The following is a 461,373-nucleotide window of genomic DNA, read 5'->3' as shown; positions in this document are numbered from 1 at the left end:
TTTCGAGCGGCGGCGGGCACCGGCGATGCGCAGGCCGAAACTGATGATGATCATCCAGCTCCAGACAGAGGCCAGCAGCAGTCCGACCATAACGGCCTGCACCACGATATCCGCGTCCAGAAACAGCTCCAGCGGGTCCAGCCGGGTTGGCGCGGCAGCAACACCGGAAGCAGTGGCGGCGAGAAGATTCATCAGGGGTTTTCCTCGGTCAAAACTGTGTGGAAGGCATCGCGCCAGTGCTGGGGCTGGCGGCGCGGTCGGCCATCGGAGGCAACGAAGCCGATGCGCAGCTGCGCCGTGCACAGCGCTTCGTCGCCGCGCATGGCGCGCTGGTTCATCTTTACCGACGCTGCCTTGATATCGGTGCAGCGCGTTTCGATCACGATATCATCGTCGAGCTTCGCCGGGCGCAGATATTTGAGCGCCACATCGGCCACAGCATACGCGCCTTCACCTTGCTCGATCGCCGCCCGCTGGTCGATTTCCAGCAAACGCAGCACATCGGACCGCGCCCGTTCGAACCAGCGCAGATAATTTGCGTGATAGGTGATGCCGGACAGGTCCGTGTCCTCGTAATAGACGCGCACCGCATAAAGGTGGAGCGGACCGTCGAAGAGGCCGCCGGGGGGATGCGGTTGAATGCTCATTGTGTGACGTCACTCTTTAGCGGAGCGCGTGGCAGACAGGCAATCGAAACCGACCAAGCGACTCTCGCTTGCGACGAAACCGGTGAAGTGATGCTAACCTCAGGGGCTAACCCCGGCGCATTATCATCGGCCCCAGAGGCTGTCCGCCAAAGATATGGACATGCAGATGCGGCACTTCCTGCCCGCCATGCGCGCCGATATTGGCCATCAGGCGATATCCCGGCTCGACCAGCCCCTTGGCCCGCGCGACATGGCCCACTGCGCGAATGAAACCGCCGATCTCTTCATCGGGGGCATTGGCGCTGAAATCGTCCCAGCTGACATAGCACCCCTTGGGGATCACTAGAGTGTGTATCTCGGCCTGCGGATTGATATCCTCGAACGCTAAGGCCCATTCGTCCTCATACACCTTGGTCGAGGGGATTTCCCCGCGCAGGATTTTGGCGAAGATGTTTTCGTCATCATAAGGCTGCGTGGCGTCGATCGGCATTATGCGCTCCTTCCCGCTTTTTCCTCCAGGCCCGACAGGCCCTCGCGCCGGTCCAGCTCTGCCAGCACATCGGCAAAGGGAATATCGCAATCGGCCAGCAGGACCATCAGGTGGAAGAGAACATCGGCGCTTTCACCCACCAGTTCGGCTTTATCGCCGGACAGGCCCGCGACTACCGCTTCGACCGCTTCCTCACCAAGCTTGCGCGCCATCACCGGGCGGCCGCGTGCGGTCAGCTGCGCGACATAGCTGCTGTCAGGGTCCGCGCTGCGCCGTGCAGCGATGGTTTTTTCAAGTCGGTTGAGCGTATCCATGACGCACGGCCATGAAGGTGCAGGCCGGTTTGCGTCAAGCGGGCAGAGTTATTCTTCGCCGTCGGCTTCGCTGTCCGCGCGGCGCCTCGCAACCTGCCGGCCGATAATCAGTCCGGCCAGTCCGATGCCGAACAGCGCCAGATTCGACGGCTCCGGCACGGCGGTGCCCCCGTTTGCATATGCCGGTGCCGACCACGCGATGGCGGTCGTAAGAAGCGGTAGGGCCAGTTTCATGGCCGCAGAAAAACGCGCTTTTGCGTTAATAAGCAATCGCGGCGGAGGCGGCGTCCCGCAATGGAACCGGACACATCAATTTACATAACGGGTTTGCGCACCGGAAAACCCGCCTTGCCGAGTGCCTGATGGGCTTCGGAAATGGTATATTCGCCAAAATGGAAGATCGACGCGGCAAGGACCGCGCTGGCCCCGCCCTTCGATACGCCCTCCACCAGATGGTCGAGCGTGCCGACCCCGCCGCTGGCGATGACCGGAATATCGACCGAATCCACAATCCGCCGGGTGAGATCGAGATCGTAGCCCGCTTTGGTGCCGTCGCCATCCATCGACGTGACCAGCAATTCGCCTGCGCCAAGTTCTGCGAGGCGGCGCGCATGTTGGAGCGCATCCACACCGGTAGCCTTGCGTCCGCCATGGGTAAAGATTTCCCATTGGCCGGGAGCAGTGCGCCGCGCATCGACACTGGCGACCACGCATTGGCTGCCCATCCGCTCGGCAATGTCCGCGACCAGTTCGGGGCGCTTGACCGCTGCGCTGTTCACCGCGACCTTGTCCGCGCCCGCCAAGAGAAGCGCCCGCGCATCCTCCACGCTCGCCACCCCGCCGCCGACAGTCAGTGGCATGAAGCACACCTTCGCCGTGCGCCGGACCATGTCGAGTAGCGTCCCGCGCCCTTCATGCGTGGCCGAGATATCAAGAAAGCACAGCTCGTCAGCCCCCGCCGCATCATAGGCCTGCGCCTGCTCCACCGGGTCGCCGGCGTCCTTCAGATCGACAAAGTTCACGCCCTTCACCACGCGGCCATCGGCCACATCGAGGCAGGGAATGACGCGGATGCGGACGGTCATTGGACAGGAGCCTCAATTGTGACTGTGCACGTCCCGCCCGGGCAATCCTCGCCCAACAGGAATGTGATGAGCGTATAGGGCACAAAAACGGAAACAATAAACGCGCCCGTCATCGCGAAAGGCACGCCGTAGGGCGACCACGCAGCGGGCACGAAGCGCACCACGAGCAGCGCCAGAACCAGAAACACCACCCCGTTGATCAGCGCGATTTCCACCGTGCCGATGGTCACTCCGGCAAGAAACGTCAGGACAAAGAAGAGGAAACCCATCAGGCGCATGGCTCAGGCCCTCGCCGCCATCGCCAGTGCTGTCGCCAGATCGAGCCGTCCGTCATAGATTGCGCGGCCCGTAATCACGCCTTCGATACCGTGATGCGCCTGCAGGGTCAGCATGTGGATATCGTCCAGCCCCTTCACCCCGCCGCTGGCGATTACCGGCAGGTCGCTCTGCTGCGCGAGATCGACGGTGGCGTCGATATTGCAGCCAGTCAGCATTCCGTCGCGCCCGACATCGGTGAACAGCAGGCTGGCAACGCCCGCATCCTCGAACCTGCGGGCCATATCGCGCACGGGCACATCGGAGACTTCCGCCCAGCCCTCGGTCGCGACCATCCCGTCCCGCGCATCGACCGCAACCACGATGCCGCCCGCATATTCGCGCGCCATGTCCTTGACGAATTGCGGGTCCTTGAGCGCAGCGGTGCCGATCACTAGGCGGGACACGCCCAGATTGAACCAGCCATCCACGGCCGTCCGTTCGCGGATGCCGCCCCCCAGTTGCACATGGCCGGGAAACTGCGCGACAATCGCTTCGACCGCTTCGCGGTTGCGGCTCTCGCCCGCGAACGCGCCGTCCAGATCGACCACGTGGAGATGCTCCGCGCCCGCTTCTGCAAACAGCATGGCCTGCGCGGCGGGATCGTCGCCATAGACCGTTGCGCGGTCCATATCGCCCTCGGCCAGCCGCACGACTTCGCCGTTTTTCAAATCGATTGCGGGGAAGACGATCATGCCAAATTCCTCAAGGTCGCCACTCCAGAAAACGCGAGAGAAGGTCGAGCCCGTATTTCTGGCTCTTTTCGGGATGGAACTGCACGCCCAGCGCCGTGCCTTCCTGTATCGCGGCGACGACAGGCCCGCCATGATCCGTCACCGCGCGCACGCTATCGGGCGTCTGCGCGGATTCGAAGGCGTAAGAATGCAGGAAATACGCCTCCCCCGGCTCAATCAGCGACCCTGCGCCGACCGGCTCCACGGTGTTCCAGCCCATATGCGGCACTTTGACGTACTCCGAAGCGGTGAGAGGTTTCACGCTGCCGGACACCCATCCGAGCCCTTTGAATGTGCCGTGCTCCAACCCGTATTCGGCCATCAATTGCATGCCGACACAGATGCCGAGAAAAGGCACTGCATCGCGAAACACACGCGTATCCAGCGTTTCAGCCATCCCCTCAATTGCCGTCAGCCCATCAATGCACGCCTTGAACGAGCCGACACCGGGCAGGACTATTCTGCTCGCGGAAGCGACTACCGCAATATCCGCAGTCACCACCACATCCGCGCCCACTGCCCGCAATGCGTTCTCGACCGAATGAAGGTTGCCCGCGCCGTAATCAATCAGCGCAACTTCTTGTCCGGAGGCCATCTACGATTGCCTCCGTCCTCCGCACGCCATCCGGCGCGCGAAATCCTTGCTCATGCGATCTTCGATCGCGTCGCTGCGGGCGGGCAGTCGCCCTTGCGGCTGCTGTGCAGCCGGTCCCTTATCCTCACCCACCCAGCTGGCCCTTGGTGCTGGGTATCGCGTCACCCTTGCGCGGATCGCGCTCCACCGCCTGCCGCATGGCGCGGGCGAAGCCTTTGTAGATGCTCTCGCAGATATGGTGATTGTTCTGTCCGTAAAGCAGTTCGATATGCAGCGTCAGCCCGGCGGTCTGCGCAACCGAATGGAACCAGTGCTCGATCAGCTCGGTGTCCCATTCGCCCAGCTTTTCCTGCGTGAACCCGGCCCGCCACACCAGATAGGGCCGCCCGGAAATATCCAGCGCCACGCGCGACAGCGTCTCGTCCATCGGGGAATAAGCCGATCCGTAGCGGCCAATCCCCGCCTTGTCGCCCAGCGCCTCGACCAGCGCCTGCCCCAGCGCCAAGGCGCTGTCTTCGGTGGTATGATGCTGGTCGATATGCAGATCGCCATCGACCTTCATTGTCACATCGATCAGCGAATGGCGCGAAAACTGCTCGACCATATGGTCCAGAAAGCCGATCCCCGTGCTGACATCATAGGTGCCCGTGCCATCGAGATTGACCTCGATAGCGATTTTGGTTTCCGCAGTGTCGCGGGTGATCCGGCCTGTTCGCATAACGCAGCGCGATATAGGCGAAGCGTGGGCACTGGCAAGCATTCCTGCTTGACCCACGCGCCTGCCAGCGCCACTTGTCAGCGCGTTATGAGTGACGAGACACCCGATAGCCTGATCCCCTACGACGAGATCGTACAGGAAGCGCTGCGCGCCGTGGTCGGCCGCGTGCTGGGAGAGATCGCCAAGGGGCCGAACGAGCTGCCCGGCGATCATCACTTCTACATCACCTTCAAGACCGGCGCGGCTGGCGTGTCCATTCCGTCGCATCTGAAGGAGCGGTTCCCCGACGAGATGACCATCGTCCTGCAGAACAAGTTCTGGGATCTGGTGGTCACCGACGAAGGATTCAGCGTCGGCCTCAGCTTCAACCAGATGCCGGCCAAGCTGGATATTCCCTACGCAGCGGTCACGGCTTTCGTTGATCCGGCGGTCGATTTCGGGCTGCAGTTTCAGGCCACTGTGGCGGATATGACGCCGGAAGAGCACGACGCGCCGGAGAATGACGAAGCGGAACGCAGCGAACATCCGGCCGTTACAGACAGCGATGACGGATCGAATGTCGTCACGGTCGATTTCGGCCGCAAGAATTAGGCGCCAGCCGATTGGCGGACTGGCGCGCGCCCGTAGAAGGGCAGCATCAGGGGGCCGGTATGGTCAAACATGTGGAAGAATATGGTGCCGATGCGGTCGATGCCGCGCGCAAGAGAACGCGTGGCCGCCGCGAGCGCGTGCCCGGGCCCAGCAGCGATCCGGAAACCAATCTGATCATGGCCGATGTTGCCATGCGCGCCGGAACCACAATCCTGCGCTCTGCGGTCGAGAAGGGTTTTTTGAAGGGCCGCTACGGCTCCGAAACCGCCTCGGAAATTGTGTCGAACCGTTCGGTCAAGAAGACGCTCACCAGCTTTGCCTTGGCCAAGCTTGCCACGCGGTCTTTGCCCGGTGCCGTCCTTGTCAGTGGAGGCATGCTGGCCAAGACGCTGTTCGACAAGGGCCGGGCACGCCGCGCTCGCCTGAGGGGCGACCGGCGATTGCGTGAGCAGGCAAAAAACGACTAGCATTCGCCGATTGCGGCCCGCCCGCCCTTGATTTGCGAGAGGCGCTGGGGGCATGAGCGCCCATGACCAGTATGAACAGCGCCGATCCCTCCGCACCAGACCACCAGGATACGCTCCATCGCCGGGGCCTGATGTTCATCCTGTCCTCCCCCTCGGGCGCGGGCAAAACGACGATTGCGCGCAAATTGCTCGCCGCCGACAGCGAGATCAAACTCTCGGTCAGCGCCACCACGCGCCCTGCCCGCGAAGGCGAGGTCGAGGGCGTCCATTATCACTTCGTCGATGATGCGACGTTTGACCGGATGGTGGAGGAAGACGATTTCTACGAATGGGCGCATGTCTTCGGCCACCGCTACGGCACGCCCAAGGGCCATATCCGTAACGCGCTGAAAGACGGGCAGGATTTCCTGTTCGATATCGACTGGCAGGGCACGCAGCAGCTGTACCAGAAGGACCAGCAAGACACGGTCAGCGTGTTCATCCTGCCGCCCAGCATCGAAGCACTGCGGGAACGGCTGGAAGGCCGCGGCACCGACAGCGCCGATGTCATCGATTCCCGTATGGAAAGGGCCAAGGCAGAGATCAGCCACTGGGCCGAATATGACTACGTGGTTATCAATGACGATCTGGAGGCCTGTTTCGCCAAGGTCAGCGAAATCCTCAATGCCGAACGCATGCGCCGCACCCGCCAGACGGGCCTGATCCCGTTTGTGCGCGAACTCACGGTCTGACCCTGCCCGCCAAAACTAAAGGGCCGCCGGATCCCTCCGACGGCCCTTTCAAATATCTTTGAGCTGCCGTTAGCCCCCGCCGGGATTGGCGAAGTGGCTGGGCAAGTGCGCATTGACCACGCCGCCATCCACGGTGAGCGTTTCGCCGACCACGTAATCCCCTGCCCGGCTGCACAGATAGATCGCCGCAGCGGCCATATCTTCTGCCGTGCCGATGCGCTTGGCTGGAATGCCCGATGCCGAAGTGTCGGGCGCATCCTTTGCCGCCTTGTTCATTTCAGAGGCAAAGGCTCCCGGCGCAATCGTGCTGACCACGATGTTGTCCTGGATTAGCCGCGCGGCCATCCGGCGGGTGAGCTGGATCACGGCTGCCTTCGATGCCTGATAGGCATAGGTTTCCCACGGATTGATCCGCTGTCCATCGATCGATGACACGTGGATCACCTTTGCAGGGCGCGCTTCGCTGGCCGCTGCGGTGAGCAGGGTGTGCAGTTTCTGGGTGAGGAAGAACGGCGTTTTGACGTTCAAATCCATCGTCCGATGCCAGCCCGCTTCGCTGAACTCCAGATAGTCCTGACCCCACGCCGCACCAGCATTGTTGATCAGAATATCGAGCTTGCTTTCGCGCTTGGCCAGCTCGTCCACCAGATGCTGCATCCCGTCCATCTGCGACAGGTCGGCCGGAATACCGATCACCTTGTCGGCGCCGAATTCCTCGACCGTGGCCTCCATCTGCTCGACCTTGCGGGCCGAAATATAGACCCGGGCGCACCCTGCGGCGAGCAGGCCCTCGACGAACATTTTACCAATGCCGCGGCTGCCACCGGTGACGAGAGCGACGCGGCCCTCGAGCGAGAAAAGTGAAGTAAGGTCCATTTTTCAATCCTTCGTCATCCCCGCGAAAGCGGGGACCCAGTTTTGTCCGTGCATCCAGCCATGCTGGGTCCCCGCTTTCGCGGGGATGACGGAACTTTTGAGTGTATCGTCCTAGTACCCCGACAATTCCGCCACGCGGCTGGTGTGGTAGTAATGATCGCCGAGGAATTCCTGCAGCGCCCGGTCGCGCTTCATATACAGGCCGATATCGTATTCGTCGGTCATCCCGATGCCGCCATGCATCTGGACGCCTTCCTTGACCGACAGGCTGGCGGCCTTGCCGACCTTGGCCTTGGCGACCGAAACCATCAGCGAGGCTTTCTCCGAACCGCCATCGAGCAATTGCTGCGCCTTGATCGTCACCGCATGGGCGATCTCGACTTCCGAATAGAGGTGGCTGGCGCGGTGCTGAAGGGCCTGAAATTCGCCGATCAGCTTGCCGAACTGCTTGCGCTGTTTGAGATAATCGACCGTCATGTCGAACGCACCGGCAGCGACCCCGCAGCCCTCTGCCGCCGAGCCGACGCGGCCTGCATCCAGCATCGCATTCAGGATTTCGCGTCCGCCATCGACTTCGCCGATTACCGCATCGCCATCGAGCTCCACACCGTCGAATTTGGTGTGGGTAGCCATGGAGCTGTCCACCAGCCGCACTGAATTGTGCGACATGTTCTCCGCATCCTTGGACACCGCAAACAGCGTGATGCCGTCCGCATCATCGTCCGAACCCGAAGTCCGCGCGGCGACCACCAGCATGTCCGCGCTGGCGCCGTAGACTACGAAGTCCTTCTGCCCCGATAGCTTGAAGCCATTGCCCGATTTCTCGGCCTTGGTCGCGATCCGCTCGGGGCGGTGCTTGCCGCCTTCATCCACTGCGACAGCGAAGACATGCTCGCCCGAAATCAGGCCGGGCAGATAGCGGCCTTTCAGATCGCTGGCGCCGTGCTTCAGAGCAGTCGCCGCCAGCACGCCGCTGGTGAGGAACGGCGACGGCGTGAGATTGCGACCGATTTCGGTCAGCACGATGCCCGCCTCGACATGGCCCATGCCCAGCCCGCCATCATCCTCGTCCACCAGAATGCCGGTGAAGCCCATCTCGCCGAATTGCTTCCACAGGCCGTGGCCGAACCCGTCCTTGCAATCGCGGTCACGCCAGTGGCGCAGCTGTTTGGCAATCGCGCCTTCCTCGGCCATGAACTGGCTGGCGCTGTCGGCGAGCATCGCCTGATCGTCGTTGTGATACAGTGGCATTCGGATCTCCGTCGTCCCAGCAAAAGCTGGAATCTCGATGTTCTAGGTCGGACTTGGCGGCACGAGGTCCCAGCTTTCGCTGGGACGACGCCTTTGTTTAGCTATCGGGCAACTCAAGGATGCGCTTCGAAATGACGTTCAGCATCACTTCGCTGGTACCGCCCTCGATCGAATTTGCCTTGGTGCGCAGCCAGCCGCGCGGCTGCTTGCCGCCGCTGGTTTCTTCGCTGTCCCATTCCAGCGCGGTGCTGCCACCGGCCGACATCATCAGCTCGTGCCGCCGCTTGTTCAGCTCCGTTCCGACATATTTCATCATGTTCGGCTGCGCGGGGTGCGCCTTGCCGACCTTGATCTCGTCGAGGAATTTCTCGCCCATCGCCGCATAGGCCAGCGCATCGACATCGAACTGCGCCAGCTCGGCTCGCAATACGGGATCGAGTTCGCCGCCTTCTTTGGCCGCGCGCCGCTTCATGGCCGCGCCGATGGTGGTGGTGTTCTCGCCCCCGCCAGCACCGGAAATCATCTCGCGCTCGTGGCCCAGCAGATATTTTGCCACGTCCCAACCGCGATTAATCTCGCCGACATAGGCGGGGCAATCTTCGCCATAGGATTTGGGAACCGAGACATCGTCGAAGAACGTCTCGCAGAACGGGCTGCTGCCGCTGATCAGCTTGATCGGCTTTGTGGTCACGCCACCGGAAGTCATGTCGAACAGGGTGAAGGTGATGCCCTTGTACTTGTTCTCCTTGTCGGTCCGCACAAGGCAGAAAATCCAGTCGGCGGCGTCGGCGTAGGAGGTCCAGATCTTCTGGCCATTGATGACCCAGTGATCGCCCTTGTCTTCACCATAGGTTTGCATCGAGACGAGGTCGGACCCGCTGCCCGGCTCCGAATAGCCCTGACACCAGCGGATTTCGCCGCGCGCGATTTCATTGAGGAAGCGCTGTTTTTGTCCTTCGGTGCCGAATTGCAGCAAAGCGGGGCCGAGCATCCAGATACCGAAGCTGGAGAGCGGAGAGCGCGCGCTGATGCGGGCCATTTCCTCGCGCAGGATCTTCGCCTGCGGAGGGTTCAGTCCGGCACCGCCATATTCCTTTGGCCACGCCGGCACGGTGTAGCCCTTCTCCACGCAGGCATCGAACCATGCCTTCTGGGCGTCGTTCTTGAAAGTGGCGTTGCGGCCGCCCCAATAGATGTCATCCTCGTCGCGCACCGGCTCGCGCATTTCGGCGGGGCAATTGGCCTCCAGCCAGGCGCGGGTTTCGCTGCGGAATGCTTCCAATTCGGACATGGCCGACTCTCCTCGAATGTTCTTGTGCTTGACGCTTACGTTATGGGAGATGGTGGGTTGCAAGCAAGGACCGATTTGCCGCTTTAAGGGGCCAGCCTCACGCCCCCGCAATGCCGTAGCGTCAGCCGGTTTGCATTGACGCGAGTGGCCTTGGCCCTACCCTAGGAAGCCGTGTTTGGGAGAGCATCGATGAGCCGATTCAGCGCCAGCAGACCCACGACAGTCAGATTCTCGAAGGGCCGCGCCTAGTGGGCTTCGTCAAAGGCAAATTGCCGCTGTGGCTTAAACTGACCAATGGGTCGGGCGCGGTCGCTTTCGGGATCAAGGATCTCGGCTTCAGCTTTTTCCTGCTGCCCTATTACAATCTGGTTTTGGGGGTGGAGGCCTGGCTGGTCGGTGCGGCGCTCGCCACGGCGCTGGTCATCGACGCCTTTGTCGACCCGTTAATCGGCCATCTGACCGACCGCACCTATTCGCGCTGGGGCCGGCGGCTGCCATGGCTCTATATCGCGCCCATCCCGCTCGCCTTCATGTGGACGCTGCTGTGGTCGCCGCCCTTCACCGGTGTGCCCACGTTCTGGGAAATCGTGGCGCTGGCGGTCGGAGTGCGCCTGCTGCTCTCGGCTTGCGAAGTGCCGTCTGTCAGCCTCGTGCCCGAACTGACCGACGATTATGACGAGCGCACCACGCTGTTCCGTTTCCGCTTCCTTTCAGGGTGGCTCGGCGGAATGATGATGATGGTGCTGGCCTTCACGTTCTTCCTGCCGACACCAGAGGCGCAATTGCAGCCCGATGGCTATGCGATGTTCGGGCTGGTCGGCGCGGTCCTGATGGCCGTTTTCGTGATCGGCTCGGCAGCGGGGCAGCATGGGGTGGTGGCGCAGTTACCCGCGCACCGCCCGCCGCCCTTTTCCATCACAGGCGCGTTTCAGGAGATCTTCGATGCGTTTCGGGAGAAAGCGTTTCTGATCTTCGCCGCGGGCGGGCTGGCCGCCTATGTCGGGCAGGGAATGAATTTCTCCATCACGCTGTATGTGAACAATTACATCTGGCGCTTCGACGATCTGGCCTTCCAGCTATACCCTGCCGTGCTGGCGATTTCCGTGTTCGCCATGTTCCTGCTGGTCGGGCCGCTGCACAAGCGTTTCGGGAAGCCCCATTCCGCTGCTGGCGGCGCGGTTGTGGCGATGGTCTTCTACTTCGTGCCCTATGCCCTGTTCCTGGCGGGCTTGTGGCCGGAAACGGGGACCCGCGCTTCCACCACCGCCGTTTTTGCAACGCTGGTCCTCGCCAATACTGCCTCGATTGTGGCGATTATCTCGGCCACCTCGATGGTCGCCGAAATTGTCGAGGCGTTTGAAGAACGCACCGGCAAGCGGGCCGAAGGGACATTCTATTCCGGCAACTGGCTGGTCCAGAAATGCGCGACTGCAGGCGGTATTCTGGCGACCAGCCTGATCGTGCAATCGCTGGGGATCGAGCAAGGCACGCCGCAGGATCAGGTGGCGCAGGGCGCGGTGAACCAGCTCGCGATGATCTACATGATCGCAGGCTCCGCGCTCGCATTGGTGGCAGCGTTCTGGCTGGCCCGGTTCCCGATTACCCGCGAACAGCACGAAACCCGGATCGCGGCCAAGGAAGCGGCTGCCGGGCAGGCCGGCACGGCAGACAATCCCATCGATGCAGCCGTCAGGGCCGATCCCGACGGGCACTCGATCACCCCTTAGCAAAACAGGGCACCCCATATTAAAAGAGGGCTTGGCGCGGGCAATCCGCTCTGCCACGGTCCTCCCACAAAATTCGATTGCGAATTGAGACTAGAGAGGAATTACCCCCATGGACTTCGAGCCCACAGACCGCCAGCGCCACTGGCGTGACCGCGTAGCCGACTTCATCGAAAACCATATCCGCCCCGCCGTGCCGACCTATGCCGAGCAGGACGCGGAAGGCGACCGCTGGAAAGTGATCCCGGTGGTTCAGGAACTGAAGGAAAAGGCCAAGGCGCAGGGCATCTGGAACCTGTTCATGCCGCCGCGCAATGACGGCCATCACCATGTGGAAGAGACTTTCGAGTTCGAAGGCCCCGGCCTGACCAACCTCGAATACGCGCTGTGCGCCGAGGAAATGGGCCGCATCGGCTTTGCCTCCGAAGTGTTCAACTGCTCCGCGCCCGACACCGGCAATATGGAAGTGTTCCACCGCTACGGCACGCTTGAGCAGAAGGAACAGTGGCTGCGCCCGATCATGAATGGCGAGATCCGCTCCGCCTTCCTGATGACCGAGCCGTTCACCGCTTCCTCCGACGCGACGAATATCGAAACGCGGATCGAGCGCGATGGCGACGAATACGTCATCAATGGCCGCAAATGGTGGTCCTCGGGCCTCGGCGATCCGCGCTGCAAAGTCTCGATCGTGATGGGCAAGACAGACCCCACTGCCGGGCGTCATGCACAGCAGTCGATGATCCTGATGCCCAACGATGCGCCGGGCGTGAACATCATCCGCCATCTGCCCGTCTTTGGCTATGACGATGCGCCGCACGGCCATATGGAAGTCGAGCTGAAAGACGTGCGTGTGCCGGTCACCAACATGCTGCTGGGCGAAGGCCGCGGTTTCGAGATCGCGCAGGGCCGCCTCGGCCCTGGCCGTATCCACCACTGCATGCGCACCATTGGCGTGGCAGAGGAAGCGCTGGAGAAGATGTGCAAGCGTCTTCAGGAGCGTGAAGCCTTCGGCAAGCCGATCTACAAGCACTCGGTCTGGGAAGAGCGCGTGGCGCGTGCCCGCATCGACATCGACATGACCCGCCTTCTCTGCCTGAAAGCGGCCGACATGATGGACAAGGTCGGCAACAAGTCGGCCAAGCAGGAAATCGCCATGATCAAGGTGCAGGCGCCGAATATGGCTCTGCGGATCATCGACGATGCCATCCAGGCCCATGGCGGCGGCGGCGTGTCGAACGATTACGGCCTCGCCAGCGCTTACGCCCACCAGCGCACGCTGCGTCTGGCGGACGGTCCCGACGAAGTGCACGCCCGTTCCATCGCGCGCATGGAATTTGGCAAGCACGTGCCCAGCGAAGGCCCGACCGCCAACGCCCTTCGCGGCGGACAGGCGCGCTCGGCCAGCGCTGGCAGCGCCGGTGCGATGTCCAGCGGAGACGTGGGAGCGACGCGCTAGGCAACCTTTTCCCCCTCCTCTTCAGAGGAGGGGGTCGGGGGGTGGTGTTGCCACATCAGCGCCGTTCTGAACGCTGTTCTGAGTGGCGCACCACCCCACTGCGACTAGGCATTGCTTCGCAACGCCAAGTCTCGTTACCCCTCCTCTGAAGAGGAGGGAGACTGAGGAGAGATCGATGGCAAAAGCAGCAATTCTCGAAGAAGTCGGCGGACTGACGATCGGCGAGGTCGAAATCGCCGATCCCGGCCCGCGCGAGGTGCTGATCGACACCAAGGCTTGCGGCCTGTGTCATTCCGACCTGCACTTTATCGACGGGGCGTACCCCCACCCGCTTCCGGCCATTCCCGGCCACGAAGCGGCGGGCGTGGTCCGTGCAGTCGGCAGCGAAGTGCGCTCGGTGAAGCCGGGCGATCACGTGGTCTCCTGCCTCTCCGCCTTCTGCGGGAATTGCGAGTTTTGTGTGACCGGCAGGCTCGCCCTGTGTCTCGGCGTCAACACCCGCAGGGGCAAAGGCGATCCGATGCGGATCACGCGCAATGGGGGCGAGCCTGTGAACCAGATGCTCAACCTCTCGGCCTTCAGCGAGCAGATGCTGATCCACGAAAACGCTTGCGTTGCCATCGACAAGGACATGCCGCTCGACCGCGCCGCTGTAATCGGCTGCGCCGTGACGACCGGAGCGGGCACGATTTTCAATGCCGCCAATGTCACGCCGGGCGAAACCGTGCTGGTCGTGGGCTGCGGCGGGGTGGGCCTGGCCGCCATCAATGCCGCGAAAATTGCCGGTGCGGGGAAGGTCATTGCCGCCGATCCACTGCCCGAAAAGCGCGAGCTGGCCAAGGTTCTGGGCGCGACCCACACGGTCGACGCGATGGCCGAGGATGCGGCCAAGCAGATCATCGAACTCTCGGACGGCGGCGTGCATTACGGGATCGAAGCCGTGGGACGTCAGGCCAGTGCAGACCTCGCTGTGGCTGCGCTCCGCCGGGGCGGCACGGCGGTCATCCTCGGCATGATGCCGCTCGATTGCAAAGTCGGCCTCGGCGCGATGGATTTGCTGTCGGGCAAGAAATTGCAGGGCGCGATTATGGGCGAAACGCAGTTCCCGGTCGATCTGCCGCGCCTCGTTGATTTCTACATGCGCGGGCTACTCGATCTCGACACGATCATCGCCGAGCGGATACCGCTGGAAGACATCAATAAGGGGTTCGACAAGATGCGCGAAGGGCATAGCGCACGCAGCGTGGTGGTGTTCGACTGATGACGACAGAAGCGCCGAAAATCGACTACCAGAAGGAAATGGTCGGCACCGTCGAGGTCGAGGACCGCGACAAGCTGGACATGGATGCGCTGACCGCGTGGTTCGAAGCCAATGTGGAAGGGTATGAAGGCCCGATCAGCTACACCAAGTTCAAGGGCGGTCAGTCGAACCCGACCTACCGGCTGGATACGCCGTCGCGGTCCTATGTCCTGCGCCGCCAGCCCTTCGGCAAACTGCTCCCCAGCGCCCATGCGGTGGACCGTGAATACAAGGCGATGACGGGGCTGTATCCCACCGGCTTCCCTGTCCCGCAGACATTCGGCCTGTGTGAAGATCCGGAGGTGCTCGGCTCCAAATTCTTCGTGATGAGCATGGCCGACGGGCGCAGCTTGTGGAACGGCGCGCTGCCCGACAACACTCCCGAAGAGCGCCGCGAAATCTACAACGCCATGATCGACACCATGGCCGATCTGCATCTGCAGAAACCGGAAGAAATCGGCCTCGGCGATTTCGGCAAGAGCCAGGATTACTGCGCCCGCCAGATCAGCCGCTGGAGCAAGCAGTATAAGCTGTCCGAAACCGAAACGATTCCCGAAATGGACCGGTTGATCGAGTGGCTACCGGAAACCATCCCTCCCCAGCATGCGAGCGGCGTGGTGCATGGCGATTACCGGCTCGACAACATGATCTTCCATAAAACCGAGAACCGCGTCATCGCCGTGCTCGACTGGGAGCTGTCGACGCTGGGCGATCCGATTGCGGATTTCAGCTATCTGATGCTCAACTGGTTCAACCCTGCCGATGGCCGCGCAGGGCTGGCTGGCCTCGATATCGAAGCGCTGGGCATCCCGTCGGTCGAAGAAGCGGTTGGCCGCTATGTCGAGCGCACCGGGTACCCCGTGCCGCCGATGGAGTGGTATTTCGCCTACAATTTGTTCCGGCTCGCCGGGATCATGCAGGGCATCAAGAAGCGCGTGATCGACGGCACGGCCAGCAGCGCCCATGCGAAAAGCATGAGCGAGCGCGTCACCCCGCTGGTGCAGAATGCCTACGCCTTCGCGCTGAAAGCAGGCATGCCGGCCTGAGCGGTCAGAACTGACGGTTCCAACGTAGCACCAGCCCGGCATCCTCGGGCGCGTCGGCGTAATGGCCCGGCTGACTGCGCAGATAGAGGCTGCTGGAAAATGCGCCGCCTGCCAGCATACCCTGCCAACTCAGCTCACCCATCAATTCGCGCCCCTCTGGCGCAAGCGACAGGCGCTGCACGCCATAGATCGGGCTCTCGCTGGCATAATCGTACGCCGTGGGTAGCGTCAGATCGAGGCCCCCGCGCACCACTCTGAGCGGCTGCGCGATCCGCAGTCCCAGACTGTCACCGCGCATCAGGGCATGGCGTTTGCTCAGATCGAGCGAGAAGGCATTGGACGAAAACTGCGATCCGGCCTCCAGCATGCCGCCCGAATGGGGCCGGGTGAACCCATGGCGATAGGCTGCCCCCATGCGCCAATCCGAACCCAGATCGAAACCGAGCGCGGCATCGAGGAACAAGCTGTCCGCGCCCTGCACTCCCAGTGCCTCGTGCCAATAGCCACCCAGCACCGTGCGGTCCTCCGACAGCCAGCTGGCCCCTGCGGTCGCATCGAACGGGCCGATTTTGCCGTCCAGACCCACGCCCAGACTAGTCGCCCCGAAACGCTCATACCGCCGCGAGACGACATCTGCACCGCGCCTGCTGGCCCCCAGCACTGCATCTCCGCTCGCGCCGTTCACTGTCACGCCCAGCCCGCCGAACTCGTGCCGCATGGCGAAGGCGAACTTGCCCGCGCGGGCAAAGCCTGTGTCCCCCGCCGTATTCTGCGCAATCATAAAGGCCGGACGATCCGCCCGCCCCTGCCCCTGCAAATGGGCGACGAGACCGTTCGCATTCTCACTGAACGACAGTCCGACTTTCGTATCGGGAGCGAGTGCAAAGGACATGCGGCCCGCCAGCACCCGCGCACCCGCAGCCTGATCCTGTGACAGACGCAGGGGCTGCAATGCATCGGCCTGGCCCGCCGATCCCGGCGCGCCCACTGTAAAGGCCAGCGAGAGCCTCTCGCTACCCGCCGCAACACGCCGGCCATTGCCGCTGACGATCCCGCGCAGCACCGGGGCCGGAGCCGCTCCGCGCAGGCTGCTGCCCAGCTCCAACCCGAAGGCGCGGTCATATTTGTCCTGCACGATGGTCGACAGCGTCGTCGCCTCCAGCGCGTCGCCCATGGCCGCAGAGCCAATCGCGGCATCGTCCGACAGCTCGAAATTGCTGGTGGTACCAGCCACACGCGTGGTGCCCTGAGGGGCAAACGCCGCCGCAATATCGAGCAGCCCGCGCCCGAAGGTGCGGTCGGTTCCATTAGCCCCCGCATCGGCCGCGCTGTCGAGCAGGATCTCGACAATCTCGGCGCCGGTCAGATTGGGAAAGGCCTGCGCCAGCAAAGCCACCGCGCCTGCCACTTGCGGGGCGGCAAAGCTGGTGCCGGAAAAGACCGTAACCAGGCTGAGGCCGTCCCGGTTCGTCCGACGCAATTCGCCATCTTCGTAAATGCAGCAGACCTGCTCGCCGCGTGCGGAGAGGAACGATGCCGCCGAATCTCCAGCGGCATTGCTGAAATCGGAGAATGCCCCGCTCGCATCGACCGAGCCGACGATGATCACATTGGCCCCGCCCGCCGCCAGCAGGCCGGTGGCAAACCGGTCAGGATTGGAGGGATCAAGATTGGGATCAGTCGACCCCCCGTCATTGCCGGCCGAGACCACGATAACGATGCCCGCCGCCGCTGCCTCCGCCACCGCATCGTTCAGGCGCTGGCCGGGGAAACTGCCCCCAAGACTGAGATTGATGACCGTCGCCCCGGAATTGGTCGCACGGGTTACCGCGCGCGCCAGATCTACATCGGTAAATCGGCAACCATCCAGCGTCGCATCATTACCCGACGCGCACGACCCTTCGCGGTCTGACCGCAGAGCAAGAATATTGGCCTCGTAGGCAATGCCCACCACGCCTGTCTGGTCCAGAGCACCCGCCGCAACCAGCGCGACATGCGTGCCATGGTCACTGACTTCCTGTGCGTCACCGGTCCCTGCAATATAGGTAGAGCGCGAGTCGATCCGGCCTGCAAATTCGGGATTGTCCAGATCGATCCCGGTATCGATCACGGCGATCAGCTCCCCGTCACCCGTAGTCCCGTCCTGCCATGCCGCGATGGCATTATGCTGCTCCGGCCCGTCCGACCGGTTGACTTCGGCCGTGTCGAAAGTGGGCGGCGGAGTCGGTGTGGGTGTGGGCGCAGGCGTAGGAGATGGCGCCGGGGAAGCCGGAGGCGGTGTGGGCGTGCTGACCGGCCCGCCTCCTCCACCACCGCCGCAGGCCGCCAGTGCGCCAGCTGCGCAGCCAACCAGCAATGCGCGGGACACCATGCGCGTGCGCGGCGCCGGCTTCTCGCGCGTTGTTTCAATTTGCATGGCTGCTTCCTTGCTGATTGCCCCAATTGGGTGTGAGGCTAAACTTAGCCACATGAAGGCAGTCTTACCAACACCTCAACTGCTTGCTGTATCGCGTGGCTGTTTGTAGCAGCGATGCAAACGCGCCGCGCGCCGCAGATACAGGAACCCGCACTATGACCGACACCCTCGCCCAAACCATCGAAGCCGCATGGGACAACCGCGATGCGGTGACCCCCGAAAGCACCGACATAGCGCAGGCGGTGGAGGAAGCGATCGCCCTCATCGATTCCGGCGAGCGGCGGGTGGCCGAGCCCGATGGACAGGGCGGCTGGCAAGTCAGTCAATGGCTGAAAAAGGCCGTTCTGCTGTCCTTCCGCTTGCGCGACAATGCCGTGATCGAGGGGGCGGTTGGCGCGCCTGCCTTCGATAAAGTGCCCAGCAAGTTCGAAGGCTGGGACGATGCCCGCTTCCGTGACGCCGGTTTCCGCGTGGTGCCGGGCGCCATCGTGCGGCGGGGCAGCCATATCGGCAAGGGCGTGGTGCTGATGCCTAGCTTCACCAATATCGGGGCCTATGTCGGCGACGGCACGATGATCGACACATGGGCGAGCGTCGGCAGCTGCGCGCAAGTCGGCTCGAATTGTCACATCTCGGCAGGCGCGGGCATTGGCGGTGTGCTGGAGCCCTTGCAGGCCAATCCCACCATCATCGGCGACAATTGCTTTATCGGTGCGCGTTCGGAAATTGTCGAAGGCGTGATCGTCGGCGAAGGATCGGTGGTCGCCATGGGCGTATTCATCACCCAGTCTACCAAGATCGTGCACCGCGATACCGGCGAAGTTATTCGCGGCCACATCCCGCCCTATTCCGTCGTCGTCCCCGGCACTTTGCCAGCCAAGGATGGCGGCCCCTCACTCGCCTGCGCGATCATTGTGAAAACCGTGGACGCGCAAACCCGCGAGAAAACCGCCATCAACGATTTGCTGCGCGATTGATTTGCGGCGCTATCAGGGAACGGTTAGACCGACCGCTGGTTGGCGTTGTGATACAAAGGCACCCCGGAGGGCAAAAACATGGCAGACAATAGAGACGAGATTCACATCGAAGACGATGACGCGATGGCGGGCGTGAAAACCGGCGCGATGCGCTGGGTGCTGGGTATCAGCCTGCTGCTGGCGATCATTGCCATGTCCGCCGTGTGGATCATCCCGGCCCTGTTCCAGGGGGATGTCGAGGAAGAAGCAACGATGACCGGCTCGATCAATTCGGCTGCCGAAACCGGCGATAGCACGGACAGCATCGTGATCGAGGATGCCGATGAAATCGAAGGCGCTTCCGATGCAGGGCCAGGCCTGATCGAAAACGAAGCCGCCAGCTGAGGAATAACGCAGCCGGGAACCGGAAGCGGGGGCGAAGGATTACTCATGATATATTCTGAAAGGACATATCATGAGCAATTCCAACAGCTTCCAGACCGACCAATACGTCAAATGGGATTGGGGTAACGGCGAAGGCAAAGGCCAGATCAAAGAGCGTTTCGAACGCGAGGTGACCCGCACTTTGCAGGGAACCGAAGTCACCAAGGATGGCGACGAAGACAACCCGGCCTATCTGATCAAGCAGGAAGACGGCGACGAGGTGCTGAAGCGCGGCTCCGAGCTGTCGGCTCAGGACAGCTGAGCCATGGACGCGAAGAGCAAAGCGCAGCAGCAGGCCGCAGGTGCCGCACTGGCCGCAAAACGCGGGGAGCAGGACAAAAGCGACCTGCAGGGTGCCTCGCGGCAGATGTTCGACAGCATGAGCGAGAGCGAATTGGAGGACATGGCCTCCACCAACCGCTCCGACCTGCCCGAAACGGCGGAAGGCGCTTAACGCGGCTCCCCAGCTGGATACTCGATCGGAGGATTGCGCTGCATCGAGGCTGCGGTGGCTTCGGCTGCCCGCATGACCCGCATCATGTTGCGCATCGATAGCTTTTCCAGATCCTCCTGCGAGTATCCGCGCCGGGCCAGCTCCTCGAACAGCGCCGGGTAGGTCGACACATCTTCCAGCCCCGGCGGGGCGAAGGGAATACCGTCGTAATCGCCGCCGATGCCGATGGAATCGATCCCCGCAACCGCACGCACATGGTCAATGTGATCGGCGGTCTGCGCGATGGAGGATTGCGGCAGCGGATTGGCTGCGTCCCATTCATCCATCCGCGCCTTCACTTCGTCTGGCTGGCCCTGCCACAACGCGTCCAGCCGCGCACGCTCGCCTGCCCGATTGGCATTCCACACGCGCGCCTCCTCGCTCAGGAAGCCCGGCACGAATGTGACCATTATGATCCCGCCGTTTTCCGGCAGGCGGCGCAGCACCCCGTCCGGCACATTGCGCGCATGACCGTTGAGGGCGCGCGCCGACGAGTGACTGAAGATAACCGGCGCGGTCACCACATCCAGCGCATCATGCATGGTCTTCTCGCTCACATGGCTGAGATCGACCAGCATCCCGATACGATTCATTTCCCGCATCACGTCCTTGCCAAACTCGGTCAGGCCATTGTTCTTCGGTTCGTCAGTCGAGCTGTCGGCCCAGCTGAGCGACTTCGAATGCGTGATGGTCATGTAGCGCGCGCCCATCGCATACATCTGGCGCAGCACCGCGAGGCTGGAGCCGATGGAATGGCCGCCCTCCATTCCCATCATCGAAGCCACTTTCCCTTCGGCAAGCGCGCGCTCCACATCGTCTGCGGTGAGTGCCAGAGCGAGGTCTTCCGGATACCGCGCGATCAGACGCTTGGTGACATCGATCTGTTCGACCGTGGCCTGCACCGCTTTGGATTCCTCCAGCGAAGCGCTGACATAGACGGACCAGAATTGCGCCCCGACCTTACCGACCTGCAGGCGGATGATATCAGTGTGCATCGCGCCCCGTGTCTCGGTGCCGGTGTCCATTGTGTTCATGAAATCGAAGTCGTTGATCTGATTTCCGAACCGACCCCGCAGCTGGATCGGCACGTCATTGTGGCCATCCCACACCGGCGCTGCTTCCAGAGCAGCCTCAGCCACTTCCTCGGGCGATTGCGCCATTGCAGGAGCGGCTATCATCGCGGTGGCAAGCAGGGCCGGGATCAGGCGCATCGGATTTCCTTCGGAACGTGTTGGTCTCTCCTGCGCTGACCTAGCGCAAGGGTGGCCGAATGCAAAAGGCGAACCGATTTGGACAGAGGAACAGCGAAATGACTGTCGAAGCCCATTGGAATGGCGAAACCATAGCGCGAAGCGAGACAACCGTGATGGTGGAGGGAAACCACTATTTCCCGCCAGCCAGCGTCAATCGCGGCAATCTGGTCCACTCATCCAAAACCACCCATTGTCCGTGGAAAGGGGATGCGAGCTATTTCTCCATCAATGCTGGCGGTGAAATGAACACCGATGCGGCCTGGTGCTACACCGATCCCAAGCCCAAGGCCGAGCATATCCGGGACCATATCGCGTTCTACGGCAGTGTGGAGATCATCGAGAGCTGACCCGCCGGATTACCGCTATCGCGCGAAACCCGTCCGTGCGACAAAGCTGGCATGATCCGATCGATACTGCGCTGGGTTCTCGCATGGTTCTACGCCATTGCGGGCTATTTCCATCTGGCCAGCCCGGAGGGTTTTCTGGCGATCATGCCCGGCTGGGTGCCCGCCCCCGAAGCGGTGGTTTTCTGGACCGGAATAGCGGAAATCGCGGGGGCGATAGGGTTATTGCAACCTTGGTCACGGCCATTGCGACAGGCCGCAGGTGCCGGGCTGGCGCTGTACGCATTGTGCGTCTGGCCGGCCAATATGCATCATTTTGCGATGGATCTGGCGAGGGCCAGTTCGGGTGAGCCGGGCGGACTGGGTCTCGCCTATCACGTGCCCCGGATGATGGCGCAGCCGGTTATCATCTGGCTCGCCCTATGGGTGGGCGAGGTGACCGGATGGCCCCTCGCCCGCCACAAATAGGATGTTAGCTCAGGTGCTTGGACACCGCTGCCGTCATCTTGAACATGGAAATTTCATCCTTGCCGATCACGCCGCCCAGCTTCGCATCGGGCACAATCGTGCGCTTGTCGGTCGGCTTCTGCAGATCGTTGGCCTTGATGTAGTCCCAGACCTTCTTCGTCACCTCGGCGCGGGTCATCGGACCCTTGCCAATCACGTTTTCCAGTTCGGGCGAAACCGTCACAGGTTTCTGCAGCGCATTGTTCTTACCAGCCATTACAATTCTCCTCTTGCTGTTAGAATTCAGTCGATGTCGTCTTCGTCTTCCCAGTCGTCGGCGCCATCGCCGGCGGACCGATAGGTTGCAGTCAGCACCGCCGCAGCGGAGACCTGACCTTCAATTGCCGCAAACACATCCTTGGCAGATGCGCCCGGCATCAGTGTCAGTGGCAGCTCCAGCGCGAACAGCTGGAATACGAAATGATGCGTCCCGTCTTCTTCCGACTGGGCAGGCAGCAGCCATTCCGAATTCTGTTTTGCATTCTTGCCAACACGCGGAGGCACTTCGCCCTCAAGCAATTTGCCGCGCTGACCGGCGAGGCCCCAGACGGACCAGTGCAATGTCGGCGGGCTGACGCTGGCATCCTCCACGATCAGCACCATCTCCTGCGTGCCCGGCGGAGGGGCCGTCCATTCCATCGGCGGAGCGACGGCGTCTTCTTCGTCGGCAGTGAAGCAGGGATCCAGTTCCCCGCCCGGCGCGAAGGCCGGGCTGGTCAATGTCAGACCCCCGCGCCCGATCCGCTTCTCTTCTGTCAGGCGCGCAATGGCCAGGCCGCTATTGCGGGGGCAATCCTTGGGCAGAACAGAATCAAGCCAATCGGCCATCGTCGGAAGTCTCCAGCTATCAATTGAGGGAGGTGCTAGGCCCATTCCACCGCCGTGGCGAGGGCGCGGGAGCGGGTTTTTCCACCTTTTCCAGCATTTGACCGGATAATCGTGTCCGATCCCGTGTTTCCGGGGCCAATACGCTTCCCATTCAGAAGAGATCAATTAAGGATTGGACACAGTTTCATAAAGGCTTCCCGCGATTTGGACGGGGGAGCCAACGGGGAATCGACGAAAATGGGTATCGGCAGAAACGTGATTGCGGCGACACTTGCAGTCTCTCTCGCGGCATGTGGTGGCGGGGATTCCAGCTCGTCCAACAATTTCACCGCATCGCCAACACCCACGCCGCCCTCGACCGGCGGGACCTGTTCGCTCGCATCACGCCAGCAATGGGCGCGCGAGCAGATCGAGGAATGGTATCTGTTCCCCGACCTGCTCGACCTCAGCGTCGATCCGGCGGCCTTCACTTCGGTCAACGGCTATATCAACGCTCTGGTCGCGCCGGCCCGCGCGCAATCGCGGGACAGGTTTTTCACCTATGTGACCTCCATCGAGGAGGAAAACGCCTTCTTCGCTTCGGGCTCCACCGCAGGCTTTGGCATCCGCCTGTCCTATGACACAGCCAACAACCGCGTCTTCGTCCTCGAAGCGTTCGAGAACGCGCCTGCCTTTGCCAGCGGGTTTGATCGCGGAACCGAAATCATCGCACTGGGCGAACGGCCCGGCGCCCTTGAGGATGTCGGCACCATCATGGCTGCCGAGGGGCCGCAAGGGATCGTGGACCGGCTCGGCCCGTCCGATGCCGGTGTCACACGCTCCTTCCGCATCCGCCCGCGCGGAGGTGCCGTGACGGCAGTCACAGTTTCGAAAGCCGATTTCCCGCTCGATCCGGTGAGCGACCGGTATGGCGCGCAGGTCCTCAATGATGGGGGCAAGCTGGTTGGTTATATCAATCTGCGGACCTTCATCGATACAGCAGAAAGCGATCTGCGCACCGCCTATGATGCGTTCCGCCAGCAGGGCGTGCGCGAAGTGATTGTCGATTTCCGCTACAATGGTGGCGGCCTTGTGCGCACCGCAGAGCTGATGGGCGACCTGATGGGGGCCGGCCGTGTGGGCAGCACATTCAGCTTCACAACCTTCCGCCCGTCCAAGTCGGAAAACAATGTGACCGAGCCCTTCGAGCAAGTCTCGCAGGCAATCGCGCCGACAAAAATCGCCTTTATCGGCCGCGGCGGAACGGCATCGGCCAGCGAGCTCGTCGCCAACTCCTTCATTCCCTATCTGGGCAACAATACCGCGCTGATCGGCGAGAATACGTTCGGCAAGCCGGTTGGGCAGATCGGTCTCGACCAGCCCGAATGCGACGACCGTCTGCGCGTTGTCGCCTTCCAGTCGCAAAATGTGAACGGCGAGGGCGAATATTTTACCGGCCTCGCCAGCGTCTTCCCGCAAACGTGCGAGGCGGCGGACGATGTCAGCAACCAGCTGGGCGACCCCGCCGAGGCGTCTGTCGCCAAGGCGTTGGGCTTCCTGCGCGGCGAGACTTGTAGCGCGATTGCCGGGACCAATGGCGAGCAAGGCGTGCGCAGCGTTGGCCCGCGTCAGCAATTGCTGCAGGCCGCCGAACCGACCGTCGCGCAGCGCGAGACACCCGGGCTCTTCTAGGGAGACGCGCAATGGCAGAGCGTGAATACAACAGTTTCGCCGAATTCTGGCCGTTCTACCTGCGCGAGCATTCGCTGCCGCAGACCCGCGCGCTGCATTATGTCGGCACAACGCTGGTTATCGCGCTGGCTGCCTATGCGGTGTTTAGCGGCACATGGTGGCTGCTAGCGGCACTGCCCGTTGCGGGATATTTCTTCGCATGGGTCGCCCATTTCGGGGTCGAGAAGAACCGGCCCGCGACCTTCACCTATCCGCTGTGGAGCCTGATTTCCGATTTCCGGATGTGGGGTCTGTGGATCACCGGCGGGCTGGGGCCGCATCTCGAAGCTGCCGGGGTCCAGAACCCTGCCGCCAAGACGCGCTGAACAGATCGATCCAGCGCGGGCAAGGTCGCGCTAGGGGGTTTCAGGCCCCTCGAACGGCTGTTGATCGGTATGCGCGCAGCCATTCAGCTGCGTCTCGCCCACAATCACCGTGACCGTATAAGGATATGTACGGTCGCTCATCCCGTCGCTGCATTCGCCGGGCGTCACGGTCATGTCGAAACCTTCTTCGAACAGCGTGCCGGAGAAGGATATTCCGCCCTGCCCGACAAAGCGTTCGACTGCGATCTGCGTGCCATCGGGGTTTTCAGGGGTAGAGCAAGTAAGCTGCGTCCCCTGCACCTCACCGCCCCAGAACGGTTCGGTTCCGCCGAAGATGATCGTCTCGTCCTCGGCAATGCCGGTAAAGCCTTCGGGCGATGTGCCGGGGACATTATCGCCCGCTTCGGGACCGGCCTGACAGGCGGCCAGAGCAGCGATTGCCGCTGAAAGACAGATACCGCGCACCATTCTGTTTCCCTTCTTCTAGCCCGGCCTCGTCAGCCCGGAACCGTGTCGAACGCTGGCACGCTGTCATCCAGTGGCAGCCATGCATGCTTGCTCTTGGTGTAGAAATGCATGCCCGGCGTGAACTGGCTTTCATCGTCGAACGATCCGGCTTTCACAAAGATCATTCCGGGCGCGGCCCCGGCTTCTGTAAAGACGGGCGAGCCGCACTCGGGGCAGAACTTGCGGTGCACCACATTGCCGCTGTCGCCGCTGTCGACATAGGTTTTGGGTTCGCCTTCGATGGTGATCATATCCGGCGTCATTCCGACGATGGTAGAGAACGCGGTGCCGGCCTGCTTCTGACAGTTCTTGCAATGGCACACGGCGCTCATCTGCAGATCGCCTTTAATCGTGTATCGGATATTGCCGCACAGGCAGCCGCCGGTAATCTCGTTCATGATCATCTCCCTCGGGCCGCAGCCTAGACCGAAGATATCCTTTTAGCCAAGCGCTAGAACAATGCTCGCTGTGCCAAGGCCGACCGACAGCGGCACCCTGAGCGCCATCCACCAGTCGGGCACGACGGTCAGCCGGGCTGCCAGCCGCCGGTCCACCCACACACTGCCCAGCAGAGCCAGCCCGAGCCCGACCAGCGACGGGCCAGGCCAGTTGGCACCCACGATCCACGGCAGGAAGGTCACCAGGGCCCACAGGCTTGGGACAACCGAGGCGATCCACATCCACGGCTGCGGACGGTCGCTCGTCCCGCCATCCGCCGCCATCTGCGCAGCCAGCAAGCCCCACCACAGCCCGCCGAGAAAACTCAGGATCAAAGCCGCGTAGCCCCAGCCAATCGCCAGCGCCCAGAAGCGCAGGTCCGGCGGGCCGAACCAGACGACCAGTGCGCATGCAAATTGCGGGAGGAGACCTGAAAAACCGAGGATACGAGGGAGGACAGGAAGTTTCGTCATTGGCGCACCAACGCATTGCAGAGCTATTCGCTCCCCGCCTAATGAGGTTGCTCTAAGGAGGAAACGCTCATGGCTGACACACACCCCGCCCCCCTGACCGAATCCATCAGTGGACATTGCCTGTGCGGATCGGTGTCGATCACGCTGGAGGGTGCACGGCCCGAAGTGGATATCTGCCACTGCGCTATGTGCCGCCGGTGGGGCGGCGCGTTCTTTGGCGGGCTGAAAGGTTCGGGCTTTTCCGTTTCCGGGCAGGAGCATGTGACGAGCTATCGCTCCAGCGAGTGGGCCGAGCGCGCCTTTTGCAAACAATGCGGCAGCAATCTGTGGTATCGTTTCCTGCCGGGCGATCTGCACAGCTTTCTGGCCGGATTGTTCGATCTGCCAGCCGATGTGGATGCGAGCATGGGGATCGAGCAGCAGATCTTCATCGATGAAAAACCGTGCTGGTACGATCTCGCGCAGGACAGCCAGAAAAAGACCGGGCCCAGAAAGACCGGGGCCCAGATCATCGCCGAGGCGAAGGCTGCCGGGTTCGATATTGGCTAAAGGTTTGGCGGCGAAAGGGCTGCCGGAATCAGGTACCTAATCCAGAGCAGCTTCGCGCTGGGCGGCTTTCTCTTTCTCGACTTTGGCGCGTTCCATGGCGACGGCGCGTGCCTGATCGGCCAGTCCACGCCATGTGGCTTCGGCCCGCAGCGCCCGTTCGCGCACATTGTCCAGCACAGCGGCTTCCGCCTCGGCGGCCGCCTCGTTTGCGCGGGTCATGTAGAATTCGTAACCCTGGCTCATTCTTCCCCTCCCAAGGGATATGTTGTGTATGAAATTCCGGGTAGATTGGAGCGACCCATCCCGCCGCATAAAGGTCGGGCGCCCGATGCCATTGGCCCGGGCGCCCTTCCTGAAATATCAGTCGGCGGACGTCAGATTGACGGCGCTTTCCTTGCCATTGCGGCCGGTTTCGACTTCATAGTTCAGACGCTGCTCTTTATCGAGCGTGGTCATGCCGGCGGCCTGCACAGCGGTGATGTGCACGAAGCTGTCCGGGGAACCGTCATCGGGCTGGATGAAGCCATAGCCCTTGTCGGTGTTGAAGAATTTTACGGTGCCGGTCTTCGACATAATTGTTTCCTTTCAAGAAACGAGATTGCCGCGCGGCGATTGTGCCACGCGGTCGTCGCGTCAAATCGTCAAATGATAGGAAGTCGTCGTCCGGTTTACGCCGGGGCCAATACAGGCAAACGGCGGAGCGCAAATTTCGAAGTCCGTCGCATATTTCGACGTCAGCTGGGGTGTATATAGCGACGACGGGCCGTTTTGCCTAGCAAATGCTGTTGTCAGCCAAAAAGGCGGGCCACCCTTTCGGATGACCCGCCTTCACTATTCTGGGATCGAATGCCGATTACTCGGGCATCAGGACCGTATCGATCACGTGGATCAGGCCATTCGAGGCCGCCACATCGGTTGCGGTTACGGTTGCCGTTCCGCCGGTTGCATCGGTCAGCGTGACAGTGCCATCCGCTGCAGTTGCGGTCAGCGTGCCGCCATTGACCGTGGTGATGGTGTAGCCTTCTTCACCTGCTTCGGTGATCGCTGCGGTCAGCGTGGCCGCATCCACCGAACCTTCGACCACGTGATAGGTCAGGATCGAACCGAGCTTCTCGGTTTCATCGGTGGTCAGCGTTTCGACCGTGCCGTCGGGCAGCTTCTCAAATGCTGCATTGGCCGGTGCGAACACCGTGAACGGGCCTTCGCCCGAAAGCGTTTCACCCAGACCGGCGGCCGTGACGGCTGCTACCAGCGTGGAGAAATCTTCGTTGCCCTGCGCGACTTCGACAATCGTGCCGGCTGCTGCATCCCCATTGGCCATGGTGTCAGCGGCGGTGTCATCCATTGCGACTGCATCGGTGTCTTCGGCGGGTGCGCCGCAAGCGACCAGTGCGATGGAGGCTGCCGTGGCGAGGGCGAGATTGAGGGTCTTCATAATCGTATTCCTTGGTTGAAGGATTTTAGTCTGTTCGGGCGGCCCGAGTGGCCAGCCTGTTACAGTTACGAACGGAGCCGCCGCCTGGATGTTCCAAAAAAGGCAGGAATGTGGCCTAAAAGAGGTAGTGGCTTGTTATTCCACCGGATCGGGTTTCGGAGCGGGGCGCGATGCCTTGCCGAAATGCCGGTCAAGCAGCTTGGCAAGCTTGGTCCCCGCACTGCGAGCCGCCGCATCGACGTCGCCTGCCTTGGCCGTGACGCTGACCGGCGAACCGCCGCGCACCCGTGCTTCCAGCATGCAGACCTTGTCGTCCGCTCCGCCCTTCGCACCGTTCTCGTCGCGGACATGCACTTCCAGACGGGTCAGCCTGTCTTCAAAACGGCCAAGGCGCGTGCGCAGCTGGTTTTCGATCCGCTCGGCGACATTTTCGGTGCCCATCACACTGCTGTCGGAATTGAACTGAATTTGCATTGTTGTCTCTCCGTGATTGCATGTAATCATGTAACATTCGAGGCCGCAATTGGTGCCCGACAATCGTACCAATCTGTCATCGTATTTGCGGCGTAACCCTCTCCCTCCGGCACCGATATTGCCCTATGCCCCTTCGCATGAGCGCACCCATCACCATTCTGATCGACGCCGATGCCTGCCCGGTGAAGGAGGAAATTTACCGCGTCGCCCAGCGCTTTCAGGCCGAGGTGCGCGTGGTGAGCAATTCTCCCTTCCGCATTCCCGATCATCCGCGGATAAAGCGCATCGTGGTCGATGACAGTTTCGATGCCGCCGATGACTGGATCGCCGACAATGCCTCGCCCGCATGCATAGTCATCACGGCCGATATTCCGCTGGCCGATCGCTGCCTGAAGGCCGGCGCCACGGTGCTGCGACACGATGGCAAGCCATTCGACGCCGCGAGCATTGGCACCGCGCTGGCCACCCGCGCTATCATGGAAGATCTGCGCGCCGGGATGGACGGAGTAGGAGGCGGCCCGCCGCCCTTTTCCAAGGCCGACCGATCGAATTTCCTCCAGTCGCTCGACCGCGCAATGGTGGCCATGCAGCGCTCCCGCTGAGCAAAGCTGATCCAGTCAGGGAAGGTCGGTCGCCGCCTTTCTGTAATGCTAGCCTTACAGTCGGTATTGTATGCTGCACTTGTCATTCGGCCCGTCACGATTACACTGCCGCCGCTGGTTGCGACTCCATTTCGGCAATACCGCAGGGCGAGCCAGTGCGATGGGACGCGCCTCGGGCGCATGATGGGGAGAAGCACTGTGGCTGAAGACTGGCTTGTCGATGTACGGAAATACGATTCCGATGCGGACGAGATTGTCGTCAAGAAGATCGTCAATCATTGCGGCATCGCGCTTCGCAGCAAGGACGCCTCGCTGGTCGCTTTCTCCGACCGCGCAGAAACCGGCCGCGTCCGCGAGAGCTTCCTCAAGAAAAAGCTGGCGCTGACCGACGACGATGCCACGCTGGATGCCGCCATTGCGGGTGTCGGCGAACGGATGAAGGCCGATCGCACGAAGAACCGCGTCACCGTCTACTATTTGCTCGCCCAGCATTTCGACCTCCTCGATCTGTTCGGCGGGACAAAGCGCGGCACGGCTGCGCCTGTGGCTGCGGTTGCTGCTGCGACCACGGCAGCGCCACGCGCCGCGATGTCCACGCCCGCTGCGGCGGCCCCGGCTGAGGCCTCCGGGACTCCGGTACCACCCAAGGGCGGTTCCGGTGGCGGTGGCTCCAGTAGAGGCGGGCAGGATGACGACTTCGATCTGATCGGCTTCGGCTGTCTCGCTCTAGCCGTTATTCTCGCCGGATTCGCCTTCGCCGCTTTCGCCAGCGGCTGGCTGTTCCCGGGCGAGGAAGAGGAAACACCCATAGCAGTGCCAGCCCCGGCGACTGCCCCTGCCCCGGCCCCCACTCCTGCTCCGGTAGAGGCCGTTCCCGAAGGCTCTGGCGTCGTCTCCGCCCAGCGGGACGAGAAGCCCATGCTGACGGTGTATTTCGACACCGGCGCTGCCGAGGTCACGCCCGATTTCGCCGCCGCTTCGGCGGAAGTGATGGCCTATCTGGAAGCCAATCCGGAAGCCACGCTGGCCATATCGGGCTATAACGATCCGTCGGGCAATGCCGAACTCAACGCAGAACTGTCCAAGAACCGCGCGCAGAATGTGCAGGCGGCTCTGGTGGCAGCGGGCGTCGAGGAGGCACGCACCGAGCTGGTCAAGCCCGACGATGCGACCACCACCGACATGACCCCCGCCGAAGCGCGCCGGGTCGAGGTGACGATCGTCGAGGGCTGATCGGCACCTCCCTTGCTTGTGCGGCAGGGAGCGGTCCAAAACTCCCGCTCCCCGCCGCCAATTGCCCGCGCTGCGCCCTGCTTCAGCCGCTGGACAGGATGCGGGTGAAAGAGCTTGACCATGAAACATTCCCTCCTGCTTTACGCATTCCTCGTCGCCGCCGCGCTGGCCCTGCCCGCCTGTGTCGGCAGCCCCGGCCCGGTGGGCAATGCCGCTGTGCCCGAGCCCGCCCGCGCCGTTGCACTCACGCCGTATCTGGGCCGGTGGTACGAACAGGCGCGCTACGAAGCTCCGTTTCAGGAGGGCTGCGAGGCTGTCACCGCCGATTACTCCCTGCGCGATGATGGCAAGATACGCGTCGTCAACACCTGCCGCGAAGGCAGCGTCGATGGCAAATTGCGCCAGTCGACCGGCAAGGCGAAGATCGTCGAAGGGTCGGACGGGGCTAAGTTGAAGGTCAGCTTCTTCGGGCCTTTCTACGGCGATTACTGGGTGCTCGATCGCGGAGAGGCGGAGGCGGATGGCCTCTATCCCTGGTCCATCGTGGGCGAGCCGAGCGGGCGATATCTGTGGATCCTGACCCGTGAGGCGCAGCCCGCCCCAGCGCTGCAATCCGCACTCGAAGCCCGCGTCCGAGAACTGGGCTACGACTGGTCGCTGGTCCGGCGAACAAGGCACGAGTAAGCACACTGCCCTCCGGAACCTTGCCACCCCGCGCCGGTTCTGGCCTGCATGCAATGGACCCCGACCCGCAGCGCTGCTCTGCAGCATCTGAGCGACTTTCTCCCCGACGCAGGGCGGCGCTATGCCGATACCCGCAATCACGATAACGGGCCCGGCCGCACCAATGTCTCGCAGCTCTCCCCGTGGCTGCATGCCGGCCTGCTGTCGGAGCACGAGGTGCTCGCCGCGACGCTGGATGCCCATTCCGCCCGCAGCGCCGAGAAATTCATCAGCGAGGTTTTCTGGCGCGTCTACTTCAAGGGCTATCTCGAACAGCGGCCATCGGTCTGGAGCAGCTACACCGAAGGGCGCGATGCTGCCCTCGCCGCCATCGACAGCAACGCCGGCCTGCGCACCGCCTACGAGCAAGCGACCGAGGGGCGCACCGGCATCGTAGCGTTCGATACCTGGGCCCGCGAGCTGGTGGAGACGGGCTATCTCCACAACCATGCCCGCATGTGGTTCGCCAGCATCTGGATCTTCACTCTCAAGCTCGACTGGCATCTGGGCGCCGACTTCTTCCTCCGCCACCTGATGGACGGCGATGCAGCGTCCAACACGCTCAGCTGGCGCTGGGTCGCGGGGCTGCATACCAAGGGCAAGACCTATCTCGCCCGGCCCGGTAACATCGCGCGCTACACCGCCGATCACCCTGAAGGTCCGCTGGAGGCCGAAGGACTGGCCGACGAAGCCGAGGCGCTGACCGAGGCCCAAGAGCACGGCCGCCAGCCGCTCGATCTGCCAGACCCTGCAACGCCGCAAGCGCCCTATGCCCTCCTCTTGCATGACGAGGCGGCGAGCCATGTTCCGCTGGACCTTCCCACCCCGCCAGCCCTCGTTATCGCCGCCGCCCGCCCCGACGCCCGCAGCCCCCTGCCCTGCGGAGACCATGCCCGCCAATTCGCGCAGCAAGCCGTGGCGAACGGGGCCAGAGAGGCGGGCGAAACCTTTGGCTGTGACGTGGCCGAGTGGACCCGCGACACCCCGCTGCAATCCCTGCTGGCAGAGCGCCGCATCACCACCCTCGCCTGCCCTTACCTGCCGACGGGATGGACCCGCGACGCCCTACAAGGCGAACTCGACTCCCTGCCGGATAGCATCACACTCCTCCCCCTGCTCGGCGATCTCGACCGCGCCGCATGGCCCCACGCCAAGGCCGGATTCTTCGGCGTGAAAAAGCAGATCGCCGCAGTGATGGGCGAGGTCGGCCTGCCCGGCTGAAGGGGCACGTGCCTCCCCCACAACCCTGAATGCGGGTCACGCGGGTGACACGTGTCACCCCCGTGTCGCCCGCCATTCCGCGAATACTCCGCCGCTCCAACTCTCTGAAAATACTTACGACATCCGTAAGTGCGCATTTTGCCGGGTGACACCTGGCCAAAAAAGGCGCAAATTTTCGCCTTCCCTCTCTTACGCCTCCTAACGCCTTCCTCTCACGAAATCGGGCTCTGAGCCCCCTTCGCGATCATCGAGCGAATGGCGGATCACGAACTGGTCGACCAGCTTCTCGTCATCGCCCCGCAGGCGCTGGCCATCATCATCCTGCCATACCACCGGCCCGTGCTCGACCTGCTGGAGCATCCGCTCCCACCGGTCGGACCAGAACTCCGCCGCCGCACCATAGCGGCCCAGCCGCTGCGCCCCTTGCGCATTGCGGCGCGAAAGGAGGTAAATTGTCAGCCGCTCGTCAAACCGCCGCCGCGTGCCGACCTGCTCGCCGCCATGAAACACCGGCTCCTCCACCCCGTGCAAAGCGCGCTCCAACGCGGCCTGATGCAGCGCGTCATAGCCATGCTGGAAGGCCGCTTCCCACGCGATATCGAACGGCTCTCCTTTCAGGCGATTGCGCAGGCGATAGGCCGACTGCCGGCTCATCCCGACCGCCCGGGCGGCGGCCTTAACCTGCTGACAAGAGGCCAATTCGCGCAGAAAAGCCGCCATCTTGCGCTTGGTCCAGCGGTCTTCCGGCTCGACATGCGGGATGGTGGTGGTTTGCGGAGTGGCGTGTGGGGTGGAGTTCGGGCCGGGTGTTTCAGGTGCGTGTGTCATCCGGCAGGATAAGGCACAGATGGGGGCATGTAGGACAGCGGAATTTTTGCGGACGGGCAAGGGCAACGGGGAACTGCCCTACCGGCAAAGAGCCACAAAACTCCCTTCCCTTAACGGAGGGCCCAAATTTGATGCAAAGGGATGCGAAGTAGCCCAACTTAGATATGGAGCTAAATCTTTCTCATTCACGTTCTAGGAATACGACCTTCTACGTTATCAAAGACAAATGGGAGCGGCCAATGATGATCAATCAATCTCCAAGTCATCATCTCCAATATTTATAAAGCGAGGATATTACTCGTATTGACTCGTATCTATGATTCGACTGACGTCAAACTTTTGCTCGCGCCGCGAAAGAGCCACGCTCTTCGACAAAGTCTCGCTGGGCGCACGAAGCAGCGGATCAATTCATTAATTATGCGACAGCGGAGCCATAAGCCGCCAAGGCATATTTAGAATTTCTGCCATATCCGCTCCGAACTGGCGGAGCCTTATTCGATTGACCAAACCGAAACGTAATGCGAAATCTTTTTTGCCTTTAACGCACGGAGGGTATCTGTGAGCCGAAAAAGCCTTGCCCAACTAGATCGCGTAACATCGATGATGCGCGGTTATGAAAATGGATTCCTTCAAATTTTGGGCGATATGGCATCCCACAATGACCATAAGATCCTATATACGTTTGATTTTAGCGTACTCCATCCGTTCGTTTTTTCAACAGTACGTGAAAGCAAGAGTCATTATGATTCTGTAGGGCGAAATATATTCACATTACTTCCAATGTACCGAAATTCGATAGATTTCGTACCCACAATGTCCATTCCGAGCCTGTTGGAACTGCTTGATCAACTCGTCCATCGAGCAGATCGGTGCTTGGCAGTGTCCGAGTCTCGAAGTGAGGTAGAGAAAATTACTTCACAACTTCGCGGACATTTTCTCCGCGATGATTCTGATGGCTATCCAAAAAGCTGGGACCCAATACCAGCATTATTGAAATTAAAGATCGCACGAAACGCTGAAAATCTAACTCAATTCGTTTCAATGCTCAAGTCGGGGATTATTAGTCAATTGAATCGTCAGGTCGATATAGAAATTTTTCAATCTGATGACTTCAAAATGAAGTACGACATTGCTTTCGATAAAATGTACGGACAACGGAGTGGCAGCGATTTACGAAACTTTAACGATAAAATATTTCATTATCGTGTGGATTGCTGGAACGCTGCAAGTGCGCAAGTAAGCCATTCCAACCCAAGCTTCGAAATTGATCATGTTTGCGGCGCAAAGCCAGCGCGGGCCATTGAAAATCCTGGCACTTATCTAAGAAGTCCAATTGTGCCCGGAATTTGGCTTTATTCACTTTTGCGCACACCATCAGAGGGTTACGTAAAAGATGAGGCGACGATTTTTCTTAAAATGGGAGCAAGGGAAATAGGAGAGTGCCTAAAGAGAGTTTCGCATTACAATGAGACATCACAAATCCCTTTTACTGAACGAGAAGAAATCGACCGAATCTATAATAAATATGTCCGCCCCGTCTATGCGGATTACAGTAAGAGTACTTTATCAGAGTCACACCAAAAAATACGCTCTGTTGAGGCCACAGAAGAAGGCTCAATTACAACAATCGACGGCTTACGAGATCGCTTCAGAGCTGATGCTGAGAGCACGAGAGTCGCCGCTATCAGCCTCCTAGAAAACTCCGACTTGACTTTGGACGACGACCTGTTGGCCCCGTACACCCTTTCAGGAAATGCGAGAATCGCCGAAATTAAAAAGTCTCTCGAATTTTGATTTAGTTAGGACGTCCAACAGACCGATCGCACCATAAGCTAGCGTCAGGTCAGGAGAATCAAGGTTATACTTATACTTTTTTTTGTGCTTCTTTAGAATACTCTCATATCGAGCAAGACGATCTTTCATATCTTGAATCGTCATCGCCATTGCCTGATTCTGCTCGAAATCGACACCCTCCAGCCAAGAACGAAAGTCGAATGAAGAAACAATGAAATGAAGATTTGGCAAATTATTGCCTATCCTAAACTTATCTTTTGTCTTTTTGATATAAATTGATACGATGTATGAAGCATCAAGTTCTAGAGAAGAAACCAACTCTTTTACAAAGTTTTCTGTTAGTGCGGCCTGAAGTGCATTCGAGTTTATCGCCAACTCCCTTCTTTGAACATGAGTTGCATAAGCCAACCACAAGATAGCCAATCCGGAAAGCCCGCCGCTAAATACGTTTGACACAGCCTCTATGTTATTAATTCTCTCAGCCTCTATGAAGATTAATATAGAGAATATTAGAGCCGCTATCAGCAATATTGAAAAAATACATATTAGCAAAAATGATCTTCTCACAAAAATCCCCCTCAATTCGTATTATTCTTTCATTCTGCTTTATGTGAGATCGATATTTTTGATTGCTCCGGTGCGATCTTCACTCCTCCGGCAAATACAGCTTCTCGCCCTTCTCCTTATAGACCCGGCTCATTTCCTTCATCCCCTCCAGCGCGGCCTGGCGGCTCGCTTCGGCGGCGTCGCTGCCGGCTTGGGCGCTGGCGAGGAAGCTGTCGGCGCCCTGGTTCTGCTTGCTGGCAAAATCCCGCACTTCCTGGCTGATCTTCATGCTGCAGAATTTCGGGCCGCACATGGAGCAGAAGTGGGCGGTCTTGGCGCCTTCTGCGGGGAGGGTCTGGTCGTGGTAGTCCTCTGCCGTTTCGGGATCGAGCGACAGGTTGAACTGGTCGCGCCAGCGGAACTCGAAGCGGGCCTTTGACAGCGCGTCGTCGCGCACCTTGGCGGCCGGGTGGCCCTTCGCCAGATCGGCGGCGTGGGCGGCCAGTTTGTACGTCACCACGCCGACCTTCACATCGTCCCGGTCGGGCAGGCCGAGGTGCTCCTTCGGCGTGACGTAGCAAAGCATCGCGGTGCCGTACCAGCCGATCTGCGCCGCGCCGATGCCGCTGGTGATGTGGTCGTATCCCGGCGCGATATCGGTGACGAGGGGCCCCAATGTGTAGAACGGCGCTTCGCCGCATACCTCCAGCTGCTTGTCCATGTTCTCCTTGATCTTGTGCATGGGCACGTGGCCCGGCCCTTCGATCATCACCTGCACGTCGGATTTCCATGCGCGGTGGGTCAGCTCGCCCAGCGTGTAGAGCTCGGCAAACTGCGCCTCGTCATTGGCATCCGCGATGGAGCCGGGGCGAAGGCCGTCGCCCAGCGAGTAGGCGATGTCATACGCCTTCATTATCTCGGTGATCTCGTCGAAATGCTCGTAGAGGAAGCTTTCCTTGTGATGCGCGAGGCACCATTTCGCCATGATGGAGCCGCCCCGCGACACGATGCCGGTGACACGGTTGGCGGCCATCGGCACGTAAGGCAGGCGCACGCCGGCGTGGATCGTGAAGTAGTCGACGCCCTGCTCCGCCTGCTCGATCAGCGTGTCGCGGAAGATCTCCCAGTTGAGGTCTTCGGCGACGCCGCCGACCTTCTCCAGCGCCTGATAGATCGGCACGGTGCCGATGGGCACGGGGCTGTTGCGGATGATCCATTCGCGGGTGTCGTGAATGTTGCGACCCGTGCTGAGGTCCATCACCGTGTCCGCCCCCCAGCGGATCGACCAGACCATCTTGTCGACTTCATTGGCGACATCCGATGCCACCGCGCTGTTGCCGATATTGGCGTTGATCTTGACCAGGAAATTGCGCCCGATGGCCATCGGTTCGCTTTCCGGGTGGTTGATGTTGTTGGGGATGATCGCCCGCCCGCGCGCGATTTCTTCGCGGACGAATTCGGGCGTGATCAGTTCCGGGATAGCCGCGCCGAAATCCTGTGTGCCTTCGCGGTTGGCAGCAATGGTCTCGCGCGCCATTTCGCGGCCAAGGTTCTCGCGCTCCGCCACATATTCCATTTCCGGCGTGATGATGCCTTGGCGGGCATAGTGCATCTGGGTGACGTTCGCCCCTGCCTTGGCGCGCAAGGGGCGCTTCACCGGGTGTGGAAACGGGGGCACGCCGCCGCTGCGATCAGGACCGAGCTGGCCGTTATCCTCTGGCTTGATCTCTCGCGCGTCATATTCCTCGACATCGCCGCGCTGCATGATCCAGTCGCGCCGCAGCTGCGGGAGGCCCGCCTGAATGTCGATGGTGGCGTTGGTGTCCGTATAGGGGCCGGAGGTGTCGTAGACCCGCAGCGAGGGCTCGTCGCCCTCGAGGTCGATCTCGCGCATGGCAACCCGCACGCCGCTGCCGGTGCGCGCGCCCACATGGACCTTGCGACTGCCACGAATAGGCCCGGTGGTGACGCCGATTTCTAGCGGGGAATTAATGTCGGCCATTTGCGTTTCTCCTCATGGGCGGGAGGGGAAACGGTTCTCCGGCGAGATGGCCAGCCCGCTCCCTCCGCCGATGTTAATCGGTTCAGGTTCGACGGGTCGGAGGATGCGAGCCCTCCCTCTCAGCGCGCGCACGCTCCCCGGGGATGTGCAGAGTGATAGGGCATCATCCACGCAGCGTAAAGGCGCATGGCCCCCTCACGCAGCCTCGCTTCGTCTCAGAACCGCAAGCGACAGGGCGACCATCAGGGCAGCCAAAGTGCCCGTCGCCCCGGCAGGCATCAGCCAGCCCATCCCCGTGCCCAGCGCGCCGATATTGGCAATCGTCGCAGCCAGCCCGGCAAACATTGCCAAGCCCCCGGCTGTCCGTGCCGCTGTGCCGCCACCACGGGCCATCAGAGCCAGCCCAAACACGAGCGCGGCCAGTCCGATGAAAATCTTGGCGATGAAGTAAAAGGCGAAGGCGCCGCCGACGATGGCCCAGAACATCCAGGTGGCCTCCTCGCCCGCCAGCGCCACCGGTTTGAACAACGCCAGGCCGATACCGATCTGCACCAGATTGAACACGCCGAACAGGGCCAGCGCTCCCCAGCCGAGAGGCTGGTTACTCGAACGCAGCTGCGCCAGACCGCCGAGCGCGATAATCACAAAGGCGACCGCCTCCAGCGTCCAGACAAGGGCAACCTCGCCCCAGCGCTCGGTGAAATAGCGCGCGATATCGGCATTGGTCATGCCCACCGACGGATCGGCTGGCTGCGGCCCGCCCAGCAAGGCCATGTAGAGAATTTGCAGAATGATCGTCGCGATCAGCGCGGTTGCAACAATCGCTGGCACGCGTGCGGATTGAGTATTCATGGTCATTGGCTTCTCCCGAAAGCCAGTGACCAACCGCAAACTGACCGCATGATGCCAGCACCAATCGCCCAGCGCCCCTCCCCAGGCGACCGGTGCGCCATTCTGGCCGACGGGCGGCTTGGGCCCTCGTACGACCGGAATTGACGCAGGCCGCCGCCAAGCTGTTGCAATAGTTGTCGTGGCATGAATAGCTGATCCTACAGAACAGAGTCACAGGGGCTCTGAAATAGAAGGGCACTGAATTATGACACATTTTACTCGCTCGGCGACCGCAACACTTCTTACCACGACGGCGATGGTTCTGATGACCACTCCTGCTTGGGCGGATGCAACGGCTCCTTGCAATGTGAGCGCCGGACCAGATGGCACGGTGGGAACTGCCGATGATGGATTGGAGTGCGGGGTTAACTCTTCAGCGCAAGGTCAAGATTCTACTGCGATTGGCAATGGTGCGACCGCAGATTTTGTAAGCACGGCGATTGGAAATCAGACCCTCGCTTCATCAGAATCAGTGGCAATCGGGTTCGGAGCTGTCGCCCAAGGTGAAAATTCCGTTGCACTCGGGAATAATTCTGTTGCCGATCAGGCCAATACCATCGGTGTGGGCTCTTTTGGAAATTTGAGGCGAATAGTATGGGTCCGCGCGGGTGTTCAGGACTCAGATGCTGTGAATGTTGGGCAGCTGAACGCCGCGATTTCGGCAATCGATGGCACAGCCAACTATTTCAGGGTCGAAGGCGATGCAGGCAACGCACGGGCAAACGGAGGATTGGCAATTGCAATTGGTCCTGAAGCAGATGCACCAGGGTTCGTTTCTCTCGCTGTCGGCTTCTCCGCAGATGCTTTAGGTGATCAAACAATCGCGATTGGTCAAAACAGTGAAGCGCAGGGTAACCGTGGAATAGCGCTTGGCTTTGAAGCGAGTTCGAGCGCTACAAGCGCAACTGCAATCGGCAACGGCGCAATTGCATCCGGTGGTAGCGCAATTGCAATCGGAACCAGATCCGAAGCATCTGGAGCCGAAGGTGTAGGTATCGGGCGCTTTTCCAAGGCAACGGGCGATTTTTCTGCTGTGTTAGGCATGACGTCTCAAGCCCTTGCCGAGTATGGGCTAGCCGCAGGGGCGGGCGCAAGCGCCGAGGCAAGAAATTCGTCGGCATTGGGAGCCAACTCGTTTGTAGCGTCGACAGCGGTAGGCGCTGTTGCAATCGGGTCCGGCTCTCGAGCGACTCAGGCCGATACTGTTTCGGTAGGCAATGCCAGCCTGAAGCGCCGCATCGTCAATGTCGCGGCAGGCGTAAACGACTTCGACGCCGTCAATGTCGCCCAGCTCAACGCAGCAATTGGTGGTATATCCTCAGCCGGGTCAGACTATGTCTCCATCAATTCAACGGGCACGGCAGCCAGCGCCACCGGCAACAATGCGATTGCCATCGGTCAGCAAAGCCGCGCCCTAGGCGACGAAACCATCGCCATCGGCCTGCAATCGACGGCCAATACAGGCTCGACCGCCATCGGCACGACCGCCACTGCGACTGCGGCTTCTGCAGCATTTGGCAATGGCAGTTTCGCCACCCAATTCTCGGTTGCTGTTGGCTCCGCAAGCTCTGCCGGCGGTCCAAACAGCACGGCTATCGGAGCCAGCGCGCAGGCGACTACCAGCGCGGTTGCGGTAGGGTTCAATGCCGTGGCCAGTGAGACCAATGCCCATGCAATTGGTGTAAACACCGAAGCCAGCGGCATCGGTTCAACAGCTTTAGGCGAAAGCGCGCGTGCTGTTGCCTTTGGGACTACAGCGCTGGGCTCCGTTGCAAATGCCATTGGCGCTTCATCACTCGCGGTCGGCCAGAATGCGGACAGCATTGGCGAACGCAGCGTCGCCATCGGTCCCAACGCCGCGACCTCCAACACCAATGGCGTTGCATTGGGAAGCTATGCCAGCGTCAGCGGCGATTCCGGCATCGCTATCGGCGGCGATGTGAACGGGGACAATTCGGGTGCAAACGCCTCGCGCCCCGGCACAGTTGCGCTCGGCGGTGATGCCAATGCCAGCGGCGGCAATGCGACCGCGCTCGGCACGTCCAGTGTGGCGAGCGGCAATGTCAGTGTCGCCATCGGTCAGGATGCGCGGGCGGGCGGCAGTGCCGGCACGGCTATCGGCGCGCGTTCGCGGGCGAATGCTCTGGGCGCGACTGCAGTCGGGCAAGGCGTGACAGTCAATTTCGAACAGGCCACTGCGATCGGCAATGCTGCTGTTGTCGGCTCCGACCTCGCGACCGCCATTGGCGCGCGCTCCAGCGCAACCGGACAGAACGCCATTGCGATTGGCTCTCTCTCGCAGGCGAGCGGGAGCGGATCGCAGGCCATCGGGCGCAGCGCGGTCGCCGGGGGCACGCTGGCCTCGGCCACAGGTCAGGCTGCGCAGGCTACGGGTAATCTATCGAGCGCTTTCGGGGCCCGAACAAATGCCGGGGCCGCGCGGGCGACGGCTATCGGTATCGATACTCAGGCGACAGGTGTCAGCTCAACGGCAGTGGGCAATTCAGCGCAGGCGATCCACGACGGATCGACAGCGATTGGCAGCGGAGCACAGACTACAGCGGACAATCAGCTGGTTCTTGGCAATGGAGGCACGTCGGTGGTTGTGGCCGGGATTGACGCCAGCACCGCTGCGCAAGTCGGCCCGGTCGATGCCGTGACAATCGACGCCAACGGCACGCTGGGCCGTCAGGCGGTTGCCACGGCCAATTCGGTCCGCGCGGTGCAAACCTCCATCGACCATATCGCGGCGGTGACAGAGGCGCAGTTCGACGGCCTGTCGGGCCGGGTCGGCCTGCTCGAAGGGCGCGTGGCCGATCTCGACTTCCGCCTAACCGATCTCGACGAACGCACGCGCGGCGGCATCGCTGCCGCCATGGCCATGGGCGGACCCGCCATCGCGCCGGGCAAGGCGATCTCTCTCTCAATGTCGGTGGCAAACTATCGCGGGGAGCAGGCTCTTGCCGGCTCCCTGACAGGGCAAATCGCCGACGATGTCTACCTGTCCGCAGGCGTCAGCGGCAATACGGCGGATGGCGATATCGGCACCCGCGCGACAGTGCTGTTCGGCTTCTGACCGGATCGGTCCGGCCAGAATGGCGGGGCTGCGTTCAGGCGCGGCCCCGCCTTTGCCAGATCTCTGCGACGTCCTGAGCTGCCAGATCTTCCAGCAAGCGAAGGAAGAAACCGGGCCGCTGATAGGGAAACAGCTCCCCGGCGCCTTCGACCACCTCAAGGGTGGCCCGCGGACTTGAGGCACGGGCAGCGGCGCAATCCTCTGCATCGACATTCTCGGCTTCGGCCGGGATCACCCAGTGGAGCGGCACCTGAACCTGCGAGAGCCATGTCGTGGGGTCATTTGTGCCGACCATTAATTGTTCGCGCATGAAAGCGCTATGCCCCTGACTGGTGAGATGGCGACAGGCGATGCGAAGGAGCGGCTGAAACTCCGGGTCCATCACAATCCGTCGATCGATCTCCGCTTCGCCAAAGGAGCGATGGAGGTAAAAGTCCGGGCCCTCGCGCTGCACCAGCCGAAAACCGATGCGACACACCAGCTCGAAGACGGCCGGCGACAGGCGGGCGATGCGCGCGAAGGTGCGTTGGTTCAGGGTCAGCTTGCGCCACCGCCCCTGCGGCATATTCCACGGCAGCCCGATGCACAGGAGCGAGCGAAACAGGTCGGGCCGCCGCGCCGCTGTGCGGGTGAGGTATAGCTGGCCAGAGTAAGAAGCGAGCGCTGGTATGCCGCGCAGGCCCAGATGATCGCATAGCGCGATCACCGCATCGCAGCCATCGTCGAGCTGGTCCCTGCCATCAGGCGGATCGCTGTGCCCGTGACCCGGTGTGGACATGCAGATCAGCTTCAGACCGGTCTCTGCAATACGCTGGCGAATGTGTTCGTGCTGCACGAAATAAGGCAGCTCGCCATGCAGGAACAGGACGGGCTCGCCCTCCTCCGCCCCCGTCCAGGTATAGGCCAGCCGGCGTCCGTCGCTGCGGCGCAGGATCGTCTCGTTGCCCAGCGGGTCCGACCATCCCAGCGCCGAACGCTCCCGCAGGCTTTCCGCCCGACTGCACAAGAGGCCGAGAAGCCGCATCAATTCGGGCTGCGAGCGGGTTTCGGTCTTGGCGAAGATGCGCTTGAGCTGGGTGCGGATCGTCTCGCGCTGCGTCTGGCGTGCGCTGGCGACACGGTCGAGATCGGAATGGCGAAACACAAGCCGGCAGATATCGACCTCGGCCGCCGTCAGGCCGAACGCTTTGGCAAGGCTCTGACCGACATCCACGCTCCAATCGAGCTCGAGCGAACGGACCACAGTATAGATCCGATTGCGCGATCGGCTGTGCAGCGCAGCGACTTCGGCCAGAGACTCCCGCCCCTCCGGACCCAATATGCGGACGATGGCATAGTCGGTATTTGTGCCCCCCACCCCTGCGCGGAAAACCGCTTCGAAATCTGCGCGCGAATCCTCGCGGAGCCACGCGCGCCCTGCCATCGACCCCTGCTCCATGCCGAAAAACGCGCGCGCCGCCTGGTTGAATGTCACGACGCGGCCTTCGGGCGAAAGCACCATCGCCGGCGCTGTCGAGACACCGACTGCCTCGGCAAATTCGTCCTGCGTGCGCAATTCGAGGTGATCGTCGAGCCGCTCGGAAATACCGGTCAGCTGGGCGAACAGCGCATCATCGAGAGGGTTCGCAGAGCGCTCCTCCGCCGCTGCCAGCTTGCGATCCCAACTGGCCAGCAGACGGTCGTAACTCGTTGCCTCGTTGAGCGAACGCCATGACGCGGAGACGATCTCAAGATCAACCGCGCGGTTCTGCTCATAATCGTCCGTCACCCCGGCCCCTTTCCCCATATGGGGTATGACAGGCCGCGCCGATGCGAGCAAGTTCTCCTCCTTGCGACTCAAGGGGATAGCTATGATACCGCGTACGATTTCCGCCCGGGCCACAATGCTGGCCGGCACTGCTTCAATGTTTGCTGCAACCGTCCTTCTTCTACCCGCCGAAGCGCAGGCGGAAGACTGTCTGCTCGATCGCAACAACGATGGCACAGCGACCGCCGGAACAGACGACGATGGCGGCGCCAATTCTTCCGACGGAGACCTGCGCCTGGCCTGCGGTGTGAACGCTCAGGCGAACGACATCTTCGCCCATGCGCTGGGGGCCAACACGTCGGCCACGGGCGTTGCGTCGCTCGCGATCGGCTATGCGGCCAACACCGACGGCACGGGAGCGATAGCCATCGGATCGGACGACGGTAACGGCAGCGGCGACGGTGTCGGACCGTTCGCGCAGGGTTTCCGAGCTATTGCGCTGGGGTACGAAAACGAGGCGCTGGGACTGGATGCTATTGCCATCGGCGGCATCGCTTCGGCGAGTTCTACGGGGGCAATTGCGCTGGGGGGCGAGTCGATTGCCAACGGCATCACAGCGGTGGCCATCGGATTTTCCGCCGATGCCTTGCAGGATCAGGCAACAGCCGTTGGCGGCGGCGCGCTGGCGGGATCGAACGCAAGCGCTTTCGGCAGCGGATCCGTCGCCTCGGGCATTTCATCGAGTGCCTTTGGTCAATTGGCGCAAGCAAACGCGCAAACCTCCAGTGCTTTCGGGGCAGGCTCCCTTGCGACGGCTGAGAACGCCGTGGCCGTTGGTGCCAGCGCGAATGCAGCGGGCAGCGGGGCGGTCGTGGTCGGTGCGAATGCCAGCGCCAACACCGTCTCCGGCACCGACGGCATCGCCATCGGCAACAATGCGAACGGTGCCGGTGATGTCTCTATCGCCATCGGCCTGAATGCGGATGCGACCGGGATTGAAGCGATCGCGCTTGGCCAAGAGGCCGATGCCACAAGCACGGATTCCATCGCCATCGGTGGCGACAGCTTCGATGCTGACACATTGGGCGCCCAGGCCACCGGGCAACAGTCAGTGGCGCTCGGTGCGGATGCAACGGCGGTCAGCGCCAACACCACAGCACTGGGTTACGGAGCCAATGCAGAAGGCTCCAGTTCCGTTGCGGTCGGTTCGCTCGCCGATGCTGTTGGCGGAGGGGCGGTCGCGGTTGGTTCCGGGGCGGATGCGGCGGCGGAGAGATCCGTGGCGATCCACGGTGCGGTCGACAGCACAGCCTTGCGCGGTATCGCTATCGGCTTCTTCTCGGAGTCCAATGCGGACCGGTCGATTGCCATCGGGGTCGACGGTGGTGACGACGGATTCCTCGGCGCGATAGCGGATGGGTCATCGGCAATTGCTCTGGGCACCGACTCCCTCGCCAGCGGCGAAGCAAGCATCGCGCTGGGCCGCGGCGCAGCGTCCGGGTTTGCCGGCGGGATCGCAATTGGCGATGGGTCGGGAACCGACAATGGTCTGGCCATCGGCAAAGGGTCCAATGCAATCAGCGGCATCGCTTTGGGCAGCGCCGCTCTTTCTCAAAACCAGGGCATCGCGATCGGAGTAGATGGCAGCGACGCCGATACGCTCGGAGCGCAGGCGCTGCAGACGCGTTCTATCGCGATCGGTGCCGATGCGACTGCTGAAACCACGGATTCCATAGCGCTTGGTACAAACACCGTGGCGCAGAATGGCGGAGTAGCTATCGGCACTCTCGCCGAAGCGACAGGATCTCAGTCCATATCGGTCCGCGGCATCGCTTCGGGCGAACGCGCCATGAGCATGGGTATCGCCGCTTCTGCCACGCAGACCCAGTCGCTGGCAGTCGGGTTCCGCTCGAAGTCGAATTCCGCGCGCGCTATCGCTATCGGTGCTGATGTCGAAACCGGCGGCGAGTTCGCCGGGACCGAAGCCACCGGCGAAGACGCCATCGCCATCGGGACCGAGGCCAAGATCAACGGCACCGGTGCCATCGGGCTTGGACGCGGCGTCCAGATCCTCGGCGCGAACACGGTCGTGATCGGTGATGGCGGGATCGCTCTCACCGCGGATGCGACGGGGGTCGGTGCCGGCGTCTCGGTAACCGGGACAAGCAGCAGCGCATTCGGTTTCAACGCGGTTGCAGGCACCGGTTCGGCCACATCGGTTGGCGCAAGGGCGCAGGCCACAGGCGGCGGGTCCACTGCCATTGGCGCAGGCATTGTCGATGGCACCGGGCCGGTTGCTAGTGGCATATTTTCGGTGGCTCTGGGCGGCGGCGGCAACTCCGCGCCGGGAGCGAACGCGGCGGGAGACTTCGCCATCGCCATCGGGAACGCCAGCATAGCATCGGCGAACCGCGCCGTTGCCTTGGGTGCGGATTCCGTTGCCGACCAGGGTTTCACCGTCTCCGTCGGGCGCGCCTTCGACGATAACGGCACGCCGGGCGACACCTCCGATGACACGCCCGCCATCACCCGCCGTATCGTCAATGTCGCGAACGGGGTCGATGCCAGCGACGCGGCAACGGTCGGGCAGCTCGATGCGATTGCGGGCGACCTTGCCTATTACGAAGTGAATTCGGTTGTCGGGGTCGCAAGCGCGACGGGCATCAATTCGATTGCCATCGGCACCGCTACCGAGGCCGACGGCGAGCAGGCCATTGCCATCGGGTCGGGCGCCAAAGCCAACTTCCTCGGCTCGGTTGCCCTGGGATCGGATTCTCTCGATGGCGACCAGCTCGGCGCAAACACAACCGGGCCTCAGGCCACCGCCATCGGGGCCGATGCGACGGCTACGGTGCAGGCGACGGCGATTGGCTGGGGTGCCGTCGCAAATACAGGGAGTGCAGGGACCGCTGTCGGGCACCTTGCGCAATCCGGTGCCAACGCCCTTGCCGCAGGACGCAGCGCGAACGCAGCGGGCACGACCTCGACCGCTCTGGGCGCACGGGCGCAGGCGGCGGGTTCGAATTCCATCGCCATTGGGGGTTCAGCCAACGAAACCTTCTCCGCCAGCGCTCTCCAGCAAAACGGCATTGCCATCGGTGGAGGGAGCAACGGCATTCCCGGAGCGATTTCCGATGGTGTCGGCGCCATTGCCATCGGCAATTCGAGCCAGGCTTTGGCCGACGGTTCTGTGGCGCTGGGGGCCAACTCTGTCGCGAACGCAGCCAACACTGTTTCCATCGGGGCGAGCGGATCGGAACGCCGCCTTGTCCATCTTGCGACAGGGATCAGCGGCACGGACGCGGTTAATGTCGGCCAGCTCAACGCTGCCATTGCCGGCATTACCCCCGGCACGCCCTATGTCGCGGTCAACAGCACCGCCGCTCCGGCGATGGCGACGGCGACGGATGCCTCGGCGCTCGGCCCGCGCTCGGTCGCCAGTGGTCAGGAATCGACCGCATCGGGCTTCCGCGCCGAAGCCACCAATACCAGCGCCAGCGCCTTTGGCCGGGCCGCTGTTGCGGGCGGCGTGAACGCGACCGCTGTGGGCAGCGGTGCCCGCGCCACAGGTGGCGGGGCGAGCGCGCTTGGTCTGGCGGCGAATGCAGGTGCGAACCGGGCAACCGCCGTGGGACGGCTATCCGTGGCGAGCGCGGCCGATGCAACCGCAGTGGGGCACGCATCGTCGGCCACCGGACTGCGATCGACGGCGGTCGGCAATGGCGCGGCGGCGGGATTCACCGATTCCACCGCCATCGGATCGGGCGCAACCACGACGGCCGGCAATCAAGTCATGCTTGGCGGTGCCGGGTCCTCCGTAGTCGTCGCCGATATCGATGCGAGCACCGCGCAGCAGGTCGGCCCTGTTGACGTCGTGACCGTGGACGCCACCGGCACTTTGGGGCGGCAGGCCGTGGCGACCACTGGTCAGTTGCGCAGCGTGCAGACCTCCATCGACCATATCTCGGCGGTCACCGATGCGCAGTTCAGTGCGCTGACCAACCGGGTCGGCGGGCTGGAAGCGGGGCTGTCCAACGTCAATTTCCGGCTCGACGAGCTGGATGAAAGCACCAGCGGCGGAATTGCCGCTGCCATGGCGCTGGGCAGCGCGATGAGCGTGCCGGGCAAGTCGATCTCTGTATCGATGAACGCGGCGACCTATGGCGGCGAGCATGCCTTTGCCGGATCGCTGACCGGGCGGGTATCGGATTCGGTGCTGGTCTCGGCTGGCATCACCGGCAGCACGGGCGATGACCGGGTTGGCGGGCAAGTCGGCGTCGCTTTCGGATTCTGATCGAAAGCCGGATGTTTTGGGCGGGGCGCGGGCCGGTTTGATCCGGCCAGCGCCCCGCCCCACCCTCAGAAAGTGGAATTCCCCACCCCGCCATCGATTACGATGGACTGGCCGGTGATGTAATTGGCCATCTCGCTGCACAGGGTCGTTACCATCGCGCCGAAATCCTCCGCATTGCCAAAGCGGCCTGCGGGCAGGCGGATGGCTTTGACAAAAGCGTCGATCTCCTCGTCATAGCTGCGCCCGCTGGCCTTCGCGCGCGGGCCGAAAACATCCTCTATTCCCGGCGTCAGATGCATGCCGGGCAGCACCGAATTGATCGTGACATTGTGCTGCGCCACCTCCTTCGCAATCGCGGTGCAATAGTTTGACAGGGCAGCGCGCGGCGGGCCGGAGAGCACGCGCATGGCCGCGGGATATTTCGCCGCGCCGGTGCTGATATTGACGATCCGCCCCCAGCGCCGCGCAATCATCGGATCGATCACCGCCTTGATGTAGGCAATCGGGCTGAGCAGCGCGGTGTTCAGTGCACGCTCCATTTCCTCCTGCGGCACATCGCGGAAATCCTGTGTGAAAGGCGGCGGGGCGCAGGTCGCGACCAGAATGTCGGGATCGGGACAGGCGGCCAGAATGGTCTCGCGCCCGGCATCGCTGCTGTGATCGGCGACGACCGGGTGCACTTTTGCACCGGTGGCCTCCGCGATCTCCTTGCACGTCGCAAGCAGCCGGTCCTCCCCGCGCGCCGAGACGAACACCTCTACCCCTTCGCGAGCCAGCGCCAGCACAGCGCCCCGCCCCATGCCGGCACTGCCGCCATTGACCAGCGCCTTGCGCCCGGAAATTCGTAAATCCATGCCTGCCTCCTGTGCATTTTTGCACGCAGACTAGCTGGCCCTGCACCGCCCCGCCCCTCGCAAATAGAGGGACCGCGCCAGCCCGCTCGCGCCTAGCTCTCGACCGATAATTCCCAGAACAGCAGCGACTGGCCGTTCACCGCCAGCAGGCCGAGCACCCCGATCCATTGCCACAGGGGCTTTTTCGTAAAGCTGATCAGCAGCAGCGGAATGAAGAAGGCGGGGGTCAACAGAAGGAAATACCAAACAATTTCGCTAGCAGGCACATTATCATCCACCGCCCCCTGCGCCGCGCGGACCATGTCGCACACGAAGGCAAGGCCCAGCAACGCGCACAGAACGCGCCGTTCCTCCATGTAGAAGGTCCACAGATCGAGCCCTTCTGGCGGCACTTCATCGGGCAGCACGGAATAGGCAAACAGAGCCAGCAGGCCCGGCACCGAAAGGACGCCAAGAAGCTCCATCATGGTGATATCGGTGACGTCGAATTCCCACCACAATGAGAAAAACTCCGAGATCACGGCTATCGTTGCGAGGAGCGCCATCATCAAAGGCAAGGGATGCCACGTCACCCGTTTTCGGGCGCGGATCAGCCGGTGAAGACTGTTGATCAGGTCGGCAATCGCCACCGCCAGAACGATGATGACGAAGGAGGAGAGATAGGTGAAGAATTCCGTCTGACCCACAGCAGCCCCTCAAATTCCCGACCCTGACCACCGTCACTCGCAGACATCCCCGCCAATGCCAAGTGCCTGGCTGCGCCCGCATTGTGTGCTGCGACAGAGCAGAATGAACCTTTTCCCTTGCGCCTGCGACCATGGCGTGGAGTCATCGGACTTCTGTGGGGGCGGACAATCGGGAAAGCACACTTCCCGCCCCTTCGATCGCAACTGAAAAGGGGACATATCATGCGGAATTTCTATCTTGCGGGCGCGGCGGGAACCGCCATCGTCATGGCATTGGCATCGGCACCGGCGAGCGCTGCCGAATGCACACTGGACGCCGATACAGCAGCGGCGGACGAGACTGCGAGCCTCGATCCGCTGGCGCAGAGTGACTGCGAGGAAGAGGGCCCGGAAGATACTGGCGCGCAAACCGGCGCAAATGACGCCGCCCTGCCCTTGTCCATCGACACAATCACCGCGCCGGATCTGACCGGCCGCGAAGAACAGCCACAGGGCACCGGCGCCGCCTGTGTCGCGGGAACCGGCTCGGACTCGCTGGAATGCGGCACCGCATCGGCCACGGGCGGAGCAAATGGCGCTACCGCAATCGGCGTGAATTCCGCGGCCACGGGGCCAAGTGCAACGGCTCTGGGCAACACGGCATCGGCATTCGGTGACAATTCTACTTCCCTGGGAGCAGGATCGGTCACCCTTTCTTCCGAGGGAACCGCTGTGGGTGCTTACGCCCGGGCCACTGCTCTGGGCGGCGTAGCACTGGGTACGCGCGCTGAATCCACCGGTCTTCGAGCCATCGCCATCGGTGTGGATGCCACCGATGCAAGTGATCTGGGTGCCAATGCCACTGGCAGCGACGCGATTGCGATTGGCACGGATTCGCTGGCTTCGGGACAGGAAAGCATTGCCGTTGGCCGCGAGGCGAGCAGCACGGAAACACGCGCCATCTCACAGGGTTTCAGGGCTTCGGTCACATCCCCCGGCGCTGTGGCCATCGGCGAGGTTTCCTCGGTCGGCATCGGCGCAACCAATTCCGTCGCACTGGGGGCGGGAGCGACCGTCAGTGACAACGCCTTCAACGCCGTGGCACTCGGCTCCTCGTCTGTGGCTGGCGAGTCGGACACTATCTCCGTCGGTTCATCGGGCAGCGAGCGCCGGATCGTCAATGTCGCGACCGGCACGGCCAATACCGATGCGGTCAATGTCGCACAGCTCAATGCAGCGGTCAGCGGAGCGAGCGATCCCTATGTCGATGTGAACAGCACCGGCGGCGCGGCGAACGCTTCCAGCGATGACGCCATCGCCATCGGCGAAGAGGCAACAGCGAACAATATCGGCAGTATCGCAATTGGCGCCGATGACGGCGACGTCGACACGCTCGGAGCGCAGGCCGGAGGTTTCCGCGCCATTGCCATCGGCACCGATGCAGGCGCCGCCGGCAACAACAGCGTTGCGATCGGCCGCGGTGCCCTCACCCAGACATTCGATACCGTCGCCGTAGGCATTGCCGCTTCTGCAACGTCGGGAGGCGCGGTGGCTCTGGGCGGCAATGCGACCGCTTCGGGTGACTACGGCTCGAGCCTCGGCTTTGCCGCGTCCAACCAGGCGGTGCGCGGACTGGCGCTCGGCTCGTCCACCGTCATCAATTCGGGCGCGACCCGCTCGGCAGCCATCGGCTCGCAGGCGGTGGTGAACGCAAGTGTCACCGACGCCGTTGCGCTGGGTGCAGCCTCGGTGGCCTCGGAATCGAACACCATCTCGGTCGGTTCGTCGGGCAGCGAGCGACGAATCGTTAATGTTGCGCAGGCTACCTCGGGGACCGATGCAGTCAATCTCGACCAGCTCAACGCGGCGGTCGGAGGAGCCAGCGACCCCCTCTTTTCGGCTGAAGGTGCCGGGACTGCTAACTCGACTGGTTCGCTCTCAGTCGCAATCGGCAATGATGCCAACGCCACCCAGCTGGGTGCAATCGCCATTGGTGCGGACGATTTCGACACCAATACCGGGGGCGCACAGGCGACCGGCTCGCGCGCCATCGCCATCGGCGCTGATGCGACGGCGACCAAAGCATGGGCTGTCTCGCTAGGCGTTGGAGCAATTTCGATCGGCGAAGAAGCAATTGCCATCGGATTGTATTCGTTTGCCGAGAACTTTCAAGCGATTGCGCTTGGAGACAGGACTCAGGCCCGAGGGAATGGGGCGCTTGCGCTCGGGAGTTTTTCGGTCGTGCGCGCTAGCGCTGGTATTGGCCTCGGCATGAATACTAGCGTAGGTCCGGGGGCCTCGAGTTCGATTGCAATCGGAGTGTCTGCGCGCGTAAACTCAAATATCACCGATGCGGTTGCACTGGGTGCGTCCTCGGTCGCCTCGGAATCGAACACCGTCTCCTTCGGCAGTTCCGGCAATGAGCGGCGCCTTGTCAATGTTGCGGATGCGGTGGATACCACTGATGCGGTCAATCTCGGCCAGCTTAACGCGGCGGTTGCCGGGGCAGGCAATCCCTATCTGCTGGTCAATTCGTCCGGTGCATTGCCGACCGCATCGGGATCCAATGGCATAGCACTTGGTGAATCTGCCAATGCAGCAGGACCTAGCAGCGTCGCCATCGGACAATCCTCTACCAGTCCAGGCAGTATTTCCGTGGGGATCGGACCGCTAGCGCGCGCCTTCGGCCAAGGCGCAGTCAGCATTGGGTATTTCTCTTCAGCAGGCGGTGCAGGGGATTTCGCAACTGCCGTTGGCTTCGAGGCAGGCGCTTCGCAAGCCTACTCCACCGCCTTGGGCGCCAATGCGAGAGCCAATGGCGTGCGTTCGGTTGCGATCGGCGGAGACGGTCCGGATGGGTCAGCCATTGGAGCCTCTGCAACCGCTACCGACGCTATTGCTCTTGGAGCGGATTCATTGGCCACGGCAACCAACTCTGTCGCGATCGGGACGGAATCCGTAGCCAACATTGCGAACACCGTCTCCTTCGGCAGTGCCGGAAACGAACGCCGCCTCGTGAATGTCGCGCAGGCGACTGCCGGCACCGATGCGGTCAATCTCGATCAGCTCAATGCAGCGATTGGCGGGTTGTCGGGCGGCGGGTCGGTCTATCTGGCGGTCAACAGCGCGGCGACCGCGGCTGCGGCGGTGGGGGTTGATTCCACCTCGCTCGGCCCGGTCACCGATGCCACCGGTGACGAGTCCACAGCTGTCGGCTTCCGCGCCAGTGCGGGCGCGCTTCGCTCGTCGGCCTTTGGCCGTGCCGCCGATGCCGGGGCGGACAATGCAACCGCTGTGGGCAGCAGCGCGAATGCCAGCGGCATCGGGGCAAGCGCCTTTGGCCAATCATCGAAGGCTATCGGCAATCGCTCCACCGCCGCAGGCCGCCTGGCTAGCGCGGGAGGCGCCGATTCGACCGCTCTCGGCCACCGTACGGACGCGAGCGGCATCCGGTCGACCGCCATCGGCAACCTTGCCGTCGCCTCGCAAACCAGCACGACCGCCGTGGGGGACGGGGCCAATGCAAACTTCGCCCGCAGTCTGGCCATCGGCTTTGGCGCAGCCAGCACGGGGGCAGACAATGTCTCCATCGGCAACACCAATGCGACGTATAATCTGGCGGGCCTGGCCGCGCCTTCGACGGGCACTTTTGTGCTGACCATCGACCAGAACGGCCGACTGGCCACTGTCGACAGCGCAAGCCTCTCTGGCGTCGGTTCGCTGGATGCATCGCAGCTGGCCAGTGCACCGCTGGGTGCGGGTGCCGCGTGTGTCACCGGGGCGGGCTCGGGAACGCTGGAATGCGGTGCCGGATCCACCACTGGAACCGCGACCGACGCGACCGCCATCGGTACCAATAGCGAGGCGACTGTGATCGGTTCCATCGCGCTTGGTGCCGGTGCAAAGGCAACGGCAGGCTTTCAATCCATCGCGATAGGTGCAGGGGCAGACGCCTCCGGTTCAAGCGCAATCGTGCTCGGTCAAGGTTCGATGGCCACAGGCAGAGACGCCTTGGCGATCGGTCGCTCTACCACTGCCGCGGGCGAGGACTCGATTGCCATCGGCGAAGGGTCAGCGGCCACGGGGGCCTTTTCAACAGTGGTCGGAGACGCGTCTGGCGCCACCGCCGACGGAGCCACCGCTCTGGGGAGCCGGGTCGCAGCAACAGGCGTTCGCTCCATCGCCATTGGTGGTCTTGAACGGCTGGACACGCCGGGTCTCGGGGCAACCGCATCCGCACAGGATACGCTGGCCATCGGGGCCTATTCGCAGGCTACGCAGGCCAATGCCATGGCCATCGGGGCTGATGGTGATGGCGATATGACCGGCGCGATTGCCTCCGGAACAGCAGCGATTGCGTTTGGTTCGGATGCGGAATCCACCCAGTCCAATGCACTGGCAGTAGGTGCCAGAACCTCGGCGACCGGCGCAGATGCATCGGCCGTCGGCTTCCGCAGCGTTGCCTCAGCGGATGGTGCATCGGCCTTTGGCCGCGCTGCAACAGCGTCGGGGCTGAACTCTGCAGCTGTCGGCAATGGTGCGTCGGCATCGGGCGGCGGCGCCAGTGCGTTCGGTAACGCTGCGCGGGCCAGTGCCAACCGGTCGACCGCTGTCGGAAGGGCCGCCCGCGCCACCAACGCGGATGCAACGGCGGTGGGCCAGCAAGCCGTGGCCTCTGGCCCCCGAAGCACCGCCATCGGCAACGGCGCGACGGCGGCCTTCGCCAATTCGACTGCGATCGGCCATCAGGCGGCGACTACCCGGTCCAATCAGGTGGTCCTCGGCGGAGCCAACTCCTCCGTCGTGGTGGCGGATATCGATGCGAGCACGGCGCAGCAGGTCGGCCCGGTCGATGTCGTCACCATTGACGCCACCGGCACCTTGGGACGGCAGGCTGCGGCGAGCGTGAGCCAGCTCAACTCTGTCACCGCATCGATCGACCACATCTCCGCTGTCACCGATGCGCAGTTCAGTGCGCTAACCGGGCGCGTCGGCGGGCTGGAGGCTGGCCTTGCCAACGTCAATTTCCGGCTCGACGAGCTGGACCAGAGCACCAGCGGCGGGATCGCGGCGGCGATGGCGATGGGTCAGGGCAAGATCGTACCCGACTCCGGCATCTCGATGACGGTAGCGGCTGCAACCTATGGCGGAGAGCACGCCTTTGCCGGATCGCTGACCGGCAAGGTGGCCGAGAAGACCTACGTCTCCGCAGGCGTCAGCGGCAGCACGGGTGATGGCCGCGTGGGCGGCACGGTGTCTGCAACCTTCGGGTTCTAGGCGCTGGGCATAGAGCGTAGGGCGCGGGTGCCGGTATCTATCACCGGCACCCCGCAGCAAGGTCCACGAAATGGATTTGGCGGAGTTAGTCGGAAGTGCTTCTGACCAACTCCGCGTCCTTGCTTTCGGCTTTCACCGAGCATCCATAGGTGGAATTATTTGTGCCAGCTCTGCCGATGGGTGCATGTCTTGCAGCCGCCGCGCGAAGTTCCGGGTGCCACATAGGCGGTGCAGCTGCACCCGGACTTTGTGCAAGCGCCGCTGCCGTAGTTAATTGTCACATCGTCGTTTGGAGTATTCTCTTCGGTCATCATCGGTTCTCCCTTCCGCAGGGCGACCCGCAATACTGTGAGGCTTCTTATAAGAAACCGACCTCGTTCCAGTTTTGCAGTATGAGATTTACCAGATTCAGTTCGGAAAGCAAAGCCGCTTCGATTTGCGAACAATCTATGATTGCAACCATCTCTTGCCACTGAAATTTTTTGCAGTGGTAATCAGCTCAACGCCAAATCGTCGCAAACTGGCGAGATTGGCAAGCCCTTGGATTTGAGACAACTTTTTTGCTGCCGGTTGATTGACATGGCTGTTTAGCGAGAGCAAATCGTGCCCCAGGGGGCGGGTAAATACCGAAGAAAATCGGGTCGCATACAGGCCTGTCCCACAACATTGTCAAACGACAACCAACTGTTTGGACACAGGGGATATCTGTATGCGTACTCGTTATCTGGGCGGCGTTGCCTCCGCCGCACTCGCTCTTAGCATGGTTTCCGCACCGGCGCAGGCTAATCCGCAAGCTGCCGAGTGCACCGCCGATCAAGACGCGGTCCTCACCACTACCGCACCGGATAGCGAGCAGGACTGCGCCGAGGACGGCAGCACACTCGTTACCGATACGTTGGGCGATGTGGGCGCCACTACGCTGATTGCAGGCACTGCAGATATTACGGCAAGGCAAGAAGAATTCGCGCCGGTTGACGAGCCGCAGGGTGCGACAGCAACCTGCGAAGAAAGCACAGGCCTGGAATGCGGCACCGGGTCTTCGACCACCAATGCGACAGACACGGCCATCGGTATCAACGCCACAGCAACGGGCGGCGAGGCAACGGCTGTGGGAGAGGACGCCATCGCGTCGGGCAACCAATCCAGTGCCTTCGGAGAGGGTTCGCAGGCTACCGGCTTACGTGGCGCCGCTTTCGGTGAAGACAGCCGCGCCATCGCCACTTCGACAACGGCGCTGGGGAATCAATCGTCCGCGACTCAGAACGAATCCGTAGCGGTTGGCTATGCCTCTCTCGCCAGTGCTGACAACGCCCTCGCGGTTGGCACGCAGACTACGGCCTCCGGTGCGGGATCCGTCGCTATCGGCGGTGACGGCGGTGATGGAAATGGTTTGGGGGCTTCGGCCACTGGCGTCAACGCGCTCGCCATCGGGTCAGATTCGCAAGCAGCGGGAACCAGCGGCGTTGCGGTGGGCACAGGCAGCAGCGCCGGTTTCAATGACGGCATCGCCATCGGGCGTGCCGCCAATGCAGGCTCTACCGCAACAGTCTCCATCGGCGCGGGCAGCAGCGCCACGGCGAACCGGGCAACCGTTGTGGGCGATGCTTCCTCGGCCGGCGACACGGCCACCGTCATCGGTTCGTCGTCTTCCGCAACCGGGACCGGGGCAACGGCGGTCGGGGCCAGCACTTCGGCATTGGGCGCGTTTTCCTTTGCGGGCGGGGCTGGATCATCGGCAACCGGCGAATCAGGTGTCGCGATCGGCAGTGTAGCTCAGGCTCAGCAATCCAATTCGGTTGCGATCGGCACCATGGCCGTCGGTGGAGCCTTCGGCACGGTTGCGGTGGGTAATGTTGCCAATGCCGGGGGCAATGGAGCGGTGAGTATCGGGGGTGGCTCCTCTGCCTCTGGTTCGGCCAGCGCGGCTCTTGGCAGCAATGCCAACGCAACGGCCATTTTCGCGACCTCCATTGGCGGGGACTCGGATGCCACACAGGCCGGCGCGACCAGTGTGGGCTTCAATGCGCAGTCCACTGGCGCGACTTCGACCGCGCTTGGCTTCTTCGCGGCGGCATCGGGAGATTCTGACTTGGCTGTCGGCAACGCTGCCGTGGCCAGCGGAGGCGGCAGTGTCGCGCTGGGCCTTTCAAGCAATTCGACCTCGACCGAAACCACGGCCCTCGGCACCGAAAGCGACGCTACCGCAGCCAGCGCGTCGGCACTTGGATATCGCGCTCAGGCGACGGGTGTGCGCTCGATTGCTATCGGCGCGGAAGGCGCGGACGCCAATATCGTCGGCGCAGAAGCCAGCGGCGCCGATGCCATCGCCATCGGCACCGATGCGAGCGCGAGTGAAGCAGACGCAGTGGCACTGGGAGCAGGAGCAGCGATTGCCGCTGCGGCCACCAATTCGGTCGCTCTGGGCGCAGGATCCATCGCCGGCGACGCCAACACCGTGTCGGTCGGCGCATCGGGCAGCGAGCGCCGCATCACCAATGTTGCCACAGCTACGGCAGGCACCGATGCGGTCAACCTGACCCAGCTCAACGCCGCTGTTGCAGCTGCCGGTGACCCATACTTTGCCAGCAATTTCGGCGGAGCCGGCGCGGATGCGACGGGAGCCGATTCCATCGCCGTGGGCGAGGAAGCAGACGCCACGGGCATCGCCTCGATCGCCATCGGCGGGGACGGCGGCGATGCCGATACGGTCGGCGCCCAAGCGACCTCCGATGGCAACGTTGCGTTGGGCACAGATGCCGTTGCCAGCGGTACCTTCAGCACGGCGCTGGGCAGTGGATCGCAGGCCATCGGCAATTTCACCACCGCTTCTGGCGCTGGCGCAGTCGCATCGGCAGACAACGCACTGGCCTTTGGCGTGCTCGCCAATTCCTCCGCCATTGCGGCATCAGCGGTTGGCAACAGCGCCACCGCCGCGGGCATATCTTCGTCGGCCTTCGGCGCGGATGCCAGCGCGGGCGGCAGCGGCTCGGTCGCTTTGGGCCAGGCCTCCGGCGCAGCAGGTGCAGGTGCCATTGCCGTGGGCCAGCTATCCGATGCAACGGCTGACGGCTCTGTCTCGATTGGCGGTGACGGCGTCGATGCCGATACCGATGGAGCGCAGGCGACAGGTGTTCGCGCTGTCGCCATCGGCGCTGATGCGGCAGCGAGCGATGCTTTCGCCGTCGCTCTGGGCGTTGGCAGTTCGGCGAGCGCCAACAGCGCTGTAGCGATAGGCGGATCGAGCAGCGCCGCCGGTATTGCCGGCACTGCGGCCGGTCTGTTCAGCTCCGCTGGCGGGGCTTCCAGTTCGGCCTATGGCAACAATGCCAGCGCCGCCGGAGCCAATTCAGTGGCTGTGGGCGCGGCATCCAGCGTCGTCGCTGCCGCTTCGGACGCGGTCGCTCTGGGTTCCAACTCGGTCGCAAGCGAGAGCAACACCGTCTCTGTCGGCAGCAGCGGCAGCGAGCGGAGGATCGTCAATGTTGCCACCGCCACGGCGGGCACAGACGCGGTCAATCTGGCGCAGCTAAACTCTGCTGTTGCCGGGGCAAGCGATCCGCTGTTTGACGCAGACGGAATGGGCAGCGCGAATGCGAGCGGTAGCAACGCGATTGCCATCGGCAGCGAGTCCGATGCCACGGGCGACCGGTCCATCGCCATCGGCGGAGACGGAACGGATGCCGATGCACTGGGCGCGCAAGCGACCGTCTTCGGCGCTACGGCAATCGGGACGGATGCCCTTGCCACGGGTAGCGGCGCGACGGCTCTGGGCGAGCTGGCCGTCGCCGCAACGCAGGGTAGCTTGGCTCTTGGCCAGCGGGCTTCGGCGCAGGGCTTCAACTCTATCGCGATTGGCGCGCTGTCTTCGGCGCAGCAGAACTTCAGCGTCGCCATCGGCACCAATGCGGAAACGACACAGGCCAATGCCACGGCGCTGGGCTGGGCTGCCGGTGCCAGGGGGACCGGCGCGACGGCGCTGGGATATGCTTCGGGCGCGTCGGGCACCAATGGTGTCGCAGTCGGCTTCAATGCCGATGTCAGCTCCATCGCGCTGGGCGGTGTTGCCATCGGTGCGAACGCGCAATCAGGCAATGTCGGTTCCATCGCCATCGGCGAGAATGCTACCGCACCCAGCATCAATTCGCTGGCGCTTGGCCAGAATGCCAATGCCGGTGTGAACGAGACGATCGCGATCGGCGGCGATGGCGACGATGGCGACACTCTTGGCGCGCAGGCCACCTCGCCCGATGCCCTCGCCCTCGGCATCGATGCCGTGGCCTCCGATGATGGAGCGACGGCCCTCGGCGAAGGAGCGATGGCCACAGCCACCAACGCGGTGGCTCTGGGCAAGGGCTCGCTGGCTGACGTAGCAAGCACAGTCTCGGTCGGCGCGGTCGGCAGCGAGCGGCGGATCACCAATGTGGCCGCTGGTACGGGCGGCACCGATGCCGTGAATGTTACCCAACTCAACAGCGCCATTGCCGGAGTGACGCCGGGCTCGATCTATCTGTCGGTCAATAGCGGCGGCGCAGCGGCCTCCTCGGTCGGCCTCAACGCAACAGCGGTGGGTCCGGTGACGCAGGCCGGTGGCAGTCAGGCAACTGCGGTCGGTTTTCGCGCAGAGGCGAATGCGGATAACGCCGCAGCCTTTGGCCGTGCCGCGATTGCCTCGGGTCTCAGCTCCACTGCGGTGGGCAGCAGCGCCAATGCAGCGGGGACCGGGGCCAGCGCCTTTGGTCTGGTGGCCGATGCGAGCGGCAACCGCGCGACGGCTGTCGGGCGGCTTGCCTCGGCAGCGGGTGCGGACTCGACTGCAGTCGGCCAGAGGGCGAGCGCTGCGGGTGTGCGGGCAACCGCCATCGGCAATCTGGCAGTCGCCTCGCAGACCAGTTCCTCGGCCATTGGTGACGGAGCGCAGGCGAACTTCGCCCGCAGCCTTGCCATCGGTTTCGGCACGGTCAGCACCGGGGCGGACAATGTCAGCATCGGCAATACCAGCGCGACGTACAATCTGGCGGGACTCGCTGCACCGAGCGCAGGCACCTTCGTGCTGACCATCGACCAGAATGGACGGCTGGCAACGGTAGACAGCGCGAGCCTTTCGGGCACGGGCAATTTCTCCAGCTCGGCGCAATTCGCCAACGCTCCGCAAGGGGCGGGCGCGGCTTGCGAGCAAAGTTCGGGGCTGGAATGCGGCGGCGGTTCGACCACCGGCGACAGTCTTGCAACGGCGCTGGGGATCAACGCCGCCGCATCGGGGATCAACGGCGCAACAGCCGTCGGCCGAAATGCGCAGGCCACGGGCGATGCAGCCACTGCCCTTGGTGAGAACTCGCTTGCCGCCGGTCCGGAGAGCGTCGCAATCGGCGAAGATTCCGATGCAGCAGGGCAAGGCGCAACTGCGCTGGGTAGCGGAGCCAATGCCAATGGTGTCGGTGCTCTCGCGCTGGGTGGAGATATCCTGTCCGGTGGTAGCATCGACGCCGCCGCTGCGACGGGCTCTTACGCCATGGCCATCGGAAGCACGTCGGTTGCGTCGGGCAACGATACCCTTGCGGTCGGCAGGAACAGCCTCGCCGACGCGACCGGCGCAATCTCTATCGGTGCCAATTCTTCGGCGACCGGAAGTTTCTCGATCGCCATTGGCAGCGGCAATAGCACTCCGCCCGCCGCATCAGGCACCGGCGCAATTGCCATCGGAAACAACGCGTCCTCGACGGGAGAGCGGTCGATGGCTTTGGGTTCGTCCACGAACGCTGATGGAACCGACAGCCTGGCTTTAGGCCGGAATGCTAGCGCTACAGCAAATTTCTCGACTGCCATCGGGCTCAACGCCGGAGCACTGGGTGTCAGCAGCTTTGCAGCCGGGCAAAGTTCCCTCGTGACCGCCGACGGCGTGGAAGCCACAGCGGTCGGCTTCGGTTCCGAGGCAAGCGCGTCCGGCGCTTCGGCATTCGGTCGGACTGCAACCGCAAGCGGGACCAACGCAACAGCGCTCGGCAACGGAGCCACTGCTGCAGGCGGAGGATCGGCAGCCGTGGGCACGGGCGCCCTCGCCTCATCCAACAGGTCCACTGCCGTGGGACGCGGTTCGCGGGCGCTGAATGCCGACACAACGGCATTGGGCCATCAGGCGAACGCCTCGGCTCCGCGCTCGACTGCCATCGGCAACGGCGCGACGGCCGCCTTCACCAACTCGACAGCAATCGGCCATCAGGCGGCAACAACGCGGTCGAATCAGGTGGTTCTCGGCGGGGCCAACTCCTCTGTCGTGGTCGCCGACATTGACGCGAGCACGGCGCAGCAGGTCGGGCCGGTCGATGTGGTGACCGTGGATGCCACCGGCACGCTGGGGCGGCAGGCGGCGGCCAGCATGAGCCAGCTCAACTCTGTCTCGGCGTCAATCGACCACATTGCGGCAGTCTCCGATGCGCAGTTTAATGCGCTGACGGGCCGGGTCGGATCGCTGGAAGCGGGGATTTCGAACCTCAACTTCCGGCTCGACGATCTGGACCAGCGGATGAGCGGCGGGATCGCGGCGGCGGCGGCTCTGGGCAGCGCGATTGCGATGCCGGACAAGACCTTCACCATCGGCGGCAACATCGCGACCTATAACGGGCAGCAGGGCTATGCCGCCTCGATCACTGGCCGCCTGACCGACAACTTCGCCATTGGCGCAGGCGTTGCCGGCAACAGCGGTGACGGTGAAGTGGTCGCGCAGGCCGGGTTCGCGGTCGGGTTCTAAACTGCTAGAGATCAGAACAAGGGGCGTGGCCGAGAAATCGGCTGCGCCCCTTTTCTTACAAGGGTGCAGCTGGGACCTAACCGCCTCAATTGGTTACCAGCTTTGACAGTACGCGCATGAATGGCCAACGTCGCGCGCAACCGGAGAGAGCCGTCAAGGATTTCCCCGGGTCGCAGACGTCTCTCCCTGGGTTCGGAACCCATCGGGAGAAAAATAATTATGCGTACTCAACTGCTTATCGGTGCGGCCAGCGCAGCTGTGTCCATCGCACTCGCGTCCAGCCCGGCCTCTGGCCAAGAATCGCAAGCCGAATGCCCTGCTGCTGCCAGCGCAGAGGCAACGCTGCTGGCCCTGACGGACGAGGCTCGCGCAGTGGATTGCGCCACCAGCGCATTGGGCATCGAACAGATTTCCGCTGCCCAGCGCCCTGTATTGCTCTCGACCTATGCGGGGAGCAGTCCGACCGGCAGTATCGCGGCTCTTAAAGCGCGGCGAGAGATGACTTTGGACAATGCCCCCAGCGTCATTTTCGACGCCCCGCAAGGTGCGGGCGCAGGATGTATCAATGGTACGGGAACCAATTCTCTTGAGTGCGGCTCAGGTTCCAACACTGGCTCATTTGGCAATGCCACCGCGGTCGGGGCGCTTGCTCAGGCTTTCAATACCAACACAACCGCAGTTGGCGCGCAGGCGAACGCAGGGCAAGACGGTGCGACTGCGTTAGGGAGCAACGCGGTGGCATCCGGAGCGAATTCGACTGCTCTGGGCAGGGATTCGTTTGCCGGAGATCAAGGAGTCGCAGCGGGTTATTCCACCATCGCCGGTTTCGCATCAGTCGCGCTGGGAGGGTCGGCATGGGCTCAAGGGGACATATCAGTCGGGATAGGGTCGCTGGCATCAGCGTCAGGGATCCAATCAGTGGCCGTAGGCGGAGATAGTGTAGCTTCGGGGGTTGATGCGGCGGCATCCGGTTATGGAGCTCAGGCTAGCGGCGATCAGAGTACAGCCACCGGTGCTTTGAGCAGGGGTAGCGCAGCAGGAGCGACAGCGACCGGGCATAGTGCTGAGGCTTTGGGTGAATTCAGCACGGCCAATGGTTTCGACAGCAATGCAGCCGGAGAAAACGCAACGGCCATCGGCGGATTCGCTCAGGCTCTGGACTTACAAAGCACTGCCATTGGTCTCAGCAGCAATGCCGGCAGCACGGGTGCGACGGCTACCGGGGCGTTCGCTCAAGCCCAAGGCGTAGCAAGTACGGCCACTGGTGGTATCAGCAATGCGGCCGCAGATAGCTCAACAGCTACCGGGGCGTTTGCTGACGCTTTGGGTGCACAAAGCACGGCCACTGGTTTCGACAGCAATGCAGCTGCAGTTAGCTCAACAGCTACCGGGGCGCTTGCTGACGCTTTGGGTGCACAAAGCACGGCCACTGGTTTCGACAGCAATGCAGCTGAACAGGACTCGACGGCCACCGGGGCGCTCGCCCAAGCTCAAGGAGTGCAAAGCACGGCCACTGGCGTCGGCAGCAATGCAGCCGCGGGCGGCTCGACAGCTACCGGAGCGCTCGCCCAAGCTCTGAGCGGATCAAGCACAGCCACTGGTGTCAGCAGCAATGCCGGCAACACGGGTGCGACGGCTACTGGGGTTAACTCTGCAGCCACCGGTACTCAGAGCACTGCCACAGGTTTGAACAGCGTGGCCAGCGCCCTTGGCTCCACGTCTACCGGACGTTCTGCGCAAGCCACAGGCAATGGAAGTACGGCAACCGGTGGCTTCAGCATTGCCAGCGGGTTGAATGCGACAGCCGCCGGGAATTTTGCCCAGGCCACGGGCTTTTACGCAACTGCGACAGGTTCATTCAGCAATGCTGCCGGCAATGGCGCAATCGCTTATGGCGCGCAGGCCACCACGGTGAATGCTGCCGGCCAAACCAATGGCAACATCGCAATTGGCAGTTCCGACAATCTTGTTGCTGCAAGTGGTTCGACGGGCACGCCAACCACCGCCAATGGCGGCAACTCCATCGCATTGGGTACGGCCACTCAAGCCACCGGCGCGGGCGCGATTGCAATCGGTGGTGATGGCGCGGACACGGGCGTCGCAGGTGCCGAAGCGACGGCTGAAAATGCACTGGCCGTTGGCGTGGATACGGTCGCGGCTGGAACCAGCAGTTCTGTCTTCGGACATTTGGCCAATGTCGGTGCGGCTGGCGTAGAAGCCACAGCCGTTGGTTTCCAATCCAGCGCGACTGCTCTCAGAGCCTCCGCCTTTGGTCGTAATTCGCTGGCCACCGGAGCGAACACCACCGTCGTCGGCAGCGGCGCGCAAGCGACCGGCGGCGGGGCGTCGGCATTCGGTCTGGCCGCGCGGGCGACGGCCAATCGCGCCACAACGGTCGGCCGAGCTTCCACCGCGAGCAATGCCGATACTGTGGCTGTCGGACATGCAGCAACAGCTAGCGGCAACCGCGCAACCGCCATCGGCAATGCGGCCCTCGCCGCGCAGACCAGCACCACCGCCATCGGTGACGGAGCGCAGGCAAATTTCGCCCGCAGCCTCGCCATCGGGTTTGGCGCCGCAAGCACCGGGTCGGACAATGTCAGTATCGGCAACACCAGCGCGACCTATAATCTCGCAGGCCTCGCCGCGCCGACGGCGGGTACTTTTGTGCTGACTATTGACCAGAACGGGCGGCTGGCGACGGTGGCGAGCAGCAGCCTTTCGGGGAGTGGCGGCTTCGCAGCGTCCCCCGGCTTCATCGACTCGCCTTTCGGAGCGGGCGCAGCTTGCGAACAAAGCACAGGCCTCGAATGCGGCGCTGGCTCTTCTACCGGCGACGGCAGTGCAACCGCCATTGGCATCGGGGCCATTGCTTCGGGAGTGAACGGCGCAACGGCGGTTGGCGAAAACGCTCAGGCCACCGGCGAGGCAGCCACTGCGCTGGGTGAGAATTCCCTCGCAGCCGGTCTGGAGAGCGTGGCTATTGGCGAAGATTCCGATGCCGACGGACAGGGCGCGACAGCACTTGGCAGTGGCGCCAATGCCAATGGCAGGGGCGCGCTGGCTGTGGGCGGCGACAATTTGGTTGGAGGCGCAATTGCGGCGGCGAATGCCAATGGTATCTGGACCACCGCAATCGGCAGCTCCGCAGCAGCGACTGCCTCCCAAAGTACGGCTGTCGGAGCCTATGCAAATGCCAGCGGAGAGGACTCGCTCGCCATCGGCGGGGGTGCCAATTCTGCCAACGCCGCTGAGGCGACCGCCACCAACAGCGTCGCAATTGGCAACGCCTCGGATGCATCGGGGATCAATTCGACCGCAGTTGGCCATTCGGCCGACGCGACCCAATTGGATGCAGTTGCACTTGGCTATCTTGCGTTGGCAGATTTCGAAGGTAGCGTGGCGCTAGGGGCCGGAAGCAATGTCGGCGGAGTGAACGCGATTGCTCTCGGTCGGGAAGCCAATGCCGGGGGAAGCCAATCGATTGCCATAGGCGGGGACGGCACAGACGCAGGTTCCGGCGGCGCGCAGGCGGGAGGCCTGGAAGCCATTGCGATTGGCACAGATACCAATGCGAGCGGGGAAAATTCCACCGCACTGGGCGCCGATGCGCAGGCGACCAATACCAATGCTATTGCGGTCGGCAGGGGAGTCATCGCTTCCGGGCTGAACAGTACGAGCGTCGGGACTTTCTCCAGGGCATCAGGGGAAGCAGGGCTGGCAGTTGGCCAATCTGCCGATGCCCAGTCGGACGGGTCGATCGCGCTGGGAATAAGAGCGGTAGCCAGCAACGTCAGACCATCCTCTTTAGGCGCACGGCTCTTTACAACCGATCCATCCCTTTCTGTGGGTGCTAACAGCCGTGCGCTTGGGGCAGGCTCGATTTCCCTTGGCTCTTACGCGAATGTTTCCGGGGAGAATGACGGTTTTGCTCCGATCGCAAATGCCATCGCCATCGGCAATCGCAGTGACGCTCGCGCTGCCGGTGCGATTGCCATCGGCAGCGACGGATCGGATGGAGGCAATGACGGTGCCCAGGCCACAGGTGCCGGCTCGCTGGCCCTGGGTGCTGATACAAGTGCGAGCGGAATCGAATCCTCCGCCGTTGGTTTCGCAAGTGCTGCAAGTGCTGACGGTGCATCCGCCTTCGGGCGCGGTTCCTCTGCATCAGGTCAGAACTCTGCAGCAGTCGGTAACGGGGCCAATGCAGCGGGCGGCGGGGCCAGCGCGTTCGGCAATGCCGCACGGGCCACCGCCAACCGCTCGACCGCCGTCGGGCGCGGAGCGCGTGCGACGAATGCGGACGCCACCTCGGTCGGCGAAGGCGCGATTGCCGCCGGCATCCGCTCCACGGCAGTAGGTAACGGAGCGACGGCGGGCTTCACCGATGCAACCGCCATCGGTGCAGGCGCAACCTCCACCCGGTCCAACCAGGTCACATTGGGGGGCGCGGGTTCCTCCGTCGTGGTTGCCGACATCGACGCCAGCACCAACCAGCAGGTCGGGCCGGTCGATGTCGTCACTATCGACGCCACCGGCACATTGGGCCGTCAGGCGGCGGCGAGCATGAGCGCGCTGAATTCTGTCGCATCGTCAGTCGATCACATCGCGGCGGTCACCGATGCGCAGTTCAATGCGCTGACTGGCCGGGTGGTCGGGCTGGAGAACGGCCTTGCCGATGTCCGTTTCCAGCTGGAGGAACTGGACGAGAGCCTGACCGGCGGCATCGCGGCGGCGATGGCCATGGGCAATGCTCCGATCATTCCGGGCAAGAGCGTGTCCGTGTGGGTCAACGCGGCCACCTATGCCGGGGAACAAGGCTTTGCCGGCAGCATCAGCGGGGCCTTGTCGGAAAGCATCTACCTGTCGGCAGGCATCAGCGGCAGCACCGGCGGGGATGACTGGGGTGCCCGCGTGGGTGTCGGCTTCGGCTTCTGACGAAGAGATAGAGGACGGGGCGCGGGCGACAGGTTGCTCGCTCCCCTCCTCCTCGCCCCGTTTTTCCGAGCTCTCCCCTGCCAATCTCCGGTCCCTTAAGGAACGCGCACTAGTTTAGTATAATTGTAACAAAACCCTGAATTCACTTTGACATAGCCGCAACACGCGGCCAATCGTCGCGCCATCTGGAGAGAGCCGTTAAGGATTTCCCCGGGTCGCAGACGTCTCTCCCTGGGATCGGAACCCATCGGGAGGAAAATGAATATGCGTACTCAACTGCTTATCGGTGCGGCCAGCGCCGCGATTGCACTCGCGCTAAGCGCTCAGCCTGCTTCTGCGGCTGAAGATGCCGAATGTCTGGCGCCGGGCGACACGTCTGGCGGGGCAAGCGAATTGACGCTCGAACCTTGCGATGAAGCTTCGGCTGCAGACGAAGGACACCCAAATATTTCCGGCTCGCTCGTGAGCGCTTCAGGCACACTGACAGCGCCGGACAGTCCGGTTCAGCGCCCGGGTGACGCATTGGTGCCGGGTGACGTCTATGACGAACCTCAAGGAGCGTCTTCCGCATGTGTGGATGGCGGGGCGGGTAACAACGCCCTTGAATGCGGGGCCGGGTCCGCGACCAATTCAGAAACGGATGCCACTGCGATTGGTGCGTTATCCCAAGCCACTGCGGAATTTGCCACAGCATTAGGAAACAGTGCGGCGGCCACCGGCATAGAATCCACCGCGATCGGTCAAGGCAGCGTGGCAAGTGCGTTGGAATCAACAGCGCTTGGCAGGTCTGCTTCTGCCACTGGCATCGCGGGAACTGCCATCGGCGTCGATGCTTTCGCATCTGGATTGAACACAGCATCGCTGGGTAAGTCCGCAGGGGCGGCAGGTGATGGTGCGACAGCGATCGGAACTTTTTCTCGTGCCAACGGGCCTTCATCAATAGCGGTGGGGGCCAGCAGTCTCGCTAACAATCCAGCTGCAGTTGCGGTGGGCGCAAGCGCTAATGCCACCAATGAAGGTGCCGTAGCGCTAGGGGCAAACACCGTTGCAAGTGGTATTCTATCAGTATCTGTTGGAGATGGTGCGGATGCCACCAATAACGGTGCCGTAGCGCTAGGGGCAGACGCCGCTGCGAGTGGTGTTCTATCAGTATCCGTTGGAGCTAATGCGAATGCCTCCGGTCAAGGCGGAATTGCGGTAGGGACAAGCGCCGTTGCGAGCGCAACCCAATCATTATCTGTTGGAGATGGTGCGAATGCCAGTGCCCAAGGTACCATTGCGATCGGGAGATTGGCCGACGCGAACGGCAATTTCTCGGTATCCATCGGGCAAGCGTCTCAGGCCAACGCGGAAGCTGCAACTGCACTAGGGGTCAATTCCGTTGCGAGCGTCCGTTTGTCTACCGCCTTGGGAGTACAAGCGTCAGCACTGGCTGAAACAGCTGTTGCGGTGGGTTTCGATTCAGCCGCATCCGGCTTCGGTGCAGTCGCCGTAGGTTCAGTTGCATCTGCGACGGGTCATAGCGGAATCTCGATCGGCAGAGACGTTGTGAACAACTTCGCCAATGGCATCGCCATCGGGACTGACACGAGCCTCGGCGGGCTCGATTCCATTGCAGTAGGCCTCAACAGCAGCACCGGCGCGGATGGGGCAGCAGCCTTTGGCAGAAACGCCTCGGCATCGGCACTCAACACGGTGGCCATCGGCTCAGGAAGCACCGCCAGCGCGGCAGAAGCAATTGCAATCGGAACCTCCAGTCTGGCTAACGGGGCCGACAGCGTGGCGGCCGGGCGTGCAAGCAGAGCATCCGGTACTTCGGGCATCGCCACCGGGTTGGACAGCATCGCCGACGGGAACTTGAGCACGGCCATAGGAGCTCAGACCCGCGCCTTCGGCACTGGCGCGATTGCCTTCGGCGCGCACGCTACAACGTACAACGCCGTGGGGACGACCGATGGCAATATCGCTATCGGCAGTCAGGCTGGCGGCATCAAAACCACCGCCAATGGCGGCAACTCCATCGCATTGGGTACGGCCACTCAAGCCACCGGCGCGGGCGCGATTGCTATCGGTGGTGATGGCGCGGACACGGGCGTCGAAGGCGCCGAAGCCACGGCTGAAAACGCACTGGCCGTGGGCGTGGATACGGTGGCGGCTGGGACCAGCAGTTCTGTCTTCGGGCATTTGGCCAATGTCGGTGCGGCTGGCGTAGAAGCCACAGCCGTTGGTTTCCAATCCAGCGCGACTGCTCTCAGAGCCTCCGCCTTTGGTCGTAATTCGCTGGCCACCGGAGCGAACACCACCGCCGTCGGCAGCGGCGCGCAGGCAACCGGCGGCGGGGCCTCTGCGTTCGGTCTGGCCGCGCGGGCGACGGCCAATCGCGCCACAACGGTCGGCCGAGCTTCCACCGCCAGCAATGCCGATACTGTGGCTGTCGGACATGCAGCAACGGCTAGCGGCAACCGCGCCACCGCCATCGGCAATGCGGCCCTCGCCGCGCAGACCAGCACCACCGCCATCGGTGACGGAGCGCAGGCAAATTTCGCCCGCAGCCTCGCCATCGGGTTCGGCACGGTCAGCACCGGGGCGGACAATGTCAGTATAGGCAACAGCGCTGCGACGTATAATCTCGCAGGCCTCGCCGCGCCGACGGCGGGTACTTTTGTGCTGACTATTGACCAGAACGGGCGGCTGGCGACGGTGGCTAGTTCAAGCCTGTCTGGCAGTGGCAGCCTGGACGCTCGCCAGTTTGCAAGCGCCCCGCAAGGCGTGGGTGCTGGCTGCGTTAGCGGACCGCAGAGCACTTCGCTCGAATGTGGCGCTAATTCGACCACTGGCACAGCCAACGCCTCAACAGCAGTCGGCACCCAAAGCGAAGCCACTGCGGACCAGACGTCGGCTTTCGGCCGCTTCGCACGGGCCAATGGTGCCGAAGCAACCGCCATTGGTTACAATGCAATAGCCACGGGCGCCGGGGCAACGGTGCTGGGAGAAAGCGCGTTTGCATCGGCGATTGACGGTATTGCTGTTGGCCGGGAGAGCGACGCAACGGGCACCACCAGCATTGCGATCGGGTCCTTTTCCGCTGCGAGTGCAGAGGATGCGACCGCTATCGGCAACAATGCCGCTGCGGGTGGGACCGGCGCGATTGCCGTTGGCGATGCTGCCAATGCGGCCAATGTCGGCGCGATTGCGATCGGTGATGGAGCACAGGCGACCGGCACTTCTTCCAGCATCGCAATCGGGAGAAGCAGTACCTCCAATGCCGGCAATGCTATCGCAATGGGTGATTTGGCAACGGCGTCAGGCTCGAGCTCGATCGCGATTGGCTTTCAAGCGGGCGCGACAAGCTTCGATGCAATCGCCATCGGTGAAGGTGCGCAAGCCACAGAAGCCGGTGCAATCGCCATCGGAGACGGGGTGAGAGCGACTGGGGAAGAGACGCTCGCCATCGGTGATGGGTCGGAAGCTCTCGGCAGAAGGTCGACCGCAGTAGGCGGCGCTTCATTTGCGATTGGCATTGAAAGCACCGCCGTCGGCGACGACAGCGGTGCAATTGCCGATCAGGCATCAGCATTCGGGCACAATTCCCGCGCGCTGGGTATTGGCAGTACGGCGCTGGGCGTCGATACGGATGCCACCGGGGTTGAATCGAGCGCGGTCGGTTTCGGTTCGCAGGCCACAGCCGACGGAGCCTCTGCCTTTGGCCGGGTTGCCAATGCAAGCGGGCTGAACTCCACTGCATTGGGTAACGGTGCCAGTGCTGCGGGCGGCGGATCCGCTGCCATTGGTACCGGTGCTCTAGCTTCGGCCAACCGGTCCACGGCCATCGGACGCGGATCGCGTGCATTGAACGCCGACACCACCGCAGTCGGGCATCAGGCCAACGCCTCTGCCCCGCGCAGCACCGCCATCGGAAATGGCGCAACCGCCGCCTTCACCAATTCCACAGCAATTGGCCACCAGGCAGCGACCACTCGGTCAAACCAAGTTGTCCTGGGCGGGACCAATTCCTCGGTCGTGGTCGCCGACATCGATGCCAGCACGGCACAGCAGGTCGGGCCGGTCGATGTTGTAACCGTGGATGCCACCGGCACGCTGGGGCGGCAGGCGGTTGCCAGCATGAGTCAGCTCAATTCCGTCACCTTGGCAGTCGATCATATCTCTGCCGTGACCGATGCGCAGTTCAATGCGCTGACTGGCCGCGTCGGGGGCCTCGAAACCGATGTTGCCAACCTCAACTTCCAGCTCGGCGATCTGGATGAAAGCACGCGCGGCGGCATTGCCTCTGCTGTGGCGATGGGCGGCATGATGGTGGTGCCTGACAAGACCGTCAGTATCTCCCTCAACGCCGCCAACTACCGCGGCGAGCAAGGCTTCGCGGGAGGCATCACGGCACGCGTCGGCGACGGCGTCTACCTCTCGGGCGGCATTGGTGGATCGACGGCAAGGAAATCCACCACCACCCGCGTGGGCGTGGCCTTCGGCTTCTGACCTGAAACTGGCAGGAAGCAGGGGCATGGAGCGTGCGCGTTTCATGCCCCTGCCGTGTACGTACCCCTGCCCCCTCGCCTGTAGAGAACCCCGGCGCACGCGAAGGCCCGCACTCTTCCGCAGACAACCCTCGCTCATCGGCAGCTGATGCGACTAATCCGTTCCAATTGTCCGCTTTGACAGCGCCCTGCTTTCGGGTCACTGTCGGCGGCAACCGGGGGAAGCGTTCAAGTATAAACCCGGGTCGCAAGCGCCTCTTCCGGACGTGAATTTCACCCGGAAGGAATATCAATGCGTAATCAACTGCTTCTCGGCGCGGCCAGCGCTGCCGTCGCCATTGCCTGCAATGCCGGGCCTGCCCATGCGCAGGAGCAATGCCCCGCCCCGCAAAGTGCCGAGGCGACGATGCTGGCGCTGACTGATGAAGACCGGGCCGTCGATTGCGCAACAAAAGCACTCGGCATCGATCAAATATCGGATGCGCAGAGGCCGCTTCTGCTTTCCACCTATGGCGGCGCAGCTCCGGCCGGCGCTGTGCAGGCGATGGTCACCCGGCGGGAGGAGAGCCTGCTCGATCAGCCGATGGGCGCGATTGCGGCCTGCGAGGAATCCTTCGGTCTGGAATGCGGCTCGGGCTCTTCCACGGGTGATGCTAGCTCTACGGCTATCGGCATCAGCGCCGATGCTTCAGGTCTATCGGCCACAGCACTCGGCAACGGCGCGTCTGCCAGCGGGCGCGATTCCACAGCATTGGGCACCGGCGCAATCGCGTCTGACCAGAACGCAACCGCTGTCGGCAGCGGGGCAAGCACTGGGGCCAATCGCGATGCGACTGCCATCGGCAGAGGCGCAACGGTGACCGGCGACGGCGGTACTGCAGTCGGCGAAAGCGCAAAAGCCCTTGTGAACGGCTCTGCGCTCGGGGATGACAGTTCGGCCACGGGCGCGCGTTCGACTGCGCTTGGCGACAGCGCTCTTGCCACCAGAAGCAGTGCCATCGCTGTAGGTGCGACATCTGCCGCAACCGGCGATGCCTCGATCGCTATCGGGGGCGACCGGCTCTTGGGAGCCAGTCCAGGTGCCAGGGCACAAGCCGCGCGTTCCATTGCAATCGGTGCATCGAGCGATGCCAGCGCCGATAACGCCATCGCCATCGGGGCGGGAGCATTGTCCTCCGGCATGAATGCAACCAGCCTTGGCAGCTTTGCCGATGCGCAGGCGGTCCAGGCCGTAGCTGCGGGCAGTTTTGCCCGCGCCACAAACGCTCAGGCGACCGCTTTGGGAGCCAATGCGGAAGCGCTGGGCACCACATCCCTAGCCCTCGGAGCTACTTCAAAGGCGTCTTCTTCCGGTGCCATCGCGATTGGCGGCGATAGCGGCGATGCCGGTGCCCTCGGGGCCAATGCATTCGGGATCGATTCTGTGGCAATCGGCGCCGATGCGTACACTCAAGACGATCAGGCCACGGCCGTCGGCGGGGGTGCATCGGCGTTAAACGCGCGCGGCTCTGCCTTCGGGGCCTTGGCCGTCGCCGATGGAGAGGAAGCGACGGCCATAGGCAGCAACGCCGCCGCCGCTGCCCGCGCATCCGTGGTCGGAAGAGGAGCGACCGGCTTTGCCGATTCTGCCGTGGTGGGCGCTTTTGCCGCGGCCAATCTCGATTCTGTGGCAATCGGCGTCTCCGCCGACGCACAGGGCACAGATTCCATCGCGATCGGACAAGACAGCGGAACGGCGAGTTCGGGAACAATCGCGATTGGCGGAGACAGCTTCGACGCGGACAGTCTGGGCGCACAAGCGACCGGACTCAATGCCATCGCAGTCGGCCCCGATGCCGTCGCCTCCGGCCAGCAATCCATCGCCATGGGGCCGGGTGCTGCCGTATCGCAGACGCTGGGTATGGCCTTCGGTTTCAACTCCTCTGCGGCTGAACGGGCCAGCGCCTTCGGTCCGGTCGCCAATGCGAATGGCACCTATTCGGTCGCGCTGGGCTTCAACAGCCGAACCTTCAACAAGGGCGGTATCGCAATCGGCGACTTTGCATCAGCCGCCGGACCGGGCGCGATTGCGATTGGCGATGACGGAGCGACGGATGACGGTTTGGGCTCCCGTGCGATCGGTGAGCAGTCCATTTCAATCGGTTCGGAAAGCACGGCAGTGGGCGCAGAAGCAATCGCACTCGGGGCGGACTCCGTCGCCTCAGCAGTTCAATCTGTTGCGCTCGGCAATTCGAGTGATGCGCTTGGTACGGGCAGCGTGGCCATCGGCAATTCCGCTCAGGCAACCGGTCTAGCTTCGATTGCTCTTGGTGACGGCGTTGCAACGGCAAGCGGTCAGGCCTCTGTCGCAATCGGACGAAGCGCCCGCAGTCTTGGCCTCAACAGCCTTGCGATCGGCGTCAGCTCCAATGCCGGGGCCGAAAGCGCAAGCGCGTACGGTTTGCTGGCGTCTGCGCAGGGAGAACGCTCTACTGCTCTCGGCGCAGAATCTACGACAAGTGCTGCGGGAGAGGAAGCGACTGCCGTGGGATATCTTGCCCAGGCCAACGCGCTCAATGCCTCCGCTTTCGGACGCAATGCGCGCGCACTTGGCGCGAACGCAGCGGCTGTCGGCAGCGGAGCGCAGGCTAGCGGCGGCGGAGCCTCTGCGTTCGGGCTGGCAGCGCGCGCGACAGCGAACCGTGCAACCGTTGTGGGCCGTGCTGCCCTCGGCTCTAATGCCGATACGGTAGCGGTGGGCCATCAGGCGACCGCCAGCGGTGTGCGCTCCACCGCCATCGGCAATGCGGCCCTCGCCGCTCAAACCAGCACGACGGCCATCGGTGACGGGGCGGCAGCGAACTTTGCTCGCAGCCTCGCCATCGGGTTTGGCGCCGCTAGCACCGGGGCGGACAATGTCAGCATCGGCAACAGCGCTGCGACCTATAATCTCGCAGGACTTGCCGCGCCGACCACCGGGACCTTCGTGCTGACCATCGACCAGAATGGGCGGTTGGCAACGGTGGCCAGTTCGAGCCTGTCGGGCGTTGGCGGTGTCTCCAGCGCTTCGCAAACTGGTTTCGTCAATGCTCCGCAAGGCGCAACTGCCCCCTGTATCGGAGGTGCAAGAACCTTGGAATGCGGTGTCGATTCGGAAATCGGCACGGCCCTCGATTCAGCCGCAGTAGGCCCAAATGCCAGAGCGACAGGAACGGCCAGTGCTGCATTCGGTTATTCGGCAAATGCGTCTTCAGCGAATGCGACAGCTATCGGGGCCAATGCGCTTGCGTCCGGGGAGCAATCGATTGCTCTAGGCGGCGATGCTTTCGCTGTGAATGCTGCTCAAGCAACCGGCTTCAGCGCAATAGCGATAGGCAGTTCCGCCGATGCAACCGAGATTAGATCGCTTGCGATAGGCTCTGCGGCGGATGCCACCGCTGCCAGCGCAATATCGATCGGCCACGCAGCCCTGAGTGATTTTGAAAGCGCAATTGCCATAGGCCGATCTGCTAATGTTGGCGGAGAAAGGGCCACGGCGCTGGGCGCGTTCTCAAATGCCGACGCCTCGCAGGCAATCTCGCTTGGAAATAACTCTTTCGCAGCGGCGACCCGCGCAATAGCCATCGGCAGCTTTGCAAGGGGGCAAGGCGTCGATAGCACAGGTGTCGGATACCTCAGCGTTGCGAGCGGTGCTGGCAGCACTGCTCTCGGAGCCAACACCCAGGCCACGGGCGAGGAATCGAGTGCAGTCGGCATTGGTTCCATCGCCACATCCGAAGGTGCCTCTGCCTTTGGCCGTTCAGCCAATGCGGGCGGTGCGAACTCCACGGCACTGGGCAATGGCGCGAGCAGTGGTGGCGGCGGGGCGACGGCCATCGGTAACAGTGCCTTCGCTACGTCAAATCGGTCAACTGCTGTAGGGCGCGGATCGCGCGCCCTGAGGGCCGATGCAACCGCTGTCGGTCAGCAAGCCCGCGCAGGCGGCATTCGCTCCACTGCGGTCGGGAACGGAGCGACGGCCAACTTCACCGACGCGACAGCAATCGGTGCAGGCGCGACGAGCACTCGCTCCAATCAGGTCACTCTTGGCGGCGCGGGTTCCTCCGTCGTTGTCGCCGATATTGATGCCAGCACGGCGCAACAGGTCGGGCCGGTGGATGTGGTCACTATCGACGCCACCGGCACGTTGGGGCGGCAGGCGGTTGCGAGCATGAGCCAGCTCAACTCGGTGTCCGCTTCGGTCGATCATATCGCGGCAGTGACGGACGCGCAGTTCGATGCGCTGACGGGCCGGGTCGGCGCGCTGGAGACGGGCCTCTCGAATGTCAATTTTCGGCTCGATGAACTGTCCGACAGCACCAGCGGCGGGATCGCGGCGGCGATGGCGTTTGGCGGCACGATGATCGTACCGGACAGCAATCTCTCGGTCAGCCTCAACGCCTCTACCTATCAGGGCGAGCAGGGTTTTTCCGGAACTTTGACAGCGCGAGTCGCCGAGCGGATCTACATTTCGGGCGGACTCGCCGGATCGACGGTGCGCGATACCACTGGCGGGCGGGTCGGAGTCGCTTTCGGCTTCTGACTCAGCTGTGGCCGATCCGCTTCAAATAAAAGAAATATTCATAAGGTTTCTAACATTTTAATTGACATATGTCGGATTCTTACAACGGAAAATCTTTGACTCCCTTCTGCGGCAGGCGCAGGAAATGCCCACGCCGAGGGGAGTCGTAAGAACACAACCACGGTCGCACACGCCCCTCTCGGGGAACCATGAATCATGGCCAATCGAGAGGAATAAAACATGCGTAATCAACTGCTTATCGGTGCCGCGAGCGCCGCTATTGCACTAGCCATCAGTGCCCATCCCGCAGCCGCTGCGGATGATGCAGAGTGCCTTGCACCCGGTGCCGAATCGGGCGCGGCCGGTGATGCGGGTCTCAAACCTTGCGACGAAAATCCGGAAGCGGGCGGTGCTGTTGCCGATATCACCGGATCGATCCCATCAGGCCAGTTGGCGCTCGTAGCTCCCGATCAGGTAGCAACCCGGCGGCTGCCGGGCGGTTCTGCGGATGCAGAAGACAACGAACTGGAACGCCCCATCGATCAGCCGCAGGATGCCACCGCGCCGTGTAACACAGGCACTGGCGGTTCTTCACTCGAATGCGGCGTAAACTCTAACGCAAGTGGAAGCTTCAGTACTGCACTTGGCACCTCCACAGTCGCTTCCGCATTCGATGCCGTCGCGGTCGGCTACAGCGCAGATGCAACCGGTGATAACTCGACGGCAGTCGGTGCAACCTCGTTGGCTTCTGGCGCTGAATCCGTCGCGCTGGGCGACTCCGCGAGAGCCGATTTCGCAGACTCCGTTGCCTTGGGCCAGAGTGCCGATGTGGGCGCAGCGAGCGCAGTTGCCGTCGGTGCAGATGCCAATGCCAACGGCTTGAACTCGATTTCCATAGGTGCGCAGACCCTTGCGACGGGGACCGGTTCAGTCGCAATTGGCGGCGATTCTACGGATGCTGACGCATTGGGCGCGCAGGCTACCACCACGTCGGCCACTGCTATCGGTGCCGATGCCGTCTCCTCGAGCGCCAACACGGTCGCGCTTGGCACGCGGGCCCTCGCCAGTGGTGCTTCCTCTACTGCGGTTGGTGCTTTTAGCGATGCCAATGCGTCGAGTGCCGCCGCTTTCGGGGTAAGTGCACAGGCGACACTGGCCTCGACGACTGCGATCGGCACCTCGTCCACGGCTACCGGCGTGCAGGCGACAGCAGTGGGGCAGGCCGCGAATGCCACAGCCGACAACGCAACAGCGCTGGGCCGTGATGCAGACGCCACGGCAGCCGATGCCGTTGCCATCGGCGAAGGCTCGGATGCCTTTGGTGTCGGCGCTATCGCTCTTGGCCGCGATACCGATGCGGGCGGGCTCCGCGCTATTGCGATAGGCAGTGATGGAGCGGATGCAGATGTTCTGGGCGCGCAGGCAAGCGCCACCGGCGCTGTTGCTATCGGGGCCGACGCGGTAGCCAATGCCATTGGCAATGTTGCAGTGGGTGACGCGGCCCTTGCCGACGGCAGCGGCAGCGTTGCTTTTGGCGGCGACAGCAATGATGGCGATGCGCTAGGTGCTCAAGCGACCGGGACATTCGCCACGGCTATCGGGTCCGATGCTGTGGCCAGCGGATCGAACGGTGTTGCCGTTGGTGAAGGCACCTTCGCCTCAGGCGATCGCTCGACAGTGGTCGGGACGAGTTCTACCGCTTCAGGATCGAGTTCTTCTGCCTTCGGGGAAAGCGCGAACGCAACCGGCAACGATTCAGTCAGCGTTGGCCGGTTGTCGACTGCAACAGCTGACCGCGCTACATCGGTCGGTACCTTCGCCAACGCAACTGGAATCGATGCCACCAGTCTGGGCCAGGATGCCGATGCCACGGCTCTGCGAGCCACGGCCATTGGCAGCGAATCCGATGCCGGCGGCGAAGACAGCATCGCGATAGGCGTTCAGACCGATGCCACCGCGATAGACTCCATCGCCATTGGTGGCGACGGCGGGGACGCCGATGCTCTCGGCGCTCAGGCCAGCGCCATCCAAGCCATCGCGCTGGGCGCTGATGCGCTGGCGTCGTTCAATGGTTCGGTCGCCATCGGCGCGAGCAGCATCGCCACCACGGGTGACGCGGTTGCCGTCGGACTCTCGGCACAGGCCACAGCTGACGACACAGTAGCCATCGGGCGCAGCGCGGTTGCCTCCGCAATTGATACAACCACGGTCGGAGCGTTTGCCGATGCCACAGCCAATGAAGCGACAGCGCTGGGCCAGGGTTCCTTCGCAAGCGGCGTCCGCAGCATGGCTCTTGGCAGCTTTTCCAGCGCGTCAGGATCCGATGCGGTGGCAATCGGGCGGTCCGCCACAGGTTCGAATACCGGAGCAACCTCGGTCGGTAACTTTGCGAATGCGACTCAGGTGAATTCGACATCGTTGGGCCAGGACGCGGACGCGACCGGCACACGCGCCACTTCCCTCGGTGCCGAGTCCGACGCCAGCGGTGAAGACAGCATCGCCATCGGGGTCTTCACTGACGCTATCGGTGCGGACGCCATCGCCATTGGGGGCGATGCAGGCGATGGGGATACACTGGGGGCTCAGGCAACCGGTGACAGGGCCGTCGCTCTGGGGCCGGATGCAGTGGCCTCTGCCGAAACGGCACTGGCTCTGGGTGACGGGACAAACGCCGGTGACTTCGGCGCTATTGCAATCGGTGATGGGGCAAATGCCCCCTTGAGTTTCAGTACGGCAATTGGCGGAAACGCGCTGGCTAACGCTCAAAACAGCATTGCTATGGGTGTATCGGCCACCACGACCGGTCTTCGGGCCATCAGCCTCGGCTTTAGCGCCAATGCGGACGGGACCGATTCCATCTCCATCGGCAACAATTCCCAAGCCTCAGCCACCTCGGCAGTCGCAATCGGGGATGACTCTACAGCCGCTTCGGGAGCCAATTCTCTCGCATTGGGCACCAGCGTGCTCGCATCCGGTTCCAACGCTATCGGGATCGGGACGGATGCCAACTCGGTGGCGTTCAACTCGCTGGCGGTTGGCCGGATCGCCTCAGCTACGGCGGACAATGCTTCGGCCGTCGGTTCGCAGTCTGTCGCGGATGGTGTCAGCAGCTCGGCCTTCGGCTATCTCGCCAATGTCGGCGCAGGGGGCGAAGAAGCCACCGCGGTCGGCTTCCAGGCCGCTGCATCTGCTCTCAGAGCCTCGGCCTTCGGGCGGAACTCGTCCGCTTCGGGCGCGAACTCCACGGCAGTTGGCAGCGGGGCGCAAGCAACCGGCGGGGGCGCTTCCTCCTTCGGTCTGGCGGCCAATGCCAGCGCTAACCGCTCCACTGCAGTGGGCCGTGCTGCGGTCGCCAGCAATGCCGATACGACGTCGGTTGGTCACCAGGCGGCAGCAACCGGTAACCGCGCGACGGCTATCGGTAACGCGGCGGTTGCGGGGCAAACCAGCACCACCGCCATCGGTGACGGAGCACAGGCAAACTTCGCCCGCAGCCTCGCCATCGGCTTTGGCACGATCAGCACCGGGGCAGACAATGTCTCCATCGGTAATGCCAGCGCGACTTACAATCTGGCCGGTCTTGCCGCGCCGAGCGCAGGCACCTTCGTGCTGACAATCGACCAGAACGGGCGTCTGGCTACAGTGGCCAGCAGCAGCCTTTCCGGCACGGGCGATTTCGCATCTTCTGCCACACTGGCCGCCCCGCAACTGGCCAACGCTCCGCAAGGGGCTGGTTCCGGGTGTGTGACAGGCTCTGGTGGAACCAGCACGCTGGAATGCGGAATCAACTCGACCACCGGTTCGGCAACTCTTGCGACAGCCATCGGCACCAGTGCGGAAGCAACAGCTCTCGGCGGAACCGCCCTTGGGCGGCTGTCCGATGCTACCGCAAGCTACGCCACAGGGCTCGGCTATGCTGCCGATGCAGATGGGCTGAACTCTACCGCGGTCGGGGCCTTTGCAACCACCAATGCCGAGGCAGCAATCGGGGTTGGCTACAACGCAGATGCGACGGCTGCTGAGGCGATAGCCGTTGGCCGCAACAGCGATGCGACGGCTGTTGGCGCTATCGCCATCGGCGGGGATGCCTTCGATAATGAGGGCACGGACAATTCGTTGGGCGCTCAGGCTACCGGGGCCTACGCAATTGCCGTCGGTGTCGATTCAATTGCCGCTGGTCAGGATGCGGTTGCCATTGGCTCAAATTCTCAGGCCGATGGAGTGCGCGGGATTGCGCTGGGCGTGTTCGCCGATGCCAATTTCACCGACTCCATCGCGATTGGCGGAGGTTCCGATGCGGGCGCAATCGATGCTATCGCCTTCGGACGGCTGGCCAATGCCAGCAATATCGATACCATCGCTATCGGTAAATCGAGCGTTGCGTCGGGAGTTGGCAGTGTTGCACTGGGTGAAGGTGCGGAAGCATCCGGCCCTAGCGGTACGGTTGCAATCGGCGACAATGCCTTGGCAAACCAGGCCGACGCTATCGCCATCGGTGAGAACTCAGTTGCATCGTCCGCATCCGCGATTGCCATCGGCGATTCGGCCGATGCAACCGGCGGACAGGCAATCGCTATTGGTGACGCTGCCTTGGCGGATCAGTCTGGAGCCATCGCCTTGGGCGACGGTGCACAAGGTTCGGGCATCGAAGCGGTCGCCGTCGGGGACTTCAGCCGGGCAACCGCCGCGCAGGCCTCCGCTTACGGGCATGACTCGCTTGCCAGCGGCGTCGGCAGCACCTCGCTTGGTATGTCGACCGATGCGACCGGTGTGGAATCCTCCGCCGTCGGCTTCGGTGCACAGGCAACCGCTGACGGCGCCTCGGCCTTTGGCCGGGTTTCCTCGGCCAGCGGCAACAACGCCACGGCTCTGGGCAACGGTGCCAATGCAGGCGGCGGCGGCTCTGCCGCCATCGGTACCGGCGCGCTGGCCTCGGCCAACCGGTCCACGGCCATCGGCCGCGGATCGCGGGCCACCAATGCCGACACCACCGCTGTCGGCCACCAGGCCAATGCCGGCGGCCCGCGCAGCACGGCAATCGGTAACGGTGCCACGGCCGCGTTCACCCAGTCGACGGCCATCGGTCACAATGCCACCACCACCCGCTCCAACCAAGTGGTTCTCGGCGGAGCGAACTCCTCCGTCGTGGTGGCCGATATCGATGCCAGTACCGCCCAGCAGGTCGGTCCGGTCGATGTCGTGACCGTGGATGCCACCGGCACGCTCGGCCGTCAGGCAGCGGCCAGCATGAGCCAGCTGAACTCGGTGCAAAGCTCCCTCAACAGCATTGCCGCCGTAACCGACGCGCAGTTCAGTGCCTTGTCGGGCCGCGTTGGCGGGCTGGAAGCGGGCCTTGCCAATGTGAACTTCCGGCTGGATGAACTGACGGACGAAGCGCAGTCGGGCATTGCCGCAGCCATGGCGCAGGCCGATGCGCCGATGCCTTCGGCTCCGGGCAAGACCAGCTATGCCGGCAAGGGTGCGACGTTCCGGGGCGAATATGCCTTCAGCATCGGTCTGACGCATCGCCTGAACATCGACACGCCGTTCGCGCTGACCGCAAGCGTCAGCCATGCTGGCGACAGCAACACCGGCATCACCGTCGGTTTTGCGGGCGAGTTCTAAGCCTCGATCAACAGACAGGCTCTGGGATCGGCCGGGGGCGCACCATGCGCTTCCGGCCGATTTTCTATTGGAGCCGGGCCAGCTGTTTCACACGAATTGCAAGCGCGACAGGGCGAGAAAAACAAGCGCGCCGCCCGCCAATGCCGACAGCCCTGCCCACAGGCTGGTATGCCGCGCCATCATCTTGCGTGACAGCGCCAGAAACCGGTCCCCCGCCGCCAGAATGAACAGCCCTTCTGCCGCAGCAATCCCGCCAAGCAGCGCAATTCCCGCGGCCAGCCAGTCGCCCCGCTTGATCGCTGCATCCCAGCCGCCGACCAGGTAAAGAGTCGCACCCAGGATGACGCATACGATCCCGGTCAGAAACCGGGTGCCGGGGCTGGCCTCCAGATCCTCGACCATGGCCATCCAGCTACCCGGAACGCGCAGCTCGCCCACGGCGGCGGCCAAAGAATAGAGTCCGAGAAATAGAGCAATCCATGCGGGCAGTTCTTGTGGGGACGACATAGCTAAACTCCTCAATGGTAAGAGGCACTTGTCCAACCAATTCCTGCATATTATCGACAGAAACGGGATCGGGGCCGAGGGGGCCCTGTACACGTAAGAGGGCCTTTTTCACATGACGCCGAATTTCCGTTCGCGGAGAGCGCTTCTGCTCGCCACCACGACTGCTGCTGCCAGCGCACTGGCTTTTGCCGCCACACCTGCAAGCGCCGATGCAACCGCGCCCTGCAACGTCGATGCCGGACCGGACGGCACGATTGGCACGGCCGACGATGGCCTTGAATGCGGGGTCAACTCCGATGCCAGTGGCAATACCGCCACAGCGCTGGGCAACAATGCCAATGCCATTCAGGACCAGGCAACGGCGGTCGGCGCTTTTGCCAACGCGGATGCCGTCAATTCGATTGCCATTGGCTACAGCTCTTCGACCTTCGATGACATCGGCGGCGGGACCAATATCGGACAGATCGCCATCGGCACCTTCGCCGCAGCAAACGGCAACCGTGCGGTGGCGCTTGGTACATTCGCAAACGCAAACGAAGCCTTTGGCGTTGCGGTCGGGGGCGACGCAGCTGCGCTCGGCAACTCGACCGCGGTGGGATATGATTCTCAGGCCGGCGACCAATTTTCCAGCGGCGACTTTTTTGCGACAGCAGTCGGCGCAAGCAGCTCTGCGGGCGCAGAGGCCGTCGCGATCGGTTTCGATGCCGTGGGGATTGCAGCGAGTGTGGCCGTCGGTTCGCGCAGCGCGGCCGCCTTGCAGGGCATTGCGATTGGTGCGGACGGAGACGACATGGATGCAATCGGGGCGAGCGCAGCCACGCAGGCGATTGCCATCGGCACCGACGCAGAGGCCGGCAACACCGAATCCATCGCGATTGGCCAGGAAACCAAAGCCTTTGCCAATGACGCCCTCGCTATCGGGCCGCGCGCCTATGTGGACCAGAATGGCGCAGGCTCGGTCGCGCTCGGCTTCGGGTCGTACACCAACGAGGCGAATGTCATCTCGGTGGGCTCTTCGGGCGCCGAGCGCCGGATCACCAATGTTGCACAAGGCGTCAACGGAACGGACGCGGTCAATGTCGCGCAGCTCAACGCCGCGATTGCCGGTGTCGGAGGCGGCGGAGGCAGCGGCTCGCCCTATCTCGTGGTGAATTCCGACGGCGCCCTGCCAACCGCGTTGGGGCTGGACGCTATCGCTATCGGTGAGGCCGCATCGGCCGGGGGTGCCAGTGCCGTTGCGCAAGGTGTTGGTGCCAATGCAGCAGGCTTTGATTCCATCGCGATTGGCGAGAATGCCGCCGCGACAAGCGGCGCTGCGATTGCGATTGGTGCAGGCTCGGTCAGCAATTCCAGCTTTGCTGTAGCCATCGGCCTGAACACTACCGCCGTGAGTGCCCGCACCGTAGCCATCGGCGAAACTGCCAATGCCAGCGGCCTCGCCGCTACCGCCATCGGTAACAATTCGACTGCAGCCGGCGAAGGCGCTGTAGCAGTTGGCGAACTGGCCGATGCGGCCGCCTTCGACTCGGTTGCCATCGGTAGCGAGGCGCGGGCGGCCGGTTCGGGCGGTGTAGCTCTGGGCCGCTTCACCGACGCGGAAGAAGCGAACGGCATTGCGATCGGCCCCGAAGCGCAGGCTATAGGGCCGTCGGGCGCAATGGCCATCGGCTGGATGAGCAATGCCACAGCGAAAGGGGCCACCGCCATCGGTACGATTTCGCAAGCGACAGGCGACGACGCGCTCGCCATCGGACGCGGTGCGAATGCGAGCGCGGAAGACGCGATTGCCGTTGGCGAAGGTGCGATGGCATCGGGTGCATTTTCGGCAGCCATCGGCGATGCAGCAGTGACAAGCGGGGTCGGCGCTGTGGCCTTCGGCAACCGTGTGGAAGCCTCCGGTTTGCGCTCGATTGCTATCGGCGGTGTCGAAGGACTGGGAACACCTGGCACCGGCGCCAACGCCTCAGGCAACGATTCCTTCGCTGTCGGTGCATCTTCGACTGCGACACAGACTTTCGCCATCGCCATTGGCAACAGTGCAGCTGCAACTGGCGTCAGTGCGACAGCCCTGGGACGCGCGGCCAGCGCTGCGGGTCAAAGCAGTTTTGCTGCAGGTGACAGTGCTAATGCGATAGGTATTGAATCGGTGGCCATAGGGTCTGTCGCCGCCGCACAGAATAACTTCGCTACGGTCGTCGGCGTTGGCGCCGGAAACGCCGATTTCGGAAGGCTGTCGGGCACTCAGGCGACCGTGATCGGCAACCGAGCATCGGCAGGCGAATTCGCAACTGCGGTTGGCACGAATTCCTCTGCTGCCGGACAAAGCGCTGTCGCAGTCGGTGACTTCTCTGCGGCCGATGCCATTTTTAGCGTAGCTATGGGCGTTGCCAGCGTTGCTTCGGGGGATGTCTCCACAGCCATCGGCTCGAGCGCGGATGCCACAGGTGAGCGTGCAGTTGCCGTTGGTAACAGCGCGCAGGCTACCGGTGCCCTTTCAGCAGCCTTTGGTCGCCTCGCAGATGCTTCCGGCGATCACGCAACGGCTGCCGGTTCGTTTGCGAATGCCAGTGGGCTGGCCGCTGTCGCTATCGGTGGTGACTTCGACGATAACGGCACCGGAGCAGTCGCCACAACCAATGGCGCGGTGGCTCTGGGTGCAGACTCGGCGGCAACCAATACCGGCGCCATGGCACTGGGCCGCAGCGCACAGGCCACGGGCGTTGCGGCAACCGCCATCGGTTCAGGAAGCTCCGCCACCCAATTGGGCGCAACCGCCATCGGGAACGGCGTCGCAGCCAATTTCGAGCAGGCGACCGCCATCGGTAACTCGTCTGTTGTCGGAGCAAACCTTGCCACCGCCATCGGTGCGCGTTCGACGGCGACGGGGCTGAACTCGGTTGCCATCGGCTCGCTGTCGGTTGCATCGGGCAGCGGTTCGCAGGCGATCGGGCGCAGCGCAACTGCGACAGGCAATCTGGCTTCGGCCAGTGGCCAGCAGGCGAAAGCAAACGGCAACCTGGCCAGTGCCTACGGCGCGCGGGCCAACGCGGCGGTTGCGCGGGCGACGGCGGTCGGTTCGGACAGCGTTGCCAGCGCGGGCAGCAGCACTGCGCTGGGCAATGGCGCATCGGCAACGCATAGCGGCTCGACAGCGTTAGGCGCGGGCGCTGCGACCACGGCGGCCAACCAGCTGGTTCTGGGCGGCAGCGCCACCTCGGTGGTGGTTGCCGGCATCGACGCCAGCACGGCGGCGCAGGTCGGGCCGGTGGATGCGGTGACAGTGGACGCCAATGGCACGCTGGGCCGTCAGGCGGTGGCAACAGCCAGTGCCGTTCGCTCCGTCCAGACATCGATCGATCACATCGCTGCGGTTACCGATGCGCAATTCGATGGACTGTCGGGCCGGGTCGGGACGCTGGAAACCGGGCTTTCCAACCTTCGCTTCCAGCTGGACGAGCTGGACGAGAGCATGACCGGCGGAATTGCTGCCGCGATGGCCATGGGCGGCGCGCAAATTGTGCCGGGCAAGGCGATTTCGATGACGGTTGCAGGCTCCACCTACAAGGGTGAGCAGGCGTTTGCCGGATCGATCACCGGGCGGATTACCGACAGCGTGTATCTGTCCGCCAGCGTTGGCGGCAACACGGGTGACGACGCCGTCGGCGGCCGTGTCGCAGCAACCTTCGGGTTCTGACCGCACGCCTCTTGCCGGCAACAAAAAAGGGACGGCCTTCGCGGGCCGCCCCTTTTCTTTTGGTCGAATGATTGCGCTTAGCTTGCCGGCAGGCCCGCCGCCTGCATCTCGGCCGCCGACATGATGCCGTCGCGGTCCTGATCCAGCGCATCGAAATTGCCCTGCGTGCGGATCCGGTATTCTACCAATGTAATGGCGCCGTCACCATCACGGTCGAATTCCTGAACACTCGGCACCGGAACAGCGCCCACCGCATTAGGGTTGGAAAGAGCGGCGAATTCCTGGGGCGAGAGGGCGCCATTGCCATCGGTGTCCAGCTGCTGGAAAATCTGTTGGTTCAGTCGAAGCGCAGCGGCCTGTTGCAATTGCACCCGGCGCTGCCCGATTTCCGCGTCGGTGATAATCCCGTTCTGATCGGCATCCAGCTGGGTGAACTGGGCATCCATCTGGGCAATAAACTGCGCACGGCTTAGGCTGCCATCGCCGGTCTCCTGCGCGGATACGGCAGTGCTGGACATGGCGGTAGCGGCGAGCGTGGCTGCACTGATTGCGGCAATGCCAAGGGTGGTTTTCATCACGATTCTGGTCCCTGTAGAAATTCTGCGCAAAGCATAGACCACTCGCCTAGCACGGCCAAGCTGTCCGCAGAATGAGCGACAGTCGCGTGTCAGAACGGGCCATCCAAGGCAGCGCCACGCAAAAGGGGCGGGAAACCTCGCGGCCCCGCCCCCACTTGCTGCGTTTCGCTTCTCGCTGGTTACATCTGGCTGGCTACCCAGCGATCGATCTTGGCTTCCAGCACAGGCAGCGGCAGCGCGCCGGTGCCCAGAACCTGTGCGTGGAATTCCTTGATGTCGAAATCATCGCCCAGCGCGGTTTCCGCTTCGGCGCGCAGTTCCTGTATCTTCAGCGCACCAACTTTGTACGCAAGCGCCTGCGACGGGATCGCGATATAGCGCTCGACTTCGGCGACCACTTCAGTGCGGGTCATACCGGAATTTTCCAGCATGAAGTCGATCGCCTGCTCGCGGCTCCAGCCCTTTGAATGCAGGCCGGTATCAACCACCAGACGCATCGCGCGCAGCTGCTCGTCCTGCAGCGTGCCATACCGCGCCCACGGATCGTCAAACAGACCCATGTCGTAGCCCAGCGTTTCCGAATACAGCGCCCAACCCTCGACATAGGCGGTGTTTCCGCCAAAGCGCATGAAGGCCGGCAGCGCCTCGTTTTCCTGCGCAAGGCTGATCTGGAAGTGATGGCCCGGTGCGCCTTCATGCAGATAGAGCGTGACATTGCCCGTCGTCAGGCGGCTGGGCAGGTCATAGGCGTTGAAGTAGAACGTGCCGGGGCGCGAACCATCGGGCGCGCCGGACTGGTAGGAACCGCCCGCGCTGAATTGCTCGATGGCCGGATCATACGGCTTGATGACCAGTTCGGTCTTGGGCAGCAGGCTGAAATAGTCGCCGATCTTCTCGTCGACGATCTCGCCGATGTCATAATAGCTCTGGGTCAGAGCCTCGCGGCTTTCCGGCTTGAACTGCGGATCGGTGCGGACATAGTCGAAGAATTCCTGCGTGGTCCCTTCGAAGCCAACCTCTTCCTGGATTTCCTGGAAACCGGCCATCACCCGGGCGACTTCGGACAGGCCCAGCTCGTGCAGATAGTCGGCCGTCAGCGGCAGCGTTGTGGTGCTCTCGATGAGCTGGGCATACAGCGTATCGCCACCTTTCATCTCGCTCAGGCCGACGGTGGTGCGAGCCACGGGCAGATATTCATCGCGCAGGAAATCGCGCATCCGCGTGGTGCTGTCGTAAATCGCCTGCGTCGCGGTCTGGTACTCGGCGGTCAGGCGCGCCTTGTCTTCGTCGGAGAAGTCTTCCGGCATGTTCTTCACCGGAGCCCAATATTGCGATTCCTCCAGCGGGATCGCCAACTGGGTGTCGAGTTGCTTGATCACCCGGTCGATGGTCAGGCTGGTTTCAAGAACGCCGGACTCCATGCCGTCACGAAATTTCTCGATCGCGCGGTCGCCGATGGCGATGTAGTCTTTGTGACGCGACAGGTTGTTTTCGTAATCGGTCACTGTCTTGAACGGGGCAGCGCTCTGGCCGCTGGCGAAGGTAGGGTAAAATGTGTGGAAGCCGCTGAAATGGTTCACCGGCCGCACTTCGGTCAGCGCGCGGATTTCATCGGTACTACCTTTGAGCGACTGCTCCTGATTGTATTTGAACACGTCGTAAGCGAGCTGGTCGGTCTCGCTCAGCTTGCTGCGGTCGATCTGCGCGAGCAGCGCCATGTTCAGCTGCGTGTCGGTGCGCGCTGCAAGGAAGAAACTGTCGGTCAGGAAATCGCCCAGCCGATCCGCCCGGCGCATATCGCCTCGAAACAGTCCGCTGATCGGATTGAGAGCAAGCGAACGCTCGTCGGATTCCGCGAACAAAGCTTTCAGCTTCTGGCCCTCGGTCATAGGCGCTTCGGAATGGGCTTCGCCGCCCATGGCGTCGGCTGCGTGGTTACCGTGGCCGTCGGCCAGTGCGGGAGTGGCCGGCAGCGCCAGAGCGGCGGTCGCCAGAAGGGCAGTACGGATCAGTTTCATTGGGGTCCCCTTTGGATTACTGTATTATGCGAATAAGACACATCAACACATATTGCAATCGCTAGCGAGGGGGGCCGCAAAGGCGAGTGGCCATCTACTAAGTGCCTGCCCTGCCCGACAAAGTGCCATGCCGCGCGGGACTTATTCGGCAGAAAGGCAATGCCGGTCGCCGCGCCGGGCGATGTTGAAACCGCCTGCGAGCACGGCCTGCGATTGGGGCGATGCGGGGTCGCGGATCGGATTGGTGTGATTGTAATGGATGAAGTGAACCTTGGCGCGCTCTTCTGCGGGTAATGCGCCCAGCCGCTTCATCACGGCCTTCACGCGCGGATGCGGAATCGCGCTCATGTCACGGCCCGGCAATTCACCATCATCGAAGAAAGTGGCATCGATAAAGGCGTAATCCACGCCGCCGATCAACCCGGCGAGAGTCTGGCCCGAAGCCGCTTCCCATTCCTCCCAGCTGTCGAGATCGGGTACGAATATAGCACGCTTGTCCGGCGTCATCAGCAGGAAACCCGCGGTCTCTGAATATTCGTCGCGGTGCGGCACAAGAAATGGAAGCACGCCGAAATCATCGCTCAGCACGGCGAATGTGTCCGCCTCCATCGGCTGGAGGGCGATGTTTCCCAGCGCAATGAGCTGGCCCCAAGGACCGTTCCCGGTGAGAAATTCGGTCATGCGCGGCAACGCAAATACCGGAACCCCCTTCGCCCCCGCAGCCTCCTGCCCCAGATAGGCAAGGCCGAGATAGTGACCGATATGCGCATGGGTCAGGAATATCCCGTCGAGACCCAGACCCTTCACAGCAGGCTCGATGGCGTCCAGCATAGCCAATTGCTCGGTGATCGCAGGCGTGGCCTCGAACAGGTACCGGGTCCCATATGCGCGGTCGATGACCGCTAGCGAGGTCGGCAGCAAGCGCGGCCCTGCATCATCGGTATTGCCAATTTGCGGAGCACCGGCGTCTTGCCCTGCGCCCAGCACCACCAGTTCCCGCCGACAGACCGGCGCGGTCTCCTCCGGCGAGGCCGCAGCGGACGAAAGCGCCAGCGCTAGAGCGGCGAGCATCACTCGATCACGCGCCCGCGCACCATGGTCCAGTCGACCTCTTCCAGCACGGTGATATCGGCCAGCGGATTGCCCTTCACCGCGACGATATCCGCCGAATAGCCCGGAGCCAGACGGCCGATTTCATTCTCCAGCCCGATCACCTCGGCAGCGACGGTCGTTGCGCTGGCCAAAGCCTCGCGCGCATTCATTCCGCCGAGCATCATCTGCGTGAATTCGCCCGCATTCTCCCCATGCGGGAACACGCCTGCATCCGTACCAAAGGCCATTTTTACATTCCACTGGCGCGCGCGCTGCACGATGCTCTCGGCAACCGATACGGTCGCGCGGATTTTTTCCTCCACCACCGGCGTGTAGAACCCGGTGCCGAGGTTCTTCTTGATCCCCTGAAACGCCATCAGTGTGGGTACCAGAATGGTGCCGTTCTCGCGCATTACGCGGGCGGCCTGCTCGTCAATAAAGGTGCCGTGCTCGATCGTCTGGACCCCTGCCCGCGCCGCTGCCTCGATCCCGCGAGCCCCATGGGCATGGGCGGCGACCTTCAGCCCAAGCGTGTTCGCCGTATCGACGATGGCCTTCATCTCTTCATCGGAGAAATGCGCTTCCAGCCCGCGTCCCTGCTGGCTGAGCACACCGCCGGTGGCGGTAATCTTGATCAGGTCGGCCCCGTATTTTGACGCCGTTCGGACCATTTCCGCACATTCCACTGCGCCGGTGCAGGTGAAGTCCGTGCCGAGCGCTTCGCCGACACCGCGACGGAAACCGTTTACGTCGCCATGCCCGCCAACAATCGCGATGGTCCGCGCCGAGGTAACGACACGCGGACCCGGGACCATGCCCTCTGCTGTGGCGCGCCGCAGCATCTGGGTCACCTGATCCGTCCGCGAGCCCAGATCGCGCACCGTGGTAAAGCCTGCCAGCGCCGTGATCCGCGCATTCTTCGCCGCGACCAGCACATTCCATTCCGGCGGAGTCGTCGCCGCGCGCCAGAACTCGCCACTGGGATCGCCCGACAGATGCGTGTGCAGGTCGATCAGCCCGGGCAGCACGGTATGATCCGGCAGGTGGACCATCTCTGCGCCTTCGGGCGTGGGGGTAAAGCCATCGACAATCGAGACGATCCGCCCATCGGTGACGGTAATCGTGGCGGGACCGGTGGGCGCACTGCCGGCATCGGTCAGGACGGAGCCGACGTGAATAACCGTCGTGTCGGCCAGAGCCGGCGTTGCCGCCAGCAATCCCGCTGCGCCAACTGCGCCTACCGTGCCTTTCACGAATGCCCCAATTGCGAACTTCATCCTGCCCTCTCCCCCTGATGGAACCGAGCCGCGTTTGCGCTCGTTTTCCTGTTCGCTATAGCGCACGCCAGCAGATTACAAATCGAGAGAGGATTTCCCCTGATGCACACCGCCTTCAAGACCATGCGAACCGCCTTGCTGACCGCCAGCCTGCTGGTCCCAGCCGCCGCCCTCGCCCGCCCAATGACGGCGGAGGATGTGGCCAAGCTGGAAGCCGTTGGTGCCGTCGCCGTTTCGCCCGATGGAAGCCGCGTCGCCTACACCACGTCCAGCCTGCCCGACGTGACCGAAGGCGAAAAGGACGGCTCCTTCACGCAGGAACTGAAGATGGCCTACGGGCCGGACAACGCCTTGTCCTTCCTGCCCGATGACATCAGCCCCTCGGGCGTGACGTTTTCTCCCGATGGCCGGATGGTGAGCTTCGTTTGGGCGAAGGACGATGAAGACCGCGCGGTCTGGGGCATCCCGGTCGATGGCGGGGCGCAGCGAAAGCTCGCGGCTGTCGATGGCACCGATGTTCGCAGCTATGCGTGGTCGCCCGACAGCGGCACGATTTACATGCTGACCGGAGCGGAAGAGGACGATGTCCGCGAAGACGAGAAGGACGCAGGCTTCACCGCCATCGTTTACGAGGAAGAGTTCAAATTCAATCGTCTGTTCCGCGCAGCCGCGGGCCGCGAAGTGGACACTGACCCGGTGGAGATTACGGTCCCCGGCTATGTCAGCGCCGTGCGCATAGCGCCGGACGGCCAGACAGCCGTGATCGACAGCGCGCCGACTCCGCTGATCGACGACAGCTATACCAGTAAGCGCGCGCATATTTTCGATCTGGCCACCGGCACAGTGCGCACCACCATCGAAACGCCGGGCAAGCTGGGCGATGTCGAAATTTCGCCCGACGGCGCGCAGCTGTCGATGATTGCGGGTGTCGACATGCATGATCCGGCAGACACCACTCTGCATCTGGTCGACACATCGACCGGCCAGTATCGCGCTCTGAACGCAGGCGCAGCCGAAGCGGCGGTTGATGCGGAATGGCTGTCGGACGGACGCCTTGCCTCGATCATCCATATCGGCGCGGATGCCATGCTGCGGATCTACAATGCCGATGGCAGCGTGGCCGAAACGGTCGATCCGGGCGACCTGATCCTGACAGGCATTCAGGCGGGCGGCGACCGCGTGATGGTATGGGCCAACAGCCCTGCCCATCCGACCGAGCTGTATGAATACACAAATGGCGCCTTCACCCGCTGGACCAACCACAATACGTGGCTGTCCGAAATCGACATGGGAACGCAGCGCACGGTGACTTACACGGCCACCGACGGACAGGAAGTCGAAGGCATCCTGATCGAGCCGGTCGGCGGTGCACCGGCTGGCGGCGCCCCGACCATCATGATGGTCCATGGCGGGCCGGAAGCGCATTATTCCAATGGCTGGCTGACTGCCTATTCGATGCCCGGCCAGATGGCTGCGGGCGAAGGCTATGCCGTCTTCCACCCCAACTATCGCGGCTCGACCGGCTACGGCGTCGATTTCGCCAAGCAGCATCAGGGCCGCTATACCGACCCTGAATTCCGCGACATTGTCGATGCCAAGAAGCATCTCGTCGCCGAAGGGATCACCGATCCCGATCGCACCGGCATTACCGGCGGATCCTATGGTGGCTATGCCAGCGCATGGGGCGCGACGCATTATTCCGACGAATATGCCGCCGCCGTGATGTTCGTCGGTATTTCCAACCAGACCAGCAAGTTCGGCACGGGCGACATCCCGTTCGAAATGTACAACGTCCACAGCCGCGCCTGGCCGTGGGACGACTGGCAGAAAATGCTGGAAGTCAGCCCCATCTACTACACCGACCGGGCCAAGACCCCGCTGCTGATCATGCACGGGCTGGAGGACACGCGCGTCGATCCGGGCCAGAGTTACGAGCTCTATCGCTTCGTCAAGATCCGCAATCCCGACACGCCGCTGCGCATGGTCCTGTATCCGGGTGAAGGGCACGGCAACCGCAAGGCTGCCAGCCGCTATGATTACAACAAGCGCATGCTGCGCTGGTTCGAAACCTATCTGAAAACCGGTGACCGCGACGCGGCAATGCCGGATACGCGCCCCATCCTCGAACTCGGCGGTGACGACGAATAGGCCGCACATAGCGCTCATCATGGGGAAAGCGCCGACCATGCCGGTTCGCAATGCCAGTTAAAGGCATCCTGCTGTGCATGTTCGCGCTTTCCCTGTTGGCCAGCGCCCTGCCTGCGACCCCGTGGTCAGATGAGAATATGAGTATGGGCCTGCAAGCGGGGCTGGCGGGTGGCGGCGGGCTGCTTCTCCTGATCGGAGTGCTCGAAATTCGCAGCTGGCAACAGCGCGACAGGGCCCTGCGCCGGGACCAGTGGCTGGATGGCGAACTGGTGGTCGAAGAAGACGTCGCCGGCCGCTATCCCGCCTGCACCGCCCGGTTTGAAGCAGGCGGCCGGTGCTGGCGAATGCGCTGCTTCACCAGCAGCTTCGAAAATGGCCATCCGCTGACCGGAGACAGACACGCAGCCAGCGCATGCCTCGACGAGGATAATGAATTGGTGGTGCTCGAAGTGGGCGGGCGGGAAGTCATCCCTGCGGTGTCAGGCTGCGAGATTGAGTGGCCCGAAGCCCCCGGCGCAGATGGGCCGGGTGAGACCCGTCAGAAGGTGTAACCCAGCCCCACGCCCAGCAGGAACTGGTTCGCACTACCGCGCACGCTCGTCAGCGGCGTGTTTTTCGCATCGTTCATCAGGCGCGAGTATCCGCCAATGCCGACAATGTTCAGGCCGCCATCGGTCACATCGCCATTGAGGTCCACAGCGAGCAGCAGATTGACGCCCACGCTTTGCAAACCGCCTTCGGCCTGGAATGCGGGCAGCACACCGCCGCTGGCCACAGTATCGGCCGGGCTTACACTGAAATAGTAATCCGCAAAATCATCGTCGATGAAGGTCGCGCTGCCGCTGATCGATGCGGCGACGCCGCGGCTCAGCGGCGTAAAATAGGTCACCGACGGGCTGACCGTCATGCCCGAATGCGCGCCCGCCACATCCCACATCGCGTCGACATTCACGCTCACGCTGTCGAACGGGTTCAGTACGCCGGGGAAGCTGACACCCACCGTGGGGCCGACTTCCACTGCGCGGTCAAGCTCGCCCAGCTGTTTGACCACCTCGTCCTCGATCTGATCGACCCGGTCGCTCCGCACTCTGAATGCCACGCCCAGATCGAAAGACGGACCGGTTTCGGCATCGGGAATGAAATCCACCGCCAGCCCCGCCGGGCGCGGATTGATGTTCACGCCCTTGTAGCTCGCCTGGATGATCGGCAGCGGGAAGATAACGTAATCGTTGGAGCCGGTATAGCTTGGCCCCAGACCGGCACCCACGCCAATGCTGAGAAAATCGCCATCGAAGACGGTTTCCCCCGTCGGCGGACCGCCCCGCTGCTCGCCCGGAGGCGCTGCATCGGGGTCGGTATCGGCATCCTGCGCCGCAAGAGGAGAGGCAGCGACAAGCGCGAGCGCGCCGACCAGAAGGACGGGATGACGGGTGGACATGACAGGGGGCCTTTACGAGTGGATATAAGCCCATAACGGCCCATCACAGGCGCGGTTCCTCTCCAGTCCCCTTTGCAGTGCGGGCCACGCTGCCCCAAAGGCCGATTGCCCACAGCCAACCGCCAGCGTAGAGCGGCACCCGAAATGAAGAACAGCCGGGTCGATATCGCAATTGCAGGAGGAGGATTGGCCGGCGGGCTGATCGCGCTGGCCCTGCGCCGTGCGCGCCCGGAATTGAACGTGGTTCTGGTTGAAGCCGAGGATGTGCTGGGCGGCAATCACCGGTGGAGCTGGTTCGAGGGCGATCTGGATGCTGCCGGGACCGCGCTTCTTGCCAGCTTCCGAAAGACCGAATGGACCGGATACGATATCCGCTTCCCGGCGTATGAGCGCACGCTGGGCGCGCGGTACCTGTCGCTCGCGTCCCCCGATTTCGATGCCGCGCTGCGGCGCGAACTGGCGCAGGATTGCATCATGCCGTCCTCGCCGATTGCCAGCATGGATGCGGACGGGATCGATCTCAAGGACGGCTCGCGAATTTCGGCCCGCGCGGTGATTGATTGCCGCGGCTTCGTGCCAGACCATTCGCTGCGCGGCGGGTGGCAGGTGTTCATGGGCCGCCATCTGCGCACCGCCACACCGCACGGTGTGGAGCGGCCCGTCATCATGGATGCCAGCGTCGAGCAGCACGGCGCCTACCGCTTCGTCTATGTCCTGCCGCTGAGCGCGCACGAGCTGTTCGTAGAAGACACCTATTACGCGGACGAACCAGTGCTCGACCGGTCGGCGCTGTCACGGCGGATCGATGCGTATTGTGCGAAGCATGGCTGGGACGGCGACATTCTCGGCGGCGAAACCGGCGTTCTGCCGGTGATCACCGGGGGTAATTTCAGCGCATTTCAGGCCGCATCGCGCATTCCCGGCGTGGCGCAGGCCGGGGCGCGCAGTGCGATGGTCCACCCGCTGACCAGCTACACCCTGCCCCACGCCGTGCAGACAGCGCAGCTGGTGGCAGACAATGCCGATCTGCCCGGCGACCAGCTGGCCGCCTTGCTGGAGGCGCAGGCCCGGCGCGTCTGGAAGCAGACCGGCTTTTACCGGATGCTGGGCCAGATGCTGTTCGGCGCGGCCAAGCCCGACAAGCGCTACCGCATTTTCGAACATTTCTACCGTCTTCGCGAACCGCTGGTGGAAAGGTTTTACGCCGCACGCAGCACACGGCGCGATAAATTGCGGATACTTATCGGCCGTCCGCCCGTTCCCATCCCGCGCGCCATCCGTGCGATCTTCTCCTCCCGTGCGCCTCTGGTTGCGCCGAACCACAAGCCCGATTCAATGAAAGCTCCGAAATCATGAGTTCTCCCAGCAAGACAGCCTGCGTTATCGGCTCCGGATTTGGCGGCATGGCGCTGGCCATGCGGCTGCAAAGCGCCGGCATCCAGACCACCGTGATCGAAGGCCGCGACAAGCCCGGTGGCCGCGCTTATTACTGGGAAAAGGAAGGCTTTACCTTTGACGGTGGCCCCACCGTGGTGACCGACCCCGATTGCCTGACCCAGCTTTGGGAACTGTCGGGCCATGACATGGCGCAGGATGTGGAACTGATGCCGGTCAAGCCGTTCTACCGTCTCAACTGGCCGGACGGCACAAATTTCAATTACTCCAACGATCATGACGAGCTGTTCGCCGAGATCGAGAAGCTGCACCCTGAAGATGTCGACGGCTACAAGCGCTTCCTCGAATACAGCGCGGGCGTCTATGAGGAAGGCTATCTCAAGCTCGGCACTGTGCCCTTCCTCGATTTCAAATCCATGCTGAAGGCCGCGCCTGCCCTCGCCAAGAAGCAGGCCTATCGCAGCGTCTATTCGATGGTTTCCAGCTTCGTGAAATCGGAGAAGCTGCGCGAGGCGCTCTCGTTCCACACCCTGCTGGTCGGCGGCAATCCGATGAAGACGAGCAGCATCTATGCGCTAATCCACAAGCTGGAAATGGAAGGCGGCGTGTGGTGGACGCGGAGCGGCACCAACAAGTTGATCGCCGGGATGATCCGCCATTTCGAGCGCCTCGGCGGTAAGATGATTGTCGGCGATCCGGTAGTGCAGGTGCACGAGGAAAACAACGTCGCAAATAGCGTGGAGACCGCGAGCGGTTTCAAGGCCGATTTCGACGCGGTCGCAAGCAATGCCGATATCATGCACTCCTACCGCGACCTGCTGGGCCGCAGCCAGCGCGGGTGGAAGATGGGCAAGAAATTGGCCCGAAAGAAATTCTCGCCCGGCCTGTTCGTGGTGCATTTCGGGCTGGAAGGCACTTGGCCCGGCATCGCCCACCACATGATCCTGTTCGGCCCGCGCTACAAAGGCTTGCTGGATGATATTTATGATAACGGCGTTCTGCCGAAGGATTTCAGCATCTATCTGCATCACCCCACGGTGACAGATCCGAGCATGGCGCCTCCGGGCCAGAGCACATTCTACGCGCTGGTACCGGTGGCCCATATGGGCAAACTTAAGGTCGATTGGGACACCGTCGGCCCGCAGCTGGAAAAGGCCATTCTGGACGAGATCGGCCGCCGCCTGATCCCCGACATTCACGACCGGATCGTGACCAAGTTCAGCTACGCGCCCAAGGATTTTGCCACCGACCTCAACGCCCATCTGGGCAGCGCCTTCAGCCTGGAGCCGCTGCTGACGCAAAGCGCCTATTTCCGGGGCCACAACCGCGACGATGTGATCGAGAATTTCTACCTCGTCGGCGCGGGCACGCATCCGGGCGCAGGCATTCCCGGTGTTGTCGGCAGCGCGAAGGCGACCGCAGGCCTGATGATCGAGGATTTACAATGATGATATTGGCGCCACTGCTTTTGATGGCCGCTTCCGAGCCATTGCCGACAACCCAGACCTCGCCGCTGGCGACGCCCGATACCTCTCACGAGTGGGTCCTCCTGACCGACGATGAGGACGGTACCGGCTGGTACGACAAGACGTTCCGAGACACGACCTCGTTCGAGGGTCAGTCCTACCCTGTCGTCCTTATCCGCTTCACCTTCCGAGAAGATGGCGTGGACAATGTTGGCGATATGACCCTGGCCGTTGATTGCGATGGAAACAGGCAGGCAGTGGTGGCCGGCTGGCTCCAGGCACACGGAGAAATCATTGCGGCCAAAGATCAGCCGGAAGGCATGATTTTCGACTTTACAGAGCGGCCTTTCGATGAGGAAGATATCGCCATCTTCAGGCAGGCCTGCGGAGAAGACTGGTCCCAATGAACCACCTCGCCGTCTATTGCGGGTCCGCGACGCCGGAAGACCCGCGTTATGTGGAACTCGCCCGCGAAGTCGGCGCGACGCTCGCGCAGCGCGGGATCGGCGTCGTCTACGGCGGCGGGCGGCTCGGACTGATGGGCGCGGTGGCGTCCGGTGCGCTCGCAGCCGGTGGCGAGGTCATCGGGGTAATCCCCGAGGCCCTGGCCGGTTCCGAAGTCGCCAACCACGACTGCACCGAGCTTCACACCGTTTCCGGCATGCATGAGCGCAAGCAGAAGTTCACCGATCTGTCGGACGGTTTCGTCACCATTCCCGGCGGCGTGGGCACGATGGACGAATTGTGGGAAGCGATGAGCTGGGCGCAGCTTGGTTATCACACCAAGCCGGTCGGTCTGCTCAATGCATTCGGCTTCTATGACGATCTTATCGCCTTCAACTCCAAGATGGCGGAGGTCGGTTTCGTCCGGCCCGCGCACCAGAACATCCTCATCCATTCGGACACCATGCCGGAACTTTTGGACGCTATGACGGCTTATCAGGCACATACGCCCATTTTCCGCATGAAGGCCGAGGATCTTTGACGCAAAACCGCCCACTCGTCGCTGATGTCCGGCGCACGCTGCCAGTGCATGGCGGCGGACGCCACCGCGAGGCGCTGGTCGAAAAGGCGCGCGCAGCGATTGCCGAGGGGTCGCACAGCTTTGCTATGGCCTCTTCGCTGTTCGGTGAGGACACGCGCGAGCGCGTGTGGCTGCTCTATGCCTGGTGCCGCCGGTGCGACGATCTGGTCGACGGGCAGGATATGGGCGGGGCTCTGGGAGACCAGACGAATATCGAAGACCGTGTGCAGGCCGTCCGCGTGCTCACCCGCCGCGCGCTGGAGGGTCAGCCGACTGCCGATGCCGCCTTCGACGCCTTCGGGCTTGTGGCCTCCGAAAGCGGCCTGACCAAGGATATGGCCAACGACGTTATCGCCGGGTTCGCAATGGACGCCGCCGAGTTCCGCCCTACGGGCCGCAAGGATGTGCTGCGCTATTGCTACCACGTGGCAGGCGCGGTGGGCGTGATGATGGCCCATGTCATGAACGCGCCCGATGACAGCTTCGTTTATGACCGCGCCTGCGATCTGGGCATCGCGTTTCAGCTCAGCAACATTGCCCGCGATGTGGTGGAAGATGCCGAGGGCGGGCGGTGCTATCTGCCGATCGAATGGCTCGCCGATGCGGGTCTGACGCCGGAGGATTTCACACAAGAAGAAAACCGCTTCGCTCTCGCTGCGGTCTCGGCGCGGCTGGTCGATATGATGGAAATTTACGAGCAGGCGGCACGCTGCGGAGCGCAAAGGCTGGGCTTCCGCGACCGCTGGGCGATTTACGCTGCGACCCGCATCTATGGCGGGATCGGACGCAAGGTTCGCAATCGCGGCCAACTGGCGTGGGACAGCCGCGTTCGGATCGGCCGCTTGGCGAAGCTGGGCCATGTCGCCGCCGCATTGGGCGAGGCGATCATCAACCGCCCCGTACCGCCGCGCGACTGGCCGGAATACACCCGCACCGACCTGCAACCGATCCGGGGCTGGTGAATTGCGCGCAAGGGGACTAACCCTGCAGCCATGATTTCAAAGCTCCTGATTGCCAATCGCGGCGAGATTGCCTGTCGTATCATCCGCACCGCCCGCAGCATGGGCGTGTCCACGGTCGCGGTCTATTCGGATGCCGATGCCAAGGCGCTGCATGTCCGGCAGGCGGACGAGGCGGTGCATATCGGGCCTTCGCCCGCTGCCGAGAGCTATCTGGTGGGCGATAAGATCATCGCTGCCGCCAAGGAGACCGGCGCGGAGGCGATCCATCCGGGCTACGGCTTCCTGTCCGAGAATGCCGGTTTCGCACAAGCTGTGATTGATGCGGGGCTGATCTGGGTCGGACCTAAGCCGGACAGCATCAAGGCGATGGGCCTGAAAGACGCCGCGAAGGAGCGGATGATCGCCGCCGGAGTGCCGGTGACGCCGGGCTATCTGGGTGAAGACCAATCCGTCGAACGCTTGAAGAAAGAGGCCGACGCCATCGGCTATCCCGTGCTGATCAAGGCGGTCGCAGGCGGCGGCGGCAAGGGGATGCGGAAGGTCGATGCGGCAGCGGACTTCGAAGCCGCGCTCGAAAGCTGCCGGCGCGAGGCCAAGGCCAGCTTCTCCAATGACGAGGTGCTGCTGGAGAAATGGATCACCTCGCCCCGCCATATCGAAGTGCAGGTCTTCGGCGACAGCCACGGCAATGTCGTCCACCTGTTCGAACGCGACTGCTCGCTGCAACGCCGCCACCAGAAAGTGATCGAGGAAGCCCCTGCCCCGGGCATGGACGAGGCGACCCGCGAGGAAATCTGCGCCGCCGCCGTGCGCGCTGCGAAGGCGGTCGATTACGAAGGCGCAGGCACGATCGAGTTTATCGCCGACGCCAGCGAAGGCCTGCGCGCCGACCGCATCTTCTTCATGGAAATGAACACGCGGCTTCAGGTCGAGCATCCGGTGACCGAGGAGATTACCGGTGTTGATCTGGTGGAGTGGCAGCTGCGCGTGGCGTCAGGCGAGCCGATCCCGCTCAGGCAGGACGAGCTGAGCATCAACGGCTGGGCGATTGAAGCGCGACTTTATGCGGAGGATCCGGCGAAGGGGTTTTTGCCAAGCCCAGGGCGCATTCATGATCTCGCACTCGATCAACGCATCCGCATCGAGACAGGTGTCGAAGAAGGCGACATGGTAAGCGCATTCTACGATCCGATGATTGCCAAAATGGTCGTCCATGCGGAGGATCGAGATGATGCGATTGACGAGCTGCTCAAGGCTCTGGATGCAAGCTATGTTTCGCCGTTGAAGACCAATCAAGGATTTCTCTACGAGTGTCTCGCGCTTGAAGAGTTCCGCAACTCTGACCTCGACACCGGCTTGATCGAAAACAAGGGCGATGCCCTCATGTCAGCTCCCGAGCCAAGCCAGGCCGCGATAGACGCAGCAGCTCGCCGCTTTCGACGAGAAGATCCTACTTGGATGGGAGAACTGTGGTCACGTGACGATAAGCTCCAGACCGCCATGTTCGGCTTGAGGCTGAATGCCGCTCAAAGACGCACGATCAACCTTCATTCAAATGGCAAATCCGTTGTTGGAGACACCAACAATTACCATCGTGAATTCGGTATTTGCGCAACTATGTCACCGGACGATGAGATTTTCGTGACCGAGCGTGGCCAGACTTTTCATTTCGACATCCGCGGCCCTGACGGATCTGGCCATGCCTCCGCCGCCGATGGCGCCATCCTCGCTCCGATGCCGGGCAAGGTCATCGCGGTCGATGTGGCCGAGGGCGATGCGGTCACTGCGGGCCAGCGACTGATGGTGCTCGAGGCGATGAAGATGGAGCACGCGCTCACCGCGCCGTTCGACGGGACCGTGACCGGGCTTTCCGCCAGCGAGGGCGGGCAGGTGCAGGTCGAGGCGGTACTGTGTTTGGTGGAGCCTGTGGAATAGAGCTTCCACCTCAAACCCGTTCGTGCTGAGCCTGTCGAAGCACTGCTCTTCCTTTGAGCGCGGGTCTAGAACTGAAGAGCAGCCCTTCGACAAGCTCAGGGCGAACGGATTTCGGGGGTTTTGCCAACCACATTGGCCAACCCCAGTGGAGAGCGCATGACCTGGGCTAAAGAACTCAAAGAACTGCGCCACCGCGAAGCGCTCGCCGAGCAGATGGGCGGCGAGGAGAAGGTCGCGCGTCAGCATTCTCGCGGCAAGATGGACGCCCGCGCGCGGTTGGCGGCACTTTGCGACGAGGGCTCTTTCCGCGAAATCGGCAAAATTGCGGGCAAGGGTCACTACGACGAAAACGGCGACCTCGAAGCCGTCCTCCCCGCCCCCTTCCTGTTCGGCAGAGCCACCATCAATGGCCGCCCGGTGGTCGCAACAGCCGATGATTTCACCATTCGCGGCGGCGCGGCGGATGCCGGGATCAAGCGTAAGATGGTTCAGGCCGAGCAAATGGCCCACGAATACAAATTGCCTCTAATCCGCATGATCGATGGCACGGGCGGCGGCGGCAGCGTGAAGACGCTGGAGCAGATTGGCGCGACCTATATTCCGGCCGTTCCCGGCTGGGGCGATATCGTGAAAAACCTCGACACTGTGCCTGTCGTGGCTCTCGCGCTCGGCCCCACGGCTGGCCTTGGTGCAGCGCGCACGGTAGCCAGTCATTACTCGGTGATGGTGAAGGGCCTCAGCCAGATATTCGCCGCCGGACCCGCCGTGGTGGAGGCGATGGGCGAGGCCTATCAAAGCGCCCCGGAGGACTACGCTCAGGCCAAGGAAAATCTCGGCGGCAGCGAAATCCACACCCGCAACGGCGTGGTCGATGACGAGGTTGCGAGCGAGGCGGAAGCCTTTGCCCGTGCGCGCCATTTCCTCAGCTTCATGCCCGAACATGTCGGCCAGCACGCGCGCCGCACGTCTTGCGATGATCCCGCAGACCGGCGCGAGGAAGCGCTGCTCAGCCTCGTCCCGCGCGAGGACAAGCAGGTCTATTCCATGCGCCGCGCGCTCGACCTGATCCTCGACCGGGGCACGGTGTTCGAAATCGGCAAGCACTGGGGCCGCGCCGCCGTCACCGCGCTGGCCCGGCTGGATGGCTGGCCCGTCGCGGTGCTGGCCAGCGACCCCAGCTTTCTGGGTGGATCATGGGATGCCAAGACCAGCGAGAAGGTCGAGCGGTTCGTCAAACTCGCCGACCAATTCCGCCTGCCCATCGTCCATATGGTCGACAATCCCGGCTTCATGATCGGGCGCGAGGCGGAGATGGCGGGCACCATCCGTTACGGCGTGCAGGCGATGAACGCCGTCTACAAGGCGACCGTCCCGCTCGCCAGCATCGTGATGCGCCGCGCTTACGGTATTGCGGGCAGCGCGATGAGCAATGCGGACGCTTACCAGTACCGCTATTGCTGGCCGAGCGGCGACTGGGGGTCCTTGCCCATCGCAGGCGGGCTGGAAGTGGCTTACAAGTCAGAGATCGCCGCGGCCGATGACCCGGCGGCAGAGCTGGACGCCATCCGCACACGGCTGGGCAAAGTCACAAGCCCCTTCCGCAGCGCCGAACGCTTCAATGTCGAGGATATTATCGACCCGCGCGATACGCGGCCCTTGCTGTGCGAATTCGCGCAGCTGGCGTGGCGCAAGCTGGAAAACGAAGGTTAGCCGCCTTCGTAATTGCCGTACATTTTCTGGTACCGCTTCGCCTGTGACGGCCTGCGGAACAGCTTGCCCCGTTCGCTATACAGCACGAAGCCAAGCGCAACGACCGAGCAGATGACCATCGATTGCGCCAGCGGCAGGGCCGTGCCGTCATAGGCCTGCCCGATGGCCGCCCCCATCACCGCGCCGGTGGTCATGCGGATACTGGCCTGGATAGAGGATGCCGCACCCGCAATATGCTGGAACGGCTGCATCGCGATGGAGCTGAAATTCGCGCCGACAAAGCCGAGCATCGCCATCGACAGGCTGAGCAGCGGCACGAACTCCCACAATGTCTGCTCGCCGCTGCTGGCCGACCACAGCTGCACCAGGCTGACCAGCAGGAAACCGATCAGTGCGGCATGACCGACGCGGCGTGCGCCATAGCGCTCCACGATGCGGCTGTTGGTGAAATTCGCCAGCACCATGCCAATGATGGAGGCCCCGAAAATGAGCGCAAAGTAATCGCCCGCGCCAAAGCTTTCCGCGATCAGCTGCTGCGACGAATTGAGAAAGCCAAAGAGGCTGCCAAACACCAGCGCGCTGCCGATGACATAGCCGACGGAGATGCGCAGCGAGAGCGCCTCTTTCATATTGCGCAGGATCGTTATGGGGCGGATATCCTGCGTGTTTGCCTCTGTCAGCGTTTCGGGCAGGCGCAGCCAGACCCACACAGCGACCGCACCGCCCGCAATCGCCATTGCGCCGAAAATCGCGCGCCAGTCGGCCACCATCAGGATCAGTTGGCCGATCGCAGGCGCGATGATGGGGACAATCAGGAAGATCATCATGATCAGGCTCATCAGCCGCGCCATCCGGTCGCCGCCCACATGATCACGCACGATAGCGGCGGGAACGACGCTCAGGCCCGCACAGGCAATGCCCTGAACGAAGCGAAGGGCAATTAGCACATCGAAACGCGTCACCAGTGCGCAGGCCAGCGACAGGAGGACGTAAGACGCCAGTCCGACAAACAGCACCGGGCGGCGGCCGAACTTGTCGGCGAAGGCACCGGGAAAGAACGCGCCCAGCCCCGCACCGAGGAAATAGCTGCTGATGACATATTGCCGGTCATTGCCAGCCGCGCCCAGCTCGTCGCCCATGATGCCGAGCGCAGGCAGCATGGAATCGATGCCAAAGGCCTGCAGGCTCATCAGCAACGCCATGAGCACGACCAGTTCGCGCTCCCCCAAGGTGCGGGGCGTTACCTGTGGGGAAGGTTCGGAAGTTGCCATCGTCTGCGCGCCCTGCGCCCATCGCGGGCCGTTTTCCAGCGAAAATCCTGCCGGCTCGTCCTTTTGAGAGGCGGGCTTTTGGCGTATCCGGCGGCGGATGGACGAAGAACAGCCAGACATTTCCCATGACCCGGGGGCTGACGACGCCCCCGCCAACGCTGATGATGCGAGCGACGGCAGTGGCGGCCTGCGCAAGATCATCCATGTCGATATGGACGCCTTCTTCGCCAGCGTAGAACAGCGCGACGATCCGGCGCTGCAAGGCAAACCGGTCGCTGTCGGAGGGGCCAGCGGGCGCGGCGTGGTGGCGGCCGCCAGTTACGAGGCACGTAAGTTCGGGGTCAAAAGCGCCATGCCATCGGTCACTGCGAAACGCCTGTGTCCGGACCTGATTTTCGTCAAATCGCGCTTCGATGCCTACCGTGAGGCAAGCCAGCAGATCCGCGAGATTTTCCGCTTCTTCACCCCGCACGTCGAACCGCTCAGTCTGGACGAGGCCTATCTTGACGTGACAGAGGATTTGCAGGGCATGGGCTCGGCCACTGCCACGGCTCAGGCGATCCGGCGTCGGATACGCGAGGAAACGCGCCTGACCGCCAGCGCCGGGGTCAGCTACAACAAATTCCTCGCCAAGCTCGCCAGCGACCAGAACAAGCCCGATGGCATCTGCATCATCCGCCCCGGCGAAGGGGAAGCGTTTGTCCAGTCGCTCCCTATCCGGCGCTTCCACGGCGTTGGCCCCAAGGCGGAAGAGAAGATGAACCGGCTGGGCATCACCACCGGGGCCGATCTCGCCGACAAGGACCGGGCCTGGCTGCGGCAGAATTTCGGCAGCTTTGGCGATTACCTGTTCCGCGCCGCAAGGGGCGTAGATCTGCGCCCTGTGCGCTCCAATCGGTTGCGCAAATCGGTCGGCGGGGAACGCACTTTCAGCGAGGATATTCATGACGCCGATGCGCTGCGCGAGACGTGCGAGCGGATCATCGAGATTGTCTGGGAGCGGATCGAGCGCGCGCAAGCCAAGGGGCGCACCGTTACGCTGAAAATGAAATACAATGATTTCACCCTGCAGACCCGCGCGCAGTCAGTCGCCCAGTGGGTCGAGGACAAGGAGACCTTCGCCCAGATGGCCCGCGCGCTGCTGGAGGAGGAGCTGCCGCTGCCACGCCCGATCCGCCTTATGGGACTGACGCTGTCCAATCTGGAGCGCGACGGTGATGAGGAATCCCGCCGCAAGGAAAGCAAGACCGGCCAGCTAGCGCTTTTCTAGCAGCGCCAGTCGCGGGGCGACCAGCGGGCTCACAGGCTCGGGCAATCCGTTCAAGGGAAAGAACTGCGCCTTGGCGATTTCACGGCCATCAGCCTGCGGTGTGTCGCGCAGGGTTCCGGAAACGACATGCGCCGTATGGGGAGAACCGGAGAGGCTTTCCTCGACCTCACCCAGCAGCACCGGATCATGCAGCATCACACCCAGCTCTTCGCGTGTCTCGCGCACGGCGGTGGCAACGGGCGGTTCCCCGCGCTTCATTCCGCCGCCGGGTAAGGTCCAGAAATCCGGTCCATAGGCATGGCGCACCAGCAGGAGGTCGCCAGCCGCGTTCCGCGCGATAATCGACACGCCTTCCAGCCGGACTCTGCGCCATCTCCGCCACCGGTGCCGCACCACATGCGCAGCCCTCAGCGCCATCCGATGAAGCGGACGCGGGATCAGCGGCTGGATCAGATGAAACATGTGACCGGCTGGGTCGCCGCCCGGAGAAGGCGCGCGACGGGCAAATCGTTTTCACCCTTCGCGGCGGCTTCGAAAACGGCGCGCTTGTCCGCGCTCCCGCCCAGCGTGAACAGGATCTGCCCGCTATCGAGCAGCGCCGGAATGGTCAGCGAAATCCGGTCGAACGGAGCCTCTGGCGGCAAGGGATCGGGCGTCAGGCGCACAATCTTCTGCGGCGCGTCGACCTGCGGATCGGTATTAGGGAACAGCGAGGCGATGTGCCCGTCTGCACCCATGCCGAGCCAGCACAGGGCAAAGGGCGGCACTTTTTCCATCACGGTCAGGGTCGCGACTTCGGCCCCGGCGGGCTCGAACAAGGCACGCAGTTTGCCGGTGTTCGATGCGGCATGATCTTCGGGCACCACGCGGTCATCACCGGGCCATACGACCAGCCGCGACCAGTCGAGATCGGGGCGGACCAACTGCTCCATGATCGGAAACGGTGTCGACCCGCCGGGCACAGTGATTGTGACAGGACCGTCAGTTGACGCAAACGCCGCTGACAGATGCTCCGCCAGCCAATCGGCAGTGGCGGAAGGGGCGGCATTTTCGATCAATGTCAGATTGTCCATTCCTGCATCCTATAACAAAGGCCGCGCCCGGGCATCCCCGGACACGGCCTTTTGCATTCGTATTTGAGCGCCGGGCCTATTGCAGCGTCTGGGTAAGGAACCAGACGCGTTCCTCCGCCTGGTCGGTCCAGTCGTCGAGCAGGCCGTCGGTAGCATTGTCGCCAGCCTTCTCGGCCAGTTCCTTCATGCCTTTCAAGCGCTTCACCAGCGCAGCGTTGTCGTCGCGCAGTTCCTCGACCATCTTCTCCGCCGAAAGCAAGGTATCGTCCTGATCCTTCACTTGCGTCGCCTGCACAACCGAACCCAGCGAAGTCAGCGTATCGGCGGCGTTCTTGCGCACCCGCTCGCCAATCACGTCGATTTGGTCTCGGATTTCAATCGCATGCTCGTCGAACAGCAGGTGCAGATCGCGGAAGCGCGGCCCGGCAACGTGCCAGTGGAAGTTCTTGGTCTTGATATAGAGAGCAAAGTGATCGGCCAGCAGTCCGTTCAGCTCCTGCACCAATGCGGTTTTCGAATTATCGCCTGTCTCGGCCATAGGTTCGTCCTTTCAAATTCAATGCGTGTTTGAAGGATTAACGCCCGACCTATCGCGCGGTTTCCGGCAATCTCCATGCCTCTGTAATCGCTTCAGTCGATTAACCGATAAGTCCGCGTGCGGTTAAAGCGATGAATATGCCAGCACCGAAGGTGATGGCCGCGAGCGCGAGCCGGAACGCTCTGAGCGGCACCTCTTTTGTAAGTGTGTCCCCCATTACCCACCCCACCGTCACCGCCACGCCGCCGCCCAGAGCTCCCCCGACACCTGACAGCCCGGGCAGAGCCGTGGCCGCCGCCAGCGCGAAAATGGCGAAGCGCGAGGCATCGCCCAATTGCCGCGCAAGCAGCACCAAAAGCGCTGCGAATGTCGAATAGGTCGGCTCTGCCAGCGCCTTCTCCTTGTTCGGCCAAGCCAGCTCGACCGCCGCCGCGAGCAAGGCAAAGCCAACCAGCATATGACGCGCGGAGGTGGGGAGAATGGCTGCGATTGTCGCTCCGGCCCACGCCATGAACAGGGCGGAGGCTATCGCGGCGACCCAGCCCGCCAGCAGGATGCCGTAGCCCGTCTCGCGCGCCATGCGGGCAACCAGCAGCTGGTCCCGCGCGCCCTGCCCGATCAGCAGCGCGGCAATAAAAGCGAAGAAGAAGCTCGACATGCTAGACGTTTCTCACCGCGTCACGCCCACGGGCCGGTAATCGCGACCGTCATGGTGGGGCTGTAGATGTTGACGAAGAACCACTTCCCGTCGGGCGAGAAACACCCACCCGCCAGTTCGGTCTGCCGGTGTAGCCGCCCGAAGGCATAGGCCTGCCCCGCCGGGGTGATCCCGCGCAAATGATTGTCGACCGGATCGGTATATTGATCCTCGCACACGATCAGATCGCCAAAAGGCGAGGTCACAAGATTGTCGCCGAAATTGAACTGGTCCGGGCTCTCGCTTTCGAAGAACAGTTCGAACCGGTCGGCCGCGCCGTCATAACCCGGCATGAGGCGGAAGATCTGGCCGTACCCGGCCGCGCCGCCACTGGTCGAGCAGATATACATCTCGTCCAGCCCCATATGCAGCCCCTCCCCGCGCGCGATCAACAACGCGCCCTGCGCTGCGGCGCGGGTCCGCAGATCATCTTGGGGTGCCTCGACATCATCCAGATCGATCCAGCGCACCTGCTTGGGCGCGCGCAGCGACATCCTGCTCTGCATATCGTTGGCGGGCCAGTTGCGGCTGTCGGTTGTGCCATCGACCGCCGCCATCGCCTGCAGGCGACCGCCCTTCGCTAGATCGCCGGGCACTTCGGGCAGGAAACGGTAGAACACGCTGTCGTCGCGGTCCTCCGTCATGTAAACAATGCCGGTGCGCGGATCGACGCAGGCGGCTTCGTGATTGAAGCGGCCCATCGCCGTCAGCGGCACCGCCTCCAATTGCCGCCTAGCGCCTGCAGGCACTTCGAACACCCAGCCGTGATTCTGCTCCAGCCCCGCGCCGTAGCGCTGCCCCGGCCCAGTGGGTGCTTCCTCGCATGTCAGCCAGCTGCCCCACGGCGTGATCCCGCCCGAACAATTGCGAATGGTGCCCGCGAGGCTGCGATATTGCTGCTCCACACGGAGCGTTTCCGCATCCAGCACCAGCGTTGTGGTGCCTCCCGGGACGATGTTTCCCTGATGCTTGCCATAGCCCGCCTTCAGCGTGCCGCCGCTGCCGTCGCTCGGTATCAGCTCGTGATTGCGGACCAGTGCAATTTTGCCGCCCCCCAGATCGAGGCAGCCCATTCCGTCGGCCTTGTCAGGCACGCTTAGCCCGTCATCCATCGTGTCACCGAGCCGCGAGAGAATGCGGTACGAGAACCCTTCTGGCAGATCGAGCATACCCGCAGGATCGCTGACCAGCGGGCCGAAGCCCGTTTGCCCCCGGGCGGCCTTGGCCACCGGGGCGCTTTTCATCGACGCCATGCTGCATCCGCTCGCGCTCAGCGCTGCAAACGCGCTGCCGGTCGCGGCGAGAAAGCGGCGGCGGTTCACCTCAGTTCCAACTGTGCTGGACGTGGATTTCATGGCGTTCGTCCTCATCAATTATGCCGTTTGGCACATCGCATTGCCCATGCGATACCACCACTACAACACAATAACATTCGGTAGCACGCAACAGAAGCGGGGGAGCGATCATGCAACTGGAACAAGGAATGGCCGCAGTGGTCACAGGCGGAGCATCGGGTCTAGGCTTTGCCAGCGCAAAGGCCTTGGCAGCCGAGGGACTGAAGCCCGCCATCTTCGATATCGACACCGATAAAGGTCCAGCCTGCGCGGAAGAAGTTGGCGGCACGTTCCACCATGTCGATATAACAGACGAACAATCGGTCGAGGACGGCTTTGCCGCTGCCCGCGCCGCGCATGGGCAGGAGCGCGTGACGGTCCACTGCGCGATGACCAGCCGCCGGGGGAAGACGCTGGGCTGGGACAAAGAGAACGGGTGCTACAAGCGGCTCCCGACCGAAGATTACGCCTACGGAGCGGAGGGCATTCTGGTCTCCAGCTACCGCATCGCCAGCCACTCGGCGCTAGGCATGGCGAACAGCGAGCCATTGAACGATGACGGCGAGCGCGGGGCCATCGTGCTGACCGCCAGCGTCGCGGCGCAGGACGGCCAGATCGGGCAGGTCATCTATGGCAGCTGCAAGAGCGGGGTGAACGGCCTCGTCCTGCCGATGGCGCGGGACCTGATGGATATGGGTATCCGCGTGAACAGCGTCATGCCGGGAATTTTCGCTACACCGCTGATGCTGGGGATGAAGGACAGGAACCCGCAAATGTGGGACCAGCTCAACACCAGCGTGCCCTTCCCCAAGCGCCTCGGCGAACCGGAAGAATTCGGCAGCCTGATCGTGGAAATTGCGCGCAACACCTACATCAACGGCCATCAATTCCGCCTGGACGGAGCGATCAGAATGCCGCCGAAATGAGTTCTTCTGAACCACTCAGCTTCTTCGGGAACCCATCTTCCCCTTACACCCGCAAAATGCTCTCGCTTCTGCGCTATCGCCGCATTGCGCACTCGGTAATCTGGGGATCACCCGACGCCGCTCCAAAGCATCTGCCGAAACCCAAGGTTGGTCTCCTGCCAACGTTCTATTTCAGGATGGACGACGGCAGCTTTGAAGCGGTGGTCGATTCAACGCCGATCGCGAGGCGACTTGAAGAGGAATACAAAGGACGTAGCGCGATACCGGAAGATGCCGAGCTTGCATTCTACATGGCGCTTATCGAAGATTACGCCGATGAGTGGTTGACCAAACCAATGTTCCATTATCGCTGGCATCATGATGCTGATCGCCAGCATGCCGGACGGTTCCTGTCCTTTACCTCTGACACCTCTCAAGACAGAGAATCAGCGGAAAACAGAGCGGAGGCTTTCACCAAGCGACAGTTTGAGCGCCTCTATGTTGTAGGATCGAACGATCAAACCGCCGAAATCATCGAGACAAGTTACGAACGCTTCCTTGGCATACTCGACTCGATGCTGGAGGAACGCCCTTACCTGCTGGGGAACAGACCCAGTGTCGCCGACTTTGCAGTGTTCGGCCAGATGACCCAACTGGGATTGGTCGACCCCACGCCGCGCAGACTGATGCTCGAGAAGGCGCCTCGCTTGGAGGCCTGGCTATGGAAAACAGATGATCTGAGCGGACTTGAATTGGCCGGTTGTGACTGGAGCGAAACAGGCGGGATACGCAGGGCACTTGCTCCGCTGCTCGATGAGATCGCTCAGACCTATCAGCCCGTATTGCTCGCCAACGCCAAGGCGGTGATGAACGGTGCGACACAATTCACGGCGGACGTACACGGAAGCGAATGGACGCAGCCGACATTCCCGTATCAGGCCAAGTGTCTGGCAGAGCTTCGGGACCGCTTCGCCAGCTTGGACAAGCCAGCAAAAAAAGCATGCGCAGCCACAATGACGGCGAACAATTGCGGGGCCATGATAGAGGGACTGACATGACCACTTCCACCAACGAATATCCGACCAAGGCCTACGGCGCGGCAGACACCAGCGGCCATATCGCGCCGATGGACATCACCCGCCGGGGCCTGCGCGATGACGATGTGCTGATCGATATCAGCCATTGCGGCATCTGCCATTCGGACCTGCACACCGCCCGCAACGACTGGGGCCGCACGAGCTATCCGGTGGTGCCGGGTCATGAAATTGTCGGCACCGTCGCGGCGCTGGGTAATGGAGTAACGCGTCACAAAATCGGCGACCGCGTGGCGATCGGCTGCATGGTGGATGCTTGCATGCAATGCTCCCACTGCGAGCAAGGTCTGGAGCAATATTGCAAGCAGGGCATGGTCGGCACCTATGGCGGAACCGACCGGCACGATGGCAGCAAGACCCATGGCGGCTATTCCACCCGCATCGCGTGCCGCGACGAATTCGTCCTCAAAGTACCCGAGGCGCTTTCCAGCGAACATGCCGCGCCGCTGCTGTGTGCCGGCATCACAACCTATTCGCCCTTGCGGACATGGAAAATCGGCCCAGGCAGCAAAGTCGCGGTCGCTGGCCTAGGCGGGCTGGGTCATATGGGCGTCAAATTCGCCGTAGCGATGGGCGCCGAAGTCACCGTTCTCAGCCGCAGCGAGGACAAGCGCGCCGATGCCGAGGCGCTGGGGGCGCATGATTTCCTGCTGACCACCGACAAGCCATCCATGAAGGCCAAGTCGGGCACTTTCGACATGGTCCTCAACACCATCCCCGTCCGCCACGATGTCACGCCCTATCTCCACCTCCTGCGGATCGACGGCGTGCAAGTGCTGGTCGGGATGATCGACATGATGCCGGAAATGCACAGCGGCCTGCTGCTGGGACGCAAGGTGCTGACCGGAAGCGGGATCGGCGGCCTCGCCGAAACGCAGGAAATGCTCGATCTGTGCGCCAAGAAGAACATCGTACCGGAGATCGAGATGATCCCGATGCAGGATGTGAACACCGCCTACGAACGCATGGAAGCCAGCGACGTGAAATACCGCTTCGTTATCGATATTGGGAACAGCGACTTCTAGGCAGAGCCGCGTCGAAAGCTGCTAAGGCTCGATAAAGCTCCCGCCCCGCTTGCAATTCGTTCGAACGAACAATAAACAGTCGCCATGCGCGAACGACTCATCGAAACTGCAATCGAGAAGTTCGGCAAGCACGGTCTGGATGGCGCCAGCACGCGCGACATTGCGGCGGCATCGGGCACGGCGATGAGTTCGATTACGTACCATTTCGGCAGCAAGGAGGGCCTGTATAAGGCCGCTGCCGAGCATATTTTCAGTCATTTGCAGATAATGATGGCGGACCCGCCACTTCCGATTCCGGGCGAGAACGCATCGGATGAAGATCGGATCGAATTGATTTGCGCCATGTTGGGCCGTGCGGCGACCTTCATGCTGCATGACGGGTCAGCCGCCTTTGCCCTTTTTATCTCGCGCGAGCAGCAAGCACCGTCTCCGGCGGTGCTCGAAATCATGCGGTCTCACATGAAGAAAACCATGAGCCAGCTGGCGCGGCAGATCGGTTTGCTGCGCCCTGATCTCGACGAGACGGAAGTGCGGGCAACTGCGCTTTTCATTTTCGGGATGGCGGTCACGCTTCGTCACTCGCGAACTGCGCTCCACCTGCTGATGGAAGTCGACACCATCGACGATGCGCTGAAAGAGAGGCTGCTCGCCCGCCTCGACCGGATCGTCCGCACCGTGCTGGTGGCGGCCTGATGCGGACAATACGCGCCCTCGCCCTCGCTGGAGTGCTGCTTCCCTTGGGCGCGTGTGTGTCACTGGTGCCCGATGCCGAGACGCCTGCGGTGGTGGCCGACATGCCCACCGCCTATGATGCGGCAGAGATTGACGGCACCTACCGGCCCGCCAATTGGTGGCAAGCGTTCGGCGATCCGGTGCTGGACGGGCTGGTGAACGATGCGCTGTCGGAGAATCTCGACATTGCAGCGGCGGCGGCTCGGGTCGAGCAGGCCAGCGCGCAGGCGCGGATTGCCCGCTCCGCCTTGCTGCCGACCGTCTCTGCCAGCGCCAGCACCAGCTATTCCGACAGCCCGCTGGCGGGCAGCGCCTTTGGCGGTCTGTCTGGCGGCGGGCCCAGCCGCCTGACCAACGAAACATACTCGCTCAGTCTGGGCGCTGCCTACGAGCTCGACCTGTTCGGGCGCGTACGGGGCGATCTGGCGGCGGCTCGCAGCGACGCGGTGGCCGCCGAGTTTGACTATCGCACCGTGCAACTGGCCTCCGCCGCCGAGACGATCAGCACCTATTTCGAGATCGTCGATACGCGCCGCCAGATCGAGCTGACCGTGCGCACTGCAGAGCTGCTGGCCGACCGGGCCGAGCGCACGAATGACCGGTTCCTGCGCGGGCTTTCGGAGAGTTTCGAACTGTATCAAGTGCGCCAGGATCTGCGCAACACGCAGGCCAGCCTGCCGCAGCTCGAAGCTTCGCTCAGCGCAGCCAATGGCCGTCTGGCAACGCTGGTCGGGACCTATCCGGGCCCGATGAAGGCGCGGCTCGAAACGCAGCTGACGCCGCGTCTCGTCTTTGCCCCCGTTCCCGCCGGTCTGCCCGCTGAATTGCTGGTCCAGCGGCCCGATGTGGCCGCAGAATGGGCAAGGCTGGAATCCGCGCGCCAACGGATCGGCGCGCGCCGGGCGGAACGTTTCCCCTCGCTGCAACTGACAGGCTCGCTGGGCACGCAGGGGGACAGCCCGCTGGGTATTTTCGACATAGCCGATACGTGGCTCCTGTCGCTTGGCTCCAGCATCACTGCGCCCTTGCTGGATGGTGGCCGCATCTCGGCCAATATCCGCGCGGCCAGAGCCGCCTATGACGCGCAGGCTGCGGCCTATGCAAAAGCGGTTCTGACCGCGTACCGCGAGGTGGACGTCGCCATCGACGACTACGAGGAGCAGCGTCAGCGCTACCTGCTGATCACCGGACAACTGGCCGAGGCAAAGGCCTCGCTCGACGTGCAATCCAGCCGCTTCCAGAGCGGTGTGGGCAGCTACACCGCCTATCTCGACGCTCTGCGCGCCGTCTATCAGGTGGAATCCAGCCTCTCCGGCGCGGCGCGCGGCGTGGCGCTTTCCCGGCTCGGTATCCACCGTGCGCTGGGCGGTGATTGGGCGGCCACGGCCACACCAGACGTCAGCAACGATCCGCAAACCGGCGACAGCGAAGGAAACCTGCAATGAAACGGCAAGCTGTTTGGGCCATCGGGCTTCTGGTGGGTGCGGTCGCTGTCGCCGCACTGATGATATTCCTTCGGCCAGAGCCCGCTCAGGAAGAGCAGGTCGCGCAGGTACCGCTGGTGGAAACCATCGCACTGGAACAAGCGGCCGGGCCGATCCAGGTTCTCGGCTCCGGCACGGTCGGCTCGCGGGAAGAAGTATCGATCGGCGCGGAAGTCGGTGGGAAACTCACCTTTGTCAGCGCCAGTTTCCGCGAAGGCAGCGTGGTGGGCGGGGGATCCACTTTGTTCCGGATCGACACCACCGATTACCAGAACAATGTCCGCACCGCCCGCGCCGATGTGGCCGCGCAGAACGTCGCCGTGCTGCAGGCCCAGCAGGAAGTCAGCATCGCACAGGCCGAACTGGCGCGGTTTGCCGAGCGCCAGGATGCAGGCTCTGCACTGGCCAGCGTGATCGACGCGGATGATTACGCCTCGCGGTTCTTGCCCCCGCAGTCTGTCGCAAACGCGGCGGCCAGTAATTCGGCCCGGCGCGCGCCAACATCCGCGCCGAGCAACCTCGCCACGCGTGAGCCGCAATTGCGTTCCGCCAGAGCCGCACGCGACCGGGCCAATGCCAATCTCGCCAGCGCGCAGACCTCGCTTGCCCGTACCCGCGTGACCGCGCCGTTCACCGGCATTGTCCGCAGCGAAACGGCAGCGGTCGGCACGCTGGTGCAGCCGGGGCAGGTGCTCGGCACGATTGTCTCCACTGCGTCCTATGAAGTGCGCATTTCGCTGACCGAGGCCGAGGCGGCGCTGATCCCCGGCGTGCTGAAACCGAACAATGCCCGCATTCCGGCCCGCGTGTTCAGCGATTTCGGCGGGCTGCGTTACGGTTGGGATGCCTATGTCGACCGGGCGAACAACATCCTCGACCCGCAGACCCGCACCATCGATGTCTTCCTGAGAGTGCCCAATCCGTTGCGCGGCGGGCGACTTGTCGATGGCGAGGAACCGAGCGGCGCTGCTCCGCCACTGCTGCTGGGCAGTTTCGTCAGCGCCGAAATAACCGGGGCCAGCCTCGCTTCCTACGCCGCCATCCCGGCCGAGCATCTGCGCACCGGCAACAGGATATGGGTCGTGCGCGGCGGCAAATTGCGCATCCTGCCGGTCCGCGTCATCCAGCGCACCGATGATCTGGCTTACATCACCACGCCGACACTTGCCGAAGGCGGGCGGCTGGTCACCAGCAGCCTGCGCGCGGCGGTGGACGGTATGGATGTGCGGGTGAACCGGGTCGCCCCTGCTCCCGGCGCAGGCGCAGGCTCTGGCTCTGGCGATGAGTGAGCCGGAGGAAACCGCACTCGACCGGTTCGGCAATGCCGCCGGTGACCGGGCGCGCGAGCGGACCGGCGTCATTGCTTTCATGGCCCGCAACGGAGTCGCTGCGAACCTGCTGATGCTCGTCATGCTGGTGGCGGGGTATCTCTCCTACACCACCATCGTGCAGGAGGTGTTCCCGGAAAGCAGCCTCGATACCATCACCGTGTCGGTCGCCTATCCCGGGGCAACGCCGGAGGAAATCGAGGAATCGATTGTCCAGAAGGTCGAAGAAGCGGTCGAGGCTATCGAAGGCGTCAAGGATATCACCGCCACGGCTTCGGAAGGGTCCGGCACGGTCAATGTCGAGCTGGAACTCGGTGTCGATATCGACCGCGCGCTGGATGACGTGAAGTCCGAAGTCGACCAGATCCAGACCTTCCCGATTGAAGCCGAAGAGCCCGACATCCGCGAATTGACCACGCGCCAGATTGTCATGCGTCTCGCGCTCTACGGCCAGGTGCCTGAGGAGACGCTCAAGGAAACCGCTTACGCGCTGGAAGACAGCATCGCTGCCCTGCCCGATGTCAGCTATGTCCAGACCAGCGGCGTGCGCCAGTACCAGATCTTCGCCGATGTGCCGCAAGACCGGCTGCGCGCGCTCGGCCTGTCGCTGACCGACGTCTCGAACATTATCGCCGCCGACAGTCTGGACAGCCCTGCAGGCTCGATCGACACGAAAAACGAAGAAGTGCGCGTGCGGACGGTCGGCCAGAATTACGACCAGCAGGATTTCGAGGATATTGTGGTCCTCACCAGTCAGGATGGAAATATCCTGCGGCTGGGCGATATCGCCACCGTGCAGGACGGGTTCGAGGACGCCGACCTGATCACCAGCTTCAACGGTCAGCCGGTCGCCTTTGTGGACGTCTACCGCACCAGCGACGAGCGCGTCCTGGACGTGTCGGCGGCGGTCAGGAACCTGCTCGAAACCGAGTACCAGACGCCTGCGGGTGTCGAGTACGCCATCTGGGACGACGATTCCGAGCTGCTCGACGATCGCCTGAGCCTGCTCCTCAAAAACGCCGCCATGGGTCTGGTTCTGGTGCTGGTCGCGCTGACGCTGTTCCTCGATCTGCGGCTCGCCTTCTGGACCGCCATCGGCATCGGCGCGACATTTGTCGGCGCGATCTTCATCCTCGAATGGGCCGGGTCGAGCATCAATATGTTCTCCCTGTTCGGCTTCATTCTCGCGCTCGGACTGGTGGTCGACGATGCGGTGGTGGTCGGCGAGAATATCTATGCGGAGCGCGAACGCGGGCGCAGCGGGATCGGCGCGGCCATCGCCGGCGGGCAGCGGGTGAAGGTGCCCGTGCTTTTCGCCGTCGCCACCACGATCACCGCCTTCGCTCCGCTGTTGGCCGTGGGCGGCACCATCGGCAAGGTTCTGGCCGATATCCCGCTCGTGGTGCTCGCCGTTCTGGGCCTGTCGCTGGTGGAAGCTCTGCTGGTCCTACCCCACCATTTGAGCAATCTGCCGGTTGTCGGCACCGTCTCGAAGAACCGTGTTCTGGCAGCGGTCGAGCGGCTGCAACGCGCGGTCGACCGCCGGTTCAAGGCCTTTGTCGACGGGCCTCTGGACCGCGCGCTGCGCTTCACCGTGGCCGCACCCTATCTGATCCTGTCCGCCGGTGTTGCCCTGCTGATCGTGATTATCGCGATGATCCCCGGCGGCATCCTCAAAGTCGTCTTCTTCCCCAATATCGAAGGCAACACCGTCGCCGCTTCGCTGGAAATGCCCGCGGGCACGACCGTGGAGCGAACGGCGGCGGTCGCCCGGCGGATCGAAGCTGCGGGCGAGCGCGCTATCGAGCGCTACAGCGACGGCGAAGCCAGCGAGGCAGGCTTTGTCGAGGCGATATACACCTCCATCGGGATGACCAGCGGCGGCGGCGGTCCGGGCGGGACGGTCGATACCCTCCGGCCCAATCTCGCCAATATCCAGCTCAGCCTGGTGTCATCGGACGAGCGCAGCGTTTCCTCGGCAGAGCTGGAAGAAGCATGGCGCGAGGAGCTGGGGCCGGTCCCCGAAGCGCGCTCGCTGGCCATTTCTTCATCGCTGCTCTCCGCCGGAGACCCGGTCAGTGTGCAGCTGTCGCACCCTGACGATGAAACGCTCGACCGCGCATCCGCGCAGGTTATGGCGGCGCTGGCGAGGCTGAGCGGCGTGTTCGATATTGAAAGCAATCAGGATGAGGGGATGCAGGAAATCGAGCTGCGCCTGAAACCGTCCGCGCGCACGCTGGGCGTATCGCTCAGGGACGTCGCGGGGCAGGTGCGGGCAGCATTCTTCGGGGCAGAGGCCGTGCGCGTTCAGCGCGGGCGCGAGGATGTGCGGGTCTATGTCCGCTTGCCGGAGGAAGAACGCGATTCCATCGCCGACATCGCTCGCTATCAGGTCCGCGTGCCGGGCGGGCAGGTGCCGCTCAGCACGCTCGCCGATGTGTCCTTCTCCGAAGCGCCCTCCGTCATCCGCCGCGAAGCGGGCCGCCGGGTGGCGACCGTCACCGCCGATCTGGACGAGGATGTGGTCACCAGTCAGGAAGTGGCGCAATTGCTCGACAACGAGATCATGCCGGCCATCCGTGCGGATTACCCCGCGCTGCAATACAGCTTTGGCGGGGAACAGGAGGAGCAGGCGGAAACCTTCGGCTCGCTCGGCAGCGCGTTTCTGCTGGCACTGGTGGTGATTTACGGCCTGCTGGCGGTGCCCTTCAAATCCTATATCCAGCCGCTGATCATCATGGCCGCGATCCCGTTCGGCATCATCGGCGCATTGCTGGGGCATTTGATGCTGGGCATACCGCTGGGCGTCCTGTCGATGTTCGGCATCATTGCGCTGTCGGGGGTGATCATCAACGGGGCACTGGTGCTGATCGACTTCATGAACGAAAATCTGGAAGCCGGGATGGAGCGGGGCGAGGCGGTAATTGACGCGGCTAAGTCGCGGTTCCGGCCCATCATGCTGACAGCCATAACCACCTTCCTCGGCGTCGCACCGATTACCTTCGAAACCAGCCTGCAGGCGCAATTCCTGATCCCGATGTCCGCCAGCCTCGGCTTTGGCGTGCTGTTCGGTACGGTCCTGCTGGTGCTGCTGATCCCCGCCCTCGCCATCCTGCAGATGCGCGCGGTGGACCGGTTCAAACGGATGTTTGTGGCGGAGGAAGAAGAAGAGATCGAAGCGATCGGCGAGCCGAGAACCGCGTAATCCAAAACAAGAGCGGCCACCGGAACATAGCGCAATGCAATGAAGCGGGTGGGTTCGGAGCGAAGCGGAGTAGGCGGCGCAAGCCGCCAACGGAACCGGAACCTCGCGGAACGGAATGGAGCGGTGAAGGGAAACCAATAGGTAGAGTAAGCAACTGAACTAACGTTATTTTTCAAAGCCCGAAAAATAAAAGGCCCCCAATCTGGCCCCCACTTGCCCGTGCTTCTGTGGAAAAACGTGGGATGAAGAGGGACAATTGCGCCCGTCGCAGCGCTTCGCAATTAGCCTGCTAGCTATCGGTTGTCACCGATAAGATTGGCAACTCGTATGTGAGTGGAGCGCAGCCTTAACAGGTAACAAAAATAGAAATTCGGCGGATCGAAAACAACTCACTCTTCGACTCAATATTATCATCATAATTCATATGCTTATGAAACTATGAGTTGTCCACGGCTCAGCGCAAACCCGCTCTACTCGTAGACGGGTCGATTCCGCCCAAAACACTATTTCATATAAATATCATAGACTTATGCCCCGAATTCGCGGGGTACGGTGTGCTCGCCAGATTCCCATTTGCGCGCGGTTTACCCATCATTTGCTGAAACCTCGGTTCAGTCATGCCGGAAAACATCTGACGTCAAAGAGCCGCGCGGCGATTGAGCGCGGCTAATGCCTGTTTCGCGCCCCAAGGGCGGCGAACCAGTTGGATAGAGCCGTCGATAGCACTCGGTGCCATCCACTGCAGCCAACGACATCCACCGGACTGTTAGCCTTTAAGGTCAATTTCTTGCTGCAAATTGCGTAGTATGGTTTAGCTGCGTAACCTATGAACGAGAGCTTTCGCCCACTTGGAATTGACCTATTCGCTGGCGCTGGCGGCTTTTCCTTAGCCGCCGTGAAATCTGGCATCGAGATCAAGTTTGCAGTCGAGAACGACCAGCACTCTATAGCAACATTTGCAGACAATATCTGCAAGCTCGAAGGCGGCAAAGGCACGAAAATATATAGGCAAGACATCCTCACATGTGATGTCGAGGAACTGAAAAAAGAGCATTTCTCAGATCGCGAGTGCGACCTTTTGCTTGGAGGTCCCCCATGCCAAGGATTTTCCACGCACCGAATACGTGACGCTGGTGTGAACGATCCGCGTAATGAACTCCTAATGGCATATTTCAGTTTTGTGCGAGAGTTTATGCCGCGGGTTTTCTTGCTAGAGAATGTCCCGGGCATCCTTTGGGATCGCCACAAAGATTACCTTGATCGCTTTTATTCAGAAGGGCGGGCCGTAGGTTATCACCTGTTTGAACCTGAGATCTTAGACGCGCGGGACTATGGCATTCCGCAAAGGCGTCGTCGCGTTTTCATCCTCGGGCTAAGGCCTGACGTTGTTCGGAAGGATTTTGCTTGGCCTCCTGTCGCGACGCATGCTGATCCTCGCCTTAAAAACCCCATACGGAAGCCATGGGTGAATTGCGCTAGAGCCTTTGACAAGACTTTGGATCGCGATCTCAACGACATTCATATGCGGCACGGCGAAGCGCTGGTGGAAGCCTTCAGGAACACGCCCGCAAATGGTGGGAGCCGCAAAGATTCGGGACGGATTTTGCCATGTCATAAAGAGCATGACGGTCACAAAGATGTATATGGACGGATAGATCCAAAACAGCCCGCTCCGACAATGACAACGGCTTGCATTAATCCGTCAAAAGGGCGATTTGTCCATCCAACTGAGCATCACGGAATTACCGTTCGGCAGGCAGCACGTATCCAAACTTTCCCAGATGATTTTGTTTTTCATGGGGGGCTGACAGCAGCCGGGAGGCAGATTGGAAATGCAGTGCCGGTTGAGCTGGGCAAGGTGCTAATCAACCACCTAAAACCGCTACTGTCTGGGACCGCAGAGATTGGCAATTTGCCAAACGAAGAAGGAATGGCAGCGATGTCTAAAGAGGCGCAATTCGCATGATTGAGTCTCTCCCATTCAAGACTCAGGCGCGCACTGTTGACCACCTTGGGCGAGAGCAAATCGCAGATTGTCCCACGGCGATCTCTGAGCTTTGGAAAAACGCATATGATGCATATGCCCGATCGGTAAGCCTTCATATTTTTGATGGCGAGGAGCCTGTCGCAGCCATCTTCGATGATGGTCATGGAATGAGCTATGAGGAGTTTGTCAGCCGCTGGCTCGTTGTCGGAACGGAATCCAAGTACGATCAAAACGAGACGACTGAAGAAGATCGGAATGGCCTTCCGATTAGAACCAAGCAGGGCCAAAAGGGCATAGGCCGGCTATCGTCGGCGAACCTAGGCCCCCTCCTACTTCTGATTTCCAAACGCAGAAACTGTGACTTCGTCGCGGCGCTTCTCGATTGGCGGCAGTTCGAAAACCCTTATCTCGTGCTCTCCGATATAGAAGTTCCGGTCACAACATTTCGAGATCGCAGCGAGCTTGAAAAGCTTCTGCCGGAGCTATTTGATCGCCTAACCGATAACGTTTGGGGAAATAGCGACAGCCCTCGAAGAAGCGAGCGGCTTAAACAAGCATGGGCGACATATGACGCCTTTGTTCAAGAGCGCGACCAAACTAAGAACAAACCATCCGAGCAAATTGCTAACACAATTGTCGGCGCGACTTTTAAGCTTGAGTATCTCGACCCTTGGGACGTTTGGAGCGATGACGGATCAGCAAGCGGCACTGCCCTTCTCGTATCGGACATCCACTATGATTTGCGTGCACAGTTGCCAAGCATTCCGGCTGATGGCGGTGTGAAAGGGATCCGAAAAACATTCCATGCGACGCTTTCGGCTTTCACTGATCCATTTGTCGATCCTGTCGCAAACGAAGTGAACGCAATCGACCCTGACTTCACTTATGAGGTGAAAATCTGGGCATCGGGGGTTGGCCAATCAATCGTTGAGGAAGATCGTGGAACATTGAGTCGCCAAGTTTGTGACGAACTCGAACATGTCATAAGTGGAAATATTGACGAGAAGGGCAGATTTAGCGGGCTGATTAAGGCATTTGGAGAATGGCGTGAATTTGAGTCGGGCTATGTCGTCCCACCGCCGGCCGACTACACGCCTCCTAGTGGACCGACAACATTTGTGGGCCCTTTCAGTCTATATATCGCGACCTACGAACGCGACCGTATGAGCTCGACCCATACAGATGACGATCATGCGAAGTTCGATGCTCTAGCTGAGAGATACGGCGGATTTCTAATCTTCCGCAACGGCCTGAGAGTTTTGCCCTATGGAAGGCTGAACAGTGATTTCTTCGAAATCGAAGAAAGGCGTAGTAGGAGCGCGGGTCGCGAATTCTGGAATTCGCGAAGAATGTTTGGACGAATTGCATTGTCCCGTGAGGCGAACCCGAACCTCAGAGATAAAGCTGGCCGCGAAGGGTTCATAGACAACCGAGCCACAAAATCGCTCAAGACTATCGTCATCAACATTCTGAAAACTGCAGCGCGTGACCACTTCGGGTCGTCCTCAGAACTTCGAAAACAAGAATTGCCGGATATTCAAGAAGCGAACCGAAAAGCCAGGGCGGAAGAAGAACGGAAGGTCCTCGCTAAGCGCAACCGGCAAAAATTTCGATCGCGCCTCAAACGCAACCTTCCGCTTGTGGCAAAGATAGTCGATCGACTTGATGCGGAAAGCTCTGAGTTTTCCATAGATTGCATCTCAGATATCGCTGCAGCTCAATCAATGATTGACGATTTAGGGAATGAACTTCGAGATCTTCGTATTGTTGGCGCACCTTCAAGTCTCGGGTCCAGCGAAGATGACTTTCGTGAGTTCAGGCAACTTTACGCGAAAGCTCAAAGCATTCTTGAAGACATGGCAAACGAGCGCAAAAAGGCAATCGAGCGCCTCAACCCTCCAAAGCCGGAAGAACTTGCTGAGAAGCAAATGCAGAGCTTGGCGGGCCAGCTTCAGAGCCGAATACGCCAATGGAGCAAAGAGATTGCCAGCATTCAGGATTTTGAGGCTAAGCGCATCTCTGATTTGCTCTCTGCGCGCCATAAGGCCTTCCACCAGACTGCCCACCCCCTCATTGAACAGGTGAAGTCGGGACGCCTAGGTTTGGATGACGCTCTGGAGGAAATGGCAGCGATCCGAATGCGCCTCGAGTATGAGAATGAAGACATATTCCAGTCCTATATTAATACGCTGGAGCTCCTACGAGAGAATATCAATATTGAACTGATTGCGACTGAAGGGACCGCAGATAATATTGAGCTGCGCGACCAACTAAATCGCCTTAATCAAGTTGCGCAGCTGGGAATAACAGTCGAAATTCTTGGCCACGAATTGGCGACAAATGAACAGCTTATCCGGACCGGAATAAAGCGAATATCGAACGATGGTGAACAGCCCGGACTCGAGCAAATTCAAGCAGGATTTGAGGCACTTAGCCATCAACTTGACTTCCTGTCGCCGCTCAAGTTGTCTGGCCCGCGTACACGCCGGACTATATCGGGCAAGAACATCACGGAGTATCTTCGTGAGTTTTTCCGAACTGTGACTGAAACCAGAGACATCAAGATAGAGGCGTCCGATCAGTTCAATGCATTCGCAGTTGACGAGCAACCTTCACGATTGTTTCCCGTGTTCATCAATCTGGTCAATAACAGTGCCTATTGGTTGGTGAACTCCCATACTGTCGAGCCGAAGGTTTTGCTCGACGTCGTCGATGAGCACGTGATTGTGTCTGACAACGGTCCGGGGATTGATGCACTTGATCAGGACCAGCTCTTCAAAATGTTCTTCACACGCAAGGTAAGTGGGGGACGAGGCATCGGCCTATATCTCTGCAGAATGAACCTTTTAGCTGGCGGGCATTCGATCAGATACGCAACAGATAAGAAGTTTCGGCTTCTACCGGGAGCGAACTTCGTGATCGATTTCAAGGGGGCCAGTTTTGACTGATCACTGTGAGTTCGCGGAACTGGTGAAACAGGCCTTCATTGACCCGATTCGGTCTGTGCTGATCGTTGATGATCAGTATCCGACCTGGGAAGAAATTCTCAACGATCGGCGCCCAGAGGCTGCACAAGATGCAGAGCCGCAACCACCAAAGAAATGGCGAACTGATCCAGATTCTCCTGCATCAATTATCGCGCAATTTCGGAAACAGAAACCCGCGTTGGTCATCGATATCCATGACGCCACTGCCCCTCAGCCTGACACAGAAGAGGGGCTGGCTGGGGTGTTGGCACCGGATCACCTTCATCAGTCGGATTTGCTAATCCTGGACTATAATTTGGAGGGATCGAGCACGGGGGTTCCAGGCATTCTTGCGCGGTCTTATCTTGGGTCAATCCTTCGGAACCAGCACTTCAATCTGGTGGTGGTTCATACTGAAGAGCCGGATCTGCAAGCTGTCTTTTTCGATTGCATACTCAGTTTGCACGAAGCCTGCAGTGCTGAGTTCGATGACAAGCAGCAGGATCTCATCTCAGCGCTCGAAGAAAAGATGGATGATTGGGCTGATGAAGAAAAGTTCAATCCTAAAGATCTGGAAAGCTATTTGGACGTCGGCTCTTATCTAAAACTGCGTCATCCGCGAAACAGCCAGTCAAATACGTTTGGTCAATACATGCGGCCCAGTGGGAAGGCAGCTGGCCCTCTTTCGACGCTTGCCAAATGGGCCGATGAGCTGGATCTGAAAGGCGCTGAGCGCAAGGCGTTTGCATTATGGGCGATTAAAGAATTTGAGAAAAATAAGCGAGAATTGCTGTCGGACACACCGTTCGATGGACTCAGTTGGTCCTCTGAAGAAGGGCGGCTCTGGTTACGTACAGGGCGTGGCTTTGTAACCTTCGTAAAAAAAGAGGAGGTTGATTTACTGGCTGAGCTTCAAGAGTCACTCATTGCTTGGCAACCTACTCCATCGCGACTGTTGTCCTCAAAACTTCGCCATGAAATTACCTGTAATGGGGTCGAAGCAGAAGACCGCACGCTTTCTAAAAAGCATGTGTTCGCATATTTTTACGATCAGGTCCAAAATGCAAATTCCGAGCAAGAGCGCGCTATCCTGCAACGAGACCAGCTTCGCAGACAGGTCGAGGCTTTGGCATTCCAGATCGAGGATTCGATTGCGGATTTTGGAGAGAAAATACACAACTCTGATGAAGCCGGTGGGCGGTCGTACCATTCTCACTACGGCGTTGATTTAGAGAAAGACGGGGAAGCGAATAAGGCCCTCCACCATTTTAACAGCTATGTCTCGACACTGCCCATAAAGCCTGGGGCCGACCAACTTGATTGCGGCCATATTTTCAAAATCGACAATGATTGGTGGGTGTGTGCCACGCCCGCCTGCGACCTTCAGCCTGGGCAAAATTCCATAGCATTTGTGGGGCATAGCCAAAATTTGAGGCCGTTTACGGCACTGAAGCTACAACAAATCGCTGAGAACCATTCGCCAGACATCAACAGCGGTGAATACTGTTTCGTCGAAACCCCACTAGGAACGATTCAATGTCTTGGTTTAAGATCGCCAAATGGTGATGCCGAGGGGAATGCCGACAAAGCAACATGGCGAACCTTCATCGCGAAGGGAGGCGGGCGGTTCACGGACAGAAGGCTTGAACTGCTTGTTCCGAAGCTCACAAATGATGGCATCGAGCCGAACGAAAAGACGGCCACTGTTCTAGGCAAGCTACGATACGAATATGCGTTGAACTATGTCCAAAAGGTCGGAGCTAGCGTCACGAGGATCGGCTTGGGTTATGCAAGCTAGATTTGTGATTTGATCGAAATTAAGCCAGCAAAAACCTGTGAAATTCGGTGCGGCCCATCACTGTTCTCCTTTGTCCGGGGAATTCCAATGGCTCCCGCTAGAATGTATGCTTGGAGAACGGCAGTTGGCCGACAGCTGGACAGATACCGAGATCGATCTGATTGTCGCGGACTATTTCGCGATGTTGGTTGACGAACTAGAAGGCAATTCCTTCAATAAGGCCGAGCACAACCGCTCACTGCAGGAATTGGTGGGGCGCAGCCGAGGATCGATTGAGTTCAAGCATCAGAATATCAGCGCTGTCTTGTTAGGCCTCGGCCAGCCCTGGATCGAGGGCTACAAACCTGCTTCCAATTTCCAGAACGCGCTAGTCGATGGCGTACTTCGTTGGCTCGACGCTCGGCCTAACTGGCTCCTGCCTAAGCCACCAGCCGACAAGCCTTCGCGGCTACGGGAGATGTCACCGCTCTGGATTGGGCCGCCACCGACACAGCGGAATGAGCCATCAGCCATCGATCCTGAATTCATGGCTGCCCTTTCGCGCAAATATGATGTTGCAGAGCGCGACGCGCGCAACCGGGCCTTGGGCAAAGCTGGCGAAGAGGTTGTACTGCGGCATGAGCAGACCAATTTGCGCGAAGCAGGGCGCCAAGACTTGGCAGACAAGGTGCGCTGGACCGCTACCCAGGATGGCGACGGTTATGGTTATGACATTGCCAGCTTCGAGCGCGATGGACGCGAGAGGTTGATTGAAGTGAAGACGACCAACGGCTGGGAACGCACGCCCTTCCATATTTCGCGCAACGAACTAGCTGTGGCAGATGCGCGGCGAGATGACTGGCACCTTGTGCGGCTCTGGAACTTCGCGCGGCAGCCGAAAGCTTTCTCGATAAGACCTCCATTGGAGTCGCACATCGAGTTGACTGCGACGAGTTTTCTCGCCGGATTTCGATAAGAAGAGTTGCCGTGGGCACCAATTTGGAGGTTTGCTCAAGACCGTCGAAGCTTCAGCTTGAAAGCAATCGAACCCGGCCTGTCCGGTAAAGGAATTTGGAAAGCACACCCTACCCCGCGATTTCGGGACATAAGCTCATGTTTTTATGATGTAATATCGTTTTGGGCGGAATCAGCTCGCCTACGAGTTGAGCGGGTTTGCGCTGAACCGCAGGCAACTCACTTTGCGATAAGTAGCAGAAATTAAGAGATATTTCTCCGCGTTCTAGCGGGTCGCGGAAGAGTTGCGAATTTCAGCGCAAACCGTCAGCGTTTCGCTGCCTTGATTGGCACCACTTCGGCACCTTCGCGGAACTGGTCGAGGTAGTCACTCCACCATTTCATCATCTTCACTCGTTCTTTCCAGTGGGCACCGCGATGGTAGGCTGCACGGACTTTGTCGCCGTCTCCGTGCGCCAGCGCGCGCTCGATTGCGTCTGGGTTCCACTTGCCACTCTCGTTCAGCAGCGTAGAGGCCATCGCGCGGAATCCATGGGCGGTCATTTCGTCGGTTGTGTAACCGAGGCGGCGCAGTCCAGCGTTGATCGTGTTATCGCTCATGGGACGCCTGCGGGTTCGGACTGACGGGAACACATAGCCATCGGGCCCCGTCAATCGGTATGCCTCTTCCAAGATCGTGAGGGCTTGGCGTGAGAGAGGGACGAGGTGATCCTTGCGCATCTTCGTTTTGCTCGCCGGGATCGTCCACAAAGCGCCATCGAAGTCGATTTCGCTCCATTCGGCATGGCGGAGTTCACCGGGCCTCACGAACACATGCGGGGCCAGCTGCATTGCCAGTTTGGTGATAGGTTGGCCTTCGTAGCCATCGATTGCTCTGAGCAGCTCGCCAGCCTCCCCGGGATCCAGCACCGCTCCATAATGTGTGATGGTCGGGTTCATCAGCGCGCCTCTCAAGTCGCGCGTTGGATCGGACTTGAGGCGCGCTGTAGCGACCGCATAGCGGAACACCGAGCCTGCCAATTGCAAGGTTCGTTTGGCGCTTTCCAGTTTGCCTTTGCTCTCGATCCGGCGAACGGCTGTCAGGATGTCGGCAGGTTCAATATCAGCAATCGGGAGATTGCCGATCGAACTGTTGAGGACTGACAGGAGGTATTCGCAGCGCTTCGCCGTGGCGGGTGCCCAGGCCCTTGAACCATCGTGTCTGCGCTTCTCGCAGAACTCGGCGGCAATTGAAGCAAAGGTATTCTCAGCACCGAGCTTCCCACGCGCCTTCTCACGCTGTTTTTCGCGTGAAGGGTCCTTGCCCTGCGCCAGCTGCTCTCGCGCTGCGTCGCGCCTTCTGCGGGCTTCTGCGAGCCCGATTTCCGGGTAGCGTCCGATCGCCAACTTCTTTTCCCGGCCATCGACGCGATACTTCATCCGCCATAGTTTTCCGCCGGTTGGCTCCACCAAAAGGAAAAGCCCGGACGAGTCGCTCATTTTGTAGGCTTTGATACCAACCTTAGCCTTGCGAATTCTAACATCTGTTAGCGCCATGATTTCAAGCCTTTACCCAGAAAAGGCCCCCAGATTGGGGGCCTCTCGAATTGGTGGAAACCTATGAGGCCCCCAAAAAGGCCCCTAATTTCGGGAGACTTGACGAGACTAGCCGGGCAAATGCAGGACTAAGTAGCGTCAAAAACCCTCGAATTTCCAAGGGCTTTATAGCGTTTCCGGGATGTTTTGGGAAGGCGGCGCTGGAGCGGGTGAAGGGAATCGAACCCTCGTCGTCAGCTTGGGAAGCTGCTGCTCTACCATTGAGCTACACCCGCCTGCCTGTTGGCGCGTATCCGGCGCCGCGAGCCTTTGCCTCAGGGGCCGATGACGGTCAATCGTCTAGCGAGCGGCAATTATCACTTGTGCGGCTTGTCTGGATGCCCAGCGCAGCTAGATACGCGGCAACAGATTTCTCAGGAGAACACCCCATGCGCCAGATCGACCATTTCATTTCCGGTGGATCGCCCGCCCCGACCGGCCGGACCCACAAGATCTGGAACCCGTCCACCGGCGAAATTCAGGCCGAAGTCGCGCTGGGCAACGCCGCCACGCTGGAAGCCGCAGTGGCCAAGGCCAAGGAAGTGCAGCCCGCATGGGCCGCGACCAATCCACAAAAACGCGCCCGCGTGATGTTCGAATTCAAGGCATTGGTCGAAGCGAACAAGCAGGAGCTGGCCGAGCTCCTTTCCAGCGAGCACGGCAAGGTCGTGGAAGACGCGCATGGCGACGTTCAGCGCGGGCTGGAAGTGATCGAATTTGCTTGCGGCATTCCGCAGGCGCTGAAGGGCGAGTATTCGCAAGGCGCAGGTCCGGGCATCGACGTCTATTCCATGCGCCAGCCGCTGGGCATTGGTGCAGGCATCACCCCGTTCAACTTCCCCGCCATGATCCCGATGTGGATGTTCGGCATGGCGATTGCGGCGGGCAATGCTTTCATTCTGAAACCCAGCGAGCGCGATCCTAGCGTGCCGGTGCGACTGGCGGAACTGTTTCTGGAAGCGGGCGCGCCCGAGGGGCTGCTGCAGGTGGTGCATGGTGACAAGGAAATGGTCGACGCGATCCTCGACCATCCCGATATTCCGGCGATCAGCTTTGTCGGTTCGTCCGATATCGCGCACTATATCTACCAGCGCGGCGCGGCGAATGCGAAGCGGGTGCAGGCCTTTGGCGGCGCGAAGAACCACGGCATCGTGATGCCCGATGCCGATCTCGATCAGGTGGTGAACGATCTGGCCGGTGCAGCCTTCGGTTCCGCTGGCGAGCGCTGCATGGCGCTGCCTGTCGTGGTGCCGGTGGGCGAGGACACGGCCGACAAGCTGCGCGAGAAACTGATTCCGGCGATCAACGCGCTGCGGGTCGGTGTCTCCAACGATCCCGACGCGCATTACGGCCCCGTCGTCACACCGGAGCACAAGGCCCGCGTCGAAGGCTGGATCGACACCGCCGAGAAGGAAGGCGCCGAAGTCGTGATCGACGGGCGCGGGTTCAGCCTGCAGGGCCACGAGGACGGCTTCTTTGTTGGCCCCACCCTGCTCGACCGCGTGACCACCGACATGGAAAGCTACAAGGAAGAGATCTTCGGCCCCGTGCTGCAAATTGTCCGCGCGAAGGATTTCGAGGATGCGGTGCGCCTGCCGAGCGAGCATCAATATGGCAATGGCGTCGCCATCTTCACCCGCAACGGCCACGCGGCACGCGAATTTGCCAGCCGGGTCAATGTCGGCATGGTCGGCATCAATGTGCCGATCCCTGTACCTGTCAGTTATCACAGCTTCGGCGGATGGAAACGCTCTGGCTTTGGCGACATCGACCAATACGGCATGGAAGGCCTGAAATTCTGGACCAAGGCCAAGAAGATCACCCAGCGCTGGCCCGACGGCAATGAAGATCTGGGCAACGCCTTCATCATCCCGACGATGGGGTGATGGCAATGCGTTTTTCTCTCGTTCTTGCCGCCGCCCTCGCCCTTTCAGCCTGCGGAGAAGCCAGTTCTCCCGATACCTCGCCCGAGCCTGCCGAAACCATGATGCCGGTGGAGCCCGATGGCGGCATTGGTGACGGTGCGGAGCCTCTGCCGGATGCATCCGAGAACACGGAAGCTGCACCGAAAGACGAGCCTGAAATTACCGGGCCGGATGAAGGCCTGCTGGAAGAAGACGCCCGCAAGGATGCCGCCGCGCGCGGGATGGGAGAGAATGGCATTCCGGCGGATTATCACGGCGTCTGGGACTATGTCGAAGGCACTTGTGCGCGAGAATCGGACCTTCGTGTCGCGATCACCGGCGATACGATGACGTTCTACGAATCCATCGGCAAAGTGACCGCAGTGGTGAACCGGCCCAATGGCGACAGGATCGTCACACTCGCCATGTCTGGCGAGGGAGAAACGTGGGAGGAAACGCTGAAACTGGAAATGGACTCCACCGCCATGCGCATGGTCATCAGCGACCCAGCCGGCGCGCCGGAACCAACCGACGCGCGCAAACGCTGTGAGTGAAACGGGCGATCAAGATAACTATCGAAACGCGCCGCCAGCGCGGCTAGGGATCATGCCATGACAGGACAGTTTCAACTCACCGAAGACCAGCTTGCAATCCAGGACATGGCGCAGCGCTTCACCGCCGATAATATCACCCCCCATGCAGGCGAGTGGGACGAACAGCACCATTTCCCGCGCGATGTGATTCAATCCACCGCAGAACTGGGCTTTGGCGCGATTTATGTCTCGGAGGAATCCGGCGGCATCGGCCTTGGGCGGCTGGAGGCCGCGCTGATTATGGAGGCGATGGCCTATGGCTGCCCCACCACCAGCGCCTTCATCTCGATCCACAATATGGCTGCGTGGATGATCGACGAATTTGGCGGGCAGGAGGTGAAGTATCGCTACCTCCCCGACCTGATCTCCATGGAAAAGATCGCCAGCTATTGCCTGACCGAACCCGGCAGCGGATCGGATGCTGCGGGGCTGAAGACCAATGCCGTGCTTGATGGCGACCATTACGTGCTGAACGGCACCAAGCAGTTCATCAGCGGCGGCGGCGTGAACGATGTCTACGTCACCATGGTCCGCACCAGCGACCACAAGACAAAGGGCATCACCTGCCTCGTCATCGATAAGGACACGCCCGGCGTCAGCTTCGGCGCGCCGGAGAAGAAGCTGGGCTGGAATGCCTCCCCCACCGCGCAAGTCATCTTCGAAGATGCCCGCGTGCCGGTCGCCAACCGCGTGGGGGACGAGGGCGAAGGTTTCCGCTTTGCGATGATGGGGCTCGACGGCGGACGTTTGAATATTGGCGCATGCTCGCTGGGCGGCGCTCAGCGGTGTCTCGACGAGGCGGTTGCCTACACAAAAGACCGCAAGCAGTTCGATACGCCCATCGCCGATTTCCAGAACACCCAGTTCATGCTGGCCGACATGGCGACCGACCTCGAAAGCGCGCGCGCCCTGCTCTATCTGGCAGCCGCAAAGGTCACCGATAACGCGCCCGACAAATCGCGCTTCTCCGCCATGGCAAAGCGGCTGGCGACGGACAACGGCAGCAAGGTCGTGAACGATGCGCTGCAATTGTTCGGTGGTTACGGCTATCTCAAAGACTATCCGATCGAACGCTTCTGGCGCGATCTGCGCGTCCACTCGATCCTCGAAGGCACCAACCAGGTCATGCGCATGATCGTGGGCCGGGATTTGCTGAGACAGTGACACCCGACGCGAAACCCACCCCGTTGCAGCTAAATTCGCTTCGCTCATTAAGCTTCACCACCCCCTCCCGCATGCGGGAGGGGAGCGAGACTTGCCAGCTTGCTGGCTTAGTCGCAGTGGGGTGGGCTTCCCATATCGGAGTTTGGTCGCAATGACCCAAGACGTAAACATCCACAAACATGGCCGCGTGGGGCATATCAGCCTCAACCGGCCCAAGGCGCTGCATGCGCTGACGCTGGAGATGTGTCACGCGATGAGCGCCGCACTCACCGACTGGGCGGACGATGACGAGGTGGAAGCCATTATCCTCGACCATGCAGAGGGCCGCGGGTTTTGTGCGGGCGGCGACATTGCCTTCCTGCGCAATTCGGCGCTGAACGATGGCGGCGTGTCGGGGCGAAAATTCTTCCATGACGAATATCAGCTGAACCACCAGATGATGACCTACGCAAAGCCCATCGTGGCTTTCATGGACGGCATCACCATGGGCGGCGGCGTGGGCATTGCCTTGCCCGCCAAGTTCCGCGTCGCAACCGAAAACACGCGCTTTGCTATGCCGGAAACTGGCATCGGCCTGTTCCCCGATGTGGGCGGAGGCTGGCACCTCTCGCGCCTTGGCGGGCGGCTGGGCCAGTTTCTAGCGCTGACCGGAGCGCGGCTGGACGGGTCCGAGTGCTTGTGGGCCGGTATCGCCACGCATTACGTGCCCAGCGACCTGCTGGCCGATCTGAAAGCGCGTATAATCGAGAAGCCCGACCGGATTGGCGGCATCTTGTCCGAACCGGTGGGCACTCCGCCCAAGGCGCGGATCGAGGACAATGCCGATCTCATCCGCAAACACTTCGCGTCCGACAGCTACGAGGACATTCTCGCCAGTCTGGAAGCAGCGCATGAAGACGGCGATGTCTGGGCCACGAAGGAACGCGACACGCTGGGCACCAAGAGCCCGCAGACCTGCAAGGTGGCGCTTCGCCAGCTGAAGGAAAGCGCCGATCTGAACAGCTTTGCCGACAACATGGTGATGGAATACCGCATCGCCAGCCGAGTGCTGGTGCGCCCCGATTTCGCCGAGGGCGTGCGCGCGGTGATTACCGACAAGACCAACGATCCGAAATGGGATCCCCCCACCCCGCAGGACGTGAGCGAGGAGCTGATCGCCAGCATCTTCGCGCCATTGCCAGAGGGTGAGGAGTGGGTGCCGCTGAACACATAGCTTCGTCATCCCCGCGAAAGCGGGGACCCAGAGCAACGGAGCGCTCGACCACCCTAGGTTCCCGCGTTCGCGGGAATGACAGAGAGATTGAATTATGGCCGATTACGAAACCATCCTGACCGAAACCGACGGCGCGGTGACCATCATCACGATCAACCGGCCTAAGGCTTTGAACGCATTGTCCAGCGTAGTGCTGGCCGAACTGATCGAAGCCTTCGCCGCCTATCAGGCCGATAACAGCCAGCTCTGCGCGATCCTGACCGGCAGCGGGGACAAGGCTTTTGCCGCGGGCGCCGATATCAAGGAAATGTCCGACAAGGCGGCAGCCGATTTCTACCTCGAGGACTTCTTCGGCGACTGGACCAGCAAGATCGTCAAGACCACGCGCAAGCCGTGGATCGCGGCGGTCAACGGCTTTGCGCTGGGCGGCGGGTGCGAGCTGGCGATGATGGCCGATTTCATCATCGCCTCGGACAATGCCAAATTCGGCCAGCCCGAAATCAAGCTGGGCGTGGCCCCCGGCATGGGCGGCAGCCAGCGCCTCACCCGCGCCATCGGCAAATCGAAGTCGATGGAAATGTGCCTGACCGGCCGGATGATGGACGCCAATGAAGCCGAGCTCAGCAATCTTGTCGCCCGCGTCGTTCCCCACGCCGATCTGATGGCCGAGGCGAAGAAAACCGCCGCGACCATCGCCTCGATGCCGCCCATGGCGACCATCGCAAACAAGGAAATGGTCAATAGCGCCTTCGAAATGACGCTGGATCAGGGCCTGATCGTGGAACGCCGCATCTTCCAGATCCTCACCGCGAGCGAGGACAAACAGGAAGGCATGGCCGCGTTTATCGAGAAGCGTGAAGGGAACTGGAAGGGCCGGTGATTGTCGCTGCGGCATTACTCGCGAGCGGAAGCCTCGCAGTGGGAATGTCGTTGTTCGAAATGTGGGCGCTGTTAGCTGACAAAATTGGAGTATTTCAGCGGATACGCGATCTGATTTGGAACGAGCCAGAGGACACGAGTGACATGGCAGCAATAACCCGCTGGCTAGAGCTTGCAGCCCTACTGCCCATAGGCATAATTTTGCTTGTCATCGGTTACGCGGAATTTGGAGAACTGACATGAAAATCGCCTTTATCGGACTCGGCAATATGGGCGGCGGGATGGCCGCGAACCTTGTGAAGGCGGGGCATTCCGTGCGCGCGTTCGATCTTAGCGCGGAAGCCGCAGCCACCGCGCGCGGCAATGGCTGTGAGACTTTCGCCAGCGCCAAGGAAGCAGTCCAAGGCGTCGATGCGGTTGTCTCCATGTTGCCCAACGGGGCCATCGTGAAGGCGGTCTATACCGATGATGTGATCGGCCATGCGCCAGAAGGCGCGGTGTTCCTCGATTGCTCGACCATCGATGTCGCCACGGCGAAGGAAGTGATCGAGGCTGCGAGCGCCAAGGGATACGACATGGTCGATACGCCCGTCTCCGGCGGCATCGCAGCGGCCAATGGCGGCACGCTGACCTTCATGGTCGGCGGGACGGAAAAGGCGTTTGAGCGCGCCAAGCCAATCCTTGAGGCGATGGGCAAGGCAGTGATCCACGCGGGCGATGCAGGTGCGGGGCAGACGGCCAAGATCTGCAACAATATGCTCCTCGCCATCCACATGATCGGCACCGCCGAAGCGATGAAAATGGCCGAGAAGCTAGGCCTTGATCCGCAGAAATTCTACGAAATCAGCTCGCAGTCGAGCGGCTACAACTGGTCGCTCAATGCCTACACCCCCCTACCCGGCGTCGGCGTCGATAGCCCGGCGGACAATGAGTATCAGGGCGGGTTTGCCACTGCGCTGATGCTGAAGGATTTGCGCCTCGCGATGGAAGCAGCGGAAAATTCCGACAGCGCCGTGCCATTAGGTGCACGCGCGGCGGCGCTTTACGAAGACTTCGCTGGCGCAGGCAATGGCGGACTGGACTTCAGCGCGATCATCAAGACCTACACTTAAGTTCGTCATTGCGAGCGAAGCGCGGCAATCCAGAGCGTAACGCGCTTGGCTCTGGATCGCCGCGGGGCTGCGCCCCTCGCGATGACCATTCTATGCTTTGATCTCGGCCAGAACACCGTCCAGCCACTCACGCGGGGCGTGACGCCGCCCGATATCGGCGACGAATTCCTGACCGCGCGCCACCGAGCGCAAGCGGCCACCGCGTAGCCATCGGTCCGCGCGATCGTGGTAGCTCAGGCCGCCGCGCCTCAGCCATGAAGGACGATTCCACAGGCTCGGTGGCCCCTCGGCCACGGTGAGGCGCAAGGCATCGGAAGCCCGCGTCGCCGTGCGTCCCTCGCCGATATAAATCACATCATTTTTCGCGTGCATACCCAGCGCGTGCGGATGGCCGAGAGCAGCCAGTTCCGCCTTCCGCACGTCCTCACACGCAGTCAGATCGACGATTTCCCCGATCCGCTGATAGCCAAAGATGCGGTGGTGCGGATCGCCATCGGGCGCGCGGAACAATCCAAAGAACACGAACACATCGCCGACGCCCACACCTTGATTGGCGAGATGCGTTTGCGCAGCGCCGCATTGGCCGAACAGGCACCGGCCATCCCCGGTGAACATCGGATCATGGTGGCATGCGTCCGCCGCGCCCAGCTTGCCGCGACTGGCCGCTCGTGCGTGCTCCCCCAGCCCCAGATCGCCATAGGTCGTGCGCGAGTGCCCACCGCTTGGAATGGGCAGGCTGACCGGCACGCCGTCCACGATGGGCGACGGCCCGCCGCCCGCCGCGCTGTCGAAGCCTTTTCTGCTGAAGATAATCCTCATGCCCCCGCCTCTGCCCGCCCTCGTCCGCAGCGACAAGTTTTGCCAATCATGCGGTCACGGTCTAAAGGCCTGCCTCCCCGCTAATTTGCGCAAGACCGGCCCGCTTCCAATGCAACGCATCGTCAAGAATATGGGCTGGCTGCTCGGCGGACGCGGCATCAATGCCGTCCTCAGCCTCGTCTATCTGGCGCTGGCGACCCGCACGCTGGGGCTGGACGGGTTCGGGCATTTCGCGATTATCGTGGCGCTGGGCCAGACGGTCACCGGCATTGCCAATTTCCAGACATGGCAGTTCGTGGTGCGCTGGGGCGCTGGTGAGAAGGGCGCGCGCGATGCGACCGGCTTTGCAATTGCGCTGGACCTCCTCTCTCTGGTGACCGGGACCATTCTTGCAGGCATCCTTGTCTACACGGCGCAGCTTTGGTTGCCGCTGCCTGATGAGCTTCTGTGGATCACGTTCTTCTATTGCATCGTCTCGCTAATGGCGCTCCGATCCACGCCCACCGGCCTGCTGCGTCTGCGGTTCCAATATGGCCGCGCCACCGCCGCCGATGCGACCCAGCCAATTGTGCGCGCCATCGGGGCCGTTCTTGCGTTCTTCTTCATGCCCACAGTCACGGGGTTCATTCTGGCGTGGGCGGCATCCGAAGTGGTCGTGGCCGCAGCCTATTGGATCATCGCCGCGCGTTCGGAAAAGATCGACACGTCCGCGATTTCGCTGCGGAAAATCCCAGCAGCCCATCCCGACGCCTGGCGCTTCGTCCTCTCGACCAACTTCTCCGGCAGCCTGCTAATCGCTGGAAAACAGGTCATGATTTTGCTGGTGGGCGCCATAGGAGGAGAGGCCTTTGCCGGAGGCTTCCGCGTCGCCAGCCAACTGGGCCAAGCGCTGGTGCAACTGGCGCAGACCATCAGCAAGGCGGTCTATCCCGAACTCGTGCACGCAAAGGAAGACGCAGTGGCCATTGCGCGCCGCATCGCCAACGTCGCGCTGATTGGCGGGGTTTTGGCCGTCGGTGTAGCACTGCTGTTCGGACGCGAGGCGCTGGTTTTGATCGCAGGCGAGGAATTCCGTGTCGTCTACTGGGCGATGGTCATTCTGGCGATTGGCGGCGCGGTTGAGCTGGTCGGGGCCAGTCTGGAGAGCCTTCTGGTCAGCGCCGGACGCGCGGGCACGGCCTTCCTGTGCCGCGCAGTGCCGATGGCCATCGCGTTTGCCACGCTGGACGCTGCAATGGGCTGGCAGGGGCTGAAGGGCGCGGCGCTGTGTGTACTGGGCGCAAGCGCACTGGCAGTGGTCGGCTTCTGGATCGCGATCCTCAGCCGCCTCGACATTACCATCAAACCGCACGACGACGCCGAAGTCCCGAAGGACCCGGCCACGCACCGCCCTGCGGAATAAACGCCTAGCTCATATTCGGATCATTCCACGCCAGCACGGGTTTGCGCGCGGCCTGAGTCTCGTCCAAGCGGCGACGCGGCGCGTAATACGGGGCCTGCTTCAGGCTTTCATCGCCGGCATTGGCCCGCTCCGCCACACTGCGGAAGGACGCGATGAACTGGTCCAGCGCCGCCTTGCTTTCCGTCTCGGTCGGCTCGACCAGCATCGCACCGTGCACCACCAACGGGAAGAACACCGTCATCGGGTGATACCCCTCGTCGATCATCCCCTTGGCCAGATCCAGCGTCGAGAGATCGCCGCCGAAATCTTTATCGCCGAACAGCGCCTCGTGCATGCACGGCCCACTGTCCGCGTAGGGTGCGTGGAGCAAGTCTTCCAGACTGCGCAGGATGTAATTGGCATTTAGCACCGCGTCCTCGGCCACCTGCCGCAAGCCATCGGCCCCGTGGCTGAGCATGTAGGTCAGAGCGCGGGTGAACATGCCCATCTGGCCATGGAACGCGGTCATCCGGCCAAAGCTGTCCATCACGCCGCCGAAATGTTCCTCGGAGAAACTGTCGGCGCTTTCCTCCTCGATCAAATGCACCACCCCGTCTTTGGTCCGCGCGGTGTATGGCAGCGGGCCATAGGGGCTGAGCGCTTCCGACAACACGACCGGGCCGGACCCCGGACCACCGCCGCCATGCGGGGTGGAGAAGGTCTTGTGCAGGTTGATATGCATCGCATCGACGCCGAGGTCGCCCGGGCGCACCTTGCCGACGATGGCGTTGAAATTCGCGCCGTCGCAATAAACGAAGCCGCCCGCTGCGTGGACCGCGTCAGAGATCGCTTTCATATCGCGCTCGAACAATCCGCACGTGTTGGGATTGGTAATCATCACCGCTGCCACGTCCGGGCCGAGGCGCGCCTTCAGCGCTTCCAGATCGACGCGGCCGTCGGCACCTGCAGGAATGTCCTCCGTCTCGTATCCGGCGAAGGCTGCGGTGGCGGGGTTGGTCCCGTGCGCGCTTTCGGGGCACAGCACGACCTTGCGGGCATCGCCCCGCGCTTCAAGCGCAGCGCGGATGCACAGCATCCCGCACAGCTCGCCATGCGCGCCCGCCTTGGGGCTCATCGCGACGCCGTGCATGCCGGTCAGGTCAATCAGCCAAAAGGCCAGTTCGTTGATAACCTCCAGCGCGCCGCGCACGGTATCGACCGGCTGCAGCGGGTGGACATCGGCAAAGCCGGGCATCCGCGCGACCTTCTCGTTCAGGCGCGGATTGTGCTTCATGGTGCAGCTGCCGAGCGGGAACAGGCCCAGATCGATGGCATAGTTCTGACGGCTGAGGCGGGTGTAATGTCGCACCGTCTCCGGCTCCGAGAGGCCGACCAGTCCGATCGGATCGCTGCGCTCCAGCCCGCCCAAGCGATTGGCCGCAGCAGGATCGATTTCCGGCAAATCGACGCCGGTTATTTCTGCATGCCCGATTTCAAAAGAAAGCGGCTCTTCCAGCATCAACGCACGGTTGCCGCTGACAGTGGCGGGGCCATTGTGCATGCCGTCTTGATCGGCGGCGTTCATCGCAGGCTTCCAGCCGGATTTGTTGGGCGCGTTCATTGTGTCTCTCCGCTCGTGCTGAGCTTGTCGAAGTACGATTGGCTTGGTCTCTCGCCCTTCGACAAGCTCAGGACGAACGGGGTGCGCAGCGCGTTCATGCCAATTCCTCCTTAAGCGCGGAGCAGAGGGTCTCGATGTCCTCCTCGCTGGTGGTTTCGGTCACCGCGACCAGCAGGCCCTGCGACAGGGCATCCACATCAGGGAACAGACGGCCCAGCGAAACCCCGGCCAGCACATTCTTTGCCGCCAGTTTGCGCACCAGCGCGCGCGCATCGGTTTCCAGAACGATGGTGAATTCGTTGAAAAACGCGCTGTTCAGCACTGTCACGCCCGGCACCTGCGCCAACTTGTCGGCAGCCAGACAGGCGAGCCGGTGGTTCTCCGCCGCCAATTGACGCAGACCCTTTTCGCCCAGCAGCGTCATGTGCACATTGAAAGCCAGCGCGCACAAGCCGCTATTGGTGCAGATATTGCTGGTCGCCTTCTCGCGCCGGATATGCTGCTCGCGGGTGGAGAGCGTCAGCACAAAACCGCGCTTGCCTTCCGCATCGGTGGTCTCGCCGCACAGGCGCCCCGGCATCTGGCGGACATGTTTGGGATTGCGCACGGCGAACAGACCCAGATACGGCCCGCCAAAATTGAGGCCGACACCAATCGACTGGCCCTCGCCCACCACGATATCCGCGCCCATTTCGCCCGGCGATTTAATCGCGCCCAGCGCCACCGGCTCTGTATTGACGACCACGAGCAAAGCGCCCTTGGCATGCGCGGCCTCGGCAATTTCTGTCAGGTCGTTCACCCTGCCCAGGATGTCGGGATATTGCACCACGACGCAGGATGTCTCTTCGTCGATCCGGTCGCGAAGGCCGGTCGTGTCCGGCTCCGGCTGGATAGAGGGCTTGGCATCGGCGATAGTGTCGCCGGTGAACTTCGCCATGGTCTTCACGACCTCGGCGTAATGCGGGTGGAGTGCGCCGGACAGAACCGCGCGTTTGCGCTTCGTAACCCGGCCCGCCATCGCCACCGCTTCCCAGCAGGCGGTGGAGCCATCATACATCGAGGCATTGGCCACCGCGCAGCCATAGAGGCGCGCAACCTGCGTCTGGAACTCGAACAGCATCTGCAGCGTGCCCTGCGCGATTTCCGGCTGATAGGGCGTGTAAGCGGTTAGGAATTCGCCGCGCTGGATGATGTGATCGACCGACGCTGGCACGTGATGCTTGTAGGCCCCTGCCCCCAAAAAAAACGCTGCATCGGCTGCTGCAAGGTTCTTCTTGCTCAGCCTGCGCATGTGCTTCTCGACCGCCATCTCGCTGGCATGCATCGGCAGGCCATGGATCGGGCCATCCAGCCGCGCTTCTTCGGGCACATCGGTAAACAGATCATCGATGCTGTCCGCGCCAATGGTGGCCAGCATGTCACTGCGATCAGTGTCGGTCAGGGGTAGGTAGCGCATTTTCTATCCTCAAATCCCCTCCTCTTCAGAGGAGGGGCAGTGAGACTTGGCGTTGCGAAGCAATGCCTAGTCGCAGCGGGGTGGTGCTGGATTGCAGAACGGCGCTGCCGCGCCGGAACCACCCCCGGCCCCTCCTTTAAAAAGGAGGGGAGCTCGGCATCTTAAAGCTCGTCGACGAAGGCCTTGTAGGCCTTCAAATCCATCAGACCTTCCAGCTCTTCCTTGTCGCCGATGGTCAGTTTGAAGAACCAGCCTTCCTCTTCGGGCGAAGTGTTCACCAGTGCCGGATCGTCTTCCAGCGCATCGTTGGCTTCGGTCACTTCACCGCTGATCGGGGCATAGACGTCACTCGCCGCCTTCACACTCTCGACCACGGCGGCGTCTTTGCCCTTCTCCACCATCGCACCAACTTCGGGCAGCTCGACAAAGACGATGTCGCCCAATTGCTCCTGTGCGTAATCGGTAATGCCGACGGTGGCGGTGTCGCCTTCCACATCGATCCATTCATGTTCGTCGGTGAAGTAACGGGCCATTGGTTCAGCTCCCTCTGAAATAACGATGCGGTACAAAAGGCATGGGTGCGACGCGCGCGGGCAGGCGTTTGTTCCTGACCTGCAGTTCCAGTTCGGTGCCCGGCGCAGCGTGCGCGGCATCGACATAGGCCATGGCAATCGGATGACCGAGCGTGGGCGAGAAACCGCCGCTGGTCACCGTGCCCACTTGCGTCTCGCCGGCAAAAACGGGGGCGCCTTCGCGGGCAGGCAACCGGCCTTCCAGTGTCAGGCCCACCCGCTGTGTGGCAGGGCCATCGGCCAGCGTGGCGGCAATTGTTGCATGGCCCAGATAGCCGCCCGTCTCGCGCCGCTTCTTGCTTAACGCGAAAGTCAGATCGGCGCTGACCGGATCGATTTCGGGCGTCAGGTCATGACCATAGAGCGGTAGGCCCGCCTCCAGACGGAGAGAATCCCGTGCGCCAAGGCCCGCCGGGCGCACCTCGATTTCCGCCATCAGCCGGTCGGCCAGGCTTTCGGCGAATTCCGCCGGAACGGAAATCTCGAAACCGTCCTCGCCGGTATAGCCCGCGCGGGTGATCCGCAGCGGCCATTCGCCGAACTGGTAAAGCGTGGACTGCATGAAGGTCAGGCTTTCAGGCACACCGCGCATCACCCGGCCCAGCGCCGTCGCTGCATTCGGGCCTTGCAGCGCGACCAGCGCATGCTCGTCCATATGGTTGAGCTCGACTTCGTCGGGCAGATGCTCGCGCAAATGGGCGATATCGTCCCACTTCATCGCGCCATTGACGACCAGATAATAGGCTGGATCGCCCCAGTGCCCCTCGGTCCCGGCTTCCTCGTCGGCCTCTATCCACGGCGTGGCATTGGTGACCATCAGGTCGTCCAGCACGCCGCCATTGTCGTCCAACAGCAGGGTGTAGCGCACCCGGCCCGGCTTCAGACTGGTGATCGCGCCGGGCACCAGTGCCTCCAGCGCCTCCGCCGGATTTTCCCCGGTCAGCATCAGCTGGCCCATATGCGACACATCAAACAGGCCAGCCTGCGTGCGGGTCCATTCATGCTCGGCCACGATGCCGCCGCCATGTTCGGCGGAATACTGGATTGGCAGGTAGTAGCCTGCAAACTCCACCATTTTACCGCCGCGCGCGCGGTGCCATGCATCCAGCGGCAGGGCCTGCGTTTCAGGCTCGCCAACGTCGTCTTCGGGAATTTCGTTTTCGAATTCGCTCATAACAATCAAGCAGTCCCCAACAGGGCCACGCTCCGCCATCCGGCGCGTCGGCCTACCGCCCCCTCTGTCGGGAAACCTGAGAGCTTGCTCCCCCGCGCAGATCAGCGGGGGGCTTTCTCCTTCGGTGGCGAAGCGTTGCCGCCTCGCGCTTTCCAGAGTGTCGATGGCCCGCGCGGTCCGGTGGCCTGAGAGTTTCCGGGGCGGTTGCTCCTTCGGCGTCGGCAGGGCGGGCCCTGCCAATCTCTCCCGCGCGCGCCTGCTACAGAATCGCTCCCGCAGCCGACTATGCTGCGATGCGGCATAGCGGCGGAGCGGTCAATGCGTTTGAAAGGCCGTGCGCGGCGTTATTCCCCGCCTTGAGCCTTGGAAGCCGCCATGGCCCGGCGAACCAGCGCGATTTCCTCTGGCGCGAAGCCGCCTTCGTCGGGCGCGGAGCGGTCGGGCACGGCGCTAGTGAAATAGGCTATGCCTTTCTCACCATCACCGTTCCACCACAGTCCAGACCGAAGACCATATGCCTCACCCGCATGCCCAAAATGTGTTTCGCCTCCATCAAAGAGCTGGTCATTACAGTTTGGATCAATCTGGATCATCTGCGCGTGCAATCCATAGGCGCAAAAGAATTCTTGATCACGAGAGATGCCATCAACGAGGGCTTTGGCCCATTCCCCCAGCGTCCTTGCGCCAAAAAATTCGCTTTCCGGCCCGTTCATCAGCATCTGCCCGATCTTCGCCAAATCCATCATCCCGATCCGCACACCCCCTTGAGGGGAGAAAATGCTGGCATTCGTGCCCGGCTCATACCCGTACAGTGTGCATTCCACACCCTCGGCTACCGGAAAACCGCAATTCGGCGGGCGGTCTGCAGCATCGTCGCGCGCCACTTCTCCGGTGCTGCGATAGAGCGTGACTGCGCTTTCCGCGAATTCCCGCGAGCAGCCGATCCAGTTGAAGCACGCTTCCACGCCGAGCGGCGCGAAGACCGTCCGCTCCACCAGCCGGTCAAATCGCTCGCCGCTGGCGGCCTCCAGAACCGTTGCCACAACCGGCGAGCCGAGATTGGCATATTCGAACGGCGCTTCGCCAGGCGGTGCATCCGCATACCACGCCGCCGGATCGCGCAGCTTGTCCTCAAGGTTTGCCCCAAGGGGAATAACGTAACCCGCATCGTCGCGCAGGCCCGATCTGTGCGCCATCAATTGCGCCAGCGTAATCGGCACATCGGGATAGGAAGGATGGCGCACCGGCCAGCCGAGATACTCCGACACGTCGCGGTTCAGATCGACCTTTCTTTCATCGACCAGCCGCATGGCAGCGAGCGCCATGACCAGCTTGGAAATGCTGGCGATACGGACAGGATCGTTCGCCCGGGCAGGCCTGCCGGTGGTGCGGTCGGCCAGCCCTTCGACAATGACCGGCGTGGCACTTTCGCGGTCGAAAACAACGGCGATGCTAGCAGGTGGCACGCGCGGTTCCTCAGGTTCGCTCATGCTCGCGCAGGAAGCCAGAAAGGGAGCGATGAGAAGGGCCAAGCTGCGCATGGGCCGAAGCTGCCCCGATGTCGCAACGCCGTCAATTGAGTTTGCCGTCAATCGAGATTGGGCCGCAGCCAGCGCTCTGCCGTCTCCAGATCGACCCCGCGCCTTGTCGCGTAATCCTCCAGCTGGTCACGGCCCACTCGGGCCACGCCGAAATACTGCGATTCCGGATGGCCGAAATAGAAGCCCGACACAGCCGCCGTCGGCCACATGGCGAAGCTCTCTGTCAGCGTGAGGCCGGCATTTTTCGGCGCGTCGAGCAGGTCGAATAGCATCGGCTTCAGGCTGTGGTCGGGGCATGCGGGATAGCCTGGCGCTGGCCGAATGCCGCGATACTGCTCCTTGATCAGCGCCTCGTTGGTCAGCTGCTCGCCGGGGGCATAGCCCCACAGATCGGTCCGTACGTGTTGGTGCAGACGCTCGGCGAAGGCTTCGGCGAACCGGTCGGCCAGCGATTTCAGGAGAATGTCGGAATAATCGTCCTTGTCGGCCTGGAACCGTGCGGAATGCTCGTCGATCCCATGGATGCCCACAGCAAAGCCGCCGATCCAGTCACCTGCCGGATCGATGAAATCGGCGAGACACATATTCGCCCGGTCGCGTGATTTCTTCACCTGTTGGCGCAGGAAGGGCAGGACGACATGCTCTTCGCGGTTGACGCGGTGGATCGTCACATCGTCGCCGTCGCGGGCACAGGGCCACAGCCCGGCCACCCCGCGCGCGGTCAGCCATTTGCCCTCGATGATCTGGTCCAGCATGGCATCCGCGTCGGCCTTAAGCTGGGTCGCTGTCTCGCCGACCACTTCGTCGGTCAGGATCGCCGGATAGTTGCCGTGCAATTCCCAAGCGCGGAAGAACGGTGTCCAGTCGATCACGTCGCGCAAATCGGCAAGATCCCAATCGTCGAACACGTGCAGGCCGGGCTTGTCCGGCGGGGCGGGCTTGTCGCTCAGGAAAGCGTCGTAGAAATTGGCCCGCGCTTCCTCGATGCTGAGAAGGACACTGGCCGACTTGCCCTCGCGCGCGGCGCGGACCTTTTCGTATTCGTCCGCCGTATCGCCAACAAATTCATCACGCTGCGTGTCGGAGAGCAGGCGGCTGGCCACACCCACCGCGCGGCTGGCGTCGAGCACATGGATTACCGGGCCGTCATATTTCGGATCGATGCGAAGCGCGGTATGGACCTTGCTGGTGGTCGCCCCGCCGATCAGCAGCGGGATATCCATTTCGGCATTGGCCATTTCCTCGGCCACCGTCACCATCTCGTCCAGCGAGGGGGTGATCAGACCGGACAGGCCGATAATGTCGGCTTTCTCGTCCTTGGCCGTCTGGATGATCTGCGACCACGGGACCATCACGCCCAGATCGACCACATCATAGCCATTGCACTGCAACACCACGCCGACGATGTTCTTGCCGATGTCGTGCACATCGCCCTTCACTGTCGCCATGATGATCTTGCCCTTGGCCTTGCGTTCGGCCTCGGGCAGCAGGTCCTTCTCCGCCTCGATATAGGGGATGAGATGGGCGACCGCCTTCTTCATCACGCGGGCGGATTTGACCACTTGCGGCAGGAACATCTTGCCGCTGCCGAACAGGTCGCCGACGACATTCATGCCGTCCATCAGCGGGCCTTCGATCACCTCGATGGGTCGCCCGCCCGCCTCTGCAGTGGCGGCGCGCATTTCCTCGGTATCCTCGACGACATGCGCGTCAATGCCCTTAACCAGCGCATGCTCCAGCCGCTTGGCAACCGGATAGCTGCGCCATTCGGCAGCTTTCTTTTCGTCTTCCTTCGAAACGCCCTTGTAGCTTTCCGCAAGGTCGATCAGCCGCTCCGTGGCGGACACGTCACCCCCCACGGGGCGCATCAGGATCACATCCTCGCACGCCTCTCTCAGGGTCGGGTCGATCTGATCATACACGTCGAGCTGACCGGCATTGACGATGGCCATGTCCAGCCCCGCCGGAATGGCGTGGTAGAGGAACACCGAATGCATCGCGCGGCGCACCGTTTCGTTGCCGCGAAAACTGAAGGACAGGTTCGATAGCCCGCCGCTGGTCTTGGCGTGCGGGCAAGCGGCCTTGATCTCGGTGCAGGCCTCGATGAAATCCAGCCCGTAGCGGTCGTGCTCCTCGATCCCCGTCGCCACGGCGAAGATGTTGGGATCGAAGATGATATCTTCGGGCGGAAAGCCGATGCCGGTCAGCAAATTATAGGCCCGCGTGCAAATCTCGACCTTGCGGTCCTTCGTATCGGCCTGGCCCGTCTCGTCGAAGGCCATCACGACCACCGCCGCGCCATAGGCCATGCATTTGCGCGCCTGTTCGAGGAATGGCTCTTCGCCTTCCTTCATCGAAATCGAGTTCACGATCGGCTTGCCGGACACACACTTCAGCCCGGCCTCGATCACCTCCCATTTGGAACTGTCGACCATGATCGGCACCCGCGCAATGTCGGGCTCGGCGGCGATCAGTTTGAGGAAAGTGGTCATGGCGTGGACCGCATCGAGCAGCCCCTCGTCCATGTTGACGTCGATCACCTGCGCGCCGTTTTCCACCTGACTGCGCGCAACCTCCACCGCAGCGGTGTAATCATCGCCCAAAATGAGCTTCTTGAACCGGGCCGAGCCGGTCACGTTCGTGCGCTCGCCGATATTGACGAAGCGGGCGGTGGATAGGTCGTTCATTTATGCTGCAATCGTAAAAGGTTCGAGCCCGGCGAGGCGCATTTTCGTGTCGCGCTGAGGCAATGAGCGCGGTGTCAGGCCATCGACTGCCTTGGCAATCGCGGCGATATGGTCGGGCGTCGATCCGCAGCATCCGCCCAGAATATTGACCCGGCCGTTCTCTGCCCAGCGGCGCACCAGCGATGCCGTGGTCTCCGGCTCCTCGTCATACTCGCCCAGATCGTTGGGCAGGCCGGCATTGGGATAGGCCAGCACCAGCGTATCCGCGATGTCGGACAGCAGCTGGACATGCGGGCGCAATTGCTCTGCCCCGAAGCTGCAATTGAGGCCGATGGTCACAGGGTTCGCATGACGCACCGCATACCAGAATGCCTCCACCGTATGACCCGACAGATTGCGGCCTGACAGATCGGTCAGCGTCATGGACAGCATGACCGGCACATCACGGCCCAGTTCCGCTTCCAGCTGTTTGACCGCGAAAACGCCTGCTTTGGCATTCAGCGTATCGAAGATTGTCTCGATCAGGATGAAGTCCACCCCGCCCTCCACCAGAGCGGCGGCTTGCTCGTGATAGACATCGACCAGCGTATCGAAGTCGATTTCGCGAAAACCCGGGTCTTCGACATCGGGGCTGAGCGAGAGGGTCTTGTTGGTTGGGCCAATGGCACCGGCGACAAAGCGCGGGCGGCCATCCTTGCCCTCGTATTCGTCGGCCAACTCGCGCGCCAGTCTGCCAGATGCGACATTGATATCGCGCACCTTGTCCTCGGCGGCGTAATCCGCCTGACTGATGCTGTTGGCGGAGAACGTGTTGGTGCTGACAACGTCCGATCCCGCTTCCAGATACGCACGGGTGATATCGGCAATCACATCCGGGCGGGATAGCGCCAGAATATCGTTATTGCCCTTCTGGTCGGCCTTCAGGCCCAGATCGCCGGCGTAATCTTCCTCGGTCAGCTTGCGGTTCTGGATCTGCGTGCCGAAAGCGCCATCGAACACGAGAATACGCTCGGCTGCGGCGGCTTGCAGTTTTTCGCGGGCACTCATTGGGCTTGCTCCTGAGGGCGGCGGCCCAGCATGTGGCAGATCGCATAGGCGAGATCCGCACGGTTGAGAGTGTAGAAATGAAACTGGCGCACACCGCCAGCATAAAGGCGGCGGCAAAGCTCTGCCGCCACGGTGGCCGCGACCAGTTGCCGCGCCGCCGGGCGTTCATCCAGCCCGTCGAACAAACCGTCCATCCATTCGGGGATCACGGCCCCGCATTGCCCGGCAAATTTGCGCGCCTGCGCCACATTGGTCACCGGCAGGATACCCGGCACAACCGGCGCCGCAATGCCCGCCGCTGCCGCCTTCTCGCGAAAATCGAAGAAGGTTTCGTGGCTGAAGAAAAACTGGCTGATTGCGCGGGTCGCTCCGGCATCGATCTTGCGCTTCAGATTGTCGAGGTCGGATTGCGGGCAATCGGCGTCGGGATGCGTTTCGGGATAGGCCGCGACCGAGATTTCAAAATCGGCCACTTCTTTCAGGCCCGCGACCAGCTCGGCGGCGCTGGCATAGCCTTCCGGGTGGGCCACGAACGGCGCGCCGGGTTCGCCCGCATCACCGCGCAAGGCAACAATATGGCGCACGCCCGCTTCCCAATATTGCTCGGCGATTTTCTGGGTTTCCGCCCGGCTTGCGTCCACGCAGGTGAGATGCGCGGCGGCGGGAATGTGCGCTTCGCTGATGATCCGCGCGACGGTGTTGTGGGTGCGCTCTCGGGTCGAACCGCCCGCGCCATAGGTGACCGACACGAAATCCGGCCCCAGAGGAGCAAGCTCCTGAACCGCCTCCCACAGCTTCGCCTCCATCTTCTCGCTCTTGGGCGGGAAGAATTCGAAACTGACGCCGATATCGCCCGGCAGGCCGGAGAACAGCGGCGTATCATGCGCCGTGCGCTGTTCGTGTTTCGGGTCCAGCGGCGGCGTCGCCAGAGATGCCAGCGAAGGGGCGGTCGCGGATGTCATGGAGAGGCTACCTTATCATTGGACGAGCTGTTTGAAGGATCGGCGGAAGCGCCTGCCCGCGTCGCGAGCCAGATTTTCACGACCAACGGGCCGCCCGACAGCGCCGTGGGTTCGTCCGGCTTGAAGCCTGCCAAATGCAGAGCATCGGCCAGATCGGCATCGCTGAAACCAAGCCGGGCATGGGCAAACCGTTCGCGCAATTCCTCACGGTCATGCGCGGCGAAATCGACGATGGCGATACGACCGCCAGGCCGAACCACCCGTGCCGCTTCGGCCAGCGCGCGGGCGGGATCCTGCGCGAAATGCAGCACCTGATGCAATAGCACCGTGTCGAACGCGGCACCGGCGAAGGGCAAAGCGGAGAAATCCCCCTGCACCAGTTCCACCCGGTCTGCGGGAAGGTTCTGCAACTTGGCCCGCGCGACGCGGAGCATCTCCAGGCTCTTGTCGAGCGCCACAATGTGATCGGCGCGGTCGGCAAAGAGTTCGGCCATCCGGCCCGTGCCTGTGCCGATATCCAGCAGGCGGCCCAGAGGCTGCTCGCCCAGCGCATCGGCCAGTGCCTGCTCCACCTGTCCATCGGGACTGTGCAGCCCGCGCAGCCCGTCCCACTCTTCCGCATGATCGGCGAACCAAGCTGTTGCGCCCGCTTCCCGCGATTGGCGAATGGCCGCAAGCTGCTGGCGATCGGTCTCGCATTGGACGGCGAACCCGGCATCTTCGGTCTCGGCCGTTTCCAGCATGCTGGCAGCCGCAGCAGCCAGCGGCTCGCCATCCGGCCCGCAGGTGGAGCGCAGGAACACCCAGCTCCCCTCGCGCCGACGTTCAGCAAGGCCGGATTCGGTCAGGATAGCAACATGGCGGCTGACGCGCGGCTGGCTTTGCCCCAAAACCTGCGCCAGTTCCCCTACGGCCAGCTCCATCGTCTGGAGCAGCCGCATGATCCTGAGCCGCGTGGGGTCGGCAAGCGCCCGCATGATGCCTTCAATCCGCATGGATAGGGGGATATAAAGATATTGTTATATGTGCAAGTCGCTTTCGCAGTTCGCGCAAGCAGCGGCGCGCTGTTAGAGCGCATTGCATAAGATGGGAGACGCACGGTGGACTATGTGAAATTCGGCAAATCGGGCCTCGATGTATCGCGGCTTTGCCTTGGCTGCATGAGCTTTGGCGATCCCGGTGCCGAGGGGCATGACTGGACCATGCAGGAGGACGAAGCGCGGCCATTCTTCCGGCAGGCGCTGGAAGCGGGGATCAACTTCTTCGACACGGCAAATGCCTATTCGGGCGGGACCAGCGAGATCATCACCGGCAAATTGCTGATGGAAATGGGCCACCGTGACGAGCTGGTGATCGCCACAAAGGGCTTCTTCCGCTGGAAACAGGCCCCCAATGCGGGCGGCCTGTCGGCCAAATCCCTGATGCATGCGGTGGATGACAGCCTGCGGCGTTTGGGCACCGATTACATCGACCTCTACCAGATCCACCGGCTCGACCCGCTGGTACCGATGGAAGAAATCGTCGAGGCGCTGGATGCCATCGTGCGCAGCGGCAAGGTCCGGTATCTGGGCGCATCCAGCATGTATGCGTGGCAGTTTCAGAAGCTGCTCCATCTGGCGCAGGACGCCGGGCTTCACCAGTTCATCTCGATGCAGAATTACGTGAACCTGATCTACCGCGAGGAGGAGCGCGAGATGCTGCCCCTGTGCGCGGACGCCGGAATTGCGGTGATGCCGTGGAGCCCGCTTGCGCGCGGCAGACTGGCGCGGCCTGCCGGGGATGGCGGGACCGAGCGAGCGGAGAAGGACCGTCTTCAATCGGTTCTGTACGATCGCACGGCAGAGGCCGATGCCAAGGTGATCGCCGAAGTCGAACGCATTGCAGCGACACGCGGCGTGCCGATGGCGCAGGTTGCGCTCGCCTGGGTGCTGCAAAAGCCCGAAGTCACCAGCCCGATTGTCGGTGCGACCAAAGCAAGGCATATCGATGATGCTGTCGCCGCGCTCGATCTGGAACTGACAGCAGAGGAAACAGCCGCGCTGGAGGCCCCCTATGTGCCGCACCAGGTCACCGGCATGTTCGCCATGCCCCAGCCGGAACTGAAGCTGACCGTCAAACCCTGAATTGCCGGTCTCGCTTGCAGGCCCGCGCGCCCCTCTTCCAGCTAACGTGATTGTCTGGCAATAGAACCGCCTATGGCCACAAAAAACGCGCTTGTCCCGATCCCGCAACCGCCCGGCAAACCGCTGATTGGCAACGCCATGACGGTGGATGCGGGCCGCATGATCCAGTCACTGATGGAGCTGGCCGAGGAATACGGCCCGATCTACCAGCTCGACATGATGGGCACGCCCCTGATCATGGTGTCGGGGGCCGATCTGGTGGCCGAGGTGTGCGACGAGAAGCGCTTCGACAAGACCGTACGCGGCCCGCTGAAGCGCCTGCGGCTGATTGCCGGAGACGGGCTGTTCACCGGCGATACCAGCGACCCGAATTGGTCGAAGGCGCACAATATCCTGCTGCCCTCCTTCAGTCAGAAAGCGATGGGCGCTTACCTGCCGATGATGATCGACATTGCCGACCAGCTGATGCTGAAATGGGAACGGCTGAACGGCGACGATGTGATTGACGTCCCCAAGGACATGATCCGCCTGACGCTCGACACCATCGGCGTGTGCGGCTTCGGCTACCGGTTCAACTCTTTCTACCGCGAGGATTTCCACCCCTTCATCGAGGCATTGAACCGCACACTGGGCACCACGCTGAAAATGCGCGGGTTGCCGGGCGAGAAACTGTTCAAGGGCGACCAGATCGCTCAGCTGCAGAAAGATGCGGCCTATATGAACAATCTGGTCGACGAGATCATTGCCGAGCGGCGGCATCAGGGCGGTGACGGACCGGAAGACCTGCTCGATTTCATGCTTTCCGGGCGCGATGCGGTGACGGGCGAGCGGCTGTCCGATGAAAACATCCGCTACCAGATCAACACATTCCTGATTGCCGGACACGAGACGACCTCTGGCCTGCTGTCCTTCACGATATACTATCTGCTCAAGAACCGCGATGTCCTGAAGAAGGCCTATGCCGAAGTGGACGCCGTGCTAGGCCGCAATATCGACCGCGCGCCGACGCTCTCACAGCTGGGCCGCCTGCCCTATATCCGCGCGATCCTGTCGGAATCCCTGCGGCTCTGGCCCACCGCCCCGGCGCTGGGTCTGGCCCCGTATGAGGACGAGGTGATCGGCGGCAAATACGCCATTCCCAAGGGCACCTTCACCACGGTGGTTCTGCCTGCGCTCCACCGCGACAAATCGGTGTGGGGCGATGATCCCGAAGCTTTCAACCCGGACCATTTCTCGCCCGAAGCAGAGGCCGCGCGCAATCCGGCGGGCTACAAGCCCTTCGGCAACGGCCAGCGCGCCTGCATCGGGCGGCAGTTTGCATTGCAGGAATCCATTCTGGTGCTGGGCATGATCCTGCAGCGCTTCGACCTGTTCGATCACACCGACTACCATCTCGACATCAAGGAAACGCTGTCGATCAAGCCGGACGAGTTCTTCATCCGGGCCAAGCTGCGAAAAGACGTCGAACGAGGTGGAGCGGCCCCGGCTGACATTGCCGAGGATACAGCGCCAGCCGCAGCGCCAATACCCAGCCATGGCACCCCGCTACTGGTGCTGTACGGTTCCAATCTTGGGTCGAGCGAGAGCTTCGCCCGAGAACTAGCCCAAAAGGGCGAATTCAACGGGTTCGACGTGACGATGGCCCATCTCGACTCATACGCCGGCAAGCTGCCCGGCGAAGGCGCGGTGGCCATCGCCTGCTCCTCCTATAACGGCATGCCGCCAGATAATGCCGCGCGCTTCTTCGACTGGCTGGAACAGGCCGATCCAGCATCGACGACCCTCCATGGCGTGCGCTATCTCATGCTCGGCTGCGGCAACAGCGATTGGGCCGCCACATTCCAGGCCGTGCCGCGCCGCATCGATGCCAAGCTGGCGGCGCTGGGGGCGCAGCGCCTTGTCGAGACACAGGAGCTCGACGCGCGCGGCGATGTCGATACGCAATTCCACGACTGGCTGGACGCGCTGATTCCGCAATTGGGCGATGCCTTCGATCTCGATCTCGCTCGCGATGACGGCGCGATTGCCGAGCCGCTGTATTCGGTCCAGATCACCGAAAGCGTCACGGCCAACGCAGTGGCAGAACGGGTCGGCGCGCGCGAAGTCTCCGTCATCAGCTCGCGCGAGCTGAAGGATGTTGCTCAGGATGAAGGCCGCTCCACCCGCCATATCGAAGTCGCCTTGCCCGAGGGGATGACTTATCAGCCCGGCGATCACCTGTGCGTTGTGCCGGTAAATGACGATGCGGTGGTCGACCGTCTTCTCAAGCGCTTCAAGCTGGACCGCGACACCTATGTGCGGATTGAATCCCGCAGCGATATGCGCGGCCCCTTCCCCAGCGGCAGCACATTCTCGGTCCAAAATCTGGCCCAGACAGCGGGCGAATTGCAGGCCGTCGCCACCCGCCGCGATATCGCCACCCTTGCCCGCCATTCGGAATGCCCCAATTCGCGCAGCGCGCTCGAGGCTCTGGCCAGGCCCGCCGAAGATGGCGCGGAAGATCTCTATGCGACAGAGGTTTTAGCGAAGCGGAAATCGGTGCTCGATCTGCTGGAAGAATTCGCCGCCTGCGATCTGCCGCTGGCGGTTTTTCTGGAGCTCATTCCGTTTCTCAGCCCGCGCTATTACTCGATCTCGTCCTCTCCCGAACATGCTCCGGGCCAATGCTCGATCACGGTGGGCGTGGTCAGAGGGCCGGCGCTGTCGGGCAAGGGCGAGTTCAAGGGCACATGCAGCACCTATTTGGCAGGATTGGAGGATGGAGCCCGTTTCCACGCTACCATCCGCCAGCCGACTGCCGATTTCCGCCTGCCCGAGGCCCCCAAGACCCCGATCATCATGGTTGGCCCCGGCACCGGCATCGCCCCGTTCCGGGGGTTCCTGCAGCAACGCGATCACCAGCAGCAGGGCGGTGCACAGCTGGGCGCGGCGCTGCTGTTCTTCGGCTGCCGCCACCCCGATCACGACTATCTCTACCGCGAAGAACTGGAAGATTACGACCGGCGCGGGATCGCCGCCGTCCATGCTGCTTTCTCGCGCCACGAGGGCACGCGCACCTATGTGCAGGACCTGATCGCGCGCGAGGCGGACACGGTGTGGTCGCTGATCGAAGCCGGCGCGCGCATTTATGTCTGTGGTGACGGCGCACGCATGGAACCCGATGTGCGCCGCGCGCTTATGGCGATCTATGCCGCGAAGTCAGGTGCCAATGCGACAGACGCTGCCCAATGGATCGACACGATGATCGTAGAAGAGCGCTATTTGCTGGATGTCTGGGTTGGGTGACCGTTCGCGGGCTGGCGATCAGGTCTCCTTGAAGAACTCCGACATCGCTTTTGCCGACTGTTCGGGGTGACTGTGGACCAGCGCCTGTCCGGCGGCGGGCACAATTTCGGTTGTTATGTGTTGGTGGCGCGCCGCCATGGCCTCGACAATATCGGGCGGAAACACCGGATCCTCGGCACCGGCCAGAATGTGCAGCCTGGATCCGATCCGGGGCAGAAGATCGTCGATAGGATGGCCGATCAGCTGCAAATCGCGCACGAATGTCTTGTGATCCTGCGCTGTCAGCATCAGCACCGTCGCCATCAACAGCGAGAATACACGCGGGTCCGAAATAGCCGCAAGATCGCGGGGCGAGTGCTCGTAAAGCCGCGAGAGCATGAATTCCGGCCCCTTGGCCCGCACGGCCCGCGCTCCGATCCGTGCGGCAATATCGCACAGCATCGGATTGCTGCTGGCCAGACTGAGAAGTATTCGCTGACGCGGGGGCATATGGCGGCGAAGCTCGGGTGTATGGGCCGAAACGCAGCCGCCCAGATTGAGCATGCCGCGCACCCGGCCCGGATGATCGGCAGCCGTCTGCAAGGCCGGGACAAGGCCGCTGACCAGCGAAACAACCGGCACGCTGGCCAATTGCAGATGATCGAGCAACGCGGCCACCGCAGCGGAGGCATCGCTCACCGCATCGCCTCCTGCCCTGAATGTGGTGTTGCCGAATCCGGGGCGATGGATGGCAAACAGCTGGATATTGTCGGCTTCCAGCCGGGACTGGATTTCATCGCGTAGGATGTAGCCTGTAAACGGGCCGTGGATCAGCAGAGCGGGCCTGCCCCCCTCACGCCCCATCCAGCTGAATGCAATACGCCCTTGTCCAGGCACCTCGAACTGCCTCTCTCGCCCCAGCGGGTCCTGCCATTGGCTGGGCGCGCCGCCTTCGCCGGGCTGACGAGCGCAAAGCGAGGAGATCAGCCGCACCAGCTCCACCTGTCCGCTGGTCCCCGTCTTGGCGTAGATCTCGCGCAATTGGGTGCGGACAGTGCGGATACTGGTGCCGCGCTCGCGCGATATGCGAGCGACATCGGCGGTTTCGAACAAGGCGCGGGCAATCAGCGTTTCGGCCTCGCTCAGCGCGAATTGCGATTGCAGGAGCGTGCTGACCCGCTCGTCCCAGCCGATGCCGATGGCGCGCATCACGATCAGAGTGGGGCGCCCCAATTCGGACTGCGTCAGATACCCCGCCGCCACCGCGCTGCGCCCGCCGGGCAAGGTGACGGGCAGAAGACAATGATATTCCCGTTGCCCCTCGCGGCATGCGGCCGTCAGCCGGGCGAATTCGGGGCGGGCTTCCTCGCGCAGGATATCGCGGTCGAAATGCCCGCCCACCAGCGCGCCGAAAACCGTGCTGCCCGCCGAATTGGCAGCGACGATGGCGTGGTCCTCGCTCATCACCAAGGCAGGCCCGGTCGCATGATTGATCGCAAAAAAAGCGCCCGATGCGTTTTCCGGATCGGGAGCGCCGGACACGGCAGCTCTCAGCCCTTCCGACTGCAGCGAGAACCCGCGTGCAGCCGCCTCGCGCCGACTGGGCGCAAGCGCGTGCCATCGCTCGATCAGTTCATCGAAACCGTCGCTGTCGTAAATCCCGCGATAGGCTGCCGCGACCAGTTCCAGTGTGGCGGCATCCAGCACCCCGTCCCGCTCACTTGCATCAGCCACCCGGCATCGCCCCACCTGCCATTGCCTACAATCGGCACCCTATACGCCATCTGACGTATGACAAGGTCGAACCACGAAAATACGTGGAGCAGCAACGGCTTATCGGGACGCGAGCCGAAACCAGAGAGACGTGGAAGCAAACCGGCAAAACGGTGCTGCACGTCGAAATCCGATCACAAGGGAAATCTGACCATGACCAAGATGAATTCGATCAGCCTGCTCGCGACCTGTGCGGGAGGTGTTTTGGCAATTGCCTTGCTCGCTACGCCGGAGGCGGCGAAAGCGGAAGACTGTTTGTTGGACCGCGACAATGACGGTGTTGTCGATGCGGGCACCGACAATGACGGCGGTGCCAATTCTGGGAATGACGATGACGCCCTGGCCTGCGGTGTAAGCGCTAACGCCGCAGCAGACGCGACGGCGATAGGCCATTTCGCGCAAGCCAATGGCGTAGGCTCCACCTCGATAAGCAAGGACTCGCGTGCCTTTGTCGAAAATGCCGTCGCGGTTGGATATCGATCTTATGCAAATAATGCAGCTATTGGCGGAAATCTTGGCAGCAGCGGTACGGCGTCGCCAACTGCGATTGGCTATCGGGCATTTGCCAACGGGCCTGGCGCCACAGCATTGGGTGATCAGGCCCAGGCGGGCACGCTGGACCCAGTTACTGGCGTGACCGCAATCGGCGCGTTTTCGGTCGCCAGCGGCCTGAACGCGACCGGCATCGGATATCAGGCAATAGCGAGCGGCGACGCAGCGACAGCGCTCGGCGAAAACACCCAGGCGACGGGCTTCGAAAGCACCGCCCTTGGAGAGGATTCAATAGCGAGCGCCACCGGCGCTGTCTCGGTGGGCAGCGGGGCATCCGCCACGGCCATAGCCAGTATTGCCATCGGCGGCGAGGAGGATCCTGTGAACGGTGCATCAGCGTCTGGCATCGGCGCGATCGCGCTGGGGACTGGCTCTGTTGCGAGTGATAATTTTGCCATTGCGCACGGTTATGAAGCATCAAGCAGTGGCAATTCCGCCATCGGGATCGGGTATCAGGTGGGGGCGAGCGGCAGCGCTTCAGTAGCAATCGGTGCGGCCGTGACCGAGATTGGTGGACTTGCGCAAACGGCTGCCACTGGTGATTTCGCTGTCGCTGTCGGTTCTACAGCACAGGCTTCACAGCTCTATACCCTCGCTGTTGGATATGGCGCGGATGCTATCGCATCGTCGTCAACCGCAATCGGCGCGTTCAGCCAAGCTTCCGGCAGCTTCTCGATCGCGATCGGCCGAGGGAGTGCGAGTACAGCGGCGGATTCGATTGCCGCCGGAAGAAGCGCAAGTGCCAGCGGTGAGGACGCGCTTGCAATCGGCACCATGGCCAATGCAGCGAATTTTGGCGCTGTAGCTGTGGGGCAAGAAGCGACCGCCTTGGAAAGTGCAACCGTTGCCATCGGCAGGGACACGGGCGCCGAAACCTTCGCCGCAATTGCCATCGGCAATCTGTCAAATGCGAGCCACAGTGCGCCGATCAATCTTAATAGCAGTTCGCTGTCGGATCCCTCTCCGGTCGCGATTGGCAACAGTGCAAAAGCTTTTGGTGACGGTAACGTCGCAATCGGCCACAATGCGAAGGCCCATGATCCCGATGTTTACGCTGTCGATACTCCTGATGGCCTGACGGCAATTGGTAGCTATGCCACGGCGAGCGACGACTTTGCGACAGCGCTTGGTGACCGTTCTTTATCGTCAGGCTTTGCGAGCACTGCGCTGGGCAGCTCGTCCAGAGCAACGGCCGAACGAGCAATTGCGATTGGTCCGGGAGCTAACGCATCAGAGCTCAAATCGATTGCTGTCGGGGATCTCTCTGCGGCGACCGGCGCCAATGCAGTCGCGCTCGGTGCATCCTCACAGGCAACAGCGGAAAATTCGCTTGCGCTTGGGCAGGCATCCGGAGCTCTTCAAGCCAATGCGATTGCCATTGGCAATTCTTCTCAGGCCCTTATGGCCAATTCCGTCGCTCTGGGCCAAGAAGCAACATCGGACGGCGCCGAAGCCATTTCGATTGGCAACGGCGCTTCCGCGACCGGCTATGGCGCCATCTCGATCGGCGGCTCCGATGTCGTCTTCGGCGCGCCGACGCCGACAATCGCTAACGGAACGGGAGCGACCTCGCTCGGATTCGATGCCAACGCGCAAGGATTGCAAGCGACAGCCATTGGCGCGGACGCAACCGTGCTGGCTGATCGGGGCACAGCCCTGGGTGGACTCGCCATTGCCGGCGGCCAGTTCGCCACCGCGACGGGCTATGCCGCCAGCGCGAGCGGCGCGGACGCTTCGGCTTTCGGTCGCAGCGCGAACGCCTCGGGGAGCTCGGCGACTGCGGTCGGGACGGCGTCCCAGGCCAGCGCATCAAACTCCAGCGCCTTCGGCCGCGATTCCACCGCGTCGGATTTCTTCGCTACGGCGATCGGCTTCAACGCGCTCGCCGATGCGACGGCGGCAACGGCTCTGGGACAGGGCACCGTCGCATCGGGTGTGCGCGCCACCGCACTCGGAGCTGGCGCGGATGCAACCGGGCTTGAATCGGTCGCACTGGGCAATTCCGCCTCGGCCGGCGCAGAGTCGGCGATCGCAATCGGCGACGCTGCGTCGGCTGGGTTTACCGATACCGTGGCAATCGGTCGCGGTGCCCGCAGCACCGCACTGAACGCGACCGCTGTCGGCTCCGGCGCGCAGGCTTCGGCCCAGGGCACGGTAGCGATAGGCAATGACAGCAGCGCCAGCGATTTCGGAGCGGTAGCCTTGGGCGAAGACGCCAATGCAGCCGGATCGCTCTCGGTCGCCATCGGAGACAGCGCAGCGACCACCGGACAGGGCGGCGTGGCGCTTGGTTTTCAATCAGCAAGCCTCAATTTCGGAGTCGCCATCGGCTCAAGCAGCAACGCGGCAGCCAACAATGTGGCGATTGGCCGTGCGAGCGACGCGAGCAGCACAGCCACTGTTGCCTTCGGCGACTCAAGTCAGGCATCCGCTCTTGGAGCAGTCGCTCTCGGCACCGACAGCCAAGCCAGCGGTCAGCTCTCGGCCGCCATCGGCGCTGGCTCTTTCGCCACGGAGGCTGAAACCGTATCGTTTGGGCGCGCCTTCAATGATGGCGGCACTCCGGGAGATACCAGCGACGATGTCCCCGGCCTCACCCGCCGTCTGGTCTATGTGGCGGACGGTCAGGATGCGACCGATGCGGTGAATGTCGGCCAGCTAAGCGCCGCAATTGCCGGGATCACGCCGGGCACACCCTATGTGGCTGTGAACAGCATGGCCGCCCCCGCAATGGCAACTGGCGTTGATGCCAGCGCGCTTGGTCCGCGTTCGGTTGCATCCGGCGCGGAAGCCACAGCGGCAGGTTTCAGGGCCGAGGCTACCGCAACCAGCGCCAGCGCTTTTGGCCGCGCGGCCAAGGCACTCGGTCAGAACACGACAGCGGTCGGCAGCGGCGCGAGCGCAAGCGGCGGCGGGGCGAGCGCCTTCGGTCTTGGAGCCAACGCCAGCGCCAACCGTTCCACTGCGGTCGGAAGGCTCGCAAGCGCCACCCGCGCCGATGCCACGGCGGTCGGTCACCAGGCCGCCGCCACCGGCATTGGCGGTACCGCAATCGGCAATGGCGCAGCGGCTGGATTCACCGATTCCACCGCCATCGGCGCGGGTGCCAGCACCACAGCCAATAATCAGGTGGCGCTGGGCGGCACCGGCTCCTCCGTCGTTATCGCCGATATCGATGCAAGTACTGCCGCACAGGTGGGACCGGTCGATGTTGTCACGATTGATGCGAGTGGAACGTTGGGGCGTCAGGCGGCGGCCAGCACCAGCCAGCTGCGCAGCGTCGCAAGCTCGGTCGATCACATCGCGGCTATCACCGATGCACAGTTCACCGGCCTCTCGAACAGCGTCGGCGCACTGGAAGGGCGGGTCAGCACACTGTTTGACCTGACCGACACGATCGACCGCGATGCCCAGCGCGGCATCGCATCCATCGCCGCTGCAGCCAGCCCCCACTTCCCCAGCGAGGAGGGCAAAACCAGCTATGCCAGCAATGTGGCGACCTACCGCGGCGAAGTCGGCTTCTCCGCCGGTGTGATGCACCGTCTTGGCGGGGATTTCGCCATTACCGCAGGCGTCAGCTATGCCGGCGGCAACAGCACCGCAGTGCGCGCAGGCGTCGCCGGCGAGTTCTGACCCGCGGCGAAAGGCGCGGCCGGGGCCAACCTCGCAGGCCCCGGCCCGCCTCTACAGCGACACCCTGACAAGTCGCAGCCCGTGGAAAACGACAAGCGCGACTGGTGTAAAGGAGCAGTGGTGCCGCTTGCTGGGCTCGAACCAGTGATCCCATCAATGCGAACCAACGCAAGTTATCCGAAAAGCATACATATTATCAAACATCTAGACGCATGGATCGAACGTCAGGGTCAAAAACCCATTGATCATCAAAACCCGCTAACTGTCTGGATTCAGCGTCTTCCTACTGAAATCAGTTTGGGAGGATCAGACGGCAATAACGATACCATTCCGGACCCGTTGCACGTCGCTTCGACATCCATCATCTCCTGCCGCAAACACAGAGCGGGCTCTGAGCCATCGACCTAGTCCCATTCATCACATTACATGCAGCGAGACGTCTTAGTTCTGGCCCAAAAATCGATCATGGCCAAACAGATTGGTAACTGAAAGGCGTCATTTTCTACGACGCATTAATCCAAACTTTCCCTTTCATATGGCAACCACAGGCTAATACTTGTGCCATTGCCGACTGAACTGTCGTGCTCGAGCACACCGCGCAAAGCCGCGGCGCGGGCTTGGATGTTTGCCAGGCCCTTCCCGCGCGGCACCGTGCCCGGATGCATCCCCACACCATCATCGATTACATGGGCCACAATCCCGTTGATATCGCCCCGCACCATTTCCTTGCAGCCAATGCGCAGCACCTTTGCTTTGGAATGCGCGACCGCGTTGCTGATCGCTTCCTGAAAGATTCTGAGCACGTGGAGGGCATTGGTTGCATCGAGCCATGGCAGAGTGCCGCAGACTTCGACTTCCCATTTGCATTCGATCCCGGCCGCTTTCAAATCGCCCGCCATCCGGTGCCTGAGATTGCCAATTAGAGCGACAATATCGCCCTCCACCGGCTCAAGCGAATCCACCGTCAGTTTCAGATCGTTGAGCGCGTTTGACAGGACTTTCACCGTGCTGCGGGGCATGTCCTGCTGCCGTGCGACAGCCAGTGCAGTCACCAGGTTCGAGCCGATCCCGTCATGCATCTCCTGCATCAAGCGGCCATGCTCGGTCGCGATGGCCTGCTCCACTCGCAATTGCTGGCGCGCCTCCTCGCTTTCTGCCAGTTCCGCCCTTGTCTCCGCGACCCGCGCCTCGAGCACGGAGTTGGCGTTCTCAGCGCTGGAAAACGCATCCAGAGCGCGCTTGCCGAAGGAGAGCAGAAACGCGAACGTGTACAGAAACGGCATGAACACGCTGAGGTAAATCGCGCCGCCGGACCCGCCATACTGATAAGCTGCGTAGATATCGATGACGGCAAATACCGGGGTCGCGGCCATCGCCAATCCCAATGCGCCGTATTCCAGATTGCGGTTGCGCCACAAACTGGCGAGCCCGACGATCGCCATGGCAACGCTCAGCAGAAACGACCATAAATAGAAGACCGTCCAATCCAGCCCGAATATCTTCTGGATGACGGTGATCGACAGAGCGATGAAGAAAAAGCTGGTCACGATTTTGCGAACATGGCGGGCGCGAATGAAGTAGAAATAGAACGCCAGCGTTGACCATGATCCATACAGGGAAGCATTCTCGGAAATATCGGAGAAAAGCTGTAGATCGAACGGCACGTCTTCCGCAAAGAAGTGATAATATCGTGCGAACCAAAAGAAGGTCGAAAGCGCGAGGAACAGCAGCTCAGTTTCTTGCCTGCGCCGGGTCCAGAACAGAAGCACCAGCACGCCAAGCAACAGCATCGCGTAATTGGCGATCTGCGGCGCGGTAATGCGCCAGAAATACTGCGTGTTAAAATAGGACTGAACCGCAATACTCTGCCCGATCATCACGCGCCCGACCCCCACCGACCCTTGCGAGACCGTGCGGATTTCAACCGTGTTCATCCCGTCCCGGAAGACTTCGGGGGCCAGAGCGATGAAATACGGACGGTTCCACGAAAGCTTCTTGTCGCTCACATCAGCGAAGTTGCGGTACACCTCGGCATTGTTGATCAGGACAATAAACTGGTCGCGTGTGCTGATGGTGTAGAGCGCGAGGGGGCCATCAGGCAGAGTGTCACGCTCGATCCGGAAGCGCCCGGTTACCGCGTGGAAGGCCCCAAACTCCCAGCCTTCCCAATTGATCTGGTAGATTTTCGGGCTCGCGGCCCGTTCGAAATCGCTGGTTGGCGGAATCTTGCTGCTGGCCAAGCTGTATTCACCGTGAGTGAACTCGAGGATTTTGCCGTCGCTATGATTGATGGCGGCAATAGGACTTGGCCCAGCGATGGCAGGGGTACCGATCAGCAACAAACACAGGATCAGAAACCGGATCACATGATTGCCCCTCATCCGCCTTAGCGGGACAGAAGCCCTTGCGAGGATGCTTCGAACAACGCTTCTGCCCGGCTGTTAACTTCCAGCTTGCGATAAATGTTCTTGATGTGTGTGGCGACGGTATTGCCTGAAATACTTAGCAGGTCCGCGCATTCCGCGTTGGAAAAGCCCCGGGCTATCGTGTTGAGCACCTCGTATTCGCGGGCCGATAGCTGGGGGGCGTCCTGCATATTTTCGCCTCCAACCCGGTCGGCTCGCCCGCCTTTCGCAGACACGTTGCCCGACGCAGCCGGTGCCTGCCTGATCTGCCCGAGCAATTGGCGCGCGATGATGGGGCTAATGGGAGAGCCGCCTTCGCGGATGTTGCGGATGGCTTCGATGCATTCCTCGATCCTTTCATCCTTCAGCAGATATCCGCGAGCGCCTGCCTGAATGGCGCCGAGCACTTTATTCTGGCTGGCGAACACTGTGATCACAAGTATATCGGTGTCGCGTTCGCATGCGACTTCACGGCGGATCACGTCGACGCCGCTGCCATCCGGAAGTCCCAGATCGCACAGCATCACATCATAGCCACCCGCTGCAATCAGGTCTGTTGCCTCAGCCACGTTAGCGGCCTGTGCGACAACGCGCATGTCGGGACATGCGTCGATGCTTTCTGCCAGAACCGATCGCAGCACCGGATCATCTTCAACAATCGCGACACGAATCATGGCGGCGGCCTTCCCCTCGCTCCGATTGCAAGTCGCATATTGGCGGGCGCAGAGCCATCACCTGATCTGGTGATAGTGCGGCGGCCGAAAATTGTTAGACAGGATCACGCAGTTGGGGAGTGGTTATGTCCGTAGAACAAACAAGCGCACAAACGATCTTGGGCAAGGTATCGGGTCAAAAGCCGATCAAAAGGCGCTTGATGGCAGCGGCTCTTGCCAGCGCGATGGGATTGGGTGCCGCGCCGATCATGGAGGCACCGGCCTTCGCGCAAAACGAAGTGCAGCGCATGAATCAGCTGGCGCGCCCTCATGGTGCAGCCGGCGGCACCTATGTGGTTCAGGCGGTTCCCCCGGATGCGGACATCATCGGCTTGCGAGTCTATGCCGATGAAAACTCCCAGAACAGGCGCATATTTGGCATCAAACTGCGGTATCAGAACCCCTTTGATGGCTCGTCCGCGTGGACACCCACAATGGGGTCGGCAGAAGGTAAAGCATTCGACTTTGCTCCGCGTGCCGGAGAGCGAGTGAACCGGTTAACGGTATGGACCCGTCGCAATGGCGCTCTTGCCGGCATCCATCTGGGTACCAACCTCAATGCCTACGGGGTCTTCTCCAGAACATATGACGGTAAACGCACCATCGATGTTGGCCGCGACCGCGAATTCGGCGGCCTGACGGCGCGTACGGACGGCCGGTTTGTGCTGGCTCTGGGCATGATCGCATTCGATCCGGCGGACCCTTGGGCCAACCGCGCATGGGCCAGCAGCCCTCCGTTCGAGTATCGTGGACGCGGCCCCGGCCGTGGCGGGGCTGATCCGCGTGCTCCATGGGAATCCGAACCGCGGCAGGTGGGCGGAACGGGCCCGCGCGGCGGCAGTAACGACGCGGGTGAGGGGTTCCCCCGCCAGGCGCAAAACACCCCGCCACGCAGCCCGGCGGCCAAGCCGCCGGTTAGCAAACCCGCTCCGGGCAAGCCTGTCGCTGACAGCACGCCGCCGTCCAAACCCGTCCATTCATTGGAGTATGGGCAATCGGTTGACACCAAAGAGCTGACCAGAATTTCCAATCGCTGGAAACCGGATCAGCGGGTCGATGTGGCAGTGACTGATGAGCGGAACAAAGTGATCAGCAATGCCGCGCCTGACGGATATTGGGGCGCGCAATGGGCAGTCGAGGGGGACTCGTTTGCATCCTTCCGCTTGCGGAACCGCTGGACCGGCAAATATCTGATCAACAAAGAAGGCCGGGGACCACTGGTCCTCGGCGATTCCGAACCCAGTTCAAAGCGCGATCTTTGGGCTCTGGAACAGGTCAGCGGAGACTATTTCCACATCACCAGCCTGTATAGCGGGGCGAAGCTGCATATTCAGGATGGCGCTCTGGAAGCGGGCCCCGTGCAAGACAATTGGTGGTCCGCACAGTGGCTTTTCAAAAATCTGGAAGGCGTCACCCTTCCGGGAACTCAGCTTGGGATCAAGCGGAGCGGCGCACCCGCGACTGCGCCCGCAACTCCGCCTGCCACTGCGCCCACCACTCCGGCGGATCTGAAGCTGGTCATCTCCCAACAGGGCGCATTCCTTGCGCATATGAAGGTGACCTTCAAGGAGCCCGGGAAGCTATGGGGAGTCGCGCTGAATGAGAGGAATGTGCCGATCAATCAGAAGCGCACGCTGACAATTCCCTACGCGGCGCGCGATAATATCAAGGTGCAAACGACCGCTGTCGGACTGACGCGAACCTTCGATCTGATTAACAAAACCATCACACTCGATGATGGGGCCTGTATTTTACTCACCGGTTCGATCGTTACGCGTGAGGGCAAGCAAACAAGTCTCGATCAATGTTGAACCAGACGGCTTCGCACGAGGAAACGCCTCAGTTGGCGGTGTCTATTGATCAGAATTAAGTCCGGAGTATGCGCAATGATTCTCACCAGAAATCGGATCAGAATTGGCCGAGCGCCCCGGTCGATTGCCGCCATCCTTGGTGCAATGATGGCGATGCTATTGACCGCTACGCCCGCCTATTCTCAGGATGCCGGTGATCGTCGGTTCGACGAATACACTTGGCTCACCACCCACAATTCCTACGCGAATTACGAGGATGCGCGGTGGAGCCACGTGATGCAATCGCACTCCATTGTGCGACAATTGGACAATGGTGTGCGAGGCCTCATGCTAGATGCGCACTGGTTTGCCGGCAGCGGAGATGCTCTCTGCGCAATCAGCTTGGGAACCGACTGCTATGGCCCCGGCGTCTATATGTGCCATGGTAGCTGCTCCGGTGGAGCAGGCTTCAGTTATGCCCTGCCGCGCCGAACATTGACGGAGACTCTCAACGAAATTGGGCAGTGGCTGCAGGAAAATCCCACCGAAATTGTTACCATCTTTCTCGAAGATCGAACGAGCGACGGGCAACTCATCAATCCAATCGTTATGGCCGACAAAGCGCTCCCCCTGATTTTCGATCCTGAGTCGGATGATTGGTATGTCCAAGCAAGGGGTTGGCCGCCGCTCCTATGGATGCGGCAGAACAACAAACGGTTGGTCATCTTTACCAGCGAATATCAGAACAGAAGCTTCTTGGCCCGCGCACGCAATGATTACGCCGTCGAAAACACCTTCGACCTTGGCGCGCTGGGTCAGGATATCGCCTGCGAGAGCCGCAATAACGTGCCCCTCGACAAAACCGAAGCAAACTGGAATCGATTGTTCATCATGAACCATTTTCGCCGGACACCGACCCCGGCAGGAGCAGCCATCGACAACCAGTTCGACAAATTGAATTCACGCGTGTTTGACAAGTGCCTTTCCGCCGCTGGAAAGTTGCCGAACTATGTTGCAGTGGATTATTACGAACTTGGCGATGCAAAGCTGGTCGTGGACCACATGAACCGCACACGGCAATTGCCATAGGCATTGATTGAATACCCTGTCGGCGATTTCTCTATCTGCCCCAATCGCGTGATGTCGCGAACGAGCAATTAGGCATCGACAGTTGGGAAACCGATCCAAGGCTTCGTTTAACCTCTGGGCTGAGGGTGCCTTGGAGATATTGGGGCTAGACCGAATGGCTGCAAAGTGGGTCGAGCCCTAACTTCCTACCGAAGGAACCCACACAGGACCCAACCGCGCGACCAGCCGAACGGCCTTTCCGCTTAGTCTGCTGTGTTTTCCTACCGAAAGCAGTGGTGCCGCTTACTGGACTCGAACCAGTGACCCCATCATTACGAATGATGTGCTCTACCACCTGAGCTAAAGCGGCGCTCACAGGCGGGAGTGGTGTTCCGCCCTATGTGTTTCGCCTCTCTGCTCTGGAGCAGAAGAGGCTGGAGGCCCGAGCCGGAATCGAACCGGCGTACACGGATTTGCAATCCGCTGCGTCACCACTCCGCCATCGGGCCAACCGGCTTCAGACAACGGAAAATCCGCATGTCTGTGTATCGGAAGGCGGCCCACTAGCGCGTCCCTGCGCCGAGCGCAATCCGCCTTATGCCATCACTTGTTACTGGCCACCGCCATGCTAGGGCATCGGCCATGTCGATTAAAGCATTGCTGGCCCCGATCGGGGCGGAAAAGGGGCGGATTACTCTGCCAGCGGATGAATGGCTGCAGGGTCGCACGCTGTATGGCGGAGCGAGCGCGCTGGTCGCTTATACCGCTGCGGTGCGTGCCCTGCCTGATCTTCCCCCGCTGCGCTCCGGCCAGATCGCGTTCGTGGCGCCTGTCGGGGACAAGGTGGAACCGAAGGTCGAGGTGGTCCGCCGTGGGCGGAACGTGGCGCAGGTGCGGTGCGATTTGCTGGTCGGCGGGGTCACCGCGCTAACGGCATTCTTCCTGTTCGGGACAGCCCGTGATCCCAACGCGCAGCATCCGGCAGCCGATGTCAAACCGTGGCCCGGCGCGCCCGAAGACAATGACGATGCGACGACCGAAAAGGGCCCGGCATTCATCCGCAACAATTTCGAGATCCGGCGGGCACAAAAGGTTCAGGGCAAGGGTGATCCGGTTGTCCGTCGCTGGATCCGCCTGAAGGAGCGCGATACGCTCGATCCGACTTCCACCCTCGTGCTTGTCGGCGATACGCTGCCGCCGGGCGCGATGCGCGCGATGGAGCGGCAGGGCCCGATCAGCTCGATCAACTGGAGCTTCAACATTCTCGACCCGCAGGCCACCACGCGGGACGGCTGGTGGCTGGCCGAAACCGCCAGCGATCACGCCGATTTCGGCTATTCGAGCGAACAGCTCCGATTGTGGGATGCAGAGGGCCGCCTGGTTATGGTCGGCCAGCAATGCGTGGCTCTTTTTGGTTAGACTGCGCTGACGGGCAAACCGCTAGGCCGCATCTTCGTATTGGGCCTTGCGTTTGGTCATTCCAGCCATCACCGCTTCGATCTGGTTCGGGGTGCGCATGATTGCTTCCTGCTCCACGCTTTCGCGCATCAGCATTTCTTCCCCGGTCTCGTCATGCATGGCGTTGGACAGGCGCTTGGCCGCGCGGATTGCATGGGGGTTGCGGTCGGCAATGGTGTCGGCAATTTCCATCGCCTTCGCCAGCGGATCGTCCGAGACATGCGTCGCAAGCCCAAACCCTTGGGCTTCTTCACCGGAAAACTGCCGGTTGGTGTAAACCAGCTCGCGCAAAACATCGTCGCGCACCAGGCCGCGCCACAATTGGTAGCCGCCCATATCGGGGACCAGACCCCATTTCAGTTCCATGATTGCCATGCGCGCATCGGGTGCGGCCACGCGGATATCCGCGCCGCTGGCGATTTGCATACCGCCGCCGAAGCAAACGCCGTGGATCGCGGCAATGACCGGCACCGGCAATTTCCGCCAAGCGGTCGCGACCTGCTGGAAGGTGTTCGAATCGCCATGCGTACGCTCTGTCAGTGCAGGCTTGTCGGGGTCAGGCTCTGCCCCGAAAGTGGAGGTATCGAGGCCGGCGCAAAATGATGGGCCATCGCCTGACAGCACGACGACGCGCACACCCTTGGCCGTTTCCAGAGCTTCTGCGGCCTCGATGATTGCGGTGAACATCAGCGGGTCCAGCGCATTCATCTTTTCCGGCCGGGTCAGCCGGACATGGGCCACCCCGCTATCGCTCAGCTGGATCGATACGCGCTCGCTCGTTGGGAATGTCATGCTGGTCCTCTTGTGTTTCTGCATCCGTTTCGCGCAGCAGAACATGGCTGTCCAGCCCGGATTTGGCAGTATGGACCTTCGCTTGTGTCCCGGAAACTCGCTCAGCCTGCAGCTCGGCCTCAATTGGGCCAATGCTCCGATCGGGGACATCAATGCGGTATCCCCCCTGATCATCGGTGACCACCAGACCCGCATGGCCATGGTCCCCCAGCTTGGCCCGCAAGCGATAGACATGGACTTCCAGACTGTTGGTTTCCGGCACATGTTCAAGACGCCAGACATCCCGCAGCAGAGTTTTTCTGCTCACCGTGCTTCCCCGCGCTTCGCCCAACCGCCAGAGCAGTTCAAACTCGCGGGGATGCAGGGCCAGCCACCCCGAAGGAGCGCGTGCATCACGGTGAAACAAATCGAGGACGAGCGGCCCGATCCGGAACTCACGCGGCAAGAATGCCTGCCGCTCGCTCACAGATATCCGCCGGCGCGCATGCTGAAGCCGCGCTCCGTCGTGAAAATGAAGTGGTCGACCAGTTCAATCTCGACATCGCGGAACAACGTAACCAAGCGGCGCGTGGTCTGGATATCGGCTTCGCTGGGACGGCAGATGCCTGACAGGTGGTTGTGCGCCAGAACGATGCCGTGGGCACCGCTCGCAAACGCCTCCTGCAGCAGCCACCGCGCACGCACCGTTACCTCGCCCAGTCCCCCGGTCACAACGGTGCGATCATGCAGATATCGCATATCGGCCCCGAGAAAGACGGCGTGGAGCCGTTCTTCGCTCAGCCCGGCGAATATCCCATGCAAATAGCGAACAGCACCGCCGGCTGCCGGTCTCGGATTGCCCACAAACATGCCGGTCCGGCGGAGCTGACCGTCGCCGCCATGCTCACGGTCCGATGGAAAGGCTTGCAGAGCTCTCATTGGGGAAACAGCGATGGTCCCGTTGGCGGCGGCCCACGCCATTCGCGGTAAGGCCCGATCCGGCGGTGGCGCGAATGGTGCCGCCACAATCCGCCGGCCAGCACCAGAATGGCGAAATAGAACGGCATGACGTAGAGCAGATAGTAAGACAGGCTGGTCATGGCTGGTACGGTCGCACGGACGAGGTGCGCGGTGACCGACACCAGCTGCGCGGATGCAAGAACCATCGGATAAAAGCGATTCGCCTGCAGCGCGATGGCGGTGAAGGAAATCAGCGCGGCTGTGTCGAGAAAGGCATGCCACGGGTCGACCCGGTCGAGCGGATAATAGGGGCCGAAGCCCAGATGATAGATATCATCGAGGACCATCAGCAGGAACAGCGTGGCCGCGGTCGCTTTTTCCGGCCCGGCACCGCGCCAAAATGCAAAAGCCGCGAGCGCCCAGACCGATAGCTGCAGAATGTCCTGCAAGTTCTCGATCAGGGCGCGTGTGGATTCCATGTTTGTTTCCGTCAGGCGGTCAGGCGAACCGTTTCCGGTTCGGCCGCAGGCAAGGCGGTCACCGGCGTTTCAGGCATATCGTCATCGCCCATATATTCCCGCGCAACCAGATTCAGTTCCTCGTGCAGGCGCAGCAGATTGGTCGACATGGCAAAGGCCTGCTGCTCGGCCTGATTGAGCCGCATGATGGCGCGCTGGCCGGCGGATACCCCCACGGCAGGGTTCTGGCGTGCGGTCAGCAGCGCCTGTTTCAGCTTCGCGCAGGCCAGCATCGCTTCATCTGTCACGGCTTCGGCCTCGCGGACCTGCTTGCGGATCAAAATTGCATCGGCAGAAATACGATTGGACATTGTGGCAAACCCCTGTCCAGCCGCGTGCGCTCGCCTACGGCTGTGATTGCGTGGCGGGGGCGGTAACCTCCTGCCCCCCCGAAGCAGTGGCTACGGAGAGTGCCGCCGTCACCACCAGAACAACCAACACGATAAACGCGAGAGCCAGTCCAATGATGACGGCAAGGCGATAGAGGACAGCATGATCACCATCGAGCACCCCGGGGACTACCCGGGGGCCGTGCTTCGCTTCCCATGGCGCCTCGATCGCAAGTGGCGCCACATCAGCTAACACGAACTCCCCGGGTGCGACCCGGTCTTCTTTGTGCTGCGTGGAAGACGAAGGCGGCACTACAGAATTGCTGGATGCAGGTTTTCTGTAGTCTGTATGCCCATTATTTTCAGAGGCTTGCTCACGGTAGGCCTGCACCAATTCATCCAGACCCTGCACCCCGAATGCATCTTTGAGCGCACGGATATGCTGGTTCACCCGGCTTTCCGAGATGTTCAATTCGTGCGCAATCCGTTTGATCGGCATGCGCTGATCGATCAGAACCAGCACATCGCGCTGCCGGTCCGTCAGCTTGTCCGAACCGGGGGAAGGCATATTTAGGCTCCATCTTTGACCAGTTTTAACAGTAAACGCTGCGGTGATATTTTCAAACCAACGGACAGGCGCGGTCAAAGTGCCGGAAAATCTCCCGCCGCCTAATTGACGCCTTTGGATGTTAGGTACCGTTTCACGTTGCGGGCCGCCTGCCTGAGCCTTTGTTCGTTCTCGACCATGGCAATGCGGACAAATCCTTCACCTTCTTCGCCATAGCCGACACCCGGGGCGACCGCGACGTCGGCTTCGGTCAGCAATTCCTTGGAAAATTCGAGACTGCCCATATGCGCCAACGCCGCTGGCAAGGGCGCCCATGCGAACATGGAGGCCGGGGGTGCAGGAATGCTCCACCCTGCCCTGCCGAAAGCCTCCACCATCACATCGCGGCGTTTGTGGTAAATCAGGCGGTTTTCCTCGACCACATCCTGCGGCCCGTTGAGCGCGGCGCAGGCGGCGGCCTGAATCGGCGTGAAGGCCCCGTAATCGACATAGGATTTGACCCGCGTCATCGCGCCGATCAGCGCCTTGTTGCCGACGGCAAAGCCCATCCGCCATCCGGCCATGGAATAGGTCTTGGACAAAGTGGTGAATTCCACCGCCACATCCTTGGCACCCGGCACCTGCATGATCGACGGCGTCGGGTTGCCATCAAAATACAGCTCCGAATAAGCAAGGTCGGACAATATCCATACCTCGTTCTCCTTCGCCCACGCCACAAGCCGCTCGTAAAACGCCAGATCGACGACCTCTGCGGTGGGGTTGGAGGGGTAGTTGACCACCAGCACACTGGGCCGGGGCACAGTAAAGGCCATCGCGCTTTCCAATGCGCGCCAATAGTCCTCGTCCGGCGTGGTCGGAACCGCGCGGATCGTTGCGCCCGCCAGAATAAAGCCGAACTGATGGATCGGGTAAGACGGGTTGGGGGCCAGCACCACATCGCCCGGCGCGGTGATGGCCGTGGCGAGGCTGGCGAGCCCTTCTTTCGAGCCCAGCGTCACCACCACTTCTGTTTCGGGATCGATATCGACGCCGAACCGGTTGCCGTAATAATTGGCTTGTGCCCGGCGCAGGCCTGGAATGCCGCGCGACTGGGAATAACCATGGGCCGTCGGCTTCTGGGCCACTTCGCACAACTTATCGATGACATGCTGCGGCGGCGGGCGATCAGGATTGCCCATGCCGAGATCGATAATATCGCGCCCCGCCTGACGCGCCGCATGCCGCATCGCATTGACTTCTGCGATCACATAGGGCGGCAGGCGCTTCATGCGGTAAAACTGGTCGTTCATTCTCTTTTCGCGGTCCCTTGGGCAGGTGGATAGTGCTTTATGACAGGCCCCTCCTGCCTCAACCTGCTCGCAATGCAAACAGGGCATGCGTATAGGTACGCCAAGCACAGTTTCGCCGACAGGACATTTTGCGCCATGAAGAAGACCGATGCACCCTCCCCAGCAGACATGTTCGCAAAGATTTTCGATCTTCAGCGCGAGGCGGGGCAAAAGGTCATGGCTACTCTGATGCCGGCGGGTGCCGATGGACTTGCGGGCATGCCGGGGCCGAGTGCGGCCAGCCTGTCGGAGGCGATGCCGGCGGGCGATCTGGCCGAGTGGGGCAAAAACGCCGCGCAGATGCAGAAATTGTGGGCGGAATTTGCCGCCACGCAGGCGAAGCAGGCGCTGGAGCAGCAGATGGCCAATCCGCCGGATCCGATGAAGTTTGCCGGATATTTGCAGGAATTCCAGAAGAAGATGCCGCTGGCGAGCCCGGCTGATCTGCAATCTTTCTGGCAGGATGCATCGGCCCTGTGGACCGGTGTCATCAGCCAGTTTGCAACTGCCGGCACTGCCGAGGTTGATCTTCCGCGCAAGGACCGCCGCTTCAAAGACGATTTGTGGCGTACGCAGCCGGCCTATGCGCTGATCCACCAGACTTATCTGCTGATGGCTGAGCAGATGGAAGCCATGGTCGACCGGGCGGACAGTATCGATGCGGCCAAACGCAAACAGCTGAAATTTGCCACCAGAGCGCTGATCGAAGCGCTCAGCCCGGCCAATTTCGCCGCGACCAATCCGGTCGTGCTGGAACGCGCCAAGCAGACCAAGGGCGCCAGCATGGTCAAGGGTATGCAGCATCTATTGGCCGATATGAAGCGCGGCCAGCTGACCCACACCGACCCCGATGCCTTCACTTTGGGAGAGAATATCGCGACGTCGCCGGGCAAGGTCGTGCATGAAACGCCTTTATACCAGCTGATCCAATACAGCCCCTCGACCGAGGAAGTGCTGGAGATCCCGCTGATCATCTTCCCGCCATGGATCAACCGGTTCTACATTCTGGATCTGAACGAGAAGAAGAGCTTCGTGCGCTGGGCCGTGGCCCAAGGCATCACGGTGTTCATGGTCAGCTGGAAATCCGCCGATGCCAGTATGCGCAACGTTGTGTGGGACGATTACATTGCCGCCCAGATCGATGCGATCGACACTGTGCGCGAACGGCTGAAAGTGCCGCATGTCCACACGATCGGATATTGCGTGGCCGGGACGACGCTGGCGGCAACGCTGGCCATTCTCCACCGCCGCGGGGAAGAAGACAGGGTAAAGAGCTGCACCTTCTTCACCGCCCAGGTCGATTTCGACCGCGCGGGCGAGCTGCTGCATTTTGTCGACGACGGCCAATTGGCCAATGTCGATGCAATGTCGGACAAGGGCTATCTGGACGGACGCTATATGGCGGCCACGTTCAATCTGCTGCGCAGTACCGACCTGATCTGGAACTATGTGGTCAACAATTACCTGATGGGGGAGGATTACCCGGCCTTCGATCTGCTGCACTGGAACGGAGACGTCACCAACCTGCCTGCCAAATGGCACGGCGCCTATCTCCGCGATCTCTACCGCGACAACAAGCTGGTGCAGAAAGATGCTCTGGCGGCAAGCGGAACGCCAATCGACCTCTCGCTGGTCAAAACGCCAACCTATGTGCAGGCGGGCAAGGAAGACCATATCGCCCCTGCCGAGAGCGTCTGGCGGCTGCGCGAGCATTTCAGCGGGCCGATCCGCTTTATCCTCGCAGGCTCGGGCCATATTGCCGGCGTGGTCAATCCGCCAGGCAGCGGGAAATATCAGTACTGGACCAATGACGATCCCGATGTGACCACGCTCTCCGCCTTCCGCGAGGGCGCGACCGAGCATCCCGGCAGCTGGTGGCCCGATTGGGCCCAGTGGCTGCAAAACGAGGCTCCCAAAACGGTCAAGGCGACGGGAAAACGGCAGCCGGGCAAGCTGAAAAGCGACACCGTGATCGAGGACGCACCAGGCCGTTATGTCATGAGCCGCTAGGCCCGCGACGACAAATACTCTCGTAAAATCAAAGGGGTGCGACGAGGCGTGGCTGAGCTGCGCGCGGCTTATGTTGCAGTGCACAAAAACTCCTTGCATTCGCGTTTGCAGCATGTATATTGTGCAGTGCAACAAGACGCGAAGACCGTAAGGAATTGAACTAATGGCAAACGAAGCCACCAGCAAAATCGATGCCGCCGCAGAGAAGGCTTATGCCGAAGCTGCTGCGCGCAAGGTAGACACGGCCAAGGTCGAAGCCGCCGTCGAGAAGGACACTGTTCCTGCTCCGAAGGCTGAAGTCGTCGCCAAGGCGGTCGCAGCGCCAACGCCCCCCGCCAAGAAGACGGTAGCGAAGAAGACCGCAGCGAAGAAAACTCCTGCGAAGCGCAAGCCGGCCGCGCCCAAAAAGGCCGCACCGAAGAAAGTTGCTGCGAAAAAGCCCGCAGCCAAGAAAACCGCCACCCGCAAGGTAGCCGCCAAAAAGGCCGCACCTGCCAAGGCACCCACGAAAAACGTCGCGGCCAAAGCCGCTTCCCCCATCACCAAAGCAAAGGACACCATCATGGCCACTGCCAAGAATGCAAAGAACACCGCCAAGAAGACCGATTTCGTCGAAACTGCCAAGACTGTTGCTGCCGATGCGCAGACCCGTCTGAAGGGCGTGTACGCGAAGGGCACCGACGTTGCCGGTGAAGTGGTCGACTTTCACAAGCACAACCTCGAAGCCATCGTCGAGTCGGGCAAAGTCCTGACCTCGGGTATGCAGGACATGGGCCGCGAAGCCGTCGCTGACACCAAGAAAGCTGCCGAGCAGGTTACCGAAGACGTGCGCCTGATCGCTGCCGTCAAGTCGCCGACCGAACTGTTTAAGCTGCAGGGCGACTTCACGCGCCGCAACATCGACGCCGCCATCGCTTACAGCTCCAAGAGCACCGAAGCATGGATGAAGCTGGCCAACGAAGCATTCGCTCCGATTTCCAGCCGCGCAAGCGAGGCTGCCGAGCGTTTCAAGAAAGCTGCCTAAGCCTTTCCCAGCTATCGGCGACCCCTCCCTCCCCGCCGATAGCCGGAAACAACGAGAGAGCCGGATGCGCCAGCCGCGTCCGGCTCTTTTCGTTTACCTTTTGCAGGCTATGGGCCGTGCATCCCGGCGGCATCTAATTTGCCCTGCCGACCTCCGCCCATCTTGCAACCTGCCCCGCCTTCGCCGATATTACCGCCGAGTATGAAGTTTCCGATGCCCTTCCCTCCCGCCCATAACGCCTATGCAGTCCGATCCGCCGGAGAAGACGACGCGCCCGGTGGCCCCGGAAACAATGGGGGGGAAGACACCGAAATCGGTATCGCCACGAAAACGCGCGCGAAGCCGAAAAAGCCGAGCCAGTACAAGGTTCTGCTGCTGAACGACGATTATACGCCGATGGAATTCGTGGTGATCGTTCTGAAGCGGTTCTTCCGGATGGATATCGACGAGGCCACGCAAGTGATGCTGCATGTCCACCAGAAGGGCGTCGGCGTCTGCGGCGTCTATCCCTATGAAGTGGCCGAAACGAAGGTCAATCAGGTGATGGATTTCGCCAAGCAGAACCAACACCCGCTGCAATGCACGCTGGAGAAGGCGTGAGCGGCGCATCACTCGACCGATGAGGCAGCCGCATCATCCCGAGCCCGACACCCCGAAAGAGGGGCAGGAAAGCGTGTGGGACTATCCCCGACCTGCCATCGCCGAACCCACTTCGCGCCACATCACAATCGAGCATCGCGGCACGGTGATTGCCGATACACGCAGCGCCTGGCGGACGCTGGAGACCAGCCATCCGCCGACCTACTACATCCCGCCAGCAGATGTTCTGACCGAGTATCTGCGGCCCAATCCACGCCGCTCGATGTGCGAATGGAAGGGTCAGGCACGTTATTGGGATCTGGTGATTGCGGACAAGAAGCTGGAGGCAGTCGCATGGAGCTATGCCGACCCTACCCCCGCCTTTGCCGGAATACGCGACATGTTTGCCTTCTATCCCGACCCGCTGGATTTCTGCTGGGTCGATGGGGAAGTTGTCACTCCGCAGCCCGGCCAGTTCTATGGCGGATGGATCACCTCCCGCGAAGCAGGGCCGTTCAAAGGCATTCCCGGCAGCCAGTTCTGGTAGACTGACCAGTCCACGCACAGCAGGGCATGACCGCGCGCAGATTTATCGCTAGGGGTATGGCGAGAACCATAAAGAGCCGCCCGAATTCTTGAACATTCTTCCCGCCCTTGATCGTTATATCCTCCGGCTGGTCATCGTTCCGATGGTCTCGGTCTTCGTGCTTGCTGCGTCGCTGCTGCTGCTCGACAAGATGCTGCGGCTGTTCGATTTTGTCGCGGTCGAAGGCGGCCCGATCGCCATCGTGTTTAAGATGCTGGGCGCGCTGATCCCGGAATATGCCAGTCTTGCGATACCTCTGGGGCTGATGCTGGGCATCCTCTTCGCCTTCCGCAAACTGGCGACTTCCAGCGAACTCGATATTTTGCGCGCCGTGGGCATGTCTTACCTGCGCCTGCTGCGCGTGCCCTATATGATCACCGCCGTGCTGGTCGCGGTGAACATCGCTCTGGTGTTCTACATCCAGCCCGTCAGCCGGTATTATTACGAGCAGCTGGAATACGATCTGCGCTCGGGCGCGCTGGGTGCTTCGATCAAGGTCGGTGAGTTCACCACGTTGGCCGACCGGATGGCGCTCAGGATCGAGGAAAGCGAGGATGAGGGCCGCCGGTTGAAAGGCATTTTCGCGCGCATTTCGGACGAGGACGGACAAGTGCTTTCCGTATCCGCGCGCGAAGGCACTTTCCTCGCCACCACGGACAGCCCCGAAACCATCATCCTGCAACTGACCGACGGGACTATCGTGCAGGACGAACCCGGCGCGACCCCGCGCGTCCTTAGCTTTACCCGCCATGATCTACCGATAGACTTGCCTGCCATCGAGCAATTCCGGCAGCGCGGGGAGGCGGAGCGGGAGTATATCCTCCCCGAACTCCTCCGCATCGGCTGGGACACCGGGCAGACGGAGGAAGCGCGCGACGGCAGTCAGGCGAGTTTCAATTTCCGGCTGGTCGAGGTTGTGATGATGCTGATGCTGCCCTTGCTGGCGGTGGCGCTGGCCATACCCCCGAAGCGATCGACCAGCGCGCTGGGCGTCTTCGTGTCGATCATCATGGTGGTCAGCTATCACAAGATAAACCAGTACGGGGAGGATATCGCCGCGCTTGGCCGGATTGATCCCATTATCGCCCTGTGGGGGCCGTTCGTGCTGTTCGCCGCGCTGATCTTCTGGATGTTCTATCAGGTGGCCTATGTTCCGGGCGGGCAACCGATTGGTGCGCTGGAGAATGCCGCAGCTAATCTCGGCAAGAAAATGCGCAAGCTGTTCCGGCGGCGCAAACACCGTTCCGACGCCTTCGTAACCGATGTGGCCGATCCGGCTACGGCGCCTGCGGAATAGAGCCCGGCTACGCAGATGCAGCTCGATTTCTTCCCCTCGTGGACCCTGACCACCTACCTCGCGAAGATCTTCGTGGTCCGCATCCTCGCCGTGCTGGTCATGCTGGTGCTGGTCCTGCTGATGCTGGATCTGCTGTCGAGAAGCGGCGATATTTTGGCGGTGGACGGCAATGGACAGGCAGAATTGCTGCAATATGCCGGGTACCGGATACCCCAGCTGATCCAGCGCTTCCTGCCCTATTCGGTTCTGCTGGCGACGATCATTTCGCTGATCACCCTGAACCAAAACAGCGAAGTTATCGCGATGAAGGCTGCCGGTCTTTCTGCCCATCAGGTACTCGCGCCGCTACTGCTGACGGCGCTGGTGGTGGCGGTCATCAGCTTTGCTTTCAACGAACGTGTTGTGACGAGCGCCACCGCATCGCTCAAAGCCTGGGAGGCAACCGAATACGGTGCCGTTCCACTAGAGGATGATGCGCGCAAGGGCCTCTATCTGACCGATGGCAATGACATCCTGACCGCCACCACCATGACCGGGCGGGGCGACAAGATACAATTGCAGAGTGTCACCTGGTATCGCCGCAGCGATGCGGGTCAGATCGTGCGGCAGGTGCGGGCAGACAGCGCCGAATTTGCCGGGCCGGGTTGGCGCCTGATCGGGGCCACCGCCTTCGACGTCGGAACCGCCGAAACGCGCAACGCTGCAGATGTGACCGTAGCGCCTGGTATCACGCCTTCGCAGATCGAGCTGGAAAGCGTCGATGCCGATGCGCTGGGTTTCATGGAACTGCGCGATTCCATTCAGGCCTACAAAGCCAGCGGACGCGCCACGGCCGAGCTGGAGGCGAAGTGGTGGCACAAGGTTTCGGGGCCGCTCTCCGCCTTCCTTATGCCGCTGCTGGGCGCAGTGGCTGCATTCGGGCTGGCCCGGTCCGGGCAATTGTTTGTCCGCGCAATTATCGGAATGGCGCTGGGCTTTGCCTATTTCGTGGTCGACAATGCCGCGCTCGCGATGGGCAGCTTTGGCGGGTACCCTCCGTTTTTGGCGGCATGGGCACCGTTCTTCCTCTTCCTGCTGGTCGGTGAGACAGTTCTGATCCGGACCGAAGAGTGATCGGCAAATGACCGACTGGACTATCCGCCTCGCCCAGCCCGGCGATGCGGATCATTGGCCTGCCATAGAGCGCGCAGCTGGCACTCTTTTTTCGGGCGACCCCGATCTGGCCGATCTGGACTTCGACGAAACGTGGGAGCCGGACGAGCTGCGGGCACTGATCCGTAAGGGGCATTGCCTTTCGGCGAGCCTCGGCCAGCGCCCGATTGGCTTTCTGGCCAGCCAACCGTTCAGCCGCGAACTGCATGTTTGGGAAATGTCGGTCCATCCGGACGGCCAGAGATTGGGCATCGGCTCAGCCCTGATGCGGGCCTGTCTGGTCGATGCGCATAATTCCGGCTTCAAAGCGGTCACCCTTACCACCTTCCGCGATCTGGCGTGGAATGGCCCTTTCTATGCTGCGCTGGGGTTTGAGGAAGTCACCGCGCTGGATGCTCACCCCCGGCTCAGCGCGGAACTCGCGCTGGAAGCAGACAACGGCCTGCCACCGGAGCGCCGGTGCGCGATGATCCGATTTCTCGATTGAGGAACCAACCGGCCCCTTATAACGGAGCCTAGCGTCCGCGCGCCATCGTACTGCGGGCAATCTTCCCGACCAGAAACACCATGCCGGGATGGTTCGCCTGCTTGTAGGTCGAGCCATCGCCCAGTTCCCGGTGCAAGCGCCGATGCGCTTCGGGAAGCGAATGATACGGCATGGAAGGCATCAGGTGGTGCAGCGCGTGATAGCGCAGGCCGACCGGTGCCCAGATCTCTGCCAGAACGCCCGGCGGCGGGACATTGACGCTGTCGAGGAACTGCGCCGTCACCGTCATCGGCTCGCCCTCATTCTCCCACAAATGCGCCACCAAGGTGCGCAGCTGATTGAGCGTGGCGGTGAGTGACAGGATCGCCAGTGCAATCAGCAGCGGACGCCAGCCAAGCACGAACATGCTGCCAATCAGCGTCCAGCTCCAGACAAAGCCGCCCAGCTCCTGCCAAAATATGCGGCGGCTCATCTCGCCTTCCGCAGGGCGGCGGCGAAATTCAGGGTTAATCGAAAGCGAGGAAAAGCGCTGCCAGACCACCCGCCGCACCGGCGGCAGGATCGCGCCAAGCGGGACCAGTACGGCGAAGCGGAAGATCAACGCAATCGGTGCCAGCATTGCGATCAGCACAAAGGTGGGCAGTGTCCACGGCTTCATCAGAGCCAGCGGCAGGTATTCTGGGTCCTCGATGGTGCCGTATTGCGTGCGTTTGTGATGGATCACATGCACGCCCTCATACATGAATGACGGGGTCAACAGAGGCACGCCGACCAGCGCATTCCAAGCAAAGCGGAAGCCCGGCAGAGCATCCTTGTGAATATGCGCGACCTCGTGATTGAACATCAATGCGCGGTAGAGCGCCAGAGCACCAATGAGCCCGAACACCAGCGCAAGGCCCACACTGTCGGTCAATATCGCGCCAGCAATGGAAGCGTAGCCGATGCCTGCAGAGAGCAACATATCGGGCCAGTAGAACCGCTCGCGCGCGTCATACAGATCTTTGGTCAGATCCCGCGCAGCGCGCAGCATCGCCTTGTCGTCGGCTATGGGCGCACGGGGGCCGCCAACGCCAGCATCTCTGGCGGAGACTTGTGCCACAGTGGCAGGATCAAGGCTGTGTTCTACACTCATGTACGCTTCTTGGGTTTTTGTGTGATGGGCTCTTACTGCAAAATTGCCTTGCGTCATACCGGCGAAGGGCTGCCTCCCTTGAGGCGGGCTGCTTGACAAGCGCGCCTCTGCCTAGACAGGAGCGAACGCAAGCTGAACATCACCAAAGAGCAGGCCAGCCATGCAGGGCAGTAAAATAGATATTCGCCCCCTTTCGGACAAGGGCAAGGCCGGGAAGCGCGACCGGGCGGCCTTCGTCGATCTCGGCCGGGCCTTCTCGCGACGGGTGCCCAATTCCGTGCCGCAATTGCGGTCCGAGGAACTGGAACTGGTCGATCCGGCGAAAAACCCGTTCTTCGAACATGCCACTGTGCAATTGTTCATCGCCGCGCGCGATGGCCAGCCTGTGGGGCGAATATCGGCCCATATCGATCATCTGGCTCTGGAAATATCGCCCGAGCAGGGAATGGGGCCGGGCACCGGCATGTTCGGCTATTTCGATGCCGAAGATGAAGAAGTGGCGCGCGCCCTGCTAAACACCGCAGAGGCGTGGCTGCGCCAGCAAGGGATGACCCGCGCTCTTGGCCCGATCACGATGTCGATCTGGGAAGAGCCCGGCCTGCTGGTGAAAGGGCAGGACCATCCGCCCATGGTCATGATGGGGCATCACCCGGCGCATTACCGCGAATGGATCGAGAATGCTGGCTATGTGCCGGCCAAGAAGCTGGTTACGTACGATCTCGATGTACGCGGAGGCTTCTCCCCGCTTATCCAGCGAATCGTGCGCTCTGGCAGCAAGAACGATCGGATTAGCGTGCGCCCCGTCGATCTGGCGCACTATGACGAAGAGATCGCGACGATTCTGGCGATACTCAACGATGCCTGGTCGACGAATTGGGGTTTCGTGCCCTTCACTCCTGCCGAAGTTGCGCATGCGGGCAAGAAGCTGAAGCCGATCATCAAGGCGCCGCTGAACCGGATTGCCGAGGTCGACGGCAAGCCGGTCGCTTTCATGCTGACCTTCCCAGATGTGAACGACATCATGGGCCGGATCGACGGCAAGCTGTTTCCGACCGGCTGGTTCCATCTCCTGCGCTGGCTCAGGAAGCCGATGGGCGCAGGGATGCGCGTCCCTCTGATGGGCGTTTTGCGTGAACTGCACAATTCTCGCATGGCCAGCCAGCTTGCCTTTATGATGATCGAGGATATCCGTCAGGAGGCAGTCCGGCTTTACGGCACCACGCGCGGAGAACTCGGATGGGTGCTGGACGACAATCAGGGAATGGTCGCCATCGCGGATGCTATCGATTCAAAGATCAACCGCGAATATCTGATTTTCGATAAGACGCTCTAACATATAAATTTTCTCGCAGCTGTCCGTTGGTGCAAGGGAACCTGCGGCCCCATGGTGCATTGGAATGGAATTGCAGCGGTGCATTCCTTGCCGCTGCACAGGAAACCCCGCCCGAATGGCCCGCAAGCAGCTTAAATCCCCCAGCCCCGGCCACTGTATGGTGGTGGAAGATGACAGCCTGCTGGCCGCAACGATCGAGGCTGTTCTGATAGATGCCGGGGCACTCAGCGTAAGCTTGTGCGCTTCGACAGCACAGGCGATGGCCCAGTTGCAGAAGCAATTGCCCGACGTGCTGGTCCTCGATGTCCATCTGGCCGACAGCGACGATGGCTGGGCCCTAGCGGAACTGGTCGCGACCATCGGCCCCAAGCGCCCGCGGATCATTTTCTCGACCGGCTCGCCCGACGATATCCCGCAGTCGATCAGAAAGCTCGGTACGGTTCTGGCAAAGCCCTACGCGCCCGAGGAATTGGCGGCGCTGGCAATGCCTGCACCGCAAAAGGGCTTGCTGCAAAGATTGCGCCCCTAACCGAAGCCCTTTGGCCGCGGGTCATCAAACGTACCGCACCCTAATGTCTTCTTGCCCCGAAACGTATGAGGCCTCCATTCGAGATTAGTCGAAAGGAGGCCTCGGGATCGTATCACCGCCGCTTGGACGGGAGGGGGGGTCTCGGCGGTGATGTAAGGATAATGCTCCATTTGAAATGGGGTTCCCGCCCCCATCGAAATTTCTTAAAAAAAATGTCGCGCCCGCACATCCGGAGCGTGTTCGCAATGTGTTACGCCTGTGGAACCGAGTAACGAACCGCACGTTGTGCGTTCCAACAGGGTGGACCATATCCGGCCCCCGGCCTCTGGAAGGGAAAATATGTCGCTTGGAGAAAATGTCGCTGCCAACCTGCCCTATCTGCGCCGCTATGCGCGCGCGCTGACCGGGGCTCAGTCAACCGGCGATGCGTTTGTGCGTCAGACTCTGGAGGCCGCATTGGCTGACGAAGCGCTGAAAGCAGAGTTGAGCGGGGGCCGCGTGGCCCTTTACCGGGCCTTCAACAAGGTTTGGTCCGCCACCAGCATCGATAGCAGCCAAGCCAATGCGGGCGATGATCTGGCTACCGACGCAGGCGCAGAGGGCCACGAGGCAACCGCGCGGCAACGGCTGTCGGCTATCACTCCGCTCAACCGTCAGGCCTTGTTGCTGACCACGCTGGAGGATTTCTCTATCGAAGAAGCGGCGCAGGTCATGGATCTTCCCGAAACCGAAGTGGAAACCATGGTCCAGGAAGCCGTTGCCGAGATAGATCGCGAGTCTTCCACCAATGTCCTTATCATCGAGGACGAACCGCTGATTTCGATGCAGCTGGAAGATCTTGTGCGCGGACTGGGTCACGACATTTTCGGCACCGCCGCCACGCGTACGCAGGCACAGGATTTGGTCGCTGAGAATACACCGGGACTGGTGCTCGCCGATATCCAGTTGGCCGATGGTTCCAGCGGGCTGGATGCGGTGGATGATATTCTGGCGATTGCCGAGGTGCCGGTGATCTTCATCACCGCCTATCCCGAACGCCTGTTGACCGGCGACCGTCCCGAACCGACTTATCTGGTCACCAAGCCATTTCAGGAAGCGACCGTTCGGGCTGCTATCAGCCAGGCGCTGTTCTTCAATTCAAGCCAGCCCTTGGACTGATTGTGCGGGCTTAATGCGTGCGCGGACCGGCGAGGATATTGTCGATCTGCGCCGCAGACCCCTCCGTTACCACGCCGCCTTTCTGATGCGCTCTGAGCGCAAAGGCACTGGGTTTGCGGACCGGCACGTCCATTTGACAGCGGACGCCATCCACCGCGAATTCCAGCTCCACCGGATGCTGCAATTCGTGGGCGACGATTTTCTCGATCAACTCGGTGCCAAAGCCCCGCTTGCGGGTTTGAGACACAGGTGGTCCGCCGCTTTCCACCCATTCGATCCGCGCGAGATTGTCTTCCACAAGCGACCACGTCACCGATACTTTTCCGCCGTGCTGGCTGAGCGCGCCGTATTTGGACGCATTCGTCGCCAGCTCGTGGATCGCGAGGCCAAGCGACAACGCATCGCCCGGAGCAAGCTCCACACTGGGGCCGTCCATCACCAAAGTCGTGTCGCCATTGTCTGAATAAGGCGCCATTTCCGTCCCCACCACGTCGCATATCGGTGTGGTGCCCCATTCGGATTCAGTCAGCAGATCATGCGTCGCCGAAAGCGCGCGGATACGCCCGTCCAGACCATCGGCAAAATCATCGAGATTGCTGGCCCGCCGGCGGGTAAGCGAAACAATCGAAAGGACATTGGCCAGCGTATTTTTCACCCGGTGGTTCAGCTCGCGGGTCAGCGAATTGCGAATCAGGTTCTGCTCCGTAAAATAATCGAGCGACGCCTGATCTTCGTAAGCCTGCTGGGTCAGCAAGCGTGCCACAAGCATGGACAGGCTGGCGACGGCCAAACCGAAGAGCAAGGTCATCATCGACAAGAACGACAGCGCGCTGCCCTGGGCAAATTCGACCTGAACAATCATCGGACGGCTGGCCAGGCGAAACTCGACAGTCGAATACCAGCCGGTCGCGGTGGCAGGTGGTACCGATGCGAGCAAATTGGTCGGCTGGGCTGATCCTTCGTACAATTGCACGCCGAGATCGCCGATATTCTCCGCTATGACGACGGAATCGAGGAAGTCCTGCGCCGAGAAGGGACTGTAGATGAACCCTTTCAAATCCCGCGTGCCTGTCTGGAAAACAGGCATGAAGACCAGAAAGCCATTGGCATCGCCGCTGCCCTCCTGCTTCAGAATAACCTTGCCGCTCGCGGTAGGTCGGACGGCGCGCACCGCTTCCTGCATCGCAATCCGGCGGGTGCTGTCGGACCACATATCGAAGCCGAGCGCGCGGCGGTTGCGCTGTGTATCGGGCTGGAGATAGGTGACGGGGACAATATTGTCGCGGTCGCTCGGCGGATAGGGTGTCACACTGTTTACGCCAGACTGCGCCGCCTGCACTCGCTGCTCGAAGGCAATGATCTCGCTCGCGGTCAGATGCTCCGCCCAGCCGATCCCTTCTGCTCCGCGATAATCCGCATCAAGCCGTAATTCGGTGACGAACCGGCGGAAAACCGGTGCCTCGACGCCGTCTAGCGTAGCAAACAGGGCCGCACCCGCCCGCAAATAGGAACTGGTCGTGTTGCCCCGCCGATCCAGAGCCGAGGCAATCGCCTGCGCCGTCTTGGCAAGCCGCGCCTGCTCTGCCGCTTGTTCCCCGCGCTCGATCGCCCATACGCTCAGCGCGGTAATAGCCGCGATGAAAACGAAAATCGCGACCGGTACTGCCCGGGGGTAGCTGACGAGCCAGCGCCGGGTTCTGCGCAATGTGGAGGCGTCGGACGGTCTCAAGCGGGAACCTTCAAATGGATCTATTCGTCAAGCTATGCGCGGTATGTGCGACAACGGGGGAACCATGCTGGACAACATTCGTTCCACCCACTCACGTGATTCACTCCCGCCATCGGCCAAACAAAGGCGTTGGATGGAACGGGCACCCGAGGGAAATTTTTGGTGACGAACAAGAAAGAGCCCGGCTCGACGCCGACCGGCAAGGCAGCAACCGGTAAGCGTCAGGACCCGCAATGGGCCAACGGCCTGAAGCAATTATACGATTCAGTGGTCGACGAACCGCTCCCCGACAGCTTTAAGGAACTCCTTTCTAAGCTGGACGGCAATTCCAAATGAGCGAATCGAAACGCACCGCTGCCGAGCAGGCGGACTTTAAACGCGAACTGACCGAGGTGGTGCCCCACCTGCGCGCCTTTGCACGCGGCCTGTGCGGACGCCCCGATATGGCGGACGATCTGGTACAGGAAGCAATGATGAAAGCTTGGGCCGCGCGCGAGCGTTTCGAGCCCGGCACCTCCATGCGCGCCTGGACTTTTGTCATCCTGCGCAATGCCTATCTCACGGATATGCGCCGCAACCGGTTTCGCGGTGAATATGACGAAGGCGTGGCCGAACGGATCCTGACCGCACCGGCCGGACAGGAAGAACCCGTCCATCTTTCCGACATGCACCGCGCCTTGCTGACCCTGCCCCCGGAACGGCGTGAGGCACTGCTGCTGGTCGGCGCGGGCGGATTTTCCTACGAAGAAGCGGCCAATATCTGTGGCTGTGCCGTCGGCACGATCAAGAGCCGGGTGGGCCGCGCCCGTTCGGCACTCAGCGCCATGCTGGAAGACGGAAGCATTCCCAACAGATCGACCGACGATGCCTCCGCCCACCGGGCCATTCTGGAAGAGCTGGACAGTGTTGCCGCCGGCAATGGCGTTGCCGCGCCAACGAACTGATCGAACAGACCTTCCTGTCGCTGCGACCCGCGTGATAAGGGTCGGCGCATGAGTGAGACAGATACCCCGCCCGATATTCCGCCTTCGCTGAAAGAAGCGCAGAATGCGCGCGGTCGTCTGGCCTTTGCGCAGCAGGAATTGCGGCTGATCAGCACGCTGGTGCTTCTCCTCGGCATCGGTCTGTTTCTGGCGCTGCCGTTTGTGCTGTCGATAGGCTCTGTCGTTTTCCTGCCGCTGACGACTGCTCTGATCCTGTCGATCCTGCTGGCCCCGCTGGCGGACCGGCTATCCAGTTGGGGCGTGCCCAATGTGCTGGCATCGCTCCTTTCGCTCTTGGTGTTCTTTGCCATTGTCCTGCTGGCCTTCGCCGTGATCCTGCAGCCTGCCATCGCGCTGTTCGATGATTTGCCCCGGCTCGCCGATCAGGTCGCCGATCGTTTCACCGAGCTGCGCGACCAGTTCGCATGGCTGGCCGCCGCGAACGAGCGGTTTGCCGAAGCGGTGGGCTATACCGGCGCCAACGAGGTTGTGCTGGCTGGCCCCTCGGTATTCGAGCAGGTTGCAGTCGGCGCGCCGACAGTCGTTCTGGAAGTCTTGCTGACCTTCCTGATGGCGTTCTTCATGGTCGAGGCGCGGGTCCGCCTGCGCCGCAATCTGATGTTCGGCCGCACCAGCTTCGGCACCAGCGTCAAGGCCGCTCGGGTCTTGCGCGAAGTCCAAGACAGGGTGGCGAACTACATTCTGACCGTCGCGTGGATCAATCTGGGGGTCGGCGTGGTGGTCGGGACAGGAGCCTGGCTGCTGGGAGTCGATGCACCCTTGATGTGGGGCGGGCTCGCCACCCTGCTAAACTTCATCCCCTATATCGGCCCGCTGGTGATGACCGTGGTCCTGACCCTGTTCGGTGTAGGTACCAGCGAGACTGTGCTGCTCGGCCTGATCCCAGCGGCAGCCTATCTCGCCCTGCATACAGTCGAAGCCAACGTTGTCACACCTTCCATACTGGGCGCGCGATTCACGATGAACCCCGTGATGATCCTCATCGCGTTTTCCTATTTCAGCTGGATATGGGGCGTGTTCGGGGCGTTGTTGTCGGTCCCCATCCTGCTGATGCTGACCGCCCTGTTTGACCATACCGGCAGGCCCAATCTGGTCGGATTTGTCTTCGGCGAACCGTTGTTCGGCAACCAGCTTATGGTGTTGGGAGAGGATGGAAGCGCAGAAAATTCCGTCGACCCGCCTCCGGCCAACTAGCTGGCGGGCCCTCTTTGAACCGGCGCACAAAAAAGGCCCGCCCGGCGAGAGTGCCGGGCGGACCTTCCTTTGTTGCGACCCAATCGGGTTTAGGCGGCGTAGCTCCAGGTGGTGCCGCGCGCCAAATTCTCGGAGGCGAAGCTCCAGTTGAGCTTCTCCGTCGTCACAGCCTTGAGATAGGCCGGACGGGCGTTCTGGTGATCGAGATAATAGGCATGCTCCCAAAGGTCGATGACCAGCAGCGGGTTTACTCCGTCCTGATCGGCCAGCGTGTCGCCGTCATGGGTTTCTTCAATGGTCAGCTTGCCGCCCTTTTCTGCCAGCCAGACCCAACCGCTGGCGAAGTGGCCTGCGCCGCGATCCTGCAGCTGCGTTTTCAGCTCGTCGACCGAACCGAAACTGTCGTCGATCATCGCCTTCAACTCGTCAGACGGGGCGGTTTCCTCTCCGGCCATGGAGTGCCAGTAGAAACCGTGATTCCAGCTTTGTGCGCTGTTGTTGAACAGGCCCTGGTCGGCCCCGCGCGCAGCGGCGATAATCTCTTCCAGCGCCTTGTCCGCGTGGTCTGTCCCATCGATGGCGGCGTTGGTCTTGTCGACATATGCCTTGTGGTGCTTGCCGTGGTGGAAGCTGAGCGTTTCAGCTGAAACGGCGGGCGCCAATGCGGTGTCTGCATAGGGCAGCGGGGTCACTTCAAAAGCCATGATGGGTCTCCAGTCTCGAATAGAAAGATTGATGGTTTAGCCACTCAACGCGCCAAGCGGCTGTGGGTTGCAGGCAAGGGAGATTTTATTCTGCCGCCCCTGTGTTGCTATGTGCGTCGCTTGTCTCTTCCAGCCCCCCTGCCCCGCGATCCGTCGCTGCCGTAACCGCGACGTTCATCGTGACATTGGCCAGCGTGCGCATGATATCGGGGAGCATCTCCACCGCCACCAGCAGTGCCAGCGGCTCTATCGGAACGCCCATCGCCAGTGCAATCGGGCCGATGGAAATCACGAAGCTGATCGATCCCGGCAGGCTGACCGAGCCAACGCTGATCACCAGAGCCACGGCAATGCCGGTCGCCAGGGTCAGCGGGGTCAATTCCACACCCACCAGAGTGGCGACATAGATCGCCACCGCCATGTTCATTGCGGGGCTGGTCGCGCGGAAAATCGCCACGGCCAGCGGCAGGACGAAATCGGCCGTATCCTCGCGCAATTTCAGCCGGCGCGCGCTGTCGAGCATGGCGGGCAGGCTGGCGAGCGAGCTTTGCGTGCTGACAGCCACAGCCTGTGCCGGCAATATCCCGCGCGCAAAACGCAGCGGGCCGACGCGGCCAACCACGAAAGCGAGCGCATAGGCGGTCAGCAGCACCACCGCGCCCATTGCCGAGACGGTAAGGATATAGTGGATCAGCGTGGCAAAGGCCCCGTCACCCCCCGCCCGCAGAGCAACTCCGAAGGCCAGTGCAAACACCCCGACCGGCGCGAGCCACAGCACCCAGCCGATAATGATCAGCATGGAATTGCCCAGCGCGCGGAAGAACCGGAGCAGGACCTCGCCCTGCCCCGGCGGGATGCGGGTGATGGCAACAGCAAACAAAGCGAAGAACAGGGTGAGCGGCAGCATCGCCGTTTCCGCCGCCGCCGCAAACAGATTGGGTGCGACCAGCGAAGCGACGAAATCGCCCAGCTCTGGCACAGCTTGTGGCTCCATCGCCTCTCCGCCCGCCAGCAATGCCGTCGCCGCTTGCGGGATCGGGAACGCGGCCAGCAGCAGCGGCATCAGCACTGCGCTGATCAATCCGCTGAAGATGAGTATACCGAACACCCAGCCAAGCATCCGCCGTGCCGTCGCCCCTGCGCGCGCAGCGGCGACCATCTGGGCAATGCCCATCACCAGCAGCGCGGCGACCAGCGGGATGATCGTCATCTGCAAGGCCCGCAACCACAGCGTACCGATAGGCTGGGTAATCGCCGCAGCGGACGCCTGTATGTCGCTGCCCTGCACCAGCGCGCCCAGCACCAGCCCGCCGACCAGACCACCAAATGTCCACCACACCGGCAGCGTGATCTTTACCAGCCCCGTTTCGTCTGCATTCTGATTGGCCAAAACCTGCCCGCTCCCTCTTCGCTTTAGCCCGGGACCCCGTCACTAATGCGCTATTAAGGCTGCGCGTCTATGGGGGCTATAAAGGCTGTATTCTTACAGGGGGCCTTTGCAGGGGAACGCATGACACGCAAATATTTCGGCACGGACGGTATCCGGGGGGAGACCAATTCCGGCGCAATGACCGCCGCAACAGCCATGCGCGTGGCGCAGGCAGCAGGCACCCATTTCCGCCGGGGCGATCACCGCCACCGCGTGGTGATCGGCAAGGATACACGCCTTTCGGGCTATATGATGGAAAGCGCGCTGGTCGCAGGTTTCACCAGTGTCGGCGTGGACGTGATCATGACCGGCCCTCTGCCCACTCCGGCGGTTGCCTTGCTGACGCGGGAAATGCGGGCCGATCTGGGCGTGATGATTTCTGCCAGCCACAACCCCTATCAGGACAACGGGATCAAACTGTTCGGCCCCAATGGCTTTAAGCTGGACGACGATACAGAGCGCGAAATCGAGCGCCTGATCGATGAGGATCCCCAGCTGGTCCCCGCCGCCGAAATCGGCCGTGCCCGGCGGATAGACGACGCCCGTGGACGCTACATCCACGCAATCAAGCAATCCGTGTCCGACGATATCCGGTTCGATGATCTGAAAGTGGTGGTCGATTGCGCCAACGGGGCGTCCTATCAGGTCGCGCCCTCCGCGATCTGGGAATTGGGCGCAGAGGTTATCACGCTGGGCGTCAGCCCCAATGGCACCAATATCAATGACGGAGTTGGCTCCACGTCGCTGGATGCGATCAAGGCCAAGGTGGTGGAAGAAGGCGCGGATATCGGCATCGCGCTGGATGGGGACGCGGACCGCCTGATCGTGATCGACGAGACAGGCCGCGAGGTCGATGGCGACCAGATCATGGCGCTGATCGCAGGCCGCATGGCGGAAAAGGGCGAGCTGAAAGGCGGCGGCGTTGTGGCCACCGTGATGAGCAATCTGGGGCTGGAGCGATATCTTGAGGCCAAAGGCCTGACACTGGAACGGACCGGCGTAGGCGACCGCTATGTGCTGGCCCGGATGCGCGAAGGCGGTTTCAATATCGGCGGCGAGCAGTCGGGGCATATGATCCTGCTCGACCATGCAACCACGGGCGACGGCACTGTGGCGGCACTGCGGGTGCTGGCCAGCCTTGTCCGATCCGGCAAGCGCGCGAGCGAGCTGCTCCACCAGTTCGAGCCGGTGCCGCAATTGCTTAAGAACGTGCGGTATGCAGGCGGCGCCCCGCTGGAGAATGCGGGCGTCAAAGCCGCCATCGCCGATGCCGAGGCAGAGCTGGCAGGCAAGGGCCGTCTGGTCATCCGCGCATCGGGCACCGAACCGCTAATCCGCGTGATGGCAGAAGGCGACGACGCAGCGCAGGTAGAGGCCGTGGTGGACCGGGTGTGCGACGCAGTGAAGGCCGCCGCCTGAAGAAAGCCGCCTGAGAAAAGCCCCTCGTGCCGAGCTTGTCGAAGCACCGCCTTTTCTTCTAGCCTGAGCGCAGAGTTTCAATGTAGCCCTGCGACAAGCTCAGGGCGAACGGAGTATCTATGCTGGAAATGCGCCCCGATTGCGAACGTTGCGGCACCGATCTGCCGGCCGATGCGCCCGGAGCATTTCTGTGCAGTTTCGAATGCACTTTCTGCGCGCCATGTGCCGAGGTGCTGGATGACCGGTGCCCCAATTGCGGCGGCGAACTGACCGACCGCCCGATCCGCAGCCGCGCCTTGCTGGAGAAATATCCGGCCAGCACGACACGGAAATTCAAAGGGTGAGCGACGCCGCGCGATCAGCGCCCCGCATACCCCCTCGCATTCTGGCGATTGCAGGCTCCGACAGCAGCGGCGGAGCCGGCATTCAGGCCGATATCAAAACGATCACCATGCTGGGTGGTTATGCGATGACTGCGATCACCGCGGTCACCGCACAGAACTCTGTGGGAGTGCAAGGCATCACACCGCTGGAGGGGCAGTTTGTCGCTCGGCAGATAGTGTCCTGCGCCGAAGATATCGGCGTGGATGCGATCAAGATCGGGATGCTCCAGAACATCGATATCATCGAGGCGGTGGCGGGGGCCTTGGCTGATCTGGATCCGGACATTCCTATCGTGCTCGATCCGGTTATGGTCGCCACATCGGGCGCCCGATTGCTTCAGGATGATGCGGTGGAGATCATGCAGGAACGCCTGTTCCCGCGCGCGACCCTGCTCACCCCCAACCTGCCTGAACTGGAATTGCTCGCAGGATCAGAACTGCGCGACACCCATCTGGTCCGCGACGCCGCGCTCGAAATGGCCGAACGATATGAATGCCAAGTTCTCGCCAAAGGCGGCCATACGCAAGACGAGCAAGTAATCGACCTGCTGGTCACGCCAGCGAAAGATGGTCGCGCCTCCGGTATGGCGTCCTTCACCGACGCGCGGATCGACACCCGCCACACCCACGGCACCGGCTGCACCTTGTCATCCGCCATCGCCACACTGATCGGGCACGAGCAACCGATCGAACACGCTGTGCGGCTAGGTCGCCGCTTCGTGCGCGAAGGCATCCTGAACGCCCCCGGCTTCGGCGAAGGCGGCGGCCCGCTAGGCCATCAGGCGGTGCGGCTGACCTAAGCGTAGCGGCGGCTCACTAACCGTCCAGCTCGTAAAACTCGGCGATGTGCGCCCACGCTTCTTCGGCGGTTTCCACCCAGGTGATCAGATCGAGATCCTTTTTCGAGATGGTGCCTTCTTCGGCAATCGCCTCGAAATTGACCACCCGGTTCCAGAAATCCTTGCCGAACAGCAGGATCGGCATCGCCTTCATCTTGCCTGTCTGAATCAAAGTCAGCAGCTCGAAAAATTCGTCGAACGTGCCGAAGCCGCCGGGGAACACCGCTACCGCCCGTGCGCGCAGCAGGAAGTGCATTTTCCGCAACGCGAAGTAGTGGAAGTTGAGCGAGAGGTAGGGCGTCACATAGCCATTCGGGGCCTGCTCGTGCGGCAGGACGATGTTGAGGCCGATGCTCTCTGCGCCCGCATCGGAGGCGCCCCGATTGCCCGCCTCCATGATCGACGGTCCGCCGCCCGTGCACACGACAAACTGCCGCTTGCCGTCTTCGACGATGGATTTCTCGCTGACCAGCTTGGCAAGCTTATGCGCCTCGGCGTAGTATTTTGCCTTGTCGGCCAGCCGCTGGGCGACTTTCTGCTCAAAATCGTCACCATCTTTCGCGGCGTCGATCTTGGCCTGCGCCTGCTCCGGTGAGGGTATCCGGGCGGAGCCGTACATCACCAGTGTGGAGCCCACGCCCGCTTCGTCCAGCAGCATTTCCGGCTTCAGCAATTCCAGCTGGAACCGCACCGGGCGCAGTTCCTCGCGCAGCAGGAATTCGTCATCCTGAAACGCCAACCGATAGGCCGGATGCCGGGTTTGCGGGGTATCGCTCGGGTCTTCGGAAGAGAACTTCGCTTCCTGTTCCGCAGGATAAAACCGGCGGTCTTTCAAATCTTTTTCTGTCATGGCGCGGCCATTAGGCCGCTAACCGCACGCAATCAACGCCGACAGTCGCATCCACGTCAGACGACAAACGCCAGCAGTGCAAAGACCACGGTGCCAAAGGCCAGCGAACCAACGGTCTTGCCGCGATAGGCGGGCGACAAGAAGCCGACCAGCAGACCGCCCAGAACCACGAGAAACAGCGTGATCGCGGCGATGATCTGATAGATCTTGAAGCTCTCGGGACCATGGCCCTTATGCAGTTCCATCAGGCGGTATTGCAGGTCCGGCTCGTTCAATGTCGCCGACCACACGCCGTCTTCCTCGGCAAACACGACATAATCTTCCGACGTGGGCCGCGTGGTGATGGAGCCGGGGCGGAACCGCAGATACTCGAAATCGGTCGGCAGTTCGTTCGCCGTCAGAACCGCGCGGACGTCATCTTCGATTGTCGCGGCATCAGGGTCGAGCGTAAATCCGCTGGGCACGGTGAGCGGCGTCTCGATCACCTCGCCCTTGTTGTCGATCAGGTAATTCCCGCCCGTGAAAGCGACGAGCAGGAAGAGCGGTGCCAACAGGCCCGCCGCCAGCAAGTGGCCAAGGACAAGCAGATTGCGGACTTTGGGTGAACTCATCGGGTAATCCAGTCGGTCAATGCGGGGATGGCGCATGATTATTGATAATCAGTCGCAATAGCTATTGGCGCTGCGCCATAGCGCTGTCAATCACCGATGCAGTGAAGCTGGATGCCCCGCGAGGATTCGAACCTCGATTGACGGAGTCAGAGTCCGTAGTCTTACCATTAGACGACAGGGCATTACCGGGCTTGCCAGTCGGACACAGGGTCTGGCCCGGTGCAATGGCAAGGCGCGCCATCTATGGATGGCTTGGGCTCAGGTCAAGACCTCTCGCGGCTTCTTGCTGCCCTCGCCACTTGCCGCAACGGGCCGCGCGCGCTAGCATCGGTGTCAGGTCCTCGTGGTCGGTTTGGCTACGAGAGGAAAAGAGAGATACATGCGTTATGGCGGATCGGTTTCCGCCGGACAAAGCCAAAGGGGCTGGCGCAAAGGGGAATACCACGTCCGGCAGCGTAGCCGATTTTCGCTACAAAGCTTCCCCGCCGCCCGACACTACCCCTCCGCCGCAGGAGGATACCGAGGGCGAAGCTGCGCCTCTTATGGAGGCCGCCTCTGCACCTCGTGATCACACCAATCATACGCAGCCCCCCAATGGCGCGCACCGGCCTCGCCCTGCGCGCAGGCAGGCCTATGCCGCGCTCGATCTGGGAACCAACAATTGCCGCCTGCTGATTGCGAAACCGGCCGGCGAAGATTTCACGGTTATCGATGCTTTCAGCCGGGTAGTGAAGCTGGGTGAGGGGCTCGCGAATTCAGGGCGCCTTTCCGAAAAGGCAATGGACCGCGCGCTGGGCGCACTCGCCATCTGCGCCGACAAATTGCGCCGCCGCAATGTTTTCCTCGCAAGGTCGGTCGCGACCGAGGCCTGCCGGCGGGCCAGCAATGGACAGCGCTTTATCGACCGTGTGCGCGAGGAAACGGGCATCGTGCTCGATATCATTTCCGCGCAGGAAGAGGCGCGGCTGGCGGTGCTGGGGTGTCATGTGCTGCTGGAACAGAGCCACGGCCCAGCGGTGATTTTCGACATTGGCGGCGGCTCCACCGAGCTGGTCCTGATCGAGCCGGGCGAAGAGCAGGAAAGCAATGTGCCCCGCATTCTGGACTGGCAGAGCGTGCCGTGGGGCGTTGTTTCGCTCAGCGATACTATTGCGCGCAAGGGGGACGCGCCCGAACAACGCGCCGCACGCTATGCCGAGATGCGGCAAACGGTGTCGGACAGTTTCGCGCCCTTTTCCACCCGCGTGGATTCCTGGCGTGCGAGGCCAGACCGGCGCCTGCTGGGCACCAGCGGCACGGTGACCACGCTTGCCAGCCTGCATCTGGAACTGCCACATTACGACCGGCAGGCCGTCGACGGCCTCATCGTTCCGTCCGCTTCCATGCGCGAGATCTGTACGCGGCTGGCAGAGATGACCTGGGACGAGCGATCGGCCCTGCCCTGCATCGGTCATGACCGGGCAGAGCTGGTGGTGGCGGGCTGCGCCATTCTGGAGGCGATTCTAGACCTGTGGCCGACCGAGCAGCTGGGGGTCGCCGACAGAGGCATCCGCGAAGGCATCTTGCGCAGCCTAATGGCCGCCGACCTGACACCGCACAGCAAAGCCCCGTCTGCTTCGGGCACGCCCGGCCAATCGGGCGCAGCGCTTTGAGCCGCTCGGGCCGCGATCCGGACAAGCGCGTTCGCAAATCGAAGAAGCGCTCCGAATCAAGCCGGCTTTGGTTGCAGCGCCAGCTCAACGATCCTTATGTGAAGAAAGCCAAGGCCGATGGCTATCGCAGCCGCGCGGCCTACAAACTGCTGGAGCTGGACGAGCGTTTCAGCATTCTGTCGAAAGCAAGCCGTGTCGTCGATCTGGGCATTGCCCCCGGGGGCTGGGCGCAAGTCGTGCGTCAGAAGCGGCCCAAAGCGGGGATCGTGGGGATCGACCTCCTCGAAACGGAACCCATCGACGGCGTGACCATCCTGCTGATGGATTTCATGGACGACGCCGCACCAGCCAGGCTGGAGGCCGCGCTTGACGGACCGCCGGATCTGGTCATGTCGGACATGGCGGCCAACACGGTCGGCCATAAACAAACCGACCATTTGCGGACCATGGGGCTCGTCGAAGCGGCGGCATGGTTTGCGATCGAAACGCTGGACAAGGGCGGCAGCTTTGTCGCGAAGGTTCTGGCGGGCGGCACCGACAAGGACCTTCTGACGTTACTGAAAAAGCACTTCACCACAGTGAAGCACGCCAAACCACCGGCGAGCCGCAAGGGCTCATCCGAATGGTATGTCGTCGCGCAAGGGTTCAAAGGCCGGGATTAACCGGCCTCTCGCCCACACTAGAGTTGCTTAGGTAGCAGGTGCAGCTTCCGGCACAGGCTGTTCGTCGCCCATCGCGCCAGCAGCCTCGACGGCGCTTGCTTCGGCACCTTCGACTGCGCCGGGGCCTTCGCCCGCACCGTCGACTTCTTCACCCTCGGCAGGTTCTTCTGCAGCCTCGGGGGTCGGCAGCGGCGGGCCGCCGCCATTGGCGACCATGTACAGCGTGACATTAGCACGGTCCTGAATATCACCCAGTCCGGCAAAACTCATCTTGGTACCAGCGGCGAAACCGCGCGGGCTCTTCAACCAGGCGTCCATCGCCTCATAATCCCAGACGCCGCCCTTCTCGGTCAGCGCCGAACTGTAGGCAAAGCCCGGAACGCTGCCGCCAACCGGCTTACCCATAACGCCGTAGAGATTGGGGCCGATACCGTTTGCGCCGCCCTGATTGATCGAGTGGCAGGCGGTGCATTTTGCGAAGACTTTCTCGCCCGCTTCGGCAGAGCCAGCGGCCAGTGCCTGCGCGATGGTGGGTCCTGCATCCGCTTCCCCAGTGTCTTCCGGCGCGTCGATAAAGTAGCCGGGCTTCTCCGGCGCTTCAGCGCTATCGCCGTGGAAATATTTGGAGCTCAGGCTGCTGAAACCAAGAGCGATGATCCCGGAAAAAAGGATCCAGCCAAAGGCGGTGTTTCGGTTGTCTTGCATGCTGATACGCTATCCAGAAAGTCGGGGGTCTTTGATGCGCCCAGCACTTAGTCAGCCTGCCCCCCATAAGCAAGTGCGGTCGCAAGTCGGTAACGCACAATACCGATTATGGTTGCGCGGCACGCTTGCCCGCCCATCACCGCAGCGCTAACCGCCCAGCCATCATGCGTAAATTTGCCGCCCCTGCCCGCCATCTGGTCGAAACCATGCGCAACGCTGCACAAGGCGCGCCCGGACGCACTGTTTCGTTCGGCGGGGCACCGGGCTCCAATTCGCACAAGGCGATGGGTGAATACGCGCCCGACGGGCTGCCTTTGCCCTGCTACGGATTTAACGATGCGATCGATGCGGTGAAGACCGGGAAGGCCGACCGCGCGCTGATCCCGATTGAAAACTCGCAGCATGGCCGCGTGGCCGACATTCACTTCATGCTGCCCGAAAGCGGGCTGGCGATTGTGGCCGAGCATTTTCTGCCGATCCATCATGCGCTGATGGGCATGCCGGGCGCGGATATCGGCGCGATGGAGGCGGTTTACAGCCACCCGCAGGCGCTGGGCCAGTCGCGCCATTTTCTGGGTGAGCGCGGACTGGTGCCGCTGGCCCATGCCGATACCGCCGGTGCGGCCGCCTATGTCGCCGAAATGGCCGAGGCGCGATTCGGCGCGATTGCCCCGGCGATAGCGGCAGAGCTGTACGGGCTGGAAATTCTCGCCGAGCGGGTGGAGGACGCGGCGGACAATATGACCCGCTTCGTGGCTCTCGCGCGCGAGCCGCTCGATGTGGCCGGCATGGACCCCGCCAACACCATGACCACCTTCATCTTCGAGGTGAAGAACATCCCCGCTGCGCTCTATAAAGCACTGGGCGGGTTCGCCACCAACGGGGTCAATATGACCAAGCTGGAAAGCTATCAGAAAGGCACCAGCTTTTCCGCCAGCATGTTCTATGCGGACATTCTGGGCGTACCAGGCGATCCGGCAGTCGACCGGGCGATGGAGGAACTGGCCTTCCACTGCCGCGAATTGCGCGTGCTGGGCAGCTATGCCGTGGCGCGCGAACGGGGCTAAAGTCGCACTTCGCCATTTTGCGCGCCGGTGCTAGAACGCGGAGCGGAGGGTCCGACCAAGAATGGCAAGCACTGCAACCTTGAAGCATGACGTCTCGCAAATGAGCGATACGGAAATGCGCAAGCTGGAGAACCAGATCGCGCGCAAATATGCGGGCGATGTTCCGTGGGGTGTGGTCGTTTGGGCCTTTGCCAATCTGGTCTTCTGGCTCTCGCTCTGGCCATTGGTGCTGACCGATACGATCCCGCTGTGGCTCGGCTTTATTCTCTCCAGCCTAAGCCTGATGACCGTGTATCTGCCAACCCACGAGGCGCAGCACGACATTATCGGTCGTCCGGGCACGAAGCTGCGCTGGCTCAACGAATTGCTGGGCCATGCGACCAGCTGGATGATCCTGCTACCCTTCGGCACGTTGCGCGTCACCCATCTGGACCATCACCGCCACACCAATGACGCCGAACTGGACAGCGACATTACCACGCAGGCGGAGACACCATGGAAAGCCCTGCTGGAATCGATCCGCCAACGTCAGCCCGATGCCAAGCGGGCGCAGGATTATCGCGCCAGTCTGGAGCGGGCCGGGCGCGCCGATCTGATCGGGCTGACCGCACTCTACAAACTGGCGTTCTTCATCTTCCTGTTCGCGATGGCGTGGAACGGGCTGGCGCTGGAGGCCTTCCTGCTGTGGTGGCTGCCCTACCAGATCGCGATGACCTACATCATCTTCTTCCTCAGTTGGGCGCCGCACAGCCCCGGCCTGACGACGGGACGGTATCGCAACACCAAAAGCTGGAAATCAAAGCTGGGCGATCCGCTTTCGATGTGGATGGGGTATCATGTGGTGCACCACCTGCACCCCTATATCCCGCTGCTGAAAACGAAAGATGCCTATTGGGAGATGCGCCCAATTCTTGAAAAGCGCGGGGTCAAGCTGGGGCTCTAGGCGCTATTCGGCGTCACCCGCGTGATCGCCGAAGATCGCGATTTCCCGCAGGCCCTCGCTGTCGGCGCGCCCGCGATACATGCCGGCCGTGTTGAAGCTGAACACTTCGTCGCCAGCCGGAGTAACGACAATCACACCGCCGTCACCACCCATTTCCAGCACTTCTGCCAGAACCGTGTCGGATGCGGTTTGCGGATCTTCCCCGACCAGTGCGATGCGCGAACAGATCTCGCGCGCCACGCCGACGCGGATGAAATACTCGCCATGCCCGGTCGCGCTGACGGCACAGCTGTCGTTATCGGCATAGGTTCCTGCCCCGATAATTGGTGCATCGCCAATGCGGCCCCAGCGCTTGCCCGTCATCCCGCCGGTGGAGGTGCCCGCCGCCAGATTGCCCTGCATATCGCGCGCCACCGCTCCGACAGTCCCATATTTCACATCTACATCCAGGGCGGAGAGCTTCTGCGCCTTCAGGCGGTTGAGCGATTCCAGACGCCGTTCGGTCGCAAACCAATCGGGCAGGACGGTTTCAATCGCGTGCTCCCCGGCAAATTCTTCCGCACCATCGCCGGACAGGAAGACGTGGCGACTTTCGGTGCGCACCGTGTCGGCCAGCAGGATCGGATTGCGGATCGTCCGCGTGCCCGTCACCGCCCCTGCGCTGCGGTCGGTACCGTCCATGATCGAGGCATCATGTTCGATTCTACCGTCCCACGTAAACACCGCCCCGCGCCCGGCGTTGAACAAAGGGTCGTCCTCCATGAGAACGATGGCAGCCTTGATCGCCTCCATCGCGGTGCCGCCTTCTGCCAGAATAGCGGTGCCAGCACTCAGCGCGGCGTCCAGTGCAGCGCGATAAGCGGCTTCCTGCTCGTCAGTCAGGTTCTCGCGCTCGATCACCCCCGCCCCGCCATGAATGGCGAACGACCAGCCCGGTTCATCCCCAACGGCCATATCCTGAGCGGTAGCGGGAGCGGCCAGCGCCATCACAGCACCGATCATTAGGAACCCAACACGAGGGGCAGCGAGAAGACGGGTGAGGGGTGAAAAACGTGCCATAACGACCCGCTATCATAAAAATAACGCTGCTTCAGCCACGATAAAGATTTATTAACCTAACGCGGTGTCGCGGCACGCCCACGCGTGCTAACGGGCGGATGGATTATCCATTCAAAACAAAAACTGGGGAAGCTTAATGCAAATAGGGAATTACCAATTCGATTCAGAGGTAGCGATCGCGCTGCTTGAAAAGGCGGCGATGGCCATCGGCATTCTGATCGTCACATGGATTTTGGCGAAAGCCGCAAAATGGGCGTTCGCCAAGGTGGTGGACGCAGTGCCTCTGCTGCAGCGCGGCACCGGTAGCGGACAGAGTGTCGGCATGGCACTGGGCAAAATCGTCTCGCTGCTGATCTGGCTGTTCGGCCTGCTAGCAATCCTTCAGGTGCTTGACCTGAATGCAGTGGCTGGTCCGATCAATGAACTGCTGAACAACATCATGGGCTTCATCCCGAACCTGCTGGGCGCAGGTATTCTGGGCTATGTCGGCTTCATGATCGCAGGCATCGTGCGTGACCTCGTCACCACGACGGCACAGACGCTGAATGTTGACCGCTTCGCCAATACGGCGACGTCGGGCAATGTCGAAGAAGTGACGGGCAGCACCGCAATCAGCAAGACGCTGGGAACCATCGCTTACATCTTCATCGCAATTCCGGTGGCCATCGGCGCTCTGGGCGTGCTGAACATTGCAGCGATCTCTGGTCCGGCAACGGAAATGCTCGATCTGATCCTCGCGGCCATTCCGCGGATCATCGCAGCGGCTATCCTGCTTGGTCTGGGCTACCTGATCAGCAAGTTCGTTGTGAACATCCTCACCGAACTGCTGACCGGCTTCGGCGTGGACCGTTCGCTTGCGGCAACGGGTCTGGTCGGTGAAGGCACCAGCGCATCGGGCATCATCGCCCGCGTCGTGCAGATCGGCATCATCCTGTTCTTCGCCATTGCGGCGACCCGCATGCTCGGTTTCCCCGAGCTGACGACGATCCTGAACGAAGTTCTGGAACTGGCAGGCCGTGTGGTCTTCGGGGCCGTGGTCATCGGCGCAGGCTTCCTGATCGCCAACATGCTGGCCAAGCTGATCGGCGGTACGCCGGGCACGATTGTGCGCTATGCGACCATCCTGATCTTCACCTTCATGGGCCTGAGCTACACCGGCGTCGGCGAAATCATCACCGAAACCGCGTTCAGCGCTCTGGTGATCGGTGCAGCTGTCGCAGGCGCTCTCGCGTTCGGCCTTGGTGGCCGCGAGTGGGCCGGCAAGAAGCTGGAAGAGTGGGACGCAAACTCGAAAAAGTAAGTCTCCCGCTTCACCCTTACCGGTGAACAAGATAGGGGCGCAGGGTCACATGATCCTGCGCCCCGCTTCTTTGGACGATACCAAACCTCTGGCCACGCTGGGCCGTGACAGCTTTTGCGCAGCGTTCGCGCATCTGTACTGCGAGGCGGACCTCAACGCATTCCTGACGCAAGTGTATTCGCAAGCGGCTGTCGGGCGAGAAATCGCTGACGATACTTACACCCACCGGCTTGCAGTGGATGAGGCGAGCGGACGCTTGCTCGGCTTCGTGAAGTTACGCGATCCCAGCCCCTACGCCGAACATAGCGATGCCCGCAGCCCAATCGCTTTGGGCCAGCTCTACACGCAGCCCGATGCAACGGGACGCGGGATCGGCGCAGCCCTGATGGATTGGAGCATTGCCCACGCGTGGGAACGCGGCCACGATGCCATCCAGCTATCGGTGTGGAGCGAGAATTACGGCGCGCAGCGATTCTATGCCCGCTATGGTTTCGCGAAAATCGCCGACATCACCTTTCAGGTCGGCGCGCAGACCGATCACGAATTCCTGTTCGAGCTGCGGCTCGGCCAGCCACAATAGGAGAGACCCACCATGAGCGATTTCGGATTTGAGAGCACGGCTGACGAGGTGCTGGCGGGCATGGACCTGACCGGCAAGACCGCCCTCATTACCGGCGGATATTCCGGCCTTGGCCAAGAAACCGCCCGCGCGATGGCCGCACGCGGCGCGCATGTGATTGTCGCCGGGCGCGATGAGGCAAAGGCGGACGCCGCCGTGGCCGAAATCAAGGAGGCGACGGGCAATGAACAGGTCGAGGCCTTTGTCTGCGATCTGGGCAATCAGGCGCAACTGCGCGAGGCAGGGAAGGAAGCGCGCGAGCGGTTCGACAAGATCGACCTGCTGATCAACAATGCGGGCGTCATGGCCTGCCCCTATGCGGAAACCGCCGATGGCCATGAAATGCAGTTCGGCACCAACCATCTGGGCCACTTCACCTTGACCAACGAATTGCTGCCACTCGTCGAAAAGGGCACCAATCCGCGCATCGTCAACCTGTCCAGCCGAGGGCACCATATGGGGCCGGTCGATCTGGACGATCCTAATTTCGACAACCGCGATTACGAGAAATGGGCGAGTTACGGACAGGCGAAAACCGCCAATATCCTGCACGCGGTCGGGCTGGAAAAGCGTCTGTCTGACAAGGGTATTCATGCCTATGCCGTCCATCCCGGCGGCATCCAGACCAATCTGGGGCGGCATCTGAGCGAGGAAGACGCGGCTGCGCTGATGCAGCGGGTGCAGGAAAGCGACAGCAGCTTTCAATGGAAGACCATCCCGCAAGGGGCAGCGACAACCTGCTATGCCGCCACCGCGCCGGAGCTGGAAGGCCAAGGCGGCGTCTATCTGGAAGATTGCCAAGTGGCCGAGCTGGACGATGAAAGCGCCAATGGCGGCGTGCGCAGCTATGCCGTCGATCCGGCCAAAGCAAAGCAGCTCTGGATCCTCTCAGAAAGACTTGCCGGATAAAAATCCGCCCGGTGTGTAACCTGCGCCCCTTGCCGTCCGAAACACTCCCCGACACACGAGATGGCGGGGAGCCGGTTCGATGATTGCAGACGAGACAACGCTGGCTCATCTAATGCGCAAAGCGCAGGGCGGCGACAAGCGCGCCTATGCCGTGCTGCTGGATGAATGCTCAAATTGGTTGCAGCGCTATTTCCGCAAGCGCGTGCCGCCACAGCAGTTGGACGATCTGGTTCAGGATGTGCTGATGTCGGTGCACCGCAAGCGCTCCAGCTGGGACCCGGACCGCGCCTTCATGCCGTGGCTCGCCGCGATTGCCCGGTACCGCTGGGTCGATCACCTGCGCAAAGTCTACCGCACGGCGGAAGACGAGCTGGGCGACCACGACGCGGCCGAGGAAAGCGAAGAAGAAGCGGTGATGGCGCGGATGAGCCTTGATCGTCTGTTCGTCCACCTGCCGCAAAAGCAGGCCGAAGTTATCGAGATGGTCAAAATCGAAGGGCTGAGCATCGTCGAAGCCAGCGAACGGACCGGCCAGAGCGAGAGCCTGGTGAAAGTGAATATCCATCGCGGGCTGAAGAAGCTGTCCGCTATGATCGAAAAGGCAGAATGACCATGAATACCCGCAACGCTGCGCTGATCGCAGAGCTGTCCGATGAACTGGAACCGGTCCGCCCGATGCGGGCCCGCGAAGGTTACGCCGTGCTGGCGCTGGCCGGAGCCGTCACCATCGGAGCCGTATGGATGGTCGCCGGATTATGGGACGGCGTGCTGACCGGCACGGCATCTCCTTTCTTCGTCATCATCAACGGCCTCCTGCTGCTGGTGGCGCTGGCCGCCATCGGCGCGAGCATCGCGCTTGCCAGCCCCCATGTCGGCAATCGGCAGGATGGTCCGCGCTGGGCGCTGGCGATGCTGGGTGTGATGCCCATCGCAGCGATTGCCATGATGCTTGGCCAAGGCAGCGGCGTGGCTAGCCTGATCGATCCCCACGCCTTCACCTGCTTTGCCGCGGGCAGCGCGACCAGCGCGCTGACCTTCGTGGCGCTGGCCTGGTGGCTGAAGCGCGGCGCGCCCGTTTCCACCACCCTGTCCGGCACCATCGCCGGTGTGGCGGCGGGCGCGGCGGGCAGTTTTGCCTATGGCCTGTCCTGCCCGATCGACGGGCTGGCGCATTTGGGCATTTGGCATGTCCTGCCGGTGGTGGTTTGCGGCGCGCTGGGCCGGATTGCCCTGCCCCGTATCATCCGCTGGTAAGCGTTTTCCGACAAGTATTGCGCATGCTAGCAGCAGCGCAATGGTAATGGTCGCAAATCCGCAGCAAAGGGGTTATATCCCGCAGCCACATACGGGCTGCGCAACCAGTTTCTCGCAGCTCGACTTTATTGCCCTTGGACCGTGTTCCAAGTGTTCCAAACGTGCTTCACGAGAGAGCAACCGATGAATGCCATCCGCCCCTGGCGCACCATAGAACGCCGTGAATGCCGCCAGATCATGGTCGGCAACGTGCCGGTCGGCGGCGATGCGCCGATCACCGTGCAGACGATGACCAACACGCCGACCGAGGATGTGGGCGCGACCATCGACCAGATCCGCCGGTGCGAGGATGTGGGCGCGGACATTATCCGCGTGTCCTGTCCGACCGAGGAATCGACGGAAAACTTCGACCAGATCGTCAAGGCGGCGCAGATCCCGATCGTCGCCGACATCCACTTCCATTACAAACGCGCATTGGAAGCGGCCGACAAGGGTGCGGCCTGCCTGCGGATCAATCCCGGCAATATTGGCGGGTCGGACCGCGTGGCCGAGGTCGTCCGCGCAGCGAAAGCCAATGGCTGCGCGATCCGCATCGGTGTGAATGCCGGTTCGCTGGAGCGCGATCTGCTGGAAAAATACGGCGAGCCCTGCCCCGAAGCTCTGGTTGAAAGCGCGCTCGACCATATCAAGCTGCTGCAGGACCACGACTTCCACGAATTCAAGGTCGCGGTGAAGGCAAGCGATGTGTTTCTCGCTGTCGCCGCCTATCACGCGCTGGCCGAGACGGTCGATTGCCCGCTGCATCTGGGCATCACCGAGGCAGGCGGCCTGATCGGCGGCACGGTCAAATCCTCGATCGGCATTGGCAGCCTGCTATGGGCCGGGATCGGCGACACGATCCGCGTTTCGCTGAGCGCCGAGCCGGAGCAGGAAGTCAAAGTCGGCTTCGAAATGCTCAAGGCGCTGGGCCTTCGCACGCGCGGTGTTCGCGTGGTGTCGTGCCCCAGCTGCTCTCGGCAGGGCTTCGACGTGATCCGGACGGTGGAGGCGCTGGAAAGCCGGTTGGAGCACATCAAAACTCCGATGAGCCTGTCTGTCCTCGGCTGCGTAGTCAACGGCCCCGGCGAAGCGCGCGAAACCGATATCGGCCTGACCGGCGGCGGCAATGGCAAGCACATGGTCTATCTCTCGGGGGTGAAAGACCACCATATCGAGAGCGAAGACATGCTCAGCCATATCGTGAAGCTGGTGGAGGAGAAAGCCGCAGCGATCGAAGCGGGCGAAGCAACCGCGTTCGACCCCCACGCGGCGGAAGCGGTGGAGTGATAAGAAGCGTCTCCGCCGCGCTGCTGGCGCTGAGCCTGTCCGCCTGCGCCACCACCAGCGCGATGGCGGAGAAGGCCGCCGACCATCCCGAAGCGCGTTCCTATGCTGTCAGCGCCGATGCGATGGCCGATGTCGATGCGGCGCTGGCCCGCGCAAGCACCAGCCGCAAGCCCGTGCTGCTGGTGATGGGTGCAAACTGGTGCCACGATAGCCGCGCCCTCGCCGGATGGCTGGAGCAGCCCCGCTTCGCTGCATTGGTGGCACAGCGTTACGAACTCGTCTTCGTCAATGTCGGCATGCCGCAAACGGGCGACGGGCATAACCTTGCCATTGCGCGCCGTTTCGGGCTGGAGGAGCTACCCGGAACGCCCAATGTGCTGGTGGTGCACCCGGATGGCGCCCTGCTGAACCCGGAAACCGCGACAAGCTGGCGCAACGCCGCCAGCCGCAGCGAAGACGCGATTTTCGAGGAGCTGGCATTGCTGGCTACGACCGAAATAGCACGAGACTAAGCCCTGCTCCACGTCGTCCACCACGTTGACTACATGGCCCCGCCGCCGGAGCGCGGGACGTTTAAATTTGATAAGTATCAGCTGGTGATGATGGAGCTACGCGAAAGCGGCGCAGCTATCACAGAGCATGCGCCGGAGCCGTGCCCGCTGGAGTGGTTGGAAGCGGTGCATGATCCGGCCTATGTCGAGCAAGTGCTCACCCAGACCGTGCCGCGCGAGAAAGAGCGACGGATCGGCTTCCCCGTCACACCGCATATCGCCAGCCGTGTGCGCCACACCAATGGCGGGACATGGCTGGCCGCGCGACTGGCGATGGAGCATGGCTATGCCGCCAACAGCGCAGCGGGAAGTCACCATGCGCTGTATGATACCGGCGCAGGGTATTGCGTGTTCAACGATCTGGCGGTGGCGGCCAATCGCCTGATTGCGGGCGGCGATGCACAGCGCATTCTGGTGGTCGACCTCGACGTCCATCAGGGGGACGGGACCGCCAGCCTGACGGCCGGGCGGGAGGATATCGTCACCTTCTCCATGCATGCAGAGAAGAACTTCCCTGTGCGCAAGGCGCGGTCCGATCTGGATGTCGCCCTGCCGGACGGAACTGAAGATGCCGCCTATCTGGATGCCCTGGCGGCGCATTTGCCCGGACTGCTGGAACGGGTGCAACCCGACCTCGTGCTCTATCAGGCCGGCGTCGATCCGCACCAGAATGACCGGCTTGGCCGCTTGGCCCTCAGCGACGAAGGGCTGACTGCGCGCGACCGCTATGTCGTGGCTCAGGCTCGCCAGCGCGACATCCCCGTCGCCAGCGCTTTGGGAGGAGGATATGGCGACGACCAGCGCGAGGTCGCCGGGCGCCACGCCCGCTCGATGCTCGCCATGGCAGAGGAAAACACGCGCCACCCCGCCCTTTGAGGCCTTTAGAACCGCTTAATCCAATGGCGCTAAGCTGCCCGGATGATTGGACGTTCCCTACTGCTCGTATTTGGCGTTTGCACCATGGTGCTGGCTATGGCTCCGGACCTTGGTGAAGGTACCGGTGAAGAGGCAACCGAAGGCAGCGAAGCTGTGTCGAGCCAATCGACCGGCCAAGCCAATGCCCAATGGTATCAGGGCGAGCACACCCTCGTCCGCGAGAGCGATGGCCATTTCTATGCCAATGTTGCCGTGGCTGGATCCTCCATGCGGATGATGGTCGATACCGGAGCCAGCGTGATCGCCTTGACCGCGTCCGATGCCACCGCTGCCGGTCTCAGCTGGAATGACAGCGAAATCGCGCTGATCGGGCGCGGGGCCAGCGGCGACGTGTTCGGTGTGCCCGCCATGCTGCCCGATGTGGAAGTGGGCGGGATTACGAAGCGCAATGTGCAGGCGGTCATCATCCCCGAAGGACTCGACACGTCGCTGCTGGGCCAATCCTTCCTTTCGGCTGTCGACAATGTCGAGATTGCCGACGACCGGATGATTCTGGGCGCGCAATAGCGTGACGCGCTCTTCCTAGGGTCTGCCGCCCGTGATAGGCCAGCCGCCAAATTAGGAAGGCTGCACACATGGCGACAATCGAAACGGACTATCTGGTTATCGGCGCAGGCGCGCTCGCGATGGGCTTTATCGAAAGCATCCTGAACCACAGTGACCGGCATGTGACCGTGGTGGACCGTCACGCCAAGCCCGGCGGGCACTGGAATGTCAGCTATCCCTACGTCACGCTGCACCAGCCTAGCGCAACCTACGGGCTCAATTCGATGAGCCTCGGCGATGACAGGATTGATGTTAGCGGGCCTAATGCCGGCCTATACGAATTGGCCACCGGCACTCAGGTGCGCGATTATTTTGACCGCGCGATGCGCGAGAAATTCCTCCCGACAGGGCGCATCTCCTACCACCCTATGTCCGATTATGCGGGCGGCGAAGGAGCGCAGCACCGCTTTACCTCCATGCTGGACGGGTCGGAAACCGAGGTCCATGTCCGGCGCAAGCTGGTGGACGGGCGGGACTATACGGCCAGCGTCCCTGCCACCCACAAGCGCAAGTTCGAAGTCGCCGATGATGTGCGCATCACCACGCCGGGCAAACTGCCGGAGCTGTGGGTGGGCAGGACGGAGGAAGGCTTCGACCCACCATCACACTACGTGATCATGGGCGCGGGCAAGACAGCGATGGATGTCGGCGTCTGGCTGTTGGCGATGGGCGTCGCGCCCGCCAATATCAGCTGGGTGCGTCCGCGTGAGACATGGATGATCAATCGCCTCTCCACCCAGCCGGGGGCCAAGTATCTGTCCCACACGGTGGACTGGCAATTGTCGCAGATGGAGGCTGCGAAAACCGCATCGAGCGGAGAGGACATCTTCCTCGCGCTGGAAGAACGCGGCCATATGCTGCGGTTCGACAAAGATATTCTGCCGACCAAATTCGTCTTCCCGACGATTTCGGAAGGCGAGGTCGAGAAACTACGCACCATAGATAACATCATCCGCATCGGGCGGGTATCCAAGGTCGAGCGGGGAATGCTGCACGGGGCCAAGGGCAATGCACCGGTTCCCGAAGACGCCATGTTCATCGACTGCACCGCCTCGGCAGCCACACCCAAAACGCCCCAGCCGATCTGGCAGGAAGGCCGGATTATCCCGCAATTGCTGCAAGTGCCTCTAGTGTCGCTCAGCGCAACGGTCGTCGGCTTCATCGAAGCGCATTACGAAACGGACGAGCAGAAAAACGCCGTTACCAATCCGTGCACCATCACGGCAGAGCCGAATGATTATCCGATGGCGTTGCTCGGCAATGCGATGAACCGGATGCTGTGGTCGCAGCAGGAGCCGATCTTGGAATTTCTGGGCAAGGCGCGGCTTGACCCCGGCACCCGGATCATGGCCGCCATGGGCGAGGCAGACGACGCGACCAAGGCAGCGGCCATGAAAATCCGCGACGCGACCGTGGCAGCCGTCCCCAATCTGCAGAAACTGGCGGTTGAGCAGGCCGCTCGAAGCGCCGGCTAATTGGCGGGCGCGCTTTAGAAATAGATGTCGATGTAATCGGTCAGATAATCGCACCATTCGAAGGTGCGCATCCGGTAATATTTTCGCCCCTGAGTGACTTCGAAGCGCCAGAGACGGTCCGCTTTGCATTGCCGGTCTGCATCGGGCGTGCCGGTAATCTCGATCGTTCCATCGAGTACGAAATAGCCGGGGCCGATCTCGGTAATCGCGCCGTAGACTGCCAGGCGGCCACCATCGGCTCCGCTCTGCTGGCCGGACAGGCGATAGCTGCCTTCCGGGTCCTCGAACACCAGCGCCGGGCCGCGTTCTTCCCAGCCGATCCATTGCAAGGTCATGCCGCTGTTCTGTTTGAGCCGGGTGGCATCGACGGCACTGGAAACGCGGGTAGGCGCCGGCGTTCCTGACACAGGTTCTGCCGCCGCAGGGGGATCGATTGCAGGTACTGACTCAGTTGCCGACGGTGGCGCTGCCTCGGCTATGGGCGTGCTCGACAATTCCGCCGCCTGCGTGCAGGCACTGGCTCCGGCAAGACAGAACGAGGCTAGGATAAGACGCATGGCTGGCAACTCCTGTCCGGCAGCCCGATTTCGGCTTCAAGCTGCGATTAAGCTTGGTTATGGTAGAAAACAAACATGAACAGGCGCGAAATCATCAAGGGTGGCATTGTTGCAGGGGCGCTGGGCGCTCTGCCTGCACGTGTCTTTGCCCAACCCATGGCGGGCAGCCTGCGCGACCGCGAGCTATTTGCCATTGCCAAGCGGGAACTGGACAAGGCCGGCGACGCCATCTGGAAACGCGACATTGTCGGCATCGCCGATTACGGTGTGCGCTCCAGCGAACCGCGTTTCCATTTCGTCAATCTGGGCCTCGGCAAGGTCGACAGCTATCACGTCAGCCATGGCACCGGTTCCGATCCGGAGCATGATGGCTGGCTCAACAATTATTCCAATGTCGAAGGCTCCAACGCCACCAGCAAGGGCGCCTACGTCACTTGGGAATGGTACAAGGGCCGCTATGGCACCTCGGTTCGTCTCGGCGGGCTCGACCCGACCAATGATAACGCGCTGCGCCGCTATATCGTGATGCACCGTGCGAAATATGCAGAACAATCGCATCTGGAGCGCTGGGGCCGCCTAGGCCGCTCCAACGGGTGTTTCGCGATGGGCGAAGACCAGTTTCGTATTGCTTTGCTAAACCTGTCGGGCGGTCGGCTGCTTTATGCTGACAGCCTAGGGCTGGCGGCTGATGGCAGCCGGGTCACGCCCCCTGCCCCCGAACCGAAGCCGGACCTCAAAATCCTGCAGCCAGACCCGCCGCAGGGCGAGCAAATTCTCAACCCCGGCGTGTACTAAAGCGTTTCCCCGGCCGCCAAATTGCGGCCGCGAAACTCACGCCCGCGGGTCGTCCTCGATCACGATAATCTGTTCATTGGTCACGCGGCTGCGATTCGCCACGCGCGGGGCGTCCAGCGACGCGAGCACAGGTGCATCGCGGCCGTAAATATCGGGGAAGCTCGACAGCTTGCCGTTAATGTCCTGCGCCATCGTGAAATAGGTGATGTAGGCGGGCATTGTTTTCTTGAACGGCACCCGCGTGTATTTTCCGCTGGAGAGCTTTGCTACGCCTTCTTCCGCCGTCAGACCGGCCTGCAGAATTGCCAGAGTCAGCGCCAGCTCGGACGCCCGCTCGGTGCGGATGCAGCCATGGCTCAGCGCCCGCTTGCTGCTGTTGAACAGGCCGCGGCTCGGCGTGTCGTGGAAGAAAATCGCATGCCGGTTCGGCATATCCAGCTTCATTTTGCCGAGCGAATTGGTCGGGCCGGGCTGCTGGACGACCGTCACCCAGCCATTGGCACCCTTCTTCGCGGTATAGCCCTTGCTGCGCGCCCAGCCGGGATTGTTCAGCACGCGGGCACCAAGCCCCTCGCCTTTCACAATGCTCTGCGGCACCGTCCATGTCGGGTTGAGGATTACCCCCTCGACGCTTTCCGCGAGTTGCGGCGTGGCCGTGCGGCCCGGCTTGCCGACGATAGTCCGATAGGTGCGAACAATGTTGTCGTTGACCGTCAGGCGTAGCTGATATTCCGGCACATTGGTGATGAGGTACTGGCTACCCAGATCGCGTGGGAGCCAGCGCCAGCGATCCATATTGGCGCGGATCATCTTGCCGCGCTTGGACATCGGATCGACCGTCGCGAGTTCCTCGCGCAAACGCGCATAATCGGGATGTTCCGGCGCGACCGAGGCCAGGACGCCGGCAATATCGCCATCGGCCAATGCCCGCTGCATCAGATCGCCGGTCCGGTAGCGATCCGCATCAGGGTCCATGACGAACCACTGCTTGCGGGCATCCATCGGGGTACGGCCATCGCGCATGTCTTCAACCAGCCAGGCAAAGCGCTTGCTGGCTTCGCTGTTAAGCGCATCGCTATCGCCCCCGGCCGCCATTACGCGCAGGCTAGCCGCGTCGTAATCGGCAGGGTTCAGACCTTCCTCGGCAATCCCGTCGATCAAATCCGCCAACGCCATCGCCTGATCGGCTGTCCAATTCTGCGTGTCGGGCGCGATCTGCTGAACAGTCGCCATGGTTTCGGCAGGAGCGGGCGCGGTGAGAGCGGTGCCGGTGGTCGGCGCATCATATTCGGGTTCCGCCGCCTTCTCTGTCTGGGGCTTTTCCTCCGGCAAAAGGTTCGCCGGGGCGGCCTGCGCGCTGAGCGTGGCGGGCAAGCAGAATGCTGCGCCGGTTGCCAGAATGAGTGCGGTTTTCGTCTTACGTGTCATCAATCGTCCACCTTGTTGCAGCCAATTTGCCGCGATTGCCCCGTGTCATCAAGAACCCGCGCTTAGCGCAAGCTGAATTTCGCACGACTTGTGCGTTTTCCGCATCATTTCGCGGGATTGCACGCGCCTGATGACGGAGCACCGCCGATTGGATAGAGCCAGCCCGAATGACCCGCCAACATGCTCTGATGCCGATCGCGGCCACATTCGCCGCTGTCGGGCTGCTGGCACTGATGGATGCCTTCATGAAAGGCGCGGCTTTGGCGGCGGGGGTTTACAGCGCGACCTTGCTGCGCGCGGCAATGTCTTGCGGGCTTGCGGCGCCGATCTGGCTGATTGGCGGTGGCCGCTGGCCAGCGAAGAAGGCGCTCAAGCTGCACCTGATGCGCGGTTTTGTCTCGGCCATCATGGCGCTGACATTCTTCTATGCGATCACCAAGCTGCCAATAGCAGAAGCGATTGCCATTTCATTCATTGCGCCGCTTATCGCACTGTATCTGGCAGCCATCATCCTGAAAGAGACGGTGCAACGCCGCGCAATTGTCGCCTCCCTGCTGGGGTTCGGCGGGACCATCGTGATTGTCGCCGGACGATTGGGTGAGGCCGACGGCAGCGTGGATACCATGCTGGGCCTCGCCGCAATTCTCGTTTCCGCAGTGCTCTATGCCACCAATTTCATCATCATCCGCTTGCAATCGCAGGCCGCAGGCCCGGCCGAAGTTGCCACTTTTCACGGCGGCGTTTCCGCTCTGGTCCTTGCGGTAGCAGCGCCGTGGATGCTGGAATGGCCCGCGACCGAGGCACTCGTGGAAATCGGTGCGGCGGCGGTCCTGACCGTTATGGGGGCCATGCTTCTCGCTTGGGCCTATGCCCGCGAAGAGGCACAAGCGCTGGTGCCGATGGAATATTCCGGCTTCCTGTGGGCTGTGCTCTTCGGCTGGTTGTTCTTCGCAGAGGAAGTTACGCTGACCTCGTTAGCAGGCACAGCACTGATTGTAGCGGGAAGTTTTCTGGCGAGCCGGGGCCGATCGCCCAAGGCTTAGGACTAAGCTGCGCATCCGCAAAAAGATAACGGCCGCTCCCCAACCCCTTGGAGAGCGGCCGCCGAGGCTTCCAGAACTGCGATGCGAATAAAGCAACCTGGAAGGCGACCCTCGGGCCCCCGCGCCACTAGGACGCGAAGCGATGGCTTAAGGTTGGGCTTCGCCCACCTCATGCGCTTGATCGCGTGCATCGGACGAGCGTGCATCGGCAGGATATGCCGAAAACACGATCGCGGCAGAAAAGCACGCAACGACGAAAACAACCGCAGACATAACCCCTGCTTGCAAACTGGCGAGCGAACGCTCTCCGGCTGCTGCCTGTGAAGTTTTCATTCCGCCTACCCCGTGTCCGAACGTTTCTTCGTTGACCAAGGGAATACACGGGCCCGGGCATTCGCCCTAGTAAACTCCTGTAAAATGCCCTGAGCCCTGCTTCCACGCCCCGGATACCCTTGACGAACAGGGCGCTCTGCCGCAGTTGACGCAGCAAGCGCAGCGCACGCCGATACCCCCCGGCGGCCCGCATCAAAACCATCTTCGAAAGGACGCATATGACCCAGGTCGGCAAGGACACGCTCGGCACCCGCAGCACGCTCACGGTAGAGGGCAAGGATTACGCCTATTACTCCTTTGCCAAAGCGGCCGAGACAATCGGCGATGTTTCGCGTCTGCCGTTCAGCATGAAAGTGCTGCTGGAAAACATGCTCCGCTTCGAAGATGGCGGCCACACGGTTTCTACCGACGACGTGCAGGCAATCGCCGACTGGGCGAAGAACCCGACGACCGGCAGCGAGATCCAGTACCGCCCCGCCCGCGTTCTACTGCAGGATTTCACCGGCGTGCCTTGCGTGGTCGATCTGGCTGCCATGCGCGATGCCATTGCCGATCTGGGCGGCGACACAGCCAAGATCAATCCGCAAGTTCCAGTGAACCTCGTGATCGACCACTCCGTTATGGTCGACGAATTCGGCCACCCCAAGGCCTTCGAGAAGAATGTCGAGCTGGAATATGCCCGCAATGCGGAACGCTACGACTTCCTCAAATGGGGTTCCAAGAGCTTCGAGAACTTCTCCGCCGTGCCTCCCGGAACCGGTATCTGCCATCAGGTGAATCTGGAACATATCGGCCGCACCGTCTGGTCGACCGAGGACCAGAACGGCGTTCTGACCGCTTACCCCGACACCTGCGTCGGCACCGACAGCCACACCACCATGATCAATGGTCTGGGCGTTCTCGGCTGGGGCGTCGGCGGCATCGAAGCGGAAGCTGCCATGCTTGGCCAGCCTGTTTCCATGCTGATCCCTAAGGTCGTCGGCTTCAAGCTGGAAGGCAAGATGAACGAAGGCGTGACCGCCACCGATCTGGTGCTGACCTGCGTGCAGATGCTGCGCGAAGTCGGCGTGGTCGGCAGCTTCGTCGAATTTTACGGCCCCGGCGTTTCCACGCTGAGCCTGGCCGACCGTGCAACCATTGCGAATATGGCTCCGGAATACGGCGCGACCTGCGGCTTCTTCGGCGTGGACGACAAGACTCTGGATTATTTGCGCCTGACAGGCCGCGAAGAGCATCAGATCGCGCTGGTAGAGGCCTATTGCCGCGAACAAGGCATGTGGTTCGAGCCGGAGAACGAGCCGGTATTCACCGAAACGCTCAGCCTCGACATGACCAGCGTTGTCCCCAGTCTGGCCGGACCCAAGCGTCCGCAGGATAAGGTCGCGCTGCCCGAAGTGGACGAGCTGTTCAATTCGGACCTCAAGAAACTGTACGGCAAGAGCGAACCGCACCGTGTCGATGTGGACGCGACCGATCACGATATCGGCGACGGCGATGTCGTGATTGCTGCCATCACCAGCTGCACCAACACCTCCAACCCGGATGTGCTGATCGCCGCTGGTCTGGTTGCGAAAAAAGCGCGCGAGAAGGGCCTGCTGCCAAAGCCGTGGGTAAAGACCTCACTCGCACCGGGTTCGCAGGTGGTCACCGATTACCTCGTGAAGTCCGGCCTGCAGGACGATCTCGATGCGATGGGCTTCGATCTGGTCGGTTACGGCTGCACCACCTGTATCGGCAATTCCGGCCCACTGGCCGCGCCGATCAGCAAGGCGATCAACGGCAACGATATCGTCGCCGCCTCTGTATTGTCGGGGAACCGCAATTTCGAAGGCCGCGTATCGCCCGACGTGCGCGCCAATTTCCTCGCCAGCCCGCCGCTCGTGGTCGCCTATTCAGTCCTCGGCACCGTTACGCAGGACATCACGACGACCCCGCTCGGTCAGGATCAGGACGGCAATGACGTGATGTTGGCCGACGTGTGGCCGAGCAATCAAGAAATCGCCGAGCACCGCGCCGCCAATATCGACCGTTCCATGTTCGAGAAGCGCTACGCCAACGTCTATGACGGTGACGAGCATTGGCAGGCAGTAAAGGTCACCGCATCGGACACGTATCAGTGGAACCCGGGCAGCACCTACATCGCCAGCCCGCCATATTTCGAAGGCATGGAGATGACCCCGGCCCCGATCACCGACATCACGGATGCGAAGCCGCTGGCGATCCTCGGCGATTCGACCACGACCGACCACATTTCGCCTGCTGGCGCGATCAAAGAAGAAAGCCCCGCCGGCGAATATCTGCGCGATCACCAGGTCGCGAAGGCGGACTTCAACTCCTACGGCAGCCGCCGCGGCAATCACGACGTGATGATGCGTGGCACCTTTGCCAATATCCGTATCCGCAACGAAATGGTCCCCGGCGTGGAGGGTGGATACACCACCTATAACGGCGAGCAGATGGCGATTTACGATGCCGCCATGAAGCACAAGGAAGACGGCACACCGCTGGTGGTCGTTGCGGGCAAGGAATACGGCACCGGCTCCAGCCGCGACTGGGCGGCCAAGGGCACTATCCTGCTGGGCGTGCGCGCGGTGATCGTGGAAAGCTTCGAGCGGATCCACCGTTCGAACCTGATCGGCATGGGCGTGCTGCCGCTACAGTTCAAAGACGGCGACACTCGCGAAACGCTCAGCCTGGGCGCCAACGATACCTTCTCGATCAAGGGACTGACCAGCCTCAGCCCGCGTCAGGATGTCGAAGTCGAAGTGACCCGCGAAGATGGCAGCACCTTCGCGTTCACCGCACTGTGCCGGATCGATACCGAAAACGAGTTGGATTATTACCGCAATGGCGGCATTCTCCAGTATGTGATCCGCAAGCTGGCTGCCAACTGATGCAGCGACACTTAGCCGGCTGCCTGATACCTTTCGTATTGCTGGCGGCCGGCTGCGTCAGCGCGGATGCGGGATCGACATCGACGGTCATCGGGGAACCGGTGGCCGCCAGCGTCACAACGCTCAGTGCAAGCGAGCTGGCACCGCTTGTCGAGGCCGGCTCGATTGTCCTTGTCGATGTCCGCACGGACGAGGAGGTCGCCGAAGGCATGATCCCGGGCGCGATCCACATGCCACTGGCCGATTTCGATCCGCTGGCCCTGCCCGATCCTGACGATGCAGAGATCATCCTCTATTGCAGGTCCAGCCGGCGATCGGGACAGGCCGCCCAGCAATATGTAGAGGCAACGGGCCTCTCCATACGGCATCTGGACGGCGGTATTCTCGCCTGGCAGGCCGCCGATCTTCCTGTCGAAACACCGGACTAACATCCTTGTCCAAGACAAAGAAAAGGGCGGCTCCCGTGATGGGGGCCGCCCTTTCCCGTTGGAACAAAGAGGCGAGCGTTACGCTGCCTTTTTGTCTTTTTTCACGGCCCACTTGCGGCGGCCGAGAATGGCTGCTGCGGCTGCGCCGAAGAGGATAGTCATGGGCGGTGCCGGGACCGGCGTTCCGCTGGTGCCACCCGAGGTTCCGCCGCTCGACGAAGAGCTGCTGCCCGAGGAGCTGGACGAGCCGGAGCTGCTGCCCGACGAGGAGCTGGAGCTGCTGCTCGAGCTGCTGGAGGACGAGGAGCTCGTGCTCGAGGTCAGGACACCCGACGTTCCGCCGCTGGAAGACGAGGAGCCGGAGCTGCTCGAGCTGCCCGAAGACGAACCGCTGGAGGTCGCGCCGCCCGTGGTGCCGCCCGAAGAGCTGGAGCCCGACGAACTGGAGCTGCTCGAAGAAGAGCTGCTGCTCGAGCCGCTGCTGGTTGCGCCGCCAGTGGTCGTTCCGCCGGTCGTACCGCCCGAGCTGGAGCTCGACGAGGACGAGGAGGAGCTGGAGCCGCTCGACGAGGAGCTGCTGCCACCTGGGTTCATGCCGCCGCTGGTCGTGGTGGATGGCGGGTGAGGTCCAGGACCACCGCTTGTCGTGTTGCCCGACGTACCGCCAGAGCTCGACGAGCTGGAGGAAGACGAAGAGCTGGAGCTGCTGCTGGACGAACCGCTGCTGCCGGAGCCGCCGCTACCGCCCGAGCTGGACGAAGACGAACCGGACGAACTGCTCGAGGAAGAGCTGCTACCGCTCGAACCACCCGACGTGCCGCCGCTGGTGCCACCCGACGAGCTGGAACTCGACGAAGAAGAACCGGAGCTGCTGCTCGACGAAGAACCGCCGGAGGTGTTGCCGCTCGTGCCGCCGGACGTACCGCCCGAGCTGCTCGAGGAGGAGGAACTGGACGAGCTGCTCGACGAAGAGCTGCTGCCGCTGGAGCCACCCGACGTGTTCCCGCTGGTTCCGCCCGAAGTGCCGCCCGACGAGCTGGAGCTCGACGACGAGGAGCTGCTGGACGAAGACGAGCTGGAGCTGCTCGAGCTGACATTGCCCGAAGAGCTGGAAACGTTGCCCGAGCTTGACGAGACGTTGCCCGAAGAGCTGGAGACGTTGCCGGAGCTCGAAGAGACATTGCCCGAAGAACTGGAAACGTTGCCGGAGCTGGACGAGACGTTGCCCGAAGAGCTCGACACATTGCCCGACGAGGAGACATTGCCCGAGCTGGACGAAACGTTGCCCGACGAGGACACGTTGCCCGAAGAACTCGTCACGCCGCCCGTGCTGGTCGATGTGCTGATTCCACCGGTGGAGGTGCTGACACCGCCCGTGCTGGTCGTGCTGCCACCGATATTGATATCGATGTTGATGCCGCCCGAGGTTCCGTCGCCGCCACCGCTTGTGGTCGTGGTCGTGGTGCCGCCCGAGGTGTTGCCACCGCTGGTCGTTGTGGTCGTGGTGCCGCCGGACGTGTTGCCCGATGTGCCACCCGAGGTCGAGGTCGAGCCGCCGGAGGTCGACGTCGACCCGCCCGATGTACCGCCGCCCGACGTGGTCGTGGTGGAGCTGACAACGACGCTGCCGCCGCCGCCCGAACCGCCGCCACCGAAGAAGCCGCCGAAGAAGCCTCCACCGAAGCCGCCGCCAAAGCCGCCGCTGCCGCCGATTACGGTCACACCGCCACCGCTGCCGCTGCCGCCTACGAAGGGCGGTGCGGGCGGAAGAGGAACGGGCACAGCCGTCGGGACGACTGCAACCTGCGTGCCGTAGGCGCAGCCATTGGCATCATACATAATGCGCGAACCGCCAGCGATGCCGCCTGCTCCCGCACCGTATCCATAAGCACCTTGGCCATAAGCCGGGCCGTGAGCGATCGGTGCGCCATGCTGGGCACCCGCACCACCAGGACCGTGAGCGATCGTTGCGCCGCCCATTCCGGCGCCAGCGCCGTAGGGTTCGCATTCGACAACGCGCTTAACGATCCGGCGCTTGCGCTGAACCGTCTTGGGAACGCGGCGTTCGACGACCTTGCGTTCCTTCACGTATTTGATGGGCTGTGCCTTCACCGTCTTACCGGATTTGTACACAGGGCTATCTGTGATCGGCTGTTCCGCAACGTGAACCGCGCCGCCTGCGAGCAAAGCTCCGCCCGCAGCTGTTGCGGACAATTTCGCCAGGGCCATTTTTACCGACATGGGCAAACTCTCTATTCCAACTGGGGCTTTCCCTTGGGCCGGCGGGTCCGGCTGTGGGCGTATCCCCGTGGTCCCCTTGGAACAGGTCAAACCTATAAGCGGCAATGCGGTTAACTATGAAAATGGCCTCCGGAGTCGAAATAAATGACCGGAAATCGGCGCGATTCGGCAACTTGTCCCGTTCTGGAACCGTTCAGGCAGTGAACCTTTCGCCGCTGTTAATCTTTTGTGTCGAACAAACCTGTTTGCGGCGACTCAGGCGTAGAGGCCGGGGGAGCTGCAGGCGGGGAGCGGTCCAGATGCTCCCACGCGCGGTCATTCAGGCACCGCCCGCGCGCAGTCCGGGCAACCAGACCCAGCTGGATCAAGAACGGTTCGACCACATCCTCGATCGTATCGCGCGGCTCGGCGAGGCCCGCCGCCAACGTCTCCACGCCCACCGGGCCGCCTTTATAGATGTCCGCGATCATCAGCAGGTAACGGCGGTCCATCGCGTCCAGACCCAGGCTATCGACTTCCAGCCGGGTCAGCGCCTTGTCGGCAATATCGGCAGTTACGCTGCCCGACTGCGCCACTTCGGCGAAGTCGCGCACCCGGCGCAGCAGGCGGCCCGCCACGCGCGGCGTGCCTCGCGCGCGGCGCGCAATCTCGCGCGCGCCTGCGGGCTCTATAGCCAGATCCATCAGCCCCGCACCGCGCGTCACCACCCGCTCCAGCTCTTCCTCGGTGTAGAAGGTCAGGCGGATCGGGATGCCGAAACGGTCGCGCAAGGGGGTGGTCAGCAGCCCCTGCCGCGTGGTCGCGCCGATCAGGGTGAAGGGCGGCAGATCGATCCGCACACTGCGTGCAGAAGGCCCCTCCCCGATGATCAGATCGAGCGCGCGGTCCTCCATGGCAGGGTACAGCACTTCTTCGACCACGGGGTTGAGACGATGAATCTCGTCGATGAACAGCACATCGTGCGGCTCCAGATTGGTCAGCAGCGCCGCCAAATCGCCCGCCTTGGCAATCACCGGGCCGGAAGTGGCGCGAAAGCCGACGCCGAGTTCCTTGGCGACGATCTGCGCCAGCGTGGTCTTGCCCAGCCCTGGAGGCCCGAAGAACAGCGTATGGTCCATCGCCTCGCCCCGCGATTTCGCGGCCTGAATGAACACGCGCAGGTTTTCCCGCGCGCCCTGCTGCCCGACAAACTCTTTAAGCGATTTCGGGCGCAGTGCCGCATCCGGGTCCTCCGGCTGGCGGTCTGGTGTGTGGAGGGGTTGGTCGGTCATCTAGAACGGATTCAACGTATAGCCATCGGCTTGCAGCAGCGCGTGGGCGGTCATCGCGGACAGCGCGACTTCCACGCCCGGCAGCAAGTCAGCGGTCTCGTCCACGCCCTGCGCGGCGGCGCTTTGGCCGCATAGGATGATGCGCACGCCGTGGTCTGTCAGTGCGCTGATCAGGCCAACATTCGGGTTCTCCGCGCCATCGAAGCGGGCGGCGTAGGCTTCGGCGGTCAGCAGATCGAGCGTGGCCTTGCCGTGTACCACCACGGCCACTTGCGTTGCGTCTACCGGCAGTCGAGCCTTGGCGTGCATGTTGATCAGCCGCGATGCGCTGAACAGGGTGAGGTTCACGCCCTCATCCGCCTGCTTCGCTGCGTCCATCGCCACGCGGAAGGTCGCGCCTTCGGGGATCGGCATGGTCGCCTCAACCTCAGCCGCCGGGCCATAGTCCTCGAACACCGGCCCCATGGAGAAGCGGCCCATGTCCGGCTCCTGCGCCAACGCGCCGGTTGCCGCCGTTAGGACCACGAAGCCAATCACTGCTTTCAACATCCCGCTCTCCATCATCACGCCCCGCATCATCCCGTCGCCTTCTTCAGCGCCACGCGGATCAGGTCGCCTTCGCCCGCGCCCTCGCCCAGTTCGGCCTGCGCTGCGGCCACGGCCTGCGCAGCGAGTGCCGGTTTGAAGCCGAGGTTCTCCAGCGCCGAGACCGCATCCGCACTCGCCCCGCCGGTTGGTGTCATCACCGCACCGCCGCCACCAGCGCTCACGGGCAGAGCGCCTGCCTTGTCCTTCAGCTCGTTCACGATCCGCCCTGCCAGTTTCGGCCCGACGCCCTGCGCCCGCGCCACCATGGCCGCATCGCCGCCCGCGCACGCGGCCTGAACCTCTCCGGTCGACAGCGCGCTCAGGATCGCAAGCGCGACCTTGCTGCCCACGCCCTGCACACTGGTCAGCAGGCGGAACCAGTCACGCTCGGCGGCCTCCGCAAAACCCAGCAGCCGCATATCGTTCTCGCTCACCTGCAGATCGGTATAAACGGTGCACGCCTCCCCCGTCTCGCCCAGCGCGCTGAGTGTGCGGGCCGAGCAGTGGACCAGATAGCCCACGCCCGCGACGTCGATCACCGCCCAGTCGGTGCCGGTTTCGTCGAGCAGACCCTTGAGCTTTGCAATCATGCTTTGTTCTTGGGGCACAAGACAAGATTGGTCCAGCGGGAATGGACAGGCTCCCACAATTGCGGGCATGAGGCGCGACATGAGCTGGAACACATTCGGACGCATCTTGCGCTTTACTACCTGGGGCGAGAGCCACGGCCCCGCCATTGGCGCGGTGCTGGACGGGTGCCCGCCGGGCATCGCGCTCAGCGAAGAGGATATCCAGCCGTGGATGGACAAACGCCGTCCCGGCACCAATCGCTTCACCACCCAGCGGCGCGAGCCCGATCAGGTCCGCATCCTCTCCGGCGTGTTCGAGGCTCCTGATGGAGTCCAGCGGACCACTGGAACCCCGATCAGCCTGATGGTCGAGAATGTCGATCAGCGCAGCAAAGACTATTCCGAAGTCGCCAAGGCCTATCGCCCCGGCCATGCCGATTACACCTATGATGCCAAATACGGCTTTCGCGATTATCGCGGCGGTGGCCGCTCGAGCGCGCGGGAGACCGCGATGCGGGTGGCCGTGGGCGCAGTGGCGCGTAAGATCATTCCCGATGTCACGATCACCGGCTGGACCGAGCAGATCGGTGAGAGCCCCATCCTTTACTCGCGCTTCGATGCGGACGAGATCGGCAATAACCCCTTCTTCTGTCCCGACCCCGAGGCCGCCAAAGCCTGGGAGAAGCTGATCGACGATACCCGGAAGGCTGGCTCTTCGCTGGGCGCAAATGTGGTGTGCGAGGCAACCGGCGTTCCGGCTGGCTGGGGCGCGCCTGTGTACGCCAAGCTGGACGCCGACATCGCGGCCGCCATGATGAGCATCAATGCTACCAAGGGCGTCGAGATCGGCGATGGTTTCGCCGCTGCCATGGCCAGCGGAGAGGCCAATGCCGATGCCATGCGGCCCGGTAACGGCGACACTCCGGAATTCAGGGCCAACCATGCAGGCGGCATCGCAGGAGGGATCAGCACCGGACAGCCGGTGCGCAGCCGCGTGGCCTTCAAGCCGACCAGTTCCATCCTGACCCCCGTGGAGACGATCGACCGCGACGGCAATGCCACCGAAATCCGCACCAAGGGGCGCCACGACCCCTGCGTCGGCATTCGCGGGGTGCCGGTGGTGGAGGCGATGATGGCGCTGGTGCTGGCCGATCACTTCCTGCTCGACCGCGCGCAGGTGGGCACGCGGTAGCAGGCGGCGCAGATGGTCCTTCGGCCCGGCTTGCAGCGCGGCGAGATCCGCACCATCTGCAGCTCATGAGTTCAGCCGTCACAGTCTGGTACGATGGAGCTTGCCCGCTTTGCCTGCGGGAAATCGGCGTCGTGCGCAAACTGGACCGGCGCGGGGCAATCAAGTTTGTCGATGTGTCAGCAGGCCAGCCCGAAAGCTGCCCGATCGATCAAAGCGAATTGCTGGCCCGGTTCCATGCGAGCGAGGATGGCGAAGTGCTGTCCGGGGCGGCGGCCTTTGCAGCCATGTGGCGCGCCATTCCCATGCTGCGCCCGCTGGGTCTGCTCGCCCGCAATGCAGCGGTTCTGCGGGTTTTGGAACGGATTTACACCGTGTTCCTGCGGCATCGGCCAAAGCTCCAGAAGCTCTTTCGCCGCTGACAGGCTAAGCCGATTAATATTCGGCAATTAATCGATTGGACGGATGAAACTTTTCGGCCCATCAAACGCTCATAGAGTTATACCGATTCCCTAAATCTCAGGAGAGAACACAATGGACGCGAAGACAGGTGAAATCAGCGGCGGATGCCCCTTCAATGGCGATGCGGGCATGCGCTCGCTGCTTGGTCGGCAGAACCGCGACTGGTGGCCCGACAGCCTCGATCTCGAAATTCTGACGCAGGGCGGCAAAACTGCCGATCCGATGGGCGAAGATTTCGATTACGCAGAAGCTTTCAACGCGATCGATTATGATGCGCTGAAGGCTGATCTGACCGCGCTGATGACCGACGATCAGGAGTGGTGGCCAGCCGATTACGGCCATTACGGCCCGTTCTTCATCCGCATGGCATGGCACGCCGCCGGCACCTATCGCACCGGCGATGGCCGCGGCGGTGCAGGTAGCGGCCAACAGCGTTTCGCTCCGCTCAACAGCTGGCCCGATAACGGCAACCTCGACAAGGCGCGCCGTCTGCTGTGGCCGATCAAACAGAAATACGGCAAGCACATCAGCTGGGCCGATCTGTTCATCCTGACGGGCAACGTCGCCATCGAAAGCATGGGCGGCCCGGTCTTCGGTTTCGGCGGCGGCCGTGCCGACGTGTTTGAGCCAGAAACGGTTTATTGGGGCACGGAAGAACAGTGGGTCGATACGGGCGCAGAAACCCGCATCCAGCCCGATGAAGGCATGGCGCTGGAAAACCCGCTCGCGGCGATCCAGATGGGCCTGATCTACGTCAATCCCGAAGGCCCGGGCGGCAACCCCGATCCGCTGCAATCGGCCCGCGACATGCGCACCACGTTCGACCGTATGGCGATGAATGACGAGGAAACCGTTGCTCTGACCGCTGGCGGCCACGCCTTTGGCAAGGCCCACGGCGCGGCCCCGTCCGACACGTTCGGCGGCGCTCCGGAAAGCGAAGTCCTCGCTCTGCAGGGCTTTGGCTGGCTGAATGACGAGGAAGAGATTGCCAAGGGCAACATCACAACCTCCGGCATCGAAGGCGCATGGTCGAACAACCCAACCAGCTGGAGCCACGATTATTTCCGCCTGCTGTTCAAGTATGATTACGAACTGACGGAAAGCCCCGCTGGCGCCAAGATGTGGACTCCGGTCAATCCGGAAGAAGCCGACATGGCCCCCGATGCACGTGACCCGAACAAGAAGGTCCCGACCATCATGACCACCGCCGATATGGCGCTGAAGATGGATCCGGAATATCGCAAGATTTCCGAGCGTTTCCTTGCCAACCCGGAACAGCTGGACGACGCCTTCGCCCGCGCATGGTTCAAGCTGTGCCACCGCGATATGGGCCCGAAGGTCCGCTACATGGGCCCTGAAGTGCCGGAAGAAGACCTGATCTGGATGGATCCGGTCCCCGCTGGCACAACCCCGTCAGCCGACACCGTCTCCGCCTTCAAGGCGAAGGTGCTGGATAGCGGCCTGAGCGTATCGGCCCTGGTCAAGGCGGCATGGGCTTCGGCTTCCACCTACCGCAATTCGGACCACCGCGGCGGGGCCAATGGCGCGCATATCCGGTTTGACGCGATCAAGAATTGGGCTGTCAACGACACCGAAGAGCTGGACAAGGTGCTGAGCACGCTGGACGGTATTCGCGGTGACCTGTCGATGGCGGATGCCATCGTACTAGGCGGTGCGGCAGCGATCGAGAAAGCGGCCAAGGATGGCGGCCACTCGGTCAGCGTCGATGTCACCACCGGACGCGGCGACGCGACCGAAGACCAGTTCGACGCCGAAAGCTGGGAGCCAATGGAACCCTTCGCCGATGGTTTCCGCAACTATCTGCGGACCAAGGCATCGGTGAAGACCGAAGATATGTTGGTCGACAAGGCGAACCTGCTGGGTCTGTCCATCCCCGAAATGACCGCATTGGTCGGCGGGATGCGCGCGCTTGCAGCCAACACCGGCAACACGTCGCACGGCGTTTTGACCGACCGGGCCGGCACATTGTCGAACGACTTCTTCGTCAATCTGCTGGACATGGGCACCAAATGGACCGTGGTCGACGAGAGCGGTGACGAGGAATTTGTCGGCACCGATCGCAAGTCTGGCGAAAAGAAATACACAGCCACGCGCACCGATCTGGTCTTCGGTTCCAACTCGCAATTGCGGGCTATTGCTGAAACCTATGCAGAAAATGGCGGTGAAGAGCGTTTCATCAGCGATTTCGTCGCAGCATGGACCAAGGTGATGGACGCAGACCGGTTTGACATTTCTTACGCGAAGTATCATTCCTAAGAATACAAAATCCCGAAAGGAATAATCCTTCGGGTCGCAAGGAGCCCTCGGCGGAAACGCCGGGGGCTTTTTGCTATCATCGTAAGCTTAGCCACCCTGTGAAAGAACCCGCATGAACGCCCCGACCACATCCGGCCTTTCGCCAGTCGCCCGTCTATCCGCAGGGGCGATTGCGCTCGCCGCGTTTGGCGCGCTGGGCCTGCAGATCACGATCAATTCAGGCGAAGAGCTGTCGCCGTTCGCCTCTGCCGGCTTGATGCTGCGATATTTCACCATCTGGGGCAATTTGGCCGCCGCGATCCTGATGCTGCATCTGGCGCGCGGCAAGACCGTGCGGGCGGACATCATGGCGGCGCTGTCCACCGCGCTGGCGATCATCGCGGTCGTCTATTGGGGCCTGCTATCGGGGATGCACCACCCCGCCGGGCTGGACCGCGTGACCAACCAGTTTCACCACACGATCATCCCGGTCGCGACCATTGGCTGGTGGATGGCGTTCTCTCCCAAAGTCGCCTCCATCCCGCGCGCGCTGGTGGTGATTATGGCCGGGCCGCTGGTCTACACTGCGTTTGCGCTGGTCGTGGGCGCAGTGACCGGTTTCTACGCCTATTTCTTTCTCGATCGGAGCACGCTGTCGTGGGGCGAGATTGCGCTTTACCAGACGGGCTTGGCCGCATTCTTTGCAGTGACCGGAGCAGCACTGATCGCAATCAAACGGCTGACCCGCCGATAGCGCGCTTTACAGCCAGCCTGCGTCTTTCAGCGGAGCGACGTTGGCGCGCGACACCGGAGCTTCCAGCCCGCCATCCAGCACCAGCCGGATATTGCGCCCCTCGCGCTTCACATCGCTGACCGCGCCGCGCGCGACCCACCAGCTGCGGTGGACCTGGCGGCCCTCGATCCCGTCCAGCTCCGCCACCGCATCGCGCATCCGCATCAACACCAGATCGGAACCGAGCGCAGTGTGCGCACGGACATAGTGGTCCTCCATCTCCAACGCGATCAACTGTGTGCCGAGTTCAGGAGGTAGACGATCGATGAAGGTGGCACGCGCTGTTGTGTCTTGTTCCGAAGCCTTCGGCTCGGGCTGGGGTATGGGCGCTGGTTCGGGTGCCGGGTCCCGCCGCACTATCACAAAGACCGCCGTGATGATCGCGCCGATCACCAGAACCTGCAAATAATGCTGCAGGGCGACGCTCGCCCCCGGCCACTCCACCCCGCTGGAATAGCGCGGGAGAACCCACACGATAATCGCCATCGGCACCGTCGCAATCAGGCAAGCCGCCAATTGCAAGGTCCAGACCGGCAATTGCAGAACGGGTGCCAGCCGCTGCGCCAGCGTATCGATCGGGGTGTAGAGCGCATATCCGGCATAGGCGAGGCCGAGCCACACGATCAGCCGTGTCGCCAGCGGATCCTGAAAACTACCAAACGGCCCGATCAGCGCCAGCACGATCCCGACAATCGTCATGATCGCAAAATCGATCACCAGCCGCCGGGCAAGCGGGGCCTTTGGAGGGTGGATATCGCTGGCCATCGCTCGCGAAACTAGCGCCCATTCGCGCTTCGTAAAGTGGCAAATAGCCCGAATTCAGCGCTTTTTACGAAGCATCATGCCAGCCTGCGCAGGTGATCTTGCTGGCGAACAGGCATCGTCCAGACAAAGGGGGCAATCTACAAAAAACGGAGAACCCCGATGACCACCTTGACCCAGCAACTGCCCCTGCTTTCCCGCTTCCGGCCTTCCGCAACCACCAATATCGACCCCTTCATTCGGGCAGCGACTGTCATTGTCGGCGGAGGCATGACGGCCGTATGTCTGTTCGCCATTGGCCGCGCGCTGCTCGGTTTTGCACCAGAGCTGCCGCATCTGCGCAACGTGGCGGTGACCCTGCATGTGATCACGGTGCTGCCCTGCGTGCCGCTGGGTATGTGGCTGCTGCTGAACCGCAAGGGCACGCCGATGCACAAGCAACTGGGCAAGCTCTGGGTGCTGTTGATGGCTATCACCGCCACCACCACCCTGTTCATCCGCGACGGGATGGAAATGAGCTGGATCCACATCTTCGTACCGCTGACCTATCGCGCGGTCTGGGCGCTGGTCAGTTCTGCCCGCAAAGGCGACATGCGCAAGCATAAGAACGAGATCTATGGATTGTTCTTCGGTTCGCTGATGATCCCAGGAGTGTGGGCATTCCTTGGCGATTATCGGCTGATGGGGGTCATGCTCTACGGTTGAGCCGCCCGGCCCATTTAGCCCAGCCCTATCAGCGCGCCTCGATCAACCCCGCCGCAGCACAATATACAGCGCGCCGTCGCCCCCGTGGCGGCGGTGCGCCTTGCGGATGGCGGCGATATTGTCTGCGTAATCGCTGGCCGCCAGCCAATCGAGAATCTTCGCCCGGATTGCGCCGCGACTGGTGCCCCGGTCCGCAGCATCCACAGGCCGTTCCTTCCCCGTCACCACCAGCATTACCCGCGCGCCCGAAGCGCTGGCCTGCATCATGCCGCGCATCAGGCGGGTATAGGCGGCGTCCAGTCCATGGCCGTGCAGATCGAGACTGACATCCGGCATGATCTCGCCCGATTTGAGGCGCCTATCCCAATGCCCGTCGAGGCTTCCGCGCAGGGAGCGGGCTTGCGGTTTGGCGCGAGCGGGGGGAGCACTTGGGGCGAGCGCAGGCTTTGTGGCCGCCACGGGTGCGCGCTTGGGCTGCTTGACGAATTTCGGCGGAGCGGGCTTCAAATGCTGGGCGGGCGCCACCGGTTTTGCTTTGGCAACGCGCACAGGCGTATGGGGATGCAGGGGATTGACCGTGGCCGACAGCGCTTCCCACGCCTCCGCCTCCTCCAGAGTCAAACCGCGCGGGTGTGTCATAGGGGTCGGCTCATCGCGCCAGCAGGCGGTCAACCGATCCCTTCGGCAGCAGGATCAGCGCATTGCCACCACTCGACATCTCGCCAGCAATCCGGCGCGCGCTGGGGCCGTTGCCCCAGAAGGTGTCAAACCGGTTCGCGCCTTTGATCGCGCCGCCAGTGTCCTGCGCCACCCACAGACCGTCCGCCTCGTCTTCCTCTATATCGAGGAACACCGGGGCACCGTAAGGCACAAAACGCGGATCGACGGCCACGGAATCGCGCGCCCGCACCGGCACGCCGAGTGATCCCAGCGGCCCGTCGGTGGTCAGCTCGCGGAAGAAAATCCAGCTCTGGTTTTCACGCATCACGCTGTCAGCTTCGCTAGGATTGGCCCGCAGCCAATCGACAATGCCTTGCATGGAGACGGGGTAGTTTGTGCCGTCACCGATTTCGCCGCGCTCACGCAAAGTCCGGCCAATCGCGGTATAGCCGCGCCCGTTCTGCCCGGCATAGCCGATCCGCATCAGCGAATTATCAGGCAGGCGCAGGAGGCCGGAGCCCTGTATCTGCAAGAAGAAGAATTCGATCGCGTCGGCGGCCCAGGCAATCTCCAGCCCGCGTCCCGCCAACGCGCCCAGCTCTATCGCCTCACGGTCCCAATAGGGCACATGCGCACCGGTTTCGTCATAGCGGCCAAGCGGCGGGCGGCCAGAACGCTCGCTCTCGGCCATGGTTTCGGGCCATGCGCGCACCAGATCGTCCGGCATGGAGTAGACCGGCACATCATACCCTGCGGCGCGCGTCCGGCTGCCGCGCAGTTCCGGTTCGAAATAGCCGGTGGCAAACGCCTCGCCATTGCCGATCCGCACCGGTTGGAAATGCTCGGCAAAGAATGCGCGGCCACGGTCGTAACGTGTGTTGTGGGCGGCATCGCATGCGGCTTGCCAATCGCTCGGCCGGGTCAGGCCGCTCTTGTCATCCTTGCGGCTGACCCAGTCGCAGCTTTCGACAAAGGCGGCGAGCGCGGCATTCGCGTCGCTATCCGATACGGGCAGAGCCTCGAAAGCCGGTCCGCGCTCGACGCCGACAAATGCCGCGCTTTGCACTTCGGGTACAGGAGGTGCTGTGGGAGCCGGGGCGGCAATCGGACTTGGAGGCTTAACGGGTTCGGGTGTACTGGCACATCCGGCCACACCAGCCAGCGCGGCAATTGCCATCACATTCAACGCCTGACGCATCGCCATTGCTATTCCCCCGAAAGCGCAAGTGCGGCGCAGCCGATATGCCCGCGCGGATTAAACCCGATGATCAGCCTTCGTCGGTTTCGACCAGTTGCCAATCCGGCCCGGTCGCATCGACATTGCGGGCAAAGGTCCAGATGTCGCGGCTTTCCACCGCATCATCCAGCGAACCGGCAATCAGCACGCCGTCCTTGTCGCGGGTGACAGCGGCAATGTCGGAAACAAAGCGCATGGTCACACGCGCGGTGCGGCCATCCAGTTCGGCATCGCGGATCACCGCCTCTTCAACGCGGATCAGCGTGTTGTCCATCGTCTCGCCAGCGGCGGTGCGTGCATCGATTGCGCCTGCGAAACCGGCATAGACATCATCGTCGCACAGCTCGCGCAATGTGTCCTTGTCGCCTTTCCAGAAGGCATCCAGAACCATGCCGTAGGCGCCCTTCGCGCCTTCGACGAAGCTGGTCACATCAAAGCTGCGATCGGCAGCCGCGATAGCCCGCACGCCTTCTTCGACCACCGGCAACAGATTGGCCTGCTGCTGTGTGTTGACCGCCTGAACCGGCGCGGCAGGCGGCGCTTCGCGGACAGGTTGATCGACTGCGCTGTCCCCGGAATCGAACCGGTGCGTGATCGTCTCCTCCTCATGCTCGGCGCGGTTGCCCAGCACGGAATACAGCCGCAAGCCCAAAAAGGCGGCAATCATGGCGAGGATGACGATCTCGTAAATCACTGGCGTACCTTGTCTTTCATAACCCCTTGCGAAGGGGGTTTTTCATCGCCCCGTAAAGGCCGGGCGAAGAGCCGTCCGGGCAGCTGCGCCCGATCGAAGTCTGTTACCACCCATACATAGGTCGTTATGACATTTCCACAACGTGCACCATTGGGGGTGACACCAGCAAAGCTTTCCGGCCCGCAATCTGTTCCATCGGGCGTGCAGACGGCTTGGCCGATCGCCCGGCTTCGCCATCACAACCCATGACGATTTGTTGCCGCCCGCCACACACAGTGCTAGGCGCGCGGCGCAATTTCGAAAATTCCATAATCCATTAATGAAGGCAGTATTCCATGGCCGATGAAGGCGACATCCTCACCGATCTCGATCTCGATCCAGCAGCAGGCGCGAACGGGGCGGACAACCAGCCATCGGTCGGTTTCCTGACGCAATATATCAAGGATCTCTCGGTCGAGAATCCCAACGCCCCGGCATCCTTCCAGTGGAACGAAGCGCCGCAGGTCGATCTGCAGCTGAACATCGGTGCGACCGAAGCCGGCGACGGCGTGCACGAAGTGGAAGTGCGCGTGAACGCGAGTGCCAAGGCCGATAGCGGCGTGCTGTATGCGGTCGAACTGATCTATGCGGGTCTGGTCGCGGTGCGCAATGTGCCGGAAGATCAGGCACACGCGTTTCTTTATGCAGAGGCCCCGCGCATCCTGTTCCCCTTCGCCCGCGCCATCGTGGCCGATGCAACACGCGATGCCGGTTTCCAGCCACTCCTGCTCGATCCGATCGACTTCAACGCGCTGTATATGCAGCGTCTGCAGCAAAAGGCGCAGGAAGAAGCACAGGCAGGCGGCGCGGCGGGCGATCCGGCGGGCGCGGCCTGAGTGAAAGGGCCGGATGCGGACGCCGATAGGGGCATAACCGCATGAGCCTGCTCAAAAACGTTGGGACGATTGGCGGGCTGACTGCGGTCAGCCGCGTCTTCGGCTTCGTGCGCGATATATTGATCGCGCGCGTGCTGGGCGCGACCGCCATGGGCGATGCATGGCAGCTCGCCTTCACGCTGCCCAACATCTTCCGCCGCCTGTTTGCCGAGGGGGCGTTTGCCAGCGCATTTGTCCCGCTGTTCAACCGGCGGATGAAGGAAGATGGCGACGTCAGCGAAGCGCGGATGTTTGCCGAGAACGTGCTCGCGGTCCTGCTACCGATCCTGATCGTGTTCGGCGCAGCGGCGATGATCGCCATGCCCTGGGTGGTCGGGTTCTTCGCGCCCGACGGGTTGGCGAACGATCCCGATGCGCTGGCCATTGCGGTCTTTATGGGCCGTGTGACCTTCCCCTATCTGTTGTTCATGAGCGTCGCGACGCTGATTGCGGCGGTGCTCAACTCTTTGTCGCGCTTTGCTGCGGCTGCGGCTGCACCCATCCTGCTGAATATCTGCCTGATCGCTGCGCTCGCTTACGGGCTGAGCCTTGGTGATAGCGCCGAGGCCCGCTGGACTTCGGCGCAGGCAATGGCGTGGGCGCTCTCGCTATCGGGCCTGCTGCAAGTTGTCTGGCTGGGCGCTTTCATGCGCCGCGCTGGATTCAACCTGTCACTGGTCGCACCAAAGCTGACCGGCGGGGTGAAGGAGCTGGGCGTCCTTGTGGTCCCGGCCATTTTCGGTGCCGGCGTCTACCAGATCAGCCGCTTCGTCGACCTGTTCTTCCTCTCCACGCTGGAGGTCGGCAGCTACACCTATCTAGCGATGGCCGACCGGTGGAACCAATTGCCGCTCGGCATTATCGGCATTGCGCTGGGCACGGCGATCCTGCCGGCCCTGTCGCGGCATCTTGGCCGTGAAGAGGGTGATGAAGCATCCCGCCTGCAATCCAACGCGATAGAGCTCGCCATGCTGCTGACCGTGCCATGCGCCGTGGCACTGTTCTTTACCGGCGCCGGCTTTGTCCAAGTGTTTATGGCTGGCCAGAACTTCACCAATGAAGACGCTTTAATGACCGGCCTGGTGGTTCAGGGGCTCGTGCTGGGCCTTCCCGCTTATGTGTTGGTGAAAGTGCTCACCCCCAATTTCTTCGCCCGCAAGGATACGCGAACCCCGGTGGTGACGGCAGCGATCTCGCTGATCGTCACTGTCGGGCTGAACATCGTGCTGGTGCCGCGCATCGGAGTGGTAGGGCTGGCTGTGGCGGGGGCAGCCGGGGCATGGGTCAATATTCTGCTTCTGGGCGGGATCCTCTACACGAAGAACTACTACCGCATTTCCGCCAGAACGCTGGGGCGGGTGGCCCGCATCTGCGTGGCGGCAGCGGCTATGGGCGTGGCTCTCTGGTGGTTGACCGGGCAGATCAGCCCGTGGTTCACTGGCTCCGTGCTGGATCAGGCATCGGCCATCGGTGCCATCATGGCAGTCGGCGCTGTGACCTACGCCCTTCCCGCCATCGCGCTCGGCGTGCTTGACCGCGCCACAATCACGCGGCTTATGCGCCGCCAAGGCTAATCCTCTCACCCGATTCTTCAGGACACACACCATGCGAGTCGTCTCGGGCATCCAGCCCACCGGTAATCTCCACCTCGGCAATTATCTGGGCGCGATCCGCAACTGGGTGCGCATGCAGGATGCCATGGAGGAGGGACAGGAGTGTTTCTTCTTCCTCGCCGATCTGCACGCCATCAGCCAGCCGCATGATCCGGCAGAGCTGAAGCGCGGCACGTTGGAGATGGCCGCTGCGCTGGTTGCTTGTGGCATCGATCCGACGCGCTCCACCCTGTTCAATCAGGCGCAGGTCCCCGCCCACGCAGAGCTGCAATGGCTGCTCAATGGCACGGCGCGGATGGGCTGGCTCAACCGCATGACGCAGTGGAAGGACAAGGCGGGCAAGAACCGCGAAGGCCAGTCCGTCGCCCTGTTCGGCTATCCCGTGCTGCAGGCGGCCGACGTGCTGCTGTATCAGGCGACGCACGTGCCGGTGGGCGAAGACCAGAAGCAACATCTGGAGCTGGCCCGCGACATCGCCCAGAAATTCAACAATGATTTCGCATCAGAGGACGCGCCGGTCTTTACGCTCCCCGAACCGACCGTGCCGCCGCAGGCCGCGCGGATCATGTCGCTGCGCAATGGCAGCGCGAAGATGAGCAAATCCGACCCATCAGAAATGAGCCGGATTGCGCTGGTTGATGATGCCGATGCAATCATGAAGAAGGTCAGAAAGGCCAAGACCGATCCCGAACCCCTTCCCTCAGAAGAGGCCGGGCTGGAAGATCGCCCCGAAGCGCTCAACCTCGTGACGATCTATGCCGCACTGTCCGATACCGATGCCGCATCGGTGTTGCGCGATTTTGGCGGCGAGGGATTCGGCAAATTCAAGCCCGCGCTGGGCGAGCTCATGATCGACAAACTCAGCCCGATTTCGCAGCGGCTGCGCGAATTGCTCGCTGACCCTGAAGAAATCGACGCGATTCTCGCTCGCGGTGCGGCGAAAGCGCGGGAAAGCGCCGCACCGACTCTGACGGCGGCCTATCAGGCGCTGGGCCTGCTGCGACATTGACGGCCGCCCATCGGCCCGCGTGCCTGCTATGGCCTTGATTTTTCAGCTATAGAAGGAACATATTGACGGCGTGGCGGGTTCAATTACCGTTCACAACGCGGCGTTATAGTCGCAAATACCGATGGCAGGCGCGATGCAGAACGGGTGGGCTTAGCTGCGTCATCTGCCGACACAAATTAAAGGGCCGCCGTCATGAAAACTTCAACCAGCAAACGCCTGATGCGCTTTGCCGCAGCACCATTGTTGCTTGCGGGCCTGTCAGCCTGTGCCACCGGCTTCAATGCCGATGTTTCGCGCTTCGCGACGCAATTGCCGGCACCGCAGGGGCAGACCTTCGCCGTCGTGGCGGATGATCCGGCGCTTGCGGGCGGGCTGGAGTTCTCGCAATATGCCACGCTGGTTGGTGCGGAAATGCGCGAGCTTGGCTACACTCCAGCAGCTTCGCCCGAAAACGCCACACTGCTGGTGCGTTTTGACTATGGCGTCGATCAGGGCCGCGAACGCGTGCGCAGCACGGGCTTTGGCGCCGATCCGTTCTACCGCCCGTGGATTGGCTACAGCCGCTTCCACCGCGGGTTTTACCGCGACCCATTCCTCCGCCATCGCGGTTTCTACCGGCCCCGGGGCGCGTGGGGCTACGGCTTCTATGATCCTTGGTTCGGCGGAAATGAGGTACGCAGCTATACGGTCTATACCAGCGGCATCGATATGAAGATCGATGATACCGCGACCGGACAGCGGCTGTTCGAAGGCAAGGCGCAGGCCCTGTCGACCAGCAACCGCCTGCAATATCTGGTGCCCAATCTGGTCGACGCCATGTTCACGGATTTCCCCGGGCAGTCGGGCGAAACCCTGCGCATTTCGATCAAGCCGGAACAAACGAAAGTCCGCCGGGTTAATTAACCTGATCGGCAACGAAAGAGCGCTTCGGGTCGCATCGACGCGCTTCTAAGGGCGAACTTGCAAAAGCAGGTTCGCCCTTTTCGTATTTGGCGCAGATTTAGAACGAAGGGGCTAGAGAGAGGCGGAGCCGCCGGTCGAACCGAAGCCGCCGGCGCCGCGCTCTGTATCGTCCAGAGCGTCTACTTCCTGCCACTCACCCTGCGTCACGGGCGCAACCACCAGCTGGGCCACCCGGTCTCCGCGCGCGATGGTGAAGTCCTGCGTGCCGTGATTAATCAGAATCACTTTGAGCTCGCCGCGATAATCGGAATCGATCGTGCCGGGCGTGTTGGGCACGGTGATCCCGTGTTTCAGCGCGAGTCCGGAGCGCGGGCGCACCTGAATTTCATACCCCATTGGAATGGCGACCGAGAGGCCGGTCGCCACCGCATGGCGCGCACCTGGCGCGATGACGGCGTCCTCTGCGGAGACCACGTCCATCCCCGCTGCACCTTGGGTGGCATAGGTGGGCAGGTCGAGGCCTTCCCCATGGGGCAGGCGTTTCAGCTGGATAGCGACCGTTGTCTCAGTCATCGGTATTGCCTTCTTCCAGAGCCTCGACAATCCGTTCCACCAGAAGGCGCGCGACATCGTCCTTCGCCAGTTCGGGCAAATCCTCAACCGTCTTGCCGCGCACGATGTGAACCTGATTGTGGGTGCCGCCCATCACGCTGTCGCCGACGGGGCCGGAGACGTCATTGGCGACAATCCAATCGACGCCCTTGCGCTTGCGCTTGGAAATCGCGTTCTCGATCACGTCATTGGTCTCTGCGGCAAAGCCGATCAACAAGCCCGGGCGGCGTTTGTCAGCGGCGAGATTGGCGAGAATGTCCGGGTTCTCTTCCAGCAGCAGTGCAGGCGGCGCGCTGCCGCGTTTCTTCATCTTCTGGTCGGCCACATCGCGCGTGCGCCAGTCGGAAACGGCTGCGACCATCACCGCGACATCGGCGGGCAAAGCCGCACGGACCGCCTCGTTCATCTCGCGGGCGGATTCCACATCGATCCGGTCCACGCCCGGCGGCGTTTCCAGATGCACCGGACCGGCGACCAGTGTGACCTGCGCGCCGGCAGCGGCGGCGGCGGCGGCGATGGCGAAGCCCTGCTTCCCGCTCGACCGGTTGGCGATGTAGCGCACAGGATCGATTGCCTCGCGCGTCGGCCCGGCGGTGATGAGCACATGCTTGCCATAGAGCGGGCGATGCTCCGGGTTGGCATCGAACGCAGGTTGCCCCGCCAGCGGATCGGCCTCCAGCGGTGTTTCTTCGACAAGAGGCTCCGGCTTCTGGCCGCCCGTTCCCGTGGCAACTTCGTGATTGATCGCATCGACATCGGTCGGCGGGGCGGACAGCGCCTTGCCCTTGCTGGCCAGCAGCGGTGCGGCCGGTACAGGTGCCGTTTCAGGTGCAGGAGAGGTTGGATCGGTTTCAGCCTCGTCGAGCTCTGTTTCGCCCCAGTCGGCTTCGTCCTCCGGCGGCTCCTCATCCTCTGGGATATCGCCTTCCGGTTCCTCCCACTGGGCGTCGAGCTCTTCCTGAGAACGCCGCGCCGTGGTGCGCGGGATAAGCGACGAGAGCAATCCGCCCAGTCCGCCGCCCCGCGCTGTCTCCTCAACTTCATCCGCCGCAGACGCACTGCCGCGGTTCGTCGCCAGCAGCGATTCTTCGCCCTGATCGATATCGAGTTGGCGAGCAATCTCGCGCCAGACATCCACCGGTTCGGGCAAGCGGCCGGGGCCGAATTCGCCGCATGCCATGGCGCCGGTGTCGGGCTCCATCACGGCTACGCCAGCCTCGCGCAGCCAGCCAATATTGCGCTGGGTTGCCTCGTGCTGGAACATCCGGACATTCATCGCAGGCACGGCCAGCACCGGCTTGTCCGTCGCCAAGATCAGCGTGGTCGCCAGATCGTCGGCAATTCCGGCGCTCATCTTGGCCAGCATATTGGCGGTGGCCGGGCACACGACGACCAGATCGGCCTCGCGGCTCAACTGGATATGGCCCATCTCGACTTCGTTCTTGAGATCCCAGAGCGTGGTGTGAACTTCGTTCTCGCTTAGCGCTGCCAGCGCCATCGGGGTCACGAACTGCGCGCCGCCATCGGTCAGCACGCAGGTAACGTCGCCGCCATTCCTGCGGATCAGTCGCACCAGTTCGCAAGACTTATAGGCCGCGATGCCTCCGCCAACGACCAGCAGAATGCGCGGGCCGGTATCGGTCCCAAGCGCGGTCATGGCTTCGCCGCCGCTGGCAAAATTGCAAGTTTGGCCACAACGCCATCCCCCATATGCTGTACCCGCGTCAGCCTAGCGGGGCTGCGCGTGCGGTGGAAGTCTTGGCTGGGGAATGGTTACGATTTGCCTAGCGCGCCGCCCCGACGGCCTGTAGCGTGGCGGCAAACACAATTGGGGGATCGCATGCGTTTGTTTCTTTCGGCTCTGCTGTTTGTAATGGGGCTGTTCTATCTATTCGTGGGCGCGGGCTTTATCGTGAACCCGGTAGCAGCGGGTGGTGACTTTGGCCTGATTGCAGACGGGAATTCCGGCCTGGCGACGATGCGCGCCGATATGACGGCGTTTTTCTATGTTGGTGGCGGGGCAATGATCTGGGGCGCATGGCAACGGCGCGGGGATCCCTTGCTGGTATCCGCCGCCCTATTCGGCATCGCGTTTATCGGGCGTTTTGTGAGCGTGTGGGCCGATGGCCGGTTTCAGTATTGGGCGGGCTTCATGCTGATCGAGCTGGTCACCGTGCTCGTCTGCCTGATTGGCTGGTGGGTGTTGCCCGTGCGCAAGCCGATCAGCGAAGCTATCCGCGAAGCGTAGCGCCGTCAGCCAATCCAGCCCAGCGCCAGCGCGCCCGCTCCGATTGCTGCGGAGATTATGTAGCCCGCCCAGCTTCCGCCGGCGGACTTTTCGCGTGCGCGGCGTTCCCACATCAACTCGATTTCCGGCAGCGGTGCTGCTTCGGGCGCACCACCCTTGGCCGGGAAGCGGTCCTCCACGCGTCGCACAAGATCGGGCAGGCGCAGCAGGGTGCCGAGGTTTTCCTTCACCGCATCGGCCATCGCCGCTTCCGGTCCCAACTCGTCCCGGATCCAGCTGCGCACATAAGGCGCGCTGACGTCCCACATATTGATCTGCGGGTTCAGCTGGGTCGCGATACCCTCCACCATCACCATGGTTTTTTGCAGCAACAGCAAATGCGGCTGGGTCTGCATGTCGAAATCGCGGGTGATGGCGAACAACCCGTCCAGCATCTGGCCGACCGACAACTCGCTCACCGGCTTGCCGCGCATCGGCTCACCCACAGCGCGCAGGGCGGTCGCAAACTCGCCGACATCGTGGTGGCTGGGCACATACCCTGCTTCGAAGTGAATCTCAGCCACACGGCGGTAATTGCCCGTCGTCAAGCCATAGAGGATTTCCGCCAGCCATTGCCGCGCGCGCCGGTCGATGCGGCCCATAATGCCGAAATCGATTGCCACGATGGTTCCGTCCGCCTCCACGAACAGGTTCCCCTGATGCATGTCGGCATGGAAGAACCCGCCACTGATCGCCTGCGTCAGGAACGCCAGCACCAGCCGCTCGGCCAGTTCGGCGGGATCGTGCCCGGCGGCAATCAGATCGTCGCGGCGCGATATCTTTATGCCGTCGATCCATTCGATGGTCATCACCTTGCCATTGGTGCGGTCCCAGTCAATTGTCGGCACCCGAAAGCCGTCAAAGCCGTGCATGGCCTCGGCCAGTTCGCTGGCGCTGGCGGCCTCGCGCCGCAGATCGAGTTCCGAATTGGTCCAGCGCTTGAAATTGGCAATCGTCAGAGCCGGGCGCAGGCGGGCGGCCTCCCCGCCCATCGCCTCGACATGCGCAGCAGCCCATTCATACGTGGCAATGTCGCGGGCGAATTTCTCGCGGATACCGGGGCGCAGCACCTTCAAGGCGACCTCCCGCCCGTCGCTGGTCATCGCGCGGTGAACCTGCGCGATGGAAGCCGCGCCGACCGGATCGGGATCGATGCTGGTGAAAAGCGTATCGAGCGGCTGCTCGAATGTTGCGGCGACCGCGTTTTCGATTTGCTCGAAAGCGACCGGAGGCAGATTGTCTTGCAGCGATAGCAGGTTCTGCGCCGCCTCGTCCCCCACCAGATCGGGCCGCGTGGCGAGCGACTGGCCCAGCTTGATCGCCGCAGGCCCGATGGCGCGAAACGCCTCGGCATAATCGGGCGTCTTGGGCTGCATCGTGCCCAGCCGCGCGAGACGGGTCAGCCTGCGCACCGGATCGGGCGTGTTTGGATCGCTTTCGATCCCGCGCAGCGCGCCATGCCTGGCAGCGGTCCGGCCCCATTTCAGAAGCCGCCAGATATGTGTTGCTGGTCTCGTCACCCGGCTAAATCTTCCAGCCGGAATGGATCGCCACAGCCCCACCAAGGATCGGCTCCACCTTCGTCTGGGCAAAGCCTGCATCGCGGATCATCCGCTCGAACGTTTCCATCGGGGGGAAGCGGCGGATCGATTCGGCGAGATAGCGATAGCTGTCCTCGTCATCCGCAATCAGTCCGCCGATTTTGGGCATCAGCTTGTGCGAATAGGCGTCGTAGATTTCCTTGAAGCCCGGCCACTGCGTGCTGTTAAATTCCATGCAGTAGAACCGCCCGCCATGTTTCAGCACGCGGTGCGCTTCTGCCAGCGCGCGGTCGATATGGGTCACGTTCCGGATGCCGAAAACGATGGTGTAGGCGTCAAACTGCCGGTCAATATAATCCAGCTCCTCGGCATTCTGGCGGCTCCACACCAGCCCATCGACCCCGCGCTCCATCGCGCGTTCTACGCCCACATCCAGCATTTCCTGATTGATGTCGGCCACGGTAATTTCTGCGCCGCTGGGCACCATGCGAAAGGCAATGTCACCCGTGCCGCCCGCCATGTCCAAGATCGCCTCGCCAGCCTGCGGTTTGACCCGGCGCACGAAGCGGTCCTTCCACAGCCGGTGCATCCCGCCCGACATGGCGTCGTTCATGATGTCGTATTTCTCGGCAACCTGCGAAAACAGCGCGCCGACGCGTTCGGTTTTCTCCTCCACGGCGATATCTTCATAACCGAAGGAAGCGGTGCTCTTTGCAGGTTCTGTCATAGGGTCGCGCCTTAGGAGGAATTGCGGGGATGGCATAGTGGTCTTGCGCAGGGGGTGATAGGGGAACCTGTTGCTTCTTATTTGACGCGGCAAGAGGAAGGCGGTTCCAGCCCACTCCCCCTCCCAGCCACCCGATCATGCCTTGGTAGGGTATCGGGTGGCTGGGAGGGGGAGTGGGCCGGCACCGTCATACGGCGATCAATCCCTTGCCTCCGCGCCACATCTGTAGAAGAGCCGGAAAAATATGCCCGAGCTCCCCGAAGTAGAAACTACGGTGCGCGGCCTTGCGCGGTTCCTGCAGGGGCAGCGGATTGTGCGCGTCGCGGTCAACCGGCCCGATATGCGCCGCCCCTTCCCACCCGATCTGGTGCAGGCGCTGACGGGTGCACGCATCAATTCTCTGGGGCGCCGGGCCAAATATGGTTTGCTCCATACCGACCGCGACCGGACGATGATCTTCCATCTGGGGATGAGCGGGCGCTGGCGCATCGATCCCGAAGCACCGGACAAGCACGACCATCTGGTGCTGGAGACCGCCGACCACCAGTTTGCCCTGTGCGATCCGCGCCGGTTCGGCTGGGTCGATCTGGTCGATACGCCCGCGCTCGATCAATGGCCTTCTTTCGCCGCGATGGGTCCGGAGCCGCTGGGCGACCTGCTGACCGCGCGTCATTTGCGAAGTGCTTTCAAGGATCGCAAACAATCGGTGAAGCTGATGCTGCTGGATCAGCGGATCGTTGCAGGGCTCGGCAATATCTATGTGTGCGAGGCGCTGTGGCGCGCGGGGATCAATCCGCGCAAGGCCGCCGGACGGGTATCGCTCAAGGCGCTGGAGCGGCTGGTCCCCGAAATCCGCAGCGTGCTGGAGCAGTCGATTCGTGACGGAGGTTCGTCTTTGCGCGATTACGCCCGACCCGACGGAGAGCTGGGATATTTCGCCACGCGCTTTCACGTCTATGGCCGCGAGGGCGAACCCTGCCACCGCGAAGATGGCGGCGTAATCCGGCGCTTTACGCAGGGCGGGCGCAGCACCTGGTATTGTCCGAGGTGTCAGAGGTAGGGGGGAGTTCGGAGCGACGCGCTCTGTGGCCCGCACGTTTGTTTTCTCGCCTCACGGCGAATCCGGTGCCGGCCCGTCTCCCCCTCCCAACCACCCGATCATTCTCCGATACGGTATCGGGTGGTTGGGAGGGGGAGCCGGGCTGGCACCGCAAGGTTCGGACGGAAGTCCGAACCGCACCAAACAAACATTGACGATTCGACTCATCCCACTTATGTGCCCCGCTTCACGGCGTTTCTGCGCCGCTTTTTCGTATACACGAGACAGTTTCATCGGGCCGACCAACCAGCGGCCAGACATCAAGGACGACCATGGCCAACACGCCGCAAGCCCGCAAACGTATCCGCCGCAACAATCGCCGCGCCGAAATCAACGGTGCGCGCATGAGCCGCATTCGCTCTTACCTGAAGCAGGTCGAAACCGCTCTGGAAAGTGGCGACGCGAAAGCAGCGGCAGAAGCTCTGCACACCGCCCAGCCCGAACTGGCTCGCGGTGTCGCGCGCGGCGTGATGCACAAGAACACAGCCGCTCGCAAAATGAGCCGTCTGTCAAAGCGAGTCGCAGCGCTCTAACCGCTACCGACTTTGGTCGGTAACGTAGAAATACGAAGGGCCGCCGGCTTCCGCCTGGCGGCCCTTTTTGCGTCTATGACATGCGTGTGACAGCGCGCGGCACGCGAACCCTAGGATTTCCCGCGATTCGCGGCCCCTGCAAAGGGAATGTTGTTGGTAAACAGTCTGTTAAACGCACGCCTGCGGTGTTGCGGCGTGTCAATTTCTTTATTTCATATTATTTACAGTTCTGCGCTTGCGACTCATCGCGGGACCCTCTTTAAAGGGCTCAGCGCTGGCACGGGACAGGCCGGCACTTACAAACGGAATGACGGGGGGGAACCCCGAAACGCCTGTTTCGGGTCAAGGCGAAGCTTTGCCTGTCAATAAGACGAGAACAGCCGGATCGAAGGCGATTCCGGTAACGGAGAGGGTGCGCGCATATGGCAAGTGGTAGCGGTAATGGTTCGGCACGCAGAAAAGGGGCCGAGCCGGAAGATCAGGATGCAGTGAACCTCGCCGCTGACTGGTCCGATATCAGCGCCGGCCTGCGCAAGGATCTGGGCCATCAGCTATTCAGCCAGTGGATCAAGCCGATCCAGCTGGGCGGCATCGATGCCGAAACCGGCGTGCTCGATCTCTACATGCCTACCGAATTCAGCGCGAATTGGGTGAAGGACCGCTTTGCCGACCGGCTGACGCTGGCGTGGAAGATTGCCCGCAGCGAAATCCGCAGCGTGAATATTCAGGTTCATCCGGGCCGTCGCAAACTGGCCGACCTGCCGCTGGGCGATGGTCGCCGTCCGGCTAATGACGGGATGGATATCGGCTCCATGCTGGCAGGGGCAGGTACCACGATCGGCGATGCGGGCTTTACCAGTTCGGTCGGGCTTGACCCGTCGCTGACACTGGCTGCATTCATCACTGGCGAAACCAACATTCTGGGTTTCAACGCGGCGCAGCGCATGGCCGCCACCGAAACACCGCAGTTCAGCCCGCTTTATCTGAAGGCCGCGACCGGTCAGGGCAAAACGCATTTGCTGCACGCCATCGGCCACCAATATCTGGCCACCCATCCCCGTGCGCGCATTTTCTACTGCAGCGCAGAGCGGTTCATGGTCGAATTCGTTCAGGCGCTGAAATCGAACCAGACGATTGAATTCAAGGCCCGCCTGCGCAGTTTCGATCTGCTGCTGGTGGACGATATCCAGTTCATCATCGGCAAGGCGAGCGCTCAGGAAGAGCTGCTGTACACCATCGATGCGCTGCTGGCCGAGGGCAAACGGATCGTCTTTGCCGCCGACCGTGCACCGCAGGCACTGGACGGTGTGGAGCCGCGCCTGCTCAGCCGCCTGTCGATGGGTCTGGTCGCGGACATCGCGCCAGCCGATATCGAGCTGCGCAAGAAAATCCTCGAAAGCAAGCTGACCCGGTTCGCGCCGCTGGCTGTGCCCGAAGACGTGATCGACTTCCTCGCCCGGACCATCACGCGCAATGTCCGTGAGCTGGTCGGCGGACTGAACAAGCTGATCGCCTATGCCCAGCTGACCGGCCAGGTCGTCTCGCTGCAACTGGCGGAAGAGCAGCTGACCGATATCCTGTCGGCCAATCGCCGCCGGATCACGATCGACGAAATCCAGCGCACGGTCTGCCAGTTCTACCGCATCGACCGCAGCGAAATGAGCAGCAAACGCCGCGCCCGCGCGGTGGTGCGCCCGCGGCAGGTGGCGATGTATCTTTCCAAATGCCTGACCCCGCGCAGCTACCCCGAAATCGGCCGCAAATTCGGCGGGCGCGATCACAGCACAGTCATTCACGCGGTGCGCCTGATCGAAGATCTGCGCCAGCGCGATGCCGATATGGACGGCGATGTGCGGAGCCTGCTGCGGCAGCTTGAAAGCTGAGAGGTTTTTGTTTTGCGACCCCGCATCCGCGGGTTCGTCCTCGCTAGGTGCGACCGAACGAATCCTGCAAGACTAGCGCAGGTCTCGGCGCCCTTAGGAGACGACAGCGCGCGACCGCGCGCCGGCCGGTAGGCCGGAAGCCTGAGGGAGCAAATGCGACCGCCGGCGCTTGAGGCTAAACAAACAATCGACACCATTCCCACAGGCTCTAAACAGCTTATCCATGAGCTTGTCCCCAGCCCGCACCGAGCGCTTCGCCCGCCATATTGTCCTGCCGGAAATCGGTGGAGCGGGTCAGGCGGCGCTGGCGCAGGCGCATGTGGTGCTTGCCGGACTTGGCGGGATAGGCGCGCCGGTGCTGCAATATCTGGCAGGCGCTGGTGTGGGGCAGTTTACCTTGCTCGATGATGGCGATGTCGAGGCGAGCAATCTCCAGCGCCAGACGATCTACACCGAGCGCGATATCGGCCATGGCAAAGCAGTGTCCGCACGCCGCTGGGTGGCGAATTTCGACCGCGAGCTGCAGGTGCGGATCGAGGATGCGCGGATCGGCAGCGGCAACGCCCGCGAACTGGTCGGCGGCGCGGACCTGGTGATCGACGGGACCGACAATTTCGCCACCCGTCTTGCCATATCCGATGCCTGCGTAGCGGTGGGCGTGCCGCTGCTGTCAGCCGCCGTGGGCCGCTTTCAGGGGCAGGTCGGCGCCTTTGCCGGGCACCTGCCCGATCAGCCCTGCTACCGCTGCTTCGTCGGCGATGCCTTTGACGCGGAAGACTGCGACACCTGCGCCGAGGACGGCATTCTGGGCGCAATGGTCGGCTGGACCGGCAGCTTCGCCGCGATGCAGGCGGTCCGGGTGCTGCTGGACGGCAAGGCCACATTCGGGGACCCGCAATGGGGCAAACTGCATCTTATGGATGGCCTGAAGCCGGGGATGCGGACGCTGACGATTGGGAAGGATGCGGCTTGTGGCGGGTGTGCTGGGAATGCCCGTTAGCCTCTAGCCTTGCGCAACAAGATTAGGCATCATACCCAAAGAAATGAGCTCCCTTAACAGCGATCCCCAAGGCCAGATGCACCGCAACAATAAGGAGAGCGGGGCAATCGCGTTTGGCGTAGTCGGGGGTAATGTTGCTCTTGGCTTGGTTTCGCTTGCCGTCATCCCCGTCGGGCTTTTATTCGGAACTGGCGATTACCTTGCTGCAGTATACGCGGTCGTTTTTGGGGGAACTTTTCTTTTCGCGCGACGACTTAGAAAATCCTCGAGGAAGGGAACGAAGCGTCGTTTTCTGGGCGCTTGGATTGCGTACTGTTCACTTATTCTATGTGTGATAGCGAGTTTCATGGCTGTTGTGCTTCTCTTCCAACCGGGGGGCTGGCGCTGACATCGCTTACATGAGCTTTAGCAACCTGTCCGGCGATTATGTCGTAAGAACCTCCCCCACCCACTCAGGCACCAGTTCCCCCGCCCTGCCGTGGCGCGATTCGTCGAACCAGTGGGAGCCTTCGCTGGGTTCCAGATTGAGCTCCAGCGTCTGTGCGCCGTGGCCCTTTGCCTCCTGCACAAAGCCTGCTGCCGGATAGACTGCGCCTGAGGTGCCGATGGACACGAAGAGGTCGCACGACGCCAGTGCGCGGTAAATACGGTCCATCTGGTAGGGCATCTCACCGAACCACACGACATCGGGGCGCAGCGCCTTGGCCGCGCAAGCCGGACATGGCGGCCCCTCGATCAGCGTGCCGGTCCATCGATGGCGCGCCTCGCATATTGCACACAGCGCGCTCAGCAGCTCCCCGTGCATATGCAGCGGAGAGGCGCCCGCCCGCTCGTGCAGGTCATCGACATTCTGGGTGACCAGCAACAGTTCGCCGGGAAATTCGCGCTCCAGCCGTGCCAGCGCATGGTGGGCGGGATTGGGCTCGACCTCCTGCACCGCCGCGCGGCGCATGTCGTAGAACCGCTGCACCAGCTCCGGATCGCGGGCGAAGCCTTCGGGTGTGGCGACATCCTCCACCCGGTGCTGTTCCCACAGCCCACCAGCGTCACGGAATGTGTCGATGCCGCTTTCGGCGGAGATGCCTGCGCCTGTCAGGATGACGATGTTCTCAATGCTTCGGGACAAACCCCCACCTCCGTTCGGGCTGAGCTTGTCCAACCCCTGCACTTTCTTCTAGCGCAGGGCATGGGGTAAGGGCGATCCTTCGACAAGCTCAGGATGAGCGGGAGTGAATGTGGCACGTATCGGTATCATCGGCAGCGAAGGGCGCATGGGGCAGGCGATTGCCGACGTGCTAGGGTCTTCGGAGGAACATTCCCACGCAGGCGGCGTGGATGCCCATGACCAAGGGGGCGGCGATGTCGCGGCGTTGGCGGACCGAAGCGATGCGCTGGTCGATTTCTCTGCCCCCGCCGCGCTGGAGGGCAATCTGCACGCCGCCATTGGAGCGGGCATCCCGATCCTGATCGGCACCACCGGGCTGGAGGCGGCGCATTTCACCGCGATCGACAATGCCGCCCGCGCTGTGCCGGTTTTGCAGACGGGAAACACATCACTGGGCGTCACGCTGCTGGCGCATCTGGTGCAGGAGGCCGCCGCAAGGCTTGGCCCCGATTGGGATATCGAGATTGTCGAGATGCACCACCGGATGAAAGTCGATGCGCCGAGCGGTACGGCGAAGCTGCTGGGCGAGGCGGCTGCGACGGGGCGCGGCATTGATCTGGCGGACCACACCGACAGCGGGCGCGATGGAAACACCGGCGCGCGTCCTACAGGCGCGATCGGTTTTGCCGCTCTGCGCGGCGGAACGGTGGCGGGCGACCATTCGGTCATTCTGGCCGGCGAGCAAGAGCGCATCACCCTGTCGCATCTGGCTGAAAACCGCAGCATCTTCGCCCGCGGTGCCGTTCGCGGAGCCGCATGGCTCGTCGAACGAGAACCGGGGCGCTATTCGATGAACGATGTGCTCGGTATTGGCTGAAAACGGTTCAAAGGTATAACTCCATGGCAATAACATTCGATCCCCAAGCTGCGACGCGCAGCCTTATCGACGGGCTGGGCGCGGAAGCGCTGGCCAAGTCCGAAGCGTATACGACCGGCAATCACTGGTTGCTGCTTTGGGGCATTGTGGTCTCTGCCGTGATCGCGTGGCTGGTGATCAAAAGCGGCGTGTTGGACAAAGTTTTCGCCAAATTGGAATCGCGCGCCCTCTGGCTGCGGACCTTGGCGGTGGCGGCCACCTATCTGGTGGTCAGCGCGCTCATTTCGCTGCCGTGGTCGATCTACACCGACTGGTACCGCGAAACCCAATATGATCGCACCAGCCAGCCGCTCGGCGATTACCTCGCGCAAGGTGGGATCGGCATGGTCATTTCCACCATCATCGGCGCGCTGTTCCTACTCGCGCTGTACGCGCTGATCCGCCGCACGGCGCGGTTGTGGTGGGCGTGGAGCGGCGCGCTGGTGGTCGGCTTCCTCGCCTTTGTCCTGCTGCTCTCGCCCATAGTGATCGAACCGCTGTTCAATGACTTCCAGCCGATTCCCGAAGGCGAAGTGCGCGACGCCGTGCTGGCCATGGCGGAGGAAGCGGACATTCCGGAGGACCGCATCTTCGTGTTTGACGGTTCGCGCCAGTCCAACAATTTCACCGCCAACGTCTCCGGCATTGGCGGCAGCGCGCGGATCGCCATCAGTGATGTGGCGCTGGGCGAGGCTTCGCTGGACGAGGTCAAGGCGGTGACCGGCCACGAGATCGGGCATTATGTGCTGGGCCATGTCTGGCGCTCGGTTCTGGTGCTCAGCGGCACGGCAATCCTCGTGCTTTTCCTGACAGCAAAACTCTATCCCGCCGCCGCGCGCCTTTTCGGTAGCAAAGCACCGATTGACGATATTCGCGGCCTGCCGGTGCTGGCCTTCGTTGCGGGCGCACTGGCGACGCTGGCGAGCCCGATTACCAACACGCTGACCCGTGTGGGAGAGGCGGAGGCCGATGCCTATTCGCTGGAAACCGTGGGCCTGCCCGATGCGCTGGCAGGCGCGCTGATCAAGACGGCAGAATACCGCTACCCCCGCCCCGGCGCGCTGGAGGAAATGATCTTCTACACGCACCCGTCGGTCGAGAACCGCATTCTGAGGGCGATGGAGTGGAAGGCGGCAAACCTTCAAGAGGCCGGCCCGTCCGCCCCTGCCGAATGACCCCCGAATGACCAAGGACCAGATCTTCGAGTTTTTCCGGCGGCTGGCGGAGGACAATCCCGAGCCGGAGACCGAGCTGGAATATGGCAATGCCTACCAGCTGGTCGTGGCCGTCGCTCTTTCGGCACAGGCGACCGATGTCGGGGTAAACAAGGCGACCCGTGCGCTGTTCGAGAAAGTCACGACGCCGCAGCAGATGCTCGATCTGGGCGAGGACGGACTGAAGGAGCACATCAAGACGATCGGCCTGTTCAACTCCAAGGCCAAGAACGTCATCCTGCTCAGCCAGCTGCTGGTGGACGAATATGGCGGCGAGGTTCCGGACACGCGCGATGATCTGGTGCGCCTGCCGGGCGTGGGCCGCAAGACGGCCAATGTCGTGCTCAATTGCTGGTTCAAACAGGAGACCTTCGCGGTCGACACACACATCCTGCGGGTCGGCAATCGCACCGGTCTGGCCAAGGGCAAGACGCCCGAAAGCGTCGAGGCCAAGCTGGAAAAGCGCGTGCCCGGGCCCTTCCGCCTGCACGCCCATCACTGGCTGATCCTGCACGGCCGCTATGTCTGCAAAGCCCGCACGCCGGAGTGCTGGCGCTGCGGGCTGGTGGATCTGTGCAGCTTCCGCAAGAAAGTAACGGAACCGCGCGGGGCCGCGAAGAGTTTGAAAAAGGCAGGCTGAACCGCCGCATTATGGTATGCTGCGCCCCTGCATCACAGGAGGTCGCGCACTATGTCATCCCCAATGTCGCACAAGTCCCGCTCCATTCTTCGCCCGCTCGTCCCGCTGGCCGCGCTGCCGCTGGTTGCGGCCTGTGCGGCTTATGAGGAAGATACCGATTTCGTCAGCGACGCCCCGGCAGCGCGCGTGGTGGGCGAGCCGGTCAGCTGCCTCAACCACAGCCGCATCCGCTCAACCCGCGTGCATGATGACCGGACCATCGATTTCGTGCTGACCGGCGGCGACATCTACCGCAACACGCTGCCCCGCCGCTGCCCACGACTGGGCTTCGAGGAAGCAATTTCCTACGACGTGCGCGGCGGCCAGTTGTGCAGCCCGGACATCATCTACGTGCTCGACCGCATCGGCGGCGGAGTGCAACGCGGCGCAGGCTGCGGACTGGGCGAATTCGTGCCGGTGGAACTGGTGGAGGAGGATGAGGGCTGAGCGGCGAGCGCAAGCCTACCCTGCCAAGACAAGGGCCCATCCGGCTTCGTCCGCTGGATCATGCGCCAGCAGGCATTTAGCGCTTAGCGGCACAAACATTGCGGCGTGATCCGGTGAGCTTGGGCAGGATTCCAATCAATCCAGCTGGTTGGCGATCAATCCAACGGCTTGAAATACCGCGCCACAGGCCATTGCTGGTAGCCCATGGATTCATAAGTTTTTCGAGCTGGCGCATGGCCTTCATCGCCGATCGTCTCGACCATCATCATTGACATGCCGCGCTCCTGCACGACCGCTTCCGAGTGGTCGATCAGTGCGCGTGCAACTCCTGCGCGCTGCGCACCGGGCGAAACGGCGATGATGTGGATTTCACCCATCGAATCTTCGGCGTGAATGCGAATCCCGACGAAACCGGCGACTCTGCCATGTGACGTGGCGACCCAAAACAGGTCAGCCTCCGTTTCGAGCAAAGCCGATACGTCCGATTTCTGGCGCGGCATCCACCCATTGGGAAAAAAGGCACGAAGCACAAACTGTGGAAGCTGTGTTTCGCTTTGCGCAAAGACAGGCCCCCAAGCCTCCTCGGTTATGTGTAACAGAGCGTCGCGGTGCTCCGCGCCGTAAGGGACGATCTCTAACTCCGACATACTCTAAACATCATCCGCGCTGATCATTTCCTCGCGGTCGATCTCGCCCACCATCACCGCCACCGTGGTCGCAATTGCGGCGTCTCCGCTGACATTGGTGGTGGTGCGCATCATGTCCATGATCCGGTCCACGCCTGCGACGAAGGCGATGGTTTCCAGCGGCACGCCCACCGCGCCGAACACCAGCGCCATCATGATCAGCCCTGCGCCGGGAATGCCCGCCGCGCCGATGGCCGCCAGCGTGGCGAGGATCGAGATCAGGAAGTAGTCGCCCCAGGTCAGATCGACCCCAAAAATCTGCGCGCCGAACAGCGTGGCGAGGCCCAGATACATCGCCGTGCCGTTCATGTTGATCGTCGCGCCCAGTGACACGACGAAGCTGCTGACTGACGGGCTGACCCCCAGATTGCGCTGGGTGCAGCGCAGCGTCACGGGCAACGTCGCGTTGGAACTGGCGGTGGAATAGCTCACCGCCATGGCGTCCACGATCCCGCGGAAGAAATGCCGGACCGGCAGCTTCGCGACAAATTTGATCAGCGAGGAATACATCACGAAGATGATCAGAAGGCAGCCGAGATAATTGAGGCCGACCAGCTGGGCGAGGCTGACCAGCGCATCCAGCCCCAGCGTGCCGGCCACCCATGCCATCAGCGCGAAGACGCCGAAGGGGGTGAGTTCCATCACGATCAGGGTCACCTTCTGCATGATGATCGCGCCGCTATCGAAGATCTTCTTGACCGGCTCTCCGTCCTTCTCCGCCATCAATATGCCGATCCCGATCAGCAGCGCGAAGACGATCAGCGGCAGAACCTGCGCATCGGCCATCACCTGCACCGGGCTTTCGGGGATGATCGAGAGGATCATGTCCACGGCGGTGGTTTCATTGGGCTCGGGCGTTTCGCCCTTGCTGATTGCGCTGACATCCACGCCCGCACCGGGGGCGAAGATCGTCCCCATGGTCAGGCCCATCCACACCGCAATCTGGCCGGTAATGACGAACAGCAGCATGGCACGCCCGCCGACCGCGCCCAGCTTGCGCAAATCGCCAATCGCGGCGACGCCGGCTACCAGGCTGAAGAAGATCAGCGGGACGACCAGCATCTTGATCGACTTGATGAAGAAGTCGCCGATCCACTTGATACTTTCCGCCTCCGGCCCCCAGGCCCAGCCGGTCAGGATGCCGAGGATGAGCGCGGTGACAACCCGCTGCCACAGCGGAATTTCAAACCAAGTGCGAAGCAAGTCCAATCCCCCAAACCATCGTCATTGCGAGGAGCCGCAGGCGACGCGGCAATCCAGAGCGCAGGCCCATGGATTGCCGCGCTACGCTCGCAATGACGCGTGTTCAGGTCAAGCGTTCAATACGTCCGATGCCCCCGTAATCGTCGCCTAATCTAAACCCAATCGTCACCCCGGACCTGATCCGGGGTCCCGCTTGTTTGAGGCACCGCGCCTTGCCAGAAGTTAGCTGGGCCCCGGATCAGGTCCGGGGTGACGGGTCATGTTAGTTGGAGAGCGCCGCTTCCGCGATGCGCCGGTAAATCCGCGCCAGCACGTCGAGATCGGCCACCGCGACAGCCTCGTCCGTCTTGTGCATGGTGGCGTTGACCAGCCCGAATTCGATCACCGGGCACACAGCGCGCAGGAACCGCGCATCCGATGTCCCGCCGGTGGTGGAGGCCTCGGGCGCACTACCCGTTTCCGCTTCCACCGCAGCGGCAATGATATCCGAAAACTCGCCCGGCGGGGTCAGGAACGGTTCGCCGGAGATAATCGGCTTCGCCACGCCGCCGTGTTTGCGCGCAATAGCGCCGACCTTTTCGGAGAGAGACGCGCCCGAATGCTGGTCGTTGAAGCGGATGGAAATGCGCGCCTCGGCCTTCGCGGGAATCACATTGTGGGCCATATTGCCCACTTCCAGATCGGTGATCTCCAGATTGCTCGGCTGGAACCAGTCGGTGCCCTCGTCCAGCACCAGCGCATCCAGCTCGGCCAGCATCGCCACCAGCTTGGGGATCGGATTGTCGGCCAGATGCGGATAAGCGACGTGGCCCTGGCTGCCCTCGACCTCCAGCCAGATATTGACCGAGCCGCGCCGACCGATCTTCATCATATCGCCCAGCCGGTTCACGCTGGTCGGCTCGCCGACAAGGCACAAATCGGGCTGCTCGCCCACCTCGCGCATGTAGTCGATCAGGGCGCGGGTGCCGTGCAGCGCGGGGCCTTCCTCGTCGCCTGTGATGATGAAACTGATCGTGCCAGCCTCGGCGGGGACATGAGCAACCGCATCGACCATGCAGGCGATAGAGCCCTTCATGTCCACCGCGCCCCGCCCGTAAAGCAGGTCGCCCCTCACTTCAGGCGCGAATGCTTCGCTCGCCCAGCCCGAACCGGGCGGCACCACATCCAGATGCCCGGCAAAGCTGAAATGCTTCGATCCTTGCGGCCCGCGCCGGATCGCAAACAGGTTCTCGACCGGAGCTTCCGGCGTGCCCTTCGCCCCCTGCCCACGCGTGAAGCGGTGCACCGCAAAGCCCAGCGGCTCCAGCATGGCCTGCATTTCATCGAACACGCTGCCAGTGGCCGGGGTGACACTGGGCGCGGCCATCAGGCGCTTGGCAAGGTTGAGTGCTTGGGACATATTTGCCTCGCTATCAGGAGGCTGCGATCATGCCAAAGATCGATTTGAACGAAATCGAAAAAACCAATGCGACAGGCTATCCGCCGCCGTTCGATGCGGATGTTGAGGGGCGCTGGTATCGCCGCCTAGCGCCGCCTGCGGGCCTCACCAAACTGGGCGCGAGCCATGTGACACTGGAGCCTGGTGCCTATTCCTCGCAGCGGCACTGGCACCGCGGGCAGGACGAGCTGGTGGTGATGCTCTCGGGCGAGGCCGTGCTGATCGAGGATGGCGGAGAGACACCGGTCGGCCCCGGCGATGTGCTGGCCTTCCCGGCAGGCGAAGAAAACGGCCACCGGCTGCATAACCGCTCCGGCGCGCCCTGCGTGTTTGTCGCCATCAGCGCCGGTCCGCGCGAGAGGGATTCGGGCGAGTATCCCGATATCGACATGGTGTTCGACGCGGACGGTTACGCCCGCAAGGACGGCACTCGGTATGACGCGGAGCGGATACCCTAACGGCGCTCAGGCTCCGGCAGAGGGCCCGGGGCGAACGCCTCGTCCAGCAAGCGCGCGATGCGCAGGCCCGCCTGTGTCACCCGGCGCTCGGCAATCGGGATGGATGCGGCAATATCCTCCTGCGTCAGAGCGGTTTCCTCCGGCAGATCGCCCTCACACGGGTCGCAGCCGAAGGCCCTCGGATAAATAAAGTCGCGCGCAATCTGCCAGCTTTCGCGGCCCCAGTCAGCGGGACCGCCGGTTCCCAGCTCGGCCCGTTCCGCAGCAGAATAGCGCCGCACCAGCGCAGGCCGCGCGGCGGTGATCGCGCGTTCGGCCAGCGGGCCGTCCCAGATCCAGTGCAGGTTCATGCCCGGCACGATGCCATAGGATGCCGTGCGGTCATTCCCGCCCCGGTCGCCCAGATCGCCGGAATGCAGCGGCATGTGAATATCGCCCGCGAAATGCACCATGAAGGCCAGTGCCTCCAGCCGCACATTCGCAGGCAGGCTCTCATCGGCCAGAATGCGGTGATTGCGGCTAATCTGTGCGCTGACGCATGATCCGCCGCCACAGTTCTTGCGCGCGTCATATTCTTCGGTGATCGGCTCGGTCTGATAATGCCACGCAGCGGTGTAGCCCCAGCGCCAGTAATCGCGGCGCACGCAATCCGGCCAGACGCTCGCCTCGGTGATGGTGGACAGCGCGCAGTCGGGCGTGCCCAGCAGCGCCTCTGCAGCGAACAGGCGGTTCATCGCCCGGCGGCTTTCCGGCGTAATGTTGGCCAGAGCGATTTCGCCCGTCACGCCGTGCGCGTAGAAGCCCCACGCCTGCGCGGGGGCGGCCTGCACCAGCGCCAGCAAGACCGCACAGGCGCCCGCGAAAGTTGCGGCTATTCGGCGGCGATGCTGTCGTATTGTTCCAGCACCCATTCTTCGTCCTCCGCAGCGGCGATCCATTCGGCCAGCCATTCGTGTTCCCACACCGCTTGCATATACCCCTCGGCAAAACCGGGGACCTGAAAACCGTACGTCAGGAAGCGGCTAACCACGGGCGCGTAGAAAATATCCGCCGCGCCAAAGGTGCCGAACAGGAACGGCCCGCCAGCGCCAAAGCGCGCCCGCGCCTCTGCCCACAGGCCCAGAATACGCACGACATCCTGCCGCGTCGCCTCGCTGATCTGCGCGCCCTGAAACCGCTTGCGCACATTCATCGGGCATTCGCTGCGCAAGGATCCGTAGCTGGAATGCATTTCCGCCACCATCGCCCGGGCCATGCCGCGCGCGGTGTCATCCTTGGGCCAGAACCGGTCGCGCCCGACCTTGTCGGACAGATATTCCATGATGGCGAGACTGTCCCACACCACGGTTTCCTCGTCCCACAGGATCGGCACCTTGCCGTGGCTGGGCGAGAGGCCGCTATCGTCCTGCTTGGCCTGTTCCCACTGCTCGCCGAACAACGGCACGAGGATTTCCTCGAACGACAGGCCCGACTGCTTGGCCGCCAGCCATGCGCGCAGGCTCCAGCTGGAATAGTTCTTGTTGCCGATGATGAGTTTCATGCGTCGTTCCACCTTACGCCAGTTGCGGCAGGGGCTAGCCGTTCAGCAATTTCCTGTCGAGCCTGAATGGATCAACCGTTCAGCGCATCCGCCACCACGGCGGCGCGCAGGGCGGCGATGCCCATGCCTTTTTCCGCGCTGGTGACATGCATTTCGGGATAGGCCGCCGGGTGCTTGCGTGCTTCCTCGGCCACCTTGGCGGTGACGGCATCCAGCGCGCTGGCCTTGATCTTGTCCGCCTTGGTCAGAACGATGCGGTAACCGACAGCAGCCTCGTCGAGCATCTTCATCATGTCGCGGTCGACGTCTTTTAGCCCGTGACGGCTATCAACCAGCACCAACGTCCGCGCCAGCACCGGCCGCCCGCGCAGAAAGGTGCGAACCAGCTTCTTCCACTTCTCGACCACCGCCAGCGGCGCCTTGGCAAAACCGTAGCCGGGCATATCAACCAGCCGGAATTGCAGCGGATCACCTACTTCGAAGAAATTCAATTCCTGTGTCCGGCCCGGCGTGACCGAGGCGCGGGCAATGGATTTGCGGCCCGTCAACGCGTTGAGGAGCGAGCTCTTGCCGACATTGCTGCGCCCGCAAAAGGCGATTTCGGGCACAGTCGGCTCGGGCAAGAATTTCAGCTGCGGTGCGGACAACAGGAAATCAACCCGGCCCGAAAACAGCTTGGCGGCGGCGATTTCCTCAGGCGTCTCGGGCGAGCCGATCACGCGCCCTTTTCCCCGGCGTCCGCTGCTTCCTTTGCCTTCGCCTTATCGCGTTCCTTCTCCAGCCGCTCTTTCTCTGCCGCCGCCTTTAGCTGCGGATGCTTGGAATAGAGATATTTCTGCTGCGCCAGCGTCAGGATGTTGGAGGTGTTCCAGTAGATCAGCAGACCCGCGGCGAACGGGGCCATCACGAACATCAGCACCCATGGCATGATGTTGAAGATCTGCCGCTGCACGGGATCGGTCACCGGGTTCATCTGGAATGTCAGCCACATGGTGAAGCCGAGCAGCACCGCGAGCACCCCGATGCCGAGGAAGCTGGGCGGCGTGAATGGCAGCAGGCCGAACAGATTCAAGATCATCGCCGGATCGGGTGCGCTGAGATCCTTGATCCACAGGATAAAGGGCTGGTGACGCATTTCGATCGCCAGGATCAGCACCTTGTACAGCGCGAAGAACACCGGAATCTGCAGCAGCATGGGCAGACAACCGGCCAGCGGATTGACGCCCTCGTCCTTGAACAGCTTGCTCATTTCCTGCTGCTGCTTCGGCTTGTCGTCCTTGTAGCGGTCCTGAATGACCTTCATCTTGGGCTGGATGGCCTTCATCGCGGCCATGCTGGCAAAGCCCTTTTGCGCGATGGGGAACATCAGGCCGCGCACGATCACCGTCAGCAGAATGATCGCCACGCCGAAATTGCCGACCAGTTCGAAGATGCTCCGCAGCAGCCACAGCAGCGGCTTTTCAAACCAGCGGAACCAGCCCCAGTCGATGGCGAGGCCGAATTTCTCGATGCCGGTGTCTTCGTAGGCGTCGAGCAGTTGGCTTTCCTTCGCGCCGGCAAAGAGCTGCGTCGTGCGCGTAACTTGGCGGCCTGCGCCGATGGTGGCGGGCTGGTAGATCACGTCGGCACGGAACACGCTGTCGCTCATCGCGCGGAAAGCGGATTGCGGATCGGAGCCTGCCTGCGGGACCAGCGCGCTGAGCCAGTAAATATCCGAAAAGCCGATCCAGTGCGTGCGGCCGCCTTCGGGATTGGCTACGCCTTCTTCGGCCAGATCATCGTAGTCGGGGCCGTATTCGGCGCTGTCACCAAATGCGCCCATGGGGCCGGAATGGGCGAGCCATGTGTCGAGGCTGGCCCCGGCATTGGTCCGCGTGACGGTGGCAAACGGCCGCGCCACAATCGGGCCGCTGCCGGTGTTGGCAGCCGTCTGCTCGGCGACGATCATGTAATTCTCGTCAATCGACAGCTTGATGCGGAATTGCTGCCCTTCGCCATTGTCATAGGCCAGCGTGACCGGTGTCTGGGGGGTCAGCGCCTCGCCATCGGCCTGCCACACGGTTTTGGCATCGGGCAGAGCTGCGCCTTCACCCACCCAGCCGAACTGGGCGAAATGCTGGCCCGCCGTGCCCTGCGGCGCGAACAGCTGCACCGGCCCGCTATCCTCGTCCACCGTCGCGCGGTGGTCCTTCAGCTCGATATCGTCGATTCGCGCGCCGATCAGATTGATGGAGCCTTCCACGCGCGGTGCGTCGATCCGCACACGCTGCTCGCTGGCCAGTGCCTCCGCCAGATCGACCGGGCCAGCGGGCGCTGCCGCTCCGCGATCGATGGCTTCCGCGCCGGGAGCAGTGGCTGTCGCTGCAGCCGCGTCAGGCTCGACCGCCTCTACCGGGGTTTCCGGCTGCGGATACAGATATTTGACCCCCGCATCCCACCCGATCAGCAGGACCGCGCACAGCACGACGGCGAAAAGCAAATTGCGATTGTTATCCAAGGGAAGTGTGTCCGTCTTGCGCTTGTAGGATGCGTGCCAGAATGATGTGTCGCGGGGCGTCAGGGCACAGGATCATAGCCGTGCCCACCCCACGGGTGGCAGCGCATTATACGCTTGAGCGCCATCCATCCACCCCTGAGTGCACCATGCTTCTCCAGCGCCTCTATCGCAAAGGCGCTGCAGCTGGGCTGATAGCGGCATGATGGCGGCAAAATCCGGCTGGGGCCAAGCTGCCAACCGCGCGCGATGAGGATCAGGACGCGCTTCATTTTCGAGACCTCTTGCCAGGCCGTCCGCGACCTCTGCGAGGGTCGCCCTTGCCATTACGGGCGCGCTCCAATGCTGCACTGAGCTCGCTTCGCAAGGCGGTAAATTCCCGCTCGATCCCCTGATCGCGGCCAATCAGCACATGATCGTGATCGGGCAGACCCTCGCTGGGCAAGGCATCGCGCAGCAATTCTCGAAATCGCCGCTTCATCCGGTTGCGCACCACAGCATTGCCGACCTTCTTGGTGATGGTGATCCCGAACCGCTTGCCCGCGCCCTTGTTGGGATGGGCGAGCAGAACGAAGCCGGGCCGCGCGACCCTGATACCGCGATTCGCCGCGAGAAAGTCGGCACGCTTGCGCATGGTGGAGAGGGGCTGGGTGGAAAGTGGCTGGGTGGCGGTTTCGGTCACGGTAGCTGTGTAGCGGAGTCTTTTGATTTGCGCACGCCCATCCGGGCGCGCGTCCTCGGTGCTGTTTCGACCTTTTAGGTCGAGCACCTGCGGGGCGGCCGCGTGGCCTTGCGGTCCGCTGGTCGCGGACCGTGCTCGCGCTTTATCGAGGAACTACACCCCAAAACCCGCTCATCCTGAGCCTGTCGAAGGATCGTTCTTTTTCTGGAACCACATCGCAGAAGAAAGTGCGGCCGTTGGCTAAGGCCAGCTTCGCTTCCGACAGGCTCAGGGCGAACGGGTGTGAGAGAAGGGGGCGCTTCTCGAAGATAACCCAATGGCCTGGAATGGTTCGGGACCGAATGGTCCCGCAAGGGCGACCGCCCGCCGCGCCTTATGGCGCGTTAGCCTAAGGGAGCGGATGCGACCGCCGGCGCCTGAGGCTAAGACAAATTACGCGCTGAGCTTCTTACGGCCGCGACGACGGCGTGCGCGGAGGACCTTGCGGCCACCGACGGTTGCCTTGCGCGCGAAGAAGCCGTGGCGACGGGCGCGAACGAGATTGCTGGGCTGGAATGTCCGCTTCATGGCGAAGTCCTTAGATTGAATGTCTTGCGGTGCCTGAACCGAATCAGTGCGCCAATAAAAAGGGCCGCCCTGCACAGGCGACCGCCGTATTGAACCGCGCGATTAGAAGCTGGCGCCGTCGAAGTCAAGATAAGCCAGCTTGGGCGCAGCGACCGAAACCGCGTCTTCCGCTGCCGGTGCATCCTGCCCGATCCAGCCGCGCATATCCTGCGCACTCAGCCACAGCGCGGTATCATGCGGCACGGAATTGGTCATGTCGTAAAACGCCCGCGCGTCCTCGGCGCTAAAGCCCATTTCCTGATAGAAGCCGACATATTCGCCGTGGATCGGAGCGTCGGCGGCGTAATCGTCCGCCTGCTGGCCCAGATCATCGATCCAGCTGTGCACCGCGAAGCGTGCGCCATCATCCAGCGTGCGCTCTTTGCCCGACAGGAACAGTTCCACCGCGCCGGAGCGAACAGAGCCATTGTTCGGCACATGCGTGGTCAGGCCCGCCTCGCGAATCATCCGGCCCACTTCCAGATTGGCGACATCGTCTTCCGTGCCGGGGCATTCGATCAGCTCGAGCGTTTTGAGGCCTGGGTAGTCGCGCAGCATCCGGGCGAAGTTGGCCGGGCTGGCCGCCGTGGTCGTGCCGACCAGCGCTGCCGTGCCATCGTCCAGCACTCGGAACGAACCGTAGCTGGCAACCGCCGGGCGCATGGCGGGCGCTGCGTGGAACGGGGTTGCACGGCTGGCGCCGACCTCAATCCACTCCTCGATGATCACGGTCTCGACGATGACGTATTGTTGGGCCGTTGCCGGGGCACCGAAACACGCGAAGATCGCCAGAAGAAGGGGCACAAGCCGTTGCATGCAAAACGGAATGGCGCGTCCGTCTTGCGCAATGGCGAACGATAATGGTTGCCGGGCGCGTAACCATAGTGTCCTAAGGGCGCTCGATCGCGCACCGGCGTGGCCTCTGCATTGCAGGGCCGCGCCGCCTGAAAGCATGGGGTTTGCTCGCGTGGTCGCACTTGTCAGAACGGTTGCCTATCTGGGGCTGGAGGCCCGCGAGGTGGAGGTGCAGTGCCAGGTTGCGCCCGGCCTGCCGCGCTTTTCCGTCGTCGGCCTGCCGGACAAGGCGGTGGGCGAAAGCCGCGAGCGGGTGCAGGCTGCGCTCGCCGCCATGGGCCTCGCTCTTCCACCCAAGCGGATCACGGTGAACCTCTCTCCGGCCGATCTGCCCAAGGAAGGCAGCCATTACGATCTGCCGATTGCGCTGGCACTGCTGGCAGCGATGGGCGTGACCGATGCCGAGCAATTGGGCGATTATGTCGCTGTAGGGGAGCTGGCTCTGGATGGCCGCGTGGTGCCCAGCCCCGGCGTGCTGCTCGCCGCGATCCATGCGAACGAGGCGGAGCTGGGCCTCATCTGCCCCGCCGCGCAAGGGTCCGAAGCGCGCTGGGCCAGCGACGTACCGGTGGTCGCCGCGCCCGATCTGACCGCGCTGCTCAACCATCTGAAGGGTCATGGCCAATTGCCCGCGCCGGAACAGGGCGAGGTGGAGAAACCCGAGCCCGGCCCGGACCTTAACCGGGTCAAGGGCCAGGAAACCGCCAAGCGTGCGCTCGAAATCGCGGCGGCGGGCGGGCACAATCTGTTGATGAGCGGACCACCGGGCGCTGGCAAATCGCTACTTGCGGCGTGTCTGCCGGGCATATTGCCGCCGCTCACCCCGGCAGAGGCGCTGGAGGTCAGCATGGTGCAATCAGTCGCGGGGATGCTGGAGGGCGGACGGATCAGCCGCGCCCGCCCGTTCCGTGCGCCGCACCATTCGGCCAGCATGGCCGCGCTGACCGGCGGCGGACTGAAAGTGCGCCCCGGCGAAGTCAGCCTGGCGCATCTCGGCGTGCTGTTTCTGGATGAACTGCCAGAGTTTCAGCGCCCGGTGCTCGATTCGCTGCGCCAGCCGCTGGAGACCGGAAAAGTCGATGTCGCGCGGGCCAATGCCCATGTCAGCTTCCCCGCGCGGGTCCAGCTAATTGCGGCGATGAACCCGTGCCGCTGCGGCCATCTGGGCGACGCCGCCCTCGCCTGCAGCCGCGCCCCGCGCTGCGCGGTCGACTATCAGGCCAAGATCAGCGGGCCCATGCTGGACCGGATCGACCTGCATGTCGATGTCGACCCCGTCAGCGCCGCCGACCTCGCTTTGCCCCCACCCGCCGAGGGCAGCGCGCAGGTGCTCGCCCGCGTCACCGCCGCCAGAGCCCGCCAGTCCGCCCGTTTCGACCAGTCAAAGGCGCGCACCAATGCCGAGCTGGACGGAGACGCGCTGGAAGAATTCGCCTCCCCCGACGAGGCCGGCCGCACGCTGCTGATGCAGGCTGCCGAGACGATGCGGCTGTCAGCGAGGAGCTACACACGGATGCTGAGAGTCGCGCGGACAATCGCCGATCTGGCGGGGGTGGAGGACGTTGGCCGCATCCATGTCGCCGAGGCGCTGAGTTACCGGCGGATGACGATGCGGGGGTGACAAACACGATAACCTGACTGGAGGCGTGGGAACCGGATGAAGTCCCTGCTTGTTTGGTTTTCATGAAAATACGCAGCCTTATCATCGCTCTGTCAGCCTCGGTCGCATTGACGGCGTGCGGCACTGTTCCCGCACAGACGGCACCTGCATCCGATGTGGCAAATCCAGCGGACCGCGCCGATGTGGCGAGCGACGGCGCCATGGCGCTTTTGCCGGTTTTGGATACCAATGCCGGAGCAGAGGAGAATGTCTTCTTCTCGCCCGCCTCGATCGAGCAGGCATTCGGCATTCTGACGCTTGGCAGTGCGGGCGAGACGCGGACGCAATTGCAGTCTGTCTTGCCGCCACCTGCTTCGGCGCGGGCACTCGAAAACGACAGCGACGGTGTCGAAGTGCGGCTCGCCAACGCGCTTTGGCTATCGGATCAGTGGCGCTTTCAACAGGGCTTCGTAGAGGCGGCCGCCGCACGCTATGATGCAACGGCAGAGCGGCTCGATTTCAGTCAGCAGCAGGCGGCGGCAGACCGGATCAACGCATGGGCCGATGAAGCAACCGAGGGGCTTATCCCGCAGGTGATATCCGCCGATGCAGTCGATCCCGGTGGTGCGGCCTTCATCAGCAATGCTCTGTATTTCGACGGGCTGTGGGCGAATGCTTTCGACGGTTCCGAAAATGCACCCTTCCTGTTCGGCGACGGGAAAGAGCGTGATTTCAGGCTGATGACAGACATCTTCGATCTCGCCACGGCGCGGCAGGGCGACTGGATCGCAGTGAGGCTGCCTTACCGGAATCCGCGTTATGCCATGGACGTGATCATGCCGCGCAAGCGTATTGTGATGCAGAGCGCGCCGGATATCGAAACCATCGCCACTATCGGGGAGAAGCTGGCGGAGACGGATAAGCAGGTTGTGCGAATGGCCCTTCCCCAGATGGAGATCGATTACGAAAGCGGGCTCATCGGTCCACTTCGTTCACTCGGGCTGACGCTTCCCTTCGACCCGGCCCGCGCCGATCTCTCGGCCATGGCTCAGCCGGGCCAATCCCGACTCTATGTCGACAAGGTGACGCATCTGTCGAAACTGCAGATATTTGACATCGGCACCAAAGCCGCTGCGGTCACTATTATGCGGATCATTCCGGTTTCGGCTCGGCGACTGCCGGAGGATCCTTACGAGTTCAGGGTGGACCGACCGTTCATGGTTGTGATCCGCGATCTTGAGCTCGGCGCGCCGCTGTTTGTGGGCCGGATTGCCAACCCTCAGGCGTTTCAACCCGAATTCGAAGAGGATTTCTGAGTAGCCCACCAGCTGGCATAAGGCGTGTTCTCAACCATCTTCCGGTTGTAATCGGGCGCGCCATCGTCCCACCACACCGGCCCGCGTTCGCCTAACGCGACTTTCGCCTCTTGCACTTGTGCGCGGGCGGATTTCAGTTCCGCATCGTCGCCGCTAGCCTTGGCGGCCTTCACCGCGCGGCGGGCGTCCATCAGGGCGTTCACCCAGCGCTGACGCTCTTCTTCAGGCAAATTCGGATTGGTGGCGCGCCACAGGCGGCCGCGCACGATGATGTAGCGGCCATCCGGTGTGCGCTGGACATTGCTGCCGGGCGGCTCCGCATCGTCTGCCATCTGCCGATGGTCACTCCGCCGCGACAGCTGCCTCTTCGCTGTCGTCGATCCAGCCGCGTGTGCCGGGGTCGAGTTCACCTTCCTGGCGGTCCTTCGCCTCGGGCGGAAGGCTGGCGCGGGCGACCATATTGAGGTCCTGGTGGCTGAGCACCCGGCCATCATGCGCCAGGATCGCCACGGGGCCGACGGGCATACGGTCGCGTTCGTCCACCAGCACCGGGTCGGTCGCCACGAAGCCGTCGACATATTTCTGCCCGAACTGGCGCAGCGCCAGCATGGCGGGCAGCAGGTCGAAGCCTTTCTCCGTCAGCCGGTATTCGATGCGGCGGCGATCATCGGGATCAGGCTCGCGGTCCAGAATGCCGTGATCGACCAGCCGGCCCAGCCGGTTGGACAGGATGTTGCGGGCAATGCCCAGCTCGCTCAGGAATTCCTCGAAATGGTGCAGCCCGTTGAAGCTGGCGCGCAGGATCATGAAGCTCCAGCGTTCGCCCATCACTTCCAGCGCCTCCGGCAGACCGCAGGCGTTCAGATCCTTTAGTGGTTCGCGCATTTCGCTGCCCATGGGCACTCAATCCTCTCAACTTTTCACCGGTGTAGCGGGAAACGCCGCCCGACTCCAAATGCAAACTACATTTTAGGTTGCAACTTAAAATCTAATTCATTAGGTAGTGATTCGCAACTGATCTTCACCTCCCCCCGGATCAGGGCATTGAATCAAACCTAAGGAGCAATCCGAAATGACCCTCTCTCTCCCCGCTTTCCGCAAATCCTCCGGCGTCCTGCTCGCTGTCGCTTACACCGCGCTGACCTTCGGCACGGCGATCACCCCCGTCGCGGCAGAGGCCCGCGATGGCACCACCCATTACCGCGCGGAGCTGGCCCAGCCGACGACCAAGACGCTCGAAATCATCCGCGGCACGCCGTGGCAGTGCAAGGGCACCGTATGCGTCGCGCCCAAGGCGGGCTCGCGCCCCGTGAATGTCTGCAAGGCTTTCGTGCGGGAATTCGGCGAAGTCGCGACCTTTACCGTGAAGGGTGAAGCGCTGGCCGAGGACAAGATGGCCAAGTGCCAGCCTGCCTGATCGGCGCCTGATCGATCCCGAATTGACCGGTACCCCCCACCCGTTCTCTCCGTCCGGGTGACACTCCAGGGACCTTCGGCCTTCCCCCGCCGGAGGTCCCTTTTTTGTGGTGGGCCGCCTAAAGCAGGCCGCGCTGCTGCAAATCGGCCTCCAGCGTGGCCGCATCGGTGAAGTGGTGAGCCTGCCACCCTTCATCCGCCGCGCGCTGCACATTGGCGGGGCTGTCATCGATAAACAGCATCTCGGCCGGCGCGTATCCGAACCGGCGCGCCGCATGGCGGAAGATTGCGGGATCGGGCTTCACCAACTTCTCCTGCCCGCTCACCACGATGTCACGGAACAGCTCCAGCACCGGCTCGGTCGGCGCGAACTGCTCCCAGAAATCGGCCCCGAAATTGGTGATGGCAAACAGCGGCGTGCCCTGCTCATGCAGCCGCTGGATCAGCTCGGCCGTGCCGGGCACGCGGCCCGGTATCGTTTCGATAAAGCGGTTCGCATAGGCGTCGATCACCTCGGCATATTGCGGGAAAAGCGCCTTGCGCTCGGCCACCATACCGGCAATCGGGCGGCCCGCATCATGCTGGAAATGCCAATTGAGGGTGATGACATGATCGACCACCCAATCGCACTCGGCGGGATCGGTCACGACCTTCTCGACCAGATGGCGCAGATCCCACTGCACGATCACACGTCCGACGTCGAACACGACAGCCTTGGTCTCAGAGTCGGTGTTCAACATCTTTCTCCGTGGCAATCATGGAAGCCGGGAACGGCATCGGCCCGCTCCTCCTCCCAAGCACCCGGTACCTGTAAAGGCATGATCGGGTGGTTGGGAGGGGGAGCGGGCCGGTGCCGCAAGGTCAGGACGGATGTCCTGACCGCACTACAAAAAACTAACCCTGGCGCGCTTTGAAGCGGCGGTTGGTCTTGTTGATCACGTAGGTCCGGCCACGACGGCGGATCACGCGGCAGTCGCGATGACGGTTCTTCAGCGACTTAAGGCTGTTACGGACTTTCATACATATTTCCCGAGAATAAAATCGGCACCGGAGATGGTTCTCCGATGCCTGAAATTCAAGGGGCGCGCCTAAGCGGCGAATCGCGCCCCGTCAAGACTTGTCGGGGCTGTCGGCGCTCGTCTTCTCACTCAAAATACGCTCCCACTGCAGGGCATGGCCGACGATTGTGTCGAGATCATCGTGCCGCGGCTGCCACGGCAGGGTCGCCCGGATCAGCGAGGGGTCGGACACCAGCTCACCCGGATCGCCCGCCCGTCGCGGCTGCATCTCGCGGGTTATCTGCGCATTGGTCACGCGGTCCACCGCGTCTAGCACCTCCAGCACGCTGAAGCCCCGGCCATAGCCGCAATTCATCGTCAGACTGCGCGCAGGGTCGGCCTCAAGCGCGTCCAGCGCGTGCACATGGGCGGCGGCCAGATCGCTGACATGGATGTAATCGCGCACGCCGGTTCCGTCGGGCGTGTCGTAATCCGTGCCGAACACCGCCACGCTGTCACGCTTGCCCAGCGCCGCCTCGACCGCGACCTTGATGAGATGCGTCGCGCCCTTGGTCGATTGCCCGGTGCGGCCCTGCGGATCGGCCCCGGCGACATTGAAATATCTGAGCGCGCAATAGTTCATCGGATGCGCGGCAGCTGTGTCGGCCAGCATCCGCTCGGTAAACAGCTTCGACCAGCCATAGGGGTTGATCGGCGCTTGCGGGGTGTCTTCGGTCACGCTGGACACATCGGGCACGCCGTAGGTCGCGGCGGTCGAGCTGAAGATGAAATGCGGCACACCGGCTGTCACGGCGGCGGCCAGCAGGCTGCGCGTACGGCCAGTGTTGTTGTCGTAATATTTGAGCGGGTCCTCGACCGATTCGGGCACCACGACGCTGCCTGCAAAATGCATGATCGCGCCGATATTCTGCTCGGCAACGATGCGGGCGATCAGTTCGGCGTCGGCGATGTCGCCTTCGTAAAACGGCACATCATCAGGCACGGCAAAGCGAAAGCCCGTCACAAGATTGTCGATCACCGCCACTTTGCGCCCGGCATCGCGCAGCGCCAGCACGGCGTGGCTGCCGATATAGCCCGCGCCCCCGGTGACCAGTACGGCAGAGGATTGGCTGCTTGTCATGCGGTGGTTCTTTCTCTGATTACAGGCTATTGCGGCAATTCCGGCACAGATTGCCCCGGTTAAGCATTCCCATGCCAATAGCGCCTTTCCATGAAGGAATTGCAACTATGACTTTGCCAAAAGCCACCAACATTCGCCTCCGCACTTTCGCGCTTGCCCTGTCAGCTCCTCTGGCACTCGCCGCCTGCGCCACGCCTGCGCCAGGACCGGTGCAGGTCACCCGCTTTGTAGCCGCGGATGCGATGCTGGGCGGCACGACGCTGTTTATCGAAAGCGCCCCGGGATATGAAGGCGAAGGTCTGGAACTGGCCCCGTACAAAGCAGCCATTGCCGCCGAGCTGGCGCGATTGGGCTATTCCGAGCAGAGCCGCGACGGCGCGCAGCGCGTGGCGCAGGTGCAGCTGGAGCGATTTGTGCGCGGCGAAGCTGGTCAACGCTCCCCTGTCAGCGTGGGTGTTGGCGGTAGCACGGGCAGCTATGGCTCCGGTGTCGGCGTGGGCGTCGGGATCAATCTGGGCGGCGGCGCGCGCGAGCAGGTGACAACGCGGATGGCCGTCACTCTGAGAGACGCGGCCAGCAACACCGTCTTGTGGGAAGGCCGCGCCGAGTTCGATGCGTCTGCCGGCTCCGATGCAGCAGAAACGCAAACCAACGCAGCCATCGTTGCCGACGCGCTGTTCCGCGAATTTCCCGGCGCGAACGGCGAGACAATTTTGGTGGAGGTGGACTGATGGCGGGCCCCCAAGGCAACATCGCAATCGACACCGGTTTTGACAGCGGCAATATCGAAATCCTCTCGATCGATGGCGCGAAGGCCACACTGGCCCTGCGCAAGGATCACCAGTCGGACTTTGCCCAGTGGTTCCACTTCCGCGTCACCGGTGCGGGAGACCGCGAGCTGGAGCTGAAGATCACTGGCCTAAATGCCAGCGCCTATCCGCAGGGCTGGCCGGGCTACAATGCCTGCGTCTCCGAAGACCGCGATTTCTGGGGCCGCGCCCCGTCCAGCTTCGACAAGGACGAGGACGATGGCACGCTGACCATCCGCTACGCCCCCGGCACAGATGTGACATGGTTCGCCTATTTCGCGCCCTATTCGATGGAGCGGCACCACGATCTGGTGGCCGAAAGCGCCGCATCCGAGGGCGTTCATTATCGCCGTCTCGGCGAAACGCTGGACGGACAGCCGCTCGACTGCCTCGAAATGGGCACGGGCGAGAAGCAGGTGTGGCTCTATGCCCGCCAGCATCCCGGCGAGAGTATGGCCGAATGGTGGATGGAGGGCGCATTGGAAATGCTGTGCGACCCGGCCGACACCGTGGCGCGCGCGCTGCGCCAGCATTGCCGCCTGCATATTGTGCCCAATTGCAATCCCGACGGTTCGCGCCGGGGGCATTTGCGCACCAATGCGGTGGGCACCAATCTCAACCGCGAATGGGCCGAACCGAGCGCAGAAAAATCGCCCGAAGTGCTCGCCATCCGGAACGCGATGGATGAAAGCGGCGTCCACTTCGCCATGGATGTGCATGGCGACGAAGCGATTGCCGCTGTGTTCCTTGCCGGGTTCGAGGGCATTCCGGCATGGACCGATGAACTGGGCGATGCGTTTTATCGCTATCAGAATATCCTCGAGCGCCGCACGCCCGATTTCCAGACCAGACTCGGCTATCCCAAATCCGCGCCGGGCAAGGCCAATCTGACGATCAGCACCAATCAGGTGGCCGAGCGCTACAGCGCCTGCGCCATGACGCTGGAAATGCCGTTCAAGGACAATGACGACTGGCCCGACGACGCGCAGGGTTGGAGCCCGGAACGCTGCAAAGCGCTGGCCCGCGAGTGTCTCGGCGCATTGCTGGAGTGGATCGAGGCGCAGTGACCATGCGCAAAGCGGGGCTTTTGGTCCTTGGTATTGCCACTGCCCTTCTACTGATCGCGAGCCTTGCCTCGCTCAGCGACAGCGATTTCTGGCTTATCCGGGTGGTCGATCTGGTGCGGCAACCGATCCTTTATCTGGCTGTCGTTCTTGCCCTGCTCGCGCTGGCGTTTCGTCAACGGGCGGGCTGGTGGATTGCGGGCGGTCTCGCCGTGGTCATAGCCATTCAGGTCGCACGGTTGTGGCCCTATGCCCCGATGGCGGAGGAGCAAATCGCGTTTTCGGACGATGACGCTGCCGGGTCGTGCTTCACCGCCCTCTCGCTCAACGTCAAACAGTCGAACGACCAGTATGACCGCGTGGCCGCCCTGATAGAGCGCGAGAACCCCGATCTGCTGTTTCTGATGGAGACCAATGCGGCGTGGATGGACGCACTGGAACCGCAGCTGAGTGCCTATTCCGAAACGCTCTCCATGCCGCTGGAGAACACCTACGGCATGGTCTTCGCCAGCCGATTGCAAGTGATCAAGGCGAAGATGCTGACCAATATCGCCGAGGATACGCCCACGCTTTACGCCACGCTGCGCCTGCCCAACAAATCGGCGTTCGAGTTTATCGGGCTGCATCCCCGCCCGCCTTTGCCGGGCCAGAACACGACGCAGCGCGATGCCATGATCGCGCGGGCCGGAGAGATTACGCCGGACAAGCTGGCCGACGTGATTGTGATGGGCGATTTCAACGATGTGCCATGGTCCACCACGACCACGCGTTTCCGTGAAGACGGCGACTACCGCGATCCGCGCGCCGGACGCGGCACCTACCCAACTTTCCCGGCGAAATTCGCATTTGTCGGCTGGCCGCTCGACCAGTTGCTTGTGAAGAACGAAATCCGCCTGCAATCTTTCGAAGTGCTGGAGAATGTCGGCGCAGACCATTTGCCGATGAAGGGGCGTTTCTGCCTGCGCGATGGCGAGGGCGAAATTATCGAATCGTTCGAGCCTGCATCGGACAAGGATGCCGACCCCGGTGCCGAAATCGTGAAGGCAAGCTAGGCGAGGCTGATTTAATCCAGGCTGGCCGGTCCGAAAGCATCGGGGAGCAGCGCGCTCAGCTGTACACGCCGCGTTTCCTGAGCGCCCACGCACAGGATCAGCGGATCCGTCCCGCCCAGCGCCGCCAGCTCGTTAAGCACCTGCCGGCACCGTCCGCACGGGGTGATCGGCTCTCCCCCGCCTTTGTCCGCCGGGCCGACCACGGCGACCATCTGTAGACCGCCGCGGGCGCCCTCGCCCATCGCCCTGGCCACCGCCACTGTCTCGGCGCACAAGGCGAGACCGTAGCTCGCGTTTTCGATATTGGTGCCGGTCACCACACTGCCATCAGCGAAGCCCAGCGCCGCGCCCACCGCATAGTCGGAATAGGGGCTGTAGGAATGGGCCGCAGCCGCATGTGCCGCTGCAATCAGATCGCCTTCGTCCACAACAGCCTCCGTCATGATCGCACCACCAGCCAGCGCAGCGGTTCGTCCGCTCCGTCGACCACCATGGCCTCGTTCGCGGTCCAGATCAGCCATGGACGCCCGCCATAATCGGGCAGCAGCCGCGTGCGGACCAGCCACAATTGCCGCTCGATCCGGCCGGCCAGCCCGTATTGCGCTTCGAATTCGGGGCCGATTTTCAGGATCACCGGCTTGCCCTCGTGATTCTCGATCTGGTTGGCCAGCGTCATCAGCTCGCTTTCGACCGCCGCCTCGTTGATCCGCGCCTCGCATGTCGCGGCATCCCGCGTCAGCGCGATGACGGGCGGGAGCAGGTCCGTGTCGCGCGGGACCATAGTGACGAAATTGGCCGATTGCTTGTCGGCCGGGCGGCATGGGTCGAAGCGGTGGATCGCTCCGACCTGCAGCCCCGCCTCGCGCGCGCTGCGCAGATTGGCGGTAAAGGCCGGGTCCTGCGCGCCTTCGCCGTCGCTGGCATGCAGATAGGCAAAGCCCGCGCCCAGCGCCCGAAGAGTGCGGAAATTGACCACGCCGTCGCTGGCGGAAATCTCCACGCCCTGATCGGGATAGGCGCCTTCGTCGGGCCGCCAGTGCTGGGTGTCCCACCACAGCCACGCTGCGCCGATGCCGATGACCAGCGCCAGCACAGCCAGCCCTTTGATCAGCCAGCCGCTTTTCCGCTTACCCCGTCTGCTGCTCCCCCGCGCCATATGTCAGCCCCGGATATGCAGCACGCATATCAGCGTAAACAGGCGGCGCGCGGTGGCGAAATCGGTGTGGACCTTGCCCTCCAGCCGTTCGACCAGCAGTTCGGCTGCATTGTTGTGCACGCCCCGCCGGGCCATATCGATTGTCTCGATCTCCGCCGGCGTAGCCTTGCGGATGGCCTGATAATAGCTGTCGCAAATGGCGAAATACTCGCGGATCGGGCGGCGGAACCGTGCCAGCCCAAGCAGCAGCATCTCCAGCTCTTCATCCGCTTCATTGCGGATATCCATCGCCAGACGCCCGTCCTGCACCGCCAGTTTCAACCGGTACGGCCCCTGATGCCCGGCCTCAGACGCGCGCACGGGGCGGAACAGGTTTTCATCGATCAGATCGAAAATGGCGACCCGGCGCTCCTGCTCGACATCGGCATTGCGCCACAGAATCGTCTCTTCATCCAGCTCCACATGCGAGAGTCGCCAGGTCGGCTGCGGGTCTTCCGGGGAGGATGAAACGGGATCGGACATAATTGTTAGCAGGTGCGCTTTCGCAGATTGCCGCCGCTTCCTGCAAGGGGTGTGAGAACCATCCCCACTATCCACAGGCGGGGTGTGGCTTATGCGCCCCCATAGCCCCTTGCCACCCTGCGGCGGCGCGGCCACACAGCGTGGCATGTCCGACCAAGACCTCCTGATCCGAACCGACGAGAACCCCGCAGCCACCGGCCCATCCGCAAAGGAAGGCGAATCGGGCCGCACCCTGCCAGCCAACGTAGAGGCAGAGGCGGCGTTTCTGGGCGCAGTGCTGATCGACAACCGTGTGGTGGAAGATTTGCAGACCCCGCTGGGCGCGCAGCATTTCTATGCGCCGATCCACGGCAAGATTTTCGAACGCGTGCTGGCGCTGATCGACCGCAATGCCACCGCAAGCCCGGTGACGCTGAAGCCCTATTTCGAAGGCGACGAGGGACTGTCCGAACTGGGCGGCACGACCTATCTCGCGCAGCTGACCGCCGATGGGCAGGGCCTGCTCGCCCCGCGCGATCTGGCCCAGCAGATTTACGATCTGGCATTGCTGCGCGAATTGGTCACCGTTGGCCGCGATCTGGTGGAGGGCGCGCTCGACACCAGCGAAACGGTCGAACCGATGAAGCAGATCGAGCAGGCCGAAGCGTCGCTGTTCCAGGTGGCCGAGGGCGCGGCATCGGGCAGCGAGGCGACGACCTTTGCCACGGCCACCAAGACCGCGCTGAAACTGGCCGAAGCGGCGATGAATTCGGGCGGCGGCGTTTCGGGGCGCACTTCGGGCCTCAAGAACATCGACTACAAGACGGCCGGCCTGCATGATTCCGACCTGATCATTCTGGCCGGACGTCCGGGCATGGGCAAAACCTCGCTGGCGACAAATATCGCCTTCAACTGCGCGGCAGAGCATCTCGATTTCCAGCGCGATGGCGGCGACGTCAATCAGGGGGCGCCAGTGGCGTTTTTCAGTCTGGAGATGAGCGCCGACCAGCTGGCCACCCGTATTCTGGCAGAGCAGGCCGGGATTTCCTCTTCCTCCTTGCGGTCGGGCAAGCTCAATCGCGACGAGTTTCAGAAACTGGCCAATGCCAGCCAGAGGCTGTCCGAATTGCCGCTTTTTATCGACGACACGGCAGCGCTGTCGATTTCGGGCCTGCGCAACCGCGCCCGCCGCCTCAAGCGCAAGCATGATATCGGGCTGATTGTCGTCGACTATCTGCAGCTGATGCAGGGTTCGGGCCGCAGTCAGGACAACCGCGTCAACGAGATTTCGGAAATCAGTCGTGGTCTCAAAACGCTGGCCAAGGAGCTGTCTTTGCCGGTGATCGCGCTCTCGCAGCTGAGCCGTGCGGTGGAGCAGCGCGAAGACAAGAAGCCGATGCTGTCCGACCTGCGCGAATCCGGCTCGATCGAGCAGGACGCCGATATGGTGTGGTTTATCTATCGCGGCGATTACTATCACGAGGCGATCCGCCCCGAAGTTCCCAATGAAACGAGTTCCCAGGACGTGGTGGAGAAATACCGGGCATGGGAAGAGAAGTATGACCAGCTCCGGGGCAATGCGACACTGATCGTAGCCAAACAGCGCCACGGTTCGACCGGCAATGTCGACCTGCACTTCGAAAGCGAAGTCACGAAGTTCACCGATGCAAATTTCCGTGATTATTCGGATTTGGGGTATGAGTGAGGGGGAGGGTTTTCCGGCCTGAGCGGCAGATGCGGTGCCAGCCCGCTCCCCCACCCAAACACCCGATCATGCCTCGATAAGGTATCGGGTGGTTGGGCGGGGGAGTGGGCCGGCACCGTAGGGAAGCGCGGATGCGCTTTCCGCAACCAAACAAGCAGCCCGCTCCCCCGCGCTACAATCCCAGATTGAGCCTTCTGCTCACCGTGTAATCGGCCACACCGACCAGCCACCAGCTGACCTTCCACCGCAGGCGGTTCCAGAACGTGCCACGCCGCGCATGCAGCTCCGGTGTCACTTGCACAGACGCGGCCAGTCGCCCTGCGATATATTCGCGCATTTTGGCAGCAAAGGCGGCGTCCTCCACCCGCAGGACGATCTCCAGATTGATATAGAGGCTGCGCATGTCGAAATTCGCGCTGCCGAGATAGACCACATCGTCCACCACCAGCAGCTTCGTATGCATCTTGCACGGGTCGAATTCGTAAATCTCGGTCCCGCCCCGCAGCAGCTTGCGATAAAGCGAGCGCGAGGCACCGATGGTCGCGGCATTGTCGGATTTGCCCGCCATCACCAGCCGTGCCTCCCCGCGCCCGGCAATGGCGGTGATCTTTTTCAGCAGGCGCTTGGGGGGCGAAAAATAGGCCATCATCAGGTCCAGCCGCCGCCCCTTGTCCAGATCGCGCCCGACATTGCGCGCCCAGCCTGACAATTGCCGCGTCAGCCCGCCCATCAGCCAGCGCACCGCGCCCGATCCGGCGTCCCAATCGCGCACCGCATGGCGCATATGCCGCCATTCCACCCCGTCCGCATCGGTCCATTCCAGCAGATTGTCGTACCAGTCGACCAGCGGCGACACCGCCCGGCCTTCCAGCCACACGGCCAGATCGTTCCACCCGTTCTCCTGCGGCGGGGCGAAGTAATCGTCCGAGATATTGAACCCGCCCACAATGGCTCTGGCATCGTCGGCCAGCGCGATCTTCTGGTGGTTGCGGACCAGATAGCGCAGCGATTTGCGTGAGGAGAACACGCGGAAATCGCCGCCCGCAGCCGTGAAATCACGGAAGAACCGCGCATCCGCCTCCGCCCCGAAACCATCGACAATCAGCGTTGCCTTCACGCCCCGCTGCGCCGCCCGGATCAGCGCATCGCGCACGGTGCGCCCGGCATCGTCCTTCGCGTAAATGTAGAAGCAGAGTTTGAGCGAATGCTGCGCCCCGTCGATCAGCAGCAGCAGCGCTTCCAGCCGCTCCTTCCCGCAAGGATAGACCCACAGATCGAGCCCTTCCACCGAAGCGGAAAACATCGGCGGATCGGTGTATTGCGCCGGTGGGGTGGCCGGTGTGTCGTCCGGGGTTAGGGGCTGCGCAGGATCGGGCATTGCGGGCGCTTTAGGCGGCCCCGGCTGGCGCGACAAGGAAACGCGATTTTCTTGACTCGGAGCGGCCCCGTGACTAGGCAGCGTCAACCCCGAAATTCCAATTTTGCCCGGAGTGCCCACATATGGCGCGCGTTACCGTCGAAGACTGTGTCGACAAAATTCCCAACCGTTTCGATCTCGTCCTGCTTGCTGCACAGCGCGCACGCGACATTTCCGGCGGTGCCGATCTGACGCTGGAGCGTGACCGGGACAAGAACCCCGTCGTCGCCCTGCGCGAAATTGCCGAGCAGAATGTGAAGCCGAAAGAGCTGAAGGAAGAGGTGATTACCAACCTCCAGAAAATCCTGCCGGACGATGATGACGATATCGATGAAGTCGGTTCGCTGAGCCAGTCGGCAGAGGCGCTGCGGATCACCGCATCAGCCCCGACCCGATCCACCTCGATCGGTTCCGATTACGAGGGCTAAGCGCTCGCGGCAGAAACACCGGAAAAGGCCGTCCCGCATCGGGGCGGCCTTTTTTTGTGTCTCGGAATCGGGCCTATCGCGGCTAAACCAGTCAGCGACGCAATTTCAGGATAGCATAAGGACACGCAGCAGGCAGCATGGCAGTCGTAGCAGTATACAGCGTGAAGGGCGGCGTCGGGAAAACGACAATGGCCGCCAATCTCGCCTGGTGCTCGGCAGAGATTTCCTGCCGCCGCACGCTGCTGTGGGATCTGGATGCGTCGGGCGGGGCCAGCTTCCTCCTCGGCGTGGAACCGCGCAAGAAAAAGGTGGCGACCAGTGTCTTCGCGCTGGAGCGTGACCCGGCCAAACTGATCCGCAAAACCGCGCACAAACGGCTGGATGTGCTGCCCGCCGATGAGACGATCCGCGCGCTGGAAAACCAGTTCATGGACATGGGCAAGCGCAAGCGTCTGGCCAAGATCGCCGCGCAGCTGGGCAAGGATTACGAGCGGATCATCTTCGATTGCCCTCCGGTTCTGAATGAAACCAGCGCGCAGGTGGTGCGTGCAGCGGACCTGATTATCGTGCCGTTGCCGCCCTCCCCGCTCTCGACCCGCGCCTTCGACCGGGTTGTTGAGGTTGTGAAAGCCAACACGTCGCGCCATCCGCCGATCCTGCCGGTTCTCTCCATGCTGGACCTGAGGCGCAATCTGCACCGCGCCACGCGGGAAGAGCATCCGGACTGGCCCACCGTGCCGCAGGCCAGCGCCGTGGAGCAATGCGCCGTGCGGCAGCAACCGGTCGGCGCGTTCGCCCCGCGCAGCCCGGCGGCGCGTTCCTTCCAGCACCTGTGGACCGCTATCGAGCGGAAACTGGCGAAGCGCAAATAGGCGTTTGCGTTACCGCTATTCCTCGCCCTTCGGCTGCGCAGCGAACGGCAATGTAAGGCTCCAGCCCAGCCGCCCGGGCCGGTCATCCTGAAAGCTCGCCAGCCCGATATCCATCGCCTGCTGGCCATCGCGCCCTGCCCCCACATACGTTCCCAGCAGCCGGTCCCACAGCGACAGGAAGGTGCCGTAATTGCTGTTCGTTTCGCGCGGCAGGGTGGAGTGATGGATGCGGTGCAAATCAGGCGTGATGAACACTAACCGCCAGATACGCTCCAGCGGTGCAGGCAGGCGGATATTGGCGTGAGTAAACAGGGTGAAGACGGCAAAGCCCACCTCGAACACGAACACCGCCAGCGGGCTAGCGCCCAGCGCGACGACGACGCTCATCTTGTAGGCCATCGACAGGACAATCTCGACCGGATGAAACCGCGCCGCCGTGGTCACATCGAAGCCGGGGTCGACATGGTGGACCTTGTGCAGCCGCCACAGCAGCGGGACGACATGCGTCGCGCGGTGCTGAAGATACAATGCCAGATCGAGCAGGAGGATCGCCGCCACAAAGCTCGCCCAGTCAGGCAGGCCCAGCAGGGGCAGCACACCCCACCCGCGGTCCTGCGCCCAGACCGCCGCGCCGACCATTGCCAGCGGCAGGAGCAATCGCACGGCCAGCGTATCGATCACATACAGACCGAGATTGGCCGTCCAGCGGGACTTGCGGGGCAGAGGCTGCTGGCGGAAGGGCACGGCCAATTCCGCCAGCGCGAACAATGCAAAGGCTCCGGCAATAATCGCCAGACCGACCAGCGGTGCATCGAGACCGAATATCTCCATAGCCTGCCATATCGGGACGATGGCAGGAGGACACAAGCGCGATTGCGCCCCGCCCTTCCCGCCCCCTATAGTGACGCGCGAAGGAACATCAGACGATGCCGCAGACGTTGCCTCAGCCCGGCGCAGCAGAACCAACCCTTTGCCGCAATTGCGAAACCCCGCTGCAGGGCGCCTATTGCCACGCCTGCGGCCAGCAGGACCAGCGGGGCGCAACATTGCGCGGGCAGGCGGCGCAGTGGTTTGCGTCAATCGCCACACCGGGCGGGCGGTTCTTTGAAACGCTGGTCGGCCTGCTCACCAGCCCCGGCGCGCTGACCCGCGCGATCAATGAGGGGAAGCGCCAGCGCTTCGTCTCTCCCTTCGTCACCTTGCTGTTTGCCATGCTGGTGCTCCACGGCGTCCAGTGGCTCGCCGGTGGCCCCGATCAGGCGCTGACCAGCGAAAGCACGGTGACAGCCTCGCTCGAACGGGCCGATGGCGCCTTGGAGGACTACGCTTCTGGCGAGGCGGAGGATGCACCCGGCGGGCCTGCCTTCCTGCGCGGCGAGGAACAGGCCGCCCGCTCGGCGCTGTCTGCCGAAGAACGCCGCGAGCGGGCGCTGAGTACGCAGTTCTTTACCGATCAGGCGCGCAAGGCATGGAACCCTGTCGCCGATAAGCCTGCGCCTGCGTCCTGGCGTGCCGGAGTACAGCAAGCGCTGTCGACCCTGCCCGGCCTTTTCCCGGTGCTGGGCTGGCTGCTGATCCCGCTGCTGATTCCGGCGATGGCGGGATTTTTCAAAGGGGCTTCGACCCAAGACAGCCTCGGACACGCGCGCTTCCTCGCCCATGCAACCGCGTTCACAGCGCTCGCTCTGGCCGCCGGCACAGCGCTGATTGCAGCGGGTCTGCCCTTCATGCCGATCGCGGGGATCGTGCTAGCCGGATTGATCGCCCACACCGCATTCCATCTGCGCGGCGCATACTTTCTGGAATGGGCAGGCACAGTCTGGCGCTGCGCCGCCCTGCTGATCGCAAGCGCGGTGGCAATCGCGATCCTGACAGCAGGGGTTACGCTTTTGCGTGCAGCTTTGTAGGCTGGGCCCATGAGTGGGGACAATCTGGACGCGCTGGGGCAAATTGCGGAAGGCGCTCTGCTGGGCGCGGCGGTCGAACCGGCGCATGGCGGCAAAGGCGATAATGGACCGGGTGACGGCCCGGAAGGCGGATCAGCCTGTCCCAATTGCGGTGCGGCGGTCAGCGGAATTTTCTGCAGCCATTGCGGCCAGAAGGCGCAGCTCCACCGCACCCTGTCGGCCTTCTGGCACGATCTGATCCACGGCGCGCTGCATTTCGATGGCAAGCTATGGCGCACACTGCCGCTGCTGGCGTGGAAGCCGGGCGAGCTGACCCGCCGCTATATCGAGGGCCAACGCGCGCGTTTCGTTTCGCCCATGGCGATCTTCCTGTTTTCCGTGTTCCTGATGTTCGCCGTGTTTCAGGTGGCCGGAATTTCGGCCCCGACCGACATCGGCGTGCCCGGCACGGCCGGGCAACAATTCGAAAAGATGTCCGAACAGGTTGATGCGGAGATCGCCGGGCTGGAAGAAGAGATTTCCGAACTTCCCGAAAGCGATCCCTCGCGAGACGAACTGCTTGCCGATCTTACGGAAGCGCGCGAGGCCAAGCGCGGGCTGGAACGCGGCACGGATATCCTGACAGAAGAGTCCGGATCCATGACAATGAACGTGACCGGCATCGAGTCGATCGATCAGGGCATCGTGCAAAAATGGCGCGATAATCCGGGGCTCATGCTCTACAAATTGCAGAACAATTTCTACAAATTCAGTTTCCTGCTGATCCCGCTGTCGATCCCGTCTGTCTGGCTGCTGTTTTTCTGGAAGCGCCGGTTCAAGGCGTATGACCACGCGATATTCGTGACCTACTCGCTGGCATTCATGTCGCTGCTGTTTCTGGTGCTCTCGGTGCTGGGGGTGGCTGGCGTCCCGACAGAGCCGCTTGTCCTCGCGGGGATGATTATCCCCGTGATCCACATTTATCGCCAGCTGAGAGGCGCTTACGAGCTTTCCCGTCGTTCGGCGATATGGCGGACAATCGCGCTGCTGTTCTCGATCCTGTTCGGGGTTTCGATCCCGTTCCTATGGATATTGCTCATGCTGGGAGCTTTCTGAGCCAAGGCGGTCCAGAGTCAGGGCCCTAGCAGGGATATTCCTTCTTCATCAGATCGGCGAAGGCCGTTTTCATGGTCACGCTGCCGCGCCGCGAGGCCGGATAGCTGCGCAGATGGGCGAGCATGGTGTCGGCATTGATCGAGGCCTTGCCCTTGGGCGGCGGGCAGGAATGCGGCGTGCGGCCTGCCTTGCGATCAGCGGCAATGCGCGCCCGGTAATGGTCGCCAGCGCCCTCTGCCTCCCGCTTCACGACCTTGAGGTCGGAGGAGAACATCGCCGTCAGCCCCTTGGCCTTCAGCTTCTCGGCTTTGGCCAGAAACGTCGCGACGCTCATATCGCCCGGCGCGGCGGAGGCGGGAGCACCCAGAACGAGCAGGCAGGCAAGTGGCACAATCAAACGGCGCATGCGAAAAACCCTCCGGAAATCAATCCGGAGGGCTTTGCGTGACTGTCGATGAACAGCCGATTAGCTGGTCGGAAGGGCCCTACGCCCCTTGCGGTTCCGCGCCGCCGCCTTCTCCGGCACCGCCGAAGCGCTTGCCCGCTTTGGGGATGGCGCTGCCTGCGATGGGGCGAACTTTGGCCGGGCCTCTCGGCTCGTCCGGCCGGTCCAGCTTGCCGTCTTCCAGCAGCTGGTTGATCTCGTCACCGGTCAGGGTCTCGTATTCCAGCATGGCCTGCGCCAGCAGATGCAGCTTGTCTTCCTGCTCGGTCAGGATGGTGGTGGCCCGCTTCAGCGCGCCTTCGACCAGATCCTTGATCTCGCTGTCGATCAGCTTGTTGGTTTCGGCAGAACCCATGGTCCGGGCCGACTGACCCATGCCGAGATAGCCTTCCTGCTGCTCTTCATATTGCAGCGGGCCAAGCTTGTCCGACATGCCCCATTTGGTCACCATATTGCGGGCCAGATTGGTCGCATACTGGATGTCCGAGGAAGCACCGCTGGAGACCTTGTCATGTCCGAAGATGATTTCTTCGGCCACGCGGCCACCCATCGATACGGCCAGATCGGCATGCATCTTGTCGCGGTGGTAGGAGTAATTGTCCCGCTCCGGCAGGCGCATCACCATGCCCAGCGCGCGGCCGCGCGGGATGATCGTTGCCTTGTGGATCGGGTCCGATGCCGGCTCGTTGAGGCTGACCAGCGCGTGGCCTGCCTCGTGATAGGCGGTCATCTTCTTCTCGTCGTCGGTCATGACCATGGAGCGGCGTTCGCTGCCCATCATGACCTTGTCCTTCGCGTCCTCGAATTCCTGCATCGCGACCAGACGCTTGTTACGGCGCGCGGCGAGCAATGCAGCTTCGTTGACAAGGTTCGCAAGATCGGCACCGGAGAAACCGGGCGTCCCGCGAGCAATTGTGCGGCTGTTCACATCGGGCGCCAGCGGCACCTTCTTCATATGCACGGCGAGAATCTTCTCGCGCCCGTCGATATCGGGGATCGGCACCACGACCTGACGGTCGAACCGGCCCGGACGCAGCAATGCGGGGTCGAGCACATCGGGGCGGTTGGTCGCCGCGATGATGATGATGCCTTCATTCGCCTCGAAACCATCCATCTCGACCAGCAGCTGGTTCAGCGTCTGCTCGCGCTCGTCATTGGAGTTGCCGAGGCCGCCACCGCGCGAACGCCCGACAGCGTCGATCTCGTCGATGAAGACGATGCACGGCGCGTTTTTCTTGGCTTGCTCGAACATGTCGCGCACGCGGCTAGCGCCCACGCCGACGAACATCTCGACGAAGTCCGAACCTGAAATGGTGAAAAACGGCACGCCTGCCTCGCCCGCAATGGCGCGGGCCAGCAGCGTCTTACCGGTACCCGGCGAACCGACCAGCAGCGCGCCCTTGGGGATCTGGCCGCCCAGCTTGGAGAAGCGCGAGGGGTCCTTCAGGAACTCGACGATTTCTTCCAGCTCTTCGCGCGCTTCGTCGATGCCGGCGACATCCTCGAACGTTACCTTGCCCTGCTTCTCGGTCAGCATCTTGGCCTTGGACTTGCCAAAGCCCATCGCGCCGCCTGCGCCGCCGCCTTTCTGCACCTGACGCAGCGCGAAGAAGGCAATGCCGAGGATCAGCAGGAAGGGCAGGGATTGCAGGAGGATATACAGGAGCACATTGGGCTCTTCCGCCTCGACGCCCGAATACTGCACGCCGTTTTCTTCCAACAGCGTCGTCAGCTCCGCATCATTGGCAATCGGCACGGTGGTGAAAGTCTGCTCGTTTTTCAGCGTGCCGGTGATCCGGTCGGGCGCGATCTGGACAGACTGGACCGTCCCTTCGGCCACCCGGTCACGGAAATCGGAATAGCCGATCTGCGTGCCCGCAGGCTGGCCGGCATTGCCGAACATGGAGACGACCAGCAGCAGCGCGAGGAAAATCCCGCCCCACAGCATAAGGCTTTTCATCCAAGGGTTCGGGCCGCCTTGGCCGGGCTCTTCGGGCTGATTATTGTCGTTCATCGCGGGTGCGAGTCCTTTCAGTGCTGCACGATATGTAGGCGCGCAGGGGTGAATGGCAAGTTAGCCCGAAGACCTAATTCCGCCGGGGCGTTAGCGGAAGATGCCGACCTGATTGGTCACGAAGAGCAATTGGCCCGCTTGCGACCAGACACGCGCGCGCTGATCGTAGGAGCCAAGCGCTATCGCATCGCTGTTGGTTTCGACCAGCAAAGGCATGGTCCCCAGCTTGCGTATCTCTTCCGCGGTGACGAAGCTGTGCAGGCTGTAGGAGGCCGTCGCTCCGAAGCGCGGGACCGTATCGGCGAAGAACACGCGGGGCATCATCGTGTCCGACACGGCAATCAGCCCGGCCTCATCCCAAGGGCGGCCATCGGCTTCCTCTATCCAGACAAGGCTGGCGGGTTCTTCCTGCTTCGAAAACGGCGTGCCCGATACCGGACGCTGGCGATAATGCCGCAGCCATTTCAGCCCCATCGTCATGTCCATTTCGGTGCAGTCTTCGGGCGCTTTTGCCGCTGGCGGTGGCCGGTCGAAGCCGGTTTCGTGTTCTTTTCGTTTGGACAGGACCAGCTGGCATTCGAACAACACAGCACCGGTCTGTTCGGGCCGGACGATCTGCGCCTTCCAGAACTGGGTCCGCGAGCGCATCCGGATGGGCGACACATGCAGGTCCAGAGGCTCTTCGGGCAGAGCATCGGGAAACACCGCTCCCAGTGTCAGCAGATCACCGGCGGAATCTTCGTGCCGGCTGACCCCGGCGAAAGCAGCCGCCAGTGCCCAGCCGCCAAATGCGCTGGTGAAGTTCCAATAGGCCTGCGCCGCGCCCAGCCGGTAATGGCCCGGGCCCAGCGGCTCGAGGTGCAGCGCTTCGTCCAGCGCATAGGAGTGGTCGCTCATTTGGCTGGCCTTTCATTCGCAGGTTCTTGGGGATCGTCGACCGCATAGGCGCGGCAGAACAGCTCGACCGCGCCCGCGATCCGCTCGGCATCGCGGCGCTCGTCTCTGGCCATGCCGAAGCGGCGGTCGAGATCGCCCATGCCTTTGCACAGCGACGCGAACTGTTCGGCCGCCAGCGCCGGGTCGGGCACATTCACTTCGCCTGCCTCGTGCATCGCGGCGAGCAGATCGCGGAAGGCGGCCCGCATCCGGTGCGGCCCGGCGGCAAGGAAGGTCAGGCCCACGCTGGGTTCGTGTTCGGTCTCGGCTGCGATGCGGCGTTCGAAATGGATCATCTCGTCCCGCGAGAGAAACGCGACCATGCCTTCGCCAATCGCTGTCAGCCGCGCGCGCAGGCTCGCCCCCGGCATCGATTCGATGCGGAAGTGTCCGCGCATCTTTTCGCATTCCTGCTCCACAGCGGCGGTGAACAGCGCCTTCTTGGAACCGAAGTGGTTGTAAACCGTCACCTTCGAGACACCGGCATCCTCGGCAATCGATTCAATCGCGCTGGCGGCGAAACCGTGGGCGAAGAAATGCTGCGATGCGGTCTCCAGAATGGCCTCCCGCTTGGCCTCGCTGGAGGGTCTGAGTTTTTCCATAGCGTTTTTCCGTTTGACAAACTGAACGGCTCCGTTCAATTGAACGCGACCGTTCAGTTATGGGCGGATGTTGTTACAAACGCAAGGGACTTGCCTTTCCGCCATGCTCTGGATCGCAATCAGAATGCTGACCGGCGACAAGCAGAAGTTCTACGGGCTGGTGTTCGGCATCGCCTTTTCCACCCTGCTGATCACGCAGCAGCTGACCATCTTCATCAATCTGATCGAGCGCGGGGCGAGCGCGGTCTATTCCGAGCCAACCGCTGATGTGTGGGTGATGGACCCGGTCAGCCGCACACCCGATGTCAATTTCCCCATGCCCGCTACCGCGCTCGACAAGGTGCGCGGCGTGCCCGGCGTCGAATGGGCGGTGCCGCATTTGCGCGCGGGTGCATCGGTCCGCACCTCCGATGGCGATCTGGAAGGCGTATCGATTGTCGGCGTGGATGATGCCACACTGATCGGCCTACCCAAGCGGCTGATCGAGGGCGATATCTCGGTCCTCTCGCAGCCCGACAGCGTGATCATCGACGATGTGGGCGCAGGCAAATTGTTCGAAAACGGCGCGGACCCGATCGGTGCGCGGCTGGAACTGAACGACCAGCGCGCCGTTATTCGCGGGATTGCCGATGCCATCCCGACCTTCACCAGCCAGGTCACGCTTTACACCAAATACAGCCAGGCGCTGAACTACGTGCCCGGCACGCGCAACCGCATGACCTTCGTCATTGCCAATGCCGCCGACGGAATCACCCATGAAGAGCTGGCCAGCCGCATTGAGGAGCAGACCGGCCTGCGCGCCCGCACCCGCGAGGAGTTCGCTCAGGACGGGATCGACTTCATCATCGAGAACACCGGCATTCCTTTGAATTTCGGGATCACGGTGGCCCTCGGCTTTATCGTCGGCGTGGCAATTGTCGGCCTGACTTTCAGCCTGTTTATCCGCGACAACATCAAGCAGTTCGGTGCGCTCAAAGCGATTGGCGTGACCAATGCCAAGATCCGCAAGATGGTGACGGTGCAGGCCGGGCTGGTCGGCCTGATCGGTTATGGTCTGGGCATCCTTGCCACCGTCGCTTTCATCTGGGGCTTCAGCGGCAATCCCGATTTCAAGGGCTTCTACATCCCCTGGCAGATTCCGCTGATCAGTTGTGCGGCGGTGTTCGTGATCCTCGGCCTGACCGGCTGGCTCTCGCTGCGCACCGTGCTCAAAACCGAACCGGCGGCGGTGTTCCGGTGAGCCAGCAAGTCGCCATTACCACGCGCGGCGTCACCCGCGATTTCCAGTCGGGATCGCAGACGATCACCGTGCTGCACGGCATCGACACCGAAATCCGCGCTGGCGAGCTGACCTATGTGGTGGGCGAAAGCGGCAGTGGCAAAACCACGCTGATCTCGATCATGTGCGGCATTCTCTGGCCGACCAAGGGTGAAGTGACCGTCTTCGGCACCGACATTTACGATCTCGACGATACCGCGCTGGTCGATTTCCGGCTGGCGAATATCGGCTTCATTTTCCAGCAATACAATCTCATCCCGAGCATCGATGCAGCCAGCAATGCCGCCGTTCCGCTGATCGCGCAGGGTATGGACCGGCACGAGGCGCGCGAGAAAGCGCGCGGTATGCTGGAGAAGCTCAATATCGGCGATCAGGCGGACAAGCTGCCCAATCAGCTGTCGGGCGGCCAGCAGCAGCGCGTCGCAATTGCCCGCGCGCTGGTCCACGAGCCCCGCCTCGTGGTGTGTGACGAACCGACCGCGGCGCTGGATGCAAATTCGGGCCGCCGGGTGATGGACCTGCTGCGCGAAGTGGCCGTGGCGGAGGACCGCGCCTGCATCATCGTGACCCATGACAACCGCGTATTCGACCTGGCCGACCGCATTCTGGTGCTGGAAGACGGCCTGATTACCCATGACGGCAAAGACATGCCCGATGACCATTAGAGTGGAACACTGACAATGGCCCTGCTGCCCGACAATCTCAGCTTCTCCCGCAAGGTTCTGCCGATCATCGCCATTGGCGCACTGGTTCTGGCGGTGCTCTTCATCGCCTTTGGCCTGCCGGACCGCGAGCAATCCGAACCTGCCAAGGAACCGCCCCGCGCCACCGGAGAGATGGCGAATGGCGCACGGGTGGCCGGATCGGGCATTGTGGAGCCCTCCAGTGAATTGATTGAGGTGGGCACGGCTTTGTCCGGGCTGGTGACCGATTTGCTGGTCCAGCCGGGGCAGTTCGTGGATAAAGGCCAGCCGCTGTTCACCGTGGATACCCGTGCTATCCGCGCTCGCGCTGCCGAGACGCAGGCTGCAATCACCGAGGCGCGCGCTGCGCTGGGTGAAGCCCGCGCCTCCATGAACGAAGCGCAGGCCGCGATTGCCGAAGCGCGCACGGCGGAACAGACCGCTGCGCGCCAATTGGCATTGTATCGCGGTGTCGATGATCCCGCCGCCGTCAGCCGGTCCGAAGTCATCCGCGCAGAGGGCGAGGCCGCCAGCGCCCGCGACCGTCGCCGTCTGGCCGAGACCCGCCTGCAACAGGCCCGCGCCCGCGTCGATCAGGCCAATGCCCGCATCCAGAGCGCGCAATCGCAGGCCGGGACCACCCGCACCGAGCTCAGCCGCGCCACCGTGCGCGCCCCGATTGCCGGAGAAATCCTCGCGGTGAATATCCGCCCGGGCGAATTCCTCTCCAATCAAGGCGGCGGCAATTCTGCGCCCTTTATCACCATGGGCGAGACCCGCCCGCTGCATATCCGCGTCGATATCGACGAAGAGCAGGCAGGCCGTCTCGCCATGGGCGAGCCCGCGACTGTCTCCCCGCGCGGCGCCGCCGACAATCAGGTGAAGGCCAGCTTCGTGCGCGCCGAACCGCAGGTCGTGCCCAAGCGGCAATTGACCAACACTGCATCCGAGCGGGTCGATGTACGCGTCTTGCAAATCATCTACGCCCTGCCCGCCGAGGCGCGCGATGCCTTCCGGGTAGGCCAGCAGGTCGATGCCTTTATTCCGGCCACGGATGGGGAACAGGGGAGTTCGGGCGAGTGAGAATGCGCGCTGCCTTTGCCCTGATCGCCGCATCCTCGCTGGGCGCCTGCGTTGCAGGTCCGCCTGCGGAAATCGCGACCACGCCGCCCGCCATCCCGGCCAGCTTCGCCTTTGCACCTGACGAAACGACCGATGCCCAGATCGCCTCGCTGCTGCCCAGCACCGATCCGGCGTTTGCCGCCCTGAGCAGGCTTGCGCTGGCCGATGCGCCGACTTTGGGCGAAGCCGCAGCCCGCATCGATGCTGCCCGGGCCGGGGCAGCGCGCGCCGGGGCGAACCGGTTGCCCAGCGTCAGCGCCGATGCCTCTGTCACCGGCAGCCGGATCAATCCCGCCCAGTTCGGCGGGGCCCTGCCTCCGGGCATCACCATCGATACCGAGCAGGTCACCTATGGCACCAATTTGATTGCCAGCTGGGACCCGGACATTTTCGGCCGCCTGCGCGCGCAGGAACGCGCCGCTGCCGCGCGGCTGGGCGCTGCCACCGCCGACGCGCAAGGTGTGCGGCTGGCTCTCGTCGCAGAGATTGCGGCGGCAGTGGTCGACTGGCGCGCACTCGCCGAGAGGCAAAGCGCACTGGAAAGCGATCTTGCTTCGGCTCAGCGGCTGGTTGCTTTGGCCGGCTCTCGCGAGCGGGCGGGCATTGCGCCGGGTTTCGACCGGGTCCGCGCGGAAAGCGCTGCCCAGACAAGCCAGAGCCGCATTGCCGCACTGGCCAGCGAACGCGCACGGATTGCGGGGCGGCTGGTGACGCTGACCGCCCAGCCTGCGCAGACGGTTCTCGATCTTCTGAGCCAATCGGCTGCCGAAGCAGCGCAGCCTGCCGCGCCCGCCACGCTGCCGAGCCAATTGCTTGCGAACCGGCCCGATGTGCTTGCCGCCGCTGCCCGGCTGGAGGCGAGCGATGCGGAGCTTTACGCAGCATCCGCCGCGCGTTTCCCGCAATTCACCCTGTCGGCCGCTCTGGGCCTGCTGGCCTTCGATCTGGGCGATCTGTTCAGTGAGGATTCGCTGGTCGGCACGGCCACTGGCGGATTGCTAGCCCCGCTGCTCGATTTCGGGCGGATCGAGGCGGGGATCGACGCCCCCGAGGCAGACAAGCGCCTCGCCTTCCAATCCTATCGCCGCGCTGTGTTCACCGCGCTGGGCGACGCCGAGACAGGCTACGGTCTGGTCGACGCCGCCGACCGGGAGCTGGCCGCAGCCGTGCAGGAAGCCGCCAGCGCCCAGCGTGCCGCAGCGCTTGCCGAGACGCGCTTTTCCGCAGGCTTAAGCAATTTTCTCGAAGTGCTGGAAGCCCGTCGCTCCGCCGATGCCAGCGGAGAACGGGCTGCTGCCGCCAGAGGCCGGGCGCAGCGCGCGCGCATCCTGTTGTGGCAGGCTCTTGGCGGCGATGGCTTCACGCCTGCCGGGCAAAATTCCTAACCAATCAGCCGATCCACCAGCCAATATGCGCCGGTAATCCCGATCCCGTAGCTCGCCAGTTTGAGCGCAGGGTCGAGAGACTTGGCGGACAGCCGCCGGACCGCCTCCAGCACCAGAAGCACGGCCGCCACGACCGCCAGCTGCCCCGCTTCGACCCCCAGATTGAAGCTGATCAGCGCGGCAGGCACTTCGCCTTCGGGCAAGCCGATTTCCGCCAGCGCCCCGGCAAAGCCGAAGCCATGGATCAGCCCGAAAAGAAACGCGACCAGCCACGGCCAGCGCTTTGTCCAGCTGTCGCCTTCGCGCACAAGCTCCCACGCCAGAAGGACAATCGACAGCGCGACCACCGCTTCCACCGGGCGCTGCGGCAGGCCGACCAGCCCCAGCGTCACGCCCGCCAGTGTCAGCGAATGCGCGAGGGTAAACGCCGTCACCGCCTTGGCCACCGCCCAGCCGCGCCGCACCAACAGGACCAGCGCGATGACGAACAACAGATGATCCCAGCCTTCCAGAATATGCTCCACGCCGAGCAGGAAATAGCTGCGCCAGACCTGCGCTGCGCTGGCCTGCGCCGCGATGGTCGCGGCGGGCTCTGCATCGGTCAGCCGGAATGTCTGGACCGGGCGGCCCTGGGGTATCACGCGCAGCAGCACATCGCCCCCGCCGGGGATCGCTTCGAAGCCGAGTTGGTCGCCCTCGACTGTGCCGGAGCACAAGACTTTTGCCTCGCCCACCAGCGCACCGGGTATGGCGCGGCCCACGGGCTCGGCAGCATAGGCGCATGTGTCCGGGATGATCGGTATCGCCAGCGCGTCGCGGCCTGCCGATACCAGGGGCTGTTTCCACGCGAGCGACCAATCCTGGGGCGTATCTTGCGTGAAAGCAATCGATCCGGGCCGCAGTTCATCCGCCGCCAAGGGGGCGGAGATTAGCAGAGCTACCAAACCCGCAAGCCAGCGGATCATTCGGCGATCTCGACCGTGTAGGCATCGGCGAATACTCGGTAGGCTGCTTCGCGCCGCGCCTCGCCTTCGGACAAGCGCCATTCGTCTTCCACCTGATCGCGGATTTCGGCAAAGTCCGGCGCGGCGCCAGCCTCCAGCGATGTCAGCCGCACCAGATGCCATCCCAGCCCGGAGCGAACCGGCCCCTGCCATTCCTCGCCCGGTGCCAAACGTGCCAGTGCATCGGCAAATGCTGCGCCGAACTGTGCCTCCACATCGCGCAGTGGCCGATCGGTCAAGCTTGCCGGCAGCGAAGAAGGCTCCCCGCCCGCACCGCTTTCCATCGCGGCCAAAGCAGGCGCCTGCTCGGTGAAATAACGTTGCTCGAACGAAACCTGCCCGTCCTCAGAAAACCGCGCCGCATTCGCCTCGTACCATTCGCGCAATTCCGCTCCGTCCGGCTTCGCCAGATCGGCCTGCGAGGCAGCGATAAAGTCCATTTTCTTGGCCATCCGCCGCCGCACCACCGGGTCGCGGTCATCCAGCCCCAGTCGCAGGGCCTCGCGGTAGAGAATTTCCTCGCGCACCCACCGCTCTATCAATCCATCCAGCTCGGCATCGGTGGGCGGGCGCTGCGTCATCCGCTCGAAATCGAGCGCGATCAGGGCCTGCTGCTCGCGGTCCAGAGTGATGGTCCGGTCGGCGGGATCGACCGGCTCGCCGATCCACGCGAACAGCGCGAAGATGGCCGCCCCTGCAATCAGGAAATGGACCAATGGTTCGCGCAGCAATCGGCGTGCGCGGGACGTCTCGCTCACCCCCCGGATGCTCCGCTTGCCGCCTTGGGGCCGACCCATATCGGCGAGGTGTAGGCGCGCTCCTGCACCGTTTTCACCACCTCGTCCGGCAGCGTCAGGCCAAAGCGCAAGGCATCGAACAGCACCCAGCGCGGGGTCGGGATCTCCAGCACGCGGACATAGTAGAACGCGCGCTGCCCGGCGGTGTAGTCCGGATCGGTCCACACCGTGCGCAATTGCGCCGCTCCGATATCATTGGTGTAAGTCGCCTGCGCCTCGTCCACGGTGGAACCGACAGGAGCCAGCTTGCCACCGGAAATGCTGCGCGTGTCAGGATCGCTCCATGCAACATCGAAGACGCGCTCCTGCGTCGAACCATCGGCGGCGACCCAGCCTTTCACTACCTGCACCCGGTCGAGATTGGCCCCTTCGGTATCCTTCATCGCCTCGATCATGAAGCTGGGCGCAGTCTCGCCCCCCGCCAGATCACCGCCCATCGGCACGCCGCGTGTGTACCCGGCCTCGACCCAGCCCCCTGCTGAACCATCGGCGCCGAAATCCTCGTCGGTAAAGTCGAACCCGCCAAACACTCGCACAGTCATGCGCGATCCAGTGGTCGCGTAAACCTCGCGCCGTTTGAACGCATCGAAGATTTCCGCCCGTGTGTTCCCTCTCGCCCAAGCCGCGGCGTATCCGCTGGCAAGATAATGCCAGCCGAACCGCCCGACCCGCGTGCCGAGATTTTGCCCCGCCATCGCGCGCTCTGCATCCGGTTCGTTGCCGGTATGCTTGCCGAAGAAATTGTCCTCGTCCGCCGTGGCCAGCGAGGTGTGGCTGTCGGTCGAACCGATCATGCCAAACTGGTACGGGTTCGCGCCGGTGCGCTGCTCGATAGACAGCCCGCGCTTCAGCGCCTCGCGGACATAGCTGCCGCCAAACATATCGGGCGTGGCCTTATTGGTCAGCGGCAGATTGCCCAGCTCCCAGCCCCAATCGCCATAGCCGGCAAATTCGTCATTGGGGGAAAGCGAGGAATGCGTTTCGCTGTCGCCCTTGATCTGGGTGACTTCAACCACCGGTTCCCACTGGGCTCGCTTGGCCGCGTATTCGGCGGACATAGGTGCGCCATCGGGGCCGGTTTCCTGCCACATCAGGCCGTTCGAGAGGTTACCGTTATGCGGGATCGCCAGCGCCTGACCGCCGGTCGTTTCCTCGTAAGACGCCATGTAATCCCACAGCTGGTCGGGCGTGTTGTCGAGGCCGGGGAACGGCACGACTTGCGACGTGCGGTCGCTGCCATCGCGAAACATCACCACCCGGTGTAGGTTGTTTCCATCCGGCATCAGGGTCCATTCGAACCCGCCAAACGCAGTGAATTTGCCCGGCTCGTTGAACCGGTCGACCGTCTCCAGATGGTCTTCCCAGATTTCCTTACCCACCTCCGGATCGGGATTGCGAAACGCTTCGGGCAAAGTGCCATCGGCAGCGGCGGTGATGAGCTCCGCCACGGCCAGCTGCGATTGCTCCCCGCCTTCACGCAGCATCGCCTGCCACCGGCGCATGACGGGATCGCGCACCAGCGGACGCGGTGCGTTCATCAGGCGCTTGGTCGCGCCCAGCCCGTCAGAGTGATCGGCAATGACCAGAAAATCGAGCGGACGGTCCAGCTGCGCAGGCATACCGGTGGTGGCGGTGACTTCCTCGCCCCGGGCAAAGCGCAGCGCAGCTTCCGGCCCCAGCCGCGTGCCAAAGCCGAAGGCATCGACCGAATTATCGGTGTGGAGATGCGTGTCGCCCCAATAGGGCCGGTCGGGATACTCGGCGAGCTCGATGGTGCCCTCGCCATCGCCGCGCTGTTCCTCGCTTGGCCCACCACCCAATGCATCGCACCCGGCAAGCGCCAAAGCGCCCGCCGCCACGCTGGCCAAAACCAAACCATTCTTCACACGCATACTCCCCTCCCAAGGATTACGCCGGTTTAACCCGATTTTTGTCAGCCCTGCAATTCGCTCCTGCAATCGGCCCTGCTTACATGCTGCGTCACATGCTTCTGGCGATCACCATCTTCATGACCTCGTTCGAACCGCCAAAGATGCGCGTGATGCGGCAATCGCGGTACATGCGGGCGATGGGGTAATCGTTGATGAAGCCGGCCCCGCCGTGGAATTGCAGGCATTTGTCGACCACTTCGCCCTGCAGTTCGGTGACCATCAGTTTCGCCATGCAGGCGGTCGGCACGTCGAGCTTGCCCTCCAGATGCTGGGCGATGCAGTGGTTGACGAAGACGCGGGCGGCCGTCGCGCGCGCGTTCAGCTCGGCCAGCGTGAACTGCGTGTTCTGGAAATCCCAAATCGTCTGGCCGAACGCCTTGCGATCCTTGACGAATTCCATGGTGACTTCGAGCGCTTTCTCGATGCCGGTCATCGCGCCCATGGCGATAATCAGGCGTTCCTGCGGCAGCTCGCCCATCAGCTGGTAGAAGCCCTTGCCCTCTTCACCGCCAAGAACGGCGTCGCTGGGTACAAACACATCGTCGAAGAACAGTTCGGACGTATCGGCCGCATCCAGCCCGATCTTGTCGAGCTTCTTGCCGCGCTGGAAGCCATCGGCGCCCTCTGTTTCCAGCAGCATCAGCGAGATACCCTTCGCCCGCTCCTTGGGATCGGTCTTCGCGACCACGATGATGAAGTCAGCCGTCTGACCGTTGGAGATATAGGTCTTGGCCCCGTTGATCCGGTAGCCGTTGCCGTCCTTCAGCGCGGTGGTCGTGATGCTCTGCAGGTCGGAGCCGACGCCCGGCTCGGTCATGGCGATCGCGCTGACCAGTTCGCCGGTCACGAGCTTGGGCAGGTATTTCTTCTTCTGCTCTTCGGTGCCGTGGCGCACCAGATAGGGCAGGATCACGGTGTTATGCAGGCTGGCTGCGAAGCCTTCCACGCCGTGCTTCGCCTGCTGATCGATCACCACCATGTCGTGGCGGAAATCGCCGCCATGGCCGCCATATTCCTCCGGCACGGACACGCCGAGCAGCCCGGCCTCGCCCGCTTCGTTCCAGAAACCGCGCTCCACCTGGCCCTCTTCGCGCCATTTCAGCACGCGTTTTTCAGGCGCCTTGTCCTGATAGAACTTGCCCACCGCATCGGCGAAGATCGAGATTTCCTCGTCATCCATAAATTCGGGCTGCGGCACATTGACTGTGGTCATCGGGTGTTCCTCTCGGTTTCTTATGTTGCCATCCACCGTATACAATCGGTAGCGGTTCGCAACGCGTTCCGAAGACCATATTTGACAGGACATTCCCATGGAGCTGATTGGCCCCACTTCGCAGACTTTCATCAGCCAGCGAACCCGGCTGCACTATGCCGATTGGGGCAATCCGGATGCGCCGCCGCTGATCTTGCAGCATGGCGGGCGCGATCATTGCCGCAGCTGGGACTGGGTGGCGGAGGAATTGCGCCATGACTGGCACGTAATCTGCCCCGATCTGCGCGGGCATGGCGACAGCGAATGGACCAATACCGGGGTCTATAATGTCAGCTCCTACGTTTATGATCTGGCGCAGCTGGTCCACCAGCTGGAGCTGGCCCCGGTCACCATCGTGGCCCACTCGCTAGGCGGCAATGTCTCCACAAGGTTTGCCGGGATGTATCCGGACAAGGTGCGCAAGCTGGTCGCGATCGAGGGCCTTGGCCCCAGCCCCAAGGTGCAGGCAGAGCAAGAACAAACGCCTTGGTATGAGCGCCGGATCGAATGGATCGACAAGAAGCGCGAGGCCAGCTCCCGCAGCATCCGCAAATACGACACGTTCCAAACCGCGCTGGATCGGATGCACGAGGCCAATTCCTACCTCAGCCGCGAGCAGGCCGAGCACCTGACCCTGCACGCTGTGATCCGCAACGAGGACGGCACCTATAGCTGGAAATTCGACCCCCACCTCCACGCCTGGCCGCCGGACGATCTGACGCATGCACAGGTGGAGGAACTGTGGGGCCGCCTGACCTGCCCCACCCTGCTGGTCTACGGAAACGACAGCTGGGCCAGCAATCCGCAAGAAGACGGACGAATGAAGCACTTCGGCGAGAATGTAAGCGTGAGCGCGTATGAGCGTGCGGGCCACTGGGTGCATCACGACCGGTTCGAGGATTTCGTGAGCGAGGTGAAGGGGTTTATCGGGTGAGATGAATTCTCATTTCGCACCCCTCCCAATTCGTCATTGCGAGCGAAGCGCGGCAATCCAGAGTGACTAGGCGCATACCTCCGCAAACAGATCGCGCCATTGTGGATTAGTGCTTTCGATCAGCGCTAGTTTCTTCTTCCGTGAACCAGCCTTCAGCTGTTTCTCGCGCAATATCGCGTGTTCCATGGTTGCATGCAGCTCAAACCAGACCAGCATTTTGCAACCGTGCCGCTGTGTAAAACCGTCAGCCACACCTTCGCGGTGTTGATACGCGCGCTTTGGCAAATCCGACGTTACCCCAACATAGATCGTGCCGTTGCGGGCGCTTGCCATGATATAGCAGGCGGGTTGGAAGTGGCGCGTCATCACTCTGGATTGCCGCGTCGCTTCGCTCCTCGCAATGACGAACTCTAAGCAATGCAGAGTTTCAAGCGCTCGCCTCAAACCTCGCGGCTCACCACTTCCTTCATGATCTCGCTCGTGCCGCCGTAGATGCGCTGGACGCGGGCGTCGCGCCACAGGCGCGCGATGGCGTATTCGTTCATATAGCCTGCCCCGCCATGCAGTTGCAGCGCGGTGTCGACGCAGTCCCATTGCATTTCGGTATGCCACAGCTTGGCAGCGCTCGCCTCGCCAGTGGTCAGTTCGCCGCGCAGATGGCGGGCGATGGCCCAGTCAAGATGGGCCCACCCGACCTGCAGCCGAGCTTTCAGGTCGGCCAGCGTGAAGCGGGTGTTCTGGAACTCGAACACGGTTTTGCCAAAGGCCTTGCGGTCCTTGGTGAACTTCACCGCCTCGTCGAAGGCGCGCTGGGCACCGGCCTGTGCGCTGACGGCAATGGACAGGCGCTCCTGCGGCAGCTCTTCCATCAGGTGGATGAAGCCGCGATTTTCCCCGCCAAGAATATTGGTCTTGGGCACGCGCACGTCGTTGAAGAACAGCTCGCTCGTATCCGCCGAATGCTGGCCGATCTTGTCGAGATTGCGCCCGCGCTCGAAGCCTTCGGTGCCGGCATCGACTAGCACCAGCGAGGTGCCCTTCGCGCCCGCGCTAGGATCGGTCTTGGCGACGACGATCACCACATCGGCGTTCTGGCCGTTGGTGATGTAGGTTTTCGATCCATTGATGATCAGATGATTGTCATCTTCCTTGGCAGTGGTGCGGATGCCCTGCAGGTCGGAGCCCGCGCCCGGCTCGGTCATGGCAATGGCGGAAATGACGTCGCCCGAGATCATGCCGGGGAGATACTTCTCCTTTTGCTCCGGGCTGCCGAGCCGCTCGAAGTAATTGACCGTGATGTCGTTCTGCAGCGTGAAGCCGGCGGACGAGCCCATATAGGCCAGCTCTTCGGCCACCACGCAATTGAACCCGAAATCGAGGCCGAGACCGCCATGCTCCTCGGCGACGGTGGGGCACAGCATGCCTGCCTCGCCCAGCGCCTTCCACGGCCCCCGCCCGACAATGCCCTCTTCCTCATGCTGGTCGAGGAAGGGCTCCATATGTTCGGCGAACACCTTGCGCACGGTGTCGCGGAAGGCGTGGTGATCGTCGGTATAGGCGGTGCGGGTTGCGGTATCGAGCATCGGTCAATCGTGTCCTGTTAGCCGACCGTCCCTGCTTCGCGCAGAGCGGTTCGTTGGTCTTCATCCATGCCGAGATCGGCGAGGATAGCATCGGTCTGGTCGCCCGGCATCGGCGCCGCTGTGGGCCTAGCCGTGGGCGTGCCGGAATAGCGCGGAGCCGGCGCGGGCTGGGTATCGCCGCCCACCTCGATAAAGGTCTCGCGCGCGGTGTTATGCGGGTGCTGCGCAGCCTCGCTCATGGTGAGAACGGGTGCGTAGCAGACATCGGTATGCTCCATCAGAGCATCCCATTCGTCGCGGGTTTTGGTCTTGAACAGCGCGGTGAGCTTCGCCTTCAGCGCGTCCCAGTTTGCCGGGACCATCTGCGCGTCGAAATCGCTGTCCTCTGCCAGCCCGGCAAGCCGCCGAAGCTCCGCATAAAATTGTGGCTCGATGCTGCCGATGGAGACGAATTTTCCGTCCGCCGTCTCGTACGTGTCATAGAAATGCGCGCCGGTATCGAGCAGGTTGACGCCCAGATCCTCGCGCCAGGTGCCGGTGTTTTTCATCCCGTGCATCATGCTCATCAGCACCGCTGTGCCATCGGTCATCGCGGCGTCGATCACCTGTCCGGCTCCGCCGCGCGCCACACCGAGCAGCGCACTGACCATGCCGAAGGCAAGCATCATCCCGCCACCGCCGAAATCACCGACCATGTTGATCGGCGGCGTCGGCTTCTCGCCCTTGCGCCCGAAATGCGCGAGCGCCCCGGCAAGAGCGATGTAGTTAATATCGTGCCCGGCATAGGGGCTGTACGGGCCAGTCTGACCCCAGCCCGTCATCCGGCCATAGACCAGCTTCGGATTGTCTTTCAGCAGTTCGTCCGGCCCGAGGCCGAGACGCTCCATCACACCGGGCCGGAATCCCTCGATGATGCCGTCGGCACTGGCGCACAGCTTGCGGGCCAGCGCGACGCCTTCTTCGCTCTTAAGATTCAGCGCGATGGACTTGCGCCCGCGCGCCAGGACGTCCTTGGTCGTGATCGGCTGGCTGCCGCCCCGCCCGCCGCTGGCGCGATCGACACGGATGACTTCCGCGCCGTGATCGGCCAGCATCATGCCGCAGAACGGGCCGGGACCAATCCCGGCGAATTCGATGATGCGAAGCCCCGAAAGTGGTCCCGACATGCTTACTTGCCCTGCCAGTTAGGCGCACGCTTCTCGGCGAAGGCCTTGCTGCCTTCCTGCGCGTCTGCCGACATGAAGACCTGCGGCAGCAGCTTGGCCTGATGCTCGTAGCGCTTGTCCAGCTCCCAGCCGCGCGATTCGTCCATGATCTGCTTCGACACGCGCACGGCAATCGGGCCGTTGGCGGTGATCGCCTTGGCCAGTTCCAGCGCGCCATCCAGCGCGTCGCCGTCGGTGACCCGGTTGATCATGCCGAGCTCGTAAGCGCGGGCCGCATCGATAAAGTCACCGGTCAGCGCCAGCTCCATCGCTACCTTGTGCGGAATCAGATCGGGCAGAACCATCAGGCCGCCCGCCGCAGCGGCAAGACCGCGCTTGGCTTCGGGAATACCGAATTTGGCCTTGGAATTGGCGACCACCAAATCGCAGGCGATCATCAGTTCCAGACCGCCGGCCAGCGCGTAACCCTCGACAGCAGCGATCAGCGGTTTGACCGGTTTCTTCTCGGTCAGGCCGCCAAACCCTCGCCCCTTCACGCTGGGGCTTTCGCCGCGCAGGAAGCCTTTGAGGTCCATGCCCGAACAGAAGGTGCCGCCCGCGCCGGTCAGAATGCCCACGCGCAGATCGTCTTCCGCATCCAGCCGGTCGAGCTGTGCGGCGATGGCTTCCGAGCACGCCTTGGTCATGGCGTTCTTCGCCTCGGGGCGATTGATCGTCAGGATCAGGACGCCGTCCCGCTCTTCAGCCAGCAGTTCGTCGGTTCCGGTATCGGTCATGAATGTCTCTCCGTAGCTTTTTGAAACTTTCCTTGTGGCGGTGCTGCCCAGCCTTTACGAAAACGTCAACCGACAAAAAGTGAGAGGACCGATTCCTATGAGTACGCAGCCCCATACAGCCTATATCGTAGACGCCGTCCGCACCCCGCGCGGGATCGGCAAGCAGGGCAAGGGCGCTCTGGCAGCCGAACATCCGCAGCATCTCGCCGCGACGGTCCTGAAGGCCATCGCGGAGCGCAACGGGATCGACACCAAGACGGTGGACGATGTGATCTGGTCGGTCTCCACGCAAGACGGAAAACAGGCCGGCGATATGGGCCGGATGGCTGCGCTGGATGCAGGCTACGACATCACCAGCAGCGGTATGACGCTGGACCGGTTCTGTGGCGGCGGGATCACCTCGGTCAATCTGGCCGCTGCGCAGGTCATGTCGGGCATGGCCGATTGCGTGGTCGCAGGCGGTACGGAAATGATGAGCCTGACCGCGCAAATGGCCAAGGACAAAATGGCCGCCGGCATCGCTCCGCCGATGATGGGCAGCTATAACGAGCGCCTGCAAGCCAAGCATCCGCAGAGCCATCAGGGCGTGTGCGGCGATGCGATTGCCAGCATGGAAGGCTTCACCCGCGAGGAGCTGGACGAGGTCGGCTATCGCAGCCAGCAACGCGCCGCGCAGGCCATCGAGGAAGGGCGCTTCGACAAGTCGGTGGTGCCGGTGGTCGATGACGAGGGCACCGTCATTCTTGACCGCGAGGAATTTCCCCGCCCGCAGACGACGATGGAAACTTTGGCCCAGCTGGAACCTGCCTTCCCCAAGCTGGCCGATGTGCCGCTGGACAAGGACGGCACCACCTTCCGCAAGCTGATCAACCAGAAATACCCTGATCTGGACATCCAGCACTTCCACCATGCCGGGAACAGCTCGGGCGTGGTCGATGGCGCAGCAGCGGTGCTGATTGCTTCGAAAGAATATTGCGACGAGCACGGCCTGAAGCCGCGCGCAAAGATCGTCGCGACCGCCAATATGGGCGATGACCCCACGCTGATGCTCAACGCACCGGTCCCCGCTGCCAAGCGGGTGCTGGAACGGGCCGGAATGACACTGGACGATATCGACCTGTTCGAAATCAACGAGGCATTCGCCGTGGTCGCTGCCAAATTCGTCCGCGATCTCGATCTGGATTGGGACAAGGTCAATGTGAATGGCGGCGCGATTGCACTGGGCCATCCGATCGGCGCGACCGGTTCCATGCTGATCGGCACGATGGTCGATGAGCTTGAGCGTCAGGGCAAGAAGCGCGGCCTTGTGACCATGTGCGCTGCGGGCGGCATGGCCCCGGCGATTATTGTCGAGACAGTCTAAGTCATTGGAGCGGGCTGGCTTAGCCGGCCTGCTCCCACTTCTCCATCTTGCGATAGATCGTGGACGGGCTGACGCCGAGCGTGCGGGCCGTCTGGACCACATTGCCGTCCAGTGCACCCAGCCGCGCTTCGATGGCCACCCGCTCGATCGCATCGAGGCTGACGGAGAGATCAGCACCCATTTCGCGCGCCTGGCCTGCGTCGAATGATGGGCCGGGCGAGGCCGCTGGAGCGCGTTCCTGCCCATCTGCCGAGGCACCGGGTTCTGGCGTCATGGCGAGGCTCGCAGCGCTGCTCGCTATGCGCGGCATCGGCTCGACAATCAGTTCCGGCCCGTCGCCCATAACGATGGCGCGGCGGATCGTGTTCTGCAGCTCACGGACATTGCCCGGCCAGCTATGCGCCAGCAGGCTCTCTTCGCTCTCGGGCGTAATCTGCTCGATCAACCGCCCTTCCTCGTCGGCAAAGCGCTCGGCGAATTTGCGGGCGATCACCAGGACGTCGTCGCCCCGGTCACGCAATGGGGGAAGCTCCAGCGGGATAACGTTGAGCCGGTAATACAGGTCTTCGCGGAAACGGCCTTCGGCGACTTCGACCTGCGGCTGGCGATTGGTGGCACAGACAATGCGCACATCGACCGGCTCAGCCTTGCTGTTGCCGACACGCTGGATCATACCTGTCTGGAGGAAGCGGAGCAATTTGACCTGCAGCTTCAGTTCCATCTCGCAAATTTCATCGAGGAACAGCGTCCCGCCATCCGCCGCCTTGGCAGCCCCGATTCGGTTTTCCAGTGCACCGGTAAAAGCCCCCTTTACGTGGCCGAACAGCTCGGATTCGAGCAGGTTTTCAGGGATCGCGCCGCAATTGATCGCGATGAACGGCTTCTTTGCGCGCCGTCCGGACAAATGGATCGCTTCTGCTGCCACCTCCTTGCCGCTGCCGCTTTCGCCGGTGATGAACACCGCCGCTTTTGAATCGCCGATGTTCTCGATCGCCCGGTAAATCGCCTGCATCACAGGCGATGCACCAATGAAGCCATGGAAACTGTCGCGGCGGCTGGCCGAGCGGACGGCTTTCACTTCGCGCGCCAGCTGGTGCCGCTCGGCCCCGTTCCGCACGGTGGTCAGCAAGCGTTCCGAACTGACCGGCTTTACCAGGAAATCATAGGCCCCCAGCCGCATCGCCTCGACCGCGCGGCCCAGCGAGCCATCGGCCGTTACCACGATGACGCTGGTTTCCTGTAAACGCGAGGCCTGCGCCTGAAACAGGTCCAGGCCGTTGGCGTCGGGCAGTTGCAGGTCCAGCAGGACCACATCGAATTGCGCAGCGCCCAGCTGCGCCTCGGCTTCTGCCCCTGTTTGTGCCAGCTCGACCTCATGGCCGGCATCGGTAAGCTGCGCCGCATAGCTCATCGCCAGCGAGGCACTGTCCTCCACAATCAGGATGCGGGCACCTGTCATGCGGCCAATGTCTCCGGAGCAGCAATCCGGAAACTCGCACTGGCCGGGTCATTGTCGCCGACCCACTCCACCTGACGCGTATCGCCGTAATGCACCATGCAGCCTTTCACGAGGCCGTATGCAATATGCGCCATCGGACGGTGCGAGCTGTAGTGGATGATCAGATCTTCATCATCCCGGGTGGCTGTGACCTTGGGCGGTTTGGCATCGGGATACAGAACGACGACTTCCTCATGGATGTGCGACCCCACATGCTCCAACATGACTTCGGCGGTCGGATATTGCCCCACAATCTTCGGGTACAGAATGACGAACCGCGCGAACAGCCATTCGCCATATTGCCTGCACAGCTGGTCAGCGGGAATTCCGCTCACCTCGCTGGCGACGCCCACCATTTTGAGTGCATAGGCGGCCGGATAGGTACCGATACGGGTGAACGCACCGTCGTTTGGTAACTCGGATGAAGCAAGCACCTGCTCGGCAAAATCGAGCCCGCCCACTTCCTCCATAAAGCCGATCAGCTCGGCAAAGATAATACCCTTCATGGATGTCCTTTCATCGATGACATCCCGCTTCATGCAAAAATCATGCCGCAATTTGACACGACAAATCACCCGAATTCGTCCGAAAACCATCCCATAATGCAAATTCCTTCCCAAAATGCAAAATGTTGCCGCTGCATTTTGCGAATAGCTTTTTCGCATTCTGCTAAAAGGCACGGTTTTCCGCCATTCCGGGGAATTGGCACGGGTCTTGAACAGGTGGAGGCATCCTATTCCGACCGGACCCAATGCTATGACCCGTACCCGTTCTGCCAAATCAGCCATTGCGGCTCTGCTTTCATCCAGCCTCGTGCTGGGCGCATGCAGCGCTGGACCGGCACCTGCCAACGTCTCTTCTGCCCGCTGGGCACCGGGCCAGTCGGTGCAATCGGGCGACCACCCCAAGGGCGAGTGGGTCGATCGGGCCTTGGCTCCCGCATCGCAGCAGTGCGCTCTGGATGCTGCCCCGAACCTTACCGGGTACCAGCAGGTCTCCCCTCGCGAGCTTGGCGCGGCAACCTTGCGCCTCGGCCCCGGTGACCGCCTGCTGATCGAGGTACTGGGCGATCCGGACGGTCTCAGCGGAAGCTACGTGGTCGATTCCGATGGCACGGTATCGCTGGGCACCCTCCCCGCAGTTAAAGCGCAAGGTCGCACCGCAGCCGAATTCTCCAATGAACTGCGCGCATCGCTCATCGGTGCGGGCCTGGTGCGCCCCTTGCGCAACGCCGTCCGTGTGCGGCTGGCCGAAGCAGGCGGCGTCGCGGTTACCGTGTCGGGCGCTGTCTTTCAGGCAGGATCGGTCCGCCCGGGAGAGCGCACTGCACAGACCCGCATAGGCCAGAAGGAAGGCGAGGTTTCTGGCGATGCCAATGCTGGCCGCACGCTTTCGACAGCTCTGCGCGCGGCAGGCGGAGTGCGTCCCGATGCCGACGTCACGGCCATCACGCTGGTGCGTGGCAGCCAGTTCACCGTGTTCGACATGAGCGGCATGATGGGCACCTTGCCCGCAAACGACCCCGTGCTTGCTGCCGGTGACCGGATCATCGTGCCGGAGACGTCGTGCTTCGACGAGAGCCTTGTTCGCCCCGGCCCGCTGACCCAGCCGGGCATCAAGGTCTATATGTCGAACCTCACCCGCAGCGCGAACAACAATGCCGGTGCCGCCATCGGCGCAAAGACCGGGGAACTGCCTTACGGCACACGCATGCTGCAGGCGCTGGTCGCGATGAACTGTGTCGGCGGGACCTATATGCAGTCCGACCGCCGCGCTGTTCTGATCAGCCGCAATCCGCGCAATGGCCAGTCGATCGTTATCGAACGCGACATCGAGAAGCTGGTCCGCAAGGCCGATCGCGATCTGGCCGACCCCTATCTCATGCCCGGCGATGCCCTCGCCTGCTATGACAGCAAGTGGACCAATTTCCGCGAAGCCCTGAGCCTTTTCTCCGACGTCGCGGGCGCTGCGACGCCTGCCATCGTCCTGCAACAGGCGGCGAACTGATGGACATGATGACCACTCAGCCCCGGCGTCTGGTGCGCGCGGGCCGCTGGCTGCGCGACGGCTTGCCTTCGTTCGGCCGGTATCGCCGCTACATCATGGCGATCCTTCCGCCGATGGCGGCGATCTGGGGCCTTGCACTGGCTGTGATGGCCTTCGCTCCTGATCGCTACGACAGCGAGATGACCTTGATCCTTCCCGGCAGCGGCGCAGGCGGCTCGCTCAATCTGGAGTCCATCGGGCAGGCCAGCAGCAACACGACCTCCGCATTCTCCAGCTCCACCTTGAGCCCGACGGAGAACTACAAACGCTTGCTGATGTCGGACCGGATCACGACCAATGCCGCGCGGATTCTAGGCGAGAAGCCGTCCGACTTCCCCCAGCCGACTGTGAAGCTGGTCGACCAGACAAACCTGATCTCGGTCTCCATGCCCGGCGCCACAGCTAAGCAGGCACGGGACCGCAGCGAAGCCGTGCGCACCGCGTTTCTCACCGCGCTCGACGGATTGCGCGCCGATGAAGCCGCCATGCGCGAAGAGGCTGACCAACAGCGTATTGCCGAATTGCAGGACAAGGTTGGCGAGGCGCAGCAGAAACTGCTCGCATTTCAGGGCCGCACGGGCCTCGTCTCGCTCGACCAGTTTGCCGACCGTATTTCCACTCTCGACACGCTGCGCGACCGCGAGCGTATGGCACGCGTATCGGCGCGCCAGTCCAGCGCGGCCACCGGACGCCTTGCTTCAACACTGGGTGTTTCGACCGCCACGGCCAACCGCGCCCTGCGCTTGCAATCCGATCCGGTTTTCCTGAAACTGCTCGACCGTTATGCCGAAATCACCACCGAAAAGACCGAACAGGGCGCGACCCTGGGTCCGGCCCATGGCAAAATGGAGGAACTGGGCGCAGAGAAAGGCGAATTGCTTGGCGAACTCGCCAGCCGGGGCCGCACGCTTGCCGGTCTCAACCGCGCAACCGTGATGAAATTCGCCGATCTGTCCGTATCGGGCAACCGCGCCGCGCTGTTTGAATCGCTGATGACCCGCGACAGTGACGGGGCCGGTGCGCAGGCTGCCCTGTCCGAAGTCCGCCGCCAGATCGGCGAGCAATCCGCGCGCAAGGGCAGCCTTGTCCGCCATGCCGCCGAGCTGTCCGAACTGACCCGCGAACTGCGCGTGGCCGAGGCGGTTTTCAGCTCTGCGCTGGCCCGGCTCGATACCAACAAGGCCGATCATTTCGCGTCTTATCCGCTGGTCCAGACACTCGAAGTGCCTTCGCTGCCACGCGGCAAGGCATCGCCCCAGCCCCTGCTCGTCCTTGGCGGCGCTGCCGGAGCCACCTTCCTCCTCCTTATCGGGTTCATGCTGCTATGGCTTCGTCAGCCGATCATCCGCAAAATCCTGCCGAACGGCTGATCGGCGCGGTCATACAATCCACTTGGCTGCTCTGGCTGGTCGGGGGATTGTATATCGCCGGCCCCGCCCTTGGCTGGATCCTTGCAGGCATGGCTGCCTGGGCGCTCTATTCCGCCCCCGGCAGAGCCCCCGATGCGCGCGCGGCCAGCCCCGATTGGGTCATCCACACATGGATCGCCGGCATGGCAGCCATGCTGCTGATCCTGTGGATCGGCCACACGACCAACGCGCTGGGGCTGGCCACGACGATCAAATCGACCATCGGCTGGGCCAAGGGGTGGGCGTTGATCGCTCTGTTCCCATTTGCCGGTGCGGTTCTGAATATCCGGCTGGAAGTGATTGCCCGCGCTGTGTGCAAGCTTGGCGTGCAGACGCTCTGGCTGATCCCGGTCTTCCTGCTCGCTCCGTTTGTCGGCCTGCCCGAAACGCTGTGGGTCTCTCCGCTCAGCATTATCGGCGGTTCTGGCCCGGAATATTTCGCTGTGACTCTCTACACTCTGGAGCCGGGTTCGGGCGTTCCGCGCTGGCAGTTCTTCGCCCCGTGGTCCCCCGCGGCCGGGATGATTGCTGTCATCTATGTGATCCTCGCCTTGCAGGAAAAACATCTGGGCTGGCGCACTGCTGGCATCACCGCAGCCGTGCTGATCGCGCTGCTGTCGCAATCGCGCCTTGCGCTGGTTGCGCTGGCCGTGATCCTGCCGACAATCTGGGCTCTGCGGCATGGGAGCCGTCCCGGATTGTGGCTGGCGGCGGTGCCGGTCATCCTGCTCGCGGGCATTTTCGGCGGCGCATTGATCGACTGGGCCCAGCAACTGGTCGCCGACTTCAGCAGCGCGCGGGCAGACAGCTCGCGGGTGCGGGCAACTCTGGGACGGATTGCCATCGAGCGCTGGCAGAACGAAGCGCCGTGGTTTGGCCACGGGATCGTCGAGGCCGGCCCCCATCTGGTCGAGTACATGCCCATCGGCAGCCACCACAGCTGGTATGGCCTGCTGTTTGTCAAAGGACTGACGGGAGCCCTCGCTCTGGCGGTACCGATGATCGCCACAATTGCGGTCCTGGGCAGCGCTGCCCTGTCGAGCGCAGGGGGCCGGTGCGGCTTCGCGATGATTGCCGTGATGGCGCTCTACAGCTTCGGTGAAAATCTGGAGATGCTCGCCTATCTCGTGTGGCCCGCATGGGTGGCAATAGGCACATCGCTTGCCGAAGCCCGCAAGCTGCGCGGGGCTACTGGAGCCAGCGCCTAAGACTGGTTAGGCTAGCAGTTCCGCCCATCCGCTGATCACCGTGCTGCGCATATCCAGCACATCATTCCGGCCAGCGGCGCCCATTGCGGGCAGCGGCATCGCGGCAAAGCGGTCAATCGCCTGTGCGATAGCCTTTGCGTCGCCCATGGGCACATACAACCCGGCCGAGCCAACCTGTTCGGGCAGGCCATCGACATCGGCCACCAATATGGGGCGCGCAGCAAGCCGCGCTTCCGTGGCGACGAGCCCGAAGGCCTCCCACAGCGAAGGCACGACCACTGCGTCTGCCTCTGCCAGAAAGTCCGTCACATCATCGACCCTGCCAACCAGAGCGACATTGGGATAGTGGGCGGCCCGCTCATGAAGATCCTCCTCCAGCGGGCCGCCTCCACCAATTGTGAGAGTGCATAAGTCGGGCCGCGCGCCCGCAGCTTCGATCAGCGCGGCAAAGTTCTTCACTTCGGAATAACGGCCATAGGCGGCCAGCCGGAGCGGCTGCGCTACACCCCTGTCAGCCAAGGGAGGAACCTGCAGCAGCTCGTCGCGCCCGCTCCACGGGTAGATGACCCGGCAACGGTCAGGGGCAATCGATGATGCCTCCAGCAACCACTCGCGCTGGCCCTGAGAGACGCAGACGACTGCGTCTACCAGCCGAACAAGGCCGCGCAGCAAGGCTCTGAAACGCACCTGCGATCCGACATTATGGCTTTCGAAACTGCGGGTGTAGCTGTGCTCTACATAGACAATGCGCGCCCGCCGGTTGCGGACGCGCAGACTGCCGAACCAGGCGAGCCTTCGCCATGAAACGGGAAAGTGGGTGACGATGATGTCTGCATCCAGCGCCGGCGCAATCACGTCACCCTGATCGACGGGTTCTATCTCGGAATGCGCCAGCAGACGCAGTTCCGCTTCCTCGAAAACACCCAGTGCGCGGGTGACCCCGCCCATGGCGAAATCATCGAGCAGGTGGACAACGCGTTTCATCGGCTCCGGTCTATAGCACCGGCGCGCCCGGGTCACGCACCCGCAGCCGCACCCTTGAGGACACGGCGGGAGAGCGCGGCAAAGGCAGTGCGGCCAATCACCGAACCCGCTGCAACGGCCAGAGCAGTAATCGCTGTCTTCTTCGGCTCCTTGGCGGCGATGCGCCAATCGGCTTTCAGAGCATCCACCAGCAAATCCCGTGCGAAAGCGGTTTCGCCCAGCTGGACCGCCCGCCGCGCCAGATAGCGCAGCTGGAACGCTCGTGCCCGCCCGCCATGCTTGGCCACGAAAGCGGGGGCAATATCGCCAATCTTGCGCAGCATGGTCTGCCAGCTGACATATTGCTTGACGATATTGGCCGAAAGCGCGCCGCCGATGATGCGGTAGTCTGTCAGCAGTCCCTCAATACCTTCGAACTTCATTCCGTGTTTCACGGCGCAGCGGGTCCAGAATTCGATATCTTCCGACTGGCGGAACGTCTCGTCGAACCAGCAGGTGCGGTGGGGCTCGTCCGGGTGAGGGAAGGCTGCAAGCAGCATCGCCGACATCCGCAGAACAGCCGCACTGCCATTGCCGACCGGGTTACGGCACAGCACATCGACAGCGCTTATGTCGGTCAATTGGGGCCGCATGGCGACCTTCAAGGCGCGGCCGCTTGCGTCGATCATCCGGGAGCCCGCGAAGCTGATCGCGACATCGGGATTAGCGCTCATATGAACGAAATGCAGCAGCAGCTTGTCCACATGGAAAGCGTCATCGGAATCCAGTAAAGCAACGAAGGGCGCCCGCGCCGCCGCGATGCCAGTATTGCGCGCGCCCGGCAGGCCGCGGTTTTTCTGGCTGATGATCCGGATACGCGGATCATCGAAACTGCGGCAAATTTCGAGCGAGCGGTCGGTCGCGCCATCGTCCACGATGATAAGTTCGAAATCAGGAAGCGACTGGGCCAGAACAGACTGAATGGCTTGCGAAACATAGGCTTCGACATTGTAAACCGGCATGACGACGGACATTTTCGGAGTGTTCGGAAGCTGGGTCATGATTGTATTCCTTGAATAAGTTGAGATCGATCAGGCGAAGACGCGGCGGCGCATCGCACCGGGCATGACCACGCCTGCAAATGCACACAGAAGGGTGAGACCGCCGCGCTTGCGGTCAGCCAGAAATTGCCCGGCATCCAGCCGCAGCCCGGCCATTGCAAAGCGCAGCGCCTCGGCGGCAGGACCGCCGGTGCGCAGGGCGCGGCGTGCGAGGTAACGGCAATACAGCGCTTCCGCGCCCGGCAGCTCTGCCGGAGAAACATACTCGCGGGCCAGAATGCGCCAGCCATCATACATGGCCGCCAGATCGGCAGAGAGGCCATCGGCGCTCATCCGGTAATTCACGAGATGCCGGTCGATCCCCTGGATGCGGCCTCCTTTGGCTGCAAAGCGGGCGAGGAATTCCTGATCCTCGGCGTGCTGCATACCTCGGCGAAAACCACCAGCAGCGGTGAAGGCTTCCCGGTTCACCACCAGGTTGCTGGTCGAGCAGACCGGATTCTCGCCGACGAGCTGGGCTACCGAAAGGCACCCGGAGGGCACGCTGCTATAGACGCGGGGCTTCAATTCGCTGCTGCTCGAAACAGTGCAGAACGCGATCATCGCGTAGCTTGCTGCGATCGCCGGGTCGGCCTGGTGGCACATATCGTGGATCGCCAGTTTGTCGGATTCCCAGCAATCGTCGGAATCGAGGAATGCAAGCAGCTCGCCGCGTGCCATCTCGGCACCGAGATTGCGGGCTGCGGACACTCCGGCGTTTGTCTGGGAAATAAGGCGGATCCGGCTGTCCTGACCGGCCAGCTCGCGCATGACATGCAACGACCGGTCGGTGGAGCCATCATCGACGAGGATCAGCTCCCAGTGCTGAAAGCTCTGCGCCAGAACGCTGCGGACGGTTTGGCAGATCGTGTCGGCCGCGTTGAAGACGGGGATGACGATGGAGAAGCGTGGGGCGTTGCAGGTCATGGTCAGGCAGCCTTCCGGTTGAATGTAAGGATAGGAGAGGATGGAAAGAGGATGCGCGCACCGGCGGGCAGCAGCACGATGGCAAGGCCGAGGGCATATCCCGCGCAGGCAGCAGCCAGCGAAAACTGGGAGCCAAGGGCGAGGCCGCCCAGCGCGGCGACAGTTGCGGCGCAGGAAATGGCCGCTTCCGCTCCCGGTCGACGATCGGCACGGAGACCCGCACCGACCGCCGCCGCCAGGAAAAGCGGGATCGCGGACAGGGCCAGCAGTGCCACATAGGGGGCTGCGTGAGCCCAATGCTCGCCGAAAACGAGGGGCACATAGAGGTGTGCTGCCACCGCCTGCAGCCCGGCAAACGGGATCAGGCAAGCAAGACCCGCAAGCGTAGCCTGGCGCAGGCGGGCAGAGCGCAGCTGCGCATCGGCGATGCTGGCCAGATTGGGGAACAGAACGATGCCGAACGCCGTCACCAGCGATTGCGCGATGCCCAGACCTGCTCCGAACGCGAAGTAGTAAACACCCAGCGTCTTCACACCCATCAGCGCGCCGATAATGAGCTTGTCGGCCTGACCGCGCAGAGCGATCATTGCTTCACTGCCCAGAACACCGCCGAAGAATGCGCGGAACTCCGGCATCGGAGCGCCAGCCACCGCTGCCGACTTCGCCCAAGGGCGTGCGCGGCGGGCCAGAACGGTCCAGACGGGCGCGGTCAGCAGCTTCGGCAGAATAATCGCCCAGGCCGACGGCCAGATGATGACCAATGCCATCGTCAGCACGTGATCCAGAATGGCCTGCGTCGCCGCGATGCGTGCAGTCGCGCCCAGCTTCCCTTCGCGCATGGCGAGATGGATCTGCACCAGCCCGGCAGGCATAAAAGCGTAGACTGCGGCCAGAACAGCCAGCATCGCGCCCGCTTCCGGCAAGCCGAAGCCCCAGGCGAGGATGGCCGCTACGCCCAGCTGCACCGCCGCAACAGCTGCGCACAGGGCCTGGAACAGCCGGGACGCTGTCTTGCAGATCGCTTCCAGCTCCTCGGCGGTGGCAACAATGATGCGCTGGCCGATGCCGACATTGGCGAGCACGCGGACCAGTTCAAACAGAGACAGTGCAAGCGCGGCAGTGCCGAGCATGGCCGCATCCGTATGGCGCGCAATGACGAGGATCGCTCCCAGACGCACGACCCGGTTGGCCAGTTCTGCAGATGCATATCCGGCGAAACCCCGCAGCACGGGCTGCAGGCCTTCGGGAAGCATGTTTTGTAGGCGTATTGCGAACACTGGGTGTCTCCGGGTGAAGTTGCCCCACCCTATTCAAGACGCGTGCCAGTTCTCCAGAACGGCGGTTTCCAGCCGCTTTTCTGCAGGCCCCGGGAAAATCCAGCCCTCAGATTTCGCAATTTGCGACGATGGCATGGGAAATTCGCATTTCCAGTATCGCAAATTGCGAAAGCTGCAGTTCTCGGACCCGAGCCACAGTCACATTATACGATTTATCTACGATATTTCAAATACTTATCCAAACTGGCACGACCGATGCTGAGTGACCGGCAATCTTCAACCGGAGTTTGCCATGAAACACGATCTCGCCCTTCTCGACGCATCCGTCCACTCCGACCACACGGTCCAGACGGCGCTGTCGCCCACGCACAGCTCTGAAACGACCCAGCTGTTCGATCTCGACATCGAATGCGCAAAGCGCTCGCAAATGGCCCGGCGTATCGTCGCGGCGGCAGCAGTCCAAAAGCGCCTTACAATCAGCTTCGCCAATGCCCACTGCGTCAATGTCGCCCACAAGGACAGCAGCTACCGCGATGCCCTGCGCCAGTCCGACATGATCCTGCCGGACGGCAGCGGGATGCGCATTGCTGCCAAGCTTGCGGGCCGCAGTTTCGGCGACAATCTCAACGGCACCGACCTCTTCCCGGAAATCTGCGCCCACGCCGCCGAGGCTGGCCAGTCGATCTTCCTGCTGGGCGGGCAGCCCGGCATTGCCATGCAGGCAGGCGCCACAATGGTCGCCGCAACGCCCGGCTTGCAGATTGCAGGAACGGCCGACGGCTATTTCCGACCCGCACAGGAAGACGCGTTGATCGAACGGATCAACCGGTCCGGTGCCACGATCCTGTTCGTCGGTTTCGGCGTGCCGCTGCAGGAAAAATGGATCACTCGCCTACGTGACCGGCTGGATGTCGCAGTGGTGCTCGCCGTTGGCGGCCTGTTCGATTACTATTCGGGGCGCATTGCCCGCGCGCCTGCCCCCATCCGCGCGGTTGGCTGCGAATGGGCATGGCGTCTGGCGATGGAACCGCGCCGGCTGGCCCAGCGCTATCTCATCGGCAATGCGGTGTTCCTGATGCACGCAGCGCGCCACGCTTTCGAACAGCGCGGTTTTGCCGATGCACTCTCTGCGGCCCTCAAGCGCGCAGTTGATGTAACGGTCGCGGCGGTCGCCCTTGCCATGCTCCTGCCCATTCTGGCGATGGTGGCTCTGGCGATCCGTCTGGAAGATCGCGGACCGGTGTTCTTCCGCCAGCTCCGGATCGGCGAAAACGGTCGCAGTTTCGAGATGCTCAAACTGCGCAGCATGTATGTCGATGCCGAAGCCCGCCGCGCCGCCTTGCTTGGTCAGAGCGACCGCGCCGGTATCTGTTTCAAGATTTCCGATGATCCGCGCATCACCCGCACAGGCCGGTTCATCCGCCGGTTCTCGATCGACGAGCTGCCCCAGCTGATCAACGTGCTGCGCGGCGAAATGTCCCTGGTCGGCCCGCGCCCGGCGCTCGCCTGCGAAGTGGCAGCCTATGAACCCCGCGCCTACCGCCGCCTGCGCGGCAAGCCGGGCCTGACTTGCATCTGGCAGGTGTCCGGTCGGGCCGACATCCCGTTTGCGCGCCAGCTGACCATGGATGTCGCATATCTCCAGCGCCGCGGCCTTTTGACGGATCTGGCACTGCTTGCCCGCACGGTCCCGGCGGTCTTCGGCGGACGGGGCGCCTACTGATCCGCGATCAGCACACGGTAAGCCTCATCACATCCCTGATACGTTTCTTCCAGCGCGGCCGCCAAGTCTCCGGCGGCCGCGCCCCGCCAATCGGCATCGGGCGCGCGGAATTTCTCGACGGCACCCAGCAAGCGCAGCGCCCCGACATTCCCGGCCACACCTTTGAGAGCATGGGCCTGCCTGTCGGCAGCCTCGCGGTCGCCCTGCTCCAGAGCCCCAGTGAGCGCATCGCCGTAGGAAACAAGGTCGCTTTTGACGGCGGCAAGAAACCGCTCCCCGAAATGGGTTGGCAACGCTTCGAAAGCCTGTCTGAACCGGACCAGATCGAACAAGGGCGATCCGCCCTGATCACCAGCGGCGGCACCAGCACCCGCGGCCAATGCCGTGGTGAGAGCAGCCCTGATTTCAGACTGCTTGACCGGTTTGGCAAGACAGGCCGACATGCCGGCAGCGAGCAACCGTTCGCGCTCTTCCTGCAGGCTGTGGGCAGTCACCCCAATGACCGGCGTACGCGAAGCCGGACCATCCATGGCCCGGATCGTCCTGACCGCCTGTTCGCCATCCATCACCGGCATCTGCACATCCATCAGCACAGCATCGAACCGCTCTTTGCTTACGAGCTCGACTGCCTCTGCGCCGTTCGTTGCAGTCTGGACCGTGCAGCCGATTTTTTCCAGCAGCGACGTGATGATCTGACGGTTGCTTTCGGTGTCTTCAGCGAGCAGCACCTGCGGACTATCGCCGGCCGCAGTGCGTAACGGGGCCGACATTCCGGCGCCATCATGAGCGGCAGTCTCCAGAGCGAGCACAATTGCGCATCCATCTGGATTGCGCGTAACTTCGCCGTCCATCGCTTCGACCAGATGCATCGCCCGGCGGAATTGTGGGTCTTGCAGTGCATCGCTGCCCCGCGCCAATTCGTATCCCATACGATCGCTTGTCAGCGAGATCGACAAACCGCCTTTCCATGCGACGGCAACTGAGCCGCCATAGCCCTCTTCCATCGCGAAACCGCACAGATTGTCGATCAGTTCGCGCAGCCGGACCGCATCCGCCACCACTTTGGCGGGAAGATCGTCAGCCAGCTGCCAGCTCATTTCGCCCTGCTGGTTGCTCCCGACCTCGGCCCAGAACCGTTTGCTTTGATCCAACAGACGGTGCAGCGAGAGCGGCGCGGCAAACAGGGCAATGGAATCCGACTGGCCTTCGGATTCGGCGAGCGCTTCGTCCAGCAACGCCCCGATCCGTTCGACGGAGTGCTCTGCCAGATCGAGCTTGCGCCGGTCGCCGTCGCCTTCAGCGGCCCCTTCGAGCAGGTCGATGACGCCAGACAGGGTCGCCAAAGGCGTGCGGAAATTATGCGCCATGGTGGACAGGAACCGTGTCCTCACCGCCAGCGCCATTTCCGTCTTTTCGCGTTCCGCCTCCAGCTCTCCGGTCAGCATATTTAGCTCACGCACGCGGCGTTCCGCGCGCAATTGTAGCATTTTGACGGCGCGCTCATTTGCTCGGAGTTGAGTGATGTCGCGGACAGAACCGTAGATCCCGCGCAGCCGGTTTTCATCACCGCTGGACCGGCGGATATGCCAGCGGAGCCAGCGCGTCCCCTCGTGAGGATGGATAATCCTGTGCTCGAAGGTGTGGTCCTCGTCCGCTGGCAGGTTGCTATAGAATTGCGTCGCCTCCGCCATCATCCGGTTGCGGTCCAACGGATGCAGAACGCTGATCAAATGCTCCGGGGTCAGTTTGGTATCGGCCGGAAAACCAAGAATCGCGTTGAGCTGGGGCGAGCTTTGGAACGGTTCATCCGGTGCGCCAAAAATCGTGGCAAAGCCGCCGGTGCGCTGCGCGTTGAGCAGCTGCATGTTCTGCAGATCCAACCTGCGCACGAGGTCCTCCTCCCGGACCAGCAATTCCCGGTTGGCCAGGTCGAGCTCGCGCATTCGCCCTTCCAGTGCGGTTTCCGCTTCAGCAAGGGCGGTTTCGGCCCGCGCGAGCTTTCTCTGCAGGATTTCCACCATTCGCTCCGGCGATGGCTGCTGGGTGTCCGGGGAAATCATTCAAGCCTCCAGCAGCATCAGGCGAAGGGCGTCCGGGGTCGGCATGTCGTGCATCGTGAGTGCCCTTGCCCCCGTAAGCCCGGCTGGCAATGGCTGCGCGGGGTCTAGCCGCAGAACCAGATCGTATTGCGCGTCCGGTGTCGGCACGTCTGCACAGCCAGCGCTGGAGGCGACTGTGTAGCCCAGTTCTTCGAGCGATGCCTCTCCAGCCAGCCGTGCGACCGCGCTGCCGCCAACAACCAGTGCGCTCAGGCCCGTGCCGGGCAGCGAATCGCCGATGTCGGCTGCGCGCCTGAGCGGGATTTCCAGCGTAAAAGTACTGCCTTCACCTTCGACGCTGGTGACCGACACATCGCCGCCCATAGCGCGGGCGAGATTGCGGCAGATCGACAGACCCAGACCGGTGCCGCCGAAGAGCCGCTCGGTTGACGCATCGACTTGCTCGAACGGCGTAAACAGCGCGTCCAGCCTGCTGGCCGGAATGCCGATTCCGCTGTCGCTGACCGACAGGGCCATGATGACCGCATCAGGCGTATCTGGCTTCTCGTCAGCCCGCGTTTCGCATCGCACCGCGACTTGCCCCTGCGCTGTAAACTTGATCGCATTGCTGAGGAAATTCGCGAGGATCTGCTGGATGCGCGCTTCATCGCCAATCAGCATTTCCCTCGGTCCCGGCTCCAAGATCAGCTCAACTCCCTTGCCTCTTGCGAGGGGACCGAACAGCTCCCCACCGCGCTGCACCATGTCGTGCGTATCGAAAGCGCGCTCCTCGATCTGCAAAGCCCCGCTTTCGCCGCGGGCCGTGCTCAACACATCGTCGAGCACCCGCATCAGAGCCTCTGCCGAACTCTCGATTGTCGCCAGAGCCCGGTCGCGCTGGCGAGCGGAATTGTCCTGCCGAACCTGCTCCAGCATGCCCAAGATGCCGGTCATCGGCGTACGGATTTCGTGGCTGACGGTTGCCAGCAGGTTCTTGCGAATGTCGGCCGCGCTTTGCGCTTCATCGCGGGCGGCCATCAGGGCGGCCTCGCCCTCTTTTTGGGATGTGATGTCGCGGGCAATATAGGCGAAGCCGGACAGGTTGCCGTCCTCCATCGTGATCGCCTCGATCGCTTCATAGGCCCAGAACGTCTGCCCGTGCCCGTTCACGCGTTCCACGGAGTGGGAAACCCGCCCATCTTGCGCAACCTTTGCGAGAAGGTCCCGCGCCTGTTCAAGCCTGTTTCCGTTTCCATCGGAATTTCCGATGATTTGCGCGATGCCCTCATCCTTCGCGCCATCCCATCCGAACACGTCCTTGGCCGCACTGTTGGCCCGCGTGATGCGCCCTTCTGCATCGAGCAGGAGCACCGCATATTCTTCAAGCGCATCGACCAGCAGATCGAACGACTGAGTGAGGCGAAGCCGTTCCCGCGTCACCCGGCTTTCCATGGCATCGAAGGCGCGGTCGAGGCGGGCGAGCTCATCCCCATCCGCGCCATCCACCGGCTCGCTGTTCTTCTCTGCCAGAGCAATCGCATCCGCTCTGTCTGCCAATTGTTCTAGCGGACGGGACAAGCTGTTCCGCACGAACCAGATGATGAACAGGGCAAACGCCGCCGTGGTCAGCAACCCGCCAATCAGGATCGGTAGAGCCGACTCGAACGCAGCCGCCCGCACCTGCTGACCGGGGATCGCCGACACAATGAACCAGTCGGGATTATCAAGTCTCGCGGCCGCCACATAGAGGTCGGCATCTTCCAGAAACGTCAGTGCCGTTCGCCGCTCCAGCACGGAAAGCAAACTCCAGACTGCGCCCAGCTCGGGTTCCGAAGTTGTCGCAAGATCGAGAAACGCGCCGGTCTGTTCGCTCGACTGAACGGTATAACGGGGATGGCGGATCAGTTTGCCATCACCGGTGACGACCATCCGCTCGACCCCTTGCGGGGGGAGCGCACCCTCATCGTCAAAGATCGAATCGAGCACGATGCTGGTTCCAAACGCACCGATGTGTCTGGCACCGTCCCGCACGGGCGTCATGCAACCGGTCGTCCATGTCGTGCGGGATTCGTCATAGAGGATGGGCTGCAAGCCGGTGCACCGCATAACACCGTCGGGATTGACGCCCGGTTTTACAATTTCGGAGAACTCTTCGCTCTGGAAATCGAGCGTTGCGGGGGCATCACGGCGATAGAACTGCAGATTGTCCGCTCTGCCGGGAGCGTACATCACCAAATCATTGTCGGGCGAGAAGAAGTACAGATTATCGACATTCTGCTGCGGCAGACCGTCCACCATACCTGCGAGAGTGGCGAAGGCAGAGGACACGGTAACGCGCCGTTCTGGGGACAGATCTTGCGCCGGAATAAACCCGCCGAACCCCGACACAGGCCCACGCGGTGTCATTGTTCCGGTCCACAGACTGTCTGCGCTGCGCCTTGTGCCATCCGGCCTTGCGGGGAACAGACGGTTGAATTCCGCTGCGGCCAATCCGCCTGCGTCTATTTCCGAGTTCAACCGCTTGGCCGCCGCTGCCTGAGCGCTCTCCATCTCCTCAAAGCGGACTTGCAGGCCCTGTTGAGCCAGCGACCGGTCCTCGCGCAGCAGCGACAGCGCTGCGCCGATCTCGCGATTGCGCGCTTCGCCATAGGCCAGCCAGGTCGACAACCCGAACAGGAGCAAGCCGATCGGGAGGATGGTCGCAAGCGCGCGCGTACTGAGCTGGCCAAACCGCATGGGATACTCCGTGATGGCGACCTACCACGAGCAAGCGCCAATGCTGGCACCCTAGAAGGAAATATCCACCAAATGCTGAATGGCGCGGCACCAAATTGCGGTCGACATTCCTAAGCCCAAAGGCTGCGTGTCCAGTCGACTGCGGTTTGCGAGGAAGCGAGAACTTCTTCGCCCAGCCTGCGCGACCATAGCGTTTCTGCCCCGCCCGCCAGCCGCCACCGGTGCAGCGCGCGGGTATAGAGATTAAGGTCGTGCTCTGCGCTGATACCGATTGCGCCGAAGACGGCGTGGGCGGTGTTGGCAATGCGCGGGGCGGCTTCGGCAGCGACGGACTTGGCGACAGCGGCCTGCGCCGTTTCGGGCCAGCCTTTGCTCGCAGCAAGCTCGACGGCCAGCCGCACTGCGACCACATCCTGTGCCATCACGGCGAGGTTTTGCTGGAGCGCCTGCTGCTTGCCGATGAGCTTGCCGAACTGGACCCGCTCATTGGCGTAGGCGACGGCCATATCGAGCAGCTTGCCCGCCGCGCCGGCGATCAGGGCCGCGTGGAGAAGCGCGGTGGCATTCTCTCGCCGCGCGGCTTCATTGTCGCCGGTTGCCCGCTCGATCATCGCTTCGCCAATCCCGACGGGTACTGCATGGCGGCCCAGCGCCATCCACAGCGGCGCGACATCGGCCAGAGACAGCCCTGCGCCGCCTTCGCTCTCGGCAACCAGCGCATCGAGGAAGCCCGACTGCTCGACAGTCTGCATGGCGGCAGCGCTGCCCTCGCCAGCTTCGATGGCACGGACTGCAGAAGGCGCGAAGACCTCGCCCAGCATCTGCTCGAACGGTTCGAGAAATTCACTCGTCATTACCGCGCCCTCATCTCAGGCCCAAACCGCGCGCGATAATGCCGCGCAGGATTTCCCGCGTGCCTCCGCGCAGCGAAAAGCTCGGCGCGATATGCGTCACATAGGTCAGCGCGTCCTGCAGTTCCTCGCTCACCGCCTCATCAGGGTGCGCCGCCAGATCATCCCCAATCGCCAGCGGCAAATCCTGTTCGAACGCTGTGCCGAGGTCTTTCACCACCGAGGCCTCGACCACCGGGCTTTCGCCCGCCGCCAGCTGCCCTGTGCACGCCAGCGACATGGCCCTGAGCGCCGACAGCTTCGCCATAAATCCGCCGACCAGCGCCGTGGTTGCAGGGTCATCGCGCCCAACCGAACGCAGATGCGCCAGCCACGCGTCGAACAACACAATGCTGGAATAGATGCGTTCCGGCCCGCTGCGCTCGAAGGCCAGTTCGGCCACGACCTGCTGCCAGCCGCCGCCTTCTTCGCCAATCAGCGCGTCCTCAGCCAGTTCCACATTGTCGAAAAACACTTCGGAGAAATGCGCATCGCCCGCCAGATCGGTGATCGGGCGGATATCGACACCCGGTGCTTTCAGATCGACGATGATCTGCGACAGCCCGCGGTGCCGATCGTCGGTGGTGCCCGATGTGCGGACCAGTGCGATCATGTAATCGGAATGCATCGAATTGGTGGTCCAGATCTTCTGGCCGTTGAGCAGCCAGCCCTTCTCGGTCCGCTCCGCCCGTGTCCGAACGCTCGCCAAATCCGACCCGCTGCCCGGCTCGCTCATCCCGATGCAAAACAGCAGCTCCCCCCGGCAGATGGCGGGGATGTATTTCCGGCGCTGTTCCTCGGTGCCAAAATTCAGGATCAGCGGCGCGCTTTGCCGGTCCGCGATCCAGTGCGCCGCCACCGGCGCACCGGCGGCCAGCAATTCCTCCACCACCACAAACCGCGCAAACGGCCCGCGCCCACCGCCGCCATATTCGGTCGGCAGGGTCAGGCCCAGCAGCCCGGCCTCGCCCAGCTTGCGGCTGAAATCCGCATCGAAGCCCGACCACGACCGCGACCGCTCGGCCAGCGACATATCGGCCACCGCCTCCTGCGCCAGCGCGCGCACTTTCCCGCGCAGCGCCTCGTCTCCGGGCGGAATGGCGGCAAGGGTGAGAGTATCGAACAGGGGAAAGCTCCTAAAGCGCCTTGTGCTCTCACTTTTAGGTTTGCGGGCGGGGCCCTTGCAACCTAGCACAAGAGCTATGGAACCCTTCTTGAAAATCGAGCGCGATGGCTCCGTCGTCATCGCCAGTCTCAATCGCCCCGAAACCCGCAACGCCATTTCCGAAACCGCGCATAGCGAGGAGATCGCGCAGTTCTGTGCCGACATGACCCGCGACCGCAGCGTGCGCGCCGTGGTTCTCACCGGCGAAGGCAGCGCTTTCTGCGCGGGCGGCAATGTGAAGGATATGGCGAACAAGGCAGGGATGTTCGCAGGCAGCCCCTACGAGATCCGCAATCGCTATCGCACCGGCATCCAGCTGATCCCCGCCGCGCTGTATGACCTGGAAGTGCCCGTGGTGGCCGCTGTTAATGGACCGGCGATTGGTGCGGGGCTCGACCTGGCTTGCATGGCCGACATCCGCATCGGCAGCGAGAAAGCGATCTTCGGCGAGACCTTCGTAAAGCTGGGCATCATTCCCGGCGATGGCGGCGCATGGTTGCTGCCCCGCGTGATCGGCATGGCCCGCGCCACGCAGATGACTCTGACAGGCGAGATCATCGACGCGGCCAAAGCGCTGGAATTCGGGCTTATCAGCGAGGTGACGTCGCACGATCAGTGCCTGCCGCGCGCGGTGGAAATGGCGCAGATGATCGCAGCCAATCCCGGCCACTCCACCCGTATGGCCAAACGGCTGCTGCGCGAAGGGCAGGATATGAAGCTCGCACCCTTGCTGGAACTCAGCGCGGCCTATCAGGCGCTGGCTCATCACACGGAGGATCATGCCGAGGCGGTGGACGCATTCACCGACAAAAGAGCGCCGCAATTCAAGGATTGCTAACCCGGACCCGCAACCTTGCTTCCTCCTGAAATTCGGGCATTATGGTGCCCGGGTCGCCGAAAGAAAAACCATTGGAGAGAGATTGTCCGCCTACCGGGCGGATGAGCGATTTGGGGGAGGCACCTTTTGCCGGTCATACCAGGGTGCAGGCACGATCTGTTTGTCAGCTATGCCCATGCCGATAACTTTGACTCGCTGGACGGGACGAAGGATATTACGCGGCTGTATAACAGCCTGCGCGCCGTGCTGCGCCAGCGTCTGGGCACACGCGAGGAAGAGCTGAGCGTCTTTTTCGATTCGCAAAACCGCGCGAACGATCAATTGGGCGACATGCTGGACGCAGCCAGCAATTCCGCGCTGCTGCTGATTGTCGGTTCCCCCAGCTGGGCCGGCAGCGACTTTTGCCCGCAGGAACTGGCCGCCTTTCACGGGTCGCGCGGGGATTTGCGCAATATCTTTGTGGCTGAGCATTTGCCGCTATTGCCGGGCGACACCTACCCTGCCCCGATCACCGATCATGTCCGGTTCCGGTTCCACCGCGCGGTAAGCGAGGAATCGAGCACCCGCATTCCGATGACGCCGGAGGATGACAGCCGCCTCTACCGTGACCGGATCTATTCGCTCGCCGAGCAGATTGTCGAGCGGCTGGTGCAGCTGCGCGAAACGGGCGTCGCCAAGGCGTCTGCCCCCGCTGTCGCAGCCAGCGCCAGCACGCCCTCGCGTGTCATGGTCGCCAGCGGCAATATCGATCTGCCCAAAGGCGCAAAGCGCGCGCTGATCGCCGAACCGACCGACGATCTGGAAGACGAGGTCGCGCAGGTGCGCGCGCATCTGGAGCAATATGACATCCACGTCCTGCCGGTCGCGAGCAGTTATGACGGGATGGACCAGTTCCTGAGCGAATATAATGCTGCGCTGGGTCAGGCCTCGATGATGATCCAGCTGGTCGGCCCGCATGTCGGGCGCAAACCCCCCGCCATGCCCACTGGTAAGGCGCGGCATCAGTATGACGCGGCGATCGCCGCCGGTGTGCCCGTGATGCAGTGGCGCAATCCTGAATTGCAGCTCGATCCGGTGCCCGATGATCACCGCGATTTGCTGGAGACGGAGCATGTCATCTGCTCCACTCTGTCGGAATTCAAGGCGCGGCTGGTCGATGCTCTGCAGCCCGAACCCGAGCCTGAACCCGCGCAGGTCGCGCTGGAGGCGGGCCAATTCCTGTTTGTCGATGCCGACGACCGCGACCGCGAAGCCATCGACCGGGTGCTGGACGAGCTGGAAGATACCGGCCTGCTATGCATGGGGCCGGAGCCGGAAAGCACCGATGCCAAGGCGCGGCTGGCCGATCTGGAGCAGAACTTCACAAGCTGTGATGCACTGATCCTGCTGCACGGCAATGCGCCCAGCACCTGGGTGAAGAGCCAGCTGGTGCTCTTCACCAAGCTTTCGGCCAAGCGGAACGAGAAACTGAAGCTGATGGCAATCTGCAAGGGCCCGCCGGGGCCGAAAGAGGATATCAAGTTCCGCCTCGCCAATGCGCAGGTGATTGATTGCGGCGAGAATTGGGACATGACCGATGTCCGCAAGCTGGTGTCGAGCCTGTCGGCATGAGTGAGGGGCAAAATCACATCGAGCAGGTTCCGTTCCCCGGCCTGCGGGCCTTTACCCGCGACGAAAGCTATCTGTTCTTTGGCCGCGACAGTCAGGTTACCGAGCTGATCGACAAGCTGGCGGATAGCCGGTTCCTCGCTGTTCTGGGGTCTTCGGGCAGCGGCAAATCCTCGCTCGTGCGCACCGGTCTGCTGGAATATCTGGAGCTGGGCCTGCACCCGGCCGGCTCGGACTGGATGGTGATCGATTTTCACCCCGCAGGCGATCCCATCGGGTCGCTGGCGGCGGGCCTGTTCGCCGCGCAGGGGATGGACGTAAAGGGCGAAGAATTCGACCTGATGGCCCACAGCCTGCGGCGCGGCCCGCGCGCGGTGATCGAATGGTGTCAGGCGGGGCACCTGCCCGAAGGCCGCAATCTGCTGCTGATGGCTGACCAGTTCGAGGAGCTGTTCCGTTTCTCCAGCTATGCCGAGCGCGAAGAGGCCGAAGCCTTTGCCCGCCTGCTGATCGAAAGCAGCGAGTGCCCCGATTTCCCGATCTCGGTCTGCCTGACCATGCGGACCGAATTCCTTGCCGACTGCGCGATGATCCCCGGCCTTGCCGAGCGGATCAATGACGGGCTGTATCTCACCCCGCGCATGAACCGCGATGAGTGCGAGGAAGCGATTGTCGGTCCGGCGGGTGTCTCCGGCTTTGAAGTCGAGCCGAAGCTGGCCAACCAGCTGCTGAACGACATGGCCACGCTGGCCCCGTGGGAAGACAAGGACGACGTCAGCCAGACGATGGCCAGCCGCGCGGACCAGTTGCCGCTGATGCAGCACGTGCTCAACCAGCTGTATCTGGAAACCAAGGAACGCGACGGCGACGACAATATCGTGCTGCGGCGCGATCATTACCGCGAAATCGGCGGGCTGACCGGTGCGCTGGATGTCCACGGATTGCAGGTGCTTGAGCGGCTGGGTGCCGCTCCGTCCGATCCGGACCGCGTGCCCGCGAAAGGCAAAGCGGCAAACGACACCCGCGCCCCGGGCGAGGTCGATCATACTCTGGTGGCGCAGGTCTTCCGCGCTCTGGTGGCAGGCCCGTCTCTGGCCAAGGCGGTGCGCCGTCCGTGCCGGTTCGACGAGCTGGCTCGCGCGACCGGCGACGAAGCGGCGACCCGCACCGTCGTCGATGCGTTCCGCGCCCACGGGGTCAATTTCCTGCGCCCCTATGAAGGCGAGCCGCTGGCCGACGATACCGTCATCGACATCAGCCACGAAAGCCTGATCCGCCAATGGAACCTGCTGACCGGCTGGTTCGAGGAAGAACGCGAGGCGGGCGTCGCGTGGCAGCAATTGCACAGCCAACAAGAGGCCTTTGCCGACGGGCGCAGCGATCTGCTCACCGGTCTGGCGCTCGCCAATTTGTCGGAATTCTGGGAAAGCGAACGCCCGACCGCTGCTTGGGCCGAGCGTCATGGCGGCGACTTTGCCGCCATCGAGAGCTTTTACAAGACCAGCAAGGAAACCGACGAACGCCAGCGGGCCGAGGCGGAGGCCGAGCAGCGCCGCAAAACCAACCGGCTGCGTGTCTGGCTCGCCGGTACAGCCGCGCTAGCCTTCGTCGCGCTGGGCGGGGCCTATTACGGCTTCACGCAGGCCGCAGAGGCCCGCAGTTCGGAAGCCGCTGCACTGGCAGCAACCGAGGAACAAAAGAAGGCAACCGAGGCACAGGCATTGGCGGCCGAGCGCGCCGGACTGGCCGAGAAACGCGCCGAGGACGAAGCCGCTGCAGCGCTGCTCGCCGCCAATCAGGCCGAGGCAGCCGCTCTCGCCCAGCAGGAGGCCGCACAGCGCGCTGCGCTCAGCGAACAGCAAGCGCAGTCAAATCTCGCCGAAGCCCGCGCGGCGGAAGCCGCTGCGGAGGCCGCGCGCAGGCAGGCCGAGGAGCAGGCCGATGCCAATGTCGATCTGATCCGCCGGATCGGGGAAGCCATCACGGTCGGCGGCGGCACCGAAGAAGTGACCGGCGACGAATTGCGCGACGAGGTGCGCGAACGCTTGCCCGACCAGAGCCGCGCGGCGCCGCGTGTGCAACCCGGCCAAGGAGGCGGTAGCGCCATCCCCTTGGCGCTCGCCGTCAGCCTGCCCCTTACCAGCGAAGCATCGCTTGCCGCCTCTGCATCTGCCTCCTCCGCAGCCGCGCCGGAAGCACGCAGCGCGCCGCGCGAACGGCCGTGCTTGCCCGAATGGCAATTGATCGCCGAGCTGGAACCCGACCGGCAGATGGACCGTCTGCCGGGCAGCCTGCAAACCCAGTGTCTCGCCCGTGAACTGGCGCAGTTTTTCGAAGCTCAGCTCAGCCGGAGCGGTTCCCTCGGACAGGGGAGTGGACCGGGAGGCGGATCGGCCGATCCCGCTGAAATCCTGCAGATCAACACCATGCTGGGCAAAGCGTGGTTCACCGCCCGTAACTGGAAGGAATCCATCGGCGCCTATGAGCGGGCGCATGATGCAGGACTGAGATTGCTAGAGCGGCGCGGGCGGCAATCCGTTCTGGACGATCCGAAACTGCGCAGCGCCTATTTGCAGGCGTCGTACAACTGGCTGCTCGATGCGCGCGAAGTGCGCCAGTCGGGCAAAGCGCAGCGCGGTTTTTCCGATATCGAAGCGATTGCCGCCGGTTTCGATGTGGACGCTTTGACTGGCGCTCAGGATATGGAGCTGGCCACCGATCTGGCCCGCATCGCCATCCTGCAGATGACGGTACACCGCGAGTATCAGCCCGATCCTGACAAGCAGACCGATGCCGAGCTTCGTCTGCTGGGTATTGCCAATCTGATCCTCGAATGGAGGGTCGACCTCGATTTCGACGACGAGGCGCAGATGAATTCCGCGCTGGAAGCGCTGGGTGTGATTGCTCAGGGTCTGACGGAAGTGGAAGACGATTCCTCCGCTGCGGAAAATGCCGAGCTGACCTGCGACATCAGCGAGACAATGGAACTGCTTGCGCCCGATCCGCTGGACCGCAGGGTGACGCGGGCAAAGCTCAATTGCGCAATCGGCAGTCTGGCCGCGGCGACCGAAGAGGCGGGCTCCGTCGGCGATATCGATAGTATTGCGCAAGGCGCCCGCGCCCGCGCCCGCGAATCCCTCGCCAAGGATCCGTTCGACGAGCGCACACGGCTCGCGCTGATCGATGCCAATATGGCCGGTGCCAATCGATCCCAAGCGAGCGCCAAGCGGGCAGCGGAAGCCCTGATCGGCCAGTTGAAAATCGAACGAAATGCGGCCGGGAAAGTCTACTTCGCGGCACGGCAAGACAAAATTGACGAGGAAGTCGAGCGCGAGTTTGCCAAAGTATCGGCGGAGAACCGTTCTCCCTCGCGGAAAGCCAGCATTGAACGGTCCGTCCGGTCGGAATTTCAGGACACGCCTGAACTCGCCGCGCTCAAATTGCCATTTACGGAATTGGGCGAACGCATTGGGTCACTGGAGAATCTCGAAATAGAGATTGCCAACAATTTCGGCAGTTCCGACGTCAAGATCGGCAAGTATTGCGATGCAAGTCTCGTTCAAACCATCGCCTCGCGTGAAGGTGCCACTGCGGAATCGATCGCGCGCCTGCAGCAGGCCTCGTCGGTTGCAGGCATTTGGGACGACGCAGAGGTGGAACTGACCCTTGCAGACCACGCCAGCAAGCTGAGCCTCTATTCGCAGCAATGCCTTGCGCAAATCAACGAGGCCCGCGGCGATTTTTCCTATGTTCTGTCACAGTCCGACGGAAAAGCGCTGCGCCGTTGGAGCACCGGCTTGTTCGTGGATATCGGCTGGCGCGAATGGGCCGACGCGCGCGACGAGGCCGGCGTCCAGCCGATCAACCGGCAGGACTTCATCGACACCGCCATCGATGTCAGCCTTGTCACTTTGAGCGAACTGCCCGGCAGTTTCCAGACGCTCGACACCGTGTACCAGATCGTAAAGCGCGAAGAGAATGACGACGATGACACGACGACCGGACTGGTCGACGATGCGCGCGCACTGCAGGTCACCAATGCGGCGCTGACCCGCATTCTGCAGGGCGACAGGGTGCCTACATTCTGGGATCGGCATGTCGTCAATCTGGGGTGCCGGATGCATGGTGACCGGCTGGACATGATGGGGTCCACCGATCTCTCCACGCTGGTTTCCGCTGCCCGCGAACTGCAGGATTATTGCCAGCCGGTGGCCGATGACCGCATCTGGGCGGCCTATACCCGCAACGCCCTGCAAAGCGCGTTCCACAAGCTGGCGCATGTCGAAGACGCAGATGGGACGGAATTGTTTAGCACCCGCGAGGGATTCAACGCGCTCTATCCCTATCTCGATTGGGCGTCCAAAGGCGGCAATCCGAACCCGACAGGCGATCTGGTCCGTGTGGGGGAAGACTTTCTGGGGCCGGACCAGATGGCCCGTTTTCGTGCGCGCCAGGCCCACCAAAAGCAGGTCTTCGGCTTCGGATACGAGAATGATTTTGGCCGGAAGAATACGTGGTATTTCCGCCACAGCGATGATCCGCTGTGGGGCGGCGAAGCATTTCTCGCCGCGATGGATACCTACAATCGCGGCGTCGGGCCGGAATCCGCGCGGGAGTTTCTGGCTGGCATCTCCCGCTTCGCAGCGGAACGTAGCGCGCCGATGCCGGTCCTTGCCCAATCGATCCTGAGTGAGGCGGAAGCCTATCTCCCGGATGATCCGGAGACCATCGAGAAATACGCCAAAGCCAACGAACTGCTTGCCTTTGAAAAGGCCCACCTGCCCGTCGATGCACGCGGCATCGCCTTTGCGGGCTATCTGCCGGAATCGATCCGCGCGGGCAGCCCCAAAAGACCCGAAGTGCCGATGTATGGCTGGGCCTCGGGCGGCCTCTATGCCGTCGAAGACGATACCGCCGCCGATTGGGGCGATTGGCCTTCTTTCAACGGGTTCGACCCGGTGGCTCTGGCTCGAGGAGATCTGGTTGCCGGGTCGCCCCGCATCACGGGCGAGATTGCGCCCGAGGCCAATGGAATGCTGTCGACCTATGCCTTGTTCGCCAGCGAGGCTTCCTTGCGCCGCTGGCAAGCCGACCCGGCCGGAATTGCACTGCAGGCGGCGGACCAATGGGTGCGTTTGAAACCGGAGGCGCTGCATTATCTGGCCGACCGCGAGCGGATTTGGGCCCGCGCCCGGCAAGTTTTCGGTGCGGGGCCCGATGCGATAGCCAGCGCAAATGCCGCCATGTCCGATGTGCTGGACAGGCCGGGGGCGACCAGTGTCGAGAAGATGACACTGGCGGCCAATGCCATGCTGCCTTCGCCCGGGCGTAGTCCGGTGGACGATGGCGGAATCGCCTTTGGCGGCACCACGCTGGAAAGCGTAGCACCGCGACTCTACCGACGCGGGTCCTCCGATGCGACCATCCTGTTTCGCGGCGCGCGCGTCGCGCTGGCTGACCGACGTAATGCGGAGAAAATCGCTGAGCATTGGCCGCTTCTCAACGGCTGGGACCCGGTCGAACTGGCCAAGGGCAATTTCGTCAGCGGACTGGCGGAATTGGCCAATGATCCCTCGGATACCGAAGACCCGCGCCCCTATGCCCTGTTCGCCAGCGAGGCCAATCGCGAAGCCTGGAAACGCGGCGACGGATCGCTCTATTTGGCGGCCCGCGAAAACTGGCTGGCACAGCGCCCCGATTATGCAGGCGATTTGCCCGCTGATGACAGCCAGCTCGTCGAGGCAGCGAACTTCGCTCAGGCGGTCGCTCAGGAACTTCCCGAAGGGGTGAACGCGACCATTGCCCTGGCCAAATCTGTTCAGGACAGCGCCGAATATACCGATAAGGCATCGGCAGAGGGTATCGATGCGATGGCCCTTCGCAGCACGCTGAATTTTGCGACCGGCCGGACGCCGACCGACGCGCAAGGCTTTGCTTTTGGCGGCCATTCGGTGTGGGCCATGGAAGGTGGCGAAGCCGTTCTTGGTGATCGGACACTTCCAGTCTTCTATCGCGGCGCGCTGGTCGCCACGAAAGATGACGAAGACATGTTCGAAATTCGCGGGGCGTGGCCGATATTCAATGGGTATGATCCGGTAGAGATCGCCGAGGAGAGGGCAACGCCCGGCCTTCCCGAAATTCTGGAATTGAACGAAAAATACGGGTTCGAGCGTCCGGTCCTCTTCAGCAGCGAGGAGAACCGGAACACGTGGGCGCAGAACAAGCTGGAAACCGCGATTGCCGCTGCCAACACGCTCGGCGCGTCCAACGCAGTGCCGATCCCCGACATCAAGGACGATATTTTCGACCTCTGGGAAATTGCGATATCGCAGCGTCTGGCCGGCATGATCCCCGAAGTGGACGAGAGTGACCGCGTTGAGCTGGCCTATGAAATGGTCTGGGAATTGCGGGACTCGCAAGAATTCGCGCCCATCGAAAGCGAGTTCGACGAAGGGCTGTTTTCGGGCCTCAATGCGATGATCGATCTGGGCGTCGAGCGACTGGCCATCAATGGACGTCGCACCCCCGTGAACGCCAGCCGCGTCGCTTTTGGCGGAGTGCAACTGCATTCGATTATCGACGGAGCACCTGTTGCGGGCGAAGAGGGCGATCTGGAATATTATCGCGGCGCTCTGTACGCGCGGGGACAGACATCCTCCTCCTCACGCGACGAGTATTGGCCGGGCTTTAACGGATGGGACCCGGTGGCACTTTCGCAAGGGCGCTTTGTGGCCGGGCGCGCCGAGCATGTGTTCGTCAATCCGCAGTTGTCCGGCCCACTCATGTTTGCGACAGCAGAGTCGCTGGCCGAATTCGAGGATCGGCCGGGCGATATTCTGTCAGACGCCATCGACCAGTGGAGCGCGTTGTTGCCCGAGTTCGCGGCGGATGTGGATGACTTGATCGGCGGCGACGACGATAGATGAGGCGCATGATCCTGACCTGCAAAGATGCCTCCATCTTGCCGTCTGGCTAGCAAATAGCGAATTGAATGGTCGACGCAGCGCTTCGGGGCTGACAAGCAGCCCGGGACTGCGGCCGCGCCGCAAGAATCACCAACGGGAGAGACCATGTCCTACGAAACGATCCGAACCGAGCAGGACGGCAATGTCCTCAAAATTACGCTCAATCGGCCCGAGCGGCTGAATGCCTGCCCGCCACAAATGGCCGACGAGATCTTTGCTGCGCTGCGCGATCTGGGCGATGCCCGCGCCGTGCTGATTACCGGCGAGGGCCGCGCCTTCTGCTCCGGTGCCGATCTGGCGGCCAATGCCGAGGGCGGAGCCTCCATCGAAGGGGGCGCGCGGTCCTACACCGCGCTGCAAAAGCATTATAATCCCATGATCCAGATGCTCGCCAATGTGCCGGTGCCGGTTGTCGCTGCCGTGGGCGGTCCAGCCGCCGGTGTCGGTTGTTCGATTGCGCTGGCTGCCGATTTCGTGCTGGCAGGCAAAAAGGGCTATTTCCTTCAGGCCTTCGTCAATATCGGTCTGGTTCCCGATGGCGGCTCCAGCTGGATGCTCCCGCGCCTGATCGGTCTGGCGCAGGCCACCCGTATGATGATGCTGGGCGAACGCATCCATGGCGAGGAAGCCGAACGGCTCGGTCTGATCTATAAATGTGTGGAGGACGATGCGCTGATGGCGGAGGCCGAAGCTCTGGCGCACAAGCTGGCAGACGGCCCGACCATCGCGCTTGGCCAGATGAAGCAGACGCTCCGCGCCGGGCTGGAAAGCGACTTTGCCAATACCCTGCGAGCCGAAGCCGAGGGCCAGCGCGTCGCCGGGAACAGCAAGGACGCGCGCATCGGAGCTATTGCGTTCCTGAAGAAAACCAAGGCGGAGTTCACCGGCAGCTGAGCCAGCAACAGAAAATCCAGCCCAAAGAAAAAGGCCGCCCGGACATTTCGTCCGGGCGGCCCTCTTTTATGTTGGTACAAAAGCCTAGAAGCGGAAGCTGGCTTCCACGAATACCTGACGGCCGCGGTTCTGGGTCACCACGAGATCGTCGCCCGCCGGTAGACCGAAGCCGGCCGCACCACCGGGCGACAGGAAGGGTCGACCGCCAGAAGTGTTGACATAGATTTCGTCAGTCAGGTTTACGCCGACAAGCGCCAGCCGCCAATTGCCGTCCGGATGCCCAACAGAGACCGAAGCGTCGATCGTTATGAAGCTGTCCTGCACGAAATCGTTCAGCGTATCCTCGTCAGTAAAGTAGCTATCCGAGTAGCTGACGTTCCCGTTCAGTCCGAGCTCCAGCGAATTCCCCATCGGGATAAACCAGTCTGCTGCGATGTTGCCCGCCCATTTCGGGGCGCGCGCCACATCGCGGCCATTAAGGTTGATATCATCGCCGGTGTTGAACTGGCCATCTGCACCAGGGGTGAAGAAGTCGTCCGAGAAGGTCGCGTCAAGATAGGACAGATTGCCCGAGAAGGAGAGACCGTCCAGCGGGGTGCGATAGGCCCAGGCGACGTCGATACCCTGCGTGGTGACTTCACCCGCATTCAGGGTGATGAACTGGATCGTCGTGGCGTTGAAGTTCTGCACCTGCAGATTGTCAAAGACGTAATGATAGCCCGTCACGTTGAGGGTTATATTGCGATTGTCGAACTGCGATTTCACACCGATTTCGCCGCCGATTGCCTCTTCCGACTGGAAGATCAGACCATCGGCTGTGGCCTGACGCACGGCCGGGTCCGGACTGTCGAACCCGAGCAGGGAGAACGATGGCAGCGCGCTGTTGTCGATACCGCCCGATTTGAAGCCGGTCTTGAACGATGCGAACACGTTGATATCCGGCGTCGCCTGATAGCGGATCGTCGCTTCCGGTGACCAGTTGCTGTCGCTGAAAGCAATCGGGCCGGAGAAGAAGCCGCTGTTGACGAAGGCAGGCCCGGACGAAAGGAACGTGTGCACGTAAGGGATGGAGATCGTCTGGACCTTCTCCTCATCCGTGTAGCGGACACCGCCCGAGATTTCGAGCTGCTCGGTGAGATCGAAGCTGACCGAGCCGAAAATCGATTTCGCTTCGGTATCGGTCGTGTGAATCTTGTCCCAATCGAACGTATTTCCGGTGACCGGATCCGGCGCGATCAGGGAGATATTGACGCCCTGCTGCGCGGTGTCGAACACGAAAGTCCGTGTTTCGTAATACGCGCCAACCATGAAGTCGAAGGCTCCTCCGAAATCAGAAGCCAGTCGCAGTTCCTGGCTGAACTGGTCGAGCCGGTTGATCGGATCGCTTGCTCCGGTTCCGAGTGGAACACCCGGTCCGTTTGTCGCAGCGAGTGCGGGAGCGTTTGTCGCCAGGAAGGTCGGATCCCCGATCGCGTTGCCAATCGGCGAGAAGGCTGGACCAATCCCGACATAGGAGTAGCTGTCGACATCGATCGCATCCATTTCCAGCAGGCCAGTGACGGATGTCAGGGTCAACGAATCGGTCGCGTCCCAGTCCATCCGCAGTCGGCCAAACTTGATGTCGGTTTCGCCGAACGGAACGCCGTTGAAACCGACCGACGCATCGTTGCCCGGCACCTGCGCGGCGAGCGCGGGAGCGACATCGGGCAGGAAGTAACGACCATCCTGGATGTCGCAATCATTGCCCGCTGGGATTGCCGCTACCCCGCTCAACAGGAAGACCGGGTCCGCAACGCCATTCGCTCCACAAAAGATGTCGGAGTGGCCGATGGCGCCATCGTTTTCGTGGCGGACATACTGCAATTTGAGATTGGCCGTGAACTCCGGCGCCGGATCCCATTGGATGGTGCCGCGCGCGACGATGTTTTTCTGCCCGCGGAACGGGCCATTTGCCGCTGGCGTTCCGGGCTGCAACTCCACATACTCGTCAATCTTGTTGTACTGCGCAGCTAGCCGGATGCCGAGCGTATCGGACACCGGTCCGGAGACGAACCCGCTGACCGTGTAGCCTTTTTCCTCGATTTCGTAGGAAGCCTTGCCCCCGATTTCCCAGGTCGGGGTCGGATTGGCCGATTTGATGGAGAACACGCCGGCCGAAGCGCTTTTCCCGAAGAAGAGCGATTGCGGACCTTTCAGAATATCGATCTGCTGCGTGTCGAAGAAACCCGCCTGCACCATCCGCATCGTGCTGATTTGCACGCCATCATAGTCGAAGGCGACGGCGGAATCGAAGGCTGCCGAAATATTGGAAGAGCCCACACCGCGCAGCGAGAGTTGCCCACCCGATCCGGAGCCGCCGACCTGCACATTCAGTGTGGGAACGCGGCTAACAACGTCGGCCACCTGATCGACATTGTATTTTTCAAGCGTGTCGCCACCAAGGACGGTCACCGTAACCGGCACTTCCTGAAGAGTCTCTTCCTGTTTACGTGCGGTGACGATGATGACGCCTGGCCCGGCCTCGGTCTGGTTTTCGGAACCGACATCATCCTGCGCCAATGCGACGCCCGGCACGGTAAAGAGGCCGGCAGCCGAAGCTAGCAGCAATGGCCGCATCCGGCGAAGAGTCCGGGCGTGTCCAATACTCGCGATCATATGTTTCCCTCCCAAGATGGCCGGCACCGATTGCATGCGGTTTACCGAGCCTCAAAAAATTCTCGCAGCCGTGTCCGACTGTCTCTCTTTAGTATGCGGACCTAAGGTCAGGCTCATCTAGCAAAACGGATAGGCGCGCGTTGACGCTAGGAAACCGTGGCTTTTTTGCACTGAGTGCCGCGCGCGGATTACAACGCATTCTCGCGCTCCATCTGTGCGATCCTCGGATCACTGGGCCACACCCACTCCTCGCCGATCACCGGGTCGACCCGCAATTCAGCAGGGATCCGGTTCGCGCCGATCATGCGGTCACAAGTCTGGTGGAAGCTGTAGATGCGCGCTTCCTGGTAGCTGAGCGGCACACTGCGAAAGCCATCACTTTCCATCGATTTCTGAATGGCTTCACCGAATTGTGTGTCCTCCAGAATGATAGGGCTCATATCCCTTCCATTGGGCTTGGTCTCATCCGGCACAGTCCACAGATCGGGCGTCGGCCCGTCACCCCAGTCCAGCGCCATGGTGACCAGCTCCAGACGCGTGGTGTTCAGCGATGTCGGCCAGAACAGCAGCGGGGGCACAAAGAAATTGCTGAGCGGCGAAACCCAGTTGGGAAACAGCGTGTAGCTCTGGGTGGAGGTGCGGCCCAGTTCGCCAACGCTTTCGATATCCTGCCATTCGGGCGGGCTGTCGATCGCGCGAACATGCTCGCGGTCCGTCTGGAGGGGTGCGGGCGCGAGCATACGGGCATGGCCATTGGGGTACATCGTATTGAGATTGCGCTTGGAGTCGACCAGCGGCGCGACCGTGTCCGGATGGATAAAGGGTACATGGTACACTTCCATGTTGGCCTCCATCGCGACCTTCCAGTTGCAATTGAGGTCAAAGCTGTAGCGCGCGGCCAGCCGGACCTTGTCGAAGCGGAACTCGGCCCATTCGTCGGCCAGCGGACCCAGCCAGTCGAGCAGGCTCATCGCGTCCTCGTCGAAATTGACGAAGATGCAATTGCCGAACATTTCGCAGCGCACGGGAATGAGGCCCCGGCAGCTCATGTCGAAATCGGGCGGGAAGTCCTGCCGCTCGGGCACGCCAACAAGAGTGCCGTCCGTCTTGTAGGTCCAATTATGATAGCCGCACATCAGGCGGCTGGATTTGCCCTTGTCCTGCGTTACCACCGGCGCACCGCGATGGCGGCAGGTGTTGTAAAACGCGCGCACCTGTCCATCCATGCCGTGCACGATGACGATGGGATCGCCCGCATTGTGCCAGCGCATATAGCAGCCCGGTTCCGGCACCTCGTCAATGTGGCCCGCAAACAGCCAGCTTTTGCGGAAGATATGCTCCTGCTCCAGCGCGTAATATTCGGGGCTGGTGTATCGGGCGGCGGGCATATCGGGCAGATCGGGGAAGTTTTCAGGCGGCGCGATGCGCTGCCCCTCCCACTCCATTTGCGCCTTCAACCGGTCGATCTCTGCCTGATCCATAGCCATGCCGCCAAGACTGCACCGGCATCACGCATCCGCCCACTCACCCTTTTGACAATGGGGGGCGGTGCGCAACGCGGCTACCACCGACAAAAGACTGCTATCGGGAGAGAGATGTTGAGCGGACGGGTAGAGGGCAAGGTTGCGCTGGTCACAGGCGGCGCGATGGGTCTGGGCAAAGCCGATTGCGAACGGCTGGCCGAAGAAGGCGCAACTGTCATCGTCACCGATATCGACGAGGAGAAAGGCAAGGAAGTGGCCGCTTCTGTTGGCGGAAGCTTCTACCAGCACGACGTGCGCGACGAGGCCCGCTGGGAGGAGATCATTGCCGATGTCGAGAAAGAGCACGGCCGGCTGGACATTCTGGTCAACAATGCCGGCAATGTGATTTTCGAGGATATTCTCGAATGCTCGCTGGATCATTTCCGCCTGCATCTCGCCATCCATGTGGAAGGCACGTTTCTCGGCTGCCAGAAGGCCATTCCGCTGATGGCCAAAAAAGGTGGCGGCTCGATCATCAACATGGCCTCCACCGCATCGCTGCTGGGATACGGCAACATCCCCGCCTACACGGCGGCCAAGGGCGCGATCCGCTCCATGACCAAATCCATCGCGATGTATTGTCAGGACGAGGACAACAAGATCCGCGTCAACGTGTTGATGCCCGGCGGGATCGAAACGCCAATGGTTCAGGGTGTGTCGGGGCGTGCAGGCGAGAAGCCGATGGATATTCCCGAAGGCGTTTTGCCCAAGGATTCGCTCGGCGCCCCCAAGGATGTCGCCAACATGGTGCTGTTCCTCGCCAGCGATGAATCGCGGTTCCAGACGGGCAACGAATACCCGATCGACAACGGCCTGAAAGCACGGCCCGAGAGGTGACGGAGCCAGCCGCCCCAGCCACACCGGCCACCGCTCCCGCCTCTGAAGAGGCTCCTTACTATCGCTGGTATGTGCTCGGAATGCTGACGGTGGTCAGCATGTTCAGCGTGGCCGACCGGCTGGTGTTCGGCATTCTGGTGGAGGACATCAAGGCCGAGTTTTCCCTCAGCGATTTCGAGCTCGGGCTGCTGGGCGGGCTCGCCTTTTCCATCGTCTATGTGATTGCGGGGTTCCCTGCCGCGCGGCTGGCCGATCGTTCGACGCGCAAGAATATCGTTTCAGCGGCGATTGCGTTCTGGAGCTTCATGACGGCGCTGTGCGGCCTGGCTACGGGCTTCTGGACTCTGTTCCTCGCGCGCGTCGGTGTGGGGGTCGGCGAGGGATGCTCGGGGCCAGCCTCGCAGTCATTGGTCGCGGACTATTTCCCGCGCGGGGAACTGGCGAAGGCGATGGGTTTCCTGACCATCGGGGCAGCGATGGGCACTGCGGGCGGATTGGTCGTGGGCGGTCAGCTGGCCGAGTTTTTCGGCTGGCGCTGGGCCTTTGTGCTGATGGGACTGCCCGGCGTGCTGATCGGGTTGATCCTGTATTTCACCGTGCGCGAACCCCGGCGCGGACGCTATGCGCCGGAAGGCTCGGTTCTGGAGCAGCAGCCGCTGGGCGAAACAGTTCGCGCCCTGCTGGCCAACAAGGTGTTCTTCGGCCTGTCCATCGGATGGGCGATCCAGATCCTGATTGGCTACGGCCTCGCCTTCTGGATGGCGGCGGTGATGCTGCGCAATTTCGGGATCCCGGTGGGCGATGTCGGGCTGTATCTGGGCGCTGCGTTTTTTATCGGGGGCATACCCGGCCCCATTCTGGGCGGTTATGTCGCGCAGTGGCTGACCAATCGTGACGAGCGCTGGCGGGCATGGCTTCCCGGCCTGGTCAGCCTGCTGTGCCTGATCCCGCTGGCCATCAGCCTGATGTCGAAAGACATCGTGGTGTTTCTCGGCTTCTTCGCCTTTGCTTATGCCATCTATGTCGCCAGTCAGGCCCCGATCCTGTCGGGCATTCAGGCAGCGGTCGAACCTTCGCAGCGCGGTTTTGCCGTGGCCATAGCGCTGTTCTTCAACAATCTGGTCGGGCAGGCGCTGGGGCTGGCCGTGATTGGCGCGGTGAGCGATTGGCTGACGCCGGAATATGGCAGCGTCTCGCTCAGCATTGCGGTGTTCGGGGTTTGTCTGGTGTCAGGCGTTGCGGCCATGGCTGTCTTCGCGTGGACCGCCGCGCAAATGCGCTCCAGCGGATACCTTGCCCGGATGGGTCAGGAGTAGGACGGCTGACTTAAAAGCCGGGACTAAAAACCCGGATGGATCGACAGTGCGCCGCCATCCACCAGCATCTCCGCTCCGGTCATAAACGGGCAGTCGTCGCTGGCGAGGAAGGCAATGGCCGCCGCGGTCTCCGCAGGATCGGCCAGCCGGTTCATCGGAGACGTGGCCGCCACCGCAGCCTTCAACCCGGGCGCGGCCTCCTCGGCCTTGTTGAGGATGCCTGTCTCGGTCGCGCCGGGGATCACCGTGTTGCAGCGAATGTCCAACCCCTGCTGGGCACACCATGTGGCAACCGATTTGGACAGCACGCGCACCGCCCCTTTGCTGGCGGAATAGCCGACGTCGGTGGGCAGCGGAGCCATCGCGGTGGTGGAGGCGATGTTGATGATCGAGCCGCCACCGCTTTCCTTCATTGCAGGAATTGCCGCGCGGCAACCGGTCATTGTCCCGGTCAGATTAACCGCCAGCACCCGGTCCCACACTTCGTCCTGCACATCGCCAATCGATTGCTGAGAGACCATGCCGGCATTGTTCACCAAAATGTCGAGCCGCCCGAATGCGCTCACCGCCTGCGCGATAATGTCAGGCCATAGCGCGCGGTCGGACACATCCTGCACCGCAAAGCGCGCGCCCGCTTCATCGCACAGCGCCTTGCCGCCCTCCGCATCGATATCGGTGCCCAGCACTTGCGCCCCGTCCGCCACGAGCCTGCGCACGGTTGCCGCGCCAATGCCGGAGGCGCAGCCGGTTACGATCGCGACTTTGCCGGACAGGTCGGCCATTATTCCGGCTGCTGCCAGACGCCCGCGCTTTCGCGCTTCTGATGCGTTTCCACAAAGCGGGCGAGATTGTCTGTCCCCTCGGGCAGTTTCCAGCCCACGGTGAAACCGAAATTGATGAAGCAGAACACGATCAGATCGGCGAGCGTGAAGCGCCCGCAACAGATGTGATTGCTATCGCCCAGCTGCCCATCCAGCCATTTGAACTGGTTGTCGGCCATGGCGCTCAGCTCGGCGCCGGCGCTTTCACTCACCACGGCCATGCGCGGCTCGAACATCGGACGGCCGCCGGTCGCGCGGAAGCCCATAGTCATCGGCACGACCACATCCTGATCGAACCAGCGCACCCATTTGCGCACCTCGGCGCGCTCCTCTGCGCTGGTGCCGATCAGATTGGGCGTGGCATGCTTTTCCTCGATAAACTCGCAGATCGGCCAGCTTTCGGTCAGCAGCGTGCCGTCATCCAGTTCCAGCACGGGCAATGTCTGCAATGGGTTCTTGGCGGTCAGATCATCGCTCTGCCGGTTCTCTCCAGTGATGATGTCATAGTGGACGCGCTCGAAATCGCTGCCCTCTGTCAGGCCCTTCTCGGCCAGAAACATGCGGACAAGGCGGGGATTGGGGCCAAGGCTGGAATGCAATTTCATCGGCGGGGCGCTCCTGTGAAGGCGATGCGGGAATAAACGTCAGCTTGGCCTACCAGATCGCCGAAACGCCGCCGCTCTTATTTTTGCGGATGGGCGGGGCACACCCCATCCGATAGGCCATCCCCATCATCGGAAAACGAAATTTTCATCTCAAGGAGAGCTGCAATGGATCTGGGTCTTAAAGGCAAAAAAGTGATCATGAATGGCGGCGCGCACGGCCTTGGCCTCGCCTCGCTCACGCATTTCGCTGCCGAAGGCGCGGATGTGGCTTTCTTCAGCCGCAAGGAAGACAAGATCGAAGCGGCCAAGAAGCAGATCGACGCGGCAGGCCCGGGCAAGGTGCATGGCGAAGTGTTTGATATGGCCGACGGTGCGGAAGCCTATAAGAAATGGATCGGCGATGCCGCAGACGCGCTGGGCGGCTGCGACATCTTCGTCCACATGGCGAGTTCCAGCGGCACCGGCGGCACGGGCGACTGGCAGGCCGGGCTCGACATGGATATTCTGGGCGCTGTCCACGCCATCGAAGTCCTGACCCCGCATCTGGAAGCATCTGGCACGGGCTCCATCGTGCTGATGTCCTCCACCGCTGCGCTGGAGACTTTCGTGGCACCGCAAGCCTTTAACGCATTGAAAGCCGCGCTGATCACGCACGGCTCGCAGCTCAGCCAGGCGCTCGCGCCGCAGGGCATCCGCGTGAACTGTGTCTCGCCCGGCGCGATCGAATATCCCGGCGGCAACTGGGAAATGATCAAGGACGCCGTACCCCCGCTTTACGAAGGCACGCTGGCGAAAATGCCGATGGGCCGTTTCGGCGAGCCTGAAGAAGTGGCCAAGGCAGTTGTCTTCGTCGCCAGCCCGGCATGCCCTTACATGACGGGTTCGAACATCGTCATCGACGGCGGGTTTACCCAGCGCGTCCAGTTCTAAGCAAACCTAGCTGAAAGGGCCCGCAAATGGCCGATATAGACCGCGACAAATTGCGCGACATTTACACCCGCACCATGAAGGTGAACCGCACGGACGAGAAATTCCGTGCCCTGCTGATGGAAGGCAAGGTCGCCGTGATGTATTACTGCGTGCGGGGGCAGGAACTGGTTTCTGCCGCTGCCATGGCCGCGCTTGAAGACGATGATTACGTCGTGTGCACCTATCGCGGACAGGGTGAGCAAACGGCCAAAGGCATCCCGATCAAGAAGTGGTGGGGCGAATGCCTCGGCAAGGAAACCGGCACCTGCAAAGGCAAGGGCGGTACGATGCACATCACCGATCCCGATACCGGGATCATGGTCACCACCGGCGTCGTCGGCTCGGGCCTTCCGATTGCCAATGGTCTGGCGATGGCCAGCCAGAACAATGGCGACGGGCGGGTGACGCTGGTCAGCTTCGGCGACGGGGCGGCCAATATTGGCGGCTTCCACGAGGCGATGAACATGGCCCAGCTGTACAAGCTGCCGGTCATCTTCCTGTGCCAGAACAACCGGTATGGCGAGCACACCGCCTATGCCGACCATACCGACAGCCCCGATATCTCCAGCCGCGCCGCCGGTTACGGGATGAAGGGCATCAAGGCTGACGGCAATGATGTGAACGACATTTACCCGGCTATGGTCGAGGCAGTCGAGCACGCGCGCTCCGGCAAAGGCCCCGTGCTGGTCGAGGCCATGTGCTACCGCATGATGGGCCACTTCTTCGGCGCCGATTTCAGCTACATGCCGGAAGAGCACATCGCTGAAATGAAAGCGGAAGACCCGCTGCCCAAGCTGCGCAAAGTGATGCTGGAGCACCAGTTTACCGAAGACGAGCTGGACACCATCGTCGCCGACATCGACGCGGAAATCGACGAGGCGGTGCAGCACGCGCTCGACGCGCCGCTGCCGAGCACCGATGAAATCTACAAAGACGTTCTCGAGGAGACCGCCTGATGGCCGAAATCACAATGACCCAGGCCCTCAACAAGGCCATCGACGAAGCCATGGCCGAAGATGACGGCGTTTTCTGCCTCGGCGAAGATGTTGCAGCCAAGCAGGGCGGCGGCGTGTTCAAGGTCACGTCCGGCCTGACCGAGAAATACGGCGAACACCGCATCCGCGCGACGCCCATCTCGGAAACCGCCATTGTTGGCGCGGCGGTGGGCGCAGCGCTCGCCGGGCAGCGCCCGATTTGCGAGATCATGCTGATGAATTTCGTCGGCGTATGCATGGACCAGATCGTCAACCACGCGGCGAAATTGCGCTTCATGTCGGGCGGGCAGACGCCGTGCCCGATGGTATTGCGCACCACGACCGGCGTAGGCGTCGGCTTTGGCGGACAGCACTCCGATATGCTGGAAGCGTGGTTCGCCCATGTCGCCGGCATTCATGTGGTCACCCCCAGCAACGCCGCCGATGCGCGCGGGCTGATGCGGGCGAGCATCGATGCCAACGACCCGGTGATCTTCATCGAGAACATCCTGTGCTACGGGCTCACGAGCGAAGATCCTGGTCCGGGATACCGTGTCCCGCTAGGCAAGGCGGCGGTGGCGAAAGAAGGCACCGATATCAGCCTTATCACCTATGGTCGCACTGTGCTCGATGCACTGGAAGTGGCGGGCGAGCTCGACAAGGAAGGCATCAGCGTCGAAGTCATCGATCTGCGCACGATCGCTCCGTATGACGAGGAAACTGTGCTGGCCTCGGTCAACAAGACCGGTCGCGCGCTGACCCTGCACGAGGCGGTCCGTCCGTTCGGCACCGGCGCAGAGCTGGCGGCGAACATTCAGGAAAAATGCTGGGACAAGCTGAAAGGCCCCGTCCGCCGTGTCGGCGGCACTTTTGCCGCAGTGCCCTTCGCCACCCATCTGGAACAGGCCTGGATCCCGACAAAGGAAGAGATTGTCGGTCAGATCAAGGCGAGCATGGGGAAAGCCTGATGGCATCGGAAATCCGTATCCCCAAGCTGGGGATGAGCGCCCAGACCGTTGTCCTCAACGAATGGATGTTCGGTGACGGGGAAACCGTGGCCAAGGGCGACGTCATCTACACCGTCGAAACCGACAAGACGACGGTCGATATCGAAGCGCAGGCCGGCGGGGTGATCCATCCCACCGGCGAGGAAGGTGCGACCTACAAGGTGGGCGATATCGTCGGCACAATCGAATGAGCGATGCAGGCCAATTGCAGGCCGATATCTATCGGCTGGCGGGTGAGCGCGACTGGGAGGCGGTGGAAGCGCGGCTGCACCCCGATTTCATCCTCTACGAGGGCGCGTCTCTGCCCTTTGGCGGCGAATGGAAAGGCCGCGATGCCCTGCAACGCTGCGCCGCCGCCATGTATGGCACGTGGGAAAAAGCCAATGTCGACATTCACGAGATCGTCGGCGGGAAGGATTGGGGCGTCACTATCCTGACGCTGACGATGACCTCCAAGACCACAGGCGAGACCTTCGACCAGACTGTGTGCGAGGCAGGGCGTTTCGAAGACGGCCTGATGAAGGAGCTCCGCATCCACTATTTCGACTCTGCCGAAGTCGCCGAAAAGGCCTGACCCTATGACAATCGAGAAAATCTGCGTCCTTGGCGCTCCGGCGGACCAGGGCCTGCCACTGGTGGAATCGCTCCTGAACGAGGGCTTCGCGGTGACCGCAGGCGTGCGCCGCGACAATGCGATGGAGGGAACGCCGTTCCCCGATCTGCCGACTGTGCATGCCGACATCACGGACGGGGATGCAATGGCCAGCGCCTTTGCCGGACAAGACGCCGCCGCGTTTCACCTGCCGTTCGAATTCGACCGCGCAAGAGCCGCCAGCTTCGGCGCGGCCATCGCCGAAGGGGCCAAGCGCGCAGGTCTCAAGAAGATCGTCTTCAACACCGCCTGCTTCGTTGCCAACCATGATCTGGATTTGTCGGCCCATGACGGCCGCCGCGATATCGAGGCGGCGCTGGAGGCCACCGGCATACCATGTGTGTTCATCGAACCCACCGTGTTCATGGACAACCAATACCGCATCTGGACCCGCCCGGCGATCATGCGCGACGGCGTGTTCGCCTATCCCGCAAAGCCCGATCTCGTCATAAATTGGGTGTGTCTGGAAGATGTGGCACAGGCGATGACGCGGGCCTTGCAAACCGATGCCGCCGACGGACAACACGTGCCGCTGGGCGGGCCGCAAGCGCTGACAGGCGACGAAGTTGCAGCGAACCTCGCGCAGGCGCTTGGGCGTGACGTCGCGTTCAAAAGCCTGAAGCCGGAAGAATTCGCCTCCGCCATGAGCATGCTGGTCACCGGATCGCCCGAAGTGACGCCGGGCACGCCGTATGAAGGCATGGCCAAGTTCTACGCCTGGTATAACGCCCAGCCGCAATCCCCGCTGGTGGTCGACCCGGCGCATGCGCGGGACCTGCTGGGGATGAAGCATACCAGCCATCTGGATTGGGCCAAGTCGAAGGACTGGACTGCGGGACTGCCGCCCGCAGACTAGCGCGCGCCGAGTGTTTACTTAAACGTCGGAATTATCATGCTGCGCCAGCCAAGCACGGCTGGTTCGTGCGACTTCGCGCGCCCGGTCGTTCAAATCGGGGAAGTTCTTGCGCAAGGCAGCGGAGCGCTCCTCCACCGAAACGGGCAGGTCCGCAGGCAAGGCGGAGAGCATCGCAGCGATATCCAGACCGCCCCGGCCCATCGCCATCCGCCGGTCCACAGCATCCTCGATAATGTCGTCCATATCCTCGAGATCCGGCCCGGCAGCGGGCGCATCACACAATTGCGCATAACCGACCCACTCGCCGGGCAAGTCCGCTATGGCCTGCGCCGTGCCACCGGACCGCGACCAGTGCAGCGTGTCGCAAAGAATCCCTTTTCCGGTGCCGTCCAGCCGATCCACGATGGCCCGCGCCTGTCCGATCGACTTGACCTCGGTGAACAGACCGAACTCCAGATTGATCCGCACACCGGTGCCCTTCGCCCGGTCCAGCAGACGCTGCAATTTGGCGGCCGTGGATGCATCCTCCGGATCGCTCGAAACACATAGCAGATTGGGCGACCCCAGCTCCGCCGCGATATCGACGAGCTGTTCCAGCCATGGGTCGGGATCGCCGGGCTTGATCCACGCGACCTCCACATCGAGCAGTTTCAAACCGCTATCGCTGAGCTGCTTGCGGACCGCGCGCGTTACAGCGTCGGACCAATCGTCCTGCTCTACCCACATGCCGCCCAGATCGTGCCCCGAACTTACTGCGGCCTCGATCAATTGCGCAGGCGTCGCCTCTGGCATGATGCCCGCCGCCATCGATAGCGGGCGCGTGCTCAAAGCGTCTGCCCGTCATCCAGCACGAAATCGGTCCCGGTCACAAACTCGCTGGCATCGGAGCACAGGAACAGCAACGCTGCGTCCAGCCCCTCCTGCTCCATCAGCCGTTTGCGCGGAAAGCGGTTGATGTGCCGCTTGCCCTGCTCTGTCTCGAACCAGTCGGCATTGATATCGGTGCGGATATAGCCCGGCGAGATGGTGTTGATGCAAATCCCGTTGCGCGCCCATTCGCGGGCCATGCTCTTGCCCGCCTGCACCACGCCTGCCTTGCTGGCGCTGTAGGCGACGAGACCCGGCGAGGCTTCAAACGCGGTGATGGACGCGATCATGACAATGCGCCCATTGGGCGTGCCCGCCGCAATCATCCGCTTCGCACCCTCACGCGCGGTCAGGATCGCGCCCTTCAGATTGATCGCCAGAGTGCGCTCGATCTCATCCTCGGAGATCTGCGTGGCCATCCCGCCGCCATCGACACCGGCATTGGCGACAACCGTATCGACTGAGCCCAGTGCCGCTTCCGCCGCATCATAGCCGGCAACGATCTCGTCCCCGATGGCGACATCCATGGCTATGGAACACACGCCCTCGCCTAGCTCATCCGCTAAAGCATCGAGCCGTTCCTTGCGCCGCGCGGCCAAAGCGACCTTTGCGCCGGAACCCGCCAGCAGCCGCCCGAAACGCTCCCCCAGACCGGAAGAGGCGCCCGTGACCAGCGCCGTGCGCCCCGTCAGATCAAAGGAGAAGCCGCTCAAGATTTGGCCGGCAATTCGCCGTCGATATATTTCATCAGCGTCGTCTGGAAATGCCGCACGCGGCTGTCCTGATAGGCGCCCAGTTCCATCACGCCATTGGCCGACGACTTCATGCCTTCCTGAACGAAGGGCAGGTTCGCCATGTCCTGATCGAACACATTGGCCAATTGCTCGCCCATCTTGTCGTTCGCCCAGGCAAACGGCTCATCATCGGGAATGTAGGTCCGCTCCACCGCGCGGGGGCGTTCTTCGCCTTCCTTCACCGGGAACAGCAGGCGGATTTCCATCACGCACCAGTCGGGCGTGTCTCCCGGTAGCCACCGATAGACGAGAGTCGGCAAATAGCCGATCCACGGGCTGAAATTGGGGAAGATGTTGTAAGTGAAGTTGTCGAGCAACTCTGTGTCCGACGCTTCGGAATAATCGCGCCCATATTGCTCGGTGAAGCCCTTGCGGCTTGCCTCGGCCAGAACCTTGCGCGCCAACATCGGATCATCGGGATCGAGGCTTTCGTCCATCGATCCCGCAGCAAAGCGGCGATTGGTTTCCCCGTCGCTGCCGCCGGAGAACTCGTTCATTTTGTCCAGCACATATTGCTGGTCCTTGCCCTTCAAATGAGGGCTGAGGACGCCGGAGGGGGTAATCGCGCGGTTGAAGTGATCGCCGATGTGATCATAGCGCGTGTTCGCATCGCCTAGAAACGGCAGCAGCTGGGGGTGCGTGGTGACCGAATGCCACGCTTCCATAAATGCTTCGGCCGTCGCCTTCCAGTTGGCGTCGATCCGCTTGGCCACCCACATGCCAGTGTAGCGGTTCTCGAAATCGTATTTCTCGTAATGCGATGCGGCGGGGCCAAGCCAGGTCTTGAAGTCCGGCAGATCGGCATTCTCCGTGATCATCACGAAGCCCTGCCACAGCTCCACGCGCACTTCGGGCAGGCTCATATCCTTGTCGTCCAGATGGGTGAAATCCCAGCTGCACGGAATATCTTTCAGCGAGCCGTCATTCTTCCATGCAAATCCGTGGAAGGGGCAGATCAGCTGCGTCGTATTGCCCGCTTTTGTGCGCAGTTTGCGGCCGCGGTGCAGGCAGACATTGTAGAACGCCTTTACGCTGCCATCTTTTTGGCGGACCAGCAGGAAGCTCTTCTCGTTCAAGTCATACACGACGGTATCGCCGGTTTCCGGCATTTCGTCTTCACGCGCGGCAAACAGCCACACATTGGGCCACATCTTCTCCCGCTCCAGCGCGGCAAATTCCTCGCTGATATAGGGCGCGATCGGCAGCGGATCGGTCGGCATCTCTGCGACCGTTTCTTCAAAGAGATAATCCGGCGGGGTGCGCGTGTCCGCTTCCAGCATATCGGTGTAAGTCGTGCCGGGGCAGCGATCTTCCCGGATGATCTTCGTGCTCTCATTCATGGCAGGCTATCCGTACTCACTAATTGCGCAGTGTTGTGAAGGGGAACCATGCCACAACATCCGGCTCTGTTTACCTAGCGTAACTGTGAGGGAGAAACGCATATGGCGGGTATCGACAAGACAATAGCGAGCCTTGGGCCGGTCATGCAGCTGGCTTTTGTGCCCACAGATTTCGATGCGGCGATCAAGCATTGGACGACTGTGATGGGGGTCGGGCCGTTCTTCCTGATGGAGAATATCCGGCTGGACGACATGAAATGTATGGGCGAGCCCACCGATGCCGTTTTCACGCTTGCCCTCGCCTATTGGGGCGACATGCAGATCGAGCTGATCCGGCCCGAAAACGACGCGCCCTCGCACCTGTCGGGCGAATATGGCGTGCGCGACCGGCTCCACCATACGTGCCTGCTGCTTGACGATATTCAGGATGCCTATGCCGCCTGCGAGAAACATGGCGCAAAGATTCTGGTCGAGGGCAAGGTCGGGGATGAGGGCGCAGTGATCTATGCCGATCCCGGCGGCGGCCCCGGCCATGTCGTCGAGATGCTGCAAACCCAGCCGGGCACGCACGAGCTGTTCGCAATGATCAAGCAGGCTGGCGTCGATTGGGACGGCAGCGATCCGGTGAGGAAATTGGGTTAGCTCCGCGCCCAACTTTGGGCGGGAACTTCCATCATCAACTGTTTGCGCCGAGATACCCTAGCTGGCCCGCCTTGAAGATCGCCTGTGCGCGGTTGACCGCGTTCAGCTTCTCGCCTGCGCGGTGGATGTGATAGCGGATGGTCGCATGGCTCCGCTCCAGGATCATGGAGACTTCCATATCCGTCTTGCCGACCGCAGCCCAGCGCAGACACTCGACTTCGCGCTTCGACAACACGCAATCGGTGGGGATGCGCCGCTGACGCCGCATCGCCTGAACATATCCGGCGATAAAGCGCCGCGTTGCGAGTGCGAGGATTTCACCATGCTCCTCGAACGGCTTCGACAAATCGGTCTGGTCCGGGTCGAGCGGGATGAAGCTGTTCGCGCTGATCTGGGCGAAGGGCAGATGCACCGGCACAACAATCGCCGCCTTGCAGAGTGAGTTTTTCTCGAACCCGCGCAGATCGATCTCGTCGAGATAGCTGTTGGGCCAGAGACCGTGGAAGCCCTCGGCATTGACCCAGAAAGGCTCGCTCTCATAGCGGCAGGCGCGCGGTAGCGGCGAATGCAGAGCAAGGCGGTGATCTTCCCACCACCGGCGCCCTTCCTCGACCCAGCCGAACACATCGCCATTGATGACCGTGCCCTCGGCATCGACCATCGGTTCCTTGGAAGAAATGTCGTCGCAAGTCGCGACCTGCAGCCCGCGCTCCTGAGCCAATTCGTGCAGAGCCTCGGCAGCGCCGTGAATATCCTCTGCACATCCCACCGTCACCGATTCGACGATTTCATCGACCGTGAGCGCCCTGACGACGGGCCGGAGAATCTTTGTTGCAGCTCCCATTGGCACAGGTGTGCGCCAATTCTGCCGTTACGGCAATGGGCTTTCGACAGAGTCCCGTTTTGGGCCGACCGACAGTTCGCCACGTCTGACCGAAGGTTAATGCACTATCGTTGCTATCAAAGGCCTAGAACGGTCTTCGCGATGATGTTTTTCTGCACCTCGTCCGATCCGCCAAAGATCGTCGCAGCGCGGTTGTTGAGATATTTGCCCATCGCAACCTGCGCCAATTCGCTGCCCACTGGCTCGGGTGCCTCATTGCCATAAAGCGGGCGCTCGAGCGGCAATTGCAAGGCGTCGTAGCCGAGAATTTCGAGCCGCAAAGTGTCGATGCTTTGCCCGATATTGGAGCCGAGCAGCTTGCACAAAGATGTTTGCGGGCCGGGCGAGCGCCCTTTCGCCAGCTCGGCGAGAATACGCAGCTCGGTCACTTCCAGCGCCTCTGCATCCAGACGCACGCGCGAAATCCTGTCACGCAGCCGCGCGTCATGGCCCAGCGCCCCGTTGACGCCCGATGGTTGCTGGTCGGCCAGCTTTTCCAGCTCGTCGATATTCTTCAACAGACGCGGCGCATAGCAGGAACCGCCGCGCTCGTTCTCCAGCAGATATTTGGCAATCGTCCAGCCCTGGCCCTCTTCCCCAATGCGGTTGTCGACCGAGGTCCGGGCATTGTCGAAGAACACCTGGTTGACTTCGTGGTCGCCCGACATGGACAGGATCGGAGCAACTTCCACCCCATCCTGATCCATCGGCAGCAGCAGGAAGGTGATCCCCGCCTGCTTCTTCACGTCAGGATTGGTCCGCACCAGCGCGAAAATCCAGTCCGCATGATGCGCGTGCGTGGTCCAGATTTTGGAGCCATTGACGATGTATTCATCGCCCTCCAACCGCGCCGATGTTTTGAGCGACGCCAGATCGGAACCGCTGCCCGGTTCGGAATAGCCCTGACACCAGTAATCTTCGCCGGACAGGATGCCGGGAAGGAAGCGATCCTTCTGCTCCTGAGTACCGAAGGCGCAGATCACCGGGCCGACCAACCGCAGCCCGAGGATCGAAATGCCCGGTGCGCCGGCAAGTGCGCATTCCTTTTCGAAGATGAATTTCTGCGTCGGGGTCCATCCTGTCCCGCCGTCCTCTTTCGGCCAGTGGTAAGCGACCCAGCCCTGCTCATACAGGATCCGGTGCCATTCCATCCCGATGTCCGGCTCCACAAACACGCCGGGCGTCTGCTTCGCGCCGACGCGCAAATGGTCAGGCAGCTTGGCGCTGAGAAATTCACGTACTTCCTCGCGGAAGGCCTGATCCTCGGGCGAAAATTCCATATCCATCGGCTTATTCCCTAACCCCGCGTTTCATCCCGCCCATCATCTCACCGATCCTCTCGCGCATCATCTCTCATGGCCCATTTGATGGAGCGGCGCAGCATGTCGTAGTAAACGTCGTAATTCCACGCGCACATCTCCTTGTGCGGGTAGAAATCCTGCATCCCCGGCAGGTCATAATGGCCCCGGCAATGGCCCAGCGCATTATAGACGATGCGGCCGCCGCCCATGTCGCGGGTGTACAGCACCGGCACCGTGGCATTGTCCCACTTGTCCTCGACAAAGCCGGTTGCCTCGCCATCGAATGTGGTCTGCATCAGAATGTCGATGGGCGCTGTCGTGTTCGACAGATACAGCTCGTCGGTAATTTCGAAATCATCGATGCCCTTGGTCAGCTCGTGATCTTTGTTCACCACTTCGATGGGGAACTGGCCGATGGGCGGATGCGCTTTGAACTGGGTGCCGACGATTTCCATGAAATCGGGCCGGTCATCCGGCGCATCGACAAGGCCTTCCTCGGTAAAGACCAGGATGGAGTTGGTGCCATGCAGCGCGAGCCATTTGCCGCCGCCTTCAACAAAAGCACGCAGTTGTTTCGCCTGCTCCTCGCTCGGCACCAGATCGCACGTATAGGTGATCAGGAACCGGCAATTATTCAGCCGCTCCAACCCGGAATAATCCGCCGCCACAGTGGTGCGGATATGCGGATGCTCCATCAGCAGCTTGAGGATTTCCAGCCGCGCATAATCGATGTCGTGATATTTGCCCGCTGCGACGAAATGCGCATCGATGCGGGTGGCTGGCTGGCTGCTGTGTTGTTCGCCCATCGGCTTAACTCCTGATCGATCCGCCGCCATCGACGGTAAAGTCGACACCGGTGGTGAAACTGGCATCGTCGCTGGCGAGGAACACCACGGCTTTAGCCACTTCGTCCGGCTCGCCAATACGGTTCATGGGATGGGTCGCTGCGAAATTGGTCTCGATATTCTCGGGCGTATCCATCCCGGAATATTTGTAGCGGTCATACATCGGCGTGCGGATCGCGCCGGGATGGACCATGTTGGCCCGCACCGGCACGCCGCGTTCGGCGCAGTCCAGCGCGATGGACCGGGTCAGCCCGACCAGCCCGGCTTTCGAGGCACTATAGGCCGCGACAAACGCTGCGGGACGAATAGCGATCATCGAACCAATATTGACGATGGCGCAAGGTTCGCCGGTCTTCTCCATCGCGGGCAATGCTGCGCGGCAGCCATAAAACGGGCCGACCAAATTGATGTCGATGGTCCGCTGCCAGCTATCGAGATCGACATCGACGACATTGCCGGGCTCCGAAATACCGGCGATATTGCACAGCACGGTCAGCTTGCCGAATGTCTCGACTGTGGCCTCGACTGCTGCGTGCCACTGGTCCAGCTCGCGCACATCCAGCTCGAACGCCTCAGCACTCTCGCCCAGTTCCTCGGCCAGAGCCTTCGCCTTGTCGATCTGCACGTCGCACAGCATCACGCTGCCGCCTTCGGCCACGATCATGCGGCCGACTGTGGCCCCGATTCCCTCTGCCCCGCCCGTTACCAGCGCGACCTTACCCGTCATGCGGCCCATAGTGTTTCCTATCGTTCCAATATCGCGACGGCGCTCAGGCCCGGCGCGCCGTACACATGGCTGTAGCCGACTTTCGGACCTTTCCCGTCGGGTCCGGCGACCTGCCGTTCCCCGCCGCGTCCGCGCAATTGCTCGACATTCTCGTAAACCTGCCGGAGGCCCGATGCGCCGACCGGTTCCCCGCAAGCGAGGCAGCCGCCATCCGTGTTGACCGGCAGCTTGCCGTTGCGGGCCGTCCATCCATTGGCGAGCCATTCCTCCTGCTCACCATCCTTGCAGAAGCCGTTTTCGGCCATGTGCATGATTTCCGCGCCGCTCTCGGTGTCCTGCAGCTGCGCCACATGGACGTCTTCCGGGCCTATCCCGGCCTTCTCGAATGCAGCCTGTGAAGCAAGGACAGTAGGCTTGCCGCCTTCCTCGATGCTGACCCCGGCCTGAAACACTTCGAAGCTGTTCGGCGGGCGGGTTCTTACAGAGATGTTGGCGATTTTCACCCCGTCCGCGCCCAGCTCCTTCATCTTCTTTTCCGAAGCGAGGATCAGCGCGACGCCGCCTTCAGCCGGGGCGCAGAACATATATTTGGTCAGCGGATCGTTGATCATCGGCGCATTCAGGATCGTCTCCAGATCGATCTCGCTGCGCCGCCACGCATGGGGCGTGACCGCGCCGTTCTGGAAGGCCTTCTGCGCCACCAGACCCAGCGTTTTCCGGCTGATCCCGTGCTGCTGCATGTAGCGCTGGATTTTAAGAGCGAAGAACTGCGTGGTCAGCATCATGCCCGTCTGGCCATACCATTCGGGCAGGCCGTATTCGGCAGGCTTCGCGTTGAACGCCCCGCGCGGATGCTTGTCGAAACCGACCGCGAGCGCGAGGTCATACATCCCGCTGGCAATCGCCTGCTGCGCACTGGCGAGCGCGCTTCCCCCAGTGGCGCAGCCATTGGCGACATTGGTGAAAGGCAGGCTGGTCAGGCCCAGCTCGTTGACCATGATGTCTGCACTGCCCGCCGCTGCCGAGCCGCCATAGGCCGTCTCGATATCGGGCCATTCCAGCCCGGCATCGGCCAGGGCCTGACGCACGGCATACACGCCCTGCTCGCGGCCCGAACGTTCCTCGGTCCGGCCAAACGGATGGATTCCTGCGCCGATGATATAGACATTCTCGCTCATGCGTCTGATCCTTCGGCAGTGCCTGTCGGCCGGAATGCGTAGGTGGTGTGCTGGCTGTTGAAGGGCATGATGCAGAATTCGACCGGAAGCCCGAGCGACAGATCTTCCAGCTTCGCCCCGACGATCCGGCTTTCCACGATCACTTCGCCCGGCAGCTCGACATAGCCGAGCAGAAACGGTTCGAAATCGGGCGGCCCCTCGCCCTCGCCTGTGCCCGGCCCTTCATAGGGCTCCTTGGGCAGGAACCCTTGCGTGGTCCACGACCACAATTTGCCATGGCGCGACAGCTTGTAAGGTTCGACGTCCCTGGCTGCATCGCCCATCGGCATCGGGAAGACGATCTCGCCCGAAGGCAGCTTGCCGCCCATCAGATGGGGCTGGTCATCGGTGCTCCACAAGTCGGGATCGATCGGGGTCAGTGCGCTCAATGGATGCCTCCTCAGGCCGCTTGTGCATAATCGACGAGAGCCGTGTCCGCGTCCCCGAACAGCGTGTTCAGCACCAGAACGCGCTTCATGGCGTGGCCGATGGACAATTCGTCCGTCACGCCCATCCCGCCGTGCATCTGCACTGCCTCGCGCGCGACGTGATCTGCCTGAATGCCGACATAGGCCTTCGCGCCAGCCGCAGCCTTGCACCAGGCAGCATGGTCGGCGCGGTCGCCCATAGCCGCGCGCAGCAGCATGGACCGCGCCTGCTCTATCCGGGCATAGCAATCGACCAGCCGGTGCTGCAGAGCCTGAAAACTGCCAATGGCAACGCCAAATTGCTCGCGCTCTTTGACATAGGCCACTGTGTCATCCAGCAGACGCTGGCCAAGGCCGAGCATTTCCGCAGCAGCCAGCAGGCGCGCATCATCAACAATGCGGGCAAGCGCTGCGTCATCGCAGTCCAGCCGGATGGCCGCAGCGCGGGTCAGCTTCAATTCGCAGGCCATCGATCCATCGGCAATGCGGTAGCGGCGGCGTTCGCAGCCCTCCGCGTCCGCATCGACCACAAACAGCGTCGTCGCGCCATCGAGTAGCGCTGAAACGATGAACAGATCGGCCCGCGCACCGCCAAGCACAGCGGTTTTCTCACCTGTCAGGGTGAAGTCATCACCTGTCCCGCTGGCTTTCATATGCGCGGCGGCCAAATTGAAGCGCTGGCCCCGCTCGGCCAAAGCGCAGGCGGCCAACCGCTCTCCGGAAATGACACTCTCCAGCTCCTCCTCACGCCCGGCCTCGGCCAGAATGCGCGCAGGCAATACTCCGTTTTCGAGCCAGGGATCAGGCGAATTGCCGCGCCCCAGAGCTTCCGCGATCACGACCAGATCGAGCGATGAGCCGCCCATGCCGCCCACCGCTTCAGGCGCAGCCAGGGCAATCAGGCCCAATTCTGCAAGGCCCTGCCACCGTGCGGGATCATAGCCACCGTCCAGCGCACGCAATGTGCGCCGCCACTCGGTATCGACCGGCTGGGTGAAGCGCTCAACCGCCGCCTTGTAGAGCTCCTGCTCTTCGGAAAGATCGAAATTCATGGCTCAGGCAGCGTCCGCTCGCTGAAACTTGATCGGCAATTTGGTGATGCCGCGCAGCAGGATGTTGGGGAGGACCGTAATCCCGCTCTCATCATCCACTTCGAAATGGTCCAGCCGCTCCAGCAATTCGTCGAACGCGACCAGCATTTCCTTGCGGCTCAGCATGTTACCCACACACATATGCGGACCCTTGCCAAAGGCGAGGTGCGCGCGCGCATTCTTGCGCTCGATATCGAACTTGTCGGGGTTCTCGAACTTGGCCGGATCGCGATTGGCGGCGGCATAGCGAAGCTGCAGCATGCTGCCTTGCTTCAGCTCGACGCCGCCCAGTTCGGTATCCTTCGTAACCACGCGCCACATGCCGGCGGTCGGCGTTTCGTAACGCAGTGCTTCCTCCACCAGATTGCCGATCAGCTTGGGATCGCGTCCGCCGGCAGCGGCTTTCGCTTTTTCCATCTGTTCGGGATTGCGGATCAGTTGGAGCAGTCCGCCTGCAATGGTGGACGTCGTCGTCTCGTTACCGGCGACCATGAATTGCTGCATGATCGACATGATTTCCTCGTCGGTCAGCGGAGTCTCGCCCTCGACCCGCGCCTCGACCAGATCGGTCAGCAGATCGTCCCCGCCATTGGCGCGGCGCTCGTCGATCTTGGTCTTCATGTATTTCTGGTACTGCACGAAGCTGCGCGCGCATTCGAGCTGCCGTTCACGCCCGACCATCTGGCTGAACCGGTCGACCGCAGCATCGGACCAATATTTTACCTGCTTGGGATCGTTGTCGAGACCGATCTGCTGGGCAATCATCGCCACCGGCAAGGGGATGGCAAATTCTTCGACGAACTCCGCTTTGCCCTTGTCGGCCATCTTCTCGATCAGCTCGATCGACTTGGTCCGCATGTCTTCCTCGATCGCGTTGACGCGCGGGGCGGAGAAGGCGAGATTGACGAGCTTGCGATTGCGGGTGTGGACCGGATGATCGGCGGTGAGCAGCGTCGCAGGATTGTCCCAGCCGTCCTTCAATATCTCCTGAATTTCTTCGTCTTCCGCGCCCATCATCCCGGCGAAGTCGTTGGAAAACTCTTCCGGTCGGCCGGTAGCTTCGCTGCAGAGCGCGTAATCGAACACAACATGTGTGTTCATTTCGGGGAATTGCCGCATTTTCACGCCGTCGTCGAACATTTGACGGTAATAGTCGAACGGGTCTGTCAGGACTTCGGGCGCGAAGAATGTGGCGGGGTCGACGGGCTTGTTCACGAAACGGCACTCCAGAGTTCAATTGCCGGGACTCTGCCCGCCCGTGCCGCCAAGAGCGATACGTGAAATTGTTAGGCGGCTTGCCTCAACCGTCGCCCGGAGCACCCATGCCGAATTCGCGGGCCATCTCGGCGCTGTCGAAATAGTCGCGCCATGCGGAAATCAGACCATCGCTGTCGACCTCGAACGTGCCCATCACACGGACAGCTGCCACCTTGCCACTGTTCATCATGAACCGGTCGGTCCGTTCGGTCAGAACGACACCGCCATTGGCCGCGATATGGTGGGTCTCCCAGTCGCAATGGTTCACATCGGCCATGAAGCCGTTGATGACCGCCATGATCGCGGCCTTGCCTGTGACCGGCTCCATCGGAATATTGTGGTAGACGGCATCGTCGGTAAACACCCCCTCCATCGCCGCAAAGTCGCCGTTGTTCCACATGGCGATGAAGGCTTCGACGGTCTCGGTCGGGGTCATGGTTTTTCTCCAACGAATTTAAGCGCATTGGCCAGCATCTTGCGGACATGCGGGTTGCGGTATGTGACCGGGCTATCCCCGAACTGCAGATAGACCAGCGGAGCGTTGGCAACCTGCTTGTGCCACGCGACCAGATTGCTGCCGGGCGGATGGTCCCAGCCTTCATTGGAGTACATCGTGCCCGAAATGCCCAGCGCCGCGGAATAGAAATTGTCGCGCGTAAACGCGTAGTCGGAGCGGACGAGCGGCTCGACATCGGCTTCGAAAATTTCCGCCAGATACAGCTCGTCGCACACCGGGAAGCTGTCAGGCAGGCCCTCTGTCACCGGATGCCGCGCCACGACCTGCGCGTTGTACTCCACATCATGGCGATAGCCGGAATCGAGCACTTTTTTCCCGCGTACTTCGCCGGGCGTATAGAGGAAGCGGCCGCCCAGCATCTCATGCCATTCGGGCCAGTCGGCCCAGCCGGCCAGCGCGTGGTGCATGGCCACCGCGCCGCGACCGCTCTCGAAACGCTCGACAATTGCGCGGCGGAACCCTTCGGACGGCGGACGGGACGTGACCCAATTATCGGCGAAAGTGTAGCCGCCCATATCGTAGAACAGCACAGCGTCGGCATCCCGTGCTGCCCCGCCCGCAACGGCCTCCTCCGCTTCCGGATGAAGCAGGTGTGTCACATCCCAATCGCCCAGATTGTTGATCAGCTCATCAAAGGGCTCTGCCTCGTAGGGATGCCCCCAGGACAGGACAAGAAGACTGCCGGTCACCGGGCTAAGCCAGTTTCAGGATCATCTTGCCCTGATTGGTCCCGGCAAACAGGCGCATGAAGCTGTCGTAAGTGCCCTCGATGCCTTCATCGACATGCTCTTCGATGGTCAGCTTACCGGCTGCAGCCCATTCGCCCATTGTGGCTGCGCCTTCGCCGAAACGTTCGACATAGTCAGCCACCAGCAGCCCGCGGATATGGGCGCGGTTGACGATCAGCTGCCATAGATTGCGTGCGCCAACGGGCGGCTTGTTGTACTCGCTGATCAGGCCGCACAGGCCGATCCGGGCGTAGAGATTGAGGTTCATAAGGCCTGCATCAAGAATGATGCCGCCAACGTTCTCGAAGATCACATCGACGCCGCCTGGCGCTGCTTCGGCGATGGCCTTGGTCAGCGCTTCCTCGTCCTTGCCCTTGTAATCAATCGCTGCATCGAAGCCGTATTTCTCGGTCAACTTTGCGCATTTCTCCGGCCCGCCAGCGATGCCGACAGCGCGGCATCCTTTGATCTTGGCCAATTGGCCGACCAGCGAACCCACCGCGCCCGCCGCGCCTGTCACCAGAACGGTCTCGCCTTCCTTCGGCTCGCACACTTCGAGGAAACCGAAATAGGCGGTCATCCCGACCGCGCCGAAGATCGACAGATAGTTGGTCACGCTGGGCACCAGCGAAGGGTCGATCGGCTGGGTAAAGCCGCCCACTTCGCCGACCGAATATTCCTCGATCGCGTTCAGACCCATGACCCACTGGCCCTTCTCGAACCCTTCCGCCTTGCTTTCCTCGACCACGCCGATGGTGGAGGCCCGCATGGCATCGCCAAGCGGAACGGGCGGCATGTAATTGCCCCCTGCATCCATCCAGCCGCGCATCGCCGGATCGAGTGACGCGTAGTGGTTGCGGATCAGAAACTGGCCATCCGCCAGTTCCGGATTCGGCTGGGTGACCAGCTCGAAATCTTGTTCGACAGGCTCGCCATCAGGGCGGCGCTGAAGTAGGAAACGGCGATTGTCAGGCATGGATATTTGAACTCCAAAGAGAGGCCGCTCGCCCTGAGCCTGCCGAAGGGTTGTCCTGCTTTTTTGCCCGACAGCAAAAGAAGAGAGCAATCCTTCGACAAGCTCAGGATGAGCGGGAAAAGGGGCCGGTGTGTTGTTGCGCTAAGCCGCCGCGATCCGCACCGGAATGGCGCTCTGCAACGCCTGTCCGGTGATCGGATCGTAATCGACCTCGTCACTTGTCAGCCGGTTGGTCGAGCCGCCCATTTCGCGGACATTGTGCTTGCCCGCTTCGGAATCACCGAAGGCATGCGCCATGGAAATCAGCCCACGCCGCACGCGGTCACTGGGCTTTGCCACGCCGTGGATGCTGGAATGAGCACTGCTGATCTCGACAATATCCCCCTCTGCGATCCCCTTCGCCTCCATATCCTCAGGATGGATATAGGCCGGGTTGGTGGTGACCTTCTTGCCGAGGTTCTTGAGCGGCTGGCCAATCGAGTTGAACCGCCCTTTTGAACGACGCGAGATCAGGCGGAAATCGAAACCGGCAGCGCGCGCTTCGTCGGCTCCGTATTTCTCCAGCTGCTTGGGCATATCGCCAGCATTGAGGTTGAACCGGCGCTGCTCCTCTTGCTCGTCGGCAGATTCCACGATTGGGTGCAGATCGTCATAGACCACAGCCGAACCTCCAGCAGCACGCGCATCTTCGCGCACCTTGCTGGGCGGGACCAGACAGCCAGCGGTCATCAGATCGAGGAATTCCTGCTTGCTGGGGCATTCGTCCATCGGCACCGGACCGCCGGGCAGCTTCATCTCGACGCCCAGATGCTTGCCAATGTGCCACATCATTTCGAACTCATCGATGGTGTCGCCGGGCGCGTCGGTCACCGCTTCGGTATAGCGGGCATAGGCTTTCTCGTGCCACCATTCCGACAGGTTGGTGATATCCTCACGCTCCAGACATTGCTTGGGCGCAAGGATAACATCGGCACGTTTCGCGCTGGCCGACATCCATGGATCGATCTGCACGAACAGCTCCAGATCATCGAGCGCGCGGCGCATTTTGAGCTGGTTTGGGAAGCCGACTTCGGGATTGCCGCCCACAGAGATCAGCGCGCGGATTTGCCCTTCGCCGGGAGTGAGAATCTCATCCGCCATAATGTTGCAGGGCATTTCGAACAGCAATTGGCCAAGACCGCGGAAACGCGATTTTGCCATGCCTTCTGCGCCAAACATAGGCGCGGGCGGGGCAACCTGCGCGCGCTTGGGCGACTGGGCGGTAAACACACCCGGCACGCTGCATTTCTCGCCTTCCTGCTTGAACCGCGCGCATACGGTGTTGAGGCAGGTGACCAGATATTCGGTCAGCGTGCCGTTCCCCGCCATTTCCGGACCTGTGCCGGTGACAGCGCAGCCCTTGGACCCGCCAGCAAACATCCGTGCGGCGGCGATTAGCTGGTCCTTCTCCACACCCGCACGCTCGGCCGCGACATCGGGCGGGAACGCTTCGACCGCCTTCATCAATTGCTCCATCCCGTCGATATGGGCAGCAGCGAAATTGCGATCGTACAGCTCTTCGTTGAAAATTACATTGAGCATACCGGCCAGTAGCGCAGGATCCTCGCCCGGCTTCACGGGCAGATGAATATCGGCGAGCTGGCCCACCTCCGCGAGACGCGGGTCGGCCACGATCACTTTCATGCCCTCTTTCTTCCGGTCCCTAATCCGTTTGGAAGGGCTGAACGGCGGCACGCCGCCCACAGGCGAATAATGCGAGACGATCGGGTTGTTGCCAATGAACAGCGCAACGTCGGCTTCGGAGAAATTGTTCGATCCGCCCATCCACTTGCCATAGCGTTCGGTGGTGAACACCTTCGCAGGCTGGTCCAGCGTCACAGAGGTGAAGAAGTGTTTGGTTCCGATCGCCTGCGCCAGGCTCATCGTGGCCATCATCGCAGAGCTGTTTTGATAACCGCCAGAGCCCATGAACAGCGCGATGGAATCAGGGCCGTGCTCGTCGATCAGGCGGCGTATTTCGCTGCTGACATGCGCCAGCGCCTCGGGCATCGGCGTTTCCCGGCGAACCCCGTCGTCACCGCGCACCAGACTGTGGTGCAGGCGGTCTTCGGAATTGTGGCTATCGGGCAGTTCGCGGCCCTTTTTGCAGGTGTAGCCGCCATATTCCGGATCATCCGGGTCGCCGCGAACGGAAAGAACTTTCCCGTCCTCCACATCGACCAGCATAGCGCAATTGGCATGGCAAAAACGGCAGAAAGTCTTGTGTGTCTGGATACCCATCGTCTCGGTCCTCTTTTGATTGTCGCTGAATTACCAGAGAAGCAGGGCCGCACCGACTGACACTTTTGCCCGTGGTGTGCCGGCGCGCTCCCCACGATTAGGGCAGCCACACAGATCATCCCATCTGAAGGAGACTTCCCCATGACCACGACATCGCGCCAATGGCTGCTGAACGATCACCCTCGCGGACGGGGCATCGAAGATGGCGACTTCAAGCTGGTCGAGACAGAGATCGGCGATCCGAGCGAAGGGCAGATGCTGCTCAAAACGCATTACCTCGGCTTCGATCCGGCGATGAAGGGCTGGATGGAGAACATCGCGGACTACGTCGCGCCAATGAATATCGGCGATGTCATGCGCGGCAGTGCCATTCTCGAAGTGGTGGAAAGCAATGGCGGCAAATTTGCCAAGGGCGACATGGTTTTCGGCAGCAATATCTGGACCGAATATTGCCTGCATGACGGCGAGGGACTGTTCAAAGTCGATACCGACCTGCCACCGACGGCGCATCTCTCGGTCTTGGGCACCACCGGCATGACGGCCTATTGCGGGCTGTTCAAAGTGGGCAAGCCGGTGGCAGGTGATACCGTTCTGGTCTCGGGCGCTGCCGGCGCGACCGGCTCTGTGGTCGGGCAATTGGCGAAAGTCGCCGGGTGCCGCGCCGTTGGTATCGCGGGCGGACCGGACAAGTGCAAATGGCTGGTCGAAGAAGGCGGCTATGACGCGGCAATCGATTACAAGGCCGACGATGTGAAAGCCCAGATCAAGCAGCATTGCCCGCGCGGTGTCGATGTCATCTTCGACAATGTCGGCGGTGCGATCCTTGACGATATGCTGGCCAATATCGCCACCGGAGCACGGGTGGTCGTGTGCGGCGGGATCAGCCGGTACGAAAGCGGCGGCACACCCACTGGCCCGGGCAATTATTTCAACCTGATCTTCCGCCGCGCGAGCATGGCCGGCTTTATCGTAATCGATTGGATGGCGGAGTTTCCAGCCATCCGTAAGCGGATCGAAAGCTTCGTGCAGGACGGCAAGCTGACCTATCAGGAAGACATTCAGGAAGGCTTCGAAAACGCGCCAGAGACATTGAAGCGGCTTTTCACCGGGAAGAACCGCGGAAAGCAGATGTTGAAGCTCTAAAGCGAGCTAGGCCGGGGGCAAATCCTCCGGCCTGTTCACATTGGCGAGCGGCGGATCGATGACGACCGACCGCGCCTTCACATGCTCGGCGAATCCATAAAGCGCGCGGCCTCCGTCAGCGATAAACCCGTCCAGCGGCACGGTCAGCCCGGATGGCCATAACCCGATCACAGGCTGGCTTTCGGCAATGGATGCGCGGGCGCGATCGCCCGAAAGAAGCTGCGCAAGATTGCCCGGCAGGTTCGGCACATCGCAACCGGCACTGAGCACTGCATCATACCCCTGCGACGCAGCATGATGCAGTGCAGCGGCAAGCCCGCCTAGCGGACCGATGCCGGGTCCTGGTCGGTCGGGCAGACAGGTGAACGCATGGTCTACCCGGCCACACACGACAAGCGCCGCGCATTGCGGGGCGAGCGCATCCGCGACAAGGTCAATCAGCCTGCGACCCTCAAGCAATGCCTCAGCCTTGTCGCTCCCGAACCGGCGCGATTGCCCACCGGCCAACACCGCCCCCAGCAGCTTCATACGTGGCTATTCAAACTTCTCGGTCGGCTTGCCTTCGCTGCCATAGACAGGGCCTTCCGCATCGACGCGGTATTTCTTGCTGACCGCATTTTCGATCCCGAAGCTGCCCATATGGGCCAGCATTCCGGCATATTCCTTGTTCGCAAAGTGATGGGCCAGCGCTTCCTCGCTTTCCCATTCCTCGAACACATTGACGCGGGTCGGATTGTTCAGATCCGCACTCCAGTCATAATGGATGCAGCCGTCCTGCGACAATGCGCCGTCAATAAAGGGCTGCGCAGTTCGCAGCGCCTCGTCGCGCTTCTCGGCAGGCAGGTCGACCTGCGCGGAAATTACGATTTTCGCCATGTTCAATCAGCCTCAAGAGTTAGTTTTTGGGAGGTGTGTATTCGGCAACGATCTTGAAGATGCGGCTAGTAAACAGCCATTGCCCGCCGCGCCTTTCCAGCTTGTCTTCATAAAGCCCGCCGACGACGCGCGTATCGCCATCCTTTGGGTTGAGAATTTCCTGCGTCTGCACCCGAGAGGTGGCGGTATCGCCATCGATTTCGCAAGACGCCATGGCGCCGGTGAAACTGACCGATTCCAGCCCGCTCATCGCCTGCGTCCAGAAACCGACAATCGCTTCCTTGCCGTTCGTCTCATGGCCCATCAGGTTCCAGTGGGCATCATCGGCCCACACAGAACCCCACGTATCGGCGTCAATCCGCACCACGCCATCGCCATAGGTATCATTCAGTTCGCGTATTGCGATGCGGTCTTCCAGCGGTCCAGTGAACATGCAGGCTCTCCTCTTATGGTGTCGCTATCGGCCAGCAGGCGGGGCAGCGACAATGGTCACTTTTGGCAAGAGCGCCTTTGCCCTGCGCAGCCTACGGTGGTCGCCACAATGAGATAATGGAGAGATGAGCGATGGCACGGCTGGACGGCAAGAAGGCAGTAATTCTGGGCGCAGCGAGCGAGGGCAATATGGGCCAGGTGATGGCCCGTCTGTTCGCCAGCGAAGGTGCCACGGTGATGGTCGCAGGACGGCACGAGGAGCCGTTGGCCGCGCTCGCCAGCGAAATTGGCGGGCACTATGCGCTGTGCGATATTACTGACAAAGCCCAGGTGCGCGCGATGGCCGACAAGGCGGTGGCCGATATGGGCCGGGTCGATGCAGCGATCAATTGCTCCGGCTGGGGTCTGCTGGAATCCTTCGTCGATACGACCGAAGAACAGCTCGACCAGATCGTTGATCTGCAGTTCAAGGGCGTCCACCATTTCCTGCAGGCGTTTATCGAAAAGATGATGGAGCAGGACCCGCAGGGCGGATCGCTGATCAGCCTGTCCTCTGCCACGACCAAGGCACTGATCAACAATCACGCCGCCTATATCGGCACCAAGCGCGGATCGGAGGCGCTGATTGAATGTGTCGCAAATGATTACGGGAAGTACGGAATCAAGGCGAACACCGTCTCCCCCGCCTTCACCGAAAGCCCGATGACGGCGCAGAGCTTCCAGACGCCGGGTATCGTCGACGCGTTCACCCCGCGCTATCCGCTCGGCCGACTGAACACATCGGAAGATGTCGCCAATGCCTGTCTGTGGCTGTGCACCGACGAAGCCTTCCTGACGGGCCAGAACATCCAGCCCAACGGCGGCCTGACCCTGCGCGGCAATCCGCAGGCAACGGATCTTGAGGCCTCTGTCGGCGCGGCGATGGCCAAGCTGGCCGAGAGCTGATCCGGTGCCGCGCCCTTCCGGTATCGGCATTGTCGACCTGATGATGGAATTGCCCACCGGCAAAGCGGGCATGGGCATGGGCGAGGCAAAGAAGCTTCTGCGCGACAGCGGCTCCGATGAATTCTCTCACCACCCGGCGCAGTATCTTTTCAAGGATGCGGGCGAGCGGATGGGGGAGCAGAGGACCGCCGACGAAATTGTCGCAATGATGGACGCCCACGGGGTTCAATGCGCCCTGATCCATGTGCATCCCAAATATCCCGAGGCCGCGTTGGCCTTGTTCGAGGCCTACCCCACCCGCTTCATCGGCGAGGTCGGGGTCAATCCGCTGCTGGGCATGAAAGGCGTGCGGGCACTGGAAGCCACAGTGAAGTTGCATCCCAATATCGTGGCTGCGGCAGGGGCGGCCTGCTTGCTTAATCCGCAAGTCCCGCTGGATGATGCGCGGTGGTATCCGATCTATGCCAAATGCGCAGAGCTAGGCATTCCGATCAATCTGCTGGTCGGCGTGCCTGGCCCGCGCGTGCCCTACAAATGCCAGCATCCCGGATTGCTGGACGAGGTGGCGTATTTCTTCCCCGAGCTCAGCATTGTTATGCGCCATGGCGGCGATCCATGGACCGATCTGTGCGTGAAGCTACTGCTGAAATGGCCCAACCTGTATTACTCGACCAGCGCGTGGGCGCCCAAGCATTACCCCCGCAATGTGCTCGAGTTCGCCAACAAGCGCGGGCGGGACAAGGTGCTGTTTGCCGGATACTACCCGGGGATCAGCTACGAACGGATTTTCAGCGAGATGGACGACCTGCCGCTCGACGATACGACTTGGCCGGCCTTCTTGAGTGAGAACGCGCGCCGAGTTTACAAGCTGGACAGCATTCTAGACGGGTAGCCCCTAGTACTGGCCGCTAATATTGGGCCGTCCCGCCATCCACGCTCAGCGTCGCGCCGGTAATTCCTGCGCCTTCTTTTGACGCGAGCAGCAGCGCCATCGCGGCGATTTCCTCGACCGTGTTGGGCCGCTTGATCGCTGCTTCTTGAGCAAATGTATTGATCATTTCCTCGAACTCCATGCCCATCGCCTTGGCGGTTTCGGGGCCGTTGTTCTTGATGATATCGGTAATCACCAGGCCGGGACAGATCGCGTTGACGGTTACGCCCTGCACGCCAACCTCGCGCGCGAGTGATTTGGTCATCCCGTTCACCGCGTGCTTCGCGGCGGAGTACGCGGTCAGGATGGGCTTGCCATGCTTGCCCTCCATCGAACTGATATTGATGATCCGGCCATCGGATTTATCCAGCATTGTCGGCAGAGCGCGGCGGCTGGCCCAGAATGTGGAATAGACATTCCACTTCATCGTCTCGTCAAACGTCTCGTCCGACAGGTTCTGGAACGGCTGCAGATCACCCGCGCCGCCCGCATTATTGACCAGAATGTCCAGCGTGCCATGCGCTGCGATAGCCCCGTCGACGAAACCCTCGACATCGGCCTGCTGCATGACATCGCCAGCAATGAATACCGCCTTGCCTGCGCCGTACTCCGCCTCCAGCTCCGCGACGACTTTCGCGCCTTTTTCGGGATTGCGCGCCATCAGCGCGACCTTGGCACCCTCGGCCAGAAACGCCTCCGCGATGCCGCGTCCCAGACCTGCTGTGCCGCCGGTGATCGCTGCTACTTTGCCTTCAAGTTTCATCGCGCATTCTCCTTGTTGGCAATCGGCCTAGCGGGCCAAGCGCGGGCCTGCACCTTGCCAAATTGATGGGTTGCCGCTGGCCCATCATTCCCGCGATGTGTTCGCCATGGAAAATGTAGATGTAATCGTCCTCGGTGCCGGGCCTGCGGGCATGACGGCAGCCCTCGCCGCGCATGAGAGCGGGGCGTCGGTCGCTTTGCTGGAGCGTGACGAGAGGGTGGGCGGCACGGGTGCTGTCTCTGGCGGCGTGATCTGGGTGGCGGACAATCCCCGGATGCGCGCCGCGGGTATGGCGGACAGCCGGGAGGAGGCGCTGGCCTATTTCCGCAGTCTGGATCACGGCGATCTGGTGGACGAGACGCTGGAAGCCTTCGTCGACCGGGGGCCGGAAGCATTGGCGTTTCTGGAAGATATCGGCGCGATGAAAGTCGCGCTGCTGGAAGGCTATCCCGACTATTATCTCGACCGGCCCGGCGCCAAGCCGGAGGGCGGCCGCGCGCTTGACCATGACCTGTTTGCACTGGGCGAATTGGGCGAATGGGCCGGGCGCATCACCGCGATCGAAGACATGAAACCGATGATGCTGCGCGAAACCCCGCTGGGCGGCGGGACGGGCGTTGTGGAGCCGGAAGAAATGGGTCGCCGCATCGCCAATCAGGAACGCGGGTTTGGTCAGGCCATGGTGGGCCGGATGCTGAAGGCGTGTCTGGATCGCGGGATCGAGCCACGGACCGGCTGCGAAGTCGCGCGCCTGCTGGAAGAGGACGGGCGGATCACCGGCGTGGTGCTGGACGATGGCACCGAGATACGCGCGGCGCGCGGCGTTGTGCTCTCCACGGGCGGGTTTGAATGGGACAAAGAGATGCGCCAGACTTTCCTGCGTGGGCCGATGGATGCACCTGCCTCTCCGCCATCCGCCGCCGGCACAGGCCATGCGCTGGCAATGGCCGCCGGGGCAAAGCTGGGCAATATGACCCAGGCCTGGTGGGCGCCCACCCTCGCCCCGCCCGGCCGCGAATGGGCCGAGGGACAGCAGCGCGCCGAACCGGTGCTGATCGAGCGCACCTGCCCGCATTCTCTGATGGTCAACCGCGCTGGCAAACGCTTCTGCAACGAGGCCGCGAATTACTCGGCGCTTGCGGGAGCCTTCCATGCATTCGATCCGCAGAGCTATGATTACCAGAACCTGCCCGCATGGCTGGTGTTCGATGCGCAATATGTGGAGCGCTATCCGATCGGCACACGGATGCCGAACGAGCCGATTCCAGACTGGGTGCTGCGCGCCGACACGCTCGGTGGACTGGCAGAGAAGCTGGACATTGATGGCCCCGCGCTGGAAGCCACTGTCGCTCGCTTCAACGACCACGCCCGCGCTGGCCACGATCCCGACTTCGAACGCGGGACCAGCGCCTACGACCATTTCTACGGCGACCGCAGCCGCGAGGGCAAAGCCGTGACGCTCGGCCCGGTGGAGCAAGGCCCGTTCTACGCCGTCGAAATCCACATGGGGCTGCTCGGCACCAATGGCGGCCCGCGCACCGACGGGTCGGCCCGCATTCTGCGCCACGATGGCGAGCCTATTCCCGGCCTCTATGGCGCAGGCAACGCCATCGCTTGCCCCACAGGCGGAATTTACGCAGGTGCTGGCGGTACGCTTGGCCCGGCGCTGACATTTGGCGTAATCGCCGGGCAGGCAGCGGCCCAGCGGGACAATTTGTGAAAGCTGATCTCGTCATTGCGAGCGTAGCGAAGCAATCCATGGCCTAAACGCCGCGTCACAATTGGGCAGGCCCAATCGGGTGTAAGGCCGCCCCTTGGATTGCCGCGTCGCCTGCGGCTCCTCGCAATGACGAAGAGGGTGAACTACCCCTTCTTCGGCTCAAACTCGATATGCAGCTCTTTCAGGCTGCGCAGCAGGAAATGCGGGTGGTAGGTGAAGTCGTTCTTCCCGTCCGCGAACCACATATCCTCGAAACGGTCGACCACGGCGGTGAAGCCCCAGGTCAATTCCCGCCGCGCCAACGGTGCACCAAGGCAGTGATGCACGCCTGAGCCGAAGCCCATATGACTGCCCGCCTTGGGCCTTTCGAGATCGATCTTCTCCGGGCATTCGAACTGCCGCTCGTCGCGATTGGCAGCGGCATAACGGACGTTGATGACAGAGCCAGCCGGAATGGTCTCGCCCGCCAGCTCCACGTCCTCATGGGTGAAGCGCATCAGCGATTGCACGGGGCTTTCCAGTCGGACGACCTCCTCGACGAAGGTTTTCATGTAGCGGTCGGGATCGGATTTCAGCTGCTGCCAGATATCCTTGTTCTCGATCAACAGCTTCATGCCCGCAGCCAGCGCATTGGTGGTCGTCTCCGACCCGCCCACGAAAGTATCCGCCATCATCTCGGCATGCAGTTCGTTGTCGTTCAGCGGACGTCCCCATTCCTCGATGACGGTGTTGACCAGCACGCTGATCAGGCTGTCATCGGGGTTTTTGCGCAAGCGTTCGAAGATCGGCTGAAAGTAATGCTGCGCCTCGATCTCGCGGTCGATCATCTCCATGTGCCGGTCTTCGGGTAGCATCATCGAAATGCGGTGGAAGAAGGCATCGGTCCAGCCCTTGATCCGCCACATATCCTGCCGCTTCGCGCCCATCTGCTCACCGATAATGAACAGCGGCAGGGGAATGCAGAACTGCTTGACCCAGTCGCAATGGCCATCGCCCACGAATTCGTCGATCAGCTGATAGGCAAGCCCTTCGACTTGCGGATCGATCTCCTTGATCTTGGACGGTTTGAACGCCTGATTGAACATCGCGCGCATCTGTTTGTGGTTCGGATCGTCCCGCGCGGCGAGAGCCGGAGCCGGCACCCAGCCTTTCTCCGAAAAGCGCTGCGTGATCTTGTTCCCCCGTTCAACGTCGATCGGGGAATTGCGGGTGCTCTGGTCCATCGCCGTGCTGCGGAACCGCACCGGGTCCATCAGCACTTCGCGGACATCGTCATAGCGGCTGACGACAAACATCGGCGTGCCGGGAATCCGATAGATCGGAGCCTCATCCCGCAGCGTCTTGTAAGCCTCGTAGGGGCATTGCTGCACCTGCGGATCGAACAGATTGATCTGCGGCGCGGCGGTGTCGTTCTCAGTCTTCGTCGCCATTATCGCACCTCGATTTTCTCTTCGCCCCACGGCGCTATGGCTTCGGCTTTCTGGAACGCCTCGGGCAATTCCTCGACCATCTTCCAGGTCGCAGCCAATCGCCCAAAGCCGACAAAGAAGGCGACTGTCATACCCAGCTCGACAATCTGTGCCTCGGTGAAATGCTGCCGGAGATCGTCGTAAACCGCATCGTCGATGGCAAGGTGGTCGCTCGCCATCAATTCTCCGTACCGGATCGCTGCCTTCTCGGAAGGCGTCAGGTTTGCCGCCTCTTGCGGTTGTTCCAGCGAGCACACCAACGTCTCGTCGACCCCGTCGGCCACGGCATCGGAATAGCGGATCGCCATGCAGCTGCGGCACTGGTTGAAGAACGCGACGCGCAAGCGCACCAGCTCCACCAGCCTGTCCGGCAGCGAGCGGTTCATCTTCAACGCGCCGCCGAACTGCATCAATCCCAGCGCCTGCTCCGGACAATGCGCGAAATAGCGCGTCAGGCCCTGCTCCAGATCGGTCAGCTGGTCGGGCTGGACCGCTGCGGCAATCCGAGGGTCCCATTCCTCGGGCGGCAACTTCTCGATGCGGCTCATGCTGTCAGGCCCTCCCAAAAACGCGCGTGGTCATAAGGGCAAGGCTGCGGGGATAGTGCACCGGCGGCAATTGGCAGATTCGATAGAGCGCGCGGCAAAGCGTGGCCCTGCCTGCCGCGAGGAGAGGCGATGGAAAGCCAGCACACAGGCAATACAGTCAGCTGCCCGCGATCGGCGCAGGATGTCGACCTGTTCGCCCCTGGCGCGCCCGAGCACTGGTACGATGCCTACGCTATCCTGCATGATGAAGCGCCGGTTCTTCGCCTACCGGGTGAAGGTCTGACGCCCGACCGCGATGCCTTCATCCTGACGCGTCACGCCGACATTTCCCGCGTCGTGAAGGACTGGACGCGTTTTCCCCCGACGCTCGACCTGCTGATTGCGCAGATCCAGCAATCGGGGAAATTGCCAACTGCCATGCCCGACCTCGATGCCATGGTACAGTCGATGGTGACGCTGCGCCCGACGCAGGAGCTGTGGCGCGCGCATCGCAAGGAGCTGACCGATCCATGGGTCGGCCCCGGCGCATCGCGGCATCAGGCGATGATCGAAAGGCATGTTGATGATTTGCTCGCCGAATGTCTGGCGAAGGCGCAAGCCGGCGAGACGGTCGACTTCGTCGCCGACTTCGCTCGCCCCCTGCCCCAACGGACAATGGCCAGCGTGTTGGGCTTTCCGCTGGAAGACATCCCCCGGCTGGAAATCTGGGGCAATGCGCAGGTCATGTCTTACGTGCATGGCTGCGGGCACAACAACCGCCTGACGCCGGAACAGACGGCGGAGAAATTCCGCCTGCTCGATGGCATGTCCGACTATGTCCGCGAGAAAGTGCGCGAAAAACGCGCGCGCCCTGCCGACGACATGATCAGCTTCCTGACGCAGGTTCATTACGAGGCGCTGGACCGCACCCTGACCGACGACGAAATCAACGGCGTGGTCTATGCCATGGTCATCGGCGGGCTGGAGACGACGCAATATGCGATTTGCGAGCAGGCCCGGCTGGTCTGCGCGCATGACGAATTGTTCGACCGGCTGAAAGGCGATCGAGCGCTCATCCGCCCGTTCATGGAGGAAGGAATGCGGCTCCGCAGTCCGACGCAGGGCCTGTCCACGCGCGTGACCTCGCAGGACGAGGAATTCGTAGGCGTCGCCGTGCCAGCCGGATCGACGCTGCATCTGCGGTATGGCGCAGCCAATGTGGACCCGCAGGAATTCGACAACCCGCGCACCCTCGATCTGGAGCGCAAGGCCGTGACCCGACATCTCGCCTTCTCAGCCGGACCGCGCGTGTGCCCCGGCGCGGGCCTGTCGCGGCTGGAGCAGACAATTGCCTGGAACCGCCTGTGCGATCGTCTGGACGCCATCGAAGCCGTGCCCGGCCACACCGTTCGCCACCAGCCAGGTATTATGCTCGGCGCGCTGGATTTGCCGCTCAACCTGACCCCATCCCAAGGAGCCTGAACGATGACGACCCTGCTCACCCATATCTGGATCAAGCCCGGCAAGGAGGAAAAGTGGGAAGGCATCCTCAAAACCATGGTCTCCGCCACGCATAAACACGAGGAAGGCGTGGTCCGCTATGAATACTGGAAGGGGCAGGAACCCAATTTCTGGTATTGCCTGCTGTCCTTCCGCGACAAGGAAGCGTTCTACCACCACCAGATGAGCGAGCACCACGAAACGCAGGATTTTGGCGACGTAATTGCCGATATCAAACTGGAGTATATCGATCCTGTAGAAGGCGGGGGCAGCGGTCTCGCGCGCACCGAGGATCCGCCACTCCCCGATGACGCTACGGGCGACCAGCGCACCGCGCAGGAGCGCTACCCGATCAGCATTGCCGACTGGTGGAAAGGCCGCGCATGACCCGGGACCCCGAAATACAGGCGCTGCTCGACAAGCAGGCCATCACCGAAGTCGTCGCGCGCTATGCCCGCACGCTCGACTGGATCGACGACGAGGGACAGGCAAGCTGCTACTGGCCCGATGCCGCCATCGATTACGGCTTCTTTAAAGGACGCGCGGACGAGTTTCTGCCGGTGGTGATGCAGACGGAACGCAACTCCGACCGGCGCTGGCACATGCTCGGCGGCCTCATCATCAAGCTGAATTCCGAAACAAGCGCGAGCAGCGAGTGCTATGGCATTTTTGCAGGCGCTTCGGTGCAGGAGGATGAAACGCTGGCAGGCAATATGTTCGGCGGCCGTTATCTCGACGAATGGGAGAAACGAGAAAGCGATGGCGGGATGGAATGGCGGGTTTCGGCGCGGACCTATATCCTCGACTGGCAACACAGGTTGACCGACCAGCCGGGTTTTACACCCAATCCCGATTTCCCGCTACCGACATTGCAAATCGCCGATAGCGGCCATCCGTTTTACCGCCCGATGTGACGGCTCAACCGTTGTCGGTCACATCTTCCACGGGCGGGTCAATGTAGTCGCGGTAGTAGATCATCTCCCCGCCGCGCACCTTGTAGATGCCTACCCCGCCGCGGTCGCCATCGGGCGAATGCATGGTCCAGCGCGCCCATGCCGTGTGCTCGTCGCCGCAGATTTCATCGACGGTGAAGCTGATTTTGCGCTCCCCCATTTCGGCGACCATGGTGGTCATGAAACCCAGGATCGCCTTGCGCCCCTCATAGCGGCCCCAGGTCGGGTCCTCCAGCACGGCATCCTCGGCGAATAGCGGGGCGAGCTTGGTGTAGTCGCCCTCGTCCTGAATGCGCCAGAACCGCTCTATTATTGTGTGTGCCTCTCCCGGCATATTCCTCTCCCCTTATTGCTCTGCGTCAGCCCAGTTCCCTGATTATTTGCGTTCCGTCCCAGCCGTCCGCTGCGCCTGCGACCATGCCGTAAAAGCCGGTGAGCAATTCCGACGGCTCGTAAAGTTCGATCATATGGCCCAGCGTGGCGGTGGCATCGGCGAAGGCGAAGCGCGCGCCGCTGGTGGTTTCGGACAGCTGCGCCAGAGCCATGCCCTCCGCCTCTAACCGGGCAATTGCGCGGTCCAGATCGTCTACGAACAGCGCCGTATGGTGCAGGCCGTAACGCCCGCTGCCGACAGGATAGAGATCATGGCATGCGCTGGGATCATCGCCGTGCTGCTGGACAAATTCGAGCATCACGTCGCCCCATTGCCCGTAAGCGGAGGAATGATCGAAGGTCTGGTCGACACCGCGATGCACGCTGCTGGACAGCGGCACATGGCGGGCAATGAAATACGGCCCGGAGCCGAAGGTCTCGCTATGCGCCCTCGCAGCCGTTTCGATGTCGGGCACGAAATAAGCCAGCTGGCGCGGCGGCAAGTCGGGGCGATTTGCCAAGCTCAGTTAACCGCCCGGTCCTTGCCCTTCCAATAGGGTTCGCGCAGTTCGCGGCGCAGCACCTTGCCGCTGGGATTGCGCGGCAAGGCGTCGATAAAGTCCACCGATTTGGGGCATTTGTAGCCAGCAATATGCTCCCGCGCATGGGCGATAATGTCCGCCTCGGACTGCTCCGCGCCCTCTTTCAGCACCACGCAGGCCTTCACCGCCTCGCCCCATTTGTCATCCGGCACACCAATCACCGCGACATCCTCCACCGCCGGATTGGAATAGACCGCGTTCTCCACCTCGGCGGGGTAGATATTCTCTCCGCCGGAGATGATCATGTCCTTCATCCGGTCGTGAATGTAGAGATACCCGTCTGCATCCATATAGCCCGCATCACCCGTCAGCAGCCAGCCATCGGCATCAATGGTGGAGGCGGTGGCGTCCGGATTGTTCCAGTACCGGCTCATATTCTTGCTCGACCGTGTGGCGATTTCCCCAACCGTATCGGGCGGCAGCGTATTGCCATCCTCATCGACAATCTTCAGCTCCACGCCGGGCAAGGCGGTGCCGACAGAGCGCATTTTCGGGCTGCCCTCGGGCACGTGATCTTCCGGGTCCAGTGCAACGATCGTGCCGCTGGTCTCGGTCATGCCGTACATCTGGACGAACCCGCAGCCGAACCGGTCCATCGCCGCTTTCATCAGTTCCAGCGGAATGGGCGACGCGCCGTAGGTGATGATCTTCAGCTGAGAGAAATCCACTTCGCTCACACGCGGATGATTGAGCATGATCTGGATCGCGGCAGGGACCATGAAGATTTTCGAGATGTTGTAATTCTCGATCAGATCGAGCGCCTTGGTCGGATCATATTCGGGCAGCACGATAGAGGTCGTGCCCGCAACCAGTGTGCCCAGCCCCGTCCCTGTACCGCTGATATGGAAACACGGCATCGCCAGCAGGGTCGCATCGCCCTCGACCGGCTCCTGCCATGGGCGTAGCTCTTCGGCTTCACCCGTGCTGTCACGCGAGGACAGGATGGAGCCATGCGTCATCACCGCACCCTTTGGCCGCCCCGTGGTGCCAGACGTGTAGAGCTGCAACAGATCGTCATCGGCGGTCAGCTTCAAGTCGCTGTCATCGGCGGGGAAGCCATCACGCCATGTCCGGTAATCTATCGGAGCCTCATCGGGCGCATCGATGGCAATGACGGTTTCGATCCGCTTGTTCTCGGCCCGCACACGGTCGATCACTTCGCCAAAGCCTTCGCCGACAAACACCACGCGCGCTTCGCAATTGTCGAGGATGTAGGACACTTCCGGCCCCGCCAGCCGCCAGTTGACCGGCGTCATCACCGCGCCGATCTTGGCCGCGCCCAGCAGCACTTCGAAATAGAGCGGATGGTTCTTGCCGATGAAGCTGATCCGCTCACCCGCTTTGACGCCGAGCGATTTCAGGCCATTGGCCGCACGCCGTGCGCCCTGCTCCAGATCGGCAAAGCTGATGGTCTCCTCGCCATAGGTGAAAGCTGCCACATCCGGCGTTTCGCGCGCATGGGCCCGAACAACATCGGGTATCGTTTCCGGCTCGGCCATCGGCGCCATTGGTTTCTCCATCGCTCTTTCATTGAAATGTCTAGGCGCGCGGCGCAGCGCGGCCATTGGCAAAAACCATAGTGCCCGCCAGAGACGGGATGGCGCAGACAGGTCCGCGAGGAGGAAGGCAGACTATGAGCGACATTCCGGACGGCTATTCACCCGCCAATTTCGCCATTGGCTTCCTCGATGTGGCGGGGCCGTATTACCTCAAGGAAGTGGAGAAAGACGGGCATACCTTCACCCGTGTCGGCCTGCGCGTGGGGGACAGCCATATCAATTACGTGAAGCTGGCCCATGGCGGCGTGCTGACGACATTGGCGGATGTGGCCTTGTCTTATCAGGTGCACGCCAGCGAGATGCCGCGGCTGAATGTGGTGACCAATTCGCTGACAACCAACTTCCTGAGCGGCGCCAAGCTGGGCGACTGGCTGGAGGCCGACGCACGGATTGACCGAATGGGCGGACGGATCGCCTATACCAGCGGCACCATCCGCTGCGGGGAAGAAGTTCTGATGACAATGAGCGGGGTGTTCACGATCCTGCGGCCGAAACCGGAGGGTTAGTCATCCGCGCCAGTGCGCCGCTGCCGGTGTCGAAGGATCGCTGTCATCGTGCTGGCCGCACGCCTCTCCCGGCAGATTGGTCAGCGAGGCCTCGCCGATATCGCGAAACTCGCGCCAGTCATAAACGCCGGTGCGCTGCGCGATCCGCCACTCGCCTGCACGCTTCTCGAACCGGTCGATATAACGGCCCGCAATCACTGCGGCGTATTCCTCATCGCGTGCCGGAAAGACATCGGTGAGCGGATAGCCGGGCGGAATGATATGCATGGCAGACATGTAGGTTTCGGTGTGGACGACGCCGTCCGCCATCTGGCCGAAGAGCACCTGCCCCAGATGGTGGTGCGTGTGGGTGCAATCGTCGATTACTCCGCGCGCCTGCTCCACAAAGCTGCGCCAGTCCCCCACCAGCGGCCCGAAGGCAAAGGTCGCATCCTCGTGAAATAGCCCGGGCATGATGTCCCAGCGCCGCCGGTCGATAGCATGGCAATAGGCCGCAATAATGTCGCGGATAGCCTCGCGATCTTCAATCGAAGGGTTCATTTTTCAAGCTCCACCAATACCTTGCCGACATTCCCGCCGGTGAACAGCTTGGCATAGGCATCCAGCGTGTTCTCCAGCCCCGGTGTCACGTCAAAGGGCAGCGACAGTTTCCCTTGCGCCACCCAGCCCTTTAAGCGCTGCGTCAATTCCGGCCCATTGGCCATGAAATCGGGCGAGAAGAAGCCTTCGACCCGCAGACGTTTCATCAGAATCTGATCGAAATTGGCCGGTCCGCCGCGCGCCGGGTCGGTGTATTCAGCGATCAGACCGCACACTGCAACCCGCCCGTACAAGGCCATATTGTCCAGCACCGCCTCCAGAATCGCGCCGCCGACATTGTCGAAATAGACGTCAATCCCGCCTTCGATTGATGCCAGCTTGCCGGAAAGATCATCGCTGCGGTAGTCAAACGCGTCCACCACGCCATACTGATCTTTCAACAGCGCGCATTTTTCCGGGCCACCTGCAATCCCGTAAGCTTCCGCTCCCAGAATCTGCGCGATCTGGCACGCCAGCAGCCCGGTCGAACCCGCCGCGGCTGACACCAGAACGTTCTCGCCGGGCTTGGCCGCACCGGTTGTCTCCACGCCCCACAGCGCAGTCCAGCCGTTCATGCCGAGCGGCCCCAGATGATCGCGCATATCGCCCACATCGCGGTCCAGCACCATAGCGCCAGACATAACTGCATCGACGCAGGAGAAGTCGGCCCACGTGCCGAATGCGCGGACCCAGTCGCCTTCCTGAAAACCCTCGGCACGGCATTCCAGCACCGGACCCATCACCAGCCCGCTCATCGGGACGCCCAGCTCCAGCGGCGGCTGATAGCCATCGGTGCGTTCGGTCATCCACATCCGGGTTCCGGCATCCATGGAAAGATAGCGCGTGTCGATGACGATCTCGCCATCGCCGCAGGGGCCAAAATCGTGCTCGACCAGATTAAGCGCGGAGGCGAAGTCATTGCCCTGAGGCCGCGCATCGAGACGCCAATAGCGGGTCTTCATAGTCCCTCCCAAACTCCCGTGTCTTATGCGGGCCTCGCTACCACGAAGTGGGGTGGCGGGCCCGCTATCTAATCTGTCCAGCGCCCTGCACGCACGCTTGTCGTAGGGTCAGGGAAGAATCAGGGTTGGCATCGACATACAGATCAGGAGAGCGGCAATGGCACTCATCACAGTCATCGGTTCGAGCGGGCGGCAAGGTCTCGCGCAGGTCAAAAAGGCACTGGAAGCGGGCTACGATGTGCGCGCCATCAGCCGTCAGGCAGACCCCTTTGCCGGTTACGACATTCCCGGCATCGACGATGTCGAAGTGCGGCCGATGGATCTGTATGACACCGGCACCTACAAGCACGCGCTCGAAGGCAGCGATTACGTGTTTTACACCCATCCGCTGCAGGCCCGCGCAGACCGCGCAACGCTGGTCGGCGATGTCGGCAAAGCGGCGGCAGAGCTGGATGTGAAGCGCGTTGTGTGGAACACTTCCAGCTGGATTCCCGACAAGCCGGGCGACGCCTTCACTTATGCAGGCAACACGGCGGGCATCAATGCGCTGTGGCGCTCCGGTGCGCCGGGCACCGTTTTTGGCAGCGTACTGTTCATGGACAATCTGCTGACCAATTGGGCCCGGCCCTTCATCGTGAACGAGAACCGCTACGTCTATCCGCACAACCCCCAACTCGAGGCGAACTGGATCAGCCTCGACGACGTGGCGCGCTTCATGCTGGCCAGCCTGGAACGGCCCGATATGGAAGGCGCGTGGATCAATATTGGCGGGCCGAAGCGCATGGTGGGCAAGGAAGTCGCCGCCATTCTGACCGATCATTTCGGCCACGAGATCAAATACGATCCGTGCACTCCGCGAGAGTTTGGCAATCTGCTGGCCAATGCCGGCGGTGACGGGGTGCCTGAAGAACAGCGCAAGGAGCTGGCCGACGGGATTGCTGCTTTCTACGAATACAACAACAGCGCGCCGACCAAACCGTTCGCGGTCGAGATGGACCATGTCTACGAGCGTTTCCCGGAACTGGAAGGCAATCTGGAAACCATGGATGAATGGGTGCCCAAACAGGACTGGAGCGAGAGCAACCATCGCCCGGCCTTTGGATAGGCTGACCGGATGGCGCACCGCCTCCAAGGGAAGATCGCACTTGTAACCGGCGGGGCCTCGCGCCCCGGAATCGGCTACGCCATCGGCCAACGACTGGCGGAGGAAGGCGCGCATGTTGTATTGACCGATGTCGACCGGGACGGGGTGGAGCAGAGCGCAGCCCTGATCCGCGAAGCCGGAGGAACATGCGACGCTGTGCCTCAGGACGTGACGTCGCAGGAAGACTGGGATCGGGTCGTGGCAGCCATCACCAACCAGCATGGGAAGCTGGATATTCTAGTCAACAATGCCGGAATTCTGGAAATCGCTGCCGTCGGTGATGACAATGCCTTGGGCAGTTTGCGGCGGCAGTTCGACGTCAATGTTGCCGGCTGCTTCATGGGCACTCAGGCCGGTGTTGCCGCCATGCGCAAAAGCGGGGGCGGATCGATCATCAACCTGTCTTCCGTCGCCGGGCTGGTCGGTTTTCGGGGGAGCTCGACCTATGCCGCGTCAAAAGGCGCGGTGAAATTGATGAGCAAATCGGTCGCGCTGGAGACCGCTGCCGAGAACATCCGGGTCAACACCGTCCATCCCGGCATCATCCGTACCAACATGCAGAAGGCGGGCGGCGCTGCGAACGAGGTCAATTACGAAGCCATCGAAGCCGCCATTCCCGCTGGCCGTCTGGGTGAACCAGAAGACATAGCGGACTGCGTGCTGTTCCTCGCCTCAGACGAATCCACCTATGTCACCGGCGCAGAACTGGTCGTCGACGGGGGCTACACCGCTCAATAGTTGAACCCCGACCAAGTGCTGGAGGACAATCCATGACAGACAAGCGCACCGCCAACATCGCTCTGGCGGAGATCTATTATCAGGCGCTGGCCGATGGCGATTTCGATGCCTTGGCCGCGCTCCATGCCGAGGATGTCGTCTTCAATCTGGTCGGCCAGACACCGGTATCAGGCCGCTGGGAAGGCAAGGCGGAGTGCTTTGGCCCCTTGGTTGCCGATATGGTCGTCGGCAAGCTGGACCCGGCTACGCTGCAGTTTTCCCGCAAATGGAAGATCATGTGCGCCGACGAGGAACGCGTTGTGGGCATTATGATTGGTGGCGGCATGGGCAATAACGGCCATGAATATTTGCAGACCTACTGCCAGATCATGACCATCACCGATGGCTTGATCACGCAGCTGCACGAGTTTTTCGATACCGCTCTGGTCGAGCTGGCGCTGAACGACAACCCGACAGCGAAAGGACCTACGCAGCCGCAGCGCCCCTTCGCTTTCTAGGCGTTATTCCGCTGCTTCGGCGACCGCGTTCTCCGCCGCAAAGATCTCGATCAGCTCTTCGTCGGTGGCATTGGTCAGCTTGGCCGCCCAGCCGTGGAAGGCCTGTCCGCCGCCCTCGTTCTGACCGAAGAGCACATGGTCCATCTGCCCGCTCATCAACGCATCGTGCTGGCGTTTGCCGGTCGTGTAATCCTCGTCCCGGACGACGATCTCCAGAAAATTGAACTGGTCCTGCGCGCCCTGTCGCTGCTCGTCATTTTCCGGCTCACGCTCCATCACGTAGTACTGGGTGGTGTAGCTTTCGCCCACATTCTCGCCCGGGAAGAGTTGGCTGATCATCGCCCCGCGCCCGCCACCGCCATAAAAACTGGCAATCGAGATATGCGGGAAGATCGTCCAGACGCCCTGCACCAGCGCGTCGATCGGCCATTCGTCTTCCGGCATCTTCGTCAGATCGAGCTGCTCATCGCTGCCCGTGCGCTGCGCGAATTGCGACGGGTTGGCCAGCCGCTGATGCGGGCCCCATGCGAAGTAGTTTGCCCGGTTGAAGAAATCCGCCCCGAAGGTGTCCTTATGCAGCACCGGAAGGTGGTAGAAATCGAGATAGCCGTCATAGGCTGTTTTCCAGTTCGGCCCCGCCAATGTGCGCTGGTCGAACAAGATCCAGTCCTCGAACCCGAAGGCTGCCAGCAGCTCGTCATACCCGCACAGATATTGCTCGATGCTCAATGTGGAGTTCTGATCCAGGGTCGCCCAGATCAGGCCAGCGCGCTCGAGCACAGGAAACTGCTTCAGGCACAGCTCGGCCTTGTCGACCGGGCCGAAGTCTTTCGGGCTCGCCACCCCGACCAGATCGCCGTCGTTCTTGAACGTCCAGCCGTGATAGCCGCAGGTGAAGCGCGTGGCGTTGCCCGTGCCCTCGACCACCGGATTGCCCCGGTGGCTGCACATATTAAGAAACGCGCCAACCGTGCCATCGCGTTTGCGGGTCAGCAGGAGCGGGACCCCGGCAATGTCCATCGCCTTGTAATCGCCAGGTTCCGGCAGTTCGCACGATGGCGCGACCATTAGCGGCAGGCGCTTGAAGATTTTCTCTTTCTCGCGCTCGAACAGTTCGGGATCGGTGTAGCTGGAGGCGGGGACTTTCATCACGCCATCGGTCATTTCCAGCGTCCCCGCCTCGCCATGGGCGATCAGGGAGCGGTTCATTTCGAGCAATTGTTCACGTGACACGGGATTAGTCTCCGAATGGATAAGCGCTCACAATCCTCGCAACAGCCTCGCGCGGCAATTGCCATTTTTGACGACTGCTACCCGCTTTTCAGCTGGTCATTGTGCTGCCCCAGTGTCGGGGCGCCGCCGCGCCTCGGCTCGAAATCCGCGCCGAACCGTACAGGCGGGCGCATCATGCGGATCGGGCCTTCGGTCGGATGTTCGAACCGCTGGAAGAAATCGGTCGCCTGCAAATGCGGGTCATCCATGACATCCTCCAGATCACGCACGGGCTGGGCCGGAATGTCAGCCGCCTGGAAGCGCTTGACCAGATCGTCTGTCGTGAAGCCCTGGGTCAGCTCCGCCATGCGCCGATACAGCAGCGCACCGTTCTTGAACCGCCCGCGTTCGTCGGCGAACTTCTCGTCCTCGAGAAATTCCAGATCGCCCAGCACCTCGAACACGCGGTCCCATGCCTTGCCGGTGTAAGGCACGATGGAGAGGTACCCGTCCTTGGTCGGGAACGGCTGACGGTCCGGGTCCAGCTGGCGGGCATATCCGGCGGGCGCATTGGGCGGATCGAAAGTCAGCCCGCTCAGATGCTCCTGCATCATGAAATTGGTGAAGGCCTCGAACATCGGGATTTCAAGCTTTTGCCCCTCGCCGGTCCGCAGCCGGTGGACCACCGCGCCCAGCACGCCGTAGGCCGCCGTCTGCCCGGCGATCTTGTCCGCAATCAGGCTGGGCAGATAGCGCGCACGGGGATCTCCATCCACGCGCGGCAGCAGCGTGGTGGTGCCCGACAGCGCCTGGATCACGTCATCATAGGCCTGCAAATCGGCATAGGGCCCGTCCTGCGCAAAGCCGACGCAGTGGGCGTAGATGATATCGGGCACCAGCGCGCGCACCGCCGGTTCGTCCAGTCCCAACCGCGCCAGCCCCTTGCCCCGCACATTGGTCACAAACACGTCCGCATCGGCCAGCAGGGCCTTCATGCTGGCCAGATCGCCCTCGTCCTTCAGGTTCAGCTCGACCGATTTCTTGCCCTGATTGAGGGCCATGAAGCCCGGCCCCATACCCGCCGTGTTCGCCCATTTCTGCGCATAGCGGAACGTATCACCGCCGCGCGCCTCCACCTTGATCACGTCCGCGCCCAGATCGGCCAGCAACTGCGTGCAATAGGGGCCGAAGACGACGGTGGTCAGATCGACAATCTTGATCCCTTCCAGCATGGCTTTTCCGTCGCTTGCATTCAGCATGGGCCCTGTGTCCTTTGTGCGGATGAATTGTTGGCGTCTTCCTTATCGGGCACCGACCAAAGGGTAACTGGTGAATTTGCTATTCGTCGCCTCCAAACAGGTGCCGGTGGCCGGTGCGCGCGATTGCCCGTTGAACCCCCGCCCGCTCAGGCATAGATGCAGCACCGTGACCGCACCGCCCCCTTCACAAGATGCCATGGATGCCGCCCACCGGCGCGCCTTCCGTGATGCGCTGGGATCGTTCGCCACGGGCGTAACCATCGCCACCACGCTGGATGACCAGAACAGGCCGGTCGGCGTCACGGCCAGCAGTTTCAATTCGGTCAGCCTCGATCCGCCGCTGGTCCTGTGGTCGCTGGCCAAGAACAGCCAGTCACGCGATGCCTTCTGCGATAGCGGCCATTTCGCGGTGCATGTCTTGGCAGCCAGTCAGGAAGAGCTATCGAACCGCTTCGCCCGTACCGGTGCGGACAAGTTTGGCGGGATCGAATGGTCGGCAGGCAAGCTCGGTTCGCCCGTCTTCACCGAACACGCCGCCCTGTTCGAATGCGCGACTCGCCACCAATATGATGGTGGCGATCACATCATCATGGTGGGCGAGGTGGTCGATTTCGAAGCGCGCGATGAAGCCCCGTTGCTATTCCACGGGGGCCGCTATGCCGATCACCGACCGCGCGACGGCGGGGACGCAACCGCCTCAACGGAAGACCAACAGCTGGCCCTGGCGACAGAATTTGTGCTTCAGGCGCTGGAGCGCTCGGACACTGCAGACGTCTCGGAGGAGGATCTGCAAACCGTGCGCCGTGTGCTTCGCCTGCTGACAGAAAAATAGACGGGCCCGCTGTGGTCAGGCCCGGACCACCAGATTGCCCCGGTGCCCGCCGCTGAACAGCATCATCAGCGCCTCCGGGAAATTGTCGATTCCCTCGACCACATGCTCTTCCAGCTGCAAATCGCCCGAACGGATGAGATCGCTGATTTCCGCCCTCGCTTCCGGGAAGCGCGCGGCATGATAGCTTACCACGAACCCGCGCATACTGGCATTGCGCTCGGCCAGCCGCAGATAGAGGCTGGGGCCCTGCACATTGTCGAGGTCTTCATACTGCGAGATCGCCCCGCAGATCACCACCCGCGCGCCGCCGGTGGGGCGCAGATTGTCGAGCACATCGTCCAATATATCGCCGCCGACATTGTCGAAGAACACGTCCACGCCATCGGGTGCAGCCTTGGCCAAAGCAGCGCGAACACCGCCCTCCTTGTCTTTGGCCTTGTAATCAATCGCCACATCCGCGCCGACCTGATCGGTCAGGTAGGCGCATTTTTCCGGGCCGCCCGCGATGCCGATCACATGGCAGCCGCGTGCCTTGGCGATTTGCACCACACATGATCCGACCGCGCCTGCCGCGCCGGAAACGACCACCACATCGCCCTTCGCCGCCTCGCCGACGGCGCACAGGCCGACCCATGCGGTCAGCCCTGTGGTGATGCCCAGCGGCCCGACATGGGCCTCCGGGCCGATCTGGTTGCCGACTTCTACCTTGCTCATTTCGGCAGCAGGCACCACCGCGTGGCTTTGCGCGCACAGCATTCCGTAAGCCCAGTCGCCCACCGCCCAGTCGGGGTCGCCGCTCGCCACAACCTGACCCACTCCGAACGCCCGAATCGTATCCCCCAGCGCAGAAGTGGTGTGCATTCCGGCATCGCTTAGCGTGGTGCGTATCCACGCATCGACCGACAGCGTGTGGTTCTTGACGATCAGGTGTCCTTCTGCGGGATCCCCCAGCGTTTCTTCCTCGACCGCGAAATTGTCCTGCGTCGGCCATTCGACGGCGTATTCTTTCAGGGTGACTTTGCGGTTCTGGACCATGGAGACTGTATCCTTTGGCTGTCTTTGGCTGGAATGCGCCCCGATTGCTGTGCGCGCGGAGCGGCGGCCTCAAGTGGTAATATGACTAGGCATAGGTTCCGTGTGGCGCGCGCGGATAGCCAGCGGCGCAATTGTCACTTAGGGCGTTTCGCGGGTTGGAAGGGGAATACCGGGAATGGACAAGGGCTTGCTCTACACCGCAGCCAGCTGTGTCGCTGTGATGGCGCTGGTCGCCTGGATCAGCTGGCTGAAAACGCGGGGGACGGCCGAAACCAAGGACGGCTATTTCCTCGCCGGACGCGGGCTTGGTGCTACGTTCATCGCCGGATCCTTGCTGCTGACCAATCTTTCGGCTGAGCAGCTGATCGGGCTCAATGGCTCGGCCTATGGCGCGAACATGTCGAGCATGGCGTGGGAAGTGACCGCCGCGGTGGCGACCATCGCCATGGCCTTCGTCTTCCTGCCGCGATACCTCGCCGGCGCCTTCACCACACTGCCCGAGTTTTTGAACGACCGGTTCGACCCCACGGTGCGGCGGATGTCGGTGGTGCTGTTCATGCTGGGCTATGGCCTCGTGACCATTCCCTCGGTGCTGTATTCCGGCTCCCTTGCGGTGATGCAGTTTTTCGATGTGCCGCTGATGACCGGGCTGTCCACCGTCCCGGCATTGTGGCTCACCGTGATTGTGATCGGCGTGACGGGGGCCGCCTATGCGGTGCTTGGCGGACTGAAGGCGGTCGCTGTTTCCGACACGCTGAACGGGATTGGCCTGCTGTTCATCGGGCTGCTGGTGCCGGTGCTGGGCATTATTTTGCTGGGCGGCGGTAACTTCGGCGACGGGTTCACGCGGCTGGTGTCCGACCATCCGGAGAAGCTGAACGCGATTGGCGGACCTGACGATCCCACCCCTTTCGGCACAATCTTCACCGGCATGATCTTCGCCAATCTGTTTTACTGGTGCACGAACCAATATGTGATCCAGCGCACGCTGGGCGCGCGGTCGCTGGCAGAGGGACAGAAGGGCGTGCTTGCGTCGGGCTTCTTCAAGGTGCTGGTGCCCTTCATGATGATGATCCCCGGGGTCATCGCGTTTCACCTCTACGGGCCGGGAATGGGCAGTATCGACGAGGCCTATCCGCGCCTGATCAAGGATGTGCTGCCGTCAGCTCTGACCGGGCTCTTTCTGGCGGTGTTGCTGGGCGCGGTGTTCAGTTCGTTCAACTCGCTGCTCAACAGCGCGGCGACGCTGTTCACGCTGGATGTCTATGCCCCGATGCGCCGCACTCCGGTGGATGACGCGCATCTGGTGCGGGTAGCAAAGATCGCCAGCGTGGTGATTGCGCTGTTCTCCTTCGGGGTCGCGCCGATGCTGTATTATGCGGAGGAAGGCCTGTGGCAGATCGTGCGGATCTTCACCGGGTTCTACAACATCCCGACTGTAGTGATCATAATTGTTGGCCTGTTCACCGCCCGCGTGCCTGCGCTCGGCGCGAAGCTGGTGATCGTGTTCCATGTGCTTGCTTACGGACTGGTACGGTTCGTGCTGGCCGATGTGGTCACGCTGCACTTCATCCACCTCTACGCCATCCTGTTCGTGATCGAGGTCGGCATCATGCTGCTGGCGGGCAGGCTGCGCCCGCAGGCCGAGCCATACGTGCCGCCCCATAACGAGAAGGTCGACATGACCCCATGGCGGTTTGCCCGGCCCACCGCATTTACGCTGCTGTCGTGTGTGGTGGCGCTGTACCTGCTGTTCTCGCCGCTGGGATTGGCAGGAGCCGGCGGCGGAACGCTGCTGGCTGTGCTGATGGCAGCTCTGGTTGTCGGCAATCTGGTGGTGTGGGTAATGGCAGCCAAAGGTCAGCGCGCGGTGGCCCCTGCCTGATCAGGCAACCAGCGAAGCCAAAACCCGGCGCTTGCCGACAAATGGCTTGCGCCCGTGCATGACCAGAAAATTATCGACCAGCACCACATCGCCAGCCTGCCACGCGTGATCGTAAGTCAGTTCCTCGGACAGCGCGATGGGTGCGGCCATATGGTCGGCTGTGATGAGTTCGCCATCACCAAACCGCACGGCTTTGGTCGCCTCGTTGCGGGTATCGGACCAGCCACGAAAGGCTGCGACCAACTGGTTGAAGAAGGTCTTCCGGCCATCGGGCAAAATCCGCACAGCTTGCAGCACCGGCGTGGTGACACGCAGGCTTTCGCCCTCCTGCCACTCCCAATCATAGCCGAGCTCTTTCAGCCGTGCTTCCGCTGCTTCGCGCGTATCGACCCCCAAAGTGCTGCGCCAACTGCGGCCTTGGCCTGACCCTGCATCATCAGCAGCTGGCATAGTGTTGGAATAGCGCACACCGCGCTCCTCGAATGCAGCAGCCAGCGCGGGATCATCGGCCAGCAGGCGATCATACACCACATCGGAGCGGCACAGCGGCGTCGCTCCGCCCTCGCCCGGCGCAATCTCGCAATAGAAGAACAGTTTGGAGGGATAGATCGGCGTCTGCGCCATCTCGTGATGCAGGTGGATACGCGTTTCGGGCGGCGCTTCGTTCGCGGTAAAGACCCGCTCGGTCACATTCACCCGCACCGCATTGGAGAGCGATTTGGCGTAGGTGAAGTTCGTCTCGCCATAAGAAGCTATGCCTGCGTCGAAGGCCTGCGCGTCGGGCACATCGAAGCCGCGAAACAGCACCGCGCCTGCCTGCGACAAATGATCGTCCACTGCGCCTTTGTTTGCGCCGATATAAGCGGCCAGATCGCCTTGCGCCTCGATCACATGCGGAAATGCACTCATCGCCGGAACCTCAATCGTAAATCGGGTGGAAGGTACCAAATGCGCCTTCGCAGAATACGCCCGGATCGTTGAACCGGCGGCCCTGGTCCAGCGCGTCGATTGCGGCCATCTCGGCATCGCTCAAGCTGAAGCCGGTCACTGCCAAATTCTCCCGCATACGTCCCGGATTGGTGGATTTCGGGATCACCGCATTGCCCCGCTGGATGCCCCAGCGAAGCACGATTTGCGCCGGTGTCTTGGCATGTGCATTAGCAGCAGCGACCACCACGGGTTCCGTCAAAACGGTATCGCCGGAGCCAGCCATGCCGATCTCCACATAGGACAGCGAGCCCAGCGGAGAGAACGCGGTGACGTGAATGCCATAGTCACGCGCCAGCCGCATCAGCCCCGGCTGCACCAAATAGGGATGCGATTCCACCTGCAGCTCTGCAGGGGCAATCCGGCAATAGCGCATCAGATCATGGATCAGCGCGGTGTTGTAATTGCACACGCCAATGCGCCGCACCTGCCCGCCATCGACCAGCTTCTCCATCGCGCCCCATGTTTCATGCAGGGGCACACGGGCAGGCTTCATCACCGGCTCGGCAGCGGCGGGATCATGCAGCCATTCGGGCGGATACCGTTCCTCGATAGGCACATATTCCAGCGCGATGGGGAAATGGATCATGAAAAGGTCGAGATAGTCCAGCCCCAGATCATCAAGCGATTTCTGGCAGGCCAGTGCAACATGTTCCGGCGCATGGAAGGTGTTCCACAACTTGGACGTGATCCACAGTTCCTCGCGCGTCGCCAGACCCTGCGCAATCGCCGCCGCTATCCCGCGCCCGACTTCGACTTCGTTGCCGTAATCCGCCGCGCTGTCGAAATGGCGATAGCCTGCCCTGATCGCTTCCAGCACCGTGGCCTCGCAATCCTCCGGCGCGATCTTCCACAGGCCGAAACCGATGGGGGGCATGTCTTTCAGCACGATATTTGTCCTTCGGGTTCGAAATTGAGCGCCACCGGCAGCCCCGTGGCAATGGATTCCTGTGCCGCTGCGCCCATGGCAACACTCCGCAGTCCGTCCAATGCACTAAGAGCAGGCGCGCCGCCGCCAACCAATGCAGCGTGAAAATTCTTCAGCTGGAAATAGGTCGCGCCGTGGTGATCGCCAGCGGCCAAAGCATCGGGCGGCGTCTCCACATGCTCCACCTGCACCCCGCTCTTATCGCGCGGGGACCAGCGCACTTTCGCGGCAGGAATAGTTACATCAAGCCGGCCCACCTCGCCCACCGCGATAATCTCTTCCTGCTGCTCCGCCCCTTCGGCGAACATGCATAGATCGAGCACGGCCCGCGCGCCGCGTTTGAAGTCGACGATGACATAGGCGTTGTCGAGTATGTCGGGCACCTCGCCATCATACACCTCGTCCAGATGGTTCACATCTTGCGCGCCGCTGGCGAAAATGCGCACCGGTTCATCGCGCAAAGTGTGCCGCATCAGGTCGAAGAAATGGCAGCACTTCTCCACCAGAGTGCCGCCGGAATTGCGGTTGAAACGGTTCCAGTCGCCGACTTTCTTCAGGAACGGAAACCGGTGCTCGCGGATGGTCAGCATCCGCACCGTGCCAGCCTCGCCCGCCTGCACCCGCTCGATAAACCGCGCGACGGGCGGCATGTAACGGTATTCCAGCCCGACCCAGACCAGCGGATCATAAGTGCTTAGTTGCCGCTCCAGCGTCTCCGCGTCGGCGACCGTGGTGCAGAAGGGTTTCTCGACCAGAATGGCCGGGCGATATTTCATGACCTCCTGAATCACGGCATAATGCGTGAAATTCGGCGAAGCGATGATGACGGCATCGGGGACGCCAGAAGCGAACAGAGCCTGCGTATCCTCATACACCGCGAACGTCTGCCCCAGCTCCCCGGCCAGCTCAGCCGCAGCCTGCCGGGATCCGGCGTCTGGATCGACAATCGCGACCAGCTCCGCCCCGTCCACCAGCGCGATATTGCGCATGTGTTCGCGGCCCATCATGCCGCAGCCAATGATGGCGTAGGATCGTGTCGTGCTCACACCGAACCCCGTGCGGCGTTGGCCCGCAATGCGCAAGTCATCTCTAGCCGAAGGGCTGGTAAAGGCTGTGCTGCGGCTCCGTAAACCAGCGCGGGCCGGTATCCGTCATATAGAAATGGTCCTCCAGACGAATGCCGAATCTCCCCGGCACCACGATCATCGGCTCATTCGAGAAGCACATGCCTTCGGCAAGCGGAGTTGTGTCACCGCGAACCAGATAGGGGCCTTCGTGGATTTCCAGGCCGATCCCGTGGCCGGTGCGGTGGGGCAGGCCGGGAAGCTTATAATCCGGCCCCAGACCATGCGCGATCAGCACATCGCGCGCCGCCGCGTCGACCTCCTCGCACGGCACACCCGGCGCGGCGCGGTCGAAGGCGGTCTGTTGCGCATCCTTTTCCACCTGCCACAGGGTCTCGATCTCGCCCTCCACCTCATCCAGCGCGTAGGTGCGGGTGATGTCCGAATTGTAGCCATCGAGCGTGCAGCCGGTGTCGATCAGGATCAATTCGCCGGCTTGCAAAGCGGGATCACCGGGCACACCGTGCGGGTGCGATGTCGCCTCCCCAAATTGGACCGCGCAGAACGAATTCCCATTATCCGCCCTGCCCGCGCGGTGCAGCCGGTCGATCTCTGCGCGCACTTCGCTGGCTTTCATGCCGGGCTTGATCCAGCCGGAAATGGTTTGATGGACCGACAGGGTAAGCTGTTTCGCCGCTGTCATTAGAGCCAACTCCGCAGGCGATTTGCGCGCACGCAGAGGCACGATAACCGGCGCCGCAGAGCCACACCGAACCCGATTGTCGAGCGCACCCAACGCATCCCCGATCTGTGCCGCGTGGCCATAGCAGCATTGCGGGTCGAGCGCACACGCACGCACATTCTGCGCCGCCAGCAAACCGGCAATCAGATCATAGGGGCTCTCATGCTCCTCCCAATAGACCATCTCCATCGGCACCGGCAGTTTCGCCATTATGGCGGTATCTTCGAACTTGGGCGCGACAAAGATCGAGCGCCCAGCCGTGACAATCGCCCCGTGAAACCGCTCGCTTTCGTAAAACGCCTCGCCCAGAAAATAGCGCATATTGGGGCCGGGCGTGAGGATCACAGCATCTTTCCCCGCGGCAGCCATCGCGGCCCGCAAAGCATCCACCCGCTGGGCGCGTTCTGCATTGCCGATGAAGGGGGGAAATGATGTGTCGGTCATGGGTTTCTACCAGTGAGAGAAATCAGTTGAAGCGCGCCGGGGAATACGGCTCGGGGTCGATGTGCGGCGTCTGGCCTGCGATCATCTCGCCAACCAGCCTGCCGGTTGCGGGTGCCAGTGTCAGGCCCAGCATGTTGTGGCCAGTGGCAAACAGCGCATTGGCCAGCGCAGGGGCGCGTCCGATGATCGGCAGACTGTCCCATGTCATCGGACGCCAGCCGAACCATTCCTCCTGGTTTGTCTCGGGTAGAGGAGCACGCAAATACGGCTCTGCCGAGCTGCGCAATTGCTGCAATCGGACCTTGGGGATCGAGCGGTCGTAGCCGGCAAATTCCATCATCGAGCCAAGCCGGAACCCGTCGTCAAACGGCGTGATGCCGACATGATGTTCCGGCAGCAGCATGGGATGCGTCGGGCCATGATCCGGCGCCTCCATAGTAATCGAATAGCCCTTGCCCGGCTGGATCGGCAGCGCTGCGCCGAAATGCTGCGCCAGCTGGGTGCTGAGCGCGCCGGTCGCCAGAACGTAATGATCCGCCTGCATCGGGCCGCCCGACGTCAGTATCCGGCGCACGATCCGCCCGTTTTTCTCCAGCCCCTCGAAACTGCAATGCTCGATGAACCGAACGCCGCTGTCCTTCAGCTTCCGGCGCCATCCCTTGCTCAGCCGGTCGGCGCGCACGCTGGTGTCGTCCTCGTAGAGATACCCGCCCGCCAATCCCGACCGCAGTGCGCCATCGAATTGCGGCAATTCCGCCCCCTCGATCCTGCGGGCCGAGACGCCGAAATGCTCGGTCAGCAGACGGTCCTCTTCGGCATGAGCAGCGAGGCCTTCCTCCGTCTGGAAGACATAGAGCAGTCCGGCTTTGCGCCATTGGCTGCCCATCGGGTCATCGCTCAGCAGCGCGGCGTATTCTGCTGCAGAGGATTGCAGGATCGCATGCAAATGCGCCGCCGCGCTGAGCATATCACGGCGATTGCAGCGCCGGGCGAACTGCCACAGCCATTTCAGAAATGCCGGATCGGCCCGCGGCTTTACCCGAAACGCCGCCGCAGGATTGAACAGCGAGCGTGCCGCCTCTCCGATGGCGTCGGGGGTGGTCAGCGGCAGGACGTGGCTCGGCGCGATATACCCGCAATTGCCGTGCGAGCACGCTCCGGCGACCGTCCCCTGTTCGATCACCGTCACCCCGTATCCCGCGCGCGACAGGTAGTGCGCGCAGGCGATCCCGATGATCCCGCCGCCGATGATGATCACGCTCTCGCCGGGCTGCGACACCTCACCCGATCCCTTCTCGGAAAGGATCGCCGGGCTGGAAGATCAGCTCGCTCCGGGCAGTGATATGCGCATCACCGATAATCGTCGGGACGACCCTCCCCTCAGAATCGCGGCGGTAGGACCCACGAAAGCGGCTGCCGATAATGCTCTCCTGTATCCACTCCTCGCCCGGTGCCAGTTTGCCGTCCGCTGCCAGACAGGCCAGCTTCGCGCTGGTCCCCGTCCCGCAGGGGGAGCGATCATAGGCAAGCCCGGGACAGAGAACGAAATTGCGGCTGCTTGCGCGCGTGCCTTCCGGGCCGCTCGCGGGCGTTTCGAAGAACTCGACATGGTCGATCTCCGCGCCATCCGCCCCGGTAATCGACTGCGCCACAAGCGCATGGCGAATGCTGGTCCCCGCCTTGGTCAGCGCCGGAATATTGTCCCGCTGCAAAGGCACAGGTGCTCGCTCGACTAGGAAGAACCAGTTGCCGCCCCAAGCGATGCTGCCTGTCACTTCGCCGAGGCCCTCAACCTGCACGCTGACATTCTTCACCAGCCGGTAGCTCGGGACATTTTCGACCGAGACGGTGTTCGGGCCGAGCAATTCGGTGTTCACGACGCCCACCGGCGTATCCAGACGGTGCCGGCCCGCGCCGATCAGGCCCAGATGAGCGAGCGTCACCATCAGCCCGATGGTGCCGTGGCCGCACATGTCCAGATAGCCGGTGTTGTTGAAGAAGATGACGCCGGTGCAGCATCCATCGTCGGGCGAGGATGGCGGGCACAGCAGCGCGCCGACTGCAGCGTCCAGACCGCGCGGCTCCAGAATCGCCTGCATCCGGAACGCGTCGAATTCTTGCGCAAATCGCAGCTTCCGCTCCGCCAGAGTGCCGCTGCCCAAATCGGGGCCGCCTTCCACGATCACCCGCGTCGGCATCCCGCCGGTGTGCGAATCGATCACCCGCACCGGATCAGTAATCCGCGCCGGGCCAGCTCGCCCACCAATCGCGAAACAGCTTCCAGTGATATTCCAGATGGGCCTGCTGGGTCGGGCTCAGCCGGTCCGAAGGGTAGAGCTGGTTGGCGTATTCCGCGCTGCCTTCCAGCACCATCAAATGCTTGTAATAGAGCACCAGATCGGGCCCTTCGTCGAAGGTCGCCAGCACGCGCATGGCGTCGTCCAGTTCCTTCGCCAGCACCCTCGCCTTCGCATCGCCCGCTGCCGCCTTCTGGCAGAGCGTGACCAGCCGCAAGACTTCACGCGGCAGAGCATTGCCCACGCCAGTGATCGCGCCTTGCGCGCCGCAATTGACGAACCCGTGAAAGACCTGCGTATCGACACCAACCATCAGCGACAAATCGGAATCGCCCGCGGTGATATTCTCTGCGGCGTAGCTGAGCGAGGCTGCCCCGCCGAATTCCTTGAAACCGACCAGATTGCGATGTTTTGCTCGCAAGCTGGTGAACAATTCCGCCTTGGTCTCGAACCCGTAATAAGGGCTGTTGTAGATCACCGCAGGGAGATCGGGCGCGGCCCGCAGCACGGCTTCAAAATGCGCAGCCTGCGCCGCCGCCGAACTGCCGCGTGACAGGACGCGCGGAATGACCATCAGCCCGGCTGCGCCAACCGACTGCGCATGGGCCGCAATTGCCGCAGCGGCGCGTGTGTTCTGAGCGCCCGTGCCCACAATCACCGGAACCCCGGAAGCGCACAGCGCCTCCACACCCTCGCAGCGCTGTTCATCGCTGAGCAGCGGCCAATCGCCCATCGATCCGCAGTAAATGACCGCCGACATTCCGGCTGCAATCAGCTCCGCGCCCTTCGCCGCCAGCGCGCCAAAATCGGGCACGCCCGCCGCATCGCACGGCGTCATCAGCGCCGGCATGCAGCCTGAAAAAATGGTCGCATTCGTGGTCATGAAGCCATTGATCCTTTTCTTCGGCATCCGGCAGCGCCGACTCCGTCCTCGTCCTCGTTCTGGCTCTCGGTAAACACTGCCGGGCCGCCCAGAAAGCGTTGAATTGCCAAGAGCCGCTTGCTCGTGCACGATTGCCACCGGAATTGGGAGCAACCGAGCGGGGGAACCGGCCAATGCGGACGAAGGATCATCCCTTGCGGCAATGGGCCGTCGATGAAATTCATCTGCGTCGTTTCGTCCCTGTCCCATCCCGCTGCGAGATTTATCAGGCCGTGTTGCTGGTCGACACTGACGGGCGCGAAGAAGAAAGCGCACTCCTTACGGAGAGACGGCCGAAGTTCGATGAGTGGCGGCAGGCCAGACGCAATGCCAGCGGCAACGCGGAGCCGGGCATTTTCTTTCTTTGGGAACGCCACACCGAAGCGACTACGCTCACGCTGATCTTCCAGAACGAGTGCCCGCAAGAGGACCGCGCGCCCTATATTGCATGGATGGAGCAGTGGGCCGGACAAGTCGTACGCGCGACACGGATTTTCGTCGTGCCGGACCGCGATGCGATCGGCGACCTCTTGACGCGGCATGATGTGGATATGGGCGATCTGGTCTGTAGCGACATCAGCGGGGGCTTGCGGATCTGGTCCGATTTCGGCCTGCGGCCCGATGGCTATGGCCGATTGATCGTTGACGCCGCCGATGTCTCTGACGGGGAACGCGGGCGGATTATCCAGCGGGTGCAGGAACTGGGCAATTACCGGAACATGGCGCTGCTCGGCCTGTCCGAAGTCCAGAAATACGGGCCGCAAGTCGATGCGCTGGAGCAGAATCTATCGGAGCATGCAGCCCGCGTTTCGCAGGCCGAAGATGGCGAACAGGATGATGCATTTCTGCAGGAGCTGATCGAAATCTCCTCGCGGCTGGAAGTCATTCGTTCGCTCACCAGTTTTCGCCTCAGCGCCACGGCCGCCTATGCCGAAATCGCGGCTGACAGGCTGGCGGCGCTGGACGTACGCTCCGTCGCCAATCACCAGAGCCTCGATGAATTTACCGAGCGCCGGCTGGTCCCTGCCGCGCGCACATGCTCTGTCTTTACCGATCGGCTGGCGCGCATTGCGGAGCGGATTTCGCGGGTAATGCACACGCTGGATGTGCGAGTCGACACGCGGATCAAGGAACAGAACCTCACACTCACCAAGCGGATGGAGCGGTCGATCCAGCTGCAATTCCGCTTGCAGAGCCTGGTCGAGGGATTGTCCGTGATTGCCGCGGCCTATTATCTGGTCGGGCTGATTGCCTTTATCGTCAAAGGGGCTGCGGCGTGGCCGGCAGGATCGCAGACGGAGATCGTGATCGCGGCCGTGACGCTGCCCGTCATCGCTTTGATCTACGCCTTCGTACACCGGACGCGGGGGACCGTCCTGAAACAGTCGGACCTCGAATCCGACTGAGAGAGGCGAACGCGGCACACTACCTCCATAAATCCCCTTTCAACCAGTTCCTTTCTGGTTTAGCCTTCCTCCGGAGAGAATCTTGGGAATTAACAAGGGAGTGAGCATGCGTAAATTTACGACATTGGCGAGCGTTACTGCACTGGCGGTGATGACAGCAGCTTGCGGCGGCGGCGAGGCGGAACCTGCTGCACCGGCAGAAGAAGCGGCGCCGGCTGAAGAAACGGCGGTTGAAGAAGAAGCCCCGGCCGAAGAAGAAGCCCCGGCTGAAGAGACCACCGATACGGCTGCTGCCGAAGGCGGCGCGATGGCGACAACCGATGGTATCGCCTTTGCCAGCCTGACCGGCGATGCTGCTGCGGGCCGCGTTGTGTTCGCACAGTGCCGCAGCTGTCACGCTGTCGAGGAAGGCGTCAACAAGACCGGCCCATCGCTTGCGGGCATCGTCGGCCGCCCGGCCGGTTCGGTCGAGGGATACGAGTACTCGCCGGCCAACGCGAATAGCGGCATCACCTGGACCGAAGAGCAGATGTATGTCTACCTCGAGGACCCGCAGAAAGTGGTTCCGGGCACCAAGATGATCTACCCCGGCCTGCGCGATGCGCAGAAGCGCGCGGATATCATTGCTTATCTGAAGAGCCCGACCTGATCGGGCACGTCTTCTGGACAAGAAAAAGGGCCGGGAAACCGGCCCTTTTTTATTGGGTGACGGTGAAGCCGTCAGGCAGCGACGTCGCGCCGCGCCAGTTCACACTGTGACCAGATATCGCTCAGCGCGGTCAGCAGGCGGTCGATATCGCCGTCGCTGTGAACCGGAGAAGGGGTGAGCCGCAGCCGTTCTTCGCCGCGCGGCACGGTCGGGTAATTGATCGGCTGCACATAGATCCCGTGGTTCTCCATCAGCCAGTCGCTGATGAATTTGCACTTGTGCGCATCACCCACCATGACCGGGATGATGTGGCTGGGATTGGGCAGATGGGGGATCCCCATCCGGTCCAGCGCGGCGCGCACCTTGGCGACCCGCTCCTGCTGCCGCTCACGCTCTGCATTGCTCACTTTCAGATGCTTGATGCTGGCGCAGGCACCCGCCGCAATCGCGGGGGGCAGAGCGGTGGTGAAGATGAACCCGCTCGCAAAGGTGCGCACATAGTCGCACAGGTTTTTCGACGCCGCGATATAGCCGCCCATCACGCCGAACGCCTTGCCCAGCGTTCCTTCGATCACGGTGATCCGGTCCATCAGGCCTTCGCGCTCCGCCACACCGCCGCCGCGTTCGCCGTATAGGCCCACACCGTGGACCTCGTCGATATAGCTCATTGCATTGTGCTTCTCGCACACGTCAAGAATTTCGGCGATCGGTGCAATGTCGCCGTCCATCGAATAGACGCTTTCAAACGCCACCAGCTTGGGCCGATCAGGATCGAGAGTCGCCAGTTTGCGGTCGAGGTCCTCAGGCGAATTGTGCTCGAAGATCATCCGGTCGGCTTTGCTGTGGCGGATGCCTTCGATCATCGAGGCGTGATTGAGCGCGTCCGACAGAACCATGCAATTGGGGATCCGGGCAGCCAGCGTGCCGAGCGCGGCCCAGTTCGACACATAGCCGCTGGTAAAAAGCAGCGCGTCTTCCTTGCCGTGCAAATCGGCCAGCTCGTTTTCCAGCAGCACATGGTGATGATTGGTGCCGGAGATATTGCGCGTGCCTCCTGCCCCCGCGCCGCATTCGTTCAGCACGTTGTGCATCGCCTCCAGCACTTTGGGGTGCTGGCCCATGCCCAGATAATCGTTGGAGCACCAGACGGTGACATTGCTGGTCTCGCCATCGACATAGCGTTTGGCCTGCGGGAACTGACCAGCCTTGCGCTCGATCTCGGCAAAGACGCGGTAGCGCCCTTCATCCCGCACGGACTGCAGTTCACCGCCGAAAAATGTCTCGTAATCCATCGTCTAAGACCCCCAATTCAAACTTCGTCACGCGCCGCATTTCCGTCCAGGGCCCATTGCCACAGAGCGGAATCGCGAAACGGTAATGCAAGAAACAGATGCTCGAGCGCGGCCAGCAGACACAGGCAGCACAGCAGCGCATTCTGGACCATCAGGCCCGTTGTTGTGGCCGCCGATGCGGCCATTCCGAAAGTAACCGCCGCAGCACAGATCAGCGCAATGCTCAGCGGCAGGAACGGCCGCAGCCGCTTCGGCCCGAAATAGGTTTTGAGATATTCCATGTGCCTCGGCAGCAATTCGTCGCTCATATTGGGCACCCCCCAATAGATGTTGAGCTTGGATGACAGGCGGAAAATCAGCAGCAGGGCGAACGTATAGGCCCCGACCGGATTGACCGTGAACGCCGCCAGCGAAAGCAGCAGGCCCGCTGTCATCGCCAGCGCGATTTCATGATGGATCAGAGCCATGGTTGCGGCGGAGAACCGTTCCCACCCCCGCGCCCCGGCACGACAGGGTTCACGGTGCGACCCGGAGACTGCGCCGGTCAGGAAGCTGATTTCGTGCCAGCTCCAGATCAGCAAGCCGCCTACGAACGATGCGTAGACAGCCCACTCGGCCATGGAATTGCTGGTCAGCACCACCAGCGACAAGCCGCCGATAGCGCATACGCCGGAGATAACCAGCGCACGGCCCAGCGACTGGCGCAGGCGGTGGTTCAGCATCGCCACAAGGCCGGTGCTGACGAACCACAGCGCAATCACCACGGCAAAAGGCAGTCCAAGGTCCGCGAACCCTACCATGCGGGGGCAAGCCTGACGGTTTGCGGCAATTCGTTCACGCGGGGCCGCATAAAATACATACGCGCAAAGGCGTAACCGGCCTTGGCGGTATGCTTGATCTTCGACAGCTGACCCGCAACTCCGCCACGCTCCTTGGCGTCTTCGATGCCGTTCGAAGCCAGCCGCAAATCTTCCATCGCAGCGCGGAAGCGCGGATCATCGGTGTCCAGCTCGATCGGGAAGACCTGCTTGCTGATCTCGGTGGTGATGGAGAAGACCTTGTAGCCATACTCCGCCGGATCGACGCCCAGCGCCTGATGGAACAGCGGGCGGTTGTGATCGCGCACATACATGGTGGCGTAGACCGACAGCAGAAAGAAACGGATCCACAGCTTGTTGTGGCCCTTCAGCAGCTTGGGATCGGCCCGCAGCAACAGGGCAAAGGCCTCGCCATGGCGGAACTCGTCATTGCACCATTCCTCGAACCAGTCGAAAATGGGGTGGAACTTGTTCTGCGGGTTTTTGGCCAGTTCGCGGAAGATCGTGATGTAGCGGGCGTAGCCGATCTTCTCCGACAGATAGACGGCGTAGAAAATGAATTTCGGGCGGAAATAGGTGTATTTCTTGGTCTTGGTCAGGAAACTGAGATCAACCCCGATGCCGGAGCCTTTGAGCGTTTCGTTGATAAACCCGGCATGGCGGCTCTCGTCGCGAGCGAGCAGTTTGAACAGCTGCTTCATGTCGGGGTTCTTCGTCCGGCGGGCGATCTCGGCATAGAGGATGCAGCCGGAAAATTCCGATGTGAGCGAACTGGCGAGGAAGTCGATGAACTCCTTGCGCAGTTCCGGCTCCAGCCCTTCGATCACGCCGTCGAAAGCGTCTGTTTTCTTGAAGTGCTTTTTGTTGGGATCGCCGACCATTTCGGCCATCAGTTCGTCCCATTCCTGGCGCACCAGCGAGACATCGAGTTTGTCCATCGCATCGTAATCGGTGGTGTAGAAACGCGGCGCGAGGACCGTGTCCTGCTGCGCGATATCCATCGTATCGGGAACATCCTCCAGCGCCTTGGACGGGGCTGAGCGGGCAGCGGAGATCTTGGTCTGGGCGTTCATCACAATCTTCCCGGGTTGAAACTGACTTCGTAAAGTTCGGCCATCTCGAAATGGCCGGAGAGCCTGGTCCAGGCACGTTTCAGAGCGCTCGCCCGCTGGACCGTGGCCGTGCGCTGGAAACTGACTTTCTCGCCGAACGACACCATCACCGGTTCGCCATGCACCTGCACGCTGTCACCGGGATAAATCGGGACGTTGCCGTCCAACTTCACATGGGCGTGGAAGTGATCGGGGCTCTGCTCGATCTCTATCCGGCAGCCGGTCTCGAATGTGTCAGCGGTCAGGAAGCCCATCATGATTTCGTGCCTTCCAGCATTTCGGCGAAAGCTGCGACGTGATCCGCGCCAAAACCGTAAATCTCCGCCTCCGCGCCCGTTTGCGGGTCGCGCAGCGAGAGCGCGCCATTTTCCCAGCGGATCAGCGTGAAGGGTTGCTCCGCGCCGACCCCGGCATGCACACGGCGCTTGGCCAGCCGCCGCATGGTTGCGCGGGTGAAGCCCTCTTCGCCGAAGCCGATGATCTTCACCGTTTCGCCGGTTGCCGCATCGGAGACGACCACCGCGCCATCCTCGCGGTCGGCAAAGCGCAGGTCGCGCTGCTCGGCCGGAGCGATATTGGCAGCAGCACGCGACAGTTCAGGGTCGCCTTCCTTGGGCAGCACGCCGAAGCTGACGGCGGCAGTCAGCGCGAGAATGGTCAGCAGCATTGCCGCCACGCCGATCAGGACCGGGCGCGGCACCGTGGGGTCATGATCATGCGCAGCGCTCATGCGGTGAGGCCTTCCATTTCGGGTTGAAGCGGCGCGCGGCGCGCTGCGTCGTTTGCACTGACAACCGGCTGCAGTTGCACCGTCGCATCGAACAATTGTTTCGCCACGCCCTGCGCATCGGGAATGGCGCGAAGCATGGGTTGCGGACGGACAAAGCGGAGCGAACGCGCGTGGGGCCACAACATGGTGTAGCCCATGCGCGGCATGCCCTTCAGGCTCAGCACGATGCTCCCCGTATCGCCGCCAAGCATTTTGAGATCGGCGGTTTCAATCTCGCTGAGCGGAATGTTGATGCACTTGTTCAGCGCAACACCGATCCGCAGGACGATCCGCTTGTTGGTCAAAGTGTACACCGTCGTGCGGCCCACACCGTAGGCGTATAGCGTCAGGAACCCGGTGACGATGGCGGCAAACACCACCATCGCTCCAGCGGTGGGCATATCGCCCTGCACCACGGCCAGCCCGCCGATGACCGCGAAATACAGCAGCACCAGCCGGATATGGAGTGCCGATCTGGCCATCCTTTTCCAGTCCGGTGCGCCCTGCCAGAGGATGTGCTCGCCCTCTGGCAAGGCCTCGGGCAGGCCGCGCACCGGTTCGTGGTCGTATTCGCTCACAGGATCGGCTCCTGACGCGCGCGATTGGCGTAAAGATACCCGCCGCCGAAATAGGCCATCACCCGCTCCTCTTCGTAGAAGGTGATTTCATCGGCCTTGGCAGGCACCGGCGCAGCAGCAAAATCGGCGGCATTCAGCGCGTCGATAATGACCTGGCCTTTTTTGCCCTTCACTTTGGACATGCCCATCGGGGCGAGCACTTTCTTCGCGCCGGTATCGATTTCCAGATAGCGCACCTGATGTTCGGCCCGGTCGACCCAGATATCGGTGATTGTCCCGGCCACTTCGCCGTCCGCACCGATGGCCGCCATGCCGCGGGGATCGCGATCCTTCCGGTGCACCGTAATTCCCGAAGCAATGCCGATCGGCACGATGCGGTTGCGGCCTTCCGCGTCGAGATCGGGATGTTTGGCGCGGTCCGCCCATGCAGCCGGGCCAAGGCCGTCTTCCAGCGGATTACCGGTCGGGTAATAGGGCGCGCCGGGCGAACGGAAGGTGCGTGGACCTGCCACATCGACCTTCTCCCGCCCGCCGGTGGGGGTGGTCACATCGTCGCGGCCAAACGGCATCTTGAATGTCTTGGGGTTGCCCGTGGTCAGGATGCCGCCGGGCCGATCAATCCGGCCGGTGACTTCATCTTCCACCGGATATCCCTCGCGCCGGTCCTCGCGGCGCAGGTAAAATAACAGCGCGATGAAGAACAGGACGAAGGCGAGGAACACCATCTCCGTCACGTCGAACGTGCCCACTATCTTTACGTCATCCATCTCAGACCTCCCTGCTCACTCTCTTGCACCCGCCCATCAGGTCGGGAATTCTCTCAGGCCAAACGCGTGCGGCCCGCCTGCTGTGGTTTCCTGATTGATCCGGGCCAGCTTGCCGACCACCGGCCCCAGCAGAAGCAAGGTCACCAGCAGCAGAATGACCTCCAGAACATAAACGGTGCCGTATCCGGTGGTGCGGTCGGCCAGTGTGGTGCCCATTGCACTGCTCAGCGCAACCTGCGTCATGCCGTCGCGGATCAGGCCGCCCAGCGCGATGCCAGCCCCGGCAGCGCTGGCCTGCACCGCGCCCCATGCGCCCAGCGCCATTCCGGCAGAGCCGTCTTTTGCGAGGCCCATGGCGGCAATCATCGTCCCGACCGAAAAGAGCCCCGTGCCGAACCCGATGGCCGCAGCGCCTGCAAACAGCAGGGCTACGGACCCGAGCGGACCGGCGAACAGCGTCATCAGAAAAGCGCCAATGCCGAGCACGACGCCAAAACCTGCTAGACGCAGCGGGTCGGAGCCGGTCGGCAGGCGATTGGCGCAAAGAGCGAAGGCGATCAGCGCGCCAATGGCCCATGCGCCGGTAAGGCCGGTGGTCGAGCCAACCGAAAGACCCAGTATCTCGCCGCCATAGGGCTCCAGCAGCGCGTCCTGCATGGAAAATGCCATTGCCCCCACGCCAATGGCGCAGAGCAACCGCTTGGTATTCGGCAACGCTGTAAAGGCCGCCCACATCTCCCGGAAAGCAGGTGCAGATGCGGCGGATTTGGCGCGGGCTGAACCGCGCGCCTCCTGCTTCCACAGCGCTGTGATGTTCAGCACCATGGTCAGCGCCGCAGCGCCCTGAATAACTTGAATCAGCCGGGTGGAGCTGAAATCGAGCAGCAGATTGCCGATGGTGAAGGAGGCCAGCATCATCCCCACGAGCAGCATCACATACAGCAATGCGACCACGCCGGGACGCTTGGCCTCGGGGGCAATGTCGGTCGCCAGCGCGAGGCCGGCGGTTTGCGTTACATGCATGCCTGCACCGGTCAGCAGGAAGGCGAGGCAACCCGCCATCAAACCAGCCGCAAAAGTGTCGGGACGGGTAAGCAGGACCAGCGCGAAGGGCATGATCGCGAGCCCGCCGAACTGTGCCATGCTGCCAAACCAGATATAGGGCACCCGTCGCCAGCCGAGGACCGAGCGATGCGTGTCGCTGCGATAACCTATCAGCGCGCGCAGCGGCGCGATCAGCAGCGGAATGGCAATCATCAGCGCGACAATCCATGTGGGCAGGCCCAACTCGACAATCATCACCCTGTTGAGCGTGCCGTTGAGCAGCACCGCCGCAATCCCGACGCTGACCTGAAACAGGGCGAGGCGCAGAATCCGGGATAGAGGCAGAGCTTCACTGGCCGCATCGGCGAAAGGCAGGAACCGTGTGCCCACGGCCTGCCAGAAATTCGCAGATGGCGGGCGCTGGTTCACCGGCGGCTGACCCCCATGGCTTGCGATTTGTAGAACCCGCTCGAGACACGCTTCGTGAAATCGACTTGCCATTCCGGCAAAGCAGTATCGATCGCCCGGGACAGGCTTGCTTCGGCAATCGGTTTGATTGCAGGGGACCGGTCGCTGCGCGGGAACAGCTTGCCCGCCATATGCATGGCGCGCAGCATCAGTGTTCCAGGAGCAAAGGTGAAGGCGATGTGATTGGTCCGGCCACTCCAGGCGTCCAGCACCCCGACAACATCCATCATCTCGTAATGGATGAGCGAATCCATGGCGATGACATGGTCGAAAATGCCCAGGCTGCGGTCGCGCATATCGCCAACGCGCCAATCGATCGAAAGGCCCTCCGGCGCGCGCCGCGCAGCAACGTCGATCAGCCCCTGCGACACATCGATCGCAACCACTTCCGCGCCGCGCTCTGCCGCTGCAATTGCCAAAGCGCCTGTACCGCATCCGGCATCCAGCAGACGCATACCATGCATGTCCGTCGGCAAGGTCGACAGCAAGAGCCCCCGCATTTCATCGCGGCCTGCACGCACCGTGGCGCGAATACCGCTGACTGGCACATCCGACGTCAGGTCTTCCCACGCCTTGCGCGCCGTCTGGTCGAAATACTGCTCCAGCCGTCCCCGGCTTTCGGCATAGGTGTTCGAGGCAACGCTATGGGCCATTATTCGAAGCCCAGAAATTCGAAGATGTCGCGGTCTTTCATCGGCGTCGCTTCGCTATGTTCGACCCCGTCCCACAGCTTGCGCGCAAGGTTCATATATTCCTCGCGGGCCGCCTCGACTTCGGGGCTGTCTTCCATTTCGAACAGCGTGCATTTTTTCAGGCGCGAGCGGCGGATGGCGTCGAGATCGGCAAAATGGGCAAGCCGCTGCATGCCGGTGGCATCGGCAAACCGGTCGATCTCGTCGGTTGCGGCGGAGCGGTTGGCAACCACGCCTGCCAGCTTCACATCGTAATTCTTGGCCTTCGCATTGATGGCCGCGACGATGCGGTTCATCGCGAAGATGCTGTCGAAATCGTTGGCCGCCACGACAATGGCATTATCGGCGTGCTGCAACGGGGCCGCAAAACCGCCGCACACCACGTCGCCCAGCACGTCGAAGATCACCACGTCTGTGTCTTCCAGCAGGTGGTGCTGTTTCAGCAGCTTGACTGTCTGGCCAACCACATAGCCGCCGCAGCCCGTACCCGCGGGGGGCCCGCCTGCTTCGACGCACATCACGCCGTTATAGCCTTCGAACATGAAGTCCTCGGTGCGCAGTTCCTCGGCGTGGAAATCCACTTCCTCCAAAACGTCAATCACCGTCGGCATCATCTTCTTGGTCAGGGTGAAGGTGCTGTCATGCTTGGGATCGCAGCCGATCTGCAGCACGCGGTGACCCAGCTTCGAAAAGGCAGCCGAAAGGTTGGAAGAGGTCGTCGATTTGCCGATCCCGCCCTTGCCATAGACCGCGAAAACCTTCGCGCCCTTGATCTCGTCCTTCGGGTCGAGCGCGACTTGTACGCTGCCTTCCCCGTCTGCGGGTGCGTCGCTGCCGTCCAATAGGGTCATGGCTTTTCTCTCCAGTTCACTCGGCGGGGACCAGGCCTTCCAGCCGGTCCTCCAGATCATTGCTTGCTGCTTTCAGGGCAGCGAGGGTTTCGGCATCGGGGGTCCACAAATCGCGTTCGGTCGCTTCCAGCAGGCGCTCTGCGACGCGGGCCGAGGATTTGGGATTGAGGGCGGACAGGCGCTTGCGCATGTCTTCGTCGAGCACGAAGGTCTCGCTGATCTGCTGATAGACCCATGGCGACACGGTTCCGGTGGTGGCGGACCAGCCCATCGTGTTGGTCACATGGCCTTCGATGTGCTTCACGCCTTCGAAGCCATGCTTGAGCATGCCCTCGTACCATTTCGGGTTGAGCATGCGGGTACGGGTTTCCAGATCGATCTGCTCGCCCAGTGTGCGCACTTTGGTGTCGCCCTGCGTCGCATCGACCACATAGACAGGGGCCGCCGTGCCGCGCGCTTTCTCGACCGCCCTGCTCATGCCGCCCAGACCATCGACGTAATGATCGATATCGGTGACGCCGAGCTCCACCGATTCCAGATTCTGGTAGGTCAGGTCGACCTGCGCCAGCTCGCTTTCGAGCAGCTCGCGGTGCTGTGTGGGCTGGCCCGTGCGGCCATAGGCATAGCCTTTGTGGGTTTCGAACATGCTGGCCAGTTCTTCGGGATCGTCCCACGCTCCGCCATCAATCATCATGTTCACATTCGCGCCGTAGGCACCTTGTGCATTCGAGAAGACCCTGAGAGCGGCCGTTTCCAGATCGCAGCCATGCCTGGCCTGATGCGCGAGGCTGTGCTTGCGCACGAAGTTCTGCTCCGGCGCCTCATCGGCCATGGTCGCCAGATAGGTCGCCTCGGCAATCATCCGGGTTTGCAGCGGCAACAGATCGCGGAAGATGCCGGACAGCGTCACCACCACGTCGATGCGCGGTCGGCCCAGCTCTTCCAGCGGGATCAATTCCGCACCGGCCAGACGGCCATAATCGTCGAACCGGGGCCGCGCGCCGAGCAGCGCCATGGCCTGCGCAATCTGCGCGCCTTCGCTCTTCAGATTATCCGTACCCCAAAGTACCATGGCGATGCTTTCCGGCAGAGCCGCGCCGCCGGCAGCATGGCGCGCCAAGAGTTGTTCGGCCTGCGCCGCGCCCTGCTTGCAGGCAAAGCTGCTGGGCAGGCGGAAGGGATCGAAGCCGTGGATGTTCCGGCCCGTCGGGAGAACCTCGGGATTGTGGAGCACATCGCCGCCCGGTGCAGGCGGCACGTAATTGCCATCCAGCGCGCGCATCAATGCACCCAGCTCATCATTCGCATCGATCGTCGTTTCCAGCTCGGCCCGGTCCAGTGCCGGGGTCGCAGCCAACATCGCATCGACCAGATCGCCGCGTTCTTCCGGCGACATTGCTCCGCCAAAGACATGCAGGCCATGCGGGATCAGTTCGCGCTCGATCTCGTAAACCCGGCCGGCCAGTGTCTCGATATCACCCACACCGATATCCAGCTCGTCGCACGCATCGCGGATCATGGTATCAAGCTCTGCGCGTTCGGGATCGGCAGGATCGCTGGTGCGAAAGCGTTCGACCAGCGCTTTCAATTCTCCGAAGCCCTTGGTGAGCCCTGCCTCGGCTAGTGGCGGGGTAAGGTAGCTGACCAAGGTCGCGCCCGAACGCCGCTTGGCAATGATGCCTTCCGAGGGGTTGTTCGACGCGTAGAGATAGTAATTGGGCAGATCGCCGATCAGGCGTTCCGGCCAACAATCGCCGCTCATTCCGGCCTGCTTGCCCGGCATGAATTCCAGCGCGCCATGGGTGCCGAAATGCAGCGCCGCATCGGCTCCGAAATCTTCGCGGATGTAGCGGTAAAAGGCCGAGAATGCGTGGGTCGGTGTAAAGCCGCCTTCGAACAGCAGCCGCATCGGATCGCCTTCATAGCCAAAGGCTGGCTGCACCCCGACGAACACATTGCCGAAATGCGCGCCATAGACATGGATGCTTTGCCCGTCGCTTTGCTGGCGACCGGGCGCCGCGCCCCACTGCGCTTCGATTTCCTTCAAATACGGTTCGGCGCGTACGTGATCGTCGGCACTGATCCGCGCGGCGACATTGGCATCAGCGCCATAGTGCTGGGCATTACCGTGCAGGATCGCTTCGCGCAGATCGTCCACCGTGGCCGGAGCTTCGCAGTCATAACCTTCCGCCTGCAAGCGCCGGAGCGTGGCGTGGAGCGATTCGAACACCGCCAGATGCGCCGCCGTGCCGGTTGCACCGGAATTGGGCGGGAAGTTGAACAGCACGATGGCCAGCTTGCGCGCAGCCTTTTCGGACTGACGCTGACGGATGAGGCCTTGAACCTTGGCTGCCAGCGCTTCCACCCGGTCTGGGCAACTCTGCATCGCACGGACGCTGCTTGCGGCATCGAAATGGCAATTGCGCGCGCAGCCGGTGCACCCTTCGGGCGACCCGTCCGCGCGTCCGCCAAACACGCTGGGCACGATCGCACCATCCAGCTCTGGAATGGCCTGCATCATGGTGGTTTCCAGCGGCAGCAAACCCTGCTTGCCCGCGCCCCATTGCTCCAGCGACTGAAACTCGATCGGATGGGCAGCGATGTAAGGAACGTTGAGCGCAGTCAGCGCCTCCACCGCTGCGTCCACATCATTGTAAGCCGGGCCGCCAACCAGCGAGAAGCCGGTCAGGTTGACCACGCTGTCGACGATGCATGCGCCGTCACGCATGAAAAATTCGTCGATCGCAGGCCGCGCATCGAGCCCGCTGGCGAAGGCGGGAATGACGTTCAGACCCTGCGCCTCAAGGGCGGCGATCATGCCGTCATAGTGGCCCGTATCACGGCCCAGCAGATAAGACCGCAGCATCAGCACGCCGACAGTGCCGGTGGCCTTGCGGCTCTTCGGCAGCTTCGCCGCACTCTCGGCCATCAGGCCCTTCATGCGCGGGTGATAGACACCGACTTCGGGATATTCGCGCGGGGCATCGACCGGCATCGTGCCGAGCAGGCTGGCACGTTCGCCGCTGGCATACCGGTCGATCAGGCCGCGCACCATGTCGACCACATTGTCGTCCGACCCGGCCAGCCAATATTGCATGGTCAGGAAATACTGGCGCACATCCTGCGCCGAGCCGGGTACGAATTTCAGGATCTTGGGCAGACGGCGCAGCATGCGCATCTGGCCTGCGCCGGAGCTTCCGCCCGGCTTCTTCGAACCGCGCAATTTCTTGAGCAGCGCCAGCGGCCCCTTGGCGGGCTTGTCCATCCGGTAATTGCCGAGCCGGGTCAGCTTGACGATATCGCTTTGCGACATCAGCCCGACAATCGCATCGCAGTGCTCGCGCCGCTCCATCAGTGCCGGGTGGATCGCCCGCACATGGTCTTCCAGAAACAGCATCGTGGCGATGATGATATCGGCCTTCGCGATGTCGGCCTTGGCGCGCTCCAGAACGGCAGGGTCGCGGTCCCAGTCGGACGCGGCATAGAGCGACAGCGTCACATTATCGCGCGCCAGCTGCTCGTTCGCGCGCTCCACTGCGCCCGCCAGATGGTTGTCCAGCGTGATAATCACTGCCCGAACAGCGGGGGAGTTCGAGGAGACGCTACCGGGCATAATGCGCCTTCGCTTCGTAAAGCGTTTCCAGCTCGATGGTCCCGACACCCCGTTCGGCGGCAAAGGCCTCGGTGTTCTTACGAGCCTTGCCGCGCACGAAGAACGGGATTTTCTTCAGTTCACGCTGGGCATCGTCGCTCCACACCGCTTCGCTGTCATTTGCCGGTTCTGCGACCTGCTCTTGAGGGACAGAATGTCCGGGTCCGAGATGCGAGGGCACGGCGCTGTCGTTGAACTCGAAATCGTCGCGGAACATGGTCAGCAGGTGCTCTTCCAGCCCCATCACGAGCGGGTGAACCCATTCGTCGAACAGCACGTTCGCGCCTTCAAAGCCCATATGCGGCGAATACCGCGCGGGGAAATCTTGCACATGGACCGGTGAGGAAATGACCGAGCAGCCAATGCCAAAGCGTTTGGCGATGTGGCGCTCCATCTGGGTGCCCAGCACCAGCTCCGGCTGCGCCGCCTCGATCGCGCTTTCGACCGCCAGATGATCGTCGGTGATCAGTGGTTCGACACCGTATGTCTTCGCCGCAGCGCGCACATCGCGGGCATATTCCCTGTTGTAGCAACCAAGGCCGACGACCTTGAAGCCCATCTCCTCCGAAGCAACCCGAGCGGCGGCCACCGCGTGCGTGCCGTCACCAAAGATGAAAACGCGCTTGCCGGTCAGGTAATTGGAATCGACCGAGCGGCTCCACCATGACAGGCGCGAGAGGCCCTCGGCCAGCAGAGGCTCGGGATCGGTCCCTGCCAGCTCCGCGACTTCGCGGACGAAATCCTGCGTTGCGCCTACGCCGATGGGAACCGTGCGAATGGCTGGCTGGCCAAATTCTCGCTTGAGATAATCCGCCGCCAGATCGCCAGTTTCGGGATACATGACGATGTTGAAATCCGCCTCGCCCAGCCGGGCGATATCGGCCGCGCTCGCGCCTAGCGGGGCGACGACATTCACATCGACGCCCAATTTGTCGAGCAGGCCGGTGACTTCGACTATGTCGTCGCGGTTGCGGAAGCCCAGCGCGGTCGGCCCAAGCAGATTGGCGAGCGGGCGGCGTCCGGCAGGGTCGCTGGCAGTGCGGGTCTTGTCGCACAGCGTGCGGACAATCTGGTAGAACGTCTCTGCGGCGCCCCAATGTTCCTTGCGCTGGTAGCTGGGCAGCTCCAGCGGCACCACCGGCAGCGGCAGACCCATCTTTTCGACCAGCCCGGCGGGATCGTCCTGAATGAGTTCGGCTGTGCAGGATGCACCCACCAGCAGGGCATCGGGGGCGTAGCGCTCGATCAGATCGTTGGCCGCGTCCTGGAAAAGCTGGGACGTATCTTTGCCCAGATCGCGCGCCTGAAATGTTGTGTAGGTTACCGGCGGCCGCTGGTCGCGCCGCTCGATCATAGTGAACAGCAGATCGGCATAGGTATCGCCCTGCGGTGAATGCAGCAGGTAGTGAATGCCCTTCATCCCCGTCGCAACGCGCATCGCGCCGACATGGGGCGGGCCTTCATATGTCCAGACGGAAAGCTGCATCGCGCTATACCTTCAACACATCGCGGCGGCGCAGCGGGCGGGCAAACAGCTCCGCCAGATCGCCCGCCTGGTCGAAACCGTGGATCGGGGAGAAGACCAGCTCGATCGCCCATTTGGTGGACAGCCCTTCGGCCTCAAGCGGATTGGCGAGGCCCAGCCCGCACACCGTAAGGTCGGGCTTGGCGCTGCGCACCCGGTCCAGCTGCTTGTCGACATCCTGCCCCTCGCTCAGCTGCACGCCAGCGGGCAACGCTGCCAATTCCTGCGCCATATGGGCGGTGTGCAGATAGGGCGTGCCGACTTCGATCGGGATCATGCCCAGCTCGTTCGCCAGGAAGCGTGCAAGCGGAACTTCCAGCTGCGAATCCGGCATGAAGAAGATGGTCTTCCCCGCCAGCCGCTCGCGCTGATGGGCCAAGGCGGTGCGCGCACGCTCCTGATAAGGCGCGATAACCGCATCGACATGCGCGGCGTCAATTCCGAACGCAGCCGCGGCCGCGTGGAGCCAGTTGCTGGTGCCTTCCACTCCGAACGGGAAAAGCGCATCGATCCGGCGCGCCCCGCGCTTCGTCAACTGGTGCGCGGTATCATTCAGGAAAGGCTGGGCCAGCAGGAAGCGCGTATTGGGGCCGACGCCGGGCAAATCCGCCACCGCGCGTTCCGGCAGGCTTGCGACATGCTCGATCCCGATGCCTGCGAACAGACGCTTGAACTGGTCCTCGACGATATCGGGCAGGGAGCCGACAATCACCAGATTGGCAGGCGCATCCGCGTCCAGCACCGGCATTTCCGGGACCAGCGCTTCGAGGCAGGCGTCCTCGCCCTGCGTAAAGGTCGTCTCAATCCCGCTGCCGGAATAGTTGAGCACGCGGACCTGTGGCGCGTGCTTCATGGATAGCCGCTGAGCCGCTTTCGACAGGTCGAGCTTGATCACTTCGGACGGGCAGCTGCCGACCAGAAACAGCGACTTGATCTCGGGGCGGCGGGCTAGAAGCTGGTCGACAATCCGGTCGAGTTCCTCATTGGCGTCGGCCAGACCTGCGAGGTCCCGCTCTTCCATGATGGCCGTGGCAAAGCGTGGTTCGGCAAATATCATCACGCCCGCTGCGGACTGGATCAGATGCGCGCAGGTGCGCGAACCGACCACAAGGAAGAACGCGTCCTGCATCTTGCGATGAAGCCAGATGATGCCTGTCAGTCCGCAGAACACTTCGCGCTGGCCGCGCTCTTTCAAGACGGGCGCACAGTCGGCGCCGGCGGGAGCCTTCAGGGCAGCGGGCGCGTTCATGCCGCCACCGCCAGCCGCATGCTGTCTTGCTCAATCTGCCGCCCTTGCAAGCGCGCGAGCCGCAGTTTCCAGAGGAACTGGCCGGCATTGACGAGATAGGTGCCATAGGCGGCCAGAGCGACATACATCTGCTGGTGCGTGGTGCCCCAGCCGGTGAAGAGCATCACTAGATAGGCCGTGTGCAGCGCCAGCACCGCCATGCTGAATACGTCTTCCCAGAAGAACGGCTTGGCAAACAGCCACTTGTCGAAGACCACTTTCTCCCAGATCGAGCCGGTGATCATGATGGCGTAAAGCGCGCAGGTCTTCAGAACGATGGAAATCTCCGCCGCCGTTTCGCCCTCGCCCGTGGCGAGGAACCGCACCACCAGAGCAAGGCTGACAGCGAAGATAAGGAACTGGATCGGAGCGAGTGCACCCTGAATCGTGGTCCAGACCGACTCGTCACGGCGCTTGCGTTGCTCGGGCGTGTAAAGACCGTGCTTTCCGCTCTCGGGCGCAGCATTTCCGGCGTTTTGCGCCAATGCGTCTGGTCCGTTCCTGGACAGCTGACCTTCTCCCGCCACTATACCCTGCGGAAACTACGGCCTGCCGGAGCAAAGTGTCAAGTTTTTTGGACATATAGAAAAGTTGACACAGGATAATTGCCAAGCGCGGGATTTTCCCATAGCCTGCGACTCGCGCAGAGCAGAAAACTGCCTGCCGGGACGGCGTTATATTATGCCGCCCCAATCGGTGGGAGAGCCTGTCTATGGCCTCGGTTTTCAGCATGAAGGAACTGCGTTCGAAATACGTCGACTGGCGTAGCGGCCGCAAGAACGATGCTGCGCGGGAGCTTGATGAGACCGCAGCCGAGCCGCATGTCTGCACGATTGTACATGATCCCAAAGGCGCGTTCGACTTGTCCGTCTTGCTTGAAAACATCGTGATCCCGAAGCTGATTGCAGGGCGAGGCAAGCCTTCCCGCCGGATCGGCAAGCAAGGCCTCGCGGAAACCATTGGTACCGAGCGCAAACGGCCTATTTCGGCAGAAGATGTAGAAGCCTTCACCGATCTGACTTTGAAGAGCGAAGCGTCCGAACTGCTCGATTTTATCGACAATTGCCTTGCCACCGGGAGCTCGGTGGAAGCGATCTATGTCAACCTTCTCGCCCCGTCTGCACGGCGCCTGGGCGAATTCTGGGAAGAAGACAGCGAAGATTTCGTCGATGTGACGATGGGCCTGTGGCGCATTCAGGAAGTCTTGCGCGAATTGACTCTGCGTATCCCGCCCAGCGGGAAGCCCGGGCAAGGTCGCCGGTCGGCCTTGTTCTCCACCATGCCCGGCGAACAGCACAGTCTGGGCACTCTAATGGTGGCAGAATGCTTCCAGCGCGCGGGTTGGGACGCCGATATTCTGATGGAGCCCACACGCTCCGAGCTGACCGGAAAATTTGCCGGACGACATTACGATCTGGTCGGATTGACCCTCAGCAATGACTGCCCTAGCGAAGAGATCGCAGGGCTGATCACTTCGATCCGGTCCGTATCCAAAAATTCCGGAGTGTGCGTCATGCTCGGCGGGCGGCTGATCAACGAGAATCCCGATTTGGTGCGCGCATGCGGTGCCGACGGCACTGCGCCCGATGCTGTGACCGCGATCGAGCTGGCTAACCGGTTGGTCCCGTTAGAGGCGACAGCGCCTGATCTGCTGGCATAGGTCGGCCCGGTCATGGACCTTCGAGCTTCTGGAAATGAGCGCACCCCGTTCAGCGATGCGGATGCGATGTTCTCAGGCTTCAGCCAGGATGATTTCGTAGAGCTCGCCTATTGCGCCGGTGACTTCATGCTGGCCATCGATGAAAGCAATGTCATCCGCGACGTGGCATTCAGCGGCAAGGAATATCAGCTCGCCAACCGCTGGATCGGCAAGAAATGGGCCGAGACGGTAACCGTCGAAAGCCAGCCGAAAATCGAGCGGATGCTCGATTCAAGGCAGGGGCTCGATACCAAATGGCGGCAAGTCAACCATCACCATGACGGCGAGGATATTCCCGTCAAATATCGCACGATCAAACCGGAAAGCGGCCCCTGGACGATTGCCGTCGGCCGCGATTTGCGCGTCGTTTCCGCCTTGCAACAACGGCTGCTGCGAACGCAGCAATCGATGGAGCGCGATTACCTCAATCTGCGCCAGACAGAGACCCGATATCGCCTGCTGTTCGACAACATCTCCTATCCGGTGATGATTGTCGATGCAGACGATCTCAGCATCCAGCAGGCGAACAGCGCGCTGCATAGTCTGGTCAATGCCGCTCCGGGCAGTCTCGACAGCAAATCGCTGACCAGTCTGGTGGCCGAGGAATCGCGCGATGCGCTGGTCGCCCATATCGGCGCGGCGTCGGTCAGCAATGTGTCCGATCCTGTCAGTATCCAGCTCGCCGGTCAGGGCGATCCTGTGCGGCTGACCATGTCGGCTTTCCGGCAATCGGGAAAACAGTACTGGCTGGTCAATATCGATGACGGGGAACACCGGGTCCCCGGCAGGCAATCGGATCGCTACGTTCTCGATGCGGTCGAGCAGATGCCCGATGCGTTCGTTCTGGCGAACAGCAAGCAGGAAATCGTCGTGGCCAACCGCGCCTTTGCCGAACTGGTGCAGGCCGGATCGCAGGAGCAATTGGTCGGCGTATCGCTCAACCGGTTTATCGGACGCCCCGATGTCGATCTGAACCTGCTGCGCAAGCAGCTGAAAGATCACCAGAATGTCCGCAATTTCAGCTCTGTGGTCAACGATCTGAGCGGCGGCGAGGAGCCGGTCGAAATCTCTGCCATCATGATCGAGCAGGACCAGCCGCTGTTCGGATACTCGGTCCGCACAGTCGGTCGGCGGGAACGTGATTTGCCCGGATCGGGCGAGGAATTGCGCTCTGTCGATCAACTGACCGAACTGGTCGGGCGTAGGCCGCTGAAGGAAATCGTGCGCGAGAGCAGCGATTTGATCGAGCGCATGTGCATCGAGGCGGCGTTGATCCACACTTCTGACAATCGCGCCTCTGCGGCGGAGATCCTGGGACTGAGCCGCCAGAGCCTCTATTCCAAATTGCACCGCCACGGCCTCGGGAATCTTTCCGACAAAAGCTGATCGGCTGACGGCCGTTTCAGGCGACAATTAGAGTGTCCACAAAATTTGACACTATGGTGCGCGAGGCATAGCCTCACCAAATGTCGGATTTGACGATTCCCGCTGCATCCCCCCGCGTTCCGGCGCTGAAGGATGTTATCGCTCTGACCAAGCCCGTCACATGGTTTCCCCCGATGTGGGCCTTTCTATGCGGCGTGGTCTCCTCCGGTGTTTCGCTCGGCGACAATTGGGGCTTCCTGCTGGCGGGTATCGTGCTGACCGGACCGGTTGTTTGCGGCACCAGTCAGGTCATCAACGATTGGTGTGACCGGCATGTCGATGCCATCAACGAACCGGATCGCCCGATCCCCTCGGGCCGCGTGCCGGGACGCTGGCCGGTCGGGATCGCGCTTGCGGGCACCGCACTTTCGCTGGCGCTGGGTGCACTACTCGGCTTCTGGGTTTTCGCCGCGACCTGTGTGGCGCTGTTTTTCGGCTGGGCCTACAGCGCCCCGCCCTTCCGCTTCAAACGCAGCGGATGGTGGGGGCCGGCTGTCTGCGGCCTGAGCTATGAAGGGCTGTCATGGTTCACCGGCGCTGCCGTGATGCTGGCTGCCTTGCCGGGCACGAATGTGCTGGCTGTGCTGCTGCTTTATAGTCTGGGCGCCTTCGGCATCATGACGTTGAACGATTTCAAGGCCGTCGATGGCGATGCGCAGATGGGCCTCAAATCGCTGCCGGTGACACTGGGTGTGCCCAGCGCCGCGATGATCGCCTGCGCGGTGATCGCGCTGTCGCAACTCGCCGTGATTGCGCTGCTGCTTGCCGAGCAATTCACGCTGTCCGGCATCGCCGTGTCGGCGCTTCTCGCTTTGCAACTGGCCTGCATGGTCCGTCTGGTTCGCGACCCGCGCCGCTTTGCGCCCTGGTACAATGCGACCGGCGTCTCGCTCTACGTATTCGGCATGCTGGCCGCGGCTTTGGGTCTGGGGGGATATATATGAGCGTCGCAGCAATTCCGGAGGCCGGTGCAGCACCAGACAATCGGGGCCTCGGCTGGTTCGGCATCGTCCGCCTGGGCACGGTGCAGGCGGCAATCGGTGCGATGGTCATGCTCGCGACCTCGCTGTTCAACCGGGTGATGGTGGTGGAGTATTCGGTCGCTGCCGCTGTCCCGGCTGCGCTGGTCGCATGGCATTACGGCGTGCAGCTCACGCGCCCTCTATGGGGTCACAAATCGGACCGCTCGCGCAGCCGGACACCGTGGATCATCGGGGGGATGAGCATTCTTGCCCTCGGAGCGGTGCTGGCGGTCGATGCGACGATCATGATGGCCGATCCGGGTATCGGCGCAGCGCTGCTGGCCATTGTCAGCTTCACGATGATCGGCTTTGGCGTGGGTATGTCGGGCACGGCGCTGCTCGCCCTGCTGGCATCGCGCGTGTCCCCCCATCGTAAACCGGCTGCGGCTGCCATCAGCTGGACCATGATGATCGCCGGGATTGTCATTGCCGCAGGGTTGTCCGGCGCGTTTCTCGATCCGTTCAGTGAACAGCGTCTCGCCATTGTCACCAGCATCGTGGTGCTGGTCGCCTTCTGCCTCGCCATGCTTGCGCTGCACAATCTGGAAGCGCGCAATCCGCCGGTGGAGCAGGCCCAGCCGTCGCAGCCGGCACAGAGCTTTCCCGATGCCTTGCGTGAAATCTGGCACGAGAAAGAGGCCCGCCGCTTCACCTATTTCGTGTTCATCTCGATGCTCGCCTATTCAATGCAGGATTTGATTATGGAGCCCTTCGCCGGGTTCCTGTTTGAAATGACCCCGGGGGAATCGACCCAGCTTTCCGGCATCCAGCACAGCGGCATTCTGGTCGGTATGCTCCTCTGCGGTGTCGGAGGCAGCCTCTACGCGAAACGCTTTGGCCAGAACCTCAAAATCTGGATCGTCGCAGGGTGCCTCGGCTCGGCGCTGATGCTGGCCGGGCTGTCCTTTGCCGCAACGCAGGGGACGTCGTGGCCGCTGGTTGCCAATGTCTTCGGCCTCGGCCTTGCCAATGGCGTGTTTGCCGTCGCTGCGGTCGGAGCAATGCTCGGGCTCGCCAGCAAGGGACGCAGCGCGGGCGAAGGCACGCGGATGGGCGTGTGGGGCGCGGCGCAGGCGATAGCTTTCGGCACGGGCGGACTGACCGGTGCCGTGCTGGTCGATCAATTGCGCAGTTTCACAGGGCAGGACGCCAGCGCCTTCCAGATCGTCTTCACGGTCGAGGCGCTGCTGTTCCTCGCCGCTGCGGTGGTTGCGACGGGCACCACATTGATCCGGCCATCGGGGCAGGAAAAGGGGTTAGCAGTATGAGCGTTCAAACCGATTATGACGTCATTGTCGTGGGCGGCGGACCTTCCGGGGCCACCGCTGCGCATGACCTGACCATGCAGGGCCACAAAGTGATGCTGTTGGACAAGGCTGGCCGGATCAAGCCGTGCGGCGGCGCTGTTCCCCCGCGCCTGCTGAAAGACTTCGACATCCCGCAATCGCTTCTGGTGGCACATGCCAATTCTGCGCGGATCATCGCCCCGTCCAACAACAAGGTGAGCATGCCCTGCGGCGATGGCTATGTCGGCATGGTGGACCGTGACCAGTTCGACGAATGGCTGCGGACCCGTGCCGCCGATGCCGGTGCAACCCGCGTCACCGGCACTTGCGAGACCGTGCAGGACGGCGAAGGCGGCGTCGCCACCCTCACTTACCGCACAGATCGCAGCGCCGAGCCGGTCACGGTCACCGCACGCTGCGTGATCGGCGCGGACGGAGCCCGCTCCCGCGTGGCCCGGCAGTGCATCCCCAATGGCGAAAATGTGAAATGCGTGTTCGCCTATCACGAAATCGTGAAGGTGCCCGAGGGCGCTGCGGCGCAGCAGGCCGCCGACTACGAACCCGACCGCTGCGATGTCTATTATCAGGGACATCTCTCGCCCGATTTCTACGCGTGGGTATTCCCGCACGGGAAGACCGCCAGCATCGGCCTGGGCAGCGCGAACAAGGGTTTCCCGTTGCGCGAGACAACCCGCATCATGCGCCAAGAAGCCGGCTTTGCCGATTGGGAAACCGTGCGCAAGGAAGGTGCACCCATTCCGCTCAAACCCCTCAAGCGCTGGGACAATGGCCGCAATGTGCTGGTCGCGGGCGATGCGGCGGGCGTTGTGGCACCGTCTTCGGGTGAAGGCATTTACTACGCCATGTGTGCCGGACGGCTGAGCGCCAATGCGGTGGGCGAATTTCTCGTCACCGGCAATCCGAAGGCGCTAAAGGGCGCGCGCAAGGCATTCATGAAGGCGCATGGCCGGGTGTTCTGGATCCTCGGGATCATGCAGTATTTCTGGTATAGCAGCGACAAACGCCGCGAGAGCTTCGTGAAAATGTGCGCCGATCCCGATGTCCAGCGCTTGACGTGGGAAGCCTATATGAACAAGGAACTCGTCAAGCGAGATCCCATGGCCCATATCCGTATCTTCCTGAAAGACACCGCGCATTTGCTGGGATTGAGACCCGCCAAAGCATGAGCCGCGCGTCTCTTCTCCCGATCATAATTGCCGCCGTTCTGGCCTTTGGCACTGCTGTGGTCGGCGGCACGATCACGGTGCTGGACGAGTGGTATTACAGCCTGCAACAGCCCGACTGGGCACCGCCCGGCTATATGTTCGGGGTCATCTGGACCGCGATTTTCGCACTGATCGCGATTGCCGGTGTGCTGGGCTGGGAGAAAGCGCCAACGCGCCGCGACGCCGAAGTTATGCTCGGCATGTTCGCCTTTAACGGCTTCCTCAATCTGCTGTGGAGCTTCCTGTTCTTCCGCATGCAGCGGCCCGATTGGGCATTTTACGAACTGATCCTGCTGTGGATTTCCATCGCCGGGCTGATCGTGTTTTGCGGCCGCTTTTCGAAATTATCGAGCGTGTTGCTGGTGCCCTATCTGGTCTGGGTGACCATCGCCGGAGCGCTGAATTATCAGGTCGTCCAGCTCAACGGTCCCTTCGGATAAGGCCCGCGCCGGTGGAGGCCTTCTTCACCAGCGGACGCGCGGTCGATGTGGTGCTGGCGGTGCTTGTGGCTGAGGCTCTCTGGCTGAAATGGCGCGGGCAAAGCTGGGCCGATATCCTGCCCGCGCTGGTTCCTGCCGTGCTGATGATGGTGGCCCTGCGCGCCGCGCTCACCGGAATGGCATGGCCCTATATCTCGATACCGTTGGCCGCAGCCTTTCCGGTGCATCTGTATGATCTGCGCCGCCGGTCGATGCTCGGCAAAAACTGATCGGCGAACGCTGATCAGTTGCGTCAGGATTTCAAGAAACCGCCATCAATCGGGATCTCCGCCCCCGTGACATAGGATGCGCGCGGGCTGGCGAGAAACGCGGCTACGGCGCCGAATTCGCGCGGCTCTCCGAAACGCCCTGCCGGTATGTTCTCTACAGACTTGGCGGCAATCATCTCCGGCTCCACCCCGGCCTGCCGCGCGATGTTCTGGTGCAGCGAGCGCAGCCGGTCGGTATCCACCTGCCCCGGCATCAGCATGTTGACCGTGACACCGTCGGCAGCGACTTCCTTCGCCAGCGTTTTCATCCAGCCATGCAGCGCTGCGCGTATAGTGTTGGATAGCGCCAGGCCGGGGATCGGCTCGCGTACACCCGCAGAGGTGACGCTGAGGATACGGCCGAAGCCCGCGCTGCGCATGCCGGGCAAGACAAGACGGGTCAGCTCCGTAATGGTCAGGAGCATGGGCTGGATGGCATCGGTCAGCTGGGATGTCTCTGTCTGATGCGCAGCCGTGGGGACCGGCCCGCCGCAATTGTTGACCAGAATATCCACCCCGCCCAGCTTGGCGTGCGCGTGACCGGCAATGGTCGTGGCGGCATCGGGAGCGGCGAGATCGACCCCCAGCATCGGCCAATCCAGAGTATCGGGCGCACTGCGCGACACGCCGAGCACATGCGCACCCTCGTCGGCGAGTTCCTGCGCAATCGCCGCGCCAAGGCCTTTGCTTGCCCCCAGAACCACGGCCCGTTTGCCTGCCAGCTGAAGATCCATTGTCGCACTCCCGAACGTTTCTGCCGATTGTTATGCCGTTAAAGCCGAGGCACAGCGACTGTCCGCTTTGGCAGGGTTTCGGATACAGAAAAGCCCGACCTGTCACAGGCCGGGCTCCTCTTTTTCAGGCTTGGGAACCTGCTCAGTAATCGGGCGCGTAATGGTGCTCGATTGCCCACAGGTACCAATTGTCGACCACCGTGCCGGTCAGCAGAATGCCGATGCCGCCGGTCAGCGTGCAGAGCACTGCAAACCACCAAGCCCAGCGGTGGATCGATTCCATCGTGGCGTTGAAGCCCATGGTCCAGCGCCAGAACAGACCGGCGCGTTCCGAAGCCGTCCCGCGATCGGTGATCTGCTCCAGCTCCCGCTCGCCGCCATAGCGGCCCACGGCCAGGATCGTCGCCCCGTGCATCGCGAACAGCAGGGCCGAGCCGTAGAGGAAGACAATCGAAAGCGCGTGGAACGGGTTGTAGAACAGATTGCCGTACAGCAGCGACAGATTGTTGGTCCATTCAAGGTGCGAGAAAATGCCGAACGGAACCGCCTCGGACCAGCTGCCCATGAAGAACGGGCGAATGAAGCCGAGCACGAGATACAGCCAGATGGCGCTCATGAAGGCCCATGCCACATGCGTTCCCATGCCCAGCGCGCGCGCCCGGCGATAGGTGCGCACCCACCACAGGAGGATCGATGCGGTCAGGAAGAAACCGGCCATGATCCACCAGCCGCCTTCATTCAGCGGGACAAAGGGCGAGAAGCCGTATTCCGGCCCCGGAGGATCGAGCGAGAGCCAGAAGAACTGGCGGAGGAATTCGGTCGGGCTCCAATTGACAGAGGCAGCCATGTTCAGACCGATGATCTCGATAGCAATGAACCCGCACACCAGCGAGGCGATGCCCAGCCAGCCCAGATAGATCGGGCCGATCTGCGCCTGGCCGAACTTGCCCATCCAGTAGCTGAAGCCGGTGTCCTGCGTGCGCTCGCTGCGCTCCACACCCGACAGGGGAATGCCCATCTCCGGCGCGTGCTCCAGCTGAACCTGGGTGAAAATGTTCTGATATCTATTTAGCATCGCTCATCCCCCTCACGACCAGATCGGCATGTTGCGCCACCATTCCCACCATTCCGGCCAACCGCCTTCGAACAGCGGACCAGCGATGATAATGCACACCGCGCTCCAGAAACCGGCATTCAGCGCCAGAAACAGGCCCAGCCGGTGGATGCCGATGGTGCCGACCGAGTAGCCGATGAAGTCGCGGAAGAAGGTGTCTTCATATTCCGGCGTTTTCACATTCTCGCCCTTGGCCGGATTGACCGCCGACAGGATCAGGGCGCCGTGCAGCGCCAGCGCCAGCGTCGTGGTGAAGAAGAACGTCACCGCGATCATATGCGCCGGATTGTAGTGAAAGTTCACATAGGCGTATCCGACATTGGACACCCAATCGAGGTGGCTGAAAATGCCGTAGGGGAAGCCGTGCCCCCATGCGCCCATCAGGAACGGGCGGAACACCACGAGCGTGACATAGGCGAAAATCGCCACACCAAAGGCAATCGGCACGTGATAGCCCATGCCCAGCTTGCGGCAGATTTCCACTTCGCGCAGCGCCCACGAAACGAAGGCGACAATCGCGCAGATGGTGATGACTTGCCAGAAGCCTCCCTCGGCCAATGGCGCAAAGCCGAGGCCATAGGACAGGTCAGGCGGATTGATTGATATGAGCCACGGGTTCCATGTCGGCCCGAGAGAGGCCGCATAGAAAATCAACGCCGTGCCCAGAATGGCCGCAATCGCGCCGACGACCCCGAAAAACCCGACGTAAAACGGCCCGATCCAGAAATCGAACAGGTCGCCGCCAATCAGGGTGCCACCCCTGACCCGGTATTTTCTCTCGAAACTCAACAGCGACATGGCATTTCCCCTGCGCGCTCATGCTTGCCGCCCATCAGGCGACGGTTGTCAGATTCAGAGCCGCATCCGGTTTGGGAGCGGTCCCCGGTTTCGGGCCTGTTTTCGCCAGGCCCGTCGATTGATAACCCAGTGGGAGGCACGGCGCTTTCGCGCCGTGACCTCCAATAGGGCCATGATCAGGTGAGTCGTTCTGACTGCTCGATCATGGCTGTCTCGGTTCCGGCGCCCGGTCCCTCGATCCAGTTGAAGCGGTCAGTGCTCAACAGGATGAAGTGGATCAGGAGCGCAAGGACGAACAGGAAGATCGCCAGTGCGACCAGTGTCCGACGCGGGTCGAAAATTAACCAAAGTCTCCACATAGTCTTTCTCCTATCCGAACAGCGGTGCGAGCGTGGCCTGTGCTACACGGATGCCGTCATCCAGTGCCGCATAGCCGTTCACGCCGGGGAACCACGGGCGCCACATCCACACCAGAACGTGTGCGATGATCGCGATGATCGTGAAGCCGATGAAGCTTGACACGAAAATCTTGTGGAACTCCTTGGCTTCTTCCGGGGTCAGGTAAGCCCCCGGACCGAAGCGGTCGTTCTCCTCACTCATATTCCATCTCCATTATTGGCCCCTGCAAGCCGCCAGAGGCGCCCCCCACGGGTATTTCCCGGCCTGCCAACGTGGCGGTCCAGGTTGCGGATGCCGGGCACGCGCCCGGCAAATCTGTTGGGGCGAAAGCGCGACGCATCATGCGCTTTCCCCTTTGAGTAAAACTGCCGCCAGCCGGTCGGCAGAAACATGCGTCGCGCCCGCCAGACGGGCATCCCGTTCGGCTGCGTCGCGCAGGTTCTTGGCGGCGGAAATGCGCACCAGAACCGGCTGCGCTTCGACAATCGCATCGAATTTTTGCTTGGCGTCCTCATCCCATTCCAGCGGAATATCGGGCCGCGCTCCGGCCTTTGCGGGGGTCGCCTCGCCAGCATCCATCTGGGTGGACAGCGGCAGGATGTGGAACAGCGCATCGAACAGCGCATTGCACACTTCCTGCACCAGATATGTCGCACCGGAATACCCCATATAGGGCGTTCCGGTGTGACGGCGGATCGCGGCCCCGGGGAAGGAAGCGGGAATGAAAATTCCACGCGCGCCAGCCTCCGCCATATACATGCGTTCATTGTAACTGCCGAACACCACCATCGGCGGGTTCTCGAAAATCGCTGCGCGCACCGCTTCATTGTCGGGCTTCACCCCGGCGGTGCGGCTGAAGGAAAACGAGCAGGGCAGTCCCATATCGTTTTCGAGGAAATTGCGGATGCCTCGGGCGTATGTCTCGTTCGCGACGATCCCGAAATTCGCCGTGCCGAAGAAGTCTTGCGTGACCGAGCGCCAAAGATCCCACAGCGGCTTGATCGTGGTGTGCTTCTCGCGTGTGATGAAGGGCTCCGGATCGAGGCCGGTCATCTGGCCCAGCTGGCGCAGGAATTTGGTGGTGGAATCGAGGCCAACGGGGGCCTGCAGATAGGGCCGCTCCAGCTTCTCGCACAGGTTCCGGCCGAACTCGCGGTACATGCAGATATTGACCGACGCATCGGCCAGCTTGCGGATATCGGCAAGGTGGCTGCCCAGCGGGAACACCATGTTGACATCTGCGCCGATCCCTTCGACCAGACGGCGGATTTCCGCCACATCGGAGGGCATGTTGAACATGCCGTAGGATGGCCCGATGATGTTGACCTTGGGCTTCTCCCCATCGGCCAGCTTGCGCGGCGCGGGCATTTTTTTTGGCCCGAATTCGGTCCACAGCCAGGTCAGCGCCCGGTCTTCGGATTCCCACTGGTCCTCGTCGATCGTGCGCGGGAGGAAGCGCTTGATATTAGTGCCTTCGGGCGTCACCCCGCCGCCAATCATCTCGGCGATGGAGCCGGTCACCACCACAGCGGGCAGATCGGGATCGAGTGACTGCCAGGCCCGGCGCATCGCGCCTTCGGTCCCGGTCTTGCCCAGCTCTTCCTCGCCAAGACCCGTCACGACAATCGGCAATTCGTGCGGCGGCAGGCCGTCTGTGTAATGCAGGACCGATGTCACAGGCAGGTTCTCGCACCCGACCGGACCATCAATGATCACTTGTAGACCTTTGATCGCCGTGAAGGCGTAGACGGCACCCCAATAGCCGCCCGCCCTGTCATGATCGAGGATGAGGGTCATGTGCCCACCGCCTCTGCTGCCTTTGCAGCCATGGCGTTTTGCGCGGCGTATTTCTTCTTGAACTTCGGGCGGTCTGTCGGCGTTTCCGACCAGATGCCGCTGGCATGGCCTTCGCCTACGCCTTCGAAGAATTCGGTCATCCGGGTAAAGCGGTCCTTGTTGCCCATGGCCGCGTTTATCACTTGTGCCAGACTGCCGGCCCCGGCCGGACCCATCAGCGGACGGGCGGAGATGAGATTGGTGAAGTAGAGCGCCGGGATGGCCTTGGCTTTGGCATGCTGCACCACCGGGGTTGTGCCGATGGACAGGTCCGGGCCGAATTCCTCGACCGCGGCGATATCTTCTTCCAGACTGGCGCGGTAATTGACGCGCACGCCTTTCGCCTCCAGCCATTCGCGATCCGGATCGGACCATTTGGTCCGCGGGCAAGCGGTGCCCACATAAGGTACATCCGCGCCGCTTTCGATCAGCAGGCGCGCGACCAGCAATTCAGAGCCTTCATAGCCCGACACGGTGATCCGGCCCTTGATCGGCTTGGCGGCGAGAGCGCCGTCAATTGCGGGGAGCATCGCGTTTTGCGCCTCGGCAATCTGGTCTGCGGAGGCTCCGGTGGCCTCGCCGATGGCCTTCAACCAGGCGGCTGTCCCATCGCGGCCCACGGGTGCAGAGCCTACGACTTTGCGGCCCGCCGCTTCGAATTCACGCACGCTGGCGGTGTAAAACGGGTGGATCGCGGCGATCACGGCACCGTCGAGCGCGGTGTAGAGCTCGCGCCATTCACGAGTTGGGACAACCGGGCCAGCAGCCAGACCGAGGGGGGCAAGCATGTGCCCGATACCCACGGGGTCCGCCGGGAACATCTCGCCCAGCAGTGTGACAGATGGCTTGTCCGCGCGTTCTTTCGGAGCGGCGACGGGACCCTGCTCGGCTTCCTCGCGGGCATATTTCAGCATGGCGCCGGCAAGAACGTCCTTCGCCTCTGCGTGAGTTGGCACACCGAAACCCGGCACGTCGATGCCGACGACACGCACGCCGTTAATCGCGTCGGGCAGCAGGCGCAGCGGCACGCCGCTGGCCGTTGGCACGCACAAATTGGTGACAACGATGGTGTCGTATTTCTCAGGATCGGCCATCTGCTCGACGGCTTCCTTGATGTCTTCGAACAGCTTGCCGGTGACCAGCGTCTCGCTGCTGAAAGGCACATAGCCGACGCTGCGCCGCGCACCGTAGAAATGCGAGGTGAAGGTCAGTCCGTAAACGCAGCAGGCCGAGCCCGACAGGATCGTGGCTGTGCGCCGCATCCGCAGGCCGACGCGCAGGCTTCCGAATGCCGGGCACATGCTCTGCGGCTGATCGTGCGGGCCGAGGGGGTAGTCCTTCTCGTACTGGTCGAGAATCTCGGATTGGCCCGCCTTCTTCGCCGCCGCGCGCATGGTATCCGCGCCGCCATGGCAGCCGCTGCCCTCGGCGGGAGCAGCAGAAGCGAGATCGATCCGGTCCGGGGACCGGTTCGATTGGCGCGAGGCAGGAGGGGCAAAGGCGTCAGTCACGCATCAGACCTCGTCGTAAATCACTTCGAGGGATGGCTTCTCTTCATAAGTGCCGCCGCGCATATCGGCCTGGGTGGCCGGGATCAGCTCGACATTTCCACCCGTATCTTCGGGCGAGAAAAGGTCGAGAAGGCCATCCTGGTCGAGGGGAGAGGGTTGGCGCGGCGGTGCCTCAGCGACGTTCTTCGCAAGCTCTTCGAAAAGCCCGCTCCATTCGCCGCCAGGCTTTCCGATAATCTGGTAATTGGCGCTCTTGCGGCGGATATCTTCATCCGCAGGGATCGCGGTGAGCACGGGGATGTCGACCGCCTCGGCAAAAGCCTGCGCCTCGCCCGTCCCGTCATCCTTGTTCACGATCATGCCGGCCACGCCGACATTGCCACCCATCTTGCGGAAATATTCAACCGCGTGGCAGACATTGTTGGCGACATAGAGCGATTGCAGATCGTTCGATCCGACCACGATGACTTTCTGGCACATGTCGCGCGCAATCGGCAGGCCGAAGCCGCCGCACACCACATCGCCGAGGAAATCGAGCAGGACATAGTCGAAGCCCCATTCGTGGAAGCCCAGCTTCTCCAGCAATTCGAACCCGTGAATGATACCGCGCCCGCCGCAGCCGCGCCCGACTTCGGGGCCGCCGAGTTCCATCGCGAAGACACCGTCACGCTGGAAGCACACGTCTTCGATGGTGACTTCCTCGCCGGCGAGTTTCTTTTTCGAAGAGGTCTCGATGATGGTCGGGCAGGATTTGCCGCCAAACAGCAGGCTGGTCGTGTCGCTCTTCGGATCGCAGCCGATCAGCAGCACGCGCTTGCCCTGCTGGGCCATCATGTAGCTGAGATTGGAGAGCGCGAAGCTCTTGCCGCTCCCGCCTTTCCCGTAAATCGCGATCACCTGCGTTTCGGATTTCACCTCGCCGGTGTGGACCGGATCAGGCTCCTGCGCGGCTTCGGCTCGCAATGTGTCGATATCAAGCACGCTCATGCAGTTTCTCTCCAGTCGAGCACCATTTTCAGGCAATCGGTGTCTTCAAAGGCGGCGGGGTAAGCCGTCGCGGCATTCGCAGCCGGCTCGACATTCGTGATCAGGCCCGACAGATCGAGCGCGCCGGTGGCGATCAGGGCATCGGTCGAGGCGATATCTTCCGGCTGCCATTCCGCAGCGATGCGCAGGCGCGCTTCGCGCTGGAAGGCGGGCGGAAAGGCAAAGCTGATCGGCTGGTTGTAAAATCCGGCGAGAACGAGCTCCCCGCCTTTGGCGAGCCGGGCGATAAAATCACCGATCGACGAGGCATCGCCGCTGACATCGTAGACCGAGGCGTAATCGTGCCGGTCATCATCGTCCGGGTGGATGACGCTGTATCCCTGAGCGCCCTCTTGTCGACCGGCGTTGGTGTCCCATACTACAGGCGGTTTTGCCCCCGCAGCCATGGTCAGGCGGGCCAGCAAGCGGCCCAACACGCCATGGCCGACGATCAGTTCGGGCGGCTTGCCATGGGCAATGGCATGCAATGCCGTGGCGGCGAGCGCATAGAGGATGCCATCTTTGCCCAGCGTTTCTGAAATCGGCAGAGCACGCGCCGAGGGGACGATGACCGTGCTGGCCGATCCGCCGAACAGTCCGCGTGCGTCGCGGTAGCAATTGGCACCGGGGACAAAGACCCACTCGCCGATCCGGTCGCTGACTTCCGCCCCGGCATCAACGACTCGGCCGACCGACTCGTATCCGGGGACCAGCGGATATCCCATTCCGGGGAAGCTGGGCATTTGCCCTGTCCAGAGGAGTTTCTCCGTGCCCGTACTGATGCCGCTCCACTGGATATCCACGCGAAGATCGCCGGATTCCATGGGTTTGAGCGCGGTTTCCCGCATCGCCAAACGTCCCGGTGCGTCAAGTATGATGGCAGAAGTTTGCAGCATTCCCCTCCGGCGATTCCGCTACTGATGGCAGGGAATCCGACTTGCGGTAAATGAACTTAACAGGACAAGTTGTCAACCAAACTGGACACTAGCACTGTCATGGATAGCGTCACTTGGTTGCAACGAGTGCCCTGGCGATCATCGGGAGCGGGGTTTTCAGCTCTTTGATGGCGGAAAAACCCGCCTTTTCAGCCATCCGCATATTCTCCGCCATGGTCCGCGGCCGGCCCGATGCCATGGCCCACAGATACATGCCGAAATAGGCTTCCCCCATGCCTTCAGCCCCGCGCGTCCCGGCCATCGGCTCGACAATCAAAAGCCGGCCGCCTGCGGGCAGTGCCTGCTGACACGCGTGCAGCAGCGCCTGTGCCGGTTCATCGTCATGATCGTGCACAATCCGGATCAAGGTGATGAGGTCGAAACCGGCGGGCAACGGATCAGTCCGGAAGCTGCCGGGATGGATGCTGACGCGCCCCGCCAGAGCTGTTCCGGCCATACGCTCCTGCGCGAGGGGGACCACATCGGGCAGATCGAAAATGCCGAGCTCCAAATCGGGCGTCGCGGTGCCGACTGCCTCCGCGAAAGCACCCGAACCGCCGCCGATATCGAGCATGCGCCGATGCTTATCGAACGGATATTGGCCGATAATCTGCTGCCAGACCATGGGCTGGGTCGCCCGCATCAGCTCCGAATACGGGGCTGCCCCTTCCTCGATACCCGCACCTCTCGACGCATAGGTCCAGAAGGCGGAAAGCTCGCTGCCGTTTCCGCCCGGCTGCGCCATCAGGGCCAACGGGTCGGCCAGATCGCGGTAGAGCAAAGCATGGTGGCGGATCATCGCCATCGCGCCCTCATTGGCCGATAATGCCGCGCCCGTTTCGCCGAGAATCCACAGGCCCTCTTGCGGCGACTCGGACAGCTTCAGGGCACCCGCCGCCTTGAGGATTCGCTCGCTCGCCTCGGGTGACAATTCGAGAAATGCCGTCACCTCGGCATGGGTACGCGCGGTTCCGGCAAGAAAGCCGATCAGCCCTGTCTGCGCGAATAGATAGGTGATCTGGGTGTAGACGAAGCCTGCAATCAGATCGAATTGCCCTGCCGCCTTGGCCCGCGCGACACTGCGGAAAACCGGCATTTTTGCAGCCCATGCCTGAAAGCGTGCGCTGCCCAAGATGCGGTTGCGCCGGAGTGCCCAGCGGGTGCGCCAAGAAAGTGTCTGCGAAGGATGGTCTATTTGTGCTGACATAAAATTATGTCCATTTGAGTGGACTTACGATACACTTGCGTCAAACAAAAGCGATCAGCGCGAGGGATCGCAGACAGGGGAGGATGCGTGGCGGCAGCGCCTACAGTCATCATCGGAGCGGGCATTGGCGGGCTGACCAGTGCGGCCATTCTGTCTGCGCGAGGCGTGCCTGTGACGGTGCTGGAAAAGGAAGCGCAGCCCGGCGGGAAGGTCCGCCAGTTGGAGGTCGAAGGCGTGCCGATCGATGCCGGGCCGACCGTCTTCACCATGCGCCCGGTGATCGAGAATATCTTCGAAGAGGCTGGCGCTTCACTGGATGATCATCTGACCCTGACCAGAGCCGACCGGCTCGCGCGCCATGCGTGGGACGGTACCGGCCATCTGGACCTGTTCGCCGATCCCGAACGCAGCGCGGAGGCCGTGGGCGAGTTTGCCGGAGCGAAGGCCGCGGCAGGCTTCCGTAGTTTCTCCGCCGAGGCCGCGCGGATTTTCGGCATTCTCGACAAGCCCTTCCTGCGCTCGTCGAAGCCCTATCCTCCCAATCTGATGTGGCGCATCGGGCTGCACCGGGTGGGCGCGCTGCTGGCGATCCGCCCGTATGAGAGCCTGTGGAAGGTGCTGGGCGAGCATTTTGACGATCCGCGCCTGCGGCAGCTGTTCGGGCGGTACACCACCTATTGCGGCTCGTCCCCCTTCCACACGCCCGCCACGCTGATGCTGATTGCCCATGTCGAGCAGCAGGGGGTCTGGGCCATCGAGGGCGGCATGACTGCGCTGGCCAATGCGCTGGAAGCGGTCGCCCGCCAGAACGGGGTGTGGTTTCGTTATGGCGCGCAGGTCACGGGCATTCATACAAGCCGCAAAGGCGTGAGCGGCGTAACGCTGGAAAGCGGCGAGCATATCCCAACCCGCTCGGTGATCTGCAATGCCGATCCGTCCGCTCTGGGTGCAGGCGTGTTCGGGGAGGGCCTCAGACGGGCCGCAAAACCGATGGCCGAAAAGGACCGGTCACTCTCGGCGATGGTCTGGCTCGCCAAGGCCAGGCCACAGGGCCTGCCGCTGACGCATCACAACGTCTTCTTTTCGCCCGATTACGCCCGCGAATTTGCCCAGATCGAAGCGGGGCACGTGCCCACAGATCCCACTGCCTATGTCTGCGCGCTGGACCATGGCGAAGAGGGTGCGAGCGACAGCGCAAGCGGCACCGCGCAGCGTTTCCAGATCATCGTCAACGCACCGGCCAATGGCGACATTCACGATTACACCGCCGGGGAGAAAGACCAATGCACGTCGAACATGATGGCGCGGCTGAGAGCCTGCGGACTGGACCTGGACCCGGCAGGCATGGATACGCCGATGCAGCACAGGCTCGTCACGCCGAGCGATTTCTCGACACTCTTCCCGGCGACCGGCGGGGCGCTTTATGGCAGGGCTTCGCACGGATGGGCGGCCTCCTTCCTCAGGCCCGGCTGCCGGACGAAGATCCGTGGGCTCTATTGCGCGGGCGGGGCGACCCATCCTGGCGCGGGCGTCCCGATGGCCGCCTTGTCAGGGACACTGGCAAGCGAAGCCGTGCTGTCCGACCGTATTTCGACGCGCTGGTACCACCGGGGGGATATCGCTGGTGGTATGTCGACGCCATCAGCGCCGACGGCCGCTACGGGCTGACGATAATCGGGTTCATCGGCAGCGTCTTCAGCCCCTATTACAAGAAATCGGGCCGGGATATTCCGCTCGATCACAGCTGCCTCAATATCGCGCTTTACGGCAAAAGCGGCGCGCGCTGGGTGATGACCGAACGCGGCGCAGCGGACATCGCGCAGAGCCGCGACCATTTGCAAATCGGGCCGAGCGCGATGCGGTGGCAGAACGACAAGCTGATCATCGACATCGAGGAACGCGATATCCGTCTCGGCATTCCATGGCGGCGCCGGGTGAAGGGGCGGATCGTCCTGACGCCGGAAGTGTTGAACGCGCGTTCATTCAAACTCGATGCTGCCGGCAAGCACAATTGGCACACGATAGCGCCCCGCGCGCGCATCGACGTGGCAATGGATCAGCCCGATATACAATGGACCGGCAGCGCCTATCTGGATGGCAATCATGGCAGCGAACCGATCGAGGACGGCTTTCGCGACTGGCACTGGTCCCGCGCCCATGCCGGCGAGGATGTCGCGGTGATTTACGAGGGCACCCGCCGCGATGGCAGCCATTTCGCCAGCGCGCTGCGGTTTGACCAGCACGGTACGCCGCATGAGGAGGAACTGCCGCTGGTCGCCCCGCTGCCGCCGACATTATGGGCGATGAAGCGCCAGACACGCGCCGACCGGGGCCATGCTTCGGTGCTCAGGACGTGGGAGGATTCGCCCTTTTACGCCCGTTCTGCGCTGTCGATGCGGATCTTCGGAAAGCCGGTGACGGCGGTGCAGGAGAGCATTTCCCTCAATCGCCTGATCCATCCGGTGGTGCAGTTCATGCTGCCTTACAAGATGCCCAGAGAGGTTTAGCTCAGTCAGCCGCGTGTTGCTGCTCGGCAGCCTCTTTCGCAGCGGCCTTTTCCTTGTCCTTGGCAATTTCGCGATTGACCGACCACAATTGGTAGAAGCCGAAGCCGAGCGCGACCGCGCCGGAAAAGACGATTTCGATCCAGCCGAAATTGTCTGCGAAGCTGGTTTCCATTGTCCGTCCCCTCCTCAGGCTTTGGCGGCGTCTGCAAACGCGGTGATGATCTGCGCAGTCTGCTCCGGCTGCTCCTCATGCGCAAGGTGCCCGAGACCGGGCATCTCCTGATACTCGCATTGCGGAATCAAATCCGCAGCCTGCCGGACGGCGGAGCGCGGGATGGCTGTGTCGCCCGTGGCATGGATCAGCAGCACCGGCGCTTTGAGGGCGTGGAGCCGGTCGCGCAATGGCTCCAGCCGCCAGCTTGCCATCATCCGGATCGCTCCGTCGCAATGGCCGGAGCGGGTAAGCAGCAGGCGATATTGCCGGTTGCCCGCCCGGTCGATGACCGATCCAGTTGCCTTGTGCAGGAACCGCTCGGGCTCTCCCGGTGCGCGGGCCATGCGGGCAAAAATGATCGACACCAGCGGGTTGGTGAACAGGATTTTGGCAAGCTGCGGGAACAGTTTTGCAGCGAGGCCCGGAAACGGCAGCAGCGCCGGATTGAGGCCCACCAGCGGCGCATGCCAGCCGCGCGCCAGTAGCAATTCCGCACCGATAGCTGCCCCTGCGGAATGGCCGACAATCAGGTCCGGCTCCACTTCCAGCACATCCAGCAGCACGCCGATGGACGCCGCCATCTGCGGCAATGTCACGCGCCGCCGGTGGCTGGGGCGGGTGAAGCCATGCCCCGGCAAATCCATCGCAATGACGCGGTATTTCGCGGCCAGCACCGGCATCAGGTCGCGCCAGCTATGCGTCGCCGCGCCGGTCCCGTGGAGGAGCAGGCTGACGGGTGCAACTTCCGGGCCCATCATCTGGACGTGCCAGCGATAGCCCTCTGCCGAAACGAAGGAACTGGCGCTTCTGTTCGGCCAGTCGGCCCCGTCCCGTTCCCAATCGGGATAGCGCGCGCTCATGCCGACACGCTCTCGGCCACGCTCTCTATCGCCTCGACCATCGCCGCGCTGCCGGCATAGGGCAGCGCCAGATACTTGCCGCGCAGGGCCTCTGCCAGAGCGGCGGCTTCCTCGCGTGGGCGGGGCGAGATGTCGATCACCACCGCGTGATGGCCCGCCGCGGCGATGCCTTTGGCGGCATCTTCGGCCTCCGCCATGGCGCGGGCGCGGTCCGGCTCGCCTTGCAGAGTGACATTCGCCTTCCCGTCGGTCAGCAGGGCGATCATCGGAGTCTGGCCGCGCTTGCCCGACGCATCGGCCATCAGCCGCGCCTCCAGTAATCCGGCGGCAAGCGGCGTGCCTCCGCCGCCCGGCAAACCTGACAGCGCTCGCCGGGCGCGGGTGAGCGAGCGGGTGGGCGGGAGCAGAATTTCCGCTCCGCTATGCCGGAATGCGATCAGCGCGACTTGCGAGCGTTTGACATGGGCCTGAGCCAGCATCAGCTCGACCGCGCCCTTCGCCTCGGCCAGCCGCGCCATGGCCGAGGAGCCGGAGGCATCGACGGCGAAGATCGTGAGGCTTTCCTGCCGCTGTTCGAAATGGCGGATGCGCAAATCGGATTTTCGGATGTGGAGCGATCGTCTGCCTGTGTTGGAATCCCCTGCGTTTTCCCTACGGATCGCCTGCCACGGGGCCGCAGCGCGCAAAGTATCGATCAGGGCCAGCTTGCGCCCGTCGCCGGGAATGCCGGGCCGCGCGCCCAGCGGCCGCCCGCGTCTGGACGATGTCTCGCGGTTGCCCGATTGGCCGCCAGAGCCGCCTTTGGGACGCGTAAGACCCTTGTCGATCCCGTCCAGAATATGGTTCGGGATAGAGGCCGCTGCGGCCGCCAGAAGCAGGTCTTCCAAGGGCAAATCCTGCGATTGCTGCTCCTCCGCTCCCTGATCGGTGGCGGTGTCCGGCGCGCCATCAGGCGGCGGTGGCTCTGGTCGTTCGGGCGGCTCCATCTCGGGCCGCTGCGTGGCGCGCGGGGCGAGCACGAGCCGGATCGCCGCCTCAAGCTCCGCCTCCCCCGCTTTGCCCAGCCCCCGCGCACCTGCAATTCCACGGGCATAACTTTCGGCCATCAGGACGGGGCGAACCGAGTGGATGCCCAGCGCGGCCGCTGTCAAAGCAAGCGCCTCGCGCTGACCCTTGAGCAGGGGCCGGGCGCGCTTTGCATTCTGCCAATCCCCCGCCCACTCGAAATCCAGCGTCCGGCACCGCGACAAATCGCAATGAAACGCAGCGCGCTCCAGCAAAGTGGCTGGCGGCGCTTCATCCGCATCCAGCCCGTCATCGAGCAGGATCACCGCACAATCGCCTCTATCGATGGACTGGGTGAGAAGAGCCGCGATGCCCCTGTCCGTTCGCTCGGCCATGGAGACAATCGCCACGCCGCCCCTTGCGCGTTCGATCAGGCCGGGGCGATGCGCGGCCCGCCCGGTGGCCAAAGTCTGCGTCAGGTCCAGCCCGCCCAGCATCTGTTCGGCATCGGCGTTGATCGGGATGCGCACCACCGGCATTCGCGGCTCCAGAGCGGCGAGCATCTGGTCCAGCAGGCGATCCCGCACCGGACCCGCCCCGCGCAGCACAATTCCGCCAAAGGCATGGGGCGACTGCGCGAAGGCCTGCGCTGCCAGCAGAGCGTCTTCGATCAGGGCGTCTTCACTCAACCGAACATCTCGGCCAGCGCCATTTCGATCCGCACGGTGGAGCCGGTTTCATCCAGCACGTCGCGCCGCAAGCGGTGCCGCAAGGCGAGCGGAGCGATGGATTTGAGATGGTCCACCGTGACAGACGGCGCGCCTTCCAGCGCCGCCAACGCCCGCGCCCCGCGCATCAGGGTCAGTTCCCCGCGCAGACCGTCCGCCCCCACCGCCTGCGACAATTCCGCAGCGCTTTTCAGCATTTTGGCGGGCATCTTCACCTTGGGCAAAGCCATCTTCGCCCGGTCGATCTGGCGCAGCACCTTGGCATCGTCGGCCTTCCACTTGGCGGCGAATTTTTCAGGCCCCCGCTCCTGCGCATCGCAGCGGCGCATGATCTCCACCCGTTCGGCAATCGTATCCGGCGTGCGCACCTCGACCGACAGGCCGAACCGGTCGAGCAATTGCGGGCGCAGTTCGCCTTCTTCGGGATTGCCGCTGCCGATCAGGACGAAGCGCGCCTTGTGCCGTACGCTCAGCCCGTCGCGCTCGACCAGATTTTCACCCGACGCCGCGACATCCAGCAGCAGATCGACCACGTGATCCTCCAGCAAGTTGATCTCGTCGATATACAGGAAGCCGCGATGCGCCTTGGCCAGCAGGCCGGGTTCGAAATGCTTCTCGCCTGCCGACAGCGCTTTCTCCAGATCAAGCGTGCCCAGCACGCGGTCTTCGGTCGATCCCAGCGGCAGATCGACAAACGGCACCGGCACTTTGCGCACCCGTTTGCTGGAGCAGCAATCGGGGCACGATCCGCGATCCTCCGGCGCGCAATTGTAGCGGCATCCCTCCACCGCCGTGATCGGCGGCAGCGTGGCAGCAAGCGCGCGGGCCGCGGTCGATTTGCCAGTGCCCCTGTCGCCGAAGATCATCACACCGCCAATCCGCGCATCGGTGGCGGCGATGAGCAGCGCCTGTTTCATTTCTTGCTGGCCGACTATGGCGCTGAACGGAAAGACGGACATGGGCTGGCGTTGTATCATTCGCGCGGGGGCGGTCAATCGCTGCGCTTGCTCCTGTCCTGCATGCCTGTACCCGCGGCTTTGAAGTGAACGCGCCTGCTGATACCGGTGGGATGTGAGCACAGCCGCATCCCAAAGCACGTCCAAACGGGTCGCGCCCAAGCGGGTTATCGTATTCGGCGCGAGCGGGACGATCGGACGCGCGACGGTAAAAGCCATGGTGGAGGCCGGTCACGATGTGGTGGGCGTTGTCCGCCCGCAATTCGCCAGCTCCGACAGACCGGGCGAGTGGGATGGAGCAGACATGCGGACAGCAAGCATTGTCGGCACGCAATGCGGCGCAGCGGAGGCTTTGCGCGGCGAGCATTTCGATGTCGCCGTCTCCTGTCTCGCCTCGCGCACCGGCCTGCCGGACGATGCTTGGCTGGTGGACTATCAGGCCAATCTCGAAGTGCTGGAAGTGGCGAAGGAAGCGGGCATTCCCCACTTCGTTCTGCTCTCGGCCATTTGCGTCCAGAAACCCCGCCTCGCCTTTCAGCATGCCAAGCTGGCGTTCGAGCAAGCGCTGATCGAATCCGGTCTGACCTATTCGATTGTCCGCCCCACAGCCTTTTTCAAATCGCTGTCGGGCCAGATAGGCCGCGTGCAGCAGGGCAAGCCGTTTCTGGTGTTTGGCGACGGCACGCTCACCTCCTGCAAGCCGATCAGCGACCGCGATCTGGGCCGGTACCTGTCGGAATGCATCACCGACCCGGCGCGCCGTAATGCCATCCTGCCCATCGGCGGCCCGGGTCCAGCCATCACGCCGCTGGATCAGGCAGAGGCGCTGTTCGGCCTACTGGGAGACAAGCCGCGCATCCGCCACGTGCCTGTGGCCCTGCTCGACGCCATCATTGCCGTGCTCGGCCTGCTGGGAAAGGTTTCGCGCAAGGCCGCAGACAAAGCCGAGCTGGCGCGGATCGGGCGGTATTACGCCACCGAATCCATGCTGGTCCTCGATCCGCAAACCGGCGCATATTCAGCGGACGCCACCCCCTCCACCGGCAGCGATACCCTGCCCGGCCATTACGCCGACATCATCACCGGGGGAGGCAGCGTGGACCTCGGCGAACACGCCGTGTTCGAGCGGAGCTAACGCCCTCTTCAACGCACCCGCGAGGGGGCCACCAGAACCGCATTAGCGAGCAACAGGTCCAGCCCGTCGAGATAGGCGCGCGTGGCGGGATCGTGGGCGAAGCCGATGCTCAGCCCTCCGCCCGTCGGCTGCGCGATCATATAGGGTTTGAAGGCCAGCTGGCGGCGGTTTTCGTCCCACACATGGCCGCTCGCAATCAGCGCGTCGGCTGCGGCAAAGCGCATCACATTGATGCCTTTGGACCGGTCCAGCGGGGTGAATATCTGCGAGCCGCTGGCCAGCACGACCGCGCCATTGTCGTATCCGGCCGAAAGGAAATGGCTGCGATCCGCCACCGTATTGAGCAGCGCGCCGGGCAGCGTGTCGGGCAAGGCCTTCTCGTTCCGGATCGCTTCGCGGTATTGGGCGTCGCTGGTGATTTCTTCCGCCTCAGCAAGCCCGCTCTGTTTGGCCGGTTCCTCGTCTCCGTCAGACACTTCGCGGCCGAGAGCGGCCTCGCGCTGCACAGACAGCAGCGGTGCATCGCCTCCGGCAAAAGCACCGACACTATTGCCAATGGCCACCAGCACGCCGCCCCGCGCGACAAAGTCACGGATCGTCTTCAGCCCGCCAGCACCCATCGTGGCAGCCGGACTGCCATCGGGAACCAGCAACACATCATATCCGGCCAGAGAAGCACGGGCAAAACGATGGGTGCGGATCGGCACCACGGGCAGGCCCAGCCGCTGCTCCAGCACATAGCGCGATGCGCCTGCACTCAGCTGCGAGATGCCTTCGTCCCACGCAATCGCCACTCTGGGCAGAGTCAGGCGGACGAAGGATTCGCTGCCCAGATTGGGCCCTTCCTCGACCCAGCTGGAATCCAGCGCCACGGTGTGCGCGCCGGTCTCGCGCGCCAATTGGCTCAGCCGCGTGAGGGCCTCGGCATCATTGGCACCGGCGGGGAACAGCACAGTCCCGCGCGGAAAGACCCGTCCGTCTTTGGTGAAGCTCTTGTCCGTGACGCGCGCCTCCAGCCCTTCGCGCAAGGCACGGATCACCAGCCGGGCCTGTCCGCTATCGGTCCACGGCACGGCCACGGCAAAGCTGCCGCCGCCCTCTGCCACCGGCTCGATAGGCGCATCGGAGGCAAGCTGCGCGCCCGTCGCCGCGCCTCCGCACAGGGCGACATCCACACCCGACATCAGCCCGACCGACCATGCGGTGACATCATACAGCTCGTGCGGCAGACCATCGTCGCGGCGGCGTTCCTGCTCGGACAGGAAATCGGCCGGAAGCGGGGTATCGCGGTCGAGCAGGCTGCGCACCAGCCGCGCGGCGGGCTGCGCCTGCGGAACGGCCAGATAGCCTGCGGGATAAGACCTGCCGCACGCATTTGCGGGGCCGGAGCGCCGCAGCACGGTAATGCCCTGCGCCGTCAGCCTGCGGCCCAGCGCCTCTGCATTCCAGCGCCGCTGGCCCAGATCGATCACATACTGGCCGCGCCCGGCTGCCCCGCCATTATTGGCCGCGCGGTATCCGGCAAATCCGTTCAGGAACCGCGCGGCATTGTCCGCCACAGCCTCGGCGGTGGAGAAGCTGGCGATGAAGTGATTGCGCACGCCGTCGCCATAGGTCAGCACCGTGCCATCGCGCCGCTGGAACACCAGCCCGCGCGCAGAGCCCTGCTCGTAGGTGCTGCCGATTGCGCCGTGATGCGTGTTCCACGTGTCGCCATAGCCGGGGTAGAACAGGTCGTAGACTTCGCGCGTGAAATAGGGCTCGCCCATCCGGTCGAACCAGGCGGCGTTGTTGCGCCCGATCACCTCGTAGGACCGGCGCTGGGCGGCGGTTATGTTGGGGTTGAGCGGGCGCGCGGCGGGGCTGAAGAAATAGCTCTGGTCGCCGCCCATTTCGTGGACGTCCACCACCACCACCGGATTCCAATCGCGGATGGCGGCCACTTTGCCCCGCGTTTCGGGCTGGCTCAATGTGAACCAGTCGCGGTTGAGATCGAACATGTAATGGTTCACGCGCCCGCTGGGCCATGGCTCGTCATGCTCCGCCGCCTGACGGTCGGCTGCGGGCTCGATCCCCACAGCGGTGCGGAAATGATTGACGAACCGCGCGCGGCCATCGGGGTTCTGCATCGGGTCGAGCACCACGACGCTTTCGCGCAGGATCCGGTCCACCCGGCTGTCCCCGCGCGCGGCAAGCAGATGGTAGGCCATCATCAGCGCGGCATCGGTTGAGGAAATCTCGTTGCCATGCACGCCGTAGGTCAGCCACGTCACCGGCAGCGCCTGCCCGTTCGACGCACGGCCCTCGGCGATACCGGCCAGATCGGCCTGCACCGCATCGATCCGCGCCATATTCTCGCGCGCCGTCAGGATGACGTAATGCAGCGGGCGGCCTTCCCAGCTGGTTGCATAGCGGACGATTTTCATGCGGTCCGGCGCGGCCTCTGCCAGCGCCCGCAGATAGGTCAGCGTTTCGGCGGGGGACGTGATGCGCTCGCCCGGTGCATGGCCCACCGTGGTGGTCAGAGTGGGAATGGCGGGGTCGAAATCGGCATCGAGATAAGACTGCGCCTGCGCCGGATGCACCAGCCAGAGTGCCGCCGCAAGAAACGCGACCATCCGGCCCATCCAGTCACCCCGCATATGAACTTTCCCCATTCTCGAGACCAGACGATCCCCTGCCTTCACCTGACACCCTAGCACCTAAAGCAATGTGGCCGACTGCACGCAAATGCAATCGGCCACATCGTCGCGATCCGAAGGGAAGGCGGCGCGTTAGAACTTCGCGCCGATCTCCACGCCGATCAGGCGGCGTGCCCCGGGGGAAATGAACGATCCGCCGAACTCGATCGCCGGAATGGCTTCGTTGATATATTTCTCGTTGAAGAGGTTCTCGGCGAAAACAGTCACGCTGAATTGGCCGGTGTCGATCCCGGCGCGCAGATTGAACACGCCGAAGGCATCGCGCTGGGCGACGTCATAGCGCGCATCGCCGACGAAGCCGGGCAAGGCCAGAGCCGAGATCGGCAGGAGACCGGAGAACAGCGTGGGCCGTGTCTGATCCTGCACCGTGTGGAACCATGTCGGGCCGGTCACGCGGTAATCGGCCCGCACCAGCAGATCTATGGAATTGCTCAGCGGCACGTCCATCTCGCTGCCGAAATTGATCGTGTAATCGGCGGTGTAGGGCGATTTGTTGCCGACCGTATAGGTCCGCGAGCTGTTGGCCTTGATCTCGCTCTCGGTCACGTTGAACGCACCGAACAGACGCCAGCCATCCACAATCTCGGCGGTCATGTTGAGCTCTGCGCCGTAGACCTCCACCTCGTCGATATTGGACACCACGCGCAGCAGGCCAAAGCTGCCGACGAAGAATTCGAAGAACTGCATGTCGTCGATTTCGGTGTAATATCCAGCCAGATCGAACGTCAGACGCCCGTCCCACACATTGCCCTTCACGCCCAGCTCGAACGCGCTCGACACTTCCTTGTCGTAATCGTCACGGATGGTGACGTTGGCGCCGATAAACTGGTTGAAATTGGCATCGACCAGCGCGGCGGAGCCCTGATTGTTAAAGCCGCCCGATTTGAAGCCGATGCCCCAGTTGGCATAGATGTTTACATCGGGTGTGGGGCGGTAGCTGAGCGTCACCTTGGGCTGCAGCTGCTTGTAGGTCGCGTCCTTGTCGGTCAGCGGGCCGAAGGCTTGCCCCGGATTGATCGGACCGCCGGTGAAGGGATCGATCGCGCCTGTCGGGACCAGCGAGGACGTCGTCCGATCTTCAATATCGTAGCGGAGCGCCAGTCCGGCAGAGAACTTCTCGCTCGGCTGATATTCCAGCGAAGCAAACGCGGCGTAGACATTGGTGTCGAACCCGTCGGCCAGCAGCAGCGATGTGGGGTTGGAACTGCCCGGCGCGTTGAACAGCTCGCGGCTCACGCCTGCTCCGGTATCCGCGCCCAGGCTGACACCGACTTCGCGGTCGATATTGAGATAATACGCGCCGACCTGCCAGCTGAGCGGGCCACCCGTGTCCGACGCCAGCCGGATTTCCGCGCTGATGTCTTTCTGGTCCCGCGTCTGCAGCTGGGTCCCGTCGCAGGTCGTCGGGCTGTACGCGCCGAAGGTCGAGCCATTGGCCGGCGCGAAGATAAACGGCACCGGGATCTGCCCGATGAAGCCGGGCTGGTTGATCGGGAAACCGGTGAGGTTCGCGGTCGAGGCGAAACAGGAATTGATCGCCGCTGCGCCTGCCGGATCGACGGCGCTGATATAGCGCGCGAAATCGGCTGAGGTGCCGTCTGCCGTCAGCTCCTGCGAAATGTCGGAATAGAGCGCCCATGCGGTGAGGATGGCCGAATCGAATTGATGCTCGATCTTGGCCGACACATCGAAGCTGTCCTGGCTGTTGGTCGGGCGGATATTGCCCTGATAGCCAAACTCGCGGGTGTTGATGTCCTCGTAAAAGGCCGGGTTCACGCCTGCGAAATTGGGCAGGTGGAACGAGGCGTTGAAGTTGATCGACGCGCCGCGCAGCTGCGAATAGCGGGCCTTCACATCCAGCTCGGTCGCGGGCGAGAGGTCCGCCACCACCCGGCCATCGACAGTCCAAACTTCTTGGTCGTCCACCACCTTGTCGTTCAGGAAGGTGTTGGTGAAGAAGCCATCCGTCGTGCGGTAATAGCCGGACAGGACGAAGCCCAGATTCTCGGCAATCGGACCGGCAATATGCGCGGTGCCTTCAATGGTCTTCTCATTGGCGTAAGAGAGGTTGGCCGCCCCTTCGAAGAAGCTGCCGGGCTTGAGCGTTTGCAGCACGACAGCCCCCGCCGCGGCGTTCCGGCCATACAGCGCGCCTTGCGGACCTTTCAGGATTTCCGCCTGCCGCAGCGTGCCCTGCACCTGATTGAGCTGCGCGGTGTTGGTCTTCAGAATGCCGTCGACCACCAGCGCGATCGAGCTTTCCGCATCGCGCGCACCGTTGATGCCGCGAATATTGACCTGCGTGTCGCCCGCCTCTGCCGTGCCGGTGACGATGGTCACGCCGGGGGTGAGCTGGGCAAAGTCAGACGCATTGTCCGCGCCGGTTTTCTCCAGCGCATCCGCTGTGAGCACGGTGACCGAGGCGGGCGTATCCTGCAGCGTTTCCGACTGGCGGCGGGCGGTGACGATAATGACGCCGTCATCGGCCCCGGCATCGACCTGCGCATCAGCACCGGCGACTTCCTGCGCGGCGGCGGGGGCGGAGACGAGCGCTCCAACTGCGATTGAGGCGAGAAGGAAAGGCTTCGTAATCCGCATTGACTGCTCCCGTTGCTGTCCGGCCCACGGTCCGGGCCACCCGCTGCGATACAATCCTGCGGCGATGTGCCGCTCGCAAACCGGGCTTGATGAATGCGCCATGTATTGTATACAAAATGCACAGGTCAAGTTTTTTAGGGCCTGCACGCAATCGGGCCAGAGAAAGCCGTCATCAGGGGGCCTTAGGGAGAGCAACTGTGTCGAAAGCATCGGACAGAGCCTATTCGGTCATAAGAGACCTGATTCTCTCCGGCGAGCTGGCGGCGGGCGCTCCCCTGCGCGAGGAAGCGCTGGCGGAGAAATGCGGCGTATCCCGCACGCCGATCCGCGAGGCCCTTAACCGTCTCGAAGCGGAATTGCTGATCCAGCGGACCGAATCGCAGCGCAGCTTCGTGGCCGAGTGGTCGCTCGATGAAGTGGCCGACGCCTTCGAACTGCGCGCGGTCATCGAAGGCATTGCAGCGCGCCGTGCGGCAGAGCGGATGACGCCCGAAATTCTGCAGAAAATGCGCCGCTGCGACACGGCAATCAGCGAGGCTGTGGCCCGCGACACAGCCGATGTGGACGCCTATCTCGATGCCAATCGCGAGTTTCACGCGCTGATTGTCGAGGCCGCCGCGTCCCCCCGTCTGGCTGGCATTCTGGCGACTCTGGTCGAGCAGCCGATCGTCTGGCGCACTGCGCATCATTACGGTGCCGAGGAGCTGCGCCGGTCCCACCGCGAGCATGGCGAGCTGCTGGCGGCCTTTGCCCGGCGCGACGGCCAGTGGGCGCAGGACATTATGGGCGCGCATATTCGCCGCGCGTTCCACGCCTATGCCGATGCGCATGGCGGCCTTTCCGCGATCGATACCGCTCCGGCCCGGAGAAGCTCGTAATGTCTGGAATGTATACAGTTCAGAGTGTCAGGAACACGGGCGCAGGCGCAATCGAGATGCTCGAAGTCAGCCCGCGCGACGGCTTGCAGAACGAGAAGCAGGCCATTTCCACCGCCGACAAGCTGGCTCTGATCGGCCACGCCATCGCCGCCGGATCGCGGCGGATCGAAGTGACCAGCTTCGTCAATCCGCGCGCCGTTCCGCAGATGGCCGATGCAGAGGATGTGTGCGCGGGGTTGCCCGCGCGCGACGACGTGACCTTCATCGGCCTGGTGATGAACCGGCGCGGAGCGGAGCGGGCGCTCGCGACAGGCCGGATCGACCAGCTGGGCGCAGTGTCTGTCGCGACCGATAGTTTCGCGATGCGCAATCAGGGCCAGACCAGCGACGGTTCGGTCGAGGCAGCGAAGGAAATTATCACTCTCGCCCGCGAGGCCGGCAAAACCGCGCAAGCCACCATCGCCGCCAGCTTCGGCTGCCCGTTCGAAGGCGAAGTCGCCGACGACCGCGTGATCGCCATGGCGACGTCCATCGCCGAAGCCGGTCCGGTCGAGATCGCGCTGGCCGACACGATTGGTGTGGGCAATCCGGCGCATGTCACCCGGCTAGTCGAGCGGCTGCGCGCCGAATTGCCCGACCTGCCGGTGCGGGTCCACTTCCACAACACGCGCGGCACCGGCCTCGCCAATGTCTGGGCGGCGGTGCAGGCGGGCGCGCGGACGGTCGATGCGTCATTGGGCGGCTTGGGTGGTTGCCCCTTTGCGCCGGGCGCAGCGGGCAATGTGGCGACCGAGGATGTCACTTACATGCTGGAGCGGGCCGGAATTGCCACCGGGCTCGATCAGCCGAAACTCGCCGCAGCAAATCGCTGGCTGGACGAAATAATGGACAGGCCGCTGTCCGCAATGGTGGCGAAGGCAGGCCCCTTCCCCGCTGCACAATCCGACGAAACACACGAAAAGGAAGCTGTTTGATGCGTTATCGCTTGGGCGTCGATGTTGGCGGGACTTTTACCGACCTGCTGCTGTTCGACAATGAAACCGGCGGGTTCTGGCGGCATAAAACCCCCAGCACCCCGCATGACAGTTCCGAAGGTATCCTGACTGGCGTGGGCGAAATCACCGCCACCGCCGGAATAGACGCGAGCGAGATCGGCTATTTCCTCCACGGCACCACCGTTGCGACCAACGCCGTGCTGGAAGGCAAGGGTGCGCGCGTCGGCCTGATCACGACCGAAGGCTATCGCCACATTCTACAGATCGCGCGCAGTTTCGTGCCCGGCGGCTTGGCCGCTTGGATCATTTGGCCCAAACCGCAGCCACTCGCCGCGCTGGAGGATACGTTGGAAGTCGGCGGCCGAATGGATGCCGATGGCAAGGAAGTGCGCCCACTCGACGAAGACGGGGTGCGCGCCGCGATTGCGACGCTGAAGGCCAAGGGCGTCGAGGCGCTGACCGTCAGCCTGATGAACGCCTATGTGAATGGCGAGCACGAGAAGCGCATCGGCGACATCGCCGCGGAACTGATGCCCGATATCCCCGTCTCGCTCAGCCACGAAGTGCTGCCCGAAATGCAGGAATACGAGCGCACCCTTTCGACCGTGGCGAACGCTGCGGTGCGCCCCGTGGTGGGCAAATATGTTTCGAAACTACGCACCGGCCTGGCCGATGCAGGGATGCAGGGCAATCTGTCGCTGCTGCGTTCCGATGGCGGACTGATGAGCGCGGAGAAAGCCGAAGAGCATCCCGTGAACATCCTCATGTCCGGCCCCGCCGGCGGCGTTACTGGTGCCCTTTGGGTCGCAAAGAATGCCGGTTTCGACAACATCCTGACATTGGACGTCGGCGGCACTTCTACAGACGTGGCTCTGATCGAAAATCTGGAGCCGCGCCGCGAACGCACGACCGAAGTCGGGCACCTGTCGGTCCGCGCCTCGGCGCTGGATGTGAAGACCGTGGGCGCAGGCGGCGGCTCGATCGCTTACGTGCCCGAACTGACCGGCGCATTGCGCGTCGGCCCGCAATCGGCGGGCGCGGTCCCCGGCCCTGTCGCCTATGGCAAAGGCGGCGAGGAACCGACCGTGACCGACGCCAATGTCGTGCTGGGCTATCTGCCCGAAGACCTGCTGGGCGGTTCATTCAAGCTGGACCGCGCAGGCGCGGAGAAATCCGTCCAGACCATCGCCGACGCTCTGGGCATCGGCCTGATGGAGGCGGCGCGCGGCATCATCGACATCGTCAACGAGAACATGTTCGGCGCGCTGCGGATGATTTCGGTGCAGCAGGGCTACGACCCGCGCCATTTCGCGCTGATGGGCTTTGGCGGGGCCGGCCCGCTGCATGTCAATGCGGTCGCGCGGTTGATGGACAGCTGGCCCGCCATCTCGCCGGTCTCCCCCGGCGTGCTGTGCGCTCTGGGCGATGCCACCACCCGTATGCGGACCGAAACCGCGCGCAGTTTCAGCCGTCTGGCGAGCGACACCAAGGTCGAAGAACTGGTCGCGGTGCTCGATGAAATGGCCACCCAGACCCGCTCCGAATTGCTGGGCGACGGCGTGCCCGAAAGCGAGATCACCACGCAATTCGAGGTCGACATCCGCTATGCCGGTCAAGCCTTCGAAGTGCCGCTGACGATCGACCCCGAGACGCTGCGGTCAGGCGGGATCGAGGCAATCCTCCAGCGCTTCGACGAGGAACACAATCGTCTCTTCACCTTCAACATGGATACCCCGCACGAGATCGTGAACCTGCGCGCCGTGGCGATGGGCGAAGCGCCCGAATTGCCCGCAGCCGAGCTGGAGAAAGGCAATGGCGACCCCGCTCACGCCAAGATCCGCGACCACACGCTGTGGATGGACGGGAAGGAGCAGCAGGGTGCAATCTACGACCGGGCCAGGCTGAAACAGGGGGACACCATCCCCGGCCCCGCCATCATCACCGAAATGGATTCCACCACACTCGTTGAAACCGGATGCGTCGCCACCATCGACGCAGTCGGCAACATTCTCATCAATCTGGAGGGCAAATAATGCCTGCGCAGCTCATTCAGGAAAACACCACGCCGTTCGACACGGTAGAGATCGATCCGGTCACCCTCGACATTATCGAAAATGCGCTGCGCAATGCGCGCATCGAGATGGACGCGACGCTGGTACGCACCGCCATGTCCCCCGGCATCCGCGAGCAGGGTGACGCGTTTCCGCTGATTGCCGATCCGGCAGGCAAGATGATTGTCGGCCAGTTCGGCAGCTTTATCGACGGGTTCCTGCAAACCTTTGACGGCACGATCGAGGACGGGGACATGATCTTCCTGTCCGATCCGTATAGCTGCGGCGGGGCCATCAGCCATTCGAATGACTGGCTGGTGATGCTGCCGGTGTTCCACGAAGGGCGCCTGATCGCCTACACCGCCATGTTCGGCCATATGAGCGACATTGGCGGCAAGGTCGTCGGCTCCATGCCGATCAAGGCGCATTCGATCTTCGAAGAAGGCGTGCGGATTCCTCCGGTGAAAATCTGGAAGAAGGGCGAATACAACGATGACCTGATGAAGCTGGTGATGCACCAGACACGCAAGGCGGACTGGTGTCAGGCCGATCTCAACGCACTGATCGCATCATGCCGGGTCGCATCCAAACGCATCGTGGAAATGGCCGACCGGTTCGGGCCGGATGTCTATTACTCGGCGACGCAAGCCCTGCTTGATCGCAATTACCGCGCGATGAAATCACTGCTCGCCATGGCCATTGCCGAGGAGCCGGTGAGCTTCGAGGATTACATCTGCGATGACGGCATGGGCTACGGCCCGTACAAGATCAAATGCACCATGTGGCGCGAAGGCGACCGGGTCATTCTGGACTTCGCCGGGACCGATCCGCAATCCGCCGCGTCGATCAATTTCTTCCTCAACGAAAACATGTTCAAAATGTTCTTCGGCATCTACATGATCATGGTCTTCGACCCGCAGATCCTGTTCAATGACGGGTTCTACGATCTGATCGATGTGCGCATTCCCAGCGGGTCTTTGCTCAAGCCGGAATTCCCCGCCGCCCTGTCGGGCCGCACCCACGCGCTGGGCCGGATTTTCGATATTCTCGGCGGTCTGCTGGGCCAGAAAACGCCGGAGTTTCTCAATGCGGCGGGCTTCAGTTCGTCCCCCCACCTGTTCTATTCCGGCAATGACAATCGGGAAGGCAAATCGGGCGAGTGGTTCCAGCTGTTCCAGATCGGCTTTGGCGGGATCCCCGGCCGCCCGCTGGGCGACGGGCCGGACGGGCACTCGCTGTGGCCCGGCTTCACCAATGTGCCCAACGAGTTTCTGGAGCGCTATTTCCCGATGCGGATCGAGCGCTACGAGACCGAGCCCGATAGCGGCGGCGCGGGCCTGCACCGCGGTGGCAACGGTATCCGCATGACCTATCGCTTCCTCGCCGATGGCCGCATCGCCATTCACGATGACCGCTGGTTCGTGCCGCCATGGGGCGTCAATGGCGGTCTGCCGGGCAAGCGGGCGAGAAAGATACTGGAGCGCGCCGACGGCACCACCGAAATTGTCGGCAACAAGGTGGAGGATGTGGAGGTCCGCGATGGCGACCAGCTCCACTTCATCACTTGGGGCGGCGGCGGCTGGGGCGATCCGTTCGAGCGTGACCCGGCGCTGGTCGCGCTGGAAATCGAGCAGGGCTTGCTAACCGCCGAGGGCGCGCGCGAATACGGCGTGGTGATGCTGGACGATGGCACTGTCGATGAGGCAGCCACCACCGCCTTGCGCGCCGACATGAAAGCCGAGCGCGGCGAGCCCAAGCTGTTCGATTATGGCCCGGGCATCGAAGCCTTGCGCGAAGCCTGCGAGGAAGAAACCGGCCTGCCCGCCCCGATCCAGCCCAAATGGCACAGCGCGGCCATCGCGGAGGCCGCCGAATGAGCCAGACGAAAGAGGGCGCCAATACAGGCGCGCTGGCAGGCCTGCGGGTCGTCGAGCTGGGCCAGCTGCTGGCCGGTCCGTTCTGCGGGCAGCTGCTGGGCGATATGGGCGCGGAGATCATCAAGGTGGAGCCGCCCGGAAAGGGCGATCCGATGCGCGATTGGGGCCAGGGCGAGGAAAAGGTCCAGTGGGAAGTCATCGCCCGCAACAAGAAATCCGTGACTGCCAATCTGCGCGTGCCGGAGGGGCAGGAACTCGTCCGCAAATTGATCGGCACAGCGGATATTCTGATCGAGAATTTCAAGCCCGGCACGCTGGAGCGTTGGGGTTTGGGCCCCGATGTCCTGCTGGAGCAATATCCGCGCCTGATTATCGCCCGCATGTCCGGTTACGGCCAGGACGGCCCCTATTCGGGCCGCGCAGGCTTTGGCGGGATTGGCGAGGCGATGGGCGGCTGGCGCTATGTCGTGGGCGATCCCGACCGCCCGCCTGCCCGCATGGGTGTGTCTATCGGCGATACGCTGTGCGCGACCTATGGCTGCATGGGCGTGCTGGCCGCGCTGCATAGCCGCGAGAAGACAGGCAAGGGTCAGGTGGTCGATACCGCGCTGTACGAGGCTGTGTTGCAGGTCATGGAGGGGCTGGTCCCCGAATATGATCACAACGGCTTTATCCGCGAGCGCTCCGGTTCCATCCTGCCCGGCATCGCGCCGTCCAATGTCTATTCATGCAAGGACGGCCCGTTCATGATCGGGGCCAATAACGATGCGATCTTCGCTCGGCTTGCCGTGGCGATGGGTCAGCCGGAATTGGCCGAAAGCCCGAAATACGCCACCCATCTGGCGCGCGGCGAAAACCAGACCGAGCTCGACAATCTGGTCAATGCGTGGACTGCCACCAAGACCGTGGACGAAGTCGATGCCCTGATGATCGAGCATTCGATCCCTGCTGGCCGGGTCTACCGCGCGCCGGACATGCTGGAGGACCCGCATTTCAAGGCGCGTGAGGCGATCATCGAAGTCGAGACCGAAACGCGCGGGCCACTGAAAATGCAGAACGCCTTCCCCAAATTCAGCCGCACGCCTTCCTCTGTCCGCCGCCCCGCTCCGGCGACGCCGGGTCAGGACAATGCCGAGGTGTACGGCGCGCTGAATGGCTGGGACGAGAGCGATTTCCTACGAATGGCAGCGGCAGGCGTGCTCTGATGACGGCGGGCTCCGAGCAGCCGGTCGCGCATGCCGACGCCTTCGCCGGGCATTTGCAGCCGGGCGAACGGCCCGCATTGCTGCTGGTCGATATGGTGGAGGCCTATCTGCAGGAGACTTCGCCGCTCTATCTGGAAACCGCGCAGGCGGCGTTGGTTCAGGCGGTCCGATTGCTTGCGCGCGCCCGGCAAAGCGGCACGCCCGTTGTGTTCACCAATGTCGCATACAAAGCCGACGGTTCGGATGGCGGGCATTTCTTCCGCAAAGTGCCCGCACTCTCGGCCTTCGTGGAAGGCTCGCCGCTGGGCGCATTCCCGCAGGCAATCACCCCGCAAGACGGCGAGCCGGTTTTCACCAAGCAATACCCGTCCGCCTTTTTCGGCACCGCGTTGGACAGGCACCTGCATGATCTGGGTGTCGATACCGTGATTGTGGCGGGCTATTCTACCTCAGGCTGTGTGCGGGCGAGCGCGCTCGACGCGCTGCAATACGGTTTCATCCCGATCATTGCCGAAGACGCCTGCGCCGACCGGGACAGCGCGACGCACGATGCCAACCTGTCCGACCTCGGCAAGAAATACGCCGAAATACAGAGCGTCGACACGATACTCGACTGGCTGCCCCAGCCCGGCCCCTAGCCTTCCACGCCCTTCGGCTCGGCCAGAATCGCGGCCAGCCGGGATTGCAGTTGCCCCTCCCAATCGCTGCGCCGTCGATTGATTTCGGCAATATAGGTTTCGTTCTCCATCGTCGGGAGAGCAGGATCGTAATGCTGCGCCGCTTCCAGCATCACCTCCCGGTCCATTGCGTTGAAGCTGCCGACAACCCGCTCCGCCTGATCGCGGCTATAGCCCATTGCCTCGATCGCCGAGCGCCCCATCCGCAGCGAGCTGTCATAGGTCTCGCGGATGATGTCGCGGCACCCGGCGTAATAGAGATCGTAAACATGCTCGCGGTCGACCGCCCGCGCCAGGATGTGGACATGCGGATAATGCTTGGTGATGTGGCGCACCAGCTGGGTGGTCTGGTCCTTCTGGTCAATTGCGATGACGAACAACTTGGCTTCCCCAATGCCCGCTGCCTCCAGCATATCGGGCCGGGTGGCATCCCCAAAATAGGCGTGGGTGTTGAACCGCTTCAGCATTTCGAGCTGCTTCGAGCTGAAATCGATCACCGTCGGTGACCAGCCCGATGCGCGCAGGATCCGGCTGACAATTCCGCCGACCCGGCCATGGCCCGCGATAATGATCTCGCAGCGTTCCTCGATGGTATCCATTGCCCGCGCCTCGGCCCTCAGCATCCGCGGCGCGATGACCTTGTCATACAGGATGAACAGCAGCGGCGTGAGCAGCATGGACAGCGCCACGATCAGCAGCAGACGGTCCGCCAGCTCCACCGGCAGGACCGCGCTCGACACGGTGAGCGAGAGCAGCACGAAGCCGAACTCCCCGGCATGCGCCAGCCCCAGACTGAACAGCCAGCGATCCGATCCGGTGATCTTGAAAGCGACCGCGAGGCAGTAAAGCACCGCCGCCTTCGCCGCCATCAGGCCCAGCGTAAGGCCGATGATCGCCATGGGGCCGTCCATCAGAAGACCGAAATTGATGCCCGCACCCACCGTCATGAAGAACAGGCCCAGCAGCAGGCCTTTGAATGGCGCGATATCGGCTTCCAGCTCGTGTCGGTATTCGCTGGTCGCCAGCACCACTCCGGCAAGGAAAGTGCCGAGCGCGGGCGACAGGCCGACCAGCGACATCAGCAGCGCAATCCCGATCACGAACATCAGCGCGGCGGCGACGAACAGCTCGCGCAAATTGGCCGCAGACACGAACCGGAACACCGGCCCGGTCAGGTAATACCCGATGGCGATCACCGCACCGATTGCGCCCAGCGTCACCAGAGCCGCGCCCCAGGCCGGCAGATGCTCGACCAGGCTGAACGATCCGCCCGAATGGTCTCCTCCAGCCCCGTGCCCCATCGCGCCTGCCAGTTCGGGCAGCGCCAGCAGCGGGATCAGCGCCAGCATCGGGATGACGGCAATGTCCTGAAACAACAGGACGGAGAAACTCGATTGCCCGCCATCGCTTTTCATCAGGCCCTTCTCGCCCAAAGTCTGCAGCACAATTGCGGTGGAGGACAGCGCCAGCACCAGACCGATGGCGAGCGCCACGGACCACACCTGGCCCAGCACCATCGCCGCGCCCATCACCACCAGCGTGGTCAGCCCCACCTGCCCGCCGCCCAGGCCGAGCAGCCGCCCGCGCATCGACCAGAGCAATTTCGGCTCAAGCTCCAGCCCGACCAGAAACAGCATCATCACCACGCCAAATTCGGCGAAATGCTGGATCGCGATGATGTCCACCTGAAGGAAGGCGAGCAGCGGGCTGATCGCGATACCGGCGATCAGATAGCCCAGCACCGATCCCAGCCCCAGCCGCGAGGCAATCGGCACCGCCGCGATCCCGGCAACCAGAAAGATGAAAGCGAGCAGCAGGAAGTCGGTCAAAATGGTCTCCGCCGGGATGCGCGAGGAATGCAAGAGGAGTGCGCGAGGGCCCTATGCCACCCTTGAGCGCAAGACGCGATAGCGGCTCTCAAACGAGCCGATACCGCATTCATAACAGCATTTGTCATCGACCTAACCGGCCTTGTCGCCCCCGTGCCCCGCCAATTGCTGCATCACACTTCCAGCGCATCTGAGGCGCCGGGTAACGGAAGGATGACTGCAATGATTCACACAGGTTTCAAATCACGGGCACTGCTGCTGGCAGGGATCGCGGCAATGATGGGCCCACCCGCCATGGCCAAGGACGAAGTCGAGCTGGTCAAATGCGAAGGCAGCTACGGCACCATAGCGGTGGTCGACGGCGACACGCAGGGCTGGACGAAATTCGGGCTCTCCTCGCCGCGCGATCTGGTCAATGCGCTGGCCACCGAATCCGGCTGTTTCACACCGCACAACGCCGCCAGCGGCGCGCAGGCCGATTTCCTCCTGAACGTCATCGCCGGTGACAAGGAAGAGGTCGACCGCGGCGTGCAGATGGCGACGACAGCCGCCACCGAAGGCCTTCTGCGCTCCGGCGCGGCCAGCACGATCCTCTCCAAAGTGCCGATGGGCGGTGCATTGCTGGGCGCGTTTGGCGGCTTTGGCGGCAAGAAGAAAACCGTGGCGGCGGGTATCCGCGTGATCAGCCCGGCCAACGGCATGACGCTGGTCGCAGGCAGCGGCGAAGTGAAGAAATCGAGCCTGTCGTTCCGCCGCGTGCCCACCGGCACCTGGGCATACGGCGTGCAGCAGGCGACCGGTTCCAGCGGCTATACCAGCAAGAAAGACGGCCGGATGCTGACCGAGGCATTTGTCATCGCGTTCAACAATGTGGTGTCGCAGGCCGGCGCCCTGACGGTGGCGACCGGTGCTGCGGCAGCAGCCCCGACCGCGACTGTCAGCACGACCTACACCGTGGCCGCCGACAGCAAGCTGTACAAAGCGGCCAACACTTTGAGCGGCGAAGTGCGTTCGCTGCGCGCCGGAACCGAGCTGACCCCGACAGGCCAGAAGGACGGCCTGTTTGTGGAAGTGAGCGACAGTTACGGCAACACAGGATGGGTTTCCGTCGAAGACCTGCAGTAGCAGGTTGCAAGCGACCCGGCGACGGAGGACTGGCGCGGGGGCCTGATCGATATCAGGGCCCCGCGCCTTTTTTTGTGTGCGCTATTCGCCGATCAGGACGAAAGGTGCCCAGACTGACGGATGCGCCGATCCTGTAACGCTGGCATCCGCCATCAAGGTCAGCTGCGCCTGCTGCAGCGCTGTTGCCAGGTCGGTGCCATCACGCGAAGCGCCCAGCGTATCGACAGTCAGGCGCGCCGCCGCATCATCCCGCACTCGCCAATGAGACAGCATCAGCGACTGTGTGCCCGATGTGAGGAACGCGTTGGCAAGGCCGGTATAGGCAGGCGCAGTAGCATTGCGGCCGGCCGCGCTGTTGCAGGCAGAGAGGATCACCAGATCCGCCGCCAGACCCAGCCGGGCAATCTCGCTGGCTTGCAGCAAGCCGTCATCATCTGCGCCCGTCGCCTCCTGCGGCGGAGTGAGCACCAGCGCCGGTTCGCGTAGGCCCCCGATCTCGCCTGCCAGCAAGCCGTGCGTGGCAAACAGGGCAACCGAGCGCCGAACTTCGCCAAGGCTCCGCACGCGCGCCTCGGTCGCTTCCGCGCCGGTCAGGATGGTGCGTTCATCGGCGTCGAAGGCTGCGGCGACATTCGCCACTTCGGATTGGGTCGCCGGTAGAGCGGGCAGAGCGCGCACATCGTCGAGCGACACCGAGACACCGCGATAAAGGCTTGCCCCGGCCACCGGCGCGCCGCTGTCCCCGGCCAGCGCCGGAGCGCCAACACCCAGAAAACCTGCGCCCGATGCGCTGCCCGGGCCGCCGGCAAAGGCTTCCGACGGGGTGAGCGCGGTCGAGAAGGCGTGGGACTTCGCCAGCCAGTCCGCGTCCTTCACATCCATCACCGTGCCGCTGGGCAGTTCCGGCAGCAGAATGGCGAAGGGTATGCGCGACAAGGCGTCGCTGGTGATGACCGAAACGCGCGTCTTTCCGGCCAGCGCGGCGGCCATTTGCGGCGGCAAAATCTGGTCGTTCAGCGCCTTGGCCGCCTCGAACGGGAAATCGCCTGCACCCTGCGCGTCGCCATCGAGCGAAGCGCGCAGCTGCGTCACCAGCGGACGGATGACGGGTCGCCCGCCCTCGGTTTCGGCCATCGTCACGCCGTCTGCGGTCAGGACCATCGTCAGCGTGCGGTGGCGCGCGGGCATGGCAATCAGAATCGCCTGATCCGCCGCCAGCCGCGCGGCAATCTCTGCCACATCGGGCGTCGCGGGATGGAGCCAGCGCGCGAAATCAGGCACGTCCTCTTCCAGAGACGCGCCCAGCGCTTCCACTTGCGGTGTCAACGTGTCGATTGCCGCCTTGCGCTCCTTCGCCAGCTCCGCATTGCCCGATGCCAGAAGGCTGGTCCATTCGCGGTGAAGCACACGCAGCCGTTCGCGGTCGGTGCGCAATCGGTCGATCCGCGCGGCGAGTTCCGGATTGTCCGACCGGTCGGCGCTGAAGGCGAGGAATTGCCGTGCCCGCGCATTCACGCCCCAGCTGGCCAGCTCGAACGCTTCCAGCGCAGCCTCCGGCCTGCCCGCGGCAATCGCCGCCTCGGCAATCTGCATCAGCGGCTCGTAATAGCTCGAAAGATCGGCACCGAGTTCCAGCCGCTCCGCCTGTGCAAGCATCGATTCGGTCAGAACAGCGGTCCCCTGTTCGACCATCGGCCAGCCAGCATCGGCTCTGCCCAGCCGGATATTCAGCAGCCCGCGGCGGATCATGCGCGGCGGATCGACACCATCACTGGCGTCTACCATTCTGGGCCGCTCCAGCAGCTCCAGCGCGCCCGCATAATCGCCCTGCTCTTCCAGCCGCAGCGAGAGCGTTTCCAGACCGCGCAGGGCCTTCTCGTTTTCTACCGGAAGGCCCGCAGCCAACTCTCCGCCAATCCGCGCCAGCTCCAGCGCACGCTCCGCATTGCCGGATTCCCACAGAGCGTTGGACGCGGTGACAATCGAGATCACGCTCTCGCCGGGGTCGCCCTCCCGCGTCAGTTCGAACCGCGATGTCGTCAGCTCGACCGCTTCCTCGAACCGGCCCAGATTGGCGAGGATCACACCCAGATTGTGCAGCGCGGTCAGCGTATAGGGGTGCGTCGGGCCGATGCCTTCATTGAGGATATCGAGCGCATTGCGGGCGGGTTCCTCGGCCTCCTCGAACCGGTCCGTATCGCGCAGGATTCGCGCCAGAGACGCCTGCGCGATACCGTTGAAAGGATGGCGCGGGGGCAGCAATTCATTGGCCAGCTGCGTGCCGCGCTGCGCCATCGCCAGCGCATCGCTGGAACGGCCTGCATCGATCAGGATGTTGGCCCCGCTGGTCATCGACAGGAACAGAGTCGCGTCCTTCAAACCGCCGATCACCAGCCCGTCAATCGCCGGATCGATATAGCTTGCCGCCTCGGTAAACCTCCCGCGCGAATAGAGCGCCGAGGCGTAATTGAGATAGCCCAGTCCCAGCGCCTTGGCCTCTTCCGGCTCCAGCCCCTGCGGACTTTCACCGTATATGCGCTGCCTTATGGCGAGCGACTGTTCCTGCAAGGGAATGACCTTGTCCGGCTGTCCGTTGGCATCGTAAAACGTTGCCACATTGGCAAGCGAGCTGGCCATCGGCTCGCCATCTGTTTCGCCCGCTTCCTCCAGCCGCCGCTTGGCTTCCAGCGAAGCCTCCAGCGCACCGGGGAAATCCTGGCTGTAATAGCGGGAATCGCCCATCTTGTTGAGCGCCAGCGCCTGCTCGGTCACCGGTCCGCCACTCGCCTCGACCGCCTTCAGATAAAGCTCCCACGCGGCCACGGCCTCTGCCGCCTGGCCCAGCGGATCGATCGCCTCGGCGGCGGCTTTCAGCGCTGCGGGCGAGCCCTCTGCCGGAGCCTCTACCGGCGTATCTTCTGCGGCCTCCTGCGCCGATAGCGGAACAGCGACGAGTGCGGACATTCCGGCCAGTAATGTTGCGGCCTGCGTAAGCTTGCGAATGGGGTTTCTCCTCATGCTTCGCCAGAAATGTAGGGGCGCAAATGTAACGCGCCACAATGTAACAGCAATTGTCATTTTCTCTGCTCATGCGACTGGTCTAATGATGGGCCATCGAACATCGCAGCAGAGCAACCCCATGCGCATTCTCTACATCGAAGACGACAGCCAGCAGGCCAGCGATGTCGCGGCGATGGTCGAGCGCGAGGGGCTGGTGCTCGATCATGCGGGCAATGGCGCGCATGGGCTGAAAGCGCTGGGCGGCGGGGACTATGATGTTGTTCTGCTCGATCGGATGCTGCCCGATATGAGCGGGATCGATATCGTTTCCAAAATGCGCGCCGCCGGATCGGAAGTGCCGGTGCTGATGGTGTCGGCGCTGGGCCGCTCTGAGAACCGGGTCGAGGGGCTGGATGCGGGCGTCGATGATTACCTCGCCAAACCCTTTGCCGCCGATGAATTGCTCGCGCGCCTGCGTGCGTTGCACCGTCGCGCGTCGGGCGAAGGAAGCAGCGCGATCATCCTGTTTGGCGATATGGAATGCCATGTGAAGGCCCGCGCGGCCTATCGTCAGGGCAAGCATATCGCGCTCAGCCCGAAGGAGTTCGAGCTGTTCCGGTATTTCATGCAGAACGGCGGCGAGGTGGTCACCCGCGTCATGCTGCTGAAGGATGTGTGGAACCTCGATTTCGATCCGCAGACCAATGTGGTGGACGTCAATGTCGGGCGGCTGCGGCGCAAGCTGGAGCAGGGTTTCGACAGTCCGGTGCTGGAGACGATCTGGGGATCGGGCTACCGGCTGCGCGCTGTTTGAGGCATGGACGACCCGCTCATCCCCCGCGCATCACGCTCGCTGGTCTGGCGCTGGCTGGCCGGCACATTGCTGGTCGGGCTGGCCGGGCTGGGCGTGCTTTTCATGGTGGTCGACCGGACGACGGCAGCCTCCAGCAGGCAGATCGTGGAGCAGGCGGTGGCGACCGATCTGGCCGGGCTGGTCGATATCTATGTCACCTCCGGCGAGGCGGAGCTGACCGCGCGGATCGGCGACCGGCTGGCGATGCCCTCCGCCGAAGGGGACGCGCGGCATTACCTCTTGAGCACGGGCGACGGGCGCAAGCTCGCGGGCGATCTGGAGCGCTGGCCCCAAATCTCTGCCGAGACATCGGAAATGGCGATCATCACGCCGCAAGGGCCGGGTATAGGCGGGCCGGTATTGGCGCAGGCGACCATGCTGGAGCCGGGCGTGCGGCTGGTGGTCGGCCATGAATTCGCCGCCCAGACCGCGATGCGCCGGGACATCCGCACCGGCTTTGCGCTGGCGGCGGCGGCGTTGCTGGCGGCTCTGCTGCTCTGGGCCTTCCTCGCGGCCCGTGCGCTCAGGACGCGGGTGGACCGGGTCAACACGCTGTTCCGGGCCATCGGCGATGGAGCGAGCGCGCCCGACCTGCCCGTGACCGGCCCGCCCGACGAGCTGGGCGAGCTGACCGCCCATGCGCTGGCGCTGAAGCACCGGATCGGCGCGCTGCTGGCCAGCCAGCGGCAAGTCAACGATCATCTGGCGCACGAAATCCGCACGCCTTTGGTGCATCTCGATAACCGGCTGGCCGCGCTGGCCGATGGCCCGGAGAACGCATCTGCCGAAGCGCTGAATGCCGCACGCGAGAACATCCGCGATCTGGTCCAGCTGCTCGAAGGCCTGCTGGATATCGCCGTGACCGAGGCGCGTTCGGGCGAGCGGATCGGGCTGGTGCCGGTCGATCTGTCGGAAACCACCGCCAGCATCGCCGAACTGTTTGCCGACAGCGCGGAGGATATGGGCGTTTGCTTCACCAGCGATATTGTGCCGGGCGTTACGCTGGCCGGCGACCGGCCGATGTTGCAACGTCTGGTGTCCAACCTGCTCGACAATGCGCTGAAATTTACGCCCTCTGGCGGCGAAGTGCATCTGTCCTTGCGCGAAGGGCCGGAGCTTCGGGTGAGCGATACCGGCCCCGGCGTGCCCGATGACTGGAAAACACGAATTTTCCAGCGCTTCGAACGGGCCGAGAGCGATACAAACGGGCACGGACTGGGGCTGGCCCTGTCGCAAGCGATCGCCCGGCGGCACGGCCTGACCATCCACGTGCTGGACAACAATCCCGGTGCGGTGTTTGTGGTTGGCAAGGGGGATCGCCGAGATGCTTGAACGCGCAATCATGGCCGTGCTGGCTGGCCTGTGCGCCGGATGCGCGACAACGCCCGCCCCGGTCGCTTCTGCTGATGGCGGATCTGTTGGGCAGACGGTCGCAGCGGATGATCCGGTTGTGCGGACTGTGCAAACCATTGAGACAATTGGCGCGCTGGAAGCGGAAGGGGCGATTGCCGCGGCTGATTATCTGGACGGGGTCAGAGCGCTGCGTAGCGCCGGTGCACGGCAGAGCGAGGATGCGCCAGACGAAGCCGCTTCTCTCGAAACCCGCTGGCTCGCCGCCGCCCGCGCGCTCGATCCGTCCGCGAACATTCCGCCGATGCGGGGCCGCGTGCTCGGCCCGTCCTACCAGCGCGGCACGGTTGCGGCAGGCTCTGCCAAAGTCACCACCCAGCTTTATCTGGCAGGCAAGAAGGCCAAAGTCGCGCTTGCGGGACAGGGCCCGGCAGCAGCGCGGTCCGGCCTGCGCCTCGAAATACGCCAGTCCGATGGCAAACCGGTCTGCCTGCGCCCCTCCGGCTCGGGCAAAACCGGCTGCGAATGGATCCCGCTGTTTTCAGGCCGCTACGAGATCACCGTCGCGAATTCCGGCTCCCAGCCGGTGCAGTTCACCCTTGTGTCGAACTGAGCAGCGCGGCGAATCTCAATCGCCCGTCGCTGCCGGTTCCGCCTTCGCTGCATCCACACGGTATTTTGCAAACCACGCCAGCGTGTAATCGGTCTTCGCATTGAGCAGCGATGGCCGCCCGGCAATGCCGTGATTGGTATCGGGGATGCGCACCATAACGCTCGGTATCTCGCGCAATTGCAGCGCCTGATAGAATTGCTCGGTCTCCGAGATTGGCGTGCGGTAATCTTCCTCGCCGGTAATCAGCATGGTTGGCGTTTCGACATTGCCGACCAGAGAGAGAGGTGACCGCTCCCAGTAATGCTCCAGATGCTCCCAGGGCGGGCCGGGAAACTGGTTGGCGATCTGGCCGATATAGCTGTCCGCCGTCAGCACTTTGGAAACCCAGTTGATCACGGGTTTGGCCGCCACGGCCGCGTTGAATCGGTTCGTCAGACCGATGGCGTAGGCCGCAGCGATGCCGCCCGCCGATCCGCCTGCAATGAACAGATTGTCCTTGTCCGCAAAACCATTGTCGATCGCCCAATCGACCGCCGACATATGATCGGCAAAATCATCCGGGCTGGAATATTTGTATTTCAGCAGATTGGCGAATTCACTGCCATAGCCGATCGAGCCGCGATGATTGTCGTAGATCACGACATATCCTGCGGCGGCCATGCGTTGCAGCTCGGCGGAGAAATGCGGTCCGTAGGCGAGATGCGGCCCGCCATGGATTTCGATGATGAGCGGATAGGTCTTGCCCGCCTGATAGCCCGGAGGCGTAATCATCCAGCCGTCGATGGCCAATCCGTCGAGCGAAGAAGCATAGGTGAAGGCGCGCACCTCGCCCAGATCGCGGTGGGCGAGCAGGTCTTCGTTCAGCCGGGTCAGTTGACGCGTCTGGCCCCGGCGCGTGGAATAAAGGTCCGCCGGACGCTGCGCGCTGCCCTTGGTATAGACCAGCGCTCCGCCGGGCCCTGCATCATAGGTGCCGCTGACATAGGGCCTGCCAATGGTCGTCCCGCCGATGCCCTCGACCGCAAGGCGGCGCTGGCCGCTGGTGGTGACCACGCCGATATTGTTCACGCCGCGATTCTGGTAGGTGAAAGCAAGCTCGCTCCGGCCCAACCATTGGAGATTGCCCGCCCGGCGGTCGAGCCCTGCGGTCAGATTGCGGACGTTCCCGCCTGCCCGGTCCATCAGGAACACATCGGTCGGCACAAAGGGTTCGCGCGCATTGCTGTATCCCAGAAAAGCAACCGAGCGCCCATCGGGAGAGACCTGCGGACTGGTCTCCACACCGGGGGTCTGCGTGAGCCGGGTGAGCGCGCCCGATGCCACACTGACCGAGAACAGATCGGCTTCGCGCGATTGCAGTTCCCATTCCGCGTTCCGGTTGGCCGAGAAAAGGATTTCCTGCCCATCCGGACTGAAGGACAGGCTGCCCCCGTGATTGAAATCGCCCTTAGTCAGCTGGCGCGCGGTGCCTCCGTCGGCAGGGATCACGAACACATGGTCGTAAGCCAGCTCGAGAAAGCCTGCTCCATTGGAGCGATAGCGTGCGCGGTCGATCAGCCTGGGTGCTTCGGCCCACTCGGCCCCTTCGGGTTTCTTGGGGGCGCTGACCAGTTTCTCGGCCTTCCCCTTCACCGCCATGGTGAAGGCCAGCATGGTGCCATCGGGTGACCATGTCAGATCGCCGGGCCCTTCGCCGAATGTGCCGAGCAGCGCGTCGCGGCCGCTCTCCAGATAATGCACATACAGCCCGGTGCGCCCTGATGCGCGCTTCATATAGGCGATGCGCGTGCCGTCGGGCGACCAGACGGGCGAGCGGTAGGAGCCCCCGTCGGCCAGCAGCGGCTGATGCGAGGAGCCATCCAGATCGACAATCCACACCTGCGAAACCGTGCGGTCGGTCATGATATCGTTGGACCGGCGGACATAGATCGCCTGCGTCCCGTCGGGCGAGATTTCCGGCGAGTCCGCCCATTCCAGATCGAAAACGTCCTCTGCAGTGAACAGGCGGGGGCCGTCCTCGGCGGCAGCGGACGTGGCGAGAGTGGCCGCAAGAGCCGCCGAACACAGTAGTCGTTTCATGCAAAAGCTCCCCCGGCAATCGAACGCTGGCAGACAGCTTGCGCAATGCCCCCCGGCATAGCAACCGCATAATCGCGCCGGGAGCATGGCACCGCGTAGCATTTGTGCGAGTTGCCGCTGCCCCGGCCCGATGCGAAATCCTTGCGCCGAAAGGCCTGCGCTATGAGCAACGAACACGATCTGGTTATCCGCGGCGGGACCATTGCCGATGGCACGGGCGGCGATCTGCTCAACGGTGATATTGCTGTCACGGGCGGCGTCATTTCCGCAATCGGCACTGTCGCGGGCACAGGCGCCGAGGAAATCGACGCCAAGGGCCGCATCGTCACGCCTGGCTTTATCGATGTGCACACCCATTATGACGGCCAGTGCATCTGGGCAGAGGAGCTGAGCCCCTCCTCCTCGCACGGCGTGACCATGGCGATCATGGGCAATTGCGGCGTCGGCTTTGCCCCGTGCCGCGCGCCCGATCACGACATGCTGATCAATGTCATGGAGGGAGTGGAGGACATTCCCGGCGTGGTGATGGCCGATGGCCTGCCGTGGAACTGGGAGACATTCCCCGAATATCTCGACACGGTCGAGCGCGGCAAACGCGATATCGATGTCGCCGCCTATCTCCCGCATTCCCCGCTCAGGGTCTACGCAATGGGGGAGCGGGGCGCGGGGCGCGAGCCTGCCAATGCCGACGATCTGGCGCTGATGCGGCAACTGACCAGCGAAGCGATCAAGGCGGGCGCGCTGGGCTTCGCCTCCTCACGCCTCTCCATCCACAAAACCGCCGACGGCGACTCCATCCCCACATTCGAGGCGGATGTGGCCGAGCTGGAGGCGATCTGCAGCGGGATGGCTGATGCAGGCAGCGGTACCTTCCAGATCGTGCTCGATGCGTTTCAAGGGTGGGACCGCGAATATCAGGTCATCGAGCGCGTGGTATCGGCCACCGGGCGGCCTGCAACCTTCACGCTTGCCTCAGGCAATGACGCCCCGCCGCGCTGGCGCAAAGTGCTGGGCATGCTGGAGGAAACCAACGCCAGAGGCGGGCAGGCAACGGCCCAGATCATGCCCCGCCCAATCGGGCTGATCGCGGGGCTGGAGTTGACTGTGCACCCCTTCGTGTTGTGCCCCAGCTGGGCGAAAATTGCCGACCTCTCCATCCCGGAGCAAGTCGCGGCGATGCGCGATCCCGCTTTGCGCGCCGCCCTGATCACGGAGGAGTTCGAGGAAGGCCATCCGTTCAACGAACTGGCCCGCGACTGGCGCTGGCTGTTCCCGCTGGACGATCCGCCGGATTACGCACCTCCCGCAGAGATGAGCATGGCGGGGCAAGCGGCGGCCAGGGGCTGCACTCCGCAGGAAATCGCCTATGACCGGATCCTCGAAACGGATGGCAAGGGGCTGTTTCTGGCCGCGCTCGGCAATTACGAAAACGCCACGCTGGACAGCGCGCACGAGATGCTCAGCCACCAGCATTGCATCCCCGGCCTCGGCGATGGCGGCGCGCATTACGGCGCGATTTGCGATGCGAGCTATTCCACCTATCTGCTGACCCAGTTCGTGAAGGGCGACGGCCCACTGCGGTTCGGGCTGGCAGAGGCGGTGCATATGCTGGGCAACAAGGCGGCGCGCGCGGTCGGCCTGCCGGATCGCGGCCTGCTGAAAGTCGGCGGCAAGGCGGATATCAATGTGATCGATCTGGACAATCTCAGGCTCCACCTGCCCGAAATCGTCCGCGATCTGCCCGCCGGGGGCAGGCGTCTTCACCAGCGGGCGACGGGGTATGACGCGACGATCGTATCGGGCGAGATCATCCGGCGGTTCGACCAGTCAACCGGCGCGCGTCCGGGCAAGCTGGTCAGGGCAGCATAATCTACCGGGCGCAGCGTGGCGAAAGACGCAGAAAAACTGTAAAGTGTTGCTCTGATCGATGCCGTGCCGATGGGGAGCGCCATGAAACCGAACGACGCAGCGTTAAACGCCGCCACGAGCCAAATCGCTGAGGCCCAGCAGGAACCTGAGCGTCGCCCCTCGATTGCAGGCTTTTTCGACGAGGCGACCAACACCGTCAGCTATGTGGTGCACGATCCCGCCACACGGGAAGCGGCGATCATCGACTCGGTGCTCGATTACGAAGCGGCGTCGGGGCGGACATCCTATGTCTCGGCCGAGCGGGTCATCGAATATGTGACTGCGCATGATCTGAGCGTGGTCTGGCTGATCGAGACCCATGCCCATGCCGATCACATCTCGGCTGCGCCCTATCTGCAGGAAAAGCTCGGCGGGAAACTCGCCATCGGGAAGGACATCATCCGGGTGCAGGATGTCTTCGGCAAGCTGTTCAATGCGGGCACCGATTTCGAGCGGGACGGGTCGCAATTCGACCATCTGTTCGTGGATGGCGAGACGTTCAGCCTGGGCTCGATTGCGGGCATCGCGCTGCATGTGCCCGGGCATACACCAGCCGACATGGCTTTCATCATCGGCGATGCGGCCTTTGTGGGCGACACGATGTTCATGCCCGATTTCGGGACGGCGCGGGCAGATTTTCCGGGCGGGGACGCGCGGCAATTGTTCCGCTCGATCCGCCGCCTTCTTGCGCTGCCGGGCGGGACGCGGCTGTTCCTGTGCCACGATTACAAGGCACCGGGGCGCGATGACTATGCGTGGGAGACCACCGTGGAGCAGCAACGGGCCAGCAATGTGCATGTGCGCGACGGTGTCACCGAGGAAGAATTTGTCGCCCTGCGCACCTCGCGCGATGCGACGCTTTCCATGCCGGGCCTTATCCTGCCATCGGTGCAGGTGAATATCCGTGGCGGCCGCCTGCCCGAACCGGAGGATAACGGTGTGAGCTACATCAAGATACCGGTGAACGCGGTATGATGCTGCCCGGCTTTCCGGACGCCGCCCCGCTTGCTGGCCTTGCCGGCGGTGTTCTGATCGGGCTCGCAGCTGCGCTGATGCTGCTGGGCATGGGTCGCATTGCGGGGATTTCGGGTATAGCCGCCTGCGCCACCGGTCTCTCCGATGGCAGCCTGCCGCGCAGCTCGGCTTGGGCGTTCGTGATCGGGTTGCCTGCGGGCGCACTGCTTGTGATGCTCGCCCAAGGCGGCCTGCCGGCCAATTTTGCCTCGCCATGGATTCTGGCGCTGGCCGGACTGGTCGTCGGCATCGGAACGCGGCTCGGCAGCGGCTGCACCAGCGGGCACGGCGTGTGCGGGATGAGCCGGTTTTCACAACGCTCTATCGTCGCCACGCTGACCTTCATGGTCACCGGCTTTGCCACCGTCGCGGTGATGAACGCGCTGGGTCTGGTGGTGCTGCCATGAGCGGGCGTATTCTGGTTCCGGCCCTGTCGGGCACGATCTTTGGCGCCGGTCTGGCGCTGGGCGGCATGACCGACCCGGCACGCGTGCGCGGCTTTCTCGACCTGTTTGGCGATTGGGACCCGACGCTGGCCTTCGTGATGGGCGGAGCAGTGCTGGTGATGGTTGCCGCATGGCGCATCCAGCCACGACTGGCCCGGCCCCTGTTCGCAGACGGTTTCGCCTTGCCCGGCACCAGCGATCTGACCCCGCGCCTGATCGGCGGATCGGCGCTGTTCGGGATCGGATGGGGTATTGCCGGCCTGTGTCCGGGCCCGGGGATCGCCGCGCTGGTAATCGAACCGGTCTCGGCGGCGATATTCGTCGCAGCGATGCTCGCAGGGATGGCCCTCGTCCGCCTGTTCGAACGCGCGGGCTGAGATCAGCCAGCCGCCCGGAGGCGGAGCGACGCCTTACCGCTGGACGCGGCCCGATCCGTCCCCGCTCATCAGCTTTTCGACTTCGGGCACCGTCACGCGGTTGAAATCGCCCATGACCGTATGTTTCAGCGCGCTCGCCGCGACGGCAAATTCAAGGCTCTGCTGCCGGTCTTCATAGGCGTTGAGGCCGTAAATCAGCGCAGAAGCAAAGCTGTCCCCGCCGCCGACACGGTCGACAATATCGGTCAGCTCGTATTTCTTCGACAGCTTGAAGCCGCCATCCCGCGTCCGCAGGCAGGCCGACCAATTGTTGCGGTCCGCACTCAGGCTTTCGCGCAGAGTGATCGCGATGGTGTGCATCTCCGGATAGATATCCAGCACCTTCTGGCCCAGCGCTTCGTATTTCGCCGTATCCAGCTCGCCCGATTCCACGTCCACATCCACTGTGATGTCGAGCGACTTTTGGCAGTCTTCTTCATTGGCGATGCCGACATCGACATATTTCACCAGCTCGCGCATCACTTCGGGCGCGGTCTTGCCGTATTTCCACAGCTTGCCCCGGAAGTTGAAATCGCAGGATACGGTGACGCCCGCTTCCTTCGCCGCCTTGACGCAGGCCATGGAAAGCTCCGCCGCCGACAGGCTGAGCGCGGGCGTGATGCCGGTGATGTGCAGCCACTTCACGCCTTTGAAGATGGTCGGCCAGTCAAACTCGTCCATGCCGGCATTGCAGATCGAGGAATTGGCGCGGTCATACACCACCTTGGAGGGGCGCTGGTTCGAACCTGTCTCTAGAAAATAGATCCCGACCCGGTCGCCCGAACGGCTGACATGCGCGGTATCGACGCCAAACTTGCGCAGCTCCATAATCGCGTTTTCGCCGATATCGTTGTCCGGCAATGCTGTCACGAAACCGGCATCCAGTCCGTAATTGCTCAGCGCGACAGCGACATTGGCCTCGCCTCCGCCGAAAGTCGCTTCGAACGATGGCGACTGGAAGAAACGTTCGTGGCCGGGCGTTTTCAGCCGCAGCATGATTTCACCGAAGGATAGGAATTCAGCCATGGGGAGGACTCTCTTGTCTTGGGGGTTAGATCAGCGCGCGTCCGCAGCGATGGCGACGGCTTCGCGGGCAAGATCGGTGATTTTGGAATAGTCGCCAGCGGCAATTGCATCGGCGGGTGTCAGCCAGCTGCCACCGCAGGCGAGCACGCTGGGCAGCGCCAGAAACTCGGCGAGATTGCCGGCCGATACGCCGCCGGTCGGCATGAAGCGCATTTCGCGAAAGACCGAGCCGAACGCCTTGAGCATCGGCACCCCGCCCGCCAGCGTCGCGGGGAAGAACTTCACCGCTCGCAGGCCGAGCGCATAGGCGCGCTGGACTTCGCCCGCCGTCATGGTGCCCGGATAGACCGGCACGCCCTGATCGAGGCAGTATTCCACCACCTCGTCCACCAGGCCGGGGCACACCACAAATTGCGCGCCCGATGCCACGACCGATTGCGCCTGCTGCAAGGTCAACACCGTACCAGCCCCGACGATCAGGCCCTCGGTCTGGTCGATGATCGCTTCCATGCAGGCCTGCGCGGCATCGCTGCGCAGGACGACCTCGATTACGCTGAGCCCGCCATCCTGAAGAGCCTTGGCCGTTTCAACCGCAACCTGCGGATCGTCCGCCGAGACCAGCGGGACGACAGGAGCGGCAGACAACCTGCGGTCGATTTCGGATTGCACATCCATGACGGTGTTCTCTCAAGCGGTCAGGAGAAAGCGAGACCGCCATTGATGTCGACATTCGCGCCATGGATGAACGAGGCTTCGTCCGATGCCAGATAGGCGACGGCGTCGGCGGTTTCTTCCGGGCGACCCTGACGCTTCAACGGCGTGGAATTGGCGACATTCTCGCGCGCGGCATCCGGCGTGAACTTGTCGTGGAAAGCCGTGGCAATCATGCCCGGGCACAGCGCATTCACGCGGATCCCCTTGGGCCCCAGCTCCTTGGCCAGACCGCGGGTCATGGTCATCAAGGCGCCCTTCGACGTGGCGTAGGCAATCGCGCCGCCGCCGCCGCCATCACGGCCTGCCAGCGAGGCAAGGTTCACGATGGCTGCGCCTTCTTTCATATGCGGAGCCGCCGCTTTGGTTGCGAGAAATGCTGAGGTGACGTTGAGCTGCATGACGAAGTTGAAGAACTCCTCGTCCATTTCATCCAGTGTCTTGCGGGCAACCAGACCCCCGGCATTGTTCACCAGAACATGGATTTCCTCACCGAAGGCATCCTGTGCAGCCTTGACCAGCGCAGCGACATCGCCTGCTTTCGTCACATCGGCCTTCACCTTGATGCCTTTCCCGCCGCCAGCCGCTTCGATGGCCGCCAGCGTTGCATCTGCGTCGCCTTCATTGCTGTTGTAATTGACGACGACGTTTGCGCCTTCGCCAGCCAGCTTCACGCAAATGGCGCGGCCGATATCGCGGCTTCCGCCGGTTACGATCGCTGTCTTGCCTTGGAATTTCATTATGGTTTGCCCCGTCGGTTGGAAATAATGATCAGATTGTTTTGGATTTGAGCGGCTTGATATCCGGACACAGCACCCAGACCGAAAGGACGGTCAGGATGGCCAGCGCCGCGCCGACAACGAAGGCCGGAGCGTAGCTGTTCACGGTAATCACCGGGATCAGGAAGTTGAGAGCGACCACCGCAAGCTTGGCCGCGGTACCGGCGTAACCCGCCAGAGTGCCGACCGATTTGCCGCTGTAGAAGTCGCTCGGCAGCGTCTGGATGTTGCCGACTGCCGTCTGGAAGCCGAACAGGATCGCCGCCATCAGCAACACGGCGAACAGCGGTGTCGATGCCTGCGTGGTGGCCAGCAGGGACACCAGCATGATGAGCCCGCCTAGTGTGATAACGCTCTTGCGCGCCTTGTTGACGGTCCAGCCGGCCTTCAGGCGGTTCTGGGCAAGCAGGCCACCGAACCACGCGCCGAACATCGCCCCGACATAGGGGATCCAGCCATATAGGGCGATTTCCTCTACCCCAAAGCCGTATGTTTCGTTGAGGTAAAGCGGCAACCAGCCGACGAACAACCACCAGATCGGATCGAGGAAGAACGACGCCATGATGACGCCCCAGCTTTCCTTGCGCGATAGTATCTCGCCCGATCCAGGAGCGTATTCGGCAGTTTCGTTGGTCTCCGTGTTGCGCTGTCCGGTGAGGATGAACTCCCGCTCTTCAGCGCTGATCCACGGGTGTGCTTCGGGGCCGGATTTGTAAACGATCAACCAAGGGATTAGCCAGAGGAAGCCCAGCGCACCGATGGCCACAAAGGTTGCCTGCCAGCTGCCGAGAAACACGAACAGCAGACCGATGATGGGGGCCGAAACGATGCCGCCGATTGCGGCACCGGAATTGAAGATGCCCTGCGCCAATGCACGCTCGTTGATCGGAAACCACTCGGCATTGGCCTTGGTCGCGCCGGGCCAGTTGCCCGCTTCGGATACACCCAGAATGGCGCGGAAGGCCGCGAAGCTCAGCAGACCTTGTGCAAAAGCGTGCAGGATCGTCGCGGCGGACCAGACGACGATGGAGAGCACGAAGCCAAGCCGCACGCCGATCCAGTCGAATATCTTGCCGAACAGTGTCTGACCGAACGCATAGGCGAAGGTGAAGACATTGAGGATGATCGCATATTCTTCCTTCGTCATGCCGAGATCTTCGGAGATCTCCGGCCACAGGAAGCCCAGCGCACCGCGATCAATGTAGTTGATGATCGTCGCCAGAGCGACAAGCATGACGATCCAATAACGAAGTTTGCCCTTCATCATGCCGGGTCTCCCGCTTCCAGAAAGTCTTCGCGTGCAGGACTGAACGTGTCGATCAGCACCCCGGCTTCCAGACAGACCGCCCCGTGATCAAGATGCGGCGCGATATAGAAGGCATCGCCAGCGCCCAGCACCTGCTTGTGGCCGTCGACGAACACCTCGAACTTGCCGCTTTCCACCAGCGTCGACTGGCTGTGCGGATGCGCATGGACTTCGCCCACGGCGCCTTCGTCGAACCAGACGCGCACCACCATCAGATCAGGCCCGTAGCCGAGGATCTGGCGCGATATGCCGCCGCCGAGATCTTCTTTCGGTATCGTGTCCGCCTTGACGAAAGCGGCGCTTTGCTCGCGCATTCTGGTGGCCATGTCAGTTCCCCTCCCCGGGAAGTTCGATCCTTGCAGCGAAGCCCGTCCAGCTGACGGGAGCTCCGTCGATGGTCGCGCTGTGCCGGCGCGCGGGATCGGTGTCGTAAGAGATCGCCAGAGCGGTCTTTGCGCCGCCCTTCGTCTTCACAATCACAATGTCGTTATTGCCCTGCTTGATGTGCTCCAGCGACGCGACGAGGCTGCGGCTGTCGATGGTTTGCTCGGTTGCGCCGTCATAAAGACCATGCGGCTCGATCATGCTGACAAAGGTCACCGCATCGACGCCGCTCACCCGCTGGATCGCAATCGGCTCGCGGCGCAGGTTGAAGTTCGGATCGTTCGCCCCGCTCTCGGCGAGGATCACCTGCAGCCCGGCGCGCGGCACGAAGCGGTAGCTGTAGAAGCGCCCGTCCAGCAGCCATGTCATGTGGCTCTTGCCGGCCTGCGGCACGGCAGTGCCATCCACCCAGATATGCTGGTACCCGTCGCTGTCGCCCAGCACCGGGCGGCCCGCGACATTGCGCGTCACGTCGAAGCCGGTTTCCATGATGTGGCCGGAATAATGCAGCGGCAGGTCGAAAGTTCGCGCGCCATCCCCCGAGGCGCGCAGGACATCGATGATGACCGGCTCGGCCAGTCCATCGACTTCCAGAAGAGCAAGCGAGCGCAGCATGGCAACAGGGCTTTGCGGGTAGGCCGTGTCGATCCGCGCCGTGGTGATCTGCAATGCGTCGCTGTCGGAGAAATAGAGCTGCTCCGGCGCGAAGCTATCCGCGACTTTTGCATCGCCATCGAAATGCGTGGTCTGGTCAACCACCAGCGCGTTGTGCGCGACGGTCTGCTTGGCCCAGCTTTCGTTCTCGGGAAGGTAGCGGCCGCCTTCCTTCGCCTCGATATTCAGGAACCGGGCCGCGCCGTAATCGCGCACGATTTCGTTGCCATTGTCGTAAAGCTGCCAGCTGAGCTTGTCGAAATGGCCATGCCCCATGCCCTGCGAGCTGTTCTTGGCGACCAGCGCCATATGGTCTGGTCCCTCGCCATCGCGCAACACGGCAACGGCGCCCTGCTTCCCTTCCGGCCCGTCGGAGAGAAGAAGGGACCGGAAGGGAAAAGGTTCGGCCCGGCCAGAGGCGAGATCGCGCGACAGCGTGAGCCCGTTTGCGCTGAGGACCGTGCGACCCTGAAATTCGGCGATGGACAGAAGATCGGGATTCTTGGTGTTGGCATAGCCGATGGCCACGCCTTCATAGAGCTCTGCGGTGTTCAGGCTCTTGTCGCGGATCGCATCGTTGAAGGGGAAGAAATAGCCGCCATAGGTCAGCTGGATCGTGGTCCGCAGCGCCTTGACCAGAATGCCGTCGCGATATGCAAAGATGTCTCGCTCGGGTTCGTTCTTGGCGATGGCATCGGCGAACACCATGAACGGCAGCAATGCGAAGCGCTGGTAATACGGCCCTTCGGTATAATATCCGTCGGGCGAGAACAGCAGTTCGGTCTGGCGCAGAAATCCGGCCTCGCCGCTTTTGTCGGAACCGAGCAGGGCCCGCTGGACCATATCGTCATCGCCGAGCAGATAGCCGGTCATGCCGACGCCCGCTGTGGCCCAGGTCGCATGGTTGTGGATGCGATCGAATGTGCGCTGCGAATCCACGGAGAGGAAGCGCGCCGCCGGGCGGAAGACATTGTCGTCGATCCGCTGGCGCTCTGCCGGTGTCAGCGTTCCGCGAATATCGGCATAGCCCTGCACGCTGTGGACCAGCCACATCGCATCATTCAGGACCTGCCAGAACAGGCGCCCGACATTCTGGTTTGCCTTTGCGGGATGATCGCCCAGCGCGGGATACATATCGGCATAGGCCAGCAGCATATCGCGCACATAGGCGCGGTATTTCTCGTCACCGGTGATGCGGTACAGTTGGCCGCCCTGGTAGATGGCGCGGAAGTTCCGCTTGTGCTGCTCGTGCGTGTATCCGCCGCCGGGGTCCTTGGGCAGCGGGACCACAACGCCTTGCTCCATCATGCCCGCGAGGAATTCCTCGCCCCGCTGCATTTCAAGGGCGAAGAGCGGCGGCAGCGTCTCTGCCTGAGCAGCCTCCGCCACGGATTGCGCCGACGCCGCTGCCGGCACATTTGCCGCGGCCACATCTCCGCTGGTGGCACAGGCGCTCGTCGCAGGCAGCAGCAGGGCTGCGAGCGTCAGGCGGGCCGAAGGCCGGGCGATCATTGTACGCCTCCACCGGCCACATTGCCGGACATTTCGGCGCGGAATGCGCCGCCAAAATTGAGCTCTTCAAGCACCGACTCGGGCGTGCCCGTAAAGACATTGCCCCGGATCGAAGTTTTCGGTGTGCCGACCGTATGGACGACCCGCAAAGGCGCGGAGTCCCTGACCGCATTGCCCGAAACATCGGCGATCTGGACACCGTGCAGATTGATCGAAGCGCCCGGCCCGTTGGTCGCCGCGCTGCCGACATTCGTCAGGGTATTGCCGGTGATTGTGACATTGGGCCCGAAGGTGCTTTCGTCGCGTCCGCCGCGATAGATATTGGCAATCGGACCGCCGATATCGGTGAAGCTGCTGCCGGTAATGTCGAGATAGTCGACATTGTACTGGCCGTAATCCTCGGTCTCGGCAGCGGCGAGGACGACCGCGCCGGAAATATCGGTGAAGCTGCTGCCGGTGATCTTTACCCGGTCCGCGAGCGAGCTTTTGCCCAGTGCCAACACATGGAACGACTTGTTGACGTTCAATCCGCGGACTTCGACGCCATTCAGCTCGATGTCGATATTCGACTGGATCGGGAAGGTCGATGTGCGGATGACCGCATTGCCGACCGAATCCGGCGCGAGCTCACCGTCGATAACGAGGTTCTGCAGCTGCAAATCGCCGCCTTCGCGCAGCTCGATCAGTGAGGGGCGCGAGAAGCGGATTACGGGCCTGTCCGCAGTATCCGCCGCGTCGCCGCGCAGCGTCAGTGGCTTGTCCAGCGCAATGGTTCGATCAAGCACATAATCGCCCGGCGTCAGCAGCAGGACCTCACCGGCGCAGGCCTGCGCGATGGCGTCGAACAGTGACGTGCCGCCGGGATAGACGCGTGTGGTCTTGCCAGCGAAGCCGAACGGTTCGCGCTCTTCCGCCTTGGGATAATAGGGCGCGCCCACTTCGGCCAGCGCCACCGGGGCGAGGTCCGACGGCGCACCGATCGAGGCCAGCTCCGCAGCAACCGGATAGAGCAAGCCATTGCCTGCCCTTTGCAATTGTGCCGGAGCAACCGGCAGGCCGGGCAGCGCTGCATCCACCTGGCCCTGAATGACGCGATTATTCGCAAACGCGATGCCCGACATATCGTCGAACGCCTCGACAAACGGCCCCGCATCCGCGCCGCCCAGCAGGTTGGCCGTGAAAGTCGAGTTGCTTGGGCGGGCCGAGCGTTCCTCGTCGGCGCCAATGCCGAAACCGATGGCCGCGCTATCGACAATCGTGTTGTTCGAAATGCGCGCGCCCTCAACTTCCACATAGCGGTTGACTGGCGAATTGGGGACGCCGTTCATCACCGCCAGCGCGCTGGAGAATGCTGCGCCGCGCAGGCCCTCCATATAGTTCTGGCGCACCGTCTGGCCGCGATTGATCACCCGGATTCCGCCGGTGTAATCCTGCCCGTCGCCCAGAAACACATTGCGCTCGACCACATTGTTGTCGCCGTGCCGCAGGGTCAGATTGCCTTTGGCGCGCAGGAACACGTTTTCGCGGAAGACATTGCCGCCCGATTTGGACGAGATGATCTCCACCTCTCCGCTGGTCCGGTCGAACACATTGCGCTCTACGACCGTATTGGAGTTGAACATCGAATAGACGCTGGTGCCGATCCGTAAGGTCTCGCCGCCATTGGAGCCCAGCGTTGCGCGCGGGCCGAAATAATTGTGATCGATCCGGTGGTTGTTCTCGCGGCTTTCCTCGCTGTTGAGGCGGACAGCCAGTGTCACACCCTTATTGCTCTTGCCGGAGAGATGGTTGTGATCGAACCGGTTGTTCCGGCCATAAATGCCGACCCAATAATCGGATTCGTACCGGTCAGGCTTGCTGAAGCCGTCAATGACCACGCCGGTAACCCGGCTGTTGCTGGCGAGCACTGCGTCGCTGACCCGGTAGGAAACCGTTTCACCGCGCGGGCTGTAGCCATCTTTGAAAACAAGGTTCGACACCACGAGGTGCTCACCACCCATGCGCAGGCTGGACTGGCCGGTCAGGAACACCTTACCGGCCTGCTGGGCGGTGACTGTGAGCGGGGCATCGGCGCGGCCATTGCCCAGCACGACCATATCGAAATCGCGCCATTCGCCATTTGCGAGGATGATCGTATCGCCGGGCTCGGCCTGTTCAAGAGCGGCAGAGTAAGCGGCCTGCGTCCGGACCAGCAGGTCCTCCGCAAGAGCCGGCGAACCGATCAGGCTCGCAGCTACACACACAAGGCCAAGCCTTGTTGCCATCTCCCCATCCCTTCCTTCTTGTTATGGCGTGACCATAACCGGAAAAGGCGGTGTGTCAATCAATCTGGACTGATATAAATCTATTTTTGTCTGGCCAATTGGCCTAGCCAATCTTGGCGCCTGCGAGGAAGCGCTCGCGGCTCTCGCTGGCTTGCTGCTGAACCTCGGCCAGGGCCAGGCGTTCGGTCGCTTCGAGCATCGTCTCCAGCAGACGGTGGAAGTGCTCGCGCATGGCATTGCGCGCATCAATCGGAGCCCTGTTCTTCAGCGCCTCGTACACCGCGCGATGCTCGTCGGTCCGGGTTTCCGCATCGTGCACGCAGACCGCTTCAT

General features: G+C 62.4%; 402 protein-coding genes, 4 tRNA genes, 3 pseudogenes and 2 riboswitches (2 of these 411 cut by a window edge). Of the genes and pseudogenes, 195 read left to right on the top strand and 214 right to left on the bottom strand.

The genetic code is table 11. From position 1 onward, the window contains the following. The 10 genes from tolQ to hisB all read right to left on the bottom strand — a co-directional run. A protein-coding gene (gene tolQ, locus ACFCW2_RS08865; protein WP_379545748.1) for a protein TolQ crosses the window boundary here: on the bottom strand, positions 1–192 show its 5' end (the start). The gene continues 516 nt to the left of window position 1, outside the view; 192 of the gene's 708 nt are visible here — the first part of the coding sequence; it begins with the start codon at positions 190–192; its stop codon lies off the left edge, out of view. Next, positions 192–647 carry a YbgC/FadM family acyl-CoA thioesterase gene (locus tag ACFCW2_RS08860; RefSeq protein WP_379545747.1) on the bottom strand — a complete coding sequence of 152 codons (456 nt, stop codon included), beginning with the start codon at positions 645–647 and terminating at the stop codon, positions 192–194. Before ACFCW2_RS08860 ends, tolQ begins: the two co-directional genes overlap by 1 nt. A gap of 106 nt (positions 648–753) precedes the next feature. Then, on the bottom strand, positions 754–1,137 hold the full coding sequence (locus ACFCW2_RS08855) for a histidine triad nucleotide-binding protein (RefSeq protein ID WP_379545746.1): 384 nt from the start codon (positions 1,135–1,137) through the stop codon (positions 754–756). Then, complete coding sequence (locus ACFCW2_RS08850) at positions 1,137–1,451, bottom strand: phosphoribosyl-ATP diphosphatase (RefSeq protein ID WP_379545744.1); 315 nt, start codon at positions 1,449–1,451, stop codon at positions 1,137–1,139. The genes ACFCW2_RS08855 and ACFCW2_RS08850 overlap by 1 nt, the downstream gene beginning before the upstream one ends. Before the next feature lie 48 nt (positions 1,452–1,499). Continuing rightward, the gene (locus ACFCW2_RS08845; RefSeq protein WP_379545743.1) at positions 1,500–1,685 is read right to left on the bottom strand and encodes a PEP-CTERM sorting domain-containing protein; all 186 of its coding nucleotides are present in this window, start codon (positions 1,683–1,685) and stop codon (positions 1,500–1,502) included. Positions 1,686–1,765: 80 nt separating this feature from the next. Then, positions 1,766–2,536 carry an imidazole glycerol phosphate synthase subunit HisF gene (gene hisF / locus ACFCW2_RS08840; protein ID WP_379545742.1) on the bottom strand — a complete coding sequence of 257 codons (771 nt, stop codon included), beginning with the start codon at positions 2,534–2,536 and terminating at the stop codon, positions 1,766–1,768. Further along, a complete protein-coding gene (locus tag ACFCW2_RS08835) occupies positions 2,533–2,805 on the bottom strand; it encodes a hypothetical protein (protein WP_379545741.1) in 273 nt (90 codons plus the stop codon). The genes hisF and ACFCW2_RS08835 overlap by 4 nt, the downstream gene beginning before the upstream one ends. Positions 2,806–2,817: 12 nt before the next feature. Beyond that, positions 2,818–3,546, bottom strand: coding sequence for a 1-(5-phosphoribosyl)-5-[(5-phosphoribosylamino)methylideneamino]imidazole-4-carboxamide isomerase (gene hisA, locus ACFCW2_RS08830; RefSeq protein WP_379545739.1), 729 nt, complete (start codon positions 3,544–3,546; stop codon positions 2,818–2,820). A 10-nt stretch (positions 3,547–3,556) separates the two neighbouring features. Continuing rightward, positions 3,557–4,180, bottom strand: a complete 624-nt coding sequence (gene hisH / locus ACFCW2_RS08825; protein ID WP_379545738.1) for an imidazole glycerol phosphate synthase subunit HisH — start codon at positions 4,178–4,180, stop codon at positions 3,557–3,559. Positions 4,181–4,304: 124 nt separating this feature from the next. After that, positions 4,305–4,898, bottom strand: a complete 594-nt coding sequence (gene hisB / locus ACFCW2_RS08820; RefSeq protein ID WP_379545737.1) for an imidazoleglycerol-phosphate dehydratase HisB — start codon at positions 4,896–4,898, stop codon at positions 4,305–4,307. 87 nt (positions 4,899–4,985) lie between these two features. Between hisB and ACFCW2_RS08815 the strand changes: the two genes are divergently transcribed. From ACFCW2_RS08815 to gmk, 3 genes are all read left to right on the top strand, one after another. Further along, entirely contained in the window at positions 4,986–5,489 is a 504-nt protein-coding gene (locus tag ACFCW2_RS08815) for an SspB family protein (RefSeq protein ID WP_379545735.1), read from the top strand. A 59-nt stretch (positions 5,490–5,548) separates the two neighbouring features. Then, positions 5,549–5,956 carry a hypothetical protein gene (locus ACFCW2_RS08810; protein ID WP_379545734.1) on the top strand — a complete coding sequence of 136 codons (408 nt, stop codon included), beginning with the start codon at positions 5,549–5,551 and terminating at the stop codon, positions 5,954–5,956. Between the two features lie 62 nt (positions 5,957–6,018). Continuing rightward, the gene (gmk, locus tag ACFCW2_RS08805) at positions 6,019–6,687 is read left to right on the top strand and encodes a guanylate kinase (protein WP_379545733.1); all 669 of its coding nucleotides are present in this window, start codon (positions 6,019–6,021) and stop codon (positions 6,685–6,687) included. Positions 6,688–6,756: 69 nt separating this feature from the next. On the opposite strand, the gene ACFCW2_RS08800 is transcribed toward gmk, so the two are convergent. From ACFCW2_RS08800 to ACFCW2_RS08790, 3 genes are all read right to left on the bottom strand, one after another. Then, entirely contained in the window at positions 6,757–7,563 is an 807-nt protein-coding gene (locus tag ACFCW2_RS08800) for an SDR family oxidoreductase (RefSeq protein ID WP_379545731.1), read from the bottom strand. 111 nt (positions 7,564–7,674) lie between these two features. After that, positions 7,675–8,814 carry an acyl-CoA dehydrogenase family protein gene (locus ACFCW2_RS08795; protein WP_379545729.1) on the bottom strand — a complete coding sequence of 380 codons (1,140 nt, stop codon included), beginning with the start codon at positions 8,812–8,814 and terminating at the stop codon, positions 7,675–7,677. A 97-nt stretch (positions 8,815–8,911) separates the two neighbouring features. Beyond that, complete coding sequence (locus ACFCW2_RS08790; protein ID WP_379545728.1) at positions 8,912–10,105, bottom strand: acyl-CoA dehydrogenase family protein; 1,194 nt, start codon at positions 10,103–10,105, stop codon at positions 8,912–8,914. A gap of 248 nt (positions 10,106–10,353) precedes the next feature. Between ACFCW2_RS08790 and ACFCW2_RS08785 the strand changes: the two genes are divergently transcribed. The 4 genes from ACFCW2_RS08785 to ACFCW2_RS08770 all read left to right on the top strand — a co-directional run bounded on the left by ACFCW2_RS08785 (position 10,354) and on the right by ACFCW2_RS08770 (position 15,631). Beyond that, positions 10,354–11,832, top strand: coding sequence for an MFS transporter (locus ACFCW2_RS08785; protein ID WP_379545727.1), 1,479 nt, complete (start codon positions 10,354–10,356; stop codon positions 11,830–11,832). 109 nt (positions 11,833–11,941) lie between these two features. Next, positions 11,942–13,285 (top strand): acyl-CoA dehydrogenase family protein, encoded by a 1,344-nt coding sequence (locus ACFCW2_RS08780; protein WP_379545726.1) that lies wholly within the window; start codon positions 11,942–11,944, stop codon positions 13,283–13,285. Between the two features lie 175 nt (positions 13,286–13,460). Further along, positions 13,461–14,546, top strand: coding sequence for a Zn-dependent alcohol dehydrogenase (locus tag ACFCW2_RS08775; RefSeq protein ID WP_379545725.1), 1,086 nt, complete (start codon positions 13,461–13,463; stop codon positions 14,544–14,546). Beyond that, on the top strand, positions 14,546–15,631 hold the full coding sequence (locus ACFCW2_RS08770; RefSeq protein ID WP_379545724.1) for a phosphotransferase family protein: 1,086 nt from the start codon (positions 14,546–14,548) through the stop codon (positions 15,629–15,631). The genes ACFCW2_RS08775 and ACFCW2_RS08770 overlap by 1 nt, the downstream gene beginning before the upstream one ends. A gap of 4 nt (positions 15,632–15,635) precedes the next feature. Here ACFCW2_RS08770 and ACFCW2_RS08765 read toward each other — a convergent pair whose 3' ends face one another. After that, positions 15,636–18,047 (bottom strand): S8 family peptidase, encoded by a 2,412-nt coding sequence (locus ACFCW2_RS08765; RefSeq protein WP_379545723.1) that lies wholly within the window; start codon positions 18,045–18,047, stop codon positions 15,636–15,638. 155 nt (positions 18,048–18,202) lie between these two features. On the opposite strand from ACFCW2_RS08765, the gene dapD reads away from it, so the two are divergent. From dapD to ACFCW2_RS08745, 4 genes are all read left to right on the top strand, one after another. After that, complete coding sequence (gene dapD, locus ACFCW2_RS08760; RefSeq protein WP_379545722.1) at positions 18,203–19,024, top strand: 2,3,4,5-tetrahydropyridine-2,6-dicarboxylate N-succinyltransferase; 822 nt, start codon at positions 18,203–18,205, stop codon at positions 19,022–19,024. Positions 19,025–19,102: 78 nt separating this feature from the next. Continuing rightward, positions 19,103–19,408, top strand: a complete 306-nt coding sequence (locus tag ACFCW2_RS08755; RefSeq protein WP_379545721.1) for a hypothetical protein — start codon at positions 19,103–19,105, stop codon at positions 19,406–19,408. 70 nt (positions 19,409–19,478) lie between these two features. Further along, on the top strand, positions 19,479–19,709 hold the full coding sequence (locus ACFCW2_RS08750; RefSeq protein ID WP_379545719.1) for a DUF2945 domain-containing protein: 231 nt from the start codon (positions 19,479–19,481) through the stop codon (positions 19,707–19,709). A gap of 3 nt (positions 19,710–19,712) precedes the next feature. Further along, entirely contained in the window at positions 19,713–19,901 is a 189-nt protein-coding gene (locus tag ACFCW2_RS08745; RefSeq protein WP_379545718.1) for a DUF3008 family protein, read from the top strand. Here ACFCW2_RS08745 and ACFCW2_RS08740 read toward each other — a convergent pair. Continuing rightward, positions 19,898–21,151, bottom strand: a complete 1,254-nt coding sequence (locus tag ACFCW2_RS08740) for a dipeptidase (RefSeq protein ID WP_379545716.1) — start codon at positions 21,149–21,151, stop codon at positions 19,898–19,900. The two genes, ACFCW2_RS08745 and ACFCW2_RS08740, sit on opposite strands and share 4 nt — an antisense overlap. 98 nt (positions 21,152–21,249) lie before the next feature. Between ACFCW2_RS08740 and ACFCW2_RS08735 the strand changes: the two genes are divergently transcribed. Next, entirely contained in the window at positions 21,250–21,540 is a 291-nt protein-coding gene (locus tag ACFCW2_RS08735; RefSeq protein ID WP_379545714.1) for a DUF427 domain-containing protein, read from the top strand. A gap of 51 nt (positions 21,541–21,591) precedes the next feature. After that, on the top strand, positions 21,592–22,005 hold the full coding sequence (locus tag ACFCW2_RS08730) for a DoxX family protein (protein WP_379545712.1): 414 nt from the start codon (positions 21,592–21,594) through the stop codon (positions 22,003–22,005). Between the two features lie 4 nt (positions 22,006–22,009). Here the strand turns inward: ACFCW2_RS08730 and ACFCW2_RS08725 are convergent, their stop codons facing one another. Beyond that, on the bottom strand, positions 22,010–22,261 hold the full coding sequence (locus ACFCW2_RS08725; protein ID WP_379545711.1) for an SWIB/MDM2 domain-containing protein: 252 nt from the start codon (positions 22,259–22,261) through the stop codon (positions 22,010–22,012). A 26-nt stretch (positions 22,262–22,287) separates the two neighbouring features. Next, a complete protein-coding gene (locus ACFCW2_RS08720; RefSeq protein WP_379545710.1) occupies positions 22,288–22,872 on the bottom strand; it encodes a YbhB/YbcL family Raf kinase inhibitor-like protein in 585 nt (194 codons plus the stop codon). 237 nt (positions 22,873–23,109) lie between these two features. On the opposite strand from ACFCW2_RS08720, the gene ACFCW2_RS08715 reads away from it, so the two are divergent. Both ACFCW2_RS08715 and ACFCW2_RS08710 read left to right on the top strand, forming a co-directional pair. Beyond that, positions 23,110–24,543 carry a S41 family peptidase gene (locus tag ACFCW2_RS08715; protein ID WP_379545708.1) on the top strand — a complete coding sequence of 478 codons (1,434 nt, stop codon included), beginning with the start codon at positions 23,110–23,112 and terminating at the stop codon, positions 24,541–24,543. Positions 24,544–24,554: 11 nt separating this feature from the next. After that, positions 24,555–24,908 (top strand): Mpo1-like protein, encoded by a 354-nt coding sequence (locus ACFCW2_RS08710; RefSeq protein ID WP_379545706.1) that lies wholly within the window; start codon positions 24,555–24,557, stop codon positions 24,906–24,908. A 30-nt stretch (positions 24,909–24,938) separates the two neighbouring features. On the opposite strand, the gene ACFCW2_RS08705 is transcribed toward ACFCW2_RS08710, so the two are convergent. The 3 genes from ACFCW2_RS08705 to ACFCW2_RS08695 are packed head-to-tail and all read right to left on the bottom strand — an operon-like array spanning position 24,939 to position 26,326. After that, entirely contained in the window at positions 24,939–25,376 is a 438-nt protein-coding gene (locus tag ACFCW2_RS08705; protein ID WP_379545705.1) for a COG3650 family protein, read from the bottom strand. Positions 25,377–25,405: 29 nt separating this feature from the next. Further along, positions 25,406–25,813 (bottom strand): GFA family protein, encoded by a 408-nt coding sequence (locus ACFCW2_RS08700; RefSeq protein ID WP_379545703.1) that lies wholly within the window; start codon positions 25,811–25,813, stop codon positions 25,406–25,408. A 42-nt stretch (positions 25,814–25,855) separates the two neighbouring features. Beyond that, a complete protein-coding gene (locus ACFCW2_RS08695) occupies positions 25,856–26,326 on the bottom strand; it encodes a DUF3429 domain-containing protein (RefSeq protein WP_379545702.1) in 471 nt (156 codons plus the stop codon). Positions 26,327–26,395: 69 nt separating this feature from the next. Here ACFCW2_RS08695 and ACFCW2_RS08690 point away from each other — a divergent pair, with 69 nt between their 5' ends. Then, positions 26,396–26,875, top strand: a complete 480-nt coding sequence (locus ACFCW2_RS08690; RefSeq protein ID WP_379545701.1) for a GFA family protein — start codon at positions 26,396–26,398, stop codon at positions 26,873–26,875. 36 nt (positions 26,876–26,911) lie between these two features. Here the strand turns inward: ACFCW2_RS08690 and ACFCW2_RS08685 are convergent, their stop codons facing one another. The 4 genes from ACFCW2_RS08685 to ACFCW2_RS08670 all read right to left on the bottom strand — a co-directional run bounded on the left by ACFCW2_RS08685 (position 26,912) and on the right by ACFCW2_RS08670 (position 28,784). Beyond that, complete coding sequence (locus ACFCW2_RS08685) at positions 26,912–27,118, bottom strand: hypothetical protein (RefSeq protein WP_379545700.1); 207 nt, start codon at positions 27,116–27,118, stop codon at positions 26,912–26,914. 117 nt (positions 27,119–27,235) lie between these two features. Continuing rightward, complete coding sequence (locus ACFCW2_RS08680) at positions 27,236–27,448, bottom strand: cold-shock protein (RefSeq protein WP_379545699.1); 213 nt, start codon at positions 27,446–27,448, stop codon at positions 27,236–27,238. Positions 27,449–27,728: 280 nt separating this feature from the next. After that, complete coding sequence (locus ACFCW2_RS08675; RefSeq protein WP_379545698.1) at positions 27,729–28,310, bottom strand: fasciclin domain-containing protein; 582 nt, start codon at positions 28,308–28,310, stop codon at positions 27,729–27,731. A gap of 135 nt (positions 28,311–28,445) precedes the next feature. Next, positions 28,446–28,784 (bottom strand): HPF/RaiA family ribosome-associated protein, encoded by a 339-nt coding sequence (locus ACFCW2_RS08670; protein WP_379545696.1) that lies wholly within the window; start codon positions 28,782–28,784, stop codon positions 28,446–28,448. A 137-nt stretch (positions 28,785–28,921) separates the two neighbouring features. On the opposite strand from ACFCW2_RS08670, the gene ACFCW2_RS08665 reads away from it, so the two are divergent. The 4 genes from ACFCW2_RS08665 (at position 28,922) to ACFCW2_RS08650 (ending at position 32,563) form a co-directional block, all read left to right on the top strand. Beyond that, positions 28,922–29,386, top strand: coding sequence for a YaiI/YqxD family protein (locus ACFCW2_RS08665; RefSeq protein WP_379545695.1), 465 nt, complete (start codon positions 28,922–28,924; stop codon positions 29,384–29,386). 198 nt (positions 29,387–29,584) lie between these two features. Next, positions 29,585–30,619, top strand: coding sequence for a DUF2853 family protein (locus tag ACFCW2_RS08660; protein ID WP_379545693.1), 1,035 nt, complete (start codon positions 29,585–29,587; stop codon positions 30,617–30,619). A 120-nt stretch (positions 30,620–30,739) separates the two neighbouring features. Further along, a complete protein-coding gene (locus ACFCW2_RS08655; protein WP_379545691.1) occupies positions 30,740–31,303 on the top strand; it encodes a lipocalin family protein in 564 nt (187 codons plus the stop codon). A gap of 48 nt (positions 31,304–31,351) precedes the next feature. Continuing rightward, entirely contained in the window at positions 31,352–32,563 is a 1,212-nt protein-coding gene (locus tag ACFCW2_RS08650) for an FAD-binding domain-containing protein (RefSeq protein ID WP_379545690.1), read from the top strand. A gap of 198 nt (positions 32,564–32,761) precedes the next feature. Here ACFCW2_RS08650 and ACFCW2_RS08645 read toward each other — a convergent pair whose 3' ends face one another. Continuing rightward, positions 32,762–33,391, bottom strand: a complete 630-nt coding sequence (locus tag ACFCW2_RS08645) for a hypothetical protein (protein ID WP_379545688.1) — start codon at positions 33,389–33,391, stop codon at positions 32,762–32,764. A gap of 873 nt (positions 33,392–34,264) precedes the next feature. Here ACFCW2_RS08645 and ACFCW2_RS08640 point away from each other — a divergent pair. After that, positions 34,265–35,185, top strand: coding sequence for a hypothetical protein (locus ACFCW2_RS08640; protein WP_379545686.1), 921 nt, complete (start codon positions 34,265–34,267; stop codon positions 35,183–35,185). Here ACFCW2_RS08640 and ACFCW2_RS08635 read toward each other — a convergent pair. The 3 genes from ACFCW2_RS08635 to ACFCW2_RS08625 form a co-directional block, all read right to left on the bottom strand. Next, positions 35,138–35,641, bottom strand: coding sequence for a hypothetical protein (locus ACFCW2_RS08635; RefSeq protein WP_379545684.1), 504 nt, complete (start codon positions 35,639–35,641; stop codon positions 35,138–35,140). The two genes, ACFCW2_RS08640 and ACFCW2_RS08635, sit on opposite strands and share 48 nt — an antisense overlap. 190 nt (positions 35,642–35,831) lie before the next feature. Further along, positions 35,832–37,733 (bottom strand): phosphomethylpyrimidine synthase ThiC, encoded by a 1,902-nt coding sequence (gene thiC / locus ACFCW2_RS08630; protein ID WP_379545682.1) that lies wholly within the window; start codon positions 37,731–37,733, stop codon positions 35,832–35,834. A 42-nt stretch (positions 37,734–37,775) separates the two neighbouring features. Then, positions 37,776–37,883, bottom strand: a riboswitch (TPP riboswitch). Between the two features lie 45 nt (positions 37,884–37,928). Beyond that, on the bottom strand, positions 37,929–38,591 hold the full coding sequence (locus tag ACFCW2_RS08625) for a hypothetical protein (protein ID WP_379545681.1): 663 nt from the start codon (positions 38,589–38,591) through the stop codon (positions 37,929–37,931). 238 nt (positions 38,592–38,829) lie between these two features. Between ACFCW2_RS08625 and ACFCW2_RS08620 the strand changes: the two are divergent. Continuing rightward, positions 38,830–39,555: pseudogene (locus ACFCW2_RS08620) on the top strand (hypothetical protein); the annotation flags it as partial. A gap of 189 nt (positions 39,556–39,744) precedes the next feature. Next, complete coding sequence (locus tag ACFCW2_RS08615) at positions 39,745–41,700, top strand: hypothetical protein (RefSeq protein ID WP_379548952.1); 1,956 nt, start codon at positions 39,745–39,747, stop codon at positions 41,698–41,700. 34 nt (positions 41,701–41,734) lie between these two features. On the opposite strand, the gene ACFCW2_RS08610 is transcribed toward ACFCW2_RS08615, so the two are convergent. Then, positions 41,735–43,468, bottom strand: coding sequence for a hypothetical protein (locus ACFCW2_RS08610; protein ID WP_379545680.1), 1,734 nt, complete (start codon positions 43,466–43,468; stop codon positions 41,735–41,737). 82 nt (positions 43,469–43,550) lie between these two features. Here ACFCW2_RS08610 and ACFCW2_RS08605 point away from each other — a divergent pair, with 82 nt between their 5' ends. Next, a complete protein-coding gene (locus tag ACFCW2_RS08605) occupies positions 43,551–47,741 on the top strand; it encodes a beta strand repeat-containing protein (protein ID WP_379545678.1) in 4,191 nt (1,396 codons plus the stop codon). 65 nt (positions 47,742–47,806) lie between these two features. Here the strand turns inward: ACFCW2_RS08605 and ACFCW2_RS08600 are convergent, their stop codons facing one another. Together ACFCW2_RS08600 and ACFCW2_RS08595 are read right to left on the bottom strand one after the other, a co-directional pair. Further along, the gene (locus ACFCW2_RS08600) at positions 47,807–48,595 is read right to left on the bottom strand and encodes an SDR family oxidoreductase (RefSeq protein WP_379545677.1); all 789 of its coding nucleotides are present in this window, start codon (positions 48,593–48,595) and stop codon (positions 47,807–47,809) included. Between the two features lie 92 nt (positions 48,596–48,687). Next, positions 48,688–49,281, bottom strand: a complete 594-nt coding sequence (locus tag ACFCW2_RS08595; RefSeq protein WP_379545676.1) for a hypothetical protein — start codon at positions 49,279–49,281, stop codon at positions 48,688–48,690. Between the two features lie 222 nt (positions 49,282–49,503). Here ACFCW2_RS08595 and ACFCW2_RS08590 point away from each other — a divergent pair, with 222 nt between their 5' ends. The 8 genes and pseudogenes from ACFCW2_RS08590 to ACFCW2_RS08555 all read left to right on the top strand — a co-directional run bounded on the left by ACFCW2_RS08590 (position 49,504) and on the right by ACFCW2_RS08555 (position 80,878). Continuing rightward, positions 49,504–54,537: a beta strand repeat-containing protein gene (locus ACFCW2_RS08590; RefSeq protein ID WP_379545675.1), complete on the top strand. Its 5,034-nt coding sequence runs from the start codon at positions 49,504–49,506 to the stop codon at positions 54,535–54,537. A gap of 709 nt (positions 54,538–55,246) precedes the next feature. Next, positions 55,247–61,282: a beta strand repeat-containing protein gene (locus ACFCW2_RS08585; protein ID WP_379545674.1), complete on the top strand. Its 6,036-nt coding sequence runs from the start codon at positions 55,247–55,249 to the stop codon at positions 61,280–61,282. A gap of 120 nt (positions 61,283–61,402) precedes the next feature. After that, positions 61,403–62,266 (top strand): annotated as a pseudogene (locus tag ACFCW2_RS08580) (hypothetical protein); the annotation flags it as partial. Positions 62,267–62,353: 87 nt separating this feature from the next. Next, complete coding sequence (locus tag ACFCW2_RS08575) at positions 62,354–66,220, top strand: beta strand repeat-containing protein (protein WP_379548951.1); 3,867 nt, start codon at positions 62,354–62,356, stop codon at positions 66,218–66,220. Positions 66,221–66,478: 258 nt separating this feature from the next. Continuing rightward, positions 66,479–67,654, top strand: a pseudogene (locus tag ACFCW2_RS08570) (hypothetical protein); the annotation flags it as partial. A gap of 114 nt (positions 67,655–67,768) precedes the next feature. Beyond that, entirely contained in the window at positions 67,769–70,714 is a 2,946-nt protein-coding gene (locus tag ACFCW2_RS08565) for a hypothetical protein (RefSeq protein ID WP_379548950.1), read from the top strand. 291 nt (positions 70,715–71,005) lie between these two features. Continuing rightward, on the top strand, positions 71,006–75,274 hold the full coding sequence (locus ACFCW2_RS08560; RefSeq protein ID WP_379545673.1) for a beta strand repeat-containing protein: 4,269 nt from the start codon (positions 71,006–71,008) through the stop codon (positions 75,272–75,274). A gap of 219 nt (positions 75,275–75,493) precedes the next feature. After that, on the top strand, positions 75,494–80,878 hold the full coding sequence (locus tag ACFCW2_RS08555; protein WP_379545672.1) for a beta strand repeat-containing protein: 5,385 nt from the start codon (positions 75,494–75,496) through the stop codon (positions 80,876–80,878). A gap of 87 nt (positions 80,879–80,965) precedes the next feature. Here ACFCW2_RS08555 and ACFCW2_RS08550 read toward each other — a convergent pair whose 3' ends face one another. Next, on the bottom strand, positions 80,966–81,385 hold the full coding sequence (locus ACFCW2_RS08550) for a hypothetical protein (protein ID WP_379545671.1): 420 nt from the start codon (positions 81,383–81,385) through the stop codon (positions 80,966–80,968). 112 nt (positions 81,386–81,497) lie between these two features. On the opposite strand from ACFCW2_RS08550, the gene ACFCW2_RS08545 reads away from it, so the two are divergent. After that, positions 81,498–85,079, top strand: a complete 3,582-nt coding sequence (locus ACFCW2_RS08545) for a hypothetical protein (protein WP_379545670.1) — start codon at positions 81,498–81,500, stop codon at positions 85,077–85,079. Between the two features lie 77 nt (positions 85,080–85,156). Here the strand turns inward: ACFCW2_RS08545 and ACFCW2_RS08540 are convergent, their stop codons facing one another. The 4 genes from ACFCW2_RS08540 to ACFCW2_RS08525 all read right to left on the bottom strand — a co-directional run bounded on the left by ACFCW2_RS08540 (position 85,157) and on the right by ACFCW2_RS08525 (position 90,044). Beyond that, on the bottom strand, positions 85,157–85,654 hold the full coding sequence (locus tag ACFCW2_RS08540) for an EF-hand domain-containing protein (protein ID WP_379545669.1): 498 nt from the start codon (positions 85,652–85,654) through the stop codon (positions 85,157–85,159). A gap of 182 nt (positions 85,655–85,836) precedes the next feature. Beyond that, positions 85,837–87,675, bottom strand: coding sequence for a DUF885 domain-containing protein (locus ACFCW2_RS08535; RefSeq protein ID WP_379545668.1), 1,839 nt, complete (start codon positions 87,673–87,675; stop codon positions 85,837–85,839). Between the two features lie 141 nt (positions 87,676–87,816). Continuing rightward, a complete protein-coding gene (locus tag ACFCW2_RS08530) occupies positions 87,817–88,746 on the bottom strand; it encodes an MBL fold metallo-hydrolase (protein WP_379545667.1) in 930 nt (309 codons plus the stop codon). Next, on the bottom strand, positions 88,746–90,044 hold the full coding sequence (locus ACFCW2_RS08525) for a metal-dependent hydrolase family protein (RefSeq protein WP_379545666.1): 1,299 nt from the start codon (positions 90,042–90,044) through the stop codon (positions 88,746–88,748). Before ACFCW2_RS08525 ends, ACFCW2_RS08530 begins: the two co-directional genes overlap by 1 nt. Before the next feature lie 102 nt (positions 90,045–90,146). Between ACFCW2_RS08525 and ACFCW2_RS08520 the strand changes: the two genes are divergently transcribed. Both ACFCW2_RS08520 and ACFCW2_RS08515 read left to right on the top strand, forming a co-directional pair. Continuing rightward, positions 90,147–92,192 (top strand): S9 family peptidase, encoded by a 2,046-nt coding sequence (locus ACFCW2_RS08520; RefSeq protein WP_379545664.1) that lies wholly within the window; start codon positions 90,147–90,149, stop codon positions 92,190–92,192. A gap of 77 nt (positions 92,193–92,269) precedes the next feature. Further along, positions 92,270–92,743, top strand: coding sequence for a hypothetical protein (locus ACFCW2_RS08515; RefSeq protein ID WP_379545662.1), 474 nt, complete (start codon positions 92,270–92,272; stop codon positions 92,741–92,743). Here ACFCW2_RS08515 and ACFCW2_RS08510 read toward each other — a convergent pair. Next, positions 92,731–93,630 carry a MipA/OmpV family protein gene (locus ACFCW2_RS08510; RefSeq protein WP_379545660.1) on the bottom strand — a complete coding sequence of 300 codons (900 nt, stop codon included), beginning with the start codon at positions 93,628–93,630 and terminating at the stop codon, positions 92,731–92,733. The two genes, ACFCW2_RS08515 and ACFCW2_RS08510, sit on opposite strands and share 13 nt — an antisense overlap. 144 nt (positions 93,631–93,774) lie before the next feature. Between ACFCW2_RS08510 and crtY the strand changes: the two genes are divergently transcribed. From crtY to ACFCW2_RS08475, 7 genes are all read left to right on the top strand, one after another. Beyond that, a complete protein-coding gene (gene crtY / locus ACFCW2_RS08505; RefSeq protein WP_379545659.1) occupies positions 93,775–94,986 on the top strand; it encodes a lycopene beta-cyclase CrtY in 1,212 nt (403 codons plus the stop codon). After that, the gene (locus ACFCW2_RS08500) at positions 94,983–96,473 is read left to right on the top strand and encodes a phytoene desaturase (protein ID WP_379545657.1); all 1,491 of its coding nucleotides are present in this window, start codon (positions 94,983–94,985) and stop codon (positions 96,471–96,473) included. The genes crtY and ACFCW2_RS08500 overlap by 4 nt, the downstream gene beginning before the upstream one ends. Beyond that, a complete protein-coding gene (locus tag ACFCW2_RS08495) occupies positions 96,470–96,898 on the top strand; it encodes a hypothetical protein (RefSeq protein ID WP_379545655.1) in 429 nt (142 codons plus the stop codon). Before ACFCW2_RS08500 ends, ACFCW2_RS08495 begins: the two co-directional genes overlap by 4 nt. Then, a complete protein-coding gene (locus ACFCW2_RS08490) occupies positions 96,895–97,476 on the top strand; it encodes a TIGR00730 family Rossman fold protein (RefSeq protein WP_379545654.1) in 582 nt (193 codons plus the stop codon). The genes ACFCW2_RS08495 and ACFCW2_RS08490 overlap by 4 nt, the downstream gene beginning before the upstream one ends. Next, complete coding sequence (locus tag ACFCW2_RS08485; RefSeq protein ID WP_379545653.1) at positions 97,473–98,477, top strand: phytoene/squalene synthase family protein; 1,005 nt, start codon at positions 97,473–97,475, stop codon at positions 98,475–98,477. The genes ACFCW2_RS08490 and ACFCW2_RS08485 overlap by 4 nt, the downstream gene beginning before the upstream one ends. Positions 98,478–98,507: 30 nt before the next feature. Further along, positions 98,508–100,412, top strand: a complete 1,905-nt coding sequence (locus ACFCW2_RS08480; RefSeq protein WP_379545651.1) for an acetyl/propionyl/methylcrotonyl-CoA carboxylase subunit alpha — start codon at positions 98,508–98,510, stop codon at positions 100,410–100,412. Positions 100,413–100,568: 156 nt separating this feature from the next. Continuing rightward, positions 100,569–102,122 (top strand): acyl-CoA carboxylase subunit beta, encoded by a 1,554-nt coding sequence (locus ACFCW2_RS08475; RefSeq protein WP_379545649.1) that lies wholly within the window; start codon positions 100,569–100,571, stop codon positions 102,120–102,122. On the opposite strand, the gene ACFCW2_RS08470 is transcribed toward ACFCW2_RS08475, so the two are convergent. Next, positions 102,119–103,393 (bottom strand): multidrug effflux MFS transporter, encoded by a 1,275-nt coding sequence (locus ACFCW2_RS08470; protein WP_379545648.1) that lies wholly within the window; start codon positions 103,391–103,393, stop codon positions 102,119–102,121. The genes ACFCW2_RS08475 and ACFCW2_RS08470 overlap by 4 nt on opposite strands. Positions 103,394–103,490: 97 nt before the next feature. Here ACFCW2_RS08470 and dinB point away from each other — a divergent pair, with 97 nt between their 5' ends. Next, positions 103,491–104,663 (top strand): DNA polymerase IV, encoded by a 1,173-nt coding sequence (gene dinB / locus ACFCW2_RS08465; protein ID WP_379545646.1) that lies wholly within the window; start codon positions 103,491–103,493, stop codon positions 104,661–104,663. Here the strand turns inward: dinB and ACFCW2_RS08460 are convergent. The 5 genes from ACFCW2_RS08460 to ACFCW2_RS08440 all read right to left on the bottom strand — a co-directional run bounded on the left by ACFCW2_RS08460 (position 104,649) and on the right by ACFCW2_RS08440 (position 108,326). Then, positions 104,649–105,125: an NUDIX domain-containing protein gene (locus tag ACFCW2_RS08460; protein ID WP_379545645.1), complete on the bottom strand. Its 477-nt coding sequence runs from the start codon at positions 105,123–105,125 to the stop codon at positions 104,649–104,651. The genes dinB and ACFCW2_RS08460 overlap by 15 nt on opposite strands. Beyond that, positions 105,113–105,736 (bottom strand): 6-phosphogluconolactonase, encoded by a 624-nt coding sequence (locus ACFCW2_RS08455; protein ID WP_379545644.1) that lies wholly within the window; start codon positions 105,734–105,736, stop codon positions 105,113–105,115. The genes ACFCW2_RS08460 and ACFCW2_RS08455 overlap by 13 nt, the downstream gene beginning before the upstream one ends. A gap of 76 nt (positions 105,737–105,812) precedes the next feature. Continuing rightward, entirely contained in the window at positions 105,813–106,274 is a 462-nt protein-coding gene (locus ACFCW2_RS08450) for a Dps family protein (protein WP_379545642.1), read from the bottom strand. Between the two features lie 100 nt (positions 106,275–106,374). After that, positions 106,375–106,932: a hypothetical protein gene (locus ACFCW2_RS08445; protein ID WP_379545640.1), complete on the bottom strand. Its 558-nt coding sequence runs from the start codon at positions 106,930–106,932 to the stop codon at positions 106,375–106,377. Positions 106,933–106,952: 20 nt separating this feature from the next. Then, entirely contained in the window at positions 106,953–108,326 is a 1,374-nt protein-coding gene (locus ACFCW2_RS08440; RefSeq protein ID WP_379545639.1) for an alkaline phosphatase PhoX, read from the bottom strand. A 110-nt stretch (positions 108,327–108,436) separates the two neighbouring features. Between ACFCW2_RS08440 and ACFCW2_RS08435 the strand changes: the two genes are divergently transcribed. From ACFCW2_RS08435 to ACFCW2_RS08385, 11 genes are all read left to right on the top strand, one after another. Then, the gene (locus ACFCW2_RS08435; protein ID WP_379545637.1) at positions 108,437–109,231 is read left to right on the top strand and encodes an SDR family oxidoreductase; all 795 of its coding nucleotides are present in this window, start codon (positions 108,437–108,439) and stop codon (positions 109,229–109,231) included. Further along, the gene (locus tag ACFCW2_RS08430) at positions 109,228–110,268 is read left to right on the top strand and encodes a glutathione S-transferase family protein (protein ID WP_379545635.1); all 1,041 of its coding nucleotides are present in this window, start codon (positions 109,228–109,230) and stop codon (positions 110,266–110,268) included. Before ACFCW2_RS08435 ends, ACFCW2_RS08430 begins: the two co-directional genes overlap by 4 nt. Further along, positions 110,265–111,329 (top strand): NAD(P)-dependent alcohol dehydrogenase, encoded by a 1,065-nt coding sequence (locus tag ACFCW2_RS08425; protein WP_379545633.1) that lies wholly within the window; start codon positions 110,265–110,267, stop codon positions 111,327–111,329. The genes ACFCW2_RS08430 and ACFCW2_RS08425 overlap by 4 nt, the downstream gene beginning before the upstream one ends. Before the next feature lie 84 nt (positions 111,330–111,413). Next, positions 111,414–112,022 (top strand): CerR family C-terminal domain-containing protein, encoded by a 609-nt coding sequence (locus ACFCW2_RS08420; RefSeq protein WP_379545632.1) that lies wholly within the window; start codon positions 111,414–111,416, stop codon positions 112,020–112,022. Further along, complete coding sequence (locus ACFCW2_RS08415; protein WP_379545631.1) at positions 112,022–113,506, top strand: efflux transporter outer membrane subunit; 1,485 nt, start codon at positions 112,022–112,024, stop codon at positions 113,504–113,506. Before ACFCW2_RS08420 ends, ACFCW2_RS08415 begins: the two co-directional genes overlap by 1 nt. After that, positions 113,503–114,834, top strand: a complete 1,332-nt coding sequence (locus ACFCW2_RS08410) for an efflux RND transporter periplasmic adaptor subunit (RefSeq protein ID WP_379545629.1) — start codon at positions 113,503–113,505, stop codon at positions 114,832–114,834. The genes ACFCW2_RS08415 and ACFCW2_RS08410 overlap by 4 nt, the downstream gene beginning before the upstream one ends. Continuing rightward, positions 114,827–118,078 carry an efflux RND transporter permease subunit gene (locus tag ACFCW2_RS08405; protein ID WP_379545628.1) on the top strand — a complete coding sequence of 1,084 codons (3,252 nt, stop codon included), beginning with the start codon at positions 114,827–114,829 and terminating at the stop codon, positions 118,076–118,078. The genes ACFCW2_RS08410 and ACFCW2_RS08405 overlap by 8 nt, the downstream gene beginning before the upstream one ends. Before the next feature lie 826 nt (positions 118,079–118,904). Next, positions 118,905–120,044: a DNA cytosine methyltransferase gene (locus ACFCW2_RS08400; protein ID WP_379545627.1), complete on the top strand. Its 1,140-nt coding sequence runs from the start codon at positions 118,905–118,907 to the stop codon at positions 120,042–120,044. Then, complete coding sequence (locus ACFCW2_RS08395) at positions 120,041–123,013, top strand: ATP-binding protein (protein ID WP_379545625.1); 2,973 nt, start codon at positions 120,041–120,043, stop codon at positions 123,011–123,013. The genes ACFCW2_RS08400 and ACFCW2_RS08395 overlap by 4 nt, the downstream gene beginning before the upstream one ends. Further along, positions 123,006–124,829: a response regulator receiver domain gene (locus tag ACFCW2_RS08390; RefSeq protein ID WP_379545624.1), complete on the top strand. Its 1,824-nt coding sequence runs from the start codon at positions 123,006–123,008 to the stop codon at positions 124,827–124,829. The genes ACFCW2_RS08395 and ACFCW2_RS08390 overlap by 8 nt, the downstream gene beginning before the upstream one ends. Positions 124,830–124,953: 124 nt before the next feature. Continuing rightward, the gene (locus ACFCW2_RS08385) at positions 124,954–125,784 is read left to right on the top strand and encodes a DUF3883 domain-containing protein (protein ID WP_379545622.1); all 831 of its coding nucleotides are present in this window, start codon (positions 124,954–124,956) and stop codon (positions 125,782–125,784) included. Positions 125,785–126,089: 305 nt separating this feature from the next. Here the strand turns inward: ACFCW2_RS08385 and ACFCW2_RS08380 are convergent, their stop codons facing one another. Continuing rightward, on the bottom strand, positions 126,090–127,319 hold the full coding sequence (locus tag ACFCW2_RS08380; RefSeq protein ID WP_379545621.1) for a tyrosine-type recombinase/integrase: 1,230 nt from the start codon (positions 127,317–127,319) through the stop codon (positions 126,090–126,092). Positions 127,320–127,520: 201 nt separating this feature from the next. After that, a tRNA-Gly gene (locus tag ACFCW2_RS08375) sits at positions 127,521–127,594 on the bottom strand. Positions 127,595–127,747: 153 nt separating this feature from the next. Between ACFCW2_RS08375 and ACFCW2_RS08370 the strand changes: the two genes are divergently transcribed. From ACFCW2_RS08370 to mmsB, 6 genes are all read left to right on the top strand, one after another. After that, a complete protein-coding gene (locus ACFCW2_RS08370) occupies positions 127,748–129,244 on the top strand; it encodes a CoA-acylating methylmalonate-semialdehyde dehydrogenase (protein WP_379545620.1) in 1,497 nt (498 codons plus the stop codon). A gap of 5 nt (positions 129,245–129,249) precedes the next feature. Beyond that, positions 129,250–129,816 carry a hypothetical protein gene (locus ACFCW2_RS08365; protein WP_379545619.1) on the top strand — a complete coding sequence of 189 codons (567 nt, stop codon included), beginning with the start codon at positions 129,250–129,252 and terminating at the stop codon, positions 129,814–129,816. Between the two features lie 57 nt (positions 129,817–129,873). Then, positions 129,874–131,019, top strand: coding sequence for an acyl-CoA dehydrogenase family protein (locus ACFCW2_RS08360; RefSeq protein WP_379545618.1), 1,146 nt, complete (start codon positions 129,874–129,876; stop codon positions 131,017–131,019). A 151-nt stretch (positions 131,020–131,170) separates the two neighbouring features. Further along, the gene (locus ACFCW2_RS08355; RefSeq protein WP_379545617.1) at positions 131,171–132,232 is read left to right on the top strand and encodes an enoyl-CoA hydratase/isomerase family protein; all 1,062 of its coding nucleotides are present in this window, start codon (positions 131,171–131,173) and stop codon (positions 132,230–132,232) included. 94 nt (positions 132,233–132,326) lie between these two features. After that, a complete protein-coding gene (locus ACFCW2_RS08350) occupies positions 132,327–133,112 on the top strand; it encodes an enoyl-CoA hydratase-related protein (RefSeq protein WP_379545615.1) in 786 nt (261 codons plus the stop codon). Positions 133,113–133,350: 238 nt separating this feature from the next. Beyond that, complete coding sequence (gene mmsB / locus ACFCW2_RS08345) at positions 133,351–134,223, top strand: 3-hydroxyisobutyrate dehydrogenase (RefSeq protein ID WP_379545614.1); 873 nt, start codon at positions 133,351–133,353, stop codon at positions 134,221–134,223. A gap of 90 nt (positions 134,224–134,313) precedes the next feature. Here the strand turns inward: mmsB and ACFCW2_RS08340 are convergent, their stop codons facing one another. Further along, the gene (locus ACFCW2_RS08340; RefSeq protein WP_379545612.1) at positions 134,314–135,042 is read right to left on the bottom strand and encodes a hypothetical protein; all 729 of its coding nucleotides are present in this window, start codon (positions 135,040–135,042) and stop codon (positions 134,314–134,316) included. 109 nt (positions 135,043–135,151) lie between these two features. Here ACFCW2_RS08340 and ACFCW2_RS08335 point away from each other — a divergent pair, with 109 nt between their 5' ends. Beyond that, positions 135,152–136,444, top strand: coding sequence for a lipopolysaccharide biosynthesis protein (locus tag ACFCW2_RS08335; protein WP_379545611.1), 1,293 nt, complete (start codon positions 135,152–135,154; stop codon positions 136,442–136,444). Positions 136,445–136,448: 4 nt separating this feature from the next. On the opposite strand, the gene gcvPB is transcribed toward ACFCW2_RS08335, so the two are convergent. From gcvPB to ACFCW2_RS08290, 9 genes are all read right to left on the bottom strand, one after another. Then, positions 136,449–138,044, bottom strand: coding sequence for an aminomethyl-transferring glycine dehydrogenase subunit GcvPB (gene gcvPB / locus ACFCW2_RS08330; RefSeq protein ID WP_379545609.1), 1,596 nt, complete (start codon positions 138,042–138,044; stop codon positions 136,449–136,451). Positions 138,045–138,138: 94 nt separating this feature from the next. After that, positions 138,139–139,500 carry an aminomethyl-transferring glycine dehydrogenase subunit GcvPA gene (gene gcvPA, locus ACFCW2_RS08325; RefSeq protein WP_379545608.1) on the bottom strand — a complete coding sequence of 454 codons (1,362 nt, stop codon included), beginning with the start codon at positions 139,498–139,500 and terminating at the stop codon, positions 138,139–138,141. A gap of 161 nt (positions 139,501–139,661) precedes the next feature. Then, positions 139,662–140,033 (bottom strand): glycine cleavage system protein GcvH, encoded by a 372-nt coding sequence (gene gcvH / locus ACFCW2_RS08320; RefSeq protein ID WP_379545606.1) that lies wholly within the window; start codon positions 140,031–140,033, stop codon positions 139,662–139,664. Between the two features lie 4 nt (positions 140,034–140,037). Continuing rightward, on the bottom strand, positions 140,038–141,246 hold the full coding sequence (gene gcvT, locus ACFCW2_RS08315) for a glycine cleavage system aminomethyltransferase GcvT (RefSeq protein WP_379545604.1): 1,209 nt from the start codon (positions 141,244–141,246) through the stop codon (positions 140,038–140,040). 163 nt (positions 141,247–141,409) lie between these two features. After that, positions 141,410–141,505: riboswitch (glycine riboswitch) on the bottom strand. Positions 141,506–141,590: 85 nt separating this feature from the next. After that, positions 141,591–142,736, bottom strand: coding sequence for a serine hydrolase domain-containing protein (locus tag ACFCW2_RS08310; protein ID WP_379545602.1), 1,146 nt, complete (start codon positions 142,734–142,736; stop codon positions 141,591–141,593). Between the two features lie 98 nt (positions 142,737–142,834). After that, positions 142,835–145,474 carry a methionine synthase gene (metH, locus tag ACFCW2_RS08305; RefSeq protein WP_379545600.1) on the bottom strand — a complete coding sequence of 880 codons (2,640 nt, stop codon included), beginning with the start codon at positions 145,472–145,474 and terminating at the stop codon, positions 142,835–142,837. Further along, positions 145,475–146,521 (bottom strand): homocysteine S-methyltransferase family protein, encoded by a 1,047-nt coding sequence (locus ACFCW2_RS08300; RefSeq protein WP_379545598.1) that lies wholly within the window; start codon positions 146,519–146,521, stop codon positions 145,475–145,477. Continuing rightward, positions 146,518–147,483 carry a methylenetetrahydrofolate reductase [NAD(P)H] gene (gene metF / locus ACFCW2_RS08295; RefSeq protein ID WP_379545596.1) on the bottom strand — a complete coding sequence of 322 codons (966 nt, stop codon included), beginning with the start codon at positions 147,481–147,483 and terminating at the stop codon, positions 146,518–146,520. The genes ACFCW2_RS08300 and metF overlap by 4 nt, the downstream gene beginning before the upstream one ends. Continuing rightward, the gene (locus tag ACFCW2_RS08290; protein WP_379545594.1) at positions 147,480–148,478 is read right to left on the bottom strand and encodes an ArsR/SmtB family transcription factor; all 999 of its coding nucleotides are present in this window, start codon (positions 148,476–148,478) and stop codon (positions 147,480–147,482) included. Before ACFCW2_RS08290 ends, metF begins: the two co-directional genes overlap by 4 nt. A gap of 105 nt (positions 148,479–148,583) precedes the next feature. Between ACFCW2_RS08290 and ACFCW2_RS08285 the strand changes: the two genes are divergently transcribed. Continuing rightward, positions 148,584–149,606: an aldo/keto reductase gene (locus tag ACFCW2_RS08285; protein WP_379545593.1), complete on the top strand. Its 1,023-nt coding sequence runs from the start codon at positions 148,584–148,586 to the stop codon at positions 149,604–149,606. 72 nt (positions 149,607–149,678) lie between these two features. Next, positions 149,679–152,891 (top strand): bifunctional cytochrome P450/NADPH--P450 reductase, encoded by a 3,213-nt coding sequence (locus tag ACFCW2_RS08280; RefSeq protein ID WP_379545591.1) that lies wholly within the window; start codon positions 149,679–149,681, stop codon positions 152,889–152,891. Between the two features lie 18 nt (positions 152,892–152,909). On the opposite strand, the gene ACFCW2_RS08275 is transcribed toward ACFCW2_RS08280, so the two are convergent. Next, a complete protein-coding gene (locus tag ACFCW2_RS08275; RefSeq protein WP_379545590.1) occupies positions 152,910–154,604 on the bottom strand; it encodes a hypothetical protein in 1,695 nt (564 codons plus the stop codon). Between the two features lie 192 nt (positions 154,605–154,796). On the opposite strand from ACFCW2_RS08275, the gene ACFCW2_RS08270 reads away from it, so the two are divergent. Further along, entirely contained in the window at positions 154,797–158,828 is a 4,032-nt protein-coding gene (locus ACFCW2_RS08270) for a hypothetical protein (RefSeq protein ID WP_379545589.1), read from the top strand. A gap of 512 nt (positions 158,829–159,340) precedes the next feature. Here the strand turns inward: ACFCW2_RS08270 and ACFCW2_RS08265 are convergent. Beyond that, a complete protein-coding gene (locus tag ACFCW2_RS08265; RefSeq protein WP_379545587.1) occupies positions 159,341–161,194 on the bottom strand; it encodes a sensor histidine kinase in 1,854 nt (617 codons plus the stop codon). A gap of 20 nt (positions 161,195–161,214) precedes the next feature. Beyond that, positions 161,215–161,907, bottom strand: coding sequence for a response regulator (locus ACFCW2_RS08260; RefSeq protein ID WP_379545585.1), 693 nt, complete (start codon positions 161,905–161,907; stop codon positions 161,215–161,217). 200 nt (positions 161,908–162,107) lie between these two features. Between ACFCW2_RS08260 and ACFCW2_RS08255 the strand changes: the two genes are divergently transcribed. Both ACFCW2_RS08255 and ACFCW2_RS08250 read left to right on the top strand, forming a co-directional pair. After that, complete coding sequence (locus ACFCW2_RS08255) at positions 162,108–163,757, top strand: RICIN domain-containing protein (RefSeq protein WP_379545583.1); 1,650 nt, start codon at positions 162,108–162,110, stop codon at positions 163,755–163,757. 75 nt (positions 163,758–163,832) lie between these two features. After that, positions 163,833–164,825 (top strand): hypothetical protein, encoded by a 993-nt coding sequence (locus tag ACFCW2_RS08250; protein ID WP_379545581.1) that lies wholly within the window; start codon positions 163,833–163,835, stop codon positions 164,823–164,825. Between the two features lie 273 nt (positions 164,826–165,098). On the opposite strand, the gene ACFCW2_RS08245 is transcribed toward ACFCW2_RS08250, so the two are convergent. Next, positions 165,099–165,174 (bottom strand) — tRNA-Thr (locus ACFCW2_RS08245). Between the two features lie 65 nt (positions 165,175–165,239). Next, positions 165,240–165,313, bottom strand: a tRNA-Cys gene (locus tag ACFCW2_RS08240). 133 nt (positions 165,314–165,446) lie between these two features. On the opposite strand from ACFCW2_RS08240, the gene ACFCW2_RS08235 reads away from it, so the two are divergent. Continuing rightward, positions 165,447–166,223 (top strand): acyl-CoA thioesterase, encoded by a 777-nt coding sequence (locus ACFCW2_RS08235; RefSeq protein ID WP_379545579.1) that lies wholly within the window; start codon positions 165,447–165,449, stop codon positions 166,221–166,223. Between the two features lie 21 nt (positions 166,224–166,244). Here ACFCW2_RS08235 and ACFCW2_RS08230 read toward each other — a convergent pair whose 3' ends face one another. From ACFCW2_RS08230 to ACFCW2_RS08200, 7 genes are read right to left on the bottom strand one after another with little or no spacing between them, the layout of a single operon-like run. After that, positions 166,245–167,054, bottom strand: a complete 810-nt coding sequence (locus tag ACFCW2_RS08230; RefSeq protein WP_379545578.1) for a crotonase/enoyl-CoA hydratase family protein — start codon at positions 167,052–167,054, stop codon at positions 166,245–166,247. Then, positions 167,008–167,520, bottom strand: coding sequence for a winged helix-turn-helix domain-containing protein (locus tag ACFCW2_RS08225; protein WP_379545576.1), 513 nt, complete (start codon positions 167,518–167,520; stop codon positions 167,008–167,010). The genes ACFCW2_RS08230 and ACFCW2_RS08225 overlap by 47 nt, the downstream gene beginning before the upstream one ends. Beyond that, positions 167,517–167,972, bottom strand: a complete 456-nt coding sequence (locus ACFCW2_RS08220) for a JAB domain-containing protein (protein WP_379545574.1) — start codon at positions 167,970–167,972, stop codon at positions 167,517–167,519. The genes ACFCW2_RS08225 and ACFCW2_RS08220 overlap by 4 nt, the downstream gene beginning before the upstream one ends. Further along, positions 167,969–168,472, bottom strand: coding sequence for a hypothetical protein (locus tag ACFCW2_RS08215; RefSeq protein ID WP_379545572.1), 504 nt, complete (start codon positions 168,470–168,472; stop codon positions 167,969–167,971). The genes ACFCW2_RS08220 and ACFCW2_RS08215 overlap by 4 nt, the downstream gene beginning before the upstream one ends. 11 nt (positions 168,473–168,483) lie before the next feature. Beyond that, entirely contained in the window at positions 168,484–168,822 is a 339-nt protein-coding gene (locus ACFCW2_RS08210) for a hypothetical protein (RefSeq protein ID WP_379545570.1), read from the bottom strand. Between the two features lie 34 nt (positions 168,823–168,856). Next, entirely contained in the window at positions 168,857–169,486 is a 630-nt protein-coding gene (locus tag ACFCW2_RS08205) for a response regulator transcription factor (RefSeq protein ID WP_379545568.1), read from the bottom strand. A gap of 23 nt (positions 169,487–169,509) precedes the next feature. Further along, the gene (locus ACFCW2_RS08200) at positions 169,510–170,697 is read right to left on the bottom strand and encodes an LL-diaminopimelate aminotransferase (RefSeq protein ID WP_379545566.1); all 1,188 of its coding nucleotides are present in this window, start codon (positions 170,695–170,697) and stop codon (positions 169,510–169,512) included. Between the two features lie 135 nt (positions 170,698–170,832). Here ACFCW2_RS08200 and ACFCW2_RS08195 point away from each other — a divergent pair, with 135 nt between their 5' ends. From ACFCW2_RS08195 to ACFCW2_RS08165, 7 genes are all read left to right on the top strand, one after another. Beyond that, positions 170,833–172,746: a PHA/PHB synthase family protein gene (locus ACFCW2_RS08195; RefSeq protein WP_379545565.1), complete on the top strand. Its 1,914-nt coding sequence runs from the start codon at positions 170,833–170,835 to the stop codon at positions 172,744–172,746. Between the two features lie 163 nt (positions 172,747–172,909). Beyond that, the gene (locus ACFCW2_RS08190; RefSeq protein ID WP_379545563.1) at positions 172,910–173,770 is read left to right on the top strand and encodes a phasin family protein; all 861 of its coding nucleotides are present in this window, start codon (positions 172,910–172,912) and stop codon (positions 173,768–173,770) included. 213 nt (positions 173,771–173,983) lie between these two features. Further along, positions 173,984–174,370: an ATP-dependent Clp protease adapter ClpS gene (gene clpS, locus ACFCW2_RS08185; RefSeq protein ID WP_379545561.1), complete on the top strand. Its 387-nt coding sequence runs from the start codon at positions 173,984–173,986 to the stop codon at positions 174,368–174,370. A gap of 19 nt (positions 174,371–174,389) precedes the next feature. Next, a complete protein-coding gene (locus ACFCW2_RS08180) occupies positions 174,390–174,896 on the top strand; it encodes a DUF427 domain-containing protein (protein ID WP_379545559.1) in 507 nt (168 codons plus the stop codon). An 88-nt stretch (positions 174,897–174,984) separates the two neighbouring features. After that, positions 174,985–176,232 (top strand): LptF/LptG family permease, encoded by a 1,248-nt coding sequence (locus ACFCW2_RS08175; protein WP_379545557.1) that lies wholly within the window; start codon positions 174,985–174,987, stop codon positions 176,230–176,232. A gap of 15 nt (positions 176,233–176,247) precedes the next feature. After that, positions 176,248–177,345, top strand: coding sequence for an LPS export ABC transporter permease LptG (gene lptG, locus ACFCW2_RS08170; protein ID WP_379545555.1), 1,098 nt, complete (start codon positions 176,248–176,250; stop codon positions 177,343–177,345). A gap of 7 nt (positions 177,346–177,352) precedes the next feature. After that, a complete protein-coding gene (locus tag ACFCW2_RS08165) occupies positions 177,353–177,871 on the top strand; it encodes a GNAT family N-acetyltransferase (RefSeq protein ID WP_379545554.1) in 519 nt (172 codons plus the stop codon). 28 nt (positions 177,872–177,899) lie between these two features. On the opposite strand, the gene ACFCW2_RS08160 is transcribed toward ACFCW2_RS08165, so the two are convergent. After that, the gene (locus ACFCW2_RS08160) at positions 177,900–179,003 is read right to left on the bottom strand and encodes a fatty acid desaturase family protein (protein WP_379545553.1); all 1,104 of its coding nucleotides are present in this window, start codon (positions 179,001–179,003) and stop codon (positions 177,900–177,902) included. A gap of 160 nt (positions 179,004–179,163) precedes the next feature. On the opposite strand from ACFCW2_RS08160, the gene ACFCW2_RS08155 reads away from it, so the two are divergent. The 3 genes from ACFCW2_RS08155 to ACFCW2_RS08145 all read left to right on the top strand — a co-directional run bounded on the left by ACFCW2_RS08155 (position 179,164) and on the right by ACFCW2_RS08145 (position 182,023). Further along, positions 179,164–180,336 carry an N-acetyltransferase gene (locus ACFCW2_RS08155; protein WP_379545551.1) on the top strand — a complete coding sequence of 391 codons (1,173 nt, stop codon included), beginning with the start codon at positions 179,164–179,166 and terminating at the stop codon, positions 180,334–180,336. A 115-nt stretch (positions 180,337–180,451) separates the two neighbouring features. After that, entirely contained in the window at positions 180,452–180,865 is a 414-nt protein-coding gene (locus tag ACFCW2_RS08150) for a response regulator (protein ID WP_379545550.1), read from the top strand. A 339-nt stretch (positions 180,866–181,204) separates the two neighbouring features. Next, positions 181,205–182,023 (top strand): response regulator, encoded by an 819-nt coding sequence (locus ACFCW2_RS08145; RefSeq protein WP_379545549.1) that lies wholly within the window; start codon positions 181,205–181,207, stop codon positions 182,021–182,023. Positions 182,024–182,033: 10 nt separating this feature from the next. Here ACFCW2_RS08145 and ACFCW2_RS08140 read toward each other — a convergent pair whose 3' ends face one another. Continuing rightward, on the bottom strand, positions 182,034–183,752 hold the full coding sequence (locus tag ACFCW2_RS08140; protein WP_379545547.1) for a CHASE domain-containing protein: 1,719 nt from the start codon (positions 183,750–183,752) through the stop codon (positions 182,034–182,036). 162 nt (positions 183,753–183,914) lie between these two features. On the opposite strand from ACFCW2_RS08140, the gene ACFCW2_RS08135 reads away from it, so the two are divergent. Genes ACFCW2_RS08135 through ACFCW2_RS08125 form a run of 3 tightly spaced genes read left to right on the top strand, consistent with a single transcriptional unit; the run spans position 183,915 to position 185,950 of the window. Further along, positions 183,915–184,088 carry a NepR family anti-sigma factor gene (locus ACFCW2_RS08135; RefSeq protein ID WP_379545545.1) on the top strand — a complete coding sequence of 58 codons (174 nt, stop codon included), beginning with the start codon at positions 183,915–183,917 and terminating at the stop codon, positions 184,086–184,088. Then, positions 184,085–184,696 carry a sigma-70 family RNA polymerase sigma factor gene (locus ACFCW2_RS08130; RefSeq protein WP_379545543.1) on the top strand — a complete coding sequence of 204 codons (612 nt, stop codon included), beginning with the start codon at positions 184,085–184,087 and terminating at the stop codon, positions 184,694–184,696. The genes ACFCW2_RS08135 and ACFCW2_RS08130 overlap by 4 nt, the downstream gene beginning before the upstream one ends. Before the next feature lie 48 nt (positions 184,697–184,744). Next, positions 184,745–185,950, top strand: a complete 1,206-nt coding sequence (locus tag ACFCW2_RS08125) for an AI-2E family transporter (protein ID WP_379545542.1) — start codon at positions 184,745–184,747, stop codon at positions 185,948–185,950. An 89-nt stretch (positions 185,951–186,039) separates the two neighbouring features. Here the strand turns inward: ACFCW2_RS08125 and ACFCW2_RS08120 are convergent, their stop codons facing one another. Continuing rightward, a complete protein-coding gene (locus ACFCW2_RS08120; protein ID WP_379545541.1) occupies positions 186,040–186,654 on the bottom strand; it encodes a superoxide dismutase in 615 nt (204 codons plus the stop codon). Between the two features lie 85 nt (positions 186,655–186,739). After that, on the bottom strand, positions 186,740–188,044 hold the full coding sequence (locus tag ACFCW2_RS08115) for a dicarboxylate/amino acid:cation symporter (protein WP_379545539.1): 1,305 nt from the start codon (positions 188,042–188,044) through the stop codon (positions 186,740–186,742). 120 nt (positions 188,045–188,164) lie between these two features. Here ACFCW2_RS08115 and glmM point away from each other — a divergent pair, with 120 nt between their 5' ends. From glmM to thiD, 3 genes are all read left to right on the top strand, one after another. Continuing rightward, on the top strand, positions 188,165–189,502 hold the full coding sequence (gene glmM / locus ACFCW2_RS08110) for a phosphoglucosamine mutase (protein WP_379545537.1): 1,338 nt from the start codon (positions 188,165–188,167) through the stop codon (positions 189,500–189,502). A 119-nt stretch (positions 189,503–189,621) separates the two neighbouring features. Next, positions 189,622–189,846 (top strand): DUF1272 domain-containing protein, encoded by a 225-nt coding sequence (locus ACFCW2_RS08105; protein WP_379545536.1) that lies wholly within the window; start codon positions 189,622–189,624, stop codon positions 189,844–189,846. Continuing rightward, positions 189,843–190,685, top strand: coding sequence for a bifunctional hydroxymethylpyrimidine kinase/phosphomethylpyrimidine kinase (gene thiD, locus ACFCW2_RS08100; protein ID WP_379545535.1), 843 nt, complete (start codon positions 189,843–189,845; stop codon positions 190,683–190,685). Before ACFCW2_RS08105 ends, thiD begins: the two co-directional genes overlap by 4 nt. Before the next feature lie 16 nt (positions 190,686–190,701). On the opposite strand, the gene ACFCW2_RS08095 is transcribed toward thiD, so the two are convergent. The 3 genes from ACFCW2_RS08095 to ACFCW2_RS08085 all read right to left on the bottom strand — a co-directional run bounded on the left by ACFCW2_RS08095 (position 190,702) and on the right by ACFCW2_RS08085 (position 192,367). Beyond that, positions 190,702–191,574, bottom strand: a complete 873-nt coding sequence (locus tag ACFCW2_RS08095; RefSeq protein WP_379545533.1) for an LOG family protein — start codon at positions 191,572–191,574, stop codon at positions 190,702–190,704. A 56-nt stretch (positions 191,575–191,630) separates the two neighbouring features. Next, on the bottom strand, positions 191,631–192,185 hold the full coding sequence (locus ACFCW2_RS08090) for a hypothetical protein (protein WP_379545531.1): 555 nt from the start codon (positions 192,183–192,185) through the stop codon (positions 191,631–191,633). A gap of 108 nt (positions 192,186–192,293) precedes the next feature. Next, positions 192,294–192,367 (bottom strand) — tRNA-Gln (locus ACFCW2_RS08085). 204 nt (positions 192,368–192,571) lie between these two features. Here ACFCW2_RS08085 and ACFCW2_RS08080 point away from each other — a divergent pair. Next, on the top strand, positions 192,572–193,837 hold the full coding sequence (locus tag ACFCW2_RS08080) for a Ppx/GppA phosphatase family protein (protein ID WP_379545529.1): 1,266 nt from the start codon (positions 192,572–192,574) through the stop codon (positions 193,835–193,837). Beyond that, positions 193,834–194,499, top strand: a complete 666-nt coding sequence (locus ACFCW2_RS08075; protein ID WP_379545527.1) for an RlmE family RNA methyltransferase — start codon at positions 193,834–193,836, stop codon at positions 194,497–194,499. Before ACFCW2_RS08080 ends, ACFCW2_RS08075 begins: the two co-directional genes overlap by 4 nt. A gap of 27 nt (positions 194,500–194,526) precedes the next feature. Here the strand turns inward: ACFCW2_RS08075 and ACFCW2_RS08070 are convergent, their stop codons facing one another. Beyond that, the gene (locus tag ACFCW2_RS08070; RefSeq protein WP_379545525.1) at positions 194,527–195,204 is read right to left on the bottom strand and encodes a c-type cytochrome; all 678 of its coding nucleotides are present in this window, start codon (positions 195,202–195,204) and stop codon (positions 194,527–194,529) included. Positions 195,205–195,368: 164 nt separating this feature from the next. On the opposite strand from ACFCW2_RS08070, the gene ACFCW2_RS08065 reads away from it, so the two are divergent. Both ACFCW2_RS08065 and ACFCW2_RS08060 read left to right on the top strand, forming a co-directional pair. After that, entirely contained in the window at positions 195,369–196,271 is a 903-nt protein-coding gene (locus tag ACFCW2_RS08065; protein ID WP_379545523.1) for a prephenate dehydratase, read from the top strand. A 61-nt stretch (positions 196,272–196,332) separates the two neighbouring features. Beyond that, positions 196,333–197,214, top strand: a complete 882-nt coding sequence (locus tag ACFCW2_RS08060) for a fatty acid desaturase (protein WP_379545521.1) — start codon at positions 196,333–196,335, stop codon at positions 197,212–197,214. A 3-nt stretch (positions 197,215–197,217) separates the two neighbouring features. Here ACFCW2_RS08060 and ACFCW2_RS08055 read toward each other — a convergent pair whose 3' ends face one another. Next, on the bottom strand, positions 197,218–198,216 hold the full coding sequence (locus ACFCW2_RS08055; RefSeq protein ID WP_379545519.1) for an isoaspartyl peptidase/L-asparaginase family protein: 999 nt from the start codon (positions 198,214–198,216) through the stop codon (positions 197,218–197,220). Between the two features lie 193 nt (positions 198,217–198,409). Between ACFCW2_RS08055 and ACFCW2_RS08050 the strand changes: the two genes are divergently transcribed. The 10 genes from ACFCW2_RS08050 to ACFCW2_RS08005 all read left to right on the top strand — a co-directional run bounded on the left by ACFCW2_RS08050 (position 198,410) and on the right by ACFCW2_RS08005 (position 207,189). After that, positions 198,410–199,573, top strand: coding sequence for a mechanosensitive ion channel (locus tag ACFCW2_RS08050; protein ID WP_379545517.1), 1,164 nt, complete (start codon positions 198,410–198,412; stop codon positions 199,571–199,573). 49 nt (positions 199,574–199,622) lie between these two features. Further along, the gene (locus tag ACFCW2_RS08045) at positions 199,623–200,153 is read left to right on the top strand and encodes a GNAT family N-acetyltransferase (protein ID WP_379545515.1); all 531 of its coding nucleotides are present in this window, start codon (positions 199,623–199,625) and stop codon (positions 200,151–200,153) included. 12 nt (positions 200,154–200,165) lie between these two features. Next, complete coding sequence (locus tag ACFCW2_RS08040) at positions 200,166–201,101, top strand: SDR family NAD(P)-dependent oxidoreductase (RefSeq protein WP_379545513.1); 936 nt, start codon at positions 200,166–200,168, stop codon at positions 201,099–201,101. Positions 201,102–201,180: 79 nt separating this feature from the next. Then, positions 201,181–201,711, top strand: coding sequence for a sigma-70 family RNA polymerase sigma factor (locus tag ACFCW2_RS08035; protein WP_379545511.1), 531 nt, complete (start codon positions 201,181–201,183; stop codon positions 201,709–201,711). Beyond that, the gene (locus ACFCW2_RS08030; protein ID WP_379545509.1) at positions 201,708–202,355 is read left to right on the top strand and encodes an NrsF family protein; all 648 of its coding nucleotides are present in this window, start codon (positions 201,708–201,710) and stop codon (positions 202,353–202,355) included. The genes ACFCW2_RS08035 and ACFCW2_RS08030 overlap by 4 nt, the downstream gene beginning before the upstream one ends. A gap of 183 nt (positions 202,356–202,538) precedes the next feature. After that, positions 202,539–203,681: a flavodoxin-dependent (E)-4-hydroxy-3-methylbut-2-enyl-diphosphate synthase gene (ispG, locus tag ACFCW2_RS08025; RefSeq protein WP_379545507.1), complete on the top strand. Its 1,143-nt coding sequence runs from the start codon at positions 202,539–202,541 to the stop codon at positions 203,679–203,681. Then, entirely contained in the window at positions 203,678–204,193 is a 516-nt protein-coding gene (locus ACFCW2_RS08020) for a thioredoxin family protein (protein WP_379545506.1), read from the top strand. The genes ispG and ACFCW2_RS08020 overlap by 4 nt, the downstream gene beginning before the upstream one ends. A 33-nt stretch (positions 204,194–204,226) precedes the next feature. Then, complete coding sequence (locus ACFCW2_RS08015) at positions 204,227–205,108, top strand: histone deacetylase family protein (protein ID WP_379545504.1); 882 nt, start codon at positions 204,227–204,229, stop codon at positions 205,106–205,108. 96 nt (positions 205,109–205,204) lie between these two features. Next, positions 205,205–205,675, top strand: a complete 471-nt coding sequence (locus ACFCW2_RS08010; protein WP_379545502.1) for a retropepsin-like aspartic protease family protein — start codon at positions 205,205–205,207, stop codon at positions 205,673–205,675. Positions 205,676–205,743: 68 nt separating this feature from the next. Next, entirely contained in the window at positions 205,744–207,189 is a 1,446-nt protein-coding gene (locus tag ACFCW2_RS08005; protein ID WP_379545500.1) for a hypothetical protein, read from the top strand. A 14-nt stretch (positions 207,190–207,203) separates the two neighbouring features. Here ACFCW2_RS08005 and ACFCW2_RS08000 read toward each other — a convergent pair whose 3' ends face one another. After that, the gene (locus ACFCW2_RS08000; RefSeq protein ID WP_379545498.1) at positions 207,204–207,746 is read right to left on the bottom strand and encodes a hypothetical protein; all 543 of its coding nucleotides are present in this window, start codon (positions 207,744–207,746) and stop codon (positions 207,204–207,206) included. Positions 207,747–207,821: 75 nt separating this feature from the next. Between ACFCW2_RS08000 and ACFCW2_RS07995 the strand changes: the two genes are divergently transcribed. After that, entirely contained in the window at positions 207,822–208,541 is a 720-nt protein-coding gene (locus ACFCW2_RS07995) for a murein L,D-transpeptidase catalytic domain-containing protein (RefSeq protein WP_379545496.1), read from the top strand. Positions 208,542–208,577: 36 nt separating this feature from the next. On the opposite strand, the gene ACFCW2_RS07990 is transcribed toward ACFCW2_RS07995, so the two are convergent. Next, positions 208,578–209,969: a L,D-transpeptidase family protein gene (locus ACFCW2_RS07990; protein WP_379545494.1), complete on the bottom strand. Its 1,392-nt coding sequence runs from the start codon at positions 209,967–209,969 to the stop codon at positions 208,578–208,580. Positions 209,970–210,136: 167 nt separating this feature from the next. Between ACFCW2_RS07990 and ACFCW2_RS07985 the strand changes: the two genes are divergently transcribed. The 5 genes from ACFCW2_RS07985 to ACFCW2_RS07965 all read left to right on the top strand — a co-directional run bounded on the left by ACFCW2_RS07985 (position 210,137) and on the right by ACFCW2_RS07965 (position 216,483). Beyond that, positions 210,137–211,012 (top strand): DMT family transporter, encoded by an 876-nt coding sequence (locus ACFCW2_RS07985; protein WP_379545492.1) that lies wholly within the window; start codon positions 210,137–210,139, stop codon positions 211,010–211,012. A 551-nt stretch (positions 211,013–211,563) separates the two neighbouring features. Next, positions 211,564–214,239, top strand: a complete 2,676-nt coding sequence (acnA, locus tag ACFCW2_RS07980) for an aconitate hydratase AcnA (RefSeq protein WP_379545490.1) — start codon at positions 211,564–211,566, stop codon at positions 214,237–214,239. After that, entirely contained in the window at positions 214,239–214,667 is a 429-nt protein-coding gene (locus tag ACFCW2_RS07975; protein WP_379545488.1) for a rhodanese-like domain-containing protein, read from the top strand. Before acnA ends, ACFCW2_RS07975 begins: the two co-directional genes overlap by 1 nt. A gap of 112 nt (positions 214,668–214,779) precedes the next feature. After that, positions 214,780–215,292 (top strand): hypothetical protein, encoded by a 513-nt coding sequence (locus ACFCW2_RS07970; RefSeq protein ID WP_379545486.1) that lies wholly within the window; start codon positions 214,780–214,782, stop codon positions 215,290–215,292. A 21-nt stretch (positions 215,293–215,313) separates the two neighbouring features. After that, the gene (locus tag ACFCW2_RS07965; protein WP_379545484.1) at positions 215,314–216,483 is read left to right on the top strand and encodes a hypothetical protein; all 1,170 of its coding nucleotides are present in this window, start codon (positions 215,314–215,316) and stop codon (positions 216,481–216,483) included. 643 nt (positions 216,484–217,126) lie between these two features. Here ACFCW2_RS07965 and ruvB read toward each other — a convergent pair. From ruvB to ruvA, 3 genes are read right to left on the bottom strand one after another with little or no spacing between them, the layout of a single operon-like run. Further along, a complete protein-coding gene (ruvB, locus tag ACFCW2_RS07960; protein WP_379545482.1) occupies positions 217,127–218,179 on the bottom strand; it encodes a Holliday junction branch migration DNA helicase RuvB in 1,053 nt (350 codons plus the stop codon). Further along, a complete protein-coding gene (locus tag ACFCW2_RS07955) occupies positions 218,180–218,758 on the bottom strand; it encodes a DsrE family protein (RefSeq protein ID WP_379545480.1) in 579 nt (192 codons plus the stop codon). After that, positions 218,755–219,357, bottom strand: coding sequence for a Holliday junction branch migration protein RuvA (gene ruvA / locus ACFCW2_RS07950; RefSeq protein WP_379545478.1), 603 nt, complete (start codon positions 219,355–219,357; stop codon positions 218,755–218,757). The genes ACFCW2_RS07955 and ruvA overlap by 4 nt, the downstream gene beginning before the upstream one ends. Before the next feature lie 79 nt (positions 219,358–219,436). Here ruvA and aroC point away from each other — a divergent pair, with 79 nt between their 5' ends. The 4 genes from aroC (at position 219,437) to ACFCW2_RS07930 (ending at position 223,997) form a co-directional block, all read left to right on the top strand. Beyond that, the gene (gene aroC / locus ACFCW2_RS07945; protein ID WP_379545476.1) at positions 219,437–220,528 is read left to right on the top strand and encodes a chorismate synthase; all 1,092 of its coding nucleotides are present in this window, start codon (positions 219,437–219,439) and stop codon (positions 220,526–220,528) included. A gap of 65 nt (positions 220,529–220,593) precedes the next feature. Beyond that, positions 220,594–220,947, top strand: a complete 354-nt coding sequence (locus ACFCW2_RS07940) for a thiol-disulfide oxidoreductase DCC family protein (protein WP_379545474.1) — start codon at positions 220,594–220,596, stop codon at positions 220,945–220,947. A gap of 112 nt (positions 220,948–221,059) precedes the next feature. Then, positions 221,060–223,264, top strand: a complete 2,205-nt coding sequence (gene katG, locus ACFCW2_RS07935) for a catalase/peroxidase HPI (protein ID WP_379545472.1) — start codon at positions 221,060–221,062, stop codon at positions 223,262–223,264. 112 nt (positions 223,265–223,376) lie between these two features. Further along, entirely contained in the window at positions 223,377–223,997 is a 621-nt protein-coding gene (locus ACFCW2_RS07930) for a Pr6Pr family membrane protein (RefSeq protein WP_379545470.1), read from the top strand. 6 nt (positions 223,998–224,003) lie between these two features. Here ACFCW2_RS07930 and ACFCW2_RS07925 read toward each other — a convergent pair whose 3' ends face one another. Beyond that, positions 224,004–224,801, bottom strand: coding sequence for a LytTR family DNA-binding domain-containing protein (locus ACFCW2_RS07925; RefSeq protein WP_379545468.1), 798 nt, complete (start codon positions 224,799–224,801; stop codon positions 224,004–224,006). Positions 224,802–224,960: 159 nt separating this feature from the next. Here ACFCW2_RS07925 and ACFCW2_RS07920 point away from each other — a divergent pair, with 159 nt between their 5' ends. Beyond that, positions 224,961–225,503, top strand: coding sequence for a DUF2306 domain-containing protein (locus tag ACFCW2_RS07920; protein ID WP_379545466.1), 543 nt, complete (start codon positions 224,961–224,963; stop codon positions 225,501–225,503). A 42-nt stretch (positions 225,504–225,545) separates the two neighbouring features. Here ACFCW2_RS07920 and ACFCW2_RS07915 read toward each other — a convergent pair whose 3' ends face one another. From ACFCW2_RS07915 to ACFCW2_RS07905, 3 genes are all read right to left on the bottom strand, one after another. Further along, positions 225,546–226,142 carry a Smr/MutS family protein gene (locus ACFCW2_RS07915; protein WP_379545464.1) on the bottom strand — a complete coding sequence of 199 codons (597 nt, stop codon included), beginning with the start codon at positions 226,140–226,142 and terminating at the stop codon, positions 225,546–225,548. 10 nt (positions 226,143–226,152) lie between these two features. Beyond that, positions 226,153–227,361: a murein transglycosylase A gene (gene mltA / locus ACFCW2_RS07910; protein WP_379548949.1), complete on the bottom strand. Its 1,209-nt coding sequence runs from the start codon at positions 227,359–227,361 to the stop codon at positions 226,153–226,155. A gap of 70 nt (positions 227,362–227,431) precedes the next feature. After that, on the bottom strand, positions 227,432–228,094 hold the full coding sequence (locus ACFCW2_RS07905; RefSeq protein ID WP_379545462.1) for a Tim44/TimA family putative adaptor protein: 663 nt from the start codon (positions 228,092–228,094) through the stop codon (positions 227,432–227,434). 335 nt (positions 228,095–228,429) lie between these two features. Between ACFCW2_RS07905 and secB the strand changes: the two genes are divergently transcribed. The 4 genes from secB to ACFCW2_RS07885 all read left to right on the top strand — a co-directional run bounded on the left by secB (position 228,430) and on the right by ACFCW2_RS07885 (position 232,533). After that, positions 228,430–228,969, top strand: coding sequence for a protein-export chaperone SecB (gene secB, locus ACFCW2_RS07900; RefSeq protein WP_379545460.1), 540 nt, complete (start codon positions 228,430–228,432; stop codon positions 228,967–228,969). A gap of 41 nt (positions 228,970–229,010) precedes the next feature. After that, positions 229,011–230,582 (top strand): murein biosynthesis integral membrane protein MurJ, encoded by a 1,572-nt coding sequence (murJ, locus tag ACFCW2_RS07895; protein WP_379545458.1) that lies wholly within the window; start codon positions 229,011–229,013, stop codon positions 230,580–230,582. Between the two features lie 31 nt (positions 230,583–230,613). Further along, positions 230,614–231,630: a tryptophan--tRNA ligase gene (trpS, locus tag ACFCW2_RS07890; RefSeq protein WP_379545456.1), complete on the top strand. Its 1,017-nt coding sequence runs from the start codon at positions 230,614–230,616 to the stop codon at positions 231,628–231,630. 192 nt (positions 231,631–231,822) lie between these two features. Continuing rightward, positions 231,823–232,533, top strand: coding sequence for a DUF4136 domain-containing protein (locus ACFCW2_RS07885; RefSeq protein WP_379545454.1), 711 nt, complete (start codon positions 231,823–231,825; stop codon positions 232,531–232,533). A 111-nt stretch (positions 232,534–232,644) separates the two neighbouring features. On the opposite strand, the gene dut is transcribed toward ACFCW2_RS07885, so the two are convergent. Next, on the bottom strand, positions 232,645–233,106 hold the full coding sequence (gene dut, locus ACFCW2_RS07880; RefSeq protein WP_379545452.1) for a dUTP diphosphatase: 462 nt from the start codon (positions 233,104–233,106) through the stop codon (positions 232,645–232,647). Then, positions 233,099–234,802 (bottom strand): bifunctional phosphopantothenoylcysteine decarboxylase/phosphopantothenate synthase, encoded by a 1,704-nt coding sequence (locus ACFCW2_RS07875; protein ID WP_379545449.1) that lies wholly within the window; start codon positions 234,800–234,802, stop codon positions 233,099–233,101. Before ACFCW2_RS07875 ends, dut begins: the two co-directional genes overlap by 8 nt. A gap of 183 nt (positions 234,803–234,985) precedes the next feature. Between ACFCW2_RS07875 and ACFCW2_RS07870 the strand changes: the two genes are divergently transcribed. Next, positions 234,986–235,393, top strand: a complete 408-nt coding sequence (locus tag ACFCW2_RS07870; protein ID WP_379545447.1) for a DUF4345 family protein — start codon at positions 234,986–234,988, stop codon at positions 235,391–235,393. Between the two features lie 5 nt (positions 235,394–235,398). Here the strand turns inward: ACFCW2_RS07870 and ubiB are convergent, their stop codons facing one another. Together ubiB and ACFCW2_RS07860 are read right to left on the bottom strand one after the other, a co-directional pair. Further along, positions 235,399–236,952, bottom strand: coding sequence for a 2-polyprenylphenol 6-hydroxylase (ubiB, locus tag ACFCW2_RS07865; protein ID WP_379545445.1), 1,554 nt, complete (start codon positions 236,950–236,952; stop codon positions 235,399–235,401). A gap of 4 nt (positions 236,953–236,956) precedes the next feature. Next, the gene (locus ACFCW2_RS07860) at positions 236,957–237,700 is read right to left on the bottom strand and encodes a class I SAM-dependent methyltransferase (protein ID WP_379545443.1); all 744 of its coding nucleotides are present in this window, start codon (positions 237,698–237,700) and stop codon (positions 236,957–236,959) included. Between the two features lie 244 nt (positions 237,701–237,944). Between ACFCW2_RS07860 and mutM the strand changes: the two genes are divergently transcribed. From mutM to ACFCW2_RS07840, 4 genes are all read left to right on the top strand, one after another. Continuing rightward, positions 237,945–238,760 (top strand): bifunctional DNA-formamidopyrimidine glycosylase/DNA-(apurinic or apyrimidinic site) lyase, encoded by an 816-nt coding sequence (gene mutM, locus ACFCW2_RS07855; RefSeq protein ID WP_379545441.1) that lies wholly within the window; start codon positions 237,945–237,947, stop codon positions 238,758–238,760. Between the two features lie 311 nt (positions 238,761–239,071). Further along, positions 239,072–239,332: a 30S ribosomal protein S20 gene (rpsT, locus tag ACFCW2_RS07850; protein WP_379545439.1), complete on the top strand. Its 261-nt coding sequence runs from the start codon at positions 239,072–239,074 to the stop codon at positions 239,330–239,332. A 422-nt stretch (positions 239,333–239,754) separates the two neighbouring features. Continuing rightward, entirely contained in the window at positions 239,755–241,215 is a 1,461-nt protein-coding gene (gene dnaA, locus ACFCW2_RS07845) for a chromosomal replication initiator protein DnaA (protein ID WP_379545437.1), read from the top strand. A gap of 223 nt (positions 241,216–241,438) precedes the next feature. After that, positions 241,439–242,215: a HesA/MoeB/ThiF family protein gene (locus ACFCW2_RS07840; RefSeq protein WP_379545434.1), complete on the top strand. Its 777-nt coding sequence runs from the start codon at positions 241,439–241,441 to the stop codon at positions 242,213–242,215. 424 nt (positions 242,216–242,639) lie between these two features. Here the strand turns inward: ACFCW2_RS07840 and ACFCW2_RS07835 are convergent, their stop codons facing one another. Further along, complete coding sequence (locus ACFCW2_RS07835) at positions 242,640–243,341, bottom strand: NAD-dependent deacylase (RefSeq protein WP_379545432.1); 702 nt, start codon at positions 243,339–243,341, stop codon at positions 242,640–242,642. Between the two features lie 109 nt (positions 243,342–243,450). On the opposite strand from ACFCW2_RS07835, the gene dapB reads away from it, so the two are divergent. From dapB to ACFCW2_RS07815, 4 genes are all read left to right on the top strand, one after another. Then, positions 243,451–244,197: a 4-hydroxy-tetrahydrodipicolinate reductase gene (dapB, locus tag ACFCW2_RS07830; protein WP_379545430.1), complete on the top strand. Its 747-nt coding sequence runs from the start codon at positions 243,451–243,453 to the stop codon at positions 244,195–244,197. A gap of 23 nt (positions 244,198–244,220) precedes the next feature. Further along, entirely contained in the window at positions 244,221–245,411 is a 1,191-nt protein-coding gene (locus ACFCW2_RS07825; protein ID WP_379545428.1) for a M48 family metallopeptidase, read from the top strand. 7 nt (positions 245,412–245,418) lie between these two features. Beyond that, entirely contained in the window at positions 245,419–246,090 is a 672-nt protein-coding gene (gene nth / locus ACFCW2_RS07820) for an endonuclease III (protein ID WP_379545426.1), read from the top strand. A 63-nt stretch (positions 246,091–246,153) separates the two neighbouring features. After that, positions 246,154–246,576 (top strand): hypothetical protein, encoded by a 423-nt coding sequence (locus ACFCW2_RS07815; RefSeq protein ID WP_379545424.1) that lies wholly within the window; start codon positions 246,154–246,156, stop codon positions 246,574–246,576. A 155-nt stretch (positions 246,577–246,731) separates the two neighbouring features. On the opposite strand, the gene ACFCW2_RS07810 is transcribed toward ACFCW2_RS07815, so the two are convergent. From ACFCW2_RS07810 to dapE, 3 genes are all read right to left on the bottom strand, one after another. Continuing rightward, complete coding sequence (locus tag ACFCW2_RS07810) at positions 246,732–247,223, bottom strand: GNAT family N-acetyltransferase (RefSeq protein WP_379545422.1); 492 nt, start codon at positions 247,221–247,223, stop codon at positions 246,732–246,734. 3 nt (positions 247,224–247,226) lie between these two features. Next, the gene (locus ACFCW2_RS07805; RefSeq protein WP_379545420.1) at positions 247,227–248,465 is read right to left on the bottom strand and encodes a dicarboxylate/amino acid:cation symporter; all 1,239 of its coding nucleotides are present in this window, start codon (positions 248,463–248,465) and stop codon (positions 247,227–247,229) included. A gap of 262 nt (positions 248,466–248,727) precedes the next feature. Further along, on the bottom strand, positions 248,728–249,864 hold the full coding sequence (gene dapE / locus ACFCW2_RS07800; protein ID WP_379545418.1) for a succinyl-diaminopimelate desuccinylase: 1,137 nt from the start codon (positions 249,862–249,864) through the stop codon (positions 248,728–248,730). Positions 249,865–249,893: 29 nt separating this feature from the next. Here dapE and ACFCW2_RS07795 point away from each other — a divergent pair, with 29 nt between their 5' ends. Further along, the gene (locus ACFCW2_RS07795; protein WP_379545416.1) at positions 249,894–250,361 is read left to right on the top strand and encodes a cupin domain-containing protein; all 468 of its coding nucleotides are present in this window, start codon (positions 249,894–249,896) and stop codon (positions 250,359–250,361) included. Here ACFCW2_RS07795 and ACFCW2_RS07790 read toward each other — a convergent pair. From ACFCW2_RS07790 to ACFCW2_RS07755, 8 genes are all read right to left on the bottom strand, one after another. Beyond that, positions 250,358–251,272 (bottom strand): S1/P1 nuclease, encoded by a 915-nt coding sequence (locus tag ACFCW2_RS07790; RefSeq protein WP_379545414.1) that lies wholly within the window; start codon positions 251,270–251,272, stop codon positions 250,358–250,360. The two genes, ACFCW2_RS07795 and ACFCW2_RS07790, sit on opposite strands and share 4 nt — an antisense overlap. Further along, complete coding sequence (locus ACFCW2_RS07785) at positions 251,233–251,901, bottom strand: glutathione S-transferase family protein (RefSeq protein ID WP_379545412.1); 669 nt, start codon at positions 251,899–251,901, stop codon at positions 251,233–251,235. Before ACFCW2_RS07785 ends, ACFCW2_RS07790 begins: the two co-directional genes overlap by 40 nt. Before the next feature lie 71 nt (positions 251,902–251,972). Next, positions 251,973–252,620, bottom strand: coding sequence for a ribosome biogenesis GTP-binding protein YihA/YsxC (gene yihA, locus ACFCW2_RS07780; protein ID WP_379545410.1), 648 nt, complete (start codon positions 252,618–252,620; stop codon positions 251,973–251,975). Continuing rightward, a complete protein-coding gene (yidC, locus tag ACFCW2_RS07775) occupies positions 252,617–254,398 on the bottom strand; it encodes a membrane protein insertase YidC (protein WP_379545408.1) in 1,782 nt (593 codons plus the stop codon). Before yidC ends, yihA begins: the two co-directional genes overlap by 4 nt. 59 nt (positions 254,399–254,457) lie before the next feature. Beyond that, the gene (gene yidD / locus ACFCW2_RS07770; protein WP_379545406.1) at positions 254,458–254,667 is read right to left on the bottom strand and encodes a membrane protein insertion efficiency factor YidD; all 210 of its coding nucleotides are present in this window, start codon (positions 254,665–254,667) and stop codon (positions 254,458–254,460) included. Next, the gene (rnpA, locus tag ACFCW2_RS07765) at positions 254,664–255,029 is read right to left on the bottom strand and encodes a ribonuclease P protein component (RefSeq protein ID WP_379548948.1); all 366 of its coding nucleotides are present in this window, start codon (positions 255,027–255,029) and stop codon (positions 254,664–254,666) included. The genes yidD and rnpA overlap by 4 nt, the downstream gene beginning before the upstream one ends. Before the next feature lie 480 nt (positions 255,030–255,509). Further along, positions 255,510–255,644 carry a 50S ribosomal protein L34 gene (gene rpmH, locus ACFCW2_RS07760; RefSeq protein WP_379545404.1) on the bottom strand — a complete coding sequence of 45 codons (135 nt, stop codon included), beginning with the start codon at positions 255,642–255,644 and terminating at the stop codon, positions 255,510–255,512. Between the two features lie 102 nt (positions 255,645–255,746). Next, positions 255,747–256,487, bottom strand: a complete 741-nt coding sequence (locus tag ACFCW2_RS07755) for an alpha/beta hydrolase (protein ID WP_379545402.1) — start codon at positions 256,485–256,487, stop codon at positions 255,747–255,749. A gap of 163 nt (positions 256,488–256,650) precedes the next feature. On the opposite strand from ACFCW2_RS07755, the gene ACFCW2_RS07750 reads away from it, so the two are divergent. Further along, the gene (locus ACFCW2_RS07750) at positions 256,651–258,159 is read left to right on the top strand and encodes a YifB family Mg chelatase-like AAA ATPase (protein WP_379545400.1); all 1,509 of its coding nucleotides are present in this window, start codon (positions 256,651–256,653) and stop codon (positions 258,157–258,159) included. Between the two features lie 62 nt (positions 258,160–258,221). After that, on the top strand, positions 258,222–259,454 hold the full coding sequence (locus ACFCW2_RS07745; RefSeq protein WP_379545398.1) for a serpin family protein: 1,233 nt from the start codon (positions 258,222–258,224) through the stop codon (positions 259,452–259,454). Here ACFCW2_RS07745 and ACFCW2_RS07740 read toward each other — a convergent pair. Beyond that, positions 259,427–259,786 (bottom strand): hypothetical protein, encoded by a 360-nt coding sequence (locus ACFCW2_RS07740; protein ID WP_379545396.1) that lies wholly within the window; start codon positions 259,784–259,786, stop codon positions 259,427–259,429. The two genes, ACFCW2_RS07745 and ACFCW2_RS07740, sit on opposite strands and share 28 nt — an antisense overlap. Positions 259,787–259,796: 10 nt before the next feature. Next, on the bottom strand, positions 259,797–260,351 hold the full coding sequence (locus ACFCW2_RS07735) for a winged helix-turn-helix transcriptional regulator (protein ID WP_379545394.1): 555 nt from the start codon (positions 260,349–260,351) through the stop codon (positions 259,797–259,799). Between the two features lie 175 nt (positions 260,352–260,526). Between ACFCW2_RS07735 and ACFCW2_RS07730 the strand changes: the two genes are divergently transcribed. Next, positions 260,527–260,871, top strand: a complete 345-nt coding sequence (locus ACFCW2_RS07730; protein ID WP_379545392.1) for a CC_3452 family protein — start codon at positions 260,527–260,529, stop codon at positions 260,869–260,871. Positions 260,872–260,989: 118 nt separating this feature from the next. Here the strand turns inward: ACFCW2_RS07730 and ACFCW2_RS07725 are convergent, their stop codons facing one another. The 3 genes from ACFCW2_RS07725 to galE all read right to left on the bottom strand — a co-directional run bounded on the left by ACFCW2_RS07725 (position 260,990) and on the right by galE (position 263,009). After that, positions 260,990–261,610, bottom strand: a complete 621-nt coding sequence (locus tag ACFCW2_RS07725; protein WP_379545391.1) for an HAD family hydrolase — start codon at positions 261,608–261,610, stop codon at positions 260,990–260,992. Positions 261,611–261,764: 154 nt separating this feature from the next. Next, positions 261,765–261,890 carry a type B 50S ribosomal protein L36 gene (gene ykgO / locus ACFCW2_RS07720; protein WP_011415100.1) on the bottom strand — a complete coding sequence of 42 codons (126 nt, stop codon included), beginning with the start codon at positions 261,888–261,890 and terminating at the stop codon, positions 261,765–261,767. A 90-nt stretch (positions 261,891–261,980) separates the two neighbouring features. Further along, entirely contained in the window at positions 261,981–263,009 is a 1,029-nt protein-coding gene (gene galE, locus ACFCW2_RS07715) for a UDP-glucose 4-epimerase GalE (RefSeq protein ID WP_379545389.1), read from the bottom strand. 107 nt (positions 263,010–263,116) lie between these two features. Here galE and ACFCW2_RS07710 point away from each other — a divergent pair, with 107 nt between their 5' ends. Genes ACFCW2_RS07710 through ACFCW2_RS07700 form a run of 3 tightly spaced genes read left to right on the top strand, consistent with a single transcriptional unit; the run spans position 263,117 to position 265,934 of the window. Then, positions 263,117–263,740: a DUF4136 domain-containing protein gene (locus ACFCW2_RS07710; RefSeq protein WP_379545388.1), complete on the top strand. Its 624-nt coding sequence runs from the start codon at positions 263,117–263,119 to the stop codon at positions 263,738–263,740. After that, on the top strand, positions 263,740–264,885 hold the full coding sequence (locus ACFCW2_RS07705) for a M14 family metallopeptidase (RefSeq protein ID WP_379545387.1): 1,146 nt from the start codon (positions 263,740–263,742) through the stop codon (positions 264,883–264,885). Before ACFCW2_RS07710 ends, ACFCW2_RS07705 begins: the two co-directional genes overlap by 1 nt. A 2-nt stretch (positions 264,886–264,887) precedes the next feature. Continuing rightward, positions 264,888–265,934 carry an endonuclease/exonuclease/phosphatase family protein gene (locus ACFCW2_RS07700; protein ID WP_379548947.1) on the top strand — a complete coding sequence of 349 codons (1,047 nt, stop codon included), beginning with the start codon at positions 264,888–264,890 and terminating at the stop codon, positions 265,932–265,934. An 11-nt stretch (positions 265,935–265,945) separates the two neighbouring features. On the opposite strand, the gene ACFCW2_RS07695 is transcribed toward ACFCW2_RS07700, so the two are convergent. From ACFCW2_RS07695 to ACFCW2_RS07685, 3 genes are read right to left on the bottom strand one after another with little or no spacing between them, the layout of a single operon-like run. Further along, positions 265,946–266,377, bottom strand: coding sequence for a cytidine deaminase (locus ACFCW2_RS07695; protein WP_379545386.1), 432 nt, complete (start codon positions 266,375–266,377; stop codon positions 265,946–265,948). Further along, positions 266,374–267,090, bottom strand: coding sequence for a GH25 family lysozyme (locus tag ACFCW2_RS07690; RefSeq protein WP_379545384.1), 717 nt, complete (start codon positions 267,088–267,090; stop codon positions 266,374–266,376). The genes ACFCW2_RS07695 and ACFCW2_RS07690 overlap by 4 nt, the downstream gene beginning before the upstream one ends. A gap of 3 nt (positions 267,091–267,093) precedes the next feature. Then, positions 267,094–267,612 carry a UPF0262 family protein gene (locus ACFCW2_RS07685; protein WP_379545383.1) on the bottom strand — a complete coding sequence of 173 codons (519 nt, stop codon included), beginning with the start codon at positions 267,610–267,612 and terminating at the stop codon, positions 267,094–267,096. A 145-nt stretch (positions 267,613–267,757) separates the two neighbouring features. On the opposite strand from ACFCW2_RS07685, the gene ACFCW2_RS07680 reads away from it, so the two are divergent. Then, on the top strand, positions 267,758–269,296 hold the full coding sequence (locus ACFCW2_RS07680; RefSeq protein WP_379545382.1) for a replicative DNA helicase: 1,539 nt from the start codon (positions 267,758–267,760) through the stop codon (positions 269,294–269,296). Between the two features lie 172 nt (positions 269,297–269,468). On the opposite strand, the gene ACFCW2_RS07675 is transcribed toward ACFCW2_RS07680, so the two are convergent. Continuing rightward, entirely contained in the window at positions 269,469–270,674 is a 1,206-nt protein-coding gene (locus ACFCW2_RS07675; protein WP_379545380.1) for a phospholipase D-like domain-containing protein, read from the bottom strand. A gap of 122 nt (positions 270,675–270,796) precedes the next feature. Between ACFCW2_RS07675 and rpoZ the strand changes: the two genes are divergently transcribed. Then, positions 270,797–271,141, top strand: coding sequence for a DNA-directed RNA polymerase subunit omega (gene rpoZ / locus ACFCW2_RS07670; protein WP_379545379.1), 345 nt, complete (start codon positions 270,797–270,799; stop codon positions 271,139–271,141). A gap of 137 nt (positions 271,142–271,278) precedes the next feature. Beyond that, positions 271,279–272,013 carry a ParA family protein gene (locus tag ACFCW2_RS07665; protein WP_379545377.1) on the top strand — a complete coding sequence of 245 codons (735 nt, stop codon included), beginning with the start codon at positions 271,279–271,281 and terminating at the stop codon, positions 272,011–272,013. Positions 272,014–272,028: 15 nt separating this feature from the next. On the opposite strand, the gene ACFCW2_RS07660 is transcribed toward ACFCW2_RS07665, so the two are convergent. Further along, positions 272,029–272,844, bottom strand: a complete 816-nt coding sequence (locus ACFCW2_RS07660; RefSeq protein ID WP_379545376.1) for a sterol desaturase family protein — start codon at positions 272,842–272,844, stop codon at positions 272,029–272,031. A gap of 95 nt (positions 272,845–272,939) precedes the next feature. On the opposite strand from ACFCW2_RS07660, the gene ACFCW2_RS07655 reads away from it, so the two are divergent. Together ACFCW2_RS07655 and ACFCW2_RS07650 are read left to right on the top strand one after the other, a co-directional pair. Then, positions 272,940–273,920, top strand: coding sequence for a DUF3667 domain-containing protein (locus ACFCW2_RS07655; protein WP_379545375.1), 981 nt, complete (start codon positions 272,940–272,942; stop codon positions 273,918–273,920). A gap of 9 nt (positions 273,921–273,929) precedes the next feature. Further along, entirely contained in the window at positions 273,930–275,015 is a 1,086-nt protein-coding gene (locus ACFCW2_RS07650; RefSeq protein WP_379545373.1) for a DUF3667 domain-containing protein, read from the top strand. 25 nt (positions 275,016–275,040) lie between these two features. Here ACFCW2_RS07650 and ACFCW2_RS07645 read toward each other — a convergent pair whose 3' ends face one another. The 4 genes from ACFCW2_RS07645 to ACFCW2_RS07630 form a co-directional block, all read right to left on the bottom strand. Beyond that, positions 275,041–275,421 carry a hypothetical protein gene (locus ACFCW2_RS07645; protein WP_379545372.1) on the bottom strand — a complete coding sequence of 127 codons (381 nt, stop codon included), beginning with the start codon at positions 275,419–275,421 and terminating at the stop codon, positions 275,041–275,043. Between the two features lie 79 nt (positions 275,422–275,500). Beyond that, a complete protein-coding gene (ftsH, locus tag ACFCW2_RS07640) occupies positions 275,501–277,474 on the bottom strand; it encodes an ATP-dependent zinc metalloprotease FtsH (protein WP_379545370.1) in 1,974 nt (657 codons plus the stop codon). Positions 277,475–277,564: 90 nt separating this feature from the next. After that, positions 277,565–278,371 (bottom strand): acyl-CoA thioesterase, encoded by an 807-nt coding sequence (locus tag ACFCW2_RS07635; protein WP_379545368.1) that lies wholly within the window; start codon positions 278,369–278,371, stop codon positions 277,565–277,567. Next, entirely contained in the window at positions 278,368–279,012 is a 645-nt protein-coding gene (locus ACFCW2_RS07630; RefSeq protein WP_379545367.1) for a TetR/AcrR family transcriptional regulator, read from the bottom strand. The genes ACFCW2_RS07635 and ACFCW2_RS07630 overlap by 4 nt, the downstream gene beginning before the upstream one ends. 103 nt (positions 279,013–279,115) lie before the next feature. Here ACFCW2_RS07630 and ACFCW2_RS07625 point away from each other — a divergent pair, with 103 nt between their 5' ends. From ACFCW2_RS07625 to ACFCW2_RS07610, 4 genes are read left to right on the top strand one after another with little or no spacing between them, the layout of a single operon-like run. Then, positions 279,116–280,252 (top strand): ABC transporter permease, encoded by a 1,137-nt coding sequence (locus ACFCW2_RS07625; RefSeq protein ID WP_379545366.1) that lies wholly within the window; start codon positions 279,116–279,118, stop codon positions 280,250–280,252. Next, the gene (locus ACFCW2_RS07620; RefSeq protein WP_379545364.1) at positions 280,249–280,956 is read left to right on the top strand and encodes an ABC transporter ATP-binding protein; all 708 of its coding nucleotides are present in this window, start codon (positions 280,249–280,251) and stop codon (positions 280,954–280,956) included. Before ACFCW2_RS07625 ends, ACFCW2_RS07620 begins: the two co-directional genes overlap by 4 nt. Before the next feature lie 15 nt (positions 280,957–280,971). Next, on the top strand, positions 280,972–282,057 hold the full coding sequence (locus tag ACFCW2_RS07615) for an HlyD family secretion protein (RefSeq protein WP_379545363.1): 1,086 nt from the start codon (positions 280,972–280,974) through the stop codon (positions 282,055–282,057). Positions 282,058–282,059: 2 nt separating this feature from the next. Continuing rightward, positions 282,060–283,481, top strand: a complete 1,422-nt coding sequence (locus ACFCW2_RS07610) for an efflux transporter outer membrane subunit (RefSeq protein WP_379548946.1) — start codon at positions 282,060–282,062, stop codon at positions 283,479–283,481. On the opposite strand, the gene ACFCW2_RS07605 is transcribed toward ACFCW2_RS07610, so the two are convergent. The 4 genes from ACFCW2_RS07605 to ACFCW2_RS07590 all read right to left on the bottom strand — a co-directional run bounded on the left by ACFCW2_RS07605 (position 283,478) and on the right by ACFCW2_RS07590 (position 288,426). Beyond that, the gene (locus ACFCW2_RS07605; RefSeq protein ID WP_379545362.1) at positions 283,478–284,446 is read right to left on the bottom strand and encodes a HupE/UreJ family protein; all 969 of its coding nucleotides are present in this window, start codon (positions 284,444–284,446) and stop codon (positions 283,478–283,480) included. The genes ACFCW2_RS07610 and ACFCW2_RS07605 overlap by 4 nt on opposite strands. Then, positions 284,443–285,243 (bottom strand): peptidyl-prolyl cis-trans isomerase, encoded by an 801-nt coding sequence (locus ACFCW2_RS07600; protein ID WP_379545361.1) that lies wholly within the window; start codon positions 285,241–285,243, stop codon positions 284,443–284,445. The genes ACFCW2_RS07605 and ACFCW2_RS07600 overlap by 4 nt, the downstream gene beginning before the upstream one ends. After that, positions 285,240–287,168 (bottom strand): DUF3604 domain-containing protein, encoded by a 1,929-nt coding sequence (locus ACFCW2_RS07595; RefSeq protein WP_379545359.1) that lies wholly within the window; start codon positions 287,166–287,168, stop codon positions 285,240–285,242. The genes ACFCW2_RS07600 and ACFCW2_RS07595 overlap by 4 nt, the downstream gene beginning before the upstream one ends. Before the next feature lie 94 nt (positions 287,169–287,262). After that, entirely contained in the window at positions 287,263–288,426 is a 1,164-nt protein-coding gene (locus ACFCW2_RS07590; protein ID WP_379545357.1) for an acyl-CoA dehydrogenase family protein, read from the bottom strand. A gap of 97 nt (positions 288,427–288,523) precedes the next feature. Here ACFCW2_RS07590 and ACFCW2_RS07585 point away from each other — a divergent pair, with 97 nt between their 5' ends. Then, positions 288,524–289,399 carry an alpha/beta fold hydrolase gene (locus ACFCW2_RS07585; protein WP_379545355.1) on the top strand — a complete coding sequence of 292 codons (876 nt, stop codon included), beginning with the start codon at positions 288,524–288,526 and terminating at the stop codon, positions 289,397–289,399. Between the two features lie 66 nt (positions 289,400–289,465). Here the strand turns inward: ACFCW2_RS07585 and ACFCW2_RS07580 are convergent, their stop codons facing one another. The 4 genes from ACFCW2_RS07580 to ACFCW2_RS07565 all read right to left on the bottom strand — a co-directional run bounded on the left by ACFCW2_RS07580 (position 289,466) and on the right by ACFCW2_RS07565 (position 292,924). Next, positions 289,466–289,765 carry a GIY-YIG nuclease family protein gene (locus ACFCW2_RS07580; protein ID WP_379548945.1) on the bottom strand — a complete coding sequence of 100 codons (300 nt, stop codon included), beginning with the start codon at positions 289,763–289,765 and terminating at the stop codon, positions 289,466–289,468. Positions 289,766–289,839: 74 nt separating this feature from the next. Then, positions 289,840–290,982, bottom strand: coding sequence for an acyl-CoA dehydrogenase family protein (locus ACFCW2_RS07575; protein WP_379545354.1), 1,143 nt, complete (start codon positions 290,980–290,982; stop codon positions 289,840–289,842). Between the two features lie 17 nt (positions 290,983–290,999). Next, on the bottom strand, positions 291,000–292,148 hold the full coding sequence (locus ACFCW2_RS07570; RefSeq protein WP_379545353.1) for a CaiB/BaiF CoA transferase family protein: 1,149 nt from the start codon (positions 292,146–292,148) through the stop codon (positions 291,000–291,002). A gap of 2 nt (positions 292,149–292,150) precedes the next feature. After that, positions 292,151–292,924, bottom strand: a complete 774-nt coding sequence (locus ACFCW2_RS07565; RefSeq protein WP_379545352.1) for a crotonase/enoyl-CoA hydratase family protein — start codon at positions 292,922–292,924, stop codon at positions 292,151–292,153. Between the two features lie 97 nt (positions 292,925–293,021). Here ACFCW2_RS07565 and ACFCW2_RS07560 point away from each other — a divergent pair, with 97 nt between their 5' ends. Then, a complete protein-coding gene (locus ACFCW2_RS07560) occupies positions 293,022–294,287 on the top strand; it encodes an acetyl-CoA C-acetyltransferase (protein ID WP_379545351.1) in 1,266 nt (421 codons plus the stop codon). A 19-nt stretch (positions 294,288–294,306) separates the two neighbouring features. On the opposite strand, the gene ACFCW2_RS07555 is transcribed toward ACFCW2_RS07560, so the two are convergent. Both ACFCW2_RS07555 and ACFCW2_RS07550 read right to left on the bottom strand, forming a co-directional pair. Next, positions 294,307–295,746: a sigma-54-dependent transcriptional regulator gene (locus tag ACFCW2_RS07555; RefSeq protein ID WP_379545350.1), complete on the bottom strand. Its 1,440-nt coding sequence runs from the start codon at positions 295,744–295,746 to the stop codon at positions 294,307–294,309. Next, positions 295,743–296,291 (bottom strand): heme NO-binding domain-containing protein, encoded by a 549-nt coding sequence (locus tag ACFCW2_RS07550; RefSeq protein WP_379545349.1) that lies wholly within the window; start codon positions 296,289–296,291, stop codon positions 295,743–295,745. Before ACFCW2_RS07550 ends, ACFCW2_RS07555 begins: the two co-directional genes overlap by 4 nt. 250 nt (positions 296,292–296,541) lie before the next feature. Between ACFCW2_RS07550 and ACFCW2_RS07545 the strand changes: the two genes are divergently transcribed. Genes ACFCW2_RS07545 through ACFCW2_RS07535 form a run of 3 tightly spaced genes read left to right on the top strand, consistent with a single transcriptional unit; the run spans position 296,542 to position 300,448 of the window. Further along, positions 296,542–297,792, top strand: a complete 1,251-nt coding sequence (locus ACFCW2_RS07545) for a polysaccharide biosynthesis/export family protein (RefSeq protein WP_379545348.1) — start codon at positions 296,542–296,544, stop codon at positions 297,790–297,792. After that, entirely contained in the window at positions 297,792–299,201 is a 1,410-nt protein-coding gene (locus tag ACFCW2_RS07540; RefSeq protein ID WP_379545347.1) for a GumC family protein, read from the top strand. The genes ACFCW2_RS07545 and ACFCW2_RS07540 overlap by 1 nt, the downstream gene beginning before the upstream one ends. Next, positions 299,156–300,448, top strand: a complete 1,293-nt coding sequence (locus ACFCW2_RS07535; protein ID WP_379545346.1) for an O-antigen ligase family protein — start codon at positions 299,156–299,158, stop codon at positions 300,446–300,448. The genes ACFCW2_RS07540 and ACFCW2_RS07535 overlap by 46 nt, the downstream gene beginning before the upstream one ends. 6 nt (positions 300,449–300,454) lie before the next feature. Here ACFCW2_RS07535 and ACFCW2_RS07530 read toward each other — a convergent pair whose 3' ends face one another. The 4 genes from ACFCW2_RS07530 to ACFCW2_RS07515 are packed head-to-tail and all read right to left on the bottom strand — an operon-like array spanning position 300,455 to position 304,667. Next, entirely contained in the window at positions 300,455–301,432 is a 978-nt protein-coding gene (locus ACFCW2_RS07530; RefSeq protein ID WP_379545345.1) for a glycosyltransferase family 4 protein, read from the bottom strand. A 32-nt stretch (positions 301,433–301,464) separates the two neighbouring features. Then, the gene (locus ACFCW2_RS07525; protein WP_379545344.1) at positions 301,465–302,472 is read right to left on the bottom strand and encodes a glycosyltransferase family 2 protein; all 1,008 of its coding nucleotides are present in this window, start codon (positions 302,470–302,472) and stop codon (positions 301,465–301,467) included. A 30-nt stretch (positions 302,473–302,502) separates the two neighbouring features. Continuing rightward, complete coding sequence (locus ACFCW2_RS07520; protein ID WP_379545343.1) at positions 302,503–303,438, bottom strand: glycosyltransferase family 2 protein; 936 nt, start codon at positions 303,436–303,438, stop codon at positions 302,503–302,505. 2 nt (positions 303,439–303,440) lie between these two features. Beyond that, the gene (locus ACFCW2_RS07515) at positions 303,441–304,667 is read right to left on the bottom strand and encodes an oligosaccharide flippase family protein (RefSeq protein ID WP_379545342.1); all 1,227 of its coding nucleotides are present in this window, start codon (positions 304,665–304,667) and stop codon (positions 303,441–303,443) included. Between the two features lie 340 nt (positions 304,668–305,007). Between ACFCW2_RS07515 and ACFCW2_RS07510 the strand changes: the two genes are divergently transcribed. Beyond that, positions 305,008–306,438 carry a WecB/TagA/CpsF family glycosyltransferase gene (locus tag ACFCW2_RS07510; RefSeq protein ID WP_379545341.1) on the top strand — a complete coding sequence of 477 codons (1,431 nt, stop codon included), beginning with the start codon at positions 305,008–305,010 and terminating at the stop codon, positions 306,436–306,438. On the opposite strand, the gene ACFCW2_RS07505 is transcribed toward ACFCW2_RS07510, so the two are convergent. From ACFCW2_RS07505 to ACFCW2_RS07490, 4 genes are all read right to left on the bottom strand, one after another. Further along, positions 306,432–308,498 carry a response regulator gene (locus ACFCW2_RS07505; protein ID WP_379545340.1) on the bottom strand — a complete coding sequence of 689 codons (2,067 nt, stop codon included), beginning with the start codon at positions 308,496–308,498 and terminating at the stop codon, positions 306,432–306,434. The genes ACFCW2_RS07510 and ACFCW2_RS07505 overlap by 7 nt on opposite strands. Continuing rightward, entirely contained in the window at positions 308,499–311,213 is a 2,715-nt protein-coding gene (locus ACFCW2_RS07500; protein WP_379545339.1) for an ATP-binding protein, read from the bottom strand. It lies immediately after the preceding gene. Between the two features lie 110 nt (positions 311,214–311,323). Next, positions 311,324–312,067 carry an acyl-CoA dehydrogenase family protein gene (locus tag ACFCW2_RS07495; RefSeq protein WP_379545338.1) on the bottom strand — a complete coding sequence of 248 codons (744 nt, stop codon included), beginning with the start codon at positions 312,065–312,067 and terminating at the stop codon, positions 311,324–311,326. Between the two features lie 10 nt (positions 312,068–312,077). Then, positions 312,078–313,169, bottom strand: coding sequence for an acyl-CoA dehydrogenase family protein (locus tag ACFCW2_RS07490; RefSeq protein ID WP_379545336.1), 1,092 nt, complete (start codon positions 313,167–313,169; stop codon positions 312,078–312,080). 136 nt (positions 313,170–313,305) lie between these two features. Between ACFCW2_RS07490 and ACFCW2_RS07485 the strand changes: the two genes are divergently transcribed. From ACFCW2_RS07485 to ACFCW2_RS07470, 4 genes are all read left to right on the top strand, one after another. Continuing rightward, entirely contained in the window at positions 313,306–314,106 is an 801-nt protein-coding gene (locus tag ACFCW2_RS07485; RefSeq protein ID WP_379545334.1) for a crotonase/enoyl-CoA hydratase family protein, read from the top strand. A gap of 126 nt (positions 314,107–314,232) precedes the next feature. Then, on the top strand, positions 314,233–315,717 hold the full coding sequence (locus ACFCW2_RS07480; protein ID WP_379545333.1) for a hypothetical protein: 1,485 nt from the start codon (positions 314,233–314,235) through the stop codon (positions 315,715–315,717). Continuing rightward, a complete protein-coding gene (locus ACFCW2_RS07475; protein WP_379545332.1) occupies positions 315,714–322,640 on the top strand; it encodes a hypothetical protein in 6,927 nt (2,308 codons plus the stop codon). The genes ACFCW2_RS07480 and ACFCW2_RS07475 overlap by 4 nt, the downstream gene beginning before the upstream one ends. Before the next feature lie 144 nt (positions 322,641–322,784). Further along, positions 322,785–323,573 carry an enoyl-CoA hydratase-related protein gene (locus ACFCW2_RS07470; RefSeq protein WP_379545331.1) on the top strand — a complete coding sequence of 263 codons (789 nt, stop codon included), beginning with the start codon at positions 322,785–322,787 and terminating at the stop codon, positions 323,571–323,573. Positions 323,574–323,657: 84 nt separating this feature from the next. On the opposite strand, the gene ACFCW2_RS07465 is transcribed toward ACFCW2_RS07470, so the two are convergent. Together ACFCW2_RS07465 and ACFCW2_RS07460 are read right to left on the bottom strand one after the other, a co-directional pair. Next, on the bottom strand, positions 323,658–326,228 hold the full coding sequence (locus ACFCW2_RS07465; RefSeq protein WP_379545330.1) for a TonB-dependent receptor: 2,571 nt from the start codon (positions 326,226–326,228) through the stop codon (positions 323,658–323,660). A 188-nt stretch (positions 326,229–326,416) separates the two neighbouring features. After that, positions 326,417–327,709, bottom strand: a complete 1,293-nt coding sequence (locus tag ACFCW2_RS07460) for an aromatic ring-hydroxylating oxygenase subunit alpha (protein WP_379545328.1) — start codon at positions 327,707–327,709, stop codon at positions 326,417–326,419. Between the two features lie 114 nt (positions 327,710–327,823). Between ACFCW2_RS07460 and ACFCW2_RS07455 the strand changes: the two genes are divergently transcribed. Both ACFCW2_RS07455 and ACFCW2_RS07450 read left to right on the top strand, forming a co-directional pair. Continuing rightward, on the top strand, positions 327,824–328,588 hold the full coding sequence (locus tag ACFCW2_RS07455; protein WP_379545327.1) for an SDR family oxidoreductase: 765 nt from the start codon (positions 327,824–327,826) through the stop codon (positions 328,586–328,588). Further along, positions 328,585–329,904 (top strand): spinster family MFS transporter, encoded by a 1,320-nt coding sequence (locus tag ACFCW2_RS07450; protein WP_379545326.1) that lies wholly within the window; start codon positions 328,585–328,587, stop codon positions 329,902–329,904. Before ACFCW2_RS07455 ends, ACFCW2_RS07450 begins: the two co-directional genes overlap by 4 nt. A gap of 23 nt (positions 329,905–329,927) precedes the next feature. On the opposite strand, the gene ACFCW2_RS07445 is transcribed toward ACFCW2_RS07450, so the two are convergent. Continuing rightward, complete coding sequence (locus tag ACFCW2_RS07445; protein WP_379545324.1) at positions 329,928–330,686, bottom strand: SDR family NAD(P)-dependent oxidoreductase; 759 nt, start codon at positions 330,684–330,686, stop codon at positions 329,928–329,930. After that, positions 330,686–331,330, bottom strand: coding sequence for a glutathione S-transferase family protein (locus ACFCW2_RS07440; protein ID WP_379545322.1), 645 nt, complete (start codon positions 331,328–331,330; stop codon positions 330,686–330,688). The genes ACFCW2_RS07445 and ACFCW2_RS07440 overlap by 1 nt, the downstream gene beginning before the upstream one ends. A 165-nt stretch (positions 331,331–331,495) precedes the next feature. On the opposite strand from ACFCW2_RS07440, the gene ACFCW2_RS07435 reads away from it, so the two are divergent. From ACFCW2_RS07435 to ACFCW2_RS07410, 6 genes are read left to right on the top strand one after another with little or no spacing between them, the layout of a single operon-like run. Continuing rightward, a complete protein-coding gene (locus ACFCW2_RS07435) occupies positions 331,496–332,260 on the top strand; it encodes an SDR family NAD(P)-dependent oxidoreductase (protein WP_379545320.1) in 765 nt (254 codons plus the stop codon). Positions 332,261–332,286: 26 nt separating this feature from the next. Next, positions 332,287–333,255 carry a thiamine pyrophosphate-dependent dehydrogenase E1 component subunit alpha gene (locus tag ACFCW2_RS07430; protein WP_379545318.1) on the top strand — a complete coding sequence of 323 codons (969 nt, stop codon included), beginning with the start codon at positions 332,287–332,289 and terminating at the stop codon, positions 333,253–333,255. Beyond that, on the top strand, positions 333,255–334,241 hold the full coding sequence (locus ACFCW2_RS07425; RefSeq protein ID WP_379545317.1) for an alpha-ketoacid dehydrogenase subunit beta: 987 nt from the start codon (positions 333,255–333,257) through the stop codon (positions 334,239–334,241). The genes ACFCW2_RS07430 and ACFCW2_RS07425 overlap by 1 nt, the downstream gene beginning before the upstream one ends. Continuing rightward, positions 334,241–334,471, top strand: coding sequence for a lipoyl domain-containing protein (locus ACFCW2_RS07420; RefSeq protein WP_379545316.1), 231 nt, complete (start codon positions 334,241–334,243; stop codon positions 334,469–334,471). The genes ACFCW2_RS07425 and ACFCW2_RS07420 overlap by 1 nt, the downstream gene beginning before the upstream one ends. Further along, positions 334,468–334,854, top strand: a complete 387-nt coding sequence (locus ACFCW2_RS07415) for a nuclear transport factor 2 family protein (protein ID WP_379545314.1) — start codon at positions 334,468–334,470, stop codon at positions 334,852–334,854. Before ACFCW2_RS07420 ends, ACFCW2_RS07415 begins: the two co-directional genes overlap by 4 nt. Positions 334,855–334,858: 4 nt before the next feature. Continuing rightward, positions 334,859–335,788 carry an SDR family oxidoreductase gene (locus tag ACFCW2_RS07410; RefSeq protein WP_379545312.1) on the top strand — a complete coding sequence of 310 codons (930 nt, stop codon included), beginning with the start codon at positions 334,859–334,861 and terminating at the stop codon, positions 335,786–335,788. Between the two features lie 18 nt (positions 335,789–335,806). Here ACFCW2_RS07410 and ACFCW2_RS07405 read toward each other — a convergent pair whose 3' ends face one another. Genes ACFCW2_RS07405 through ACFCW2_RS07395 form a run of 3 tightly spaced genes read right to left on the bottom strand, consistent with a single transcriptional unit; the run spans position 335,807 to position 338,789 of the window. Continuing rightward, entirely contained in the window at positions 335,807–336,616 is an 810-nt protein-coding gene (locus ACFCW2_RS07405; RefSeq protein ID WP_379545310.1) for a sugar phosphate isomerase/epimerase family protein, read from the bottom strand. Beyond that, the gene (locus tag ACFCW2_RS07400) at positions 336,613–337,368 is read right to left on the bottom strand and encodes an SDR family NAD(P)-dependent oxidoreductase (RefSeq protein WP_379545308.1); all 756 of its coding nucleotides are present in this window, start codon (positions 337,366–337,368) and stop codon (positions 336,613–336,615) included. The genes ACFCW2_RS07405 and ACFCW2_RS07400 overlap by 4 nt, the downstream gene beginning before the upstream one ends. Then, on the bottom strand, positions 337,365–338,789 hold the full coding sequence (locus ACFCW2_RS07395; RefSeq protein ID WP_379545306.1) for an aromatic ring-hydroxylating oxygenase subunit alpha: 1,425 nt from the start codon (positions 338,787–338,789) through the stop codon (positions 337,365–337,367). Before ACFCW2_RS07395 ends, ACFCW2_RS07400 begins: the two co-directional genes overlap by 4 nt. Before the next feature lie 102 nt (positions 338,790–338,891). Between ACFCW2_RS07395 and ACFCW2_RS07390 the strand changes: the two genes are divergently transcribed. Continuing rightward, positions 338,892–339,431: a VOC family protein gene (locus tag ACFCW2_RS07390; protein WP_379545304.1), complete on the top strand. Its 540-nt coding sequence runs from the start codon at positions 338,892–338,894 to the stop codon at positions 339,429–339,431. A gap of 34 nt (positions 339,432–339,465) precedes the next feature. Here the strand turns inward: ACFCW2_RS07390 and ACFCW2_RS07385 are convergent, their stop codons facing one another. The 12 genes from ACFCW2_RS07385 to ACFCW2_RS07330 form a co-directional block, all read right to left on the bottom strand. Next, a complete protein-coding gene (locus tag ACFCW2_RS07385) occupies positions 339,466–340,275 on the bottom strand; it encodes a helix-turn-helix transcriptional regulator (RefSeq protein WP_379545303.1) in 810 nt (269 codons plus the stop codon). 116 nt (positions 340,276–340,391) lie between these two features. Further along, entirely contained in the window at positions 340,392–341,600 is a 1,209-nt protein-coding gene (locus ACFCW2_RS07380; RefSeq protein WP_379545301.1) for an acyl-CoA dehydrogenase family protein, read from the bottom strand. A gap of 41 nt (positions 341,601–341,641) precedes the next feature. Further along, entirely contained in the window at positions 341,642–342,421 is a 780-nt protein-coding gene (locus ACFCW2_RS07375; RefSeq protein WP_379545299.1) for a ThuA domain-containing protein, read from the bottom strand. Positions 342,422–342,425: 4 nt separating this feature from the next. Beyond that, positions 342,426–343,196 carry an SDR family NAD(P)-dependent oxidoreductase gene (locus ACFCW2_RS07370; RefSeq protein ID WP_379545298.1) on the bottom strand — a complete coding sequence of 257 codons (771 nt, stop codon included), beginning with the start codon at positions 343,194–343,196 and terminating at the stop codon, positions 342,426–342,428. Positions 343,197–343,204: 8 nt separating this feature from the next. Further along, positions 343,205–344,365 carry a thiolase family protein gene (locus ACFCW2_RS07365; protein ID WP_379545296.1) on the bottom strand — a complete coding sequence of 387 codons (1,161 nt, stop codon included), beginning with the start codon at positions 344,363–344,365 and terminating at the stop codon, positions 343,205–343,207. Next, positions 344,362–344,793, bottom strand: a complete 432-nt coding sequence (locus ACFCW2_RS07360; RefSeq protein WP_379545295.1) for a Zn-ribbon domain-containing OB-fold protein — start codon at positions 344,791–344,793, stop codon at positions 344,362–344,364. The genes ACFCW2_RS07365 and ACFCW2_RS07360 overlap by 4 nt, the downstream gene beginning before the upstream one ends. Before the next feature lie 11 nt (positions 344,794–344,804). Next, complete coding sequence (locus ACFCW2_RS07355; protein WP_379545293.1) at positions 344,805–345,884, bottom strand: acyl-CoA dehydrogenase family protein; 1,080 nt, start codon at positions 345,882–345,884, stop codon at positions 344,805–344,807. Positions 345,885–345,887: 3 nt separating this feature from the next. After that, entirely contained in the window at positions 345,888–347,138 is a 1,251-nt protein-coding gene (locus ACFCW2_RS07350) for a cytochrome P450 (protein ID WP_379545291.1), read from the bottom strand. Between the two features lie 85 nt (positions 347,139–347,223). Next, positions 347,224–347,616, bottom strand: coding sequence for a limonene-1,2-epoxide hydrolase family protein (locus ACFCW2_RS07345; protein ID WP_379545290.1), 393 nt, complete (start codon positions 347,614–347,616; stop codon positions 347,224–347,226). Then, positions 347,613–348,386 carry a ThuA domain-containing protein gene (locus ACFCW2_RS07340; protein ID WP_379545289.1) on the bottom strand — a complete coding sequence of 258 codons (774 nt, stop codon included), beginning with the start codon at positions 348,384–348,386 and terminating at the stop codon, positions 347,613–347,615. The genes ACFCW2_RS07345 and ACFCW2_RS07340 overlap by 4 nt, the downstream gene beginning before the upstream one ends. A 4-nt stretch (positions 348,387–348,390) precedes the next feature. After that, positions 348,391–349,401: an NADP-dependent oxidoreductase gene (locus ACFCW2_RS07335; protein WP_379545288.1), complete on the bottom strand. Its 1,011-nt coding sequence runs from the start codon at positions 349,399–349,401 to the stop codon at positions 348,391–348,393. Positions 349,402–349,542: 141 nt separating this feature from the next. Beyond that, positions 349,543–351,681 carry a molybdopterin-containing oxidoreductase family protein gene (locus tag ACFCW2_RS07330; RefSeq protein ID WP_379545287.1) on the bottom strand — a complete coding sequence of 713 codons (2,139 nt, stop codon included), beginning with the start codon at positions 351,679–351,681 and terminating at the stop codon, positions 349,543–349,545. A 141-nt stretch (positions 351,682–351,822) separates the two neighbouring features. Here ACFCW2_RS07330 and ACFCW2_RS07325 point away from each other — a divergent pair, with 141 nt between their 5' ends. Continuing rightward, entirely contained in the window at positions 351,823–352,824 is a 1,002-nt protein-coding gene (locus tag ACFCW2_RS07325; RefSeq protein ID WP_379545286.1) for an NADP-dependent oxidoreductase, read from the top strand. Positions 352,825–352,830: 6 nt separating this feature from the next. Here ACFCW2_RS07325 and mobA read toward each other — a convergent pair whose 3' ends face one another. From mobA to ACFCW2_RS07310, 3 genes are read right to left on the bottom strand one after another with little or no spacing between them, the layout of a single operon-like run. Next, positions 352,831–353,352, bottom strand: a complete 522-nt coding sequence (mobA, locus tag ACFCW2_RS07320) for a molybdenum cofactor guanylyltransferase (RefSeq protein ID WP_379545284.1) — start codon at positions 353,350–353,352, stop codon at positions 352,831–352,833. 6 nt (positions 353,353–353,358) lie between these two features. Next, entirely contained in the window at positions 353,359–353,700 is a 342-nt protein-coding gene (locus tag ACFCW2_RS07315; protein ID WP_379545283.1) for a putative quinol monooxygenase, read from the bottom strand. Between the two features lie 19 nt (positions 353,701–353,719). Continuing rightward, positions 353,720–354,133, bottom strand: a complete 414-nt coding sequence (locus ACFCW2_RS07310) for a nuclear transport factor 2 family protein (RefSeq protein ID WP_379545282.1) — start codon at positions 354,131–354,133, stop codon at positions 353,720–353,722. A gap of 131 nt (positions 354,134–354,264) precedes the next feature. Here ACFCW2_RS07310 and ACFCW2_RS07305 point away from each other — a divergent pair, with 131 nt between their 5' ends. Together ACFCW2_RS07305 and ACFCW2_RS07300 are read left to right on the top strand one after the other, a co-directional pair. Continuing rightward, positions 354,265–355,077 carry an SDR family NAD(P)-dependent oxidoreductase gene (locus ACFCW2_RS07305; RefSeq protein ID WP_379545281.1) on the top strand — a complete coding sequence of 271 codons (813 nt, stop codon included), beginning with the start codon at positions 354,265–354,267 and terminating at the stop codon, positions 355,075–355,077. 4 nt (positions 355,078–355,081) lie between these two features. Continuing rightward, a complete protein-coding gene (locus tag ACFCW2_RS07300) occupies positions 355,082–355,969 on the top strand; it encodes an amidohydrolase family protein (RefSeq protein ID WP_379545279.1) in 888 nt (295 codons plus the stop codon). Positions 355,970–355,985: 16 nt separating this feature from the next. On the opposite strand, the gene ACFCW2_RS07295 is transcribed toward ACFCW2_RS07300, so the two are convergent. Next, positions 355,986–356,771 carry an SDR family NAD(P)-dependent oxidoreductase gene (locus ACFCW2_RS07295; RefSeq protein WP_379545278.1) on the bottom strand — a complete coding sequence of 262 codons (786 nt, stop codon included), beginning with the start codon at positions 356,769–356,771 and terminating at the stop codon, positions 355,986–355,988. A gap of 106 nt (positions 356,772–356,877) precedes the next feature. On the opposite strand from ACFCW2_RS07295, the gene ACFCW2_RS07290 reads away from it, so the two are divergent. Beyond that, on the top strand, positions 356,878–358,491 hold the full coding sequence (locus tag ACFCW2_RS07290) for an FAD-dependent oxidoreductase (RefSeq protein WP_379545277.1): 1,614 nt from the start codon (positions 356,878–356,880) through the stop codon (positions 358,489–358,491). Between the two features lie 143 nt (positions 358,492–358,634). Here the strand turns inward: ACFCW2_RS07290 and ACFCW2_RS07285 are convergent, their stop codons facing one another. Both ACFCW2_RS07285 and ACFCW2_RS07280 read right to left on the bottom strand, forming a co-directional pair. Further along, complete coding sequence (locus tag ACFCW2_RS07285) at positions 358,635–359,921, bottom strand: cytochrome P450 (RefSeq protein WP_379545276.1); 1,287 nt, start codon at positions 359,919–359,921, stop codon at positions 358,635–358,637. After that, entirely contained in the window at positions 359,921–360,508 is a 588-nt protein-coding gene (locus ACFCW2_RS07280) for a carboxymuconolactone decarboxylase family protein (RefSeq protein ID WP_379545274.1), read from the bottom strand. Before ACFCW2_RS07280 ends, ACFCW2_RS07285 begins: the two co-directional genes overlap by 1 nt. Before the next feature lie 129 nt (positions 360,509–360,637). On the opposite strand from ACFCW2_RS07280, the gene ACFCW2_RS07275 reads away from it, so the two are divergent. From ACFCW2_RS07275 to ACFCW2_RS07265, 3 genes are read left to right on the top strand one after another with little or no spacing between them, the layout of a single operon-like run. Next, positions 360,638–361,969 carry a cytochrome P450 gene (locus ACFCW2_RS07275; protein WP_379545273.1) on the top strand — a complete coding sequence of 444 codons (1,332 nt, stop codon included), beginning with the start codon at positions 360,638–360,640 and terminating at the stop codon, positions 361,967–361,969. 3 nt (positions 361,970–361,972) lie between these two features. After that, positions 361,973–362,374: a putative quinol monooxygenase gene (locus ACFCW2_RS07270; RefSeq protein WP_379545272.1), complete on the top strand. Its 402-nt coding sequence runs from the start codon at positions 361,973–361,975 to the stop codon at positions 362,372–362,374. Further along, the gene (locus tag ACFCW2_RS07265; protein ID WP_379545271.1) at positions 362,371–362,901 is read left to right on the top strand and encodes a nuclear transport factor 2 family protein; all 531 of its coding nucleotides are present in this window, start codon (positions 362,371–362,373) and stop codon (positions 362,899–362,901) included. Before ACFCW2_RS07270 ends, ACFCW2_RS07265 begins: the two co-directional genes overlap by 4 nt. A 4-nt stretch (positions 362,902–362,905) precedes the next feature. Here ACFCW2_RS07265 and ACFCW2_RS07260 read toward each other — a convergent pair whose 3' ends face one another. From ACFCW2_RS07260 to ACFCW2_RS07250, 3 genes are read right to left on the bottom strand one after another with little or no spacing between them, the layout of a single operon-like run. Beyond that, the gene (locus ACFCW2_RS07260; RefSeq protein WP_379545269.1) at positions 362,906–363,274 is read right to left on the bottom strand and encodes a nuclear transport factor 2 family protein; all 369 of its coding nucleotides are present in this window, start codon (positions 363,272–363,274) and stop codon (positions 362,906–362,908) included. Positions 363,275–363,299: 25 nt separating this feature from the next. Next, positions 363,300–363,833 (bottom strand): VOC family protein, encoded by a 534-nt coding sequence (locus ACFCW2_RS07255; RefSeq protein ID WP_379545268.1) that lies wholly within the window; start codon positions 363,831–363,833, stop codon positions 363,300–363,302. A gap of 2 nt (positions 363,834–363,835) precedes the next feature. Continuing rightward, positions 363,836–365,434 carry a fatty acid--CoA ligase gene (locus ACFCW2_RS07250; protein ID WP_379545266.1) on the bottom strand — a complete coding sequence of 533 codons (1,599 nt, stop codon included), beginning with the start codon at positions 365,432–365,434 and terminating at the stop codon, positions 363,836–363,838. Between the two features lie 113 nt (positions 365,435–365,547). On the opposite strand from ACFCW2_RS07250, the gene ACFCW2_RS07245 reads away from it, so the two are divergent. Beyond that, positions 365,548–365,979 (top strand): PaaI family thioesterase, encoded by a 432-nt coding sequence (locus ACFCW2_RS07245; protein ID WP_379545265.1) that lies wholly within the window; start codon positions 365,548–365,550, stop codon positions 365,977–365,979. Here ACFCW2_RS07245 and ACFCW2_RS07240 read toward each other — a convergent pair whose 3' ends face one another. Beyond that, the gene (locus ACFCW2_RS07240) at positions 365,980–366,519 is read right to left on the bottom strand and encodes a nuclear transport factor 2 family protein (protein ID WP_379545263.1); all 540 of its coding nucleotides are present in this window, start codon (positions 366,517–366,519) and stop codon (positions 365,980–365,982) included. It abuts the gene before it with no gap. Continuing rightward, positions 366,516–367,520: an NADP-dependent oxidoreductase gene (locus ACFCW2_RS07235; RefSeq protein ID WP_379545262.1), complete on the bottom strand. Its 1,005-nt coding sequence runs from the start codon at positions 367,518–367,520 to the stop codon at positions 366,516–366,518. The genes ACFCW2_RS07240 and ACFCW2_RS07235 overlap by 4 nt, the downstream gene beginning before the upstream one ends. A gap of 157 nt (positions 367,521–367,677) precedes the next feature. On the opposite strand from ACFCW2_RS07235, the gene ACFCW2_RS07230 reads away from it, so the two are divergent. From ACFCW2_RS07230 to ACFCW2_RS07220, 3 genes are read left to right on the top strand one after another with little or no spacing between them, the layout of a single operon-like run. Beyond that, positions 367,678–368,625, top strand: a complete 948-nt coding sequence (locus ACFCW2_RS07230) for an SDR family oxidoreductase (protein WP_379545261.1) — start codon at positions 367,678–367,680, stop codon at positions 368,623–368,625. A 9-nt stretch (positions 368,626–368,634) separates the two neighbouring features. Beyond that, positions 368,635–369,402: an SDR family NAD(P)-dependent oxidoreductase gene (locus tag ACFCW2_RS07225; RefSeq protein ID WP_379545260.1), complete on the top strand. Its 768-nt coding sequence runs from the start codon at positions 368,635–368,637 to the stop codon at positions 369,400–369,402. A gap of 32 nt (positions 369,403–369,434) precedes the next feature. Beyond that, on the top strand, positions 369,435–369,899 hold the full coding sequence (locus ACFCW2_RS07220) for a nuclear transport factor 2 family protein (RefSeq protein ID WP_379545259.1): 465 nt from the start codon (positions 369,435–369,437) through the stop codon (positions 369,897–369,899). A 3-nt stretch (positions 369,900–369,902) separates the two neighbouring features. On the opposite strand, the gene ACFCW2_RS07215 is transcribed toward ACFCW2_RS07220, so the two are convergent. Together ACFCW2_RS07215 and ACFCW2_RS07210 are read right to left on the bottom strand one after the other, a co-directional pair. Beyond that, positions 369,903–371,132, bottom strand: a complete 1,230-nt coding sequence (locus ACFCW2_RS07215; protein WP_379545258.1) for an aromatic ring-hydroxylating oxygenase subunit alpha — start codon at positions 371,130–371,132, stop codon at positions 369,903–369,905. A gap of 77 nt (positions 371,133–371,209) precedes the next feature. After that, positions 371,210–372,370 carry a CaiB/BaiF CoA transferase family protein gene (locus ACFCW2_RS07210; protein WP_379545257.1) on the bottom strand — a complete coding sequence of 387 codons (1,161 nt, stop codon included), beginning with the start codon at positions 372,368–372,370 and terminating at the stop codon, positions 371,210–371,212. 166 nt (positions 372,371–372,536) lie between these two features. Between ACFCW2_RS07210 and ACFCW2_RS07205 the strand changes: the two genes are divergently transcribed. Then, on the top strand, positions 372,537–373,202 hold the full coding sequence (locus tag ACFCW2_RS07205) for a flavin reductase family protein (RefSeq protein WP_379545256.1): 666 nt from the start codon (positions 372,537–372,539) through the stop codon (positions 373,200–373,202). A gap of 15 nt (positions 373,203–373,217) precedes the next feature. Here the strand turns inward: ACFCW2_RS07205 and ACFCW2_RS07200 are convergent, their stop codons facing one another. Further along, positions 373,218–374,237, bottom strand: a complete 1,020-nt coding sequence (locus tag ACFCW2_RS07200) for an NADP-dependent oxidoreductase (protein WP_379545255.1) — start codon at positions 374,235–374,237, stop codon at positions 373,218–373,220. 175 nt (positions 374,238–374,412) lie between these two features. Here ACFCW2_RS07200 and ACFCW2_RS07195 point away from each other — a divergent pair, with 175 nt between their 5' ends. After that, entirely contained in the window at positions 374,413–376,122 is a 1,710-nt protein-coding gene (locus ACFCW2_RS07195; protein WP_379545254.1) for a solute:sodium symporter family transporter, read from the top strand. Here the strand turns inward: ACFCW2_RS07195 and ACFCW2_RS07190 are convergent, their stop codons facing one another. The 7 genes from ACFCW2_RS07190 to ACFCW2_RS07160 are packed head-to-tail and all read right to left on the bottom strand — an operon-like array spanning position 376,123 to position 383,467. Then, entirely contained in the window at positions 376,123–377,031 is a 909-nt protein-coding gene (locus ACFCW2_RS07190; RefSeq protein ID WP_379545253.1) for a TauD/TfdA family dioxygenase, read from the bottom strand. 10 nt (positions 377,032–377,041) lie between these two features. Continuing rightward, positions 377,042–377,998, bottom strand: a complete 957-nt coding sequence (locus tag ACFCW2_RS07185) for an aldo/keto reductase (protein ID WP_379545252.1) — start codon at positions 377,996–377,998, stop codon at positions 377,042–377,044. Next, a complete protein-coding gene (locus tag ACFCW2_RS07180) occupies positions 377,992–379,083 on the bottom strand; it encodes a Gfo/Idh/MocA family protein (protein WP_379545251.1) in 1,092 nt (363 codons plus the stop codon). The genes ACFCW2_RS07185 and ACFCW2_RS07180 overlap by 7 nt, the downstream gene beginning before the upstream one ends. A 43-nt stretch (positions 379,084–379,126) precedes the next feature. Next, positions 379,127–380,287 carry a M24 family metallopeptidase gene (locus ACFCW2_RS07175; protein ID WP_379545250.1) on the bottom strand — a complete coding sequence of 387 codons (1,161 nt, stop codon included), beginning with the start codon at positions 380,285–380,287 and terminating at the stop codon, positions 379,127–379,129. A gap of 22 nt (positions 380,288–380,309) precedes the next feature. Then, positions 380,310–381,566 (bottom strand): NAD(P)/FAD-dependent oxidoreductase, encoded by a 1,257-nt coding sequence (locus ACFCW2_RS07170; RefSeq protein ID WP_379545248.1) that lies wholly within the window; start codon positions 381,564–381,566, stop codon positions 380,310–380,312. Position 381,567: 1 nt separating this feature from the next. Continuing rightward, the gene (locus ACFCW2_RS07165; protein ID WP_379545247.1) at positions 381,568–382,509 is read right to left on the bottom strand and encodes a proline racemase family protein; all 942 of its coding nucleotides are present in this window, start codon (positions 382,507–382,509) and stop codon (positions 381,568–381,570) included. 10 nt (positions 382,510–382,519) lie between these two features. Next, a complete protein-coding gene (locus tag ACFCW2_RS07160) occupies positions 382,520–383,467 on the bottom strand; it encodes a dihydrodipicolinate synthase family protein (protein ID WP_379545246.1) in 948 nt (315 codons plus the stop codon). Positions 383,468–383,640: 173 nt separating this feature from the next. Between ACFCW2_RS07160 and ACFCW2_RS07155 the strand changes: the two genes are divergently transcribed. Both ACFCW2_RS07155 and ACFCW2_RS07150 read left to right on the top strand, forming a co-directional pair. Next, complete coding sequence (locus ACFCW2_RS07155) at positions 383,641–384,912, top strand: DUF3422 family protein (RefSeq protein ID WP_379545245.1); 1,272 nt, start codon at positions 383,641–383,643, stop codon at positions 384,910–384,912. 106 nt (positions 384,913–385,018) lie between these two features. After that, a complete protein-coding gene (locus ACFCW2_RS07150; RefSeq protein ID WP_379545243.1) occupies positions 385,019–385,561 on the top strand; it encodes a c-type cytochrome in 543 nt (180 codons plus the stop codon). Between the two features lie 71 nt (positions 385,562–385,632). Here ACFCW2_RS07150 and hemA read toward each other — a convergent pair whose 3' ends face one another. From hemA to bchF, 14 genes are read right to left on the bottom strand one after another with little or no spacing between them, the layout of a single operon-like run. Then, the gene (hemA, locus tag ACFCW2_RS07145; RefSeq protein ID WP_379545242.1) at positions 385,633–386,853 is read right to left on the bottom strand and encodes a 5-aminolevulinate synthase; all 1,221 of its coding nucleotides are present in this window, start codon (positions 386,851–386,853) and stop codon (positions 385,633–385,635) included. A 17-nt stretch (positions 386,854–386,870) separates the two neighbouring features. After that, positions 386,871–387,653: a putative photosynthetic complex assembly protein PuhE gene (gene puhE / locus ACFCW2_RS07140; RefSeq protein ID WP_379545241.1), complete on the bottom strand. Its 783-nt coding sequence runs from the start codon at positions 387,651–387,653 to the stop codon at positions 386,871–386,873. Next, positions 387,647–388,744: a magnesium-protoporphyrin IX monomethyl ester (oxidative) cyclase gene (acsF, locus tag ACFCW2_RS07135; RefSeq protein WP_379545239.1), complete on the bottom strand. Its 1,098-nt coding sequence runs from the start codon at positions 388,742–388,744 to the stop codon at positions 387,647–387,649. Before acsF ends, puhE begins: the two co-directional genes overlap by 7 nt. Continuing rightward, positions 388,744–389,040: a hypothetical protein gene (locus ACFCW2_RS07130; protein ID WP_379545237.1), complete on the bottom strand. Its 297-nt coding sequence runs from the start codon at positions 389,038–389,040 to the stop codon at positions 388,744–388,746. Before ACFCW2_RS07130 ends, acsF begins: the two co-directional genes overlap by 1 nt. Continuing rightward, positions 389,037–389,513, bottom strand: a complete 477-nt coding sequence (puhC, locus tag ACFCW2_RS07125; RefSeq protein ID WP_379545235.1) for a photosynthetic complex assembly protein PuhC — start codon at positions 389,511–389,513, stop codon at positions 389,037–389,039. Before puhC ends, ACFCW2_RS07130 begins: the two co-directional genes overlap by 4 nt. Continuing rightward, positions 389,510–390,130, bottom strand: a complete 621-nt coding sequence (gene puhB, locus ACFCW2_RS07120) for a photosynthetic complex putative assembly protein PuhB (protein WP_379545234.1) — start codon at positions 390,128–390,130, stop codon at positions 389,510–389,512. The genes puhC and puhB overlap by 4 nt, the downstream gene beginning before the upstream one ends. Further along, positions 390,127–390,897: a photosynthetic reaction center subunit H gene (gene puhA / locus ACFCW2_RS07115; protein ID WP_379545232.1), complete on the bottom strand. Its 771-nt coding sequence runs from the start codon at positions 390,895–390,897 to the stop codon at positions 390,127–390,129. The genes puhB and puhA overlap by 4 nt, the downstream gene beginning before the upstream one ends. Before the next feature lie 36 nt (positions 390,898–390,933). Beyond that, positions 390,934–392,370, bottom strand: a complete 1,437-nt coding sequence (locus ACFCW2_RS07110) for a BCD family MFS transporter (RefSeq protein ID WP_379545231.1) — start codon at positions 392,368–392,370, stop codon at positions 390,934–390,936. Further along, positions 392,367–393,062: a magnesium protoporphyrin IX methyltransferase gene (bchM, locus tag ACFCW2_RS07105; RefSeq protein WP_379545229.1), complete on the bottom strand. Its 696-nt coding sequence runs from the start codon at positions 393,060–393,062 to the stop codon at positions 392,367–392,369. The genes ACFCW2_RS07110 and bchM overlap by 4 nt, the downstream gene beginning before the upstream one ends. Continuing rightward, positions 393,062–393,952 (bottom strand): ferredoxin:protochlorophyllide reductase (ATP-dependent) iron-sulfur ATP-binding protein, encoded by an 891-nt coding sequence (bchL, locus tag ACFCW2_RS07100; protein WP_379545228.1) that lies wholly within the window; start codon positions 393,950–393,952, stop codon positions 393,062–393,064. Before bchL ends, bchM begins: the two co-directional genes overlap by 1 nt. A 16-nt stretch (positions 393,953–393,968) precedes the next feature. After that, a complete protein-coding gene (locus tag ACFCW2_RS07095) occupies positions 393,969–397,565 on the bottom strand; it encodes a magnesium chelatase subunit H (RefSeq protein ID WP_379545226.1) in 3,597 nt (1,198 codons plus the stop codon). Next, positions 397,555–399,090: a ferredoxin:protochlorophyllide reductase (ATP-dependent) subunit B gene (gene bchB, locus ACFCW2_RS07090; RefSeq protein ID WP_379545224.1), complete on the bottom strand. Its 1,536-nt coding sequence runs from the start codon at positions 399,088–399,090 to the stop codon at positions 397,555–397,557. Before bchB ends, ACFCW2_RS07095 begins: the two co-directional genes overlap by 11 nt. Before the next feature lie 4 nt (positions 399,091–399,094). After that, positions 399,095–400,378, bottom strand: a complete 1,284-nt coding sequence (locus ACFCW2_RS07085; protein WP_379545223.1) for a ferredoxin:protochlorophyllide reductase (ATP-dependent) subunit N — start codon at positions 400,376–400,378, stop codon at positions 399,095–399,097. Beyond that, positions 400,375–400,902 carry a 2-vinyl bacteriochlorophyllide hydratase gene (gene bchF / locus ACFCW2_RS07080; protein WP_379545222.1) on the bottom strand — a complete coding sequence of 176 codons (528 nt, stop codon included), beginning with the start codon at positions 400,900–400,902 and terminating at the stop codon, positions 400,375–400,377. The genes ACFCW2_RS07085 and bchF overlap by 4 nt, the downstream gene beginning before the upstream one ends. A 227-nt stretch (positions 400,903–401,129) precedes the next feature. Here bchF and ACFCW2_RS07075 point away from each other — a divergent pair, with 227 nt between their 5' ends. The 7 genes from ACFCW2_RS07075 to ACFCW2_RS07045 all read left to right on the top strand — a co-directional run bounded on the left by ACFCW2_RS07075 (position 401,130) and on the right by ACFCW2_RS07045 (position 407,784). Then, on the top strand, positions 401,130–402,077 hold the full coding sequence (locus tag ACFCW2_RS07075) for a cobalamin B12-binding domain-containing protein (protein ID WP_379545221.1): 948 nt from the start codon (positions 401,130–401,132) through the stop codon (positions 402,075–402,077). A 12-nt stretch (positions 402,078–402,089) separates the two neighbouring features. Beyond that, positions 402,090–403,502, top strand: coding sequence for a transcriptional regulator PpsR (gene ppsR / locus ACFCW2_RS07070; RefSeq protein WP_379545220.1), 1,413 nt, complete (start codon positions 402,090–402,092; stop codon positions 403,500–403,502). Positions 403,503–403,582: 80 nt separating this feature from the next. Next, the gene (gene chlG, locus ACFCW2_RS07065) at positions 403,583–404,485 is read left to right on the top strand and encodes a chlorophyll synthase ChlG (RefSeq protein ID WP_379545219.1); all 903 of its coding nucleotides are present in this window, start codon (positions 403,583–403,585) and stop codon (positions 404,483–404,485) included. Further along, the gene (locus tag ACFCW2_RS07060; RefSeq protein WP_379545218.1) at positions 404,482–405,831 is read left to right on the top strand and encodes a BCD family MFS transporter; all 1,350 of its coding nucleotides are present in this window, start codon (positions 404,482–404,484) and stop codon (positions 405,829–405,831) included. Before chlG ends, ACFCW2_RS07060 begins: the two co-directional genes overlap by 4 nt. Further along, entirely contained in the window at positions 405,828–407,036 is a 1,209-nt protein-coding gene (locus ACFCW2_RS07055; RefSeq protein WP_379545217.1) for a geranylgeranyl diphosphate reductase, read from the top strand. Before ACFCW2_RS07060 ends, ACFCW2_RS07055 begins: the two co-directional genes overlap by 4 nt. After that, positions 407,033–407,515 carry a TspO/MBR family protein gene (locus ACFCW2_RS07050; protein ID WP_379545216.1) on the top strand — a complete coding sequence of 161 codons (483 nt, stop codon included), beginning with the start codon at positions 407,033–407,035 and terminating at the stop codon, positions 407,513–407,515. The genes ACFCW2_RS07055 and ACFCW2_RS07050 overlap by 4 nt, the downstream gene beginning before the upstream one ends. An 11-nt stretch (positions 407,516–407,526) precedes the next feature. Beyond that, positions 407,527–407,784, top strand: coding sequence for a hypothetical protein (locus ACFCW2_RS07045; RefSeq protein ID WP_379545215.1), 258 nt, complete (start codon positions 407,527–407,529; stop codon positions 407,782–407,784). Positions 407,785–407,807: 23 nt separating this feature from the next. Here ACFCW2_RS07045 and ACFCW2_RS07040 read toward each other — a convergent pair whose 3' ends face one another. From ACFCW2_RS07040 to ACFCW2_RS06995, 10 genes are all read right to left on the bottom strand, one after another. Next, positions 407,808–408,557, bottom strand: coding sequence for an SDR family oxidoreductase (locus tag ACFCW2_RS07040; RefSeq protein ID WP_379545214.1), 750 nt, complete (start codon positions 408,555–408,557; stop codon positions 407,808–407,810). Between the two features lie 142 nt (positions 408,558–408,699). Further along, on the bottom strand, positions 408,700–409,632 hold the full coding sequence (gene pufM, locus ACFCW2_RS07035) for a photosynthetic reaction center subunit M (protein WP_379545213.1): 933 nt from the start codon (positions 409,630–409,632) through the stop codon (positions 408,700–408,702). 12 nt (positions 409,633–409,644) lie between these two features. Next, positions 409,645–410,469 carry a photosynthetic reaction center subunit L gene (pufL, locus tag ACFCW2_RS07030; protein ID WP_379545211.1) on the bottom strand — a complete coding sequence of 275 codons (825 nt, stop codon included), beginning with the start codon at positions 410,467–410,469 and terminating at the stop codon, positions 409,645–409,647. A 176-nt stretch (positions 410,470–410,645) separates the two neighbouring features. Next, the gene (pufA, locus tag ACFCW2_RS07025) at positions 410,646–410,828 is read right to left on the bottom strand and encodes a light-harvesting antenna LH1, alpha subunit (protein WP_379545210.1); all 183 of its coding nucleotides are present in this window, start codon (positions 410,826–410,828) and stop codon (positions 410,646–410,648) included. A gap of 10 nt (positions 410,829–410,838) precedes the next feature. Beyond that, complete coding sequence (gene pufB / locus ACFCW2_RS07020; protein ID WP_379545208.1) at positions 410,839–411,069, bottom strand: light-harvesting antenna LH1, beta subunit; 231 nt, start codon at positions 411,067–411,069, stop codon at positions 410,839–410,841. A 138-nt stretch (positions 411,070–411,207) separates the two neighbouring features. Continuing rightward, positions 411,208–412,665: a chlorophyllide a reductase subunit Z gene (gene bchZ / locus ACFCW2_RS07015; RefSeq protein WP_379545207.1), complete on the bottom strand. Its 1,458-nt coding sequence runs from the start codon at positions 412,663–412,665 to the stop codon at positions 411,208–411,210. After that, entirely contained in the window at positions 412,662–414,098 is a 1,437-nt protein-coding gene (gene bchY / locus ACFCW2_RS07010) for a chlorophyllide a reductase subunit Y (protein ID WP_379548944.1), read from the bottom strand. Before bchY ends, bchZ begins: the two co-directional genes overlap by 4 nt. A gap of 120 nt (positions 414,099–414,218) precedes the next feature. Further along, positions 414,219–415,202 (bottom strand): chlorophyllide a reductase iron protein subunit X, encoded by a 984-nt coding sequence (locus ACFCW2_RS07005; protein ID WP_379545206.1) that lies wholly within the window; start codon positions 415,200–415,202, stop codon positions 414,219–414,221. Further along, the gene (bchC, locus tag ACFCW2_RS07000; RefSeq protein ID WP_379548943.1) at positions 415,199–416,134 is read right to left on the bottom strand and encodes a chlorophyll synthesis pathway protein BchC; all 936 of its coding nucleotides are present in this window, start codon (positions 416,132–416,134) and stop codon (positions 415,199–415,201) included. Before bchC ends, ACFCW2_RS07005 begins: the two co-directional genes overlap by 4 nt. A 112-nt stretch (positions 416,135–416,246) precedes the next feature. After that, positions 416,247–417,272 carry a methyltransferase gene (locus ACFCW2_RS06995; protein ID WP_379545204.1) on the bottom strand — a complete coding sequence of 342 codons (1,026 nt, stop codon included), beginning with the start codon at positions 417,270–417,272 and terminating at the stop codon, positions 416,247–416,249. Between the two features lie 198 nt (positions 417,273–417,470). Between ACFCW2_RS06995 and crtD the strand changes: the two genes are divergently transcribed. Both crtD and ACFCW2_RS06985 read left to right on the top strand, forming a co-directional pair. Next, on the top strand, positions 417,471–419,051 hold the full coding sequence (gene crtD, locus ACFCW2_RS06990; RefSeq protein ID WP_379545203.1) for a 1-hydroxycarotenoid 3,4-desaturase CrtD: 1,581 nt from the start codon (positions 417,471–417,473) through the stop codon (positions 419,049–419,051). Beyond that, positions 418,982–419,890: a hypothetical protein gene (locus ACFCW2_RS06985; RefSeq protein WP_379548942.1), complete on the top strand. Its 909-nt coding sequence runs from the start codon at positions 418,982–418,984 to the stop codon at positions 419,888–419,890. Before crtD ends, ACFCW2_RS06985 begins: the two co-directional genes overlap by 70 nt. A gap of 1 nt (position 419,891) precedes the next feature. Here the strand turns inward: ACFCW2_RS06985 and ACFCW2_RS06980 are convergent, their stop codons facing one another. Genes ACFCW2_RS06980 through bchI form a run of 4 tightly spaced genes read right to left on the bottom strand, consistent with a single transcriptional unit; the run spans position 419,892 to position 423,656 of the window. Further along, positions 419,892–420,062 (bottom strand): hypothetical protein, encoded by a 171-nt coding sequence (locus ACFCW2_RS06980; RefSeq protein WP_379545202.1) that lies wholly within the window; start codon positions 420,060–420,062, stop codon positions 419,892–419,894. A gap of 14 nt (positions 420,063–420,076) precedes the next feature. Further along, the gene (gene bchO, locus ACFCW2_RS06975; protein ID WP_379545201.1) at positions 420,077–420,964 is read right to left on the bottom strand and encodes an alpha/beta fold hydrolase BchO; all 888 of its coding nucleotides are present in this window, start codon (positions 420,962–420,964) and stop codon (positions 420,077–420,079) included. Further along, positions 420,961–422,658 carry a magnesium chelatase subunit D gene (locus ACFCW2_RS06970; RefSeq protein WP_379545200.1) on the bottom strand — a complete coding sequence of 566 codons (1,698 nt, stop codon included), beginning with the start codon at positions 422,656–422,658 and terminating at the stop codon, positions 420,961–420,963. Before ACFCW2_RS06970 ends, bchO begins: the two co-directional genes overlap by 4 nt. Continuing rightward, positions 422,655–423,656 carry a magnesium chelatase ATPase subunit I gene (gene bchI, locus ACFCW2_RS06965; protein ID WP_379545199.1) on the bottom strand — a complete coding sequence of 334 codons (1,002 nt, stop codon included), beginning with the start codon at positions 423,654–423,656 and terminating at the stop codon, positions 422,655–422,657. The genes ACFCW2_RS06970 and bchI overlap by 4 nt, the downstream gene beginning before the upstream one ends. 112 nt (positions 423,657–423,768) lie before the next feature. On the opposite strand from bchI, the gene ACFCW2_RS06960 reads away from it, so the two are divergent. Then, positions 423,769–424,788 carry an NAD(P)H-binding protein gene (locus ACFCW2_RS06960; protein WP_379545197.1) on the top strand — a complete coding sequence of 340 codons (1,020 nt, stop codon included), beginning with the start codon at positions 423,769–423,771 and terminating at the stop codon, positions 424,786–424,788. A gap of 8 nt (positions 424,789–424,796) precedes the next feature. Here ACFCW2_RS06960 and ACFCW2_RS06955 read toward each other — a convergent pair whose 3' ends face one another. Together ACFCW2_RS06955 and ACFCW2_RS06950 are read right to left on the bottom strand one after the other, a co-directional pair. Further along, positions 424,797–427,430 (bottom strand): M14 family zinc carboxypeptidase, encoded by a 2,634-nt coding sequence (locus ACFCW2_RS06955; RefSeq protein WP_379545196.1) that lies wholly within the window; start codon positions 427,428–427,430, stop codon positions 424,797–424,799. A gap of 132 nt (positions 427,431–427,562) precedes the next feature. Beyond that, entirely contained in the window at positions 427,563–430,088 is a 2,526-nt protein-coding gene (locus ACFCW2_RS06950; protein WP_379545195.1) for a TonB-dependent receptor, read from the bottom strand. A gap of 197 nt (positions 430,089–430,285) precedes the next feature. Here ACFCW2_RS06950 and ACFCW2_RS06945 point away from each other — a divergent pair, with 197 nt between their 5' ends. From ACFCW2_RS06945 to ACFCW2_RS06920, 6 genes are read left to right on the top strand one after another with little or no spacing between them, the layout of a single operon-like run. Next, positions 430,286–430,966, top strand: coding sequence for a GntR family transcriptional regulator (locus ACFCW2_RS06945; protein WP_379545194.1), 681 nt, complete (start codon positions 430,286–430,288; stop codon positions 430,964–430,966). An 8-nt stretch (positions 430,967–430,974) separates the two neighbouring features. Beyond that, a complete protein-coding gene (locus tag ACFCW2_RS06940) occupies positions 430,975–431,940 on the top strand; it encodes a hydroxymethylglutaryl-CoA lyase (RefSeq protein WP_379545192.1) in 966 nt (321 codons plus the stop codon). Further along, positions 431,940–433,994, top strand: coding sequence for a hydantoinase/oxoprolinase family protein (locus ACFCW2_RS06935; protein WP_379548897.1), 2,055 nt, complete (start codon positions 431,940–431,942; stop codon positions 433,992–433,994). Before ACFCW2_RS06940 ends, ACFCW2_RS06935 begins: the two co-directional genes overlap by 1 nt. Beyond that, on the top strand, positions 433,994–435,889 hold the full coding sequence (locus ACFCW2_RS06930) for a hydantoinase B/oxoprolinase family protein (RefSeq protein ID WP_379548896.1): 1,896 nt from the start codon (positions 433,994–433,996) through the stop codon (positions 435,887–435,889). The genes ACFCW2_RS06935 and ACFCW2_RS06930 overlap by 1 nt, the downstream gene beginning before the upstream one ends. Then, a complete protein-coding gene (locus ACFCW2_RS06925) occupies positions 435,886–437,094 on the top strand; it encodes a CaiB/BaiF CoA transferase family protein (protein ID WP_379548895.1) in 1,209 nt (402 codons plus the stop codon). Before ACFCW2_RS06930 ends, ACFCW2_RS06925 begins: the two co-directional genes overlap by 4 nt. Further along, the gene (locus ACFCW2_RS06920; protein ID WP_379548894.1) at positions 437,094–437,732 is read left to right on the top strand and encodes an isochorismatase family protein; all 639 of its coding nucleotides are present in this window, start codon (positions 437,094–437,096) and stop codon (positions 437,730–437,732) included. The genes ACFCW2_RS06925 and ACFCW2_RS06920 overlap by 1 nt, the downstream gene beginning before the upstream one ends. On the opposite strand, the gene ACFCW2_RS06915 is transcribed toward ACFCW2_RS06920, so the two are convergent. Then, positions 437,729–439,600: a cation:proton antiporter gene (locus tag ACFCW2_RS06915; RefSeq protein WP_379548893.1), complete on the bottom strand. Its 1,872-nt coding sequence runs from the start codon at positions 439,598–439,600 to the stop codon at positions 437,729–437,731. The two genes, ACFCW2_RS06920 and ACFCW2_RS06915, sit on opposite strands and share 4 nt — an antisense overlap. 276 nt (positions 439,601–439,876) lie before the next feature. Between ACFCW2_RS06915 and ACFCW2_RS06910 the strand changes: the two genes are divergently transcribed. Continuing rightward, positions 439,877–440,725 (top strand): SH3 domain-containing protein, encoded by an 849-nt coding sequence (locus tag ACFCW2_RS06910; RefSeq protein ID WP_379548892.1) that lies wholly within the window; start codon positions 439,877–439,879, stop codon positions 440,723–440,725. 81 nt (positions 440,726–440,806) lie between these two features. On the opposite strand, the gene ACFCW2_RS06905 is transcribed toward ACFCW2_RS06910, so the two are convergent. Continuing rightward, positions 440,807–443,689: a CHAT domain-containing tetratricopeptide repeat protein gene (locus ACFCW2_RS06905; protein ID WP_379548891.1), complete on the bottom strand. Its 2,883-nt coding sequence runs from the start codon at positions 443,687–443,689 to the stop codon at positions 440,807–440,809. Positions 443,690–443,864: 175 nt separating this feature from the next. On the opposite strand from ACFCW2_RS06905, the gene ACFCW2_RS06900 reads away from it, so the two are divergent. Genes ACFCW2_RS06900 through ACFCW2_RS06890 form a run of 3 tightly spaced genes read left to right on the top strand, consistent with a single transcriptional unit; the run spans position 443,865 to position 446,541 of the window. Further along, complete coding sequence (locus tag ACFCW2_RS06900) at positions 443,865–444,539, top strand: response regulator transcription factor (RefSeq protein WP_379548890.1); 675 nt, start codon at positions 443,865–443,867, stop codon at positions 444,537–444,539. Positions 444,540–444,542: 3 nt separating this feature from the next. Next, positions 444,543–445,910: a sensor histidine kinase gene (locus ACFCW2_RS06895; protein ID WP_379548889.1), complete on the top strand. Its 1,368-nt coding sequence runs from the start codon at positions 444,543–444,545 to the stop codon at positions 445,908–445,910. Further along, on the top strand, positions 445,903–446,541 hold the full coding sequence (locus tag ACFCW2_RS06890) for a hypothetical protein (protein ID WP_379548888.1): 639 nt from the start codon (positions 445,903–445,905) through the stop codon (positions 446,539–446,541). Before ACFCW2_RS06895 ends, ACFCW2_RS06890 begins: the two co-directional genes overlap by 8 nt. Before the next feature lie 15 nt (positions 446,542–446,556). Here the strand turns inward: ACFCW2_RS06890 and ACFCW2_RS06885 are convergent, their stop codons facing one another. After that, positions 446,557–448,620, bottom strand: coding sequence for a prolyl oligopeptidase family serine peptidase (locus ACFCW2_RS06885; RefSeq protein WP_379548887.1), 2,064 nt, complete (start codon positions 448,618–448,620; stop codon positions 446,557–446,559). 162 nt (positions 448,621–448,782) lie between these two features. Here ACFCW2_RS06885 and ACFCW2_RS06880 point away from each other — a divergent pair, with 162 nt between their 5' ends. The 4 genes from ACFCW2_RS06880 to ACFCW2_RS06865 all read left to right on the top strand — a co-directional run bounded on the left by ACFCW2_RS06880 (position 448,783) and on the right by ACFCW2_RS06865 (position 452,365). Further along, positions 448,783–450,489: an N-acyl-D-amino-acid deacylase family protein gene (locus ACFCW2_RS06880; protein WP_379548886.1), complete on the top strand. Its 1,707-nt coding sequence runs from the start codon at positions 448,783–448,785 to the stop codon at positions 450,487–450,489. An 81-nt stretch (positions 450,490–450,570) separates the two neighbouring features. After that, complete coding sequence (locus ACFCW2_RS06875; protein WP_379548885.1) at positions 450,571–451,503, top strand: MBL fold metallo-hydrolase; 933 nt, start codon at positions 450,571–450,573, stop codon at positions 451,501–451,503. After that, positions 451,500–451,949, top strand: a complete 450-nt coding sequence (locus tag ACFCW2_RS06870) for a YeeE/YedE family protein (RefSeq protein ID WP_379548884.1) — start codon at positions 451,500–451,502, stop codon at positions 451,947–451,949. Before ACFCW2_RS06875 ends, ACFCW2_RS06870 begins: the two co-directional genes overlap by 4 nt. Then, entirely contained in the window at positions 451,946–452,365 is a 420-nt protein-coding gene (locus tag ACFCW2_RS06865) for a DUF6691 family protein (protein WP_379548883.1), read from the top strand. Before ACFCW2_RS06870 ends, ACFCW2_RS06865 begins: the two co-directional genes overlap by 4 nt. Before the next feature lie 33 nt (positions 452,366–452,398). On the opposite strand, the gene ACFCW2_RS06860 is transcribed toward ACFCW2_RS06865, so the two are convergent. From ACFCW2_RS06860 to ACFCW2_RS06825, 8 genes are all read right to left on the bottom strand, one after another. Then, the gene (locus ACFCW2_RS06860) at positions 452,399–453,430 is read right to left on the bottom strand and encodes a PfkB family carbohydrate kinase (protein WP_379548882.1); all 1,032 of its coding nucleotides are present in this window, start codon (positions 453,428–453,430) and stop codon (positions 452,399–452,401) included. A gap of 30 nt (positions 453,431–453,460) precedes the next feature. Next, positions 453,461–454,105 carry a bifunctional 4-hydroxy-2-oxoglutarate aldolase/2-dehydro-3-deoxy-phosphogluconate aldolase gene (locus tag ACFCW2_RS06855; RefSeq protein ID WP_379548881.1) on the bottom strand — a complete coding sequence of 215 codons (645 nt, stop codon included), beginning with the start codon at positions 454,103–454,105 and terminating at the stop codon, positions 453,461–453,463. Positions 454,106–454,125: 20 nt separating this feature from the next. Next, the gene (locus ACFCW2_RS06850) at positions 454,126–454,881 is read right to left on the bottom strand and encodes an SDR family NAD(P)-dependent oxidoreductase (RefSeq protein ID WP_379548880.1); all 756 of its coding nucleotides are present in this window, start codon (positions 454,879–454,881) and stop codon (positions 454,126–454,128) included. Between the two features lie 31 nt (positions 454,882–454,912). Beyond that, positions 454,913–456,187, bottom strand: a complete 1,275-nt coding sequence (locus ACFCW2_RS06845) for an MFS transporter (RefSeq protein WP_379548879.1) — start codon at positions 456,185–456,187, stop codon at positions 454,913–454,915. Next, positions 456,184–456,552, bottom strand: a complete 369-nt coding sequence (locus tag ACFCW2_RS06840; RefSeq protein WP_379548878.1) for a cupin domain-containing protein — start codon at positions 456,550–456,552, stop codon at positions 456,184–456,186. The genes ACFCW2_RS06845 and ACFCW2_RS06840 overlap by 4 nt, the downstream gene beginning before the upstream one ends. Before the next feature lies 1 nt (position 456,553). Next, entirely contained in the window at positions 456,554–458,776 is a 2,223-nt protein-coding gene (locus ACFCW2_RS06835) for an alginate lyase family protein (protein WP_379548877.1), read from the bottom strand. Beyond that, on the bottom strand, positions 458,773–461,040 hold the full coding sequence (locus ACFCW2_RS06830) for a polysaccharide lyase 6 family protein (protein ID WP_379548876.1): 2,268 nt from the start codon (positions 461,038–461,040) through the stop codon (positions 458,773–458,775). Before ACFCW2_RS06830 ends, ACFCW2_RS06835 begins: the two co-directional genes overlap by 4 nt. Positions 461,041–461,143: 103 nt before the next feature. Next, on the bottom strand, positions 461,144–461,373 hold the 3' end of the coding sequence (locus tag ACFCW2_RS06825; RefSeq protein WP_379548875.1) for a FadR/GntR family transcriptional regulator. 511 nt of this gene lie beyond the right edge of the window; 230 of the gene's 741 nt are visible here — the last part of the coding sequence; the start codon falls outside the window, past its right edge; it ends in the stop codon at positions 461,144–461,146.

Origin of the sequence: Qipengyuania algicola (genome assembly GCF_042492175.1) — a bacterium.
Lineage (GTDB): Bacteria > Pseudomonadota > Alphaproteobacteria > Sphingomonadales > Sphingomonadaceae > CAJXSN01.
Note: the sequence above shows the minus strand (reverse complement) of the source record. Positions and strands in the feature narration are given on the sequence as shown.

Bases quoted from the DNA above. Each gene is read 5' to 3' on its own strand.
- ACFCW2_RS07460 (WP_379545328.1), bottom strand. From the start codon at position 327,709: ATGGATCAGGCAGAGATCGACCGGTTGAAGGCGCAAATGGAGTGGGAG.
- ACFCW2_RS06995 (WP_379545204.1), bottom strand. From the start codon at position 417,272: ATGCCGGTTTTCCGCAGTGTCGCGCGGGCCAAGGCGGCAGGGCAATTC.
- ACFCW2_RS07730 (WP_379545392.1), top strand. From the start codon at position 260,527: ATGACCCTCTCTCTCCCCGCTTTCCGCAAATCCTCCGGCGTCCTGCTC.
- ACFCW2_RS06880 (WP_379548886.1), top strand. From the start codon at position 448,783: ATGAGCAACGAACACGATCTGGTTATCCGCGGCGGGACCATTGCCGAT.
- ACFCW2_RS08155 (WP_379545551.1), top strand. From the start codon at position 179,164: ATGCAGGGCAGTAAAATAGATATTCGCCCCCTTTCGGACAAGGGCAAG.
- ACFCW2_RS07305 (WP_379545281.1), top strand. From the start codon at position 354,265: ATGGCACGGCTGGACGGCAAGAAGGCAGTAATTCTGGGCGCAGCGAGC.
- ACFCW2_RS08860 (WP_379545747.1), bottom strand. From the start codon at position 647: ATGAGCATTCAACCGCATCCCCCCGGCGGCCTCTTCGACGGTCCGCTC.
- ACFCW2_RS07955 (WP_379545480.1), bottom strand. From the start codon at position 218,758: ATGATGCGGGGCGTGATGATGGAGAGCGGGATGTTGAAAGCAGTGATT.
- ACFCW2_RS07290 (WP_379545277.1), top strand. From the start codon at position 356,878: ATGGAAAATGTAGATGTAATCGTCCTCGGTGCCGGGCCTGCGGGCATG.
- ACFCW2_RS08855 (WP_379545746.1), bottom strand. From the start codon at position 1,137: ATGCCGATCGACGCCACGCAGCCTTATGATGACGAAAACATCTTCGCC.
- ACFCW2_RS06850 (WP_379548880.1), bottom strand. From the start codon at position 454,881: ATGAAATTCCAAGGCAAGACAGCGATCGTAACCGGCGGAAGCCGCGAT.
- ACFCW2_RS07885 (WP_379545454.1), top strand. From the start codon at position 231,823: ATGAAAACTTCAACCAGCAAACGCCTGATGCGCTTTGCCGCAGCACCA.
- ACFCW2_RS07650 (WP_379545373.1), top strand. From the start codon at position 273,930: ATGAGTGGGGACAATCTGGACGCGCTGGGGCAAATTGCGGAAGGCGCT.
- crtY (WP_379545659.1), top strand. From the start codon at position 93,775: ATGAAGAACAGCCGGGTCGATATCGCAATTGCAGGAGGAGGATTGGCC.
- katG (WP_379545472.1), top strand. From the start codon at position 221,060: ATGGACGCGAAGACAGGTGAAATCAGCGGCGGATGCCCCTTCAATGGC.
- ACFCW2_RS08740 (WP_379545716.1), bottom strand. From the start codon at position 21,151: ATGCGCCTGATCCCGGCCCTGCTTGCCACCGCGATGATAGCCGCTCCT.
- ACFCW2_RS07260 (WP_379545269.1), bottom strand. From the start codon at position 363,274: ATGCCGGGAGAGGCACACACAATAATAGAGCGGTTCTGGCGCATTCAG.
- ACFCW2_RS07610 (WP_379548946.1), top strand. From the start codon at position 282,060: ATGCGCGCTGCCTTTGCCCTGATCGCCGCATCCTCGCTGGGCGCCTGC.
- ACFCW2_RS07745 (WP_379545398.1), top strand. From the start codon at position 258,222: ATGAAAATACGCAGCCTTATCATCGCTCTGTCAGCCTCGGTCGCATTG.
- ACFCW2_RS06950 (WP_379545195.1), bottom strand. From the start codon at position 430,088: ATGCGGATTACGAAGCCTTTCCTTCTCGCCTCAATCGCAGTTGGAGCG.
- ACFCW2_RS07875 (WP_379545449.1), bottom strand. From the start codon at position 234,802: ATGACCGCGCTTGGGACCGATACCGGCCCGCGCATTCTGCTGGTCGTT.
- ACFCW2_RS08780 (WP_379545726.1), top strand. From the start codon at position 11,942: ATGGACTTCGAGCCCACAGACCGCCAGCGCCACTGGCGTGACCGCGTA.
- ACFCW2_RS08090 (WP_379545531.1), bottom strand. From the start codon at position 192,185: ATGAGTTCACCCAAAGTCCGCAATCTGCTTGTCCTTGGCCACTTGCTG.
- bchY (WP_379548944.1), bottom strand. From the start codon at position 414,098: ATGCGCGCGGCGGCGAAGAAGGCGGGCCAATCCGAGATTCTCGACCAG.
- ACFCW2_RS08525 (WP_379545666.1), bottom strand. From the start codon at position 90,044: ATGAAGTTCGCAATTGGGGCATTCGTGAAAGGCACGGTAGGCGCAGTT.
- ACFCW2_RS07245 (WP_379545265.1), top strand. From the start codon at position 365,548: ATGAGCGACATTCCGGACGGCTATTCACCCGCCAATTTCGCCATTGGC.
- ACFCW2_RS08735 (WP_379545714.1), top strand. From the start codon at position 21,250: ATGACTGTCGAAGCCCATTGGAATGGCGAAACCATAGCGCGAAGCGAG.
- ACFCW2_RS07975 (WP_379545488.1), top strand. From the start codon at position 214,239: ATGCAGCGACACTTAGCCGGCTGCCTGATACCTTTCGTATTGCTGGCG.
- ACFCW2_RS08250 (WP_379545581.1), top strand. From the start codon at position 163,833: ATGATTCTCACCAGAAATCGGATCAGAATTGGCCGAGCGCCCCGGTCG.
- hisA (WP_379545739.1), bottom strand. From the start codon at position 3,546: ATGATCGTCTTCCCCGCAATCGATTTGAAAAACGGCGAAGTCGTGCGG.
- ACFCW2_RS08335 (WP_379545611.1), top strand. From the start codon at position 135,152: ATGCAACGCATCGTCAAGAATATGGGCTGGCTGCTCGGCGGACGCGGC.
- puhE (WP_379545241.1), bottom strand. From the start codon at position 387,653: ATGGTAGGGTTCGCGGACCTTGGACTGCCTTTTGCCGTGGTGATTGCG.
- ACFCW2_RS07355 (WP_379545293.1), bottom strand. From the start codon at position 345,884: ATGAATTTCGATCTTTCCGAAGAGCAGGAGCTCTACAAGGCGGCGGTT.
- ACFCW2_RS06900 (WP_379548890.1), top strand. From the start codon at position 443,865: ATGCGCATTCTCTACATCGAAGACGACAGCCAGCAGGCCAGCGATGTC.
- ACFCW2_RS07325 (WP_379545286.1), top strand. From the start codon at position 351,823: ATGACCACGACATCGCGCCAATGGCTGCTGAACGATCACCCTCGCGGA.
- ACFCW2_RS07570 (WP_379545353.1), bottom strand. From the start codon at position 292,148: ATGTCGGGACCACTTTCGGGGCTTCGCATCATCGAATTCGCCGGGATT.
- ACFCW2_RS07375 (WP_379545299.1), bottom strand. From the start codon at position 342,421: ATGGGCGAACAACACAGCAGCCAGCCAGCCACCCGCATCGATGCGCAT.
- ACFCW2_RS08070 (WP_379545525.1), bottom strand. From the start codon at position 195,204: ATGCAAGACAACCGAAACACCGCCTTTGGCTGGATCCTTTTTTCCGGG.
- ACFCW2_RS07465 (WP_379545330.1), bottom strand. From the start codon at position 326,228: ATGATCGCGAGTATTGGACACGCCCGGACTCTTCGCCGGATGCGGCCA.
- ACFCW2_RS07435 (WP_379545320.1), top strand. From the start codon at position 331,496: ATGGATCTGGGTCTTAAAGGCAAAAAAGTGATCATGAATGGCGGCGCG.
- ACFCW2_RS08055 (WP_379545519.1), bottom strand. From the start codon at position 198,216: ATGATCGGTGCTGTGATGGCGCTGGCCGCTCCCGCTACCGCTCAGGAT.
- glmM (WP_379545537.1), top strand. From the start codon at position 188,165: ATGACACGCAAATATTTCGGCACGGACGGTATCCGGGGGGAGACCAAT.
- ACFCW2_RS07130 (WP_379545237.1), bottom strand. From the start codon at position 389,040: ATGATGGGCTTCCTGACCGCTGACACATTCGAGACCGGCTGCCGGATA.
- ACFCW2_RS07250 (WP_379545266.1), bottom strand. From the start codon at position 365,434: ATGGAGAAACCAATGGCGCCGATGGCCGAGCCGGAAACGATACCCGAT.
- ACFCW2_RS08180 (WP_379545559.1), top strand. From the start codon at position 174,390: ATGAGGCAGCCGCATCATCCCGAGCCCGACACCCCGAAAGAGGGGCAG.
- ACFCW2_RS08605 (WP_379545678.1), top strand. From the start codon at position 43,551: ATGATACCGCGTACGATTTCCGCCCGGGCCACAATGCTGGCCGGCACT.
- ACFCW2_RS08355 (WP_379545617.1), top strand. From the start codon at position 131,171: ATGACCCAAGACGTAAACATCCACAAACATGGCCGCGTGGGGCATATC.
- trpS (WP_379545456.1), top strand. From the start codon at position 230,614: ATGCGAGTCGTCTCGGGCATCCAGCCCACCGGTAATCTCCACCTCGGC.
- metH (WP_379545600.1), bottom strand. From the start codon at position 145,474: ATGAACGACCTATCCACCGCCCGCTTCGTCAATATCGGCGAGCGCACG.
- ACFCW2_RS06920 (WP_379548894.1), top strand. From the start codon at position 437,094: ATGACGGCGGGCTCCGAGCAGCCGGTCGCGCATGCCGACGCCTTCGCC.
- ACFCW2_RS08790 (WP_379545728.1), bottom strand. From the start codon at position 10,105: ATGTCCGAATTGGAAGCATTCCGCAGCGAAACCCGCGCCTGGCTGGAG.
- ACFCW2_RS08340 (WP_379545612.1), bottom strand. From the start codon at position 135,042: ATGAGGATTATCTTCAGCAGAAAAGGCTTCGACAGCGCGGCGGGCGGC.
- ACFCW2_RS08550 (WP_379545671.1), bottom strand. From the start codon at position 81,385: ATGTCGTCCCCACAAGAACTGCCCGCATGGATTGCTCTATTTCTCGGA.
- ACFCW2_RS07510 (WP_379545341.1), top strand. From the start codon at position 305,008: ATGAAACACGATCTCGCCCTTCTCGACGCATCCGTCCACTCCGACCAC.
- bchL (WP_379545228.1), bottom strand. From the start codon at position 393,952: ATGACCCTATTGGACGGCAGCGACGCACCCGCAGACGGGGAAGGCAGC.
- ACFCW2_RS08475 (WP_379545649.1), top strand. From the start codon at position 100,569: ATGACCTGGGCTAAAGAACTCAAAGAACTGCGCCACCGCGAAGCGCTC.
- hemA (WP_379545242.1), bottom strand. From the start codon at position 386,853: ATGGATTACGAGACATTTTTCGGCGGTGAACTGCAGTCCGTGCGGGAT.
- ACFCW2_RS07310 (WP_379545282.1), bottom strand. From the start codon at position 354,133: ATGTTCACTGGACCGCTGGAAGACCGCATCGCAATACGCGAACTGAAT.
- ACFCW2_RS07560 (WP_379545351.1), top strand. From the start codon at position 293,022: ATGAGTACGCAGCCCCATACAGCCTATATCGTAGACGCCGTCCGCACC.
- ACFCW2_RS08060 (WP_379545521.1), top strand. From the start codon at position 196,333: ATGGCAAGCACTGCAACCTTGAAGCATGACGTCTCGCAAATGAGCGAT.
- ACFCW2_RS07605 (WP_379545362.1), bottom strand. From the start codon at position 284,446: ATGATCCGCTGGCTTGCGGGTTTGGTAGCTCTGCTAATCTCCGCCCCC.
- ACFCW2_RS07545 (WP_379545348.1), top strand. From the start codon at position 296,542: ATGACCCGTACCCGTTCTGCCAAATCAGCCATTGCGGCTCTGCTTTCA.
- ACFCW2_RS08120 (WP_379545541.1), bottom strand. From the start codon at position 186,654: ATGGCTTTTGAAGTGACCCCGCTGCCCTATGCAGACACCGCATTGGCG.
- ACFCW2_RS07920 (WP_379545466.1), top strand. From the start codon at position 224,961: ATGACCACCTTGACCCAGCAACTGCCCCTGCTTTCCCGCTTCCGGCCT.
- ACFCW2_RS08490 (WP_379545654.1), top strand. From the start codon at position 96,895: ATGAACCACCTCGCCGTCTATTGCGGGTCCGCGACGCCGGAAGACCCG.
- ACFCW2_RS06860 (WP_379548882.1), bottom strand. From the start codon at position 453,430: ATGGCTGAATTCCTATCCTTCGGTGAAATCATGCTGCGGCTGAAAACG.
- ACFCW2_RS07810 (WP_379545422.1), bottom strand. From the start codon at position 247,223: ATGTCGGAGTTAGAGATCGTCCCTTACGGCGCGGAGCACCGCGACGCT.
- ACFCW2_RS07485 (WP_379545334.1), top strand. From the start codon at position 313,306: ATGGAACCCTTCTTGAAAATCGAGCGCGATGGCTCCGTCGTCATCGCC.
- ykgO (WP_011415100.1), bottom strand. From the start codon at position 261,890: ATGAAAGTCCGTAACAGCCTTAAGTCGCTGAAGAACCGTCATCGCGAC.
- ACFCW2_RS07380 (WP_379545301.1), bottom strand. From the start codon at position 341,600: ATGGATATGGAATTTTCGCCCGAGGATCAGGCCTTCCGCGAGGAAGTA.
- ACFCW2_RS08255 (WP_379545583.1), top strand. From the start codon at position 162,108: ATGGCAGCGGCTCTTGCCAGCGCGATGGGATTGGGTGCCGCGCCGATC.
- ACFCW2_RS08850 (WP_379545744.1), bottom strand. From the start codon at position 1,451: ATGGATACGCTCAACCGACTTGAAAAAACCATCGCTGCACGGCGCAGC.
- ruvB (WP_379545482.1), bottom strand. From the start codon at position 218,179: ATGACCGACCAACCCCTCCACACACCAGACCGCCAGCCGGAGGACCCG.
- ACFCW2_RS08845 (WP_379545743.1), bottom strand. From the start codon at position 1,685: ATGAAACTGGCCCTACCGCTTCTTACGACCGCCATCGCGTGGTCGGCA.
- ACFCW2_RS07335 (WP_379545288.1), bottom strand. From the start codon at position 349,401: ATGCCTGACAATCGCCGTTTCCTACTTCAGCGCCGCCCTGATGGCGAG.
- ACFCW2_RS07680 (WP_379545382.1), top strand. From the start codon at position 267,758: ATGTCCGACCAAGACCTCCTGATCCGAACCGACGAGAACCCCGCAGCC.
- ACFCW2_RS08220 (WP_379545574.1), bottom strand. From the start codon at position 167,972: ATGAGAGCTCTGCAAGCCTTTCCATCGGACCGTGAGCATGGCGGCGAC.
- ACFCW2_RS07190 (WP_379545253.1), bottom strand. From the start codon at position 377,031: ATGAGTGCATTTCCGCATGTGATCGAGGCGCAAGGCGATCTGGCCGCT.
- ACFCW2_RS08425 (WP_379545633.1), top strand. From the start codon at position 110,265: ATGACCACTTCCACCAACGAATATCCGACCAAGGCCTACGGCGCGGCA.
- ACFCW2_RS08810 (WP_379545734.1), top strand. From the start codon at position 5,549: ATGGTCAAACATGTGGAAGAATATGGTGCCGATGCGGTCGATGCCGCG.
- ACFCW2_RS08035 (WP_379545511.1), top strand. From the start codon at position 201,181: ATGATTGCAGACGAGACAACGCTGGCTCATCTAATGCGCAAAGCGCAG.
- ACFCW2_RS08775 (WP_379545725.1), top strand. From the start codon at position 13,461: ATGGCAAAAGCAGCAATTCTCGAAGAAGTCGGCGGACTGACGATCGGC.
- ACFCW2_RS07565 (WP_379545352.1), bottom strand. From the start codon at position 292,924: ATGACCGATACCGGAACCGACGAACTGCTGGCTGAAGAGCGGGACGGC.
- ACFCW2_RS08165 (WP_379545554.1), top strand. From the start codon at position 177,353: ATGACCGACTGGACTATCCGCCTCGCCCAGCCCGGCGATGCGGATCAT.
- ACFCW2_RS07635 (WP_379545368.1), bottom strand. From the start codon at position 278,371: ATGAGCGACCACTCCTATGCGCTGGACGAAGCGCTGCACCTCGAGCCG.
- ACFCW2_RS07495 (WP_379545338.1), bottom strand. From the start codon at position 312,067: ATGACGAGTGAATTTCTCGAACCGTTCGAGCAGATGCTGGGCGAGGTC.
- ACFCW2_RS07240 (WP_379545263.1), bottom strand. From the start codon at position 366,519: ATGAACCCTTCGATTGAAGATCGCGAGGCTATCCGCGACATTATTGCG.
- mltA (WP_379548949.1), bottom strand. From the start codon at position 227,361: ATGCGTCAGGCGTTGAATGTGATGGCAATTGCCGCGCTGGCTGGTGTG.
- ACFCW2_RS07500 (WP_379545339.1), bottom strand. From the start codon at position 311,213: ATGCGGTTTGGCCAGCTCAGTACGCGCGCGCTTGCGACCATCCTCCCG.
- ACFCW2_RS07645 (WP_379545372.1), bottom strand. From the start codon at position 275,421: ATGCGCCGTTTGATTGTGCCACTTGCCTGCCTGCTCGTTCTGGGTGCT.
- ACFCW2_RS07520 (WP_379545343.1), bottom strand. From the start codon at position 303,438: ATGACCTGCAACGCCCCACGCTTCTCCATCGTCATCCCCGTCTTCAAC.
- ACFCW2_RS07790 (WP_379545414.1), bottom strand. From the start codon at position 251,272: ATGGGTGCTGGAACAATACGACAGCATCGCCGCCGAATAGCCGCAACT.
- ACFCW2_RS07315 (WP_379545283.1), bottom strand. From the start codon at position 353,700: ATGGCGAAAATCGTAATTTCCGCGCAGGTCGACCTGCCTGCCGAGAAG.
- ACFCW2_RS07220 (WP_379545259.1), top strand. From the start codon at position 369,435: ATGACAGACAAGCGCACCGCCAACATCGCTCTGGCGGAGATCTATTAT.
- ACFCW2_RS07005 (WP_379545206.1), bottom strand. From the start codon at position 415,202: ATGAGCGTGCTTGATATCGACACATTGCGAGCCGAAGCCGCGCAGGAG.
- ACFCW2_RS07870 (WP_379545447.1), top strand. From the start codon at position 234,986: ATGCGTTTGTTTCTTTCGGCTCTGCTGTTTGTAATGGGGCTGTTCTAT.
- gcvH (WP_379545606.1), bottom strand. From the start codon at position 140,033: ATGGCCCGTTACTTCACCGACGAACATGAATGGATCGATGTGGAAGGC.
- ACFCW2_RS08190 (WP_379545563.1), top strand. From the start codon at position 172,910: ATGGCAAACGAAGCCACCAGCAAAATCGATGCCGCCGCAGAGAAGGCT.
- ACFCW2_RS08705 (WP_379545705.1), bottom strand. From the start codon at position 25,376: ATGGTGCGCGGTATCTGTCTTTCAGCGGCAATCGCTGCTCTGGCCGCC.
- ACFCW2_RS06835 (WP_379548877.1), bottom strand. From the start codon at position 458,776: ATGATCGCCCGGCCTTCGGCCCGCCTGACGCTCGCAGCCCTGCTGCTG.
- ACFCW2_RS07815 (WP_379545424.1), top strand. From the start codon at position 246,154: ATGTCGCACAAGTCCCGCTCCATTCTTCGCCCGCTCGTCCCGCTGGCC.
- galE (WP_379545389.1), bottom strand. From the start codon at position 263,009: ATGACAAGCAGCCAATCCTCTGCCGTACTGGTCACCGGGGGCGCGGGC.
- ACFCW2_RS06875 (WP_379548885.1), top strand. From the start codon at position 450,571: ATGAAACCGAACGACGCAGCGTTAAACGCCGCCACGAGCCAAATCGCT.
- murJ (WP_379545458.1), top strand. From the start codon at position 229,011: ATGAGCCTGCTCAAAAACGTTGGGACGATTGGCGGGCTGACTGCGGTC.
- ACFCW2_RS06925 (WP_379548895.1), top strand. From the start codon at position 435,886: ATGAGCCAGACGAAAGAGGGCGCCAATACAGGCGCGCTGGCAGGCCTG.
- dnaA (WP_379545437.1), top strand. From the start codon at position 239,755: ATGGCAAGTGGTAGCGGTAATGGTTCGGCACGCAGAAAAGGGGCCGAG.
- ACFCW2_RS08430 (WP_379545635.1), top strand. From the start codon at position 109,228: ATGAGTTCTTCTGAACCACTCAGCTTCTTCGGGAACCCATCTTCCCCT.
- ACFCW2_RS06870 (WP_379548884.1), top strand. From the start codon at position 451,500: ATGATGCTGCCCGGCTTTCCGGACGCCGCCCCGCTTGCTGGCCTTGCC.
- ACFCW2_RS08000 (WP_379545498.1), bottom strand. From the start codon at position 207,746: ATGCGTCTTATCCTAGCCTCGTTCTGTCTTGCCGGAGCCAGTGCCTGC.
- ACFCW2_RS07285 (WP_379545276.1), bottom strand. From the start codon at position 359,921: ATGGCGACGAAGACTGAGAACGACACCGCCGCGCCGCAGATCAATCTG.
- ACFCW2_RS07925 (WP_379545468.1), bottom strand. From the start codon at position 224,801: ATGGCCAGCGATATCCACCCTCCAAAGGCCCCGCTTGCCCGGCGGCTG.
- ACFCW2_RS08500 (WP_379545657.1), top strand. From the start codon at position 94,983: ATGAGTTCTCCCAGCAAGACAGCCTGCGTTATCGGCTCCGGATTTGGC.
- ACFCW2_RS07295 (WP_379545278.1), bottom strand. From the start codon at position 356,771: ATGAAACTTGAAGGCAAAGTAGCAGCGATCACCGGCGGCACAGCAGGT.
- ACFCW2_RS07365 (WP_379545296.1), bottom strand. From the start codon at position 344,365: ATGAGCGAGAATGTCTATATCATCGGCGCAGGAATCCATCCGTTTGGC.
- ACFCW2_RS07475 (WP_379545332.1), top strand. From the start codon at position 315,714: ATGAGTGAGGGGCAAAATCACATCGAGCAGGTTCCGTTCCCCGGCCTG.
- ACFCW2_RS08745 (WP_379545718.1), top strand. From the start codon at position 19,713: ATGGACGCGAAGAGCAAAGCGCAGCAGCAGGCCGCAGGTGCCGCACTG.
- ACFCW2_RS08685 (WP_379545700.1), bottom strand. From the start codon at position 27,118: ATGAGCCAGGGTTACGAATTCTACATGACCCGCGCAAACGAGGCGGCC.
- ACFCW2_RS07580 (WP_379548945.1), bottom strand. From the start codon at position 289,765: ATGACGCGCCACTTCCAACCCGCCTGCTATATCATGGCAAGCGCCCGC.
- rpmH (WP_379545404.1), bottom strand. From the start codon at position 255,644: ATGAAGCGGACATTCCAGCCCAGCAATCTCGTTCGCGCCCGTCGCCAC.
- ACFCW2_RS06830 (WP_379548876.1), bottom strand. From the start codon at position 461,040: ATGGCAACAAGGCTTGGCCTTGTGTGTGTAGCTGCGAGCCTGATCGGT.
- ACFCW2_RS07725 (WP_379545391.1), bottom strand. From the start codon at position 261,610: ATGTTGAACACCGACTCTGAGACCAAGGCTGTCGTGTTCGACGTCGGA.
- ACFCW2_RS07915 (WP_379545464.1), bottom strand. From the start codon at position 226,142: ATGACACACCCGCGCGGTTTGACTCTGGAGGAGGCGGAGGCGTGGGAA.
- ACFCW2_RS07710 (WP_379545388.1), top strand. From the start codon at position 263,117: ATGACTTTGCCAAAAGCCACCAACATTCGCCTCCGCACTTTCGCGCTT.
- ACFCW2_RS08770 (WP_379545724.1), top strand. From the start codon at position 14,546: ATGACGACAGAAGCGCCGAAAATCGACTACCAGAAGGAAATGGTCGGC.
- acsF (WP_379545239.1), bottom strand. From the start codon at position 388,744: ATGAACGCCCAGACCAAGATCTCCGCTGCCCGCTCAGCCCCGTCCAAG.
- ACFCW2_RS07575 (WP_379545354.1), bottom strand. From the start codon at position 290,982: ATGCTCGATACCGCAACCCGCACCGCCTATACCGACGATCACCACGCC.
- ACFCW2_RS08600 (WP_379545677.1), bottom strand. From the start codon at position 48,595: ATGGATTTACGAATTTCCGGGCGCAAGGCGCTGGTCAATGGCGGCAGT.
- ACFCW2_RS08230 (WP_379545578.1), bottom strand. From the start codon at position 167,054: ATGACATTCCCAACGAGCGAGCGCGTATCGATCCAGCTGAGCGATAGC.
- ACFCW2_RS08755 (WP_379545721.1), top strand. From the start codon at position 19,103: ATGGCAGACAATAGAGACGAGATTCACATCGAAGACGATGACGCGATG.
- ACFCW2_RS07785 (WP_379545412.1), bottom strand. From the start codon at position 251,901: ATGAAACTCATCATCGGCAACAAGAACTATTCCAGCTGGAGCCTGCGC.
- gcvPB (WP_379545609.1), bottom strand. From the start codon at position 138,044: ATGAACGCGCCCAACAAATCCGGCTGGAAGCCTGCGATGAACGCCGCC.
- ACFCW2_RS07270 (WP_379545272.1), top strand. From the start codon at position 361,973: ATGACGACCCTGCTCACCCATATCTGGATCAAGCCCGGCAAGGAGGAA.
- acnA (WP_379545490.1), top strand. From the start codon at position 211,564: ATGACCCAGGTCGGCAAGGACACGCTCGGCACCCGCAGCACGCTCACG.
- ACFCW2_RS07280 (WP_379545274.1), bottom strand. From the start codon at position 360,508: ATGAGCCGCATCGAGAAGTTGCCGCCCGAGGAATGGGACCCTCGGATT.
- ACFCW2_RS06930 (WP_379548896.1), top strand. From the start codon at position 433,994: ATGCCTGCGCAGCTCATTCAGGAAAACACCACGCCGTTCGACACGGTA.
- ACFCW2_RS07625 (WP_379545366.1), top strand. From the start codon at position 279,116: ATGCTCTGGATCGCAATCAGAATGCTGACCGGCGACAAGCAGAAGTTC.
- ACFCW2_RS08050 (WP_379545517.1), top strand. From the start codon at position 198,410: ATGCAAATAGGGAATTACCAATTCGATTCAGAGGTAGCGATCGCGCTG.
- ACFCW2_RS08280 (WP_379545591.1), top strand. From the start codon at position 149,679: ATGGCCACAAAAAACGCGCTTGTCCCGATCCCGCAACCGCCCGGCAAA.
- ACFCW2_RS07155 (WP_379545245.1), top strand. From the start codon at position 383,641: ATGCGGACGAAGGATCATCCCTTGCGGCAATGGGCCGTCGATGAAATT.
- ACFCW2_RS07445 (WP_379545324.1), bottom strand. From the start codon at position 330,686: ATGGCCGACCTGTCCGGCAAAGTCGCGATCGTAACCGGCTGCGCCTCC.
- ACFCW2_RS07390 (WP_379545304.1), top strand. From the start codon at position 338,892: ATGGCGGGTATCGACAAGACAATAGCGAGCCTTGGGCCGGTCATGCAG.
- ACFCW2_RS08710 (WP_379545706.1), top strand. From the start codon at position 24,555: ATGGCAGAGCGTGAATACAACAGTTTCGCCGAATTCTGGCCGTTCTAC.
- bchI (WP_379545199.1), bottom strand. From the start codon at position 423,656: ATGTCCGTCTTTCCGTTCAGCGCCATAGTCGGCCAGCAAGAAATGAAA.
- ACFCW2_RS06935 (WP_379548897.1), top strand. From the start codon at position 431,940: ATGCGTTATCGCTTGGGCGTCGATGTTGGCGGGACTTTTACCGACCTG.
- ACFCW2_RS08030 (WP_379545509.1), top strand. From the start codon at position 201,708: ATGACCATGAATACCCGCAACGCTGCGCTGATCGCAGAGCTGTCCGAT.
- ACFCW2_RS07550 (WP_379545349.1), bottom strand. From the start codon at position 296,291: ATGAAGGGTATTATCTTTGCCGAGCTGATCGGCTTTATGGAGGAAGTG.
- ACFCW2_RS08130 (WP_379545543.1), top strand. From the start codon at position 184,085: ATGAGCGAATCGAAACGCACCGCTGCCGAGCAGGCGGACTTTAAACGC.
- ACFCW2_RS06910 (WP_379548892.1), top strand. From the start codon at position 439,877: ATGATGGGCCCACCCGCCATGGCCAAGGACGAAGTCGAGCTGGTCAAA.
- puhC (WP_379545235.1), bottom strand. From the start codon at position 389,513: ATGAGCGCTGCGCATGATCATGACCCCACGGTGCCGCGCCCGGTCCTG.
- ACFCW2_RS07740 (WP_379545396.1), bottom strand. From the start codon at position 259,786: ATGGCAGACGATGCGGAGCCGCCCGGCAGCAATGTCCAGCGCACACCG.
- ACFCW2_RS08540 (WP_379545669.1), bottom strand. From the start codon at position 85,654: ATGAAAACCACCCTTGGCATTGCCGCAATCAGTGCAGCCACGCTCGCC.
- nth (WP_379545426.1), top strand. From the start codon at position 245,419: ATGACCAAGGACCAGATCTTCGAGTTTTTCCGGCGGCTGGCGGAGGAC.
- bchO (WP_379545201.1), bottom strand. From the start codon at position 420,964: ATGAGCGCGCGCTATCCCGATTGGGAACGGGACGGGGCCGACTGGCCG.
- ACFCW2_RS07655 (WP_379545375.1), top strand. From the start codon at position 272,940: ATGCCGCAGACGTTGCCTCAGCCCGGCGCAGCAGAACCAACCCTTTGC.
- ACFCW2_RS08235 (WP_379545579.1), top strand. From the start codon at position 165,447: ATGTCGATTAAAGCATTGCTGGCCCCGATCGGGGCGGAAAAGGGGCGG.
- ACFCW2_RS07175 (WP_379545250.1), bottom strand. From the start codon at position 380,287: ATGACCGACACATCATTTCCCCCCTTCATCGGCAATGCAGAACGCGCC.
- dut (WP_379545452.1), bottom strand. From the start codon at position 233,106: ATGACTGAGACAACGGTCGCTATCCAGCTGAAACGCCTGCCCCATGGG.
- ACFCW2_RS08300 (WP_379545598.1), bottom strand. From the start codon at position 146,521: ATGAGTGCCCGCGAAAAACTGCAAGCCGCCGCAGCCGAGCGTATTCTC.
- ACFCW2_RS07395 (WP_379545306.1), bottom strand. From the start codon at position 338,789: ATGAATGAGAGCACGAAGATCATCCGGGAAGATCGCTGCCCCGGCACG.
- ACFCW2_RS07040 (WP_379545214.1), bottom strand. From the start codon at position 408,557: ATGGATCTTCAGCTGGCAGGCAAACGGGCCGTGGTTCTGGGGGCAAGC.
- ACFCW2_RS07860 (WP_379545443.1), bottom strand. From the start codon at position 237,700: ATGACAGAACCTGCAAAGAGCACCGCTTCCTTCGGTTATGAAGATATC.
- ACFCW2_RS07420 (WP_379545316.1), top strand. From the start codon at position 334,241: ATGGCATCGGAAATCCGTATCCCCAAGCTGGGGATGAGCGCCCAGACC.
- ACFCW2_RS08795 (WP_379545729.1), bottom strand. From the start codon at position 8,814: ATGCCACTGTATCACAACGACGATCAGGCGATGCTCGCCGACAGCGCC.
- ACFCW2_RS06940 (WP_379545192.1), top strand. From the start codon at position 430,975: ATGTATACAGTTCAGAGTGTCAGGAACACGGGCGCAGGCGCAATCGAG.
- dapD (WP_379545722.1), top strand. From the start codon at position 18,203: ATGACCGACACCCTCGCCCAAACCATCGAAGCCGCATGGGACAACCGC.
- ACFCW2_RS07455 (WP_379545327.1), top strand. From the start codon at position 327,824: ATGTTGAGCGGACGGGTAGAGGGCAAGGTTGCGCTGGTCACAGGCGGC.
- ACFCW2_RS08045 (WP_379545515.1), top strand. From the start codon at position 199,623: ATGATCCTGCGCCCCGCTTCTTTGGACGATACCAAACCTCTGGCCACG.
- ACFCW2_RS08040 (WP_379545513.1), top strand. From the start codon at position 200,166: ATGAGCGATTTCGGATTTGAGAGCACGGCTGACGAGGTGCTGGCGGGC.
- ACFCW2_RS07530 (WP_379545345.1), bottom strand. From the start codon at position 301,432: ATGAAACGCGTTGTCCACCTGCTCGATGATTTCGCCATGGGCGGGGTC.
- rpsT (WP_379545439.1), top strand. From the start codon at position 239,072: ATGGCCAACACGCCGCAAGCCCGCAAACGTATCCGCCGCAACAATCGC.
- dapE (WP_379545418.1), bottom strand. From the start codon at position 249,864: ATGTCCCAAGCACTCAACCTTGCCAAGCGCCTGATGGCCGCGCCCAGT.
- ACFCW2_RS07990 (WP_379545494.1), bottom strand. From the start codon at position 209,969: ATGACACGTAAGACGAAAACCGCACTCATTCTGGCAACCGGCGCAGCA.
- ACFCW2_RS07225 (WP_379545260.1), top strand. From the start codon at position 368,635: ATGGCGCACCGCCTCCAAGGGAAGATCGCACTTGTAACCGGCGGGGCC.
- ACFCW2_RS08455 (WP_379545644.1), bottom strand. From the start codon at position 105,736: ATGGACAATCTGACATTGATCGAAAATGCCGCCCCTTCCGCCACTGCC.
- ACFCW2_RS06955 (WP_379545196.1), bottom strand. From the start codon at position 427,430: ATGCGGGGTGACTGGATGGGCCGGATGGTCGCGTTTCTTGCGGCGGCA.
- ACFCW2_RS08360 (WP_379545618.1), top strand. From the start codon at position 129,874: ATGACAGGACAGTTTCAACTCACCGAAGACCAGCTTGCAATCCAGGAC.
- ACFCW2_RS07585 (WP_379545355.1), top strand. From the start codon at position 288,524: ATGGAGCTGATTGGCCCCACTTCGCAGACTTTCATCAGCCAGCGAACC.
- bchM (WP_379545229.1), bottom strand. From the start codon at position 393,062: ATGGCCCATAGCGTTGCCTCGAACACCTATGCCGAAAGCCGGGGACGG.
- hisB (WP_379545737.1), bottom strand. From the start codon at position 4,898: ATGCGAACAGGCCGGATCACCCGCGACACTGCGGAAACCAAAATCGCT.
- ACFCW2_RS07330 (WP_379545287.1), bottom strand. From the start codon at position 351,681: ATGGGTATCCAGACACACAAGACTTTCTGCCGTTTTTGCCATGCCAAT.
- ACFCW2_RS07505 (WP_379545340.1), bottom strand. From the start codon at position 308,498: ATGATTTCCCCGGACACCCAGCAGCCATCGCCGGAGCGAATGGTGGAA.
- secB (WP_379545460.1), top strand. From the start codon at position 228,430: ATGGCCGATGAAGGCGACATCCTCACCGATCTCGATCTCGATCCAGCA.
- gcvT (WP_379545604.1), bottom strand. From the start codon at position 141,246: ATGAGCGAATTCGAAAACGAAATTCCCGAAGACGACGTTGGCGAGCCT.
- ACFCW2_RS07195 (WP_379545254.1), top strand. From the start codon at position 374,413: ATGGACAAGGGCTTGCTCTACACCGCAGCCAGCTGTGTCGCTGTGATG.
- ACFCW2_RS08445 (WP_379545640.1), bottom strand. From the start codon at position 106,932: ATGTCGAGCTTCTTCTTCGCTTTTATTGCCGCGCTGCTGATCGGGCAG.
- ACFCW2_RS06980 (WP_379545202.1), bottom strand. From the start codon at position 420,062: ATGGAAACCAGCTTCGCAGACAATTTCGGCTGGATCGAAATCGTCTTT.
- ACFCW2_RS08585 (WP_379545674.1), top strand. From the start codon at position 55,247: ATGCGTACTCGTTATCTGGGCGGCGTTGCCTCCGCCGCACTCGCTCTT.
- bchB (WP_379545224.1), bottom strand. From the start codon at position 399,090: ATGCAGCTTTCCGTCTGGACATATGAAGGCCCGCCCCATGTCGGCGCG.
- ACFCW2_RS07440 (WP_379545322.1), bottom strand. From the start codon at position 331,330: ATGAAATTGCATTCCAGCCTTGGCCCCAATCCCCGCCTTGTCCGCATG.
- bchZ (WP_379545207.1), bottom strand. From the start codon at position 412,665: ATGACCCTCATCCTCGATCATGACAGGGCGGGCGGCTATTGGGGTGCC.
- clpS (WP_379545561.1), top strand. From the start codon at position 173,984: ATGCCCTTCCCTCCCGCCCATAACGCCTATGCAGTCCGATCCGCCGGA.
- ACFCW2_RS08480 (WP_379545651.1), top strand. From the start codon at position 98,508: ATGATTTCAAAGCTCCTGATTGCCAATCGCGGCGAGATTGCCTGTCGT.
- rpoZ (WP_379545379.1), top strand. From the start codon at position 270,797: ATGGCGCGCGTTACCGTCGAAGACTGTGTCGACAAAATTCCCAACCGT.
- pufM (WP_379545213.1), bottom strand. From the start codon at position 409,632: ATGCTAAATAGATATCAGAACATTTTCACCCAGGTTCAGCTGGAGCAC.
- ACFCW2_RS08080 (WP_379545529.1), top strand. From the start codon at position 192,572: ATGGCGGATCGGTTTCCGCCGGACAAAGCCAAAGGGGCTGGCGCAAAG.
- hisF (WP_379545742.1), bottom strand. From the start codon at position 2,536: ATGACCGTCCGCATCCGCGTCATTCCCTGCCTCGATGTGGCCGATGGC.
- ACFCW2_RS07425 (WP_379545317.1), top strand. From the start codon at position 333,255: ATGGCCGAAATCACAATGACCCAGGCCCTCAACAAGGCCATCGACGAA.
- ACFCW2_RS08655 (WP_379545691.1), top strand. From the start codon at position 30,740: ATGAAACATTCCCTCCTGCTTTACGCATTCCTCGTCGCCGCCGCGCTG.
- ACFCW2_RS08400 (WP_379545627.1), top strand. From the start codon at position 118,905: ATGAACGAGAGCTTTCGCCCACTTGGAATTGACCTATTCGCTGGCGCT.
- ACFCW2_RS08720 (WP_379545710.1), bottom strand. From the start codon at position 22,872: ATGGCCGATTGGCTTGATTCTGTTCTGCCCAAGGATTGCCCCCGCAAT.
- ACFCW2_RS08680 (WP_379545699.1), bottom strand. From the start codon at position 27,448: ATGTCGAAGACCGGCACCGTAAAATTCTTCAACACCGACAAGGGCTAT.
- ACFCW2_RS08510 (WP_379545660.1), bottom strand. From the start codon at position 93,630: ATGTCCACCCGTCATCCCGTCCTTCTGGTCGGCGCGCTCGCGCTTGTC.
- dinB (WP_379545646.1), top strand. From the start codon at position 103,491: ATGGACGAAGAACAGCCAGACATTTCCCATGACCCGGGGGCTGACGAC.
- ACFCW2_RS07665 (WP_379545377.1), top strand. From the start codon at position 271,279: ATGGCAGTCGTAGCAGTATACAGCGTGAAGGGCGGCGTCGGGAAAACG.
- ACFCW2_RS07735 (WP_379545394.1), bottom strand. From the start codon at position 260,351: ATGGGCAGCGAAATGCGCGAACCACTAAAGGATCTGAACGCCTGCGGT.
- ACFCW2_RS07630 (WP_379545367.1), bottom strand. From the start codon at position 279,012: ATGGAAAAACTCAGACCCTCCAGCGAGGCCAAGCGGGAGGCCATTCTG.
- ACFCW2_RS07930 (WP_379545470.1), top strand. From the start codon at position 223,377: ATGAACGCCCCGACCACATCCGGCCTTTCGCCAGTCGCCCGTCTATCC.
- ACFCW2_RS07555 (WP_379545350.1), bottom strand. From the start codon at position 295,746: ATGACAGGTGCCCGCATCCTGATTGTGGAGGACAGTGCCTCGCTGGCG.
- ACFCW2_RS07345 (WP_379545290.1), bottom strand. From the start codon at position 347,616: ATGACCCCGACCGAGACCGTCGAAGCCTTCATCGCCATGTGGAACAAC.
- ACFCW2_RS08730 (WP_379545712.1), top strand. From the start codon at position 21,592: ATGATCCGATCGATACTGCGCTGGGTTCTCGCATGGTTCTACGCCATT.
- ACFCW2_RS06840 (WP_379548878.1), bottom strand. From the start codon at position 456,552: ATGGCCACCAGAATGCGCGAGCAAAGCGCCGCTTTCGTCAAGGCGGAC.
- yidD (WP_379545406.1), bottom strand. From the start codon at position 254,667: ATGAAGCGCGTCCTGATCCTCATCGCGCGCGGTTGGCAGCTTGGCCCC.
- ACFCW2_RS08520 (WP_379545664.1), top strand. From the start codon at position 90,147: ATGCACACCGCCTTCAAGACCATGCGAACCGCCTTGCTGACCGCCAGC.
- puhA (WP_379545232.1), bottom strand. From the start codon at position 390,897: ATGGATGACGTAAAGATAGTGGGCACGTTCGACGTGACGGAGATGGTG.
- ACFCW2_RS08450 (WP_379545642.1), bottom strand. From the start codon at position 106,274: ATGGCCGAGACAGGCGATAATTCGAAAACCGCATTGGTGCAGGAGCTG.
- metF (WP_379545596.1), bottom strand. From the start codon at position 147,483: ATGACATCCGCGACCGCCCCTTCGCTGGCATCTCTGGCGACGCCGCCG.
- ACFCW2_RS08150 (WP_379545550.1), top strand. From the start codon at position 180,452: ATGGCCCGCAAGCAGCTTAAATCCCCCAGCCCCGGCCACTGTATGGTG.
- ACFCW2_RS08460 (WP_379545645.1), bottom strand. From the start codon at position 105,125: ATGTTTCATCTGATCCAGCCGCTGATCCCGCGTCCGCTTCATCGGATG.
- ACFCW2_RS06865 (WP_379548883.1), top strand. From the start codon at position 451,946: ATGAGCGGGCGTATTCTGGTTCCGGCCCTGTCGGGCACGATCTTTGGC.
- ACFCW2_RS07675 (WP_379545380.1), bottom strand. From the start codon at position 270,674: ATGCCCGATCCTGCGCAGCCCCTAACCCCGGACGACACACCGGCCACC.
- mmsB (WP_379545614.1), top strand. From the start codon at position 133,351: ATGAAAATCGCCTTTATCGGACTCGGCAATATGGGCGGCGGGATGGCC.
- ACFCW2_RS08515 (WP_379545662.1), top strand. From the start codon at position 92,270: ATGTTCGCGCTTTCCCTGTTGGCCAGCGCCCTGCCTGCGACCCCGTGG.
- ACFCW2_RS07055 (WP_379545217.1), top strand. From the start codon at position 405,828: ATGAGCGTTCAAACCGATTATGACGTCATTGTCGTGGGCGGCGGACCT.
- ACFCW2_RS08160 (WP_379545553.1), bottom strand. From the start codon at position 179,003: ATGAGTGTAGAACACAGCCTTGATCCTGCCACTGTGGCACAAGTCTCC.
- ispG (WP_379545507.1), top strand. From the start codon at position 202,539: ATGAATGCCATCCGCCCCTGGCGCACCATAGAACGCCGTGAATGCCGC.
- ACFCW2_RS07235 (WP_379545262.1), bottom strand. From the start codon at position 367,520: ATGAAGACCCGCTATTGGCGTCTCGATGCGCGGCCTCAGGGCAATGAC.
- ACFCW2_RS08310 (WP_379545602.1), bottom strand. From the start codon at position 142,736: ATGAGCGAACCTGAGGAACCGCGCGTGCCACCTGCTAGCATCGCCGTT.
- ACFCW2_RS08555 (WP_379545672.1), top strand. From the start codon at position 75,494: ATGCGTAATCAACTGCTTATCGGTGCCGCGAGCGCCGCTATTGCACTA.
- ACFCW2_RS07590 (WP_379545357.1), bottom strand. From the start codon at position 288,426: ATGACCACAGTCAATGTGCCGCAGCCCGAATTTATGGATGACGAGGAA.
- ACFCW2_RS06845 (WP_379548879.1), bottom strand. From the start codon at position 456,187: ATGATGAAGGGCAAACTTCGTTATTGGATCGTCATGCTTGTCGCTCTG.
- ACFCW2_RS07060 (WP_379545218.1), top strand. From the start codon at position 404,482: ATGAGCGTCGCAGCAATTCCGGAGGCCGGTGCAGCACCAGACAATCGG.
- ACFCW2_RS07160 (WP_379545246.1), bottom strand. From the start codon at position 383,467: ATGACCACGAATGCGACCATTTTTTCAGGCTGCATGCCGGCGCTGATG.
- ACFCW2_RS07525 (WP_379545344.1), bottom strand. From the start codon at position 302,472: ATGACCCAGCTTCCGAACACTCCGAAAATGTCCGTCGTCATGCCGGTT.
- ACFCW2_RS08695 (WP_379545702.1), bottom strand. From the start codon at position 26,326: ATGACGAAACTTCCTGTCCTCCCTCGTATCCTCGGTTTTTCAGGTCTC.
- rnpA (WP_379548948.1), bottom strand. From the start codon at position 255,029: ATGCGCAAGCGTGCCGACTTTCTCGCGGCGAATCGCGGTATCAGGGTC.
- lptG (WP_379545555.1), top strand. From the start codon at position 176,248: ATGCAGCTCGATTTCTTCCCCTCGTGGACCCTGACCACCTACCTCGCG.
- mutM (WP_379545441.1), top strand. From the start codon at position 237,945: ATGCCCGAGCTCCCCGAAGTAGAAACTACGGTGCGCGGCCTTGCGCGG.
- ACFCW2_RS08270 (WP_379545589.1), top strand. From the start codon at position 154,797: ATGACCAAGATGAATTCGATCAGCCTGCTCGCGACCTGTGCGGGAGGT.
- ACFCW2_RS08260 (WP_379545585.1), bottom strand. From the start codon at position 161,907: ATGATTCGTGTCGCGATTGTTGAAGATGATCCGGTGCTGCGATCGGTT.
- ACFCW2_RS07700 (WP_379548947.1), top strand. From the start codon at position 264,888: ATGCGCAAAGCGGGGCTTTTGGTCCTTGGTATTGCCACTGCCCTTCTA.
- ACFCW2_RS08365 (WP_379545619.1), top strand. From the start codon at position 129,250: ATGCGTTTTTCTCTCGTTCTTGCCGCCGCCCTCGCCCTTTCAGCCTGC.
- ACFCW2_RS08835 (WP_379545741.1), bottom strand. From the start codon at position 2,805: ATGGGTTTCCTCTTCTTTGTCCTGACGTTTCTTGCCGGAGTGACCATC.
- ACFCW2_RS07370 (WP_379545298.1), bottom strand. From the start codon at position 343,196: ATGGGCCGCATGACGGGTAAGGTCGCGCTGGTAACGGGCGGGGCAGAG.
- ACFCW2_RS08290 (WP_379545594.1), bottom strand. From the start codon at position 148,478: ATGCGGATTGAAGGCATCATGCGGGCGCTTGCCGACCCCACGCGGCTC.
- chlG (WP_379545219.1), top strand. From the start codon at position 403,583: ATGTCGGATTTGACGATTCCCGCTGCATCCCCCCGCGTTCCGGCGCTG.
- ACFCW2_RS08700 (WP_379545703.1), bottom strand. From the start codon at position 25,813: ATGAACGAGATTACCGGCGGCTGCCTGTGCGGCAATATCCGATACACG.
- ACFCW2_RS08145 (WP_379545549.1), top strand. From the start codon at position 181,205: ATGTCGCTTGGAGAAAATGTCGCTGCCAACCTGCCCTATCTGCGCCGC.
- pufA (WP_379545210.1), bottom strand. From the start codon at position 410,828: ATGTGGAGACTTTGGTTAATTTTCGACCCGCGTCGGACACTGGTCGCA.
- ACFCW2_RS07210 (WP_379545257.1), bottom strand. From the start codon at position 372,370: ATGCTGAATGCAAGCGACGGAAAAGCCATGCTGGAAGGGATCAAGATT.
- ACFCW2_RS08535 (WP_379545668.1), bottom strand. From the start codon at position 87,675: ATGAAACTGATCCGTACTGCCCTTCTGGCGACCGCCGCTCTGGCGCTG.
- ppsR (WP_379545220.1), top strand. From the start codon at position 402,090: ATGGACCTTCGAGCTTCTGGAAATGAGCGCACCCCGTTCAGCGATGCG.
- pufB (WP_379545208.1), bottom strand. From the start codon at position 411,069: ATGAGTGAGGAGAACGACCGCTTCGGTCCGGGGGCTTACCTGACCCCG.
- ACFCW2_RS07690 (WP_379545384.1), bottom strand. From the start codon at position 267,090: ATGGCGCGGGGGAGCAGCAGACGGGGTAAGCGGAAAAGCGGCTGGCTG.
- gcvPA (WP_379545608.1), bottom strand. From the start codon at position 139,500: ATGCGCTACCTACCCCTGACCGACACTGATCGCAGTGACATGCTGGCC.
- ACFCW2_RS07540 (WP_379545347.1), top strand. From the start codon at position 297,792: ATGGACATGATGACCACTCAGCCCCGGCGTCTGGTGCGCGCGGGCCGC.
- ACFCW2_RS06855 (WP_379548881.1), bottom strand. From the start codon at position 454,105: ATGGATGTGCAATCCGAAATCGACCGCAGGTTGTCTGCCGCTCCTGTC.
- ACFCW2_RS07685 (WP_379545383.1), bottom strand. From the start codon at position 267,612: ATGTCCGATCCCGTTTCATCCTCCCCGGAAGACCCGCAGCCGACCTGG.
- ACFCW2_RS08725 (WP_379545711.1), bottom strand. From the start codon at position 22,261: ATGGCTGGTAAGAACAATGCGCTGCAGAAACCTGTGACGGTTTCGCCC.
- ACFCW2_RS07095 (WP_379545226.1), bottom strand. From the start codon at position 397,565: ATGCCCGGTAGCGTCTCCTCGAACTCCCCCGCTGTTCGGGCAGTGATT.
- ACFCW2_RS08015 (WP_379545504.1), top strand. From the start codon at position 204,227: ATGGCCCCGCCGCCGGAGCGCGGGACGTTTAAATTTGATAAGTATCAG.
- pufL (WP_379545211.1), bottom strand. From the start codon at position 410,469: ATGTCGCTGTTGAGTTTCGAGAGAAAATACCGGGTCAGGGGTGGCACC.
- ACFCW2_RS07695 (WP_379545386.1), bottom strand. From the start codon at position 266,377: ATGACGGAGGCTGTTGTGGACGAAGGCGATCTGATTGCAGCGGCACAT.
- ACFCW2_RS08380 (WP_379545621.1), bottom strand. From the start codon at position 127,319: ATGGCGCTAACAGATGTTAGAATTCGCAAGGCTAAGGTTGGTATCAAA.
- ACFCW2_RS08675 (WP_379545698.1), bottom strand. From the start codon at position 28,310: ATGAAGACCCTCAATCTCGCCCTCGCCACGGCAGCCTCCATCGCACTG.
- mobA (WP_379545284.1), bottom strand. From the start codon at position 353,352: ATGAAGCTGCTGGGGGCGGTGTTGGCCGGTGGGCAATCGCGCCGGTTC.
- ACFCW2_RS07840 (WP_379545434.1), top strand. From the start codon at position 241,439: ATGAGCTTGTCCCCAGCCCGCACCGAGCGCTTCGCCCGCCATATTGTC.
- ACFCW2_RS08715 (WP_379545708.1), top strand. From the start codon at position 23,110: ATGGGTATCGGCAGAAACGTGATTGCGGCGACACTTGCAGTCTCTCTC.
- ACFCW2_RS08650 (WP_379545690.1), top strand. From the start codon at position 31,352: ATGCAATGGACCCCGACCCGCAGCGCTGCTCTGCAGCATCTGAGCGAC.
- hisH (WP_379545738.1), bottom strand. From the start codon at position 4,180: ATGGCCTCCGGACAAGAAGTTGCGCTGATTGATTACGGCGCGGGCAAC.
- ACFCW2_RS08410 (WP_379545629.1), top strand. From the start codon at position 113,503: ATGAAACGGCAAGCTGTTTGGGCCATCGGGCTTCTGGTGGGTGCGGTC.
- ACFCW2_RS06895 (WP_379548889.1), top strand. From the start codon at position 444,543: ATGGACGACCCGCTCATCCCCCGCGCATCACGCTCGCTGGTCTGGCGC.
- ACFCW2_RS07995 (WP_379545496.1), top strand. From the start codon at position 207,822: ATGAACAGGCGCGAAATCATCAAGGGTGGCATTGTTGCAGGGGCGCTG.
- ACFCW2_RS07075 (WP_379545221.1), top strand. From the start codon at position 401,130: ATGGCCTCGGTTTTCAGCATGAAGGAACTGCGTTCGAAATACGTCGAC.
- ACFCW2_RS07795 (WP_379545416.1), top strand. From the start codon at position 249,894: ATGCCAAAGATCGATTTGAACGAAATCGAAAAAACCAATGCGACAGGC.
- ACFCW2_RS07825 (WP_379545428.1), top strand. From the start codon at position 244,221: ATGGCAATAACATTCGATCCCCAAGCTGCGACGCGCAGCCTTATCGAC.
- ACFCW2_RS06905 (WP_379548891.1), bottom strand. From the start codon at position 443,689: ATGTCCGCACTCGTCGCTGTTCCGCTATCGGCGCAGGAGGCCGCAGAA.
- ACFCW2_RS08545 (WP_379545670.1), top strand. From the start codon at position 81,498: ATGACGCCGAATTTCCGTTCGCGGAGAGCGCTTCTGCTCGCCACCACG.
- thiC (WP_379545682.1), bottom strand. From the start codon at position 37,733: ATGGCCGACATTAATTCCCCGCTAGAAATCGGCGTCACCACCGGGCCT.
- ACFCW2_RS08440 (WP_379545639.1), bottom strand. From the start codon at position 108,326: ATGAAATCCACGTCCAGCACAGTTGGAACTGAGGTGAACCGCCGCCGC.
- ACFCW2_RS08105 (WP_379545536.1), top strand. From the start codon at position 189,622: ATGCTGGAAATGCGCCCCGATTGCGAACGTTGCGGCACCGATCTGCCG.
- ftsH (WP_379545370.1), bottom strand. From the start codon at position 277,474: ATGAACGACAATAATCAGCCCGAAGAGCCCGGCCAAGGCGGCCCGAAC.
- ACFCW2_RS07470 (WP_379545331.1), top strand. From the start codon at position 322,785: ATGTCCTACGAAACGATCCGAACCGAGCAGGACGGCAATGTCCTCAAA.
- ACFCW2_RS08420 (WP_379545632.1), top strand. From the start codon at position 111,414: ATGCGCGAACGACTCATCGAAACTGCAATCGAGAAGTTCGGCAAGCAC.
- ACFCW2_RS08690 (WP_379545701.1), top strand. From the start codon at position 26,396: ATGGCTGACACACACCCCGCCCCCCTGACCGAATCCATCAGTGGACAT.
- ACFCW2_RS08470 (WP_379545648.1), bottom strand. From the start codon at position 103,393: ATGGCAACTTCCGAACCTTCCCCACAGGTAACGCCCCGCACCTTGGGG.
- ACFCW2_RS08195 (WP_379545565.1), top strand. From the start codon at position 170,833: ATGAAGAAGACCGATGCACCCTCCCCAGCAGACATGTTCGCAAAGATT.
- ACFCW2_RS08200 (WP_379545566.1), bottom strand. From the start codon at position 170,697: ATGAACGACCAGTTTTACCGCATGAAGCGCCTGCCGCCCTATGTGATC.
- ACFCW2_RS08010 (WP_379545502.1), top strand. From the start codon at position 205,205: ATGGCTCCGGACCTTGGTGAAGGTACCGGTGAAGAGGCAACCGAAGGC.
- ACFCW2_RS07415 (WP_379545314.1), top strand. From the start codon at position 334,468: ATGAGCGATGCAGGCCAATTGCAGGCCGATATCTATCGGCTGGCGGGT.
- ACFCW2_RS08395 (WP_379545625.1), top strand. From the start codon at position 120,041: ATGATTGAGTCTCTCCCATTCAAGACTCAGGCGCGCACTGTTGACCAC.
- ACFCW2_RS08065 (WP_379545523.1), top strand. From the start codon at position 195,369: ATGCGTAAATTTGCCGCCCCTGCCCGCCATCTGGTCGAAACCATGCGC.
- ACFCW2_RS07275 (WP_379545273.1), top strand. From the start codon at position 360,638: ATGGAAAGCCAGCACACAGGCAATACAGTCAGCTGCCCGCGATCGGCG.
- aroC (WP_379545476.1), top strand. From the start codon at position 219,437: ATGAGCTGGAACACATTCGGACGCATCTTGCGCTTTACTACCTGGGGC.
- ACFCW2_RS06885 (WP_379548887.1), bottom strand. From the start codon at position 448,620: ATGAAACGACTACTGTGTTCGGCGGCTCTTGCGGCCACTCTCGCCACG.
- ACFCW2_RS08005 (WP_379545500.1), top strand. From the start codon at position 205,744: ATGGCGACAATCGAAACGGACTATCTGGTTATCGGCGCAGGCGCGCTC.
- ACFCW2_RS08530 (WP_379545667.1), bottom strand. From the start codon at position 88,746: ATGCTCGCCGCTCTAGCGCTGGCGCTTTCGTCCGCTGCGGCCTCGCCG.
- ACFCW2_RS07985 (WP_379545492.1), top strand. From the start codon at position 210,137: ATGACCCGCCAACATGCTCTGATGCCGATCGCGGCCACATTCGCCGCT.
- ACFCW2_RS08590 (WP_379545675.1), top strand. From the start codon at position 49,504: ATGCGGAATTTCTATCTTGCGGGCGCGGCGGGAACCGCCATCGTCATG.
- ACFCW2_RS07050 (WP_379545216.1), top strand. From the start codon at position 407,033: ATGAGCCGCGCGTCTCTTCTCCCGATCATAATTGCCGCCGTTCTGGCC.
- ACFCW2_RS08815 (WP_379545735.1), top strand. From the start codon at position 4,986: ATGAGTGACGAGACACCCGATAGCCTGATCCCCTACGACGAGATCGTA.
- ACFCW2_RS07660 (WP_379545376.1), bottom strand. From the start codon at position 272,844: ATGGAGATATTCGGTCTCGATGCACCGCTGGTCGGTCTGGCGATTATT.
- ACFCW2_RS07430 (WP_379545318.1), top strand. From the start codon at position 332,287: ATGGCCGATATAGACCGCGACAAATTGCGCGACATTTACACCCGCACC.
- ACFCW2_RS07385 (WP_379545303.1), bottom strand. From the start codon at position 340,275: ATGGGAGCTGCAACAAAGATTCTCCGGCCCGTCGTCAGGGCGCTCACG.
- ACFCW2_RS08665 (WP_379545695.1), top strand. From the start codon at position 28,922: ATGAGCGCACCCATCACCATTCTGATCGACGCCGATGCCTGCCCGGTG.
- gmk (WP_379545733.1), top strand. From the start codon at position 6,019: ATGACCAGTATGAACAGCGCCGATCCCTCCGCACCAGACCACCAGGAT.
- ACFCW2_RS08210 (WP_379545570.1), bottom strand. From the start codon at position 168,822: ATGTCCAATCGTATTTCTGCCGATGCAATTTTGATCCGCAAGCAGGTC.
- ACFCW2_RS08415 (WP_379545631.1), top strand. From the start codon at position 112,022: ATGCGGACAATACGCGCCCTCGCCCTCGCTGGAGTGCTGCTTCCCTTG.
- ACFCW2_RS08670 (WP_379545696.1), bottom strand. From the start codon at position 28,784: ATGCAAATTCAGTTCAATTCCGACAGCAGTGTGATGGGCACCGAAAAT.
- ACFCW2_RS08645 (WP_379545688.1), bottom strand. From the start codon at position 33,391: ATGACACACGCACCTGAAACACCCGGCCCGAACTCCACCCCACACGCC.
- ACFCW2_RS08495 (WP_379545655.1), top strand. From the start codon at position 96,470: ATGATGATATTGGCGCCACTGCTTTTGATGGCCGCTTCCGAGCCATTG.
- ACFCW2_RS08215 (WP_379545572.1), bottom strand. From the start codon at position 168,472: ATGGAATCCACACGCGCCCTGATCGAGAACTTGCAGGACATTCTGCAG.
- ACFCW2_RS07940 (WP_379545474.1), top strand. From the start codon at position 220,594: ATGAGTTCAGCCGTCACAGTCTGGTACGATGGAGCTTGCCCGCTTTGC.
- ACFCW2_RS08560 (WP_379545673.1), top strand. From the start codon at position 71,006: ATGCGTAATCAACTGCTTCTCGGCGCGGCCAGCGCTGCCGTCGCCATT.
- ACFCW2_RS08750 (WP_379545719.1), top strand. From the start codon at position 19,479: ATGAGCAATTCCAACAGCTTCCAGACCGACCAATACGTCAAATGGGAT.
- ACFCW2_RS08625 (WP_379545681.1), bottom strand. From the start codon at position 38,591: ATGACCATGAATACTCAATCCGCACGCGTGCCAGCGATTGTTGCAACC.
- ruvA (WP_379545478.1), bottom strand. From the start codon at position 219,357: ATGATTGCAAAGCTCAAGGGTCTGCTCGACGAAACCGGCACCGACTGG.
- ACFCW2_RS07230 (WP_379545261.1), top strand. From the start codon at position 367,678: ATGGCACTCATCACAGTCATCGGTTCGAGCGGGCGGCAAGGTCTCGCG.
- ACFCW2_RS08370 (WP_379545620.1), top strand. From the start codon at position 127,748: ATGCGCCAGATCGACCATTTCATTTCCGGTGGATCGCCCGCCCCGACC.
- ACFCW2_RS08350 (WP_379545615.1), top strand. From the start codon at position 132,327: ATGGCCGATTACGAAACCATCCTGACCGAAACCGACGGCGCGGTGACC.
- ACFCW2_RS07085 (WP_379545223.1), bottom strand. From the start codon at position 400,378: ATGAACGCGCCCGCTGCCCTGAAGGCTCCCGCCGGCGCCGACTGTGCG.
- ACFCW2_RS07705 (WP_379545387.1), top strand. From the start codon at position 263,740: ATGGCGGGCCCCCAAGGCAACATCGCAATCGACACCGGTTTTGACAGC.
- ACFCW2_RS07410 (WP_379545312.1), top strand. From the start codon at position 334,859: ATGACAATCGAGAAAATCTGCGTCCTTGGCGCTCCGGCGGACCAGGGC.
- ACFCW2_RS07535 (WP_379545346.1), top strand. From the start codon at position 299,156: ATGGCTTCGTCAGCCGATCATCCGCAAAATCCTGCCGAACGGCTGATC.
- ACFCW2_RS07265 (WP_379545271.1), top strand. From the start codon at position 362,371: ATGACCCGGGACCCCGAAATACAGGCGCTGCTCGACAAGCAGGCCATC.
- ACFCW2_RS08095 (WP_379545533.1), bottom strand. From the start codon at position 191,574: ATGACAGAAAAAGATTTGAAAGACCGCCGGTTTTATCCTGCGGAACAG.
- ACFCW2_RS08125 (WP_379545542.1), top strand. From the start codon at position 184,745: ATGAGTGAGACAGATACCCCGCCCGATATTCCGCCTTCGCTGAAAGAA.
- ACFCW2_RS08765 (WP_379545723.1), bottom strand. From the start codon at position 18,047: ATGCAAATTGAAACAACGCGCGAGAAGCCGGCGCCGCGCACGCGCATG.
- ACFCW2_RS08405 (WP_379545628.1), top strand. From the start codon at position 114,827: ATGAGTGAGCCGGAGGAAACCGCACTCGACCGGTTCGGCAATGCCGCC.
- ACFCW2_RS07200 (WP_379545255.1), bottom strand. From the start codon at position 374,237: ATGGTCCAGAACCGCAAAGTCACCCTGAAAGAATACGCCGTCGAATGG.
- ACFCW2_RS07615 (WP_379545363.1), top strand. From the start codon at position 280,972: ATGGCCCTGCTGCCCGACAATCTCAGCTTCTCCCGCAAGGTTCTGCCG.
- ACFCW2_RS06890 (WP_379548888.1), top strand. From the start codon at position 445,903: ATGCTTGAACGCGCAATCATGGCCGTGCTGGCTGGCCTGTGCGCCGGA.
- ACFCW2_RS07150 (WP_379545243.1), top strand. From the start codon at position 385,019: ATGCGTAAATTTACGACATTGGCGAGCGTTACTGCACTGGCGGTGATG.
- ACFCW2_RS08435 (WP_379545637.1), top strand. From the start codon at position 108,437: ATGCAACTGGAACAAGGAATGGCCGCAGTGGTCACAGGCGGAGCATCG.
- ACFCW2_RS08800 (WP_379545731.1), bottom strand. From the start codon at position 7,563: ATGGACCTTACTTCACTTTTCTCGCTCGAGGGCCGCGTCGCTCTCGTC.